Here is a 328,344-nt window from a genome sequence, read left to right on the forward strand (position 1 = left end):
CAGCACTTTGCCCGAGACGATCGGTGCGCTCGCCGGCAAGACAGGCCTGTTCGGAGACAACGCCGATCGCCGGCACGCGCTTTTCCGGATCGATGCGCTGGCGTCGCATGTTCGCCAATCCGCCAAGACCTGGCAACGTCGCCTCGCGGCCGAATGCGGTTCGGAACGCTGGAAGCGGGAAAAGCAGGACGTGGTCGAGATTCTGGGCCCGAGCCGCCAGAGCGAGGCGCTGCTGCGAAAGCTCGACGATCTCGCCCATACCGACAAGGCAAAGTTCGTCGAGCAACTGGCGGGGACACCGGAGGGGCGTCGAGCGCTTGCCGAGGCAAAGGACATCGCCAGCGCGATCGAAACGCGCTTCGGTCGCGCCGATCCCTCAGATCTCGCGGATCAGCTGAAGCGAGTGGGGCCTGATCAGGCTGGGGACGTCGGGCGTATCCGCCAGGTTGCTCGCCTTGCCGATCGTAGTCATCGTGCCGAGCTCACGCAGCAGATGGAGTTGCAGCGCTCACTGAAGCGCGGCAAGTCCTTGGGGCTTGGGATTTAGACCACCCGCTATGATCGGCTCGGAGCGGGTCGACGTCGGACGGCTGATCGGCGATAGATCAATCAGCGACGTCGATGCCGCCATCTCGCTCTATGATCTGATGGAGGATGGCATGGGTGTTCTTCTCGCTGCCTCACCTGAGGGAAGCGTACCCGAACTCGTTGCAGGCACCACGGCACGCGGATGGTCTCTTCGAAATGCGCCGCACCGAGCCCCGTCTGCTCTGCCCGTGCCATGGTGAGCGGAGCCCCATTTCACGGGAGAATTATATCGCCGATCTCGTGCCTGCGGCGCTTTAGGATCGCCAGTATCCGCTCGAGCAGTGCAGGCAGCTCCCCCTTCGGCGTTTGGGAGTAGGTGGTAAAGGCCGCGCGGGCGGCTTCGATCGCCCTTTCCGCATCGGCGGCACTGCCGATTGCGATCGTTCCGGTGGATTGCTCGGTCGACGGATCGAACACGTCGAGCTCTCTCAGCCTATCGGGGCGACCCATTCACCGTCGATATAGAATTTATGGGCGTTTTCCATGAGGCCATCCTCCAAGTCGAACCGCATTTAAAAGTCGGCAACTTTACCCCAGGCGGATGTCTGGAAGCGGTCGGGATGGTAAGGCCTGGGCTCAACGATCGGCTCATCGCCTGTGACGATATCGGCAATCAGATGACCGGCGCCAGGCCCGATGCCGAAGCCGTGGCCGCTGAAGCCGGCAGCGAGGATGAAACCGGGCAGGGTGGCGATCTCGCCGATCCCCGGCACGCCGTCGGGCGTGCTGTCGATATAGCCTGCCCAGGTCGCGCTGATGGCGGTTTTCTTCAAGTCGGGCAGAAGTTCGAGCGCCCGCGCATGCGTAAGTGCAATGGTTGCCTCATCGACGGTCGGGTCGAGGATGCGCATGCGCTCCATTGGCGTCGGCCTATCGAGCCGCCAGCGGGCCAGAGACTCGTGGCCGGAGCGAAAGCCCTCCAACCCGCCTGGTGCGAGACTGCGCCAGCGTCGGGCGAACATCGGCAGGAACTGCCGCGCGAAGCGGAACTGCTGTGGCGTCGGATCAACACGGGCGCGGCCGCTGATCGCCAGCGTGTGGCCGCCATCGCGGCGTCGCGTCACCGAAACGGCTGATGTGTGCAACGCATCCGGCAAGCTGCTTGCGCCGGGAGATACAGATAGGATCGATGAGCGTATCGAAGCTTGCGGAAATCGAATGCCGAGCTGGCGGCAGAAGGAGGAGGCCCAGGCGCCGCCGGCGAGGACCGCGATTTTCGTGCGGATCGTGCCATGCTCGGTGACGACGCCGGAGAGCCTGCCACCTTCGACGTCGAGGCCGCGGGCAGCACAGGATTGATGCACCGTGCCGCCGAGTTTCAGGATCGCACGCGCAACGGCTGGCGCAGCACTCGCCGGATCGGCGGTGCCGTCGGTCGGCGAAAACACCCCGCCCTTCCATGAGGCGCCGGTGGCACGCCCGCGTTCGGTCGCTTCGGCGCTGCTCAGCATGTGCGTCGTGACGCCGACCGAGCGGGCGAAGTCGCGCCAGCGTGCCCAGCCGGACAGTTCATCGTCGCTATTGCTGAGATAGAAGAGGCCGCAGCGACGGAAGCCCGTATCCTCACCGGTCTCAGTGGCGAAGCGCTCCCACAGGTCGAGGCTCTTCGTCGACATCGGCAGTTCACGGGCGTCGCGATTCTGCTGGCGGCACCAGCCCCAGTTGCGGCTCGATTGCTCGGCGCCGATCAGGCCCTTCTCAACGAGGGCGACCTTCAATCCGCGCCGGGCGAGATAATAGGCCGTGAAAACGCCGACGATGCCGCCGCCGATAACCACCGCATCAGCGGTGGAAGGCAGTTCCGGCGTGGTGTCGACGCGATTGAGAGGTGCGGGCATGGGAGAGTCTCCGTTTTAACCGTAGTGTAGCGGATCCGACGCCACGGCTTTGCCGGAGATCGGTTGGTGGCAGCAGAAGATTCCGTGTTGGGCGGATGCCCGCAGCCGTTTGTGCTTCGGCCTGCCTCGCAACGCGATCGACAGGCCAGCATCATGTGTTAAGGTTGGCGTCGGAAAGCAGCAGCATAATCTGCTGTGTGATTGGCGATCTCGAGCAAGTGAGGGCGTGTGAGATGAAACTCGACCGGATCGACGTAAAAATTCTCTACGAACTGCAGAAGAATGGCCGCGTCACCAATGTGGAGCTCGCCGAACTGGTCAATCTGTCGCCTAGCCCCTGCTTGATGCGGGTGAAGAAGCTGCAATCTGAAGGCTATATCGAAGGCTATTCGGCCCAGATCAACGTCAGCAAGCTCGGGCAGACGCTGACGGTGTTTACCGAGATCACCCTGAAGAACCACCGGCAGATCGACTTCGCCCGCTTCCTTGCGGCGATCGAAAAAGTCGACCAGGTGATCGAATGCCATCTGGTTTCGGGCGGCTACGATTATCTGCTGAAATTCGTCACCGCCGGGATCGACGAATATCAGACTATCATGGAGCGGCTTACCGACCTGGACGTCGGTATCGACAAGTATTTCAGCTTCGTCGTCCTGAAATCGCCGATCGTCAAAGCCCACATGCCTTTGACCACCTTGTTTCCGCTTTAGCCGGCGGGAAGGACCGCGACCGGGCCCCGCTCCTGATCCTCAAACTCCCCCTGGCCGAGCGTCCCAACGCAAACTCTCAGGGTTCCACACCGGCCTCACCCAGTTGCATCTCTCCGATCTAATTAGTCCTGCGCAGATACCGATTCTCTCTGTCGCAGGTTGTTCTCCCTATAATTGAAGCTTCATACTGGTTGGAAGGACTTGCGACAGAATTTCGGGATTGGTCTCCAAGGCCATATTCGCTGCCACTTGGAGATCCTGTGCCGTGGAGCCCAGGCTTTTCAACACGACCTGACCGAGTGCGCGCCGGGTCTGGCAAGCGTCTTGCCTGTGGTTTCGAGGAGGGCAGCGCTGTAACACCTCGACTCGGCGGTCAGTGCCGGCAATAGGCCCGCACCAGCTCCGGATCCTGCTGGAGCCCATCGAGCCAGGCCGGATCGAGCGTCGGCACCGACGAGAAGAGCAGCTGCGAATAGGGATGTTGCGGCGTCTTCACTGTCGAGGATGTGATTTCCTCGACCTTGCGGCCTCCATACATCACGACGATCTCGTCGCAGATCGCCTCCACCACCGAGAGGTCGTGGCTGATGAAGATATAGGAGAGGCCGAGTTCGCGCTGCAATTCCTTGAGCAGGTCGATGACCGCCGCGGCGACCACCGTGTCAAGCGCCGAGGTGATCTCATCGCAGAGGATCAGCTTCGGATCGGCGGCGAGCGCCCGGGCGAAGTTGACGCGCTGTTTCTGTCCGCCCGAGAGTTCGCCCGGCCGGCGATGGCGCAGATTGCGGGGCAGGCGCACCATGTCGAGCAGTTGATCGATCCGGGCGTTCCGTGCCTTTCGATCCATGCGGTGGTAAAAGACCAGAGGTCTGTCGAGGATGTCCTCAACCGATTTTGCCGGATTGAGCGCGGTATCGGCATATTGGAAGACGATCTGCATCTCGCGCAACTCATCGCGGGAGCGCTCGCGGGCGTTGCGATGCAGTTCCGTGCCGTCGAAGACGATCTTGCCGACCGCCGCCGGCAGGATGCCGGCGATTGTGCGGGCGAGCGTCGACTTGCCGCAACCGGATTCGCCGATAATACCGAGATTGCGGCCCCTTTCTACCTTCAGGCTAACATGCTCGACCGCGCGAACGAGCGGCAGGCCATCAGCCTGGCGCTGCCCATAGCCCGCGACAAGACCTTCGATGCTCAGCAGGGGAGCCGTCGCGGGTTCGGCGGGGCCACTTGCGCCGCGCGGTTTCGGTTCGAAGGCTGCGAGCAGCTCCCTGGTATAGGGGTGCTTGGCATTGTTGAGGATTTCGTCGGTGGTGCCGGTTTCCTGGGTCTCTCCGCCTTTCAAGACCACGATGCGGTCGGCGATCTGGGCGACGACAGCAAGGTCGTGCGAGACATAAACGCCAGCGATGCCCCCCTTTTTCATCACCGATTTGAAAGCCCGCAGCACTTCGATCTGGGTGGTGACGTCGAGCGCTGTCGTCGGCTCATCGAAGATGACGAGGGTCGGGTCGCCGATCAGCGCCATGGCGGCGGCCAGACGCTGCAGCTGGCCACCGGAAACCTGGTGCGGATAACGGCTGCCGATCGTCTCAGGTTCCGGGAGCGACAGCGCCCGGAAGAGCTCGACTGCCCTGGCACGCGCATCGTCCGGCGACATCAGCTGATGAATACGCGTGACTTCGATCACCTGGTCCATGATCGATGTGGCGGGATTGAAAGCGGCAGCCGCCGATTGCGGGACATAGGCGACTTCGGTGCCGCGTACCTTGGCGCGCTGCTTCTCGCTGAGCGTGACCATGTCCTTGCCGCCGACCGAAACGCTGCCGCCGGAGATACGACAGCCCGCACGGGTATGGCCCATCAGGGTCAGGGCGATGGTTGTCTTGCCCGAGCCGCTCTCGCCGATCAGCGCAACGATCTCGCCCTCGGCAACATCGAGGCTGACACCCTTGATGATCTCGACGCGTCGACCGGAATCGGTGGTGGCCTCGACCTTCAGGTCACGGATTTCGATGAAATTGCTCATGACGTGCTCCGGTCGCGAATTTTCTGCGGCAGGTTATCAATCAGCAGGTTGACGCTGATCGTCAGGCTGGCGATGGCAAGCGAGGGAAACATCACCGCCGGCGCACCAAACGGCAGGCCGCCGATATTCTCGCGCACCAGCGCTCCCCAGTCGGCATAGGGCGGCTGGACGCCGAGACCGAGGAAGGAAAGCCCGGAGAGCAGCAGAACGATGAAGACGAAGCGGATGCCGAGATCGGCAAGCACCGGCCCGACAATGTTGGGCAGGATCTCTGAGCGAATGAGATAGAGGGTGCTTTCGCCGCGGATGCGCGCGACCGTAATGAAATCCATCGCATTGATGTTGACGGCGAGCGCCCGGGCGAAGCGATAAGCGCCGGGGATGTAGATCACCGACAGCGTCATGATCAGGACCGGGACCGAGGAGCCGACGGCAGCGACGACCACCAGGCCGAACAGCTTGCTCGGGATGGAGTTGAGGGCGTCGAGGAAGCGGCTGAGGATCGTGTCCAGCCAGCCGCCGGCGACCGCTGCGATCATGCCGAGCACGACGCCGCTGAAGCATGCGATCGTGACCGCCGCCAGCGAGATACCGACCGTGTAGCGTGCGCCCATCAGAATCCGCGAGAGCATGTCGCGACCGAGATAATCGGAGCCGAGCCAGAGTTCCCGGCTCATCGGGCCGAAATAGTCGAGATCGATGATCTCGCCGACGGGGTAGGGGAGGATCCATGGCGCGAAGATCGCGACGAGCGCCCATAACAGGATCACAGTGAAGCCGATCGCGCCGACGATGTTGAAGCGATAGCCAAACCGGGTTCCGGACAGCCGGCCGGAGGTGGTTTCGGAACGGGTCATGGTCATCGGAGCCTCGGATTGGAAAGGATGGCGATGATATCCGCGATGGTGATCAGCAGCAGGTAGCCCAGGCAGAAGATCATCGCGCAGCTCTGGATTAGCGGCAGATCGCGGGTGGCGACGGCATCCAGCATCAGCTTGGCGATACCGGGATAGTTGAAAATGGTCTCGACGATGATCACGCCTCCGAGCAGATAGGACAGCGAAAGCGCAACGGCATTGACGATCGGGCCGAGCGCATTCGGCAGTGCATGGCGAAACACGATGCGCGGCCGGGAGGCGCCTTTGAGCAATGCCATCTCGACATAGGGTGTGTTGAGCGTCTCGATGACAGCCGCGCGCGTCATGCGGATCATCTGCGCCGAGACGACGAAGGTGAGGGTGATCACCGGCATGGCATAGACGCGCAACAGATCGGTCATACTATGGACCTCATTGGCGAAAGACAGCGCCGGCAGCCATTTCAGGTAGACGGCGAAGATGAGCGCGGCGGAGGTCGCGACCATGAACTCCGGCACGGAGATGACGCCGATCGTGATCACGGTGACGATCCGGTCGTAAAGGGTGCCGCGCAACATCGCCGCAGTGATCCCGAGCGTCAGCGCGATCGGTACGGAGAACAGTGCGGTGACGCCGGCAAGTTTCAGCGTGTTGACGAAGCGGCCGGCGATGAGAGCGGCGATCGGCATTTCGTTGGCATAGGACGTGCCGAGGTCGCCCTGCAGCAGCCCGACTAACCAGCGCAGGAAACGAAAGAGCGCCGGCTCGTCGAGATGCATGGCCTTGCGCAGGCCCTCGACGGCTTCTGGCGTGGCGGCTTGGCCGAGCAGGATCGTCGCCGTATCTCCAGGCAACAGCGTTGTCGCGAAGAAGACGGCGAAGGAGACGATCACCAGAGTGATCACGGCGACGAACAATCTGCTCAGTACAAGGGATAAGACCTGGCGGTTCACGGGCGTCTTCCCTTTGCGTTCGAGTTGAGTTCCATCAATGCAGATGGAGGAACTGGGGGCGGCTGCAGCCCCAGTCTCCTTTGCTTAATCAGGCTTCAAGCCAGACATATTCCGCGAAAGCGTATCCCATCTGGCCGCCGAGCGGGTTGGCTTCCAGGCCCTTGAGCTTGGCAGTCGTGGCATCGACGTTCGAGATATAGGCCGGAATGATAGTGCCGGCTTCCTGGGCGACCATGCCCTGCATCTCGTTATAGATCGTCTTGCGCTTGTCTTGATCGAGAGAGCCGCGCGCCTCGATCAGCATCTTGTCGAACTTCTCCGACTTGTAGTGGCTTTCGTTCCACGGAGCGTCCGAGGTGTAGAGCAGGGAGAAAAGGATATCGGGGGTCGGCCGCGGGTTGATATTGCCAAAGTGGATCGGTGCCTTGAGCCAGTAATTGTCCCAATAACCGTCAGATGGCACTCGCTGCACATCGAGCTTCATGCCGATTTCTGCGCCGGCCGCCTGGATGATCATGGCCATGTCGATCGAGGAGCTCGCCGCATCGGAAGCGATGATCGGAATGGATTGGCCAAGCACGCCGGCCTTGTCGAAGTGGAACTTCGCCTTCTCAGGATCAAAGGCTCGCGCTTTCAGCTCTGCGTCATGATAGAAGTTCGCCGGTGAAACGGGTTGATCGTTGCCGACTTCACCGAGACCGCGTAGCGCCGATTTGACGATCTGTTCGCGGTTGACGAGATACTTCATGCCCTCGATGAAGTCCCGCTTGTTGCCGGGCTCCATATCCAGTCGCATGTTGAGATTGGTATAGTTGCCGGACGTCGTCTTAGACAAGGTGAAGCCGTCGCCCTGGGCCTCGACAAGGCGCATAGAGCGCGGATTGATCGTGGCTGCAAGATGGATGTCGCCCGCAAGCAGTGCGTTGACACGGGCATTGTCGTCGCTGATCGCGAAATATTCGAAGGAATCGACGTTCGGGCCGGATTTCCAGTAGTTCTTGTTCTTGATCCCGACCGAGCGAACGCCCGGCTCGAAGACTTCCTTGACGAAAGCGCCGGTGCCGTTGGCCTTGGTGAAATCGGTCGTGCCGTCGGAAACGATCATGAAGTGATGCATCGACAGGATGGTCGGCAGGTCGGCATTCGGGCTGGCGAGCGTGATCTCGACGGTCTGCTTGTCGACCGCCTTGAAGCCGGTCATCTGGGCGGCGATCTTTGCGACCTTCGAGCCGACGGATGGGTCCAGATGGCGCTTCAGCGAGAAAACCACGTCATCGGCGGTCAGCGGCTTGCCGTCATGGAAGGTAACGCCGTTCTTCAGCTTGACCGTCCAGGTCTTCGCATCCTTGGACTCGATCGCTTCGGCAAGCTCCATCTGCGGCGTGCCTGATTTGTCGAGGAAGGTGAGGCGGTTATAGAAGGAGCAGCACCGGACATAGTCGGTGGAGAGCGACGCCTTGGCGGGGTCCAGCGTATCGGCCGTGGAGGACGACCAGCCGGCCGCCTTGAGCGTGCCGCCGGAAACCGGCGTGGCGGCGAGCGCCTTGCCGGCGCGGCCAAGCACGAGCCCGCCGGCTGATATGGCCACGCCGCCCGCAAGCATCATATGCAGCAATTCGCGACGGGTGGCGCCACGGCGGATGGCGGTTTCGACCATGGCGTCGTCGGATCTGGTCCAATTGGTGATCTTGTCGTTCATCTCATTCCCCTTTTCTTCTGTGGCGGGCTGCCCGTTGCGGGCAGGCCCGATCTGCTTTCAAAGTCAGGCGCGCGCGGCAGCCACGGCATCAGCAAGGCCGGCCATGGAGGTGAAATGGTAATCGGGTTTGGTGAACTCGGCCGGCTCGATCGTGCCGCCGTAACCCTTCTCGGCATGTCGCCGCTCGATCCAGCAATTGGTCAGCCCGAGTTTCCTGGAAATGCCGATATCGTGGTACTGGCTCTGGGCGACATGCAGGATGTCGTCCTTCGAATGTCCTTCCGAGGCGACGTAATCGAACACCTTCTCGAAGAAGGCGGGATCGGGTTTCTCAGTCCCCGTATCATCCGCCGTGAAGGCGGCATAAAAGGGATTGCCGAGCTCTTTCTCGAAGAAATCGAATGCCCAGCGGCGGGCGTTGGTCATCGCAACGAGGCGGTAATCCTTCGCAAGACTGGCCAGCGCTGCGGCGCTGTCTGCAAAACCCTTCCAGCCCTTCGCCGAATCCCGCAGCCGTTCGCCATATTCTTGATCGGCGGGCAGACCGAGCTTCGGGGCGATCGCCAGGTAGACGCGCACGAGGTCGTCGGGAAAGAGGTCGGCATCCTTTGAGTAGCGGGCTGCGCGGTAGAGGCCAAGCGCCTGCTCGCCGTCGATTTCAGTCCCCGCCTCGGTCGCGATCTCGGCGAGGCAGGTCTTGAGGCCGCCTTCGAAGTCGATGAGCGTGCCGACGACATCGAAGGTCATATATTTGAATTCCGGAAGGCTCTTGCTCACGTGAATTCCCCAGTGTTCGGCTCCGGTGGGAGCGCGGTTCTCGAAGAAGAAAATTCTGTTCCGCCGGCGGGGTCATTGTCCCGCTCTTGTATGGAAGGCCCGCATGTGCCGGGATCCAGGCCTTTCGTTGATTTCAGTGTGTCACCTGCACCGCGCCGGATTCGCCGAATAGGCGCCATGAGGCGGCACAAAATACCGAATCTGACCGTTTCGCGGTATTCTCAGGCCTGCAGCGCCCGACGCACATCCGGGTCCTCCAGCGTCTCGTCCAGGGTGATGCGGGTGCGCTCAACGATCGCGTCTATCTCCGTTTCGGTGCAGCAGAGCGGCGGAGCATAGCCAAGCACGCCGTTGCCGAAGGCGCGGATGACGAGGCCGTGCTCCCAGGCGCGATCGAAGATACGGCGGGCGGGTTCGGCGGATGCCGGCAACGGCGTCTTGTTCACCTTGTCGACCACGAGCTCGACGGCGGCGAGCATGCCGCGGCCGCGGACATCGCCGACGAGCGGATGATCCCTCAGCGACTCCAGGCCCTGCATCAGCCGCGCGCCGGCCCTGACACCATTTTCGAGAAGGCCGTTTTCGTAGAGCTTCAGGACTTCGAGCCCGACCGCGGCGCTGACGGGATGGGCCGAATAGGTGTAGCCATGGCCGACGGCGGCAGCACCCGCGCCTTCGGCAATCGTTTCATAGACATGATCGGCCATGAAGACGGCGCCCATGGGGACGTAGCCCGATGTGAGGCCCTTGGCGGTCGTCATGAAGTCAGGGACGACCTCATCCTCGGTGCAGGCAAAAAGCGGGCCTGTGCGGCCAAAGCCGGTGATCACTTCGTCCGCGACGAAAAGGATGTCGTGCGCGCGGCAGAATTCGCGCATGGCTTTCATCCAGCCTTTCGGGGGCACCAGAACGCCGCCCGAGCCCTGGATCGGCTCGACGTAGAAAGCGGCAACGCGTTCCGGCCCGATCGCTTCGACCTTGCTTTTCAGCGCCGCAAGCGAGGCGTCGATGATCGCTTGCGGATTGTCGCCCACCGGGTTGCGATAGGCGTAGTGAGACGGAATTTTATGCTGCCAGTCGAAGGGAACGCCGAAGCCTGCATGGAAGGCAGGGAGCGCCGTCAGGCCCGCGCCGACCGTCGAGGAGCCATGATAGCCCTGGTCGACCGAGATGAACTGATCGCGCTCGGGCTGTCCACGGGCGTTCCAGTAGTAGCGGATGAAGCGGATCGTGCTGTCTATCGCATCGGATCCGCCGAGCGTGAAATAGACATGGTTGAGATCGCCCGGCGCGCGGTCGGCGAGTTCGCCGGCCAGCCGGATCGCGGGCTCGGAGCCGAGGCCGAAATAGGCCGTCGCATAGGGAAGCTCCCGCATCTGCCGGGCCGCTGCCTCGACGATGCTCTCGTGGCCATAACCGGCATTGACGCACCAGAGGCCGGCAAAGCCGTCGATCAGTTGCTTGCCCGATGCGTCGGTGACCGTCGCGCCCTTCGCAGAGGCCAGCACGCGCACGCCAAGCTTTTCGTGGCCGCGGTAGGAGGCGACCGGATGAATGAGGTGGGCGCGATCGAGTTCGATGAGGGAATTGCTGTACATGGAGATCTCCGGATCAGCCGAGTGCCTGGCTGGCGAGGGCAAAGGTGGTGGCGGTCGGATCGGCAGCGTCGTTGGCCAACGGCTTTCTCATCGTGATTCCGCCGCCGACATGGGAGAGCCCCTGTTCGGCGAGCCAAGGGGAAAGTCCGGCGTCTGCAGTGGTATCGACCCTGAGGAACCGTCCGGGCCGTCTGGCGATGAAATGTTCGATGAGTGTCCTGGCCTCGCCGAGGTCGGCGGCCACCACGGGTCCGATCACTTCGCCGCGGCCGAAAGGACGCAGGCAAGCGAACCCGGAAATACGGCCGTCACGGCGAATGACGGCGAATTCGCCGATCCCGGCGAGATAGGAGAGCAGCCCTTCGCGGTCGGCGCCGAAGGCAAGTCGGTCGAGTGCCGCGATGGCAGGAAGGTCGGCGTCGGTAGCGGCTTGCGTTTCCGCCGGCGCGGCAATTTCTCCGGCAAGACCTTGGTGCTGCAGCACGGTTCCCGTCTCGCGGAAGCCAAGCTTTTGGTAGAGCGGCAGACCTGCCGTCGTCGCCACCAGCCTCAGCGGCCGGTCTCCCGCGGTCAGCAATGCGGCGTCCATCAGCCTGCGGCCGAGGCCGCGCCCGCGCATCGTCTCGTCGACGATGACCATGTTGATGGTCGCACAATCCCCCTTGTATGGTGTGACGAGCACGGTGCCGACGACCTTGCCGTCCTCGACCGCGACCATCGCTTCGCTCAAGGCGAGCGCCAGCTGCCAGTCTTCCGTCCGATGCGGCCAGCCCGCCTGTCGCGAGAGCGCGACGGCGGCTTCCAGATGGTCCGGGCCGAACGGGACGATTTCGATCTGACTTGCTTGCATGGGGGCGTCCTTCATGTCGTGCCCGCCAGTCTGCCGGAGCGCCGGCGGGCAGATCGTCTGAAGGCCATGGTTCAGGCAGTATCTTATGGCTTTGCTATCATCGGCCGCCGCATCTTATGCTAGAACCAACCGATATGCGTCCTATCCAGATCCTGGCGGTGGGTCCTGGCGCTCGACACATCACGGACATGCGATGGGCATGTCAGTGCATCATCGCCAGCGCTGCCGTAAAAAAATCTTCGCCTCCGAAGTTCCCCGATTTCAACGCCAGAAGCATATCGCCCTGGGCATTGCCGACCGTGCGCAGCACCGGCACGCCAGGCGCAATCTCCGGGCCGATCAGAAATGCCGGAATGGCAAGCCTGTCGACCGCCGCGCCTGAGGTTTCACCGCCGGCGACTACGAGGCGCCGCACGCCTCTCTCCACCAGTTCGGCTGTGATGATCGACGTCGCGGTCTCGATCGCGTGGCCGGAGGCTTCCCTTCCATGCAGCGATTGCAGTCGGGACACGGTTTCAGGCGCAGCACTCGCGGCAATGACGAGGGGGCCGGCGGAGATGCGGTCTCCGGCCCAGGAAATCGCTGCGGCGATCTCATCGGGACCGGCAAGCAGCCGTTCCGGGTCGAGCCGCAGGACGGGCATCGACCGTTCGGCGACGTCGATCTGGTGGAGTGTCGCCTTGGAGCAACTGCCGGCAACGATGGCGGAAAGCCCACCCACCGGGCGAATGGCGTCCGCCGTCGTTGCGCCGTCGGACGATATCCGACCGGAGCGGACGAGCGCGCGGGCAAGGCCGAGGCCGAGGCCGGACGCACCGGTGGACACCGGCGTTTCAAGAGCGACCTCGCCGAGCGTTTCAAGATCGCGTTCGAAAATCGCATCGGCGATAACAGCAGTGACGCCTGCCGCGCGCAGGGAGTCTAGCCTTGCCTTGACGGCGCCGGGTCCGGCCGCGATGGCTGTGAGATCGACCAGTCCGACAGCGTTGCGCGATTGTTGGGTGAGAACCCGCACGAGATTGGCGTCATGCATCGGATTGAGGGGGTGATCCTTGAGCGGGCTTTCGTTCAACGGCTGGCCCCCGACGAAGAGATGGCCAAGATAGACGGTGCGTCCCGTTTCCGGAAAGGCGGGTGTCACCAGCACGGAGCCGCCTCCGGCCGCCTCGCTTAATGCCTCGGTGACCGGACCGATATTGCCGGCATCGGTGGAATCGAAGGTCGAGCAGATCTTGTAAAGCACATGGCCGGCACCCCGCTGGCGCAGCCATCGTTCGGCGCTTGCCGCCGCCGCCACGGCATCGGAGGCCGGGACGGCGCGGATCTTCAGGGAAACAACCACAGCGTCGACATCCGGTAGTGCCAGCGACGGATCGGGGATGCCGACCGTCTGCACCGTGCGCAGACCGTTCTTCGTCAGCGTGTTGGCGAGGTCGGAAGCGCCGGTATAGTCGTCAGCAATTGATCCGAGCAAAATAGCCATCCTCTAGCTCCGTGCAAAGGGTTTGAACCAGCCAAGACCGTCCAATGTCTGGCCGCGCGGGATATATTCGCAGCCGATGAAACCGTCGTAATCCAGGCTGTCGATTTCGCCGAATAGATAGGGATAGTTCAACTCCTCCCCGTCCGGTTCGTTGCGTGACGGCACGCTGGCGATCTGGATATGGCCGGTGATCGACAGCAGGCGTCGCAACGCCATGGCGACGTCGCCATGGATGATCTGACGGTGATAGATGTCGAACTGGAGCTTCAGGTTCGGCAGGCCGCATTCGGCAATCAGCCGCTCGGCGGCGCGGAAGTCGTTGAGAAAATATCCAGGCATGTTGCGCCCGTTGATCGGCTCGAGCAGGAGATCGATGCCCTTTTCCGCAAGCCGCCCGGCAGCATAAGTGACGGAGCGCCGGTAACAGGAGGAAGCGTCTTCATCATGAGGGTCGGCGATGCCTGCCATCAGGTGCAATCGCCTGACGCCCGTCGCCGCCGCATAGTCCAGTGCCCGCTCGACATCCGCTTTCAGCGCATCGAACCGTCCAGGAAGAGCCGCGATGCCACGCTCGCCTGCTGCCCAGTCGCCCGGCGGCAGGTTGAACAAGGCCTGCTGCAGATTGTTGCGGGCAAGCCGTTCGGCGATTGCCTCAGGCGTGGCTTCGTAGGGAAAGAGGTATTCGACGGCGGCAAAGCCGGCATCGGCTGCGGCGTCGAAGCGGTCGAGGAACGCCCATTCGTTGAACATCATCGTCAGGTTGGCGGCGAAAACCGGCATGTCTAGCGTTCCTTTTACAGGCTCTGCGGCTCTTTGGTGGAGCTCGGCAATTCAGCGCCGGAGAGCTTGGCATAGAGCCGCGCGAGCGAGGAATCGTCGTCACGGCCCATGCCCGCCCCGGAGGCGGCCAGATACATCTGCAAGGCGGCTGCCGCGAGGGGTACCGGATAACGCTCGGAGCGGGCCATGTCCTGGACGATACCGAGATCCTTGACGAAAATCTCGATGCTGCTGAGCGGCGTATAGTCCCCGGCCAGCACGTGCGGCACACGATTTTCGAACATCCAGGAATTGCCGGCCGACGCGATGATCACCTCATAGACCTTGTCGAGGTCGAGACCCTGCTTGGCGGCAAAGGTTATGGCCTCACAGGCGGCGGCGATGTGCACGCCGGCGAGAAGCTGGTTGATCATCTTGAAGGCCGCGCCTTTACCGGCCTCGTCTCCAAGTTCGTAGACCTTGCCGGCCATGGCGTCGAGACCCGGGCGTGCCGTGTCGAAGGCCTGGCTGGAGCCGGACGCCATGATCGTCAGTTCGCCACGCGCCGACTTGGCCGCGCCGCCCGAAATCGGCGCGTCGAGATAATGCAGGCCGAGAGCCTCCGTCCGCTGTGCCAGATCGCGTGCGACCGCGGGATCCATGGTGGCCGACGAGATGAAGACGGCGCCGGGCTTCATTGTATGCGCGACGCCTTCGGGCCCGAACAGCACGGCCTCGGTCTGCGCGCCGTTGACGACCACGGAGACGACGATGTCGGCGTCCTTCGCCGCAGCGGCAGGGGTTGACGCGCCACGTCCGCCATCGGCGATGAAGCGGTCCACCGCCGCCGGCGTGATGTCATATCCAATGACGTCGAGACCTGCGCGCTTCATCGACTGGGCCATTCCAAGCCCCATGGAACCAAGACCGATGACGGCTGCGACAACGGCCGAGCCCGAGTTTTCAGCAAGCGGTGGCATGAGGAGGTTCTCCAGTCTCGTGAGGAAAGGTCTGCGCCCTCCGGGTACTAACCCGGAGGGGCTGTGGTCTAGCGATTGACGGTTTTCGCAGGAACCGTCAACACGGCCAGCGAACCAATGACCAAGGCCGCCGCCAGCAGATACATGCCGGCGCTGTTGGTGCCGGTGAAGTCTTTGAGATAGCCTACCAGAAACGGCCCGAGAAACCCGGCGAGATTGCCGACGGAATTGATCCAGGCAATGCCGGCCGCAGCGCCCGTACCTGCAAGAAAAGCCGTCGGAAGCGACCAGAACAGCGGCGCGCAACTAATGGCGCCGGCAGCAGCCAGCGAGAGGCAGACAATCGAGACGGTCGTGCTCGTCGCCATCGTCGCCGCAACGAAACCGCCGGCGGCGATGAGGGCCGGGACGACGAGGTGCCAGCGGCGTTCGCGCAGCCTGTCGGCGGAACGTCCGAGCGCCAGCATGGCAACAAATGTGCAGATATAGGGGATCGCGGAAATCAGGCCGATATTGAGGTTTCCGCTGACGCCCGAGGCCTTGACGATGGTCGGCATCCAGAAATTCAGGCCATATTGCCCGAGCACGAAGCAGAAATAGATCAGGCACATCAGCCAGACGCGACGGTCGGTCAGCGTTGCGCCGATGCTGTGCGGGCTGGCCGTCTTGGCCCGGTTCTCCGCCTCGATATTGGCCGTCAGCACGCCTTTTTCCTCATCGTTCAGCCATTTCGCGCCCTGGATCGTATCATCAAGGTAGAACAACGTCGCAACGCCGAAAAGAATGGCCGGAATGGCTTCGATCAGGAACATCCACTGCCAGCCGGAAAGTCCGTGCGTGCCGTGAAAACTGTCCATCAGGAGACCCGAAAGCGGATTGCCGAAAATCGCGGAGATCGGGATCGCCGACATGAAGGTGGTGATGATCCTGGCGCGGCGATGGGCCGGATACCACGCGGTCAGATAGAGAATGATGCCGGGGAAAAATCCGGCTTCGGCAACGCCCAGCAGGAAACGCAGGACATAGAAGACGGTTTCCGAAGAGGTGAACATGAAAGCGGCCGAAATGACGCCCCAGGTCAGCATGATGCGGGCGATCCACACCCGTGCGCCAACCTTGTTCATGATGATGTTGCTCGGCACTTCAAACAGAAAATAGCCGATGAAGAAAATGCCCGCGCCGATGCCATAGGCGGCTTCCGAAAGACCGAGCTCGCTCGACATCTGCAGCTTGGCGAAGCCGACATTGACGCGGTCGAGATAGGCGACCACGTAGCACAGCATCAAAAAGGGTACGATGCGCCAGAATACCTTGCCATAGGCACGGTCTTCGAGCGTCTGGGCGGGATGTGCGCCAACGACTGGCGCCTGCGTCTGCAGCGTCATGGTTTTCTCCTCCGATTGTTGCCGCGGTCTCCTGTCGATCCTCCCGCGGCACGCCGAGCCATTTTGGCAGCGCTGCCATTTTCATTAATTCATTTTGGCAGCGCTGCCAACAGCAAATTGGTAGCGCTGCCAAAAAAACCTTGCTTCTTGGCGGGAGCGGTGAAAAATGGTGAAAACGCGGTGGTCATCGGGCGGGCAGGCCGGGCAACCACCCCAACAGTCGGGTTCAAACGTAACGATGGAATTCAAACATCAACCGACGGCAACGCTTGCCGAAGTCGCGGAGGCGGCCGGTGTTGGCGAGAGCACGGTGTCGCGCGTACTGCGCAACCACGGTTCGTTTTCCGGCAAGACGCGGGAGCGGGTGATGGCCGCGGTCGAGCGGCTGGGCTATGTGCCGAACCGGATCGCGGGAACGCTTGCCTCCACCGGTTCGCGTCTTGTCGCCTTCGTAATTCCCTCGCTGTCCAACATCGTCTTCCCCGACGTGCTGCGCGGTGCCAGCGCCGTTCTGGAGGAAAACCGGTATCAGGCGGTATTCTCCGTGACCGATTATGATCCGGGCAAGGAGGAAGCGCTCGCCGCCGCGATGCTCGCCTGGCGGCCGGCGGCGGTCATGCTGGCGGGATGCGAGCATACCGAGGGCACGGTGAAGATGCTACGCGCCAGCGGGTGCCGGGTCGTCGAACTGCTCGATCTGGACGGCGATGCTCTCGACATCGCGGTCGGCTTCTCGAACCGCGCGGCCGGACGGGAGAGCGCTGCCTTCCTGCTGAAGCGGGGCTATCGCCGGATCGGCTATGTCGGCCACGACCTGAACCGCGATACCCGTGCCGGCAAGCGGTTTTCCAGCTTTTGCGAAACGCTCGCTGCGCATGACGCCCCGCTCGTCGCCCGCGAGATTCTCCCAGGCGCTTCGTCCGTGGAAAATGGCAGGTTGGGGCTGGAGCGGCTGCTTGCCCAGACGAGCGATCTCGATGCGGTTTATTTTTCCAACGACGACATGGCGCTGGGCGGTTATTTTCACTGTCTGGCCGAGGGAATCGCGATCCCCTCGAAGCTCGCCATTTTCGGCTATAACGGCCTCGATATCGGCCGAGCAACACCGCAACCCTTGTCGACCATCCGAACGCCGCGCGTGGCGACGGGGCAGATAGCCGCGCAGATGGTCGTCGCCAATGCGCCACCGCAGGCAGTCGATCTCGGCTTTGAACTGATCGAAGGGGCAACCGCCTAATATTGGAGGAACTGTCATGTCCGACGCGCGCCTGCGTGAGGAAATCTGCCGATACGGCCGCTCGCTGTTCGAGCGTGGGCTGACGCCCGGCTCGTCGGGCAACATATCGTTGCGGCTGGAGGACGGCGGCTGGCTGGTCACGCCGACCAACGCCTCGCTGGGCTTTCTCGACCCGGCACGGATCTCCAGGCTCGATGCCGAAGGCCGGCTCCTGTCCGGCGACAAGCCGACCAAGGAAATTCCGCTGCACACGGCCCTTTACGATACGCGCGGCAGCGCCCGCGCCATCGTCCATCTTCACTCCACCCACGCGGTGGCACTGACCATGCTGCCGGAGATCGATCCGCGCGCCGCCCTGCCGCCGATGACGCCATATTATCTGATGCGCGCCGGCGAAACCGCACTGGTGCCCTATTATCGTCCGGGCGATCCTGATGTGGCCGACGCCATTCGCGGGCTGGCGGGTAAGTATTCGTCGGTGCTGCTGGCCAATCACGGACCTGTGGTCGCCGGTGACAGCCTGGAGGCGGCGGTCTTTGCGACCGAGGAACTCGAGGAAACGGCGAAGCTCTATCTGCTGTTGCGCAACCTCAATCCCCGTTTCCTCAGTCCGGCGCAGGTGGCCGATCTCGTCGAAACCTTCGGCCTCGACCTTCCGTCGCATCACGATCACGATCACGACGGCGATTGAAGGCGTCACTCCGCTGGCCGTTGACCGCGGGCAAGCGCGCAACCTTCTGCCAAACCCTGCTTTCGATACGATAGATTCTGCTTTCGATGCCGCCAATTCAGGCGAGTTGCGGGCGAAGCGATGCCTATGATTGTGACACGTCCCCAGTTCCGATCGCTCAAGGATACGCAAATGACGACGTTCCGTCCGAAATACATCACCTTCGACTGCTACGGCACGCTGACCAATTTTCAGATGGCGGAAGGGGCGCGCGACCTCTACGGCGAAGAGCTCGACGAGCGGCGCATGGCGGAGTTCATCAAGAATTTCGCCGCCTATCGGCTCGACGAGATCCTGGGTGACTGGAAACCCTATGCCGAGGTCGTGCACAATTCGCTCGAGCGGACATGCAAGCGCAACGGCGTGACCTTTCGCGATGAAGCCGCCCGGATGATCTATGAGCGGGTTCCGACCTGGGGGCCGCATTCGGATGTCCCGGCCGGTCTCGCCAAGGTCGCCAAGGAAATCCCTTTGGTCATTCTCTCCAACGCCATGAATTCGCAGATCATGTCGAACGTCGAAAAGCTGGGTGCGCCCTTCCATGCGGTCTATACCGCCGAGCAGGCGCAGTCCTACAAGCCACGCTTCAAGGGCTTTGAATATATGCTCGATATGCTGGGCTGTGGGCCGGAAGATGTGCTGCATTGCTCGTCCTCCTTCCGCTACGACCTGATGTCGGCCCACGATCTCGGCATCAAAAACAAGGTTTGGGTCAATCGCGGCCATGAGCCGGCCAACCCTTATTACGGTTATGTCGAAATTCCTGACATCTCGGGCCTGCCTGGCGTCGTCGGGCTCTGACGGAGACACGCGGATGCAGTTCGAATCCTACTGGCACGACACGGCACCAGCCTTTGCCGGCGGCGCTCACGGCCCCGTCGAAGGACATTACGACGTCGCCGTCATCGGCGCCGGCTTCACCGGGCTTGCCGCAGCGCGCCAGCTCGCGAAGGCCGGCGTCAAGGTCGTGGTGCTGGAGGCCGAACGGGTCGGCTGGGGAGCGTCGGGGCGCAATGGCGGCCACCTCAACAACGGGCTCGCCCACAGTTTCCTGTCCGCCAAATCAGCACTCGGCGTGGAGCGGGCCGTTGCCCTCTACAAGGCGTTCGACGATTCCATCGACACGATCGAGGCGATCATTGCCGAAGAGGGAATCGACTGCAATTTCCGCCGCGCCGGAAAGCTGAAGCTTGCCTCCAAGCCGCAGCATTTCGATGCCATTGCCCGCAATTTCGAGGCTGTTCACAGAGAGGTCGATCCGGACACCGCACTTCTGACGGCGAGTGACCTGGAAAGCGAGGTTGGGTCGCCCTTCCATGGCGCCATGCTCTCGAAGAAGAGCGCGATGATGCATATGGGCCGCTATGTCGCTGGGCTCGCTACGGCAGCCGCCCGCCACGGCGCCACGATCTTCGAAGGGGCGGCGGTGACCGCACACCGGCAGGGCAATGGTCGCCACAGCCTGACGACCGCACGGGGCACCGTCACCGCAGACCACGTGCTGGTCGCGACAGGCGCCTATACGCCGTCGCTCCTTAACTATTTCCGCCGCCGGATCGTTTCCGTCGGCAGCTTCCTCATCGCCACCCGTCCGCTGACCGACGCCGAAATCGCCGCTACGATGCCTGGCAACCGCACCTGCGTCACGTCGATGAACATCGGCAACTATTTCCGGCTGTCGCCCGACAAGCGGCTGATCTTCGGCGGTCGCGCCCGGTTTTCCGCCACGTCGGATCAACGATCGGACGCAAGGAGCGGCGATATTCTGCGCGCCAGCCTTGCTGAAATCTTCCCGCAGCTTGCCGGCGTCGAAATCGACTATTGCTGGGGCGGGCTCGTCGACATGACCAAGGACCGCTATCCGCGCGCCGGCTATGTCGATGGTGTCTGGTATGCCATGGGCTATTCCGGCCACGGCGCCCAGCTCTCCACCCATCTCGGCATGATCATGGCCGACGCTATCCTCGGCAAGGTCGACCGTAATCCGATCAAGGGGCTGGAATGGCCGGCCGTTCCCGGCCATTTCGGAAAGCCGTGGTTCCTGCCGCTCGTCGGGCTCTATTACAAGACCCTCGATCGCTTCCAGTAACGGGGCGGGGGCAGGATTGAGTTGAGCACCTGCGCGGGGGTCAACTATCTGGCCTCGCTGACTGGATAGATCCTGAGAATCCCAAGGCGGTTATCAGTCGTGATCACTGCAATACCCGCTTCATATGCCGCGCGGACGATTGCCTCATGCAATTGCTCGGGCTCGCTCTCTCCGGTAAGGACCTCCAAACAGATTCTCACCGCTGTGAGGAATTCCTCACCATCGTCGGTGGGCCATTCCTTCAGCAATAGTTGGGCAGCCTCGTGAGCGGTACGGATCACCTTGCGATCTTTCCCTTCGGCAAAGACAAGAATTATCGTTGGGAACTTTCTCACCATATCGAATCTCATTGCCCCTGAACTCCGCGGAACGGCCAATGCCGAGTCATGGTTTGGACCGAGATTGGCCACACATGTTCGTCAACCATCTCCCGTGTCGTTTCGACAATCACGTGATTATCCTCCGGCTGGTGGGGAGGAGGAGTTCGCTAGATTGGCTTTTAGCTCGCGGGCTGCCGCCTCAAGGAGTCGCTTGAATTCTTCGGAGGTCACGCCATCCGCGCGCATGACGATGGCGATCAGCGGATCACGAAGAGCTTCGGTTATCGTCAGCTCATCGTTCTTTCCGGCAGTTGCGCCAACGGAGCAACAATATTCCGAGGAAAATAGCGCGATCATGGACATACCTTACATTCGGGGTGTTTTAAGAGAGCGCAGCTCGGGTTGATCGCCTTTGAGGTCCAATATCCATTGGCGTCCCCGGGCGACCGAGTGTCTCGAAAGGCAGTTTTGGGCGATCTGCGACACGGCAAGGCCGGCGACCAATGGGTTGTCGACGGTGGCCGGCAGGGTGCGAAAGCTGCCGTCGGTTGCGACTTGGGTGGCGCAATGGCAGACGGAACATGCGTCCTCATGCACCAAGACCAAAGGACCTGCCATGCAATAGTTTGCAGAGCGGCCGACATGCAGATGCGGCGGCAGGCCGGCTTTCAATGCTCGGCAGGCCGACAGGAGATCTTGGGTTGGATGAGAATCGTCACCGGCGAGGATGAAGAACGGGTTATTGGCGTAGTCTGCGATTAACCGCAGCGCCGAGGCGCCTTCCGCAAATTCGGGCAGTGCGAAGACATAGGCCGAGAAACCCGCGGCCAGATGGGTCGCCAGCCTGTCCGTCTTCAGCCAGCCGAGATTCGCCTCGCTCGCCCAAGGGAGACGGTTCAAATCCTTCTCGTCGATACGATCCGCATCCACGAGAAGGAAATGGCGCGCGCCGAGGGTCGCAAGCTGGATGGCGATCTGTGAGCCCAAGTCGCCGCATCCGATGATGACGAAGTCGATATCGCAAAACCGTGCGACGTCGCGTTGCCGATGGCAAAGAGGCGTCAGGATGGTGTCGTGGTGATCGATTGCAGCGGAGTCATATTCGTCCTCCGCCGGCATATCGGAAGCCTTCAACGAGACGACGAACGCAGACCTGGTAACATGGGGGCTCTGTTCCTCGACAGAATCGGCACTATTGCCGGTGAACAGAGCCCCCCGGCCGCCCCGCCCAAGGCTGTGGGTGACGAGGTTTGGGAAGTCGACGGACGCCGTGGCGGTCGCTGACAATCGTTTGGACCGATCATTGACCATCACATCGCCTCCATCTCGCTAGGCGCAACTCCGCGGATCGTCGCGGCGTAGTGACCGTAATCCTCGCCCATCGCATGGTCGGGGGTCTTCACAATCACGTGGAATTTGCCGTCGTACCAGAGGCTGACATTGTCGCCGCTGTCATCGATTTCTCGCCGGCCCATCCGAGGATCGATCGGTTCCTTGCCGCGCAGCAGCATCTGTCCGATATCCCAGGCTTGGCGATCGAGAACTCGCTGGCGCTCGGCAAGATGCGCCTGCCGGTGCGCAATGGGTTCTTCGGCAAGCAACTGGCTGACGAGGAACAAGATCCGACTGCTCCAGGAGGGAATGGCGGCGATGTCTGGGAGGTCGAGGAGGACATCGCCGCCGAGACGTTCGATACCTTTCCGAGCGATGTCGATAAGCGGGACTTGCCGCGCGGCATAGGCGATTATGAATGCCGCTTTCCGGGCGCGGCGCTCAGGATCCGCCTCGGTGGATAGGCATGCCATGCGCAAGGCGCACTCCCAGGGAATGGTGTAGGCCGTATGCAGGATGCTCTCGAGCGTCTGTAAGTCCTTCTTGTATGGGGAAACATATTGAAACTCGCCGGGCAGGGATGCCGCCGCCGAGGTCGTATAGAACCCGAGCAGGATATTCCCCGCCTCATGAAGCAGTTGGGCCGCTGTCGCGGCATGATCGCCGGCGCGCAATCTCTCTCTGGAAAGGACGATGAGCGCGCTGCCCGGCAATTCGTTCGAACTCGAAAAGGAGCACTGCGGTTCGCGCCGCACCCCAACGTAAAGCGTGTGCAGGCCGGCGATCAGACGCTGATGGCCGTACTCGTCCAAGTCCGCGATCAATGCGAAGGCCTTCTCCAGATGGTCGGCGATTCGATCCAATTCCGCATCGTCGGTGATCGGATAGCCGGGCCGGGGATAGTCCGGCATGCATTGGCGGAGGAGGGCTTGCAGGATACGGCTTCGCGCCGGACTTTCGATGTGCACGAGGCCGATGCCGCAAGAGAGCCGGCACGCTGTCTGACGTTCGAGTTCAAGATCCGATGCGATCAGATCCGGCTGCAGATAGCGGCCGACGACCTGCACATCGGGGCGGGCTGCCTGCCATTCCAGACTGCGCGCGAGCGCACCCATCCAGGCTGCAAGTACGGATGAACGGTAAGGGTCGGCGCCAACCGGTCCGGCGACCGCTGGCGGAAGCTCCGGCAGGCGAGTGTATCCGCCATCTGCAAGTTCGGGGAAATAACCTGACAGTGCCTCTACCCCAGCCGAACAACCGGCGAGCTTCGAAGCCGCCGCAAGCGTGCGGCCATATTGGAAGCGTCGCTTCAAAAGGTTGCGTGTTGCCACGCGCTGCAGGGAGACGGAACTTGCCATCAGAGGATTGCGCTTGAGCAGGAGGCGCGCCTCATCTGCCAACTGTTGTATGCGGGCTTCGGACATCGGCAGCCTCCGTGAGTTTGTCTTCGGGCGGATCAAGGTTGCATCTCGGGCAAAAATGCCGGAGTTCGGGACGGCTTCGTCCGGCATCGGAACGTTGCGCGTCGTCCGTTGAGAGGCACTATCGCCCAAGGGCGTCATTCGCCCGCCAGTACCGCGTTAAAAATCCGTAAAAAGGGCGTAAACAAAGAAAAAGCCCCCTCGACAGAGGAGGCTTGGAATCTCTCGAAAAGCATCCCCGGGCTTCAGATGGCCAGGGCTGCCTGCACCGCTGCCCGCGCATTTGGCAGGCCCGATCCAAAGAAATAGCCCATCTCGACGGCGTCCTCGCTTTCGGCGTTCATGCAATCCGCTGTCAATTTCCTCGTTCCGGGTGCGACAATGGCGTCCAGGCGGGATGCGGTCTTCAGAATCGATTTCACTTGAGGTCCCGAGAGGCGGTCACCCAGATTGTGGCGGCTTTTGTAGGCCCGCTGTATCAGGGCACATAGCCCGCCCACCTGCGCCGCCGCGCCTGATGTGCCCCCGAAGGTGGTGTAGTATCCGCCCCCGATGCCGGGATTGGTTCCGAACGGCACGATGGCCGACCACGGATCGGAGCCATGATCATAGCCGAAAATCCCCGATAGGTCGGTCGTCAGCAGCGAGAAGTGCGAATAGCAATATTCCCGCGTTCGAAAAGCGCTGTAGTCGTGCTGCGCGGCAAATGGAGAAAGCCGGTCGAGGCGCAACTGATGCCTGTTGAAGACTTCCCCGTCGTCGGAGGGGGAGACAACCGTCAATCCTTCACCGTAATTGCTGTAGCCCGAACGGAAACCTTCGACGGTAACGGCTCCAACTGCAATGACGCCGTTGTTGTCGGCGGCAAGACTTGCCGGATAGATCAGCTGGCTCTCGCCACTGTTTCCTGCAGCGCAGACGATCGGGATGTGCCGGCTGATGGCGAGGATGAGTTGTTTGAGGACATGCCATGGGCGATCCGGATTGGAGCCTTTCTGCGCAGCCTTCGGCTCCAGTTCAGGCCCACCTTGATCAGCAAGGGCAATACGCGTGAACAGATTGGCGGCATCCTGGTTTTTCCATAATTCCAGGTCGGCCTTCAGCTCGTTCTTCGGATCAACGATGCTGCGTTTCGGGTCAGGCAGACCGCGTGGCAAGACGATTACGTCTGCTTTCTGAAGATAGGCATAGAGGAAGGCCGCAATGAACTGCCGGACATCGTCTTCGAAGGATGTTCTGATCGAGATGAGCCTTGAGAAAGGATCAACGCCGAAATAGGGGATGACATTGCGATTGCCGCTCGTCCGCAGCTCGTCGCCATTCCCATAGAAAGCTCCTTCTGGCGGAAGGCTTGGCGTGCCTTCTTCCGCAACAGCGGCGGGTTCGCCGACGATCAGCCCTGCACAACAGGTACCATGCGACGCAAACAGCGATTCCGGATTGTAGAGCCGCCGGAGAACACCCTCCGACGCGGCGTATTCGGCAACCAGATCACCGAGATAGTCTCGGTCGTCGTTCGAAAGGCCCATATTGCCGAGCGGAGCGATGTCGAGCCCGGCAAAGAAGGCATGTCTTTCCTCGCGGTCAAAGGACGTGGTCGTATCGAGAATTTCGAGCACGCGCGCGCCGTAGCGATGGGTCGTCAAATCGATTGACGCCTCCCGGTCAAGCCGCGTTGCCAGATTGGGATGATCCGGAGATACGCCGACGTCGATCAGCGCGACCCGGGCGGGTCGCAGCGGGCCGGCGGAAGCGATGGCATCCCAGACCGTGCCGGTGATGAGGGGATCGGGGAGCGCGCGTGCGGCGCTCGCATCGGGCGCTGGAGGCGCCGGCGGAGCCGATCCGTATTCCGCGTCGACTACGCCAAGAGCAGTCAGGTGCCAGAGATAGTAGTAGTTGATCGGCGCGGGCTCAGGCATGTGTGTTTGATCCGTCATGGTTGTAACCCCGTTGAGCAGCAGCTGGAGAATTCAGACCCATTCGTCGTGTACGGCCTGGAACAGAGGGCCGAACGCGTCGTGGAGGTAGGGAGCGAAGCGTCGGGCGAGATCTCGCCCTGCCTGCGTGTCGCTCGGATAGTGCAGGCCGGCCCATTCGCGATTTTCGGCGACGTTCTGGGCGATGCGGGCAAGCTCGTCGGTGGCCGGATGTTCCGGCAGGATCGTCGAGAACGCGAAGGCGATCGAAAAGCACTGGAACGAATGGTTGCTGGGATAGGACTCGTGGACCGGCACGGCCAGCAACGGCCGCAGCATGGGCTCAAACTGGTTTGGCCGCAGCCGGTTGAACTGGCTCTTGTAGATCAGTCCGACATATTCGCAGGCCGTCAGGATCGCCTGGAAAAGCCCTTCCGTCTGCTCGAAACCGCCGAGATCCTCGATATGCAATGCGCGGGTGAATTCCCCGACGGAGATCGTCGACTCGATTTGGATGTCGGGCAGGCGCCGCACGCGTTCGCGGTCGCGGCGCTGCATGGAGAGCAGCACCGTCGTTTCGAGGCGGGTATAATCCGGGCCGGGCGGCGGAAGTATATCCAGCATTTCCCAGGTGAAGCGCCGCGCCGCGGTATAGGCGTTGCGTGACGGCTGCTGGTGCAGCCTGCGCAGCTCGAAGGAAGGGATAAGCTGCGACACGCCGAGGCTGGCGCCGTCCATCGTCGACTTGTTCTTGTTCTTGTTCTTGTTCTTATTTTTGTTCTTGTTTTTGTTCAGCGATGCCTTGTTGAGCACCGACTTGTTCGCCACGCTCGTGAGGACCGAGGCTACGGCCATCGTCGCCATCATGGGCCCTGCCAGAGCCGATGCATCTTCAACCGTGCCGGGGGAAAGCGCAGGTTCGGAGGCTGCATCGGGTGCAGCCGGCGACGCACCGGCATCGTCCCTCGGTTCGCATGGAAGGACCGTATCCGGCTCAATCCTGAATTTATAACTGTTTAGAAATAAAACTAATTTTGATTGCGATTCGTGGGCAGTGTCCGCTTCCATTGCAGCCTCCTTGCGCGATGATGTGAAGAATTGTCCGGGGTTCAGCGCAGCTTGGCGCCGGCTTTGAGCAGGCCGTCGATCAAGATCTGGCCGCCGCCTGTGTCGAGTAGCGGATAGCCGCTGCCGCGGAAGGCGTTGATGGAGAAGTCGCCCTCGGCAGCCTCAAGACGCCCCAGATAATGCCGCGCGCCGACGAGATCGTTGGAATGGGCATGACTGGAGGCAAGATAGCGCAGCAGACTGTTGAAGTTCGGCCGTGTCCGCAGGGCTTCTTCGCCTGCAGCTATGGCTGCGGCATGATCGCCTGCAAGCGCTGAGGCAATGCATTTGGTCGTATCGAAGTAATATTTATGCGGGCTGTAGACGCCGAGCTCTTGTACCCAACGCGCCATCGCCACCGCCTTGTCGGGCTGGCCTGCATAGCAGTGCAGCATCGCGTAGAGGTCCCAACCGAGCGGCAGGGCCGGATTCAGGCGGATCGATTTTTCGAACAGGTTGGCCGCATAGTCGTATTCGCCGAACAGGAACGAATGGACGTGGCCGACGAGCGCGAGCGACACGGAATTCTGCGGATCGAGTTCCAGCGCCTTGCGTGCATAGGCCTGGGCTTCCTCGATCAGATGCGCGTCCAGCGCGTTGAAGCGCTGGCCGACCTGGAAAGTCCGAATGAATGACAGCCAGGCAAAAGTCGATGACCGCGGCTGAAACTGGATCTGTTCTTCCAGGCGCCGTTCCGCATTATCGAGGTCGTCGCGCGACAGCCGGAAGATCGCATTGACGGCATCGATCAGGAGACCGTCTTGCGACAATCGGCTGTCGGTTGCCTGGATCTCCTGGAAATAGGCCAGTTGATCGACGGCCTGGCTGATCAGCGCAGCGGCGATGCCGAACTCGCCCCGCTCGAACTGCGTGCGGTTGATTGCCTGACTGCCCAGCCAATGAATGCGGTTGTTGATCAGGTGCTTCATCACCAGTTCGATCAGCACCATGTCACCATCAAACGTGAGGCGAAGCTGTAGGCATATGGGAAGGCTGATCTGCTGTTCGTTCTCTTCAATATGCGGCAAGGTGAAGGAGAGGTCGGTGACGCCAAAGCCCAGCCCATCGATGATGGCTTTTGCAATGAGGTTCTGGAACCGTGTCGCAGCAATTTGTCCACCCTCTCCGGCACCCACCACGATGGGGGATAGAAGAGCCATCATCCATTGCCAAGGACCGCCAACCCGCCGCCCATATGGACCGCTGCTGGCGATGTCCACGGGTTTGCCTGTTCTCGACGTATCCGGGGCGCCTGTTAACGGCAGCAAGGCGGAATGTTTGGCGACATCGCGGCTCGGCTGCTGTCGCGGCTCGAAGACGTCGTGGACTTGTCCTTCATCGAGACGGCGATACCAGTTTTGCCTTTCCAGCGCTAACCAGTCTTCGAATTCGGGATCGCGGATGTCGATACCTTCGAGCAATTCGTCGGTGACTTGATCCGGAGACCGCTCCGTCTGAACCACCAGGTCGGTATCGAGCACGAGTCGGTCCATATCCAGCCAAACGGTATTCTTATCCGCAATCAAGAGATCACGTGCCGGCCCCAGACTCTTATGAATGTCCAAAAGCGCCTGGCGCAGACTGGCTGCCGCCTGGTCATCGGAGCGATCGCTCCATAACTTGTCCCTAAGCCAGATTCTCGAGCGCGAGCCCCGGGTGGACAATGCAAGCATCGCCAGAAGAGCCTGTGCCTTTTTGGATTTCGGAGCAACCGACCGCCCCGCGGCGTCCACAAGGGCAAAAGGCCCGAGCAGGAACATCCGAAACGGATAGTGCTCCTTGTTCATGCGATCCAACGGCCCCGCCCCCGCTGCCTCCGATACGCTCGTTTGGCGGCCGGAAAACCTAGCATCCAGGGGGCAGTCTGCCACAACTTCGGCTCCTGGCAAGCAACCGGGAAGGGAAACCGGGATTGCGAAATGTAAATCTATGCTATGACGATGATCGAACTGAAGCATAACCGGTTGAAATCCCTCTGCGTAACTTCGCAAACCGGCCGTAGCACCCTGCCGTCAAAGCAGCGTCAAAGAAATGTTGTTTTGGCACCGTAATTTTGCGAGGATTCGCCAAAGGCTGCGGAGTACTCAAAACGACGTGTCAGAGTTACTCCAGCAGGAGCATCGACAGTCGCTCCGATCATCCAGCGCCGGGATAATGGCCCGGCGATCTTTTATTTTCCTTTAGTCAGGCGAGCCCACCAATATGGAAGCTCTTCATTTCGAGATATTCCTCGATGCCGCACTGCGCGCCCTCGCGGCCAAGACCGGATTGTTTGATGCCGCCGAAGGGAGCCACCTCGGTGGAGATCGCCCCTGTGTTGAGGCCGACCATGCCGAATTCGAGCGCTTCGGCGACACGCCAGGAGCGTTTCAGGCTCTCGGTGTAGAAATAGGCCGCAAGGCCGAAGGGCGTGGCGTTGGCGATGCGGATCGCCTCTTCCTCGTGGTCGAAACGGAAAAGCGGGGCGACTGGTCCGAAGGTCTCTTCGCTGGCAAGCTGCATCTCGGTCGTTGCACCGCCGAGCACCATCGGCACCGCATATTGATCGCCTTCAGGCATGGAATCTGCGGTGGCGAGGATCCTCGCTCCTTTTTCCACCGCATCGTCGACGTGACGCTTGATCTTCTCGATCGCCGCCTTGTTGATCATCGGCCCGATATCCGTGCCGGCATCCGTGCCGGCCCCAACCCTCATGGCCGATACGCGTGCGGAAAGTTTGGCGGCAAAGGCCTCGTAGACGCCGGACTGGACGAGAAGGCGGTTGGCGCAAACGCAGGTCTGCCCGCCATTGCGGAATTTCGATGCGATTGCGCCTTCCACGGCAAGATCGAGATCGGCGTCGTCGAAGACGATGAACGGCGCGTTGCCGCCGAGTTCGAGGCTGAGCCGCTTGACGCTGTCGGCCGCGCCGCGCATCAGCAGCGAGCCGACGCGGGTCGAGCCGGTGAAAGAGATCTTGCGGACGGTCTGGTTCGCCATCAGCTCGTCGCCGATGCCAGCCGGCATGCCGGTGACGATATTGATGACGCCCTTCGGGATGCCGGCGCGCTCCGCCAATACGCCGAGCGCTAGGGCCGAATAAGGGGTCAGGTCCGATGGCTTGACGACGACCGTGCAGCCTGCGGCGAGTGCCGGCCCGACCTTGCGGGTGATCATCGCATTCGGAAAATTCCACGGTGTGATGATCGCCGATACGCCGACGGGCTCCTTCAGAACGACGATCCGCCGGTCGGTCGTCGGTGAGGGAATGGTCGTCCCGCCGATGCGGCGCGCCTCCTCGGAGAACCATTTGATGAACGAGGCGCCATAGCGGATTTCGCCGCGCGCTTCCGTCAGTGGCTTGCCCTGCTCGCGGGTGAGGATCAGCGCCAGATCCTCGATATTGTCGAGCATCAGATCATGCCAGGCTTCCAGCAATGCGCCGCGCTCGGCATTGGTCTTTGCGCGCCATGAACCAAAGGCTTTCTCCGCCGCGGCGATTGCCGCCCTCGTATCGGTTCCGTCCATGTCGGGCACCGTGCCCAGCACGCGCTGCGTCGCCGGGTCGATCACCTCGATCGTGCGCCCGGCTTGAGCCCCGCGCCATTCTCCGTCGATCAGCCCCAGCTGGCGAAGCAGGCTGCTATCCCTTAATCCGTTCATTCTGTTCTCCATTGATCAGCCCCATTGATCAGCCAAGTACTGAAAGCACTGATGCCGTGATCACGTCGGTCTTGTCCTTGCCGGGAATTGCGCCGATGCCGCGTGCCGTCGTCGCCTCGATTGATGCCATCACCGTTGCGGCGGTAGCCGCTTCTCCCAAATGCTCCAGCATCATCGCGCCCGACCAGATGGCGGCGATCGGATTGGCGATGCCGAGATGAGCGATATCGGGCGCGGAGCCGTGGACCGGTTCAAACATCGATGGCGCCGAGCGATCGGGATTGATATTGGCGGAGGCTGCAAAGCCGAGCCCGCCCTGGATGGCGGCGCCGAGGTCGGTCAGGATGTCGCCGAACAGGTTGGAGGCGACAACGACGTCGAGACTGTCAGGCGCCATGACCATGCGGGCGGCCATGGCGTCGATATGGTAGCTGGTCACCTCGACATCGGGATATTCCGCAGAAAGCTTCTGGGTGATCTCGTCCCAGAAGACCATCGAATATTTCTGGGCGTTGGACTTCGTCACCGAGGCAAGCTTGCCGCTGCGCGCACGCGCTTTTTCAAAGCCGAAGCGCAGGATGCGCTCGACCCCCGTGCGGGTGAAAATCGAAGTCTCGACCGCTACCTCATTATCGGTGCCCTGGTGGACGCGGCCACCGGCGCCGGAATATTCGCCTTCGGTATTTTCACGAATGCAGAGGATGTCGAAGCCGTCAGACCGCAACGGCCCCTGTACACCCGGCAGCAGCCGGTGCGGCCGGATATTGGCATATTGCACGAAAGCCTTGCGGATCGGCAGCAGAAGTCCGTGCAGCGACACCGAATCCGGTACTTTTGCCGGCCAGCCGACGGCGCCGAGCAGGATGGCATCGAAGGATCTGAGCGTTTCGATGCCATCGGCGGGCATCATGCTACCGTTCTCCAGATAGTAGTCGCAGGACCAGGGATAGCTGGTTGCATCAAGAGAAAATCCGTTCGATTGAGCTGCCTTTTCGAGCACGGCCCAGGCTGCTGCCGTCACGTCGCGGCCGATGCCGTCTCCGGGCAGAAGGGCGATTTTGTAGGTTTTCATCGCAGGTCCTCACAGGCTGATGAGCACACTCTTGCTCTTGCGGTTGGCGAGATAGGCGTCGCGGCCGAGATCCTTGCCGATGCCGGACTGCTTGTAACCGCCGGTCGGCAGGATATGGTCGCGCGAGCGGCCGTAGCGGTTGACCCAGACGGTGCCGGCCTGAAGGCGGCGCGTCACGCGGATGGCACGCGAGAGATCGCGGGTGAAGAGGCCGGCGGCAAGCCCATAGGCCGGATGGTCGGCGAGGCTCAGTGCCTCCTCCTCGTCGTCGAAGGTCTGAATGGTCAGCACCGGTCCAAAAATTTCCTCGAGAACCGCCGGCGATGTTGCCGTCACGCCGGAAATCAGGGTCGGTGCGTAGAAATAACCCTCGCGGTCGAGGCGGCGGCCACCGGTGAGGCACTCGGCGCCGTCGTCGGTCGCGGCGCGGATGATACCGTCCATGCGGGTGATCTGTCGTTCGGAGATCACCGGCGAATAATCGGTCGCCTCGTCCCAGGTGGGGCCGGGGCGGATGTTTGCCAGCCTCTCGATAAGTGCGGCTGCGAGCACGTCCGCCACCTTCGCCTCGACGATGAGGCGGGAGCCGCAAACGCAGGCCTGACCGGCGTTGGAGAGAATGCTGCCGGCGATTGCGCCCGCCGCAAGCTCCAGATCGGCATCGGCGAAAACCAGTTGCGGGCTTTTGCCGCCGAGTTCCAGCGTCATCGGCTTGACGCCGGTGCGGGCGATATTGGTCATGATCGCCGAGCCGGCCGCCGTCGAACCGGTGAAGCTGACCTTGGAGATGCCGGGATGTCCGGTGATGGCATTTCCGGTGGTCGGGCCGTCGCCGAGCACGATGTTGACGAGGCCTGCCGGCAGGCCGGCTCGCACCGAAAGTTCGGCGAGATAGAGCGTCGAAAACGGCGTCATTTCCGACGGCTTCAACACCACTGCATTGCCTGCCGCCAGCGCCGGACCGAGCTTCCAGCCGGCCATGGACAAGGGAAAATTCCAAGGCGTGATGGCGCCGACGACGCCATAGGGTTCCGTCATGATCATGCCAAAGTTCGCATCGTCGGTCGGGACGAGGTCGCCGCCTTCCTTGTCGGCGAACTCGGCAAAGAAGCGGATCTGTTCGGCGGTGACGGCGATGTCGCCGGCGACGAGATGACCGATGGGCCGTGTCGAGGAAAGCGCCTCGAGCCTGGCGAGGGTCTCCGCCTCGGCTTCGATCAGGTCCGCCCAGCGCTGCAGCGCCACAGTGCGCTGGCGCGGCCGCATGCCGCCCCAATTGCTCGTCTTCAATGCGGTCCTGGCTGTTTCGACGGCGTGATTGACAAGGGCTTCGTCGGCCAGCGGACAGCCGGCATAGGCCTTGCCGTCGGATGGGCGATGCATGTCGATGACGGCCTCGGCCGGAACCAGCCGCCCGCCAATGAAATGTCCGACGGGCAGGGATATCGTGTTCGGATCGAAGCTGAGTGTCATCGCATGTCCTCGGGATGGGCTGAGGCAAGCCTAACTGGGGAATGCGAGCAGCATGCATCGACCGGTGATACCGCAGCGGCGAAAAATTGCGTTTTCGCCGCCGCCGCAGTCAAATCTACGGCGTCGGCATCACGACACGGTGACGTAGATCTTGCGCACCGTCTCGATCGTCTTCCAGACGCCAACGAAGCCCGGCTTCATGACGAAACTGTCGCCGGCCTTGTAGACAACCGATTGGCCGCCATCCGGCGTGATTTCGACCAAGCCGGAAAGGATGTGGCAGAACTCGAACGTCTCCCCCTTGATCGAGCGCGTCTCGCCGGGCGTCGCTTCCCACACGCCGCTATGAACCGTCTCGCCGCGCGCCACATCCTGCGCCCAGGTCTTGAAGGCCGGATTGCCCGAGATCAGCCGTTCTGAAAGCGGACCGGACTCGCGCGGCGCGAAGGTCGGGTTGGTGTCGATCGTCTTGAGGAGGGACATGATTTCGCTTTCCTAGGTTGAGAGCTCAGTAGCCGCGGCAGCGATCGATCAGTCCGATCGGATCGAGGCCTGTTTGGTGCCGCTTGATGTTGCCGATCACGGCTGCCGCTGCGGTTTCAGCTTGGGTGACGCTCGCAATGTGCGGCGTCAGCAGGATCTTCGGATGGTTCCAGAAGGCATGATCCGCGGGCAGCGGTTCCGGATCGGTGACGTCGACGACGGCGCCGGAGAGATGGCCTGTGTCGAGTGCGTCGACGAGCGCCTGATGATCGAGCTGAGCGCCGCGACCGACATGGACGAGCGCAGCGCCGGCCGGCAATCCGGCGAAGAGCCCGGCATTCAGGAAGCCGCGCGTCTCATCCGTCAGCGGCAGCAGGCAGATGAGAATGTCGGTAGTCGCCAGCAGAGTATCGAGGCCGTCTCGGCCGCTCAGGCATCGGATGCCGTCGATCTCGCGCGGGCTGCGGCTCCAGCCGGAAAGCGGAAAGCCGAAGGGCTGCAGACGTTCGAGCACCGCGCTCCCAAGCATGCCGAGGCCGAGCACACCGATGCGGCGTTCGGAGGCCTGTACCGGCGCGATCGTCTGCCAGGTCCGGCGCCGCTGCTGGTCGAGATAGGTCGGCAGGTCGCGATGGAGCGCAAGTACGGCCAGCGTCACATATTCCTGCATCATCTTGATAATGCCGTCCTCGACCATGCGCACGACCTTGACCGATGCTGGCACGGCATCGATGCGGAACTGGTCGATGCCGGCGCCGATCGAAAAGAGGATTTCGAGATTGCGATAGCGCGCGAGATCATCCGGCACGGTCCAGGTGATGAGGTAGCGCACGCCGTCCGCTTCGACCGACTTGGGATCCATGGAGAAGGCAATGTCGGGCAATTCGCGCGCGAAGGCTTCGGCGAAGATGGCGCCGCGCTTCGCGTCGGAATTGAAGAGAAAGGTCATTGCGTCGGCTCCTTGATCTCGTGCTTCAGGCGCATCGGCGGCCAAGCGCCTCGACCATCGCCTGGCAGGCGAGCAGTTCGCCGGTGAGGATGAATTCGTCCGGCTTGTGGGCGCGGCCGATGTCGCCAGGGCCGCAGATGATCGCGTCGATGCCGGCGCGCTGGAAAAGGCCGGCTTCCGTGCCGTAGCTGACCGCGGCGAGCGGCTCGATGCCGGTCAGCTCGCCAAGCAGTGTCGCAAGCGGCGCATCAGCGGCAAGCGAAAGTGCCGGATAGGCGCTGAGTTCGCGCCATTCCACCTGAAAACCGAACTGCGACAGTGCCTCGGCCGCCACTCGGAGCGGCGCCAGTAGCGTGACAGGTTCGACGCCGGAAATAGCCCGCGCTTCGAACTCGGCCTCGCAACTGTCGGGAATGATGTTGACTGCCTGGCCGCCCTTCAGCGTGCCGACCTGAAGCGAGGAGTAGGGCGGTTCGAAGACAGGCTCGAATGGGCCGGAGGTGAGCCGTTCAGCTTCGGCGCGGGCACAAACCAGAACATCGGTGATGGCATGGATTGCGTTCAGTCCCTGGTCCGGGCGCGAGGAATGGCCGGACCGGCCCCTGACCGTCAGCCGGGCGGCGGCCTTGCCCTTGTGGGCGCGGATTGCCTGCATACCGCTCGGCTCGCCGATGATGGCACCTAGCGGGGCTGCGCAGAGCTCCGGCAGGCGGGCGATCATGTGCGGCACGCCGCGGCAGCCGGCCTCTTCGTCATAGGAAAAGGCAAGGTGGATGGACTGACGAAGTGGCATGGCTGCAAGCGCCGGGACGGCTGCGAGAACGGCGGCCAGGAAACCCTTCATGTCGGTGGCGCCGCGACCATAGAGGCGGTCCGTTTCTGCGCGCAGGCGGAACGGATCGCTGGTCCAGCCGCTTTCGGCGGCGGGGACCACGTCCATATGGCCTGAGAGGATATAGCCCGGTGTTTCCTTCGGGCCGATCGTGGCGAAGAGGTTCGACCGATCGCCCTCCGGGCCGGGAAGCTCCGTGACGACGGCGCCGTGGCTTTGCAGATAGTGCCGTATCCACGCGACGATCTCGCCGTTCGGGGTGCCGACGACGGAGGGGAAGCCAACGAGCCTTTCAAGAATCTCAATCGCCTGCATGGGATTCCTCACGGTGCGGGGATCTTCAAGGTGCTTGCAACTGGGCTGAGGGGAGACGACATTTCCGGGCTTTCACTGTAAACGGCGACTTCGGTCGGTGGATCTCTCAATGACTCTAGAGGGAGGCGCAGGCGTTACTTGCCGAAAGCGCATCGGGATTTGGTTGATTGTTGTGTTTGCGCCGGCCTCACCAGTGAATTGTATCGAACGATCTGTTCTAATCTGGGCAGAGAAGTTTCCGGGCGCAGGCTTGGCCAGAAAAATGCGGCAGGGGGTGGGAGTGAGTGAACTGACATCCGAATCCAGGTTCGTCGATAGTTTCGAGACGCATATCGCCGGGATCGACAGCGTTGCCCTCGACAAGTTGCATGCGCTGTCGATGACCGTCGCCTGGCCGCATCGTGGCGAAGACTGGCAGTTCCTGCGCGAGTTCGGCCAGGGCATCGTGGCGATCGATGAAATCGGCCGCATCCTGGGCTCTGCGATGTGGTTTCCCTACGATGCCCAATTTGCCACCATCGGCATGGTCATTACCTCGCCGCGTCTTCAAACCAATGGCGCCGGGCAATGGCTGATGGGCCACGCACTGGAGCAGGTCGCCGGGCGTAACCTCGGGCTGAATGCGACGCGCGCGGCGCGACGTCTCTATCGTTCCCTGAACTTTGTTCGGGAGGCGCTCGTCTTTCAATGTCAGGGTGAAGCGATATCGCCGCCGGATGTGGAGCTGCCGTCCGGTGCGGTGATACGGGCAGTGGCGACCGGCGATCTGGAAGCGATCGCCGAATTGGACTGCGTGGCCTTCGGCACCGATCGCAAGCTGCTCCTGGCCCGGCTCATGGCAAATTCCAAAGGCATCGTGTTAACCCGTGCCGGCAGGATCGAGGCTTTCTCGCTCTGCCGGCGGTTCGGGCGCGGCCATGTCATCGGTCCCGTTGTGGCGCGCAGTGACGCAGACGCGATCGCCGTCGTCCGCCCGCATGCCGCCGAGCATGCAGGGGCGTTCCTGCGCCTAGATACACGCGAGCAGGGCGGGACCTTTTCCGATTTCCTCTCTCGCTGTGGTCTTCCCGTTTACGACATCGTGACGACCATGTCGCTCGGCGGCCCTTGGCTTCCGGTTCCGGGACATCAGGCGGCGCATGAACCGAGGACCTATGCACTCGTCAGCCAGGCGCTCGGTTGACGCAGGCCTACCTGGCGATCGTTGTCGGGTTAAGACCCGGGACAGACCGGTATGTCGATCAGAGCCTGCCGGCGTTCAAATTCGGGCCGGAACGAACGATATTGCCAGAGACCTTCCGGGCTTTCCCGGCGGTATACGGTCTCGAGCCAGAACACTGTGTCATCGATCGGCAAGACAGGATGCCACGCATACCATTCCGACCAGATTTTTCCTGCCGGGTCTCTGTCCATGATCGCCACTCGCCTCCTCATCGTCAGCGCAACTCGAACATCCGTGCGGCACGGGAGCCGTTGCGATCCCGCGTGCCTCGGCAAATGTTCTATTGTGGAGAATAACAGGGAGGGAATATTCTTCAATGGAGATCATTTTCCCGTACTGCGCGAAGTCTTTCTTGTCCGCGGTCGGCGAATGTTTCAGGTTGTAAGATGTGGCTCTGTTGACGAATGATTTCGCCGGTGGATACAACGCCTCGATTGGACTTCGACACCGGCGATGAACTGCGGTGTTCAATCACCGCTGATCTGTTTGCGTGATGGTTTGGATGGCTCAGCTAATCGAACGCAGCCCGAGATAGGCCGCCAAACTGACGGCGGAGAGAGCGATCGTCAGCCTGGGTCTCGCATCGTCGAACATCGCCGCCAGCGAAAGGCCGAGCATCAGGATGACGGATTTTGCCCAGAGATCCTGATCGGAGACGGTGAAAGCGATTGCCGCCAGAAAGACGGCGCTTGCGACGATTGTCACGGGGGCAGATTTCTCGGCGAGATCGCCGCTTGGGAAATACGGCAGAAGAAAACGGCGCATGCTCAAGCCTGAAGCGACGCTCAGAAGAAGACAGGTCAAGACAAGTTGCAACATAGGGTCGTCGCCGATCGATCCGCAGATAGGCCTAGGCATGCAAACCTCATGCCAGCCTCAAACCCTCAAACGTCGTCCGACAGAGGCCACGTCGCGGCTTGCATGGCTATTTCCTCGGCGTCTCGACCCTTTTTTCGGCAATCGCTCGTCTGTTTGGGCTCATGCTTTTTGTCCGATGCCGAAACCGGCTTGAGCTCACGCAATGATTTTTATATAGAGAATTATCTATCGTCTTAATTCCGAAAACGAGATCCTTTCATTGGACCTTTCATCGATCGAGATATTTCTCGCCGTTGCCAGCGACCGCAGCGTTACCAAGGCTGCCAAGGCCGTAGGGCGGGTGCCGTCGAATGTGACGACGCGCGTCCAGCAATTGGAGGAGGACCTCGGCGTTTCCCTCTTCAGCCGTGACGGCAAGAAGATGACGTTGACACGGGAGGGTGAGACGTTTTTCGCCTATGCCAACCGGCTTATGGCGCTTGCGCTCGAAGCGCGCCAGGCCGTGCGGCCTCTCGCCCCATCGGGGACATTGCGGGTCGGCACCATGGAGAGCACGGCGGCAAGCAGGCTGCCGGCGGCTCTGACGCAATTCAATCAGATGTGGCCGGATGTGTCGCTTCATCTGACGATGGGGGCGTCCCGCGATCTGACCCGCGACGTTCTCTCCGATGCGCTGGATTGCGCGCTGATTGCCCGCCCGCCGAAGACGATGCGCGAGGAAGATTCGGGTTTCGATGCCGAACTCAAGGCGCTTGAGATCGAGCCGGTCTTCGTCGAAGATCTGTTGATCGTGTTGCCTTCCGGGCATCCCTCGATCAAATCCGCCGCCGACCTGCGTGTCGGATCGCTCGCTGCTTTGGAGCCCGGCTGCACCTATCGCCGGATCGCCGAAAACTGGGCGCGCAAATCGAGCGCCCTGCCGACGAGCGAACTCGGCTCCTACCACGCGATCCTGGCGAGCGTTGCGACCGGCAACACGGCCGGCGTCATGCCGCGATCCGTCCTTGATCTCATGCACTGGCCGACGCCTGTCCAGACCCATCAGCTCGGGCCTGTCGATACACTGCTCGTCTACCGCAGGAATGATCGCCCAAGCGCGTTCAACGCATTCCACGAAGTCCTCAGCGCGACAAAGGGCAGAGATATCAGGCTGGCAACAAACTAGCCGCACATCTTTCTCCTTCGCCGTCAGATAATCCTCGCTTAAAATTGGTCTTGTCATGCAGTATCCCGTTTCCCCGAAAGTGGGACCGAGCCGCTTCCGCCGCTTCCGTTTGTTCTCACCTATATTGGCCGGTGCGACCTTACGAGAGCGATTGATTGCATGCCTCGGCGCTTTGCTGGCCATCGGTCTCACCGGCGTCATCAGCGGCTATCTGTTCGGGCAGGGGCCGCATCTTCCGCTAATCGTCGCGCCGATGGGGGCGTCCGCGGTGCTTCTTTTTGCTGTGCCGGCAAGCCCGCTGGCACAGCCTTGGTCGATCATCGGCGGCAATACCATTTCCGCCCTGATGGGGATTATTGCTGCCTATTTCATCCGCGATCCGATCGTCGCGACCGGCGTCGGCGTTTCGCTTGCCATCGGCGCAATGTCCTTCACGCGCTGCCTTCATCCGCCGGGAGGAGCGGCGGCGCTGACCGCCGTGCTCGGCGGTCCTGTCGTTGCCGGCTGGGGATTCCTTTTTCCCTTCGTGCCCGTCGCTTTGAACTCCTGCATTCTCGTCGGCCTTGGCCTGCTGTTCCACAAGCTTTCCAAGCGGAATTATCCGCACGTCGTTCCGAAACCCGCGGAGAACACCCATCAGACGATCGACCTGCCATCGGCCGTGCGGGTGGGTTTTCGCGAGGAAGATGTCGATGCGGCCCTCGAAGCGCTCGACGAAACCTTCGATATCGACCGGGCAGACCTCGGCCGGCTGCTGCAGCAGGTCGAGCTGCAAGCGGCCATCCGCTCAAACGGCAAGATCAGTTGTGCCGATATCATGTCGCGTGACGTGATCGCCATTGGCGAGGCTTCGGAACCGGATGCCGCACGACATCTTCTTTTGAAGCATAATATCCGTACGCTGCCGGTGAAGGATCCTGAGGGCCGTCTCGTCGGCGCTGTCGGCTTGCGGGAGTTGTCGATGAGCACCGAGCGCATCGCGCATGCGATATCGAGGCCGGCGGTGGCCAGGCCTTCGGATCCAGCTCTGTCGCTGTTGCCCGTCCTCACAGACGGGCGCACGCATGCCGTCATCATCGTCGACGACGATTACCGCATCCTTGGCCTGATATCTCAGACGGATCTCCTGAGCGCAGTAGCGCGGCTGCTGCCAAAGGCAGACAATGCGATTCCGGCGGTGGCCTGAGCCGTGAGCGTGGAACTTAGCTGGAGAAAAAATCGGTGCTGATCGAGCGCGATTCAAATGGCGATTTTATCCTGGAATCATCGGAGCTGGCGAAACGGTTCGGATTGTCGCTGGCCGATCTTCGCCGCCACATGCGCCATGGCTCCGTCGTCAGCTCCGTGGAAATCGGCACTGCTGAACACGAGGGGACGAAACGGGTATCGCTTCGGCTCGGCAACAGGCTCTGGCAAGCGGTCTTGAACGATGAAAATGAAGTGCAGCAAGAGCAGATGACCGTTCTTCGGGGTAAATCCTCCGGACATCCGCGCTAAATCGACGCCAGCAGTCGGCAGATCGACCATGACCATGCCGGCTGGAAGCCCCTTGTTCAGTGCAGTCCGAGATAGGCCTTGCGGACGTCTTGGTTATCGAGCAGGGCGGCGCTGTCGCCGGAGAGATGAATGCGGCCGTTGACCATGACATAGGCCCGCTGCGAAAGCTTCAGTGCATGGTTGGCGTTCTGCTCGACGAGAAATATCGTTTTGCCCATCGCAGCGATCTCCCGCAAAACTTCGAAAACGCGCTTGACGATCAGCGGCGCCAGTCCGAGCGACGGTTCGTCGAACAGGATCAGTTCCGGCCGCGCCATCATGGCGCGGGCGATGGCGAGCATTTGCTGTTCGCCGCCTGACATGGTGCCGGCAGTCTGGTTTCGACGTTCCTTGAGGCGCGGGAAGAGCTCGAACATGGTGTTCCGGTCTTCTTCGAAATGGCCCATGCCGATCGGTGTCGTGCCCATCATCATATTCTCTTCGACGGACATCTCCTGGTAGATCTGCCGGCCTTCCGGGACGAGCGCTATGCCGCGTCGGGAAATCCTGCTGGTCGGCATCTGGGAGATGTCTTCGCCACGATGCAGTATCTTGCCGGATGAGGCGCGTGGCGCGCCGAAGATGGAAGAAAGCAGCGTGGTCTTGCCGGCGCCGTTCGCGCCGATCAGGCTGACGATCTCACCGGCTGAGATATGGACGTTTATCGCCTTCAACGCTTCTATCGGGCCGTAATGGGCATGAACGCCGGCGAATTCGAGAAGCGGTACCTGTTTGTTGGACGATTGGCTCATGCTGGTACCTCGTCTTCGCTGACACCGAGATAAGCTGCGACGACGGCCGGATCGTTGGCGACATGCTCAGGCGTGCCGTCGGAGATCACCTCGCCATGATCGAGCACAACGATGTGGTTCGAAATGCGCATGACGAGACCCATGTCGTGCTCGATGACGAGAACCGTCTGCTTGTGATCGGCACAGAGCCGTTGGATGACCTCGGCCAGATCCAGCGTTTCTGAGGGGTTGAGGCCGGCGGCCGGTTCGTCGAGGCATATGAGGCTCGGACCCGTGCACATGGCGCGGGCGATCTCGACCCGGCGCTGCCGGCCGTAGGGCAGTTCGCCGGCCAGGCGGTTGGCGTCGTCGGCAAGCTTCATCTGCCCCAGCCAGTGATAGGCGCGGTCGACGGCCTCTGCCTCGGCCGTGCGGAACGCCCCGGTCCGGAAAACGCCGCTGAGAATATTGTTGCGGGTGGCCAGATGCTGGGCGACCAGAAGGTTCTCGATGACCGACATTTCCTTGAACAGGCGGATGTTCTGGAACGTCCTGGCAATCCCGGCGCGCGTCACGAGATGCGAGCCGCCGGTCATCGGTTTCGTCACCAACTGACCGATATCCGTCGGACCATCGCGCCCGTTCAGCATGATGCGGCCTTCGCTGGAGCGATAGAATCCGGTGATGCAGTTGAACATCGTCGTCTTGCCGGCGCCGTTGGGACCGATCAGGGCAGTGACCGCGCCGCGTTCGACCGAGAAGCTGACGTCCCGGTTGGCGACGATGCCGCCGAAACGCATCGTCACATTCTGTACCTCGAGGATGGGGCTCATCGTCCCGCCTCCGCCTTGCCCTCGAAGGACAGTTCGGTGCCGATGCCTTCTTTCATCGAGCTCGGAAAAAATGCCGGGCGCTTGATGCGGACCAGGCCGCGCGGTTTCCAGATCATCATCACCACCATCAGGATGCCGAAGACCAGGACGCGGTATTCGGCGAACTCACGCAGAAGTTCCGGAAGAATGGTGAGAACGAGGGCTGCAGAGATGACGCCCGCCGTCGATCCGAGACCGCCAAGCACGACGATGGCGAGGATCAGCGCGGATTCGAAGAAGGTGAAGGATGTCGGGTTCACGAAGCCCTGTTGCGCGGCGAAGAAGACGCCGGCGAGGCCGCCCGTGGAGGCGCCGAGCATGAAGGCCGTGAGCTTTGTGAAGACGTGATTGACGCCGAGCGAACGGCAGGCGATCTCGTCTTCCCGCAGTGCTTCCCACATGCGGCCGAGAGGGATGACGCGCAGTCGCTCCACGGCGTAGATGACGAAGCAGACGACAAGAAACAGCACGAAATAGAGAAACCAGAACCGGTAGTCCGCACTGTAGGCGATGCCCAGATATTCATGAATGGGAACTCCGCCCTGTTTGGCGGTACGGGTGAATTCGAGGCCGAGAAAGGTGGGGGCCGGAACCGGAGCGCCGTTCGGCCCGCCGGTGAATGCCAGCCAGTTGTTCAACACGAGACGAATAATCTCGCCGAATCCGAGCGTCACGATGGCAAGATAGTCGCCATGCATCTTCAGAACGGGGAAGGCGAGGACCATGCCGAAGAGGCCGGCCAGGAATGGGGCAAGGATGAGCGCGCCCCAGAACCCGATGCCGAGATATTGCGATCCGAGCGCCAGGAGATAGGCGCCCACGGCGTAGAAGGCGACGTATCCAAGGTCGAGCAGGCCAGCAAGCCCGACGACGATGTTGAGCCCCAGGCCGAGAAGGCAATATATCAGGGCGAGGATCGCAATACCCAGGAAGTACTTGTCCGCAAAAAACGGCAGACTCAACCCGGCGAGAAACAGCACGCCAAGGACCAGCATCGGCGACCGTTCCGTGCCGGTCATGACCGTCACACCAGCGCCGTTGCCGGCCATGCGCCGGGTGAGTTTTCGACCGAGGCTGCTGATCTGGAACAACGAGAGCGCTAGACGTCCTGCCGTGACGACGGCCGCCAGCAGTACCGCGCGCGTCAGTTCGTTCGTGAACGAAAATCCGTCGAGCACCAGTCCTGAGATCGGGCCGAACAGGATGAGGGAGACCGTGAATGTGAGGAGCGCTTCCTTGAAGAGCCCCCGAAGGCGGTTGGATTCCATGGTTCTTGCTCCTCCTCAGACTTTCTGGATTTCCGGCCGGCCAAGCAGGCCATGCGGTCGGAAAAACAGAAGGGTGATGAGCAATGCGAAAGCGAAGACATCCTTGTAGTCGGTGCTGACATAGCCGGCGAAAAGCGCCTCGGTCAGGCCGAGGACGATACCGCCGAGCACGGCGCCGGGCAGCGAGCCGATCCCGCCGAGAACCGCGGCCGTAAAGGCCTTGATGCCCATGACGAAGCCGATGAAAAAGTTGAAGGAGCCGTAGTTGAAGGTGACGAGCGTTCCGCCGACGGCGGCAGTGGCCGCCCCCATGACGAACACCGTCGAAATGATCCGGTCGGTATTGACCCCGAGTATCGCGGAGATCCGGATGTTCTGCTGGGTGGCGCGGCATTCGCGGCCGATCCTGGTGTAGTTGATCACATAGCTCAGCACGCCCATGGCGATCAGCGACGCGAACAGGATCACCGTCTGCATGTAGGTGATCTGCGCGAAGTGGGTATCGTTGCCGATGCGAAACGCCCCCTGGATGAGCGTCGGCACACCCTGGTCGCGCGCGCCCTGGGCGATCTGGACGTAGCTCTGCAGCATCAGCGAGATGCCGATGGCCGAGATCAGCGGAGCAAGCTTGGTCGAGCCGCGAAGCGGCCGATAGGCGACGCGCTCGATCACCCAGCCATAGACGGCCGTGATTGCGCAGCTGATCACCAGCACTGAAATCAAGGCGAAGGGAACCGACTGAACGCCGAAATAGCCAAGGACGGCAAGCGTGATGGCGGCGATATAGGCCGATACCATATAGACGTCGCCATGGGCGAAGTTGATCATCCGGATGACGCCGTAGACCATGGTGTATCCGACCGCGATCAGGCCGTAGATCGTCCCCAGCGTGATGCCATTGAACAATTGTTGAACCAGGATGTAAAAGTCCATGGTGAACCCCTCTTATGGTTTTCGGGGATGGATAAGCCGGCCGAACCTAAAGCGCGTCGCGATCTTTCAGAGTCTTCGGTCGCGCTTTAGGTCTTTATTTTTCCGCATGTCGTTGCCGCAAAACCGCTGCACACATTTGCGCGACAAGCGTTAGGTCCGGCCGGCTCGGGCAAAATGCCTTACTTCACCAGGACAGGGGTTCCCTTGTCGTCGAAGTTGTAGAAGACGAACTTGAAGTCCTTTATGTCGCCCTTGGCGTCCCAGGTGATCTTGCCGATGGCGGAATCGACGGTGTTGCTGCGGAGATAGTCAGCCTGGGCTTTCAACTCGTCGCCGGCCTTCAGTGCTGCAACGACGGCCTGCGCATTGGCATAGCCATAGAGCACGTAGTTTGCCGGCGTGATGTTGGCTTTCTTCAGCGAATCCTGGACGCCCTGCGTAGAGGGATCGGCCAGCGGGTCCGGTGTTGCCGAATAATAGACGTTCTTGAGGTTCTCAGCGCCGCCGGCCGCCGCGACCAGTTCCGCCTGGGCGAAGGCGTCACCGCTGACGATGACCACGTCGACACCCTGCTCCTTCAACTGGCGGATCAGCGGGCCGCCTTCGGGAATGAGACCGCCGAAATAGACGGCGTTGGCGCCGGAGCTCTTGATCTTGGTGACGAGCGCGTTGAAGTCACGTTCGCCACGGGTCAGGCCTTCGTACATTACAGGCTTGATTCCGCGCGCTTCGATCGTCTTCTTGACGGCGTCCACCAGGCCCTGGCCATAGGTGTCCTTGTCGTGGATGAGGGCGATCTTGTCCCGCTTCAGCGTATCCAGAATGAAGCTGCCGGCGACAACGGCCTGCTGGTCGTCACGGCCGCAGCCACGAAACAGATTGTCGAAACCGCGATCGGTCACGGTCGGGTTGGTCGAGGACGGCGTCATTTCGAGGATGCCGGCATCATTATAGATTTCGGAAGCGGGAATCGTGTTGGACGAGCAGAAATGCCCGATCACCGCCTGGACCTTGTCCTGGTCAACGAAACGATTGGCGACGGCAACGGCCTGCTTCGGTTCGCAGGCGTCGTCACCCTTCACCAGTTCAATCTTCTTGCCGTTGATGCCGCCCGACGCGTTGACGTCGGTGACGTAGGCGGACACGCCGCTGAATACCTGCTCGCCAAAGGTCGCATTGGCGCCGGTAAAGGGGCCGGCGACGCCGATCTTGATCGTATCGGCCGCAAAAGCGTTGGAAAACAGCAAGGCGGAGGCGACGGCGGTGGCGCTAAGAAGTGTTGATATGGGTTTCATGTGTTCTTCCCTCTGGTTGAAGCCGTTCGATTTTTGGTCGTCCTCGACGCGGTTCAAGTCCGCGTTCGTGCTTCGCCGTGAAGGTGAAGCTATTAGTTTTGTTAGGTAAATTCTCTTTGTCTCAGCCGCTGAGAAGAGCGAGTTTCGAGACTTTGCTCCTTTTCATAATTGACACTTATATGATAAGTGACATATACGAAGATCGTCAAGCAGAAATGTTGCGGCATCGCTTGCAACAGTGAAGAATGGCAGGATCGATGACCGCGCAAGCGCGGCCTCAACGTTAAGAAAGCGGGGAACAAGACGGTGAGCAGCACGCCACGAAACTGCCGGGTCGGCGTCGATATCGGCGGCACCTTTACGGATATCGCTCTCGACATCGATGGGACGCTTCACTCGACGAAGATCCTGACGGACTATACGGCGCCGGAGCGGGCGATCCTCAAGGGTGTGAAGGCTGTCGCCGACATGGCGGGCATCGCCCTTTCAGAGATCGGCATCCTCATTCATGGGACGACGCTTGCCACCAACGCGCTCATCGAGCGGCGCGGCGCCAAGACCGCCTTCGTGACGACGGAAGGTTTTCGCGACGTGCTCGAGATGCGCACCGAGAACCGTTTCGAGCAATATGATCTCAATATTTCCCTGCCGCCGGCTCTCATCGCGCGCGCAGACCGCTTCGTCGTGCGTGAGCGTATCGATGCGGCGGGCAAGGTTCTGCTTGATCTGGACAATGCTTCGGTTGCAACCGTCGTCGAGAAGGTCGCGGCAGGCGGCTATGAAAGTGTCGCGATCGGCTTCATTCATGCCTATGCCAATGGCGCACACGAGATCGCCGTCCGCGATGCGATCGTGAAGCGCCTTCCTGGCCTCTCCGTTTCGATCTCGTCGGAGGTTTCTCCGCAGATGCGCGAATTCGAACGCTTCAACACAGTCTGTGCCAATGCCTACGTCAAGCCGGCGATCAAATCCTATCTCGACCGTCTCGTCGTGTCGCTGAAGGATATCGGCGTCCGCTGCCCGGTCTTCATGATCCACTCCGGCGGTGGGATCGTCTCGGTCGAGAGCGCCTCCGAATTTCCGGTGCGCCTCGTCGAATCCGGTCCGGCGGGCGGCGCGATCTTCGCGGCCGACATCGCTCGTCAATACGGTCTCGATACGGTTCTTTCCTTCGACATGGGCGGCACCACCGCCAAGATCTGCCTTATCGAAAATCAGGTACCGAAGACGGCCAAGACTTTCGAGGTCGCGCGCACCTATCGGTTCCGCAAGGGATCCGGCATGCCGATTTCCATCCCCGTCGTCGAGATGGTCGAAATCGGCGCAGGCGGCGGTTCGATCGCTTCGGTCGACGCAATGCGCCAGATCCGCGTCGGCCCGCATTCGGCAGCCTCCGAGCCGGGCCCAGCCTGTTATCAGCGCGGCGGCAAGAACCCCACCGTGACCGATGCGGACCTGATCCTCGGCAAGCTCGATCCCGCCAATTTCGCGGGCGGCGCGATCCCGCTTTCCGTCGAGGCGAGCCGCCAGGCGATGAGCGACGATATCGGCGCGGTCATCGGCCTCGACCCGGAGGCTTCCGCTTACGGCACGTGCGAAATGGTCGACGAGAACATGGCCAATGCCGGCCGCGTCCACACCGTCGAGAACGGCAAGAACATTTCCGATTTCACCATGATCACCTTCGGTGGCGCGGGACCGCTGCATGCCGCACGCCTCTGCGAAAAGATGGGGATCTCGACCTTCCTCGTTCCGCCGGGCGCCGGCGTCGGTTCCGCGATCGGTTTCCTCAAGGCGCCGTTCGGCTACGAATCGGTCCGCAGCGCCGTCTTCAGCCTGTCGAATTTCGAATATTTAGAGGCCAACCGCCTGCTGCAAGCCATGAAGGCTGAAGCACTCGGCTTTGTCGAAGGCGGGCTCGACACAGGCTCCCCGGTGATCGAGCGCACGCTGTTCATGCGCTATGCCGGGCAGGGCTGGGATATCCCGGTCCCGCTTGCCGACGACAATTTCGACCCTGCGAGCGCCGAGACGATCGCGGCCTCTTTCGAAAAGGAATATGAGCGCTTCTTCGGCCGCGCCATCGAGGGTCTCGATATCGAGATCGTCAGCTGGTCGGTCAAGGCGAGTTCGCCGCTCCCGCCGGTCGAACGCGTGGCCTCCGTCGCCGAAGGCAATGTCGTGCGGCCGGGCAAGACCCGACGCCTGTTCGAGGCTTCCCAAGGCGCCTATCTCGAAGCCGGCATTCACGAGCGCACCGGCCTGAAGTCCGGCGACGTGATCAAGGGCCCGGCCGTCATCGTCGAGCGTGAGACCTCAACCGTTCTCACTTCCTCCTTCAAGGCCATCGTTCAGCACGACGGCTGCCTTCTCGCAACCCGGATCTGAGGATAGTCACATGAACCAATCCATGATCGATATCCATATGCAGGTCATGTGGAACCGGCTGATCTCTGTCGTTGAAGAGCAGGCGCAGACCCTGATCCGCACGGCCTTCTCCACCTCCGTGCGCGAGGCGGGCGATCTGTCGGCCGGCGTCTTCGACCTGGAAGGCCGTATGCTGGCGCAGGCGGTTACCGGCACGCCCGGCCACGTCAACGCCATGGCGGAATCCGTCGCGCATTTCATTCGCGACATCGGGCCGGACAATATCTTTGAAGGCGACGTCTACATCACCAATGATCCCTGGAAGGGAACGGGCCACTTGCACGACATCACCGTCGTCACGCCCTCCTTCCATCACGGCAAGCTGGTCGGTTATTTCGCCTCGACCGCGCATGTCGTCGATGTCGGCGGCCGCGGTTTCGGGCCGGATGCCCGCGAAGTTTATGAAGAGGGTCTCTTCATTCCGATCATGAAGTTCTTCGAGCGCGGCGAACTGAACCGGACGCTGATCCATATCGTGCGAAACAATGTTCGCGAAAACGATAAGGTCGTCGGTGACTTCTATGCGCTCGCCGCCTGCAACGAAACGGGCCAGCGCCGGCTGGTCGACATGCTGCCGGAATTCAATCTCCCTGACCTGTCGACGATCGGCGGCTTCATCCTCAAGCACAGCCGCGAGGCAACGCTGGAGCGGCTGAAGAACCTTCCGCATGGCTCCTGGAACTATAGCCTCGACCTCGACGGCTATGACGAGCCGGTGCATCTCGCCGCCAAGCTGAGCATCGGCCCCGATGGCGTCGTGGTCGATTTCGACGGCACCTCAGGCATGAGCAAGTTCGGCATCAATGTGCCGCTCGTCTATGCCAAAGCCTATGCCTGCTACGGCATCAAATGCGTCGTGGCGCCGGAAATTCCAAACAATGCGGCCTCCCTCGCGCCCTTCGAGGTGGTGGCGCCGGAAGGCTGCATCCTCAATGCCAAGCGGCCGGCGCCGGTCGCCGTCCGCCACGTTCTCGGCCATTTCGTCCCGGATCTCGTGCTGGGCGCGCTGCATCAGGCACTTCCAGGCCAGGTCCCGGCGGAAGGTGCCAGCGCGCTCTGGAACCTGCATATGAGCGTGCGCCCCGTCTCCGATCAGATCGGCGGCAAGGGCGCGGAAATCCTGATGTTCAATTCCGGAGGCACCGGCGCGCGCGCCGCTCTCGATGGCTTGAACGCCACCGCCTTTCCGAGCGGCGTGCACACGATGCCGATCGAGGCGACGGAGAATGTCGGTCCCGTCATCATCTGGCGCAAGGAATTGCGCGAGGGGTCAGGGGGTGCCGGCGCGCAGCGCGGCGGTCTCGGCCAGATGATCGAGATCGAAGCGGCCGAAGGCTTCAGCTTCCGCTTCTCCGCCATGTTCGACAGGCTTGGCCACCCCGCACGCGGCCGCGAAGGCGGACTGAACGGCACGGCCGGCGCAGTGGCTCTCGACGACGGTACGGTTCTCAAGGGCAAGGGGCTGCAATTCGTACCGGAAGGCCGGCGCCTGGTTCTGTCGCTTCCGGGCGGCGGCGGTTACGGCGATCCGGCACATCGCCCGGCTGATGCGGTCGAGCACGATCTGAAGCATGGATACATCACAGAAGAACAGGCTGAAGCCTACGGCAGGAGCCGATCTAAGGGAGGCAAGGCATGAATATGATTGCATTCGAAAGCACACGCGTTGCGACGATCAAGTCCTCACCGTCCATGGCGGTATCGGTCGCCGCCAAGGCGATGCGGGCCAAAGGAGAGCATGTCGTCGACCTGTCGCTCGGCGAGCCCGATTTCGACACACCTGATCATATCGTCCAGGCGGCGATCGAGGCCATGCGCAAGGGGCTTACTCGCTATACCGCGCCGGACGGACTGGTGGAGCTGCGCGAAGCGATCGTCGCCAAGTTCAAACGCGAGAACGGCCTCGACTACGCCATGGATGAGATCTCCATCGGCAACGGCGCCAAGCAGATACTTTTCAATGCATTCCTGGCCACGCTGGAGCCCGGCGACGAGGTGGTCGTGCCGGCGCCTTACTGGGTCTCCTACACCGACATCATCATCCTGCACGGCGGCATTCCGAAGATCGTGCCCTGCGGTGTCGAAGATGCCTTCAAGATCACAGCCGAGCGGCTGGAAGCCGCCATCACGCCGCAGACGCGTTGGTTCCTGTTCAATTCTCCATCCAATCCGACGGGGGCGATCTATACGGCGGACGAACTGAAGGCGCTCGGTGCGGTGCTGGCGCGGCATCCCCACGTGGCGATCATGTCGGATGAGATCTACGAACATATCGTCTGCGGCGACGTGCCCTTCACGTCGTTCGTCGTCGCGTGCCCGGAGCTGAAGGACCGCACGCTCATCATCAACGGCGTATCCAAGGCCTATGCCATGACAGGATGGCGGCTCGGCTATGCGGCCGGCCCGCGAGAACTGACCAGGGCCTTGAACAAGCTTCAGTCCCAGAGCACGACCTGCCCGTCCTCGATCACCCAGTTTGCGGCCGCCGCAGCGCTCAACGGTCCCCAGGACTTCGTCACGACGGCGGTTGCCGAATACAAGGCGCGCGGCGAACTGGTCGCAAGGGGCTTCAGCGCAATACCCGGTCTTGATGTGCGGGCTCCGGAAGGGGCCTTCTACCTCTTTCCCAAATGCGCCCACTATATCGGCAAGACGGCGCCCGATGGCGCCAGGATTTCCAACGATACGGAACTGGCCTCCTATCTCCTGAGCGAAGGCAAGGTCGCAACCGTTCCCGGTGCCGCTTTCGGCGTCGAACCCTATATTCGCCTTTCCTTCGCGACATCGCGTGACAATCTAGCCATTGCCATCGAGCGCACCGCCGATGCACTGGCCAAACTTCGCTAAAGGGAAAATTCGATGACCGATTATCAGCGCACGCTTCTGACCGGCGCGGCCGGCGCTCTGGGAACCCAGCTGCGCAAGTCAGGAACAAGGCTTGGCAAGATCCTCAGACTGTCTGCACGCAAGCCCTGCGAGAACATCGAACCGCACGAGGAGGATTTCCCGGCCGACCTTTCCGACTTCGACGCCGTTTCGAAAGCCGTGGAGGGTTGCGACGCCATCATTCATATGGGCGGTCAGGGGCTGGAGGCCCCCTGGAACACCATCCTCAACGCCAACATCGTCGGCAGCTACAACATCTATGAGGCAGCCCGGCAGCATGGCGTCAAGCGCATCGTCTATGCCAGCTCCGTTCACGCCATCGGCTTTTACGAGCGCACCGAGACCATCGACGGCAACGTTCCGACCCGCCCCGACAGTCTCTACGGCGTGTCGAAGACCTTCGTCGAAAACCTCGGCCGTTACTATTTCGACAAGTTCGGGATCGAGACCGTGAGCCTGCGCATCGGCTCGTCCTTCGCGGAGCCGACGGACCGGCGCCACCTCATCACCTGGCTTTCCTATCGCGATTGCCGCCAGCTTGTCGAAAAGGGCCTGTCGGCCGAACGCGTCGGCTTCATGGTCGCCTACGGCATGTCGAACAACAGCCGGGCGTTCTGGGACAACCGCACGGCGGCATCGCTTGGATACAAGCCGGAAGACAGCGCCGACGATTATGCTGACAAGGTCTTCGGCAAGACCAAACAAGGCGATCCCAACGATCCGGCGGTGCGCTTCCAGGGCGGCAGCTTTGCCGCCGCCGGCCACTATGAAGACGAGAAGAAGTGAGACGCGCCCGATGCAAGCTTCCAAGTCATCCTATGACGTGGTGATCGTCGGCGGTGCAGTGGTCGGCAGTTCGACGGCATATTTTCTGGCGACCAACCCTGACTTCAACGGATCGGTCCTGGTGATCGAGAAGGACTGGACCTATCAGCGGTCGGCGACGGCGCTGTCTTCCAGCTCCATCCGCCATCAATTTTCGAATGCGATCAATGTCAAAGTCTCGCAGTTCGGGACCGAGTTCATCCGCCACTTCAAGGAAAACGTCACCGTCGACGACGACACGCCGGAGATCGGTTTTCACGAAGCCGGTTATCTGTTCCTCGCCGCGGACGATCGCGGCGACCAGGTTCTCCAGCGCAACCACGAGACCCAGGTCTCGTGCGGCGCGGAGGTGACGCTTCTCGATCCGGATGGTCTCGGCCGGCGGTTTCCCTGGCTGAACCTCGAAGGATTGACGCTCGGCAGCACCGGCGAGCGGGGCGAGGGCTGGTTCGACAGCGTCGGTCTGCTGCAGGGCTTTCGCAAGAAGGCGCGCGCGCTCGGCGTCGAATACATCGAAGACGAAGTTGTTGCCATCAACAGAGAGGGAGACCGCATCGTTTCCGTGTCGACGAAGAGCGGCCAGACGGTCGCCTGCGGCACGATGGTCAATACATCAGGCACCAACGGCAAGAAAATCGCCCGGATGGCCGGGCTCGACGTTCCCGTGGAGCCACGCCGACGCTCGCTGTTCGTCGTCGATTGCCGCACGCCCCTGGAAGGAAAGGTGGGCCTGACAATCGACCCCACGGGTGTTTTCTTCCGGCCCGAGGGCAAGTTTTATCTGATGGGCACCTATCCCAAACATGACCCTGAGGTGGATCCGAACGATTTCGATGTCATGCACGACGAATTCGACGAGGAAATCTGGCCGATCCTGGCGAACCGGGTTCCGGCCTTCGAGGCGATCAAGGTCGTCAATTCCTGGGCCGGCCACTATGACTATTGCACCCTCGATCACAATGTCGTCCTCGGACCACATACTGAGGTCAGCAATTTCCTCTTCGCAAACGGCTTCTCGGGGCACGGTCTCCAGCAGTCGCCGGCAATGGGACGGGGTCTCTCGGAACTGATTACCTATGGCGGCTTCAAGACGCTTGATCTTTCGCCATTCGGCTACGAGCGGGTAGTCGCACAGCGCCCCTTCCTCGAAGACGCCGTCATTTAACGAACAGCATAGGGGCTCCCCGATGAGAAACGAAACATCCAAGCGCAGCGGCGGCCAGGTGCTCGTCGATGCCTTGCGCATCCATGGTGTCGAGCGCGTTTTCGGCGTGCCGGGCGAAAGCTATCTTGCTGCCCTCGACGCCCTTCACGACGTGGAAGATGCCATCGAATTCATCGTCTGCCGACAGGAAGGCGGCGCCGCCTACATGGCGGAAGCCTACGGCAAGATGACCGGCAAACCCGGCATCTGCTTCGTGACCCGCGGGCCGGGCGCGACGAACGCGTCCGTGGGCGTGCATACGGCTTTCCAGGATTCGACACCGATGATCCTGTTCATCGGGCAGGTGGCGCGCGATCAGATGGAGCGCGAAGCATTCCAGGAAATCGATTATCGCCGCATGTTCGGCCAGATGGCAAAGTGGGTCGTCGAGATCGAGGATGCCGCCCGCATTCCTGAGCTCATCAGCCAGGCATTTCACCGAGCCGTCAACGGCCGGCCCGGCCCGGTGGTCGTCGCTCTTCCGGAAGATATGCTGACCGATATGGTCGATGTTGCCGACACCCCGCCCTACAAGCGGGTCGAGGGCTTTGCCGGCCCGCCGCAATTCGACGAATTGCTCGGCCTTCTCTCCGAGGCGAAGCGCCCGATGGTCGTCATCGGCGGCGGCGGCTGGACGCAGCAGGCCGTTGCCGACCTGAAGGCGTTCTCGGAAGCCTTCGGCCTGCCGATCGCCGCTTCCTTCCGCTGCCAGGATCTGTTCGACAACACACACGAAAACTATGCCGGCGACCTTGGTCTTGCCGCAGGGCCGAAGCTGATCCGCCATGTGAAGGATTGTGATCTGCTGATAACAATCGGCGCCCGTCTCGGGGAGATGACGACAGGTGCCTATACGCTGATCGACATTCCGGTTCCCAAGCAGTCGCTCGTTCACATTCATCCCGGCGCGGAGGAACTGGGGCGCGTTTATCACGCGCGATTGCCGATCAATGCCAGCGTCGCTGGTTTCCTGTCGCAGGCGGCAAAGCTGAAGCCGCCGGCTGCGCCGGTGTGGAAGGTCTGGACCAGAACGGCTCATGCCGACTACCTCGAAAACCTCGCGCATCCCGAGGTTCCGGGTCCGGTACAGATGGGCGATATCATGGAATGGTTGCGCGGCCATCTCAAGCCCGATGCCATCCTGACCACCGGCGCCGGCAATTATTCCGCCTGGGCGCATCGCTTCTATCAGTATCGCACCTTCCGCACCCAGCTCGGACCGACGAACGGTTCCATGGGCTACGGCGTGCCGGCGGCGATCGCCGCCAAGATCACCGATCCCGCCCGCACGGTCGTTGCCTTTGCCGGCGACGGATGTTTCCTGATGAACGGTCAGGAACTCGCCACCGCCATGCAGTATGACGCTCGCGTCATCTTTCTCGTCATCAATAACGGCATGTATGGCACGATCCGCATGCACCAGGAGCGTGGGTATCCCGGCCGCGTCTCCGGCACCCGCCTGACGAACCCGGACTTTGCCTCGCTGGCGCGATCCTATGGCCTCCATGGTGAGACCGTGGAAAGGACCGAGGACTTCGCCGGCGCCTTCCAACGCTGCGAGACTTCAGGCAAGCCGGGTCTCATCGAAATCCGGATCGACCCGGAAGCGCTGACGCCGAAAATGAGCCTGACGCAAATTCGCGACCAGGCGATCGCACAGGGAAAGTGATCGCAGGGAAAAGGTGCCGCCTCAAAAAGCCGGGCGGCGCCGCAGCAGACCAGCGGAAAGTGAAGTCGCTTGAGGGGCGTGGACAAGGATCATCCCCAACGGCCAGCCAGCGGCGCTGATCCTTGACCTTCCCCTGACTTAATTCTCCGTTTCGCTGCTCGTCGGCTCATTAAGCATCGTGCGGTATCGATGGAGGCTTTCCTCCAGATGGGCGATCAGCGCGGCCTTCGCAGCCTTGGCATCACCCTGGGTGATGGCGGCCAGGATAGCGGCATGTTCCTTGTTGATCTTCTTCAGGTAGGTGCTGTAGCCGCGCGCCGATTGGCGATGCTTGAGCACGAGGTCGAAATTGATGCTCTCTATCACCGCTTCCAGAAAACTCGGGAAGTGGGGATTGCGGGTGGCGCGGGCGATCGCAAGGTGAAACTCGAAATCGGCGCGCGCCTCGACCTCGGCATTCTCAGTCACCAGGTTTTCGAGGTTGTCGTAGGCGCGGGCAATTTCAGCCAGCGCCTCCGGCGTGCGCCTCGATGCGGCAAGGGCAACGGATTGGATCTCGACGCCGAGCCGCAATTCCAGGATCTGCATCGCGGAGCGAATATCCTCGATGCGGCTGATTTCGAAATTGAGGGTCTTTGCGTCCTTGTCGCTCACATAGACGCCGGCACCCTGTCGTGCGGTGACCCTTCCGCCCACCTTGAGAGAGGTGAGCGCCTCGCGAATGACGGTTCGGGACACGCCGAACTCTTCGCACAGCTGGGCACTTGACGGAATTTTCTCGCCAGGAGCATAAAGACCGGAGTCGATGCGTTCCATCAGCTTCGCAACGACGATTTCCGCGAGATTGCCTCGTTGCGTGATGATTGACACTGGTTTGCTCCGATTTCCACGATCAAATTTAGCACATATCACATATCATGCCACGTCTGATTGCGGAATGTCGGCTCTTTCAGACGTTATCTTGTCGATGACCTGAAAGGGATGCGGGAGACGTTTGTTGTCGATTTCCTTCACCTGGGAGCGGCAGGAATATCCGGTGGCCATCAGACTGTCGGCGTCGCCGGCGGCATCGACCTCCTGCTTCCAGCTCATCGCATAGAGGCGCTCGGAGATCGGCCGATTGCGGGCCTCGTGGCCAAAGGTGCCGGCCATTCCGCAACAGCCCGTTTCTGCTGTCTGAAGGTCGATGCCGAGGTTCGCGAACACTTTTTTCCATTGTGCGATGGAGGCCGGCGCATTGGTGCGTTCGGTGCAATGGGCCATCAACCGGAAGCTCCTGCCTTTGATGGCGGAGGGTGAAGCGGCAAGCCGGCCAAGGTTGGCGGCCAGCCATTCCTGCGGAAGGAGAATGGTTGCCTGCAGCATGCCTTTGTATTCGCTCCGGAACGCAAGCGTCATCGACGGATCGAGCCCGACCAGCGCCACACCCGTATCATCCAGCCGTTGCAGATAGTGCGCGGTCCGCCCGGCCGCAGCCTCGAAACGTCCGAGATAGCCGTGAACGTGCAGGGCCTTGCCATTGACGTGGGACGCGGCGAGGAAGGGCGAAAGCCCCATTTTCCGCGCAAGCCCGATTGCGGCGAGGGCGACCTCGGGATCGAAATAGGCAGTAAACGCATCGGCGACGAAGATGACACTCTGCTCCCTCTCGCGCGGCGACAAGGCATCGATCCGCCGAGGGGTCGCAAGCGGGACGCCAAGGCGGGCGGCTTCCTTCGCCAGAGAGATCCGCGGCAGGCGGGGCAGGGACGTCAGGCCGGCAACGCGCATCATCATCCTGCCGGCTCGCGTGCCGACGACCAGGTTGTAGGCAGGTCGTATCCGGTGGACCAGCGGCAGGGTGGTTTCGATGGCTGCGACCAGCGGATCCTTCAGCGGGCGGAGGTAGCGTCCGTAATAAAGTTCCAGGAATTTGGAGCGGAAGGCCGGGACGCTGACTTTCACCGGACATTGTCCCGCGCAGGCCTTGCACGCCAGACAGGTATCCATCGAAGCGCGGACCTCGTGGGAAAAGTCGTCCCGATTTTGAGGGTTCAGGGAGTTGAAGACACGCCGCGCGAAGCTCGCGAGCGGAACGCTCTGCCGCAGGCGTTTTGCCTCCTGGCGAGCATCGATGCCCTTCTCGGCAAGCAGCCTCAGCCATTCCCGCATCAGAGCGGCGCGGCCCTTGGGCGAAAAACGCCGGTCGCGTGTCGCTTTGTAGGAGGGGCACATGGGGCTCGTTTCGTCGAAATCGAAACAGGCGCCGTTGCCGTTGCAATAGGCGGCGTTGTCGAAGGCTGTGCGGATCTCGTTGCCGATGATGCGGTCGACGTCTCCCCGCAGCGGAACCTCGTCGATCTTCAGCAGCGCTTGGCCGCTGGAAGGGGTTGCGATCTTGCCCGGGTTGAGACGGTTTTCCGGATCGAAAGCCCGTTTGATCTCCTGCAGGCTGGGATAGAGGTCGCCGAAGAATTCCGGCACATATTCCGAACGCACCCCCTTGCCGTGTTCCCCCCATAGCACGCCGCCATATCTGCGCGTCAGCGCCACGACGGCGTCGCTGACCTCCCGGACCAACCGGACATGGTCGTTGCGAGTGAGGTCGAGGGCAGGCCGCACATGCAGGACGCCGGCATCGACATGGCCGAACATGCCGTAGGAAAGGCCCGCGCCATCAAGCAATGCGCGGAACTCGCGGATATAGGCCGCAAGGTTTTCCGGCGGCACGGCGGTATCCTCGACGAAGGCGACAGGCCTGACCGGTCCGTCCACATTGCCGAGCAGGCCGACCGCCCGTTTGCGCATCGACCAGATGGCCTCGACATCGGCATGATCCCGCGCAATCGTATAACCCAAGTGACGGGCGTTTGCGCCGGTAGCAAGCGCGGCGGTCACCTCGGCCAGTTTGCGTTCGAGTTCAACCTCATCGTCTGCGAGCACTTCGGCGATATTGATGCCGTTCGTGGTTCGGCCGGCATCGTCAGGAAAAAAGCGGGCAATGCCCGTCCAGACGATGTCGCCCCTGGCAAGCCCAAGAACTTTCTCATCGACCGTTTCCACCGAGGCGACCTTGAGTGCCACGAGCGTGCGGGCATCCTCCAATGCGGTGTTGAAGTCCCCGTAGCGAATGTTGATCAATGCCGCATGGGCGGGGATCGGCAGAAGGTTGAGTTCGGCTTCGGCGATCATCGCCAGCGTTCCCTCCGAGCCGCAGAGGATGGCATTGAGGTCAAAGCATCCGTTGTTCCGCCGGATGTGAGCGAGGTCGTAACCGGTCATATAGCGGTTGAGTTTCGGAAAAATCTCGGCGATCCGATCGCGTTTGTCGCGCGCGATGCGGTCGACCGTCCTGTGGATCTCGCCGACACGATCCTGGCGCGCGGCGATCTCCGTGAGTGCCTCCGCATCCAGCGGGCGCGACCACCAGTCGGTCCCATCGGCAAGCACGATGCGCAATCCCAGCACGTGGTTGCTGGTTTTGCCGTAGAGGCATGAACCCTGGCCGCAGGCATCGGTGGAGACCATGCCGCCGATGGTAGCGCGATTGGAGGTGGAGAGTTCAGGCGCAAAAAACAGGCCGTAGGGCTTCAATGCCAGGTTCAGCTGATCCTTGACCACGCCCGCCTGGACCCGCGCAATTCTCCTGATCGGGTCGATCTGGAGAATGGAATTCATGTGTCGCGAGCAGTCGACGACGATGCCTGAGGTGAGGGATTGACCGTTCGTGCCGGTTCCGCCGCCGCGCGGCGCGACAGTGATACCGCGAAAGGCCGGTTCCGACAGCACGGCCGCCGCAATCTGCAGGTCCTCTATGCCCTTGGGGAAAAGGATGCCGGTCGGCTCGATCTGATAGATGGAATTGTCGGTCGAAAAAACGGTGCGGCTTGCCGCGCCGGTTTCGATGTCGCCGTCGAACCCTGCCTCGATGAGCCGCTGGAAGAATCCCACAGCGGGAAGGGGGATCGAACCGTTCGGCCGGAGGCGTGGAATCATTTCGAGACCTTCAAAATGCACTTGAGCTTTGTCGAAGTTGGCATATAAGTGATAACATACAATAATAGTGGCGCAACGCCAAACACTGAGGTGGAACTTTGAAGAACCAGACCGCAATCATCGTTGGCGGCGCTTCCGGGCTCGGATTGACGACGGCCAAGCTGATGATCTCGCATGGGGCGAACAGGATCGGGCTGATCGATCGCAATGAGCAGTTGCTCGACGTCTCGGCCGAGGCGCTTCGCGCTCTCGGTGCCGAAGTGGCAACGGCGGTTGCCGACATTTCTCGGGCGGAGACGGCCCATCGCGGGTTCAACGAGATCGCCGGCAAGCTCGGTCGGATCCACGTGCTCGTCAACAGCGCCGCCATCTATCCGAGACGCCCTATTCTCGAGATCACCGACGAGGAATGGGACCTCGAAAATGCGATCAACGTGAAGGGTACCTATCATATGATGGTGGCCGCCGTTCTTCATATGCGCCAGCACGTGAACGCGCCTGCGGTTACCGGGCGGATTGTCAACGTGACCTCGGTCGATGCGTTCAAGGCTCATCCCCAGAATGCGCATTATGCCGCAACCAAGGCGGCTGTCGTCAGCCTGACGAAATCCTTTGCCCAGGAATGCGCCAAGGACCAGATCCTTGTCAATTCCGTCGCTCCTGCCGGTTTTGCGACGGATCGCGCCAAGGAACTGGGCTTCCTTCCGGAACTGGCTAAGGCCAGCGCGCTTGGCCGCGCGGCCGAGCCGGTCGAAATGGCGGAGTGGATCGTCATGATGGCATCGAGCCGCAACACCTATGCCACCGGCGAAAATGTCGTCGTCAGCGGAGGTTATATCTATGTCTGAGCCGCTACCCTATCAGGTCGCCCTTGTCACCGGTGCGACGAGCGGCATTGGTCGCGCCACCGTCGACAGACTATGTAAGATGGGGCTGACGGTTTATGCCGTCGGCCGAAACGCCGAGGCTCTTGAGGAGCTGGCCCGTGAAAGCGGTGCGAAGCCGGTTCGGGCCGATGTGCGCGATACCGCCGAAATCGTCAGGCAGCTTCACGGAACAGAGGTCGACATCCTGGTCAACAATGCCGGCATTCTCTCGACAAGGGCGACATTCAGCGAGATCGAACCCTCCGAGATCGACGCCATGATCGACATCAATCTCAAAGCGCCGATGCATCTGACCCGTGCATTCCTGCCTGCTATGGTCGAGCGAAAGCGCGGCCACCTGATCTATATCGGTTCGAGCGGCGGCCAGGCGGCGTATCCGAACATGGCGGTCTACGGCCCCACGAAGGCCGGGCTCAGCCTGTTTTGCGACAATCTGCGCTGCGACCTGCTCGGGACCTCGGTTCGTGTGACCGAGGTGGTGCCGGGCCGCGTTCAGACGGAGCTTTATCGAACCGCAATGGCAGGCAACCAGGCGCGGACCCTGCTTTATGACGGCTACCGTCCGATCCAGCCTTCTCACATCGCCTCGATCATCGCCAACGCCATCGAGCTTCCCGTCTTCGTCGACGTCGCCCGAATTGAAGTCTTCCCGACGGACCAGGCGACCGGCGGCGGCACCATGGTCAAATTCCCGGAGCAGTAGGCGGGCGCTCGCTCGCTTCGAAAAGGCCGCGGGCCGCCTCGACCATCGACTGCAGGTGATCGGGGTCGCGCACGCCCTGCCGGTAAAGCTCGATGATGATGCTCGCCGTTCGTTCGGCTTCGTCGCTGTCCTTTTCCACCTGGTATTCGGATCTGATCTTGTCGAAGACCCGCTGGCAGACTTCAAGATCGCGGGAGTCCAGCGGTACCTGCGATCGGTTTTTGATCGTTTGAACCATCTCTATTCCCTCGGGAAAGGCCCGCCCGGCGGTGCGGGCGGGCGATCATTCTAGAAATCCATGCCGGGGCCGGCGGGCATTGACGGCGGCGCGTCCTTCTTGGGCTTCTCGGCGATCATGGCTTCCGTCGTGACGAGCAGGCCGGCGATGGAGGCCGCATCCTGCAGCGCGGTGCGAACCACCTTAGCAGGATCGATGACGCCCTGCGCATAGAGGTCGCCATATTCGCCCGTCTGAGCGTTCCAGCCGTAGGAGAACTCGCTTTTCTCGCGTAGCTTGCCGACGATGACCGAGCCTTCCGCTCCGGCGTTTTCGGCGATCTGGCGAGCCGGCGCCTCGACCGCGCGGCGAACGATGTCGACACCGACGCGCTGGTCACCATTGGCGGTCTTGACGGCGTCGAGCGCCTTGACGGCGCGCAGCAGCGCCACACCGCCGCCCGGCAGAATACCTTCCTCGACCGCCGCGCGGGTTGCATGAAGCGCGTCGTCGACACGATCCTTCTTCTCCTTCACTTCGACTTCCGTCGAGCCGCCGACGCGGATGACGGCAACGCCGCCAGCCAGCTTGGCAAGACGTTCCTGCAGCTTCTCGCGGTCGTAGTCGGAGGTGGTTTCTTCGATCTGGGCCTTGATCTGGGCAACACGGCCTTCGATGTCGGTCTTGGCGCCCGAACCGTCGACGATCGTGGTGTTTTCCTTCTCGATCGACACCTTCTTGGCTCGGCCGAGCATGTCGAGCGTGACGGATTCGAGCTTGATACCGAGATCTTCGGAGATGACGGTGCCGGCGGTCAGGATGGCGATGTCTTCGAGCATGGCCTTGCGGCGGTCGCCGAAGCCAGGAGCCTTGACGGCAGCAATCTTCAGGCCACCGCGCAGCTTGTTGACGACCAGCGTTGCGAGGGCTTCGCCTTCGACGTCTTCAGCGATGATGAGGAGCGGCTTGCTGGACTGGACGACGGCTTCGAGAACCGGGAGCATCGACTGCAGGTTCGAGAGCTTCTTCTCGTGGATGAGAATATAGGGGTCCTCGAACTCCACCCGCATCTTGTCGGCATTGGTGACGAAGTAGGGGCTGAGATAGCCGCGATCGAACTGCATGCCTTCGACGACTTCGAGTTCGGTCTCCGCAGTCTTGGCTTCTTCGACGGTGATGACGCCATCATTGCCGACCTTTTCCATGGCTTCCGCCAAAAAACGGCCGATTTCGGCATCGCCATTGGCGGAGATGGTGCCGACCTGGGCGATTTCGGAATTGTTGGAGATCTTGCGGGCGTTGGCCTTCAGTTCCGCGACGATGGCGGCGACCGCAAGATCGATGCCGCGCTTCAGGTCCATCGGGTTCATGCCCGACGTAACGGCCTTGGCGCCCTCCTTGACGATTGCCTGGGCCAGCACCGTTGCGGTGGTGGTGCCGTCGCCGGCGATGTCGCTGGTCTTCGAAGCAACTTCGCGGACCATCTGGGCGCCCATGTTTTCGAACTTGTCTTCGAGTTCGATTTCCTTGGCGACCGAAACCCCGTCTTTGGTGATGCGTGGGGCGCCGAACGACTTCTCGATCACGACGTTGCGGCCTTTCGGGCCGAGGGTCGCCTTCACGGCGTTGGCCAGGATGTCGACGCCACGCAGCATCTTCTCGCGGGCTTCGGTGCTGAATTTGATTTCTTTAGCAGCCATGTCCTCACTCCTTCATAGGCAGCCAGAGCAATTCCAGGAAAAGTGCGACGCGGTTTTCCGTTCGGAATTGCGTCAGAAATAATAGGTTGGAGCGGTTCTGCGTTTCCATGAAAAGCTGAAACGTTCCAGCATTGACGGATGTCCGCAGGGATCTCAGGCGGCCTGCTTCTTTTCGCCCTGCGGTTCGATAATGCCCATCACGTCGCTTTCCTTCATGATCAGCAGGTCTTCGCCATTGATCTTGATCTCGGTGCCGGACCACTTGCCGAACAGGATGCGATCGCCGGGCTTGACATCGAGCGCCTGGATCTGGCCGGCGTCGTTGCGCGCGCCGGGGCCGACGGCGATCACTTCGCCTTCCTGCGGCTTCTCCTTGGCAGTGTCGGGAATAATGATGCCGCCCTTGGTCTTTTCCTCTGAATCGACCCGGCGGACGAGAATGCGGTCATGAAGCGGTCGGAACGACATGTCTTCCTCCATCGACAAACAATGATGACGTTGTTCCTAGAGCATCATGCCGAAAAGTGTGATCGGTTTTCGGACGACATCATGCTCTAACTACTAATTAGAGCAGGATTCAGATTTTAGGCCGAGCAGGCCTGAAATCATCCTGTTCTGGCCAGACCGGATGACCAGTCCGGGCGGGTGCGCAGCGCTCGCGCGCGAGCCCTGCGAGAACAATTTGGTTCGGCGGCTTTGCAATTCAAGAGGGGGTGAAAGGAAAATTGGCACTCTCTGCCGATGAGTGCTAACGGCTGGCAGGGAACAGAAAATCGCCTCTCACGTTCGAATGATGAAGGCGACGGCGTGGTGCCGAAGGCGAGTTCGAGCAGGATTGAGGCTTGAATCCGGATTTCGGCATTCCCAACTCTTTACTGATCGAGGCTTGCTTGAGCTCGGTCATCGTCCCACGTCTTTTTGGAGTGAGTGACATGGAAGAGAAGACCAATATCATCAAAGACCTCAGTATCGAGGAGCGCGAGGAAATCCTCGTCGATATCGCTCGCACGCTGGAGGACACGGCGCGTGAGGCCTATGTCGAAGGCAACACGCAGTTTGCCGCACTTTCCAACAACATGGCTGAAGCGATCCGCGTCAACGCCGATGAACTCGCCCGTGACGATCCGGAAAATGCCGAGCTCGTATTTCAGCAGGCGACGGCGATGATCTCGCAATTCGAGGCCGTGCACCCCTATCGGATGGTGAGTATGGCCGTCCATTGATCGCCGGATGCGGGGCCCCGCCTCGATCCCCCGCTCAAATCAATCGCCAGCCGCGCGGAACTCTCACTGTTTGCGAAGGTTATTGGATCACAACATCGAAGGTGATCCATGACGACTTACAAATCCAGCGTGCCGCCCGAGAGCGGCACCGACGACGCGCGGTCCGCCGATACAGAACGGGCCGAGACCGATCGCAAAAGGGCATTGGAAACTGCCCGACGCAACGCCAGCTCGGCATTAGATCGTGATCGCGGCACCGAAACCGAAACCCCAAGCCTGAAGCTTGCAAAGGAATATCTCAGCCTCGGCGGCCACCGCCGATCCATGATAGACGACAATATCACCGATGTTCGCCAATGGGACCAGGATCCGCCGGAAGCCGAACGGTTCTGGAAGGAACGGGTGGAGACGCTTCCAAAGGATCAACGCAAGCAGGTGGAGGATTTTCTTCCAACCATCAACACGCCCTGAAAGGGCGGCCGAGCCGCCCTTCGGACGGCTCATTCCAATGCGCGGAGCAGATCATGGCTATAGACAAGCACGAGCAGATACGCCAGCGCGCCTACGAAATCTGGGAGGCCGAAGGCCGCCCGGATGGCGCCGACCAGCGCCATTGGCTTCAAGCCTGCGACGAGCTGTCGGGCGAGGATGAGAATGAGACGCTGCAGAATCTGCTCGATGAAGACGACCGGGATGATGCGGCGCTGCTTCAAGGCGCCGGTGAGAGCGGCAATCTCGATCGGCGGCGGGCGAGGCCCGCCCAGGCCGTCGTGGCTTCCGTCCCCGACATCGAGATGACGACGGGCGAAAAACCCTCCCGGCGGAAGATCAGGAAGACCGAGGGACCGTGATTGCCATGCAGCATCTCGACCATGCCATCCAGATCGCTCTTACAGCCCATGAAGGTAAGGCGGACAAAACCGGCCGGCCTTTCTTCGAACACTGCCAGCGAGTAGCCCTTCTGGTTTCAGGTGACGAGACGCGAACGGTCGCTTACCTTCATGACGTCGTCGAGAAGGGAAACGGCTGGACGCTCGACAGGCTGAGGGAAGAAGGCTTTCCGCCGGCGATCATCTCGGCGGTGAATGCTCTGACACGGCGGCCGGACGAGCCGGATGACGACTTCGTCAGACGTGCGGCATCAAACCCGCTGGCCTTGCCGGTCAAACGGGCCGATCTCGAAGACAATCTCCGGCAGGCCGAACAAGCTGGCAAGAAAACGGAAAAATACCAGCGCGGCCTGGATCTCCTGCATGATATCAGGAACGGACAATAGGAGTTCGGACGAATTTGCGCAGTTCGCCTGCAACTTCCACCAAGGTTGGCAATCGGCGCAAGAGCGCACTGCTCGGCTTGCATGTCATGTGAGCGACCGTAAGTTGGCCTCCGCTGTGCAGCGGCGGAGGCCGTTTGGCCCTATTCATGCTTTGTTGGTAAACCACACCGTCGGCGCGCCGAGCACGCCTCCCGTGCGCATCGCCGTCTTCAGCTCGTCCAGCTTGCTGAACGTTTGCGCCGCTTCAAGCGTGGCAAACTCGTGGGTGACGGTAATATCGTTCGGATTGTCGATGGCTCGATAAACGGCTTGCGCCGTCACCCCATTGGCCTTCTGCACCGGCGAAAACGCATCATATATCTTGCGCCAGGCGGCGTAATCGGAGACCTCGTGCCTTACGAATAACGTCGTCATATCATCCTCCCGCGTTGCATTTCCAGGTTTGGTTGAGACGCCTGTTACGATTGCACGAGGAACACCAAGCTCTCGGGCAAGACGCCGTCATGCGCCATAGCGTCAGCCGCTGCCTTGGTCTGCATGAAGGCCATCAACTTATCCATATCAGCAACGTCCATGACCAGGCCAACGTGGTTAGGCGTTTGAGGATCTGTAAACGTGCGAATGTTGGTGACGCCGATCGGTTCGAATATCTGTTTACGCATTGGTGAAGCGAGCCAGTGCTTCGTGTCTTTGACATTGTGATGGACCATTATGGTAGGCATTGCATCCTCCTCTGGCCTTGAAAAATGAAAGGCCAGTACATCACTACGCTTTGCTAAACTTTAGTTCAACAATATTGCGATGAGGGGGTGTTTTGCTATTTTTGCTGAAAATATAAATATAACTATTTGGAGTAATCCGAAAATATTACGGTTGGCCACCGGTTTTGGCGCGTGTTATTTTCCGACAATGGCTGTTGCAATAGGTCCGGCGTCCGCGACCGCCGCGCGTAAGGCAATGAAGGTTCAGGATGAACGAACGCCAACCATTTGATCTCAGAGCCTATGTGCACGACATCGGAACAAGGCCATGCTTTATCTGCGGCTTGGTCAAGAACGACCCCGCTTTCTTTCACCATCGCGTTTTTGAAGACGACGACACGATCATCTTCCTGAGCAAATATCCCACTCTGCCTGGCTACTGCCTTGTCTGTCCGAGGGAGGACCTCGAGGATCTGGCGGGAGACATGACGACCGATGAATATCTTCGACTACAGGAGAAGGTGCATATTTTGTCTCGCGCGCTCAAAAGCGTGTTCGACGCCGAGCGAATTTATGTGCTTTCGCTCGGCAGCCAGCAAGCCAATAGCCACCTGCATTTTCATGTCGCTCCCTTGCCCTCAGGCGTACCCCTTGAAGAGCAGCAATACCACGCGCTGATGGCGGAGCACGGGGTTCTGCAGATACCTGATGATCAAATGGCACAGCTGTCGCAGCGCATTGCCGAAGCATACCGTTCTGAGTTGACCGCACGATAATCAACCGGCTGGCCCGCAGTCGAAACCCGGAAGCTAATGCTCCAAGCTATGTCCCGAGGGCGAATGCCGGCACCCGTACGCCGTTCTCACGAAAGAGCCGCTTCACCTCGTCGAGGCGGGGGCAAGCGGGCGGGTTATCGAGCGCTTTTGCCCAATTCTCGCGACGGGGCAGGGCCATCGCGGCGGTGACGAGCATGGTGGTTCCGGGGCCGATTTCGCCGCGCAGCTGTGGCAGCAGGGTCTTGGCGTGGATGAGGTTGGTGTTTGGTATCGGGCTCATCGCATGGCCGGCCCTTCGATTGGGCGATAGATCGACGATCGCGCTGACGTCGGTCTGTCCATACCAGACGGCCCGGCCATCGCTTACATCTGAGCGGTCGGCATTGAAATCAGCGCGTTCGATCGCAAAGCCGCCCTCGATGGTGCTGAGGGTACGCGGCGTAGTGATGCGGTGCATGCGGATGTGCCACGGGTTTTCGGGAAGCAACCAGGTTTCGATCATGACGTCATTCCAGGGGCGCCAGCGCGAATAGAGCAGGTCGCCTGTTATCAGCGCCTCTTCGAGGGTTTCCCGCATGCGGAAATGGACGCCGTCGTCGGAAAGGCCCAGCATGCCGTCGAAGCTTGCGGCGGAAAAATTCCGGTCGTCGGCTTCGATGTTGAAGGCGTAGCGCGTGGAGTAGACGAATTTCGAATATTTCTCGTTTGCGCCGAGCATCTTGTCGTGCTGCTGCCCTGAGGAGAGTACGACCACATTTCCCGGCGTGTGCATGGCGACCATTCCGGCCGGCTTAAGCGCAACCGGCTCCGGAAATTCCGGTTGCGGCGCCTCCTCGGCGGTCCAGAATGGATGATCCCCTGCAAGGGCGAGCGGCAGGAAGAATTTCAGCGCCCAATAGGGCGACCCGGGAGAGTTGTAGCTCTCGCTCATGAAGAGGTTCGGGTAGCCGTAGCCGACGGAGAGAACGCCGTCGCGATCGGCAATCGGCATCGCCGACCACCAGCGGATATGGCGCATGTAATACCCCTTGATCTCCGCCCAGGGCAGCGCTTCGACGCCGGCAAAGCCAAGCGCGCCCCAGAAACCGCCCGCCGCGAAGCGGTAGGTCTGGCTGCGGCCGAAGGCGAGTGCTGCGCCATCGGGACCGAACCAGTGGCGGATATCCCTGGTGAAGATCCGGGCGCGATCCCGGAAGCGCTCCTTGCGAGCCTCGTCGCCCTTGGCCAGCACCGTATAGATCAGGCCGTAGAAATGCATGGCGAAGGGAATGTAATGATCGACCCGCCGCACCGGCCCGTCGCGATACCAGCCGGCCCCGAGGTCGAAGGCTTCCAATTCATCGAGATAGGCGAGGGTTTTCCGGTGATCGAACGCCACGCTTACGCGTTCCAGCCCAAGATCGATGAGCACACGAAAGAATTTCCAGTTGTTGTCGATGAATTCCAGCGCGCGCGCCTTGAGAAGATAGGCGGCGACCGTCTTCTTTTCGCTGTCGTCAAGCGGTTCCCAGATATGCTCGGGCACGAGCGCCAGGGCGAAGCCGACGGCTGCGAGCTCGACCAGCCGCTGATTGCGGTCGGCAAGATCGCCCCAATATTCGGGGTGGGCAGGATTGGTGCCGTTTGCGAGCCCGCGCCGATAGAGGTCCCAATGCGGAAACACGCCGCCGCCCGCAGCGAGAGGAACAATTCCCCAGAGCGGCCGCGCAAATCCCTCCAGATCCGCCGCCGCCCGGTCGAAGATCGCGCCAGCCGCACCGAGGCGCACACGGGCGCCGCCTTCGGAAAAATACGGCAGGAGTGGCTCGAACAGATCGATGACGGCCTTGGCGAGGTCGTCGCGTGTCTTCAGGGCATTGCCGAAAAGCGGATTGGCCCGGGCGGGATCATATATCATTGTCAGGCTCGAAATTCATGAAAAGCAGGATCGGCCGCGGGCAGATATTGCCCGCGGCCGTCGATATTTCTGGACGCTTATTTGATGGCCTTCACGCCTTCGGTCATTTCCTTCAGCCCTTCATCGACGGAGGTGCTGTCGGTCATGATCGCGTCATGCACCCGGTTGAGCACGACCTCGATCTTGGCGGCGTTCGGGTTGACCGCCATCTCCAGGTAGGTTTTCGACGGCTTCAGCGCCTCCTTGCTGGCCGCATCCTCAGGAAAGCCGGGTGTTGCCGCGATCTTGGCGCTGACGTCATCCGTCTTGAGCGCAGGGAAGGTGCCCGTCGACGCGATGACTGCCGCGCCCTCAGGACCGGTGACGAACTTGATGAAATCGAGCGCGGCATCCTTGTGGTCGGAATTGGCGTTGACCGCCAGCCCGGAGATCTGCGCGGCGGTCGTGCCGGTTGCCACACCGTCGGGATGCGGGAACTTCACGATGCCCCAGTTCTTGCTCTTCGATTCACCCGATTTCACCTTGGTGATCTGGGTGCCGACGAACCAGGTTCCCATCGGCAGCATGCCGATCGTGCCATTGAAGAAGAGCGCCGAATAATGTGTGTTCGACGTCTTCAGGAAAGCATAGGAGGGAATCGCGCCATCCTTCTGCAGGGTCAGCGCCCGCTCGTACCAGGGCTTCAGGAAGCCGTAATCGCCGTCGACCAGCGTGTGTTTTCCGTCGAGGATGGCGGGCAGTTGAACGGTCGACCGCCAGGTATGCAGAAGCGCGCCATAGGTCTTGTTCGTGCCCATGCCGCCCGAAAGCTTCTCGGCGGTTTCGTCGAACTGCGCCCAGGTCATGTCATTGGTGGGATAGGCGACGCCTGATTTGTCGAATATATCCTTGTTGTAATAGACGACCCAGAAGTCGGACCGGAACGGCAGGGAGTAGATCTTGCCGTCGATGGTCAGCTCCTCGATCAGGCCGCCATAGGGAGCCGGGTCGATTTTCTGATCCTTCACGAAGCTGCTAAGATCGGCGATGTTGCCGGCGCGCACCAGATTGGTGTAGCCCGGCACATCCTTGATGGTGACGATGTCGATGTCCTTGGAGCCGCCGGTCAGCTGCGTCGAGATCATCTGCTGATAGTCCTGCGAGCCGAGGTCCATCGGCTCGAACTTCACGTTGGGGTGCTTGGCCTGATAGGCCTCGATCAGCGGTTTGTAATAGGCGGTCTTGTCCCAGTCCCACAAAGCCCATTTGAGCGTCACCGCGTCTTGGGCAAGCGCTGCCCCGGCCGTCATCGCCGCCAAGGTGAAACCTGCCACGGCAAGTTTCACCGTCCCTCCGAATTTATCCAAATACATTCCCGTTCTCCTTCCCTGGATCATCTCTGGATCAGTTATTTTATGAAGCGTCTCGTATGCGGTTCGCGGTGCGGCTGCGTTGCGTTTGGCAGGTCTAGAACCGTCACCGCCGCCCGATGGACGCCGAATGCGACGGCGAACATTCCGAGTGAAAAATTGAAGGTTGCCGGCATGAACACCGAAACCGGATAGAAGAGGATGTGCGCCACCCAGAGGCTGGCGGTAAAGGCGAGCGCGGCAAGCGCCGGGAGCGGACGGATGACCGAGGCGACCGCGGCCAGGCGCAGCAGCCTCAGAGCCGGCAGATCACGCATCACCATCAAAACGATGAGATGGCAGGCGAGAACCGCGATGAAAGCGGTGGCGACGAGGGCGATGGTCAGCGGTGCGCTGAGCAACAGGTTGTCGCGCGCGCCTGCGGCATAGGTGACGATCGCATAGAGGCCGATTGCAAGCGCGCCGCTCAACGCCAGGCCCCAGGCGGTGGCGCGCCAGAAGTAGCGCAGAAAAGCTTCCGTGAAGTCCCTGAGCAGATAGGTGTTGCGATCTTCCGCCAAGGCTACCGAGACCCGGGCCATGGCGGCGAGCGCCGCCGGCAGCGTCACGACGAAGAGGCCGGCCAGGATGAAGAGGATGTTCAGCTTGACCATCTCCCACCATTCGCGGACGAGGATCTCGGTGAACAGGGCAAGGCCGGTCCTCTTCGGCGCATCCTTCGGAATGCCCGGCCCCTCCCTCGTCCACATGTCCCGCAACCACTGCATAGCCATCTCCCGCAGGCGCCTCAGTATAGAATCGAGCGTTCCGTTTCCTTGTCGAACAGCTGCGCATTGGTCATATCGGCGACCAGGCTCGCCTCCTCGCCGATATCGGGCCGATAGCGCGGCGAGACCCGGGCGATCAGATTGCGCCCGCCTGCCACCATGTTCAGGTGCACTTCCGAGCCCATGGGCTCGGCAAGCTCGACGACCGCCTTGAGGGGCGCCAGGTTCTCCGGTGCGATGTCGGCCGGCGGCAGCTCGTGGAAATTCTCCGGGCGGATGCCGAGCACCAGTTCGCGGCCCTCGTATGGCGCGATCCTGCTCTTGTCGAAATGGGCAGGCAGCGGCAGTTCCCGGCCGTCGAAGACGGCAACGTAGCCGTCGCCCCGGCGCAGAATGGTCGAGGGCAGCATGTTCATCTGCGGCGCGCCGATAAAGCCGGCGACGAACATATTGACCGGACGGTCATAGAGGTTCTGCGGCGTATCCACCTGCTGGATATGTCCGTCCTTCATGACGACGATCCGGTCCGCCATGGTCATAGCCTCCACCTGGTCGTGGGTGACATAGATGAAGGTGGCGTTGAGGCGCTTGTGCAGCTTGGTGATTTCCGAGCGCATCGTGCCGCGCAGCTTGGCATCGAGATTGGAAAGCGGCTCGTCGAGGAGGAAGACAGCCGGATTGCGCACCATCGCGCGGCCAAGCGCGACGCGCTGGCGCTGCCCGCCCGAAAGCGCCTTCGGCTTGCGGTTAAGGAGATGGCTGATGTCGAGGATCCTGGCGGCGTCCTGCACCTGGGCATCGATGAAGTCGCGGGATACCTTCCTGAGCTGCAACCCGAACGCCATGTTCTTGTAGACGGTCATATGCGGATAGAGCGCATAGTTCTGGAAAACCATGGCGATATCCCGATCCTTGGAGGGAACGTCGTTCATGACGTCGCCACCGATCTTGAGCTCTCCTCCCGATATCTCCTCGAGGCCGGCGATCATCCGCAGCGTCGTCGATTTGCCGCAGCCCGACGGGCCGACCAGGATGATGAATTCCTTGTCAGCGATTTCGAGGTCGATGTCGTGGACGACGGTGAGCGCGCCGTAGGATTTGTTCAGCTCTTTAAGCGAAATGCTGGCCATCGGGTCCTCCTGAATTCACCAATAGGAAGACCAGCTGCGCGAAAGGCGCGTCAAAGCTTCCATGTAATAATAATCTCCCCAGGAGACGCATTCATCGACACCCTCGCCGCGGCAGGTGTTGAAGGGCGATTTCTTCGAATAGGTGGCGTGCAGCACCAGGCCGTTGGAGACGGCTGGGTCCTTGACCGCGTAGTGATCGGCAAGGCTCTTCATCATGCGGCGCGCCAGCGTGCGATAGCGTGCGGCCGGTTCCGGCTCGACGAGATCGGCCATTTCCAGAAGGCCGCAGGCGGTGATCGACGCCGACGAGCTGTCGCGCGGCTCGCCGTCGCCGTCCGAAAAGACGAGATCCCAATACGGCACCATGTCGGCCGGCAGCCGGTTGAGATAGAAGGCAAGCAGCCGGTCGAAAGTCCGGCGATATTCCTCAATCCGCTCATAGCGATAGGAGAGCGCCATTCCCGCGATGGCCCAGGCCTGTCCGCGCGCCCAGGCGCTGTCGTCCCTGTAACCCTGCTTGGTGGCGCCGCGCACCGGCGCTCCCGTGACCGGGTCCATGTAGAAGGTATGATAGGTGGAATCGTCGGGCCGCACCGAATTGGCGAGCGTGGTGCGGGCGTGAATGAGAGCGATCTCACGGTATTTCGGATCGCCGGTCTCGCGGCTCGCCCAGTAGAGAAGCGGCAGGTTCAAAAGGCAATCGATGATGTAGCGGTATTCTTCCGCCACCCCCTTGCGGCCCCAGGCCTGGATGAACTGGCCGACGGGCTGGAAACGCTCGATGAGCTGGTCGGCGGCCAGGATCGCGGCCTTGCGGCCATCCTCGTCTCCGACGAGCTTCCAGGCGGCGATGCAGGAAGGCGAATACAGGAAGCCCATGTCGTGATGATCCGTCTCGATGCGGTTCACGATCCGATGCAGGAACGACTGGACCTGGACCTGCGCGGCATCGCGGAAAACCGCCTCGCCGCTATGCTCGAAAGCAAGCCACAGCTCTCCGGGCCAGAAACCAGCGGTCCATTGGTCGTTCGCCACGGCGGGATAGAAATTTCCGACGCTCGAATGGTTCTGCGAGGCATGGGTGAAGGCGGGCAAGTTGCGCCTGATCTGCTCGACGGCAAGATCGAGCGCGGCTTTGACCTCCGGATCGCTGATCGGCTGCGGGGCGACGGACGAGACGGCGTTCATGGGTTTAACCCTTCAGTCCCGTCGAGGCGATGCCCTCGACGAAGAAGCGCTGGAGAGAGAGGAAGACGACGAGAACCGGAATGAGGGCGACGACGGAGGCTGCCATGATGAGCCCGTATTCGGCCGAATATTGCGAGATGAACATGCGCAGGCCGATCTGGACGGTCTTCAGCTCGGTCTTGGTCAGGTAGATCATCGGCCCGAGAAAATCGTTCCAGGTGGTTACGAAGGTGAAGATCGTCAGCGTCGAGAGCGCGGGCTTCGACAGCGGCAGCATGATGCGCGCCCAGATCTGGTATTCGTTCATGCCATCGATGCGGGCCGCCTCGCAGAGCTCGGTCGGGATCGACATGTAGAACTGCCGCATCAGGAAGACCCCGAAGGCGGTGAAAGCCTGCAAGCAGATCAGCGCCAGATGGGTGTTGTTGAGGCCGAATTCGCGCATCAGCAGGAATTGCGGCACCATATAGACCTGCCAGGGCATGGCGATGGTGGCGATGTAGCCGAGGAACAGGGTGTTCTTGTAGGGGAAATTCAGTTTCGCGAAGGCGTAGGCGGCAAAGCTGGAGGTCAAAAGCTGCAGCAGCGTGACGATGATCGTCAGCTTCGACGTGTTGTAGATGAAGAGCGCAAGCGGGATCTTCGTCCAGATATCGACGTAGTTATGCCATTGCGGTTCGGACGGTATCCACTCGATCGGGAAGGCGAAGACGTCGCGGCTGAGCTTCAGGGATGCCGAGAGCATCCAGGCGAAGGGCATCAGCATGATGAGCGTGACAGCGATGACGATGGCGTAGATCGCGACCGATTTGAGGGTCACCTTGCGTCCTGCGACCCTCATTCACCATCCTCCCTTTGACGCCGGAACTGGAAGACGGTGACGGCGAGCACGAGGAAGAACAGAACGAGCGCGACCATGCTGGAATAGCCGAGATCCCAGGAAATGAAGGCCTCGTTGTAGATGTGGTAGACGAGGACGAGCGTCGAGGTGCCAGGCCCACCCTGGGTGATCATGTAGATCTGGTCGAACACCTTGAAGGACTGGATCGTCAGCATGACGGTGACGAAGAAGGTCGTCGGTCCGAGCTGCGGCACGGTGACATGGATGAACTTCTGCCAGGAATTGGCGCCATCGAGATCGGCCGCCTCATAGAGCTCTGCATTGATGCCCTGCAGGCCGGCCAGATAGATGACCATGTAATAGCCCATGTTCTTCCAGATGCCGAAGAGGATCACCGTCACCATCGCCCAGTGGCGATCGGCCGCCCATCCCGGCATGTTCTTGGGATCGAGGCCAAGCGTGTAGAGGATCATGTTCACAGGTCCCATCTCGGGATTGAAGATCATGTTCCAGACGACCGCGACGGCCACCAGCGAAGCGACATAGGGGAAGAACATCGCCGTGCGGAAGAAATCGCGCCCCGCGATCTTCTGATTGAGAAGTACGGCAAGGCCGAGTGCGCAGACGAGCGTCGCCGGCACGGAAGCGACCGTATAGATGACCGTGTTCCAGAACGCCGCGATAAAGGCCTTGTCGTCGAAGAGCCGCCAGAAATTGTCGAGGCCGGCGAAGGTGATCGCATTCGAACCGTCCCAATGCATGAAGGCAAGCACGAAGGCGAACAGGATCGGGCCGAGCGTGAAGACGGCAAAGCCGAGGAAGTTCGGCGCAATGAAGGAGTAGGCGACGAGCGCGCTGCGTATCCTGCGTTGACGCTTGGATAAGACCGCGACTTTTCGGCTTGGGATTGCCGGAGAGCCATCCGTCGCGATGACCGAATTCGATAGGGACACCGATGCCTCCTCTTCCTCCCGCAACGACATAGCACATATCCGGTATTGGTCAAACAAGTTATGAACAGGTCATACGAATTTTATGGAAAGCGCCAAATACATATGATAGGTGAGCATGAAGACCAAACGACCATCGATGCTTTTCCGGTACGGGGAGAGACATGTTCAGCGAGATTTCAGGGGAGCTGCCGGATGTGCTGGGCGATTTCATGCCTGGGGCGGTGGGCTCCGATCGCCCCAGATGGAACTCCGTGCCGCAGTCGGTACGGGAGCTGGTCGTTGGCGAGGCCGAAGAGACGCTTGCGCGCGCCTTTCCGCTGATTACGGCTTCGGACTACCGGGAGTATACCGAGACGGGTAACCGTGCGGGCTTTGAGGAGCTTTATTTCACGCGGCGGCGGATGCTCAACAATCTGGTGCTCGGCGAACTCATCGAAGGCAAGGCGCGGTTCCTGCCGAAGATCATCGACGGCATCTTCCTGATTGCGGAGGAGAGCGGATGGCAGCTTCCGGCGCATAATGCCTATGAACGAAGCGGCGCGCGGCTGCCGCTTCCCGACAATTCGCAGCCTGTCATCGATCTCTTCGCCGCCGAAACAGCCGCCCTGCTGGCCACCGTCGTCGCATTGTTTCGCGACGAGCTCGAGGGCATCAGCCCCGAGATTGCGGCACGCGTGGAGCGCGAGATCGAGATCCGAATCCTCTCGCCCTATCTCGGCCGGCATTTCTGGTGGATGGGCCGCGGTGAGGAGCGGATGAACAACTGGACGGCATGGATAAGCCAGAACGTCCTGTTGACGGTCTTCTCCCTGAAAACCGATCAGCCCACGCGTCACGCCGTCGTCGAAAAGGCGCTCGGCAGCCTCGACGCCTTCCTGAAGGACTATGCCGAGGACGGTGCCTGCGAAGAGGGTGTGCTCTACTACCGCCACGCCGCGCTCTGCCTGCATGGCGCGTTGACCATCCTGGATGCCGTGGCGCCCGGCCTATTCGCCGGGGTCTGGCGGCAGCCGAAGATCCGCAACATGGCCGAATATATTGCCCATATGCATGTGGCCGGCCGCTACTATTTCAACTTCGCGGATTCCTCCGCGGTGGTCGAACCCTGCAGCGCGCGGGAATATCTGTTCGGACAGGCGGTCGGCTCCGAGATGCTGGCTGAGTTCGCTGCGGCCGACAGGGCCGCTTCTGTCAATCCGCACCTGCCCGGGGAATGGAACCTTTGGTATCGCGTGCAGGAACTGCTGGCCGGCCCGACGCTTCCCGCTGCCGCCCCGCCGCCGCCTGCGTCCAGGCGCGATATCTTCTATCCCGGCATCGGCTTGTTCATTGCCCGCGACCGGCAGTTTTCGCTTGCCGTCAAGGGCGGCAACAATGGCGAAGGCCACAATCACAACGATGTCGGAAGCGTCACGCTTTACAAGAACGGACGTCCGTTCCTGATCGATGTCGGCGTCGAGACCTATACCGCAAAGACGTTTTCGGCGCGGCGCTACGAGATATGGACGATGCAGTCGGCTTTCCACAACCTGCCGACGTTCGCAGGCGTCATGCAGTCGGCCGGCGAAGCCTTTGGCGCGCGCGATGTCGAGGTCGAGTTTGACGAGGAGCACGCGCGCTTATCGCTCGATATATCAGGCGCCTATCCCCCCGAGGCACAGCTGCACAGCTATCGGCGTGTCGTTTCCCTGCTGCGCGGCCGCCACGTCGAGATCGTCGATACCTATGGCGGGGGCAAGCCGGCGGTCCTGTCTTTGATGACATGTTTGGTGCCGACCGTCGGCCCCGACAGGATCGATCTGGCCGACCTCGGCAGCATTTTCGCCCAGGGCGCCGGCGAGATCGAAATCGATGAAATCATCGTGGACGACGCCCGGCTGAGATCGGCCTGGCCCGAGAAAATCTATCGGCTTCGCGTGCCGCTTGCCGGTGGGCTGCTGAGATTGCGGATCGTCTAGAACAGGATGATTTAGGCTGGAGCCGCCTAAAGTCTGAATCCTGTTCTAAATTAAAGAGTTAGAGCATGATGTCGTCCGAAAATCGCTCACACTTTTCGGCCATCATGCTCAGGGGAGGACGAGCATGGAATTGACGCTGAAGATCGTGGATGCCGATGGGGCAGTGCTGGCGAGTTCCACAGACCGGGACGAGACGTTCCTGGTCTATCGCCAGACTTATCGCGAAGGCGATTGCGTGGTCGTGGAGGTCTCCGAGCCCGGACATGTCTTCCTCTCCCTTGATGGCGCGGTCCAACCCGGCCTGGTCTATATGAAAGAAGGCGGCTATTCGCTCTCCGTGCCCTTCGGCGACAAACGCAAGCCCTATTCGCCGAATGCCTTCAGGGGCGATATCCACCGGCTTTCAGCTCGAAGCACGCGGCCGGACGAGATCATTCACCGGCGCAATCTCGCCCTCAACCCCTGGGACGATCACGCCAATCGGACGCTGTTTCCGCATGCGCGCGCCAATGTCGAAACCCGGGGCGAAGCGGTCTTTGCCGCGCGTAACGCGATCGACGGCGAAAAGGCCAACGACGATCACGGCTTCTGGCCCTATACGAGCTGGGGCATCAACCGCGATCCGCAAGCGGCGCTGACGGTGGAATTCGGCAGGCCGGTCAGGATCGACGAGATCGTTTTCTATCTCCGGGCCGACTTTCCGCATGATTCCTGGTGGGAAAAGGCCAGCGTCACCTTCTCGAACGGCAAGACCTCCTGCTTTCCGCTGGTAAAATCGGGCGTCGCCCAGGCCTTTCCGATAGAGCCCTGCATCGTCGAATGGGTGGAACTTCACGGTCTGATCAAGGCCGAGGACGCCTCGCCCTATCCGGCGCTGACCCAGATCGAAATCTGGGGAACCGAGGTACAGGAAGCCGGGACGTCACGGTTGCGGTTGAAGACCATTCCGGAAGCGCCGACGGGGGCGCTCGTTGACGACGCTTACGGCGATCCCAGGTGATAGCATCTCTTTCTGCTTCGGTCGGGAACAGAGGCCAAGCATCAGCGGTGGAAACTGTGTCACGCTTGTCAGACCGTTTGCACGTGCTAGGAAGGTCGGATGAGACTGCTTGTGGTGGAGGACAACAAGGATCTGGCGGCCTGGCTGGGTAAAGCCCTGCGACAGGCGCAATACGCTATCGACATCGCCCATGACGGCGAGGACGCGGAGCATATGCTCAAGGTGGCGGAGTATTCAGCGATGATCCTCGATCTGGCGCTGCCCAAGCTTGACGGATTGACGCTGTTGAAGCGGTTGCGGCAGTCCGGAAACAAGCTGCCGGTCATCATCTTGACTGCGAATGCGAGCCTGGACGGCCGTGTTGCAGGGCTTGACAGCGGCGCCGACGATTATCTCGCCAAACCCTTTGAAATCGCCGAGCTCGAAGCGAGGATTCGTGCAGTGGTCCGCCGCGGCCAGGACCGGGCATCGTCCGAGATTACCGTCGGCAACCTGCGTTTCTTCGGCGGGACGCGGCAGTTTTTCGTCGCAGGCGAGCCGCTGCAGCTGACGCCGCGCGAATATGCCGTTCTTGAACAGCTTGTCATGAAGCTGGGCAACACCGTCTCGAAAGCCGCCCTTTCTGAAAGCGTGTTCGGTTTCGACGACGAGGCGGATCCGAGCGCCATCGAAATCTACGTCCACAGGCTACGAAAGAAGCTCGAGAGCAGTTCGGTTCAAATTGCCACGTTGCGCGGACTTGGTTATCTCCTCAGACATGTCCAGTAGCCTCGTCACCAAGGTGGGCGCGATGATCGCTCGGCTCAGCCAGAGCCTGAGGGTGCAACTGCTCTGCTGGGTGCTGCTGACCCTGTTCGGCGCGATCGGCTTCAATCTCTACGACAGCTTCTGGACGGCGGACGCCACAGCAAAGCTGGTGACGGATCGAACACTTCTGGCATCGGCGCGCGTCATTGCCGAAGCCGTCCGCGTCGACGAGGGCGGCAATGTTCAGGTGGACGTGCCGCCTGCCGCGCTGGAGATGTTTGATACGGGCTTTGGCGACCGGGTGTCTTATCAGGTCATCACCGCGTGGGGCAGTCTGGTCAGCGGCTTTCCCGACCTGCCGTTGCCGTCCGTCCAGCGCACCGGTGAGGATCGTGCGTTCCACGGTGCCGATGTGCGCGTCATGATGCTCGACCATCCTGTCGTCGGCCTTCCCGATGATGGCGCGATCTCCGTCACCGTCGCCGTTACGCATCACAGCCAGTATGCGATGCGAAGGCAATTGTGGCTCTCAGATTTTTCGAAGCAGTTCGTGCTCGTCTTCGTCGCAAGCCTGGTGACCATCCTCGGCCTTCAGCGGGGCCTGACCCCTGCGCTGAGGCTGCGGGACGCCCTGCGCCAGCGCGGGCGTAACCGTCTCGATCCGCTGCCGCCGGAGATGGTGCAGAGCGAGCTGCGGCCGCTCGTTCACGCCCTGAACGACTACATGGAGCGCGTCCAGAACCAGATGGCCGCGCAGCGACGGTTCGTATCGAATGCCGCGCATCAACTCAGAACACCGCTGGCGCTGATTTCGACGCAGGCGAGCGTGGCGGCCCGCGAAGCCGATGCGTCTCGCCGCGACGAGGCGCTTTTCGCCCTTCGTGCCAGCACGAAGCAGATTTCGCGTCTCGCCAGCCAGCTCCTCACCTTGTCACGGGCCGAGCCCGGAAGCCGGCGCCCGCGCAGCGATGCGACCGACCTTACGAAGGCTGCCCGCGAGATCCTGGAAGTGCATGCCGAAGAGGCGCTCAAGCGCAACATCGACGTCGGACTGGAAGCCGTCCACCCGGTCATTGTCGACGGCGACGCGACGATGTTGCGCGAGATGTTGGTCAACCTCATAGACAATGCGATCCGCTATACCCGCCCGAATGGACAGGTGACCGTCGCCGTCGGGCAGGCGGACGGCAACGCCGTCGTGACCGTCGAGGACAACGGGCCGGGTATTCCAAGCGGGGAGCGCGAGCAGGTTTTCGAACGATTCTACCGGGTCATGGGGACCGAAGGCGAGGGGAGCGGTCTGGGGCTTGCGATCGTTCGGGAGGTCGTCGAAGGCGCTGGAGGTTCAGTCTCGCTCGATGATGCGGAAGGCGGTGGGCTCGTCGTGACGGTGCGGCTGCCGCTCGCTTAGACCTAAGTGCATCAAAGAAGGCCGGGCATCGCGCCCGGCCTTCTGGTCGATCTGCCTTGGGAGGAGGTCGATTTGATCACTGGGTATCGAGGTGCTGCTGCGGACGCCATTTCGCAAGGCGGTTCTCGATCAATGTCATGATGTATTCGGCAAAAAGCGTGACGACCATGACGAGGAGGATTGCCGCGAACATGCCGGCGGCGTCGAACGTCCCCTTGGCGATCGAGATGAGCTGGCCGATGCCGAAGCGGGCGCCGACGAATTCGCCGACGATTGCGCCGATGATCGCGAAACCGAAGGACACGTGCAGACTGGCGAAGATCCAGCTCATCGCCGACGGGATGACCACGGTGCGGGTGACCTGCCAGTCCGAGGCGCCGAGGATACGCGCGTTGGCGATCATATTGCGGTCGGCCTCGCGCACGCCCTGGAAGGCGTTTGCAAAGACCACGAAGAACACCATGATGAAGGCGAGAGCAACCTTGGAGGGCAGGCCGAGACCCATGATCATGATGAAGATGGGGGCGAGAACGACGCGCGGTATCGAGTTGATCGCCTTGATGTAGACGGAGAAGATGTCCGACAGGAAGCGGTTGCGGCCAAGACCGATGCCGACGAAGACGCCGGTGATTGAGCCCGCGAAGAAGCCGATCAGGGCCTCCTCCATCGTCACCCATAGATTATACCAGAGCGAACCTTCCGTGGTGCCTTCTGTTGCCCATTCGTAGAGGCGCTGAACGACGCCGCTTGGGCTCGAATAGAAGAACGGATCGATCCACTGCATGTTGGAAGACAGCTCCCACATGCCGATCACGAAGACCAGGATGGCGATCTGCCAGAAGCGCACCAGCGTCTTGCGCCGGCGCATTGCCTTCAGCGCCGATGCCTCGATTTCTGTGTCCGACGTGCCCGGCCGAAACATGGTGGCCGAACCGGCCTCAAGTATGGTGTGTGCCATGATATCCTCCCTCAGGCCGCTTCGCTCGCGCGGCGGTAGCTGGTCTCGACCTCCTCGCGCAGGTCCTCCCAGATCGTCTTGCAATAGTCGATGAAGCTCTGCTCGTAGCGGATTTCCGACACGACGCGCGGGCGGGGGAGATCGATCGTGTAGACCGACTTTACCGTCGCGGGGCCGGCGGTCAGAACGTAGACCTTGTCGGCGAGCGCGACGGCCTCTTCGAGGTCGTGGGTCACGAACACCACCGAGGCCTTGCGCTCCGCCCACAGTTTCAATAGCTCTTCATGCATGACCGTGCGGGTCTGCACGTCGAGAGCCGAAAACGGCTCGTCCATCAGCAGAATCTCCGGCTCGTTGATGAAGGTCTGTGCCAGGGAGACGCGCTTGCGCATGCCGCCAGAAAGCTGGTGGGGATAGTGATGGAGAAATTTCGAAAGGCCGACGCGGGCCAGCCAGTCGCGTGCGCTCTTTTCCGCTTCAGTGCGCGACTTGCCGCGAAACAGCGGACCGGCCATGACGTTGTCGATCACGTTCTTCCAAGGAAAGAGTGCGTCGGTCTGGAACGCGAAGCCGACACGCGGGTCAATGCCGGTGATCGGACCGCCCATCAGCCGGACTTCACCGGCGCTCGGGCGTGCGAGACCCGTCACAAGATTGAGCGTCGTCGATTTGCCGCAGCCGGTGGGGCCGACAACGGCGACGAACTCTCCGCGGGCGACCGTCATGTTGAAATCGCGCAAGGCCGTCAGGGACTTGCCGGTCGGCGAGACGAAGCGGCGGCTGACGTTGATCAGCTCGATGGCCGGGATCTGGTTCTTGTCATGTTGCATGATGATACCTGAGGCGTGCTTTGGGCGCGTGCACGCAATGCCCATGGATCGATCGGGAGGTCGCTTCCGGTTGGGACCGGAAGCGACGCGACGCCTTACTTGACGTTCTTGACGAATTCCGTCGTGTAGGTCTTGGAAAGGTCGATCTGCTTGCCCTTGACGTTCTTGGAGAACTCCGAGAGCACGGCAAGCACGGTCTTCGGACCGTCCTCAGGCATGACGCCATCAGGTGTGAACATGCCCTTGCCGTCGTCGAGAGCCTTGATGTAGCCGTCCTTGTCGCCGACGTAGAAGTCCTTCGGCATCTTGTCCGCGATCTCGGCAGAAGAATGCGTGTTGATGTAGCGCAACGTCTTGACGAAGGCGTTGGCGAGCTTCTGCGCCTCTTCCTTGTGCGCGTCGACCCAGGAGGCTTCCATGTAGAGCGAGGCGGCCGGATAGGTGCCACCGAGCGCCTGACGGGTCGACTCGACCGTGCGCATATCGACGAGCACGCTCGCCTCGCCGGTCTTGATCATGCGCGAGATCGTCGGCTCCGTCGTCATGCCGGCCTGGATCTGATCCTGTTGCATGGCGGCGATGAAGGTGCCGCCGGCGCCGACGGGAATTGTCACGACGTCACCGGGCTTCAGGCCGGCCTTCGAGGCCATGAAGAGGGTCAGGAAGTTGGTGGACGAGCCGAGACCGGTGACGCCGAGGCTCTTGCCCTTGAAATCGGCCGGCGACTTGATGTCAGGATACTTGCTCGAGACCATCTCGACCTCGCCCGGCGCCTGGCTGAACTGGACGATGGATTCGACGAATTTGCCTTTGGCCTGCAGGTCCACACAATGGTCGTAGAAGCCGACCACGCCCTGGACGGCGCCGGCCAGAAGCTGGTTCTCGGCATCGACGCCGGCAGCTTCGTTCAGCAGCTCGACGTCGAGACCCTCATCCTTGAAGTATCCGAGCGATTCGGCAAGCTTGGCGGGCAGATAGATCTGCTTCTCATAACCGCCGACCATGATGGTGATCTTATCGGCCGCATGTGCGGTGCTTGTAGCGAAAGATGCTGCGGCGAGAAGCGTCGAAAAAGCGACGGTGTGAAAAAGGCTGCGTGAAGAACGCATGGAAATCTCCTCCTGTGGTTTGCTGGCATCGTCGTCTCGCCACCTTGACCCGTGTCTCCTCCACGATGCTGGCCCTTCCTATGACGTCGAAGCTTTCAACTAGCTTTCAGTCGCGGACGGGTAAGCAGCCCGTCGAATTCCATCGATGCATCCCCCCGACAGCATGCAACATCGAGCCAACGCGGCAAGAGCTTCAAAGTGAAAATAGGGAGAGAATATGTCCTCGACCGTGATCGCGATCTGGTGACCGGCGGCGAGCAGCCTATGAACCTGCGGGCAGCCTTGACCGTGCCGCGCTCGGCGGGTCGTCATTCAGGCGGTTCCAGGCGCGGCGGAGTTGCCGCGCCGAGCCGAAGCCGGCGCGCATCGCGACGGCCTCCATGTCCATCCGTGAACCGGAGAGCATCTCGCGGGCAAGAGCCACGCGCATGCGGTTGACGAAATCCGTAACGCTCATGCCCGTCTGCTCGTTGAACAGCCGTGAGAGGTTGCGCGGGCTGGCACCGCTGAGGCGGGCAAGGGACGCCACCGACCAGTCCTGAGTGGGGTTGGCGACAACCGCATCCTGCGCACGGTGAATGACCGGGTGAATATGGTTGCGACCTTCAAGCCAGGGCGAAAGCTGCGGATCCGAGCCGCCGCGCCTGAGATAGACGACAAGATATCGCGCCACCGCAAGCGCGCAGGCATGGCCCGCCGCTTCGGCAACGATATGCAACATGAGGTCTATGCCGGCGGTGATGCCGGCGCTCGTCAGGCGGTCTCCATCCTCGACATAGAGCCGGTTGTCCCGGACGCGCGCGCTGGGCGCGAGCCTGATCAGATCTTCCATACAGCCGTGATGGGTAGTGCATTCGCGACCGTCGAGCATTCCGGCCTCGGCAGCGAGCAATGCGCCCGAGCAGATCGAAACCAGACGAATTCCCGGACGAATGGTGCGCTTCAGCCATGCGACGATGGCGGCTTGCTCGGCGCGCTCCTGTTCGTCCCACGGGCGGTTGTTTTCCATCGGGGCATCGGCGCTGCCGGCAATGACGACAAGCGCGGTATCGGGCAAACGCTCGGGTAACGCGGCGACGCCCGTAACGGCAAGACCGATCGAGCTGCCGACCGTCGCCGATGGGCCGATATAGGTGACGGTAAAACGCACCGTGCGCTGTTCGAGGTTCGCCTTGCGCAGCACTTCGATCGGGCCGGCGACGTCGAGCAGCAGCACGCGCGGCGGCACGACGACGAAGACCGGGATATCGAAGGGCTGCGCGGCGTCCGTCATGCGGCGAGTGACTTTTCGCTCCCCGCCAGGGCCTGTTCGACGGTCGCGATCCGAGCGAAACGGCCTGAGAGGACCAGTTCGGTCCGGTCCCGGATTTCCCTTGCGCTCCAAGTGCGTCCCGCTGCGTCGGTCATCGGGAAGGTCAATGTCGCTTCGCCGACATAGTCGACTTGATAGCCGAGATCCGAGGCGTGGCGGGTCGTGGTCTCGCAGCACTGTTCGGTGCGAATGCCGGAGACGAGGATACGGCGGACGCCGTTCTCGGTCAGCCACACGTCGAGACCGGAACCGACCAGGGCGCTATGGCGGTTCTTCCTGAACGTCGCCTTGGGAGTGATCCTGAGCGGGGCGAGTGTGCTGACGAACCCGGACGCTTCCGAAAACGGCCCGTTTTCATCGACATGAAAGATCTGGATGATGGGTATTCCATCGGCTTCCGCGCCGTCGATCAGAGCCTGCTGACGATCGATATAGGCGGAAGCGAGGTTTTCGTCCCAGTAATCCCGGTGTCTGAAAGACTCCTGGGCGTCGATAACGAGAAGGACAGTATCATGGCCGGACATTTTTTGCTCCATGGCGGTTGATCATGAAGCCATATTCGGCAATTTGATGGCTCGGGAAAATGCGCGTACCGGACAAACAGCGGACAATTCGCGCCAATCGCCACGGACGCTTCCAGACAGTTCCGGGACCAACTATCAGCTGGTAAAGCTTCGCAGATCTCTCAGCAGGTTGCGGTACCTGGCCTGGCTTCCGACCAGATGGTCGCGCATGGCATTGCGGGCCGCCTGATCGTCCCTGTCCGAGATGGCGACGACGATTGCTTCGTGCTCTCTGTGGATCAACTTTCTATAGGCGGTCTGTTCGGCCGTCCTTGATTCCGGGACAAGCCTCGACTGCGGGATGATCGCAGAGCCCTGCGATTCCAGGAACTGCCTGAACAGCGGATTGTTCGTGGCTTCGGCGATTGCGGCATGGAGCTCTAGATCCGCATCGCGAATGGATTGATCGCTCTCGATGCACTGGAGGATTTTCCGGTGGCACTCGAATATCGCTTCCTCCTGTGCCGGCGAGCGGCGCAAGGCTGCAAGGCCTGCCGCCTCGATTTCGACAGGCGTTCTGATCTCGAGTACTTCAAGGTCGGAAGCTACGCGGGCCTTGTCGACTTTCCGCGCGGAGAGCGCCGGATCAGCGCCGAGTACGAAGATCCCAGCCCCCTGGCGCACCTCGACAAGCCCGTCGGAGCGAAGTGCGGCCACCGCCTCGCGCACGACGGTGCGGCTGACGCTGTGCGTTTCGGTCAGCTCGTGTTCACTAGGAAGCTTGTCGCCGGCAGAATACTGGCCGCTCAATATAGCTTGCCGGAGGCTTTCGCCGACCTGTGAGACCAGCGACCCTGAGCCTTTGCTGCGATCCTTCACCTGCATAGCCACGCCTGCCCCCGCATCGGCTTTGATCCGCATGTCATTCGAACGCGCGGTACGAAATTCACGATTCATCACACATGTATGACAAATTTCTCTATCTTTCAATGCAGGGGCGGCGCTTGTCTCTGCCTGTTTTGCCGGCAGAGCTGCGGTGATTGGATATAACGGAGATTATTCGCTATGATCGGGCGATAGACGACGGAGTTTCGATGGAAACCAAAGTGCGCTCCGCGCATATTCCGCTGCCGCTCACGCGGGAGAAGCCTCGGCGTTTGACGCTTGAGGCTCTGGCCGATGTGGACGAGGGCAATGCCGTCGATCACCGGTCGGTCCAGGCTTGGGCCGATAGCCTCGACGGCGACAGGCCGGTTTTGTTGCCTCGGTGATGAAGTTCAGGCAAGCACTCACAGCCGCCTGGTCGACTCCCCACGCACGAACCTCGGCGTCAGGATAAAATCCTGCGGCGGTGCTGCGGCGCCCTCCGGGCTTGCTATTCTTGCCAGCAGACGCTGTGCCGCAAGCTCCCCGAGCTTCTGGGCATCCTGCACCACCATGGTGATACGGGGCGTGATGACGTTGCTCCAGGGCACGTCGTCGACCATCGCCAGCGACACGTCGTCAGGGCAGCGGAAGCCCATCTCCTGCATAACCTGCAGTGCTGCGAGGCCCGTCATGTTGTTGGCGCCGATGATGGCGGTCGGCCGATCGCGACGGGTGAGCAGGCGCATGGCCTGCGCATGGCCGCCGGTCCGGGTGTAGCCGCCTTCGACCACTAGCGAAGGATCGATGTCCACATCGGCGCCGGCCATCGTGTTCATGAAACCCTTCAGGCGCTCGTCGGCAGTGTGCAGGCCGCTCGGCCCGGAGATGAAACCGATCCGCCTGTGGCCGAGCTGCAGCAGATGTTCCGTCAGGATGGTGGTGGTCAGCGGGTTGTCGGAACCGACAAAATCACGCTCGGCGCCTGCCACCTTTTGGTCGAACATCACGATCGGGGTTTTGAAGTCGCGCAGGAACGTGGCGTACTCCTCGCCGCGCCCGTTTGCCGCCAGCGCAATGCCGGCGATCTTCTGCGCCTCCAGCCGCTCCAGCAGCGCCCGTTCGAGATCGGCCCTGCCGGAGGAGTCGGCGATCAGGACGAAATAGCCGTGGTCGAGCGCCTGGTGCTCGATCTCTCGCCGGATGTCGCCGAAGAACATGTTGCCGAGATTGGCCGAAACGAAACCGATCAGCGAGCTGCGTCCGCGCGCCAGCGTCTGGGCCACCGGATCGATGCGGTAACCGGTCGATTTTATCGCCTGCTGGATGCGGTCGAGAGTCTCGGCGCCGACCCGCTTCGGGCTATTGAGTGCCAGCGAGACGGTCGAGATGGAAACCCCCGCAAGGCGCGCTACGTCTCGTATCGTGGTCATGTCTGTCGAACCGGTTCTAATGCTTTGTTATGTCCGATTTTATTGGTCTGCGCAACATTCATGCTTCAAATCGGCTGTTTTGCGGGGCTTGCCTTTCCGAGTTTTGATCACGAATTTCGGCTTGACAGACATGGGATCAGGCGAGATGATCATTTACCGAACCGGTTCGATATGATGTTAAGCCGGAAAACAGGGAGGAGAAACCTGTGACGAGTTCGGAACGCCAGCCGGAAAATCCGGCATCGGGAGGGGCGGGCAAACACGCCTGGTTCAGCCAGGATCGCCTGGGCATGTTCATCCATTGGGGCCTCTATGCGCTGGGCGCCCGGCATGAGTGGTTGAAGAACCGCGAAGAGCTGACCGACGACCATTACCAGCGCTATTTCGACAATTTCGATCCCGATCTCTACGATCCCAAGGAATGGGCTCGCCGGGCGCGTCTTGCCGGCATGAAATATGTCGTGGTGACGACCAAGCATCACGAGGGTTTCTGCCTGTGGGACAGCAAGGTGACGGATTACAAGGCGCCGAACACGCCCTGTGGCAAGGATCTGCTGACGCCGCTGGTCGACGCCTTCCGCGCCGAAGGGCTGAAGATCGGCTTCTACTATTCGCTGCTTGACTGGCACCATCCCGATTTCCCGATCGACGTTCACCATCCGCTACGCAACCATCCCGACGCCAAGGCGCTGAATGCTGGCCGTAACATCGCCAACTACGCCGCCTATATGCGCGAACAGGTGCGCGAGCTTTTGACCGGCTTCGGCCGCATCGACATCATCTGGTTCGATTTCAGCTATCCCGGGCGCGAATATCGCGGCCTGCCCGGCAAGGGGCGCGCCGACTGGGAGAGCGAGCGCCTGGTCGATCTGGTGCGCGAGCTGCAGCCCGGCATCATCGTCAACAACCGCCTCGATCTGCCGCCCGGCACCCTGCCTGACGTGACGACGCCGGAGCAATATACGCCGCGTGTGGCGCCTGCCATCGCCAGCCAGGGGGTGCTCTGGGAAGCCTGCCATACCTTCAGCGGCTCCTGGGGTTATCACCGCGACGAGAATACCTGGAAGAGCCCGGAACAGATCATCCAGTTGCTGATCGATTCCGTAGCACTCGGCGGCAACCTGCTGATGAATGTCGGCCCGACCGGCCGCGGCACGCTCGATGGGCGCGCCATCAGTGCGCTCGAGGTCTATCAGAACTGGATGGCGGTGAACGGGCGCTCCATCTATGGGGCAGGGCCGTCCGGCTATCCGGTGCCGGCCGGCTGCCGTTATACCCAGCGCGGCAACCGCCTTTATCTGCACGTCTACAATTGGCCTTACCGCCACATCCACATCGAAGGTCTCGCCGACAGGATCGCCTATGCGCAGTTCCTGCATGACGCCAGCGAGGTGCACTGGCTGAGCCATGCCAAAGACGTGGATTCCAATATCGGAGTGACGGTGCCGGAAGGCATGATCACGCTCGAACTGCCGGTCCGGCGCCCGGACGTTACCGTGCCGGTGATCGAGATCGTCCTGAAGGCGTGAGCTCGATCGCACTCGCGTGTCCTTTGCGTTCATGGAGGGAGGAGAAACCCATGAAGGTTCTGAAGAAAACGCTTTTGCTTGCCGCTATCGGCAGCAGTCTTTTTGCCACAGCCGCATCGGCCGAGCAGGTCAACCTGACCTGGCAGATGTGGACCGGCTCCGAAACCGACACCAAGAGTTGGCAGCATTTGGCAGAGATGGTGACCGCCAAGTATCCCGATATCAAGGTGACGCTGACGACGACGGGCTGGGTCGACTACTGGACGCGGCTGCCGGTGCTGGCGGCATCGGGACAGCTCGCCGACATCGTTTCCATGCAGTCGCTGCGCATGCCGAACTTCTATTCGCTGCTCGAGCCCCTGAATGACCGGATCGAGGCCGACAAGTTCGACGTCGGCGCCTTCACACCCTCGATCATCGGCGGCATGTCCGTCGATAAGCAGCTTTACGGTCTGCCCTACGATGTCGGTCCGTGGGTCATCTACTATAATCAGGACGCGCTCGAAGCCGCCGGCGTTCCGCTACCGAAGCCGGGCTGGACACTTGCCGAGTTCACCGATGCAGCCAAGAAGCTGACGAAGGACGGCAAGTATGGCTTCGGCATCACCCCGACGAACTATTCGGTCCTGGCCGCGGCCTGGGGCGATAAATACGTCAACGACGCCGGCGAGCTTGACTTGACCAGTGCGAGCGCAGTTGCCGCCGCCGACAGGATGATCGGCTTTGCCGCCAAGGATAAGATCGCGCCGCTGGTTCCCTCGGGTGGCGCGGATCCCGGTGATGTCGTCCAGGGCCGTTTCAATTCGGGCAACGTCGCCATGTATATCGATGGTCCCTGGTCGATTATCGGCATGAAGGACCAGGCTAAGTTCAAGATCGGCCTCACCACCCTGCCGCGTGACGAAGGCGAACTCTCGGCCGTCACAGCAGGCTCCGGCTTCGGTATTTCCACGTCAAGCAAGAACAAGGATGCGGCCTGGAAGGCCATTCAGGTGCTGACAAGCCCCGAAGCGCTGACCTATCTTGCCGAAGGGGGGCGCGCCTTGCCGGCGCGCACGGCGGCGCAGTCCGCCTGGTACAAGGTGGCGGCCAAGGACATCACCAATGGCGGCGAGGCCATAGATTATTCTCTGGCGCACTCCGTGCCCTACGTGATCACCAACAACTGGGCAGCGGTGGAAAACCTCTTCAATCAGTATTTCCCGCCGGCTTTCGCCGGCAGCGCCGATGCCAAGCAGACGATGGAGTCCATCCAGAGCCTCGCGCAGCAATAAAGCGAGCGCGTCCGACAGGACGCGCTAGCGCCCGCCCGCGGCAGGACCTGCCGCGCATGGAGGAAGACATGTCGCAAAGCGCTGTTGCCGAAGTTTCTTTGCAGCCCGGTCGGCCCCGGCGCTTCCTGAAGCCGGAGACGCAAACGGCCATGCTGTTCCTGTTGCCGAGCTTCCTCGGCTTCATGGTTTTCATGGCCTTGCCGATCGTAGCGTCGCTGGCGCTCAGCTTTACCAACTGGCAGCTGATCTCGACGCCGTCCTTCGTCGGCTTTCAGAATTATATCAGGCTCTTCACCGTTGATCCGGCCTTCTACACCATATTGCGCAACACGCTGTTCTTCGCCGTCGAGTATCTGGCGCTGAACCTCATCATCTCGTTGACGCTGGCGGTCTGGATATCGAGCCTGAAGCGCGGCAAGGCGATCTTCCGTGTAATCTTCTTCCTGCCGACCTTCACGCCCACCATCGCGGCGTCGGTGGTGTGGCTGCTGATCTTCACACCGGACGGGCTGGCCGACACCATCATCCGCGCGCTCGGCCTCGGCCTGCCGAATTTCCTGCTGAGCTCGACCTGGGCCATGCAGGCGATCGTGCTCGTCACCCTGTGGGCGAATGTCGGTTACAACGTCGTGATGTTCAACGCCGCGCTCGACCTTGTGCCGAAGCATTATCTCGAGGCGGCGACGATCGACGGCGCCAATGCCTGGCAGCGCTTCTGGCGCATCCGCCTGCCGCTCATATCGCCGACCATCTTCTTCGGCACCGTGATGACGGCCATCACCTCGCTGCAGATCTTCGACGAGATCTTTGCGATGACGCGCGGCGGGCCGGGCTCGGCGACGGCCACGCTTGGCTTTGCCATCTACCAGAAGGGCTTCACCAATTTCCAGATGGGCTATGCCTCGGCTCTCGCCTGGGTGATGTTCTTCATGATCATGGCGCTCACCATCCTGCAGTTCCACATGCAGCGCAAATGGGTGCATTATGACGACTGATCCGACCTCACGGCATCCGCATTCCGTCTCCCAGCATCGTCACCGCCTCTTGCGGCGCATCGGCTCCTTCGCCAGTTACACGGGGCTTTCGCTGATCGCGCTGCTTTTCCTCTTCCCGTTCTTCTGGATGGTGTCGAACGCGGTGCGCTCCAATGCCGAGGTGATGGCCGTCCCGGTTCGCATCTTCCCCGAGGAATATCATTGGGGAACATTCGTAGAAGCCGTGGTTTCCCTGCCGTTCGGAACCTTCCTGTTGAATTCCTTCGTCGTCGCCTGTGGCGTTACGGCGATCGTAATTGCGGTCTCCTGCCTGTCTGCCTACGCTTTTGCTCGGCTGAAATTTCCCGGCCGGGAGGGGCTGCTGCTCACCTATCTCACCACGCTGATGATCCCGCAGGTGATGCTGGTCATCCCGCTCTTCCTCATCGTCAGCAAGTTCGGCTGGATCAACACCTATCACGGCATGATCCTGCCGGTCGCCTTCAGCTCTTTCGGCACCTTTCTACTGCGGCAGTTCATCCTCGGCATTCCCAAGGATCTCGACGAGGCGGCGATGATGGACGGGGCTTCGCGGCTGCGCATCCTGGTTACGGTCATCATTCCGCTTGCCATGCCGGCCATCGGCCTGCTGGCGCTGTTCACCTTCATCGCACAATGGAAGAGTTTCCTCTGGCCGCTGATTGCCACCAGCGGCGTCGAAATGGCCACGCTGCCGCTCGGGCTCACCCTGTTCCAGACACAGCAGGGCACCGCGTGGAACTACATCATGGCCGGGGCGACGATCTCCATGGTGCCCGGCGTCATCCTGGCCATCTTGCTGCAGAGGGTGATCTACAAGGGCATTACCGTCAGTTCCGGCTTCGGCGGGCGCTAATCTTCATAAGAACAAAGATTTAAGCGTATCCCATCAAGTTTGCTGTGATGCCCTTCAAGTCCGGTCGATCGCCGCCGAAGAAGGCGCTCCTGCCGCCGCAAGATCATACCCTCGCGCTTAACTTTTGCTTCCGGAAGAAAAGTAAAATTTAACCAAAATTTGAAATAACCGCTTCATATCCGAATTGTGCAGGGGAATTCATGAAAACGGCCACGCTTGCATCCATCGCCTTGGCGATATCGATCTCTGCTGCCAATGCCCAGACGATCGGGGTTTCGATGTCCGGTCTCGACAAATTCAGAACAGCACTTCTGAACGGCGTCGTCTCGCATGGGCAGACGATATCCGGCCTCAAACTTGTCACCGAGAATGCCAATGGCGACAAGGAGCTCCAGAAGCAGCAGGTGCAGAAGCTCATTGCCGACAAGGTCGACGCGATCATCCTTGCCGTCTCCGACGGCGACCTCGGGCCGCAAATGACCAAGATGGCGGCAGATGCCGGCATTCCGCTTGTGTACATTAATAACGTTCCTTCCAACCTGCTGGACCTGCCTGATAATCAGGTGGTGGTGGCCTCCAACGAGAAGGAATCCGGAACGCTGGAGACCAAGCAGGTCTGCGCGCTCCTCAAAGGTAAAGGCCGCGTCGTCGTGCTGATGGGCGAACCATTCCACGCCGCCGCCCGCGCCCGCACCCAGGACATCTCCGACGTCATCGCGACACCGGATTGCAAGGGCCTTCAGATCGTCGAGCGGCAGGCTGCCTATTGGTCGAGCGATTATGCCGACCAGCAGATGCAGGAATGGCTGTCGGCCGGCGTCAAGTTCGACGCGGTCATCGCCAATAATGACGAGATGGCGCTCGGCGCGATCCGGGCCATGAAGAAGGCCGGCATGCCGATGAAAGATGTCGTCGTCGCCGGCGTCGACGCGACCGACGACGCGCTCGCCGCGATGGTGGCCGGCGATCTCGACGTGACCATTCTTCAGAGCGCCGTCGGGCAGGGCGCTGCCGCTGTCGACGCTGCCGTCAAGCTGATCCGCAAAGAGAAGGTGCCGCGCGAAAACAACGTTCCCTTCGAACTCGTCACACCTGAGAACATTGCCACCTATCTGCCGAATAGCCAGTGAGCATAAGAGGACTATGATGTTGCATTTCTGGAATAAATTCGGCATTCGCGCACAGATCACCTCCGGCTTCGTGCCGCTGATCCTGTTGATGAGCCTGCTCACGGTCAGCGCGATCTCGGGCATGAACGGGCTCGCCTCGATCTTCTCTTCCTATCGCGCCACGGTCGGCCAAAGTCTCGCCATCTCGGACTACAGCGACCAGCTGAACGAGATTCAGATGTCGGCGGAAGCCTTCCGCTCCACGCCGACGCAGGATGTCGTCGACCGCTTCCGCGCCGGCGTGAAAGCGTTTGATGCGGACGATCCGCGTTTTGCCGGCAATAAGGACCTGCAGTCCGGCCTTGCGGCGATCCGCCAAGACATTGCCGCCTACGGCAAGGCTTTCGAGCAGATCGTCTCCCTTCAGGCCAGGCGTGACGCCTTGATTTCCAAGGTCACCGAATTCGGCCCATGGACCAGCATCGCGCTCAACGATGTCGTGCGCAGCGCCTGGCGCCAGAACGATGTGCCGCTGCTGCAGATGACGGCGGCGACACTGGAGGCCTTGAACCGTAGTCTCTATTTCTCCGAACGCTTCGTGCATTCCGATGATTTTGCGGCCTACGACACGGCGCAGGCAGCACTCGCCGAAGCGGTCGCGCTGAACGAAGCCGCCGCCAAGGCCGCGAAGAACGAGCTGCAGAAGAAGCGCCTGATGGGCGCCGGCCAGCTCATGCAGAATTACACCGCCCGTCTCGGCGACATGAAGGACGTCTTGCAGGCCTCCGGCAATATTCGCCAGACGCAGTTGAACGTGCTCGCGCCGAAAATATCAGGCGGCTTCAAGGACCTGCAGGCCACCGTCACGGGCGCACAGAAGACGCTTGATGGTTCGGTGGACGCAACGGTTGCCTCCGCGACCAGCACGACGCTGGTCATCAGCGGCCTGCTGATCGTCATCGGTCTCGTGCTTTCCTATTTCGTCGGCCGGTTGATTTCCTCGGCGGTGCGCAACATGGCGCAGTCCATGGAGCAGCTTGCCCGCGGCGAGGAAGGGATCGTGATAACGGGCGTCGAGCATCGCCACGAACTGGGAGCCATGGCGCGTTCGCTGAAGGTTTTCCAGGAAACGGGGCGCGCCAAGCTGATTGCGGAAGCCAATGCCGAACGCGCCCGCCTGGCCGCCGAAGAAGAGCGGCTGCGCCAGGAGGCCGAGCGGCTCAGCGATGCGCAGGTGATGGAGCATGCCTTCCGGCAAATTTCCGTCGGGCTGGACGCGCTTTCCAAGGGCGATCTCACCGTCCGCGTCGGCGAAGTCGACCATCGCTACGTCAGGATCCGGGATCATTTCAACAATTCGGTCGCGAGCCTCGAAGAGGCGGTCGACTCCGTCATTCGCGCGGTCGCCACTATCCGATCTGGCCTCGCGGAAATCTCCACGGCGTCCAACGATCTCGCCCGCCGCACCGAGCAGCAGGCAGCCTCGCTGGAGGAGACCGTCGCGGCGCTGGGTGAGGTGACCCGCGGCGTCAATGGAACGGCAGAGGGTGCAAGCCGCGCCCAGGGTGTCGTGGCAACGGCCCGCACCAATGCCGAAAAGGGCGGCGAGATCGTTGCCCGCGCCATCGACGCGATGACGGAAATTCAAAATTCGTCGTCCAAGATCGGCAACATCATCAGCGTCATCGACGAGATCGCCTTCCAGACCAACCTGCTGGCGCTGAACGCCGGCGTGGAAGCGGCGCGCGCCGGCGAGGCGGGCAAGGGCTTTGCCGTCGTGGCCCAGGAAGTCCGCGAGCTCGCCCAGCGCTCCGCCAACGCGGCAAGGGAGATCAAGCAGCTGATCTCCACCTCCTCGGCGCAGGTCAAGACCGGCGTCCAGTTGGTGGGTGAATCCGGCCTCTCGCTCGAACAGATCGTCGAACAGGTCACCGCCATGAATGCGACCGTGGCCGAGATCGCCGTTGCCGCCCGCGAACAGGCGACGAGCCTGCGTGAGGTCTCGGCTGCCGGCGACCAGATGGACAAGGTGACGCAGCAGAACGCCGCGATGGTCGAAGAGACCACGGCAGCCGCACAGAGCCTGACACATGAAACCGAAAGCCTTGCCGAGTTGCTGCGGCGGTTCAGGACAGGCAGCGGCCGGGCATCGGAACATCGCCATTACGCGATGGCATCCTGACTTTCTGTCGATGCAGGCAAGAAAACGCCGCCGCCTCGAAAGGGCGGCGGTGAGCGATCATCGGCCAGCGTCGCCTCAGTGGCTCTCTGATGCGGGACCGTGAGAGTGGCCGGCAATGCTCTTGCGAACATGACGAACTGCTGTCCAGACGGCGAAGAGCACGAGCGGAATGGCGCCGAGAACCGCGAGCTTCGACACGTGCGGATCGACGCCCAGTGCTGAAATACTTTCGAGGCAGATCTTCGCCAGGCCGACGGTGTAATAGGTGATGGCGATGACGGAGAAGCCTTCGACCGCCTGCTGAATATGCACCTGGATGCGCGCCCGCTCTTCCATTGATGTCAGCAGCGACGCGTTCTGATCTTCGAGCTGAACCTGCACGGTGGTTCTAAGGAGGTCTCCGGCCAGGCTGACGCGTTCGGCCAGTTCATCGAGGCGGCGTTCGGCGGCTTCGACCGAGCGGACGGCCGGTTGAAAGCGCCGATCGATAAAGGTGCCGAGCCTCTGGCGCTGTTCGACGCGTTCCTCACGAAGCTCCGACACTCTGCTCGCGACAATTTCGGCATAGGCTTTCGTCGCGCCGAAGCGGTGGCGGGCGAGCGCCGAGAAGTTGAGAACGTCCGAAGAGAGCCTGGTCACCTCGGAAAGCAGTGCCTTGTCGACCTTAATCGCACTCTGCATATGCGCGATCAGCAGGTCGAGGCGCCGGTCGAAGACGGAAAGCTTCGACACCGTCTCGCGCGCCATCGGCAACGCTAACAGCGCCATCATCCGGTACGTCTCGATCTCCAGGAAACGCCTGACCATGCGGCCGGTGCGATAGGCATTGAGGTTGCGGTTGAAGAACAGGAATTCGACGAAACCGCTGTCGGTCAGGCGGAAGTTCGAATGCACTTCCGCGTCGCCGCCGCCGACCTGAGAGGCGACATAGTCGAGCCTCGGTTTTTCCGGACGCTGCCCGTCCTTCTCGTCCCGCACCAGCACCCGAACGGCTGCGATGATCTTCCCGTCGATCTGGCGGCAACAGGCCTGAAAGGCTTCCGGCGGATTGCTGCCGGGTTCGGCCGACGCGGGAACGACGAAGGTCAGGGTGAGGAACTCGGTATGCGCCTCCCACTTCAGCCGGCCGTCGCCGATGCGGCCAATTCCGTGGTTGCCTTCGCGGGTCGTGGAGACGTCCTCCAGTCCCGGCAGGGAATTTGGCATCTGAGGAGGGGCATTTTCTCCGACGATAGCGACGTGCCACACATCCGTGTCGCCATCGAAGTAAAGCGACGGCCGCGCGTGGAGCTCGTTGTGAAGTTCCCTTCGCAGCGGATGCTCGGAGCCCATCGGCATGGAAATGCACCTCTTTACGGTAGACAGTCGCTGGGTCGCCTGATGTAGCCGGGTTGCCAGCATGTGTGAGCCTGCGAGCCGGCGAAGGCCGACAACGCCTATAGCCTCTCCCGAACCGCGTGTCACCATAAAGGGCAACGATGTCGGCGGCTTGCACGACATCGTTTGCCCATTGCTCGATTGTCACCCGCTGAACTGGTGATGCTGACCTTACGACGAGGTTTCTTCCAGACGACGTCCCCCCGTCTCGATCATGCCGATGGCTGCGACCGCGCCGATGGCGGCGACGATCGCGAACATCATGAACACCGAATTGATGCCCTGCGTCCCCACCATATAACCGACCGTGGTCGGTCCGACGGCCGAGGCTATGCGCAGCCATGATGTCGCAAGACCGGTTCCGATGGCGCGCATCCGCGTCGGATAGATCTCCGGCGTGTACAGATAGAGGACCGCATTGATCGACCCGACGACGCCATAGGCAAGCGTTGCCAGCACGATCAACGACCAGAGCTGGCCTGCACCACCTGCCGCCAAGGCGGTCAACAGTGCCGCGCCGACCAGGAAGGATACGATGGCCCAAGTTCTTCGGCCGATGCGGTCGATGCAGAAAGCGCAAACCAGAAGGATGGCGACCTGGGCGACATTGGTCATCGACGCCGCCCGAAGAGCGCTTCCGAGCTCGAGTTTGTAGACGGTGTGATAGAGTGTGGGCATCCAGTTGTTGAGGCTGTTGGCGACGAAGAACGAACTCGCCCAAAGGACCCAGGCAATCAACGTCCTCACGCGGAAGCGTGGAGACAGCAGCTCGCTCCAGCGGCTTCTCGGCTGCCGGGCGACCTGTGCAGGGGCGGGTGCTGCAACCGGCGCTTCAGGCGCCGGCTCCTGTTGATAATCGAGGTTTGCCTTTCTTGCGCTTGCCTCAGCCTGGCGGATGATCGCTTCCGCTTCGTCGAGGCGTTGTTGGCCGATCAACCAGCGGGGCGACTCCGGCAGCCGATAAAGCAGATAGGCAATGACGAGACCGGGAATGCCGCCGATGAAGAAGAGTGATGTCCATCCGAGGATCGGCACGAGTAAGGTCCCAACCTGGCCGGTGATCATCAGCCCGACCGGAAAGATCATCTCGTACAGCATGAAATAGCGGCCGCGTCCCTTCGCCCGCAAAAGTTCGCTGATATAAGTGGCCGCAACCGGCATTTCTCCTCCGACACCGATGCCCTGGATCAGGCGGCACAGGAAAAGCATCTGAAAATTGCCGGTGAGCGCGCAGGCCAGGCCCATGACCGACATCAGCGCTGTGGCTGCTGCCGCCATGGGGACGCGGCCGAAACTTTCGGCAAGACGGCTGAAGAGCAGGGCGCCGAGCAATTGGCCGATGTAGCTGGCGGCGATCATCCAGCCGATCTGGGCCGGAGAAAGCGCCCATAGCTTGATCAGGATCGGCAGGACGAATGCCAGCGAAAGGGCATCGAAGGCATCGAGAAAGGTTGCGCTCCCCATGACGATCCGCGCCCGGCGGTGCCAGGGTGTAAAGGGAATGGCCTCGAAACGGGCAGTCAGCGCTGCGGCGCGACCGCTGTCGGATGCCGGGGTCGGATCTCGGGCTTCAAGCCCATCTGCGGTCGCGGATGCGGCCAGCGTAATTGTGTTGTCGTGCATTCTATCCTCCCAGATTCAGCACCTTGATGATGGCCGGCGTCTTCGCGGTGCCGGCACCCGGTTGGGCATTAGGCGTTAGCTGTCGCACGCCTGAAAAGCGACCGGATCGCATCGGCGATCTGGTCCGGGCATTCGATCGGCGTCAGATGCCGTGCGGCGGACAAGACGGTGAGTGATGCGCCCGGAATGGCCGCAGCCAGATCTCGGGCCGTCTCGACGGGCGTGGCGTAATCCTCCTCGCCAACGACCACTGAAACAGGAAACCGGAAACTTCCCAAATGCCAGCGCAGATCCGCATCCCCGAGCATGGCGCAGGTCGATGCATAAGCGTCGATATCGTTGGCGGTAAAGACCGACATGGCATGCTGAACCTGCGCCGGATGATCCATCCGGAATCGATCGCCGAACCAGCGCGTTGCCTGAAACTCGGCCATCGATGACAGGCCTTCGCTGCGCGCCTTTGCCGCCCGGGCACGCCATTCCGCGGGCGCGTTTTCGCCATACCAGGCGGTGGTATCGATCAGCAGCATGGCCCGCACGAGTTTTGGGTGCCGCGCCGCGAAGGCTTGCGCCACGCAGCCTCCCATCGAGCAGCCTGCGATGACGGCGTCACTCCATCCGAGTTCTCCCATCAGGTCGGCGATATCGTCGCCGAACCGCTCGACATTATAGGGGCCGGCGGGCTTGTCGCTCCTGCCATGGCCGCGGCAGTCCATCGTGACGATATCCGCATCGTCCAGCCGCCCGACGACCCGATCCCAGACACTGGCGTCGAGCGCCAGTGAATGGATCAGAACGATGCGTGGCCCACCGGGCCGTCCGCTGCGTCTATAAGCAAGGCCGATACCATCGGATGTTCTCGCATACGCGACGCCGGAAGCCGTCTCTCGCGCATTTGCTGCACTGTTGGACATCGACATTCCCTTTATCCGGCAAGCGCCATATCGTTTTCGCCCACGAGCGGCACGTTCCACGCGTCGTAGCCATAGAGCCAGGAGGTGTCTTCGTTGCCTCCCGACATCCAGGTATTGGCGCTCGAAATCGCCTGGATGCGTGACGTGCGCGGCTTGCGGTTCGCCTCGTAGCGGCGGAACGCGCCTTCGATGTCGTCATTGTCGACGCCGGCAAGGCACCGCGCCAGCACTGCCGCGTCCTCGATCGAGGTTGCAGCCCCCTGCGCCATATAGGGCGTCATCGGGTGGCAGGCGTCGCCGAGAAGCACCACGCGTCCGTCGCTCCAGCGCGGCAAAGGTTCACGTTCGAGGATTGCCCATTTGTGGCAGTCCGGGCATGCATTCAAAACCATCTGCACTTCCGGATGGAAGCCCTCATAAGCGGCGCGCAATTCCTTCACGTCACCCTTGGCGGACCAGGATTCCGAGGTCAGCCAATCGGCGGGCTCGGGCACGCTGGTGACGAAGTAGAGCGAGCTGCGATCGGCGGCGGTATAGTAGATGACGATGTGGCGATCGACACCCCACCACTTCGTTCTGGACGCCTGGATCTCGCCGCCGTTCATCAGGCTTGCGTCGAAGACCGCGCGGTAGGCGATCCGGCCCTTGTGGATCGGCTTGTCAGGGCCGACGACGATGTCGCGAACGAGCGAATGCACGCCATCGGCGCCAATCACGGCATCGGCATCCGCCTTCGTGCCGTCGGCGAAAGAGAGCGTCACGCCGCCCTTCGTCTGATCCAGGCCGACGAGCTTCTTGCCGAGGTGAACGATCTCCGGTGGCAGCACGGAATAAAGCGCTTCATGCAGATCAGCCCGGTGCATGCAGAGAAAGGGCGCGCCATAAAGGCTTTCCGGCATAGGAAGCTCGCGCTTGATCTCACCGGTATCCCAGACGCGGTTGAGGTGAGAGTAAGGTTCGAACGCAACCTTTTGAAGTTTTTCGAGGACGCCGATGCCGCGCAGGACTCGCGATGAATTCGGCAGCATCTGGATGCCGGCGCCGATGCGGGCGAATTTCGGTGCCTGCTCGTAGACATTCACGTCGATGCCGACCTGGCGAAGGGTCGCCGCTGCGGCGAGACCACCCATGCCGGCACCAACGATCGCGATTTTCGGTTTACTTCCAGCCATGCGATTTTCCTCCTTGGCAATCAAGATGGCGCTAGTCGTAATCCGGGGCATATAGTATGTAAAATATTTATATAATTCATCTCTGGAACCTTTTAAGTTTATGATGGGCGCCAATGGAACTGAGACACCTTCGCTATTTCGTGGCCGTTGCAGAAGAGGGCAGCATCTCGCGGGCAGCCGAGCGGCTCAACATCCAGCAGCCGCCGCTTGGTCAGCAGATCCGCGATCTCGAATACGAGCTTGGTGTTTCCCTCTTTGACCGGCATCCTAAGAAGATCGTGCTCAATGCTGCCGGCACGGTTTTCCTTGCCGATGCCCGGGACATCCTCAAGCTGGCCGGTCAGTCAGTCGACAATGTCCGCCGATACGACAAAGGCGAGGCCGGCCATCTGTCGGTCGGCTTTACGAGTTCGGCGTCGCTCCATGTTCTGGCGCCGAAGCTGCTGCAGCAGTTTCGTCTGTCCTATCCGCTCGTGAAAATCGCCGTCGAAGAAAGCGAGACTTACGAACTCATTCTCGCCTTGCAGGAGGGGCGCATCGATGCGGCGTTGCTGCATATCGATGCAAATCGATTTCCGGATCTGGCGAGCACGGTGCTTTCCGAAGAGGACATGATCGTCGCCGTCCCGCTTGGTCATCCCCTCGCAGATGAAAGCCTCGGGCCGATCACGCTGAAAATGCTGGAGGGGCAGGATGTGGTCATTTACAGGCGACCCGACGGTCCAGGCATATTCGAGCAGATATTGCAGTCCCTCGATCGTGCAGGCGTGACGCCTCAGATCGTCGATGAAGTCTATCGCATCGTCGCAGCCATCAACCTCGTTGCCGGCGGCCGTGGCGTCACGATCGTTCCGGCCTCCATGCAGGTCCTCCATCCGGAGGCCATCACCTATCGCGCGCTCGCTCCCGGCCAAATTTCACCCTTGCCGCTCTGCATTGCTTACCGGCGCGATCTGAAGCTCTCGATCGTGCGGAATTTCGTGGCACTCACCAAGGAAATCGCCGCCGTTCCCCCGCTTGCGCGTGATCGTGCCTGACCGTTCAGAGCAAGCGCCAGGCTATGAAGCTCCCAAGCAGTTGCGCGCTGCCGCCGACCGACATCGCGACGATGAAGGCAGTTTCAGCTTCTCCCAAAAAGGCGAAGATCGCTCCGAGTAAGGCGACGCCTATCGTCGCCCCAACCATGCGGGCGACATTGATCAGGGCGCTCGCCGTGCCGGCGCGATCGGCAGCCGCGGTTGAGACCGCGACCGCCGTCAGAGGCCCGGTCGCCATGCCCATCCCGACCCCGGTCAGCAACAGTCCGATCTCTTCGGCAATGAACCAGTCGGCCAGAAAGGATGAGCCGAGCAGGAGATTGCCCAGACCCATCAGCGCCAGTCCGGCCGATATGGTGCCTTTCTTCCCCAGGCGCTCCGAGAGTGAACCGGAGAAGGGTGAGATCGCGATGAAGCTGAGAGCCATCGGCAGCAGAGATAGTCCGACCTCCACCGAGGCCAGGCGTCCGAGGCCGAGGGAGGCGAGCGGAAAAAGAAAGAGCGTGCCGTACATGCCGAACGTCATTGCGGCCGTTCCGGCCATTGCACCGCGGAACTGCCTGTCCGAAAACATCGAGATCGGAACCAGAGCCGTCTGCTCCAGGCGCTTTTCGACGATGATGAAGAGCAGCAGAAGCAGGGCGCCGGCGATGGCCAGGAGGGCCGTCCACGAAGGCGGCAGATGCGATGATTCGATCGCCGTGAGGGTCAGGAGGGTGAGAGAGGTTATCCCCAGCAATTGACCCGGCATGTCGAAGGACCGGCCCTGTCGGTCCGCGCTTTCCGGAACGAAAAGCCGTGCCGTCGCCGCCGCGATCAGCGCGATGGGGATGACGACGAAGAAGACGGATCGCCAGCCGAAATCACGGATGAGGAAACCGCCGAGGCTCGGACCGATCGCCAGCGCCATTCCATTGCAGCCGGCCCAGATTCCGAGCGCTCGAGCACGGATCTTCTCATCCCGGTAGATGACCCGGATCAGCGAAAGCGAAGCTGGCAGGAGGAAGGCGGAGCCGAAGCCGGTCAAGGCTCTCGCCGCGATGAGCATCGCAATGGTCGAGGCGAATGCGCAGGCAAGGCTCGCCAAGGCAAAGACAGCGCAGCCGATCACGAACATCAGACGCCGTCCGTAAAGATCGGCGAACAAGCCACCGCTGATGAGACAGGCTGCATAGACGAGATTGTAGGCGTCGACGACCCATTGCAGTTCGGTGACGGAGGCCTTGAGATCGAGCCCGATCGGCTGAACTGCCAGATTGACGACCGATGTATCGATCTGCGCCACGATCACACCGAGGCAAAGAATGGCGAGAGCGGCGGGCTTCAGCTGCGAGTAAGCCCTGGTGCCTTGTTCGATTGAATCCATGACGCTGCCTTTCCCTTACAGCGCCGCACGTCTCTTTAGACGCGTAAAGGACGCTGTAAGACTTTGAAGGAAGACGTAGCGTGGTCCAGGCCATCGACAATTCGAAACTGGTCGAAGTGTTGGAGAGAAAATGAAAAAGCCACGGCCCTGTTGCGAGGCCGTGGCTGCATGCGCGCATTGTGCGGGACAACGCGTGACCGGTTACTTGGCGGCGAGCGCCTCGTTGACCTTGTCGACGTCGGCACTCATTGCCTTGAAGGTCTCGTCGAGGGAGAGTTCGCCGACGATCAGCTGGCTCATCCTCTGAACGATGAGCTGATAGATGGCGGAGGATCCCTTGAGACGTTCCAGGTCCCGGGCTGCCTGCGGCACGCTATTGCGGCTTCCGAGGAAGACGGCCATCGCCTCCTTGGCATTCTTGCTCTCGAGCTTGTACTGCGGGTCCTTGATGTCGGCGCCCGTCAGGATGACGTAGTTTTCAGCGATTTCACGCTGGACCTTTTCAGAGCCAAGGAATTCGATGAACGCGGCAACGGCCTCCGGAGACTTGGTGCGCTTGAAGCCGACGATCGCGGTGCCACCCGGCATCGCATAGCAGCCGGCATCGCCGCACGGCGCGCTGATCGCCGTCCAGTCGAAGGCGTCGCCGATCTTCTTCTGGAACGGATTGACCATCCAGTTGCCGGCGAGATAGGTCACGACGTTGCCGTTGACGAACTCGTCACCCATGTTCTTGTACTGGGTTCCGCCGGCAGCACCCCACATTTCCTTCGGGAAGGAGCCGTCCTTCGTCCAGCCGTAGAGATCCGTGACATAGCGCTTGGCGGCATCGTCGGGGAAGAAGAACTTGCCGTCCTTGACGTAGTTCGAGCCGTAGGAGAATGCCGCGCCGGAGAAGCGATGGCCCGAGCGATCCATCGTGAAGGGGATCTGGGCACCGGTCGCCTTGGCGACGCGCGCCGAAGCTTCGACGATGTCCTTCAGCGTGGCGGTGGGCTTCGGAAGCGGTTCGCCGGCCTGTTCGAACAGCGTCTTGTTGACGAAGGGCAGGTTGAAGGTCTGCGACGCGATATAGCCGTTGATCGACTGCGGATCGTTGACGCCGGGGAAGCGAAGCGTGTTCAGGCTGTCGCCGTGCAGCTTGGCGAAACCGTCCGGGTCCTTCATGTAGGGACGCATGTCCAGATAATAGGGGGCAAGCTGCCAGTCGGTGATCTTGGCGATGTCAGGGCCTTCGCCGACGGCAAGCTGTACCGGCAGTTGCTTGGCGACCGCATCATAGCCCGAAGAGACGAAATTGACCTTGATGTCTGGATGGGCCGTCTCGAATTCCTTGCTGAGCGCTTCCATCCGCTCGACGTAACCCTGGTCGTCGTCGGTGAACAGAAAGGTGATTGTCTTGGTTTCCGCCATGGCCGCACCGGACCATGCGAAAGAAGCGGTTGCCAGCGCCACCGCGAGGGCACTTGAAAGATAGGTTTTCATTTTCATCCTCCCATGAAAACATTTTCATCAATCGCGGCATTAGCCATCGATAAATCAATTTCATATACTTGACATTCGTTCCGTCAAGCTATTTTCTGCGGCAATAGCGATGTTTTAGAGCAATTTGCAAAAATAGCGCGCACAAATAACCTAATGAAAATATTTTCATAGGATTGCGGAGGAGGCGGTCTGTGGAAGCGGAATGCATCAAGCAGCCGGACGATACGGCGCCAGCATACAGCGTGGCTGAGGGGCAAACGATCACGGCATGGGCCGTTTCCGGCCTCATCGCCAGCTATTTTCCCGGAGAGCCCGCGCCGGCCGAAGACCGTGTGAACTATCGTTTCATCAACGGTTTCGTCGATGTCGGCGACCTCCCCTGCCGCAAGGCCTTCTGGTCCACCATGGTGGGGCGGCCGCTTTCGCCCGACACCTCCTGGCCGACCGAAAGCCTCAATCTTCCCGGCTCGAACCGCCGCGTTGAGTTCACCGGTTTCTGGCATGTGCCGACGCATCTCAGGCGATGGCTGAAGGGAACGTTCAGAACGGAGACTGCGCGAACGCTCAATCTCAGACTGAAGACCTGCGGCGGCGTTCGCATATGGGTCAACGGGCAGGAGGCGGTGCGCTTCGAACCCTTCAAGCGCAATGTCGAGAGCGCAACCGACATAAGCCTGTCCCTTGAAGCTGGCGACAACCAGATTCTCGTCCATACCGAAGACCTGGCCGAGCGCGATACGACGTGGTTCTTCGAGCTCGAGATGCTGGACGTCGAGCCGCTCTGCGTGCTGCTGCCCGTATCGCTGGACCAGGATGAAGTCCGCGAACTGGAAGCCCTTTCGCGCGGCGTGCGCCCGGCCCTCGACGTCTTCGTCAATCAGCCGCTGGAGATCATCTTCGGCACGGCCCCCGAACGCGATCTGCCGGTGGAGCTCAAGGTCGTCGGCCATGGTCACGAGCGGCCCGTTCTCGCGCACTCCCGCTTGACGCTCAAGGCCCATCAGAGCAGCCTCACGGCCGACGATGTCTGCGGCATTGCGGACGGGTATCACGGCGTCCACATGACGATCGGCAGCGGCACAGGTTCGGTCACCCGCGTCATTGATGCAGCCTTCATGAGCAGCATTTCGCCGTTGCCATCAGAGGCGTCGCTCGCCGCCCGCAAGCGCCAGGCGCTGGAATACAGCGCCCGCTTCGGCGCCAACCGCGTCGGGCGCCTGATCGCCATGATGGAAACCGGCCATCACGACCAGGAAAGCTTCGACCGCATCATCGAGGCGACGCTCGCCTCCATCGATGCGCGGGAGGATTGTTCGGATTTCATCATGGTGCCGCTCTTGTGGCTGCTCGGCGCCTATGCCGACCGGATGCCCGATGCCGTGGTCGATCGCATTCGGCATTCCGTCCGCTCCTATCGTTACTGGGTGGACGAGCCGGGCAACGACGCGATGTGGTTCTGGAGCGAGAACCATGTGCTGTGCTTTCACACGAGCCAGCTGCTGGCAGGACTTCTCCTGCCCGACGAGGTGTTTTCGGCCTCGGGCCGGACGGGGCGGCAGCAGGCGGAACTTGGCCGCGAGCGCCTCGGGCGCTGGTTCGACAGCGTCGAAGCCCATGGATTGGCGGAATGGAATTCGGCGGCCTATTACCCGATTGACTTCATCGGCCTGCTGGCGCTGGAGCGCTGGGCCGAGACGGCGATATCGGCGCGCGCCCGCGCCCAGATCGATCTCATCTTCCGCATGATCGCCCTTCATACGCTCGCAGGCGTTCCGGCAGGCTCGCAAGGCCGCGCCTACGACAAGGAGTTGCGTGCCGGCCCGCTGACCGAGCTTGCGCCCTTCGCCCAGGTCGCCTTTGGAACCGGCTGGCTGAACAACGGCGTTGCGGCATTGACCATGTTCTGCGCCGGCGGCTACGAGCCGCCCGCCGATCTGGCCGAGCTTGCCGCGCTCTCGGGCGCAAGAAGCGTCGAGGCACGCTACAGCCAGGGCCTCGAGAGCGGAAAACTGGTGCTGTTCAAGAACGAGGCGGCGCAGCTTTCGACCGTCGTCGATCACAAGACCGGCCAGAAGGGACATCAGCAGCATGTCCTCGACATCCGGCTGGCCGGCCACCCGATGGCGAGGTTGTGGGTCAACCATCCCGGTGAGGACGATCCCTGGGGCAATCAAAGGCCATCCTATTGGGCCGGCAACGGCATCCTCCCGCGCGTTGCCCAGCATTGCGACGTCGCCCTGCTGATCGAGGACACAAGCGACGCACGCCATGCATGGACGCACGCCTATATCGGCCGCGATGGGCTCGACGATCTCATCATCGAAGACAAGTGGCTCATCGCGCGATCGGGCAGGGGATTTTCCGCCCTCTGGGCGTCGAACGGCCTGGAGTTGATCACCGACGGCCCAACCGCCGGCCGCGAGGCGCGCTCCCACGGATCGCTTTGCGGCTGGGCTGGTATCGTCGGATGCGGCGATGGCGACGCTTTCAAGGCATTCACCGAACGCCTATGCCGGACGACGATTTCCTTTGATCCCGGGCTTCGGCGTCTCTCCTTGACGCCGCCGGGCGGCCTGGCGATCGACCTCTCCTATGCCGACGGTCTTTCGATCGGCGGCGAGGCGAGGCCCTTCACCCACGATCAGCCGCACCCGATCCTCACCCACGACAGTGCAACCTCCGGCACCGGCACTGACGGGCCGTTCTACTCCTAAAAACATAGGTCTCCAGCATGAACACAACATCTGTCGATAACGCCGCGCTTCTGACGACGATCGATCGCGTGGCAACGGCTTTCAGCCGGCTCAGGGGCATCAAGGAAGGTCTCGTGACAGGAAATTCCGCCTCCGGAATCCAGTTCGACGAATGGGACTGGGAAGTCGGCGTCGGTCTTTACGGCTTCCTGCGGCGCGCCATTTCCACCAATGATCAGAAAGCGCTGCAGGAGCTCGTTGCCTGGTATGCCGGCCAGATCGAACGCGGCCTGCCGCCGCGCCAGATCAACAGCACGGCGCCGATGCTGCCGCTTGCAATCCTCGTCCAGCATGTCGACCGTCCCGATTTTCGCGCACTCGTCGAGGACTGGGCCGAATGGCTCGTCAAGGAGCTGCCGAAGACCGAGGACGGCGGCTTTCAGCACGTCGTCAAGGAGCGTCTCAACGACGGCGAATTGTGGGACGACACGCTGTTCATGGCCTGCCTGTTTCTTGCCCGGGCCGGCGTGCTCTGCGAGCGCAGCGAATGGATCGACGAGGCCGTCTATCAATTCGTGATCCACACCCGCTACCTCTCCGATCCGGTCAGCGGGCTCTGGTATCACGGCTGGACCTTCAACGGGCGGCACAATTTCGCCAATGCCTTCTGGGCGCGCGGCAATGCCTGGATCACCGTCGCCATCCCCGAGCTCTTCGATCTCGTTCCGACGCTCGGCGAGAAGGACCGGCGTTTTCTGTCGAATGTTCTCGTCAGCCAGGTGCGCTCCTTGAAAGCATACCAGCGGCCGGATGGTATGTTCACGACGCTTCTGGACGATCCGTCTTCGCCGTTGGAAACCTCGGCCACGGCAGGCATTGCCTATGGCATATTGCGGGCCATCGATGCGGGTATTCTCGACAAGGACGACAGGGCCTATGCGGAGCGCGCGCTTGCGGCGGTGTTGGCGCAGATCGACGAAGAAGGCGTCGTCCACGGCGTCTCGGACGGCACGCCGATGGGCCATGACCTCGATTTCTACAGGCGCATCCCCAACGTGCCGACGCCTTATGGCCAGGCGCTGACGATGCTGCTTCTGACGGAAGTCTTTCTCGAGAACGGCGAGCGCCAATGAGCCCCGTGTCCCTTGTCGCGATCGAGCCGGCGCAGGGCGACGATACGGTCCGCCTGCAGGCGGCCATCGACGACCTGTCGGCTTCGGGCGGCGGACGCTTGGAGCTGATGGCGGGCATCCATGTCTGCCGAGGGCTCCAGCTCAAATCCGGCGTCGACCTTCATCTGGCCGCCGGCGCGACCCTGCGTCCCGTTCCGGATTACGCGGCCTATGCGCAGACGACCGTTTCGGTGATCGCCGAAAAGTCGGATCGCGGGATGATCGTCGCCAAGGATGCGCGGAGGATCAGCCTGACGGGGGCGGGCCGCATCGAAGCCGGTTGCGACAGCTTCATTACGGGAGACGACGAGACGGTGGGAACCTTCATCCCGGCCGAATTTCGTCCCCGTGTCGTCGTCTTCGAGGGCTGCGATGAGGTCGAGATCAGCTCCGTCCATATCAGCCGCTCGCCGATGTGGACGCTGCACTTCGTCAACTGCACCGATGTGGCCGTCAGGAACGTGACCATCGACAACGACCGCCGCCTTCCCAACACCGACGGCATCGTGCTGGATGCCTGCCGCGGCGCCGTCATCGAGGACTGCCGGATATCGACGGCCGACGACGGCATATGCCTGAAGACGAGCATCGGTCCTGATCGCGTCGCCATCGGGCGTTGCGAGAATATTCTCGTCCGCCGCTGCTCCGTTCAGAGCCTCAGCTGCGCGCTGAAGATCGGCACGGAAACGCATGGCGACGTCACCAATGTCGTGTTCGAGGATTGCAGCGTCTCATCTTCCAACAGGGCGCTGGGCGTCTTTTCCCGCGACGGCGGCCGGATATCGAACGTCAGGTTTTCGAGAATTGCGGTAGAGTGCCGCGAGACCCCCGATGGCTTCTGGGGCTCGGGGGAGGCGCTGACCGTCAATGTCGTCGACCGAGTTACGGAACGCACGGCAGGCGCCATCGAAAATCTCATCGTCGAGGACATCACCGGGCGGATGGAGGGGGCGATCACCGTCATTTCGACCTCGCCGGCCGGCATCGGCAACGCATCGCTGGCGCGCATCGCCATAGAGCAGCAGGCCGGGCAACTCGGCACGGCGCGATCCTACGACCTGCGTCCGACGAACGCGGACCTTTCCCCGAAAGCCGATGGCGGCGGCCGCGCCAATGCCTGGACCCGCGGGTCGGACGGCCGGGTGATCGGTCTTGAGCACTATCCGGGAGGAATGCCGGCCGTCTACGTGGCGGGGGTCACCGGGATCTTGATGAACGAGGTGCGGATCACGAGGCCGACACCGCTGCCGCAAGGCTGGAACAAAAACGACGCCGTCTTCGAAACGGCGGCATCTGATGGGAGTGGGACATGGCAGAACTGAAACTTTCCAACGTCAACAAGTCGTATGGCTCGGTCAAAGTCCTGCATGACGTCGAACTCGATATCCAAGACGGCGAGTTCGTCGTCTTCGTCGGTCCGTCGGGATGCGGCAAGTCGACCCTGCTGCGTGTCATCGCCGGCCTCGAAGAGGTCACGGATGGCGCAATCGCGATCGGGGGCCGCGACGTCAGCGCGCTCTCGCCGGCAGAGCGCAAGATTGCAATGGTCTTCCAGTCCTACGCGCTCTATCCGCATATGAGCGTTCGCAAGAACCTCGCTTTCGGCCTGGAGAACCTGAAGTTCAAGCGCGCCGAGATTGAGGCGCGGATTGCCGAAGCCGCCAGGATGCTGGCGATCGAGCCCTATCTGGACCGACGCCCGAAGCAGCTTTCGGGCGGCCAGCGCCAGCGCGTGGCGATCGGCCGGGCCATCGTGCGCGAACCGGATATTTTCCTCTTCGACGAGCCGCTGTCCAATCTCGACGCGGCGCTGCGCGTCCAGACCCGGGCCGAGATCACCAAGCTCCACCGCGAGATCAAGACGACGATGATCTATGTCACGCATGACCAGGTCGAGGCGATGACGATGGCCGACAAGATCGTCGTGCTGCGCGCCGGGCGGGTCGAGCAGGTCGGAGCGCCGCTGGACCTGTTCGATAGCCCGCGCAATCTCTTCGTCGCCGGCTTCCTCGGCTCGCCGCGCATGAACATCATCAAGGGCAAGGTATCAGGCGTCGGCGAAAGCGGCGTCACCATCGATGTCGGCAACGGCGGCAGCATCGTCAGCGATGTCGATCTCGCGGGCATTGCGGTCGGCCAGGCCGTTCTCGCCGGTATCCGGCCCGCGCATTTTTCACGGTCCAGCGAGCAAGGCCTGCCGTTCATCGTCCAGTATCACGAGGGACTCGGCACCGAGACCTATGTCTACGGCAACCTTGCAGGGCAGGACGAGCAGATCATCATTCATGAGCCCGGCCATTTCGCGCCGGCGCCTGGTGATCACATCCTGATCGACGCCGCCCCGGGGCGGGTTCATCTGTTCGATCCCGAAAGCGGCCTGGCTTTTGCTCGGCGGCCCGGACAGGGGAGGCGCTGAACATGGCGGCGCTCAAGGCAGGTGCATTGCTGTCCCAGGCAGGGGAAACGGCGATGAGAGTGGTCGAAGCCCCGATAAATATGATCGAGAGCATCTTCGGCCGCAAGCGTATGCCGTGGCTGTTCCTGGCGCCGAACCTCGTTCTGTTCGCCATCTTCACGTTCCTGCCGATCGCGATCGCGATCGGTTACGCCTTCACCGGCGGCACCAATCTTTTCGTCTCGGAGCGCCCCTTCGTCGGCTTGGACAATTTCCGCACGCTGCTTTCCTGCGGCAATTATCTGCAGCCGGGAACCTGCCAGGAATCGTTGTTCTGGACAGCTGTGTGGAACACGCTCTGGTTCGTGGCCTTCAATGTCGTCGCCACATTGCTGGTGGCGCTGATCACGGCGCTGATCCTCAATCGGGCGATTGTCGCGCGTGGCTTCTTCAGGGCGATGTTCTTCTATCCCGTCTTGCTGTCTCCCGTCGTCATCGGCCTCATCTGGAAATGGTTCCTCGATCGCAACGGGCTCCTGAACGCTTTCTTCCAGATGATCGGCGTTCCCCCTGAAATCTTCCTGCTCGACGTCGGCTGGTCGCGCTTCTTCGTCGTCGTGGTGTCGGTCTGGTTTCACATGGGTTTTTATACCCTGATCCTCCTCGCCGGCCTCCAGGCCATCCCGAAGGAGCTCTACGAGGCTGCCTCCATCGATGCCGCCTCGCCACGCCGCACGCTGTTCAGGATCACGCTTCCGCTGCTGGCACCCAACCTGCTGGTGGTGTTCATTCTTTTGATGATCAAATCCGTCCAGATCTTCGACGAGGCCTGGGTTTTGACCAATGGCGGCGGCCCGGGCACGGCCAACAGCTTCATCGTCCAATATATCTACCAGATGGCATTCGGCAGCGATCTTCGCCTGTTCGGTCTCGCATCCGCCGCATCGGTTCTGATGGGGCTGGTGCTTCTGGTTCTCACCCTCATACAGCTGCGCATCGGCAAGCGAATGGAGTCCTGAGATGAACCCGATCAGCTTTTTCACGCGCACACGCCGGGCCGGACGCATCGATATAACCGACATATTGTCATGGGTCTGGCTGATCGGCGGAACCTTCGTAGTGTTGCTTCCGGTCCTCTGGGCCGGTCTCTCCTCGCTGAAGCCGGCCGCCGAGATCACCCGGTTTCCGCCGACGCTGCTTCCCCGGGCCGCCGTCGAACAGACCGTGCCCGGCTTCGACAAGCCGCTGAGCCTCTGGCAGGTCACCGTCGACGGCCAGCAACGTGAAATGGCCATGGTCCGCCGCATTGGCCTCAAGGCCCAGATGGTCGATCCCGCAAACCCGGGACCACCTGTCAGCGTCGACGTCAAGGGGATGACGCCGGTGCAGAAGCTGACGGTCGCCACGCAGAATTACACCGATCCGCTGACGCGCTTCAACTTCCTGACCTTCCTCAAGAATTCGGTGTTCGTCACCTTCGTTGCAACGCTTCTGACGCTCATCGTCAACGCCATGGCGGCCTTCGCCCTGTCGAAATACAAATTTGCAGGGGATACGACGGTCTTCGTCATCATCATTTCGACGCTGATGATCCCGCTCGCGGTCGTCATGGTGCCGGCCTATCTCGTCATCGTCGGGGTCGGGCTTGCCGACAACCTCTGGGGCGTCATCCTGCCGACGGTCGCCTCTCCGACCGCCGTCTTCCTGCTGCGGCAATATATGCTGACCATACCCGACGAGTTGATAGAGGCGGCGCGCGTCGATGCGGCGAGCGAATTCTGCATCTTCTGGCGCATCATCCTGCCGCTGACGGCGCCGGCTCTCGCGGTGCTGGCGATCTTTTCGGTGCTCTGGCGATGGAACGATTTCCTCTGGCCGCTCATCGTCCTCAACAGCCGCGAGAATTTCACCCTGCAGGTCGGTCTGAACGCATTCCAGGGAGAGTTCTCGGTGCAGTGGCACTATATCCTGGCGATGACGTTCCTCAGCCTGCTGCCTGTCACCGTCGTGTTCCTGTTCCTGCAGAAGTACATCACCACGGGCATCGCCGGAACAGGCATGAAGTGAACGGCGAGGCGTGGAGCTAGACCTCCTCGCAATCGCCGAACGACCCATACCACGTCTTCCTCCCGGCTGAGGCGCGTCGCATTGAACCTGGTTCATGCGGCGCGTTTTAGTCTTTGTCTTTGTGCATGGCTCCCAAATCGTCGCCCATTTTGCGTGCGGTATGCGCCGCGGCGAGCGTAGCGCTTGCCACCGAGGCCGGCCGCTCCCGCGACCTGACAGGCGGCCGTTTTAGGCCATGTTGACGCCGATTTCAAAATGCTACGGCGTCCTACACCTATCACAAAACGGTTTCGAAGAGCGGGATCAAGGCCGCGCCGATTGCGCCGGGGGCATCGATTATCTGTGCCACGGCAAGCCTGGGGACGTCACGTAAAACGCCATGCCGAGGCAGATTGTTGAATTCTGTCCGTTCGATCAGCATTCTCGCGAGTGAATGCGGAAGCTCGCCGCCAAGGACGATCAATGCCGGATCAAATATTGCGCAGATCGCATTAATGGCTCGATTGTGGGCCGGCGTGACGCGGTCGACCCACTCCGTAACACCATCCCAGTCCATCAGCTTCTCGTTCTTCAGGTCTCTCAGGGTCAAGTTCAAACGCCCCTTGGCGCGAAGATGTTCAAGCAGGACGCCGAGTGCAGGGCGCTCCTCGTAGTCCTGACGCCCGAAGAGAACGGAAAATTCGCCGGCGTTGCCGAAATTGCCGCGAAACGGCATGCCTCCGGAAACCAGGCCGCCGCCATAGCCATGAAGATGGGCGATATAGGCGAAATCCGCGACATCCCGGCCAACGCCGAAAATTGCTTCCGCCAAGGCTGCGGTCCTGGCGACATTGTCTGCCCAGACCGGCAGGCCAAGTTGCTCTCCAAGCAAAGGCGCAAGGTCGATCAACGACCAATGAGCGAGCGGCAAGGGGCAATTGAAGGCCGTCTCCAGCATGCGATGGCCGGCGACGGCCAGGCCGACGCCGAGGACGTCACGCCGTTCGGCGCCCCGGCGGGCAAGAAGCTCTTCGACCGCTGCTTCGATCCGCTCCATTTCAACGGATAGCGAGGAGCCCGCCTGTGGGATTTCCATTTTTTCCAAAGGCTCGCCGAAACCCATGAGGCAAAGGCCGATCGAACCGACATTCACGGAGATGCCCAGGGTTAAACACCATTCCTTGCGTAGGGTCAGCTCCGGGCTGGGCGGTCCCGGCCGCCGGGTTTCCGAATGGGAAAAGACGAGCATTCCTCGCTCATGAAGCCGCGCGACGATCCTGTGCAATGATTGCTGCGTGAGATCGAGCGGCTCTGTCAGGTCGGAGCGCTCGATCCCCGGAGACTTCCAGATCAGCCGCAACAGGTCGCGTTCGTTGCGGGAGGCTACGCGCACGGGTTGCGTGTCTCGCAAAAAATGCGCGGCAACATGGTTTAACGGATCATACTTCATTTTCGGTTCGTTTTGATTTACACTGTGAGTGTGAACCACATTGGGAGGGCATTTTGCTTCTGTCAAACAGGGAATTCGATCCCCGGTTTGCCGGCCCTGCTTACTTCATCGAGGTTGGCCAAGCCAGCCGGAATGACAGCAATTCACGAAGGTGGAGGTGATCGTGCCCCAAGCGTTTGGAGGGCACGGATATCGGCGGCGCAGCGAATTCAAACGAGGTGGAGTGCTTGATAGGCGGTTAGCCGGTCGGGGGTGTGGAAGGGGAAAGAACCGAGTTGCAGATATCGTTGAGATCCGAAAATACGGCGCGCGCTCCCGAGCGTGAAGCATACGGGTTTGCGCCAACGCATGAAGGCCGAGACTTCGAGTCGATGGTTCGAGCCTATTCTGCAGGCTACGGGGTGTTTGGCGCGAAGCCGCTGAGCAACGACCGGGCCTTTGCCTGGGCAGCGGACTTGAGAACAAGTGAGGCATTTACGGTGCTTCATTCGGTTTATCAGAGTTCCTGGACAATTCGGACACTCGATGAGACGCCGCAACACCTTGCGTTTTACATTCCACACACGGGATCCTTTCGACTGTCCATTGGAAGAAAGGTGGTTGAAAGCGGGGCGGGTCATCTTCTCATGGCCAACAACCACGAGGCTGGCGATCGTTTCATCCAAGGCCCGCACTGCTCGGATGCTCTCTTCCTGGACTGGAAAATTGTGAGGCGAATGCTCGTTTCACTGGTGGAAACGCCGATCCTCGAGTCGCTTGACCTTGAACCTGTCGTAGATCTCGCAACACCGTCGGGTCAGCTTATCGGCAGTCTGGTGCAGACGATCGTGCAGGGCATGCGCAATGACGGTCCGCTTCTGTCTTCACCTCTGGCCTTGGCGGCGATGAGCGAAACGCTCGCTAACCTCGTGATCCGGTTTGGCCGCCACCGTCTTTCCGGCTATTTGGAAAAACAGAAAGTGTGTTTGGTCGCGCCGTGGCATGTCCGGCGTGCTATCGACTATATGCACGCCAACATTGCAGAGCCCCTCACCATGACGATGGTTGCCGATGGTGTCGGTGTTTCACTTCGCGCGCTGCAAACGGGTTTCAGGGCCTTCCGGGGAACTTCACCGGGCGGTTACTTGCGCACGATCAGGCTGCAAGCAGCCCGCGACCAGTTGCGGGACCCGATGAATCAGCGATCCGTCCGCGAAATCTGCGCGATGTGGGGTTTTTCTCATGCCGGCAGGTTCTCTATTATCTACCGTAGCGCCTTTGGAGAAAGCCCGCGCGATACGCGCCTGCGGGCAGAGCGTTTGCGCTAGATCAGGATGATTTTAGGCCCGATCGGCCTAAAATCATCCTGCTCTAAATCAAAAAAATAGAGCATGATGTCGTTCGAAAGCCGCGCACACGTTTCGGCATCATGCGCTAGGAGCGCGGCGGTGCGATGCTGCCGCGCAGGACGAGATGGCATCCGAGTTCCAGGCGATGGGCCGGCCGCTGCGGATCGTTGGCGATCAGCCTTTGTTCGATGAGCGCCAAAGCGGCAGCCCCGAGCTTGTCTGTGGGAACGCTGACAGTCGAGAGCGGCGGACGGCTGAATTCGCCGGGGACGATGTCGTCGAACCCCAGCACCGAAATCGCTTCCGGCACGCGTATGTCACGATCGGCCAATGCCTTCAGGCAGCCGAGCGCCAGATTGTCGGCCGCGCAGAAGACGGCGGTCGCCCCTTTCAACGTGGGATCGCGGTCGAGCAGCGCGTTGATGGCAGCCTCGCCGTGCCTGGGCTCATATCCCTCGGCCTCGACGATCATATTATCAGGCACCGGAAGCTGGGCGGCAAGAAAGGCATCGGAAAAGCCGTCATATCGGCGCTGGATCGTCGTGCGGCCCTTCCAGGTCAGGTGCAGGATACGGCGATGCCCGAGCGCCAGCAGGTGCTCGATGCCGAGCCTTGCCCCGAAGCGGTTTTCGGGGGTGACCGTATCGACCAGCATGGCAGGGTCTTCGCCGTTGACGATGACGACCGGCATATCAGGGGAGGCAAGGCTACGGATCAGTTCCGGCTGATCATCGTTCAGGACCACGATGCCGTCGGCGCGCTCCGAAAGCGCAATCTGCCTGACCTGGGCGCCGTCGATACGCCGGCCGGTGCTGACGAAGGGTACGATCCTGATGCCGCGGCGTTCGCACTCCCTGCGAAGACCGTTGAGGATCGTCCAACTCACCAGATTGAGATCGCTCTCCGGCGCGGCATCGTCGGGAATGGCAAGAAGCAGGACGCGCAAGGCCGCAATCGTCGCCTTCTTCCTCCGGCGGTCGAGGTAACCTAGGCGTTTGGCTGAATCCAGAACCCTTTCGCGCACCTCGATCGTCAGCGGCGCGGTTCCGTTCAGTGCGTGCGAGGCCGTGCTCAGCGACACGTCCGCATCGCGCGCGACATCCTTGAGATTGACTTTGCGTTCCACTTTTTCCGTCGCGAATTGAGGTCGTGCCTTCGAAGGCATAGCTAACTCGATGTTTTTACATAAAAACTTGAGAAAAGCTACGTGCCTGGCGCGGTATTTTTCGTCATTCGGCGATCAGTTCTTGGCAAGCAGGCCATTGAGCAGCAGGTCGAAATAGACCCGCAGGAAGGCCTCCTTATTGGGCGTGGGCACGCGGCGGTCGTCGAATATCAGCCGCAGAACTGTCGTCGTCAGGATGGGCGCGACCACGATGTCGGAGAATTCCACCGGCACTTCGCGGAACTCCCCTGACGCCACACCCTCCAGAATGAGAGCGTCGACTTTGGTGATGATCGGCTCAATGAACTGATCGTGGTGGCGGTCGATCAGGTCGGGGAACCGGTGTCCTTCGGCAATGACGAGCCGCGTCAGCTCGCGGGTCGTGCGATCCTCGGCGATTTGTTCGTAGAGCAGGCCGAGAATGGAAAGAAGCCGGTCGGTGACGCTGCCGCTGAGGCCCTCCGTGATCCCCAGCAGTTCCTGAAACGGCACGGAGAAGTGGTTGATCATGGCTTCGAAAAGCTTCTCCTTCGTCTCGAAGTAGACGTACACTGTACCCTTGGTGACGCCGACCCTGTCGGCGATGTCTTCGACGCGCGTGCCGGTGAAACCGCTTCTCACGAATTCCTCGAAGGCGGCATCCAGGATCTGGATGGGCCGTAGCGCTTTCTGTTCCGCGCGTGTGATCTTCTTCTGAGCTGCCATTTGCCTCGCCTCCCTTGTTGTGCACGCCCTCGACCCTGCGGCACAAAGTTTCATTGACTAATGCGTCAGTCAATTATATAGGAGCGGCCGTTGAGAGCAAGAGGTCAACTATGAGAACCATTCTGGTCGCCACAGCGATCGTATGCGCCATCGGTCTCGGATCATGCAGCGATGAGCGCGGGCCGACTGAGCCAACCCCACGGCAGGTCGGCGTCGTCGTCGCCAAGCCTGAGCCGCTGGTCCAAGGCGGCGCGATCACCGGAGAAGTCCGCGCCCGCGTTCAGACCGATCTGTCCTTCCGCGTCAGCGGCAAGATCATCGAGCGGCTGGTGGAAGTCGGACAGTCGGTGAAGGCGGGGCAACTCCTCGCGCGCATCGATCCGGAAGAGCAGAAGGCAGACCTGGATGTGGCGGCAGCCAATCTTCAGTCGGCTGAGGCGCAGCAGACTCAGGCGCAGCTCGCATATGACCGTCAGCAGAGCCTGTTTCGAACGCAGGTGACGACGCGTGCGGCACTCGACCAGGCGCAGGAGGCGCTTTTGACCGCGCAGGCATCAACCAAGTCGGCGCAGGCGCTCTTCGAAACCGCCCAGGATACCCTGTCTTATACGGAGCTGAAGGCCGACGCCGACGGAGTGATCACCGCCCGCAATGCCGAGGTCGGGCAGGTGGCGCAGGCCGCCCAGGTCGTCTTCACCCTTGCCCATGACGGCGACCGGGATGCCGTCTTTGAGGTTGTCGAAAGCGCGTTCCTGCGCCCGATCGACGGCGACGGGACCGTGACCCTTCTGTCGAACCCCTCGCAGAAGATCGCGGCGAAGGTTCGCGAGATTTCGCCGACGATCGATTCCTCCACAGGAACCATCAAGGTCAAGGTCGCGATATCGAGCGACGCTCCAATCCCTCTCGGCGCTCCCGTCGTCGGGAGATTCAATTACGTCTCGCAGGACGTCATCCAGCTTCCCTGGTCGGCCATGACGTCGAAGGGCGGCAAGCCGGCCGTCTGGATCGTCGATCCCGCATCGTCTGCGGTTTCGGCAAGGGCAGTGGATGTCGCCGGCTACGAAACCGGCAGCTTCATCGTCAAGTCAGGCGTGTCGGAAGGAGATGTCGTGGTGACCGACGGGACCAAGTTCCTCAGGGCGGGTGAAATCGTGTCTTATGTCAAGGAAGCTTCCAAGTGAGTATTCGTCTCAACATAGTCGCACTGATGGTGGGCACGGCCCTGATCTCCTCCTGCGCACCGCAGGAGGAAAGCAAGGAGGAAGCGCCCCGTCCCGTGCTGTCGATGACAGTCAAGCAGACGCCCGCTGCGAGCCTGGGCCTGACCGGTACGATCGAACCGACGATCGAGACCGAACTCGGCTTCCGAATTCTCGGCCGGATGATCGCCCGCAACGTCGATGTCGGAGATATCGTCAAGAAGGATGACGTCGTTGCCGCCATCGATCCGCTGGCGTTGGAACTGGCCGTGCGCAACGCGCAGTCTGACGTGGAGAACAGCGACGCCCAGCTCAGAAACGCGATAACGACGGAGCAACGCCAGCGCGCACTGCTGGAGTCGCGCTCCGGTACCGAAGCATCGCTTGAAGAGGCCGAGCAGGCAAGGCGAACGGCCGCAGCCGCCGTCGCCAAGGCGCAGGCCAACCTCGACAAGGCCAAGGAGCAACTCGGTTATGCCCAGCTTCGGGCGGAATTCGACGGCGTTGTGACGGCGACGTCGGCTGAGGTCGGCCAGGTCGTGTCGGCCGGACAGACGGTCGTGACCATCGCCCGGCCGGACAGGCGCGATGCTGTGGTCGATGTGCCCCAGGCAGCCGCCCAGAAACTGAAAATCGGCGCGCTCTTCGAAGTGACGCTGCAGCTCGCTCCGACGATCCGCACATCGGGAGTCGTGCGCGAGATCGCCCCGGAGGCCGAGACCGCCACCCGCACGAGCAGGACCAAGATCGCCCTCACGGATCCGCCCGAAGCCTTCAGGCTCGGCTCGGTCATCACAGCCTCTGCAACCATTGCCGCGGATCCTGAGATCGTTCTGCCTTCTTCGGCAATCCTTGCCGGCAGCGACGGCCCGAGCGTCTGGATCGTCGATGCGCCGGCCAGGAAGGTATCGCTTCGCCGCGTGAAGATCGACGGCGACATCGAAGACGGCGGAACCGTTCGCATCACCGAAGGGCTCGCGCCCGGAGAAAGGGTCGTCGTGGCAGGCGTGCATAAACTTGAAGATGGCCAGGCCATCAGGATCGACCAGGAGATCAGCCAGTGAAGTCCTTCAATCTTTCCGACTGGGCGCTCGAACACCGTTCGCTCGTCTGGTACTTCATGATCGTCTTCATTCTCGCAGGCGCCTTCTCCTACGTGAAGCTCGGCCGCGAGGAAGATCCGAACTTTACGATCAAGACGATGGTGATCACCGCCCAGTGGCCCGGCGCCTCCGCCGAAGAGGTGACGCGGCAGGTGACCGACAGGATCGAGAAAAAGCTCCAGGAACTGGAATCGCTCGACTACACCAAGAGCGAGACCGTTGCCGGCCAGACGACCGTCTTCGTCGAGCTGCTGCCGACCACCAAGGCAAAGGATGTCGCGCCGACCTGGCTGCGCATCCGCAACATGATCGGAGACATCAAGGGCGATTTCCCCACCGGGGTCGTCGGTCCTTTCTTCAACGATCGCTTCGGCGACGTGTTCGGCAACATCTACGCCTTCACCAGCGACGGGCTTACTCAGCGCCAGCTTCGCGATCTCGTGGAAGATGCCCGTTCCAAGGTTCTGACCGTACCCAACGTTGGCAAGGTCGATGTGATCGGCGCCCAGGACGAGGCAATCTATCTCGAATTCTCCACACGCCAGATCGCCGCCCTCGGGATCGACCAGCAGTCGGTCATCCAGACCCTGCAGGCTCAGAATGCCGTCACGCAGTCCGGCTTCGTTGACGCCGGGCCGGAGCGCATCGCATTGCGCGTCAGCGGACAATTCACCTCCGAGGACAGCCTGAGATCGATCAATCTTCGGATAAACGACCGCTTCTTTCCGCTGAGCGACGTCGCCACGATCAAACGCGGCTACGTGGATCCGCCGTCGGCGCTGTTCCGCTTCGACGGCCAGCCGGCGATCGGGCTTGCCATCGGCATGAAGCAGGGCGCCAATCTTCTGGAGTTCGGCGAGGGGCTCGACGCACAGATGAAACGTGTCGTCGCTGATCTTCCGATCGGTGTGGACGTCCACCGCGTTTCCGATCAGCCAGCCGTGGTCGACGAAGCGGTGTCCGGATTTACCCGCGCGCTCTTCGAGGCGATCGTCATCGTGCTGATCATCAGCTTCATCAGCCTTGGTCTTCGCGCCGGCATGGTGGTGGCGATCTCCATTCCACTCGTCCTGGCGATCACCTTCGTGGTGATGGAATATTCCGGCATTTCGCTTCAGCGCATCTCGCTCGGTGCGCTCATCATCGCGCTCGGGCTGCTTGTCGACGACGCCATGATCGCCGTCGAGATGATGGTGGCCCGCCTGGAGGCGGGCGACGATCTCAGGAAAGCCGCCACCTACGTTTATACATCGACCGCCTTCCCGATGCTGACGGGAACGCTCGTCACCGTTGCCGGCTTCATTCCGGTTGGCCTCAACAACAGTGCTGCCGGTGAATTCACCTTCACGCTTTTCGTGGTCATCGCAGTTTCGCTGATCGTGTCCTGGGTGGTAGCGGTGCTGTTCACGCCGCTTCTCGGCGTTACGATCCTGCCGAAGACGATGAAATCGCATCACGAGAAGAAGGGCCGCTTCGCTTCCATCTTCTCTTGGCTTCTGGGGCTGGCGATGCGCTGGCGCTGGGTCACCATCATCCTCACGGTCGGCGTCTTCGGGCTTTCGATTGGCGGCATGGGGCTGGTGCAGCAGCAGTTCTTCCCGAACTCGGACCGGACCGAGCTCGTCATCGACTGGAACCTCCCCCACAACAGTTCGATCGCCGAAACCAACAGGCAGATGGCGAGATTCGAAAAGGAGATGCTGGCCGACAACAAGGATATCGACCATTGGACGACCTATGTCGGCCAGGGCGCGCCGCGCTTCATCCTGTCCTTTGACGTGCAGACGCCCGACGTGTCGTTCGGACAGACGATCATTGTCACCAAAGGGCTCGACGTGCGTGACAAGCTGCGGGCGGAACTGCAGGATTATCTGACGAAAACCTTCCCCGGCACCGATGCCTTCGTCAAGCTTCTCGACATCGGTCCGCCGGTGGGCAAGCCGGTCCAGTACCGGATCAGCGGCCCCGACATTCAAAAGGTCCGCGATCTCTCGCAGCAGTTTGCCGGCGTCATGGGATCGCACCCGCTTCTGGCAAACCTGGTCCTGGATTGGAACGAACCGTCCCGCGTGGTGAAGGTGGATGTCCTGCAGGACAAGGCGCGCCAGCTCGGCGTATCCTCCGAGGACATCGCTACCGCGCTTAACGGCATCGTCGAAGGTTCGACGGCCACCCAGGTTCGAGACGACATCTACCTTGTCAACGTCATCGGCCGCGCCAGGGCATCCGAGCGCGACTCCATCCAGACGTTGCAGAACCTGCAGCTCTCCACCTCCAACGGCAAGGTCGTGCCGCTCTCGGCTGTGGCGAATTTCCGCTACGAACTCGAGCAGCCGACGATCTGGCGTCGCGACAGGCAACCCACCATAACGGTCAAGGCAGCCGTCGTCGGTCCGACGCAACCGGCCACGATCGTCGACCAGCTCAAGCCGAAGGTGGACGCGTTCGAGAAAAGCCTTCCGGTGGGATACAAGGTGGAAGTGGGCGGCGCAGTCGAATCCAGCGCCGAGGCTCAGGGGCCGATCGCAGCGGTCGCTCCGCTGATGCTGTTTGCGATGGCGACGATCCTGATGATCCAGCTGCAAAGCTTCAGCCGCCTCTTCCTGGTGTTCGCCGTCGCACCGACCGCCCTGATCGGCGTGGTCGCGGCGCTGCTGCTGAGCAATGCCCCTATGGGCTTCGTCGCGATCCTCGGGGTGCTTGCGCTCATCGGCATCCTGATCCGCAATTCCGTCATTCTGGTCGTCCAGATCGAGCATCTGCGCAGTGAAGGAATGGCGCCGTGGCAAGCGGTCATCGAGGCCACCGAACACCGCATGCGGCCGATCATGCTGACGGCCGCGGCAGCCACGCTGGCTCTGATCCCGATCTCGCGCGAGATCTTCTGGGGGCCGATGGCCTACGCCATGATGGGCGGCATCGTCGTCGGAACCGCGCTCACCCTGCTGTTCCTGCCTGCGCTCTACGTTGCGTGGTTCAGGATACCGAGGGATAAAGGCGGCCAGGCCGATGCCGTAGTAGAAGCGTGAGCACGGGCTTCGACGTCGATCGCATGCGGCCGTTGCGGCGGCCGCTGCACGTCCTGGCTTCCAAGGAGAGAACTCGATGACGGAACAGCGTTTGAAAGAGTTTCCGTTGGGGGCCAAGACGATGCTGGTCGCAATCGGCCTGGCGATGCTCGCCGGTTGCGCCACGAGACCGTCGCCGGATGTGTTGAACCCGGTCCATCTGCCGGTTCATCCCCCAGCTCATCTGAATGCATCGCTTCGTTCCGATGAAGCCGCCTCGAGCCGCGTTAACGTGCTCGCTGCGACAAACAGGAACCCCGATACCGCGCGCGGCGGGTTCGGGAGCGGATGGGCTGACAATCTCACCTACGAGCAATATGCGTTTTCGGTCCCTCCCAACCGGAAGGACACCGCGATCACATATCCGACCTCGAGGCCGGATCCCGAACGCCAATTTGCCGTCATCCAGCGCAATCAGCTTCCAAGGGACGCATTCGTAGAGGAGGCGCTCCGCTCCACGCAGTCCGATGGCACCGTCGGCATCTTCGTGCATGGCTACAATTACAGTTATCAAGAGGCGTTGTATCGCACCGCGCAGATCGCCGCGGACGCCAATATTCCGGGCTCTCCGATTCTGTTTTCGTGGCCTTCGGCCGCCGCCGTCGCCGGCTATGTCGCCGACCGAGACGCGGCGTTGTCCTCGCGCAGCGACCTCGACTCGCTTGTCACGTCGCTCTCGGCCTCAGGAAAGGTGAAACGCATCATCCTTTTCGGACACAGCATGGGCGGATTCCTGGTCATGGAAACGGTGCGCCAGCTTAAACTGCAGCATCGCGACGACGTCATCGGCAAACTGGCGGTGATCCTGGCCGCCCCTGACATCGACATCGATGTTTTCCGGTCCCAGCTGAAGGATATCGGGCGGATGCCGATCCCGATATCTCTTCTCGTTTCGAAGGACGACCGGGCGCTGGTGGCCTCGAGCTTCATAGCGGGAGAGCGGGCGCGCGTCGGCCGCCTCGATATCGATGATCCCGTCATCCGGGAGGCTGCCTTGAAGGAAAGGCTCCGGGTCATCGACATCACGTCGATCCAGGCATCCGACGGACTGGGGCACGACCGCTACGCATCACTTGCCAAGTTCGGAGCGCAGCTTGCATCCTTCGAAAGCGGCAGGCGGTCGAGCGCCGGGGACGTTGGCGCCTATGTCTTCGATGCCGCTGGCGCCGCGGTCGCAAGTCCGTTTCGTCTGGCCGGGCGTGTCGTCGGTTCGCAATGACCGGACTGAGGTAAGAGCGGCGATGGCTAATCCTCAGGCATCGTCAAGAGATGTGTACAATGTGACTATTAAATTGTCAGCTGCACAAATGAAGAGCAGACTTCCGCCTGTGGTCGATTTGGCCTCAAGGTCATGGGAGGGCATTCATGAGCGTACGAAATCCGTCTCCCTCGTTATACAACGAGGATCTTGCACCCGCCGAGGAGCGCAAATGGGGTGCATTCAGCATCTTTAACGTCTGGACATCAGACGTCCACAGCCTGTGGGGCTATTATCTGGCGGCGAGCCTGTTCCTGCTGTGTGGCAGCTTCGTCAATTTCGTCATCGCCATCGGCATCGGATCGCTGGTCATCTTCTGCCTGATGAGCTTGGTCGGCAATGCCGGCGTGCGTACCGGCGTCCCCTTTCCGGTTCTGGCGCGCGCCTCCTTCGGCACGTTCGGTGCCAATGTTCCGGCACTGGTCCGGGCGGTGGTCGCCTGCTTCTGGTACGGGGCGCAGACCGCCGCCGCATCCGGCGCCATCGTTGCCTTGCTGATCCGCAACGACAACCTGCTTGCCTTTCACCAGAACAGCCACTTCCTCGGCCACTCGACGCTCGAGGTCATCTGCTATGTCATCGTCTGGGGCCTGCAGCTGCTGATCATTCAGCGCGGGATGGAAACGGTTCGCAAGTTCCAGGATTGGGCGGGTCCGGCCGTCTGGATCATGATGCTGGTGCTCGCCGTCTATCTGGTCGCCAAATCGGGCACCTTCTCCTTCGGGTCCGAAATCCCGCGCGACGTGCTGATCGAAAAGACCAAGGATGCGGGCGTGCCGGGCGAGCCTGGTTCGCTCGCAGCGCTTGCCGCCGTGGCCGCCACATGGATCACCTATTTCGCGGCGCTCTACCTGAATTTCTGCGATTTCTCGCGCTACGCAACGAATGAAAAGGCGCTGAGGAAAGGCAACCTCTGGGGGCTGCCGATCAACCTCCTGGCGTTCTGCCTGGTCGCAGGCGTGACGACCACCGCCGCCTTCACCGTCTACGGAGAGGTGCTGCTGCATCCGGAACAGATATCGGCGAAATTCGACAGCTGGTTCCTGGCGCTGCTGGCGGCGCTGACATTCGCAATTGCAACGCTCGGCATCAACGTTGTGGCGAACTTCGTGTCGCCGGCCTTCGACTTCGCCAATGTCTTCCCGCGCCAGATCAACTTCAAACGCGGCGGATATATCGCCGCCCTGATCGCTCTCGTGCTTTACCCGTTTGCTCCCTGGGAGACGGGTGCTGCGCATTTCGTCAATTTCATCGGATCGACGATGGGGCCGATCTTCGGCATCATGATGGTGGATTACTATCTTATCCGGAGGAGCCAGTTGAACGTCGAAGCGCTCTACCATGAGAATGGCGAGTTCCGGTTCCAGAGCGGATGGCACGGCAATGCCTTCATCGCATTTGCGGTTGGCGTGCTCTTCTCCTCGATCCTGCCGACCTTCACCACCATCCTGCCGGACTGGTGGGGAACCTACGGCTGGTTCTTCGGCGTCGCCATCGGCGGCGCGATCTATTTCGTGTTGAGAATGGGCGCGCGGCGCAAACCGGCCTTCGCGTCCTGACCGAATGAAAAGCGCCCGGCAATCGCCGGGCGCTTTTTTATGTCGGGGTTTCCTGTCGCGGCCTGTTTCAGCGGCGAGCGGCAACCGCATGCACGGCTGCACGAGCCGCTGGCTGCGCCATCGTTCTCGCCGTCGAGCGAAGGGCTGAGGAGTGGCTGGAGGCCACATCATCGAGCTTGAACTGGGCGATGAGTTCGCGAAGCTTCTGGGCTTCCTGCGCGAGCGAATCGGATGCCGCCGTCGACTGTTGCACCATGGTTGCGTTCTGTTGCGTGGTCTGGTCCATCCGGTTGACCGCGACGTTGACCTCGCTGAGGCCGATGGACTGCTCCTTCGCTGAGGTGGCGATTGAATCCATATGGTGATTGATCTGGGTGATGAAGCCGCCGATGGTCTTCAAGGCTTGGCCGGTATCGCGCACCAGCTTGACGCCGCCTTCCACCTCCTTAGAGGAGTTCTGGATCAGGCCCTTGATTTCCTTGGCAGCACTTGCCGAGCGCTGGGCGAGTTCGCGCACTTCCTGGGCGACGACTGCGAAACCCTTGCCGGCCTCGCCGGCTCTTGCCGCTTCCACGCCGGCATTCAGCGCGAGAAGGTTGGTCTGGAACGCGATTTCGTCGATGACGCTGATGATGTTGGAAATCTGCTGCGACGAGGTCTCGATGCGTTCCATCGCCTCTTCGGCGTGGGAAACGACTTCCGCGGAGACCCCGGCACTGCGATTTGCCTCCGTGGCCACTGTGCGCGTCTCCTCGGTTCGCTTGCTGGAGTTCGACACGTTTGCTGTAATCTCCTCCAGTGCGGCCGCCGTCTCTTCGAGCGAAGCTGCCTGCTGCTCCGTGCGCTTTGCAAGATCGCTCGCCCCGGAAGAAATTTCCCGCGTGCCTTCGTCGATCGTGCCGATGCTTTCGGAAATCGCCCTCAGCGTCGCCCCAAGCTGGTTGACGGACTGGTTGAAGTCATGGCGTAGCGCCTCGAAGTCGGGAGCGAAAGTCTCGTTGAGCTGGAAGGCGAGGTCGCCTGCCGCCAACCGCTTCAAACCGGCGGCGAGACCCGAGGTGGCAATGCGCAACCGCTCCGAGGCGTCGGCTTCCGCCTGCTCCTGGGCGGCAAGGCGATCGGCCTCCGCCCTGTTGCGGTTTTCCTCCGCGTCCTTTGCCATTTGCTTGTTGGCGATCGCGGCCTGGCGGAAGATCTCCACCGCTGCCGCCATCGATCCGATTTCGTCGGCGCGATCTGCAAATGGAATCTTGGAATCTGTATCTCCCTCGGCCAGCCGCCGCATCGAGGCGGTGATCCCGGTAATCGGATTGGCGATGCCTGTCAGCACGAAAGCGACGGCACCGAGAACGAGCAATCCAGCGACGCCGATTGCGGCAAGCAGGTAGAATTCTATCGAATCGAAGGTTTGCTTGCTGAGTTCGGCCGCCTTGTTGCTGCCGCTGACGTCCAATTCGACCAGGTTGGTCGTGGCTTCCTTGAGCTTGTCCGAATAGGAGCGCATCTCTCCGCCCAGATATTGCCCGGCTTCTTCGGTCTTGTTGGCGCGGGAAAGGGCGAGCAACTGCGAGCTGCTGGCGATGTAGCCTCCAACACTTTCCTTAATCGTCCTGATCAGTTCACGCTCATGGTCGGATGAAGCCAGCAGAAGATAGGCGTCCACCGATTTGCCGACTGCATCCTCGGCGACTTTAATGGCCTCTTCGCGCGTTTTCTTTTCCGCATCCGACTGCGCGATGATGTGATCGCGATAGGCGAGGCGCAAATTCGTCATGGAGAGATTGATCGCCTGCGAAGCCTGCACGCTCGGCAGCCAATGGGTCGCAATTTCTTCAGTGGAGCCGTTCGTATTTCGAAGACCGTCGACCGCGAGATATGCGACAAGACCGAAAAGAAGAGCAATGCCGCTAAAAATCAATAGCAAGCTCGATTTTATGTTTGGACGACGCATCGAAAGTCCTCATCGAACGCCGGCTTCATACCGGGTTAGCCAAGGACTTTTGTAACGAAAAAAATTTAACGATTTGTTCCAGATGTAAAAAAGCCGTTTACCAGTTTTCCGGAAAATCGCCGCCGCCTTTGCGCTCGGGCTCCCGCTAAAGCAGGAAAATGCCTATCGATGCGGCGTCCGGAATGACAGGAGCCAAAATGATGAAGCGCATATTTTCCGCCCTTCTTGCACTGATCCTTCCGATGCAGGCAGCCGTTTCGCAACCCGCCGACGAAGCGGGGGCACGCAAAGCTCGGTCTATCGCCCAGCTTCAATCGGAAGGTGTGCCAACCATCAATCATCTGCCGACCATCGAGCCCGAGAGCGAGAGCATCCGCCGAAATACAAAGGCGGTCGTTCAGCGGACGATTGCGCTTGCGATCGTCGCTGTGAAAGGCGAGACCGGCGACCACGAAATGGGGCAGGCTCTCATCCGACAGTTCGACGCCCAAAGTTTTTTCACGCCGAAGGAACGGGCGTTCATGGACGATCCCGATCCCACGGATCAGGATCGGACGAACTTCGCCTGGCGCTACGAGGGTGTGCACGTCATGTTGTGGGCGCTCGGGATCAGCTCCGATCTCGAACGTCCCGACCATATTTGCGACGTGCTATCTATTGCGAACACGCTGCGCGAACTGGGGACGGACGGGCTGATGCGTCGCGCCAGGCTTCGTCCGCAGAAAGAACTGCTCGACGCTGCCGATCTCATTTACCGCTACGATTGGGCGGCCGTGAACGCGCGGCTGAAGGGAGAGGAGCCTCCAACCGGATTGGATAAGGGCGTGGTCTACGAACGGCATTATGCCCTCAACTGGCTGATTGGCTACATGGACCAGGATTGGGACGATATTTCCACGGACACGTGATGCTACCGGGACGGCTGGCCACGATGAAGGCGGCTGGTCAGACCCCGCACCGACGCGGTGATGCATGTTTTACGAAATAGCATTATGATCGGCTGAGCGCCTGACCGGCCAAGGGATTGGCCCCGGGGATATATGATCCCGTGCGCGATTGGAGAGGATAGCTGGATTTGGAACGGCTGAAGGATCTGGATAGTGCTCTCGCGCCGGCAGGTGGCGGTTCCACATCGCCTCCCTATGAACGGCCCGGCGTCGTGGCCGCCGCCGTTTATCAGCATGGGCAACGCATTCGCGACATCAGGGTAGAAGAGGCCGGCGAATGGCGAAGCCGGGAGAATGCCGTCGTCTGGATCGGCCTGCACGAGCCGGATGAAGTGCTGCTGCACCAGGTTCAGGCCGAGTTCAATCTCCATGCTCTGGCGATCGAGGACGCAGCACAGCCTCACCAGCGCCCGAAGCTGGAGATTTATGGCGACGCGATGTTTATCGTCGCCCGGACCGCCCATATGAAGGATGACGAAATCGTCTTCGGCGAAACACATTTGTTCGTCGGTCGCGGTTACGTCGTCTCCGTCCGCCACGGCGACTCGTCTTCCTATCTTGCGGTGCGGCAGCGATGCGAGGCCACGCCGGCAGCACTTGCCCACGGCGAGAACTATATTCTCTATTCCATCCTCGATTTCATCGTCGACAACTACATGCCTGTCATCGAGGTCGTGCAGGAGGAAGTCGAGAAGCTCGAGGATCTGGTGCTGCGCGAACAGCTGGAAAAGTCCGACATCGAGCGGCTTTACCTGTTGCGGCGCAAGCTGCTGCGGTTGCGCAACGCCGTGGTGCCCCTCGTGGACGTCTGTCGGCGGTACGAGCATATCGATCTTCCCGGCATGGATCCCACACTCCAGTCGCTTTTTCGCGATGTGACCGATCACGTGCGCCGGGTTCAGGAAGATATCGATGCGCTGCGCGAGGTCCTTGCCTTCGCCTTCGAGGCCAGCGTGATGATCGGCCAGACGGAGCAGACGGCAATCGCCCGCAAGCTCGCCGCCTGGGCGGCAATCCTCGCCGTTCCCACCGCGATCGCCGGTATCTACGGGATGAATTTCAACGATATGCCGGAGCTGAAATTCCAGTACGGCTATTTCGTCGTGCTTGGCGTTATCGTCACCTTGTGCCTAGGCCTCTTCGGTTTCTTCCGTCGAAAGAAGTGGCTCTAGGGGGCAGACGGGAGATCCTGGCCGGCGAAGATACATTAGCACAAGGCCTTCAGCAGCTGATCCCGATAGCTGCGAACATAGTCTATATCGCTGAGATAGAGCCGGGCGTCTCCTGCAATCACGTCCTCCACGAATGTCTCATTTCCGGCCGCCGCACTTGCCAGCATGAAATCGACGAGCGCCTGAAGCCGCCGGCAGATCATCTCGGGGAGCTGGCGCCGATCTTCCCCTGTCGCCCCATATGCCGTGCAGAAGATTTCCGCCCGGCGCAGCTGTTCGTCGAGGCCGAAGGTCACGTTCGGATTGGCGGGATCGGAGAGCGGCGCCCAGCGGTAAACCGAATAGGCCAGATCCCATAGGCGCGGTGCGGGATGGGCGGTATCGAAATCGATGATCCCGACAGCCTCATGGTCTGCCGTAGCGACGTTGTAGGGCGCATAGTCGCCGTGGCATATGATCTCGCGCGGCTCCTGTGGCGGCAGCATCCATGTCTGGATCTGGCGATCCGCTTCGAGAAACCCTTGAGATGCCGAATGAAATTCGCGCAGGAGCCTGGCTGCGGAAAGCAGCATGCGTTCCGATCCGACAAATTGGTCGCTCAGGTCTTCGCAGACGCGCCCGCTGACATAACTGACGACTTCCTGGTTTCCGGCTAATTCAATGGGATCCGGCGCTCCCGGAAAGCCTCTGCTCCTGAGATGGCGCAAGAACCGGTGCACCGTTGGCGTCCATGAGCCGGAAGGCCGTACGACGGTATTGCCGTCCTGCCAGATCTGCCCGGTTCGTCCGCCCTCCAACAGCTTCACGTTCCGGCCTCCAGACGTTCTTTATGCGAATTCAGTTCTTCGATATGGGCCTGAACCGTAGCGCCAAGGTTTGTCTCATGGCAGTTCCGATAGAACGCCACCACGTCGGAAGGCATTCCGTCGGGGATGGGGACGAAGTCTTCAAGCCGCAGGCCGCTTGAGCTGCCGAGTTGCGGATCGATCAGCTGGCTCTCGCTCAAACTGCCGACACGATCGGCCAGGGCTTGGAAATAGGCGAGGTTGGCATCCACCGCCGAAGAGGAGTGCGTCCGGCCGTGCGCAGGGATGACCAGTCTTGCATTGAGGTCACGTATCCGCTCGAGCGAGGAGCGGATCAAGCGCAGGTCGCCTGCATTTTTGCTCCAGACTTCGGGGATGGGGTATTCCACTGCGTCGACGGCCAGACAGACGCGAAGTTCCGGAATCCATACGGCGATATGGTCGGGCGTGTGTCCCGGCGTATGAATGAGTTCCAGCGTCAGATCGCCGCCGTTGAGGGTCATCGAGCCGGAGAACGTAATATCCGGACCGATGAGGTCGACGTTCCGAAACCGCGCCTCCTGGCTCGCCTTGTCCCTCAGGACCTCGCGTGCCGAAGGGTCGCGTAAACGGTCGAGCGCGCCGGCATGCGCGATAATCGGAGCGCGCCCGGCAATGGCGGCATTCCCCCAGAAATGATCCCAATCCATATGCGAATTGATGACGATCAGCGGACGAGCGTTCGTCTGTGCCTCGAGCAGATCCAGCGCCGCCATGCAGAGTTCGGGCGTGCCGAGCGTGTCGATCAGGACATTGAACTTAGCGGTCCGGACGAACACGGCATCAACTTCGTCCCCCGCCCTGACGATCACGATTCGATCATCGAGTCCGGGGTATGAACACAATTCCACCGATGGATTCACGTCTGGTCGCCTTTATTGCAATCGCAGTGATTCATTCGGATACATCAAGTCCCGTTCGGGCGCCTGCTCTTTCAGAACGGTGCGGGGCGGTGGCGGGGCTTCCCGTCGATCTGGCTTTCGCTCTACCGGAACATGTACATCCCAACCTCTCATCACGGTGTTGGGCTCCGCGGCCATACATATGACCATCACACTCGGTTTCGAACGGCCATAGCTCTTCGGCGTCCACCGTGTTTCGAGCGGAACCGCGCAGCGGGGAACCAGCGTCTTCAGGTTGGGCGCCAGCACATCCCATTGCCGGTGCCCCTTGGCGTTCTCGTGCGAAATGAAGCGCCTGGCCTCCTCGCGGATTTCGAACAAGCCATGCGTGTCCTCAGTGGAGCGATCGGTCTCGATGCTCCAGGAGGCGAGGCACAGCGCGCAAGCCGACAGGGCGGCGCTAAGGAGTATCGATCGAAGCAATGGTGCGCCGTCAGCAGCCAAATGGGTCACCCTCCCGGGAGCGGAAGACTATCCAAATACGGCACGAAACTTCAAGGCCCGTCTGCGGAAGCGAGCGCCTTTGATGCGCGAACGGAGCGCGCGCCATCGATCCACGCCGGTGCGGCCGGCGATGTCTGCGCATCGCGAATTGGCAGTTTCAGTGGAACAACCGCGGCCAACAGAAGTTTGCCTTCAAACCAAAACTCGAGCGGCGGCCGATGTCATTCTCTCCAAACCAGGGTGTGTTGAGCACCCCACCCCGGATCTATTATGTCAATCCACTCCTTCTTCAGGGTATCGATGCGTGGCGCGAGGTATTCGACCATGCGGCGGATATCGGTTTCGACCGTGTGCTGACGGCACCTCTGTTCGATCGGGGCGGGGAGCGCAGCATCTTTGCCTCCCAGGATCTGAATCGCCTTGATCCTCAACTGTCGCTCGGAAGCGCAATCGAGGATGGGGTGGGGCGCTTGGGGGAGGCTGCCCGCAAGAGCGGCGTCGCCTTGATGATGGATCTTATGCTCGACGGCAAGGCCCGGAATTCCGAGGCGGGCTTTCGCCCCGTCGACCCGAGACGCTCACCATTGGATCCGGAAGAGCCGATGATCGCGATGGAGGCGGAGTCTCGATCCCGGCTGTTGGAAGAGTGGACAGAACGGCTGCGAGAACTTGCCGGTCTCGGCCTCTCTGGCTACCGGGCGCTCGGGATCGATCGCATTGCGCCGGCGGTTTTCAAATCGCTGATTGCGGCGGTGCGTGAAAAGGCGGACGCGCAATTCCTAGCCTGGACGCCCGGCACCGATTTTGGGGCGAGGGTCGCGGTCAAGAATACAGGCTTTGATGGATGTTTTTCATCGATGGCTTGGTGGGATTTTGACGAGAGATGGTTCATCGAAGAACACCGCGTCCAGAAGCAGCTTGGCTGGCAGATCGCTTTTCCGGAGCCGCCATTCGCCAGGCGGATCGCGCACGGAACCGAGAGCCGCGAAATCGTTGAACGGCGCGCCATAAGGGCGCTACGCCTTGCCGCCTCGCTCGGCGGCGGCCTGATGGTTCCGATGGGCTTCGAATATGGCGCGGCCGCGCCGCTCGATCCGACCCATGGGAATGGAACGGGTTTGCGGGGGCTGCGCCATGACCTCGCTTTCGATATCTCCTCCGAAATTCGCCTTGCGAACGCCGAGGTCGGCAAGGCTCCCCCTGTGCTTGCCTCATCGCTTCGGCTCATCCGCAACGCCAATGGACCTGTCTCAGCGCTGCTGCAATCGGCGGCGGAAGACCTTCGCAGCGCCGAGAATGTGCGGTTCATCCTGCTCAACAGGGACCTTCGGAAAAGTGCGCCCGCTCCAGTGACCGCACTGCGCGAAGCGGCCTCTGGTTTTCTTCCCGCCGGAGCCGACGGCACGGCTCTGCGGCTGCGGGCAGGCGAGACCCTGGTGGTCGAAGGCAAGGCGCCGGCGCCGATCACATCGCGGCCAATCCTCGACGTCGCGCAGGCGATAGCATCACCGCGGCTTGCCATCGAAAACATCACGCCGCGGGTCGATGACGGGCGCTTTCCCGTCAAGAGGGTGGTCGGCGACATCGTCACCGTTGAGGCGGATATATTCGCCGACGGCCACGACCCGATCGCCGCGGTGCTGCTCTGGCGGCCGCTCGATGCGGCGGACTGGAACGAGACGGAGATGCAATTGGTCGAGAATGACCGCTGGCGCGCCGAATTCCTGCTGGAACGGGTCGGACGCTATGAATTTGCCGTCGAGGCATGGAAGAACCCGTTTGCGATTTTTCGCTACGAACTGGCAAAGAAGAACGATGCCAGGTTGGACCTGAAGCTTGAACTTCAGGAGGGGATAAAGCTCGTTCGTTCGGCCGAGATGCATGCCGGTGCCAGGCTCCGCGCCGAATTAAAGGCGCTAATCACCAATCTCGAAAGCGCCTCGGATGCCGAGCGAACGGCGATCCTGCTCGATGCCGGAACATCCGAATTGATGAACAAGGCGGACAGGCGGCCGTTTCGGCTTCGCTCGACAGCAAGCGCCGTCGATGCCGAACGCAAGGAGGCGGCCTTTGCCAGCTGGTACCAAATCTTCCCGCGCTCGCAGAGCGGCGATCCGGACCGGCACGGCACCTTCGACGACGTCATCCCACGACTGCCCGCCATCCGCGACATGGGCTTCGACGTGCTCTATTTCCCGCCCATTCATCCGATCGGTTCGACCAACCGGAAAGGCCGCAACAACAGCCTGAAAGCCGCGCCCGGCGACCCCGGAAGCCCCTATGCCATCGGCTCCGAGGACGGCGGCCATGACGCTATCCATCCCGAGCTCGGCGAGTTCGAGGATTTCCGCCGGCTGGTCGAGGCGGCGGGCCGGCATGGCCTGGAGATCGCTCTCGACCTCGCGATCCAGGCGTCGCCGGATCACCCCTGGCTGAAGGAGCATCCCGGCTGGTTCGACTGGCGTCCCGACGGCACGATCAAATATGCCGAAAACCCGCCGAAGAAATACGAGGACATCGTCAACGTCGATTTCTACACGAAAGACGCGCTGCCTTCGCTGTGGGTGGAGCTCAGGGATGTCGTGCAGCTTTGGGTGGACCAGGGCGTCAAGCTGTTTCGCGTCGACAATCCGCACACAAAGCCCTTTCCGTTCTGGGAATGGCTGATCGGCGATATCAGGGCCCGTCATCCCGACGTCGTCTTCCTCTCGGAAGCCTTCACCAAGCCGAAGGTCATGTACCGGCTGGCAAAGATCGGCTTCTCCCAGTCCTACACCTATTTCACCTGGCGCAATGCCAAATGGGAGCTCGAGCAATACATGCGAGAGCTGACCGAGACGGCGCCGAAAGAATTCTTCCGCCCGCATTTCTTCGTCAACACGCATGATATCAATCCGGATTTCCTGCAGAACGCGCCGCGCCCGGCCTTCCTGATCCGCGCAGCCCTTGCCGCCACTCTTTCGGGATTGTGGGGCGTCTATAACGGTTTCGAACTTTGCGAGGGGCGTCCCGATGCCAAGCGCAAGGAATATGCCGACAGCGAGAAGTATGAAATCCGCGCCTGGGACTACGACCGGCCGGGCAATATCATTGCCGAAATCAGGACGCTCAATCGCATTCGGACCGAAAACACCGCGCTGCATTCACATCTCGGGCTGACGCTGCTGAACGCGCGAAACGACAATATCCTGTTTTTCGAGAAGGCAAGCCGCGCCCGTGACAACGTCCTGCTGATCGCCATCAGCCTCGATCCCCACAATTTCCAACAAAGCGACGTCGAGCTGCCGCTCTGGCAGTGGTCGCTCGGAGATGGCGGCACGCTGGATGCCGAAGATCTGATCGGCGGGCATCGTTTCAAGTGGACCGGCAAATGGCAAAGCATCGGGCTCAATCCTGAGGTCCTGCCCTATGCGATCTGGCGTATTCGCTCAAGGGAGGCATGAATGGACACGATGAATGCAGATAGCGCGCCGCAGCCGCTCTGGTACAAGGATGCGATTATCTACCAGCTGCACATCAAGTCGTTCTACGACGCCAATGGCGACGGGGTCGGCGATTTCGCCGGCCTGCACCAGAAGCTCGATCATATCGCAGCCCTCGGCGTCAATGCCATCTGGCTCCTGCCTTTCTTTCCCTCTCCGCGCCGCGACGACGGTTACGACATCGCCGACTACGGCAATGTCAGCCCCGATTATGGGACGATGGAGGATTTCCGAGCCTTCGTCGACGCCGCTCACCAGCGCAATATCCGCGTCATCATCGAGCTCGTCATCAACCACACCTCCGATCAGCATCCCTGGTTCCAGCGCGCGCGCCAATCGCCGGCGGGATCGCCGGAGCGCGACTTCTATGTCTGGTCGGATACCGATCAGAAATTTCCGGAAACGCGTATCATTTTCATCGATACGGAAAAATCCAACTGGACATGGGACGCCGTCGCCGGCGCCTATTACTGGCACCGCTTCTATTCCCATCAGCCCGACCTCAATTTCGATAGTCCCCTTGTCATGGAGGAATTGCTGAGGGTGATGCGCTTCTGGCTGGAAACCGGCATCGACGGTTTTCGTCTCGACGCGATCCCTTACCTCGTCGAGCGCGAGGGGACGATCAACGAAAACCTGCCTGAAACCCACGCGATCCTCAAACGCATACGCGCCGCGCTCGATGCCACCCATCCCGGCGTGATGCTGCTTGCCGAGGCCAATCAATGGCCGGAGGACACGCGCGAATATTTCGGGGAGGGTGACGAATGCCACATGGCCTTCCACTTCCCGCTGATGCCGCGCATGTATATGGCGATCGCCAAGGAGGATCGGTTTCCGATCACCGATATCCTGCGCCAGACGCCGGAGATTCCAGACAATTGCCAATGGGCGATCTTCCTTCGCAACCACGACGAGCTGACGCTCGAAATGGTGACCGACGCCGAGCGGGATTATCTCTGGGAGACTTATGCATCCGACAAGCGTGCCCGCATCAATCTCGGCATTAGGCGGCGCCTGGCGCCGTTGATGGAGCGCGACCGCCGGCGGATCGAGCTGATGAACGCGCTTCTTCTCTCGATGCCGGGAACGCCGGTGATCTATTACGGTGACGAGATCGGCATGGGCGACAATATCTATCTCGGCGACCGGGATGGGGTGAGGACGCCGATGCAATGGTCTCCGGACCGCAATGGCGGTTTCTCCAGGGCAGATCCGGCGCGTCTGGTTCTGCCGCCCGTCGCCGACCCGCTTTATGGCTTTGAAGCCGTCAACGTCGAGGCGCAGAGCACAGACGCGCATTCGCTGCTCAACTGGACGCGCAGAATGTTGGCGTTGCGCGGCAGGCATCCCGCCTTCGGGCGTGGCACGCTGCGGTTCCTTTCACCGGAAAATCGCAAGATCCTTGCCTATCTCAGGGAGTATGAAGGCGAGGTCTTGCTTTGTGTTGCCAGTCTCTCGCGGCTGCCGCAGGCCGTCGAACTCGACTTGTCGAGCTTCGAGGGGCGCGTTCCGATTGAACTGACCGGCATGTCGCCGTTTCCGCCGATCGGCCAGTTGACCTATCTCCTGACCTTGCCGCCCTACGGTTTCTTCTGGTTCCAGCTGACGGCTGATGCCGACCCGCCGGCGTGGCGCACCGCACCGCCGGAACAGCTTCCCGATCTGTTGACGATGGTCATCCGGCGTAGCCTGCTCGACCTCGTCGATGAGCCGGGTCATGCGCGCATCCTGAGCGGCGAAATCCTGCCTGCGTATCTCTCCAGGCGGCGATGGTTCGGGGCAAAGGACCAGCCGCTTCAGGCCGCCAGACTGATCTCCGTGACACCAATCCCATTCGCCGATGGCGTCGTCCTCGGCGAGTTGGAGGTCGTGCTGCCGAACCACAGCGAATCCTACCAACTGCCGCTCGCGGTCGCCTGGGACGATGCCCACCCTTCCGCGCTTGCCCAGCAGCTTGCGCTTGGGAGGATTCGCCAAGGCAGACGCGTCGGTTTCCTCACAGATGGATTCGCCGTGGAGGCAATGGCGCGCGGCATTCTGCACGGACTTCGCGACCGCTCGCGCACCACCGGCCGGACCGGCACGCTCGAATTCCTCGGGACAGAACAGCTCGACAGTCTCGATATTTCAGGCGAGCTGCCGGTGCATTGGCTATCGGCTGAACAGTCGAACAGCTCGCTGCTCGTCGGCGACGTAGCGATGATCAAACTGATCAGGCACATCTTCCCGGGCATCCATCCGGAAGTCGAGATGACGCGCTATCTCACCCGTGCCGGCTATGACCATACGGCGCCCCTGCTCGGCGAGGTTGCGCATACCGATTCCAGCGGACGCCGTTCCACCTTGATCATCGTCCAGGGGGCGATCCGCAACCAGGGCGACGCCTGGAACTGGATGCTGAACAATCTGCGCCGTGGGGCCGACGAACTGGTGCTGAACGATCCTGCGGTCCAACCAGACGACGACGTCTTCCGGTCGCTCATCAGTTTCGTCGCGATGGTGGGCCTCAGGCTCGGCGAATTGCATGTCGTGCTCGCTGCGAAGACCGGGGACGAGGCCTTCAGCCCGGTGGTAGCAGGCGACAGCGAGGTCGAGGCGATGAGGAAGGCCGTTGCCGGGGAGCTCGCCTATGCCATGTCGAAGCTCGATGAACGCGACGAGAATGCCGACCCTGCAATCGACTTGCTCGCAACGCCGCTTCTGGAGCGTCGTTTCGAACTCGCAGAGCTCGCCGGGACGCTGGCGGAGAGCTGCCGCCATACGCTGATGACACGCACGCATGGCGACTTCCATCTTGGCCAGATCCTTGTCAGCGAGGGTGATGCCGTCATCATCGACTTCGAGGGCGAGCCTGCGAAAAACCTGACCGAGCGCCGCGCCAAGACGAACCCGTTGCGTGATGTCGCCGGGCTTTTGAGATCGCTGAGCTACCTCGTGGCCACCGCGCAGCTCGATAACGACGCGGTCATCGAACACGACAACGAGGTCCGCCGCGAGGCGATTGCCCGCTTCGGGCGCAATGCCGAGGAGGCATTTCTGGATGCTTATTCGCAGGCGGTCTCCGTATCGAAGGAGCTAGACATGCCACCCGATCAAAGACGCAGGGTTCTCGATGCCTTTCTTCTCGAAAAGGCCGCCTACGAGATCGCCTATGAAGCCCGCAACAGGCCGAAATGGCTTCCGATCCCACTATCCGGCCTTACCGAAATCGTATCGCGTCTGGCGGGGGTCACGGCATGAATGTTGAGCGCTCGGAACTTCTGGCGGGCATCGGACAGGATGCGCTATGGGCCTTGATCGAGGGGCGCCATGGCGATCCGTTTTCGATCCTCGGCCCCCACCAAAGCGGTGGCATGACGATCGTGCGGGTGTATCTGCCCGGTGCGGAAGCGGTCGATCTCATCGATGCGACGAGCGGCCGGGTGGTGGCGCCATTCAGCATCGCCCACCCCTCCGGCCTGTTTGCGGCGGCGGCCGCCTCGAGGACGGGATACCGGCTGCGGATCACATGGCCGGATGCAGTTCAGATCACCGAGGACCCCTACAGTTTCGGTCTGCTGCTCGGAGAGCTCGACCTTCATCTGATATCGGAGGGCACTCACTATAGTCTGAGCCGGACGCTCGGCGCGGTTGATATGTCGATCGACGGCATATCAGGCGTTCGTTTCGCCGTCTGGGCTCCGAATGCGCGCCGCGTCTCGGTTGTCGGCGACTTCAATGCCTGGGACGGGCGGCGAAACCCGATGCGGCTGAGACCGTCGGCGGGCGTCTGGGAGCTGTTTATCCCGCGCCTCGCCCCCGGCGAAAGGTATAAGTTCGAGATCATCGATGCTGAGGGGACCTGTTTGCCGCAGAAGGCCGATCCGGTCGCGAGGGCAAGCGAGGCCGCTCCGTCCACCGCCTCCATCGTGGCATCGTCGACGCCGTTTCGATGGACCGATGACGGTTGGATGAAGGGCCGATCCCGGCAAGATAGGCTGGAGGGCGCATTCTCCGTCTATGAGGTGCACGCCGGCTCCTGGCTTCGCGATCTAAAGGGCGGCAATAGGTCGCTCGACTGGGTCGAACTCAGCCAGCGGCTGGTCCCCTATGTCAGCGACATGGGCTTTACCCATATCGAGCTGCTGCCGATCATGGAGCATCCGTTCGGCGGCTCCTGGGGCTATCAGCCGCTTGGTCTGTTCGCTCCGACCGGCCGATATGGGACGCCTGAGGATTTCGCCTATTTCATCGACCGGTGCCATGGCGCCGGGCTCGGCGTCATCCTCGACTGGGTGCCGGCCCATTTTCCCACAGATGTCTGGGGGCTTGCCCGCTTCGACGGCAGCGCTCTCTACGAGCACGAAGATCCGCGCGAAGGCTTTCACCGCGACTGGAATACGCTGATCTACAATCTCGGCCGCAATGAGGTGAAAGGGTTCCTGATTGCCAGCGCGCTGGAATGGCTGGAGCGCTACCATATCGACGGTTTGCGGGTCGACGCCGTGGCCTCGATGCTTTACCGCGACTACAGCCGCAACGAGGGCGAATGGATTCCCAACCAATATGGTGGTCGCGAGAATCTGGAAGCCGTCGAATTCTTCAAGCACCTGAACAGCATCATTCACGAGCGCTGCCCGCACGCGATGACGATCGCCGAGGAATCGACGGCCTGGCCGGGCGTGACGAAGCCGCCGGAGCAAGGGGGGCTGGGCTTCGACATCAAATGGAACATGGGCTGGATGCATGACAGCCTGAGCTACATCGAGAAGGATCCGATTTATCGGAGCTACGCCCATGGCACGATGACCTTCGGAATGATCTATGCCTATTCCGAGCGCTTCATTCTGCCGATTTCCCATGACGAGGTCGTCTACGGAAAGGGCTCGCTGCTGACGAAGATGCCAGGCGACGAATGGCAAAAATTTGCCAATCTGCGCAGCTATCTCGCCTTCATGTGGGGCCATCCCGGCAAGAAGCTTTTGTTCATGGGAAGCGAAGTCGCCCAGCCCGGCGAGTGGAACCATGACGGGTCGGTGACCTGGGATGTACTGGACCGGCCTCAGCATGTCGGGATTCAGCGGCTGGTGAAGGATCTGAACGGCCTCTACGCGGACGAGCCTGCATTACAATTCGGCGACTTTCATCCCGAGGGTTTCGAATGGGCGGCAGCCGACGACGCCGTCAATTCCGTCCTCGGCATGCTCCGTTATGCGCCCGATCGCGTTTCGTCGATCCTGGTCATGTCGAATTTCACGCCGGTGCCGCGTTACGGCTACAGGATCGGCGTGCCCAGCGACGGTGTGTGGATCGAGCGGATGACGACGGATGCGCGGGAATATGGCGGCTCGGGCCTGGTCAACGGCGCGGTGTCGACGGAACCCGTGCCCGCCCACGGCAGGCCGGTCTCCCTGTCACTGACGCTGCCGCCGCTATCGACGATTTTTCTGCAGGGGCCGTCACCCTGACGGCGCGGCCGCGGAACGGTCATTTCGGTGGCGGTTTCACCGTCACCTGAGATAGTGGATATGCGGGCGCGAATGATAGGGAGAGGTTTCGATACGAGCCTCGACGGAAAAGACATTCCTCAGAAGGTCTTCGCTCAATACGTCCTGCGGCGCGCCGGAGGCGACGATCCTGCCCTGCTGCATGATGATCAGCTGGTCGCAGAACATGGCGGCATGGTTGAGATCGTGCAGGGCGACGATGCTGGTGATCGGCAGGCCGGAGACGAGCCGCATCAGCCCGATCTGGTGCTGGATATCGAGATGGTTTGTGGGCTCGTCGAGGATCAGCTCCTGGGGCGACTGGGCGAGCGCCCTTGCGATATGGGTGCGCTGCTTTTCGCCGCCCGACAGGCTTTGCCAGCGATCGTCGCGCTTCTCCGCCATGCCGGCGCGCGCCAGCGCGGCTTCGACCGCCTCTTCGTCGGTCTTCGTCCAGCCTGAAAACATCGACCGGTGCGGGAACCGGCCGAGCTTGACGACGTCGACGACCCTGAGATTCGCATTTGTGGTGGCATGTTGCTCGACGAAGGCGATCCGCCGGGCGATCGAGCGGCGGCTGATCGTGGCGATGTCGCTCCGGTCGAGCGTGATGCGGCCGGAATGCGGCCGCTTCAGGCCGGCGAGAAGCCGCAGGAGCGAGGTCTTGCCCGAGCCGTTCGGCCCGAGCAGGCCGAGCATCTTGCCAGGCGGCGCGTCCAGGGAAACGCCATCGAGAATAGTCTTCCTGCCAATCTTCCAGATGAGGTTGTCGGCCTTGATGCTCATGATGCGCGCTGGAACCGGTAGAGGATGATCGAGAAGAACGGGACGCCCACCAGCGCCGTGACGACGCCGATCGGCAGGATCTGGTTCGGAATGAGGGCGCGCGCGGCGATGTCGGCGAGCACCATGAAGATCGCCCCTGTTATGGCGCAAGCCGGCAGGAGGCGGACATGCAGCGGCCCGACGACAAAGCGGGCGACATGCGGCACGACGAGGCCGACGAAGCCGATCGATCCTACCATGCTGACGATCGTCGCCGTCATCATTGCCGTCAGCGCAAAGAGCGCCATCCGCGCGCGGCCGACATTGACGCCGAGCGAGGATGCCGCCTCGTCACCGAATGCGAAGGCGTCGAGCACGCGAGCGTAAAACAGGCACCCGACAAGGGCGACGCCGACGACGATAGAAACCAGCGCAAATTCCGGCCAGCGCACGCCGCCGAAGCTGCCGAGCAGCCAGAACATGACGTCGCGGGCCTGCTGTGCATTGGCCGAGGTGGTGACGATATAGGACGTCGTGGCGTTGAAAAGCTGCGAAGCGGCGACACCGGCAAGGATGGTCCGATCCGCTCCGCCGCGCGTGCCGTTCGACAGGAGCGCGACGAAGAAGAAGGCTGCGAAGGCGCCGGCAAAGGCGCCGGCCGATAGCGAAACCGCCCCCGAGCCGATGCCCAGGATGACGATGGCGACGGCGCCGGAAGAGGCGCCGGCCGAGATGCCGAGAACATAGGGTTCGGCAAGCGGATTGCGCAGCAGCGACTGCATGATCGCGCCCGACAGCGCAAGGCCCGCGCCGCAAAAGGCGGCGACAAGCGCCCGGCTGAGACGATAATCCCAGATGACGGTTTCATGGATACGGTTCAGTTCGACCGCGGTCCATCCCAGCCGGTTGGTGACGGCCGAAAACGTCGTGGCAAGCGGGATCGGCAGGTCGCCGATCCCGACGCTGACGCCAATGGCGATAGCGATGAGGCAGAAAGAGGCGAGGAGCAGTGCGAGGACGGCTCCCAGCTGCCGGAAGATACGGCCCGCTTCCGTCACTTCAACAGACCGAGAGCCTTCAGCTGGCCGGCCACCTGCTCAGCGCCGTAGACCGTGCGGACGGTCGGGTTCATGGCCTGGCCGTCCATGATCACGATCGCCTTGTTCTTGACGGCGGGGATCTGGCTGACGGCCGGATCGGTGTTCAGGAAATTGATCTTCGCCTCCGGCTTGTCGAGCTCCCAGCGGTTACGATCGAGACTGGCGATGACGATGACGTCGGGATTGGAGGCGATGATGCCTTCCCAGCCGAGCGTCGGCCATTCCGCTTCCGCTGATATCGCGTTGTGCCCGCCGAGCAGGTCGGCGATGAAGCCGGACGCACTGTTCTTGCCGCCGAGATAGGCGTCGGCCGACGGGCTGGGGCTGGAGAACCAGAAAACGTAGGAAAGGTTCTTGCCGTCCTTCGAAACGCTGGAGCGAAGCTTGGCTTCGCGCGCCTTGAAGTCGGCGATCAGCGCCTGGCCGCGATCGGCGACGTCGAAGATCTGCGAGAGTTCGTCGATCTCCTTGTAGAGAAGGTCCATGTTCCACAGCTCGGCGCGGCTGCCGTATTGGTCCTTGACGTCCTTGGTGCTGAGGCAGGTGCTGGGCGAGAGATAGGTCGCGACGCCGACCTTGTCGAAATCTTCGCGCTTGGCGACCTTGCTGTTCGGCCCGACCAGGCTCGGCAGAGCCGCCGCCACGAAATCGGGATTTTCGGCGAGGATCGATTCGAAAGTCGGCATCTCGACGGTCAGAAGCTTGACCTTGGCATTGGCTTCTGCGAGCTGCGGCAGAACCTTGCTCGGCCAGAAGGCGGTGCCGGCCATCTTGTTCTCGAGGCCGAGCAGCAGCAGGATTTCAGCGCTGTTCTGGCCGAGGCCGATCGCTCGTTCGGGCGCCTTCTGGAAAGTCACCTGCGCGCCGCAGTTTTCCAGTGTCAGCGGGTAGGTCGTCGAACCGGCCAAAGACGGATTTGCGGAAAGGCCGATCATGGTTGAGAGGCCGCAGGCGGCCAGAAGCGATTTGAGGCTGGTCACGAAGAATTCCCGGTGCGTGAGTATGTCCGGCCGCCGTATAGCCTCAGAAACAGGCAGAAAACAAGACGAAAAAAATCAACTTATCGCAAAATTGACAGCGCTGCCGGGCAACGTGTCATCGCCCGTTAGACGGCGGCCGCGTTCGTCGTCTATCCGGGCCGATCGGGCGGCATGGTCCCAAAGCACGTCGCTCCAAAGGCGGCATGGTTCGTAGGGTCGATGGAGACGGCATTGTCGGTGCCGAGGGACTGGCTCCGATCTTCCGTGACGGCCCCGAAGCGAACTCGCTCCGATGTCGACAGCATCTGCATAAACTTTGGAACAGGCTCAGCTCAGCTTTGCCACGAGCTTGGCATAGTCCGAAAACGTCAACCGCTCGCCTCTCCTGCCTGCCTCCTCGGCGAGCTGCAGCACACGGATGGGGAACAGGATCGCGGCGCGGTTGGCACCCGACAGTTCATGGTCGTCGTCCTCCTCGACTGCCTTCGTGGCTTTCGAGAGCGCGGCATTGAGTTCCCCGCTGGTAAGCAATTCCTTCTCGACGATCGCATCACATATCGACGCCATGGCCATGATCAGGCCCTTGAGCTGGAGGTTGGCGGTATTCATGAGAGCTCCGAGAAAAACCGAGGGGATCTGTGACGATGGCGCTCCGGCGCATCGCCGATTGCGCCGCAGGATTGCTACGTCAGTCCGATTGAACCGGCCGGATCGTGTCGACGGTGACCACACCGTCGAGGATCCCGCGCGTGACATCGCGCCTGTTCCGGTCGATCTCGATGACGGTGTAAAGCTTGTCGTCGCGAAAGGCGCTGGCATTGACCGTTGTGACATCCTCGGCGGGAGCCGCATCCACTTCCATGAAGTCGAGCTCACGAGCTGCGGCAACGATCCTGGCATCACCCGCCGTTCTGGCAGCGACGACGACGGTACCATGTCCGGGGGAGTTGTCCCATCTCGGATCGTCGGATGCCGCGATCGGCTCCAACCGGTAGATGTTGAGCATCTCGCCGCCGGCGTCGGGCGACGCTTGCGCAGCCGCATCCTTCATTTGCGCCTGGCTCTCGACAGACTTCCCGAAAGTAGTAGGGCTGGTCGCGTTGTTGATTTCTTCTTTGCCTGTCCTTGAGACGTTCGACATATCGCTCTCCATTGTCAGGACGGAAACGACAGCCGGCAGGCAAGTGTTCCCCCACGCAAGAAAAACCGCAAATTCCGCCTAGACGGTTTCCTGCGAGCACTTTCGATATCTGCAACTACCAGGCTCATTTTGGGCGCTGAATCATGTGAGGATGGACGCGGGATGGCCATACCATTTTCTGAGTTGAGCGCTAAATTACCAGTCGTCGAACAGGGGGATTTTCGTGAGCAACCAATCCAGCGAATTCGCGCGCGACAGCGTTGCGGTAGACAGCCTCAATGGGCATGACCACAAAACGATGGCGTTCGACGACGCCAGCGCGCTTCTGGAAGTCCTTGTCGCGGTCCGGCGCGGCGACTTTTCCGTACGGATGCGGTCCGACCTGACGGGTCTCACCGGCAAGGTCGCCGATGCCCTCAACGACATCATCGCCGCCAATCAGCGCATGGCCCAGCAGCTCGAGCATGTCGGGCAGGTGGTCGGCCGGGACGGGCGAACGAGCACGCGCGTACGCTTCGGCCTGTCGGACGGCTCCTGGTCCGAAATGGAAGGATCGATCAACGGTCTGATCGACGATCTCCTATGGCCGACGACTGCCGTCACGCGCACGATCACGGCAGTCGCCAAGGGAGATCTCCTGCGGACCGTGCCGCTGGATGTCGACGGGCGGCCGCTCAAAGGCGAGTTCCTGCGCTCGGCCGATATCGTCAATACGATGATCAAGCAGCTGAGCGTCTTCACTTCGGAAGTGACGCGCGTCGCGCGCGAGGTTGGCACCGACGGAAAGCTCGGCGGGCAGGCGCAGGTGCCGGAGGTGACGGGCGTCTGGAAGGATCTCACCGAAAGCGTGAACTCGATGGCGTCGAACCTGACGGCGCAGGTGCGTAACATCGCGGAAGTGACGATCGCCGTTGCGAACGGCGATCTTTCCAAGAAGATCACCGTCGACGTGCGCGGCGAGATCCTGCAACTTAAGGAAGCGATCAACACCATGGTCGACCAGCTTAGGTCCTTCGCCTCGGAGGTGACGCGCGTCGCCCGCGAGGTCGGCACCGAAGGCAAGCTCGGCGGACAGGCGCTGGTGCCCGGGGTGGCAGGCACCTGGAAGGATCTGACGGATTCCGTCAACGCCATGTGCGGCAACCTGACGGCGCAGGTGCGCAACATCGCCCAGGTGACGACGGCCGTGGCGCGCGGCGACCTGTCGCGCAAGATCACTGTCGACGTTTCCGGCGAAATCCTCGAGCTGAAGGAAACCATCAACACGATGGTCGACCAGTTGAACGGCTTTGCCGGTGAGGTGACTCGCGTGGCGCGTGAAGTCGGCACCGAAGGTCGGCTCGGCGGCCAGGCGCAAGTGCCAGGCGTCGCCGGCACTTGGAAGGACCTGACCGACAACGTCAATTCCATGGCCTCGAACCTCACGGCGCAGGTGCGCAACATCGCCGAAGTCTCGACCGCGATCGCCAATGGCGACCTGTCGAAGAAGATCACGGTGACGGTGTCGGGGGAAATCCTCGAGCTGAAGGAGACCATCAATACGATGGTCGATCAGCTGAATGCCTTCGCTTCCGAAGTCACCCGCGTCGCTCGCGAAGTGGGCACGGAGGGACGGCTCGGCGGCCAGGCCAATGTGCGTGGCGTCGCCGGCACCTGGAAGGATCTGACCGAGAACGTCAACTCGATGGGCGGCAACCTGACAGCGCAGGTGCGCAATATCGCGGAGGTCTCGACCGCGATCGCCAATGGCGATCTGTCGAAGAAGATCACCGTCGACGTGAAGGGCGAGATCCTCGAATTGAAGGAGACCATCAATACGATGGTCGATCAGCTGAATGCCTTCGCTTCGGAAGTGACCCGCGTCGCCCGCGAAGTGGGCACGGAGGGACGGCTCGGCGGCCAGGCCAATGTGCGCGGCGTCGCCGGCACCTGGAAGGACCTGACAGACAGCGTCAATTCCATGGCGTCCAACCTCACCGGGCAGGTGCGCAACATCGCCGAAGTCGCGACCGCCGTCGCCCAGGGAGACCTGTCGAAGAAGATCACCGTCACCGTGTCGGGCGAAATCCTCGAACTGAAGGAGACCATCAACACGATGGTCGATCAGCTCAACGGTTTTGCCGGTGAAGTCACGCGCGTGGCGCGCGAGGTCGGCACGGAAGGCCGGCTCGGCGGCCAGGCGAACGTGCTCGGCGTCGCCGGCACCTGGAAGGATCTGACCGACAGCGTCAATTCCATGGCGGGCAATCTGACGGCGCAGGTGCGCAACATCGCCGAAGTCTCGACTGCGATTGCCAATGGCGACCTGTCGAAGAAGATCACGGTGTCGGTCTCGGGTGAAATCCTCGAGCTCAAGGAAACGCTGAACACCATGGTCGATCAGTTGAACCGCTTCGCTTCCGAAGTGACGCGCGTCGCCCGCGAAGTCGGCACCGAGGGCAAGCTCGGCGGCCAGGCGCAGGTGCCGGGTGTCGCCGGCACCTGGAAGGACCTCACCGAAAACGTCAACTCCATGGCCTCCAACCTCACCGGTCAGGTCCGCAACATCGCCGAAGTCACGACGGCTGTGGCGCGCGGCGACCTGTCGCGCAAGATCACCGTCGACGTGAAGGGGGAAATCCTCGAGCTGAAGAACACCATCAACACGATGGTGGACCAGCTCAACGCCTTTGCCGGCGAAGTGACGCGCGTCGCGCGCGAAGTCGGCACCGAGGGCAAGCTCGGCGGCCAGGCGCAGGTCTCCGGCGTCGCCGGCACCTGGAAGGACCTGACCGACAGCGTCAACTCCATGGCGGGCAACCTGACGGCGCAGGTGCGCAACATCGCCGAGGTCGCCACCGCAATCGCCAATGGCGACCTGTCGCGCAAGATCACCGTCGACGTGCGCGGCGAAATCCTGCTCCTGAAGGATACGTTGAACACGATGGTCGATCAGCTTCGCTCGTTCGCCGGCGAGGTGACGCGTGTCGCCCGCGAAGTCGGCACCGATGGCAGGCTCGGCGGCCAGGCTGTCGTTCCAGGCGTCGCCGGCACCTGGAAGGACCTGACCGACAACGTCAACCTGCTCGCCGCCAATCTGACGACCCAGGTTCGAAACATTGCCGAAGTCACGACAGCCGTGGCGCGCGGCGACCTGTCGCGAAAGATCACCGTCGACGTGAAGGGAGAAATCCTCGAACTGAAGAACACCATCAATACGATGGTGGACCAGCTCAATGCCTTCGCCGGCGAAGTGACGCGTGTGGCCCGCGAAGTCGGCACCGAAGGCAAGCTCGGCGGCCAGGCGCAGGTGCCTGGCGTCGCCGGCACCTGGAAAGACTTGACCGACACGGTCAACGTCATGGCCGCCAACCTGACCGAGCAGGTCCGCGGCATCGTCAAGGTGGTGACGGCGGTGGCGAACGGTGACCTCGAGCAAAATCTCACCGTCGCATCCAAGGGCGAGGTGGCAGCCCTTGCCGAAACCATCAACAACATGACCAACACGCTCGCGACCTTTGCCGATCAGGTGACCACGGTTGCGCGTGAGGTGGGCGTGGAAGGCCGGCTCGGCGGTCAGGCGAATGTTCCGGGTACCGCGGGAACCTGGAAGGACTTGACCGGCAACGTCAACCTGCTTGCCGCCAATCTGACGACGCAGGTGCGCGCCATCGCCGAGGTGGCGACCGCCGTCACCAAGGGTGACCTGACGCGCTCGATCAAGGTCGACGCGCGCGGCGAAGTGGCCGAGCTCAAGGACAACATCAACACGATGATCGACAACCTCAGGCTCACCACCGAGCGCAACACCGAGCAGGACTGGCTGAAGACCAACCTTGCGCGCTTCACCAACATGCTTCAGGGGCAGCGCGACCTGACGCTGGTCGGCAAGATGCTGCTGTCGGAGCTGGCGCCTCTGGTCGGTGCCCATCAGGGGGTCATCTACCAGGTGGATGCCGACGAGCGGCAGCCGGTATTGTCGCTGCTCTCCACCTATGCGCAAGGGGGCGAGTCGGCGCACCCGGCACGTCTCGAGTTCGGCCAGGGACTTGTCGGTCAGTGCGCCAGTGACGCTCGCCGCATCCTGATCACCAACCTTCCCGACAATGTCGTTCCGATAAGCTCCGGCGTGTTCACGACCCTGCCGAGAAGCGCCATCGTGCTGCCGGTGCATTTCGAGGGGCAGGTGAAAGCAGTGATCGAGCTGGCTTCCGCCGGCGAATTCACCGAGTTGCAGCTGTCGTTCCTCGATCAACTGACGACATCGATCGGCATCGTCCTCAACTCGATCGAAGCGACGATGCAGACCGAAGGCCTGCTCAAGCAGTCCCAGCAGCTCGCCGCCGAGCTGCAGACGCAGCAGCGCGAACTGCAGCAGACCAACGAGCAGCTTGGACAGAAGGCGCAGCAGCTGGAGGAGCGCAACGTCGAAGTCGAGGCGAAGAACCAGGAAATCGAGCAGGCCCGGCGCGCGCTGGAGGAAAAGGCAACCGAGCTCGCGCTGACATCGAAGTACAAATCCGAATTCCTCGCCAACATGTCGCACGAGCTGCGCACGCCTTTGAATTCGATCCTCATTCTCGGCCAGCAGCTGGGAGAAAACCCGGATGGCAACCTGTCGGGCAAACAGGTCGAGTTCGCAAAGACGATCCATGGCGCGGGAACCGATCTGCTGAACCTCATCAGCGACATCCTCGACCTGTCGAAGATCGAGTCCGGAACGGTCTCGGTCGATGCCGAGGAGATCTTCGTCAGCAACCTGCTCGAGATGATGGCGCGGCCATTCCGGCACGAGGCCGAAAACCGCAGCCTGTCGTTCTCGGTCGACGTCGGCGCTGATGTCGCAAAAAGCCTCATCACGGATTCGAAGCGATTGCAGCAGATCCTCAAGAACCTGCTGTCGAATGCCTTCAAGTTCACCGCGCAGGGGGGCGTGACGCTTCGCGTGGCTTCGGCAACAAGCGGCTGGTCGTCCGATCACCCCTCGTTGAAGCATGCGCCTTCTGTCATCGCCTTCGAAGTCGTCGACACCGGCATCGGCATACCGCCTGAAAAACAACGCATCATATTCGAGGCCTTCCAACAGGCGGATGCCTCGACAAGCCGCAAATACGGCGGCACCGGCCTCGGCCTGGCGATCAGCCGCGAACTGGCAAACCTCTTGGGCGGCGAGATCCAGCTGCGCAGCACCCCTGGTGTCGGCAGCACCTTCGTTCTCTATCTGCCACTCACCTATGTCGGCGCCGGCGCGGTTGCGCCGAAGACCGTTCCGCCGGCAAATGTCGTGGAATTCGCCGAGGCGGCGGCACACCGCCGGGCCGAAAAACCGACCGAACATGTCGAAGACGATCGCCACCAGATAGCGGCCGGCGACTCGGTGCTGCTCGTCGTCGAGGACGATGCGCATTACGCCCGCGTCCTGGTGGATCTCGCCCGCGACAACGGATTCAAGGTTCTGGTGGCGATGCGCGGCAGCGATGCTCTCGCCCTCGCGCAGGACTACAGGCCGGCGGCGATCTCGCTCGACATCTTCCTGCCCGACATGCTCGGCTGGACGGTGCTGAGCCAGCTCAAGCAGAATCCGCAGACGCGGCATATTCCGGTCCAGATCATCAGCCTCGACGAGGATCGCCAGCATGGGTTGACCCGCGGCGCCTTCGCCTTCATGAGCAAGCCGACGACGCCGGAAGGCCTCGGCAAGGCACTGTCGCGATTGAAGGCCTATGCGCAGCCGCGCCGCAAGCATCTGCTGCTCGTGGAAGACAACGAGGCCGAGCGTTTGAGCGTCACCGCCCTTCTCGGACATGACGACATCGATATCACCAGCGTCGGCTCCGGATCGGAGGCTCTCGCCGCTCTTCGGCAGAATGCCGCCGACTGCGTGGTGCTCGACCTTTCCCTTCCCGACATGTCTGGCTTCGACGTGCTGGAGCAAATACGCGACGACGCCGAGATCGGTGAGGTGCCGGTGGTCGTGTTCACCGGCCGGGAGCTTTCCCCTGAGGAAGACGCGACATTGCACAGCATGGCCCGGAGCGTCGTGGTCAAGGGGGTCGAGTCACCCGAACGTCTGCTGGATGAGACGGCCCTGTTCCTGCACCGGGTTGTCGCCGACCTGCCCGCCGCAAAACAGGCAACGCTGCAGGACTTGCACAACTCGGATGAGGATCTCGTCGGCGAGAGCGTGCTACTCGTCGACGACGATGCCCGCAACATCTTCGCGCTGAGCAGCGTCCTCGAGCGCCGGGGAATGAGGGTCCTGACCGCGACGACCGGCAGCGAAGCCATCGACGTCATCAATAACGAACCCTCTGTCGCGATCGTGCTGATGGATATCATGATGCCTGGAATGGACGGTTACGAGACGATGCAGGTCATCCGTTCGGAGCCACGGTTCCGGCGGCTGCCAATCCTGGCGCTGACGGCCAAGGCGATGAAGGGCGACCGCGAGAAATGCCTGGAAGCGGGCGCGTCCGACTACCTGGCGAAGCCGGTCAATACCGAACAGCTGTTGTCGGCTCTTCGCATGTGGCTGCATCGCTGAGGATCTCGCCATGAACCCCGTCAACATTCTCCTCGTCGACGACCAACCGGCAAAGCTCCTGAGTTACGAGGTCATACTCGAAGAGCTCCAAGAAAACCTCATCAAGGCGCAATCCGCGCGCGAAGCCTTCGAGCACCTGTTGCGCACCGAGATCGCAGTGATCCTTGTCGATGTCTGCATGCCGGAACAGGATGGGTTCGAGCTCGTCAGCATGATCCGGCAGCATCCGCGCTATCAGAACACGCCGATCATCTTCGTTTCAGCCGTGATGCTGGCGGAACCCGACCGGCTGCGCGGCTATGCGGTGGGCGCGGTCGACTATGTCTCCGTCCCGATCGTCCCCGAAGTGCTGAGAGCCAAGGTGCGGGTCTTCGCCGATCTCTACAGGAAGACGAGGGAACTCGAACGCCTGAACGCCGAGCTGGAGGCCCGCGTTCATCAGCGCACCGCCGAACTTGAGGCCTCGGCAGCGCAATTGCGTGAACTCAACGAGGAACTTGAGCATCGGATCGATCAACGGACGCGCGAGCGCGAAGAGGCGCTCGCACAGCTGTTCGAGGCGCAGAAGCTCGACACGATCGGTCACCTGACGGGTGGCGTGGCGCACGACTTCAATAACCTTCTCATGGCGGTTCTCGGCAGCCTGAACCTTCTGAAGAAACGGCTTCCGGCCGATGAACGCAGCGAACGCCTGGTGACGAATGCGATTCAGGCGGCCGAGCGCGGCACGGCGCTGACCCAGCGCCTGCTTGCCTTCGCACGCCGCCAGGAACTCAAGCCGCAAGCGGTCGACTTCTTCAGGCTGTTCGAAAACGTCGAGGATCTTCTCGCCAAGGCGGTGGGGCCGCGCATCGAAATCCGCAAAAGCATCCCGGCGGATCTGGCGCCCCTCCTGGTCGACAGCAACCAGTTGGAACTGGCGCTGCTTAACCTGTTCGTCAATGCGCGGGATGCGCTCGAAAGCGGCGGAGCCGTGACGGTTGCCGCGGCGGCAGCCGAAGACGCCCGGCCGACCAGCCTCGCGGGCGGAAATTACATCAGGATTTCGGTCTCGGACGATGGCGAGGGGATGGACGAGGCAACGGTCTCGCGTGCCGCCGAGCCGTTTTTCACCACCAAGGGGGTCGGCAAGGGCACCGGGCTCGGCCTGTCGATGGTGCATGGCCTGGCAGCGCAATCCGGCGGCTCGATCCAGATATCGAGCGTCAGGGGCAAGGGCACGACAGTTTCTCTGTGGCTGCCCGTTGCCGAAACCTTCGTCAAGGTGCAGCCGGCCGTCGAGCCTCCGGCGACGGAACCGTTGAAACCGGCGTCGCGGCCGCTTGCCATTCTGGTTGTCGACGACGATGCCCTTGTCAGGACGGGAACCGTGGCGATGCTGGAGGATCTCGGGCACCTGCCGCAGGAAGCGTCTTCCGCTTCCCAGGCTTTGGAATTCTTTGCTGACGGACAGGGTTGCGATCTCGTCATCACCGATCATGCCATGCCGGGGATGACGGGCGCCGAGCTTGCGCGCCACCTTCGCTCGTCCTTTCCAGGCCTGCCCATCATCCTGGCCTCGGGCTATGCCGAGTTTTCCGAGGATCATGGCCTCGGCCGGATGCTGCGGATGAAGAAGCCATTCACGCAGGAACAGCTTCAGGCGGCCATGGACCAGGCGCTCTCGGGCAAAGTCGCGGCGGCCTGACGATCAAAGCGTAAACATGCCGAGGCGACCGGCGCGGCCATCCTGGTGATAGCGGCCGCTTTCGCGCGTCCGCTTGCGGACGAAACTTTTTGCTCCCGCAAAAGTTACCCAAATCCAATCTCACTTCATCGAAGGCTTTCCTTTGACCCAAATGACGTTCGGACCGGCATTCGCCGAAAAGGGCATTCTATTCCGCCTCTGGGCTCCCCTGCCTGAAAGCGTGTCGTTGAAGATCGAAGGCGCTGATCCGCGGCCGATGCAGGCGGTCGGAGACGGCTGGCACCACTGCACGGTCGCGGGTGCCAGTGTCGGTACGCAATACCGCTTCGTCCTGCCGGACGGTCTCGAAATTCCCGATCCCGCCTCACGGTTTCAGCCGCAGGATGTGCACGGACCGAGCGAAGTGGTCGACCTTTCCCTCTATCGCTGGAAGACGAGCGACTGGACCGGACGGCCTTGGGAAGAGATGGTCATCTACGAGATGCATATCGGCTGCTTCACACCGGAGGGAACTTTCAAGGCCGCGATCGAGCGGCTCGACCATCTGCAAGCGCTGGGCGTTACGGCGCTGCAGATCATGCCGCTTAGTGAATTTCCCGGCCGTTACAGCTGGGGTTATGATGGCGTGCTTCCCTATGCTCCAGACAGCAGCTACGGCCGGCCGGTAGATTTCATGGCGTTGGTGGACGCAGCGCACCAGCGCGGCATCGCGGTTTTCCTGGACGTGGTCTACAATCACTTCGGGCCGGACGGGAACTATATCCCCTCCTATGCGCCGCTCTTTACCGACCATCACAAGACGCCCTGGGGCAACGGCATCAACTACGATGGCGATGGATCGGAGATGATCCGCGAGTTCATCATCCAGAATGCCATCTATTGGATCAGCGAGTTCAGGCTCGACGGTTTCCGCTTCGATGCCGTCCACGCCATCAAGGACGACAGCGCCGAGCATCTGCTTCACGCGCTTGCTCGCCGCGTCAGGGCCGCGGCCAGCGACCGGCATGTTCATCTGATCGTCGAAAACGAGGAGAACGACAGCGACCTGTTGCAGCGTGACGAAAACGGGGAAGTGAAGCTGTTCACCGCCCAGTGGAACGACGACGTGCACCACGTGCTGCATATCACTGCGACCGGAGAAACCTTCGGCTATTATGCCGATTACGCCGGTGATGCCGGCAAGCTCGGCCGAGCGCTGGCGGAAGGCTTCGTGTTTCAGGGAGAACTTATGCCCTACCGCGGCGCAAGTCGCGGCAGGCCGAGCGGCCACCTCCCGCCCACCGCTTTCATCTCGTTCATCCAGAACCATGACCAGATCGGCAATCGGGCGCTGGGGGACCGGGTTCTGGCTTCGAGCCCGGCTGATGTCGCCAAGGCCGTCGCCGCCATTTACCTGCTGGCGCCTGAGATTCCGATGCTGTTCATGGGCGAGGAATGGGGCGCCAAAGAGCCTTTCCCCTTCTTCTGCGATTTCGACGAGGATCTGAACGAGAAGGTCAGGAAAGGCCGTCGCGAGGAGCTTTCCCGTCTGCCGGGCTTCGACGCCGACGACCTTCTCGACCCGACGGCGCCATCGACCTTCGCCGCCGCCAAGCTGGACTGGTCCAAACTCGCCTCCTCGGAGGTCCTTGATTTTTACAGGACGCTTCTCGACCTCCGGCACCGAAGGATCGTGCCGTTGCTGAAGGGCGCCGGCGCCGGAAACGCGGTCTATCGCTCGGCGGGATGCGCGCTCGCGGTGGATTGGACCCTGGCGCAAAACCGGCGTCTGCATCTGCACGCCAACCTCGGCGCCGAGGCGGCGCCGCTCGTCTCGCAGCAGGACGACGGCGAGACGATCTTCGCTCTCGGCGGCCGCGACGGCGACGAACTCGCGCCCTGGACGGTGATCTGGAAAATCAGCGAGGCGTGACGGCGTGCTGACAGGAAGGCCATCGAATGATGAAATCTGCTGAGCTCGACAAGCTCGCCCGCCGGCATGGCATCAGCCTGACCAGACCCAGTCCTGATAATCGGGATGTGGCAATATCGGGCGAGACCAAGCGCAAGATCCTCTCGGCACTGAAGGTCGACTTGTCGGGAGCGGCTGATTACGAGACCCGCGCGCCACGGCGGGAGCCCAAGCCGGCGGCTAAGAAGATCCCCAGGTCGTTTCTGCCGGATTTCCTTTCCGGCACGCGCGTCTGGGGCGTGAGCCTGCAGCTTTATGAGCTTCGTTCGGCACGCAACTGGGGCATAGGAGACTTCGAGGATCTATCCGATATGGCGGATCTCGCAGGATCTCTGGGCGCCGATTTCATCGGCCTCACCCCGCTTCATGCGCCGTTTCTCGCCGATCCCGAGCGTTGTAGTCCCTATGAGCCCTCGAGCCGCCAGCATCTCAACCCGCTCTATATCGCGGTCGACCGGTTGCCGGGTTTTGCCTGCAGTGGCGAACTCGAACGGCAACTGGCAAGCCTTCGCCAAACCGATCTCGTCGACTACGCCGGCGTTGCACAGATCAAGCTGAGGGCTCTGCGCGATCTCTGGCCGGCCTGGCGACAGCGCAGCGTGATCGACGAGGTCTATGATCCGGCCGATTTCGACGCCTTCATCACGGTAGGCGGTAACAGCCTGCGGCTGCACGCGCTTTTCGAATGCCTCTCGTTTTTCATGGTCGAGCGCGGGGCGAGCGCCGGCTGGCAACGCTGGCCAGCCGATTTTCAGCGCTTCGACAGCGCCGCCGTCGCCGAATTCGAGCGCGGACACGCGGACGATGTCCGTTTCCACATGTGGCTGCAATGGCTTGCTCACCGGCAGCTGATGCAGGCGGCGGACCGGGCGCGGAAGGCCGGCCTGCGGATCGGGCTCTATCTCGATCTTGCCGTCGGGGAAGCCGTCGATGGCTCGGCGACCTGGAGCGAGCCGGATACCTATGTCTCGAAGGCTACCATCGGCAGCCCACCCGATCCCTTCGCCGTGGGTGGGCAGGACTGGCACCTTGCCGGATATCTGCCTTCCGCGATTGCCGCAGGAGAAATGTCGCCATTCCGGCGCATGGTCAGCGCTGCCATGCGATATGCCGGCGCCATCCGCATCGACCACGCCGCAGCACTTCGCCGCCTCTTCCTGGTGCCATTGGGCAGCAGGCCGGACGGCGGTGCCTATGTCCGCTATCCAGCGGATCGGCTTCTGCAGATCCTCGCCGAAGTGTCCGCCGAGCATCGCTGCCTTGTCATCGGAGAAGACCTGGGACTGATCCCCAAGGGATTGCAGGACGATCTGGCGGCGGCTCACATTCTCTCCTATCGTATCCTTTCTTATGAACAGGACGAGAAGGGCTTCAAGCCGGCGGACGTCTATCCCGTCCTGGCTTTGGCCTGTATTTCGACGCACGATCACCAGACCCTTGCCGGCTGGTGGCGCGGCGCCGACATTCAGGCCCGGTGCGAGCACGGCATCGTGCCGCCCGATCTCACCGAGACACATTTCGAAGACCGCAAGCGCGAGCGGAGGAACCTGAAAGCGGTGCTGAAGGCTGCCGGCCTCGACCTGCCGGCCAGGCTTTCCCAAGCGCGGGCAAGCGAGGAGACGCTGAGGGAATTGACCGTCAGCGCCTATCGCTTCATTGCCAGGACGCCCTCGCTTCTCGCCGCGGTCCGTCTCGCCGATCTCACCGACGAAAAAAGGCCAACCAATGTCCCAGGCACCAGCGACAGCTATCCGAACTGGAAGCCGAAACTATCGGTTTTGCTTCCGGATCTGATCTCGAGCCCGCTGCTTATGAGCGTGACGGCGGCGATGCGGGAGGAACGGCCGCGAAATGATTAAGGCCGTTCGAGCCGTCAATTTCGTCATTGTCGTTCGATCGGGTCTGCTGCGCGTTCGGAAATCGATCGGGGACGGAACGAATAGCAAGCCGGCGAATTTTGAAGGAATAGGGACAGGCATTGCCGAGATGAGGACCTGTCCGCTTTCGCCGCTTTAGTTGCGGCGACCAATATTGATGGAAAACAAGACCATGACGAGCGCATTCATCCTGATCGCATTGGCTCTCATCATCATCTACGCCGGCCCGACATTGCTGTTCATCTGCGTCGGATATGCCGATTATATGCTGGAGCGGCGAAGGCATATGGTGGCGTTGAAGCACGCCGTGAAGCGTCGCAGCGACGAGTTTTAGTTGGACGTTGCTCGGCTTTCCCAAGGGATCCAGAGGCAGGTCGGCAAAACCCGCCTCCGGCAGCCGGCGCTTCGTGAAGCGTCTCTACTATTCGTTAGTCGTTCGCCGTGACCTTGACGCCGAGCACGGAAGGAATGGTGTTCGGTGCGCCCATGGCCGCGCCGATGATCATCGGGACGGGAACCGGCTTTTCCGGCGCGGCGCTGATTGTTAGGCTTTTCGGTCCGTCGAGATAGGCGTTGACGGCAGCCGACACCTGATTTTGCAGCTCGGGCATGTTGAGCTGCGCCATCATCATCGGCACGAGACCTTTCAGCGATTGCGCCAGCTGGTCGCCCGTGACGCCCTGCTGCGAGCCGGCATAATCGAGCGCCTTCTTGGTGATCGAGGCATCGTCGAAGCGGATCGAGGCGCTGTTGATCGTCAGCTGCTGCATCAGCCCCAGCATCGCAAGTCCGACGGCCTGGTTGGCCTCTTCCTTGTTCGGATTGGCTTCGGCGGCCTTCACCGCCTCCTGCAGCGACTTGATGAAGCCCAGCGTGTAACCGGAGAAGTCGACGGCGAAATTCAGCCGGCCGATATTCTTGAAGTCGAAAGCATATTCGTCGACAGCGACCTTGCCGCTTTCGATTTCCCAGATGCCCTTCATCGTCACCGCGCCGTCGAGCGTCGTCAGGCCCAGTTTCTCGATGGCTTCCTTCGCATTCGCATCCTCGACCTGCGACAGGTCGGCCTTGAGACCGGCGACATTGGCGTCATAGGCAAAGCCGCCATCCTGGCGGTCGAGGTTCGACTCGATGCTTTCGATCGCGAGCACGTCCTTGCCCTTGATGTTGAGAGCGATCGGTCCGGTGCTGACGGTTTCATAGAGGAGGATGTCGTTCAGCGTATCGCCCGTCGCATTGGCGGGAATCGTGAGGCCGGTGATCTGGATTTCGTTTGCGGAAAAACGTCCTTCCTCCTGGCTGATGTCGATATCTGGGAAGGAGACGGTCTTGGCGTGATAGCCACCGCCTTCGATTTCCTCAACGCCCTCGAAGGTGAGGTCGCCGATTTTCAAAGTGTCGCCGGGCAGGCTCGAAGATCCCACCTGGACACCGGTCGCCGTTACCGTGTCGCCATCGGCTTCCGCCTTTTCGAAGGTGATGACCGTACCGCCGGCGCTGGTAGCGGCATTGAGCTTCTTCATCATGTCCGTGCCATCGAGGGCAAGCACCGGGCCGGCCAGCGTCAGGAACGCGGTGCTTGCCATCATCAGGTGGAGATTACGCATATGCTTCATGGAGATGTCCTTATGTGGAAAATAGATGAGAGGATTTCGAAATTCCCAGACGGGGCGACTTCCGCTCTCTGGTCGGAAAGAAGAGCGCCGGGGGATATCACGGCCTTCGTCTCGTCAGCTAATTTGGGGGTGGTGAGGTCAGGATCAGCCGGAACGCTGGGTCTGAAGAAACATAGGTATCCATCCGCCGGCGATGGCCGGTAGTATTTTCTCTAGCAGGGGTAGCGTTGAGACTCATCCATTACACAAAAAGTGTATTTCTTCGATTCTTGCAACCCTCCGAACTTCGAATGCGAGATGGGAGTCGCTCGTCCGCGCGGCGCTGCAGAATTCAACCGCGCATTTCCGACACCCGCCCGCGCAACAAATAGACGAGCGCAAAGATCACCAGGAAGGGGTAGACGAGCACGATCATCGGCAGACCGGCAGCCAGCGCATCGTCTTGCACATAGATGTTGAGGACTCCGGCTCCGAGCATCAACGGATAGAGCGGGGCAAACCTGTCGAACCACATCCTGAAAGGCCCCGCCAGGAGCAGAACGAGCGCCGGCAGAATAGAAATGCCGAGATTTCTCGCAACATTCATGAGCTCAGGACCAAGCGGTTCGGTGAAGGAATAAAGTCGGCCGACTTGGCGGGCCGCCCACAGAGCAGCGATTGTGGCCCCTGCATATCCTGCTGGTCTTGCCAACATGGCCGAACTTCCCTCTTGTTCACGCTCCCGCGTCGATGCGGCCCGTTCCTGTGACCATATCCGCGCGCCTGCAGTGCCGCGCGTCTTCGGTATGCAGTGACCTTCATGGCTTCATATTGTCCGCGGCGCCAACGCATTCAAGCATATGCGATCGCTACAGATAGGATTTTCGCTTCGGGTCGAATATCGGCGGATGATCCTCTTCGTCCAGCATATCGAGAAAGGCGTTCAGCCCCTTCTCCTTGATGAAGCGGTATTCCGAACCGGATATCAAATTCACAGTGAGAATCTCGACCGGATCATTCTTTCTCACGCCGATCATCGTGCGACGGTATGAATTGAGCGATGTCTTTTCTGCTCCTGGCATCGTCGCCGTCTCCCCATTCCTTCCATTGCACGCAGACGTGGCAGGCCGGTCCGGCGCAGCACTACTGGCCAAGGTCATGGCCAGAAACCGCCTTCGACTGCATGCTCTGAGAAATGGGAACATTTTTAGAAGCAAAACCACGCTTTGAATGGACTTTTGGTGCCACCAGCCTCTGAAAAATTCAACGCCAAGGTGAGGGGATAGACAACTGCATGCGCTTCGAGAGAACGAGGCGATGGCGCTGTCGTTCCGGTTTCGGGCCGAAGTCTCGCCTGCACTGATGTCTCCGGCCAAATTCTGGAACAATGTCTGTCGTCCCCTGTTACATTGACGATAAAAGCGAGTGTCGCGCGAAGACGAGGCAACTGGAGGGATCGATGAAGTGGAGCTTAGCATTTGGGCTGGTTTTTGCGGTTGTGCTGACCGGCTGCACGACTAGCGCAGGCAGTTATTCGTCGGCAGGACTGGCGCCCATTCCCGGCAGCATCACGTATAATGGCCAGCCTCGGACGAAGTTGATGAAATCGCCGGTGGGCTCTTCCTTCCCCCACACCTTCACAGATCAATGGGGACGCCAGGTCGAGGAGATCTACATCATCCGGCCCGACCGGAGCTTGCTGATCGCCGAGCGCCACTACCGGCCGGTCTTCTCGCTCGACGACGACTAGAACAGGAGGATTTTAGGTCCCGCCGACCTAAATATGAATCCCGTTCTCCGACGCCGATCACACTTTTCGGCATCATGTTCCAGGAAGGAGAAATGATCATGCCGCGCCGCAAGAGCACTGAGACGACGACCCTCGACACCAAGGGAGCCAAGATCGGCGAGCCCGTTCCGAAAGCCATCATCGATACAAGTACGGCCTCCGTCGGCGTTCCCCGGCAGTCAGATCATGACCTCGGCGAAGAGCTCGGCGCGCTGCGAAAGCAGATCGGCGCACTTCAGCAGCATGTTCTCGATGCCGCCCGGTCTGCAAAGGGGAGTGCAGGGAAAGCCATGCGTCAGACGGAGGCAACGGTGAAGCTCTACCCGGCCTCGACGCTCCTGCTCGTCGCGGCGGCCGCCGGCGCGCTTGCCTTCGCCGTTCGTCGCGCCGCTCTGCCGCGCCATCGGCATCAACCCGCACTGCGTGAGTTAAGGGATCTCTACGACACGATCCGCGAGCGCATCTGACAAGATTTCAGGATTGTCAGGATCACGATTATGGCCGACGCTTCCTTATCGAAGCGAGGGATAGACATGTTCGACATCATCATACGCAGCGCTCTTGATATCGTTGGGCAAACGGAGCGCCTTATCGATGGAATGAGGCGACTGCTTGAGAGTGACGGCCTCGATGAAGTCGAGGTCTACGAGCTCGATTATGAGATCGAGCGGCTCGGGGACGTGGTTTTCAACGTGGACGAAGCCGTTCGATCGCTGGCACGCACGGTCGAATGCTGGCCGCAAACCGCTCTCGCCCATGGGATCCGTCGGACATTGCATTGAAGGTTGAAGCCGCTTTAGCAGCTGAGGCGTCATGGATCCCGTCCTGCGTTCGCAATGTCGATTCTGCCTGTCACGCTGATGTCACGCGACCGTCGCAGCAATATGTGCTTGATAGGCGCCGTTAGGCTCAGGCCGGGTAGGTCGAGCTAAAATTGCTTTTTCGCTGGGGCATCGCAATGACCTTGAAAACCTCGGGGGAGAAATCTCAACCCCATGAATTCATCTTTCCGGTTCACACCCGGACGATCGCAGAGATCAGGTACAATAGTCTCAGCCGTGTCATGACGGTAGTCTATCATGACGGCCGCTCCTGCACGACTTCCGGTATACAAGGCCCCGCAATGCTGAGGATCATCGCCCAGCGTCCGCTGGAGAGCTCTCCGTTTCTGTTGCAGACGGTCATCTGAGACGGAAAGACGTCGCCGCCCCTGCCGGTCCAGTGTGGACAGGGTGGCCGCTTGTTAAATCAGCATGATCGTGCATCCATTTCCCGCGGCCTGCGTTCATCCCCCAACAGCCACATGGAGGGAACGCCGATGACCTTTCCACCACCGAAGACCGAATCTCCCGCACAGCGCTTCGAAGAGGCGACCGCTGCCGCACGCGACGCTTTGGAAAGGCTGATTGCAGCCGCCAATGAAGCCGGATGGGGCTCCGAGGAGATAACCGCGGCGCTTCTGAAGGCCGCGCAGTTTCTGAGCGATGCCAACAAGAGAGATCCCGATCCGGCCGACGACCCCTCAATCAGCGATGCACCTGCCAGGGAGCAGATTGGGCATGGCGAGCTCTACGATTAGCGGGATCAGTCTTGGTTGTCCGACGCAATGAGACAAGGATTGCCGGATTTCTTGTTCGAATATGCAAAGCCTTGCTAGCCATGCGGGAGGTAGAGGAGGAATTGCAGGATTATCGTCAGCGCATGAGCAGCGCGACCAAGCCAACCCGGGAGTTTACCCCGAGCTTGGAATAGATGTTTCTGAGGTGGGTTCTGACCGTTTCGTAGCTGATGTGATCGGCTATGGCCACCTCTTTTGGGGAATGGCCGGAGGCAATGCTCGATGCGATCCGAATCTCCGTCGCAGTCAGTTTGTAGGCTTCCATTAGGAAGTCTCGTCGCTCATTGAGTGGCGTGGCCACCAGCGGCTCGACAATGACGGCCACGGTCGGGCCCTCCAAGAACTCAGTGAATGCATCGGACTGGAGCCGGACAAGTGTGATGCGATAACTAGCCTTGTCCTTCCCCTTTGCAATCGCCGTATGCGGCCTTGTTTGCACACCTTTTCTGGACGTCAGGAAATCGAGAACGGCAGCAGACCTCTCGCATTGAAGTTCGAGCTTGCCGCTTGGGGCGATATGCATAGGAAAGCCAGCCGCCATTAAGGTTTCCGCGCTCCTGTTCCATTGACGTGCTCGCCGTTGCTCCGAAACGTAGATCAGTCCGACGCCGATGCTATCAAACAGGGTTTGCGTTGTCTGTCTTTCCGGGGCGAGTAGGTCGCGCTTCCGGATGAAGTCGAAAGCCCTTTTCAAATGGGGAGCGAGTATCGTGTAACGCCCGGCTGCTTCTTTGTTGAAATCGGGGTCCGCTGACGACGTGCAGGTCGATAGGACGAAGGTGCGGGTTTCCTCCCGAATGATGGAGACACCGATGCTCGTCTCGCATTGGGCCTGCCCCTTCAGCCAATCATTGTAGAATTCCGACTTGAGCAAGTCCTCACGTGGAAAGATCTCGTCTCCGCAGACGCCCTGACCGACGGGCACAAAGCTCAATCTCGGAATCCAGGGGTTCACTGCAGCATAGTGGCTGCTGAATTGGTCGACCTCCGCCCTCGAGAATCCCGATACGTAAGGAACATGGGCCACAGGCGAGGCCAGATCGTGGTAATGGAGGGCAGCCTTTCCATTCGGCGAAGTTTGCGCAACGCGATCCAGAAAATCCTGCCAGTTGCACTCGCCGAATAGACTTCCATAGATCAAATCTATCAGCTCAGATGACGCGTCTTTTGACTGGAGCATGAACTTTCTGAAAATCCCACAGCGAGTATTTTCGGTATTAAATAACGTTGGTCAGGCAAAGACAACAGCAACCCCATGTAATATAAATTCGGCGACCATGGGCATTCGTGACGGATTGCAATGCGGTATCACTCGCTGCCTCGCAAAGCGATGTGGGTGTAGCAACTCCATCGATCTCACCGGCCGGTCGCCGCGACGGAGCCGCGCACGACGAGGCTCGTGCCGACGCGCAGACGTTCGACGGCAAGAGGGGTGCGTTCGATACGGGCGATGAGCCGCTCGCCGGCGAGCTTGCCCATCTCGTAGACGCGCTGGTCGACGATGGTGATCGGCGGAACGGTGACGTTGGTCCAGTCGGCGTCGAGAAAAGAAATCATCGACACGTCCTTGGGGATCGACAGGCCGAGCGACTGCAGCGACTTGAAGATGCGCAAGCCGACGAGGCTGTCCGATGCCAGGAGCGCCGTTGGCGCAGCATTGTCGGAGAGCAGACGTTTGATCACGTCGTCCGTCTGTTGCTGGTTCGTGGCGCCGAGCCTGATATAATGAAGAGGGTTCGGCAAACCCGCCTCGGTCAAGACGCTGACAAAACCCTCCACGCGTTCGCGCACGGCGGAATTCGAGATCCGCCCGATATCGGTGAGCCCACCATCCTCGGCATCCATGGCAGAGACGTAGGCGAGGCGGCGATGTCCTTGCCCGATCAGATAGCGGGTCGCGGTGATGGCTGCATCCCGGTCGTCGCCGGTCACGGCGTCGACATCGAGTTCCGGGATAGCCCTATCGAACAAGACCAGCGGCACGCCGGCACGGCGGACGTTCTGCAGATGGTCGAAGCTGTCGCAGCGGGCTGGCGTCACGATCAGGCCATCGACGCGCTTGCCGATCAGGAGGTCGACGGCCGATTTTTCCGCATCGAGCTCTTCGCCCGAATTCGCGATGATGACGTTGAATCCCGCAAGACGGGCCGCATCGCTGATGCCGCGCACCGCCAGACTGAAGAAAGCGTTCTCGATATCGCCGACCACGACCCCGATGATGCCGGACCTTCCCGTGCTCATGCTCCGGGCGAGCTCGTTCGGGCGGTATTCGAGCGCGGCCGCCGCCGCCATGACCCGATCTGTGATCTTGGCGCTGACCACGCCGTAGTTGCCGAGAACGCGGGCGGCTGTCGCCTTCGAGACCTTTGCGGCCTTCGCGACGTCGGCAACGGTGACTGAACGTTTCGGATGAGCGAAATCTTCCATGGCCGAGGACTACAAGAATTGTTGACGACCGGTCAATTGACAGATATCAAATATGTTGTGAGACCGGTCTCTTTGTATCAGAGACCGGTATCTTGTCCATAAGTCTCTGTCGCAACGAGCGGCAGCGGCGGGACGGTCTACAATGCCGACAAGAGCATTCCTTTTCAGAGCGGAGAACGACGATGAAGCCTTTTGAATCAATTCCGGCCATCATGGCCCCGTTGCGGGCCGGCCTTGTCACATGCCTTCTTGTGATGGGGGCAGGCTCTGCGGTCGCCGCCGACGATCCCTATAAGCTGATCGAGCCCGGGGTGATCAGCGTCGGCACGATGGGCGATTCCAAGCCCTATACGTTTGCCACGGCGGACGGCCAGTTTACAGGTTTCGATATCGAGCTGTTTCTCAATGTGGTCTCCCGCCTCGGGTTTCAAAAAGACAAGGTGACGTTCACGGGCCAGGAATTTTCAGCACTGCTACCGTCGGTTGCAAACGAACGGTTCGACGTTGCCGTTGCAGCCATCGGAACCACCGAAGCCCGCAAGAAGACCGTCGATTTTTCCGACGGCTATCTTGCCGGTTATCTCTCCGTCCTGACCCCGGATGCCGGTATCAAGGACGCCGATGGTCTCAAGGGCAAGCGTCTCGGCGTCGTGCAGGGGACCTTGCAGGAAGTCTATGCTGCCAAGAATTTCGGGGGAACTGATCTGGTGAAATTCCCCGACAACAATTCTGCCGTGGCCGCCCTCAACAACGGAACGGTCGATGCGCATTTTCTCGACTACGAGGCCGCCAAACAATATGGCGAGCGCTATCCCGCACTGAAGGTTGCCGTGAATATCCCGTCCTTCGATGCGCCTGCTGGCTTCGTGGTCCGAAAAGGAAACGATGCCTTCCGCACGGCGTTGAACGGTGCGCTTCACGACGCGATGCAGGACGGCACCTGGAAGACCCTTTACGAAAAGTGGTTCCCCGGCTCGCCGATGCCGGAACAGTATCTTCCCAAGAAGTGACGCCGTAAGCCGCCCGCTTACAGGCGGGCGGCTTATCAAGGCTCTGCCGGACGGCGGCGTCTACATCGGCAAGAATTCATGGGGATCTGAATGAACTGGCTTGAAAATCTGCGCCGCAGCTTCCTGGACTGGGACGCTATGGCGGAAGTTCTGCCGAGCATGATCAGCGTCGGCCTGAAGAATACTCTAATTCTGGCCGCCGCCTCGACCGTGCTCGGCGTCGCCATCGGCATGGCGCTTGCCGTGATGGGCATCTCGCAGTCCCGCTGGCTGCGGCTGCCGGCGCGCATCTACACCGATGTTTTCCGCGGGCTGCCGGCGATCGTCACGATCCTGATCATCGGCCAGGGTTTTGCCCGGATCGGGCGTGAGATCTTCGGTCCATCGCCATTTCCGCTCGGCATCCTCGCGCTCAGCCTGATTGCCGGAGCCTATATCGGCGAAATCTTCCGATCGGGCATTCAAAGCGTCGAGCGCGGCCAGATGGAAGCCTGCCGGGCGCTCAGCATGAGCCACGGGCAGGGCATGCGCCTAATCGTCATCCCGCAGGGAATTAGGCGGGTTCTGCCGGCTCTGGTCAATCAATTCATCGGAAACGTCAAGGATTCCAGCCTTGTCTACTTCCTGGGATTGCTTGCCTCCGAGCGGGAGATCTTCCGTGTCGGCCAGGATCAGGCTGTCGTCACGGGTAATCTGTCACCGCTGCTGCTGTCGGGCATCTTCTATCTCGTCATCACTGTGCCGCTGACCCACTTCGTCAATTATATCGATGCGAGACTGCGGCTCGGAAAACAAGGCCGCGGCTCGGGTGGTGCGAGCGGATTGGTCGAGGTGAGCGAACTGCGGGCCGCCGCCGGCCCGCATCCCACGAGCACGGTCGAGGAGAGTACGCCGCGCTTCAAAGGCGGCGCCCTGAACATCCGGGACCTGACCATGGCCTATGGTGATCTCGACGTGCTGAAGGGTGTCGATCTCGATATCGCCGCCGGTACCGTCACCTGCATCATCGGCCCTTCCGGCTCGGGCAAGTCGACGCTGCTGCGCTGCATGAACAGGCTTGTCGAGCCGAAGGGCGGCGACATCCTGCTTGATGGCGAGAGCATCCTGGCAATGAAGCCGGAGAGGCTGCGCCGGCGCGTGGGCATGGTGTTCCAGCACTTCAACCTGTTTCCCGACCACACCGCTCTCGAGAACGTCATGCTTTCGCTGACCAAGATCAAAAAAATGCCGAAGCAGTCGGCACGGCGCATCGCCGAGGCGCGTCTGGCCGATGTCGGTCTCGCAGAGCGTGCGGATCATCGGCCCGCCGGTCTGTCGGGTGGGCAGCAGCAGCGCGTCGCCATCGCGCGGGCGCTGGCCATGGATCCGGAGGTCATGCTCTTCGATGAAGTGACGAGTGCGCTCGATCCCGAACTGGTGAAGGGTGTGCTCGACCTTATGGCCGCTCTCGGCCGTCAGGGAATGACGATGGCCGTGGTCACGCACGAGATGGGATTTGCCCGCAGGGTGGCCGATCAGGTCGTCTTCATGGATGAGGGCCGTATCGTCGAGGCCGGCTGCCCGCAGCAGATCTTCGACAATCCCCGAAGCGAGCGGCTGAAACGCTTCCTTGCGGAAGTTCTCTGAAGCGCCTGAGGCAACGCATGGTGCCCCCGGTCGTCCTCACGCGGATGCGCCGGATTTCGTTCGATGTAGCAAAAGCAGAAGACAAGGTTATCGACATGAATGCTTCCACCAAACCCTTGAAGGTCGTCGTCATCGGCGGCGGGATCTTTGGCGTCTCGACCGCTGTCCATCTGGCACGGCTCGGGGTCCGCACCGTGCTCATCAATGACGGCCCGCTCGCCAACGGCGCCTCCGGCCGTTCGCTCGCCTGGCTCAACTCGGCGCGCAAACGCTCTGATGCCTATCACCGTCTGCGTTTGGCCGGCATAGATCGCTATCGCACGCTGGCCGCGCGCTATCCCGATGCGTCGTGGCTGCGCTTCGACGGGGGCTTGACCTGGGATGCGGACGATGCCGCCAACGAGATCGCCGAGATCTTCGGCTATGAGCGCGATCTCGGCTATCACGCGCAATGGCTCGCGCCGCAAAGAATTGCCGCCGTAACGCCGGGTGTCGACGCAAGTGCGGTGACGCGGCAAGGCGCGATCTTCAATCCCGGGGAGGGCTGGGTCGATCTTCCGTCCTTGATCGGCACACTTGCGGAAGAATTCCGCTCGCTGGGTGGTGAGATCGTCACCGACGCAGGTCGCGCGACGGTCGATATCGAAGGCGGACGTGCCCGTGGCGTGGTCACGGCAGACGGCATGCGCCGCGAGGCGGATGCCGTGCTGCTTGCTGCGGGCGGTGACGTTCCCACAATCGTGGCCGAGGCCGGCCAGCATATCGAGGATGCAACGCCTGTCGCACTTCTCGTCCGGACCAAGCCGATCCGCCATCCGCTGAAGGCCGTGCTCAACACGCCTCGCATTGCCATTCGGCCAACGCCCAGCGGCGGCTTCGCGCTCGATTCCGCCTGGTCCGAGGAAGAGGTGAGCGTAAGGCCCAACGGCAGCTACGAAGTCAGGCAATCGACGCTGGAGGGGCTGCTGCGCGAGGCCTCAAGGATTCTCGAAGGTAATCCGCAACTGGAGATCGAAGATTATGGGGTCGGCCCGAAGCCCATCCCGGGCGACGGCGAGCCCGTCTTCGGCGAACTGCCGTCGATCTCAGGCTATTTCGTCGCCTTCAGCCACAGCGGCGCCACTCTCGGCCTGATCGCCGGCGAACTGCTGGCGGACGAGATCGTCACCGGACGCCGCCATCCACTGCTGGCGGACTTTCGGCCGGAGCGTTTCAGCGCGTCGTGACGTGAAGGCGGCATCAGGAGCAGCCGATGCATCCTTCTGAGCCGTCGAGCGTTCTATCGCCAGGAACAACTGGAGACGCATCATGTCCAAGGACGAACGCGGGGACATCGGCACAGACAAGGATTTGCGCGACGGTGTGGAAACCGCACCGGCCTCCTTCGAGGAGGCGAACATCAATCCTGATCTCATCAGACGCGAGGGTTTCGCCAGCGAGGCTGAATATCGGGCGTATATTGCCACGCTCGGTGGTCATGCTCCGTTTGAAGGCACTACCGAGGAGCACCTCCTGATCTCCGATGGTCATGCCCTCGAAGGCCGGCTGCGGGAGCTGAGAGAAGAGATCGAAAACCTTCGCGCTCGCCTTCACGTGATCCAACATCAGGCCGCGACCGTCGTTACGGAAAACGTCCGATGGGCCGATGCCAGCGCTCATGCGCAGCTCGGCAATCAGCCCTGGCTCAAGCTGGCAGGCGCAATGGCGGCGGCCTTCGTCGTCACGAGGGGCATCCGGCGGCTGCCTCTGGGAGCCGTGGCGACGACGGCGCTGCCGTTGGTGGCGGCGGCGATGAACCGGAAAATCGCCCGGTGAAATTCGTCAGCGTCGATGATTGATCAGGCGAAGCCGATTTCTGCAAGCAGAGGCAGGTGGTCCGAGGCAATCCTTGTCAGTCGGTTTTCCAGGACCGCGGCCTGTTTGACGATGAGATCGTCAGTGACGAAGATGTGGTCGAGGCGCATCAGCGGGTAGCGAGAGGGAAAGGTCGCTCTTGCCGCGCCGCCGCCTGCGAGCTGGGCGTCTGTCAATGACCGCGCGGCAAGTCGGTAAGTCGCCGATGACGGAATGGCGTTGAAATCGCCGCAGAGGATGGTTGGAAGAGGTTCATCCGCCGTGCCCCGCAGCCAGCCGGGGTTCAGCAATGTCGTCATCTGTCGGATGCGCTCGCGGCCCCAAAGGCCGAGATGGGTGTTGACGACCAGCAGTTTTCTATCGCCGACCAGTATTTCGACGGAAATGGCGCCGCGCTGTTCGCCGATGGATGGCAGTGGTCCGGCCTTGACAGCGCCTGTCGGCAGCGAAGTGATGATCGCATCGCCATACTGCTCCTCGGCAATCGACAGCGCCGGATGGAAATGAGCCTGCATCTTCAAAAGCGAGGCAATCGCATGGGCCTGGTCGACGCCGCCGGTCCTGCGCCTGAGAACATCGACCTCCTGCAGAGCGACGATATCGGCGCCAGTCTCGGCGATGACGGAAGCAATGCGGCAGGGATCGAGCTTCCGATCGCCCCCGATACAACTGTGCACGTTATAGGTCAGGAGTTTGATTGATTTATTTGGCATGGCCCCGCTGAAAGCTCGTTCCCCACGGGAGAACATGAAGTTCCCCCTGGAGAATAGAAGTTGCCCCGGAGAACATAGAACTTGTTCCCCAGGGAACACAAAACTCGTTTGATCGTTCCCGATTATCGAACCACGGCGCTCGCACTTCTGAGGACAATCGATGAGCTTGAAAAGCATGATCTGGAATGGACTGCTCGTCGCTGCCCTTTGTCTCGCGGTCTTTCTGCTCTATCGGATATTCCAACAATACAGCCTCGATCAGATCGTCCAATCGGTTCGCAGCATACCTTTTTCGACCTTTGGAACGGCACTTCTCTTTGCGGCGGCGTCCTATCTGTGCCTGGGCTGCTTCGATCTCCTGGCGATCCGTTCGCTCGGAAAATCCTTGCCCTATCCCAGGATTGCGCTGGCGTCCTTCATCAGCCTTTCGCTCGGCCACAATATCGGTTTTGCAGGACTCAGCAGCGGTGCCTTTCGCTATCGTTTCTACTCACGCTGGGGACTGACGACGGAGGACGTGGCGAAGATCATCCTGTTTTGCGGCGTCACGGTGGGGCTCGGGCTGATCACGCTTGGCGGCATCGCCATGATCGTCAATCCCGGCGATGCCGGGCGCCTGCTGCGCATCGAACCGGCAAGTGTGCGCATCTTCGGTTCGCTGGCGCTGGTTGTGCCGGTGGTCTATGCCGGCCTGGCGTTTTTCATCCGTGGCACGTTGCGGCTATGGCGCTGGTCGTTTCAGCTGCCCCGATTTTCGATTGCGGTTGCGCAGGTCGGGGTCGGGACGGTCAACTTCATGCTCGTCTCGGCCTGTCTGCATCAGATGCTCTCGGCCTTCGGTGACGTTGCCTTCTTCAGGTCGGTCACGGCTTACGTGCTTGCCAATTCAGCGATCCTCGCAACGCATGTCCCCGGCGGGCTCGGCGTGCTCGAGGCGACCGTCTCCTATGTCGTGCCGAACGAGGCGTCGATCGGTGCGCTGATTGCATTCCGCTGCGCCTATTTCTTCATCCCGCTGGCGCTCGGCACGACGCTTCTCGTCATCAGCGAGGTCGTTTTCCGGCGGACGTCACGCGGGGCGGATGAGGAGGCGGACGAGCGCGCCGAAGCCCAGTCGGTCTAGGGGCGCGAAGGGCCGAACCGGGTCGAAGATCGCCGTGCCAAAAATCGGTGAAATGCTGCCCGACAGCTCGACGGTGAATTCCCGTAAACCCCGAGGCCCGTCATTGAGCGCCTCAACCGCCTCGATCAACGAGCCGCTTTGCATAAAGCCTGCGGCAAAGCTTTCCGGGGTGGTTCCGAGATATTCCGAAAGCAGGCGATTGCGCAGATCCACGATCGCGCGGCGGTGCTCACCATTACTGGCCTCGACAAGCATGTCGCATTCGCAATCCAGCCCTTCCGAGCGATTGTTGAGGTTGGAGGAGCCAATGCGAACCAGCTCGTCATCGGCTATGATCAGTTTGGAATGGACGAGCACCTCCACCTCGCCGCTCTCTTTCGCGACTGGCCCGGGCGCGATTGGCCCGGGCACGACGGCATAATAGACGCGCAGGCGGTCCGCACGATCGGCGCGTTTCAGGCGGCGGATGACCCGGTCGCGATTGCCACCCATGACAATCCTTTCGATCAGCCCATGAGAGCTGCGCGTGCAGATGATGACGACTTCAGGCCCGTCTTCCTCCTGCAGCCGCGCGGCAATGGCGTCGGCGACGCGGAAGGAGGCGAGATATTGCGCCTCGATGTAAAGCTGCCGCCGTGCCCGGGCGATGACGTCCAATGTCATGACGATGCCGTCGCTGATGCCGGGGCGAAGTGCGGTCGAGGGCTCCGTCAGCGCGAAGCTGACCGCGGTCTCCCTCATGGAAACGGCGAGGTCGTCCGGCCAGGCAAAGCGGACATCTTCGGCCAGCGGCAGGTGGTTTTCACCGGTGGTGCTTTCCCAGCGCCGCCTGACGATATCGCCGATCAACCTGGCAGCGTCGCCGGTGACCATTGCCTGAACGTCGTGCAGCGGATCATAGGAAACGCCTTTGGGGTCACGTCGCAATTTATCCTTGGCGCGGTGGAGCCAGGTGTCCCACCGGCGCGACGTCAGGTCTATGCCGCCGATGAAGGCGACGGCGTCGTCGATGCAGACGAGTTTCTGATGGTGGCAGCCGCGCAATGTCGGCTGAAGCTCGAAGCGTAGGTCGATCCGCGCGTTTCTGGGAAAGCCTTTCTTCTGCAGCATCTGCAGGGACTTGCCAGAATAAACGGGGCCGAGCGCCCAGATGAGGATGCGTATTTCGAGCTCCGGATTTGCCGCTGCCAGGGCATGCAACAGGTCGGCCAGCGTTTCGTCGGACTTATCGGGTTCCAACCGGATGTTCGGATTGAAATCCCACCCGACGATCCAGATGGTGCGCCTCGCCTGCCGAAACGCACGCGCCAGCTCGGCGAAATAGCTGTTGCCGTTGATCAGGAAGGCCGCCTTGGCAGCGCTTCCTTCCAGGCACAAGGCGCTGCCCTCCTGTTTTTGGCGGTCGCCCGGCCGTTTTGATTTTGTCTGCGACAAGCTCGGGTTATTGAAGATGCTTTCGAATGTCGTCATGATTGCCTCGGCCTCTAACTGGAGCACAAACGCCCGGAATTTGCCTGGGTTCCCCGATGGGGTCGGCCAGTGGCGCGCTACGGGCCGCCCGCGATGCAGAATGCAAGGAAACGAGATGTCACAACGAGCAGGCAGCGCCGATCTACCCCTTCACGGGGGGCGCGTGCCGCATTGGCTCGGCGACCGGATGACGCGGCTTGGAACGCTGATCACCGAGGCGATCGTCCATCACTATGGCCGCGATGAATTCCTGCGCAGGCTCGCGCATCCGTTCTGGTTCCAGTCCTTCGGCTCGGTCATGGGCATGGACTGGCATTCTTCCGGTATCACCACCAGCGTTCTCGGCGCGCTGAAGCGCGGGCTGAAGCCGCGCGCCGGCGAGCTCGGCCTGCATGTCTGCGGCGGTCGTGGTGCGCATTCGCGTAAGACGCCGCAGGAGCTCGTCTCGATCGGCGAGCGTGTCGGTCTCGACGGGGAGGGGCTCGCGACCACGAGCCGTCTCATCGCCAAGGTCGACAGCGCCGCCCTTCAGGACGGTTTCGACCTTTATCTGCACGGGTTCATCGTCGCCGATGACGGCCATTGGGTGGTTGTGCAGCAAGGCATGAACGGCGACAAGCGTCAGGCCCGGCGGTATCACTGGCTGTCCGAAGGGCTGGAGAGCTTCGTCGACTCGCCGCATGCGGCAATCGAGGGGAGGAGCCAGGGCGAGATCGTCAATCTTGCCGACAGGCGCGCCGAACGCTCGCGGCGCGGTCAGCTCGATCTGCTGGCGACCCTCGGTCCCGACAGAATCATCCGCGAAGCCGCCGCACTGCTGCGTGCCGAAGCGCCGGCGCCCGAACCGGCCGCACAGCCGATGCTGCCGCACCTGATCATGCCTTCCCATCACGATGTCCGCGAGAGCGACGTCAACATGCGGCGCCTGCACGGAAATCTGGCTGCCGCCGCCGACCGCGGGCCAACGGATTTCGAAGAGTTGCTGCTCGTTCCCGGCGTCGGCGCCCGTACGGTGAACGCTCTGGCGATGGTGGCGGAAGTCGTGCACGGCGCGCCCTGCCGTTTTTCCGATCCGGCGCGCTTCTCGATCGCCCATGGCGGCAAGGACCGCCATCCTTTTCCGGTCCCGCTCAAGGTCTATGACGAGACGATCGCCGTAATGAAATCGGCGGTGCAGAAGGGCAGGCTCGGACGCGAGGAGGAGTTGCAGGCGCTCAAGCGCCTGGACGATCAGTCCAGGCAGATGGAACGCTATGTGACAGGTCCGGACCTCAAGGAAATCATTGCCGGCGAATTTCGCCAATCCGCAGATTTCGGCGGCCGCAGCATCTTCGGCTGGGAGGGGCCGCCCGCGGAGTAGGCACCCTTTTATACCACCAGCTTAACTCGTTGTGCCAGGCAGGGCGACCTCGCCGTTTTCCTCACCATCCCAATACCGGATGGAGGACGCTGAAACCTTGATAAGAACGATCCCAGGAGTGTCCACTCCTTCAGGAAACCACCGCTGGAGATCGGGGATCCAATGTTCCTCGAGTGCCGCCTTGTCCCGTACCAGCGACGCGACGCCCTCGACAGCAATGAAAATCCCCGGCTTGCCGAGGAGGCTGGGAGGCGCCGTGAACGTCAGCAGGACGGTGTCGATGCCTTCGATCTCCGTGATTTTCCTGCTGTCTTCATAGGAGAAGAACCAGGAATCCCCGTCATATTCGACGTCGCCGTTACTGCTCATCGGTCGGGCCGAGATGCGGCCGGACCCGGCGTTCGTCGACAGCATGCAGAAATCGATCTTCTTCAGTTGCGAGGATAGGTCTTCGAGGGTCATGGACGCCATTGCAATCTCCCAGGTTTGAATGCTCGGAAGTAGCGTGCAAGCGTCCAGATTGTTCCGTGGAAAGTCCACGACTAAGTCTCGATCCGTTTGAGATTAAGCTTCCATCCGAGCGGTGCCTCGAGGGTGAGCATGGTGAAGACAGGAAGGTTCCACTGGTTGCAACGTCCTGTGTGAAGCTAAAGATACGCGGCGCTGTAGCTTCAATGGCCGTCGGGCGGGACGGCTTCGACTGGAACCGTCTCTTTCAGGTTCTTCCGGTGGAAGATGAAGAGCCCCGCAACGACGATGATTGCGGCACCGACGATGATCTGCGTATCGGGAATATCATTGAAGAAGAGGTAGCCGAGGACGATCGCCCAGAGCAGAAGCGTATATTGCAGCGGGGCTAGCAGCGATGCCGGCGCGAGCTTCAGCGAGCGCGTGATGAGCAGATGTGCGCAGGAGGCGACGATGCCGAGCAGCAGCATGCCGGACCAATCAATGAGCGTTGCCGGCTGCCAGTGGCCGACGCTTAAAACGATGCCGGTGACGAGCGCCGCGATCGTCTGCCAGGTCACGAGCGTCGTGTCGCTGGTCGAGCGCAGATAGCGGCTCATCACCAGCGACAGCGCAAAGGCAAGGCTGCCGGCAAGACCGAAGAGCGATGGAAGCGACAGCATCGCCGTGGATGGACGCAACGCGATGACGACGCCGGCAAAGCCGATCAGAACGGCGAGCCACCGGCGCCAACCGATCTTTTCTCCGAGAAAGAAATGCGAAAGCGCCGCAATATAGATCGGTCCGGCCATATAGAAGGTCATGACATCTGCCAGCGGCAGATAGGCGACGGCAGCGTAGAACAGGGCGACATCGACAGTCGCCATGAAAACACGGATGAATTGCAGGCCCTTCTGCTCGACGCGGAATAAGGCCATCGGCCCTTGCCGGAGGATCATGGGTCCGAGCACGATGAAAGCGCCGACCGAGCGGATCACCAGCACCTGGCCGACGGCAAAGCTCGCGACCAGCCACTTGCCCATTGCATCGTTCAGCGCAAAGAGCAGATCGCCGAGCAGCATCAGCACGACGCCGGTTATGATCAGGTTTCCGGCATCGGCTACGCCAGTCTTGGTCTTCATCTCTCGCATCCTCGCAAAACGGCCGCGCATGCGCGGCCGAGTGCGGCTTCTGCCTTAACAATGCGGATGTCAATGGTCAGTTTGAAGCGCTTGCACCCGAATTTGCCATGGGGTTGGCGAGCGACCGTCCTCATTCACCTCTACCGACAGCTACCTCTCTGATCGGGGCGGCCGGGTGACGTAACGTCGTGGAGCCAGCGAATAAATCGCCGTCTTTGGGATAGAGCCCACTGGTGCCCGCTCACCCCATCAAGTCAGGCTCACCAAGGTAGTGTGCGCTTGTCATTGATGAAGGCGCCCGTCTGACCGTCGTTTGCGACGGCAAGCTGAACGATGATCTCAGCTGCCTGCTCGACCGTCCGATAACCTGTGTTGCCGTTGAAATCGGTCTTTGTGTATCCGGGATCCGCGCTGTTGACCCTGATGCCGAACGACGCGAGGGCCTTGGAAAACGATACGGTCACCGCGTTGAGGGCCGTTTTCGAGCTGTTGTAGCCCAGGCTGTTCACACCATAGAATTCGCTCTCCGGATCTGTCAGGGCGCCAAGCGAACCGAGCTCGCTGCTGACGTTGACGACATTGGCGGAACTCGCGGCCTTGAGCAGAGGCAGGAAAGCTTGCGTAATTCGGATCGGCCCGAACACGTTGATCTCGTAGACCCGACGGATGTCGTCCACCGTCTGATCCGCCGGATCGACGAATGCTCCGGGTATGCCCGCATTGTTGACCAGTGCGTCGAGTTTACCGTCTTCCTGCCTGACACGATCTGCGGCCGCCTTCACACTTGCGTCGTCCTCGACGGCGATTTCAAGGAAACGCACATCGTAACCTTGGGCCCGCAAAGTTTGCGCCGCACTCTCACCGCGCCCCGCATCGCGGGCGCCGAGCCAAACCCGATAACCCATTTCCCCGAGCCGTCGAGCGGTTTCAAAGCCGATGCTCTTGTTGGCGCCGGTGATCAATACATTCTTTGACATGGTGGTTCTCCATTCTGGTTGCCTGCCCAATATGAGGGGGCGACCTTCCGGCCGCGTGCCAAATTCTATTGAACTCTTGCCTAATCCTGCCGAAGGCCTTGCGCGCGTTGGAGGCGGGTGCAATTTAGCAGGTATGGAAAATGTAAGCGAAGAACTAAGGTCCCTGATCGAGAGGCACTCGCGTGGCGGCAGCACGACGACCACCATTCCACGCGTCGGTTTGCTGAGAGCAGAACGCACGACTGAGCCGACGGCAGGCATGACGGAGCTTGTCATATGCTTGGTGCTGCAGGGCGCCAAGGCAATCACTTGCGGCGAGAACATATTGCACTATGGAGCGGGCAGCTACTTCGTCGCCTCGGTCGAGGTTCCCGTCTTTGGCAGAATATCCGAGGCGAGCCGCCAGAAACCATTTCTCGGCGTCGGGTTCAGTTTTGACGCCCGTTACATCGCCGACCTTCTGATCGAGATGCCTGACGTGCACGATCCGGAATTCTTGTGTGGCCTCGGCGTGAGCCCGAGCGATCCGCAGCTCGAAGAAGCGTTTCTGCGGATGATGCGACTTCTTGACAGGCCAAACGAAATTTCCGTCATGGCACCAATGATCGAGCGGGAAATCCTGTTCCGGCTGTTGCAGGGACCGCAGGGAGCGAAGCTGCGGCAGATCGCACAGATCGACGGCCGACAGTCGCAGGTCAGGCGGGCGCTCGCCTGGATTCGCGAAAACTTCACTGAATCCTTCAAAGTCGAAGACCTGGCGCGGATGACGGGAATGAGTGCTTCGGTGTTCCATCGCCACTTCAAGGCGGCAACGACGATGACGCCCATCCAGTATCAGAAGCGGTTCCGGCTCCACGAGGCACGCCGTCTGTTGCTCGAGACTCCAGGCGACGCCACCCGTGTCGCTTTCGCCGTCGGCTATGAAAGCGCGTCCCAATTCAGCCGGGAATACGGGCGGCTGTTCGGACTTCCGCCCGCCCGCGACGCAAGCCGGCTTCGCGCGAAGACCATTGTGCCCATGACGTCGGACGCATCCGATGATGCAATGACCAGTTTCGAACGCGCAAGTTAGCGAGGCTCGTGACAATATTGTTTCAGGATTTGGTTGGCACGTTGACCGGTGTGTGCAGGAAACCCCGGCCTTTTCGGCCGCGGCCCGTAGGCGCTTGTCTCTGGTCCATAAGGCCGCTCGCTCAGCAACGACCCCACCGGCGCGGTGGATTGGCTAAAGCGCCCAATCATCCCAATTCTGGACTTCGGCCGCTTTATCCTCGCGACAAATCGTTTCCAGCGCCAATGAGGCACGGCTGGAGTGCCTTTGTTTATGCCGCAGGATTGCAAATTGCCGGGACGGCAGAGAAAAGCGCACCTTCACCAGCAGACCTTGCGTCAAGAGCGGCGCTGCCACGGCACCTGAGACGACCGTTGCGCAGAGGCCCTCTCTTGCTGCCGATATGACCGCCTCGTTCGACGGCAGCTCAAGCGCGACAGCCAGATCTCCGGGAACTATGCCGAGATTGGAAATCGCCGCCTCGAAAGCCGACCGGGTTCCTGACCCCCTTTCCCGCATGACCCATTTCGTGCCTGAAACCAGCTCCGTCGGTGCAATCGGTTTGCCACGCGCCCAGGGATGGCGCGGACCGACGACGACAAGGAGTTCGTCCTCGGCAAGCGGCTGAACATGCAGCGCCGGCTCATCAACGCTGCCTTCGACGAAGCCGACTTCGGCCAATCCATCGAGAACCGCTTTTGCCGCCGTGGTCGTGTTGCCAATCATCAGCCTCAAGTCGATGCCCGGGTATCGGATCTTGAAACGCATCAGCATCGCCGGTAGCCAATAGCTTGCGATCGTCTGGCTTGCAAAAACGACCAGTTCACCCTTTTGCAAGCCGCCGAGATCGGACAAGACGAGCGCTGCCGCCTTGGCGCGCGCCAGCGTCGCTCTAGCCTCCCCCAGAAACACCCGCCCTTCATATGTCAGCTCTATGCGGCGTCCGACGCGATGGAAAAGTTCGACGCCATAGGAGGTCTCGAGATTGCGGATCGCCGAGCTGACGGCCGATGGCGTCAGCCCGATCGCGAAGGCGGCGTTGGTCAGGTGCTCACGTTCGGCAACCGCGACAAAAATGGAAAGCTGTTCAAATGTCATGATTCAATCGTTCGATTTTACCGAATGAACCATGCTATACTATTCAATGGAAGTCGACAATTGAGTGTGGGAGATTACAGTCCTCCGCAAGGTCTTGCCGATGATTGTTTCCGCCTCACGTTCCCTGTCGCTTCCTGCCATCCTGCCGGGGCTTGTCCTGTGTGCGGCAGTCACGCTCTCTGCCTATCTCGTTGAGCAGCTGCAGATGATGGTTTTCGGCTCGCATTGGATTGAGAGCCTCGTGCTCGCCATTCTGATCGGCGTTGCCGTGCGCTCCTCGATCTGCCTGCCGCAGACGTTCATTCCCGGCATCCAGTTCGCCGCCAAGACGCTGCTGGAGATTGCGGTCGTGTTGCTCGGCGCCTCGCTCAGCACGGCTGCCATCAGGCAGGCCGGACTGCCGCTTGTCGGCGGAATTGCCGTTCTGGTTGCTCTGTCTTTGACCGGCAGCTTTGTTATCGGGCGGCTCCTTGGGCTGTCAGCCAGCCTGGCGACCTTGGTCGCTTGCGGCAATTCGATCTGCGGCAATTCGGCGATTGCCGCCGCAGCGCCGGTGATCGGCGCCAAACCGGACGATATTGCGGCCTCGATAGCCTTTACCGCGCTCCTCGGCATCGGTGCCGTGCTGACGTTGCCGCTACTTCATCTGCTCTTGGGGCTGAGCGCGTTACAATATGGCGTTTTCGCGGGATTGACCGCCTATGCCGTCCCGCAGGTCCTGGCGGCCACGGCCTCTGCGGGAGCCGTCAGCACCCAGGTAGGCACGCTCGTCAAACTGATCCGCGTGATGATGCTCGGACCCGTCATCCTCGTGCTCGGCGCAGTTCATGGCCGCCGCCCTGGCGGCTCAGCAGTCAATCTCCGCCATGTTCTCCCATGGTTCATCCTCGGTTTTGGCGCGATGGCGACGCTTCGTTCCCTCGACGCGATCCCGGCGCCGCTGCTGCCGGGGATGGCGGCAGTCTCCGCCGCCTTCACCGTCACCGCCATGGCCGCTTTGGGCCTCTCCGTCGATGTCAGATCCGTCGCCCATACCGGCGGTCGGGTCCTCGCGGCGGCGGCGCTGTCGCTATTGGCGCTGGCGGCTCTTGGGCTTTGCCTGATCGGGCTGCTGAATATCGCCTGATCGAAGGTAATATGCCCAAAATACTTGCAAAGATTCCAGTTGCCTTCCAAACGATCGACGGCTAGCCTGTATATACAGGCCGGGGAAGCAAAGATCGTCATGCGGGTCATCTCTTCACAGCAAGCTGCGGATCTCCTCGAAGACGGGATGACTGTCGCGGCTTCGGGTTTTGGAGGATGCTGCCATCCCGAGGCCATCACGGCCGCGGTCGAGGAGCGTTTCCTCGCCTCTGGAAAACCCCGTAACCTGACGCTTCTGTTTGCCGCCAGCACGGGCGATCGTCAGACGCGCGGCATGGGACACTTCGGCTATGAAGGCCTCGTCGCCTGCGTGATCGCCGGGGGATGGCGCGGAACGCCGCGCCTTGGCAGGCTGGCAATCGAGGAAAAGATCGAGGCGCATTGCTGGCCGCAGGGCGTCATCGCCCAGCTCTACAGGGCGATTGCCGCCGGTCAGCCCGGAGTGGTCACCCATATCGGGCTCGGCTCTTTCATGGATCCGCTTCATGGCGGCGGCCGCATGAATGCGACGACGCCGCGCGCGCTTGTCGAGCGTGTGTCGCTGCGCGGCAAGGAGTGGCTGCTTTATCCGTCGATGCCGCTCGACTGCGTGCTTTTGCGCGGAACGACGGCCGACGAAGATGGAAACATCACCCTCGAGGACGAGGCCTTCCCGCTCGACGTGCTCGCCATGGCGCAGGCAGGCCGAAACTCCGGTGGTATCGTCGTCGTGCAGGTCAAGCGGATTGCCGAGTGCGGTTCGCTGCAGCCCAATGATGTTCGTATCCCGGCGGCGCTGGTCGATTATGTCGTCGTCTGCGATGATCCGGCCCAGCACGGCATCAGTTTCGCCGAGACGGACAATATCGCCTATACCGGACGCGTCCGGATGGCGGCGAGCCGCCTGCAGCCGGCGCCACTCTCGGTCGATAAGATTATTCAGCGACGTGCCTTCCTGGAGCTGGCGCCGCTCAATCATCCGACGATCAATCTCGGCATCGGCATTGCCGCCGGGATCGGCCGCATCGCCAGCGAAGAGGGATTCGACGATTATACGGTGACGATCGAATCCGGCGTCATCGGCGGCGTGCCGGCCGAAGAGCTGTCCTTTGGCGCCGCCGTCAATCCGACCGCCATCATCCCACAGGCATCGCAGTTCGACTTTTACGATGGCGGCGGCCTCGATATCGCCTTTCTCGGCATGGCCGAGGTGGATCGGCATGGGGCGGTCAATGTCAGCCGCTTCAACAATTCCATCGTCGGGGTCGGCGGCTTCACCAATATCTCGCAGACGGCCAAGCATGTTGTCTATCTCGGCGCATTTTCAGCCGGCGGCGCGGAAATTGCGGTTGCCGACGGCAGGCTCGACATCGTCAGGGACGGCAGAGTTTGCAAGATCGTCGATGATGTCGATCAGATCAGTTCGAGCCCGGCCTTTGCGCCGGAAGGGCAATCACAGCTCGTCGTCACCGAGCGGGCTGTCTTTCGGGTCATCGACGGACGCCTGACGCTGACGGAGTTTGCCCCCGGCATCGATCTTGCCGCCCATGTTCTTGATCGCCTGCCGAAGGGTGTCGCGGTGTCGGACCAGCTGAAGCAGATGGATGCGCGTTTGTTTTCGACCCATGCCATGAAGGACTTTGCCCCATGAAAATCGAGGGAGCCGCCATCATCGTCACTGGCTCGGCAACGGGTGTCGGGGCCGCATGCGTCAAGCAATTCGCCGAGGGCGGTGCCGGGGTGGTCGTCAATTACAGCCGCAGCAAAAAAGAGGCCGAGGAGACGGGCGATATCTGCCGCAGCCTGGGCGCGGAGGTCGAGATCGTCCAGGCCGACGTTGCCGATGACGCGGCCTGCCGCCGAATGGTCGCGACCGCCGTCAATCGCTGGGGCCGTCTCGACGCCTTGGTGAACAATGCCGCAATGACGGTCAAATCAGATCCTTTCGATCTGGAGACGCTGTCGGCCGAAGATTTCCAGAACGTTTTCGGTGTCAACGTCATCGGTGCCTATCAGATGTGCCGGGCGGCGGTGCCTGCAATGCGGGACAGCGGCGGCGGTGCGATCGTCAATGTCTCATCCAACGTTGCCTTTACCGGCGGCGGCAGCTCGCTTGCCTATACGGCCTCCAAGGGCGCGCTCAATGCGCTGACTTTGGCCTTGGCGCGCACCTGCGGTCCCGATATCCGCGTGAACGCGGTTTGTCCCGGCATCATCGATACGCGCTGGATGCGCGATACGCTCGGGCCGGATGCCTATGGAGCCATTGCCAAGCGATTTTCGGAAACCGCGCCGCTCGGCCGGGTCGCGACACCGGAAGATGTTGCCGGCGCCATTGTCTGGCTTGTTCAGGGGGCTGACTTCGTCACCGGCGAATTGCTTTCCGTTGACGGCGGCATCCGCCTGTCCGGTGGTGTTCGCAAACCCGCGACATCTGGCGGAGCCGCGCCGTGACGCTATCGGCCCAATCCATTCTCGACTTTCCGGTGCCGCAAGCGACACATGTGGTTGCCGCAAGAGATGCCATTCTTTACGCCCTCTCGGTTGGCTACGGCACCAATGCGCTCGACGAAAAGGCATTGAACTATGTCTATGAACGCGATCTCGTCACCGCGCCGACCCTTGCCAATATCGTGGCGCATCCAGGCCCATGGATGCAGCAGACAGGTGTCGACTGGGCGCGTCTGGTGCATTCCGAACATCGCCTGACGATCCACCGGCCGGTCCCTCTCGATGTGCCGCTGATCTCCCGATCGCGCGTCTTGTCGGTGATCGACCGCGGCGTTGAGAAAGGAATGTTCGTCAGCTTCGAGCGCCTGATCACAACCGCTGAACGTGATGAGCCGATTGCGACGATCGTCCAGACCAACGCGTGCCGCGGCGACGGTGGATGCGGCTCGGCGGGATCTGCGCCCGAACCCTTGGCAAAAGTCCCGGACAGAGAGCCGGACCTCGAATTCAATGTCGACATTCCTGGCAACGCCGCTCTCATCTATCGCCTGAACGGCGATCTCAATCCATTGCATGTCGATCCGCAGGCAGCCGGCCGGAGCGGCTTTAACCGGCCGATCCTGCATGGACTGTGCAGCTTCGGTTATGCGGGCTACGCCATTGTCGCTGCCATCGATCCAGGCATGGCCAGCGGCTTGAGCGCGATCGCGGCGCGTTTCAGCGCGCCGATCTTTCCCGGTGAAACGATCACCGTACAGATGTGGCGCAACGATGCCGAAATTCGCTTCAGGGGGCTCGTTGCCGCACGGGGCGCGACCATCCTCGACAATGGCATCGCGAGGTTGTCATGACGAAAGCGGTCAAACCGGCCGCCGGCGAGGCGCGCCATTATATCAGGATCAAGGAGCAGATCCTGGCCGAGATCGCCGAGGGCAAGCTTCAGCCGGGAGATCGGGTATCCTCCGAAAGCGAATTGGTGGCGGCATTCGGCGTCAGCCGCATGACGGCGAACCGGGCGCTGCGTGAGTTGATGTTCGAGGGGGTTCTCAAGCGATCCGCCGGGATCGGAACCTTCGTTTCGCCAAAGCACCTCGACGTCGACCTGCTTCAAATCCGCAACATAGCCGACGAAATACTGGAGCGGGGCCACGCGCATCAGGCGATGGTGGTCAAGGCCGGCTTGATGAAGGCGGATGCCAACGTCGCCGATGCGCTCGAACTCGCCCTCGGCGCTGAAGTGATGCATTCGCTGATCGTGCACATGGAAAACGACCAGCCCATTCAGGTCGAGGAGCGCTACGTCAATCCGCTGGTTGCGCCCGACTATCTGTCGACAGACTTCCGCAGCATGACGCCGCACGAATATCTGACGAAAGTGGCGCCGATAACGGCGTTCGAACATATCGTCCAGGCCGTCAAGCCCGATACCGCCATACGCAAATATCTTGGCCTGAAGAATGATCACCCTTGCCTGCGCGTCTTTCGAAGAACCTGGTCAGGCGAGGCCGTCGTGACCTGTGCGCTGTTATACTATCCCGGCGCGCAATATCGGCTGGAAGCACGGTCCACCAAGGGTCCCTCCAGGCCCGTCGCCATTCTCGGAGAGAAACAGTGAGCGCTACCAATTCTCCATCGATCATCTTCAGCGCGGCGCCGCCGACGATCGAGGACATCGCAGCAATTGCCCGTCGGCACGTAAGGATCGAGGTATCCGCCGAGGTCGATGCCCGGATTGTGGCCGCGCGCGCCGTCGTCGACCGCTATACGGAAAGAGATCTGCCGGTCTATGGCCTGACGACGGGACTTGGGGCGGGGGTCGACACCCGACTTGCAACGGAAGATCTGGTGGCGTTCCAGATGCGTGTGCCGCAAGCCCGCGCGGTCGGCGTCGGAACCCCGCTCGCACAGGAATCCGTGCGGGCGATGATGGCGGTCAGGGCCGCCGGCATGGCGGCGGGCGGCTCCGGCGTTTCGCTGAAAGTCTTCCACGGTCTGATTGCCGCCATCAATGCAGGTATTCATCCTGTCGTCCCGTCACTGGGCTCGATCGGTGCGGCGGATTTGGCGCCGCTTGCCCATATGAGCCGGGCGCTTCTCGGCTTCGGTGAGATCGAGCTTGGAGGCGACGTGCTGCCGGCCGCCATCGCCCTTGAAAGGGCCGGCTTGAAGCCTCTCCTATTGGCGCCGAAGGACGGGCATGCGCTTGTTGTGGCCAACAGCCTTTCCATCGGCCTCGCATGTCTGGCGCTTGAGGATATCGAGCGGCTCTTCGATTGGTCCCTGAAGGCGATTGCCGTTAATTTCGAAGCGTTCCGGGCCAATATCAGTGCCTTCGACGACCGCGCTCTGGCTGCAAGACCGGCCTTTGGGCAGCGCCGCGTCGCCGCTCAGCTGATGGAGCTTCTTTCGGGCAGCTCCTTGCTTGCCGCCGATGCAGCAAGACGTCTCCAGGATCCTTTGAGCTACCGCTGCACACCGCAGGTCTGGGGCGCGTTGAGGCATGCGATCGATGAGGCAAGGCAGGCGACTGACATAGAGCTCGTCAGCTCCAGTGACAATCCCGTCGTGATCGCATCCGAGGGCGTCATACTTTCACACGGCAATTTTGACATGACCGCCTTTGTGCTCGCCTGGGAAAGGCTGGGGCAGGCGATGGCGCATTGCGCGGCAGGCACTGCCTATCGGATCATGAAGATCATGTCGCCTGGCATGTCCGACCTGCCACGCTTCCTGACCCCAATGGGCCAGAGCCGTACCGGTTTTGCGACCGTGCAAAAGACCGTCTCGGCCATGGAGGCTGAAATCCGCCATCTGGCCATGCCGGTTTCTCTTTCACCTATTCCTGTGGCCGATGGCGTCGAAGACCAGGCATCGATGGCCCCGAGCGTTTTGGCAAAGACCCAGGCGATCGTCGAGCGCCTGCGCTATCTGGTCGCCATCGAACTGATCGCCTCGGTACAGGCCGTCGAGCTCAGAGGCGTCTCAGGCGAATTGGGCAAGGGATCGGCGGAAGCCTATGCCCTTGTCCGCACTTACGTCCCGCCGCTTGAAGAGGATCGCGCGCAAGGGCCGGATTTTGCAACGATTGCCGCATTGATCGGGCTCGGCCCGCAATAAGCCCGGTTCGCCACTGTCCCGGCAAGAAGGGCAGGGCGCCGACCGGTCATGCTGACGGTTATTCTGGGGAATGCCGTCAGTTCGTTCATTGAAAAGTCAACAAGAGGGAATGATTATGAAAAATTGGACAAAGGGCATCCTTGCAGCCGGCATGATGGCAGCCGCCATGTTCCAGCCTGCATCCGCAGAGACCATCAAGGTCGGCAGCAAGAATTTCACCGAGCAGTTTATCCTTGCCGAAATGTATGCCGCCGTTTTGGAAAATGCCGGCGTCACCGTTGAGCGCAAGATCAACCTCGGCGGCACGTTGATTGCTCACCAGGCATTGGTGGCCGGCGAGATCGATCTCTATCCGGAATATACCGGCACGGCGCTCGCTTCCGTCGTCAAGGGTGAGATGTCGACCGATGCCGAGAAGGTCTACACTGAGGTCAAGGATTTCTACGCCAAGCAGTTCAACCTCACCTGGCTGAAGCCGAGCGGCATCAACAATGGCTATGTCATCGTGGTCCGGCAGGAAACGGCGCAGGCCAACAATCTGAAGAGCCTGTCGGATCTCGCCAAGGTTTCCAAGACCCTGGTCTTCGGCGGCGGCGCTGAATTTCCGGATCGCGCCGACGGCCTGCCCGGCCTGAAGCGTGTCTACGACGCCGAGTTCAAGGAGTTCAAGCAGTTTGCCAAACTTGGCCTTCGTTATGACGCGCTGGAACAAAAGGACATTGACGTCGCCAATGGCGCGGCGACCGACTGGCAGATCGGCTCGAAGAACCTCGTGCCGCTCGCAGATGACAAGGGTCTGTTTCCGCCCTACTACGTGGCGCCGGTTGTCCGTCAGGACATATTGAAGGCCAATCCGAAGGTTGCCGAACTGCTGGAAGCGGTCGGCGCCCATCTCGATAACGAGAAAATGCGGGTCCTCAATGCCAAGGTCGAGACCGATCATGAGGAAGCCAAAGACGTGGCGGTCGAATTCCTCAAGGAAAACGGCCTGCTGCCGAAATGATTGTCATGCCCCGCGGCCGGGTATCAATCCGGCCGCGGTCTGGCAGGGTGTCTGTTCGAAAATCCGTCCGCCAAGCAGCCGGACGGGAATGTGGAGAAGCGGGAAATGCAGGAAATCTGGATCGACTATCTCAACGCCCTTGATGCCAAGGCGCTGGCGTTGACGAATGACGAGATTCTCGATGCAGTGTCGAAGGCGCTGGATGCGCAGGGCAGGGGCGAAACCGTCATCGAGCCGCGTGTCCATCTTGTGCCGGAGAGCTCCGACAAAGGCCATTTCAACGTGCTTCGCGGCTACGTCAAAGCGCTGAACTATGCCGGCGTCAAAGTTGTCGGCGACTTCGTCGACAACTATAAGGTCGATCTGCCCTCGGAGCTTGCGGTCCTCAACCTGTTCGACCCGAACACAGGCGTGCCGAAGGCCATCATCGACGCAACTGCTATCACCGACATGCGCACCGGGGCCGTCACCGCTCTTGGCGCCAAATATCTCGCCCGCAAGAACAGCAAGATTCTCGGCCATATCGGTGCCCGCGGAACCTCTTACTGGAATGTCCGCCTTCTCGATCATCTCTTCGATTTCGATGAAATCCGCGTGCATTCGCGCCGCCCGGAAAGTCGCGATGCTTTCGCCAAGCGTCTCGAGGCGGATCTCGGCAAGAAGGTCATCGTCACCGACAATTGGCAGGATTGCCTCAAGGGCGCCGATATCATGGTCGAGGCCAGCCGCCTGCCGGAACCAGCGCCGCTGTTCAAGACGGAATGGGTGAAGAAGGGAGCCTTCGTCGTGCCCTATGGCACGATGAGCGCGCTCGAATTCGATCTCACCGACATCATGGACAAGGTCGTCGTCGACGATTGGGGGCAATGCGGCCCCGGCAAACCGTTCGGAGCGCTTCGCCGTCACGTCGATGAGGGCAAGGTGACGGCCGAGAATTTGCATGCCGAAATCGGCCAGATCGTCTGTGGCATGAAACCCGGCCGCGAAAGTGAGGAGGAGACGATCCTGTTCTGGCATCGCGGCCTCAGCACGACCGACGTGGCGCTCGGCGCCGCCATGGTCGACAAGGCAAGAGAGATGAATATCGGCCAGCGGCTGCGGTTCGCATAATTGCCATGGTGATGTCCAAGCCGGTCGCCTGTTCGAGAATGTATAATCTCAGCCCGCGCATTCGCGGCCTGTGGGATGCGCTGTTTGCGCAGGTCAGCCTGCGGTCCGGCATTGAACTCGAGATCATTGCTCATGCAGCACCAGCCCCGCTGTCGGAATTGTGGGCGAGACCGGACATGGGCGCGGTCTTCATGTGCGGTTATCCGTTTTCGCGCATGCCTGAGGCTGCGCGACCGACGGTGCTTGCCGCACCTGTCTCGAGCGAGGCATGGTCTTTGGACCAGCCCCTCTATGCCAGCCACATCCTCGTTGCCTCCACCGGGCCGGTGAACGCGGTGGCGGATCTCGCTGCGGCACGCTGGGGCTGGACCGTGCGCGATTCCCAATCGGGCTACCATGCGGCACGCTCCTACCTTGCCGGCCGATTTGCGGGCACGATGAAGCAGAGCACGACGGTCGGACCACTGCTCAACCCCTCAGGCATCGTCGCAGCCCTCAAGGATGGCAGGATCGATGCGGGCGCGATTGACGCTTATGCCTTCCAATTGTTGTCGATGCACGAACGCGAGGAAATCGATGGTCTTCGTATTCTGGCGACGACCGATCCGCTTCCCGCGCCGCTACTGGTTGCCGCGCAAACATTGCCCGCAGACATCGCCATGGCGTTACGGCAGAGCCTCGTGACGCTGCATGAAACGCCTGAGGGAGCGGCGGTTTTGGAACGGCTCGGCCTCGGACGATTTTCGGCGGTCGTTCCGTCCGCCTACGATGTCCTGCCGCAAAGAGCCGACGACGCCGATCGCAGATTGGGGGTCTCATGGTAGACAGGCGAACGAGAGTCCGGACGCGGAGGTCTCGACGATGAAATGGGTCCCTAAACACCTCGATCGGCTATTCGAAGCGCTGTTGGAGCACCTGTATCTCGTGTTTTCCTCGGTCGGCATTGCCTTGGTGATCTCGCTGATCGTCGGGATATGGGCGGCAAGGCGACCGCGGAGCTTCGCGGTTATCATCATCTTCACCGGTATCCTGTTCGCCGTGCCGAGCCTGGCGCTGTTTGCGCTTCTCATTCCGATCATGGGGATCGGGGCAGCACCCGCCATTACCGGTCTTGCCGCCTACTCGCTGATGATCCTGATCCGCAATATCGGCATGGGGTTTCAGGCAATTCCGCGTGACATACTCGAAGCTGCCGATGGCATGGGCTACGGCACGGCGCGGCGGATCTGGGAAGTCGAGCTGCCGCTGGCGATGCCCTATATCGTCGGCGGTATCCGCATTGCAATGGTGACGGTCATCGGCATCGCGACCGTTGCCGCCTATATCAATGCCGGCGGGCTCGGCGTCATCATTTTCGAAGGCATCGACCAGCGGTTTCCCGAAAAGATCATCGCCGGCGGGCTGCTGACGTCATTTCTGGCGCTCTTTGCCGACTACTGTTTTGCATCCTTCGAAAAGCTGCTGCGCCGGCGCAGTGGAGGTAAAGCCGCATGATCGTGATCGATGCATTCAGCTGGATCTTCAACAACTCCGGCGCCTTCTTCAATGCCTTCAATCGCCATCTTCTGATGTGCGTCCTATCGCTCGGCATCGCTTTCGTCATTGCCGTACCACTCGGATTTGCCGTCGCACGGGCACCTCGCGCCGCCTTTGCAGTGGTCAATATTGCCGGCGCCTTGCGCTCGATACCGAGCCTTGCGATCCTGTCGGCGGCGATGCCGTTTCTCGGCATCGGATTGTTGCCATCGGTGGTGGCCCTCATCGTCCTTGCCGTGCCGCCGCTGCTGTTGAGCACAATCATCGGCATCCGCGAGATCGACGCCTCGGTGATCGATGCGGCCGATGGAATGGGCATGAGCGCCGGGCAGATGCTGTGGGAGATAGAACTTCCCCTGGCCGTTCCGTCAATTCTGTCAGGCGTCAGGACGAGCGCCATCCAGGTCATCGGCGGGGCGGCGCTGGCCTCCTTCATCGGCGGCGGCGGGCTTGGCGATTTCATCAATGCCGGCATTGCGATCATGAACATGCCGCGCCTTCTCGTCGGAGCGGTTCCGATAGCCCTGCTCGCGATCTTTGCGGAATTGGCGTTCGGCGCCCTGGAGCGCGTCTTCACTCAACGGCGCTAAGCGGCCGAAAGCGGATATCAGGATGATTCATCTCGACCATGTTACGAAGAATTACGACGGAAGCGGTTCGCATGCGGTCGACAATCTCGACCTTCTGATCGAGACCGGCACGACGGTTGCCCTGATCGGTCCTTCGGGCTGCGGCAAGACCACGACCATGCGCATGATCAATCAGTTGGAGACGCCCACGGCGGGACGGGTGCTGGTCGATGGCAGAGATATCGCCCGGGTCGATCAGAAAGAGCTGCGCCGCAGCATCGGCTATGTCATCCAGCAAGTCGGTCTGTTTCCGCATATGTCGATCGCGCGCAATGTCGCGACCGTGCCGCGGCTTCTCGGTTGGGAAAAGGCGCGCAGCGATCGCCGGGTCGACGAGCTGCTGGATCTCGTAGGACTTGATCCGGCCATCATGCGGCAGCGCCTGCCACACGAATTGTCGGGCGGGCAGCGTCAGCGCGTCGGTTTCGCGCGCGCGCTCGCCGCCGACCCTGCCATCATGCTGATGGACGAACCGTTCGGCGCCATCGATCCGATCACCCGCGTCCGGCTTCAGGACGAATTCCGCGATATTCTGAGGAAGGTGAAGAAGACCGTCGTCATCGTCACCCATGACCTCGATGAGGCGATCAAGATGGGTGATCGCATCGCCATCATGCGCGACGGCCGCCTCCTTCAATATGATACCCCGCAGGAAATCCTTGCGCGTCCCGTCAATGGGTTCGTCGAGAGTTTCCTCGGTCCCGACCGAGCCATAAAAAGGCTAAGCTTGATTGCCGTATCGATGATCATGACCGCGCCGGAACCGTCGAATGGCGATGCCGAGATCGCCGCTGACGCCACGGTTCACGATGCCTTGGCGCTTATCCTCTCCGGTGAGATGCCGGGCCTGCACGTCAAAGCCGCAGACGGGACGCTTGCGGGATATTTGTCTCGCGACACCCTATTGCGCGCCAATCGGCTGTAGGGCAATTCCCCCAAACTGCGCAGCGGTCTTGCGACCGGAATGGCACAAAACCAAAAGATAGTCTCCATGGCGCGGGGAAATGCCGAAGTGCTCCGGCTGCGGTTGTTTGCCGAATGGGCGACATCGCCAGTCGCCATACGACCGGCATGAACCCTTCGAGCGCTCGCAAGCGGCATCGACCGCCCCCAGTGTATGGTGATGAAATATATTTCACGGTATGAATTATATTGACAGCGCTCTGCCGTTGCGATTATCTGCCCATACCGGACTTCGAGGAGGAACTCCGGTCTTCAATGGATCATCGGCAGCCGCTGAGGCGCCGCCGGATATTTGGGAGGGGCTTCGGCCTCGAGGAGGAAACTTGCGCAAATTTCTAAGCACGACCGCATTGGCGGTCCTTGCATCGACGCTTTTGGCCGGCGTGGCCAGCGCGGATACGGAAAATCCGTTCCGCTGCAAGCCGGGTGAAAAATACGTCATGAACGTCATGGTATCGGGCGTCGAATACTGGTTCCCGGTCTATGAAATGTTCAAGCAGGCCGGTCAGCAGCTCGGCTGCGAGACCGCCTATACCGGCACGCCGGAATATGACGTCAACAAGCAGATCGCCACTTTCGACCAGGCGCTGGCCCAGAACCCGGCCGGTATCCTCGTTCATCCGATGAACTCCGATCCGTTCATCGAGCCGATCAACCGGGCGATCGACCAGGGCACGGCGGTCGTGACCTTCGCAGCCGATGCACCGCTTTCCAAGCGCATCTCGTTCGTCACGTCGGACAATACCCGCGAAGGCACCTATGCGGCCGACGCGATTGCCGAAAAGATGGGTGGCAAGGGTGAATATGCCGTTCTCGAAAATCCGGGCCAGGACAACCACGACAAGCGTATCGCCGCCTTCATCGCCCGTATGGAGGAAAAATATCCTGACATGAAGCTCGTCGGCCGCGCTGCGTCCAACCAGGACCCGAACAAGGCCTATCAGGGCCTGATGAGCTTGGTGCAGGCCCATCCGAACATTGGGGCCGTCTTCATGCCGGAAGCGAATTCGGCCATCGGCGCTTCGCAGGCCAACAAGGAAAGCGGCGGCAAGATCCTCGTGATGTGCGCCGACGTCAATGCCAACATTCTCGATATGATCAAGGCAGGCGAAGTGTTCGGTTCGATCAATCCGAACCAGGGCATGCAGGGTTACATGGGCTTCATGCTTCTGTGGCTGGCCAAGCATCCGGAACTCATCGACCCGATGAACGACGCCAAGCGCGCCGGCTTCAACCCGATGAGCATTCCGTTCGTCGACAACGGCCTGTCGATCGTCACGGCTGATAATGCCGACGACTTCTACTGGGACAAGTATCTGAAGCGGCGGGGCACCAAAGGCATCGAGGAGTAAGCCTTTGTGCCGGCTGTCCGGAGGCAGGAAACTCCGGACAGCCACCGCGAGCGTGAGGAGGAGACGATGATGGCGTCGGTGCCGGTTCTGGAAATCCGCAATGTCAGCAAGCACTTCGGGGCGGTGAAGGCGTTGACGGATGTGAGCTTCAGCCTGGAGAAGGGCGAGGTTCATGCGCTTTGCGGCGAAAACGGCGCGGGCAAGTCGACGCTGATGAACATCATTGCCGGCGTGCTGCAGCCGACCGAAGGGGACGTTCTCGTCGATGGCGCGCCGGTAAAGGTGACGTCGCCGGCCGTGGCGCAATCGCTCGGGCTTGGCCTCGTGCATCAGGAAATCGCGCTCTGCCCCGATGCGACGGTGGCCGAGAACATGTTCATGGCCGCGACCAACCGTCGGCGCTCGCCTTTCATGAATTATGGCCGGCTGGAGCGGGATGCACAGGTCGTGATGAATCGTCTGGCGCCGATCGACGTGCGCCGCAAAGTCGGTGACCTGTCGATTTCCAGCCAGCAGCTTGTCGAGATCGCCAAGGCACTGACGCTCGATTGTCGGGTGCTGATCTTCGACGAACCGACGGCTGCTTTGACGGAATCGGAGACGCAGGTCCTGTTCGGAATCATCCGCGACCTCAAGGCGCAGGGTATTTCGATCATCTATATCAGCCACCGCATGGCCGAAATCTTCAGCCTGTGCGACCGGGTCACCGTGTTTCGCGATGGCCGTTATGTCTCGACGGAGAAGGTGGCGGATTTGACGCCGGATGATGTTGTGCGCCGCATGGTCGGGCGCGAGATCACCCAGCTCTATCCGGAAAAACAGGCGCCGGCGGAGCGGACCGATGAGATCATCCTGAGCGTCCGCGATCTCGGCGACGGCAGCCGCTTTACGGATGTGAGCTTCGACCTGCGCAGGGGTGAAATTCTCGGCGTCGGCGGGCTGATCGGCTCGGGGCGCACCGAGATAGCCGAAGGTATTTGCGGATTGCGGCCTGTAACCGGCGGCGAGGTGCAACTGCATGGACAGCGGCTGCGGGCGCGGTCCTATGCGCAGGCAGCGCAGGCTGGCGTCGTCTACCTGTCGGAAGACCGGAAAGGCTCTGGCATTTTCCTCGATCTTTCCATCGCCCAGAACATTGCCGTTCTCGATTTGAAATCGCTGACCGGACCGCTGGGACTGTTGAATTCCAAGGCCGAGGCGGATCGTGCCCACAACCTGGCCCGGCGGCTCGGCGTACGGATGGGTGGCATCGACATGCCGGTCTCGTCGCTGTCGGGCGGAAACCAGCAGAAGGTGGCGATTGCCAAGCAGTTGGCGGTCGATCCCAAGGTCATTCTGATGGATGAGCCGACGCGTGGCATCGATGTCGGCGCCAAATCGGAAATCCACCGGCTGCTGCGCGATCTCGCGCGCTCCGGCATCGGCATCGTCGTCATCTCGTCGGAACTGCCGGAGCTTCTCGGCCTGTGCGATCGGGTGCTGGTTATCCACGAAGGCACGGTCGCAGGCGAGGTCGAGGGCGAAGCGATGACGGAGGAAACGATCATGCGGCTCGCCTCCGGTATCGGCGGTCACAACAATTCAAAGGCATCAGAGCATGCCGCGTAGGGAAAAAGCAGGGGCAGGAGACAGGGTCATGGCGGACGCTACACTGGCAACGGCACATCAGGCACGCGCGCCCGGCTGGAAACGGCTGGGGACGATGCGCGAGGCGGGACTGATCGCGATCATCCTGGCGCTCTGCATCGTCATGAGTTTTGCCTCGCCGCATTTTCTGACGCTCGGCAACTTCCGGGCGATGCTGATGTCGTTCTCGGTGGAAGGGATCGTCGTCGTCGGCATGACCATCCTGTTGATTGTCGGCGGCATCGACCTGTCGGTCGGCTCGGTCGTTTGCTTCTCGATGGTGCTGTCGGGCTCGCTGTTCCTGATGGGACTCGATCCATGGAGCGCATCCCTGATCGGGATCATTGCCAGCGGCCTGATCGGCTGTGTCATGGGCTTCTTCGTCACGGTCGTCGGTCTCAACCACTTCATCACCTCGCTTGCGGCGATGGTCATCGTGCGTGGTATCTGCCTGATCATCACCAAGGGTACGCCGCTGTCGCTCTTCACCTTGCCGCCCTCGTTCAAGGCGGTCGGGCAGGGCACATTATATGGCGTCCCCTATGTAATCCTGATTTTTGTTGCGGTCGTCGTGCTGTTCGATTTCCTGCTGCGCCGGGCAACCGCCTTCCGCAAGGTGTTCTACACCGGCAGCAACGAGAAGGCGGCGCTCTATTCCGGTATCAAGACCAACCAGGTGAAATTCTGGGTGACGGTGCTCTGCGCGACGCTGTCCGGCGTTGCCGGGGTGATCTACATGTCCCGCTTCGGTGCCGCGACCCCGACCTTTGGTGTCGGCATGGAGCTCAACATCATCGCCGCCGCGGTGATCGGCGGTGCGTCGCTGAATGGCGGTTCCGGCACGATCCTTGGGGCTATTCTCGGTATTGCCCTGCTGTCGGTCGTAACAAGCTCATTGATCTTGCTTGACGTGTCCGTCTATTGGCAAGACATGATCAAAGGCTGCATTCTGCTTGCCGCCGTCTCGATCGACCATTTCCTGCACAAGCGGAAGGCTGCCTGATATGCCGATAGCCAAGCTCAAACCCGCAAATGCGCCGCGCGAGGAAATCGTCATCGCCCGGCAGATGCACCAGGCTCTGGTCCTGCATTTCCTCGAGGGACTGACACAGGCGCAAATTGCCGATCAGATCGGCATCTCGCACGCCACCGTCAACCGCCTGATCAAGCGCGGCCGCCAGCTCGGTCTGGTCGAGATCAAGATCAAGTCGCCGGTCGAGCCGCTGGTCGATATGGAAGAACAGCTACGAGCGCTTGGCGGCATCGGCCGTGCCGTCGTGGTGCCGACCGTTTCCGACAATCCGCAGACTGCGCTTCAGGCCGTTGGCGAAGCGGCAGCACGGTTGCTGCTGGAAGAGATTATCGACGGCGATACGATCTGCATCACCGGCGGCAAAGGGGTGAGCGCCGTCGTCGCCGGTCTGCAGCCGCCGCGTCGGTTCAATGTCGAGGTCATTCCAGCAACCGGCTGCGTGCAGGGTAAACACTATACTGACGTCAATCATGTCTCGACCTTGATGGCCGACCGGCTTGGGGGACGTTCCTACCAGATCCACGCGCCCCTCTTTGCCGACGATGCCGAGCAGCGGGCGATGCTGATCAACATGCGTTCCGTCGCAGACGTTTTCAAACGGGCGCGCGAGGCGAAGGTGGCGGTGGTCGGCATTGGCTCGATCCTCTCGGACGATTCGAGCTATTACGACCTGCATCCCTCCTCGAGCACCGACCGCGCCGCGATCGAGCGGTCCGGCGCCTCCTGCGAATTGCTGGCGCATCTGCTCGATGATCATGGCCAAGTCTGCGACTACAGCCTCAACCGTTCGCTGGTGTCGCTGACGCTGCCGGAATTCGCCTCGATCCCCACCAAAATCGGTGTGGCGAGCGGGCCGAACAAGGCAGGCCCGATCCTCAGCGTTCTCAGGGGCAATCATCTCGATACGCTGGTGACCGATGAGGCGACGGGTGCGCGGGTGCTGGCACTGGCGAATGGCGAAGGAAAATGGGCATGAGCGGACAGCAATTGACACGTGAGATCGGCAAATCGGGCGTTTCCGCCTCGGCGGTGGGACTGGGCACCTGGGCGATCGGCGGCTGGATGTGGGGCGGGACCGATGAGGCCGAATCCATCGCCGCGATCCAGGCATCGCTCGATGCCGGCGTGACGCTGATCGATACGGCGCCGGCCTATGGGCTTGGACGTTCCGAGGAGATCGTCGGCAAGGCGCTGACCGGGCGCCGCGATAAGGCAGTCATCGCCACCAAATGCGGCCTTGTCTGGCATACGCAGAAGGGCCGTCATTTCTTCGATCAAGACGGCAAGCCGGTGCACCGTTATCTCGGCCGCGACGCGATCCTGCATGAGGTCGAGGAAAGTCTGAGGCGGCTCGGAACCGATTATATCGACCTCTACATCACCCATTGGCAGGACGCGACGACCCCGATCGAGGAAACGATGCGGGCGCTGGAAGACCTGCGCACATCGGGCAAGATCCGGGCGATCGGCGCAAGCAATGTCAGCCCCGACGACCTCAATGCCTATATTGCTGCTGGTGGTCTCGACGCAATCCAGGAGCGGTTCAGCATGATCGACCGGGAGATCGAGGCGGAGCTTCTGCCGCTGACCAAGGCCAACAGCATAGCGACGCTGAGCTACTCGTCGCTGGCGTTGGGGTTGCTGTCCGGCACCATCGGTCCGGACCGCGTGTTTTCCGGCGACGACCAGCGCAAGGACAATCCGCGCTTTTCGGTCGACAATCGCCAGAAGGCAACGGCGCTGGCCGACGCCATCCGGCCGGTCGCCGAAAGACACGGAGCCAGCATCGCCCAGATCGTGATTGCCTGGACGCTGGCGCAGCCGGGCGTCACCTTTGCACTTTGCGGGGCGCGCAATCCGGCACAAGCGCTCGACAATGCGCGAGCCGGGACCATCCGGCTGGATGCGGCCGATCTTGCGGCCATCGATACGGCCATAGCGGCGAAACTGACTGACATGGACAGGTAGCGGATCGCCATCATGAAACGGCAAGAGATATTGGACGGGCTCCGCCAGAGCCCGAAGGTGGACGTCTGTGTCATCGGTGGCGGCATCAACGGCATCAGCGTCTTTCGCGAGTTGTCGCTGCAGGGGCTGAACGTGCTGCTCGTCGAGAAACACGACTATTGCTCCGGGGCCAGTTCGGCGCTGTCGCGCATGGTCCATGGAGGTCTTCGCTATCTTGAGAACGGCGAATTCAAGCTGGTGCAGGAATCGCTGGTCGAGCGGGACCGGTTGCTGCGCAACGCCCCGCATTACGTCGCGCCGCTGCCGACGACGGTGCCGGTGTTCGATATATTTTCCGGCCTCGGCAATGGCATCGTCCGCTTCCTGGGCCTCAGCCGCCGCCCGAGCCGGCGTGGCGCCGTCGCCATCAAGGCGGGCCTGAGCATCTATGACTTCCTGACCCGCAAGCGGGCGCTGATGCCGCGCCACCAGTTTCGCGGCCGGCGCACGACGCTTGCCAAGTGGCCGGCGCTCAATCCCGACATCAAGAGTTCGGCCACCTATTTCGACGCCTGGGTCAGTCATCCGGAGCGGCTGGGCATCGAGCTTCTGCAGGATGGGCTTTCAGCAAAATTCGGGGCGAAGGCGCTGAATTACGCGGAACTGCGGCGGACAGAGGATGGCCAATATCGGGTCGAGGACCTGATCGGCGGGGCGTCGATTAGCGTCGAACCGGTGCTGATCATCAACGCCACCGGCGGTTGGATAGACATCGCCAACCAGGCGCTGTTTTCGCCAGAAGCACGGCCGGCGCCGTTGATGGGCGGCACCAAGGGCTCGCATCTGATCGTCGACAATGCGGACCTGCGCGACGCACTCGCCGATCACATGATCTACTATGAAAACGAGGACGGGCGGATCTGCATCCTGTTTCCCTATCTCGGCAAGGTTCTCGTCGGTTCGACCGATATCCGCGTCGACGATCCGGAAACGGTGCGCTGCGAGGCAGACGAGCGGGATTATATCCTGCAATCGCTCGCCTTCGTGCTGCCTGATATCACCGTCCGGCCGGAACAGATCGTTTTCCAGTTTTCCGGCGTGCGGCCGCTGCCGGCCAGCACTGACAGCTTTACCGGCCGCATCCCGCGCGATCATTTCTGCACGGTCGTGGAGCCGAAGGATGGTGGCCCACCGGTTCTGTGCATGATCGGCGGCAAGTGGACGACATTCCGATCCTTCGGGGAACTGGCGGCCGACATGGCTCTGGAAAGGCTGGGCAGGCGGCGCCGCATTGCGACAACCGATCGGCCGATCGGCGGCGGGCGGGCATTTCCCGCCAGCGCGGCCGCCTGGCTCACGCAGATGGCGGCCAGCAAGGGCCTTTCCGGCCGGCGCATGGCTGAGATGTTTGCCCGATATGGCACGGATGCCGAGGCGGTTGGCGACTTCATCACGGCCGGCCCCGATGCAGTGCTGCCGCACGCCGGCTACTCGATGCGCGAATTGCAGTTCCTTATCCGCGGTGAAGCGGTGGAACATCTCGACGACCTGCTTTTGCGGCGCACGACGCTTGCCGTTTCGGGCGAACTTACGCTCGACATGATGGATGCCGCACTCGACCTGCTGGCGCAGGAAAAGCACTGGACGCTCGCGCATCGCGCCCGTGAGCGCGAGCGTTTTCTCACCCTTCTCAACCAACGCCACGGCGTTGACGAAAACATGCTTTCCGCAAGGAACGAACCAAGGAGCATAGAATGCGACACAACAGCAAAGTCCGGATGAACCGGCTGTTCGGCGGCGGCCGCTGCCTCGATGTGGCGATCGATCACGGCGTCTGTAACGAACCATCCTTCCTCAATGGGCTGGAGGACATTCAGGCCGTCGTTAAGGCGCTGGTTTCTGCCGGGCCAGATGCGATCCAGATGAATTACGGCCAGGCGGACCTGCTGCAGGACGTGCCCGGCAAGGACAAGCCGGCGTTGGTCATGCGCATCGACATGGGCAATCCCTATAACCGGATCCGCCACCGCGACATGTGGGCAGTGCTGCAGAACGAGGCCGAGCCGTTGATCGGCGCGATCGAGATGGATGCGGCCTGCGTGGTCGTCAACCTGTTCATGCTGCCGGACGAGCCGGACCTGTTCCGCCAGTGCGTGCAGAACATTTCCCGCGTCCGGGCTGATTGCGACAAGTATGGCATGCCGCTGATGATCGAGCCGCTGGTGATGCAGCCGGTGACGGAAAAGGGCGGCTACATGGTCGACGGCGATGCCGACAAGATCGTTACGTTGACGCGGCTCGCCCGTGAGATGGGTGCGGATATCGTCAAGGCGGACCCAACCACCAATGCCGAGGATTTCCACAGAGTGGTGGAAGCAGCCCGTTGCCCGGTTCTGGTGCGCGGCGGCGGCAAGGAGGATCTTCGTGCCGTTTTCGACAAATCCGCCGCCTTGATGCGACAGGGCGCAATGGGCATGGTCTATGGGCGCAACATCTATCAGCACGCCAATCCGAGTGCCGTGGTGCGCGGGCTGATGGCGATCGTGCACGAGGATGCGAGCGGCGAACAGGCCTTTGCGCTCTACCAGCAGGTTTGAGCAGCGATTTCGAACCTTCGGAGGGGTTCTGTATGGGAGAGTATCTTTTGGGGCTCGACGCCGGAAACACCGTCATCAAGGCGGTGATTTACGACCGGCACGGCAACGAGATCGCGGCTGCGTCAGAAGAAGGACACAGCCGCATGCCAAGCCCGGGGCATGTCGAGCGGGGTCTGGACGAATTATGGGCGAATGCCCGGCAGGTCATCCGCGCCTGCATCGAAAAGGCAAGGATCCAGCCGGAGGAAATCGCCGCGATCGGTTGCGCCGGGCATGGCAACGGTCTCTATGCGCTTGATCGCGACGGCGCTCCGCTCATCGGCATTCAGTCGCTCGACACGCGGGCGGCCGGGCTGGTCGATGAATGGCGAGAGGCCGGCGTTGGTGACCGGACCTATCCGATTGCCCGCCAGCGTCCGTGGCCATCCCAGACGCCGACATTGCTTGCCTGGCTGAAGCGTCACCGGCCGGACCTGTTCAACCGCATCGGCACTGTGTTTTTCTCCAAGGATTTCGTCGTCAACCGGCTGACCGGCCGCCGCGTCAGCGAGGTGTCCGACATGTCGGGGGCCGGTCTGCTCGATCTTGCCGCGCGCCGCTACGACAAGGCACTGATGGAAGCCTATGGACTGGGCGATTGCATGGACCTCTTGCCGCCGCTCATCGAAAGCGCCGACATTGCCGGTACGGTGACCGAGGAGGTGGCGACGCAAACCGGGCTCGCCGCCGGTACGCCCGTGATTGGCGGGCTGTTCGACGTCGTCGCCTCGGCGCTCGGCTCGGGCGTTTCGCGCACCGGCAGCGCCTCGATCATTGCCGGCACCTGGAGCATCAACCAGGTCGTTATAGACAGTCCCGACCTCGACGGGCCGGTCTTCATGTCCTCGACCTTCGATCGCAGTCGCTACATGGCGATGGAGAATAGTGCCACCTCGGCTGCCAATCTCGAATGGCTGGTGCGGGAGTTCTTCGAAGGCGAGCATGCGGATGGCGTTTCGCCCTTCGATGCCTGCTGTGCGCTGGCCGAGGCGATCGAGCCCGCGGCAGACGACCCGCTCTACCATCCATATCTCTATGGTGCCCAGCAGGACGGCCATGCGCGCGCCGGCTTCTACGGCATTGCCGGCTGGCACACCAGGGGGCATCTCATTCGCGCGCTTCTCGAAGGTGTCGCCTTCGGGCATCGCCAGCACATCGAGACGATCCGAGAGGCCGGCGCGGTCTTCAACGAAGCCGTGCTGTCCGGCGGCGGCTCGCGCAGCCTGATCTGGCCGCAGATCTTTGCCGATGTGCTCGGCGTTCCGGTCAGCGTTGCCCGCTCGCGTGAAACCGGTGCACTAGGAGCGGCGATTGCGGCTGGAACCGGCGTCGGTGTCTTCGCGGACTTCGGCGCTGGTGCTGCGGCCATGGTCCGGACCGAGCGGCATTATCGCCCGGATGTCTCGCTTGAGGCGCATTATGCGCGGCGTTACGCTCTTTATCAGGATATCGCCGAAGCGATGGCACCGCTCTGGCGGCGTCTGACGGCGGTCCCGCCGGTTGCAGCGGGGGCGGGGGCGTGAATATGCGTGTGGATGATGCAGCCATTGATGCGGGAAGCTACGACTTCATCATCGTCGGCGCCGGATCGGCGGGATGCGTTCTGGCCAACCGGCTGTCGACCGATCCGAAAAACCGCGTCCTGCTGCTCGAAGCCGGCGGCAGCGACCGCTATCATTGGGTGCATGTGCCGATCGGCTATCTCTACTGCATGGGTAATCCGCGCACCGATTGGATGATGAGGACGGCCGAGGAAGCAGGACTGAACGGCCGGTCACTGCCCTATCCGCGTGGAAAACTGCTGGGCGGCTGCTCCTCGATCAACGGCATGATCTACATGCGCGGCCAGGCGGCCGATTACGATGGTTGGCGGCAGGCGGGCAATTCCGGCTGGGGCTGGGACGACGTGCTGTCCTATTTCCTCAAATCCGAGGACAACTATCGTGGCAAGTCGCGGATGCACGGGGCAGGCGGCGAATGGCGGGTGGAAAAGCAGCGGCTTTCCTGGCCGATCCTCGATGCCTTTCGCGATGCAGCTGAAGAACTCGGTATCCCGAAGACCGACGATTTCAACGATGGCGACAATGAGGGCTCTGGCTATTTCGAGGTCAACCAGCGTGGCGGCCTGCGCTGGAACACGACCAAGGCCTTTCTGCGCCCGGTGATGAAGCGGCCCAATCTGCGTGTGCTGACCGGTGCCGAAACCGAGCGGCTGGAATTCGACGGCAGAATGGTGACCGGCGTGCGGTTCCGGCTGAACGGGCAGAATCATCTGGCTCGCGCCGGTCGCGAGGTCATCCTGTCTGCCGGTGCGATCAATTCGCCGAAAATCCTGGAGCTTTCCGGGGTCGGTCGACCGGATGTGTTGTCCGCTGCCGGACTGGACGTCGTCCATGAACTTCCAGGTGTCGGCGAAAACCTGCAGGACCATCTGCAAATCCGTACGGTCTTCCGTATCGAGGGCGCAAAGACGCTGAACCAGCTCTATCACAACCTGTTCACCCGGGCGGGCATGGGGCTTGAATATATGCTGCGCCGGTCCGGGCCGTTGTCGATGGCGCCGAGCCAGCTCGGTATCTTTGCCAAGAGCGATCCGGCCGTTGCGACCGCCGATCTCGAATATCACGTGCAGCCCTTGAGCACCGACCGGCTCGGCGAGCCGCTGCACAAATATCCGGCGGTCACCGTCTCCGTCTGCAATCTGCGGCCGGAGAGCCGCGGGACCGTGCATGTTGGTGGCCCAGACTTTTCCGTGGCGCCGGAAATCCGCCCGAACTATCTTTCGACCGTCGGCGACCGGATGGTTGCGACGAAATCGATCCGGCACGCCCGCCGGCTTATGGAGGCCGGTGCCATCGCCAAGTACCGGCCGCAGGAGATGCTGCCGGGCACGGAATACCGGACTGACGAGGAACTGATCCGTCGCGTCGGCGATATCGCCACAACGATCTTCCATCCGGTCGGCACCTGCAAGATGGGCAGCGACACGATGGCGGTTGTCGATCCGCAATTGCGGGTGCATGGGCTGGCGAAACTGCGGGTGGTCGATGCCTCGATCATGCCGACGATCGTGTCGGGCAACACCAACTCGCCGGTGATCATGATTGCAGAGAAGGCCGCGGAGAGCATCCTATTAGGGGCTTAATGCACTCTTCACCGTGATGGCCCCCGCATTGTCTGAAAGCGAATGCGTGCAACATCCTTTGTCAGAGAGAAAACGCTCTGGTTTCCGCCACTGCGCTGGCATGAGCGTCCTCATGCGTGATATTCGGGATTTTCCAAGGCGCGGGCGTGAACGACACGCCCAGACCTCGATTGCCGGCGTTTCGGCTTAAAGCATGTCGCGCAAAAGTGCGCAGCGGTTTTGCGCGACCGCTATGCGTAACACAAAGACCTAAAGCGCGAGGCGAATCTGAAAGATCGCGGCGCGCTTTAGAGGACGAAGGCATTCGCGCCCACGGCTCATGAGGATGAGCCCAACCCGCTCAACGCAGGCTGGGCCATCTTCGATTTCGATCAGATAGTCGAGACGTTCTCAGCCTTCGATTTTCCGGTCTTGCGATCCTGTCCAACTTCGAAGCTGACCTTGTCGCCTTCGCGGAGCGACCCGCCGCTCTGCAGCGCAGACACGTGAACAAAAACGTCCTGCCCGCCACCCTCAGGGGTGATGAAGCCGAAGCCCTTGTCGTCATTGAAGAATTTAACGGTACCTGTCGGCATGAGATAACTATTTCCTTGTATCGTTCGACGATTTGCGAAGGCGAAACTATAGCTTCGCAGCTTCTCTATCAACCCTTTAGCACGCCAGCGGCGCTTTGAACGCAAAAAGATATCAGCTCCGACGAAGGTCAATGCGGCTCGTAACAACCGATCGACCTGTAGCCGGGTCGGTATCGACGGTTGTGAGGCGCATGCCCGATGCCCCGGTTTTTTCGATTGTCATCTGCGCACGTCGATCGCCATTGACCTCTTTCGCCCATTTGATCGCGAGGCTTATGGCATTGCCAGCGCGCTTTCCGCCCAGACCCGCGGTGCCGGTGCCCGCGCCCACGTAGGAGCCGGTGTAGGTGTCACCGCTGGCCTTGAGGTTGGCGCTGATGACACGGGAAAAAACGACGAGACTGGTGCAGCGTCCATTGAGTGCAAGGGAACTTGCATTCGCATCCGATTTGAAACGGCACGTGACTTTAATTGTCGGTGCATTTGTCCGCACTTTCACCGTACCATTACCGCTCCAACTTCCCGCCAGTGTTTTGAGGAAGGCGGATTCGTCGGCGTGGGCGGCGCCGGCCATGAGCATTGACGCCGTCGCAGCGGCGATGGCGCAGGCAAGAACCTTAATCATCTGAGTAACTTTCGGGCCGCATAACATCCACATCATGACGCTCGGCTATTGGAGGAGGAGGGGTGTCATATAACCGCCCGGCGATGATTTGGTTCCGTAGGGGAGGTATTGACCGCGTTCCCAAGGCCGCGCGCACGTTTTCAACAAGATCAACGGACCAATGATGCCCAGGCACGCTGAAATGGATTGCCGATCGCCCGCCTGAGGCTTTAGATCGGTCTTACACAATGAGATTGTGCAAGCCGGCCGCATGACATCAATTCCGCTATAGCGCCCAGCGTCCTTTCAGATGCGCAAAGGACGCGCAGCGCTTTGAGTTGCTGCCTCATTGGCCGCTGTCTGAGCTTGCCAGCCCATTGCGCTGTCACATATGAGGGGTCCGACGCCATTGCCTTCACTTGTTCTTCCTGGTCGCCCGCTTTCGTTGGCGCGGAACGTAATCTCCACGCCTAGCGCCTATTTCTGGTCGACGCCCATTATCCTGGCACTGGCTGTCTTTCTATTCGTCTCGGAAGCACCAGGGGTAATCCGCGATTTCCAGATCAGCCAGAACCCTTTGACGCTCGAAAATGGCGACGTGCAAAACGGGCGATGCACGACACGCAAGGCAGTCTTTACCGATTGCGAGGCACGCCTTGTCTACAGTTATGGTGGACGAGACTACGACACCGAGGTGGAGGTCATGTTCGTCGATTTCCATACCGGTGACTACGAAACCGGCCTTGTGATATCAGCCGATCATCCGGAACTTGCGACGATGAGCCTGGGTCTTGATATGCTCTGGAACCGAATCATCACGCTCACTGTGTTTGCGCTACTGCTCGGCGGCATGGGCCTGGGGATGATTTTTCTCGCTATCCGCATTTGGTGGGTCAAGGGCCAGTTGCTTCGGCCCGCCATGCTGACCCCCGTCCCGGTCGAGATCACCGCATTCGACCGCAAACGCGGCGTCCTTTCCATCACCTATAACGACAAGATTGCCGACGACAAAACGGGGCGATCGGCTTACACGCGCATGAAGAATGGAGAGGAGCCTCTGATCGTCGGTGAAGCTAATGGCAAGGCGATCGGACTGGCCGTGAGGCACGGCAATACGGCCCTGCCGGTGCTTCTCGACGATCGTCTGCAGCGCGTGGAGCTTACGGATAATGAGCGCACCGCAGCTCTTGCACCCTTCGCGTATCAGCAAGAACACGACCAGAGTGTGCCGATCTTGATTGATGAACCTAAAAGGTCGGTATCGGTCTGGAAGCGGCTGCAGCTTTTCTTCGGCGTGTTGCTTCTGATCGTCGTGGGTGTGGTCGGCTTCTGGCTTTGGTACGTCACGACCTCCACGACAGCATTCCAATCGCCTGGCATGGACATCAACAATCTCATGCCAGCGCCGTTGAACGAGTGGGGATGCGAGCAGCTGAAGAAGCGGTTCGGTCAGGATCGCGCGCCGTTTGGTTGCGTCGCCGACGATTATACGAGCTGGAAATAGGAAATGGCGCCCGCTGTTTGACCGAGCTACGCCCTTCCGTACATCCGGCTCGCGCGCAGCAGGCGTTGCGAATAGGGGTGTTCGACCGCACCTTTTCGCAAGGCGCCGACATCGACCTGTTCCACGATCTCGCCCGCTTCCATGATGGCGACGCGGCTGCACATGTGCGAGACGACGGCGAGATCATGGCTGACGAGCAGATAGGTCAGGCCGCGATTGGTACGCAAATCCTGGAGGAGATTGAGGATTTCGGCCTGAACCGACACGTCGAGCGCCGATGTCGGTTCGTCGAGAAGCAGAACGTCCGGATCCAGCATCAGCGCACGGGCGATCGCCACGCGCTGCCGCTGGCCCCCGGACAGCTGGTGCGGAAATCTGTAGCTCAGCGCCGGGTCGAGGCCAACCGATCTCAGGACCGCGTTCATGTCGACAGAATTCGTATCCAGCCCCTGATTGCGCAGCGGTTCCTTCAGCTGCGAGCGGATGGTCTTGCGGGGGTGGAGGGATCCATAGGGGTCTTGGAACACCATCTGTACCCGGCGGAAGAAAGGCCGGCTGCGCTGCTGATTTAACGGCTCGCCATGGAGCTCGATCCGGCCGTCATAGTTGGCGTTGAGGCCGGAAAGCGCCCTCAGGACAGTGGACTTCCCGCAGCCGGACTCGCCGACCAGGCCGAAAGCAGTTCCCTTTTCGATGGCGAAGCTCACGTCTCGGACGACAGGCCGCTGCCCGGGCCCGAAACGGACCGTAAGATTGTCGATTTTAATCACCGCGGCGGCTCCAGTGCGAATTCTTCAAGCCAGGCCGGATCTCGTTTCAGGATCGGCAGCCGGGAAGGCGGGTCTTCGATCGTCGGCAAGGATGCCAGCAACCCTTGCGTATAAGGATGTCGCGCCTTGTCGAGATCGCGCGCCTCGAGCACTTCCACGACCCGCCCCGCATACATGATGAGGACGCGATCGCAGAAATTCCGGATGAGATTGAGATCGTGACTGATAAAGATCAGCCCGAGATTACGGCGCAAGACGAGCTCGTCGAGCAGGGCCAGGATCTCGAGCCTCACCGTCACGTCGAGCGCTGACGTCGGTTCGTCGGCGATCAGCACTTCGGGTTCGGCAATCAGCATCATGGCGATCATCGCCCGCTGGCCCATTCCGCCCGAGATTTCGTGCGGATAGAGGCGGGCGACGCGCTCCGGATCGCGGATCTGGACGGCCTCGAGCATATCGAGTGCCTGTTGCCAGGTCTTTGCCCTGCTCGTCCTCGGATGATGGAAGCGGTAGGTCTCGGCAATCTGTTCGCCGATTCGCATGACGGGATTAAGCGAATATTTCGGATCCTGCAGGATCAGGCCGATCCGCCGTCCCCTGATCGTCATCATCGTTTTTTCGTTCGCCTTGAGCAGATCGACGTCGCGAAAGCGCATCCGCTCGGCATTGACGATGGCGGTCGGTGGCAGCAGCTTCATGATGGCACGGCCGACGGTCGACTTTCCCGACCCGGATTCGCCGACGATCCCAAGTTTTTCCTGTCCAAGGGAAAAGCTCACGCCGCGCACGGCCCGCACCTGTCCGCCGCCAAATGCGATTTCGAGATTTTGAATATCGATCAAGGGCTCTGTCATTCTGAACCTCGGGGATCGAGAACATCGCGAAGCGCATCGCCGACGAGGTTGAAGGCGAGGCTGACGAGCGCAATGGCAATGCCGGGTGCTGCGATGACCCAGGGGCTGTCGAGCATGAATTCACGTCCGCTGGCGGCCATCGAACCCCATTCCGGCCACGGTGGCTGCGCCCCAAGGCCGAGGAAGCCGAGGCCGGCGGCAGTGATGATGATGCCGGCCATATTGAGGGTGACGCGGACGATCACCGAGGGAATGCACATCGGCAGGATGTGGCGGGTGATGATCGCGATTGATGTCGCGCCCTGCAGGCGTACGGCGGCGATGTAATCCGCCTTGCGAAGGCTGAGCGTCTCGGCGCGCGCCAGGCGCGCGATCGGAGGCCAGGCCGTCAGTGAAATCGCGATGATCGCATTGGTGATGCCCGGACCGAGCGCTGCGGCAAAACCCAGCGCCAGCACGAGGCCGGGGAAGGAGAGAAAAATATCGGTGACGCGCATCAGGATTTCATCGACGATGCCGCCGAAATAACCCGAGACGGTGCCGATCAGCAGGCCGAGCGGGGCGACGATGACCGTGACGAGCATGATGATGTAGAGCGTGGTGCGGGCGCCATAGATCACCCGTGAAAAGACGTCGCGGCCGAAATTGTCGGTGCCGAGCCAATGGCTCGCCGATGGCGGGGCAAGCCGCCCTGCCATGTCCTGAACGATCGGATCGTAGCTGGTCAGCAGGGGTGCGGCCAGCGCCACGACGATCAGCAGCAGGATGATGGCCAATCCGGCCAGCCCAAGCGGGTGCAGGCTGAATTTCCGCCAGCCCTGATGAATTTGCTGCGCCGATGACTGGAACCAGCCTCGAGGCTCCCGTGCGAGCAGCCAGTTGCGAAGGCCGCCGGTGTTGACGCTGTCTGCGTGCTCAGAGGAGATCGTCATGGCTCACCGTGTCCTCGGATCAAGAATGCGATAAAGGAAGTCCGACAGGATGTTGATCGTCAGGAAGACGGCGCCGATCGTCAGCACCGAACCCATGACCACGTTCATGTCGTTCATCTGCAGCCCCCGGGTCAGGTACTGGCCGAGCCCCGGCCAGCCGAAGACGGTCTCGATCAGCACCGCGCCTTCGAGCAGCCCGCCGAAGGTCAGCGCCATGATCGTCAGGAGCTGTACGCGGATGTTCTTGAATGCGTGGCGCCAGACCACCTTGCGGGTGCCAAGCCCCTTGGCCCGGGCGGTGATGATGTATTCCTGGCTCAGTTGCTCCAGCATGAAGCTCCGCGACATGCGGCTGATATAGGCGACGGAATAGTAGCCGAGGATTGCCGCCGGCAGGATGATGTGTCCGGCCGCGTTGTGGAATACCTCCCATTGGCCCTGAATCGCCGCGTCGATCAGGAGAAAGCCCGTCATCGGTGTGACGAGGCCTTCATAGAAGACATCGATCCGGCCCGAGGCGCCGACGAGTTTCAGCTTCGCATAAAAGACGAAGAGCGCCATCAGCCCGGTCCAGAAGATCGGGATGGAGTGGCCGGCAAGGGCGACGATCCGCGCGATGTGGTCGATAACGGTTCCGCGCCTGACCGCGGCGGTGATCCCTAAGGGAATGCCGACGATCGCCCCGATGATCATGGCGATGATCGCAAGTTCGATCGTCGCGGGAAAGATCGTCATCAGATCGGTGAGGATCGGCTGGCCCGTCGTCGCCGACATGCCGAGATCGCCTGTGGCGATCTTGCCGACATAGGAGAGGAACTGCATCCAGATCGGCTGCCCAAGACCCAGCTCGTTATAGACGCGATCGTAAACCTCCTTGCTGACCTCCGCCCCGGTGATGGCGAGCACCGGGTCGGCGGGCAGCAGGCGGCCCATCGAGAAGGTCAGGAAGAGCAGGCCGAGCAGCGTCGTCACGACTGCCACGACGCGTCCCGCCAGGCGCCGCAGCAGGCTCAGTGCCGGGTGCGGGGCCGCCTCGGCGAACCCGCCCTCAGCGGAGTGCCTGCTGCTCTCCCCCTTCGATGTGATATCGGCGCTTGCCACGGCGTTCTACTCCTTGGTCACGTCATGCCAGCGCGTCGACCATGTCGTATGCCCGTGATAGCCTTTCACGTTGGCGCGCATGACATAGGGGTCGGTTCGCTGGAAGAAGATGACCAGCGGCGAAGCCATGCCGGCATAGATGCCATCCATCTTCTTGAAGATGTCTGTGCGCTTTTCCGTGTCGCGCTCCTTCATCGATTGGTCGATGAGTGTGTTGAGCTCGTCCACCTTCATGCCCGTGCGCCAGAGGTAATAGCTGCCGAGGCGTGCCTCGTCGCTATTGTCGGGGTTAAAGGCATATTGCGTGGCCACGGCGAAGGGATCGGGCAGGCGGGCGCCGGAATTGCCGAGCAGCACTTCGAATTTGCGCTCGCGGAAGGCGGGCGTGAATTCGCCGGGCACGAGATCGAGATCGAGGCCGGCGGCGCGCGCACTCGCCTGCAGCGCTTCGGCGAAGGGCAGGGTCGCGGCTCCCGACGGATTGAGCACCTTCTTCAGGCCATTGGGATATCCGGCCTCCGCCAGCAGCTGCTTGGCCTTGGCGGGATCGTAGTCGTAGCGGACCTCCGCCTCGCCGGGAGCGCCGATCATGCCGCGCGGGATCATCGACTGCCAGGGAAAGCCCGTATAGCGCATGATGTTGCCGGAGATCGCTTTCCAGTCGAAGGCATGCTGGAAGGCCTCGCGAACCTTCGGCTTCTGCAGATCCGGGTCTTTCTGATTGAGGGCGATATAGTAGAAGCCGAGACCCGGGACATTCTCGATGACCATGTCCTTCTTGGTAGCGAGCGCATCGAGGTCGCCGCTTGACACATACTGGCCGACATCGACGTCGCCGGCTTCGAGCTGAAGCCGGAGATTGCCGGATTCCGGGATATGACGAGCGACGACGCGCGCCATGGCAGGCTTGCCGTCCCAATATTTCGGCTGGGCATTGAAGATCGCGACATCGTTCGGCCGCCACTGCGCCAGGCTGAATGGGCCGCTGCCGGCGGAATTGGCGGAAAGCCAGGCACCGCCGAAATCGCCGTTTGCCTCGTGCGACAGCACCGTCTTCTTGTCGACGATGCCGATCGACGAGCCCGCCAGCGAATAGAGCACCAGATCGGTATTGACCGCCTGCGGCAGCTCGATCTCGAGCGTGTGTTCGTCTTTTGCGCGAACGAGCTTTTCGACATTGTCGGGCGTGAAGCCCCAGAGTGCCACGTCGGTGGAGCCGACCTGGCCCATCTTGATGACGCGCTGGATCGACCAGGCGGCATCCTCGGCGGTCACCTTGTTGCCGCTCTGGAAGACCGCGTCGTCGCGTATAGTCAGCGTGATGATCTTGCCATCCGCCGAGACGCTCCATTGCGTCGCGAGCATTGGCTTCAGCGTTTTAAGATCGTCTGGCGACAGCTGCACGAGGTTGTCGTAGAGATTCGAGATCAGCTCGGAAACCGTGCGGGCATTGTTCTGGGCCGGATCGAGCGTCCTTATGCCGGTAAGATTGGTGCCGATCACCAGCATATTGGGCGGCGACGCCGCGAAGCTGGGCTGCGCCGTCGTCAGGGCGCCGGTAATTGCGATCGTTGTCAGTACTTGTCTCAGCATCTCAAGACCTCCCAATCCTGTTGTTTGCGGAAATAGAGCAATTCCAGGAAAAGTGCGAAGCGGTTTTCAGTCCGGAATTGTGTAAAAACAAATGGTTAGCGGCTCCGCGCTTCCATGAAAAGCGGAGCTGCTCTCGTGTCGAACTCAGCCGGCCGCCTTTGCGGAATGCTGCTGGTGTGGACGGATCTGGTTGTCGCCGGCGGCGTTCCAGCCCCGAAGCAGTCGATGAAGGTCTTCGCGATCGTGCTGGTCGAGCAGCGGCAGTCCCGGCACGCGCACGGGGCCGACATCGAGGCCGGAAAAGGTGACGGCCTCCTTGACGACGGTCACGTTTGCGCCATTGCGGAATTTGGTCCGCATCCGCTCGAATGGTTCTAGCTGGCTGACGATAGCTCTTGCCGCGCCGAAGTCTCCTCTTTCGAGCGCATCGTGAACGGCAAGCGACAGGTGCGGCGCCACATTGACGAGACCGGATGTGAAGCCGCGCGCGCCCGCAGCCGTAAATGTCGGCGCCCAGCTCTCCGCCAGGCCGCAGACGAACAGCGCGCCGGCCGGGTCGGCTGCAGCGATCGCTCTCTGCAGCAGCATCAGATCGGTCGTGGCAAACTTGATGCCGGCAATATTGCCGTGGTTTGCGAGACGGATGACATCATCGACACTGAAGCCATCGGCCCTGACATAGGCGATGAGCGGCAGGGTGGAAGCATCCGCAAGATTGCAGAAATAGTCGATCTGAGCCGCAGGTGCTGCGAAAGGATCGACGGGCTGATGCGACATGACGGCGGATGCGCCGATCGCGGCCGCATCTTTCGCCATGCCGATCGCCTCGCGCAGCGACCGGCCGATCGCCGCCGTCACCGGCGCTTTGCCGTTGACGCCAGAAACCGCCGCCTCGTGGACGATCCGGATCTCCTGCGGCGTCAGAGCATAGAATTCCCCGGTGTTGCCGGCAGCGACGATGTTGTGAATACCCGCTGCCGCCACCCGCTCATAGACCTTCGCCGTGATCCGGGGTTCGACTTCACCCTTGCCGTCATAGGCGGTGACGGGAACACCCGATACGCCTGTAAGCGCCTTGCGCATGGTTGCGATGCTCATCTTTCTTCCCCGTTATCTTTCCATCAATCCGCCGTCACCCGAACGTGATCGGCACGCTGTCATCCGACGGGATGATCCCCGAAGCGGAAGGGCGGCAGGCCCTCTGCATCCACATCAAAGGCGATGACCGTCCCCGCCTCGAAACGTCCGGTGCGGTCCGTCGACAGGCTCGTGACAAAGAGGGTGCGCAGATCCGGCCCTCCGAAACACGGCATTGTCGGTGCGGCGACCGGCAGAATGTAGATCTCGACGATTTCGCCTTCGGGCGATATTCGGTTGAGGCGACCGGCGGAAACGCCGGCGCTCCAGTAGAACCCGTCACGATCCGTTGTCGCTCCGTCCGGCCGACCCTCGTCTTCCGTGAAGCTGCGGAGCCGGCGTCCATCGCCGAGGTCGCCCGTATCAGGGTCGAAGTCGAATGCCTGCAGGAAGCATTGCCGGCTGTCGGAATGATACATCCGCCGGCCGTCCGGCGACCAGGCAAGGCCGTTGGAGCTCGTCAGTTCCGTGGCCACGGTCTGCGTGCTGCCGTCGGCGCTCACGCGGAAAAGTGCGGCCTCATTGATCTGCGGCTTGGATTCACTGATCGAGCCGATCCAGAAGTGCCCGTCGGGCCCCACCTTTCCATCGTTGAGGCGGCAATTGATGTCGCGTCCGACCGGATCGGACACAAATTCGAAATCTCCTGAGACGGGATCGAAGAGATGGACGCCCGTCTGAAGGGCCACGACGATCGTGTGATCGCGGCAAAGCCCGAGGGCGCCGATTGCGGCCGGCATGTCGAAGCGGTCGATCTTTCCAGAAGCCGAGAGCCGGACGAGCGCCGGTGCCTGAATATCGACGAACCACAAAGTGCCGGTCTCCTCGTCCCATACTGGCGATTCACCGACCGTCAGCGGTTGCTGGATCACGGAACGGACGTTAGGGCGGATGATCCGAGGCGCCGTCATTCAACCGTCTCCAGGTTCTTGGCCAGACCCTCGGCGTCGCGCATGCGGATGGTGCCGTCGTGATTGATCTCACAGAACCCACCACCCTGGAACGCCAGCGCGACGGGCCCTTCGGATCCCCCTTCGATGCGGGCGTGGTCACGCGGCCGGTCCTGTGGCTGGTAGCCCAATCGTGCCGCCAGATCGTTCTCCCACCACATCTCCTCGGTGTCAGAAACGCCGTAGACCACTGTTGCTGCGATCAACGGGTGCGAAAGGCCGATCCTGACCAATTGCGCCAGATCTCGTGCGCTGATCCAGATCGCAACCGATCGTTCGCTATTGGGATAGGTGCCGGCATTGCCGATGCGGATGGAAAGAGAACGAATGCCTGACGTGTCGTAGTAGAGCCCCGCCACAAGCTCGCCCCAGCATTTGGAAAGTCCATATGGGCTGTCGGGGCGCATGGGGTCGAGCGGTGACACGAGCTGGCCGCGCGGATAAAAACCCGTGGCATGATTGCTCGATGCATAGACGACCCGCTGGACCTTGTTGATCCGCGCCGCTTCGTAAAGATTGTATGTTCCAAGCACGTTCGCATGCAGAATGGCGTTCATGTCGATGCCGCTTGCAATACCGGCGAGATGGACAACGCCATCGATATCCTTCAGCGCAGCCGTTGCTTCGTCGAGCTTTGTAAGATCGGCCCTGACGAAATTCTCGTTTTCGCCAAGCCCGTCAGGTTCCTGGAGATCGATCAGGCTGAGGTGCTCGACATGCGACCGAAGAAGCGGGCGCAGCAGCGTCCCTACACGTCCGGCAGCACCGGTCATAGCGACCCGTTTCATCGTCTCTCCTCCCATTATCGCTCAAACGCCCTGGAACATGCGGGCACGAGCATTCAGTATGTGTCTTTTCATTGCATCATGCGCTTCGGTTTCCCGGTGTGCGAAGATCGCCTCGACGATCACCGCATGCTCATCCTGGACGCTGCGGATCTGTTCCGGCGTCCGCTTCAAGCTCAAGCTTCGCGTGACGGAATGCCCGATGGCGAAATGCGGCTTGAACCACTCGCGCAGGGTGATGTGGAACTGGTTACCGGTCGCCATGGCAATTGCATCGTGTAGAGCCTGGTCCTCCTCGGCGCCAAGCTCCCCGTTGCGCAAACATTGCTCGATCGAAACAAGCGCTGCCGTTATTCGCTCCCTGTCGGCCGGCTGCCAGTTTCGCGCTGCAAGCTCCGCCGCCTCGGCTTCGAGACCGGCGCGGAATTCGAAGAACCGCTGGACATCGGCCAAGGAGCCGACCGGCACCATTTTCAGCATCGACGAATCCGGCCTTTGCCTGACATAGGAACCGGAACCCTTACGCGAAACGACGAGCCCATCGGCTCTCAAGCGTTCGAGCGCTTCGCGCACGACGGGTCTCGATGCGCCGAAATCAGCGGCGAGCTTCGTCTCCGGCGGCAGCCGTTCGTTCACCGGAAAGTTGCCGTCGGCGATCATCCCCACGATCTTCTCGTAGATGATGTCGCTGAAGCGCGTTGCGCCCCTGTTCGAAACGGCATCGACGGCGAATGTCATCATGGTCCTTTTCTCTCAACGCCGCGTGCGCCGGGTCAGCGGCCGCACCCTGGCTGTTGCCGGCCATGAAGTTCAGGGCGGCGACAGCATCTGACAGATCCAACGTTTTTCGTCCTGCTGGCCGTGTTTCAGCGGCACAACGTCGCATTTCAATGCAACATCGCTACAAAATTTGTAATTATCTGTCAACTCTTGTAATCATTTGAGAACGTGTCTATGGTTTCGGTCGTAGCGCCGAGGAGGGCGTCAGCGTCGGGTCGGGGGCCCGCCGCATCAGCCGGCGCAAAGGCTGCGCCGGCACAAAAGGGAGGAATTCGATGGCCAAAGAAATACTGTCGCGTGGCGTCACCCGTCGCGCCGTGCTTGGTGGCATGGCTGGTGTCGCGGCGCTGTCTATCGCCGGTCGCGTGTCTGCCGCAGGCGGCGAAGCGCCGGCCCTTGCGCAGCTCGCCAAGGATGGAAAGCTGCCGCCGCTCGCCGAGCGCCTGCCGAAAAAGCCGATGGTCGTGACGCCGTTCGAGAAGGTCGGAACCTATGGCGGCTCGCTACGCCGCGGCCTTCGCGGTTCATCCGACCATAACGGCATCCTGCGTATGGTCGGCAACCAGAGCCTTGTGCGCTGGAACCTCGATTTTACCGCTGTGCAGCCGAACCTGGCCGAGCGCTGGGAAGTCAGCGACGACGCAACACAATTCACCTTCCATCTCATTGAAGGCGTGCGCTGGTCCGACGGTCATCCTTTTACTGCGGATGACGTCGTTTTCGCGATCGAAGACTGCGTCAAGAATACCGAGCTCTACAGCTCGACGCCGGCGCAGCTTGCTGTCGCCGGCAAGCCGGTCACGGTCGAGAAGGTCGACGACTATACGGTGAAGTTCACCTTTGCTGCGGCCAACGCGCTTTACCTGGAAAACCTCGCCACACCGCTTGGCCAGCATCCGACGCTGTTCCCGAAGCATTACTGCAGCCAGTTCCTGCCGAAATATAATCCCAATATCGAGGCCGATGCGAAGAAGGCCGGCGTCACCAGTTGGACGGAACTGTTCCGCAGCCGTTGCGGCGACATCGAGATCCCGTCGCGATGGGGCAATGTCGATAAGCCGACGCTCGATCCATGGGTGGTCAAGGAGCCCTATGCCGGCGGCGCGACGCGCGTCGTCATGACCCGCAACCCTTATTTCTGGCAGGTCGATACCGAGGGCAACCAGCTCCCCTACATCGATGAAATCAACTTCGGCATCTCGCAGGATGTCGAATCGCTGATGCTGAACGTCATCTCGGGAAAGATCGACATCCAGGAACGTCACATCAGCGTTCTCGCTAACAAGCCGACGCTGTCCAAGAACATGGAAAAAGGCGACTATCGTCTGCTGACGCTCGTGCCTTCGGCCTCGCAACAGTGCCAGATCTACTTCAACATCACCCACAAAGATCCTGCCATGCGCAAGATGTTTGCCGACAAGGCGTTCCGGCAAGCGCTCTCGATCGGCATCAACCGCCAGGAGCTCATCGACATCGTCTATTTCGGACAGAGCGAGCCCTACCAGGCCGGGCCGCGTCCGACCCATCCCTGGTATAACGAGAAATACGCGCGCCAATTCACCGAATTTGACGCCGACAAGGCAGGCGCGATGCTCGATGAGGCCGGCTATAAGAAAGGCGGCGACGGTTTTCGCCTCCGACCCGACGGCCAGAAAGTGTTCTTCTCGATCGACGTCATTCCGACGCTCTATCCCGATCTCGTCGATGCCCTGGAACTGGTCAAGGCGCATTGGGCTCAGATCGGTATCGATATGAAGGTCAACACGATCGAGCGGGCGCTCTATTACACCCGCGGCGACGACAACGCCCATGATGCGGCGGTATGGCCGGGTCCTGGCGGTCTCGATCCGATGCTCGATCCGCGCGATTTCTTCGCCTTCCATCCGCAGGGTTCGCGTTACGCCATCCCGTGGACGCTTTGGTACACCTCCAACGGTGCACGCGGCGAAGAACCACCGGAAAGCCAGAAGAAGCGCATGAAGCTCTTCGACGAAGCGCGTTCGACGGCCGATCTCGACAAGCGCGGTGCGATCATGAAGCAGATCTTCGACATCGCGGCCGAGGAATTCGAGACCGTCGGCCTTTGCCTTGCCGTCGGCGGCTTCGGCATCATCCGCAACAATCTGCGCAATGTCCCCGAGAAGGAGCCGGATAGCTGGTCGTGGCCTAATCCAGGACCTGCACTGCCGCAGCAATTCACCTTCACGAGTTGATTTTCGTCTTGAGCGCCGTGCCATCAGGTGCGGCGCTTTCTTTCAGTTCGCCCCCCGAGATGCCTTGCCGGCCCTGACGGCCGACAAGGCCCGGGAGGCGGCGTTCAATGCAAGAGGCGCCTCATGCTGGTCTTTATCGCCAAACGCTTCCTATGGATGATTCCATCGCTGTTTGCCGTCAGCTTCCTGGCTTTCGTCCTGATCCAGCTGCCGCCGGGCGATTATGTCACGACCTATATTGCGACGCTGGCAGCATCCAACGAGATCGTCGATCAGAACACGGCGGCGCAATTGCGTGAACGCTTCGGCCTCGGCGACCCGATGCTCGTGCAATATTTCAAATGGATATGGGGCATTCTCACACGCGGCGATTTCGGCATCTCCTTCGAATGGCAGCAGCCGGTCTCGGACCTGATCTGGGAGCGCATGGCGCTGACGCTCGTTCTGGCCCTGTCGACATTGATCGCCACCTGGGCGATCGCCCTGCCGATCGGCGTCTTTTCCGCCGTGCGCAAATATTCGATCGGCGACTATTTCTTCACTGCCTTCACCTTCTTTGGCCTGGCCGTTCCGTCCTTCCTGCTGGCGCTGGTGCTGATGTACATCGCGGCGGTCGAATTCGGACAGGATGTCGGCGGGTTGTTTTCTCCGGAATATGAGAACGCGTCCTGGAGCTTCGCCAAGATGGTCGACCTCTTCTCGCATCTCTGGCTGCCCGTCATCATCCTTGCCGTCTCCTCGACGGCGAGCCTCATCCGCGTCATGCGCGCCAACATGCTCGATGAACTACCGAAGCCCTACGTCACAACGGCACGGGCAAAGGGTCTCTCGGAATTTCGGCTGCTGATGAAATATCCTCTGATGATCGCGCTCAATCCGTTCATCTCGACGATTGCCTGGCTGCTGCCCAACCTCATTTCCGGTTCGGTCGTCGTCGCCATCGTCCTCAATCTGCCGACGGCCGCACCTTTGCTGCTGCAGGCGCTGATGGCCCAGGACATGTATCTCGCCGGCGCCTTCGTTCTGCTGATCTGCGCGCTGACGCTGATAGGCTCTCTGATCAGCGATATCCTGCTTGCGCTGGTCGATCCCCGCATCCGGTTGGAATAGGAGCCTCACGTGGTCGACATCCCCATTACAAATATTCAGCCGGATCGCGCCGCCGTCGCATCGCAGTGGCAGCTCATCTGGTGGGCTTTCCGCCGCCATCGGCTGGCCATGGTGGCGCTTGTCGTCACCGTGCTGATGTATATCGTCGCCCTCATTCCCGGCTTCTTCGCCATCAACGATCCGTACCTGCAAAATGCACGGGCGACCTTTCACCCGCCACAGAAACTGCATCTGATCGATACTGAGAACGGGTTCTCCTTCGGCCCGCATTATTATCCGATGAAGCTGACCCGCGATCCGGAAACGCTGGCCGCCATCTACAAGGAAGACACGACGAAGCGTGTCGATGTCCAGTTCTTCGGGCGCGGCTATGAATATTCGGTGTTCGGCCTGTTTAAGACCAACATCCATCTGATCGCCTCGCCCGACAAGACGACGCCGCTGCTTCTCTTCGGCGCCGACAGGCTTGGACGCGATGTCTTCAGCCGAACGGTGCAGGGCTCGCAGATCTCGTTGTCGATCGGCCTCGTCGGTGTCTTCTTCTCGCTGATGCTCGGTATCGTGCTCGGCGGCATCTCGGGATATTACGGCGGCCGCATCGATTTCTTCCTGCAGCGGGTGATCGATTTCGTGCTGTCGCTGCCGACGATCCCGATCTGGCTTGCGATGGCCGCGGCGCTGCCGCAGGACTGGCCTGCGACGCTGCAATACATGATGATCACGATCATCCTGTCGCTGACCGGCTGGGCGCAGCTCGCCCGCGTCGTTCGCGGCCGTTTCCTGTCCTTGCGCACCGAGGAATTCGTCGCCGCCGCGAGGCTCGATGGTGTTCGCGAAAGGCGCATCATCTTTCGCCACATGCTGCCGAGTTTCGCCAGCCATATCATCGCGTCGATCACGCTTGCTGTGCCGGCGATGATCCTTGCCGAAACCTCTCTCTCCTTCCTGGGGCTAGGTCTGCAGCCGCCGACCATCTCCTGGGGCGTGCTTCTGCGCGAGGCCCAGAACATTCGCTCGATCGCCACTGCGCCATGGCTCTTTATGCCGGGCTGTGCCGTCGTGGTCGCCGTGATGGCGCTCAACCTTCTCGGCGACGGCCTGCGCGATGCGGCCGACCCCTACAACAAATGAGGCCGGCATGACCGATATCCTTCCTATTGCCGGCAGGCCGCTGTTGCAGGTGAAAAATCTGACGGTCGAGTTCCCTCTTCGCACCGGCGTCTTTCGCGCTGTCAGCGATCTGTCTTTCTCGATCGAGCCGGGCAAGACGCTCTGTGTCGTCGGCGAAAGCGGATCCGGCAAATCGGTGACGGCGCGTTCGATCCTGCAGATCGTCGATGCGCCCGGCCGCATATCCGGCGGATCGATCATATTGAACGATCAGAACGGCGGGTCGACCGATCTGACCAGCCTCAATCCGCGCGGGCGTCAGATCCGAGCGATCCGCGGCCGCGACATCGCCATGATCTTCCAGGAGCCGATGTCGTCGCTGTCGCCGATCCACACGGTCGGCAACCAGATCGTCGAGGCGCTTCGCCTTCACACCCGGATGAGCAAGGCAGAGGCGCGCGCGGAAGCCATATCGCTGCTCAGCCAAGTCGAAATTCCCTCGCCGGAAAAAGCGCTGGACCGCTATGCGTTTCAATATTCCGGCGGCATGCGCCAGCGCGCGATGATCGCCATGGCGCTCGCCTGCAAACCGCAGCTGCTGATCGCCGACGAGCCGACCACGGCGCTCGACGTGACGACGCAGGCCGAAATTCTCGACCTGATCGCCCGGCTGCAGAAGGCCAAGGGCATGGCCGTTCTCTTCATCACGCATGATATGGGCGTCGTAGCGCAGATCGCCGACGATGTGCTGGTCATGCACAACGGCGTCGCCAAGGAATATGCGCCTGTCGAGCAGATCTTTCATGCGCCGAAAGACGACTATACCCGCATGCTGATCGGCTCGGTGCTGAAGCTGGAAGCGAAAGCCGAAATCCGGCTGGTGCGCCCGCCGCTCGACACGACGGCGCCACCGATCCTCGAACTCCGCAATGTATCGATGGATTTCGGCGAGGTAAAAGCGCTGGACGATGTTTCCATTTCGCTTCTGCCGGGCGAAACGCTCGGCATCGTCGGCGAGAGCGGATCCGGCAAGACGACGATGGGTCGCTCGATCATGCGGCTGATCGATCCGACTGCAGGCGAAATCCTCTATCGCCGCGCCGACGGCGACATTATCGATCTGGCAACGGCAAAAGGTCAGACACTCGCCGCCGCAAGGCGGGAATTGCGGATGGTGTTTCAGGATCCTTTCGGCTCCCTCAACCCGCGCATGACCGTCTCCCAAATCATCGGCGAGCCGCTGCTCGTCAATGGCGTCGCAAAGGGGCGGGCGTTGGAGGAGCGCGTTTGCCACCTGATGGAGCAGGTTGGCCTCGACCCGAGGGCGCGCGAACGCTACCCGCACGCATTCTCCGGCGGCCAGCGTCAGCGCATCGGCATTGCCCGTGCCATCACGCTCAATCCGCGCGTCATCGTTGCCGATGAGGCAACCTCGGCACTTGACGTCTCGGTGCGCTCGCAGGTGCTCGATCTGTTGATGCGCCTGCAGGACGAACTCGGTCTCGCCTATATCTTCATCAGTCATGATATCGGCGTTATCCGCTACATGTGTGACCGTGTCGGCGTCATGTACAAAGGCCAGCTCGTCGAAATCGGTGACGCGGAGAAGGTCTGCCGCACACCCGAACATGCCTATACGCAGGCGCTCATATCAGCGATCCCGCGCCCCGATCCGCGTGATCGCGATCATTCGCGGCGTTTCCGATACGTCGCGCCGGACATATTGAAGAATGGGAGTTTTCAGCGATGAAAATCACCGGGATCCGCACTTTTCTCATGCATGTCGGTCAGCCCGATCCCGCGAACTGTGCTTCCGACCAACGTTCTGGCGGTGGCGCCTCCAAGCAGTTCGGCGGCACCAGAAACTGGCTCTTTCTGAAGATCGATACCGATGAGGGCATCACCGGCATCGGTGAATGCTCGGGCTGGCCGCGTGTTGTCGAGACGGCGATCCATGATCTCGCCCCACTGCTCATCGGCGAAGATCCGGCCCATATCGAACGGCTGTGGCAGAAGATGCATATCGCGATGATGGGCCATGGCATGCTCGGGACGGTCGGAGGCGGTGCGATGACCGGCATCGACATTGCGCTATGGGACATCAAGGGCAAGGCGCTCGGCGTGCCTGTCTGGATGCTGCTCGGCGGCAAGGTGCGCGAGCAGATCCCGATCTATTCGCATGCGAATACGCCCGAGCGCGCGCTTGCTCTTAAGGACCGCGGCATAAAGGCGATCAAGTGCGGCGGCGTCGCCGATCCGGTCCGCAAGGTTGCCGCGCTGCGTGACGCCGTCGGCGACGACATGGACATCGCCATCGATCTGCATGGGCCGCCGTGGCTGACGCCTGCGGATGCCTGCCGGCTGGTGCGGGCGCTCGAACCCTATGAATTGATGTGGGTGGAAGATCCGATCGCGCCGGAGAATATCGACGGCTACCGGCGCATCCGCGACGCAGCACATGTGCCGCTTGCCGCCGGCGAGCGTTCGGCGACCATCTTCGGCGAGCGTGAGCTCATCGAGAAGGAACTGGTCGACGTCATCCAGCCGGACACCGGCCGGGCTGGCGGCATCACCCAGATGAAGAAGATCGCGGCCATGGCCGAAGCCCATCATATCCAGATGGCGCCGCATTCGGGTTCGCTCGGGCCGGTGGCGGAATATGCGGCTTTGCATCTGCTTGCAGCGATCCCCAACGCCCTCATCCTTGAACGCCTCGACGATGATTGGGACGGCCGCCGCCAGACGATCGTGCCGCATCCGCAACAGGTCGACGGCTTGATCGCCGTTCCTGATGGCCCGGGACTTGGCTGCGATATCGACGAGGCCTTCGTGGCGCGCTTCCCCAGCAACGGCAATGTCTCGGTCCCGCAAAGTGCCGGTGCCTACAATCCCGGCACCGACAACGAGCATCTCTACGTGCAGACGCGCCAGTCGCGCCGCACCTATTTCAATCGCTAGAAGGACAGAAAGATGAAGATCGACCGCATGCGGGTTTTCATGACCCGCGACAAGGACCGTCCGCGCGTGATCGTCGCGCTCGACACCGATGACGGGCTGACGGGTTGGGGCGAATGCTACAATCACGGCCCCGACAAGGCGCTGCCGCCGCTGCTCGATTATCTCTACGGATTTGTCTCCGGCCAGGACCCGACACGCGTGGAGTATCTCGTCAATCTGCTGATCCAGCAGAGCCGGTTTCCGCCGGGCGCGCTTGGCCTTGCCGCGATCTCCGCGCTCGATCACTGCCTGTGGGACCTTGCGGCCAAGGCGGTGAATGTCCCGGTCTACAAGCTGCTCGGCGGCGAAGTCCGCGACCGCATCAAGGTCTATGCCGGTGTCTATACCGCGCCGGATGCGCCGGCGGCCCGCGACGAATTCGATCGCCTCAAGGAGGGGTGGGGTTTCACCGCCTTCAAGCTCAGCCCCTGGCGGATCGACATGCACTCCAACCGCTGGGGCAATGTCGTCAAAGCTTCGGCGGATTATTTCCGCTCGCTGCGCGAAACGGTCAATGACGAATACGAGATCGCCTTCGACGCCCATGCGAAGATTTTCGAGCCGATCGCCGCTCGCCAGCTCGGCAATGCGCTGGCGCCTTATGATCCGCTGTTTTTCGAGGAGCCGCTGCGTCCTGAAAATATCGAGGCCTGGGGCGATCTGAAACAGGGGCTCAACTGCACGCTGGCGACCGGCGAGTCACTCTACAACAGAAACGAGTTCCTGCGCCTGCTGCAGGTCAAGGGCGCGGACCTCATCCAGCCCGATATCTGCGTCGTCGGCGGCATCAGCGAAATGCGCCGCATCGCCACCCTCGCCGAAGCCTTCTTCGTCGGCGTGGCGCCGCACAACCCGATGGGACCGCTTGCGACGGCGGTCAATGTCCATTTTTCGGCGGCGGCACAGAATTTCCGCATCCTCGAATACCGACTGCCGAAGGGACAGGCCTATGTCTATGGCGGCCTCGATATCGAGAAGCGGGAGGGGGAAACCCGCTATGTCGTCGATCCCTATCTGCCGAAGGACGGCTATCTGGAATTGCGTCCCGACCGGCCGGGCTGGGGCGTCGAAATGGACGAGAAGGCGATGGAAGAAGAAGGATACATCCATTGGCAGCGGCGGGTGCCGAAGCGACCTGACGGCTCCTACGCCTTCGCCTGAGGATATTGCGCGCTTCAAAAATAGGAGCTGGCCGCCAGCATGGCCCGGCCAGCTCCCGCAGGCGGACGCTTCTAGAGCAATTCCAGGAAAAGTGTGAAACGGTTTTCCGTCCGGAATTGCGTAAAAACAAAAGGTTAAGAGCGGTTCTGCGCTTCCGTGAAAAGCTGAACCGCTCTAGGCATCTTTCGGCAGCACTGAGCGAACCCTTGCGACGAAAACATGGAAGTCCTGCATGAAAGTGCGAAGGAAATCGGCGGTTTTGTCGTTCGTGACCTCGCCGTCATCGGTGATCAGCCCCGGTGTGAACTGGATGTAGGCTTCCGGGGCATTCATCTGGGGAGAGTTGCAGAAGCTGAGCACACTGCGCAAATTCTGCTGGGCGACTGCTGTGCCTATCGCGCCCGGCGACGTGCCGATCACCGCTGACGGCTTACGTGTGAACGAGTTGGTGCCGTAGGGGCGGCTCGCCCAGTCGATGGCGTTTTTCAGCCCGCCGGGTATGGATCGATTGTATTCGGGCGTGACGAACAGCACGGCGTCGACGGCCGCGATTGCCGCCTTGAATGCCTTGCCAGCCGTAGGGTAGTCGGCGTCATAGTCGTAGCTGTAGAGCGGCAGGTCCTTGAAGGATATCTCCGACATTTCAAGTTCCGGCGGGGCGAGCCGCACCAACGCCTTGGCGAGCTTGCGGTTGATCGAGCCCTTGGCGAGGCTGCCGATGAGATAGCCTACTTTATGCGTGGTCATGGGGTTCTCCGATATCTCGCATGATAAGACGTATCATACGCAAGAATCCTAGAAGGGGTTTCCTGTTCTTCGATCGCAAGTCACTAATCGCTGAGGAACGTGACCGTCTCGTCGAGCGGGGCGCGGCCTGTACGGGCGTAACTGACCGTGGGATCCTCGTACCCGATCGACATGCCGCAGAAGAGGATGAGCCCGTCCGGGGGTGACAGTACCTCTGCGACCGTCTCGCGAACCTGCGACCACGCCATCTGCGGGCAACTGTGCAGACCTTCGGCGCGGAGCAGCAGCATGATGGTCTGCAGATACATGCCGACGTCGGCCCATTGGGGTAGGCCGAGGTCACGGTCGATGTAGCAGAACAGGGCGGCGGGCGCGCCGAAACAGTTCCAGTTGGCGATTGCTGCCCGCTGGCGCGCCTCCCAGTCCTCGCGCGCAATGCCGAGCGCGCTGTAGCGCTCCTTGCCGAAGGCGGACCGGCGCTCCCCGTAGGGCGGCTTCAGCCCGGCCGGGTACATCTCGTACTGCCGCTTGTCCCAGGCGTCGCCATGGGCCACGCGCTCGACGGCGGACGTCTTGAGCTCCGCCAGTGGTGCGCCGGTCATCACGTAGGTGTTCCACGGCTGGATGTTCGATCCTGACGGCGACCAAGCTGCGGCGGACAGCACACGCTCAAGCACCTCCCTCTGCACAGGCTCGTCTTTGAAACCGCGCACCGACCGTCGACTTTTGACTGCCTCATATACGTCCATGATCGCCTCCATGGCGCTGGCCGTTTGCTACGTCCATACTCATGGCCGCTTCCTCCTGACTGTTCCCGTTCCTGATGTGGTTCATTATCTCCATTCGCAATGGAGGCGTAATCACACCGTGGTCTAGGAGGCGTACATCAAACGTACATCAGGGATAGATGCGTTCGGGGGCATGTGGGCGAAGCATCGCGGGGCTCCCGCGCCACGGGCATCCCGGCCTGGACTTACGCCCCTGAACGGCTCAGCTTGGCGCTTACGCTCAAGCCGCAGTCATCTTGTTCGCCGTCTTCGCCATTGCGCTGCTCTTCGTTGCCGCGGCGCCGATCCCGAGTTGCCTACAAGAGCATGCTCCAATCATGAGCCGCAAGAGCAACGCTTCGTCATTTCGTCAGGTGCCTACGGCTCGGACGCGTTCTATTGGGGAGCGAGGGTGCCATCCGAAGATGTCGGCGAGCGTATCGAGCATCGCCGTGGCTGCAGCGGATTGAAGTGAATAGTAGATCGTCTGGGCAGCCCTTCGCGTCTGCACGAGTTCCTGTTCTCGAAGAATTGCCAAATGCTGGGAAGTCGAAGATTGGCTCAATCCCACCTCGTCGGCCAGGACGCTCACGGACATTTCTCCTTCGGCCAACAGATGCAGAATGTGAAGCCGTTTGGCATTCCCCATAGCCGACAGGAAGTTTGCTTCGTTGTCGAAGGTGTTGGTTTCAGAGGAAGGCGCGGCTGACGATTGATTGTTCAAAGCGAGATCTCCTTTGGGGAACCAAAGCCGGGTATCTGGTCATATCCCCGAGCTTTAATTTAGAGATAACGCATGGGTACGGGGCCGAAACCCATTATTGGCGCCGCATCGTCTTTTCCGGCGCGAATCGGATACGGCGCGCATCAAATGGACAGCGTGGCAGATTATCTTCGAGGCCGGCATCCTTCGCCTGTAAGCTAGCGCGGGCCGACCTGGCGCATTTGCGCGGGCAGTGTTTCCCAGGCCCGGATCAGTTCGCCGATGGAGGCAGCCTCCATCTTGTGCATGACATTGCTGCGATGCAGCTTGACCGTCACCTCGCTGATGCCGAGGTCGAAGGCGATCTGCTTGTTGAGGCGGCCGCGCGCCACTTCATGCAGGACCTCGCGCTCGCGCTGCGTCAGTGTCTCCAGGCGCTTGATATTGCGCTTGGTGATCGCCGCTTCGGCTCGTCGCTCGGCATCCATCGCAATGCCCGCAGTCACGGCGTCGAGCAGCGTCTGGTCTCGCACCGGTTTGGTGAGGAAATCCACGGCGCCGGCCTTCATCGCCTGGACGGTCATCGGGATGTCGCCATGCCCGGTCAGGAAAATGATCGGCTTGGAAATGCCGTTTTCGGCCAGATGGCTCTGCAGGTGAAGGCCGCTTGCGCCTGGCATGCGCACGTCGAGGATCAGGCAGCCGGGGCTATCCAATATATCGGCGTCAAGCAGTTCGCGGGTCGAAGCAAAACTGGTCGACTGGAAACCCGCCGACAGGATCAGCTCCGACAGCGCCTCGCGGACCGATGCGTCGTCATCGACGATAATGACGAGCGGCTGATTCTCTTCATAACTGCATTGCAATGATAACGGCGCCGATCTCCGCAGCAACGGCTGGTCAACTCTCATGTCACCCTCCATCTGTCGATTTATGCAAAGCGTGGGCAATGGCTGCCAGCAGGGCCTGGGCATCGAAGGGCTTGCGGAAAAATCCGCTCGCGCCTTGAGCGCGTCCCTGATCGGCTATCTCGTGGCGGCCCGTGATCATGAATACCGGCAGCTCCGGGCGCGACTTCCTCACCAGGTCACGAAGTTCGAAGCCGTCGATGCCAGGCATTCCGATATCGGTGATGAGCAGGTCGAGGTCCGAGAGCCCGTTGACGAGCAGCGAGCCCGCCGATGAGAAGCTGCGGGCCACATAACCCGCAGATTCCAGAAGGTCGCCCATCGATTCAAGCAACCTTGGATCGTCATCGACAATTGCCACGACGTGTCTTGTCTTGTTCATGTTTCAATTCCCTCCCACTCGGCGCGAGTGGGTTATCGGTATTTCCAATCTCTCCGCGATCCGCACCAGATCGGCGAGCGATGCCGCGGCCATTTTCTGCATCACATTTCTTCTATGGATCTGCAGCGTCACTTCGCTGATCCCCAATTCGGCTGCGGCCTGCTTGTTGAGAAGACCGCTGACGACCAGCGGCAGCACTTCGCGCTCGCGCGGCGTCAGGTCGAGATAGTGTTGTCTGAGCGCGTCGATCTCGGCGCGCTCGGCTCTCTTTTCCCGATCCTGAGCAATCGCCGCGTGGATTGCCGCCATGAGGTCCTCATCGCTGAACGGCTTGGTCAGGAAGTCCACCGCGCCATGCTTGATCGCACGCACGGAGGAGGGAATGTCGCCGTGTCCCGTAATGAAGACGATCGGCGGATGATCCCTGTCGGCGATCTGTCTCTGCAGATCGAGACCGTTGATGTCAGGCAGCTCGATGTCCAGCACGAGGCAGGCGGGTACGTCTGGCTTGTCCGCTCTCACGTAGTCGCAGGCCGATTCGAAGGCGATGGCGTGCATGCCATGCGAGTCCAGCAGTTCGCCGAGCGCTTCCCGGATACGTTCATCGTCGTCGACGATGAAGACGATATGGTCGTCGGCCGTCATGGCGCCGCCTTCGTTTCAATAGGCAATGTGAAGATCAACGTCGCTCCGCACGGATTGTTCTTCTCGGCCCACAATCGTCCGCCGTGCAGTTCGACGATCGAGCGGCAGATGGCCAGCCCCATGCCCATGCCGTTTTCCTTGGTCGTAAAGAACGGCTCGAACATCTTTTCGGGAAAGTCGATGCCCTGGCCGCGATCGCTGACCTCGGTCTGGAGGATATTCCCGATCTGGCACACGCGGATTTCGATGACCCTGTCGCCTGTCGCGGCGTCCATTGCCTCGATGCCGTTGCGGATGAGATTGATCAGAACCTGCTGGATCTGGACGCGGTCGATTGCGATGAGTGGAAGGGTGGTGTCGACCTCCACTACCAGCCGAACGTGACGACGCCAGGCCTCGTCGGCCATGAGGTTGCGCGCTTCGTTGACGATACCGGAGAGCGTCGATGGGATCCTCCTGTCCACGGATTGCTTGAACAGAGCGCGAATGCGGCTGACGACATCCGCCGCGGAGTTGGCATCCCGGATGATGCGCTCGACGGTCCTCTGTGCCCGCTCCATATTCGGCGGCTCGGCCATGAGCCAGCGCTGGCAGGCGTGTGAGTTGGCCACGACGGCCGCAAGCGGCTGGTTCACCTCGTGCGCAATGGAGGCCGAAAGCTCGGCCAGGCTCGCTACTTGGCTCGCGCGTGCAAGACCCTCTCGCGCCCGACGCAGATCTTCCTCCGCGTGAACCTCACCGTCGATGTCAAGGCAGATGACATTCCACTGGACGATGACGCCTTCGGCATTGCGCATCGGTGCCGCACGTGTCTCGACCCAGCGATATTCACCATCATGGCGCCGCAGACGGTGCCTACGCGCATAGGGCTCGCCAGTGGACAATGAATGGGCATAGTTTTCTTTGACGCCTGCCACATCGTCGGGATGAACACCGGCATCGAGTGTGCCGGCCAGCCGGGTTTTGCTCGTTCCGTCCAACTCCTCGAGATTGTAACCGAGGAAGTCGCGCAGTTGCTGGCTGCGATAGATCGGTTCTCCATCAGGTGCTGCGCAATCGATCATTGCCGGCAGCGTTTCAACGAGCTGCCAGAGCGATCGTTCTCTCTCCCGCAGTGCCTCCTCGACGCGCAGTTGATCGTCGATGTCATGCGACAGACCATACCATTGGACGATCCGGCCGCTCTCGTCCCGCAGCGGCTCGGCACTGCCTTTCACCCAGCGGTAGACGCCATCGGCGCGCCGCAGGCGATACTGGCTGGAGAAGCGCTCCCCCGTAGCGAAGGAATGGTTGAGCGCTTGCTCGAGGCTGGCTGCATCGTCGGGATGGACGGCGGCCTCGATGAGCGCCGCCAGCCGGCTGGCGCCCGGCTTTTCCATATCGGCAATGTCGAGACCGAGAAAATCGATCAGGCGCTGGTTGAAGAAGGTCGGAGCCCCTTCCGGATTGAGCCGCCAGAGCAGGCTCGGAACCATGTCTACGAGTTGCGAAAGCTCCCGCTCCCGGTCGCGTAGCGCTTCCTGCGCGCGCATCTCGTCGTCGATGTCGACTGAGATCACATACCATTGCATGATTGCGCCGCTTTGATCCCGCAGTGGTTCTGCGCGGCCGTCGACCCAGCGATAGGCTCCGTCGAAACGGCGCATGCGATATTTTATCGAGAAGGGATCGCCGCTGGCGAGGGAGCTGTGAACCGTCTCGAGCAACCTCGATGCGTCATCGGGATGGACGAGGGTGTGAATGACCGAGGAGAGGCGGCTCATGCCGGGCTTGTCCATATCGCCAACATCGAGACCGAAAAAGTCGATCAGGCGCTTGTTGAAGAAGACCGGTTCGCCTTCCGGCGTCAGGCGCCTGATCTGGACCGGGACCATGTCCACGAGTTGCGACAGCTCGCGTTCGCGGTCGCGCAACGCCTCCAGCGCGCGCACCTCCTCGTCGATATCGAGGGAGACGCCGTACCATTGCACGACCGTTCCGTCGTCGTCGCGACGCGGCTCCACCCTGCATTCGGCCCAGCGGTAGACGCCATCCTTTTCAAGCCAGCGAAACCGCATGACGGAGCCGCCGCCAGTTTCAAAACAATTGCGTAGCGTGCGCTGCACGTCGGACGCATCCTCGGGATGAATCAGCTGCTGCAGCAGCTCGTCGATGCGCGGTTCGGCCCGCGCGTCGAAATTGGCGATGACGGCGCGGAAATGATCCTGGTAGCGTTTGTTGAAGTAGGTCGATCCGCCTGTCGGTTCCACGCTCCAGATGCGGACCGGCACGGCGTCGATCATCTGCTGAAGCTGTCTTTCGCTCCGCCGAATGGCCTCTTCGGCACGCATCTGATCGTCGATATCGTGACAAAGGCCGTACCACTGGACGATGTTTCCGGCCTGATCGCGCATCGGCTCGGCGCGGCTCGACATCCAGCGATAGAGACCATCGGCGCGCCGCAGCCGATACCGCATGACGAAGCTCTCGCCGGTGGCGAGGCAATGGCGAAGGGCGTCCCTGAAACCGGCTGTATCATCGGGATGAACGGTGGCCTGCAGGACCGCCTCCAGCCGGCTCATGCCTGGCCTGTCCGAGTCCGCCACGTCAAGACCCAGGAAATCGACCATCCGCCTATTGAAGAAGGTCGGCTCGCCCTCGGGCGTCAGACGCCAGACATGGCTCGGAACCATGTCTACGAGTTGCGAGAGCTCCTGTTCCCGGTCGCGCAACGTCTCCACGTTTTGGCGCAATGTGAGTACTGCCAGCTGGTGCTGTCGGGATATGGCGGCGACAATCAGCGCCGAAAATGCCGAGATGGCCAGAAACAGCTGCAGCATGATCTGATTGTGTTTCTGAGATTCGGGATCGCCGGCAAACTGGCTGGCGCCCGTTATCGTGAAGACCGCCGTGATCAGAGCAAGCAGAGCGAGCGATACCGCGGCGCCCTTGAACTCGAAGCGGACGGCGGCCCAGAGAAGTGGCGGCATGATGATATAGGCAAAAGGAAGGTAGCCGCTCAGCGAAAGAGCTGCGACACCGAGAAAGATCAGCCCCAGGACGCAGGCTTCCACCCATTGCGCGGGCGAGAACTGCGTCTTGCTGCGCCAGCTGTGAAAGAGGACCAACGCCAGCGGCGACACGATGAGGACACCGGTTGCGTCTCCGATCCACCATAGCGGCCAGGCCGTCGTGAAGGATTGCGATTGGATCGCGAACCAGGCAAGCGTGGCACTTCCCACGGTCGCGCTCACGATCGGTGCAATTCCGGCAGCCAGGACGACGAATGTGAGTACTTCCTGCAGAGTTTCCATCTGAACAGGGTGCTTCAAGGTCCGGTTCACCAGCCATGCCGCGACCATTGCTCCAAGAGCGTTGCCGACATAAATCAGGAAGGCCGCAGGCACGGGGCTGTAGAACCACAGGGAATTGCTGAACATCTCTGCCAGGCAGCCCGCCAGGATCCACCATGGCCAGCTGCGCCTGGAGGCGAGGATGAGGGTCGCGACGAAAAGCCCGCCCGGAGGCCAGATGGAAATACCCGTTCCCGGCACGATTGCCAGCGACTGTGCGAAGCCGCAGGCGAGTACATAGGCGAGGAAGAAAAGCCCCAGTTGCAGGAGTTGGGGACGGTGCGACCAGACGCTCAGCATCAACTGCTCCTGCCGGACAGAGAGAACCGGGGGATCAACAGTATTTCCTGCAGCAGTCGTCGTCGATTTCGGGGCTGGCGAGCTCATGTTACAAAGCGTAATCCCGTCGCACCACAACCGCAACTCATGGAAACCCATGCATTGCGCGGGAATGTAGCCGGAATTTTCGGGCGAACGACGGATCGGAAGGCTGTTCTGCCTTCTCGATGGCGATCCTAGACTTCAGGCTGGTTCCGCTATGCCCTACGGCTAGGGCGTCCGACCTCAGGCACGATGGAAGGCGTCCGGCTTTCCGGTCATTGTCGATCCGCGTGAGGCATTGCAGAAAACGTGCAACAAAGGATGCCGATATGAAAGTCACGGTGGTGGGAGCAAGCGGTCTCATCGGAACGCGGCTCAGCGAGAAGTTGCGCCGATCGGGCCATGACGTCGCGGCCGCATCATTGTCGCTTGGCGTCGACACGGTTACCGGCAAGGGTCTTAATGTGGCGATGGCGGGAACCGAAGTCGTTGTGGACGTGACCAATGCCGCATCCTTCGGCGACAGTTCGGCGTTCGATTTCTTCAAGGCGTCGACGAAGAACCTGCTCGCAGCTGCGGCGCAAGCCGGCGCCAGGCACTATCTTGCACTCTCCGTCGTTGGCACGCCGCGCCTCGTGGAGAGCGACTATTTTCGCGCGAAAATGGTGCAGGAAAATCTCATCCGGGCTTCAAGTCGACCCTACACGATCCTCCGCTCCACGCAATTTTACGAGTTCATAAACGGATTGATCGACATCGGGACTGACGGCAATGTCTTTCGATTGCCATCAGCCTTCATGAGGCCTGTCGCAGCCGGGGATGTCGCCGCATTCCTGGCGGAACTGGCAGCCGGCGCACCCTCGGGCGATGTCGTCGAAATCGGCGGCCCGGAGCAGTTCGGCATCGACGAGATCGCCCGGATCTATCTCGCCGCGAACGAAGACGAACGGCAGGTGATAACCGATCGATCCACGTCGTATTTCGGGGTTGAATTGAGCGAAGACGCGCTGCTTCCTGATGCAGGTGCGCGGGTGGCAACCGAGAAACTATCTGACTGGCTCTACCAATCGATGGGGGAGTAGGCCGTGCGGCTTATCTTCCAGCCGGTAGGGGACTAAAAATTGACCCACCACAGAACGTTCATCTGGCTGCGATTAGAACCCTCAAAGGCTCACCGCAATCTTTAAATCGAGATGAACGCGGGTTAAGGCTTGCCTCCTGAAAGATTGGCGGCGGGTACAATAATGAGCGAGCATATTCCGTGTCGGTTGAGCAGCGTTCACCCCAGCAAATCAGTGCTTCGGGGACGCCCAAGGTTGACGAAAAGACAGCCATTGCCGATCTCTATTTGGGTCAGCAGGTCCGCCCTTACCTCCTCGCCAACAACCGCTTTTATGTGCCGCCACTTTTGGCTCTTCGCATGTGCGGGCACCGGTACACCTTCTCGCAAGAACAGCGTTACTTCAGGAGCTTCGTCTGATTTGTAGATGCAAATTCTCACAGGCTCACATCCCTGTTAGCAGTGAATATTGTGCACTGCAAAACAAGAAATGGCAAACATTCATTTGCCGGGTAAGTCAACGTTAGGCCAGTGCAGGCCCGTGATGCTGAGGCGCTCCCTGCCGGCCGATGCTGAGGACGGTGTCTGTCGGAAGGTCGAGGGGAGCGACGCCGGAGGTTCGGATGTTTTCACTAAGTCGCCGGGGTTCATAACCTCGAAGCATTCAGGAAACCTTTATGAAGCTTAGGGTTGAACTAGTCGCACCCCGCTCCAAATCCCGTCGGCAGCAGTCAAAAAAGAGGGGAGGCGCACATGGGTAACGCACAGATCGATCGGGTCGGTCGGGTAAGATCAGGCTTGGGTTTCATTCTCGTCCTCGTCTCCCTCCTGTCCAGCCCTCAATCCTTCGCCGCACCCGCCGATATCGGCGGCCTGACGGTGACCCTGCCCGATGCCGCTTCCGGCTGGAGGAAAGCCGGCAAGGGCAATCTCTTCATGCTGCAGAAGGATTTTCCGGAAACGGAGGACGACAAGCGCGGCAGTGCTCTGATTCAGATTACCAAGCCTCTCTCGGCAGCGCGCAATTCTCTGCAGGCCGGCATGAAGACCTTCGTCGCAACGCTTCCCGACATGGCAAAGGAAGATATCCTGATCAAGCATTATGGGGTCACGGTGAACGGCGACGACATCCGCGTGGAAGAACGCTGCTGCGTCCACCAGAAGAACGTGACCATCAACCAGATCGTCGTCGGCATCGCCGGCGACAAGCGGCAGGTCTATCTTCAGCTCGTGCTCCTGAATGTGAACGGCGACAGAAGCAGTAGTGCCGAGGCCGATTTCGCAACCCTTGTGCGCTCGGTCAAGCTTGATCCTTCCGACAAAGATTTCGATCTCGTGCCGGCGAGTGACGACGGCGAGCTGGGCGGCGTCTTTACCCATCTCGATACCGGACTCCGGCCGAACGTCTTCGGCGGCATGGATTTCTATTCGGACAGCACGATTACCATGTTCGATCCGAAGGGTCTGTTCAGCACGGAGCTGCCGAAGGGCGGTCGGAGCATTGCCGAACATTGCAAGGACACCCCGACCGTTTGCGGTCTTTACAAGCTTACCGGCGGCGGCTTCTTCTCCTCCGCCGGGTCGATCGAAATGCGCAGTGTCACCTCTGCTTACGGCACGATCGAGATCGAGACGAAACCATTCTCGAAAAAGGGCGAAGACCTGGTGATTGCCGACGCAGACTACCGCGCCGTGCCGCCATTTGATGAGGGTGCGACGCTCGACGGCGAATGGGTATCCACCTTTGCCTCCAGCGGCACGACCGCGACCTCATCGGGATCGGTGGCGTCCAGCCATACGCTGACGCTTCATCGAAACGGCACTTTCGAACGCACAGGCTGGTCCGGCGCCTCGATGACGAACGAAATCGGCGGATCGCGATCGGGCGTGACCACATCAGGCAATCGGCCGGGCGCAAGCGGACGCTACAAGCTTTCCGGCTACCGTCTCGACCTGACCGACGCGAGCGGCAAGACGGAAAGTATGAGCATATTCGAACCGGACAAAGGTTCCGACGGGCTTCTGGTGATCAACGGCAACAACTACCTGAAGGACGACGGGAAATAGGGAGACAGCGCCCAACATATTGATGAATATGGATTTCGACGCCGAATTCATTGACCTCCCGGTCGGCTTGAAAGCCGCCCGGCCTATCAGTCATTTCGAGCCAATGGCATTGCTCACACTGCCTGAAATCTGCCTGACATCGCCAGCCGTCTCGGCGGGCTGAAACGGGCGGTTTGGTTAAGCATTTGTAAATTGGTAACGAATCGAGGCATATAGTAACTGCGCAACTGAAGCGCTTTCGTTCAAAATTGCGCAGTTACTTGGGAAAAAGATCATGCAGCCGAGTCTTGCTCTTCAGGACGATCAAGAGCACCTCCCATCGCTTCTGGCAACAGATGCGAAGGAGTTATCCTATCAACTTCAGCAGCATCAGGCAAAAATCTTCCCCCCGCTGTCGCAAAAAACCATCAGAACATTTTCGCCGGCGGAAGCTGCGGCCTTCATCGGTATCGGCGAAGGTTATCTCCGCCAGGTGGCCGCCGACGGCCATGGGCCCGATCCGCTCGCGAACGGGCGGCGGCTTTACAGTGCAACCGATATGGATCGAATTCGCCGGGTCCTCGACGAGCGAAACGGAACGCCGAAATATGTGCCGGCCCGCAGGCCGGGGGAAAAGCTCCAGATCGTCTCCGTCATGAACTTCAAGGGTGGCTCGGGCAAGACCACCACTGCGGCCCATCTGGCGCAGTTCATGGCGCTCAGGGGCTACCGCGTGCTCGCCGTCGACCTCGATCCGCAGGCCTCCTTGTCCGCCTTGTTCGGCCATCAGCCGGAGTTCGACGTCGGAGAGGGCGAAACGATTTACGGTGCGATCCGATATGAGGATCCCCGCCCCATCGCCGACATCGTGCGCGCCACCTACACACCCAATCTGCATCTCATTCCAGGCAATCTCGAGCTGATGGAGTTCGAGCACGAGACCCCGAAGGCGATGGCGTCGGGTACGGCGGAGACTATGTTCTTTGCCCGCATCGGCGAGGTCCTGACGGAGATCGAAAGCCTCTACGACGTCGTGGTCATCGACTGCCCGCCGCAGCTGGGGTTCCTGACGATGTCGGCGCTCTGCGCGGCAACCTCGGTCTTGATCACGGTTCACCCGCAGATGCTGGATGTCATGTCGATGTCGCAGTTTCTGACGATGACGAGTGAGCTGATGTCGGTCGTGGAAAAGGCCGGCGGGCGTACCAGCTATGATTGGATGCGCTATCTCGTGACGCGGTTCGAACCGAACGACGGGCCGCAAAGCCAGATGACCGGCTTCATGCGGGCGATCTTCGGCAATCGAATGCTCCACAACGCCATGGTGAAGTCGACGGCGGTCGCCGATGCCGGCGTCACCAAGCAGACACTCTACGAGGTCGAGCGGTCGCAGTTCACACGCGGAACCTACGATCGGGCACTGGAATCACTCAACCTCGTGAACGGCGAGATCGAGGCGCATATTCGCTCGACCTGGGGGAGGAAATAGATAGATGGCGCGCAAGAACCTCATCGAAATTTCCGCTCCGAACCCGGAAAGGATGGACGCGGTCGCACCACGCGACAATCGTCCGATCGCCGGATTCGTGCCGCAGGAGCGCAGTGCTGCGCCTGTCGGCGGCATTACCAAGACGCTCGGCAACATTACCGAGAAAATGGAGCGCGCGAGTGAACTGGAACGGCAGCTTGCCACCGGCCAGACCATCGTCGAACTCGATCCCGGCCTGATCGACGCTTCCTTCGTCAGCGATCGATTGGCGATCGATCCGGCCGAACTCGCGCAACTTGTCGAGCAGATCCGCGAGCACGGGCAACAGGTTCCGATCCTTGTCCGCCCGCATCCCGAAACCAGGGGACGCTATCAGGTCGCTTACGGCCATCGACGCCTGGCGGCCACCCGAGAAATCGGCATCCGGGTGCGTGCGGTCGTCCGCGATCTCACCGACGGTCAGCTGGTCGTCAGCCAGGGACAGGAAAACAGCGCTCGAACCAATCTCTCCTACATCGAGCGTGCGCTCTTCGCATCGCGGCTCGAGGAACGCAGCTTTGGCCGCGATGTCATCATGGCGGCTCTCGGCGTGGACAAGGCGGCGCTGTCGAGAATGCTGATCGTCATCCGACAGGTCCCCCTGGAGCTCGTCAACGCCATCGGCGCCGCGCCCGATATCGGCCGCCGGCGATGGTTGGAACTGGGCGAGCGGCTTGAGAAAGCCGACGTCGAAAAGATTGTCGCGGAGTTGTCCGCGGACGACGCGCGCAAAATTTCGAGCGACGAGCGGTTTCAGCGGGCGCTCGTTCTGGCAACGAAGAAGACGGCTGCGCCGAAGCCGGCGGTGGCCAAAACCCAGCTTAGTGGGGTGCCTGTCATGATCAAGAAGACAGCATCCGGTGCGACCTTCGTCTTCGACGGCAAGACCGCACCCGGTTTTGATCAATTCGTCCAGGAAAGGCTGAAGGGCCTGTTCCTGGAGTTCAACAAGGACAGAGGAGCGTAGCGCGCAAAAGAAAAAGGCCCCCAACGACGACGCCGTGGAAGCCCTTCTCAGATCTTAAGCACATCGAGAATCGCATTTCCCCGAATCACAGTCAAGCGTCTTAGGCACCAAATTGGTGGATGGTTTTCTTTTGCCTGAACGAAGGTGAAGGCAAATGGAGAGTGGATATGTGACGACGCCCTTTGGGCGGCGGCCGATGTCGCTTGGCATGCTGGCAAGCCAGCAACTGGCCGAGACCATCGAGCCAGGAATGAAACGCAGCAAATGGAAGCTGTTCAGGGCGATCTGCGAAGCGCGGCCGGCGCTTGGCGTCACCGATCGGGCGCTGACGGTGCTCGACGCACTTTTGACCTTTTACCCTGACGACGAAATTTCCGAGGAAAAGGGGCTGATCGTTTTCCCGTCGAATGCGCAGCTTTCGTTGCGCGCTCGAGGCATGACGCCAGCCACCCTCAGGCGGCATCTTGCCGTGCTGGTCGAGGCCGGCCTCATCCTGCGCAAGGACAGCCCGAATGGAAAGCGCTATGCGCGCCGTGACAGGGCAGGGGCCGTCGGCGAGGCGTTCGGCTTCAGCGTCGCGCCGCTTCTGGCGCGTGCTGTCGAAATCGAAAGTCTGGCCGCTCAGGCGGTTGCCGACCGGGAGCTGCTACGGGTGACCAGGGAACGCCTGACGCTGTGCCGGCGTGATATTTCCAAGTTGATCGCGACGGCACTCGAAGAAGAGATTTCCGGTGATTGGGAAGGCATTTCGGCGATGTTTCGGACTCTTCTCGTTCGAATTCCGCGCGTGGCGACAGCCGAAGCACTGGCACCGCTGCTCGACGAGATGGGACTGCTGCGCGCCGAGATCGTCAACATGCTGGAAAGACGGATAAAAACACAAAAAATAGACGCCAATGAGTCTCAAATTGAGCATCACAAACAGAATTCAAAACCCGACTCCCCTTATGAATTTGAACCAAGCTTCGAAACGAAGCAGGGCGAAAAGGCAGCGGCCGATAACGACCCGAACGCCGGGCCGTCGGACGAGCGAAGATTGATACAGCAAAGGCCGTCCGGCGGAATGAGCAACAGGGCGGGAGGCGCGGCCGATCCAGGGGCCGGGCCAAGCCTGAAATCCTTCCCGCTCGGCCTCGTCGTCCAGGCCTGCCCCAGTATTCTCGATTACGGGCCTGGTGGAACGATCGGCAATTGGCGAGATCTGATGTCGGCGGCCGTCGTCGTGCGCTCGATGCTCGGCGTCAGTCCCTCGGCTTATGAGGAAGCCTGCTCGGGCATGGGACCGGAAAACGCTGCAACCGTGATCGCCTGCATTCTGGAAAGGGGAGGGCACATTAATTCGCCCGGGGGTTATCTCAGAGATCTGACCCGAAGGACTGAAAGGGGCGAATTTGCGATCGGCCCGATGCTGATGGCGCTCGTGCGGGCGAATGGGCCGATGGCGAGGCATGCCAGCTGATCATGCAAAAGCGACTGCCTCGACAGTCTTACAGCGAAGCAGCGCGCAATCAGCTCTTTACAGCTAACATGTTAGTTTGCTACATCTGGTCCGTTCATTGGGAGGAAGCATATTTGACACAAAAATTCGGGCTCTCTGTTGCTCTTGCCACGCCGTTCGACAGCAATGGCAATATCGCGATCGAGGCGATGATCGAGCAGGCACGGCGAAGCCTCGCTTCGGGGTGCTCGAGTGTGACCCTGTTTGGAACGACGGGTGAAGGTTCGTCCATCGGCACGCGGGAACGTGAGCGTGTTCTCGCTTCCATGCTTGATAGCGGAATAGCAGCAAAGCAGATCATCGTCGGCGTCCTGGTTGACGCGGCCGAGGATGCGGCGATGCAGGCCGGCCATGCTCTTTCCAAGGGAGCCCGCAATATCCTTCTTGCTCCTCCTTCCTATTTCAAGAACGTGAGTGACGATGGCGTCTTCCAGTGGTTTTCGGCTGTCTTCGCCATCCTGGGCGACAAGGCGCGAGACATCATCGTCTACAATATTCCCTCGGTCACCATGGTTCCGCTGAGCGTATCGCTGATCGGCCGGCTGCGGGCGGCCTTTCCCAATGTGGTTACGGGCGTCAAGGATTCCTCCGGCGACTGGCCTTACACCGAAGCGCTGCTGAAGACGCATGGCGATCTCGTTATCCTGGTAGGCGACGAACGTCACCTGGCGAAGGGCGTGCGGCTTGGCGGCCAGGGTGCGATCTCCGGCATGGCGAATTTCGTACCTCGCGAAGTCAAGCTGATGGCGGAGGAAGGCAAGGACGATTCTCGCATCGAGGATTTTGTGGCCGAACTGTTGAAATTTCCGGTGACCGCTGCCGTGAAAACCATGGTGACTCATCTGACGTCGGATGAAATCTGGCTTGCGGTTCGCCCACCACTCGTTTCAATATCCGACGAAGGGCAGGCGCAACTCGCTCTTGCGTTCGACACTCTTTTCCGCTCGAAGGCGGCATAGGTCGGAGATGTTTCTGGGAGAGGCGATGGACGGAACGGACGAGCAGCCGACACTGCGGGAAAAGGCGTATGAGAGCTTCACACGCCATCTTCTTGCGCGTGACGTGCGCCCCGGCCAGTTCGTTTCGCAGCGCCGCCTCGTCGAGCTGACAGGGCTGACGCTTGGCGCCATCCGCGAGCTCATCCCGAGGCTCGAAGCCGAAGGTCTGATCAAGACGGTGCCCCAGCGGGGGTTGCAGATCGCGCATATCGACCTGAACCTTATTCGCGAGGCGTTCCAGCTGCGCGTGTTCCTGGAGAAGGAAGCCGTCGCGCTTTTCACCCGCTCCGCGTCTGACGAGACGGTTGCCGGGCTTGTGAAGCAGCATCGGGATATCGCCGACGCCATTCGAAAGGGCGATGGATCGCACGAATTGGAAGTACACGCGCAAGCTGTCGATTGGGGCATGCATGACGCCTTTATCGATGCTTTGGGAAATACCATTATCTCGAACGCCTACCGGGTGAACTCAATCAAGATGCGCCTGATCAGTCAGGACCGTTTTCGCATCGATGGTCACGTCGGACCTGTCATGGTTGAGCACCTGAAGGTGCTCGAGGCGATCGAACGACGATCGGCGGAGGACGCCGTCAGCAGCCTTGTCGCACATATCAATCATGCAAGAGATCGTGCGCTCAGGATATAATCGGAAATAAACAGCCGGGGGTGAGGAGATCGCCGGCAAAAGGAGGAGGAATCACATGTCATCGTTTTTGAATCCGACGAGGCGCGGCTTTCTGGCGGGTACGGCCGCTTTTGGCGCCGGCAGCATGCTCGGCGTCCGGTTGGCATCGGCTGCCGTCGATTGGAAGCGCTTTGCCGGCACGACGCTCGAAGTCAACCTGGTCAAGAGCCCGCGCAGCGAAATACTGATGAAGTACCTGTCCGAATTCGAGGAGCTCACCGGCATCAAGGTCAATGCCGAAGCGACGCCCGAACAACAGCAGCGTCAGAAGACGACCATCGAGCTGAGCTCCGGCAAGCCGAGCTTCGATGTCGTGCACATGAGTTATCATGTCCAGAAGCGGCAGTTCGAAAAGGGCGGCTGGCTTGCCGATATCGGCGGTTTTCTCAAGGATCCCTCTCTGACCGATCCGTCTCTGGTTGAAAGCGACTTCGCCGAAGCCGGCCTGACTTTTGCCAAAGATCCGGACGGCGTGCTGCGTTCGCTTCCATTCTCGGTCGACTACTGGATCATCTATTGGAACAAGGCGCTGTTCGAGAAGAAGGGGCTTGCCTACCCGACGACATTCGAAGAACTCGCCAGTGCTGCGGAGGCGCTCACCGATCCTTCAACCAACACCTACGGCTTCGTCGCCCGCGGCCTGAAGAACGCCAACACACCGGTCTGGACGTCGCTGCTGCTCGGCTATGGTTCGAGCCCGCTCGGCCCTGATGGCAAGCTGCGCACGACATCGCAAGAAGCGATCGATGCGGCCAAGCTTTACCAAAGACTGATGACCAAGACCGCCCCTCCCGGCGTCTCCGGCTTCAACTGGGCCGAGGCGCAGTCGGCCTTCCTGCAGGGCAAGATCGGCATGTGGCTGGACGGCGTCGGTTTTGCGCCGCCGATCGAGAATCCGGAAAAGTCGCGCGTCGTCGGCCAGGTCGGTTACGGCATCATGCCGAAAGGTCCGAAGGCACAGGCCGCAGGCACCTTCGGCGACGGGCTTGGCGTCTTCGCGGCAAGCCAGAAGAAAGAAGCCGGCTACCTCTTTTGCCAATGGGCGATTTCGCATGAAATGGGCGCACGTCTTCTGCAGGCCGGTGCCGGCGTTCCTTTCCGCCAGTCCGTCCTTGAGGATGCGAAGGTCCGCGAAGGCGTCAAGATGCCGGGCGCTTGGCTTGATGCCGTCGTCGGTTCCGGCAAGATCTCGCAGCTCGCGCTGCCGGTCATCATTCCGGTCACCGAGTTCCGCGACGTTTATGGCGTCGGTCTCACCAACATGATCGGCGGCGCCGATCCCGAAACCGAACTGAAGGCAGCGACGGCGCAGTTCGAACCGGTCCTGGCGAAAAGCGAGGGATAATGGCCTCGACAAGCATCGAAACGGCCGCAGTGGCCAAGACGTCGAAAGGAGGGAGCAAACCGGATCGGTTTGCTCCCAACTACTGGCCTTTCGTCATCCCGGCGCTCATCGTCATTGCGGCCGTCATCGTTTTTCCATGGGTGTTTACCCTTTGGATGAGCGTCAACAGCTGGACGCTTGGCCAGTCCCAGGTCTTTGCGGGACTGGACAACTATGCCCGCCTGGTCGTGGACATGCGCTTCTGGGACTCGCTGTGGCATACGGTGCTCTATACGACGCTCTCCGTGGTGGCGCCCCTTTTCCTGGGAACGCTCGCCGCGCTGATCTTCGATACGCAATTTCCGCTGCGCGGCCTTCTGCGCGGCATATTCGTGATGCCGATGATGGCCACACCCGTCGCCATCGCGCTCGTCTGGACGATGATGTTCCACCCGCAGCTCGGCGTCCTCAACTATCTTCTCTCCTTCATCGGTATCGGCCCGCAGGAGTGGATTTATAATCAGAACAGCGTCATCCCATCGCTGGTGCTGGTCGAGACCTGGCAGTGGACGCCGCTTATCATGCTGATCGTGCTCGGCGGTCTGGCGGCGGTTCCGCGCGAGCCCTATGAAAGTGCCGAAATCGACGGAGCCAATGTCTGGCAAAAATTTCGCTATCTGACGCTGCCGATGATCGCGCCGTTCCTGATGATTGCCGTGATGATCCGCAGCATCGATGCGGTGAAAAGTTTCGACATCATCTACGCCATGACCCAAGGCGGTCCGGGCACGGCGTCGGAAACGATCAACATCTATCTCTACAACACTGCTTTCGCTTACTACGATATTGGCTATGGATCTGCGATGGCGGTCGTCTTCTTCATCCTCATCGTCCTGCTCGCCTTCGTCCTGATGATGCTGCGGCAGCGCGCGAACTGGTCCGACGGGGAGGCACGCTGATGAAGCGCAAGACGCTCGATCGCATCGGACTGCTGTTTGTTGCCCTCGTGATGATATCGCCGGTCGTCCTGTTTTTCCTCTGGATGATCTCGCTGTCGCTGAAATATGAAATCGACAACGGCGCTTATCCGCCGATCTTCATCCCGGAGCGCTTTGCCTGGTCGAACTATCTGAAGGTTTTCGAGGAAAACAATTTCTTCCTCTATCTCTGGAATTCGGTGCTGGTGACGGGTGCGGCCACGCTCCTGGCGCTGCTGATCGGCGTGCCGGCCGGATATGGCATCGCGCGCCTGAAGGCTGAGAAGTCTGCGTTGGTCATCATGATCGCGCGCATGACGCCGGGCCTTTCCTTCCTGATCCCGCTCTTCCTGCTGTTCCAGTGGCTGAACCTGCTCGGCACGCTGCTGCCGCAGATCATTATCCATCTCGTCGTCACCGTGCCCATCGTCGTGTGGATCATGATCGGTTATTTCGAGACGACGCCGATGGAACTCGAAGAGGCTGCAAGCATCGACGGCGCAACACCCTGGCAGGTTTTCCGGCTGGTCGCCTTGCCGATTGCCAGGCCGGGCATCGTCGTCGCCTTCATCCTGTCGGTCATCTTCTCGTGGAACAACTTCGTCTTCGGCATCGTGCTCGCCAGCCGCGAGACCCGCACGCTCCCTGTCGCGGTCTACAACATGCTTTCGTTCGAGCAGGTCAGTTGGGGACCGCTGGCGGCGGCGGCGTTGATTGTCACCTTGCCGGTGCTGATATTGACGGTGTTTGCGCAACGGCAGATCGTGGCGGGCCTGACGGCCGGAGCCGTCAAGTGAGCGGGTGAGACCACGGTTTTGACGACTTCTTCTGCCTTCGAGCAGCCTCCAGGCCGGGCGCCCCGCGTTTTGTGTGTCGGCGCGGCAGTCCTCGATACCCTGTTTCGTGTGCGCTCGTTACCCGCCGGCCAGGGCAAAATCCTGCCCTATGATATGCTGCAGATCGCCGAGGGCATGGCGTCGAGCGCCGCCTTTGCAGTCGCCCGGCTGGGCGGCAAAGCCAGCCTCTGGGGTGCAGTCGGCGATGATTCCACCGGCGACCGCATCATTGCCGACCTTAGCGCTAGCGGCATAGACACGAGCGGCATGGTGCGTGTGGCAGGCGCTCGCTCGGCCGTCTCAACGATCCTTGTTGATGACCAGGGCGAGCGCTTGATTGTGCCTTTCTACGATGCGGGCCTGCACGAGACGGTCAAGCCGGTCACAAAACAGGACGTTTCTGCTTTCGATGCGGTGCTGGTCGACGTCCGGTGGCCGAAGCTTGCGCTACGGACGCTGTTGGCAGCGAGAGAGGCGGGCAAGCCGGCCATTCTCGATGGCGACGTTGCAGGCGATGGCGTGATCGAGATGCTTGCCCCGCTGGCCAACCACATCGTGTTCTCGCAGCCGGCGGCCGAGCGGCTTGCCGGAACAGCCGAGCTGGTAACGGTCGTCGGCCTTCTGAAGCGAAAGTTCGAGCATGCCTTCATCAGCGTTACGGCTGGTGAAAGCGGCTGCTTCTGGTTCGATGACCGAACCGGCGAAATTGTCCATCTTGCCGCTCCGAAGGTGAGGGCGGTCGATACGCTCGCAGCCGGCGATATCTTCCATGGCGCTTTTGCGCTGGCTATTTCCGAAGGCTTGCCGATCGAAGAGACGATGCGATTGTCATCCATGGCCGCAGCACTCAAGTGCCAAGTCTTTGGCGGACGCATCGGCGCGCCCACCAGAGCTGAAGTCTGCAAGATGCTGCAAGATTGGCACCCGCCGTTGGCGACGATGACAGGTCCCCATTGGAAGAGGTCGGAAGGCCGCTAAGGTGATCACAGCGGCAGAGTTGTGACATTCCAGGCAGCAAAGATCTGAAATCCGTTGGTGAACGGCATGGAGGCGTTCGTTCGATCACGCTTGCGCTGTCACCAAAAGGTGACCAAGCCCAATCCATCTCCCCGCCCTAAGAACAGAGCACCTCGAACCTTGATGCTGTCGCCAGCATCGCGACAACCCAGCACGGGTGATCGTCGGCCGCGGTTGGCGATCAAATGTTCATTTGAACATTTCATTCTTGCAAAGTGAAACTCGCCTGTTACCATCGGGCTCACGTTCGTAGCGGGAGGCTTCGGACCGACAACAAGTGGGAGTGAGGATGAACAAGATCGCTTTTTTCCTGTCCGCAGGATTGACCAGCCTATCGTTATCCGTTCCGGCAATGGCAGCCACGAAGATCCAGTGGTGGCACGCGATGGGCGGCGAGAATGGCGCGAAGCTTGAACAGATCGCCAAGGGGTTCAACGCATCTCAATCTGACTACGAGATCGTCCCGGTCTTCAAAGGCACCTATGACGAGACGCTGACGGGCGCCATTGCTGCGTTCCGCGCCAACCAGCAGCCCGCAATCGTACAGGTCTACGAAGTCGGCACCGGCACCATGATGGCAGCACAGGGTGCGGTCTATCCCGTTTACCAGTTGATGAAGGACGAGGGAGAGGCTTGGGACCAGAGCAAATTCATTGCTCCGGTGGTCGGTTACTACTCGGACACCAGCGGCAACGTTCTGTCCTTGCCGTTCAATTCCTCGACGCCGATCATGTATTATAACAAGGATGTCTTCAAGAAGGCGGGGCTTGATCCGGAAACGCCGCCGAAAACATGGGCGGACGTTGAAGCCTTTTCGCGGACGATCATGAAGTCTGGCGCAGCCAAATGCGGCTTCACCAGCGCCTGGATCTCCTGGATCCAGACCGAGAACCTGAATGCCCTGCACGATAAGCCGTATTCCACCAAGGCCAACGGTTTTGGCGGCTTGGACGCAGAATTCACCTTCAACAATGATCTCACGATCCGCCATTGGGGCAACCTGAAGAAGTGGCAGGACGAGGGGCTCTTCAAATTCGGCGGACCTGGCGGCGGCGATAACGCTCCGCCGATGTTCTATTCTCAGGAATGCGCGATGTACATGAACTCGTCCGCCGGTCGGGCAGGGGTCATCAACAACGCAAAGGCTTTCAAGGTCGGTTTTGCGCCGCTTCCCTACTATGACGACGTTATTCCACAGCCGCTCAACTCGATTATCGGCGGTGCCACGCTCTGGACGCTGAAGGGTCGCCCGGAAGAGGAGTACAAAGGTGTCGCGAAGTTCTTCACCTACCTGCAGAAGCCGGAAGTCCAAGCCGATTGGCATCAGTTCTCGGGCTACCTGCCGATAACCGAGGCTGCCTATAAGCTGGGCCAGGATCAGGGCTATTACGAGAAGAACCCCGGATCAGATATTGGCATCAAGCAACTGACACGAGTGACACCCACCGACAATTCCAAGGGCATCCGTTTCGGCAACTACGTCCAGGTGCGTGGCATCATCGACGATGAGTTTGCGGCCTTGCTGGGCGGGAAGAAGACGGCGAAGGAAGCAGTTGATTCCGTGGTCGGACGAGGCAACGAACAGCTTCGCGATTTCCAGTCCGCCAACTAACGGGCTTCGTGACGGGGGCTGGTGAAAGTCCGGCCCCCGTTTCCCATCCGTCAGTGTGAGGGCCCATGCAAACCAAACGGACCGTATTTCCCAACAAGCTTTTGCCTTACCTGCTCATCGCCCCCCAAATTTTCGTGACCGTGGTATTTTTCCTCTGGCCTGCGGCAACTGCATTCTGGCAATCTTTCCTGCGCCAGGACGCTTTCGGCTTCAAGACGACCTTCGTCTGGTTCGAAAACTACCGTCGGCTCTTCGCCGATCCGATCTACATCAATGCCTTTGGCCACACGCTCATCTTCGCCATTCTCGTGACGGTCCTGTCAACGTCGATCGCGCTGCTCCTGGCTGCAGCGGCGATGCGTGTGTTGCGCACCTCTCGAATTTATTCGACCCTGCTCATTTGGCCCTATGCCGTCGCCCCCGCGATCGCCGGCATTCTTTGGTGGTTCATGTTCAATCCGTCGATCGGTATCGTCGCCTATATGTTGCGGGCGATGGGGATCAACTGGAACCATCTGATCAATCCTGACGACGCCATGGTCCTGATCGTGATCGCGGCGACGTGGAAGCAGATTTCCTATAACTTCTTGTTCTTCTTGGCTGCGCTGCAATCCGTGCCGCGCTCGCTTCAGGAAGCCGGGGCCATCGACGGAGCCGGGCCGATGAAGCGTTTCTGGACGATCGTGTTCCCGCTGATCTCACCGACGACCTTCTATCTGATTGTCATCAATATCGTTTACGCGATGTTCGATACTTTCGGCATCATTCATGCGACCACCCAGGGCGGACCGGCGCGCGCGACGGAGATCCTTGTCTACAAGGTCTATTTCGACGGGTTCATCGGACTGAATTTGGGTTCGTCGGCGGCGCAGTCGGTCATACTCATGGTGATCGTCGTCGCTCTGACCGCGGTACAATTCCGTTTCATTGAACGCCGCGTGCAATATTGAGGACTTCCAAGGATGGTTGAAAATCGCCCCTTCCTAAATTTCCTGGCGCACCTTGTCCTCATCATCGGCGTCACGATCGTGGTATTTCCCGTCTACGTGGCTTTCATCGCATCGAGCCACGGCCCAAACGACTTCTTGTCAGGTGTCGTACCGCTGACACCAGGTAGCCACATCATCGAGAATTATTCGACGATGCTCTCATCCGGGATGACAAGCTCCGGGGCGCCGCCGATCGGGCCGATGATGATCAACTCGCTGATCATGGCGGTTGGCGTCGCCGTCGGGAAGATCGTCATTTCGATCCTTTCGGCCTTTGCCATCGTCTATTTCCGGTTTCCGTTCCGGACCCTGGCATTCTGGATGATCTTCATCACCCTGATGTTGCCGGTCGAGGTGCGCATCGTGCCGACCTACAAGGTCGTCGCCGACCTTGGAATGCTGAACAACTACGGCGGTCTCATCATTCCGCTGATAGCATCGGCAACGGCAACCTTCCTGTTTCGTCAATTCTTTCTGACCGTCCCTGACGAACTCATGGAGGCTGCCCGTGTCGATGGGGCAGGGCCGATGAAGTTCTTCCGCGATATTCTGCTGCCGCTGTCGATAACCAATATCGCGGCGCTCTTCATCATCCTCTTCGTCCTCGGCTGGAACCAGTATCTCTGGCCGCTCATCATAACGACCGACCAGAGCTTCTACACCGTCGTGATGGGAATCCAGCGCATGGCAGCGGTTGCCGATGCCGAGCCGCGCTGGAACCTCGTGATGGCAGCCGTCATTCTCGCCGCCCTGCCACCCGTCCTCGTCATCGTCGCCATGCAACGCCTTTTTGTTAAAGGCCTGGTCGAAACGGAGAAATGAAATGGCCACGATCAACATCATCGACGTCAAGAAGAATTATGGGGCCGTTCCGGCTGTCAAAGGCATCAACCTGTCTGTTGCAGACGGCGAACTCATCGTGCTCGTCGGCCCGTCCGGCTGCGGCAAATCAACTTTGCTTCGCATGATTGCCGGGCTGGAGACGATCAGCGAAGGCCAGGTCGAGATTGCGGGCCGTAATGTCAATAAGGCAGAGCCGGCCGACCGCGATATCGCGATGGTCTTTCAAAACTATGCGCTTTATCCGCATATGACCGTGCGCGGAAACCTCGAATATGGTTTGAAAAATCGCGGCACCGAACGGGCGGAAATCAACCGCCGTGTGGCGGAGGCGGCCGAGATCCTCGAAATCGGGCCGATGTTGGATCGTAAACCTCGCGAACTGTCCGGCGGGCAGCGCCAGCGTGTTGCAATGGGGCGCGCCATCGTTCGCGAGCCGGCCGCCTTCCTTTTCGATGAGCCTCTGTCCAATCTCGATGCCAAATTGCGGGTGCAGATGCGCGTTGAAATACGCCGGCTGCAACGGCGCCTGAAGACTACCAGCATCTACGTAACGCATGACCAGCTTGAAGCGATGACGCTGGCGGACCGGCTGGTCGTCATGAACGGAGGACTTGTCGAACAGGTCGGCACGCCCGTGGCGGTCTACGATCGCCCGGCTAGTTTGTTTGTCGCCAGCTTCATCGGCTCACCGCCTATGAATCTTGTGCCGATCGACGTCCTCAGGGCAGCCGACAGCGAAAGTGCCCTGGCATTGCCCGCCGGCACCGACATGGTCGGCCTTCGCCCAGACGCGTTGCTCGTCACCAAACCGGTTGAGCCTTCCGTTCGTCTTAATGCAACGGTCGAGTTGCTCGAGCCAATTGGGGGAGAAAGCCATCTGCATGTGCGATTGGGTGGGAGCCAGCAGACGGTCGTCTTGACCGTACCGGGGCGTCCGGATTTTGCCGAGAATGCAAATATCGACGTCTTCGCACGTGTCGGCGCGATGCACCCTTTCAACAGCGATACTGGAAAACGCACCGATTGACTCCGGTTTATTATTTCTCCATCCCAGCCAGAAGACGACGAAAGAGATGAGACGATGACGATCGTAGAGCCGCGATCCGGCCCGAAACGCAGTGAAGTTCAGGCGCATCGAGGCGCCTCTGCCATTGCGCCCGAGAATACCATTGCCGCTTTCCGGGCGGCCGCTGAACAAGGTGCTGAGTGGGTCGAACTCGACGTTGCACTTCTTGCAGACGGTACCCCGGTCGTCATCCACGATGTTTCCATCGATCGCTGTTCGTCGTCAAAGGGAAATCTTGCCGACCTCACGGCGTCGGATCTCGAAGCCATCGACGCTGGCTCATGGTTCAGCCCGAAATTCAAAGGTGAACCACTGCCGACGCTGGCCCGCGTTGTTTCGGCGCTGGGCGAACTCGGCCTCAACGCCAATGTCGAGATCAAGCAGCATGCCCATCACAAGTCACTCGACCAACTGGTCAAAGTCGTTGATCAACATCTGAAAGCGCGGGCGGCGCACACCAAGATCATGATCTCGAGCTTTGATGCCGCTGCGCTGAAGGGAATGCACGAGATTGATCCAAGCTACGACCTCGCCATGCTGTGGAGCAAGTTGCCTGCGGATTGGCTGGATGTCCTTCGGTCGATTCCCGCAAAGACCATCCATCTTGACTACAAGGCTCTCAGTATCGGGTTTCTCGAAGAGGCCGTTCGTCGCTGCATCTCGGTGCGGGCGTGGACCTGCAACGATCCCAAGCGGCTCACATCGTTCTGGGATGTGGGTTTGACCGGCGTGATAACAGACGACCCCAGTGTCTACCTCACGTAAGGAGCGGCGATGGGGCAGCGGATCATATCGAGCCGACAACGTGAGATCCTCGCGCTGATCGAAACGGACGGCGTTCAGTACATCGAGGAGCTGGCACGTCGGTACGATCTGACGACGCAGACGATCCGTCGCGATATCAATGCATTATGCGATCTCGGGCACGCGCGCCGCTTTCACGGCGGCGTCGACCTGCCGGTCGAGGGCAGCAACATCTCGCTCAATGCTCGCGCCCAGCTCAATCGGCGGGCCAAGCGGCTTATCGCCAAGCGCGTCGCCGCCGACATAGGGGCAGAGGCGACAGTGTTCCTCGGGATCGGCAGCACGGTGCGATTCGTTGCCGAGGCGTTGCGTGATCACCAGGGCCTGACGGTGATCACCAACAACATCCACGTCGCTTTGAGCCTTTGCGACGCGCCGAGTGTCGAGGTCCATTTGACGGGCGGTCTTTTGCGCCACGACGATCGCGACGTGGTGGGCACGGATGTGATCAGGTTCGTCGAAAAATTCTATGCGACTTACGCAGTCGTCGGCGCAGGCGCTTTAAGTCCGCTCAACGGTCTGATGGACTTCAGTTATAGCGAAGCCCAAATCACCAATGCCCTCCTTGAGAATTCGCAAACGCAGATATTGGCCGCGGACGTCAGCAAGTGGACGCGAAACGCTTCCGTGCGTGTGGCGCCATTCAGCAAACTCACCCGTTTTTACACCGATCGGCTGCCTGGCGAAGCGGTCGCCACCAACGCTCTCGCCGAGAGCGGCTTGGACGTGGTCACATGCAGCGAGGACATGACATGAGCTACGTAGACCTGGCGCCATCAGCTCGTGAGTTGCAGGATGTGCGCTACCTGTTCACCGATATCGACGATACGCTGACCACCGAAGGCAAGTTACTGCCGCAAACCTACGAAGCTCTCTGGGATCTCAGCCGGGCGGGTATTGCGGTCGTGCCGGTTACGGGCGGCTCCGCCGGTTGGTGCGAACATATCGTTCGTGCCTGGCCGGTGGCCGCAGTCATCGGCGAAAGTGGCGCATATTGTGTCACCCGTCGGGACGGTGACGTCGTCTTCGACTATTGGGAAGACGGCGCCCTGCAGGGTGAGCGCCAACGCCAGCACCTGCAGACGATCAAAGGACTGATCTCGCAAAGGAGCAGGACGTTCAGAATTGCCCACGACCAGGTCTTTCGGCTGGCGGACGTCGCGATCGATATTCAGGGTCACGACCCGCGTGAGGTCGAGGATCTCGCATCCAGTATAAAAGCCAACGGCGGAACGGTTGCGATCAGCTCCATTCACATCAACACTTGGATCGGTGATTACAACAAGCGCTCGATGAGCGAGCGCGTTTTAACCGAGATGTTTGGTGTCGATCCCGATGAAACAGCCGCTGTGACCGCCTTCGTCGGTGACTCTCGAAATGATGCACCGATGTTTGGCTTTATCCGCAACTCTTTCGGGGTCAACAACATCATCCCGGTTCTTTCACAATTGCAACACGCGCCGAAATGGGTCTCCTCGCAGCCCGCCGGGCTTGGCTTTGCCGATATTGCCCAAACGATCTTGAACGCGGCTGGCGCAGGTTCTGAGACGTCTCATCAGCTTTTGACCGAACCGGCGGTCATGCCTGCCAGGAAGTAGCGTTGAGCAACCAGGTAAAGGACCAGCAGAGGAAGCGAACCGAGCACGCTCATCGCCATCATCTCGTTCCATTCGAAGGCGTGCTGGCCCATCAGAAGTTGGATGCCGATCGGAACGGTTCTGAGGTCCATCGATTTTGTCAGCGTCAGCGCGAAGAGGAATTCGTTCCAGGCCAGCAGAAAGGTGTAGACCGCGGTGGCGACGATCCCCGGGATGGAGACAGGAACGATGACGCGCCAAAGCGCCGTCCAGCTCGAACCGCCGTCGACCAGGACGGCCTCGTCCAGCTCTTTCGGTAAGGTGTTGAGGTAGCCTGTCATCAGCAGGATGGCATAAGGCAGCGTGAAGACCATGTAGGTGAGGATCAGCGCCAGATAGGTATCAAAGATCCTGAAGGCGACCACCATTCCGAAATAGGGGATGAGAAGGGTGATGGGTGGAACGGTCTGGGTGCTGATGATGAAGATGTTCAAGGTGTTCTTGAACCGGAACTGATAGCGGCTGAAGCCGTAGGCGGTCACGATCGCGACGACGAGGGTCAGAGCGGTGACGACGCCGGCGACGAAGTAGCTGTTGATGAAGAACCGCACTTTCACCGGATCGTTGAAGATCGTCAGATAGGCGGCCACCGTAAAATCATCCGGCAACAGCCGTGGCGGAAGGGCGAAGATTTCCGTATTCGATTTCAGCGAACTGAAAAACATCCACACGATCGGAAAGGCCGAAAAGACCAGGCCGATCGCCAGACCCAGATAGGTCAGGATGGTCGGCAAAACCGAGCTCTTGAAGGAACGCTTTGCCATGGATCACCTGCGCTGCTGGTGTTTGATGTAGAAGTAGGTGACGCTCATCGAGATGATGAGGATGATCATCGCGCTCGCCGAAGCCAGCGAGAATTGATACTGCGAGAAGGCGAGCTTGTAGGTGAAGGTGGAGAGCACTTCCGTCGAATAGATCGGGCCGCCGCCCGTCGTCATCCATACGAGTGGAAAAACCTGCATCGTCCAGATGAAGTCTAGAAGCGCGATGCTGATGATGATCGGCATCAGCTGGGGAATGGTGATGTACCAGAACTTTTGGAGTTCGTTGGCGCCGTCGATGCCGGCTGCCTCGTAAAGCTCCTTCGAAATGCCCTGGAGGCCGGCGAGCAGGCTGACCATGTAGAGCGGATAACCCGCCCAGATATTTGCGAAGGTCAAAGCGTGAATGGCGGTGCGCGTGGACGAAAACCACTCGACCTTGAAGTTGATGATATGGAGCGCCATCAGCACGCTGTTGACGACGCCGTTCGGGTCGAGCAGCAGGCGCCAGATGATGGCGATGATGACGGCGGTGAACAGCCAGGGCAGGATGAAGAGCACACGCAGGATGCTGCGAATGAGCGGATCGACGCGATTGGTGTTCAACAGCAGCGCGAAGGCCAGGCCGATGATGAAGTGGAAAACGACGCTCATGATCGTGAAATAAAGCGTCTGCACGACCGACTGCCAGAAGACCGGATTCTCGAAGATGGTCAGATAGTTCTGGACGCCTGCGAATGCCGCGTCCTTTTTCATGATGGCGCCGTCCATCAGTGAATATTTGAAGACCATCACCATCGGGAACAGCATCAGCAGAACAAGCAGCAGGGTCGCCGGCGAAACGTAGAAATACGGCACCATCTTTCTCAAGGTGCTGTAACGAAGCCATCCTTTTCTTCGCGCCTTGGCTTGCGCAGCGACCAGAGCCGTAGCCGAATGATTCATGAGCTGTGACTTTCTATTCTGCCGAGATTTGACGACTTGCACCGGCAGCGCCTGGTTGCGCTGCCGGTGATCCGTGAAAGCGACGTGCTTAGAACTTCGCCAGCCACGCCTTCTCGGTATTGGCAGCTGCCTCCTTGGCTGACTGCCCGCCGTCGAACATCTTCTGAACTTCGACGTTCATGTCGCGCATCAGCTCTTCGGCAACCGGAAGGCCGACGAATTCGTTCGCAGGATAACCGCTCTGGAAGATTTTGAAGGCTTCCGCGAAGATCGGGTCCGAGGCCACGAAGTCTGGCTTGGCGTGGACGTTGCCGGGGAAGGCGTTGGCAATCGAGACGAGACGGCCGTTGACATCAGGGCTCATCAGGTATTCGACGAGCTTCCAGGCTTCTTCCTTGTGCTGGCTGCCCTCGCTGATGCCGATGCCCCAGGACGCATAGGGCATGCCGCGCTTGCCGGTGTAGCCGTCAGTGGCCGGCAAGGCGGAGATGCCGAAGTTGAGTTTCGGATTGCGCTCGCGGATGAGGTTCACATGGGCGAGGGAATCCACCATCATGCCGACGCGGCCATTGACGAATTCCTCGACCTTGTCCTGTTCCTTCTTGGCGAAAATGCCGGGAGAAATAACGCCTTCCTTGTTGAGGGAAGCGATATAGTCGAGCGTGCCGACGACGGCTTCATTTTCGAGGTCAGGCTTGCCGTCCTTCAGCATCGAGGCACCGGAGGCCCAGACCCAGGACATCACGTCGTTCTGGATTCCGCTCGGAGACTGCAGCGATAGCGGCAGGACCCAGCCGTATTGGTTCTTCGAGGCGTCGGTCATTTTCTTCGCGGCTTCGGCAAATTCCGTGCGCGTGGTCGGCAACTTGTCGACGCCGGATGCCTTGGCGATATCGAGGTTCACAAAGACCGGGTAGACGAAGGATGCCAGCGGGAACATCACGCTCTTGCCATCGACCTTGACGATATCGGTAATCTGACTCTTGTCGTATTTCGCCTTCTCCATCAGTTCGTCCATGGAGGCGATTGCGCCCTGCTTGGAGAGCCCGTTTACCCAGGCACCATCCAGGCCCACGACGTCGCTCAGCGTTCCCGAGGCTGCGCCGACGACGATCTGGTCGCGCGTTGTGGCATAGGGACCGCTAACCAGCGTCACCTTGATGCCAGGGTTTTTGGCTTCGAAATCGTTCATGATGCCGCGCAGAGCGCCCGACGGCATTTCGGGTTCCCACCATTGAATGAACTCGATGGTGGTGTCGGCAAATGCCGACGTGGCGCAGAGCGCCCATACCGCCACGGCAGCCCGCATCGTCACGCCGAATTTTCTGATATTCATCTGTGCCTCCCAAAGATTGTCAGTTAATCGATCCTCCTCAAGATCGTAGGCAAAGTAGGTTCCCTGAAGCCCCTGTCTGTCAATGAAGAACTGCGATCAGGAAAAGATGGGAGGCCGGCATTCACGGCGCGCGTTGCGTTAAATCATTGATAAAAAATCATAAAATTGATTGACATCATCAGTGTTTTTCTGCAGCATTTGTATTGCTTGTGACGCATTTTTTCTTTACTTTCGTAAACAAATGAAAGTTTACCCAACAAAATGAAAAGCGTGGCACCCGGGTTCTTCACTGCAAATTTTCGAATTTTGGGTGCTGAAACAAGCGCCTTTTGCAACCGCGCGGCGCAGACTGCACAAGTCGCAAATGAAGGGAATATTTCGATTTTCGAAAGGGAGGGCAGACCTGCACAGAAAGTGACGGATCACGCCGGATTATGCGTTGATTTTCGACAATTCCGGAAATCGAAGATCACCCTGTACAAATTGCCGAATGCGTGATTTGGCGCGTCGGCGGATCTGCCGTTGTGCGAAATCGTTCCCGATCAGTTGTCGTCGTCCCGCCAATAAGGAATTGAATGGCCAAGAAAAGTTATAAATCGATGGACGACTTCGCGAGCGCCTCCGGCGTATCGCGTCCGACCTTGTCGAAATATTTCGATGATCCCTCGCAGATCAAGGAGGTGACCCGCAAGCGTATCGAGGCGGCTCTCAAGAAGTCGCATTTCGAGCCGAACCTGTTCGCGCGGCATCTCAATCGCAAGCGGACCAGGAATATCGGGATTCTGGTCCCGACCATGTCGGATCCCTTTTATGTGCAGGTCGTGTCGCTGATCGAGCTGGAGTTGCGCGAAAAGGGATTCTGGCCTGTCCAGATTTCTTCGCACACGCGGCCGGAGCTGGAGGCGGAGGCCGTTCGGACCTTGCTCTCGCTGAAGGTCGCGGGTGCGATCGTGGCGCCGCTCGGAGCCGGTTCGCGCCGTTCCGCGCTGGAAAGGCTGAGGGATGCCATCCCCGTCGTCTGCTTCGACAATCCTGCCGACGCCGACCTTCCTTATGTCGGCAACGACAACGCGCAAAGCATGGCAGCCATTGTGCAATATCTCTGCCGGTCCGGTGAGCCGCCGATCTTCCTGGAAATTCCGCATATGACCGAAAATGCCGGCGAGCGGCAGGCGGGCTACCGCGCGACCATGGCGAGGGAAGGACATTCCCCGTTGGTCATCGATTGCGACGCGCCACCTTCCTGGGAATTCGAGCGTCTCGGATACGAGCAGATGCAGAGAATTCTTGCCAACGGCGGTCTTCCGGGCAAAACGCTGCTATGCGCCAACGACCGCTTCGCTTTCGGCGCGATGGCAGCCGCATTCGCGTCGGGACTGAAAATCGGCCGGAACGACGCTTGCGACGTGCGCATCGCTGGGCACGACGACCACCCGCTAAGCCGATATACCTGTCCGTCGTTGACGACCATGGCGCAGAACGCGCCGGAGATCGCCGCGAAGTCCGTGGAGCTTTTGCTGGCGCATATCGAGAGCGAGGATGATGGAACGACCCCTGTGACGAACAAGGTGATCCTCGAGGCAACGCTGGTTATGCGCGAGTCGGCTTGAGGCCGGCACGGATTTCCGCTTCAACGGGCAAGCGCAGGGTCCATGGCGCGCCATGCTTCTGCGATGGCTTCGAGGGCCTCTTGCCCCTCCGGAATGGCCCGTCTCTTCGATACGAAGCCATGGATCTGTCCGGGCCAGGTGCGACTTGTGGCCTGCGCTTCCAAGCTGAGCCGCTCGGCATAAGCGGCCCCTTCGTCGAACAGCACGTCATGTCCGGCAAGGATCACGAGGGCCGGCGCCACGCCTGCCAGCGACGCTGCGTTAAGCGGCGAAGCTCGCCAGTCCGACCGGCTCGCGGTGTCCGGCAGATAGTGGTCGCGGAACCATTTCATCGCGGCTGCCGTCAGGCCGAAACCCTCTTCGTAACGTGAGTAGCTGTCGGTTGTCTGCAACTGGTCGGTCACCGGATAGATCAGCACCTGTCCGATGACAGGCGGCACCTGCCCGTCCCGCGCCAGCAGGGCGACGACGGCGGCCAGATTGCCACCGGCGCTATCGCCAGCGACGACAACCCGCAAGGGATCGATGCCGAGCGCATCAGCCTGCTCCGTCATCCAGACGAGTGCGGCGGCGCAGTCGTCAATGGCAGCAGGAAAGGGATGTTCCGGGGCCAGGCGATAGTCGGGCGAAACCACGACGGCGCCTGCCATATTGGCAAGCGTCCGGCAGATGTCCTCATGGGTTTCCGGCGCGCCGATCACAAAGCCGCCGCCATGGAAATAAAGCAAGGCCGGTGCGCCCTGGCGCGGCGCGGTCCGTCCGCGCCATATCTTCAACCTGATTGTGCCCAGACGCCTTTCCAGGGTCTCGGCCACGTCTTCGAGCGGCCGTTGGATGTCTGCGAAACTATCCAGATATTGCTGCCGCGCCAGCGCCGGCGTGCAGCTTTCGACCGGCGTTTCCGGATCGCCCGGCCATGCAAGCGCGCGTTTGGCGGATTCGTCCAGTTGTGTCATGCCAGCAAACTCCTCGCTTCGTCTTCCCGCAATTCCCTCGGCTGCGCGACCGTACCCGAAATGATCTGCGCGGCACCGGTTTCGCCGGCACGCAGGATCGCTTCCATGACTTCGAGCACGTGCAGTGCCAGATCGCCTGAAGCGCGCGGCCTACGGCCTTCGATGATTGCGCGTGCGAGATCGGCAAGACCAAGCGTGCGATAGTTGGCACGATCAGGCGCTGTGATCGGCCAATTGACGGCACCGAAGAGTTCGCCTGATGTATCCGTTTCCTGCCAGGGCGCGCCACGGCCGGAGAGCGCGACGGAGCCGCCGAAATTATCGGGGTCGGGCAGGCGGAGCGAACCTTCGGTGCCGTGGAGTTCGATGGGATGGTTGGAGTGGCGGAATACGTCCCAGGAGGTGCCGAAGGTGACTGTAGCACCGCACTCGAATTCCAAGAGCGACAGCACGCTGGTCGGCGTGCCGACCTTGAATGTGGTGCCCTGCTTCGGTCCTTCGGCGGTAATGAGCCGCTCTTCCTGCCCGCTTGTGGCGACGGCCTGCACACGACGGATCGGCCCCATCAGATTGACCATCATCGTGAGATAATAGGGCCCCATATCCATGAGCGGGCCTGCGCCGGCCTGGTAATAAAAGCTGGGATCCGGATGCCAGTGCTCCATGCCGCGCCCCATCATGAAGGCTGTCCCGGTCACTGGCTTGCCGATGGCGCCGGCTTCCATCTGCCGCCGGGCATGGCGTCCAGCCGCGCCGAGGAACGTGTCTGGCGCCGAGCCGAGCATGAGGCCCTTGGCGTCGGCGGCATCCACCAAGCTGCGTCCTTCCGCCGCCGTGACGCCGAGCGGCTTTTCCGTGAAGACATGCTTGCCTGCCGACAGAGCCCGCATCGAAACGTCAAAATGCGCAGCCGGGATCGTCAGGTTGAGGATAAGGTCGATGTTTCTGTCGTCAATGAGGCTATCGACGTCCGCCGCGCGCAAATTGAACTCCGCCGCGCGACGCTTGGCGGCGTCTGCGTTGAGATCTGCACAGGCGGTGATTTCGACGCCGCAAAACAGCGGCGCGTTGCGCATATAGGCAAGCGAAATATTGCCGCATCCGACAACGCCGATCCTGAGTTTCATATCATTGGTCTGTGCCATCTAAGAACCTGATTTCGCCGTTGCGGCTGCGGAGAGTTGAGGGTGCGTAACGTTTTAAGCGCAGGGAATAAATTATATTGACGCACGGTAACATTTGACCGTACGTAATGACAAGACGCTGGGATCGCAATCCCCGATGAGAGCTCGCCGCTTCTGGTTTTCGATCCGCCTCTCGGCGGAAGGGGCTTTCGGCAGACGCGGTGAAGCGCGCGAGGATTGTGGGCGCGGAAGCTTACGGTTTCGGTATCGGCAGCCATCAACGAACAGGTCAGGACCAAGAAATGAAAAATGCTGAGTTGCAGATCGGTTGCCAGACATTCACCTGGGAGATGCTGGGGACAGATTGGGGCGGCGGTCCGGACGATCTGGTACGCGCCATCGCCGATGGCGGATATGCGGGTATCGAAATCACCGACACGATGATCGGTCACTACGCGCTCAAGCCGACCGACTTTGCCCGTACCCTGACGGATGCCGGTTTGACGCTGGTCTCCTTTGCCTTCGGCTCCGCCAGCGGCTTCACGGTGGCGGAAAAGATTGCCTCCGATCTCGACACGGCGCGGCGATGGGTCGATTTCGCGGCGAACTTTCCCGGTGCGCTGGTATCGATGGGATCGGCGACAGTCGTCTCGAATGGTCCGCTCGATGAGAAGTTCGCCATTGCGGCGGAGTGCTACAATCGTGCGACCGAGATCGGACAGTCGGCTGGCGTTACCGTTGCTGTCCATCCTTCCTCGCACCACAACACGCTCCTCTTCACCCGGAACGACTATGACCGCCTGTTTGCTCTCTTGGATCCACGCGTGGGTTGGGTGCCGGATACCGGCCATATCCTGCGTGGCGGCCAGCAGATCGGCGATACGCTGGCAGCGTACCGGGACCGAATCCGCTACGTGCATCTGAAGGACGTTGACGCCGGCGGGACTTGGGCGATGCTGGGCGAAGGCGTCTGCGACGTGCCTGCCGTGATTTCGGCCGTTCGGGATGCGCCGAACTTTATCGGCTGGATCGTGGTGGAAGAAGAATCGGACCATGCCGGAACCGATCCTGCCGCGGCCGTTCGAGCCAACCGTGAGACGCTTCGCGGTCTGGGATTTTAGCCCTTGTCGTATTCCATGGCGTCGGCCAAAGCCATCCGTCGACGCCAAAGCCTCTCCTGTCTCTCTTATAAATTGGAAAGGTGGACTGCAGGTCACGCGTAGCGAACCTCCACGCCCAGCTTGTCCAGCCGGTGACGGATGCTGTGCGGCATGTTGCTGTCCGTGATGATCAGGTCGACGCGCGACAGCGAGAAGGCTTTGGAGGAGGCGCCGATATCAAATTTGCTCGAATCCGCCACCAGGACGACACGCCGGGCCATACGAACCAGGTTGCGCTTGGTCCGGGCGATGTCCTCGGAAACATCGACGACGTCGAAGGCCTGATCGATCGCGTGGGCGCCGACAAAGGCCTGGTGGGCGACGAGGCCGCCGACCGCCTTGTCGGAATCCTGTACGATCGTGCTCACGGTGCTGGGAAATACACGGCCGCCGATCATGTGTACGTCGAGCCCTGGCCGGTACATCAGATGCTGGGCGATGTTCATCGCCGTTGTCGCAACCACGACGTTGTTGACCGGTGGCATCTGCATGGCCACCTGCAGCAGGGTCGAACCGCTGTCGAAGACGATCGACTGGTTATCGATGATCTGTCGCGCAGCCATCTGGGCGATGCGTCGCTTCGCATCGAAATTGCGCTGCATGCGTTCCTCGAAGGCCGCCGCCGGCGAGTCGGACGGCAGGGCGATTGCCCCGCCATGTGTTTTGATCAGCTGCTTCTTGGCGTCCATGATTTCAAGGTCGGAACGGATTGTCACTTCCGAGACTTCGAAGAATTCCGCGAGCTGGCGGGTGCGTGCCTGGCCGACCCGTTGAAGTTCCAGCATGATCTGCTGCCGCCTCTGTTCTGCAAGCATATGTGATCCCGACTGCCGTTATTTACAACAATGCGACTTTTGAAAAACGAAAGTTCGTCATCTCATTCCACGGCTCTTGCTGCAGAAATAGCCGTTCGAGGGCAAAAATGCACGTCAAAAATTCATCATTCATGTGAAAACGAAAGAAATCGAAATATTGAATATTTGTTTGTTTTCGAGTTAGGGTTTGCCAGCATCGGCGCCAGGCAATCGCAAAGGCTGCCATCACAAAGGAAGTATCGCCATGGGTCTCGGAACCAAAGTCCGCCTCGCACGCCTGTTCTCGAATCCATCGGGTCATCTGTTCGGAGGCGCTGTCGATCACTTTGTCGGTTATGGCAATGTGCGTGAGGGCGGGCTTGCCGACCTGCCGGGTGCGCTCAGACGCGTCATGGCGGGAGGTCCCGACTATATCAGCATCCAGCCTGGCGCGGCGCGCCACCTGTGGTCGGAATATGCCGGAAAGGCAGCGCTGGTCATTCAGGGTGGTTGCTTCACTGCCGACGACCGCATTCGCCAGCTCATTGCGACCCCGGAAGACGCGGTGCGCTACGGTGCGGACGCTCTGGCTGTCGCCATTCCCGTGCGCGGCGCCACCGAAGGAGAGTATATCCGCTGGCTCACCGATACGGTCAACGCCGCCGCCCGCTTCGAGATGCCGGTCGTCGCCCATGTCTATCCGCGCGATTTCTCAGACGGCGGCAAGATCGTGTTCACCCCGGATGAGATTGCCTATGCGGTGCGCATCGGCTTCGAGGCCGGTGTCGACGTGATCAAGGTCGGCTATACCGGCGATTTTGAATCCTTCCGCGAGACGGTCGCGACCTGCCCGATTCCAGTCGTGATCGCAGGCGGCCCGAAGACCGATACGCTGCTCGGAGCGCTCGTCCAGACCTCGGAAGCATTGCGCGCTGGAGCCAAAGGCGCGGTCGTCGGTCGCAACCTCTGGGGGCACGGCGATACGACCATGGCCGCGCGCGCCTTCAAGTTCGTCATTCATAACGGGATGGCGCCGGAGGATGCGCTGGCGGCGGCCGGTGCTTGAGACATGTCGCGCCCTTTCCAGGTTTTGGGCTTCGGCGCCCTGGCAATCGATGACATCATCTATGTCGATCGGGGGCTGACGGCTGGAAAGGGGAAGGTGACGAAGCGAGCCACGGACCATGGCGGCAACGTGGCGACGGCCCTTGTTGCCGTCGCCCGGCTCGGCGGTCAGGCAGGCTTCATCGGCTGGCTCGGTGATGAGCCAGCGGCCGACGTGGCGGGCAGCGAACTCGAGCGGGACGGCGTCGACATATCGCTGGCTCCCCGCCACGCTGATGCCGCGCCCATCCGCTCCGTGATCACGGTCGGTCCCGACGGCGACCGGTTCATCGCTTATGATGACGATGTGCTGCACGGCACCTCGGATGCGCTGCCCGACGATGTTCTGATGCAGGCCCCGGTACTGCTGATCGACGGCTATGCCACGCACTCCGAAAGTGTCGTTGCGCGTGCACGCGCCTTGGGCTTGGCCGTGATAGCCGATATCGAATGGACGGTCGGTGCCGCGACCGACCGGATCCTGGCTTTCGCCGATCACCTGGTGCTGCCGCTCGCCTTTGCGCAGGAATACGCCGGCGAGGGTGATCCAACGATGATCCTGGACAAGCTCTGGTCCGGGGATCGATCCGCGGTTGTCTTGACTGACGGCGAACGAGGGACCTACCTCCGCCAGAGGGGCGATGCCATCCGCTGGCATGTGCCGGCCCATCAGGTTCAGGCGGTCGATACGACCGGCGCCGGTGATTGTTTTCACGGTGCCTACGCTCTTGCCCTCGCTAGGGGTAAGAGCCCGCTTGATTGCATTGCCTATGCCACGGCGGCGGCCGCCATTTCCGTGACCGCACGGGGAGGGCGCCGAGGCCTGCCAGATCACCGAACTTGCCTGGCTTGGATGGCGGCGGAGAATGCGCCCGTGCCGCTCCCGATGTGGGAATGGCGGAAATGAGCGCAGGTGTGACCGGTGTCGACGCTGGTCGATCGGCTGAGCCGTGCGTCGCTTATCTGTGATTGAATCGCCTTGCGAGATCTCTCGAAAGCCATGACGCCGCTCATAAAAGTTACGCGCGATAAAAAATATAATTCCGCAAATTAATATTGGTTTCAGTAAAAAGATACATATATTTCAGATAGATATAAGAAACTATCGATAGTTTGCAATGAATTCATCTCGATTCTTTTGTTGACTTTGAAGCTCAGTCCTGAGCCTTCTTGTCGAAAGGATCGCAGACGGCGGGGAGCGCCGTTTGAAGATGTGATCCGGACTGGTACGGGAGGACGAGACGTGGCTGTGGTTGTACTCGACAAAATCTGCAAGACCTATGGAAACAGCTACCATGCGATCAAGGATCTCAGCCTGACGATCCATGATGGCGAGTTTCTGATTCTGGTCGGGCCGTCCGGATGCGGAAAGTCGACCGCTTTGCGGATGATTGCCGGGCTTGAGGAAATCAGCAGCGGAACATTGAGCATCGGCGGTCAGGACGTCGTGGATCTCGCGCCTAAGGACCGGGACATTGCCATGGTCTTTCAGAGCTATGCGCTTTATCCGCACATGACCGTCTTCGACAACATCGCCTTTTCAATGAAGCTGGCCGGAAAGAACAAAGCCGAACGCACCAAGCGCGTGCACGAGATCGCCAAGATCCTGCAGCTGGAATCCTTGCTGGGCAGCAAACCCGCACAGCTCTCCGGCGGCCAGCGCCAGCGAGTTGCGATGGGCCGCGCCATGGTCCGCGAGCCCGCGGCCTTCCTCATGGACGAACCGCTCTCGAATCTTGATGCGAAGTTGCGTGTTCAGATGCGGGCCGAGATCGCCAGCCTGCAGAGACAGCTGGGCGTGACGACGATCTACGTCACGCACGACCAGACCGAAGCGCTGACCATGGGCGATCGGGTCGCGGTGCTGAAGGGCGGCGTGCTTCAGCAGGTGGATACGCCCAAGGCTTTGTATCACCGCCCGGTCAATGCCTTTGTCGCCGGCTTTATCGGTTCGCCGTCGATGAACCTGTTCGAAGGGCGTCTGTCGAGCGGGCGGATCCATCTGTCGGGCTTCTCCATTCCCTTGTCCGACGGCGCCTTCGAGCGTGCTCCCGGTCTATCCGCCTTCGAGGGAAAGGACGTGATCTTTGGGGTCAGGCCGGAGGACCTCTACGACAGCCGGTTGCCGTCTGGCGCCTCCCATCCGACGATCCCGGTTGTCGTGAAGTCGATCGAGGAGCTCGGCTCCGAGCTGATCGTGCACTTGAAGATCGACGCGGTCCGGATCGACTCGGGCGATCCCGATGCCGTCGAGGACCTGAGCGGGGCCGCCAACGCGGTCGCGCGGTTCGAAGCGGTCAGCGCGGTCGAGACGGGCCAATCGATCGATCTGGCCATCGATCCGGCGAAACTGCACTTTTTCAATCCTCAAACGCATATGGCGCTCTGAAGTGACGAGGGAGGGCCAGCAGGCGCTGCTGGCGGCCCAGCCAGAAGACATCGTCGACGTCTGAAAGCATTCCATCCGACGCCGAAACCAGCATTCATCTTCAATATCCGATCCAAAGGGCTTATCGATGCCAGCAAAACAGGAACGACGTCTCCGCATCGGCGTATTGGGAGCGGGCCAGATTGCCCAGGCCGCGCACTTCGAGAGCTGCACGAAGGCAGCCAATGCCGACCTCTATGCGATTTGCGACGTTGCCGAAGATCTCCGCGAACGTATGGCAATCACCCATGGGGCGAAAAAGACCTATGATGACTACGATAAGATGCTGGCCGATCCCGATCTCGATGCCGTGGTCATCGCGACGGCCGATGCGTTTCACGTCCCGGCTTCCCTTCGCGCCCTTCAGGCGGGCAAACATGTCCTCTGCGAAAAGCCGGTCGGCGTCACGATCGAGGAATGCCTTGAACTGAAGGCCGCAGTCGACAAGTCTGGGAAGGTGTTTCAGGTCGGGCACATGAAGCGTTTCGACGCGGGGCTCCAGGCTGCCAAGTCGTTCATCCGCGATGAAATGGGCGAGATGGTCGCTCTGAAAGCATGGTATTGCGACAGCACGCATCGCTATCCGATGACCGATGCAGTGCAGCCCCTGATCGTTACCAGCGCCAATGCGCGGAAGCCCTCCGCCAATCCGAAAGCCGATCTGCGGCGCTACTACATGCTTGCCCACGGTTGCCATCTGATCGACACCGCACGTTATTTCGCCGGCGACATCGTTTCCGTCAACGCTCGTCTGTCCGAGCGCGCTGGTATCTGGTGCTGGTTCGTGGACGTGGAATTTGCCTCCGGCACGCTCGGCCATCTCGATCTCACTGTCCAGGTGCGCATGGACTGGCACGAAGGCTTCCAGATCTACGGCAAGAACGGCAGCATTTTGGGCAAGACCTATAACCCGTGGTACTACAAGACCAGCGAGGTGGACATTTTCCGAGAGGCGGACGGCGCGACCCATCGCGTGCTCGGTGCCGACGGCCACTTCTATCGCCGTCAGGTCGAAGGCTTCGCCCGCACCATTCTGGATGGCGCCGTGATGGAAGGCGCCAACATCGATGATGGCCTGGCATCCGTCCGGGCCATGGTCGCCGTCGCGCGTTCGGCCGAAAGCGGCAAGGCGGTTGCGCTGTCCGACGTCACGGGTGGGGTGTGATGAAGCTCGGCATATTCGCAAAGACCTTCGAGGGAACGGAACCGGTAAGCGTTCTCAACTCGGTCGCTGGCGCCGGGTTCACCTGCGCGCAATATAATATGGCCTGCTCCGGCCTTCCGCCGATGCCGGAGATCATCACGGAAGCCCAGGCCCGCTCGGTTGCCGAAGCGGCGCGCGAGAGCGGCGTCGAGATTGTCGCCGTTTCCGGCACCTTCAACATGATCCACCCGGATCCTGCCGTTCGCGAGGCCGGCCTTCGCAACTTGGCTACGCTGGCCGAGCGCAGCGCCGGCATGTCGACGACGTTGATCACGCTCTGCACCGGCACACGCGACCCCATCGACCAGTGGAAGGCGCATGCCGACAACAATACGCCGGAGGCCTGGCGGGATCTCCTCGAGGCCATGGGGGCGGCCATTGAGATCGCCGAGCGCTACGAGGTCGATCTCGGCATCGAGCCCGAGCTTGCCAATGTCGTCAACTCGGCTGAGAAAGCCTATCGGCTGATCACGGCACTAACGAGCCCCCGCATCAAGATCGTGCTCGATCCGGCCAATCTCTTCGAGGTCGCGACGCTGGATGAGCAGCGGAGCATCGTGTCCTCCGCCATTGACCTTCTGGCCGATCGGATCGTCATGGCGCATGCGAAAGACCGCAATCCGGACGGTAGTTTCGCGACCGCCGGCAAGGGCGTCCTCGACTACGCGCATTATCTCGGCCGTCTCAAGGCGATTGGTTTTAACGGCAGTCTCGTCACGCATGGTCTTTCGGCCTCGGAGGCGGCCGGTGTAGCGGCCTTCCTGAAGAATAGCCTCGATGGTCATTCTGCGGGGGCAGGAAGATGAGACGGGTTCAACCGTTCGAAACTAGCGACGAGGTCACTCTCAATGTGGATATGGCGGGCGAGGGTGCGTCTGTCATATTCCAGCATGGCCTATGCGGAGACGCGGCGCAGACCGATGAAGTCTTTCCGCTCGACGCGGGGTTTTGCCGGGTTACGATCGAAGCGCGCGGCCACGGACACTCCCAAGCTGGCAATCTGGAGCGGTTGTCGATCGCGACCTTCTGCGATGATATCGCCGCCTATATCGAGAAGAACCTTACGCCGCCGATCGTGATCGGCGGCATCTCGATGGGTGCGGCGATCGCCTTGCGTCTCGCGGTCAAGCGGCCCGATCTCGTCAAGGCTCTGATCATCGCAAGGCCGGCCTGGCTGACGGCACCCGCGCCGGAGAATATGGCGCCCAATGCCGAAGTCGGGCGGCTTTTGAAAACTCTGCCACTGGGCGAGGCAAAGACCACGTTCCTGGCAGGACCGATAGGCGTGCGGCTCGCCGCCGAGGCGCCGGACAATCTGGTCTCGCTTGCCGGCTTTTTCTCCCGCGCGCCTTTGGACGTGACCGCCGAACTGCTCACCAGGATTTCCAATGATGGTCCTGATGTGACCGACGAGGAGGTCGGCAATATCGCGGTACCGACGCTCATCATCGGCCATGATCGGGACAGCATTCATCCTCTTGGCCACGCGCGTGCTCTTGCCGAGCGCATTGCCGGCGCGCGTTTCGTACAGATCACATCGAAGACTGAGAGCCGTGCGCAATACGTCGCCGACTTCCGGCTTGCCATGGGCCATTTTCTGAAGGAGCTCTGAAACAATGACGACCCCCTCCAAGACCTGGATCGCCGATCTTCCGAAGGATCGCCTGATTGCCGAATTCTCCGTCTGGTCGGCCGATCTCGTGCATCTGGCGGATGATCTGGCGCGTGTCGATCCTCACGTCGACATCCTCCATATCGATGTCGCCGATGGCCATTTCGCACCGGCCATGTTGTTTTTCCCGGATCTTGTTGCCGGCGTGCGCAAAGTTTCCGGGCGCCCGATCCATGTTCATCTGATGGTCGCCGACAGCATCCTCCTGTCGCAGATCGAGCAGTTCGCCGATGCGGGCAGCGACCTGATCAGTCTTCATGTTGAAAACGAAAGCGTCGCCGACGAGGCTCTCGATCTTCTCGATCGCCGCGGTGTGGCCGCCGGCATGGTCCTCAAGGTCGATACCCCCGTCGAGCGGGTCGAGAAATATGCTTCCCGGCTGAGTTTTGTGACGCTGCTCGGCACGGCGATCGGTGTGAAGGGCCAGGGCCTCGACGAAAAGGCCGGCGCGCGGCTTCAGCAGGCAAAGCAGATCATCGCCGGCTGCGGTGCGGCGCATCGGATCGTGCTTGCTGCCGACGGCGGTATTCGCGAGCACACTGTGCCTCTTCTGCGCCAGTCGGGTGCGGAGACGGTCGTTCTCGGTTCCCTGGCTTTCAATGCGCCGTCGCTCGACGAGCGGATGGCATGGGTGCGCGCACTCTAACTCATGGTCTTCACATGCAGCAGATTGCCATTGGAATCGACCTCGGTGGGACGCAGGTGCGCGCTGCCCTCGTCGACGAGCAGGGCAAAATTCTCGCCCGCGCAGCCGAACCGACCGATGCGCTGGCAGGCCCCGACCGCGTGCTCGCCCAAATCTGCGGCCTGACCGATAGGCTGCTTGCAGCGTCGAACCTTGCTTCGGTGGTGGGTGTTGGCGTATCCGCTCCGGGCCCACTCGATACGGTCGCCGGCATCGCCTCGAATATCCCAACGCTCTCCGGTTTTGTCGATTTTCCACTGAAGGCGGAATTGCAGAAGCGGTTTCCGTTTCCGGTCGACCTCGAGAATGATGCGATTGCCGCTGCCATCGGCGAGTGGCAGTTCGGAGCCGGCAAGGGGCTCGACAATCTGGTCTATGTCACCGTGAGCACCGGCATTGGCGGTGGCGTTGTGTCGGACGGTCGCGTGGTGCGCGGCCGCAAGGGCATGGCAGCCCATGTCGGGCACATGTCGGTCGTGCCGAACGGAGAGCTTTGCCCCTGCGGCAACAGGGGTTGTTTCGAGGCCTACGGATCCGGAACGGCTTTTGCGCGCCGCGCCCAAATGAGGGCGATGGAATCCAGCGGGACGACGATAGGCGGCGACGGCGGCGCCATCGACAGCCGCAGCGTTTTCGCGGCCGCCAGAAATGGCGATCGTCTCGCAAATCAACTGATCGACGAGGAAGCGGAAATTCTCGGTCGCGGCTTCACCAGCCTGATCCATATCTTCAGTCCCGATATCATCGTGATGGGAGGCGGGCTTTCCCACGAGTTCGACCGGCTGCAGCCGGGGATTCAAGGCTACATCACGCAATGGGCAATGCCGGCATTCAAGGATGTCAGGGTAATGCTGGCGGCGTTGGATCAGAACTCGGGCCTCGTTGGAGCAGCAGCTCTGGCGTTTCTGACAGGGAAGGGCGTTCGGACCTGATCCAGACCCTAGAGGCGCCAGGCTTCGTTAAATGCGCCGGTTCAACTCGTCTTCGCTGATCCCAAAGTGGTCGAGAATGATGCCGACGTTTCGACGATGAGATTTGAAATAGACGTCGAAGAGATCGCCAAGCAGCGGAACCGTTCCGCCGGCGGCGTCGATGCCGAGATTGACGGCCATGCGGGCGAGTTTGTGGGTGGGAATGCCGAGACGTCTTGCCTCATCGATGATGAAAAGACCGATGAGAGATCCGGCAATGTCACCGACGGCGGGGATGAGGCCGAGAATTGAGTCCGCGCCGATCCGCACGCCTATGACAGGCAATCTGACCGCGGTATCCATCAGGCGCGCTATGCCGACGGCGCGTCGAATTCTGCCAAGTTCGATGGACGTCAGGTGTTTCGTGCTGGCGGAGGCTGGCATCAGCGACCTTTTGGCGCGAACGACCGTTCCGCCTCCTCGAGTGAGGGTGCGGGGATGTCGTCGCATTGCTGCGAAATAGTCCAACGCAGCGAAAGCCCGGTGCCATCATGATTTTCCATGGCCGTGAAACGCTGCAAACCCGATAAGGTTCGCCGCGAAAGCAAGGATCATCGCTCGTCGGGAACCACGACCAATTTGCCGACGAAATTCTTCGCCATGAAATCGGTCTGCGCGCGGTGGAATTCCGACAGCGGATAGACGCCGCCGACGAGAGGCCGGATTTTCCGGCTTTCGATATAGCCGACGATCCGGCGGAAGTCGGCGCGGCTTCCCTGGCTCGAGCCGTGCAGCTCCAGCTGCTTCAGATACATGGTCCGCAAATCGAGCTGGACGACCGGGCCGGCGATGGCGCCGGCCGTCGTGTAGCGGCCTTCGGGGCGCAGGATCTTCAGGAGATCGTTGAACAGCGGTCCACCGACGAGATCGGCGACGACATCGATCGGCTGGCCATGGCTGGCGGCATGGACGGCTTCGACGAGATCGCCCTTGCCGCGGGTCACCACCGCCTCGGCGCCGATATCGAGCATCGCCGCCTCCTTGCCGGGGCCGGCGACCGCGATCGGGATGGCGCCGCGAGCGCGTGCGAGCTGGATGATCGCCGAGCCGACGCCGCCCGAGGCGCCGGTCACGAGAACGCGTTCACCGGCGACAAGCCTTGCTCGTTCCAGCATGCGCTCGCCGGTCAGATAGGCGCAGCAGAAGGTAGCGAGTTCGACGTCGGTCAGATCGGTTACGACAACATGGGCGTTCTCGGACGGCAGTGCCATGTATTCGGCATAACCGCCGTCGCGGCCATGGCCCATGTAATCGATGTCGGCGAGGCTGTCGTCGTCGCGGTTGTAGATCGAGAAGTCGACCATGACGCGTTCGCCGATGCGCGCCGAATTAACGCCGGTGCCGACGTCGACGATATGGCCGACCGTATCCGTGCCCTGAATGCGCGGGAATGTCAGCGTGTTGCCTTGCCTGCGCCATGTGGAGACGGCGGACGGATCGTCCTCGGTGCCGTAGGCGCCCTGGCGTACCCAGACGTCGGTATTGTTCATGCCGCAGGCCGTAACGCGGATCAGGACTTCGCCGTGCGCGGGTCTCGGGACGGGCACCTCCCTGTTATAGACGAGCTTGTCCAGACCGCCATGACCGGTGAGCAATACGGCCGCCATCTTTTCCGGGATCGTCATGCTGGTCTTCTCCCTCAGATGGTCTTGAAGACGGTTTCGATCGCATCCGCCGCGGCCTTGACCACGATGTCGGCCTCCTCGCGTGTCAGGCAGAGCGGCGGGGCGAAGCCGAGGATATCGCCCTGCGGCATGGCGCGGCCGATGACGCCGCGTTCGAGGAGGGCAGAGGCAACCTGCGGACCGATCTTGCGGCCGGCATCGAAGAACGTGCGGTCGTCCCTGTCCTCGACGAATTCGATGGCCGCCATCAGCCCGTCACCGCGGACTTCGCCGACGTTGCGGTGGCCGCCGACAGCCTTTGCAAGTTCCGAACGGAAATAGGCGCCGGTCGTGCCGGCATTCTCGACGATGCCGAGTTCGTCGATCAGTTCGAGATTGGCAATACCTGCGGCAGCACAGATCGGATGGGCGGAATAGGTCCAGCCGTGGCCGATCGCGCCAAGCTGATCGGACCCCTGCACCAGGACTTGCCACATCTTGTTCGAAACGATCGTGCCGGAAAGGGGAGCGTAGGCCGAGGTCAGCCCCTTGGCGATGGTGATCAGGTCCGGCTTCATGCCGTAATGATCCGAGCCGAACATCGTGCCGAGGCGACCGAAGCCGGTGACGACTTCATCGGCGACGAGCAGGATGTCATATTTGTCGAGTACGGCCTGGATCTTCTGCCAGTAGGTTTTCGGCGGCGGCACGATGCCGCCGGTGCCGAGGATGGGTTCGCCGATGAAGGCGGCGATCGTTTCCGGGCCTTCGGCGATGATCATCTCCTCGAGCTTGTCGGCGCAATATTGCGAGAACTGCTCCTCGCTCATCGACCGATCGGGGCGGCGGAAATAATAGGGTGCTTCGGTATGCAGCACCGGCGCCCGCGGCAGATCGAAGGCGTTGTGGAAGAGTGCAAGGCCGGTGAGGCTTCCGGTCATGACGCCGGAGCCGTGATAACCGCGCCAGCGCGAGATGATCTTCTTCTTTTCCGGACGGCCGAGGATGTTGTTGTAGTACCAGATGAGCTTGATGTTGGTCTCGTTGGCATCCGAGCCGGAGAGACCGAAATAGACGCGGCTCATGCCGGTGGGCGCGCGGTCGATGATCATCTTCGAAAGGGTGATCGAGGCTTCCGTGCCATGGCCGACATAGGCGTGGTAGTAGGCGAGATTCTTTGCCTGTTCGGCGATCGCATCGGCGATTTTCTGGCGGCCATAGCCGACATTGACGCAATAGAGTCCGGCAAAGGCGTCGAGGCTTTTGCGGCCTGTCGTGTCGGTGATGTAGACGCCTTCGCCGCCGGCGACGACACGGGTCGGCGTCTCGCCGCGGGCATGCCCGCCCATATGGGTCGAGGGGTGGAAGAAGTGATCGCGGTCCCAGGCGGTGAGTTCGTTGCTTCTGTCGAGCATGTCTAGCCTCTTTCTTGAAATGGGGGTCTCACTTGAAATGGGGTCAGGCGGCCGTGTCGATGCAGAGATATTTGAGCTCGGTGAAGGCCTCGAGCCCGTGGCGTGACCCCTCGCGGCCGAGGCCGGACTGCTTCCAGCCGCCGAAGGGAATGGGAGCACCGGTGATCTTCACGCGGTTGACCGCGACCATGCCGTATTCCAGCGCACGGCCGAGCCGCATCTGGCGGGCGCCGTTTTCCGTGACGATATAGGCGACGAGGCCATATTCGGTATCGTTGGCGCGGGCGATAACCTCATCTTCCGTGTCGAAGGCGGTAACTGCCGCCACAGGCCCGAAAGTCTCCTCACGCATGATCAGCGCCTCCGCCGGCACATCGGTCAGCAGCGTCGGTTCGTAAAAAAGCCGGCCGGCCTTGTGGCGCTTGCCGCCGGTGACAAGCCGTGCGCCACGCGTCAGCGCGTCGGAGACCTGTTCCTCGACCTTGGCGACGGCGCGTTCATGCATCAGCGGTCCGATCTCGGCGCCATCCTCGAGCCCCGCACCGACCTTTAGTTCGGCAATGCGGTGGGCGAAGGCCTTGGTGAAGCCGTCAGCGATCCGCCGCTGGACGAAGATGCGATTGGCGGCAAGGCAATCCTGGCCCGATGTGGCAAACTTGGCGTTGACCGCGATATCGACCGCCTTTTCGATATCGGCGTCGTCGAAGATGATCAGCGGGGCGTGGCCGCCGAGTTCCATCACCAGTCGCTTCAGGGTCGGCGCGCACTGGGCGGCGATCAGCCGTCCGATCCCCGTGGAGCCGGTAAAGCTCATGGCGCGCACGCGGGTGTCGGCACACATCCGCCCGACGATGGTTGCGGCATTGCCGGTGACCACGTTGAAGACGCCGGCCGGAATGCCCGCCCGTTCGCCGATCTCGGCAAGCGCCAGTGCTGAAAGCGGCGTCTCGGAGGAGGGGTGGGCGACCACCGTGCATCCGGCGGCCAGCGCTGCGGCAGCCTTTCGGGTAAGCATGGCAGAAGGGAAATTCCAGGGCGTGACGATGCCGACGACGCCGAGCGCCTCGCGCCGGACGATCATTTCCGCGCCGGGCAGATGGCTGGTGACGCTTTCGGCGTTCAGCCGCTTGCCGTCCTCGGCATACCATTCGACGAAGGAGGCGGCGTAATCGATCTCGCCACGCGATTCCGCAAGCGGCTTGCCCTGTTCGAGCGTCATGATCAGCGCCAGATCCTCCTTGGCCGCAAGCATCAGCTCAAACCATTTGCGCAGGATCGCCGCGCGGCTTTGCGGCAGCATCGCGCGCCATGCGGCAAAAGCCTCCGACGCCGCATCGATCGCTACCGCCGTCTCATCGGCGCCAAGGCTTGCAACCCAGGCCAGCGTCGCCGACGAGGCAGGATCGGTGACCTCGAAACTCTTCCCTGATTGGCCGGCGATCCACCGGCCGCCGACATAGGCCAGATCGCGCAGGAGATGACGGTCGGCGAGCCGCGACAACGCGTCATGATAGGCGGGGCGGGCAAAAACGGCGGTCATGTCCATTCTCCTCGTGGCGGTTGACGTCAGTCTTCCACGGGAGCGGGCGAGAGATTGTCTGTTGGCGGATGCGAAAAGAGAGAGATGGTCTAAAGGACGGCGGCCTGGCAGAGAGATTGTCTACGGCGCGGTCTGGTCTTCAGGTCTGTTCTTCGCTGGCGGCAGTGAAGGAAGAGACCGGAAGGACTGTTTCGTCCTTCACCGTCTTGGTGACGATGTAGGTGAAGTAGCGGTCGATGCCGAGTTCGCGGTCGAGAAGCCCATCGACCAGCCGTTGATAGGCGTCGATATCGGGTGCGATGATCTTCAGGATGTAATCAACGCCGCCGCCGACCGACCAGCAGGCAACGATCTCCGGGATTGCGCCGATGGCGCGCTCGAAGCGCTCGAAATCCGCCTGGCGATGGTTGGCGAGCGTCACTTCCATCATCACGCTGGCGACCGGCGCGATGCGCCGTGGCGCGACGCGCGCGTGGTAACCGGTGATGATCCCGGCCTTTTCGAGCTTGCGTAGCCGCATCCAGCACGGCGTCGGCGACAGTCCAGCCTTTTCGGCCAGCGCCAGTTTGGTGATGCGGCCGTCGCGCTGGACGGCGTCGAGAATGCGCAGGTCGATGGCGTCGAGCTTCATGGTGCTTTCTTTAGAAAGAAATCATTTCAAACGCAGGGAAAAGACAATGGGAGCGCATTTTTGCATTGTCAATTGAACTGATTTTCAGCAGTGTTAAAATCATGACAAAGTGGCGCCCCGATCCCTCGCAACTCCGCCGTCCGGCCTATCTCTCGCTTGCCGAGCAAATCGCAAACGCGATCACGGATGGCAAGCTCACCGACGGCACGCAATTGCCGCCGCACCGCAAGATGGCGGATGATCTGCATCTCTCGGTGCAGACGGTCAGCCGCGCCTATGACGAGTTGATCCGCCGGGGGCTGATATCAGGCGAGATCGGACGCGGCAGCTTCGTCCAGACCAGACCGCGCGAGCCGGAGCCGCCTTATCTGCCGGAACGGTTGGGCGAGGTGATCGATCTGTCGATCCTGAAGCCGGTCTGCGAGCAGATCCATTTGGAAAGGCTGCGGCAGGCCTTCGGCTGGCTTTCGGAAAACCTGCCCTCCAGTTCGGCGCTTTCTTTCAGGCCGAATATGGTATTTCCGCGCCACCGCGCCGTCGCCACGGAATGGCTGGCGCGCTGCGGGCTGGAGGTATCGCCGCTGAACATCAGCGTGACGAATGGTGCGACATCGGGCATGACGGTAGCGCTGATGAGCGTCGCCCCGCCCGGCTCGACGGTTGCGACCGAAGCGATCAGCCATCATACGCTCGTTCCGCTCTCCACCTATCTCGGTTTGCATCTGGAAGGGCTGGCGATCGACGAGGAGGGCATGATCCCCGAGGCTCTGGACGAAGCCTGCCGGAAAGGACCGATCCGGGCCATTTTCCTGCAGCCATCGGTGATCAACCCGATGGCGGCGCTGATGAGCGCAGAGCGCAGGCAGGCGCTCGCCACTGTCGCCGCCAAGCATGATATCGCGATCATCGAAAACGACATTCTTGGCCCAATGGTTGAGGGTCGCGCGCCGCCGATGGCCGCGTTTGCGCCGGAGCGGACACTCTACGTCACGAGCTTCACGAAGATCACCGTTCCGGGCCTGCGGATCGGTTATCTCGCCGCGCCCGACCGTTATGTCGCCGCCGTTGCCAACCGGCATCTCGTCTCCAACTGGATGGCGACGCCTGCCATGGCCGAGATCGCCACCCGCTGGGTCAGCGACGGCACGGCAATGGAGCTCGTCAACTGGCAGCGCCGTGCCCTTTTGAGCCGGCACGCGATCGCGGCGGAGATGCTGGCCGGCCTCAGCTACCGGGCGCATCCGCAAAGCCTGCACGTCTGGCTGCCGCTCTCCGGCAACCATACGGAAGACGGATTCGTATCGCAGGCAAGGCTGCGCGGCGTGGCGATCGCGCCTGGCAAATCCTTCCACACCGCCGATCAGGGCTGGACGCCGGCCGTGCGCATCTCGCTTGGTTCAACGACCGAAAGTGAGCTACGGACCGGGCTCGGCATCGTCGCCTCATTGGCGCAAGGAAATCCGGAAGAGCTGCTGCTTGCGATCTGATGCAGATGCCTTGCGTTTGAGCATATGCAGAATAATTGTCATGATATTATTTTACGAATTGACATGATTTTGATGGGCCGTCATCGTTAGGACATTGCTTGTCTCAACAGGGAGAGACATGAATGCTTCCGCCCATCATCCGCATCGACAACATCGTCAAGAAATACGGCCCGCTGACCGTGCTCGACGGCCTGTCGATGAATGTCATGCCGGGCGAGAAGCTGGCGCTGATCGGGCCATCCGGCTCCGGCAAGACGACGATCCTGCGCATTCTGATGACGCTGGAGACGATCAGCGGTGGCCATATCGAGGTCGACGGCGAACAGCTCTATCATATGCCAAATGGCGGCGGGCTAGTTCCGGCCGACGAACGGCATCTGCATCGGATGCGCGAAAAGATCGGCATGGTCTTTCAGCATTTCAATCTGTTCCCGCATAAATGCGTGCTCGACAACGTGACGCTGGCGCCGATGCTGACCAAGGGCATCAAGCGGCCCGTGGCCGAAAAGCGGGCGATGGAGCTTCTCGACATGGTCGGCCTGGCCGACAAGGCTAAAAGTGTCCCGGCGCAGCTTTCCGGCGGGCAGAAGCAGCGCGTCGCCATTGCTAGGGCGCTGGCGCTGTCGCCGAAGATCATGCTGTTCGACGAGGTGACCTCGGCGCTTGACCCGGAACTGGTCGAGGAGGTGCTGAACGTCATGCGGCGGCTCGCCTCCGAGACCGACATGACCATGCTTCTCGTCACGCATGAAATGGGCTTCGCCCATGATTTCGCCGACCGTGTGCTCTTCTTCGATCGCGGCAAGATCGTCGAGGAAGGCAAGCCGGGCGATATCTTTCGCAATCCGACGCAGGAGAGAACGCAGACCTTCCTGCGCAAGATCATTGCGGCGGGGCACCGCGTCTGACCTCAGACATTGCCCGCAAGAACAAGACTCAAGGAAAATCAGAGGAGTTGGGAACGATGAAAGCAGGATATCTTTTGAGCGCCGCCAGCCTGTCGGTGCTTCTGATCACAGCGGCCGCCCCGGCCTCGGCCGCCGATGACAAGCTCGAGCAGCTGAAGGAGCAAGGCTTTGCGCGTATCGCCATCGCCAACGAGCCGCCGTTCACCGCTGTCGGCGCCGACGGCCAGGTGTCCGGCGCTGCCCCCGACGTGGCGCGCGCAATCTTCGAAAAGCTGGGCGTCAAGGAAGTGGTCGCCTCGATCTCGGAATATGGCGCAATGATCCCCGGCCTGCAGGCCGGCCGCCATGACGCGATCACCGCAGGCCTCTTCATGAAGCCCGAGCGCTGCAACGCCGTCGCCTATTCCGAACCGATCCTCTGCGACGCCGAAGCTTTCGCTCTCAAGAAGGGCAACCCGCTGAAGCTGACGAGCTACAAGGACATCGCCGACAATCCGGACGCCAAGATCGGTGCGCCGGGCGGCGGCACCGAAGAGAAGCTGGCGCTCGAGGCCGGCGTGCCGCGTGACCGCGTCATCGTCGTTCCGGATGGCCAGAGCGGCATCAAGATGCTGCAGGACGGCCGCATCGACGTCTACTCGCTGCCGGTCCTGTCGATCCATGACCTGATGGCCAAGGCAAACGATCCGAACCTAGAAACCGTCGCTCCTGTCGTCAATGCGCCGGTCTATTGCGATGGCGCTGCCTTCCGCAAGCAGGACGTTGCGCTCCGCGACGCCTTCGATGTCGAGCTGAAGAAGCTGAAGGAATCGGGCGAATTCGCCAAGATCATCGAGCCCTACGGTTTCTCGGCCAAAGCGGCGATGTCGACAAGCCGCGAAAAGCTCTGCGCCGCGGCGAAGTAACAAAGGGTAAGCAGCCGGCCATGCCCCAGGCATGGCCGGATCACCCTCGAACGATCTCCTAAAGCGCGTCGCGATCTTTCAGATGCACTCCTCGCGCTTTAGGTCCTTGTTTTTACGCATGTTGCTATCGCAAAACCGCTGCAGTTTTGCGCGACATGATCTAGGAAGCGAGCTGCCGATGGCGGTATGGTCCGGCTATCTGACACTGATCCTTGAGGGCGCCCTGGTGACGCTCGAACTGACGATCATGGGGTCTGCGCTGGCGCTGGTGATGGCCTTTCTGGCGGGCCTCGGCCGCCTGTCGCGCTTCTTCGCCGTGCGGGCTCTGGCGACGGCCTATATCGAGTTCTTCCGCGGCACCTCGATCTTCGTCCAGCTCTTCTGGGTCTATTTCGTGCTGCCCTTTGCGGGCTTGACCCTGACGCCGCTGCAGGCGGGCGTGCTGGCGCTCGGGCTGAATGTCGGCGCCTATGCGGCGGAGGTGGTGCGTGGCGCCGTCAAGGCTGTCGGGCGCGAGCAGTCGGAAGCCTGCATCGCGCTCAACCTTTCGCGATACCAGCGCATGCGCCACGTCATCCTGCCGCAGGCGCTGCCGTTGATGCTGCCGACCTTCTGCAATAATGCGATCGAACTCCTGAAGGGCACGGCCGTCGTGTCGCTGATCTCGCTGACGGATATGACGTTTCAGGCGCAGGTAGTGCGGGCGCAGACCGGCAATACGCTTGTGCCCTTCGCGACCATCCTCATCCTCTATTTTCTCATGGCCTCGGCGATCTCGGCGACGATGCGCTGGCTGGAGCGGCGGATGGCGCGCAGCCTCGACGGCATAAGGACCTGATCAGATGGAATGGGATTGGGACTTCGTCTGGCAGATCATGCCGACCCTTCTCGAAGGGTTCAAGATCACTCTTCTCGCGACCATCCTCGGCGCTGCCGTCGCCATGATCGTCGGCCTGGGGCTCGCCATTGCGCGGCGTTCACCGGTCGCCGGTATTTCCAGGACGGTCGCCTTCGTCTCGGAATTCATCCGAGGCACGCCATTGCTGGTGCAGCTCTACTTCATCTTCTACGTGCTGCCGGATATCGGCATCCGACTGGCGCCGCTGGTCGCAGGCGTCATCGGCATGGGCATTCACTATGCGACCTATACCGCCGAGGTCTATCGCGCCGGCATCGAGAACGTGCCGCGCGGACAATGGGAGGCAGCCAAGGCCACCAATCTGTCGACGCGCCAGGCCTGGATCCACGTGATCCTGCCGCAGGCGATCCCGCCGATGATCCCGGCGCTCGCCAATTATTTCATCGCCATGTTCAAGGAAACGCCGCTGCTTTCGGCGATCACCGTGCTCGAACTCATGAACCAGGCAAAGAGCATCGCCAACAGCAATTACCGTTACATCGAGCCGATGACGCTGGTCGGCGTCTTCTTCCTCGTCATCAGCCTGATCTCGGTGGTGGGATTACGCTGGCTCGAGGAACGCTACGCCAGGATGGATGACTGACCATGACCGTAGAGATCGAGATCATCGCTGCCGGCCGGCCGCCGCGGCTGGAGGACCGGCCGCTGGAAAAGCGCATCGGCCTCATCATCCTCGCGACGGACCACACGACGGAAGTCGACTTCCAGCGCATGGTCGCCAACCATCGCCTCGGCGTCTATGTCAGCCGCATCCATTATGCCAATCCGGTCACACCGGAAAACCTGTTGAGGATGCAGCCGTCGCTGACTGAAGGCGCAGCACTGATCCTGCCGGACGAGGCGCTCGATGCCATCGTCTATTCCTGCACCTCCGCCTCGGTGGTGATCGGCGACCGCAACATCGAGGCGGCGATCCATGCGGCCAAGCCCGGCGTTCCCGTCGTGACGCCAACGGCTGCCGCCGTGACCGGCCTGAAGGCGCTGGGCGCCAGACGGATTTCGGTGCTGACGCCCTATACGATCGAGACCAGCCGGCCGATGGCGGACTATTTCGTGGAGCTTGGCTTTGCGATCGACCGCTTCACCTGTCTCGGCCTGACCGATGATCGCGAGATGGCGCGGATCGCGCCGGACGAGATCCTTGCCTTCGCGCGCCAGGCGCTGGCGCCGCAGTCGGATGCGCTGTTTATCTCCTGCACGGCGGTGCGGGCAGCAGAGGTCGCGGCCCGGATCGAGGCTGAAATCGGCAAGCCGGTGGTCACTAGCAATCTCGCGACCGCCTGGGCTTGCCTGCGGCTTTGCGGCGATGATCGGGCGCAGCCCGAACTCGGTCAATTGATGACCAAGCCCTATCGGGAAGGCTGAGATCATGGTGAGCACCTCGCCCGTTTCGCTGGAGGATATCCACGCCGCGGCGCGCCGGATTGCCGGCCGCGTGATCGGCACGCCGATGGTGCAGTCCGCTTCTCTTGGCGAATTGGCCGGCGTGCCGGTCCATCTCAAGCTCGAACATCATCAGACGACCGGCAGCTTCAAGCTGCGCGGAGCGACCAATGCGGTGCTCTCCTTGTCGCCAGCCGAGCGCGCGCGTGGCATCGTCGCAGCCTCGACCGGAAATCACGGCCGGGCGCTTGCCTATGCGGCAAAGGTGGAGGGTGCTGTCGCGACTATCTGCATGTCGCGGCTGGTGCCGGAAAACAAGGTTTCGGAAATCCGCCGCCTCGGGGCCGATGTCCGCATCGTCGGATTATCGCAGGACGAGGCGCAGCAGGAGGTCGACCGGCTGGTTCGCGAGGAGGGGCTGGTGATGGTCCCGCCCTTCGACCATCCTGATGTCGTGGCCGGGCAGGGAACACTGGGCCTCGAAATCATCGACACCTTGCCGGAGGCGGCAACCGTGCTGGTGCCGCTCTCTGGCGGCGGTCTTGCGGCCGGCGTTGCGGCCGCGGTCAAAGGCATCAGTCCGACGGCCAAAGTGATCGGCCTGACGATGGAGAAAGGTGCCGCGATGAAGGCAAGCCTCGATGCCGGACGGCCGGTGCAGGTCGAGGAAGTATCGAGCCTTGCCGACTCGCTCGGCGGCGGCATCGGCCTCGACAATCGCGTGACCTTTGCCATGTGCCGCGACCTTCTCGACGAGGTCATCCTGCTGACGGAAGCGGAAATCGCCGCCGGCATACGCCATGCCTATGCCGCTGAACGCCAGGTCGTCGAAGGCGCTGGCGCGGTCGGTATTGCAGCGCTGCTTGCCGGGAAAATCTGGGGCGACGGTCCCATCGTCGTGATCCTATCCGGGCAGAATGTCGACATGGAACTGCACCGGCGGGTGATCAATGGCAAGGCGGCACTCTGTGGGGAGGAGAGACCATGAGCCGGATGATCATTCTGACGGAAGCGGAACTGAGGAAAGTCATCGCGCTTGATCGTGATGCGGTTGATTGCGTCGAGGCCGCTTTCGCAGCGCTTGCGACCAAGGCTGTCGCCATGCCGCCGATCCTGCGGCTCGACATTCCGGAATATCGGGGCGAAGTCGACGTGAAGACCGCCTATGTGCCCGGCATCGAGGGCTTCGCGATCAAGATCAGCCCCGGCTTCTTCGACAATCCCAAGATCGGCCTGGCGAGCACCAACGGCATGATGGTGCTGCTGTCGAGCCGAACCGGACTGGTGCAGGCGCTGCTCTTGGACAATGGCTATCTCACCGACGTGCGCACCGCAGCAGCCGGCGCCGTCGCGGCAAAACATCTGTCGCGGGAAAATGCATCCGTGGCTGCGATCTTCGGCGCCGGCATACAGGCGCGGCTGCAGCTCGAAGCGCTGACGCTGGTCCGGCCGATCCGCGAAGCGAGGATATGGGCGCGCGATGCCGCCAAGGCGCAAAGCGTGGCAGCGGAATTGACCGGAAAACTCGGGTTTCCCGTCACCGCGATATTGGACGCCAGAGGCGCAATGACCGGCGCTGATCTCATCGTCACCACCACGCCGTCGGAAACGCTGATCATCGAGGCCGGTTGGCTGGAACCCGGACAGCATCTGACGGCCATGGGCTCGGATGCGGAGCACAAGAACGAGATCGATCCGGCCGCCATTGCGGGTGCTGACCTCTACGTCGCCGATAACTTGAAGCAGACGCGCCGTCTCGGCGAGTTGCATCACGCAATCGATGCCGGCCTGGTCGCGGCCGATGCGGTCTTTGCCGAGCTCGGCCAAGTCGTTGCCGGCCTGACGCCCGGACGGACGCGCAACGACCAGATCACCATCGCGGACCTGACCGGGACCGGCATCCAGGACACCGCCATCGCCACGCTCGCCTTTGCCCGCGCCGGTGCGGCAAATGCCGGGACCACGTTTGAAAGCTGAGCGGCGCGACGCCGGAAAAGAAGGGAAGAAACATGACCCAGCCCAATCTCAAATTCTCGCTCGGCGAATATACCGCGCGGTTGGAAAAGACGCGGCGTGCCATGGAGGCGAAGGGCGTCGACCTGCTGATCGTCAGCGACCCGTCGAACATGGCCTGGCTGACCGGCTATGACGGATGGTCCTTCTACGTGCACCAGGCGGTGATCGTGCCGCCGCAGGGCGAGCCGATCTGGTTCGGCCGCGGCCAGGATGCCAATGGCGCCAAGTTCACCGCCTATCTGAAGCACGACAACATCGTCGGCTATCCCGATCACTATGTGCAGTCGACCGAGCGCCACCCCATGGACTACCTTTCGGGGATCCTGACCGAGCGCGGCTTCGGCAAGCTGACGATCGGCGTCGAGATGGACAATTACTGGTTTTCGGCGGCGGCCTTTGCCGCGCTCCAGAAGCACCTGCCGAATGCTCGCTTCGTCGACGCGACCGCCCTCGTCAACTGGCAGCGAGCGGTCAAGAGCGACACCGAGATCGGCTACATGCGCAATGCCGCCCGTATCGTCGAGGCGATGCACGCCCGCATCTTCGACAAGATCGAGGTCGGCATGCGCAAGTGCGATCTGGTCGCGGAAATCTATGATGCCGGCACCCGTGGCGTCGACGGCATCGGAGGCGATTATCCGGCGATCGTGCCGCTGCTGCCGTCCGGCGTCGAAGCATCCGCACCACATCTGACCTGGGACGACCGGCCGATGAAGAAGGGCGAGGGCACCTTCTTCGAGATCGCCGGCTGCTACAACCGCTATCACCTGCCGCTGTCGCGCACCGTCTTCCTCGGCAAGCCGACGCAAGCCTTTCTCGATGCCGAAAAGGCGACGCTGGAAGGGATGGAGGCGGGTCTTGCGGTCGCCAGACCCGGCAATACCTGCGAGGACATCGCCAATGCCTTCTTTGCGGTGCTGAAGAAATACGGGATCGTCAAGGATAACCGCACGGGCTACCCGATCGGCCTTTCCTATCCGCCGGACTGGGGCGAGCGCACCATGAGCCTGCGGCCGGGCGACCGGACGGAGCTGAAGCCCGGTATGACCTTCCATTTCATGACCGGCCTCTGGCTCGACGACATGGGTTTCGAGACGACCGAGAGCATCCTCATCACCGAGAGCGGTGTCGAGTGTTTCGCCAACGTGCCGCGCAAACTGATGGTCAAGGATTGAGGCTGTCATGAAAGAGATTGGCTTGCGGCCGTCACCGATCAGCGCGACGGTCAATTTCGCCGCCGAGGGCGTCCAGCACGGCTTCCTGCGCCTGCCTTACAGTCGCGACGATTCCGCCTGGGGATCGGTGATGGTGCCGATAACGGTCGTCCGGAACGGCAAGGGGCCAACAGCTCTTCTGACCGGCGGCAATCACGGCGACGAGTATGAGGGACCGATCGCGCTCTTCGATCTTGCCCGCACGCTGAAGGCCGAAGAGGTGAACGGCACGGTTATCATCGTGCCGGCCATGAATTATCCGGCATTCCAAGCGGGAACCAGAACCTCGCCGATCGACAGGGGCAACATGAACCGCAGTTTCCCCGGCCGACCGGACGGCACGGTGACCGAGAAGATCGCCGACTATTTCCAACGTGTGCTTCTGCCGATGGCGGATGTCGTTCTCGACTTCCATTCCGGCGGCAAGACGCTCGATTTTCTGCCGTTCTGCGCGGCCCACATCCTGCCGAACAAGCAACAGCAGGAAAAAGCCTTCGAATTCGTGACGGCCTTTGCCGCTCCCTATTCGATGAAAATGCTGGAGATCGATGCGGTCGGCATGTACGACACCGCGGCCGAGGAGATGGGCAAGGTCTTCATCACCACGGAACTCGGCGGCGGCGGCACCGCCACGGCCAAAAGTGCGGCGATTGCCAAGCGCGGCACCATGAATGTGCTACGCCACGCAGGGATCGTCGCGGGCGCCGTCCATACCGGTCCGACGACCTGGCTCGACATGCCGGACGGCCGCTGCTTCTCCTTCGCAGAAGAGGGCGGATTGATCGAACCTGTCATCGATCTTGGTGGAGCCGTCACAGCCGATGCCATCATCGCGCGCATCTATCCGACCGGGCGGACCGGGGTGGCGCCCCGCGATATCCGCGCCGGCATGAACGGTATTCTCTGTGCCCGGCATTTCCCGGGGCTGGTCAAGGCTGGCGACTGCGTTGCCGTCGTGGCGATCGTTACGGGCTGAGGCGGTATCAGCTTCGACTTCTGATCACAGCTCAGGCAGCTTTCTGCGGTCTGGACGTGCTGGCTCCCGCATCGACCTGAAAGCGGTTGACGACCCCCTCCAGCGTCTGCGTTTGGCTGCCAAGGGCGCGGCAGGCCGAGGCAGTTTCGACGGCCATGGCTGCGTTGTGTTGGGTGACCTGATCGAGGGCGTTGACGGAGGCGTTGATCTCGCCGATCGCTACCGCCTGTTCGGAGGATACCGAAACGATGCGGGCGATCAGGCCGGCAACCTGCTCGACCTGGCCTTCGATTTCCAGGAGCGCCTTGCCGGTTCGGTTGACGAGCTCCACACCGGTGGAGACCTGGGCCGAGGAGGTGGAGATCAGAGCTCTGATCTCCTTGGCAGCGTTGGCCGAGCGCATGGCAAGTTCACGCACTTCCTGGGCCACGACGGCAAAACCCTTGCCTGCCTCGCCGGCGCGCGCTGCTTCAACCCCGGCATTGAGCGCCAGAAGATTGGTCTGAAAGGCGATCTCATCGATGACATTGACGATGGCGCCAATCTGGGAGGACGAGCCTTCGATCCTTTCCATGGCGGCGATTGCTTCGCGAACGACGGCTGCCGAATGTTCGGCGCTGGTGCGGGTCTGCGCCATCATGCCTGTCGCCCTGCCGGCATGGTCGGAGGCATCTTTGGCCTTGATATTCATTTCATCGAGCGCGGCTGTCGCCTCTTCGAGCATCGCGGCCTGCTGTTCCGTGCGCGACGCAAGGCTGTCGGCTGCATCGGTGATGCCGGCCGAGGAGCTGCCCACTTGCTTGGAGGTCTGGGCAATCTCCGCCATCGACGCACAAAGCGCGTCCATACTGTCGTTGAACTTCGCGCGCAAAGTCTCGTAGGCAGCGGCGAAGGGTGTCTTGATCCGGCAATCGAGATTGCCAGTCGATAGCTGTTCCAGTCCGTATGTCAGCTGATCGATCACCGTTTCGCGGATCTGCTCCTCGGCAGCCTTTTCGGCCAGCTGGCTGCGTTCACGCTCGAATTCCGCATCGCGAAGTGCGGTCTCACGCTTCTGTGCGTCCTGCCGCTCGAGCGCGTTGCGGCGGAATACCGCGACGGCCTTGGACATGGCTCCGATCTCGTCGGAACGGTTGGCGTAGGGCACGTCAGTCGAAAAATCGCCTTCGGCAAGATTGCCCATATAGGCCTTCATGCCATCGAGCGGCACGATCGCCCGGCGTCGCAGAAGATATAGCCCCACCAGCAATAGCCCGAACGATCCGAAGCCCGCAGCACCCGCATAGATCGTCCAGGTGATGATCTCCGAGGCCGCATTGCGTTCCTCGCCCTTCAGGAAAGCGTCGGAATTGGCAACGAGTTTCTCGACCGCGTCCTGATGCGAATGAAAGGCGACGCGCAGCTGCTCGATCGCACCATGTGCCTTGTCTTCATCCCTGGCGTTCAGGGCCGGAATGATCTCACGGTTCATCACTCCCCAGAATGTATCGCCCTTGGCGATGACATCGTTTTCAAGCTCGTCTTTCAAAGCTTGCGGCAGCCGGGTGGTTTTCCAATAGGCGCGGCGGTCGTCGTAAGCGGCCTTGAGATTTGCGATCTTGGCAAGATTGGTTTCTGTGAGTTCGGGAAATTTGCTTGCCTCGAAGGACAGCATGTAGGATTCGACCACAAACAGCGGCGGCGGCAGAATATCGGCAATCAAATCTTTGCCGTAGACGACCTGCTCATAAACCGGCCCGTTGACTTTCAGCCGTTCGAGCGCCGATTGCTGCAAACCGATCGACATGAAAAGGCCGGCTGAAACGGCGACACCAAACGCCACCAAACTACGAGCAATGGTAAGTGCCAAGACTGTCTCCAAATAACTATTGGCCGCTCTGCTTCGAGATGCCTGATCTGCGTATGGCATTATTTCGCAAGAACACTGAGATATGGTTAATCTTTTTGGCATCGTAACAAAGTAGGGGTCGTGAATACTTGTGGTATCAAGCCATCAGTTGCCATCTTGATGGCTAACAGGCTGATGTTTATATACAGATGAAAGGAGACCGACATGGCTGAACCTCAACTTTCCGTGCGCAGTGCGAAGGCACGCGATCTTGCCCATCGGCTTGCCCGGCGCGAAAATCGCTCAATAGCTGACATCGTTGAGCGGGCTCTGGAATCGTATGAAATACGGGAAGCCGGCCGCGAGGCAGCCACGACCTTTTATGCTCGTCTTTTGCAGCAAAGTGGCACGGATATCGACCTTGAATCAGTTATCAAAGAGGACAGGCACGCACACAAGGGCATCGAACTTTGATCTTTCTCGATACCAACGTCATATCGGAAACCCTAAAAAAGTCGCCCGACGAGGCCGTGATTGCATGGCTGGTCCGTCATGATGCAGAATTGGCGTTACCGACGGTGACAATTGCGGAAATAGCTTTTGGTATCCAGAAGATCCAACCCGATCAGCGAGCCGAACGCCTTAAACAGGGGCTGTCCGACTGGCGCCGTCGCTTCGCGGACCGGATTTTCGGTCTGACCGAAGAGGCAGCTCTCGCTTATGGCGACATTATGGGCCTTGCTGCTCGTCAAGGGCGTGGAATGTCGGCTCCGGATGGCATGATAGCCGCTATTGCGCGGGTGAATGGCGGTCGACTTGCGACGCGAAACCTGGGGGACTTTGCGACCACAGGTCTTGAGTTGATTTCACCATGGCAATTTTGAAATCCCGAAACATGCTTGGCGCTCGTAGCTGAGAGGCCTTTCAAGCCAAGCCCAGGAGCTTTTCGTTCAGGTCGCCGATCTCGCGCAGGAGTTCGACCAATCTGTCCGTGTTTTCCTGGCTGAGCCGGCCCGTTCCGCCGCTGCTGTTCCAAAGATCTTGAAATTCCTGGCTCATGGTGCGTGCGCTGCTCATAATTTCGATGATTTGAGCGCGGTTTTCCCATGTTGCAACGATGGTCGGTTCGTCCATCTCCACCGACATGTCCGGTTCGCGTTCCAGCAAAAACAATTCCTGATTCCTCTTGGGCGATGGCGGTTTGGTTCGGATGACGCCATCCAGCCTATCGGATGGGCCATTCCTGCGATGACTCAGGAACATGGGTTTGACAGTCTCGGAACGATTGAAAATCAAACGATTGGCTAGCGGGTGTGGGGCGGACACGTTAGCCAATCGGCAAACCCTCCCTGGAATCACCCGAAGCAGAATTCGCATGAACAATAAATGGGAAAATTTCCCATTTGTCAACATGCGGCGACAGCGTTTTCAGCGCGGACCCGGACCCGGGCCTGGACCCGGGGGCGGCGGCCCAGGCGGCGGGGCGTCCTGCGTTGGCGGCCCCCCTCTATCCGGAGCGGAAAAATCTCGGTCCGGCCCGCCTCGGCCGAAGGGCGAACGATCGGGCGGCGGTCGATCCGAAGGACCACCTGGACGTCGCGAACCGAAGCCGTCCGGAAAGCGCCCGTCGGGAAAGCCGGTCATTCTGCTTGAGTCCCGCACGCCGACATCGACGAAGCCATGACCATCAGGAGATGGCGGCGTCGAGCCGAAAGGCGCGGACCCTCTGGGTCCCGCGCCCGACTGGTCCTTATCGGTCGGCCGGAAGGTCTCGACGTTGACGATGCCGCGTTTCAAGCCCGGGACCAGGGGTTCAGCCTGAATGCGCGTGATGATCAATCGATCGGCGACGGCCTTGAGACGCACGAGCGTTTGCTTGCCGGCCAGGTATCCATGCGTGCTTCCAAGCGAAAGGCCGCCGATCAGGACGCGATTGCTGCTCTTGACGGGGATCCCTCGAACATGGGCGCCTTCGGAAACGGAGCGGGGCTCGATGCGCCGGGCAATGATCGTACCGTTAGGTTTGCGGATGCCGAACACGGCGACCCGCTTGCCCTTGCGCAGGCCCTTCGTCGCGACACCCGTCGTGTCGATCGTTTGCCCCAGTATGGTCAGGCCGGTCTTGTCTATCCGGTCGATGCGGCCCTGGACTTCGCTGGCGATGGTGATGCGGGCGGCAAGCTTGCCCGTCAGCAGCACCCGGGCGACATGACCGACCTTCATCGCGCTCGCGCGAACGCGTCGGCCGTCGATTTCGATTGGTGTCGTCGCACTGAACGGTATGTGGATGTTGTTGACGATGATGCTTCCAAAGCCCTGGATGGTTCCGACGATGCCGGTTCCGCCGATGCCGTGATCTTCGTTCTCCCCGCCGCCCTGGATGGAAAGTCCGGACCCGCCGATGCCGTGATCGCCCGTCGGTTGCGCGGCGGCACTCTTGGGCCCCAGGACCTGAAGCACTATTCCGGCCAGCAGAAATTGCCTTCTCGAAATCGCCGACGGAGTCATTCGTCCGTCTCCGTCTTGGATGCGGCGTCTGCCTGAAGATCGGCCTCGCCCTCCTCGGTCATGACATAGAGCCCGGCGATCCAGCGGCTGTTGCCGCCGGGGTCGTCCTTGATGGCCTGATGGGCGATCTTGTTGAGCTTCAGGAGCAGCGCCATTCCTTCCGCGCGCGCGATCTCGTCGAGCCGGGCGGCCAGAACGGCTGATATCCCGTCATAATGGACGGCGCGTTCGAAGTTGGGAGGAGGCTCGTTCATCAGGTTCATGACCGACGCCTGCACATGGTCACGGAGGTTGCGCGTAAAATAATGCCGGCGGGCTTCGTCACCGGCATTGGGGACGATCGTTGAGAGGTCGAGCTGGATCCAGCCGTTCTGATCGACAACGACGATACCCTTATCCAGCCAGTCGTCCAGGATGGAGCGGGGGTGGACGTCCTTGGTGATGTCGCTCACCAGGCTCTCGAATGACGGACCGCCGTCGCTGGAGGTCCGGGGCAGGGCGCTCGGCCGATCCTCCGCATCGCAATAAAACGGATCGGCAAGCCATCTGGCGAGAATACGGCTCGTCTGTGAAACGCCGGTGGTCAGGAAGGATGCCGCAAGCACCTGTCCGCGCAGCCGGTTGACGTCCTTGCGGTGAATGCCGGTCAGAAGCGAGATGCGGCTGTCCGTCTGGTTCTTGTTCGGCAGCGCGAATTCCTTCTCTGCGACCTCGATATAGAGGCGGCGAAGAACGGTCGAAAACGAGATGAAGTTGAAGCCGGAGGCGAGTGCGAGCTTGACCAGCGGGCGAAGCACGCGGATCAGCATGGCCTGCAAGGTCTCTTCGGAGAAGGGTAGCTTCGCGCGCGGCTTCGACATCAAGAACACACTCGGTCTCTGAAAGACCATTGCCGGCAGACCTTCGGCAATCGTCCTCAGTCTCCCCTATGGGAAAGTCCAGACTGCCGCAACGGACAAGCCCTATGCAAGACCGGCTCATGCCATGCTTCCTGGCGGCACGGCCGTGATCGCGCCGCCATTGGGAAGGCATTTTGCCTCTTCTGTCAATGCGTTACCGGATGGGGCTCGGGTGACAGCACTGCGCCATGGCGCCAGTCGATCAGCCGGTCGATGCGTGCAATCTTGTGGAAAACCTCGAAAACGTCGAATGAGGTGCCTTTCTCGATGTGGGCTGCCAGCAACTCGCAAAGCTCGAATATTTCAGGGGGCGTACCGGTCATCTCCACGCCGTCATCCGTGAAGACACCCGATCGCGGCCATGCCCGCGTCTGTTGCTCGTCGAGTTTGCTGCCGACGAAAGGGATCGTATCGATGATGCCGGAGGCAAGCGCGAACGCCGCCTCCGCCACGATTTCGGAACACGCCGTGTTGGGCTCCTTCGTTAGGGCCGGTATTTGCAACTGCTTGAGTTCACGCATTTTTCAATCCGTCAGAGATAGTTGACCAGGCTCAGGCTCTGGAGTTTTGAAACGAGCGTGTAGGCCGTTTCCAATTGCGTCTGCAGCTGGTTGACGAGCGTCGAGGCCTCATAGGTATCCACGCCCTGGAGATCGACGAGGTTTCCCTGAAGCAGAGTGGATTGAGCGTCGAGCGCGTCATTTGCCTTTTCGAGCCGCTCCTGGGCGAGGCCGAGTTCGCTTTGCTGCGTCACGATCCCGGAGGTCGCCTGCGCCGCATAGGCGATCGCCTTGGATGCGACGGTGCTCTGCGCGTCGGAGCTGAGATCCTGGCCGAAGAGGGCGGAGACGACGACGGAGGCGAGCGCGAGATAGCGCATGCCTTCGGAATTGGCATTGGTCGACGAGGTGATGGTTTCCGATCCGCTGATCCGGCTCGTCATGTCGGTGCTGGAAGCGGTCGACCAGCCGTCGGAAGCGTCCGTCCAGGCGCTCTCGGAGAACATCGGCTCGACCGTGTCGGTGATGAAGCTGCCGATTTCCTCGCCCGTCAATTCGCTGACGTCTTTTCCGAGACCGGTTGCATAATCGTTCAGAGCCGAAACGACCGTATCTGAGACCGCCGAGGATTGATCGGTCAGAGGCTGACTGTCGAGGTTCGTTCCGCCGAACAGGAACTCGCCATTGACTGACGTGTTTGCCGTCGAGACCAGCTGCGAAATCGTGGCGCTCGCCGTCTGCAGGGCAACGGCGATGCTCGTCGTATCCTGGCTCGCCTGGAGCGCGGTCAGGTTCGAGACCAGGCTGTCGCCGGCATCCTTGAGGCTCGAAAGGGCGGTTTGCGATGCGTTCATGCGCAATTCGACGACGGCATTGCTCGTCTTGAACGAGGCGGCCTGGGCGATGGCGCTGGTGAGATTGATCGACTTTGCAGCGCCGGCGCCGAGGGATACGCCGATATCGGCATAGGTTCCCGTGGTCGCTTCCGTCGAGGCCTGCTGCAGCTTGTTTTGGGACTGGCTGATGGTGAGCCGCAAAACATTCTGCATCGCCGATGATGAGACAAAAGATGCTTTCATGACTAGCTCGCTATGTCGAGGAGCGACTGGAACATCTCGTCGATGACGTTCAGGATCTTTGTCGCCGCTTTGTAGGATTGTTCGATGTCGAGAAGCAGCGTCAGTTCCTCGTCGAGGTTGACGCCGGTTTCGTTGGAATAGGCCTCGTCTGAGCGCGACAAGGCGGCAGCCGTTGTTTCGGAGGCCGAGGTGGCGTCGCTTCGATATTGCTCGAGCCAGCCGATGGAGGCGCTGGCGTAGTCCGTCAGGCTTTGCGACGTCGAGAGACCGGCGTCGGAAGAGAACGAGCGCTGTTCCGTCAGCGCCTCATAGAGCGCGTCGAGATTGTCCGAGAAGCCGCTGTCTCCCGAGGTGTTCAGATCGGTGATGCCGCTGATGGAGCCATCGCGCAGCTTCGTCGCATCGCCGCCCTCGCTGGTGACGACGGCTGGATTGACCGAGATGGTGGAGGCGATCCCTGTCGTATCGTCGGAAGCAGCAGGTGTTCCCCCGGTTGCGCCTGATGCCGTGGTCCACACGAAAAGTCCCGGCGCGCTCGTGCTGCCGTCGGTTTCCGAGAAGATCTGGACGAGCGATTTAGCGATCTCGTCGAGCTGGGCCTGAAATGTCGGGGCGATCTCGTCGCGAAGCTGCAGCAGCGCCTGCAGGCTGCCCGAGGCACTCGTCGTCGATCCCTCGCCGGCGTCGAGCGCAACGCCGTCGATATAGATGGAGTTTCCTTCCGTTCCGGCGACGTAGGTTGCCGTCGAGGCGAACGTGACGGTGCGGGGTATGGTTTCGAACAGCACGGTGCCGTCCGAGGTGTAGAGCGCCATATCGTTATTGTCGCGCACGGCGGAGGTGACGCCGACGATCGAGGAGATCTGTTTCAGGAGTTTTTCACGCTCGTCGAGCGCCGAGGATGTATCGGCGCCGGTCGATGTCGCCAGCTTGACCGCATTGTTGGCGGCCTCGAACTGCGACAGCAGCGTATTCAGGGTGGAGACCTGTGTGGCGATCTCCGCATCCGCCTCGGCTCTGATCGACTGGACGCCGTCGCTTGCGGTATTGAGCGAATTGGCGAGATCCTGCGCGGCGGTCACGGCCGATTGCGCTGATGTCGTGCTGCTTGGCGACGTACTGAATGTCTGGAGCGCCTGCTGGAATGCCGTGAGATAGGTACTCGGCGAAGTCTCGTAGTCATTGCCGCCCACCAGCGACTTCAGGCTTTCGAGGCCGGTCACCAGCGTCTGCTGGGCGCTGTCCTTGGCATTCGTTTGCAGATACTGGGCAAGCAACGCATTTTCCTGCGCCCGACTGATGCTGACGACCTGGGCGCCGGAAAGAGACGTCGTAACCGACGCCTCCCGTCTCACATAGTCGGAATTGCCGACATTGGCGATATTCGTCGAAATGACGCTGCTTTGCTGGCCGGTAGTGTTGAAAATACTTTGGACGCTGTTCAAGGCGGAGGTGAGCGACATGCCGGCGCCCTCCCTATCGTTTCAGATTGACGAGGACATCCATGATATCGGAGCCGGTCTGAAACACCTTCGAATTGGCGGTATAGCTGCGCTGCGCTTCGATCATTTCCGTCAGTTCGCCGGCGAGATCGACATTCGAGCTTTCGAGAGCGCCGGACTGGATGGAGCCAAGCCCGTTCGTCTGCGGGAAGCCGGTGACCGTGACGCCGGACAGTCCGTTGGCACTGTAGACGTTGCCGCTGAGCAGCGTCAGATTGTCGGGGCTGGCGACCGTCGCGAGAGGGATCTGATAGAGAGCCTTTGTCGCGCCGTTCGCATAGGAGACCGACACCACGCCGTCCGCACCGATAGATACCGAGCTCACCGCACTTGCGGCCTGGCCGTCTGCGGAGCCCGTCGCCGAGAAGTCGGAGGCAAGCTGGGTAAAGTCGGAATAGTCCATGGTGACCGTCTTTGCCGTTACCGGATCGACGATGTCGGTGTCGGTCGCGGAGGTCAGCTGGCCATCGGCGTCGAAGGAGAGCGTTGCAACGCTCACGGCATCGGAGGAGTAGGGAAAGGATGTCGTGCTGCCGGTGGCTGCATCGGCATTGCGGTAAACCGCGACCTCCCAGGTGCTGCCGGTGACCGCGCCGCTCGCATCCGTCGTGACGCCGGTCTTGGTGAAATAATAGTCGTACTGGACGGTGCCGCCGAGGCTGTCATAGGCAACCAGCGACATCTTTTGCGTGTCGTCGGTGACGCTTGCCGTGTTGGCGCTCGGCAGCGTCGTCGTATCCGTGACGACGGTCGCTTCGGAATTCAGGTTGCCGCTGAAATAGGCGCTGCTCGAAGCGACGGCGCTCAACCCCGATTGTGATACGTTGACCGGCACCAGTCCGTCGAAGCCGTTGACGACCACCGCCGGCACGCCGGAATCATAGGAATATCCCATTAGCGTGAAACCGGCGCCGTTGACGAGGTTGCCGTCGCTGTCGACCGAGAAGTCGCCGGCCCGGGTGAGCACAGGCGTGCCGTCGGCGCTTTCCACGATGAAGAACCCGTCTCCCGAGATCGCCAGGTCGTAGGCCGAGGTCGTATAGGAAATGTCGCCCTGTTGGGAAATCGCCTGGCGCACCGATGTCTGAACGCCGCCCGAATTGTAATTGCCCGCGGAAGACGGCAGGACCAGCGACGAAAAGGAGGTGGAGACGGCCTTGTAGCCGACGGTATTCGCGTTTGCGATATTGTCGGAAACCGTGCTCAGCCGGTTTGCCTGGGCGCTCATGCCGGAGACGGCGGTTTTCATGCTTCCAAAAATGCTCATGGCTCGATTCCTTTATGGTTTGGGAACATGCCATGTGACGACAGGCTTCCAGGGCCCGGATTGCGGGCGCACGACATCGCTGGCGCCGGACAAGGCCGACACCGGTCGATGATCTGATTGTCTGGACTGACCCCGTGATGGCGATAGGCGCTTCGGCTCATCCGCGCGCTAGTATCGTGCGCCTGTGGCGGCGCACCAACGTTTCAGTATTTCAGGAACGGCCCGGCTGAAGGCTCTGCCAGCTCCACGGCCGGGCCGCTTCAGATCGTCTCATTGCAGTTTCTCCAGCAATTGCAATGGCGACGCTCCGTATCCGCCGTCAGCCCGCGGACTGAAGGGACAATGAACCGGTGTCGGACGTGTCGAGCAGACTAAAGAGCTGGCTCGCCTGGCTTTCGGTGACGTCCTCGGGCTTGCCTGCCATGAACTCGTCCAATGTCACTAGCCCGTCTCCATTCGTATCGAGATCGGAGAGCAGGGATTGAGACTGGTCGTCTTCTGCGGGCGGCGGCGGTGGCGGTCCTTCGGAACGTTGCGACTGCTCGGCCGACATCGCCTCGGTCAGCGCATCGACCGACAGCGAACCCGCTCCTTCGCTGTCGAAGCTGTCGAAAAGCGTGCCGGCCTGGTCTTCCGTCACATCGGACGGTCGGCCTGCTACGAACTCGTCCTTGCTGATGGAGCCGTCGCCATCGGTATCGAGATCGGAGAGCAGGGATGCAAGATCGTCGCCGCCGGCGGGCGGCGGCGGTCCGCCCGGGCGTTGCGACTGCTCAGCCGACATCGCCTCGGTCAGCGCATCGACCGATAGCGAGCCAGTGCTTTCGCTGTCGAAGCTGTTGAAAAGCGTGTTGGCCTGGTCCTCCGTCACCTCGGACGGCCGGGCCGCGACGAACTCGGCCTTACTCACGTAGCCGTCGCCATCGCTGTCCAATTGGGCAACGTCCGTGCCTTCGCCGCCATCCTCATCCTCGCCCGATACCGACTGATCGGAGAAGCGGTTCATCGACAGCGTCATCAGCTGGGACAGGAGTTTGTCGGCGCTGCTGGACGTGTCTTCATCGAGCTGCCCGCTTTTGGTTGCTTTTGCCGACGAAACCGTATTAGAGGATAGGATCTCCTCGGATGCGGATGTCGAGTGCTTGCTATAGGAATAGGAAGAGACTGATGTTGCAGCGGAAATGGTCGTCATAAGCGCTCCATCGCTAGGAGGGTGAGGATGCAACGCATTACAGAACTGTTAAGTTCTCTAAATCGAAATCACTAATGCCACAACCGAAAAAATTGCCCCTCAGAAATCGTAGTCTACGTTCTCAGGTCGTCGGCACGTGTTTCGGCAGGGTGGTCTAGACCGTTATGGATATTATCGACGAACCTGCGGACGAGCCGCGCAAACGCGGTCGACCGAAAGTTTCCAGCGACGAGGACAAGCGGGCGCATATCGTCGAAGTCGCCGGCCGCGTCTTCGTCAAATACGGTTATGCCGGAAGCACGACGGCGATCGTCGCCTCCGAGGCGAGCGTTTCGAAGCAGACGCTCTATAAGCTGTTTCAGAGCAAGGAAGAGTTGTTTGCCGCCGTGGTCGGCGCGCATCGACGCCTGATGCTCGATCTGCCCAGGCCTGCCGAAGATATCTCGATTGCCGCGAGCCTCGAGCGCATTTTCATGATCGATATGGATGAGGACAAGGATGCCGATCGTACTGGCTTCCTGCAACTCGTCTTTCGCGAAGCGGCGCAATTTCCCGAACTTATCGATATCCTGCAGCGCGAAGGCATGCTTGCCAGCCGGCAGCATCTCGCCGACTGGCTGAGCGAACGCCGGTCGGAAGGCAGATTGACGCTGGACGATACGGCGAGTGGAGCCCGGATGCTGATGGATATGATCCTCGGCGGCATGGGTCCGCCGGAAGGGCGCGCGCGGGCCTGGCCCGATCGGGCTCAACTGTTTGCCCATCTTCGCCGCTGCATTGCCATCTTTGCCGCAGGCGTCGGCGCCGCCTGAAGCGTGATGCCAAAAAGTGTGATTGGTTTTCGGACGACATCATGCTCCGATTACTTAATTTAGAACAGGATCCAGATTTTAGGCCGGGTCGGTCTAAAATCTGGATCCTGTTCTAAAGCGCATCGCAATCTGTCAGATTCGCTCCTCGCGCTTTCGTCCGGCAAAACGCGAACCCTTGACTTTCGCTTCCAATTCCGCATTGGATAAATTATAGAACTATAGAGTTCTATTAAGTTGATTCGGCCACATGTAGGTGGCTGCGCTTCGCCATGACCGGCGACGGACATTCCCGCAGAGATGAAAATGTTCACCCGTGACTGCCAGCAGGCTTTCGCGCGGCACCGCCGTGTCTATGAAAGGGACAGACGTTGGTTTCCACCTATGTAAGCTATCTCACGGTCGCGCGAAATCTGAACGCCAGCCTCTCGAACGTGGCTTCACAGGCAACGGTTGCCCGCGACAGCGCCTACTACAAGGAAAACATCGACAAGGTCACGACCGTCGATGAATTCATGAGCGATTACAAGCTCTATTCCTATGCCATGAAGGCCTACGGCCTTGAAGACATGACATATGCTAAGGCCTTCATGAAGAAGGTGCTGGAGAGCGATCTCAGCGATTCATCGAGCTTCGCCAATAGCTTGAGCGACACCCGCTATGCCGAGTTCGCCGCCGCCTTCAAATTCGCTGGCGAGACGAAGACGGCGCAATCGGACGTCCAGCGAGATAATCTGCTTGATGCGTATGAGGAGTCCTTCGACACCGAGGAGGACGATATCGCCGACGCGACGGACTATTTCGAAGAGAATATCTCGTCGATCACCTCGGTCGACGATCTTCTGTCGAGTTCCAAGCTGAAGAACTATGTGCTGACGGCTTTCGGTCTCAGCACCGAATATACCGCGACCAGCTTCCTGAAGAGTGTTTTGACGAGCGATGTCGACGATGCCGATAGTTTCGTCAACCAGCTCGACGACGAGGTCTATGTCAACCTGGCGAAGGCCTTCAACTTCAACGAGGATGGCTCGACCGACGGCGACGTGATGTCGGAAGACCAGATCTCGCTGGTCACAAGCGCTTATGCGGTGGCCTCGGCGACGATCGCTTCCTCGGAAACCGGCGAGGCCTATGACACTTATTTCGCGGCGCAAATCGGCAACGTCACCTCCGTCGATGAGTTGATGAGCGACGACAAACTGGTTTCGTATCTGAGAACTGCCTATGGGCTTACCGATAGCGAAACCGATAACTTCATTTCCGCGGCGCTGAAAAGCGCCGACCTCGCCGACGCGATCGGCTTGTCCGAACTGCACGATGCCTTCAATTTCGATGAAGACGGCGCTCTTGCCGATGGCGACACGGCCCAGACATCGGAACAGACCGCCGCCACCACGGCGGCCTTCGATGAAAATTATGAGGTGCTGATCGCCAACACCGACAGCGAAGATGCCGTCGACAACTATACGACACGCATCGCCAGCGTCACCTCGATCGATGATTTCCTGGTGTCCAATGATGACGACGACGATGACGACAACGACGATCTCCCGGAACTGTGGGAAATGGCGTTGCGAGCCTATGACATAGACCCGGACAGCGTTTCGAGAAGCGAGGTCCGGAAAATTCTCGAAAGCGATCCCTCGGACTCGAAAAGCTATGTCAACAGCCTCGACGATGACCGGTTCGTCGCCTTTCGCAAAGCCTTTAACTTCGACAGCAATGGCGATGTGACCGTACCGCTGCAAGCCATGTCGGAATCTGTCGTCGACGACTACGCCGCCTATTACAAGCAGAACAAGATCCGATACCTCGAGGGTGACGAACTTACCGAAGCGACCGATGCGGCGGACGAGGAGATCACCTATTTTCGCGAGCAGATGGCGACGATCAGCACGGCCAGCGAATTCCTGGCCGACGATCGCCTGGTTTCCTTCGCGCTCGAGGCGAAGGGGCTCGATCCTGCTGATGTCACGTCGGACGCGTTGGAAGAGATGTTTTCTTCCGATCTCGACGACGAAGGCAGTTACGTCAACAAGCTGGACGACAATCGTTTCGCCGAACTCGTCGGCGCGTTCAATTTCGATCAGGACGGCAATATTTCCGCTGATCCGACCGGGACTGTGCAGCAGCGCGGCGATGTGCTGGAGACGATCGATGCCTATGTCAGGCTAACGCTCGAAGACGACCAAGGCGACAGCAACACCGGCGTGCGCCTTGCCCTCTACTTCCAGCGCAAGGCGCCGGAGATCTCAAGCGCCTATAGCATTCTAGGCGACAGCGCACTCTTCGAGTTCTTTACGACGACCTTCAACCTGTCCAGCTACGTCTCGAACATGGACGTCGACAAGCAAGCCGAGATGATCGACAATTTTGTCGACATCGAGGATCTGTCGGATCCTGACAAAGTCGACGATCTGATCAAACGCTTCACTGCCATGTATGACATGACCAACGGCACAGGCACCACGTCGACGGCACTTTCGATCCTGACCGGTTCAGCGACGATAAGCGCCGATACCCTGCTGGCGATGGCGCAATTGAAAAGCGGCTGAGTGGCCGGTAGGCCGCGGTCCCGAAGAACCTGACGGAGGTGCCCCACGGCAGGGTAGGGGCCGGCGGCCTTTGCCAGGATGTGCCTCATCGACGCAACGCTGTTTGAAAACAAAATATACTGCACGTTATATTCATAATTAAATCTCCGTTAATAAGCGCAAGCGAATATTCGCGACATGGCTGGATCGACAGCGATGAATCTAGGGGGATTTGCGAGTGAGTATTCTTGATCGTGGTGCAAATGCTGTTGCGGCTCTTGCTGCTTTATCGAATTCGCAAGCCATGATCGAGTTTGATCTATCGGGCAGGATCCTCACCGCAAACGAAAACTTCTGCAGGGCGCTCGGCTACGAGTTGAGGGAGATTGTCGGAAAACATCACAGCATGTTTGTCGAGCCTGCCTATACATCCTCAACGGAATACAAGGCCTTCTGGACGAAGCTCGCAGCCGGGAAATTCGATCAACAACAATACAAACGGGTTGGGAAAGGCGGGCGCGAGGTCTGGATCGAAGCATCCTACAATCCCGTGTTCCGACGCGGGAAGCCGGTCAAGGTCATCAAGATTGCAACGGATATCACTGCGCAGAAGCTGAGGTCTGCCGAGGATTCGGGCAAGATCGACGCATTGTCCCGGGCTCAGGCGATTATCGAATTCACGCCGGCCGGCGAAATCCTGACCGCGAACGACAATTTCCTGTCCGCGCTTGGTTATTCGCTTGGCGAAATCCAGGGCAAACATCATTCGATCTTCTGTGAAGCCGACTACTCAAGGTCGGAGGCTTACAAGGAATTCTGGCGAAAACTTGCGAGCGGTCAGCTGGTTGCCGACGAATTCATGCGCGTGGGCAAGGGCGGACGGAAGGTCTATATCCAGGCTTCCTACAATCCGATTTTCGACCTGAACGGCAAAGTGTTCAAAGTCGTGAAGTTCGCAACCGATGTCACGGCGCGCGTCGAAAATGTCGAGCAACTTGCCCGTTGCCTGACGAACCTTGCGGATGGTGACCTGTCGCAGATGATCCAGAAGCCTTTCATTCCTTCGCTGGAAAGGTTGCGTGCCGACTTCAACAGCGCCTCGGAGAAGTTGAAGGGCGCAATGGCAACGGTTGCTGAAAATGCCAAGGCGATATCAGCCGGTTCCAACGAAATCCGCACAGCGGCCGACGACCTGGCAAAGCGTACCGAGCAGCAAGCGGCATCCGTCGAAGAGACGGCCGCCGCCCTTGAGGAAATCACGACGACGGTCAAGGATTCGAGCCGCCGCGCCGAGGAGGCCGGTCAACTCGTGGCGCGCGCCAGAAATCATGCTGAGCATTCCGGCCAGGTGGTGCGTGACGCCATTGGAGCGATGGACCAGATCGAAAACTCGTCACGCGAAATTTCCAACATCATCGGTGTCATCGATGAGATTGCCTTCCAGACGAACCTTTTGGCGCTCAATGCCGGCGTAGAGGCGGCACGAGCGGGGGAGGCCGGCAAGGGGTTTGCGGTCGTTGCCCAGGAGGTCCGTGAGCTGGCGCAGCGGTCGGCGAAAGCTGCCAAGGAGATAAAGAGCCTGATCACAGCGTCCGGTTCCCACGTCGCGAACGGCGTCGCCCTCGTGACGAATGCCGGATCCGCGCTCCAGGAAATCGCCAGTCAGGTTCACGAAATCAATACCAACGTCACAGCGATCGTGGAGGCGGCGCGCGAGCAATCGACTGCGCTTGGCGGGATCAGCCAGTCCATCAACACCGTCGACCAGGGAACACAGCAGAATGCCGCAATGGTCGAGGAGCAGACGGCTGCGAGCCATGGTCTCGCCCGAGAGGCTGCCGCGCTCTTCGAGCTTCTTGAACAGTTCCGTTTCAATGATGCGCCGAGATCGAGGTCTTCGTTTGCGCAGGCCGATCGTCACCCCGCCGCACCGACGGCTTTGAAAGTCGTTCGTACTTCGCCCCTCGCATCCATCCAGCGCGGGTCAGCCTCGGCCGCACTGAAGTCCGATTGGGAAGAGTTCTGATTACGCTGACTGAGCCATGCTCAGCAGCATTGGCAACAATCAATCGAGCGACCACGAGCCGGGATAGTTCGGCTTGCGACGCTCGATCCACGCGGCGAGCCCTTCGCGCAAATCGGCGGTTGGCGCCATGCGGGCGAATTGTTCGCCTTCGATCAGCAGCCCCTCCGCAATGCTCTGGTTGATGCCGCGCGTCACCGCCGTCAGAATGCTCGCCGCCGCCAGCGATGAATGACGCAGAATGCGCCGCGCGAGGTGGTGGGCGGCCGGCATGAGAGCGTCATGCGGGACAACTTGGCTGACAAGGCCGAATTCGAGGGCGCGCTGCGGGGAGAATGCGTCGCCCGTCAACAGCAATTCGAGGGCGCGCTTGCGGCCGGCAAGCCTTGGCAAACGCTGCGTTCCGCCAAAGGTCGGCGGCATTGCGAGATTGATCTCGGGCTTGGCGAACAGGGCGCGTTCGCTGGCGATGGCGAGGGGCACAGCCTCGGTGATTTCGCAGCCTCCGCCAAAGGCAATACCGTTGACGGCGGCGATGACGGGTTTGCGGAAGGCCTCCAGCCGCGCAGTTAATCGCTGTCCGCGCGCGACGAAATCGCGCATGGCGACATCGGCGCCCTGCGCCACGCTTTGCGAGAATTCGTAGATATCGCCACCCGCCGAGAATGCCCGCTCGCCTGCGCCGGTGAGGATGATCGCCCGAATTGAACTGTCGGTTTCGATGGCGTCGAGGATCGCGAGCAAGCGGTCTATCAAGGCGTAATTCAGCGCGTTGAGCTTTTCCGGGCGATTGAGAGTGAGCGTGGCGATTCCATCGTGGCAGTCGATCAAAATAGTGTCGGCCATTCGGTTTTCCTTTCCGCTATGCTGCGTCGGGAGAAGTATGCCGCCGGTCGATGCTTGTGTATATTCACTAGTCGGTATACATAGCGACATGATCTCACAGCCAATCCCGACGCGCGAACGCATCATCTCGGCGGCCGCCAAGCTGTTTTACAACGAGGGTATCAGGAGCGTCAGCGTCGATGCGGTGGCTGAAGAGGCCGGTGTCACGAAACGCACCCTTTACTACCATTTCGCCAGCAAGGACGATCTCATCGGGGCCTATCTGGAGGCGCGCGACCAGCCTAACCTCTCTCTGTTCAAGCGCTGGTACGCGGAAACGACGGGCGAACCGGCGGATAAGGTGCAAGGCATCTTTCGCAATCTCGCCCGCGCGGCCCGCCATCCGAAATGGAAGGGCTGCGGCTTTCTGCGCACCTCTGCGGAACTCGTCAATATGCCTGGCCATCCAGCCATGAAAGTTGGGATTGAGCACAAGAAGAGGGTCGAGGCGTGGTTACGGGTCACCTTCGAGGCGGCCGGAATCAAGACGGAGGCGCCGCAGCTCGCCCGGCAGATCCTCCTGCTGCTCGATGGTTCGTTCGCCGTCGTTCTGTTGCATCGCGACCCGACCTATATGGAAGCCGCAGGCGAGGCGGCGGGTTCACTGATCCGCGCTGCGACCGCAAACGCGTAAGGCGCTCGCTCTGAAGACCGCATCCTTCGCCTTCGGCATGGCTGGGGTCGCTGAGCGGGAAGGGCATGATGTTGAGCCTCTAAACAACAAAACAATGCTGCACTGCCGAAAAAATCACCACGCGCACCACTGCGCGTTTTTTCGGCATGACCCATTGACAATTCATCCTTGATGGCACTTCATAACACTGTTCCAGTAAAACAGACATGCGTCCATTATACTGGAACAATAGGAACCATCCATAAGGGGAACGCCATGACCATTTCCTTTCGCACCGGCGTGATGTCGCTGGCCGTCGCCGCTCTGTTGTCCACGCCTGCGCTGGCCGACGGCAGCAAGCTCGATGAAGTGCTGGCCCGCGGCCATCTCGTCCTCGGCACGGGCAGCACCAATGCGCCTTGGCACTTCAAGAGCGCCGACGACAAGCTTCAGGGATTCGACGTCGACATGGGCCACATCATCGCCAAGGCGCTCTTCGGCGATCCTGAAAAGATCGAGTATGTGAACCAGTCCTCCGACGCCCGCATCCCGAACATTACCACCGACAAAGTCGACATCACCTGCCAGTTCATGACGGTTACCGGCGAGCGCGCCCAGCAGATTGCCTTCACCATTCCTTATTATCGCGAGGGTGTCGGCTTGATGCTCAAGGCGGACGGCAAATATGCCGACTACGCCGCCCTGAAGGCGGCCGGTTCCTCCGTTACCATCTCGGTTCTTCAAAACGTCTACGCCGAGGCAATGGTGCATGCGGCCCTGCCGGAGGCGACCGTCGACCAATACGATTCCGTCGACCTGATCTATCAGGCACTGGAGTCAGGACGTGCCGATGCAGTCGCCACGGACCAGTCGTCGCTCGCCTGGTACATGACGCAGAACCCGGGCCGCTATAAAGATGCAGGCTACGGCTGGAACCCGCAGACCTACGCCTGCGGCGTCAAGCGCGGCGATCAGGATTGGCTGAACTTCGTCAACACCGCCCTGCACGAAGCCATGACCGGCGTCGAATTCGACTTTTACGCCAAGTCCTTCAAGACCTGGTTCGGCAAAGATCTGACGCCGCCGCAGATCGGCTTCCCGGTCGAGTTCAAGTAACAGCCATGCGGAGCGGGACATGTTTCCCGCTCCGCATTTAAAGAGTGAGAGCATGACTTCGTCCGAAAACCGCTCAGACTTTTCGGCATCATGCTCTGGTCTGAAAGGGCGGCCTGTATGGGTTACACGTTGAATTTCGCTGCCGTCTGGCGCAATTTCGATTTTCTTTTGAGCGGGCTCGCGCTCAGCCTCGGTCTTGCAGTGATCTCGATCCTGATCGGGGCCGCGATCGGTCTTGTGGTGGCCTTCGCGCTGACGTCCAAGAGCCGCTTTGCGGCCGTGCCGGCCCGGGTCTATGTCACCGTCATTCGCAACCTGCCGATTCTCGTTCTGGTGCTTTTCGTCTTTTTCGCGCTGCCGCAGATGGGCGTGCGCCTCGACAAGATAAAAAGCTTCGTCCTGGTTCTGTCGCTTTATTCCGGCGCCTATCTGGCCGAGGTGTTCCGTGCCGGGCTGCTGTCTATTCCGAGAGGACTGACGGAAGCGGGGCTTGCCATCGGCCTGACGGGGATGCAGATCCGCGGCTCCATCATCGCGCCGCTGATGCTGCGCAACGTGCTGCCATCGCTGTCCTCGACGATCATCTCGCTCTTCAAGGATACCTCGCTCGCCGCCGCCATCGCGGTGCCGGAACTGACGTTTGCCGCCCGCAAGATCAATGTCGAGAGCTTCCGCGTCATAGAGACCTGGATGGTCACATCAGCGCTCTATGTCGCGACCTGTTTCCTCATCGCCGCCGTGATGCGCTTCGTCGAGCGTCGTCTGGCCCTGCCGAGATAGACCTGATGTCCCACACCTTTCTCGAACAACTCTGGATCGCCCGATACGTCATCATGAACGGCATCGGCGTGACCGTGTCGATCTCCCTGCTGGCCATCCTCGCGGGTTCTATACTCGGCGTTTTCGTCGGTTTGGCGCTCGTCTATGGCGGCATTGTTTTGCGTCTGGCCGTGCGCGCCTATACGGATATCATCCGTGGCACGCCGGTGCTCGTGCTGGTGCTCGCGAGCTACTATGTCTCGGCCGCCGTCGGCCTCGATCTCGGGCCGTTCTCTGCCGGCGTGCTCGCCCTTGCCATCTTCTGCTCCTCCCATGTCGGCGAAATCGTGCGCGGGGCGCTTCAGGCGATCCCGAAGGGGCAGACCGAAGCCGCCAAGGCGATCGGCCTGACCTTTACCCAGACCTTCACCTCGGTGCTGTGGCCGCAGGCGATGCGCCAGTGCCTGCCGGCCTGGGTGAATACGGCGGCGGAGATGGTGAAGGCCTCGACGCTGCTCTCCGTCATCGGCGTCGCCGAGCTTCTCCTGCGTACGCAGGAGATCATCTCCCGCAATTTCATGAGCCTCCAGTTCTATTTCCTGGCCGGTGGACTCTATTTCATCATCAACTACGGCATCGAGCACTTCGGCAAATATGTCGAACGCAAGACTGCCCTGCCGTCCTGAGGAGTTCCCCCGATGGCCAAGACCATTCTCGACATCCAGGGTCTGCGCAAGACTTACGGCATCCACGAAGTCCTCAAGGGCGTCGATTGCGCCGTGCAGGAGGGCGAAGTCATTTCTATCATCGGCTCGTCCGGCTCCGGAAAGACCACCTTGCTGCGTTGCATCAACATGCTCGAGGAATTCCAGGGCGGCACGATCAGCCTCGATGGCGAGGAGATCGGTTACCGCGCCGAAGGCGCAACGCGGCGCCGCAAGAGCGAGAAGGAGATTGCGCGCCAGCGCGCGCTGACCGGCATGGCGTTTCAGCAGTTCAATCTTTTCCCGCATATGAGCGCCGCTGAAAACGTCATGCTCGGCCTCGTCAAGGTGAAGAAAATGACGAAGCCGGATGCGCGCGCAATCGCGGAAAAATGGCTCGATCGTGTCGGCCTTTCCGCCCGCGCGAACCACTATCCCGGACAGCTTTCCGGCGGCCAGCAGCAGCGCGTCGCGATCGCCCGCGCCATCGCCATGTCGCCGAGGCTGATGCTGTTCGATGAAGTGACCTCCGCGCTCGACCCGGAACTGGTGGGCGAAGTGCTCCAGGTGATCAAGGGGCTTGCCGCCGACGGCATGACCATGCTGCTCGTCACGCACGAGATGCGCTTTGCCTACGACGTTTCGTCACGGGTCATCTTCATGAACCAGGGCATCATCGGCGAGGAGGGCGATCCGAAGGACATGTTCGTGCATCCGAAGACCGAACGGCTGGCGGAATTCCTCAAAACCTCGAGTTTCAACTAATGCATGTCGCCCAAAAGTGCGCAGCGGTTTTGGGATAACGATTTGCATCAACAAAACTTAAAGAAAGATCCCGTGAGGGTCCGCTCTGCGGATCGTCACGGGCGCTCGGTCCAAGGGTCGACAAGCTCGATCTCAAAGCCCTCGAAATCCTTAATATTGCGAGTGGCGAGGGTGAGATCGTGAGCAATCGCGGTGGCGGCAATCAGGCCGTCCATTGACGACAAGCCGCGCCCGCTTCGCTTTGCGAGCCCCATCAAGTCGCCCCAAGCTATCGCAACCGGCTGATCCACAGGGATGACACGCTGCTCGAAGCGCTGCGGCAGGTCCTGGGCAAGCCATTCAGTCAGCGCGTCGCGCTTTCGGCCGCTTTCCATCAACTTAACACCACGCCGGATCTCCGCGATCGATACGACGCTGATGAATGAGCGATCCTCGTCGAGACTGTCCAGCCATTGTAGGACATGTGCATCGGGACGCGGCCTTGTCACCTCGGAAAGCACATTAGTGTCCAGCAGAAGTCTCACAGCTGAAGATCACGCGGTTCGTCGCGCTGCCGTTCGAGGTCCAGATCGGCGCCACGCAGCGGCGATTGCATCAGAAACTCTGCAAGGGTGCCCTTGCGCGCGGTCTTCCGCTGCCATTCCTCGGCCGAAACGACGACGACGCTTGGTTTGCCATTGCGCATGATTGTTTGCGGCGTTGCTTGCGCGCGTTCGATAACCTCAGACAGCTTGGCCTTCGCACTGGCGACGGTCCAACCTTTATCCTCTGGTCGTGATGGCCGCATTCGCTTTATCCTGACTATAGTGACTATCCTGACTATATAAGCCGAACCGGTCTAACCGCAAGCAACTTTTCGATAGGGAAGGGGCTTTGTCGGCCTTGGGCGGCCTACGCCGATTTGGGTTCGCAAGGCATTGTGGGCTCGCTCAATTTGCGCTCAGTTTGCATTCCCAGCATGCAAATTCCAGGGGGAAGGATCCGAGACATCTTGGAAATCCTGAACGCAGAATTTTGGCACGAGCTTTGCTTTCCTGTCTTGTATGCAAGATAGCCAGACATCTGAGACCACACAGAAGACCATCGAGGAGACGATCGTCTCTGGGATTCTTTCAGCCAAAATCCGGCCTGGGACGCGTCTCAGCGAAAACCAGCTGGCAACGCTCTTCGGCGTGTCTCGAACCCGCGTTCGGGAAGCCATGATGCGCCTGGAAACACGCGGCATTGTGCATGTCAGTCCAAGACGAGGCTGGTTTGTCGTCGAGCCGTCCGCTGAAGAGGCGATCGCGGTCTATGAGGCACGGCGTGTCATCGAGGCCGGGTTGCTGCGCAGCATGCGCGTATTGACGGACGAGGGACGCAAAGCTCTCGACGCGCATTTGAACGAGGAAAAGACCGCAATGGCTGCGGGCGACCGCCAGCGCCTGACCTATTTGATGGGTGATTTCCACATCCGCATCGCAGAATTGAGCGGGAACGCCATCATCGTCGATATCCTCCGCGATCTCACCGCGCGGACGATCCTTATTTCGATGCTCTATCAGTCTGAATTTCACGCAGCACAGTCTCATGACGGGCACTGCCGGATCTTCGAGGCCATGCAAGCGGGCGATTTCGTCAGAGCTGCGGAACTCTCTGTCGACCATCTGGACGAAGTGGAAATGGGCCTCGACCTGACCACGCGCCCGGATCCGCTCTCGGAACTGCGCAGTTCCCTGTCACTTCCTCCCAAGACCGTGCCCTCGGTCTCCCAACTGTCAGACCCAAAAAACCACAACATCAAAGGAGCAATTAAAACATGCTGACAAGACGAGTCTTCTTCGCAATCGCGACCCTGGCTGCAACCTTCGGCTTCGGCTCCGCGTCTCACGCCGATGCTCTTGCCGACATCACGGCGCGCGGTACGCTGCGTGTCGCCGTTCCGCAGGATTTCCCGCCCTTCGGCAGCGTCGGTACCGATATGGCGCCGATGGGCTACGATATCGATGTGGCTAATCTCATTGCCGAAAAGCTGGGCGTCAAGACTGAGCTCGTGCCGGTCACCAGTGCCAACCGCGTTCCCTATCTGCAGACGAACAAAGTCGATCTGGTCATATCAAGCCTCGGCAAGAATGCCGAGCGCGAAAAGGTGATCGATTTCACCACGGCCTACGCACCCTTCTTCAACGGCGTGTTCGCACCGGCCGATGTTTCGATCGCCAAGGTGGAAGATCTCGCCGGCAAGAGCATTGGCGTCACGCGCGGCGCTGTCGAAGATCTCGAACTGACGAAGATCGCGCCAGCCGACGCTACGATCAAGCGCTACGAGGACAATAACGGCACTATCTCGGCCTTCCTGTCCGGCCAGGTCGACACCATCGCCACCGGCAACGTCGTGGCCGCTGCGATCCTCGCCAAAAATCCCCCCAAGCGCCCTGAGATGAAGTTCCTCATCAAGAACTCGCCCTGCTACATCGGTCTCAACAAGGAACAGGCAGCTCTTCTGGAGAAGGTGAACGGCATTATCGCTGCGGCCAAAACCGATGGCGCGCTGAACGCCATATCGCAGAAGTGGCTCGGCGCCGATCTCCCGTCGGATCTCTAAGGGTCGGTCTCACGGATGTCATCCCGCGCCCGCGCGGGATGACATGACGCTCCGTCGCCACAAGAGGGGACAATTCCTTGAGTTACCATTTCGAATTCGGCTGGCTGCTTGAATATTATCCTGAGATCATCAAGGGCATACTGATCACGCTGGAGCTTATCGCGATCGGCGGGGTGCTCGGCATCTCGCTTGGCATCTTCTGTGCCTGGGTGCGCGCACTCGGCCCGGCCTGGCTGAAGCCTGTCGTTGCGACCTATGTCGAACTGATCCGCAACACACCGTTCCTGATCCAGCTCTTTTTCATCTTCTTCGGTCTGCCGTCGCTTGGTTTCAAGCTTTCCGAACTGACGGCGGCCAACCTCGCGATGATCGTCAATCTCGGCGCCTATAGCTGCGAAATTATCCGCGCCGGCATCCAGGCAACCCCGAGGGGCCAGTTCGAGGCAGGCGAAAGCCTTGCCATGACGCGCTTCGAAACCTTCCGGCATGTCGTTCTCGTGCCATCCCTGCAACGCATCTGGCCAGCGCTGTCGTCACAAGTCGTCATCGTCATGCTCGGCTCATCGGTGGTCTCGCAGATCGCCGCGGAGGATCTGACCTTTGCCGCAAACTTCATACAATCGCGAACCTTCCGCGCCTTCGAGGCCTACATCGTCTCGACAGCCATCTACCTAGTGCTGGCGATCCTGCTCCGGCAGGTGCTGGCGGTGGTCGGCGGGTTCATTTTCCCGAGGAGAGCAGCACGATGATCGAGTTCACCCTCTGGGACATCTTGCGCAACCTGCTGCTCGCCACCCGCTGGACAATCGTGCTTTCGCTCGTCTCGTTCATCGGCGGCGGCGCGGTCGGATTGGGGCTGCTGTTCCTGCGCATCAGCAAGCGCAAGGCTTTCAGGGCGCTTGCGAAATATTATATCGAGCTCTTCCAGGGCACGCCGCTGCTGATGCAGCTCTTCATCGCCTTTTTCGGTCTCGGCCTCTTCGGGATCGACGTGCCGGCCTGGCTTGCTGCAGGATTGGCGCTCACCCTGTGGAGTGCCGCCTTTCTCGCCGAGATCTGGCGAGGCTGCGTCGAGGCGGTCGCTCGGGGTCAATGGGAGGCCTCCGCCAGCCTCGGCATGGGTCGGCTGCAGCAGATGCGTTATGTCATCTTGCCCCAGGCGCTGAGGGTCGCCATACCGCCGACGGTCGGTTTCTCCGTGCAAATCGTCAAGGGAACGGCGCTGACCTCGATCATCGGTTTCGTCGAATTGTCGAAAGCCGGCACAGTCGTCACCAATGCCACTTTCCAGCCCTTCACCGTCTACGGGCTCGTCGCTCTCATCTACTTCGCCCTTTGCTGGCCTTTGTCAAAAAGCAGCCAGATCCTGGAAAGGAAGCTCAATGTCGCTCATCGAAATCACTGAAGTCCGCAAGAGCTTTGGCACCACCGAGGTGCTGAAAGGCATCAATCTCGATGTCGAGGCCGGCGAAGTCATCGCCATCATCGGCAAGAGCGGTTCGGGCAAATCGACCCTGCTTCGCTGCATCAACGGCCTGGAGACCATCACCGACGGCTCCATCTCCGTGGCCGGCGCGCAGCTCCTCGATGACGAAGTCCATCTGAAGGCACTGCGCCTCAAGGTCGGCATGATCTTTCAGCAGTTCAACCTCTTCCCGCACCTGACTGTCGGCGGCAACGTCATGCTGTCGCAGACCGTGGTCAAGAAGACGCCGAAAGCCGAAGCCGAGGCGACCGCCCGCAAGATGCTGGAGCGGGTGGGGCTGGGCCACAGGTTCGACGCCTATCCCGACGAGCTCTCGGGCGGCCAGCAGCAGCGCGTCGCCATCGCCCGCGCGCTCGCCATGCAGCCGACAGCACTTCTCTGCGACGAGATCACCTCCGCACTCGATCCGGAACTGGTCGCCGAAGTTCTGGCCGTCGTGCGCGAACTCGCCGCCGAGGGAATGACCCTCCTGATGGTGACGCACGAGATGAAGTTCGCCCGCGACGTCTGCAGCCGCGTCGTCTTCATGCACCAGGGCCGCGTCCACGAAGCAGGACGGCCGGAGGATGTCTTCGCCAATCCGCAGACTGCGGAGTTGAAGCAATTTCTCGGTGTCAACTAAGAGGCAGCGGCAATATTCGACTTGGCGGATTGATGTAACGAGATCGAGTCATAGGGGTGGACGATGCAATCAGGGCTCGTTCATGGCGTGGGCGGTTGCAGCCGTGTATCGAGGGCAAAGGCCTCCTGGAACTTCAGTGCATAGGCGCCCGTCGCGCCGCCTGCCAGAAAAATCAGGTTCCAGCTATGCCGCGAGACCGCACTCGGGATCGCGACGAAACGATGCTGTCGAAGCAAATCGTCTCCGAAGGCTTGCTGGCCCGCGCTGGGAATGCCCGGGCGCAACCAGTTGGGATTGGGCACGTTTCCCGGATCGACAACATGGATATCGCCAGCATCGGCAATGACAGCTGCCGTCATCCTATGCGCCACGGTATCGAGCGCCCGGAACCCCTTGTGGACCGCGACTTCAAGGATCGCCGTCGCGGGATCGAGCGAGCAGTAGACCGCGCGAACCCCCTTGCTGTTCCAGCGGCCGCCAACCCGATAGGCGCCTTCTCCGCTATCCCAAGTCGGTGCATTGACGGCCTGATCGAGCCGCCACGCGACAAGTTCGGTCCCGCCGAGCGGTATCGGCAAAAGGATCATGCATAGACGCCGTATTCCAGGCGATCGAGATGATCCTCGACAAGCTCGACGCCGGCGGGCGTCCCGAGAAGATCGATCGGGCAGCGCTGCTCAAGTCCGACCGCCGGACGCTCCAGCCATTGTTCGGCCTCTGCCTGCGATCCGAAGATATCCGTTGCCTTTGCGAGGATCTCGGCGAATTTCCACGCGCGGCCGCTCTGTTCCTGGTTGAGCGGCTTGGAAGGCATATCCTTCCGCCGCTGCCAGGTGCGCAAGCTCATGCCCACCGCCTTTTCGAGGGACTCGTTCTTGCCGATGACGACGAGAGTGCCGACAAGATGATCCAGTGCGGATGCAGGCAGGCCGTGCAGGAGCAACTCATGGGCGTCGAGGCCATTGGTCAGGCTGCGCGACAGAATGCGCGCGCCACCGAGCAATGCTTCTATTTTTTGCAGTTCACCACCGCCCGCTGCTGCTGAGGAAGGTGCTTTTGCCACGACGGCCATGATCTTTCTCCCGCGTCATCTGTCGCTCACTATATGACACGTGTCGCAGTCAATTTCAAGGTTTGACAGGTTCATCCAGCTATTCGCCGGACCGGATTCCATTGCGCTGGAATTCAATTAGAGACCGAGCCGGATGTTGGCTCCAGGAGCCCGCTGCTGAGGAAACCGATTTAGGCAAGGCCGGGCGGATAAATCTTTCCCGAGCTGGCGGCGACCAAAGCATGTTGCGCAAAACTGTGGAGCGGTTTTGCGCTAACGACATGTGTAAAAACAAAGACCTAAAGCGCGAGGAGTGAATCGGAAAGATCGCGACGGGCTTTAGACGTGATTGACGAGGCTTGCAGCGAATTGAAATGTCGCAATGGGTCGCGGCACTCCAATCCGCAGGCGCGCCGGGAATGGCAGCAGGGCTGCGGTTCCCGGGAATTGTCAGCCTTTGTTGCCAGTCGGGGCGGGCAGCAAGATGGGCTCGACCGAATGTTTCGGTGCCATCAGTTGTGCAAGAATGTCGTCGGCCGAGTGGCTCGAACTGCCAATGCCGGCCTCGCGCAGTTGACGATCGAGGTCACCGCCGTTTTCCAGCGCGGCCAATTCAGCACCGGCTTCGATGCGGCCAGCCGTGACTTCCTGGCGCTTCTTGATACGTTCGAGACTTTCGACGGCGCTACCGAGACGGGTGTTGATGCCCGACTGGCTGTGGGCAATCGCCGACTGAGCGCGCAGCAGCGACTCGTTGGCTTTGACATTCTCCACCTCACGCTTCATCTGAGCAATGCGCGATTCGGTCTCCTGGATCGTGCGCAGCATCTGTTGCTGGCGGGGCAGCAGCCGATCGAGCTCTTCTTGATCGCGCTGCACTTCGGCACGCATACCGGCAATGCGCTGAGCGAGACCCTGAGCCAGATCCGTGCGGCCGGCGGAGATTGCAGCGCGAGCGCTGTCGGTATCCTTCGTCTCCTTTGCGCGGTTTTCTTCCAGTCTGCGCATGACGCTCTTGTTGGACGCCATGATGCCGGCCAGATCGGATCGTGCCGCGCGTAGCGACTGTTCAGCGTCGCGGATTTCCTGGTCAAGAATGCGCATGGACTGGCTGTCGGCGGCCGCTTCAGCTGCCTCGTTAATGCCGCCGCGAATGGCGGTGAAAATCTTTCCCCACGTGCTCACGCTGCAATCTCCCCGCTTTTCCATTCTTCAATCATATGTGCCGCATCGACGGCATTGGCAGCCAGAATCGCGACTTCTTCGACGACCGTCTCGGCCGGTGAGCGTGCTGACAGCGAGCCGAACAGTTCATACCATTCCTCACTGTCGATCGTGGTGATGCCGAAGCTGGAGAGCGGCACGAACTTGTGGGTCTTCAGCACCATACGTTCGAAGGCTTCTCGATTGGGCACGTCCTTGCACGGCACCAAAACAGCGCTGACAAGAATGTCGCGCTCCCCGCTCACGGCGACGAAGACGTCGAGATCGCCTTTTTCCTTAAGGGTTACACATATGACGTCGCCCTGTTCGGGTACGGCTACATCGACATCGCCCAGTGCATCGGGATCGGCGGCGAATAGGCGCGTTAAAGTGGTGAGGTTCCAGGTCTCCAAAAAGTCCTCCATCGGTTGGAACGTCAAAATATTTGGGTAATCGGTTTGCAACTTAAAGATCTGGTGCGCTAAATAAATTTCGCTAGGGTACGCGTTGGGAACGGGGGCGAATCGCTTGCCATTTATCGCTTCATTGATGCGGCGTGTATATCTCTCGCTCAGCGAATTGGCCTGGTCAGCCCTTTTTGTTATCCTCGTAATCCACCTGGTCGCTTCTTACTTGCTCTTCCTGCTGGCCGGCGAACCCGATCTCGTCGGCAATCCGGTCGACTTTCTTTACTACTATATGGTGACGGCAACGACTGTCGGCTATGGCGATCTTTCTCCAAAATCGGGGCTCGGCCGAATCATCGCCGTCCTGTTCGTTCTTCCCGGCGGCATTGCCATCTTCACCGCTGTTCTTGGCAAGTTGTTGACAACTATCGGTACGATCTGGAGGAACCGCATGCGCGGATTGGGAGATTACAGCGAACGCGCCAACCATATCATCGTTCTGGGCTGGCAAGAGGGGCAGACATACCAGACGCTGCGGCTGCTGCATGCCGAACGGCAGGCCAACGAACCGATGAGTGTTCTGGTTGCCAAGGACCTGCCGGAAAATCCCGCCAGCAATTACGCCGACTATATCAGAACCGAGCGACTTGCCGATGCCGACGCTCTGGTGCGGGCCGGAGTGGCTAAGGCGCGCGCGATCATCGCGCGTGGAGCAAATGACGACGAGACGCTGGCCGCTGTTCTGATCGCCGAAGATCATGCGCCCAATGCCCATATCGTCGCCTATTTCGCCGACGACCGAACGGCACAGATGGTCAAACAACGCCGGCCGCGGGTCGAGGCAGTGGGCTCACTCGCCGAGGAACTGCTGTCGCGTGCCGCCCGTGATCCGGGCTCTTCGGAAATCGCTGCACGGCTGCTGTCGGCCGCCTCCACCGACACTGCCTTTTCCCTGCCGGTCCCGCCTTTGCAAACGCCGCTGCTTTATGGAAACGTGTTTTTAAGCCTCAAGCGTCAGCACAATGTGACGCTGGTGGGCATGCTGAGCCAGGGAATGACCGACCTCAATTGCCGAGACGAGGCGCCGCTTCGGGGCGGCGAGACCCTTTACTACATCAGCGGAATGCGGCTAGATCCCGCTGCCATCGCTTGGGCTCGAATGGGAGAGGTATCATGATCGGCTGGTTCGGCGGAAAGAACGAAAAGCCCTTACCCAAAGAACTTGGCCCGTTGAGCGCCGCCATCGGCGGGGCGTTGGAGATCGATTTCCTCTCCCTCGAAGCCGAGGCTTTGGCCGGCCAGCCGGCGATGCCGCTCCCACGGAGCGGCCCGTTCATCATTGCCGCCTACGGTGAGGTCTCGCTCGATGCCGCGACGGTTCTGTCGCGCTACTACGATGAAGACCATCGGATGGTTCAGGTGATGTCGACGTCGGGCCAGCCGGGTGATGTCGACGACATCAGCTTTTATCAGCCCTGGGACAGCGTCGTGCCTGCCGGGCAGGGCGAATGGAACCGCTGGACCGGGCCGGACGGCCTGATCGGCCAGCCAACCTACGATGCCGACGGCATCCTCTATAGCCGCTTCTGGGGCGAAGGCCCGGAACGCACCCCATTGGTGGAGTTTGTCGAGAAGGTCGACGACGGTGAGGCGCAGCGCTCCATTCACCAGACCTGCATGCTGTATTATCGCCCGCTCGGCTCGACGCGCGAAATGCTTTTGATCAATGTCGAGCGTGACCTCGATCTCGGACAGAGCCAGGCAGGCAGCTCGGTGGAATTTCTGATCGGTTATGGACTGGCTCCAGCCGATGTTCGCCGCGTCTGAGGGATCCTATCAATTTCAACGGAGGACTTTTTCAATGCTCGATTATGTGGCGGGTTTGCCTGCCTTCCTCGGCTATTTCGCCGTCGGTCTTGCCGCCTACGGCGTATTCGCGGTGATCTACACATTCTTGACGCCGCAGAAGGAAGTCCAACTCATTCGTGCAGGCAATCTTGCCGCCGTCACGGCATTCCTGGGCGCGCTTGTTGGTTTCAGCCTGCCTCTGGCTTCGGCCGCAGCCAATTCGGTAAGCATCGTCGATTACATCATATGGGCGGTAGTCGGCATTCTGGCCCAGATCCTGGCTTTCTATATTGCGAATTTCACCATGACGGATCTGCATGAAAAGATCACTGCCGACAATATCGCCGCGGGCATATGGGGCGGCGGCATCGCGCTCGTCATCGGTATTCTCAACGCCGCCTGCATGACCTATTGAGGGGAGGGAATGATGCGCAGACGTAAGAGCGGGCACAAACGACCTTTCCTGGCCCTCGGCACTATCGCTGCCTCGACCCTGGCGCTGTCCGGTTGCGGCGATCAGACTCCCTCGGAGACAATGTTCACCTCCGTCGACCAATGCGTGACTTCCGGCATGGACCGGCAGGTCTGCCAGGCCGGCTATCAGGATGCCATGCGGGCCCACCTCGCCGCCGCGCCGCGTTTCAACGGCATGGCCGCCTGCGAGGCCGAATACGGCTCAGGCCAGTGCACGGAACAGTCGGCCAGTGCCGTGCCCAACAGTACCGGCGCAGGCGGTAGCTTCTTCGTGCCGTTCCTGACAGGCTACATGCTGTCTTCGGCACTGAACAACATCGGCGACTATTACAATTATCGCCGGCGCCAGGAGGAGAGTGGCTCCTACGGCTCGACGCCGATTTATCGCAATCGCTCGGGGCAAACGGTGACAACGACTGTTCGCTCAGGCGGTCGCAACGACACCGTGACTGCGCCCTCACGTCAGAGCGTCAAGCCGGTCAACGTCAACACTCGCACCGTCGCCCGTCAAGGCTTCGGTGGCCGTTCGTCGTTCAGTTTCGGCGGCTGACATGAAGCGCATCACCCTTCCGGCGCGTCCTGATTGGCTTGACAAGGCGCGTGCCGTCGGCTTCGGGTTTCACGAAATGTATGGCGAGCCCTATTGGCTCGATGATGCCGCCTATACGTTCACGCTCGATGAGATCGAGATGCAGATCGAAGGGCCGAGCCAGGAATTGCACGACATGTGCATGGATCTGGTGGGTGATATCGTCAGAAGCGAAGAGTCGCTCGACAGGCTGGCCATTCCGGAGGACCTGCGCGATGTGGTGCAGCGCTCCTGGCAGCGCCGCGACCGGCACCTCTACGGCCGGTTCGATCTTGCTTACGACGGCACTGGCCCGGCCAAACTGCTCGAATATAACGCCGATACTCCCACTTCGGTGTTTGAGACGGCTTATTTCCAGTTCAACTGGCTGACCGACCAGGTGGCTTTGGGTATCCTGCCCAAGGACGCGGACCAGTACAATTCCTTGCAGGAAAGCCTCGTCGAGGCATTCGAGCAATTTTCCAAAGAGCCGATCTTCCACTTCGCGGCGATGACCGACAATGAGGAGGATCGCGGCACGACGGTCTATCTGATGGACTGTGCAGTGCAGGCCGGCCATCGCGTCGAGCTTCTGGACATCCGCGAAATCGGCATCGATGCGCAAGGCCGCTACACCGACCTCCAGGATCGGGTGATCGACCGCTGCTTCAAGCTGTACCCGTGGGAGTTCATGCTGCGCGAGCCGTTCGCCCGTCAACTCGTGCGCTCGGGCGATGTTTTCATCGAGCCCGCCTGGAAGGCCGTGCTCTCCAACAAAGGGCTTCTGCCTCTGCTCTGGCAGCGCCACCCCAATCACCCCAACCTGCTGGCGAGCTATTTCGCCGACGACCCGGCGGCCTCGACCTTGAGCGACTATGTGCGCAAACCACTGCTGTCGCGAGAAGGCGAGAACGTTACGATATTCCAAGATGGCCGGGAATTGATTTCCGCCCCCGGCGATTATGGTGACGAAGGTTTTATCGTCCAGGCCTATGCCCCGCTTTTCGAAAGCGATGGCGGCTTCGCCGTGCTAGGCAGCTGGATCGTCGGTGATCGCGCCTGCGGCCTTGCCGTGCGCGAGGACCGCTCGCGCATAACCGCCAACTTGTCGCGTTTCGTGCCGCACGTCATAGTCGGATAAGAGAAGATCTATCGCGTCAGGCGTAGCTATCTTCGTCTACGCGTCGAGCGATGCCGCCCGAGTTCTCGACGATAATTTCGACACCGATGCCGGCTATCGGCGGACGAGCGATCTGCAATCTCCCAGACGTCGTTCAGACGCGGGGAGTGTGACATTCCAACTTTGCAGAAACAGGACACTTCAACTTTGCGGTGTTGGTTCCAGATTAAATGCAACGCTCTGCGTAAACTACATGCTCAGCTTTCCATGGCCATTAGTTGCTGGCTGAAGACTTCCTTCGGCGTCTGAAACCCCAGGCACTTGCGTGGTGTGTCGTTGAGCCGTTCACACAGCAAGCGGATCTCCTGATAGCTGATATCCAGAACGATGGTCTCCGGCGGCAGGTAGCGCCGGACGCGCTTGTTCGTGTTCTCAACGGTGCCTTTCTGCCATGGCGCTTGCGGGTCGCAAANTGGCTTCTTCGCCAACGGCGTCAGCAACGGTCCGCTGTCGGCGCTGTCCAGCGCTGCGGCTGGCGGCAATGGCGTCTATGCTTACGGCGGATCTGCCACCACAGGTCTCTTCCCGACCAGCACCTTTGACTCGGCAAACTATTATGCCGATGTGGTCTTCCGGCCGCAGCTCGCAGCTTGACGTCGAAGGAGGTTAGAGACGGTTTCGATGAGGCTCATAAAACGCAAATGACAGTCGCTCCGAATGCCGTCATTGACGGGATGCCGATGAACAGCATCGATCGGCTGCCGGTCACAGTGCTCTCGGGTTTTCTCGGCGCCGGCAAGACGACGCTTCTCAGCCACGTGCTGACCAATCGCGAGGGCCTTCGGGTCGCCGTCATCGTCAACGATATGAGCGAGGTGAACATAGACGCCAGTCTCATTCGAGACGGCGGCTGTAACCTGTCGCATACGACGGAGACGTTGATTGAGCTCAGCAATGGCTGCATATGCTGCACCCTGCGCGACGATCTCCTGACGGAAGTGCGGCGACTGGCCGAAGAGGGGCGATACGACTACCTGTTGATAGAAGGAACCGGCATTGCGGAGCCATGCCCTATCGCGGCAACCTTTTCATTCCGGGACGAGAACGGTGTTTCGCTCTCCGATTTTGCGAAACTTGACACGATGGTGACCGTCGTCGACGCCGCAAGCCTCTTGGCCGATTACAGCAGCGCTGATCTGCTTCGCGATCGCGGACTGCAGCGCGACAGCGAGGACCGGCGGACGCTCATCGACCTGTTGGTGGATCAGATCGAGTTTGCCGATATTGTCGTGATCAATAAGATCTCGGATGCGACCGAGGAGATTCGCGCGGAAGTCCGCAAGACGGTGGCTGCACTCAACCCGGATGCCCGCCAGGTGGAGACGGACTTCGGCAAGGTTTCTCTTGCAACCATCCTCAGTACCGGCCTCTTCGATGAAGCAAAAGCCGCCGCTCACCCGTTGTGGCACAAGGAACTGTACAATCCGGGCGACCATGTTCCGGAGACGGAGGAATACGGGGTATCGAGCTTTGTCTATCGTACGAGGCGTCCCTTCGACCCCAAGCGGTTTAGAGCATTCCTGGACGAGCCCTGGCCGGGGGTAATCCGCGCCAAAGGCCATTTCTGGCTTGCCACGCGCCCGCGTCAGGTGGGTTTGATGTCTGCTGCCGGGGTGCAACGGCGCTGTGAACCCATGGGGCTCTGGTGGGCGGCCGTTCCCCGACAAGACTGGCCCAGCCATCAACAGTTTCGTCAGCATCTCGAGAGCCGATGGGACAGCGCTTGGGGCGACCGCCGGCAGGAGCTCGTGTTTATCGGTGTTGATATGGACGAGACAGGCGTCCGCACCGCGTTGGACGACTGCCTGGCCAGCTCGGACCCGCGGGACTGGTCGGCTCTCGAAGATCCGTTTCCGGCCTGGTAGCACGGGACGCGGGAATACCGGCTCAACCGGCCGGACCGGGGAGACAATACCGAACTAGAATTCCTCTTCACCCTGATTCGGCCACTGAGCACTAGCCGGAGGCAGCTTTGCGGCCTTGTCGGTCGGGTATGCGGTGAGGGTCATCATATCGGAGTACGGAGTATCACCCACATACCCCAGATTGCTGTCGTACATTCCCTTTCGAAAGCTGGCAGGATGAAGCCTTCCAATGGTGGTCGACGGGAAACGGGGACGCCGCTCTTGCTGAGATTTCATGTGAGGAATCGCGAATATCTAAGTACTGCCGGCGGCACGCCGAGCTTCTGTCACCCACCCTCTGTCTGGACCGCACTGCTTGGAACTGCGACCGTGGTGTCTTCAAGCACTCAGGGTCGCTACGGTTTTGCCAATCAGGGCAGCGCAACCGTTCAATCCTCCTTCTCCGGCAAGGTCACATCTTCCCTGATATCATCAGGCGACCTGCAATCGTCCCCCGCATTGTCGACGGCGGTGCCGGCGCCTGCAGGAGATAGCGGCGCGCAAGACGGCTTCACCAAGACGGCGTCTACTACGACGGTATTCGAGACGCCTTCCTCGACATTGCAACGCACCGTGCTTGCCCCGGATCCGTCCGAGGAGGCTGCAACACTGCCTGCCGCTCCCGCGCTTACGGGTGTTACCACCGACGCCGACACTGGAAGCACCAACACGGCAGAGCCGGTCAGCTCTTCCAGCAGTCTCGGCACGACTTCGTTGCGCCTTCAGGCCTCGATTGCATCCATCTCGGTGGAGCCGAGCCAGGACGTTCCTGCTGAGACGTCCGCGGCCCCGACAGCACTGGGGTCACTGGCGGCACCGGTGGCGGCGGTTTCGGCTGCGGCGACACCCAACAAGATCGCGCTCGAAAACCTGAAGCAGGGCAACCCGATCAGCGAGTGGGGTCTGGAGGGCGATGGTGGTGGCACCATCCAGGGCTTCGCCACCGAAATCAGCACGAATATCGGCCAGACGGTCGACTTCAAGATCGCCACCGATTCCACCCACTACCGCATCGACATTTACCGCATTGGCTATTACGGCGGGGCCGGCGCGCGCAAGGTCGACTCGATCGAGCAATCGCTGACATCGGCGCAGATCCAGCCGCACCCGATTGTCGACATGTCGCTCGGTCTCATCGATTGCGGCAACTGGTCGGTCTCGGCGAGCTGGCAGATTCCCGACGATGCCGTCTCGGGCGTCTACTTCGCCAAGCTGGTGCGCGAGGATGGCACCGAGGATGCAAGCATCATCCCCTTCGTCGTGCGCGATGACGCCTCGACCAGCGATATCGTCTTCCAGACATCCGACACCACTTGGCAGGCCTATAATGCCTGGGGCGGCGCCAGCCTCTATTATGGCGAAGTCCCCGTCGATCCGGCCGACATGATCGGCTACCTGCCGCCGAACTGCAGCTGCGGGCTGACTGCGATCGGCCGCGCCTCGGCCGTCAGCTACAACCGCCCGATCATCACCAATACCAGCCCGATCGGCGGCTCGCATGATTTCATCTTCGGCGTCGAGTCTTCGGCTATCCAGTGGCTGGAGCAGAACGGCTACGATGTTTCCTATATCTCCGGCGTCGATGCGACGCGCAGCGGCAGCCTGCTGCTGAACCATGATGCCTATCTATCCGTCGGTCATGACGAATACTGGTCGGCCGAGCAGCGCGCCAATGTCGAGGCGGCCCGCGATGCGGGTGTGAACCTCGCCTTCTGGAGCGGCAACGAGTGCTACTGGAAGGTGCGCTGGGAAAGCAGCATCGACGGCAGCGGCCAAGCCTATCGCACCATGGTCTGTTACAAGGAGACCTGGGGCACAAGCACGGATCCGAGCGCTACCGGCACCGGCACCTGGCGCGATCCGCGCTATGCCGATCCGGGGCAGGAGCCGGAGAATTCGCTGACCGGCACGATGTTCCAGGTGGACAGCTACCGCTCCGATACGATCACCATCCCCTACGACTATTCGAACCTGCGCTTCTGGCGCAACACCGATGTCGCCGAGCTGCAGGAGGGCGAGACCTATAATCTGGTGCAGAACCTGCTCGGTTACGAGTGGGATTCCGACGTCGAAAACGGCTTCCGGCCGGATGGCCTCATCAACCTGTCGCTCTCATCCATCGCGGTCAGCACCTATCTGCGCGACTACGGCACGACGGTCGGCGATGCGGTGGCGACCCACAGCCTCACCATGTACCGGGCCGAAAGCGGCGCGCTCGTCTTCGGCGCCGGCACCGTCTTCTGGTCCTGGGGTCTCAACGCCAACCACCAGGGAGCGGCGACGCCGACCGATCCCAACGTGCAGCAGGCCATGGTCAACATGTTTGCGGACATGGGCATCCAGCCGACCACACTCGATGCGAGCTTGATCCTCGCGACCCAGTCGACCGACGAGTTGAAGCCGACCTCGTCGATCAGCTCGCCGATCATCGGTGCCAGCTTCGTCGAGGGGCAGCGCGTCACCATCACCGGCACGGCGCAAGATTTCGGCGGCGGCATCATTGCCGGTGTGGAGGTGTCCACCGACGGCGGCCAGCACTGGTTCAAGGCCACCGGCCGCGAAAGCTGGAGCTATAATTGGGTCGTCCAGGCAAGCGGCACCTATACGATCCTGTCGCGCGCCGTCGACGACAGCGTCAATCTGGAGGCACCATCGGTCGGCAAGCAGGTCACGGTCACCCTGCCGGGCACGCAGGGCCTGTGGACGCTGGCGGAAAAGCCCGCGGTCGAAACGGCGATCGATCGCGATCCGGTCGAGCTCGGCCTGCGCTTCCAAGCGACGACGGCAGGCTCGGTGCAGGGCATCCGCTTCTACAAGGGCTTCTACAATACCGGCGACCACGTCGTCAGCCTCTGGTCCGGCAACGGAACGCTGCTCGCAACCGGCGTGTCGGTGGGTGAATCGCTCTCCGGCTGGCAGACGGTGATGTTCTCCTCGCCGATCCAGATCGCTGCCGGCACGACCTATGTGGCCTCCTATCACAGCAACGGATTCTTCTCCGTCACCGAGAACTATTTCAGCGAGCCCTATGCCAGCGGCGCGCTGAAGGCCGTCGATGGCGGCGGCGTCTTTGCCTATGGTGGCACCAGCACGTTCCCCGGTCAGAGCCCCGGCGGCTCCAACTATTGGGTGGACGTGGTCTTCGATGCCGGCCCCAACAGCCAGCCGCTCGCAACCGACGACAGCGGGCTGATCATCGGCCATAACGGATCGCTTGCTATCTCGATTGCCGCACTCGTGGCAAATGATGTCGATGCCAATGGCGATGCGCTGACCATCACCGCCGTCGGCAATGCGCTCCACGGCACGGTCGCACTCAACACGCAGACCGGAACCATCACCTTCACGCCGGCCAACAATTATTCAGGCCCGGCAAGCTTCACCTATACGCTGTCGGACGGGCGCGGCGGTACGGATCAGGGCAATGTCAGCCTCACCGTTCAGGCAGGTCCGGCCGGCGAGACGCTGTTTACCGGCAGCGAGGGACCGACCGGCGGCGGCTTCAACGACAATACGGCGATGGAACTCGGCATGAAGTTCGTCGCGTCCTCAAACGGCACGATCTCGGGCATCCGCTATTACAAGGCTGCCGGCGATACCAGCGTGCATACCGGCTCCATCTGGAGGGCCGACGGCACGCTCGTCGCCACGGTCACCTTCACCAACGAGTCGCTCTCCGGCTGGCAGACGGCAACCTTCTCCACGCCGCTGCAGATCACGACGGGTGCGACCTATGTCGCCTCCTACCACACGACCGGCAGCTATGTGGCGACCGCAGGCTATTTCAACACGGCCCATACCAACGGCTCGCTGACGGCGCTCGCCGGTGCGAACGGCGTCTATGCGGTCGGATCGGGCTCGACCTTCCCGACGCAGAGCTACCAGTCGTCGAATTACTGGGTCGATGTCGTCTTCAACCAGTCGACGGGCAACACGGTGCCGGTTGCCGCCAACGACAACGGCTACACGACCTATGCCAACACGGCCCTCTCGATTGCCGCGGCCAACCTGCTTGCCAACGACAGCGATGGCGATGGCGACCCGCTGAACATTACCGGCGCCAATGGCGCGGTCAACGGAACGGTGACCTTCAACAGCCAGACCAACACGGTGATCTTCACGCCGAACTCGGGTTATACGGGCGTCGCAAGTTTCTCCTACTCGATCTCGGACGGGCATGGCGGCACGGCTTCGGCCACCGTCAGCCTCACGGTCAATTCGCAGCCCGGCGGCGGCACGACCTCGAGCCTGTTTACCAGCGCCGACACGTCGGGGGTTACCGCCGCCAATGACGCCAACTCGGTCGAACTTGGCGTCAAGTTCATCGCTTCCGCCAACGGCCAGATCACGGGGCTCACCTATTACAGGAGCGCGCAGGATACCGGCACGCATGTCGGCTCGCTCTGGACCGCGAGCGGCCAGCTCCTTGGCCAGGCAACCTTCATCAACGAGACGGCAAGCGGCTGGCAGACGGTTTCCTTCACCCAGCCAATCAATGTTACCGCCGGCGTGACCTATGTGGCGAGCTACCATTCCAACGGCTTCTATTCGGCAACCGCGAACTATTTCACGACAGACTATACGAGCGGGGCGCTGACGGCGCCGGCAAGTTCGATCAGTGGCGGCAACGGCGTCTATGCCTATGGCACGGGCAGCCTGTTCCCGACCGCCTCCTACAATGCCAGCAATTACTGGGTGGACGTGCTCTATCAGCAGGGCGCGCAGAATGCGGTTCCGGTCGCAGCCAATGACAGCGGCTACTCGACCAATACGGGCACGCCAATCACCATCCAGGCCTCGGCGCTGCTTTCAAACGACAGCGATGCCGATGGCGATCCGCTCACGATCACCGGCGTCAGCGGCGCCGTCAACGGCTCGGTCGCCTACAGTGCCCAGGCCCAGACGGTGACCTTCACGCCGACCGCAGGCTATTCGGGACCGGCGAGCTTCAGCTACGCGATATCAGACGGCAAGGGCGGCACGGCCACGGCCCAGGTTGCGCTCGCCATCAACAACCCGGCTGCAGGCCCGGAGCAGAACCTCTTTGCCGCCAATACGACGCCTGCAATCGTCTCCACCAACGACAATCAGCAGGTCAATCTCGGCATGAAATTCCAGGCCGATACGGCAGGCTGGATCACCGGCATCCGCTTCTACAAGGGCACCGACAATACAGGCCCGCATAACGGCTATCTCTGGACCGCCTCGGGCACGCTGCTCGGCAGCGTCGCCTTCAGCAACGAAACGGCAAGCGGCTGGCAGACCGCGACACTCACCCAGCAGGTGGAGATCGCCGCGGATACGACCTACGTCGTTTCCTACAGCACCAACGGCAATTATTCGGCGACCGGCAATTACTTCAGCGCCGATGTGACGAATGGCGACCTCAGGGCGCTCAGCGGCAGCAACGGCGTCTATGCCTATGGGTCGAGCGGGCTGTTCCCGAGCGCCAGCTATAACAGCACAAACTACTATGTGGACGTAGCTTTTAGACCGCAGCTCGCGGCGTAAAGCCCGCGAGCATGTAAGGCCAAGCATCTTTAAAGGGTAATGATATCGATGATGGGTGCAGACAACAGATTGCCGGTAACGGTTCTCGCCGGGTTTCTCGGCGCCGGCAAGACGACTGTCCTCAATCATGTCCTGAGCAATCGTGAGGGTCGCCGGGTAGCTGTCATCGTCAACGATATGAGCGAGGTCAACATCGATGCGGATCTCGTGCGCGAGGGGGGTGCAGACCTCTTGCGCACGGACGAGACGCTGGTAGAGCTCACCAATGGATGCATCTGCTGCACGCTGCGCGACGATCTCCTGAGCGAGGTCCGCCGGCTCGCTAGCGCCGGCCGTTTCGACTATCTGCTGATCGAGGGCACCGGCATTGCCGAGCCGCTGCCGGTCGCAGCCACCTTCTCCTTCCGCGACGAGAGCGGGGCAGCACTCTGCGATGTCGCGCGACTCGACACGATGGTTTCCGTCGTCGATGCGGTCAATCTTCTCGCCGATTACCAGAGCGCCGAGTTCCTTGCTGATCGCGGCGAAAGGCGTGACGGGGGCGATGAGCGCAAGCTCGTCGAACTCCTCGTCGAGCAGATCGAATTTTCCGACGTCGTCATCATCAACAAGGCGGGCGATGTGCCGCCCGCAATGCTCTCGGAGGTTCGCCGGGTCGTCGCGGCGCTCAATCCGGATGCCCGCATCATCGAGGCGGCCTTCGGCCAGGTGCCGCTTGGCGCGATCATGGATACCGGGCTCTTCAGCGAGGCGAAGGCCGCCCGCCATCCGTTCTGGCACAAGGAGCTTTACGGCTGGGGCGACCATGTGCCGGAGACCGAGGAATACGGCATTGCGAGCTTCGTCTATCGCAGCCGCCGGCCTTTCGATCCCGCGCGGCTGAGCCGCGTCATCGAGCAGCCATTGCCCGGCATCATCAGGGCGAAAGGGCATTTCTGGCTGGCGACCCGGCCGGACGAGATCGGCCTGTTGTCGATTGCCGGCACGCAGTGCCGCATCGAGAACAGGGGGTTCTGGTGGGCCTCGGTGCCGCGGGCGCAATGGCCGCGCCATCCGCAATTCCGCCAGTTGCTTGACCGGCATTGGGACGATGTTTGGGGCGACCGTCGCCAGGAGCTGGTCTTCATCGGCTCCGGCTTCGATGAGGCGGCGATCCGGGCCGCGCTCGACGATTGCCTGGCCGGGGGGGAGACGGGTGTAGATCCGCAGACCGCCATCGGCCTTCGCGATCCGTTTCCGGCATGGCGGCACGATACTCACGCATCGGACCGAAAAGTGTGACGCGGTTTTCGGATAATCCGATGTGTCGACTCAAAGGTGAACAGGTTTTGACTATCAACCAGAGGAGAGAACAATGAGCAACGAACTTTATGCAGATGGCATCGGCGAAATCACCATCACGGGAACGATCGTGCGCATCGACCTGATGTCGCTCTCGGCCACAGATCGTGACGCCAACAACAATCCGAAGCCGGTCTTCCGCCAGCGCATCATCATGCCGGTCGATGCCTTCGCCAATGCGGTCGATCTCATGCAGAAGGCGCTTGGCGGGTTGGTCGAGGCGGGTGCGGTCCGTCGCATCGGCGATATGCCAGCTGCGGCTGCTGCCGATATCCAGACGGTGCAGGCCGGCGCTTCGAACGCCTCGCCGAACTTCAACTGATAAAACAAATATTGCCTCGGTCTCGTATTGTTTCGGGTGGGCCATGAGTGGTTTTCTGCATACCAACCTGCACTGTCTTGCGCTCGTCGCGCGTCATCACGGCGTCGATCTTGCTCCTGAACGACTGCAGCACGATTATGCCGTCGGCAACGATCCCGTTGCCATGCGGCAGCTGCTGCGCATGGCCAAGGATGCCGGCCTCAGGGCAAGGCATCTGACGCTCGACTGGCGATCCCTGTTCCAACTCGGCGAGGCATTTCCGGTTCTCGCCGAGCTGACGAACGGCAACTGGGTGGTCATCGCCGGCGCTGTCGGGAGCGGGGAGGATGAGAGAATCCGCGTTCTCGACCCGCTGGCATCACGTGCCGAAGTGATGATGCTCAGCGAAGAGCAGTTCGCCAAGGCCTGGCTCGGATCGGTGATCCTGCTGAAGCGCAACTATCGCATGTCCGATGAGGACCGGCCCTTCGGCTTCCGCTGGTTCGTCCCCGAGATCATCAAGCAGCGCAGCTTCTTCCGAGACGTCGCGCTCGCCGCCTTCGTGCTCTACGGGCTGGGGCTGACGACGCCGATCTTCTTTCAGCTCGTCATTGACAAGGTGCTGGTGCATCAGAGCTATGCGACGTTGACGGTTCTGACGGCGGGCATCGCGATCGCGCTCATCTTCGACGCGACCTTCACCTTCCTGCGCCGCTATCTGCTGCTCTATGCGACAAATAGGATCGACATCCGCGTCGCGACCCGCACCTTCGGCCATCTGCTCAACCTGCCGATCGCGCTCTTCGAGCAGGCCTCGGCCGGCGTTCTCGTCAAGCACATGCAGCAGACCGGGCGCATCCGCGAATTCCTGACCGGCCGGCTGTTTCTCACGCTCCTGGACGGCGTTTCGCTCCTGGTCTTCGTGCCGATCCTGCTTCTCTACAGCGTCAAGCTGACGCTTGTCGTACTCGGTTTCGCCGCCCTCGTCGGGCTCGTGGTAATGACGCTCGTCGGGCCGTTCCAGCGCCGGTTGCAGGCGCTCTACCAGGCCGAAGGCGACCGGCAGGCATTGCTGGTGGAAACCGTGCACGGCATGCGCACCGTCAAATCGCTGGCGTTGGAGCCGCGCCAGCGCAAGGTGTGGGACGATTATTCTGCCCAGGCGATCTCCGTGCGTTTCCGGGTCGACAAGATCTCGACCATTGCCCAGGCGATGACCGGACTGCTGGAGAAGCTGATGAGCGTCGCGATCATCGGCCTGGGAGCGCTCGATGTGTTCAGCGGCGCGATGACGATCGGCGCGCTGGTCGCCTTCAACATGCTCGCCGGCCGGGTCTCGGGACCACTGGTGCAGATCGTCACCATGGTGCACGAATATCAGGAAGTCGCGCTCTCCGTGCGCATGCTCGGCGAGATCATGAACCAGCGGCCGGAGCAGTCGGGCCGCGGGCGAGGTGTTCGGCCGCATCTGCAGGGCCGCATCGAATTCGACAGGGTCAGCTTCCGTTATGGCCCGGATAGCGCGCCGGCGCTCGATAATGTCTCCTTCGCCATTCCGGCGGGCTGCCTCTTCGGCGTGGTCGGCAAGAGCGGCTCGGGCAAGACGACGATCACAAGGCTCATCCAGGGGCTCTATCAGAGCCAGGAAGGCCTCGTGCGCATGGATGGCTATGACAGCCGTGAGATCGACCTCGTGCATCTGAGAACGAGCATCGGCGTCGTGCTGCAGGATAGTTTCCTGTTTCGCGGCTCGGTGCGCGAGAATATTGCCGCCGCCAAGCCCGATGCCAGCATCGAGGAGATCATGGAAGTCGCCCGCATCGCCGGCGCCGAGGAGTTCATCGAACGCCTGCCGCGCGGCTTTGACACGATGCTGGAGGAAAACGCCTCCAATCTGTCAGGCGGCCAGAAGCAGCGGCTTGCCATTGCCCGCGCGCTGATTACCGATCCGAAACTGTTGATCTTCGACGAGGCGACGAGCGCGCTCGACCCCGACAGTGAGGCGATCATCCGCGAAAATCTGAGCCGCATCGCCGCCGGCCGCACCGTTATCATCGTCTCGCACCGACTTTCGACGCTCGTCGATGCCGATGCCATTCTCGTCATCGAGCGTGGCAAGGTCGCCGATATCGGCCGGCACGATCAGCTTGTATCGCGCTGCATGACCTATCGTCACCTGTGGTCCCAGCAGATGAGGCAGGTCGCATGAACGCGCACACCAGAAAATCCAGCGAAAACCTGCCGGTCCCTTCAGGCAAAGGCCCTTCAGACAAGGGGCCCTCGGGGAAGGGGAGGGAGCTTGTCGCCCGCCCACCGTTGCCGCCGGCAATTGCCGAATTCCAGTCCGACGCCGTCGAGCTCGAGGAACGCGCGCCACCTAGAATTGCGCGTATGACGCTCTACTGCGTGACGGCGCTGATTGTTTCGGCGATCATCTGGGCCTCGGTCTCGTCAATCGACGAGGTGGTGATTGCGCCCGGCAAGCTCGTCACCACCCAGCCGACCATCGTCGTCCAGCCGCTCGAAACCTCGATCATCCGTACGATCGAGGTGAAGGTTGGCGAAGTGGTGCATGCCGGTCAGACGCTCGCGACCCTCGACGCCACTTTCAGCCAGGCCGATGTCGACCAGCAGCAGGCGAAGTTCTCCGCCCTCGACGCCCAGGTGAGGCGAATCGAGGCCGAGCTTGCCGGCGACGATTACACGAAGATGGCGCGAGATACGCCCGACCAGATGCTGCAGGCGCAGCTCTTCGGCCAGCGACAGGCCTTCTACATGGCACAGCTGCAGAATTTCGAGCAGCAGATCGCCGGCCAGTCGGCAGCTCTGGCGGCGAGCAGGAATCAGGAAGCCGTGCTCAACGACAGGCGCGATGGGCTCTCGCAGATCGAGGCAGCGCGGGAGCGGCTCTACAACAAACAGAGCGGCTCGCTAATCACGCTGCTCGGCTCGCGCGACGCCCGCCTCGACGTCGAGTCCGACCTGACCGCCGTCCGCGGCCGGGCCGACGAGGCCGCCCACGCCTATGCCAAGCTCCGAGCCGACCGGCAGGCCTTCATCGAGGATTTCCGCCGCGCCGCAATGGAGCAGCTGGTGGAATTGCGCGGCCAGCGCGACATGGCTGACGAGGAACTGAAGAAGATGGCACTGCGCCGCAACATGGTGGCGCTGACGGCGCCGGCAGATTCCGTCGTGCTCGACCTGGCGCAGCGCTCGGTCGGTTCGGTGGTGCGGGAGGCGGAGCCGGTCGTCACACTCGTGCCGATCAACGTGCCGCTCGAAGCCGAAGTATCGATCAACACCCGCGACATTGGCCGCGTGTCCGTCGGCAAGGAGGCCCGCATCAAGCTCGACGCCTATCCCTTCCAGAAATACGGCACCGCCTCGGGCGAGGTGAGAACCATCAGTCAGGACACCTTCCTCACCGGCCAACAGGAGCAGACAGAGACCCCGAGCCAGGCGGCCGCCCCCTTCTTCAAGGCGCGGATACTGCTTGCCGATACCCGGCTGAATGCCGCAGGTATGCCGGTGCGCCTGCTTCCCGGCATGACCGTGTCCACGGAAATAAAGGTCGGCAACCGCACGGTGATCTCCTATTTCCTCTATCCGCTGCTGCGTGGCCTCGATAACGCAATACGCGAACCGTAGGTCACGGCGGATCAGTTCGCCCCACGAGACCCCGAGTAGCTTCGAGGCAGATATTTCGCATCCCATAGCGGCGGCCTGGCCCGCCCGTATTTTGCGAAAACAGGCTCAACTGTAACCGGACACTTTAACTTTGGGCATGTCACAGTTGAATATAGAATGTAGCCGGCTACACAAATTGTGGCGGGGAAGTTGGAATGTCCGGATCGGTGCAAAGTAGAAATGTCACTTTGAGGTCCATATCGTAGGACGACCAGCCCCGATCTGAGCGGCTGGTCCGGATTGCAAGATTAGATCGGGGCGGGTGGGACACACCCCTTCGGCTTTAGCTTTCTCAGTGGCAATTGTTCCGTCGCCGGTTGTACTATTGGCAGCCGTCTGTTGCAGGGTAGGGATCAAAGCCGCACGATGCTTCCGGAAATCAAGCTGCAGGGTGACGTCGATGTCGCCGCGTTGTCACCACTTCTTCGCGGGATGATCCTTTCGGCTTCCTACGCCGACAGTCAGGGCGGCATCGGGTTGACAGCGACCGGCGCCATGAACCGCAAGTTCGTGCATTGGGCCGCCGTTCACTTCCAGTGGCCCGACTACACGTCGGAAGACCTCTACAGCATGAACAAGGTTCTTAATGAAAGCGACATGCCGCCGCTTTGGGTCGTCCGTAGCATGCTTGCTCATCTAAAGCTTCTTCGCAAAAAGAAAGACCTTTTGCTGCCTACAAAACGATGCCGGGAGTTTCTCGCTAGGCCCCAGGCTTATTTTGACCTGATCGCCACGGACTATCTTTATTCGTACATCCATGACGGCCAGACGCTCGAGGAGGTGCGTGAACGAATGCGTTTGTGGCACGTATTCCTCAATCTTATCAATATCAAAGCTAGGCTTGGATGTTCGGTGAACGACTTGCTGAGCGTCCTTTATCCAAGCCTCTTGTCTCAGCCGGAAGCAGCAATGTCAGCAGAAGTCTGGACGTTGGGATCGGAGCTTCGCTACGGTGTCATTCGTCCCTTGTGCTGGCTGGGACTGCTTCACGAAGACCGCGATGGACTGACCATCCTTCAAGATGGGATGTACCACAAGACACCGCTTTGGGCGGCCTGCCTGCAACTCGAATCCGACATGCAAAGCGACATCGCCATGCATTGAGAACGCCCGGTCATTCCGCAGCCGGCTGCCTCATCAGCGCCTTCTCGCGCCGCGCAATCACCGCCGGATCGTTCATGAAGTCTGTCTTGCGGCCTGGCTTTCGGCCCCGTGGCGTGTAGCCATTCTTCTCACTGTTACTCTTGACCTTCGGCCTTGTCTGCTGATTCTGGCGCTCTTTGATATAGGCCAGAACGTCACCGAGCCGCTTGTTCTCGGTGATCGCCGCATGCGTCACCCGCTGGTCCTTATCGAACGTCCTGTAGGGCAGGGAATGCCCCTTCCACCGCACATCCAATCGACCGTCGGCATAGGCGTAGGTCTCGACATAGCGACCAGCTAAACCGCGCGTCACTTCGCTCTCCTCCAACATGATCCGCTTGCGCTCAAACGAAAACGTCAACTGCGATCCGACATAGCGCTGCTCGCGTTTGCACAGAATCTCGCCCAGCCGTTCCGGCGCCAGATTTATCGGCCGGTGCAGGTCTTCCGACCGGGCAGGGACAATCGCAAACCGGGCATTGTAGTACTCCATGAAGCCAGGCAAAAACGCGTTGCCCGTCTCCATGTCGCAGATATGAGCCAGTCGTAATTCCTTGACCAGCCGATCCTGTAGCGTCCGGTTCATCCGTTCGACACGACCCTTGGCCTGACTCGAATTTGCGCAAAGAATCTCGATGCTTAGTTCCGAGAGCGCACGGCCGAACTGGGTCATGCCCTGGCCACCCTTGGCGTCCTTCTTCGCCACCCGGAACACCGTATGCTTGTCGGAATAAAAGGCGATCGGAGCGCCATGCTCCTTCAAGTAAAGTTCGAGCGCGTCGAAATAGGTGAACGTGCTCTCCGATCGTACAAAGCGCAACTGCATCAATCTGCCAGTCGCATCATCGACAAACACCAGCAGCGAGCACGACGGTCCGCGATCTTCAAACCAGCGATGCTCGGAGCCGTCGATCTGCACCAGCTCGCCATAAGCCTCGCGCCGTAGCCGCGGCTGGTGAAACGTCCGGCGCTGCTTGCGCGACAGCCAAAGTCCGGCCTCCGTCATCCAGCCGCGCAACGTCTCGCGCGACACCCGCAATCCATCTCGCTCGGAAAGCTTCTCTGCCGCCAAGGTTGGTCCGAAGTCTGCATAGCGTTCACGAACCAGCGTCACCGCGTAATCCCGAACACCATCGCTGATCCGGTTGTTCGACGGCCGGCCGATCGCCTTGTGCCGGATCGACGCCGCACCACCAGTGCGGATCCGATACAACAGCCGGCGCACCTGGCGCTCGCTCAAATCAAGCACATGCGCCGCCGACACCAATGTCATCCTGCCGGCGATGACTTTCGACAAAATCTCGATCCTCTGCAGATCACGCTCGCTCATCGCAATCAGTCCCATCCGCAATCTCCCAGACGTCATTCAGACGCGGGGAGTGTGACATTCCAACTTTGCAGAAACAGGACACTTCAACTTTGCGTGCTGGTTCCAGATTAAATGCAACGCTCTACGCAAACTACATGCTCTAGTTTTCCATGGCCATTAGTTGCTGGCTGAAGACTTCCTTCGGCGTCTGAAACCCCAGGCACTTGCGTGGCGTGTCGTTGAGCCGTTCACACAGCAAGCGGATCTCCTGATAGCTGATATCCAGAACGATAGTCTCCGGCGGCAGGTAGCGCCGGACGCGCTTGTTCGTGTTCTCAACGGTGCCTTTCTGCCATGGCGCTTGCGGGTCGCAAAACCATGCCGCCGTTCCCATGCCCTTTTCCAGCTCCCGCCATGAGACAAACTCGAGGCCTCGATCAAATGTCAGGCTTTGCCGAGCTTGTGCGGGCAGGGGCGCCAGATGACGGATCAACTGGCTCATGATCGGCTTGGAGCGCCTATCATTATTGCGAAACAGCACGGTGTAGCGGCTCTTTCGCTCGACAACCGTGGCGACATTGGCGGATCCATGTTCCTTTCTGAAGATCATCAGGTCCGCCTCCCAGTGGCCAAACTCGGCTCGGGAATTGATAGATTCAGGCCTGTTACCAATGGCGCAATCAATTGGAAAGATGAGGCTTTTTGGCTTTCGTGCATATCTGGGCCGCCGCTTTCTGCGGCGTTCTGGCAAAAGACGCGCAAGCTGCTGGTCATGACCTTCGGAAGAGTACACATACTGGTAGATCGTTTCGTGGCACAGCCTTGCAGGCCCCTCAGAAATTCTCAGGCG

Annotated in this window: 292 protein-coding genes and 3 pseudogenes; 164 read left to right on the forward strand and 131 right to left on the reverse strand. The window is 61.0% G+C overall.

Translation table 11 applies throughout. From position 1 onward, the window contains the following. Together A6U98_RS37400 and A6U98_RS37920 are read left to right on the forward strand one after the other, a co-directional pair. A pseudogene (locus tag A6U98_RS37400) lies at positions 1-547 on the forward strand (Ti-type conjugative transfer relaxase TraA); the annotation flags it as partial. A 10-nt stretch (positions 548-557) separates the two neighbouring features. Continuing rightward, positions 558-788, forward strand: coding sequence for a hypothetical protein (locus A6U98_RS37920; protein ID WP_064655369.1), 231 nt, complete (start codon positions 558-560; stop codon positions 786-788). Here the strand turns inward: A6U98_RS37920 and A6U98_RS36510 are convergent. Together A6U98_RS36510 and A6U98_RS32665 are read right to left on the reverse strand one after the other, a co-directional pair. Further along, positions 727-1,073: pseudogene (locus tag A6U98_RS36510) on the reverse strand (aldehyde dehydrogenase family protein); the annotation flags it as partial. The gene A6U98_RS37920 and the pseudogene A6U98_RS36510 overlap by 62 nt on opposite strands. 27 nt (positions 1,074-1,100) lie before the next feature. After that, entirely contained in the window at positions 1,101-2,426 is a 1,326-nt protein-coding gene (locus tag A6U98_RS32665; protein ID WP_064655371.1) for an FAD-binding oxidoreductase, read from the reverse strand. A 233-nt stretch (positions 2,427-2,659) separates the two neighbouring features. On the opposite strand from A6U98_RS32665, the gene A6U98_RS32670 reads away from it, so the two are divergent. Then, complete coding sequence (locus A6U98_RS32670; RefSeq protein WP_018445089.1) at positions 2,660-3,136, forward strand: Lrp/AsnC family transcriptional regulator; 477 nt, start codon at positions 2,660-2,662, stop codon at positions 3,134-3,136. A gap of 373 nt (positions 3,137-3,509) precedes the next feature. Here the strand turns inward: A6U98_RS32670 and A6U98_RS32675 are convergent, their stop codons facing one another. From A6U98_RS32675 to A6U98_RS32725, 11 genes are all read right to left on the reverse strand, one after another. Continuing rightward, positions 3,510-5,165: an ABC transporter ATP-binding protein gene (locus A6U98_RS32675; protein ID WP_064655372.1), complete on the reverse strand. Its 1,656-nt coding sequence runs from the start codon at positions 5,163-5,165 to the stop codon at positions 3,510-3,512. Next, positions 5,162-6,028 carry an ABC transporter permease gene (locus A6U98_RS32680; protein WP_064655373.1) on the reverse strand — a complete coding sequence of 289 codons (867 nt, stop codon included), beginning with the start codon at positions 6,026-6,028 and terminating at the stop codon, positions 5,162-5,164. The genes A6U98_RS32675 and A6U98_RS32680 overlap by 4 nt, the downstream gene beginning before the upstream one ends. Continuing rightward, the gene (locus tag A6U98_RS32685) at positions 6,025-6,975 is read right to left on the reverse strand and encodes an ABC transporter permease (protein ID WP_064655374.1); all 951 of its coding nucleotides are present in this window, start codon (positions 6,973-6,975) and stop codon (positions 6,025-6,027) included. The genes A6U98_RS32680 and A6U98_RS32685 overlap by 4 nt, the downstream gene beginning before the upstream one ends. Positions 6,976-7,063: 88 nt before the next feature. Further along, on the reverse strand, positions 7,064-8,674 hold the full coding sequence (locus tag A6U98_RS32690) for an ABC transporter substrate-binding protein (protein ID WP_064655375.1): 1,611 nt from the start codon (positions 8,672-8,674) through the stop codon (positions 7,064-7,066). A gap of 63 nt (positions 8,675-8,737) precedes the next feature. Further along, entirely contained in the window at positions 8,738-9,451 is a 714-nt protein-coding gene (locus A6U98_RS32695; protein WP_064655376.1) for an HAD-IA family hydrolase, read from the reverse strand. 221 nt (positions 9,452-9,672) lie between these two features. Then, positions 9,673-11,049 (reverse strand): aspartate aminotransferase family protein, encoded by a 1,377-nt coding sequence (locus tag A6U98_RS32700; RefSeq protein WP_064655377.1) that lies wholly within the window; start codon positions 11,047-11,049, stop codon positions 9,673-9,675. Positions 11,050-11,062: 13 nt separating this feature from the next. Next, the gene (locus A6U98_RS32705; protein WP_064655378.1) at positions 11,063-11,899 is read right to left on the reverse strand and encodes a GNAT family N-acetyltransferase; all 837 of its coding nucleotides are present in this window, start codon (positions 11,897-11,899) and stop codon (positions 11,063-11,065) included. Between the two features lie 202 nt (positions 11,900-12,101). Next, positions 12,102-13,382, reverse strand: coding sequence for a 3-oxo-tetronate kinase (gene otnK / locus A6U98_RS32710; protein ID WP_064655379.1), 1,281 nt, complete (start codon positions 13,380-13,382; stop codon positions 12,102-12,104). Between the two features lie 3 nt (positions 13,383-13,385). Continuing rightward, positions 13,386-14,162: a 2-oxo-tetronate isomerase gene (gene otnI / locus A6U98_RS32715; protein WP_064655380.1), complete on the reverse strand. Its 777-nt coding sequence runs from the start codon at positions 14,160-14,162 to the stop codon at positions 13,386-13,388. Positions 14,163-14,176: 14 nt separating this feature from the next. Further along, entirely contained in the window at positions 14,177-15,121 is a 945-nt protein-coding gene (gene ltnD, locus A6U98_RS32720) for an L-threonate dehydrogenase (protein ID WP_064655381.1), read from the reverse strand. 68 nt (positions 15,122-15,189) lie between these two features. Continuing rightward, positions 15,190-16,506: an MFS transporter gene (locus tag A6U98_RS32725; protein WP_064655382.1), complete on the reverse strand. Its 1,317-nt coding sequence runs from the start codon at positions 16,504-16,506 to the stop codon at positions 15,190-15,192. Between the two features lie 238 nt (positions 16,507-16,744). Between A6U98_RS32725 and A6U98_RS32730 the strand changes: the two genes are divergently transcribed. The 4 genes from A6U98_RS32730 to A6U98_RS32745 all read left to right on the forward strand — a co-directional run bounded on the left by A6U98_RS32730 (position 16,745) and on the right by A6U98_RS32745 (position 20,562). After that, the gene (locus A6U98_RS32730) at positions 16,745-17,743 is read left to right on the forward strand and encodes a LacI family DNA-binding transcriptional regulator (RefSeq protein WP_064655383.1); all 999 of its coding nucleotides are present in this window, start codon (positions 16,745-16,747) and stop codon (positions 17,741-17,743) included. A 16-nt stretch (positions 17,744-17,759) separates the two neighbouring features. Continuing rightward, the gene (locus A6U98_RS32735; protein WP_064655384.1) at positions 17,760-18,434 is read left to right on the forward strand and encodes an aldolase; all 675 of its coding nucleotides are present in this window, start codon (positions 17,760-17,762) and stop codon (positions 18,432-18,434) included. 171 nt (positions 18,435-18,605) lie between these two features. Further along, entirely contained in the window at positions 18,606-19,274 is a 669-nt protein-coding gene (locus A6U98_RS32740; protein WP_064655385.1) for a haloacid dehalogenase type II, read from the forward strand. Between the two features lie 13 nt (positions 19,275-19,287). Then, positions 19,288-20,562 (forward strand): FAD-binding oxidoreductase, encoded by a 1,275-nt coding sequence (locus tag A6U98_RS32745; protein WP_064655386.1) that lies wholly within the window; start codon positions 19,288-19,290, stop codon positions 20,560-20,562. A 44-nt stretch (positions 20,563-20,606) separates the two neighbouring features. Here the strand turns inward: A6U98_RS32745 and A6U98_RS32750 are convergent, their stop codons facing one another. The 13 genes from A6U98_RS32750 to argE all read right to left on the reverse strand — a co-directional run bounded on the left by A6U98_RS32750 (position 20,607) and on the right by argE (position 35,427). Then, entirely contained in the window at positions 20,607-20,912 is a 306-nt protein-coding gene (locus A6U98_RS32750) for a DUF982 domain-containing protein (protein ID WP_064655387.1), read from the reverse strand. A 105-nt stretch (positions 20,913-21,017) separates the two neighbouring features. Next, positions 21,018-21,239 (reverse strand): hypothetical protein, encoded by a 222-nt coding sequence (locus A6U98_RS32755; RefSeq protein ID WP_064655615.1) that lies wholly within the window; start codon positions 21,237-21,239, stop codon positions 21,018-21,020. Positions 21,240-21,248: 9 nt separating this feature from the next. Further along, a complete protein-coding gene (locus A6U98_RS32760; protein WP_064655388.1) occupies positions 21,249-22,196 on the reverse strand; it encodes a ThiF family adenylyltransferase in 948 nt (315 codons plus the stop codon). Beyond that, positions 22,193-23,776, reverse strand: coding sequence for an HEXXH motif-containing putative peptide modification protein (locus A6U98_RS32765; RefSeq protein ID WP_064655389.1), 1,584 nt, complete (start codon positions 23,774-23,776; stop codon positions 22,193-22,195). The genes A6U98_RS32760 and A6U98_RS32765 overlap by 4 nt, the downstream gene beginning before the upstream one ends. A gap of 104 nt (positions 23,777-23,880) precedes the next feature. Further along, entirely contained in the window at positions 23,881-25,575 is a 1,695-nt protein-coding gene (locus A6U98_RS32770) for a S8 family serine peptidase (protein ID WP_064655390.1), read from the reverse strand. A 33-nt stretch (positions 25,576-25,608) separates the two neighbouring features. After that, on the reverse strand, positions 25,609-26,622 hold the full coding sequence (locus tag A6U98_RS32775) for a phosphatase PAP2 family protein (protein ID WP_064655391.1): 1,014 nt from the start codon (positions 26,620-26,622) through the stop codon (positions 25,609-25,611). A gap of 41 nt (positions 26,623-26,663) precedes the next feature. Then, positions 26,664-28,619, reverse strand: coding sequence for a hypothetical protein (locus tag A6U98_RS32780; protein ID WP_064655392.1), 1,956 nt, complete (start codon positions 28,617-28,619; stop codon positions 26,664-26,666). 226 nt (positions 28,620-28,845) lie between these two features. Beyond that, positions 28,846-30,303, reverse strand: a complete 1,458-nt coding sequence (locus A6U98_RS32785) for an NAD-dependent succinate-semialdehyde dehydrogenase (protein ID WP_064655393.1) — start codon at positions 30,301-30,303, stop codon at positions 28,846-28,848. Between the two features lie 28 nt (positions 30,304-30,331). Continuing rightward, on the reverse strand, positions 30,332-31,375 hold the full coding sequence (locus A6U98_RS32790) for a tartrate dehydrogenase (RefSeq protein ID WP_064655394.1): 1,044 nt from the start codon (positions 31,373-31,375) through the stop codon (positions 30,332-30,334). A 9-nt stretch (positions 31,376-31,384) separates the two neighbouring features. Beyond that, positions 31,385-32,848: an aldehyde dehydrogenase family protein gene (locus tag A6U98_RS32795; RefSeq protein WP_064655395.1), complete on the reverse strand. Its 1,464-nt coding sequence runs from the start codon at positions 32,846-32,848 to the stop codon at positions 31,385-31,387. A 129-nt stretch (positions 32,849-32,977) separates the two neighbouring features. Further along, a complete protein-coding gene (locus A6U98_RS32800) occupies positions 32,978-33,331 on the reverse strand; it encodes a cupin domain-containing protein (protein WP_064655396.1) in 354 nt (117 codons plus the stop codon). Between the two features lie 25 nt (positions 33,332-33,356). After that, on the reverse strand, positions 33,357-34,280 hold the full coding sequence (locus A6U98_RS32805) for a glyoxylate/hydroxypyruvate reductase A (RefSeq protein ID WP_064655397.1): 924 nt from the start codon (positions 34,278-34,280) through the stop codon (positions 33,357-33,359). Between the two features lie 25 nt (positions 34,281-34,305). Beyond that, positions 34,306-35,427: an acetylornithine deacetylase gene (gene argE / locus A6U98_RS32810; RefSeq protein ID WP_064655398.1), complete on the reverse strand. Its 1,122-nt coding sequence runs from the start codon at positions 35,425-35,427 to the stop codon at positions 34,306-34,308. Positions 35,428-35,689: 262 nt separating this feature from the next. Between argE and A6U98_RS32815 the strand changes: the two genes are divergently transcribed. Beyond that, on the forward strand, positions 35,690-36,610 hold the full coding sequence (locus tag A6U98_RS32815) for a GNAT family N-acetyltransferase (protein WP_064655399.1): 921 nt from the start codon (positions 35,690-35,692) through the stop codon (positions 36,608-36,610). Between the two features lie 29 nt (positions 36,611-36,639). Here A6U98_RS32815 and A6U98_RS37925 read toward each other — a convergent pair whose 3' ends face one another. After that, a complete protein-coding gene (locus A6U98_RS37925) occupies positions 36,640-36,840 on the reverse strand; it encodes a hypothetical protein (RefSeq protein ID WP_082934047.1) in 201 nt (66 codons plus the stop codon). 316 nt (positions 36,841-37,156) lie between these two features. Beyond that, positions 37,157-37,468, reverse strand: a complete 312-nt coding sequence (locus A6U98_RS32825; RefSeq protein ID WP_064655400.1) for a hypothetical protein — start codon at positions 37,466-37,468, stop codon at positions 37,157-37,159. Between the two features lie 259 nt (positions 37,469-37,727). Here A6U98_RS32825 and A6U98_RS32830 point away from each other — a divergent pair, with 259 nt between their 5' ends. The 3 genes from A6U98_RS32830 to A6U98_RS32840 are packed head-to-tail and all read left to right on the forward strand — an operon-like array spanning position 37,728 to position 40,130. Beyond that, entirely contained in the window at positions 37,728-38,633 is a 906-nt protein-coding gene (locus A6U98_RS32830) for a LysR substrate-binding domain-containing protein (protein WP_064655401.1), read from the forward strand. 55 nt (positions 38,634-38,688) lie between these two features. Further along, complete coding sequence (locus A6U98_RS32835; protein ID WP_064655402.1) at positions 38,689-39,819, forward strand: HPP family protein; 1,131 nt, start codon at positions 38,689-38,691, stop codon at positions 39,817-39,819. Positions 39,820-39,854: 35 nt separating this feature from the next. Continuing rightward, entirely contained in the window at positions 39,855-40,130 is a 276-nt protein-coding gene (locus A6U98_RS32840; protein ID WP_064655403.1) for a DUF6522 family protein, read from the forward strand. Positions 40,131-40,186: 56 nt separating this feature from the next. On the opposite strand, the gene A6U98_RS32845 is transcribed toward A6U98_RS32840, so the two are convergent. From A6U98_RS32845 to A6U98_RS32865, 5 genes are all read right to left on the reverse strand, one after another. Further along, entirely contained in the window at positions 40,187-40,921 is a 735-nt protein-coding gene (locus A6U98_RS32845; protein ID WP_064655404.1) for an ABC transporter ATP-binding protein, read from the reverse strand. Continuing rightward, a complete protein-coding gene (locus A6U98_RS32850) occupies positions 40,918-41,733 on the reverse strand; it encodes an ABC transporter ATP-binding protein (RefSeq protein ID WP_064655405.1) in 816 nt (271 codons plus the stop codon). The genes A6U98_RS32845 and A6U98_RS32850 overlap by 4 nt, the downstream gene beginning before the upstream one ends. Then, positions 41,730-43,040 carry a high-affinity branched-chain amino acid ABC transporter permease LivM gene (gene livM, locus A6U98_RS32855; RefSeq protein ID WP_064655406.1) on the reverse strand — a complete coding sequence of 437 codons (1,311 nt, stop codon included), beginning with the start codon at positions 43,038-43,040 and terminating at the stop codon, positions 41,730-41,732. The genes A6U98_RS32850 and livM overlap by 4 nt, the downstream gene beginning before the upstream one ends. 15 nt (positions 43,041-43,055) lie before the next feature. Next, entirely contained in the window at positions 43,056-43,973 is a 918-nt protein-coding gene (locus A6U98_RS32860; RefSeq protein WP_064655407.1) for a branched-chain amino acid ABC transporter permease LivH, read from the reverse strand. A gap of 179 nt (positions 43,974-44,152) precedes the next feature. Further along, the gene (locus A6U98_RS32865; RefSeq protein WP_064655617.1) at positions 44,153-45,268 is read right to left on the reverse strand and encodes an ABC transporter substrate-binding protein; all 1,116 of its coding nucleotides are present in this window, start codon (positions 45,266-45,268) and stop codon (positions 44,153-44,155) included. 306 nt (positions 45,269-45,574) lie between these two features. Here A6U98_RS32865 and A6U98_RS32870 point away from each other — a divergent pair, with 306 nt between their 5' ends. From A6U98_RS32870 to A6U98_RS32895, 6 genes are read left to right on the forward strand one after another with little or no spacing between them, the layout of a single operon-like run. After that, positions 45,575-47,656 carry a hydantoinase/oxoprolinase family protein gene (locus A6U98_RS32870; RefSeq protein ID WP_064655408.1) on the forward strand — a complete coding sequence of 694 codons (2,082 nt, stop codon included), beginning with the start codon at positions 45,575-45,577 and terminating at the stop codon, positions 47,654-47,656. Between the two features lie 10 nt (positions 47,657-47,666). After that, positions 47,667-49,334 carry a hydantoinase B/oxoprolinase family protein gene (locus A6U98_RS32875; RefSeq protein ID WP_064655409.1) on the forward strand — a complete coding sequence of 556 codons (1,668 nt, stop codon included), beginning with the start codon at positions 47,667-47,669 and terminating at the stop codon, positions 49,332-49,334. Continuing rightward, positions 49,331-50,542, forward strand: coding sequence for a pyridoxal phosphate-dependent aminotransferase (locus A6U98_RS32880; RefSeq protein ID WP_064655410.1), 1,212 nt, complete (start codon positions 49,331-49,333; stop codon positions 50,540-50,542). The genes A6U98_RS32875 and A6U98_RS32880 overlap by 4 nt, the downstream gene beginning before the upstream one ends. Before the next feature lie 12 nt (positions 50,543-50,554). Continuing rightward, positions 50,555-51,367, forward strand: a complete 813-nt coding sequence (locus tag A6U98_RS32885) for an NAD(P)-dependent oxidoreductase (protein ID WP_064655411.1) — start codon at positions 50,555-50,557, stop codon at positions 51,365-51,367. 10 nt (positions 51,368-51,377) lie between these two features. After that, positions 51,378-52,571, forward strand: coding sequence for an FAD-binding oxidoreductase (locus A6U98_RS32890; protein ID WP_064655412.1), 1,194 nt, complete (start codon positions 51,378-51,380; stop codon positions 52,569-52,571). 22 nt (positions 52,572-52,593) lie between these two features. Continuing rightward, entirely contained in the window at positions 52,594-54,279 is a 1,686-nt protein-coding gene (locus A6U98_RS32895; RefSeq protein ID WP_064655413.1) for a thiamine pyrophosphate-binding protein, read from the forward strand. A 138-nt stretch (positions 54,280-54,417) separates the two neighbouring features. Here the strand turns inward: A6U98_RS32895 and A6U98_RS32900 are convergent, their stop codons facing one another. Together A6U98_RS32900 and A6U98_RS32905 are read right to left on the reverse strand one after the other, a co-directional pair. After that, a complete protein-coding gene (locus tag A6U98_RS32900) occupies positions 54,418-55,149 on the reverse strand; it encodes a FadR/GntR family transcriptional regulator (RefSeq protein ID WP_064655414.1) in 732 nt (243 codons plus the stop codon). 45 nt (positions 55,150-55,194) lie between these two features. Then, positions 55,195-58,254 (reverse strand): FAD-binding and (Fe-S)-binding domain-containing protein, encoded by a 3,060-nt coding sequence (locus A6U98_RS32905; RefSeq protein WP_064655415.1) that lies wholly within the window; start codon positions 58,252-58,254, stop codon positions 55,195-55,197. Positions 58,255-58,352: 98 nt separating this feature from the next. Between A6U98_RS32905 and A6U98_RS32910 the strand changes: the two genes are divergently transcribed. Further along, complete coding sequence (locus A6U98_RS32910) at positions 58,353-59,102, forward strand: SDR family oxidoreductase (protein WP_064655416.1); 750 nt, start codon at positions 58,353-58,355, stop codon at positions 59,100-59,102. Further along, a complete protein-coding gene (locus A6U98_RS32915) occupies positions 59,095-59,844 on the forward strand; it encodes an SDR family oxidoreductase (protein WP_064655417.1) in 750 nt (249 codons plus the stop codon). Before A6U98_RS32910 ends, A6U98_RS32915 begins: the two co-directional genes overlap by 8 nt. Here A6U98_RS32915 and A6U98_RS32920 read toward each other — a convergent pair. The 3 genes from A6U98_RS32920 to A6U98_RS32930 form a co-directional block, all read right to left on the reverse strand. Continuing rightward, positions 59,825-60,082 (reverse strand): hypothetical protein, encoded by a 258-nt coding sequence (locus A6U98_RS32920; protein WP_064655418.1) that lies wholly within the window; start codon positions 60,080-60,082, stop codon positions 59,825-59,827. The two genes, A6U98_RS32915 and A6U98_RS32920, sit on opposite strands and share 20 nt — an antisense overlap. Before the next feature lie 50 nt (positions 60,083-60,132). After that, the gene (gene groL / locus A6U98_RS32925; RefSeq protein WP_064655419.1) at positions 60,133-61,761 is read right to left on the reverse strand and encodes a chaperonin GroEL; all 1,629 of its coding nucleotides are present in this window, start codon (positions 61,759-61,761) and stop codon (positions 60,133-60,135) included. 153 nt (positions 61,762-61,914) lie between these two features. Continuing rightward, on the reverse strand, positions 61,915-62,229 hold the full coding sequence (locus A6U98_RS32930; RefSeq protein WP_028742944.1) for a co-chaperone GroES: 315 nt from the start codon (positions 62,227-62,229) through the stop codon (positions 61,915-61,917). A gap of 464 nt (positions 62,230-62,693) precedes the next feature. Between A6U98_RS32930 and A6U98_RS32935 the strand changes: the two genes are divergently transcribed. The 4 genes from A6U98_RS32935 to A6U98_RS32950 all read left to right on the forward strand — a co-directional run bounded on the left by A6U98_RS32935 (position 62,694) and on the right by A6U98_RS32950 (position 64,260). Further along, the gene (locus tag A6U98_RS32935) at positions 62,694-62,984 is read left to right on the forward strand and encodes a hypothetical protein (protein ID WP_062942856.1); all 291 of its coding nucleotides are present in this window, start codon (positions 62,694-62,696) and stop codon (positions 62,982-62,984) included. A 108-nt stretch (positions 62,985-63,092) separates the two neighbouring features. Further along, on the forward strand, positions 63,093-63,455 hold the full coding sequence (locus tag A6U98_RS32940) for a hypothetical protein (protein ID WP_064655420.1): 363 nt from the start codon (positions 63,093-63,095) through the stop codon (positions 63,453-63,455). Positions 63,456-63,508: 53 nt separating this feature from the next. Continuing rightward, positions 63,509-63,835, forward strand: coding sequence for a DUF2934 domain-containing protein (locus A6U98_RS32945; RefSeq protein ID WP_064655421.1), 327 nt, complete (start codon positions 63,509-63,511; stop codon positions 63,833-63,835). A 5-nt stretch (positions 63,836-63,840) separates the two neighbouring features. Beyond that, positions 63,841-64,260 (forward strand): HD domain-containing protein, encoded by a 420-nt coding sequence (locus A6U98_RS32950; RefSeq protein WP_064655618.1) that lies wholly within the window; start codon positions 63,841-63,843, stop codon positions 64,258-64,260. 144 nt (positions 64,261-64,404) lie between these two features. Here the strand turns inward: A6U98_RS32950 and A6U98_RS32955 are convergent, their stop codons facing one another. Together A6U98_RS32955 and A6U98_RS32960 are read right to left on the reverse strand one after the other, a co-directional pair. Continuing rightward, positions 64,405-64,674, reverse strand: coding sequence for a hypothetical protein (locus A6U98_RS32955; protein ID WP_018245942.1), 270 nt, complete (start codon positions 64,672-64,674; stop codon positions 64,405-64,407). Between the two features lie 44 nt (positions 64,675-64,718). After that, positions 64,719-64,982 (reverse strand): hypothetical protein, encoded by a 264-nt coding sequence (locus tag A6U98_RS32960; RefSeq protein ID WP_064655422.1) that lies wholly within the window; start codon positions 64,980-64,982, stop codon positions 64,719-64,721. Positions 64,983-65,230: 248 nt separating this feature from the next. Here A6U98_RS32960 and A6U98_RS32965 point away from each other — a divergent pair, with 248 nt between their 5' ends. After that, the gene (locus A6U98_RS32965) at positions 65,231-65,737 is read left to right on the forward strand and encodes an HIT family protein (RefSeq protein ID WP_064655423.1); all 507 of its coding nucleotides are present in this window, start codon (positions 65,231-65,233) and stop codon (positions 65,735-65,737) included. 46 nt (positions 65,738-65,783) lie between these two features. Here A6U98_RS32965 and A6U98_RS32970 read toward each other — a convergent pair whose 3' ends face one another. From A6U98_RS32970 to A6U98_RS33000, 7 genes are all read right to left on the reverse strand, one after another. Then, positions 65,784-67,634: a DUF2264 domain-containing protein gene (locus A6U98_RS32970; RefSeq protein WP_064655424.1), complete on the reverse strand. Its 1,851-nt coding sequence runs from the start codon at positions 67,632-67,634 to the stop codon at positions 65,784-65,786. A 77-nt stretch (positions 67,635-67,711) separates the two neighbouring features. Then, positions 67,712-68,986, reverse strand: a complete 1,275-nt coding sequence (locus A6U98_RS32975; RefSeq protein WP_064655425.1) for a sugar ABC transporter substrate-binding protein — start codon at positions 68,984-68,986, stop codon at positions 67,712-67,714. A 35-nt stretch (positions 68,987-69,021) separates the two neighbouring features. Beyond that, positions 69,022-69,750: a YesL family protein gene (locus A6U98_RS32980; RefSeq protein ID WP_064655426.1), complete on the reverse strand. Its 729-nt coding sequence runs from the start codon at positions 69,748-69,750 to the stop codon at positions 69,022-69,024. Between the two features lie 20 nt (positions 69,751-69,770). Continuing rightward, on the reverse strand, positions 69,771-70,880 hold the full coding sequence (gene ugpC / locus A6U98_RS32985) for a sn-glycerol-3-phosphate ABC transporter ATP-binding protein UgpC (protein WP_064655427.1): 1,110 nt from the start codon (positions 70,878-70,880) through the stop codon (positions 69,771-69,773). Between the two features lie 15 nt (positions 70,881-70,895). After that, positions 70,896-72,068, reverse strand: coding sequence for a glycoside hydrolase family 88 protein (locus tag A6U98_RS32990; RefSeq protein ID WP_064655428.1), 1,173 nt, complete (start codon positions 72,066-72,068; stop codon positions 70,896-70,898). 4 nt (positions 72,069-72,072) lie between these two features. Next, on the reverse strand, positions 72,073-72,909 hold the full coding sequence (locus A6U98_RS32995; RefSeq protein WP_064655429.1) for a carbohydrate ABC transporter permease: 837 nt from the start codon (positions 72,907-72,909) through the stop codon (positions 72,073-72,075). Next, entirely contained in the window at positions 72,906-73,892 is a 987-nt protein-coding gene (locus A6U98_RS33000) for a sugar ABC transporter permease (protein WP_064655430.1), read from the reverse strand. The genes A6U98_RS32995 and A6U98_RS33000 overlap by 4 nt, the downstream gene beginning before the upstream one ends. Positions 73,893-74,023: 131 nt before the next feature. Here A6U98_RS33000 and A6U98_RS33005 point away from each other — a divergent pair, with 131 nt between their 5' ends. The 4 genes from A6U98_RS33005 (at position 74,024) to A6U98_RS33020 (ending at position 78,978) form a co-directional block, all read left to right on the forward strand. Then, positions 74,024-75,820 carry a heparinase II/III family protein gene (locus tag A6U98_RS33005; protein ID WP_064655431.1) on the forward strand — a complete coding sequence of 599 codons (1,797 nt, stop codon included), beginning with the start codon at positions 74,024-74,026 and terminating at the stop codon, positions 75,818-75,820. Between the two features lie 124 nt (positions 75,821-75,944). Further along, positions 75,945-76,820 (forward strand): hypothetical protein, encoded by an 876-nt coding sequence (locus A6U98_RS33010; protein WP_064655432.1) that lies wholly within the window; start codon positions 75,945-75,947, stop codon positions 76,818-76,820. Between the two features lie 99 nt (positions 76,821-76,919). After that, entirely contained in the window at positions 76,920-77,588 is a 669-nt protein-coding gene (locus A6U98_RS33015) for a response regulator (protein WP_064655433.1), read from the forward strand. Continuing rightward, positions 77,578-78,978: a sensor histidine kinase gene (locus A6U98_RS33020; RefSeq protein ID WP_064655434.1), complete on the forward strand. Its 1,401-nt coding sequence runs from the start codon at positions 77,578-77,580 to the stop codon at positions 78,976-78,978. The genes A6U98_RS33015 and A6U98_RS33020 overlap by 11 nt, the downstream gene beginning before the upstream one ends. 76 nt (positions 78,979-79,054) lie before the next feature. Here A6U98_RS33020 and A6U98_RS33025 read toward each other — a convergent pair whose 3' ends face one another. The 6 genes from A6U98_RS33025 to A6U98_RS33050 form a co-directional block, all read right to left on the reverse strand. After that, positions 79,055-79,936: an ABC transporter permease gene (locus A6U98_RS33025; RefSeq protein WP_064655435.1), complete on the reverse strand. Its 882-nt coding sequence runs from the start codon at positions 79,934-79,936 to the stop codon at positions 79,055-79,057. Between the two features lie 11 nt (positions 79,937-79,947). Continuing rightward, entirely contained in the window at positions 79,948-80,766 is an 819-nt protein-coding gene (locus tag A6U98_RS33030; protein WP_026188721.1) for an ABC transporter ATP-binding protein, read from the reverse strand. A 95-nt stretch (positions 80,767-80,861) separates the two neighbouring features. Then, positions 80,862-81,875, reverse strand: coding sequence for an ABC transporter substrate-binding protein (locus tag A6U98_RS33035; RefSeq protein WP_064655436.1), 1,014 nt, complete (start codon positions 81,873-81,875; stop codon positions 80,862-80,864). Between the two features lie 262 nt (positions 81,876-82,137). Further along, a complete protein-coding gene (locus A6U98_RS33040) occupies positions 82,138-83,148 on the reverse strand; it encodes a helix-turn-helix domain-containing protein (protein WP_064655437.1) in 1,011 nt (336 codons plus the stop codon). Then, complete coding sequence (locus A6U98_RS33045) at positions 83,145-83,723, reverse strand: isochorismatase family protein (RefSeq protein ID WP_197496471.1); 579 nt, start codon at positions 83,721-83,723, stop codon at positions 83,145-83,147. Before A6U98_RS33045 ends, A6U98_RS33040 begins: the two co-directional genes overlap by 4 nt. A 123-nt stretch (positions 83,724-83,846) precedes the next feature. Continuing rightward, positions 83,847-84,611: a FadR/GntR family transcriptional regulator gene (locus A6U98_RS33050; RefSeq protein ID WP_062943026.1), complete on the reverse strand. Its 765-nt coding sequence runs from the start codon at positions 84,609-84,611 to the stop codon at positions 83,847-83,849. A 173-nt stretch (positions 84,612-84,784) separates the two neighbouring features. Between A6U98_RS33050 and A6U98_RS37405 the strand changes: the two genes are divergently transcribed. Continuing rightward, positions 84,785-84,961 (forward strand): hypothetical protein, encoded by a 177-nt coding sequence (locus tag A6U98_RS37405; RefSeq protein WP_197496472.1) that lies wholly within the window; start codon positions 84,785-84,787, stop codon positions 84,959-84,961. An 18-nt stretch (positions 84,962-84,979) separates the two neighbouring features. Here the strand turns inward: A6U98_RS37405 and A6U98_RS33055 are convergent, their stop codons facing one another. Then, positions 84,980-85,987, reverse strand: a complete 1,008-nt coding sequence (locus tag A6U98_RS33055; RefSeq protein ID WP_064655439.1) for a LacI family DNA-binding transcriptional regulator — start codon at positions 85,985-85,987, stop codon at positions 84,980-84,982. 206 nt (positions 85,988-86,193) lie between these two features. Here A6U98_RS33055 and A6U98_RS33060 point away from each other — a divergent pair, with 206 nt between their 5' ends. The 6 genes from A6U98_RS33060 to A6U98_RS33085 all read left to right on the forward strand — a co-directional run bounded on the left by A6U98_RS33060 (position 86,194) and on the right by A6U98_RS33085 (position 93,950). After that, positions 86,194-87,516 carry an alpha-L-fucosidase gene (locus tag A6U98_RS33060; RefSeq protein ID WP_064655440.1) on the forward strand — a complete coding sequence of 441 codons (1,323 nt, stop codon included), beginning with the start codon at positions 86,194-86,196 and terminating at the stop codon, positions 87,514-87,516. Positions 87,517-87,566: 50 nt separating this feature from the next. Beyond that, entirely contained in the window at positions 87,567-88,790 is a 1,224-nt protein-coding gene (locus tag A6U98_RS33065; protein ID WP_064655441.1) for a sugar ABC transporter substrate-binding protein, read from the forward strand. A 68-nt stretch (positions 88,791-88,858) separates the two neighbouring features. Then, positions 88,859-89,785 (forward strand): sugar ABC transporter permease, encoded by a 927-nt coding sequence (locus A6U98_RS33070; RefSeq protein WP_064655442.1) that lies wholly within the window; start codon positions 88,859-88,861, stop codon positions 89,783-89,785. Next, entirely contained in the window at positions 89,775-90,659 is an 885-nt protein-coding gene (locus tag A6U98_RS33075) for a carbohydrate ABC transporter permease (protein ID WP_064655443.1), read from the forward strand. The genes A6U98_RS33070 and A6U98_RS33075 overlap by 11 nt, the downstream gene beginning before the upstream one ends. Before the next feature lie 200 nt (positions 90,660-90,859). After that, a complete protein-coding gene (locus tag A6U98_RS33080) occupies positions 90,860-91,789 on the forward strand; it encodes a substrate-binding domain-containing protein (protein ID WP_064655444.1) in 930 nt (309 codons plus the stop codon). Between the two features lie 16 nt (positions 91,790-91,805). Further along, positions 91,806-93,950 carry a methyl-accepting chemotaxis protein gene (locus A6U98_RS33085; RefSeq protein WP_064655619.1) on the forward strand — a complete coding sequence of 715 codons (2,145 nt, stop codon included), beginning with the start codon at positions 91,806-91,808 and terminating at the stop codon, positions 93,948-93,950. A gap of 75 nt (positions 93,951-94,025) precedes the next feature. Here the strand turns inward: A6U98_RS33085 and A6U98_RS33090 are convergent, their stop codons facing one another. The 4 genes from A6U98_RS33090 to A6U98_RS33105 all read right to left on the reverse strand — a co-directional run bounded on the left by A6U98_RS33090 (position 94,026) and on the right by A6U98_RS33105 (position 99,036). Next, positions 94,026-95,288 (reverse strand): DUF3422 domain-containing protein, encoded by a 1,263-nt coding sequence (locus tag A6U98_RS33090; protein WP_064655445.1) that lies wholly within the window; start codon positions 95,286-95,288, stop codon positions 94,026-94,028. A gap of 210 nt (positions 95,289-95,498) precedes the next feature. Then, positions 95,499-96,950, reverse strand: a complete 1,452-nt coding sequence (locus A6U98_RS33095; RefSeq protein WP_064655446.1) for an MFS transporter — start codon at positions 96,948-96,950, stop codon at positions 95,499-95,501. 68 nt (positions 96,951-97,018) lie between these two features. Next, positions 97,019-97,870, reverse strand: a complete 852-nt coding sequence (locus A6U98_RS33100) for an alpha/beta hydrolase (protein ID WP_064655447.1) — start codon at positions 97,868-97,870, stop codon at positions 97,019-97,021. Positions 97,871-97,875: 5 nt separating this feature from the next. Continuing rightward, complete coding sequence (locus tag A6U98_RS33105; RefSeq protein ID WP_064655448.1) at positions 97,876-99,036, reverse strand: FAD-dependent monooxygenase; 1,161 nt, start codon at positions 99,034-99,036, stop codon at positions 97,876-97,878. A 113-nt stretch (positions 99,037-99,149) separates the two neighbouring features. Between A6U98_RS33105 and A6U98_RS33110 the strand changes: the two genes are divergently transcribed. Further along, the gene (locus A6U98_RS33110) at positions 99,150-100,073 is read left to right on the forward strand and encodes a LysR family transcriptional regulator (RefSeq protein ID WP_064655449.1); all 924 of its coding nucleotides are present in this window, start codon (positions 99,150-99,152) and stop codon (positions 100,071-100,073) included. A gap of 4 nt (positions 100,074-100,077) precedes the next feature. Here A6U98_RS33110 and A6U98_RS33115 read toward each other — a convergent pair whose 3' ends face one another. Both A6U98_RS33115 and A6U98_RS33120 read right to left on the reverse strand, forming a co-directional pair. Next, on the reverse strand, positions 100,078-101,439 hold the full coding sequence (locus A6U98_RS33115) for an MFS transporter (RefSeq protein WP_064655450.1): 1,362 nt from the start codon (positions 101,437-101,439) through the stop codon (positions 100,078-100,080). Positions 101,440-101,640: 201 nt separating this feature from the next. Next, positions 101,641-102,924: an ABC transporter substrate-binding protein gene (locus A6U98_RS33120; protein ID WP_064655451.1), complete on the reverse strand. Its 1,284-nt coding sequence runs from the start codon at positions 102,922-102,924 to the stop codon at positions 101,641-101,643. A 191-nt stretch (positions 102,925-103,115) separates the two neighbouring features. Between A6U98_RS33120 and A6U98_RS33125 the strand changes: the two genes are divergently transcribed. The 6 genes from A6U98_RS33125 to A6U98_RS33150 are packed head-to-tail and all read left to right on the forward strand — an operon-like array spanning position 103,116 to position 111,251. Continuing rightward, the gene (locus A6U98_RS33125; protein ID WP_064655452.1) at positions 103,116-105,638 is read left to right on the forward strand and encodes a hypothetical protein; all 2,523 of its coding nucleotides are present in this window, start codon (positions 103,116-103,118) and stop codon (positions 105,636-105,638) included. A 17-nt stretch (positions 105,639-105,655) separates the two neighbouring features. Next, positions 105,656-106,750 (forward strand): glycoside hydrolase family 88 protein, encoded by a 1,095-nt coding sequence (locus tag A6U98_RS33130; RefSeq protein ID WP_017991433.1) that lies wholly within the window; start codon positions 105,656-105,658, stop codon positions 106,748-106,750. Further along, a complete protein-coding gene (locus A6U98_RS33135) occupies positions 106,747-108,111 on the forward strand; it encodes a glycoside hydrolase family 28 protein (protein ID WP_064655453.1) in 1,365 nt (454 codons plus the stop codon). The genes A6U98_RS33130 and A6U98_RS33135 overlap by 4 nt, the downstream gene beginning before the upstream one ends. Next, a complete protein-coding gene (ugpC, locus tag A6U98_RS33140; RefSeq protein WP_064655454.1) occupies positions 108,099-109,205 on the forward strand; it encodes a sn-glycerol-3-phosphate ABC transporter ATP-binding protein UgpC in 1,107 nt (368 codons plus the stop codon). The genes A6U98_RS33135 and ugpC (A6U98_RS33140) overlap by 13 nt, the downstream gene beginning before the upstream one ends. Before the next feature lie 2 nt (positions 109,206-109,207). Then, positions 109,208-110,203: a sugar ABC transporter permease gene (locus tag A6U98_RS33145; RefSeq protein WP_064655455.1), complete on the forward strand. Its 996-nt coding sequence runs from the start codon at positions 109,208-109,210 to the stop codon at positions 110,201-110,203. Position 110,204: 1 nt separating this feature from the next. Next, a complete protein-coding gene (locus tag A6U98_RS33150; RefSeq protein WP_003562795.1) occupies positions 110,205-111,251 on the forward strand; it encodes a carbohydrate ABC transporter permease in 1,047 nt (348 codons plus the stop codon). Between the two features lie 277 nt (positions 111,252-111,528). On the opposite strand, the gene A6U98_RS33155 is transcribed toward A6U98_RS33150, so the two are convergent. Continuing rightward, a complete protein-coding gene (locus A6U98_RS33155; RefSeq protein WP_064655456.1) occupies positions 111,529-112,680 on the reverse strand; it encodes an ROK family transcriptional regulator in 1,152 nt (383 codons plus the stop codon). 254 nt (positions 112,681-112,934) lie between these two features. Here A6U98_RS33155 and A6U98_RS33160 point away from each other — a divergent pair, with 254 nt between their 5' ends. Continuing rightward, on the forward strand, positions 112,935-113,987 hold the full coding sequence (locus A6U98_RS33160; RefSeq protein WP_082934038.1) for an AraC family transcriptional regulator: 1,053 nt from the start codon (positions 112,935-112,937) through the stop codon (positions 113,985-113,987). A gap of 106 nt (positions 113,988-114,093) precedes the next feature. Here the strand turns inward: A6U98_RS33160 and A6U98_RS33165 are convergent, their stop codons facing one another. Together A6U98_RS33165 and A6U98_RS33170 are read right to left on the reverse strand one after the other, a co-directional pair. Further along, entirely contained in the window at positions 114,094-115,173 is a 1,080-nt protein-coding gene (locus A6U98_RS33165) for a LacI family DNA-binding transcriptional regulator (RefSeq protein WP_197496473.1), read from the reverse strand. A 75-nt stretch (positions 115,174-115,248) separates the two neighbouring features. Then, positions 115,249-115,878: a TetR/AcrR family transcriptional regulator gene (locus tag A6U98_RS33170; protein WP_064655458.1), complete on the reverse strand. Its 630-nt coding sequence runs from the start codon at positions 115,876-115,878 to the stop codon at positions 115,249-115,251. Between the two features lie 110 nt (positions 115,879-115,988). On the opposite strand from A6U98_RS33170, the gene A6U98_RS33175 reads away from it, so the two are divergent. From A6U98_RS33175 to A6U98_RS33195, 5 genes are all read left to right on the forward strand, one after another. After that, positions 115,989-117,062 (forward strand): efflux RND transporter periplasmic adaptor subunit, encoded by a 1,074-nt coding sequence (locus A6U98_RS33175; protein ID WP_064655459.1) that lies wholly within the window; start codon positions 115,989-115,991, stop codon positions 117,060-117,062. Next, positions 117,059-118,144, forward strand: coding sequence for an efflux RND transporter periplasmic adaptor subunit (locus A6U98_RS33180; RefSeq protein WP_064655460.1), 1,086 nt, complete (start codon positions 117,059-117,061; stop codon positions 118,142-118,144). Before A6U98_RS33175 ends, A6U98_RS33180 begins: the two co-directional genes overlap by 4 nt. Beyond that, positions 118,141-121,212 carry an efflux RND transporter permease subunit gene (locus tag A6U98_RS33185; protein WP_064655461.1) on the forward strand — a complete coding sequence of 1,024 codons (3,072 nt, stop codon included), beginning with the start codon at positions 118,141-118,143 and terminating at the stop codon, positions 121,210-121,212. The genes A6U98_RS33180 and A6U98_RS33185 overlap by 4 nt, the downstream gene beginning before the upstream one ends. Positions 121,213-121,288: 76 nt before the next feature. Continuing rightward, positions 121,289-122,470, forward strand: coding sequence for an alpha/beta fold hydrolase (locus A6U98_RS33190; protein WP_064655462.1), 1,182 nt, complete (start codon positions 121,289-121,291; stop codon positions 122,468-122,470). 146 nt (positions 122,471-122,616) lie between these two features. Beyond that, positions 122,617-124,068 carry an NCS1 family nucleobase:cation symporter-1 gene (locus tag A6U98_RS33195; RefSeq protein ID WP_064655463.1) on the forward strand — a complete coding sequence of 484 codons (1,452 nt, stop codon included), beginning with the start codon at positions 122,617-122,619 and terminating at the stop codon, positions 124,066-124,068. 67 nt (positions 124,069-124,135) lie between these two features. Here the strand turns inward: A6U98_RS33195 and A6U98_RS33200 are convergent, their stop codons facing one another. Beyond that, the gene (locus A6U98_RS33200) at positions 124,136-126,019 is read right to left on the reverse strand and encodes a HAMP domain-containing methyl-accepting chemotaxis protein (protein ID WP_064655464.1); all 1,884 of its coding nucleotides are present in this window, start codon (positions 126,017-126,019) and stop codon (positions 124,136-124,138) included. Positions 126,020-126,216: 197 nt separating this feature from the next. Here A6U98_RS33200 and A6U98_RS33205 point away from each other — a divergent pair, with 197 nt between their 5' ends. Beyond that, a complete protein-coding gene (locus A6U98_RS33205; RefSeq protein ID WP_064655621.1) occupies positions 126,217-126,927 on the forward strand; it encodes a DUF4272 domain-containing protein in 711 nt (236 codons plus the stop codon). Between the two features lie 167 nt (positions 126,928-127,094). Then, entirely contained in the window at positions 127,095-128,138 is a 1,044-nt protein-coding gene (gene corA, locus A6U98_RS33210) for a magnesium/cobalt transporter CorA (RefSeq protein ID WP_064655465.1), read from the forward strand. A gap of 35 nt (positions 128,139-128,173) precedes the next feature. Here the strand turns inward: corA and A6U98_RS33215 are convergent, their stop codons facing one another. The 3 genes from A6U98_RS33215 to A6U98_RS33225 are packed head-to-tail and all read right to left on the reverse strand — an operon-like array spanning position 128,174 to position 130,329. Beyond that, a complete protein-coding gene (locus A6U98_RS33215) occupies positions 128,174-128,944 on the reverse strand; it encodes an aminoglycoside phosphotransferase family protein (RefSeq protein ID WP_064655466.1) in 771 nt (256 codons plus the stop codon). Next, positions 128,941-129,846 (reverse strand): MBL fold metallo-hydrolase, encoded by a 906-nt coding sequence (locus A6U98_RS33220; RefSeq protein WP_064655467.1) that lies wholly within the window; start codon positions 129,844-129,846, stop codon positions 128,941-128,943. The genes A6U98_RS33215 and A6U98_RS33220 overlap by 4 nt, the downstream gene beginning before the upstream one ends. A 12-nt stretch (positions 129,847-129,858) precedes the next feature. Further along, positions 129,859-130,329 (reverse strand): hypothetical protein, encoded by a 471-nt coding sequence (locus tag A6U98_RS33225; protein WP_245304600.1) that lies wholly within the window; start codon positions 130,327-130,329, stop codon positions 129,859-129,861. A gap of 218 nt (positions 130,330-130,547) precedes the next feature. Between A6U98_RS33225 and A6U98_RS33230 the strand changes: the two genes are divergently transcribed. The 3 genes from A6U98_RS33230 to glgB are packed head-to-tail and all read left to right on the forward strand — an operon-like array spanning position 130,548 to position 139,261. After that, the gene (locus A6U98_RS33230) at positions 130,548-133,772 is read left to right on the forward strand and encodes an alpha-1,4-glucan--maltose-1-phosphate maltosyltransferase (RefSeq protein WP_064655468.1); all 3,225 of its coding nucleotides are present in this window, start codon (positions 130,548-130,550) and stop codon (positions 133,770-133,772) included. Next, positions 133,773-137,054, forward strand: coding sequence for a maltose alpha-D-glucosyltransferase (treS, locus tag A6U98_RS33235; protein ID WP_064655469.1), 3,282 nt, complete (start codon positions 133,773-133,775; stop codon positions 137,052-137,054). After that, on the forward strand, positions 137,051-139,261 hold the full coding sequence (gene glgB, locus A6U98_RS33240) for a 1,4-alpha-glucan branching protein GlgB (protein ID WP_064655470.1): 2,211 nt from the start codon (positions 137,051-137,053) through the stop codon (positions 139,259-139,261). The genes treS and glgB overlap by 4 nt, the downstream gene beginning before the upstream one ends. 42 nt (positions 139,262-139,303) lie before the next feature. Here the strand turns inward: glgB and A6U98_RS33245 are convergent, their stop codons facing one another. The 5 genes from A6U98_RS33245 to A6U98_RS33265 all read right to left on the reverse strand — a co-directional run bounded on the left by A6U98_RS33245 (position 139,304) and on the right by A6U98_RS33265 (position 143,277). Beyond that, positions 139,304-140,065: an ABC transporter ATP-binding protein gene (locus tag A6U98_RS33245; RefSeq protein WP_064655471.1), complete on the reverse strand. Its 762-nt coding sequence runs from the start codon at positions 140,063-140,065 to the stop codon at positions 139,304-139,306. Next, positions 140,062-141,102: an iron chelate uptake ABC transporter family permease subunit gene (locus tag A6U98_RS33250; RefSeq protein ID WP_017956699.1), complete on the reverse strand. Its 1,041-nt coding sequence runs from the start codon at positions 141,100-141,102 to the stop codon at positions 140,062-140,064. Before A6U98_RS33250 ends, A6U98_RS33245 begins: the two co-directional genes overlap by 4 nt. Further along, positions 141,099-142,124: an ABC transporter substrate-binding protein gene (locus A6U98_RS33255; protein ID WP_064655472.1), complete on the reverse strand. Its 1,026-nt coding sequence runs from the start codon at positions 142,122-142,124 to the stop codon at positions 141,099-141,101. Before A6U98_RS33255 ends, A6U98_RS33250 begins: the two co-directional genes overlap by 4 nt. A gap of 327 nt (positions 142,125-142,451) precedes the next feature. After that, positions 142,452-142,733, reverse strand: a complete 282-nt coding sequence (locus tag A6U98_RS33260) for a hypothetical protein (protein ID WP_064655473.1) — start codon at positions 142,731-142,733, stop codon at positions 142,452-142,454. Between the two features lie 79 nt (positions 142,734-142,812). Beyond that, positions 142,813-143,277, reverse strand: a complete 465-nt coding sequence (locus tag A6U98_RS33265) for a hypothetical protein (RefSeq protein ID WP_082934039.1) — start codon at positions 143,275-143,277, stop codon at positions 142,813-142,815. A 211-nt stretch (positions 143,278-143,488) separates the two neighbouring features. Here A6U98_RS33265 and A6U98_RS33270 point away from each other — a divergent pair, with 211 nt between their 5' ends. The 5 genes from A6U98_RS33270 (at position 143,489) to A6U98_RS37410 (ending at position 155,637) form a co-directional block, all read left to right on the forward strand. Then, entirely contained in the window at positions 143,489-149,788 is a 6,300-nt protein-coding gene (locus A6U98_RS33270; RefSeq protein WP_064655475.1) for a HAMP domain-containing protein, read from the forward strand. Positions 149,789-149,798: 10 nt separating this feature from the next. After that, positions 149,799-151,475, forward strand: coding sequence for a response regulator (locus tag A6U98_RS33275; protein ID WP_064655476.1), 1,677 nt, complete (start codon positions 149,799-149,801; stop codon positions 151,473-151,475). A 151-nt stretch (positions 151,476-151,626) separates the two neighbouring features. Further along, a complete protein-coding gene (gene treZ, locus A6U98_RS33280; protein WP_245304601.1) occupies positions 151,627-153,387 on the forward strand; it encodes a malto-oligosyltrehalose trehalohydrolase in 1,761 nt (586 codons plus the stop codon). Between the two features lie 29 nt (positions 153,388-153,416). Continuing rightward, positions 153,417-155,285, forward strand: a complete 1,869-nt coding sequence (gene malQ, locus A6U98_RS33285; RefSeq protein WP_064655622.1) for a 4-alpha-glucanotransferase — start codon at positions 153,417-153,419, stop codon at positions 155,283-155,285. Positions 155,286-155,475: 190 nt separating this feature from the next. Continuing rightward, entirely contained in the window at positions 155,476-155,637 is a 162-nt protein-coding gene (locus A6U98_RS37410) for a hypothetical protein (RefSeq protein ID WP_012755472.1), read from the forward strand. A 94-nt stretch (positions 155,638-155,731) separates the two neighbouring features. Here the strand turns inward: A6U98_RS37410 and A6U98_RS33290 are convergent, their stop codons facing one another. The 3 genes from A6U98_RS33290 to A6U98_RS37930 all read right to left on the reverse strand — a co-directional run bounded on the left by A6U98_RS33290 (position 155,732) and on the right by A6U98_RS37930 (position 157,980). Further along, positions 155,732-156,919, reverse strand: coding sequence for a hypothetical protein (locus tag A6U98_RS33290; protein ID WP_064655478.1), 1,188 nt, complete (start codon positions 156,917-156,919; stop codon positions 155,732-155,734). Positions 156,920-157,250: 331 nt separating this feature from the next. Then, on the reverse strand, positions 157,251-157,613 hold the full coding sequence (locus A6U98_RS33295; protein WP_064655479.1) for a hypothetical protein: 363 nt from the start codon (positions 157,611-157,613) through the stop codon (positions 157,251-157,253). A gap of 154 nt (positions 157,614-157,767) precedes the next feature. Next, complete coding sequence (locus A6U98_RS37930) at positions 157,768-157,980, reverse strand: suppressor of fused domain protein (RefSeq protein ID WP_064655480.1); 213 nt, start codon at positions 157,978-157,980, stop codon at positions 157,768-157,770. Positions 157,981-158,357: 377 nt separating this feature from the next. On the opposite strand from A6U98_RS37930, the gene A6U98_RS33305 reads away from it, so the two are divergent. From A6U98_RS33305 to A6U98_RS33325, 5 genes are all read left to right on the forward strand, one after another. Next, positions 158,358-158,648, forward strand: coding sequence for a hypothetical protein (locus A6U98_RS33305; protein ID WP_064655623.1), 291 nt, complete (start codon positions 158,358-158,360; stop codon positions 158,646-158,648). Positions 158,649-158,746: 98 nt separating this feature from the next. Continuing rightward, positions 158,747-159,154 (forward strand): hypothetical protein, encoded by a 408-nt coding sequence (locus tag A6U98_RS33310; protein ID WP_064655624.1) that lies wholly within the window; start codon positions 158,747-158,749, stop codon positions 159,152-159,154. Positions 159,155-159,220: 66 nt separating this feature from the next. Beyond that, positions 159,221-159,469, forward strand: coding sequence for a hypothetical protein (locus A6U98_RS33315; protein ID WP_064655625.1), 249 nt, complete (start codon positions 159,221-159,223; stop codon positions 159,467-159,469). A gap of 176 nt (positions 159,470-159,645) precedes the next feature. After that, the gene (locus tag A6U98_RS38170; protein ID WP_064655481.1) at positions 159,646-159,876 is read left to right on the forward strand and encodes a hypothetical protein; all 231 of its coding nucleotides are present in this window, start codon (positions 159,646-159,648) and stop codon (positions 159,874-159,876) included. A gap of 129 nt (positions 159,877-160,005) precedes the next feature. Then, positions 160,006-160,266 carry a hypothetical protein gene (locus tag A6U98_RS33325; RefSeq protein WP_064655482.1) on the forward strand — a complete coding sequence of 87 codons (261 nt, stop codon included), beginning with the start codon at positions 160,006-160,008 and terminating at the stop codon, positions 160,264-160,266. 115 nt (positions 160,267-160,381) lie between these two features. Here A6U98_RS33325 and A6U98_RS33330 read toward each other — a convergent pair whose 3' ends face one another. Together A6U98_RS33330 and A6U98_RS33335 are read right to left on the reverse strand one after the other, a co-directional pair. Next, positions 160,382-161,485 carry a helix-turn-helix transcriptional regulator gene (locus tag A6U98_RS33330; protein ID WP_064655483.1) on the reverse strand — a complete coding sequence of 368 codons (1,104 nt, stop codon included), beginning with the start codon at positions 161,483-161,485 and terminating at the stop codon, positions 160,382-160,384. Between the two features lie 176 nt (positions 161,486-161,661). Beyond that, entirely contained in the window at positions 161,662-162,732 is a 1,071-nt protein-coding gene (locus A6U98_RS33335; protein WP_064655484.1) for a LacI family DNA-binding transcriptional regulator, read from the reverse strand. A gap of 182 nt (positions 162,733-162,914) precedes the next feature. On the opposite strand from A6U98_RS33335, the gene A6U98_RS33340 reads away from it, so the two are divergent. The 4 genes from A6U98_RS33340 (at position 162,915) to A6U98_RS33355 (ending at position 167,183) form a co-directional block, all read left to right on the forward strand. Beyond that, positions 162,915-163,742, forward strand: a complete 828-nt coding sequence (locus tag A6U98_RS33340; RefSeq protein ID WP_064655485.1) for an ABC transporter substrate-binding protein — start codon at positions 162,915-162,917, stop codon at positions 163,740-163,742. 90 nt (positions 163,743-163,832) lie between these two features. Continuing rightward, positions 163,833-165,368, forward strand: coding sequence for an amino acid ABC transporter permease/ATP-binding protein (locus tag A6U98_RS38100; RefSeq protein WP_064655486.1), 1,536 nt, complete (start codon positions 163,833-163,835; stop codon positions 165,366-165,368). 95 nt (positions 165,369-165,463) lie between these two features. Beyond that, a complete protein-coding gene (locus A6U98_RS33350) occupies positions 165,464-166,594 on the forward strand; it encodes an FAD-binding oxidoreductase (RefSeq protein ID WP_064655626.1) in 1,131 nt (376 codons plus the stop codon). Positions 166,595-166,676: 82 nt separating this feature from the next. Continuing rightward, positions 166,677-167,183, forward strand: a complete 507-nt coding sequence (locus tag A6U98_RS33355; protein WP_064655487.1) for a hypothetical protein — start codon at positions 166,677-166,679, stop codon at positions 167,181-167,183. A 23-nt stretch (positions 167,184-167,206) separates the two neighbouring features. Here the strand turns inward: A6U98_RS33355 and A6U98_RS33360 are convergent, their stop codons facing one another. Further along, positions 167,207-167,935: an endonuclease/exonuclease/phosphatase family protein gene (locus tag A6U98_RS33360; protein WP_064655488.1), complete on the reverse strand. Its 729-nt coding sequence runs from the start codon at positions 167,933-167,935 to the stop codon at positions 167,207-167,209. Positions 167,936-168,095: 160 nt separating this feature from the next. On the opposite strand from A6U98_RS33360, the gene A6U98_RS33365 reads away from it, so the two are divergent. Then, positions 168,096-169,058, forward strand: a complete 963-nt coding sequence (locus A6U98_RS33365) for a lysylphosphatidylglycerol synthase domain-containing protein (RefSeq protein ID WP_064655489.1) — start codon at positions 168,096-168,098, stop codon at positions 169,056-169,058. On the opposite strand, the gene A6U98_RS33370 is transcribed toward A6U98_RS33365, so the two are convergent. After that, positions 169,005-170,528 carry a phospholipase D-like domain-containing protein gene (locus tag A6U98_RS33370; RefSeq protein ID WP_064655490.1) on the reverse strand — a complete coding sequence of 508 codons (1,524 nt, stop codon included), beginning with the start codon at positions 170,526-170,528 and terminating at the stop codon, positions 169,005-169,007. The genes A6U98_RS33365 and A6U98_RS33370 overlap by 54 nt on opposite strands. Positions 170,529-170,643: 115 nt before the next feature. On the opposite strand from A6U98_RS33370, the gene A6U98_RS33375 reads away from it, so the two are divergent. Beyond that, positions 170,644-171,888 carry a DUF763 domain-containing protein gene (locus A6U98_RS33375; RefSeq protein WP_064655491.1) on the forward strand — a complete coding sequence of 415 codons (1,245 nt, stop codon included), beginning with the start codon at positions 170,644-170,646 and terminating at the stop codon, positions 171,886-171,888. Positions 171,889-171,909: 21 nt separating this feature from the next. Here A6U98_RS33375 and A6U98_RS33380 read toward each other — a convergent pair whose 3' ends face one another. The 3 genes from A6U98_RS33380 to A6U98_RS33390 all read right to left on the reverse strand — a co-directional run bounded on the left by A6U98_RS33380 (position 171,910) and on the right by A6U98_RS33390 (position 174,454). Continuing rightward, entirely contained in the window at positions 171,910-172,359 is a 450-nt protein-coding gene (locus tag A6U98_RS33380) for a pyridoxamine 5'-phosphate oxidase family protein (RefSeq protein WP_064655492.1), read from the reverse strand. Between the two features lie 200 nt (positions 172,360-172,559). After that, positions 172,560-173,477: a DMT family transporter gene (locus A6U98_RS33385; RefSeq protein ID WP_064655493.1), complete on the reverse strand. Its 918-nt coding sequence runs from the start codon at positions 173,475-173,477 to the stop codon at positions 172,560-172,562. Positions 173,478-173,737: 260 nt separating this feature from the next. Beyond that, a complete protein-coding gene (locus A6U98_RS33390) occupies positions 173,738-174,454 on the reverse strand; it encodes an SDR family oxidoreductase (protein ID WP_064655494.1) in 717 nt (238 codons plus the stop codon). Between the two features lie 133 nt (positions 174,455-174,587). Here A6U98_RS33390 and A6U98_RS33395 point away from each other — a divergent pair, with 133 nt between their 5' ends. After that, positions 174,588-175,526, forward strand: coding sequence for an AraC family transcriptional regulator (locus A6U98_RS33395; protein WP_064655495.1), 939 nt, complete (start codon positions 174,588-174,590; stop codon positions 175,524-175,526). A 153-nt stretch (positions 175,527-175,679) separates the two neighbouring features. Here A6U98_RS33395 and A6U98_RS33400 read toward each other — a convergent pair whose 3' ends face one another. Then, on the reverse strand, positions 175,680-176,603 hold the full coding sequence (locus A6U98_RS33400) for a LysR family transcriptional regulator (RefSeq protein WP_064655496.1): 924 nt from the start codon (positions 176,601-176,603) through the stop codon (positions 175,680-175,682). Positions 176,604-176,667: 64 nt separating this feature from the next. Between A6U98_RS33400 and A6U98_RS33405 the strand changes: the two genes are divergently transcribed. The 21 genes from A6U98_RS33405 (at position 176,668) to A6U98_RS33505 (ending at position 200,276) form a co-directional block, all read left to right on the forward strand. After that, positions 176,668-177,729 (forward strand): putative sulfate exporter family transporter, encoded by a 1,062-nt coding sequence (locus tag A6U98_RS33405; protein ID WP_082934041.1) that lies wholly within the window; start codon positions 176,668-176,670, stop codon positions 177,727-177,729. 99 nt (positions 177,730-177,828) lie between these two features. Continuing rightward, positions 177,829-179,379, forward strand: a complete 1,551-nt coding sequence (locus A6U98_RS33410) for a CoA-transferase (protein ID WP_064655498.1) — start codon at positions 177,829-177,831, stop codon at positions 179,377-179,379. Then, positions 179,376-180,182, forward strand: a complete 807-nt coding sequence (locus A6U98_RS33415; protein WP_064655499.1) for an SDR family oxidoreductase — start codon at positions 179,376-179,378, stop codon at positions 180,180-180,182. The genes A6U98_RS33410 and A6U98_RS33415 overlap by 4 nt, the downstream gene beginning before the upstream one ends. Next, on the forward strand, positions 180,179-181,030 hold the full coding sequence (locus tag A6U98_RS33420; protein WP_064655500.1) for a MaoC family dehydratase: 852 nt from the start codon (positions 180,179-180,181) through the stop codon (positions 181,028-181,030). The genes A6U98_RS33415 and A6U98_RS33420 overlap by 4 nt, the downstream gene beginning before the upstream one ends. Then, entirely contained in the window at positions 181,027-181,794 is a 768-nt protein-coding gene (gene hutC / locus A6U98_RS33425) for a histidine utilization repressor (protein WP_064655501.1), read from the forward strand. Before A6U98_RS33420 ends, hutC begins: the two co-directional genes overlap by 4 nt. Then, positions 181,791-183,296, forward strand: coding sequence for a histidine ammonia-lyase (gene hutH / locus A6U98_RS33430; protein ID WP_064655502.1), 1,506 nt, complete (start codon positions 181,791-181,793; stop codon positions 183,294-183,296). Before hutC ends, hutH begins: the two co-directional genes overlap by 4 nt. Positions 183,297-183,366: 70 nt before the next feature. After that, complete coding sequence (locus A6U98_RS33435) at positions 183,367-184,299, forward strand: glycine betaine ABC transporter substrate-binding protein (protein ID WP_184501492.1); 933 nt, start codon at positions 183,367-183,369, stop codon at positions 184,297-184,299. Between the two features lie 105 nt (positions 184,300-184,404). Beyond that, positions 184,405-185,409 carry an ornithine cyclodeaminase family protein gene (locus A6U98_RS33440; RefSeq protein WP_064655503.1) on the forward strand — a complete coding sequence of 335 codons (1,005 nt, stop codon included), beginning with the start codon at positions 184,405-184,407 and terminating at the stop codon, positions 185,407-185,409. A 5-nt stretch (positions 185,410-185,414) separates the two neighbouring features. Continuing rightward, positions 185,415-186,233: a PhnD/SsuA/transferrin family substrate-binding protein gene (locus A6U98_RS33445; protein ID WP_064655504.1), complete on the forward strand. Its 819-nt coding sequence runs from the start codon at positions 185,415-185,417 to the stop codon at positions 186,231-186,233. A gap of 37 nt (positions 186,234-186,270) precedes the next feature. After that, positions 186,271-186,903 (forward strand): ABC transporter permease, encoded by a 633-nt coding sequence (locus tag A6U98_RS33450; protein WP_003550062.1) that lies wholly within the window; start codon positions 186,271-186,273, stop codon positions 186,901-186,903. Beyond that, on the forward strand, positions 186,900-187,535 hold the full coding sequence (locus tag A6U98_RS33455; protein WP_024319723.1) for an ABC transporter permease: 636 nt from the start codon (positions 186,900-186,902) through the stop codon (positions 187,533-187,535). The genes A6U98_RS33450 and A6U98_RS33455 overlap by 4 nt, the downstream gene beginning before the upstream one ends. Positions 187,536-187,557: 22 nt before the next feature. After that, positions 187,558-188,499, forward strand: coding sequence for an ABC transporter ATP-binding protein (locus A6U98_RS33460; protein WP_064655505.1), 942 nt, complete (start codon positions 187,558-187,560; stop codon positions 188,497-188,499). A 361-nt stretch (positions 188,500-188,860) separates the two neighbouring features. After that, the gene (locus A6U98_RS33465) at positions 188,861-189,889 is read left to right on the forward strand and encodes a substrate-binding domain-containing protein (protein WP_064655506.1); all 1,029 of its coding nucleotides are present in this window, start codon (positions 188,861-188,863) and stop codon (positions 189,887-189,889) included. Positions 189,890-189,958: 69 nt separating this feature from the next. Continuing rightward, the gene (locus A6U98_RS33470; protein WP_064655628.1) at positions 189,959-191,497 is read left to right on the forward strand and encodes a sugar ABC transporter ATP-binding protein; all 1,539 of its coding nucleotides are present in this window, start codon (positions 189,959-189,961) and stop codon (positions 191,495-191,497) included. Positions 191,498-191,525: 28 nt separating this feature from the next. Then, positions 191,526-192,518: an ABC transporter permease gene (locus A6U98_RS33475; protein ID WP_156667924.1), complete on the forward strand. Its 993-nt coding sequence runs from the start codon at positions 191,526-191,528 to the stop codon at positions 192,516-192,518. Position 192,519: 1 nt separating this feature from the next. Further along, entirely contained in the window at positions 192,520-193,524 is a 1,005-nt protein-coding gene (locus A6U98_RS33480) for a sugar-binding transcriptional regulator (protein WP_064655508.1), read from the forward strand. Further along, a complete protein-coding gene (locus A6U98_RS33485; RefSeq protein WP_064655509.1) occupies positions 193,521-194,516 on the forward strand; it encodes an aldo/keto reductase in 996 nt (331 codons plus the stop codon). The genes A6U98_RS33480 and A6U98_RS33485 overlap by 4 nt, the downstream gene beginning before the upstream one ends. Positions 194,517-194,528: 12 nt before the next feature. Next, a complete protein-coding gene (locus A6U98_RS33490; protein WP_064655510.1) occupies positions 194,529-196,277 on the forward strand; it encodes a glycerol-3-phosphate dehydrogenase/oxidase in 1,749 nt (582 codons plus the stop codon). After that, positions 196,250-197,092, forward strand: a complete 843-nt coding sequence (locus A6U98_RS33495) for a class I fructose-bisphosphate aldolase (protein WP_064655511.1) — start codon at positions 196,250-196,252, stop codon at positions 197,090-197,092. The genes A6U98_RS33490 and A6U98_RS33495 overlap by 28 nt, the downstream gene beginning before the upstream one ends. Before the next feature lie 32 nt (positions 197,093-197,124). After that, entirely contained in the window at positions 197,125-198,654 is a 1,530-nt protein-coding gene (locus A6U98_RS33500; RefSeq protein WP_064655512.1) for an FGGY-family carbohydrate kinase, read from the forward strand. Next, the gene (locus A6U98_RS33505; protein WP_064655513.1) at positions 198,651-200,276 is read left to right on the forward strand and encodes a GMC family oxidoreductase; all 1,626 of its coding nucleotides are present in this window, start codon (positions 198,651-198,653) and stop codon (positions 200,274-200,276) included. Before A6U98_RS33500 ends, A6U98_RS33505 begins: the two co-directional genes overlap by 4 nt. Positions 200,277-200,647: 371 nt before the next feature. Here the strand turns inward: A6U98_RS33505 and A6U98_RS33510 are convergent, their stop codons facing one another. Beyond that, a complete protein-coding gene (locus tag A6U98_RS33510; RefSeq protein ID WP_018480679.1) occupies positions 200,648-200,851 on the reverse strand; it encodes a cold-shock protein in 204 nt (67 codons plus the stop codon). A 112-nt stretch (positions 200,852-200,963) separates the two neighbouring features. Further along, a complete protein-coding gene (locus tag A6U98_RS33515) occupies positions 200,964-201,476 on the reverse strand; it encodes a hypothetical protein (RefSeq protein WP_064655514.1) in 513 nt (170 codons plus the stop codon). Positions 201,477-201,846: 370 nt separating this feature from the next. Here A6U98_RS33515 and A6U98_RS33520 point away from each other — a divergent pair, with 370 nt between their 5' ends. Then, complete coding sequence (locus A6U98_RS33520) at positions 201,847-202,959, forward strand: hypothetical protein (RefSeq protein WP_184501484.1); 1,113 nt, start codon at positions 201,847-201,849, stop codon at positions 202,957-202,959. 26 nt (positions 202,960-202,985) lie between these two features. On the opposite strand, the gene A6U98_RS33525 is transcribed toward A6U98_RS33520, so the two are convergent. The 9 genes from A6U98_RS33525 to A6U98_RS33565 all read right to left on the reverse strand — a co-directional run bounded on the left by A6U98_RS33525 (position 202,986) and on the right by A6U98_RS33565 (position 211,819). Continuing rightward, positions 202,986-203,729, reverse strand: a complete 744-nt coding sequence (locus A6U98_RS33525) for an ABC transporter ATP-binding protein (RefSeq protein WP_064655516.1) — start codon at positions 203,727-203,729, stop codon at positions 202,986-202,988. Further along, positions 203,726-204,583: an ABC transporter ATP-binding protein gene (locus A6U98_RS33530; protein WP_064655517.1), complete on the reverse strand. Its 858-nt coding sequence runs from the start codon at positions 204,581-204,583 to the stop codon at positions 203,726-203,728. Before A6U98_RS33530 ends, A6U98_RS33525 begins: the two co-directional genes overlap by 4 nt. After that, a complete protein-coding gene (locus A6U98_RS33535; protein ID WP_064655518.1) occupies positions 204,580-205,515 on the reverse strand; it encodes an ABC transporter permease in 936 nt (311 codons plus the stop codon). Before A6U98_RS33535 ends, A6U98_RS33530 begins: the two co-directional genes overlap by 4 nt. A 3-nt stretch (positions 205,516-205,518) precedes the next feature. Further along, the gene (locus tag A6U98_RS33540; RefSeq protein ID WP_064655519.1) at positions 205,519-206,616 is read right to left on the reverse strand and encodes an ABC transporter permease; all 1,098 of its coding nucleotides are present in this window, start codon (positions 206,614-206,616) and stop codon (positions 205,519-205,521) included. A 6-nt stretch (positions 206,617-206,622) separates the two neighbouring features. Beyond that, positions 206,623-208,209 carry an ABC transporter substrate-binding protein gene (locus A6U98_RS33545; protein WP_064655520.1) on the reverse strand — a complete coding sequence of 529 codons (1,587 nt, stop codon included), beginning with the start codon at positions 208,207-208,209 and terminating at the stop codon, positions 206,623-206,625. 144 nt (positions 208,210-208,353) lie between these two features. Next, positions 208,354-209,307: a dihydrodipicolinate synthase family protein gene (locus A6U98_RS33550; RefSeq protein WP_064655521.1), complete on the reverse strand. Its 954-nt coding sequence runs from the start codon at positions 209,305-209,307 to the stop codon at positions 208,354-208,356. A 59-nt stretch (positions 209,308-209,366) separates the two neighbouring features. Beyond that, complete coding sequence (locus A6U98_RS33555; RefSeq protein ID WP_064655522.1) at positions 209,367-210,257, reverse strand: SMP-30/gluconolactonase/LRE family protein; 891 nt, start codon at positions 210,255-210,257, stop codon at positions 209,367-209,369. Then, positions 210,254-211,084 carry an NAD(P)-dependent oxidoreductase gene (locus A6U98_RS33560; RefSeq protein ID WP_064655523.1) on the reverse strand — a complete coding sequence of 277 codons (831 nt, stop codon included), beginning with the start codon at positions 211,082-211,084 and terminating at the stop codon, positions 210,254-210,256. The genes A6U98_RS33555 and A6U98_RS33560 overlap by 4 nt, the downstream gene beginning before the upstream one ends. Before the next feature lie 21 nt (positions 211,085-211,105). Beyond that, the gene (locus A6U98_RS33565; RefSeq protein ID WP_064655629.1) at positions 211,106-211,819 is read right to left on the reverse strand and encodes a FadR/GntR family transcriptional regulator; all 714 of its coding nucleotides are present in this window, start codon (positions 211,817-211,819) and stop codon (positions 211,106-211,108) included. Positions 211,820-212,136: 317 nt separating this feature from the next. Between A6U98_RS33565 and A6U98_RS33570 the strand changes: the two genes are divergently transcribed. From A6U98_RS33570 to A6U98_RS33595, 6 genes are all read left to right on the forward strand, one after another. After that, positions 212,137-214,074 (forward strand): ABC transporter substrate-binding protein, encoded by a 1,938-nt coding sequence (locus tag A6U98_RS33570; protein ID WP_064655524.1) that lies wholly within the window; start codon positions 212,137-212,139, stop codon positions 214,072-214,074. Positions 214,075-214,197: 123 nt separating this feature from the next. Beyond that, a complete protein-coding gene (locus A6U98_RS33575; RefSeq protein WP_064655525.1) occupies positions 214,198-215,184 on the forward strand; it encodes an ABC transporter permease in 987 nt (328 codons plus the stop codon). A 9-nt stretch (positions 215,185-215,193) separates the two neighbouring features. Continuing rightward, positions 215,194-216,315, forward strand: a complete 1,122-nt coding sequence (locus tag A6U98_RS33580) for an ABC transporter permease (RefSeq protein ID WP_064655526.1) — start codon at positions 215,194-215,196, stop codon at positions 216,313-216,315. Positions 216,316-216,322: 7 nt separating this feature from the next. Beyond that, positions 216,323-218,044 carry an ABC transporter ATP-binding protein gene (locus A6U98_RS33585; protein ID WP_064655527.1) on the forward strand — a complete coding sequence of 574 codons (1,722 nt, stop codon included), beginning with the start codon at positions 216,323-216,325 and terminating at the stop codon, positions 218,042-218,044. Continuing rightward, complete coding sequence (locus tag A6U98_RS33590) at positions 218,041-219,252, forward strand: mandelate racemase/muconate lactonizing enzyme family protein (protein ID WP_064655528.1); 1,212 nt, start codon at positions 218,041-218,043, stop codon at positions 219,250-219,252. The genes A6U98_RS33585 and A6U98_RS33590 overlap by 4 nt, the downstream gene beginning before the upstream one ends. 12 nt (positions 219,253-219,264) lie before the next feature. Then, complete coding sequence (locus A6U98_RS33595; protein ID WP_011649533.1) at positions 219,265-220,452, forward strand: galactarate dehydratase; 1,188 nt, start codon at positions 219,265-219,267, stop codon at positions 220,450-220,452. Between the two features lie 174 nt (positions 220,453-220,626). On the opposite strand, the gene A6U98_RS33600 is transcribed toward A6U98_RS33595, so the two are convergent. The 7 genes from A6U98_RS33600 to A6U98_RS33630 all read right to left on the reverse strand — a co-directional run bounded on the left by A6U98_RS33600 (position 220,627) and on the right by A6U98_RS33630 (position 228,236). Beyond that, complete coding sequence (locus A6U98_RS33600) at positions 220,627-221,199, reverse strand: NADPH-dependent FMN reductase (protein WP_064655529.1); 573 nt, start codon at positions 221,197-221,199, stop codon at positions 220,627-220,629. An 83-nt stretch (positions 221,200-221,282) separates the two neighbouring features. Next, on the reverse strand, positions 221,283-221,948 hold the full coding sequence (locus A6U98_RS33605; protein ID WP_064655630.1) for a nitroreductase: 666 nt from the start codon (positions 221,946-221,948) through the stop codon (positions 221,283-221,285). A gap of 388 nt (positions 221,949-222,336) precedes the next feature. Then, positions 222,337-222,690 carry a metalloregulator ArsR/SmtB family transcription factor gene (locus A6U98_RS33610; RefSeq protein WP_064655530.1) on the reverse strand — a complete coding sequence of 118 codons (354 nt, stop codon included), beginning with the start codon at positions 222,688-222,690 and terminating at the stop codon, positions 222,337-222,339. Between the two features lie 197 nt (positions 222,691-222,887). Continuing rightward, positions 222,888-223,580, reverse strand: a complete 693-nt coding sequence (locus A6U98_RS33615; protein WP_029871203.1) for a response regulator transcription factor — start codon at positions 223,578-223,580, stop codon at positions 222,888-222,890. A 1-nt stretch (position 223,581) separates the two neighbouring features. After that, positions 223,582-223,959, reverse strand: coding sequence for a response regulator (locus tag A6U98_RS33620; RefSeq protein ID WP_064655531.1), 378 nt, complete (start codon positions 223,957-223,959; stop codon positions 223,582-223,584). A 3-nt stretch (positions 223,960-223,962) separates the two neighbouring features. Beyond that, positions 223,963-224,604 carry a response regulator gene (locus A6U98_RS33625; RefSeq protein ID WP_064655532.1) on the reverse strand — a complete coding sequence of 214 codons (642 nt, stop codon included), beginning with the start codon at positions 224,602-224,604 and terminating at the stop codon, positions 223,963-223,965. After that, complete coding sequence (locus A6U98_RS33630) at positions 224,601-228,236, reverse strand: PAS domain-containing protein (protein ID WP_064655533.1); 3,636 nt, start codon at positions 228,234-228,236, stop codon at positions 224,601-224,603. Before A6U98_RS33630 ends, A6U98_RS33625 begins: the two co-directional genes overlap by 4 nt. A 350-nt stretch (positions 228,237-228,586) precedes the next feature. Between A6U98_RS33630 and A6U98_RS33635 the strand changes: the two genes are divergently transcribed. The 19 genes from A6U98_RS33635 (at position 228,587) to A6U98_RS33720 (ending at position 248,105) form a co-directional block, all read left to right on the forward strand. Further along, on the forward strand, positions 228,587-229,339 hold the full coding sequence (locus tag A6U98_RS33635) for an NAD(P)H-binding protein (RefSeq protein ID WP_064655534.1): 753 nt from the start codon (positions 228,587-228,589) through the stop codon (positions 229,337-229,339). Between the two features lie 179 nt (positions 229,340-229,518). After that, complete coding sequence (locus A6U98_RS36525) at positions 229,519-229,737, forward strand: hypothetical protein (RefSeq protein WP_082934042.1); 219 nt, start codon at positions 229,519-229,521, stop codon at positions 229,735-229,737. A gap of 333 nt (positions 229,738-230,070) precedes the next feature. Next, on the forward strand, positions 230,071-231,384 hold the full coding sequence (locus tag A6U98_RS33640; protein ID WP_064655535.1) for a hypothetical protein: 1,314 nt from the start codon (positions 230,071-230,073) through the stop codon (positions 231,382-231,384). 274 nt (positions 231,385-231,658) lie between these two features. Further along, positions 231,659-232,852, forward strand: a complete 1,194-nt coding sequence (gene repA / locus A6U98_RS33645) for a plasmid partitioning protein RepA (protein ID WP_064655536.1) — start codon at positions 231,659-231,661, stop codon at positions 232,850-232,852. 4 nt (positions 232,853-232,856) lie between these two features. Then, positions 232,857-233,858 (forward strand): plasmid partitioning protein RepB, encoded by a 1,002-nt coding sequence (gene repB, locus A6U98_RS33650; RefSeq protein WP_064655537.1) that lies wholly within the window; start codon positions 232,857-232,859, stop codon positions 233,856-233,858. Between the two features lie 154 nt (positions 233,859-234,012). After that, positions 234,013-235,317 carry a plasmid replication protein RepC gene (gene repC, locus A6U98_RS33655; protein WP_064655538.1) on the forward strand — a complete coding sequence of 435 codons (1,305 nt, stop codon included), beginning with the start codon at positions 234,013-234,015 and terminating at the stop codon, positions 235,315-235,317. A gap of 113 nt (positions 235,318-235,430) precedes the next feature. Further along, a complete protein-coding gene (locus A6U98_RS33660) occupies positions 235,431-236,315 on the forward strand; it encodes a dihydrodipicolinate synthase family protein (RefSeq protein ID WP_064655539.1) in 885 nt (294 codons plus the stop codon). 7 nt (positions 236,316-236,322) lie between these two features. Beyond that, on the forward strand, positions 236,323-237,000 hold the full coding sequence (locus A6U98_RS33665; protein ID WP_197496474.1) for a GntR family transcriptional regulator: 678 nt from the start codon (positions 236,323-236,325) through the stop codon (positions 236,998-237,000). A 55-nt stretch (positions 237,001-237,055) separates the two neighbouring features. Beyond that, a complete protein-coding gene (locus A6U98_RS33670) occupies positions 237,056-238,384 on the forward strand; it encodes a sugar ABC transporter substrate-binding protein (RefSeq protein WP_064655541.1) in 1,329 nt (442 codons plus the stop codon). Beyond that, positions 238,384-239,322: a sugar ABC transporter permease gene (locus A6U98_RS33675; protein WP_064655542.1), complete on the forward strand. Its 939-nt coding sequence runs from the start codon at positions 238,384-238,386 to the stop codon at positions 239,320-239,322. Before A6U98_RS33670 ends, A6U98_RS33675 begins: the two co-directional genes overlap by 1 nt. Further along, a complete protein-coding gene (locus A6U98_RS33680; RefSeq protein ID WP_064655543.1) occupies positions 239,322-240,137 on the forward strand; it encodes a carbohydrate ABC transporter permease in 816 nt (271 codons plus the stop codon). The genes A6U98_RS33675 and A6U98_RS33680 overlap by 1 nt, the downstream gene beginning before the upstream one ends. Before the next feature lie 18 nt (positions 240,138-240,155). After that, complete coding sequence (locus A6U98_RS33685) at positions 240,156-241,154, forward strand: sugar kinase (protein WP_064655544.1); 999 nt, start codon at positions 240,156-240,158, stop codon at positions 241,152-241,154. A gap of 328 nt (positions 241,155-241,482) precedes the next feature. Then, positions 241,483-242,805: a sn-glycerol-3-phosphate ABC transporter substrate-binding protein UgpB gene (gene ugpB, locus A6U98_RS33690; protein WP_064655545.1), complete on the forward strand. Its 1,323-nt coding sequence runs from the start codon at positions 241,483-241,485 to the stop codon at positions 242,803-242,805. Between the two features lie 65 nt (positions 242,806-242,870). Then, positions 242,871-243,755 (forward strand): sn-glycerol-3-phosphate ABC transporter permease UgpA, encoded by an 885-nt coding sequence (gene ugpA / locus A6U98_RS33695; protein WP_064655546.1) that lies wholly within the window; start codon positions 242,871-242,873, stop codon positions 243,753-243,755. 12 nt (positions 243,756-243,767) lie between these two features. Then, the gene (gene ugpE / locus A6U98_RS33700; protein WP_003550144.1) at positions 243,768-244,616 is read left to right on the forward strand and encodes a sn-glycerol-3-phosphate ABC transporter permease UgpE; all 849 of its coding nucleotides are present in this window, start codon (positions 243,768-243,770) and stop codon (positions 244,614-244,616) included. A gap of 1 nt (position 244,617) precedes the next feature. Beyond that, positions 244,618-245,664 carry a sn-glycerol-3-phosphate import ATP-binding protein UgpC gene (locus tag A6U98_RS33705; protein WP_064655547.1) on the forward strand — a complete coding sequence of 349 codons (1,047 nt, stop codon included), beginning with the start codon at positions 244,618-244,620 and terminating at the stop codon, positions 245,662-245,664. Between the two features lie 54 nt (positions 245,665-245,718). Beyond that, positions 245,719-246,468, forward strand: a complete 750-nt coding sequence (locus A6U98_RS33710) for a glycerophosphoryl diester phosphodiesterase (RefSeq protein WP_064655548.1) — start codon at positions 245,719-245,721, stop codon at positions 246,466-246,468. A gap of 9 nt (positions 246,469-246,477) precedes the next feature. Next, positions 246,478-247,263, forward strand: a complete 786-nt coding sequence (locus tag A6U98_RS33715) for a DeoR/GlpR family DNA-binding transcription regulator (protein ID WP_064655549.1) — start codon at positions 246,478-246,480, stop codon at positions 247,261-247,263. Continuing rightward, positions 247,260-248,105 (forward strand): HAD-IIB family hydrolase, encoded by an 846-nt coding sequence (locus A6U98_RS33720; RefSeq protein ID WP_064655550.1) that lies wholly within the window; start codon positions 247,260-247,262, stop codon positions 248,103-248,105. The genes A6U98_RS33715 and A6U98_RS33720 overlap by 4 nt, the downstream gene beginning before the upstream one ends. Here the strand turns inward: A6U98_RS33720 and A6U98_RS33725 are convergent. From A6U98_RS33725 to A6U98_RS33735, 3 genes are all read right to left on the reverse strand, one after another. Then, positions 248,063-248,908 carry a carbohydrate ABC transporter permease gene (locus A6U98_RS33725; protein WP_029871186.1) on the reverse strand — a complete coding sequence of 282 codons (846 nt, stop codon included), beginning with the start codon at positions 248,906-248,908 and terminating at the stop codon, positions 248,063-248,065. The genes A6U98_RS33720 and A6U98_RS33725 overlap by 43 nt on opposite strands. Positions 248,909-248,911: 3 nt before the next feature. Continuing rightward, positions 248,912-249,850, reverse strand: a complete 939-nt coding sequence (locus tag A6U98_RS33730; protein WP_064655551.1) for a sugar ABC transporter permease — start codon at positions 249,848-249,850, stop codon at positions 248,912-248,914. An 88-nt stretch (positions 249,851-249,938) separates the two neighbouring features. Beyond that, the gene (locus A6U98_RS33735; RefSeq protein ID WP_064655552.1) at positions 249,939-251,186 is read right to left on the reverse strand and encodes a sugar ABC transporter substrate-binding protein; all 1,248 of its coding nucleotides are present in this window, start codon (positions 251,184-251,186) and stop codon (positions 249,939-249,941) included. 575 nt (positions 251,187-251,761) lie between these two features. On the opposite strand from A6U98_RS33735, the gene A6U98_RS33740 reads away from it, so the two are divergent. Further along, positions 251,762-252,796 (forward strand): LacI family DNA-binding transcriptional regulator, encoded by a 1,035-nt coding sequence (locus tag A6U98_RS33740; protein ID WP_064655553.1) that lies wholly within the window; start codon positions 251,762-251,764, stop codon positions 252,794-252,796. A gap of 20 nt (positions 252,797-252,816) precedes the next feature. Here the strand turns inward: A6U98_RS33740 and A6U98_RS33745 are convergent, their stop codons facing one another. After that, positions 252,817-253,752 (reverse strand): alpha/beta hydrolase, encoded by a 936-nt coding sequence (locus tag A6U98_RS33745; RefSeq protein WP_064655554.1) that lies wholly within the window; start codon positions 253,750-253,752, stop codon positions 252,817-252,819. Next, entirely contained in the window at positions 253,749-254,897 is a 1,149-nt protein-coding gene (locus tag A6U98_RS33750; protein WP_064655555.1) for a Gfo/Idh/MocA family oxidoreductase, read from the reverse strand. Before A6U98_RS33750 ends, A6U98_RS33745 begins: the two co-directional genes overlap by 4 nt. 281 nt (positions 254,898-255,178) lie before the next feature. Here A6U98_RS33750 and A6U98_RS33755 point away from each other — a divergent pair, with 281 nt between their 5' ends. Continuing rightward, positions 255,179-255,997, forward strand: coding sequence for a sugar phosphate isomerase/epimerase (locus A6U98_RS33755; RefSeq protein WP_064655631.1), 819 nt, complete (start codon positions 255,179-255,181; stop codon positions 255,995-255,997). A 92-nt stretch (positions 255,998-256,089) separates the two neighbouring features. Here the strand turns inward: A6U98_RS33755 and A6U98_RS33760 are convergent, their stop codons facing one another. After that, a complete protein-coding gene (locus A6U98_RS33760; RefSeq protein WP_064655556.1) occupies positions 256,090-256,851 on the reverse strand; it encodes a DeoR/GlpR family DNA-binding transcription regulator in 762 nt (253 codons plus the stop codon). Positions 256,852-257,095: 244 nt separating this feature from the next. Here A6U98_RS33760 and A6U98_RS33765 point away from each other — a divergent pair, with 244 nt between their 5' ends. The 8 genes from A6U98_RS33765 to A6U98_RS33800 all read left to right on the forward strand — a co-directional run bounded on the left by A6U98_RS33765 (position 257,096) and on the right by A6U98_RS33800 (position 264,855). Further along, entirely contained in the window at positions 257,096-257,896 is an 801-nt protein-coding gene (locus tag A6U98_RS33765; protein WP_017956604.1) for a class I fructose-bisphosphate aldolase, read from the forward strand. A 3-nt stretch (positions 257,897-257,899) separates the two neighbouring features. Continuing rightward, positions 257,900-258,841 carry a PfkB family carbohydrate kinase gene (locus A6U98_RS33770; RefSeq protein WP_064655557.1) on the forward strand — a complete coding sequence of 314 codons (942 nt, stop codon included), beginning with the start codon at positions 257,900-257,902 and terminating at the stop codon, positions 258,839-258,841. A 336-nt stretch (positions 258,842-259,177) separates the two neighbouring features. Further along, on the forward strand, positions 259,178-260,323 hold the full coding sequence (gene ugpC / locus A6U98_RS33775) for a sn-glycerol-3-phosphate ABC transporter ATP-binding protein UgpC (RefSeq protein ID WP_064655558.1): 1,146 nt from the start codon (positions 259,178-259,180) through the stop codon (positions 260,321-260,323). Positions 260,324-260,450: 127 nt separating this feature from the next. Further along, on the forward strand, positions 260,451-261,527 hold the full coding sequence (locus A6U98_RS33780; RefSeq protein ID WP_064655559.1) for a Gfo/Idh/MocA family oxidoreductase: 1,077 nt from the start codon (positions 260,451-260,453) through the stop codon (positions 261,525-261,527). Continuing rightward, the gene (locus tag A6U98_RS33785; protein ID WP_064655560.1) at positions 261,527-262,372 is read left to right on the forward strand and encodes a sugar phosphate isomerase/epimerase; all 846 of its coding nucleotides are present in this window, start codon (positions 261,527-261,529) and stop codon (positions 262,370-262,372) included. The genes A6U98_RS33780 and A6U98_RS33785 overlap by 1 nt, the downstream gene beginning before the upstream one ends. After that, positions 262,369-263,178 carry an alpha/beta hydrolase gene (locus tag A6U98_RS33790; protein ID WP_064655561.1) on the forward strand — a complete coding sequence of 270 codons (810 nt, stop codon included), beginning with the start codon at positions 262,369-262,371 and terminating at the stop codon, positions 263,176-263,178. The genes A6U98_RS33785 and A6U98_RS33790 overlap by 4 nt, the downstream gene beginning before the upstream one ends. A 4-nt stretch (positions 263,179-263,182) precedes the next feature. Further along, positions 263,183-263,884, forward strand: coding sequence for a ribulose-phosphate 3-epimerase (locus A6U98_RS33795; protein ID WP_064655562.1), 702 nt, complete (start codon positions 263,183-263,185; stop codon positions 263,882-263,884). Between the two features lie 14 nt (positions 263,885-263,898). After that, positions 263,899-264,855 carry an ROK family protein gene (locus A6U98_RS33800; protein ID WP_064655563.1) on the forward strand — a complete coding sequence of 319 codons (957 nt, stop codon included), beginning with the start codon at positions 263,899-263,901 and terminating at the stop codon, positions 264,853-264,855. A 27-nt stretch (positions 264,856-264,882) separates the two neighbouring features. Here the strand turns inward: A6U98_RS33800 and A6U98_RS33805 are convergent, their stop codons facing one another. The 5 genes from A6U98_RS33805 to A6U98_RS33825 form a co-directional block, all read right to left on the reverse strand. Then, on the reverse strand, positions 264,883-265,278 hold the full coding sequence (locus A6U98_RS33805) for a DUF4112 domain-containing protein (protein WP_064655564.1): 396 nt from the start codon (positions 265,276-265,278) through the stop codon (positions 264,883-264,885). 167 nt (positions 265,279-265,445) lie between these two features. Further along, complete coding sequence (locus A6U98_RS33810) at positions 265,446-266,519, reverse strand: alcohol dehydrogenase family protein (protein WP_064655565.1); 1,074 nt, start codon at positions 266,517-266,519, stop codon at positions 265,446-265,448. A gap of 14 nt (positions 266,520-266,533) precedes the next feature. Next, a complete protein-coding gene (locus A6U98_RS33815; RefSeq protein ID WP_064655566.1) occupies positions 266,534-267,913 on the reverse strand; it encodes an aspartate aminotransferase family protein in 1,380 nt (459 codons plus the stop codon). A 43-nt stretch (positions 267,914-267,956) separates the two neighbouring features. Then, complete coding sequence (locus A6U98_RS33820) at positions 267,957-269,453, reverse strand: NAD-dependent succinate-semialdehyde dehydrogenase (protein ID WP_064655567.1); 1,497 nt, start codon at positions 269,451-269,453, stop codon at positions 267,957-267,959. Between the two features lie 139 nt (positions 269,454-269,592). Beyond that, positions 269,593-270,084, reverse strand: a complete 492-nt coding sequence (locus tag A6U98_RS33825; protein WP_064655568.1) for an Lrp/AsnC family transcriptional regulator — start codon at positions 270,082-270,084, stop codon at positions 269,593-269,595. 101 nt (positions 270,085-270,185) lie between these two features. Here A6U98_RS33825 and A6U98_RS33830 point away from each other — a divergent pair, with 101 nt between their 5' ends. From A6U98_RS33830 to doeB, 10 genes are all read left to right on the forward strand, one after another. Further along, complete coding sequence (locus A6U98_RS33830) at positions 270,186-271,571, forward strand: PLP-dependent aminotransferase family protein (protein WP_064655632.1); 1,386 nt, start codon at positions 270,186-270,188, stop codon at positions 271,569-271,571. Between the two features lie 122 nt (positions 271,572-271,693). Further along, entirely contained in the window at positions 271,694-272,479 is a 786-nt protein-coding gene (gene ehuA / locus A6U98_RS33835; RefSeq protein ID WP_003550189.1) for an ectoine/hydroxyectoine ABC transporter ATP-binding protein EhuA, read from the forward strand. A gap of 56 nt (positions 272,480-272,535) precedes the next feature. Next, positions 272,536-273,384 (forward strand): ectoine/hydroxyectoine ABC transporter substrate-binding protein EhuB, encoded by an 849-nt coding sequence (ehuB, locus tag A6U98_RS33840; RefSeq protein ID WP_064655569.1) that lies wholly within the window; start codon positions 272,536-272,538, stop codon positions 273,382-273,384. Between the two features lie 178 nt (positions 273,385-273,562). Continuing rightward, a complete protein-coding gene (gene ehuC / locus A6U98_RS33845) occupies positions 273,563-274,222 on the forward strand; it encodes an ectoine/hydroxyectoine ABC transporter permease subunit EhuC (protein WP_047622980.1) in 660 nt (219 codons plus the stop codon). Between the two features lie 4 nt (positions 274,223-274,226). Beyond that, positions 274,227-274,886, forward strand: a complete 660-nt coding sequence (ehuD, locus tag A6U98_RS33850; protein WP_003550192.1) for an ectoine/hydroxyectoine ABC transporter permease subunit EhuD — start codon at positions 274,227-274,229, stop codon at positions 274,884-274,886. 2 nt (positions 274,887-274,888) lie between these two features. After that, positions 274,889-275,668, forward strand: a complete 780-nt coding sequence (eutA, locus tag A6U98_RS33855; protein WP_064655570.1) for an ectoine utilization protein EutA — start codon at positions 274,889-274,891, stop codon at positions 275,666-275,668. Positions 275,669-275,672: 4 nt separating this feature from the next. Continuing rightward, on the forward strand, positions 275,673-276,674 hold the full coding sequence (gene eutB / locus A6U98_RS33860; RefSeq protein WP_064655571.1) for a hydroxyectoine utilization dehydratase EutB: 1,002 nt from the start codon (positions 275,673-275,675) through the stop codon (positions 276,672-276,674). Then, the gene (gene eutC / locus A6U98_RS33865) at positions 276,671-277,663 is read left to right on the forward strand and encodes an ectoine utilization protein EutC (RefSeq protein WP_064655572.1); all 993 of its coding nucleotides are present in this window, start codon (positions 276,671-276,673) and stop codon (positions 277,661-277,663) included. The genes eutB and eutC overlap by 4 nt, the downstream gene beginning before the upstream one ends. Before the next feature lie 32 nt (positions 277,664-277,695). Then, on the forward strand, positions 277,696-278,877 hold the full coding sequence (doeA, locus tag A6U98_RS33870; protein WP_064655573.1) for an ectoine hydrolase DoeA: 1,182 nt from the start codon (positions 277,696-277,698) through the stop codon (positions 278,875-278,877). Positions 278,878-278,884: 7 nt separating this feature from the next. Next, positions 278,885-279,892: a N(2)-acetyl-L-2,4-diaminobutanoate deacetylase DoeB gene (gene doeB / locus A6U98_RS33875; protein WP_064655574.1), complete on the forward strand. Its 1,008-nt coding sequence runs from the start codon at positions 278,885-278,887 to the stop codon at positions 279,890-279,892. A gap of 31 nt (positions 279,893-279,923) precedes the next feature. Here doeB and A6U98_RS33880 read toward each other — a convergent pair whose 3' ends face one another. After that, a complete protein-coding gene (locus tag A6U98_RS33880; RefSeq protein ID WP_064655575.1) occupies positions 279,924-281,741 on the reverse strand; it encodes a HAMP domain-containing methyl-accepting chemotaxis protein in 1,818 nt (605 codons plus the stop codon). A gap of 204 nt (positions 281,742-281,945) precedes the next feature. Here A6U98_RS33880 and A6U98_RS33885 point away from each other — a divergent pair, with 204 nt between their 5' ends. Continuing rightward, the gene (locus A6U98_RS33885) at positions 281,946-282,194 is read left to right on the forward strand and encodes a type II toxin-antitoxin system VapB family antitoxin (RefSeq protein WP_003550200.1); all 249 of its coding nucleotides are present in this window, start codon (positions 281,946-281,948) and stop codon (positions 282,192-282,194) included. Continuing rightward, on the forward strand, positions 282,191-282,604 hold the full coding sequence (locus A6U98_RS33890; protein WP_064655576.1) for a type II toxin-antitoxin system VapC family toxin: 414 nt from the start codon (positions 282,191-282,193) through the stop codon (positions 282,602-282,604). Before A6U98_RS33885 ends, A6U98_RS33890 begins: the two co-directional genes overlap by 4 nt. A gap of 40 nt (positions 282,605-282,644) precedes the next feature. Here A6U98_RS33890 and A6U98_RS33895 read toward each other — a convergent pair whose 3' ends face one another. The 8 genes from A6U98_RS33895 to A6U98_RS33930 form a co-directional block, all read right to left on the reverse strand. Beyond that, positions 282,645-282,893: a hypothetical protein gene (locus A6U98_RS33895; RefSeq protein ID WP_064655577.1), complete on the reverse strand. Its 249-nt coding sequence runs from the start codon at positions 282,891-282,893 to the stop codon at positions 282,645-282,647. A gap of 255 nt (positions 282,894-283,148) precedes the next feature. Next, positions 283,149-284,228: a DUF5666 domain-containing protein gene (locus A6U98_RS33900; RefSeq protein WP_064655578.1), complete on the reverse strand. Its 1,080-nt coding sequence runs from the start codon at positions 284,226-284,228 to the stop codon at positions 283,149-283,151. Then, the gene (locus A6U98_RS33905) at positions 284,225-285,118 is read right to left on the reverse strand and encodes a DUF6502 family protein (protein ID WP_064655579.1); all 894 of its coding nucleotides are present in this window, start codon (positions 285,116-285,118) and stop codon (positions 284,225-284,227) included. Before A6U98_RS33905 ends, A6U98_RS33900 begins: the two co-directional genes overlap by 4 nt. A gap of 155 nt (positions 285,119-285,273) precedes the next feature. Then, the gene (locus A6U98_RS33910) at positions 285,274-285,648 is read right to left on the reverse strand and encodes a hypothetical protein (protein WP_064655580.1); all 375 of its coding nucleotides are present in this window, start codon (positions 285,646-285,648) and stop codon (positions 285,274-285,276) included. An 11-nt stretch (positions 285,649-285,659) separates the two neighbouring features. Beyond that, complete coding sequence (locus A6U98_RS33915; RefSeq protein WP_064655581.1) at positions 285,660-286,706, reverse strand: flagellar hook-associated family protein; 1,047 nt, start codon at positions 286,704-286,706, stop codon at positions 285,660-285,662. Between the two features lie 2 nt (positions 286,707-286,708). Further along, entirely contained in the window at positions 286,709-288,169 is a 1,461-nt protein-coding gene (gene flgK / locus A6U98_RS33920; protein ID WP_064655582.1) for a flagellar hook-associated protein FlgK, read from the reverse strand. Between the two features lie 13 nt (positions 288,170-288,182). Beyond that, entirely contained in the window at positions 288,183-289,475 is a 1,293-nt protein-coding gene (locus tag A6U98_RS33925; RefSeq protein ID WP_064655583.1) for a flagellar hook protein FlgE, read from the reverse strand. A 319-nt stretch (positions 289,476-289,794) separates the two neighbouring features. Then, positions 289,795-290,667 (reverse strand): EF-hand domain-containing protein, encoded by an 873-nt coding sequence (locus tag A6U98_RS33930; RefSeq protein ID WP_064655584.1) that lies wholly within the window; start codon positions 290,665-290,667, stop codon positions 289,795-289,797. 164 nt (positions 290,668-290,831) lie between these two features. Between A6U98_RS33930 and A6U98_RS33935 the strand changes: the two genes are divergently transcribed. From A6U98_RS33935 to A6U98_RS33945, 3 genes are all read left to right on the forward strand, one after another. After that, positions 290,832-291,479, forward strand: coding sequence for a TetR/AcrR family transcriptional regulator (locus tag A6U98_RS33935; RefSeq protein ID WP_064655585.1), 648 nt, complete (start codon positions 290,832-290,834; stop codon positions 291,477-291,479). Positions 291,480-291,847: 368 nt separating this feature from the next. Next, positions 291,848-294,031: a DUF1217 domain-containing protein gene (locus A6U98_RS33940; protein WP_064655586.1), complete on the forward strand. Its 2,184-nt coding sequence runs from the start codon at positions 291,848-291,850 to the stop codon at positions 294,029-294,031. Positions 294,032-294,248: 217 nt separating this feature from the next. Beyond that, the gene (locus tag A6U98_RS33945; RefSeq protein WP_064655587.1) at positions 294,249-296,036 is read left to right on the forward strand and encodes a PAS domain-containing methyl-accepting chemotaxis protein; all 1,788 of its coding nucleotides are present in this window, start codon (positions 294,249-294,251) and stop codon (positions 296,034-296,036) included. 39 nt (positions 296,037-296,075) lie between these two features. On the opposite strand, the gene A6U98_RS33950 is transcribed toward A6U98_RS33945, so the two are convergent. Then, a complete protein-coding gene (locus A6U98_RS33950; RefSeq protein WP_064655588.1) occupies positions 296,076-296,879 on the reverse strand; it encodes a crotonase/enoyl-CoA hydratase family protein in 804 nt (267 codons plus the stop codon). Between the two features lie 88 nt (positions 296,880-296,967). Here A6U98_RS33950 and A6U98_RS33955 point away from each other — a divergent pair, with 88 nt between their 5' ends. The 5 genes from A6U98_RS33955 to A6U98_RS33975 all read left to right on the forward strand — a co-directional run bounded on the left by A6U98_RS33955 (position 296,968) and on the right by A6U98_RS33975 (position 300,875). Further along, a complete protein-coding gene (locus tag A6U98_RS33955; protein ID WP_064655633.1) occupies positions 296,968-297,552 on the forward strand; it encodes a TetR/AcrR family transcriptional regulator in 585 nt (194 codons plus the stop codon). Between the two features lie 255 nt (positions 297,553-297,807). Continuing rightward, positions 297,808-298,647, forward strand: coding sequence for a transporter substrate-binding domain-containing protein (locus A6U98_RS33960; protein ID WP_027686391.1), 840 nt, complete (start codon positions 297,808-297,810; stop codon positions 298,645-298,647). Between the two features lie 117 nt (positions 298,648-298,764). Next, positions 298,765-299,427 carry an amino acid ABC transporter permease gene (locus tag A6U98_RS33965; protein WP_064655589.1) on the forward strand — a complete coding sequence of 221 codons (663 nt, stop codon included), beginning with the start codon at positions 298,765-298,767 and terminating at the stop codon, positions 299,425-299,427. Between the two features lie 5 nt (positions 299,428-299,432). Next, positions 299,433-300,092, forward strand: coding sequence for an amino acid ABC transporter permease (locus tag A6U98_RS33970; protein WP_064655590.1), 660 nt, complete (start codon positions 299,433-299,435; stop codon positions 300,090-300,092). 12 nt (positions 300,093-300,104) lie between these two features. Beyond that, the gene (locus A6U98_RS33975) at positions 300,105-300,875 is read left to right on the forward strand and encodes an amino acid ABC transporter ATP-binding protein (RefSeq protein ID WP_064655591.1); all 771 of its coding nucleotides are present in this window, start codon (positions 300,105-300,107) and stop codon (positions 300,873-300,875) included. A 95-nt stretch (positions 300,876-300,970) separates the two neighbouring features. On the opposite strand, the gene A6U98_RS33980 is transcribed toward A6U98_RS33975, so the two are convergent. Together A6U98_RS33980 and A6U98_RS33985 are read right to left on the reverse strand one after the other, a co-directional pair. Next, positions 300,971-301,399, reverse strand: a complete 429-nt coding sequence (locus A6U98_RS33980) for a type II toxin-antitoxin system VapC family toxin (protein ID WP_064655592.1) — start codon at positions 301,397-301,399, stop codon at positions 300,971-300,973. Further along, positions 301,396-301,662 (reverse strand): type II toxin-antitoxin system prevent-host-death family antitoxin, encoded by a 267-nt coding sequence (locus tag A6U98_RS33985; RefSeq protein ID WP_064655593.1) that lies wholly within the window; start codon positions 301,660-301,662, stop codon positions 301,396-301,398. Before A6U98_RS33985 ends, A6U98_RS33980 begins: the two co-directional genes overlap by 4 nt. A 256-nt stretch (positions 301,663-301,918) precedes the next feature. Here A6U98_RS33985 and A6U98_RS33990 point away from each other — a divergent pair, with 256 nt between their 5' ends. The 5 genes from A6U98_RS33990 to A6U98_RS34010 all read left to right on the forward strand — a co-directional run bounded on the left by A6U98_RS33990 (position 301,919) and on the right by A6U98_RS34010 (position 305,567). After that, a complete protein-coding gene (locus A6U98_RS33990; protein WP_064655594.1) occupies positions 301,919-302,680 on the forward strand; it encodes a GntR family transcriptional regulator in 762 nt (253 codons plus the stop codon). Beyond that, a complete protein-coding gene (locus A6U98_RS33995; protein WP_064655595.1) occupies positions 302,674-303,459 on the forward strand; it encodes a transporter substrate-binding domain-containing protein in 786 nt (261 codons plus the stop codon). Before A6U98_RS33990 ends, A6U98_RS33995 begins: the two co-directional genes overlap by 7 nt. A 77-nt stretch (positions 303,460-303,536) precedes the next feature. Then, positions 303,537-304,208 carry an amino acid ABC transporter permease gene (locus tag A6U98_RS34000; RefSeq protein ID WP_064655596.1) on the forward strand — a complete coding sequence of 224 codons (672 nt, stop codon included), beginning with the start codon at positions 303,537-303,539 and terminating at the stop codon, positions 304,206-304,208. Next, positions 304,205-304,864 carry an amino acid ABC transporter permease gene (locus A6U98_RS34005; RefSeq protein WP_064655597.1) on the forward strand — a complete coding sequence of 220 codons (660 nt, stop codon included), beginning with the start codon at positions 304,205-304,207 and terminating at the stop codon, positions 304,862-304,864. The genes A6U98_RS34000 and A6U98_RS34005 overlap by 4 nt, the downstream gene beginning before the upstream one ends. Beyond that, complete coding sequence (locus A6U98_RS34010) at positions 304,842-305,567, forward strand: amino acid ABC transporter ATP-binding protein (RefSeq protein WP_064655598.1); 726 nt, start codon at positions 304,842-304,844, stop codon at positions 305,565-305,567. Before A6U98_RS34005 ends, A6U98_RS34010 begins: the two co-directional genes overlap by 23 nt. Before the next feature lie 80 nt (positions 305,568-305,647). Here A6U98_RS34010 and A6U98_RS34015 read toward each other — a convergent pair whose 3' ends face one another. The 4 genes from A6U98_RS34015 to A6U98_RS34030 form a co-directional block, all read right to left on the reverse strand. Further along, a complete protein-coding gene (locus A6U98_RS34015; protein ID WP_064655599.1) occupies positions 305,648-306,154 on the reverse strand; it encodes an RES family NAD+ phosphorylase in 507 nt (168 codons plus the stop codon). Next, positions 306,151-306,639 (reverse strand): DUF2384 domain-containing protein, encoded by a 489-nt coding sequence (locus A6U98_RS34020; RefSeq protein WP_064655600.1) that lies wholly within the window; start codon positions 306,637-306,639, stop codon positions 306,151-306,153. Before A6U98_RS34020 ends, A6U98_RS34015 begins: the two co-directional genes overlap by 4 nt. A gap of 429 nt (positions 306,640-307,068) precedes the next feature. After that, positions 307,069-307,803 (reverse strand): PspA/IM30 family protein, encoded by a 735-nt coding sequence (locus A6U98_RS34025; protein WP_064655601.1) that lies wholly within the window; start codon positions 307,801-307,803, stop codon positions 307,069-307,071. Then, on the reverse strand, positions 307,800-308,246 hold the full coding sequence (locus tag A6U98_RS34030; protein ID WP_064655602.1) for a YjfI family protein: 447 nt from the start codon (positions 308,244-308,246) through the stop codon (positions 307,800-307,802). The genes A6U98_RS34025 and A6U98_RS34030 overlap by 4 nt, the downstream gene beginning before the upstream one ends. Positions 308,247-308,349: 103 nt before the next feature. Here A6U98_RS34030 and A6U98_RS34035 point away from each other — a divergent pair, with 103 nt between their 5' ends. From A6U98_RS34035 to A6U98_RS34055, 5 genes are read left to right on the forward strand one after another with little or no spacing between them, the layout of a single operon-like run. Further along, on the forward strand, positions 308,350-309,405 hold the full coding sequence (locus A6U98_RS34035) for an ion channel (protein WP_064655603.1): 1,056 nt from the start codon (positions 308,350-308,352) through the stop codon (positions 309,403-309,405). Continuing rightward, positions 309,402-310,055, forward strand: coding sequence for a YjfK family protein (locus tag A6U98_RS34040; protein ID WP_064655604.1), 654 nt, complete (start codon positions 309,402-309,404; stop codon positions 310,053-310,055). Before A6U98_RS34035 ends, A6U98_RS34040 begins: the two co-directional genes overlap by 4 nt. Before the next feature lie 34 nt (positions 310,056-310,089). Beyond that, positions 310,090-310,491, forward strand: coding sequence for a DUF350 domain-containing protein (locus A6U98_RS34045; protein WP_064655605.1), 402 nt, complete (start codon positions 310,090-310,092; stop codon positions 310,489-310,491). 12 nt (positions 310,492-310,503) lie between these two features. Then, a complete protein-coding gene (locus A6U98_RS34050) occupies positions 310,504-311,100 on the forward strand; it encodes a DUF1190 domain-containing protein (protein WP_064655606.1) in 597 nt (198 codons plus the stop codon). Position 311,101: 1 nt separating this feature from the next. Then, positions 311,102-312,259 (forward strand): glutathionylspermidine synthase family protein, encoded by a 1,158-nt coding sequence (locus A6U98_RS34055; RefSeq protein ID WP_064655607.1) that lies wholly within the window; start codon positions 311,102-311,104, stop codon positions 312,257-312,259. Positions 312,260-312,495: 236 nt separating this feature from the next. Here the strand turns inward: A6U98_RS34055 and A6U98_RS37945 are convergent. Then, positions 312,496-312,708 (reverse strand): annotated as a pseudogene (locus A6U98_RS37945) (IS30 family transposase); the annotation flags it as partial. 270 nt (positions 312,709-312,978) lie between these two features. On the opposite strand from A6U98_RS37945, the gene A6U98_RS34065 reads away from it, so the two are divergent. The 7 genes from A6U98_RS34065 to A6U98_RS34095 all read left to right on the forward strand — a co-directional run bounded on the left by A6U98_RS34065 (position 312,979) and on the right by A6U98_RS34095 (position 326,146). Beyond that, positions 312,979-314,163 (forward strand): GTP-binding protein, encoded by a 1,185-nt coding sequence (locus A6U98_RS34065; RefSeq protein WP_064655634.1) that lies wholly within the window; start codon positions 312,979-312,981, stop codon positions 314,161-314,163. Between the two features lie 216 nt (positions 314,164-314,379). Continuing rightward, positions 314,380-319,713, forward strand: coding sequence for a DUF4082 domain-containing protein (locus A6U98_RS34070; RefSeq protein WP_064655609.1), 5,334 nt, complete (start codon positions 314,380-314,382; stop codon positions 319,711-319,713). A 48-nt stretch (positions 319,714-319,761) separates the two neighbouring features. Further along, a complete protein-coding gene (locus A6U98_RS34075) occupies positions 319,762-320,994 on the forward strand; it encodes a GTP-binding protein (RefSeq protein ID WP_064655635.1) in 1,233 nt (410 codons plus the stop codon). Positions 320,995-321,067: 73 nt separating this feature from the next. Continuing rightward, positions 321,068-321,376: a hypothetical protein gene (locus tag A6U98_RS34080; protein WP_003549393.1), complete on the forward strand. Its 309-nt coding sequence runs from the start codon at positions 321,068-321,070 to the stop codon at positions 321,374-321,376. 43 nt (positions 321,377-321,419) lie between these two features. Continuing rightward, complete coding sequence (locus A6U98_RS34085; RefSeq protein ID WP_064655610.1) at positions 321,420-323,564, forward strand: peptidase domain-containing ABC transporter; 2,145 nt, start codon at positions 321,420-321,422, stop codon at positions 323,562-323,564. Next, positions 323,561-325,003, forward strand: a complete 1,443-nt coding sequence (locus A6U98_RS34090; protein WP_064655611.1) for an HlyD family type I secretion periplasmic adaptor subunit — start codon at positions 323,561-323,563, stop codon at positions 325,001-325,003. Before A6U98_RS34085 ends, A6U98_RS34090 begins: the two co-directional genes overlap by 4 nt. 405 nt (positions 325,004-325,408) lie before the next feature. Continuing rightward, complete coding sequence (locus A6U98_RS34095) at positions 325,409-326,146, forward strand: hypothetical protein (protein ID WP_064655612.1); 738 nt, start codon at positions 325,409-325,411, stop codon at positions 326,144-326,146. A 10-nt stretch (positions 326,147-326,156) separates the two neighbouring features. On the opposite strand, the gene A6U98_RS34100 is transcribed toward A6U98_RS34095, so the two are convergent. Together A6U98_RS34100 and A6U98_RS34105 are read right to left on the reverse strand one after the other, a co-directional pair. Next, positions 326,157-327,530, reverse strand: a complete 1,374-nt coding sequence (locus A6U98_RS34100) for an ISNCY family transposase (protein WP_064655613.1) — start codon at positions 327,528-327,530, stop codon at positions 326,157-326,159. A 124-nt stretch (positions 327,531-327,654) separates the two neighbouring features. Beyond that, a partial coding sequence (locus A6U98_RS34105) for an IS30 family transposase (protein ID WP_082934046.1) occupies positions 327,655-328,344 on the reverse strand: 690 nt, incomplete at its 5' end.

The organism is Rhizobium sp. WYCCWR10014 (assembly GCF_001657485.1).
In the GTDB taxonomy this organism is placed as follows: Bacteria; Pseudomonadota; Alphaproteobacteria; order Rhizobiales; family Rhizobiaceae; genus Rhizobium.

Bases quoted from the DNA above. Each gene is read 5' to 3' on its own strand.
- A6U98_RS37920 (WP_064655369.1), top strand. From the start codon at position 558: ATGATCGGCTCGGAGCGGGTCGACGTCGGACGGCTGATCGGCGATAGA.
- A6U98_RS32665 (WP_064655371.1), bottom strand. From the start codon at position 2,426: ATGCCCGCACCTCTCAATCGCGTCGACACCACGCCGGAACTGCCTTCC.
- A6U98_RS32670 (WP_018445089.1), top strand. From the start codon at position 2,660: ATGAAACTCGACCGGATCGACGTAAAAATTCTCTACGAACTGCAGAAG.
- A6U98_RS32675 (WP_064655372.1), bottom strand. From the start codon at position 5,165: ATGAGCAATTTCATCGAAATCCGTGACCTGAAGGTCGAGGCCACCACC.
- A6U98_RS32680 (WP_064655373.1), bottom strand. From the start codon at position 6,028: ATGACCATGACCCGTTCCGAAACCACCTCCGGCCGGCTGTCCGGAACC.
- A6U98_RS32690 (WP_064655375.1), bottom strand. From the start codon at position 8,674: ATGAACGACAAGATCACCAATTGGACCAGATCCGACGACGCCATGGTC.
- A6U98_RS32700 (WP_064655377.1), bottom strand. From the start codon at position 11,049: ATGTACAGCAATTCCCTCATCGAACTCGATCGCGCCCACCTCATTCAT.
- A6U98_RS32705 (WP_064655378.1), bottom strand. From the start codon at position 11,899: ATGCAAGCAAGTCAGATCGAAATCGTCCCGTTCGGCCCGGACCATCTG.
- otnK (WP_064655379.1), bottom strand. From the start codon at position 13,382: ATGGCTATTTTGCTCGGATCAATTGCTGACGACTATACCGGCGCTTCC.
- otnI (WP_064655380.1), bottom strand. From the start codon at position 14,162: ATGCCGGTTTTCGCCGCCAACCTGACGATGATGTTCAACGAATGGGCG.
- ltnD (WP_064655381.1), bottom strand. From the start codon at position 15,121: ATGCCACCGCTTGCTGAAAACTCGGGCTCGGCCGTTGTCGCAGCCGTC.
- A6U98_RS32725 (WP_064655382.1), bottom strand. From the start codon at position 16,506: ATGACGCTGCAGACGCAGGCGCCAGTCGTTGGCGCACATCCCGCCCAG.
- A6U98_RS32730 (WP_064655383.1), top strand. From the start codon at position 16,745: ATGGAATTCAAACATCAACCGACGGCAACGCTTGCCGAAGTCGCGGAG.
- A6U98_RS32735 (WP_064655384.1), top strand. From the start codon at position 17,760: ATGTCCGACGCGCGCCTGCGTGAGGAAATCTGCCGATACGGCCGCTCG.
- A6U98_RS32740 (WP_064655385.1), top strand. From the start codon at position 18,606: ATGACGACGTTCCGTCCGAAATACATCACCTTCGACTGCTACGGCACG.
- A6U98_RS32745 (WP_064655386.1), top strand. From the start codon at position 19,288: ATGCAGTTCGAATCCTACTGGCACGACACGGCACCAGCCTTTGCCGGC.
- A6U98_RS32750 (WP_064655387.1), bottom strand. From the start codon at position 20,912: ATGAGATTCGATATGGTGAGAAAGTTCCCAACGATAATTCTTGTCTTT.
- A6U98_RS32755 (WP_064655615.1), bottom strand. From the start codon at position 21,239: ATGATCGCGCTATTTTCCTCGGAATATTGTTGCTCCGTTGGCGCAACT.
- A6U98_RS32765 (WP_064655389.1), bottom strand. From the start codon at position 23,776: ATGACGCCCTTGGGCGATAGTGCCTCTCAACGGACGACGCGCAACGTT.
- A6U98_RS32770 (WP_064655390.1), bottom strand. From the start codon at position 25,575: ATGACGGATCAAACACACATGCCTGAGCCCGCGCCGATCAACTACTAC.
- A6U98_RS32775 (WP_064655391.1), bottom strand. From the start codon at position 26,622: ATGGAAGCGGACACTGCCCACGAATCGCAATCAAAATTAGTTTTATTT.
- A6U98_RS32780 (WP_064655392.1), bottom strand. From the start codon at position 28,619: ATGCTTCAGTTCGATCATCGTCATAGCATAGATTTACATTTCGCAATC.
- A6U98_RS32785 (WP_064655393.1), bottom strand. From the start codon at position 30,303: ATGAACGGATTAAGGGATAGCAGCCTGCTTCGCCAGCTGGGGCTGATC.
- A6U98_RS32790 (WP_064655394.1), bottom strand. From the start codon at position 31,375: ATGAAAACCTACAAAATCGCCCTTCTGCCCGGAGACGGCATCGGCCGC.
- A6U98_RS32795 (WP_064655395.1), bottom strand. From the start codon at position 32,848: ATGACACTCAGCTTCGATCCGAACACGATATCCCTGCCCGTCGGACAT.
- A6U98_RS32800 (WP_064655396.1), bottom strand. From the start codon at position 33,331: ATGTCCCTCCTCAAGACGATCGACACCAACCCGACCTTCGCGCCGCGC.
- A6U98_RS32805 (WP_064655397.1), bottom strand. From the start codon at position 34,280: ATGACCTTTCTCTTCAATTCCGACGCGAAGCGCGGCGCCATCTTCGCC.
- argE (WP_064655398.1), bottom strand. From the start codon at position 35,427: ATGCAGGCGATTGAGATTCTTGAAAGGCTCGTTGGCTTCCCCTCCGTC.
- A6U98_RS32815 (WP_064655399.1), top strand. From the start codon at position 35,690: ATGCGGCAGGGGGTGGGAGTGAGTGAACTGACATCCGAATCCAGGTTC.
- A6U98_RS37925 (WP_082934047.1), bottom strand. From the start codon at position 36,840: ATGGACAGAGACCCGGCAGGAAAAATCTGGTCGGAATGGTATGCGTGG.
- A6U98_RS32825 (WP_064655400.1), bottom strand. From the start codon at position 37,468: ATGTTGCAACTTGTCTTGACCTGTCTTCTTCTGAGCGTCGCTTCAGGC.
- A6U98_RS32835 (WP_064655402.1), top strand. From the start codon at position 38,689: ATGCAGTATCCCGTTTCCCCGAAAGTGGGACCGAGCCGCTTCCGCCGC.
- A6U98_RS32845 (WP_064655404.1), bottom strand. From the start codon at position 40,921: ATGAGCCAATCGTCCAACAAACAGGTACCGCTTCTCGAATTCGCCGGC.
- A6U98_RS32850 (WP_064655405.1), bottom strand. From the start codon at position 41,733: ATGAGCCCCATCCTCGAGGTACAGAATGTGACGATGCGTTTCGGCGGC.
- livM (WP_064655406.1), bottom strand. From the start codon at position 43,040: ATGGAATCCAACCGCCTTCGGGGGCTCTTCAAGGAAGCGCTCCTCACA.
- A6U98_RS32860 (WP_064655407.1), bottom strand. From the start codon at position 43,973: ATGGACTTTTACATCCTGGTTCAACAATTGTTCAATGGCATCACGCTG.
- A6U98_RS32865 (WP_064655617.1), bottom strand. From the start codon at position 45,268: ATGAAACCCATATCAACACTTCTTAGCGCCACCGCCGTCGCCTCCGCC.
- A6U98_RS32875 (WP_064655409.1), top strand. From the start codon at position 47,667: ATGAACCAATCCATGATCGATATCCATATGCAGGTCATGTGGAACCGG.
- A6U98_RS32880 (WP_064655410.1), top strand. From the start codon at position 49,331: ATGAATATGATTGCATTCGAAAGCACACGCGTTGCGACGATCAAGTCC.
- A6U98_RS32885 (WP_064655411.1), top strand. From the start codon at position 50,555: ATGACCGATTATCAGCGCACGCTTCTGACCGGCGCGGCCGGCGCTCTG.
- A6U98_RS32890 (WP_064655412.1), top strand. From the start codon at position 51,378: ATGCAAGCTTCCAAGTCATCCTATGACGTGGTGATCGTCGGCGGTGCA.
- A6U98_RS32895 (WP_064655413.1), top strand. From the start codon at position 52,594: ATGAGAAACGAAACATCCAAGCGCAGCGGCGGCCAGGTGCTCGTCGAT.
- A6U98_RS32905 (WP_064655415.1), bottom strand. From the start codon at position 58,254: ATGATTCCACGCCTCCGGCCGAACGGTTCGATCCCCCTTCCCGCTGTG.
- A6U98_RS32915 (WP_064655417.1), top strand. From the start codon at position 59,095: ATGTCTGAGCCGCTACCCTATCAGGTCGCCCTTGTCACCGGTGCGACG.
- A6U98_RS32920 (WP_064655418.1), bottom strand. From the start codon at position 60,082: ATGGTTCAAACGATCAAAAACCGATCGCAGGTACCGCTGGACTCCCGC.
- groL (WP_064655419.1), bottom strand. From the start codon at position 61,761: ATGGCTGCTAAAGAAATCAAATTCAGCACCGAAGCCCGCGAGAAGATG.
- A6U98_RS32930 (WP_028742944.1), bottom strand. From the start codon at position 62,229: ATGTCGTTCCGACCGCTTCATGACCGCATTCTCGTCCGCCGGGTCGAT.
- A6U98_RS32935 (WP_062942856.1), top strand. From the start codon at position 62,694: ATGGAAGAGAAGACCAATATCATCAAAGACCTCAGTATCGAGGAGCGC.
- A6U98_RS32940 (WP_064655420.1), top strand. From the start codon at position 63,093: ATGACGACTTACAAATCCAGCGTGCCGCCCGAGAGCGGCACCGACGAC.
- A6U98_RS32945 (WP_064655421.1), top strand. From the start codon at position 63,509: ATGGCTATAGACAAGCACGAGCAGATACGCCAGCGCGCCTACGAAATC.
- A6U98_RS32950 (WP_064655618.1), top strand. From the start codon at position 63,841: ATGCAGCATCTCGACCATGCCATCCAGATCGCTCTTACAGCCCATGAA.
- A6U98_RS32955 (WP_018245942.1), bottom strand. From the start codon at position 64,674: ATGACGACGTTATTCGTAAGGCACGAGGTCTCCGATTACGCCGCCTGG.
- A6U98_RS32960 (WP_064655422.1), bottom strand. From the start codon at position 64,982: ATGCCTACCATAATGGTCCATCACAATGTCAAAGACACGAAGCACTGG.
- A6U98_RS32965 (WP_064655423.1), top strand. From the start codon at position 65,231: ATGAACGAACGCCAACCATTTGATCTCAGAGCCTATGTGCACGACATC.
- A6U98_RS32970 (WP_064655424.1), bottom strand. From the start codon at position 67,634: ATGATATATGATCCCGCCCGGGCCAATCCGCTTTTCGGCAATGCCCTG.
- A6U98_RS32975 (WP_064655425.1), bottom strand. From the start codon at position 68,986: ATGTATTTGGATAAATTCGGAGGGACGGTGAAACTTGCCGTGGCAGGT.
- A6U98_RS32980 (WP_064655426.1), bottom strand. From the start codon at position 69,750: ATGCAGTGGTTGCGGGACATGTGGACGAGGGAGGGGCCGGGCATTCCG.
- ugpC (WP_064655427.1), bottom strand. From the start codon at position 70,880: ATGGCCAGCATTTCGCTTAAAGAGCTGAACAAATCCTACGGCGCGCTC.
- A6U98_RS32990 (WP_064655428.1), bottom strand. From the start codon at position 72,068: ATGAACGCCGTCTCGTCCGTCGCCCCGCAGCCGATCAGCGATCCGGAG.
- A6U98_RS32995 (WP_064655429.1), bottom strand. From the start codon at position 72,909: ATGAGGGTCGCAGGACGCAAGGTGACCCTCAAATCGGTCGCGATCTAC.
- A6U98_RS33000 (WP_064655430.1), bottom strand. From the start codon at position 73,892: ATGTCGTTGCGGGAGGAAGAGGAGGCATCGGTGTCCCTATCGAATTCG.
- A6U98_RS33005 (WP_064655431.1), top strand. From the start codon at position 74,024: ATGTTCAGCGAGATTTCAGGGGAGCTGCCGGATGTGCTGGGCGATTTC.
- A6U98_RS33010 (WP_064655432.1), top strand. From the start codon at position 75,945: ATGGAATTGACGCTGAAGATCGTGGATGCCGATGGGGCAGTGCTGGCG.
- A6U98_RS33015 (WP_064655433.1), top strand. From the start codon at position 76,920: ATGAGACTGCTTGTGGTGGAGGACAACAAGGATCTGGCGGCCTGGCTG.
- A6U98_RS33020 (WP_064655434.1), top strand. From the start codon at position 77,578: ATGTCCAGTAGCCTCGTCACCAAGGTGGGCGCGATGATCGCTCGGCTC.
- A6U98_RS33025 (WP_064655435.1), bottom strand. From the start codon at position 79,936: ATGGCACACACCATACTTGAGGCCGGTTCGGCCACCATGTTTCGGCCG.
- A6U98_RS33030 (WP_026188721.1), bottom strand. From the start codon at position 80,766: ATGCAACATGACAAGAACCAGATCCCGGCCATCGAGCTGATCAACGTC.
- A6U98_RS33035 (WP_064655436.1), bottom strand. From the start codon at position 81,875: ATGCGTTCTTCACGCAGCCTTTTTCACACCGTCGCTTTTTCGACGCTT.
- A6U98_RS33040 (WP_064655437.1), bottom strand. From the start codon at position 83,148: ATGACGGACGCCGCGCAGCCCTTCGATATCCCGGTCTTCGTCGTCGTG.
- A6U98_RS33045 (WP_197496471.1), bottom strand. From the start codon at position 83,723: ATGGAGCAAAAAATGTCCGGCCATGATACTGTCCTTCTCGTTATCGAC.
- A6U98_RS33050 (WP_062943026.1), bottom strand. From the start codon at position 84,611: ATGCGGATCAAAGCCGATGCGGGGGCAGGCGTGGCTATGCAGGTGAAG.
- A6U98_RS37405 (WP_197496472.1), top strand. From the start codon at position 84,785: ATGGAAACCAAAGTGCGCTCCGCGCATATTCCGCTGCCGCTCACGCGG.
- A6U98_RS33055 (WP_064655439.1), bottom strand. From the start codon at position 85,987: ATGACCACGATACGAGACGTAGCGCGCCTTGCGGGGGTTTCCATCTCG.
- A6U98_RS33065 (WP_064655441.1), top strand. From the start codon at position 87,567: ATGAAGGTTCTGAAGAAAACGCTTTTGCTTGCCGCTATCGGCAGCAGT.
- A6U98_RS33070 (WP_064655442.1), top strand. From the start codon at position 88,859: ATGTCGCAAAGCGCTGTTGCCGAAGTTTCTTTGCAGCCCGGTCGGCCC.
- A6U98_RS33075 (WP_064655443.1), top strand. From the start codon at position 89,775: ATGACGACTGATCCGACCTCACGGCATCCGCATTCCGTCTCCCAGCAT.
- A6U98_RS33080 (WP_064655444.1), top strand. From the start codon at position 90,860: ATGAAAACGGCCACGCTTGCATCCATCGCCTTGGCGATATCGATCTCT.
- A6U98_RS33085 (WP_064655619.1), top strand. From the start codon at position 91,806: ATGTTGCATTTCTGGAATAAATTCGGCATTCGCGCACAGATCACCTCC.
- A6U98_RS33090 (WP_064655445.1), bottom strand. From the start codon at position 95,288: ATGCCGATGGGCTCCGAGCATCCGCTGCGAAGGGAACTTCACAACGAG.
- A6U98_RS33095 (WP_064655446.1), bottom strand. From the start codon at position 96,950: ATGCACGACAACACAATTACGCTGGCCGCATCCGCGACCGCAGATGGG.
- A6U98_RS33100 (WP_064655447.1), bottom strand. From the start codon at position 97,870: ATGTCGATGTCCAACAGTGCAGCAAATGCGCGAGAGACGGCTTCCGGC.
- A6U98_RS33105 (WP_064655448.1), bottom strand. From the start codon at position 99,036: ATGGCTGGAAGTAAACCGAAAATCGCGATCGTTGGTGCCGGCATGGGT.
- A6U98_RS33110 (WP_064655449.1), top strand. From the start codon at position 99,150: ATGGAACTGAGACACCTTCGCTATTTCGTGGCCGTTGCAGAAGAGGGC.
- A6U98_RS33115 (WP_064655450.1), bottom strand. From the start codon at position 101,439: ATGGATTCAATCGAACAAGGCACCAGGGCTTACTCGCAGCTGAAGCCC.
- A6U98_RS33120 (WP_064655451.1), bottom strand. From the start codon at position 102,924: ATGAAAACCTATCTTTCAAGTGCCCTCGCGGTGGCGCTGGCAACCGCT.
- A6U98_RS33130 (WP_017991433.1), top strand. From the start codon at position 105,656: ATGAACACAACATCTGTCGATAACGCCGCGCTTCTGACGACGATCGAT.
- A6U98_RS33135 (WP_064655453.1), top strand. From the start codon at position 106,747: ATGAGCCCCGTGTCCCTTGTCGCGATCGAGCCGGCGCAGGGCGACGAT.
- ugpC (WP_064655454.1), top strand. From the start codon at position 108,099: ATGGCAGAACTGAAACTTTCCAACGTCAACAAGTCGTATGGCTCGGTC.
- A6U98_RS33145 (WP_064655455.1), top strand. From the start codon at position 109,208: ATGGCGGCGCTCAAGGCAGGTGCATTGCTGTCCCAGGCAGGGGAAACG.
- A6U98_RS33150 (WP_003562795.1), top strand. From the start codon at position 110,205: ATGAACCCGATCAGCTTTTTCACGCGCACACGCCGGGCCGGACGCATC.
- A6U98_RS33155 (WP_064655456.1), bottom strand. From the start codon at position 112,680: ATGAAGTATGATCCGTTAAACCATGTTGCCGCGCATTTTTTGCGAGAC.
- A6U98_RS33165 (WP_197496473.1), bottom strand. From the start codon at position 115,173: ATGCCTTCGAAGGCACGACCTCAATTCGCGACGGAAAAAGTGGAACGC.
- A6U98_RS33170 (WP_064655458.1), bottom strand. From the start codon at position 115,878: ATGGCAGCTCAGAAGAAGATCACACGCGCGGAACAGAAAGCGCTACGG.
- A6U98_RS33175 (WP_064655459.1), top strand. From the start codon at position 115,989: ATGAGAACCATTCTGGTCGCCACAGCGATCGTATGCGCCATCGGTCTC.
- A6U98_RS33190 (WP_064655462.1), top strand. From the start codon at position 121,289: ATGACGGAACAGCGTTTGAAAGAGTTTCCGTTGGGGGCCAAGACGATG.
- A6U98_RS33195 (WP_064655463.1), top strand. From the start codon at position 122,617: ATGAGCGTACGAAATCCGTCTCCCTCGTTATACAACGAGGATCTTGCA.
- A6U98_RS33200 (WP_064655464.1), bottom strand. From the start codon at position 126,019: ATGCGTCGTCCAAACATAAAATCGAGCTTGCTATTGATTTTTAGCGGC.
- A6U98_RS33205 (WP_064655621.1), top strand. From the start codon at position 126,217: ATGATGAAGCGCATATTTTCCGCCCTTCTTGCACTGATCCTTCCGATG.
- A6U98_RS33230 (WP_064655468.1), top strand. From the start codon at position 130,548: ATGTCATTCTCTCCAAACCAGGGTGTGTTGAGCACCCCACCCCGGATC.
- treS (WP_064655469.1), top strand. From the start codon at position 133,773: ATGGACACGATGAATGCAGATAGCGCGCCGCAGCCGCTCTGGTACAAG.
- glgB (WP_064655470.1), top strand. From the start codon at position 137,051: ATGAATGTTGAGCGCTCGGAACTTCTGGCGGGCATCGGACAGGATGCG.
- A6U98_RS33245 (WP_064655471.1), bottom strand. From the start codon at position 140,065: ATGAGCATCAAGGCCGACAACCTCATCTGGAAGATTGGCAGGAAGACT.
- A6U98_RS33260 (WP_064655473.1), bottom strand. From the start codon at position 142,733: ATGAATACCGCCAACCTCCAGCTCAAGGGCCTGATCATGGCCATGGCG.
- A6U98_RS33265 (WP_082934039.1), bottom strand. From the start codon at position 143,277: ATGGAGAGCGATATGTCGAACGTCTCAAGGACAGGCAAAGAAGAAATC.
- A6U98_RS33275 (WP_064655476.1), top strand. From the start codon at position 149,799: ATGAACCCCGTCAACATTCTCCTCGTCGACGACCAACCGGCAAAGCTC.
- treZ (WP_245304601.1), top strand. From the start codon at position 151,627: ATGACGTTCGGACCGGCATTCGCCGAAAAGGGCATTCTATTCCGCCTC.
- malQ (WP_064655622.1), top strand. From the start codon at position 153,417: ATGAAATCTGCTGAGCTCGACAAGCTCGCCCGCCGGCATGGCATCAGC.
- A6U98_RS37410 (WP_012755472.1), top strand. From the start codon at position 155,476: ATGACGAGCGCATTCATCCTGATCGCATTGGCTCTCATCATCATCTAC.
- A6U98_RS33290 (WP_064655478.1), bottom strand. From the start codon at position 156,919: ATGAAGCATATGCGTAATCTCCACCTGATGATGGCAAGCACCGCGTTC.
- A6U98_RS33295 (WP_064655479.1), bottom strand. From the start codon at position 157,613: ATGTTGGCAAGACCAGCAGGATATGCAGGGGCCACAATCGCTGCTCTG.
- A6U98_RS37930 (WP_064655480.1), bottom strand. From the start codon at position 157,980: ATGCCAGGAGCAGAAAAGACATCGCTCAATTCATACCGTCGCACGATG.
- A6U98_RS33305 (WP_064655623.1), top strand. From the start codon at position 158,358: ATGAAGTGGAGCTTAGCATTTGGGCTGGTTTTTGCGGTTGTGCTGACC.
- A6U98_RS33310 (WP_064655624.1), top strand. From the start codon at position 158,747: ATGCCGCGCCGCAAGAGCACTGAGACGACGACCCTCGACACCAAGGGA.
- A6U98_RS33315 (WP_064655625.1), top strand. From the start codon at position 159,221: ATGTTCGACATCATCATACGCAGCGCTCTTGATATCGTTGGGCAAACG.
- A6U98_RS38170 (WP_064655481.1), top strand. From the start codon at position 159,646: ATGACCTTGAAAACCTCGGGGGAGAAATCTCAACCCCATGAATTCATC.
- A6U98_RS33325 (WP_064655482.1), top strand. From the start codon at position 160,006: ATGACCTTTCCACCACCGAAGACCGAATCTCCCGCACAGCGCTTCGAA.
- A6U98_RS33330 (WP_064655483.1), bottom strand. From the start codon at position 161,485: ATGCTCCAGTCAAAAGACGCGTCATCTGAGCTGATAGATTTGATCTAT.
- A6U98_RS33335 (WP_064655484.1), bottom strand. From the start codon at position 162,732: ATGGAAGATTTCGCTCATCCGAAACGTTCAGTCACCGTTGCCGACGTC.
- A6U98_RS33340 (WP_064655485.1), top strand. From the start codon at position 162,915: ATGAAGCCTTTTGAATCAATTCCGGCCATCATGGCCCCGTTGCGGGCC.
- A6U98_RS38100 (WP_064655486.1), top strand. From the start codon at position 163,833: ATGAACTGGCTTGAAAATCTGCGCCGCAGCTTCCTGGACTGGGACGCT.
- A6U98_RS33350 (WP_064655626.1), top strand. From the start codon at position 165,464: ATGAATGCTTCCACCAAACCCTTGAAGGTCGTCGTCATCGGCGGCGGG.
- A6U98_RS33355 (WP_064655487.1), top strand. From the start codon at position 166,677: ATGTCCAAGGACGAACGCGGGGACATCGGCACAGACAAGGATTTGCGC.
- A6U98_RS33360 (WP_064655488.1), bottom strand. From the start codon at position 167,935: ATGCCAAATAAATCAATCAAACTCCTGACCTATAACGTGCACAGTTGT.
- A6U98_RS33365 (WP_064655489.1), top strand. From the start codon at position 168,096: ATGAGCTTGAAAAGCATGATCTGGAATGGACTGCTCGTCGCTGCCCTT.
- A6U98_RS33370 (WP_064655490.1), bottom strand. From the start codon at position 170,528: ATGACGACATTCGAAAGCATCTTCAATAACCCGAGCTTGTCGCAGACA.
- A6U98_RS33375 (WP_064655491.1), top strand. From the start codon at position 170,644: ATGTCACAACGAGCAGGCAGCGCCGATCTACCCCTTCACGGGGGGCGC.
- A6U98_RS33380 (WP_064655492.1), bottom strand. From the start codon at position 172,359: ATGGCGTCCATGACCCTCGAAGACCTATCCTCGCAACTGAAGAAGATC.
- A6U98_RS33385 (WP_064655493.1), bottom strand. From the start codon at position 173,477: ATGAAGACCAAGACTGGCGTAGCCGATGCCGGAAACCTGATCATAACC.
- A6U98_RS33390 (WP_064655494.1), bottom strand. From the start codon at position 174,454: ATGTCAAAGAATGTATTGATCACCGGCGCCAACAAGAGCATCGGCTTT.
- A6U98_RS33395 (WP_064655495.1), top strand. From the start codon at position 174,588: ATGGAAAATGTAAGCGAAGAACTAAGGTCCCTGATCGAGAGGCACTCG.
- A6U98_RS33400 (WP_064655496.1), bottom strand. From the start codon at position 176,603: ATGACATTTGAACAGCTTTCCATTTTTGTCGCGGTTGCCGAACGTGAG.
- A6U98_RS33410 (WP_064655498.1), top strand. From the start codon at position 177,829: ATGCGGGTCATCTCTTCACAGCAAGCTGCGGATCTCCTCGAAGACGGG.
- A6U98_RS33415 (WP_064655499.1), top strand. From the start codon at position 179,376: ATGAAAATCGAGGGAGCCGCCATCATCGTCACTGGCTCGGCAACGGGT.
- hutC (WP_064655501.1), top strand. From the start codon at position 181,027: ATGACGAAAGCGGTCAAACCGGCCGCCGGCGAGGCGCGCCATTATATC.
- A6U98_RS33435 (WP_184501492.1), top strand. From the start codon at position 183,367: ATGCCGTCAGTTCGTTCATTGAAAAGTCAACAAGAGGGAATGATTATG.
- A6U98_RS33440 (WP_064655503.1), top strand. From the start codon at position 184,405: ATGCAGGAAATCTGGATCGACTATCTCAACGCCCTTGATGCCAAGGCG.
- A6U98_RS33445 (WP_064655504.1), top strand. From the start codon at position 185,415: ATGGTGATGTCCAAGCCGGTCGCCTGTTCGAGAATGTATAATCTCAGC.
- A6U98_RS33450 (WP_003550062.1), top strand. From the start codon at position 186,271: ATGAAATGGGTCCCTAAACACCTCGATCGGCTATTCGAAGCGCTGTTG.
- A6U98_RS33455 (WP_024319723.1), top strand. From the start codon at position 186,900: ATGATCGTGATCGATGCATTCAGCTGGATCTTCAACAACTCCGGCGCC.
- A6U98_RS33460 (WP_064655505.1), top strand. From the start codon at position 187,558: ATGATTCATCTCGACCATGTTACGAAGAATTACGACGGAAGCGGTTCG.
- A6U98_RS33470 (WP_064655628.1), top strand. From the start codon at position 189,959: ATGGCGTCGGTGCCGGTTCTGGAAATCCGCAATGTCAGCAAGCACTTC.
- A6U98_RS33475 (WP_156667924.1), top strand. From the start codon at position 191,526: ATGGCGGACGCTACACTGGCAACGGCACATCAGGCACGCGCGCCCGGC.
- A6U98_RS33480 (WP_064655508.1), top strand. From the start codon at position 192,520: ATGCCGATAGCCAAGCTCAAACCCGCAAATGCGCCGCGCGAGGAAATC.
- A6U98_RS33485 (WP_064655509.1), top strand. From the start codon at position 193,521: ATGAGCGGACAGCAATTGACACGTGAGATCGGCAAATCGGGCGTTTCC.
- A6U98_RS33490 (WP_064655510.1), top strand. From the start codon at position 194,529: ATGAAACGGCAAGAGATATTGGACGGGCTCCGCCAGAGCCCGAAGGTG.
- A6U98_RS33495 (WP_064655511.1), top strand. From the start codon at position 196,250: ATGCGACACAACAGCAAAGTCCGGATGAACCGGCTGTTCGGCGGCGGC.
- A6U98_RS33500 (WP_064655512.1), top strand. From the start codon at position 197,125: ATGGGAGAGTATCTTTTGGGGCTCGACGCCGGAAACACCGTCATCAAG.
- A6U98_RS33510 (WP_018480679.1), bottom strand. From the start codon at position 200,851: ATGCCGACAGGTACCGTTAAATTCTTCAATGACGACAAGGGCTTCGGC.
- A6U98_RS33515 (WP_064655514.1), bottom strand. From the start codon at position 201,476: ATGATTAAGGTTCTTGCCTGCGCCATCGCCGCTGCGACGGCGTCAATG.
- A6U98_RS33520 (WP_184501484.1), top strand. From the start codon at position 201,847: ATGAGGGGTCCGACGCCATTGCCTTCACTTGTTCTTCCTGGTCGCCCG.
- A6U98_RS33530 (WP_064655517.1), bottom strand. From the start codon at position 204,583: ATGACAGAGCCCTTGATCGATATTCAAAATCTCGAAATCGCATTTGGC.
- A6U98_RS33535 (WP_064655518.1), bottom strand. From the start codon at position 205,515: ATGACGATCTCCTCTGAGCACGCAGACAGCGTCAACACCGGCGGCCTT.
- A6U98_RS33545 (WP_064655520.1), bottom strand. From the start codon at position 208,209: ATGCTGAGACAAGTACTGACAACGATCGCAATTACCGGCGCCCTGACG.
- A6U98_RS33550 (WP_064655521.1), bottom strand. From the start codon at position 209,307: ATGAGCATCGCAACCATGCGCAAGGCGCTTACAGGCGTATCGGGTGTT.
- A6U98_RS33555 (WP_064655522.1), bottom strand. From the start codon at position 210,257: ATGACGGCGCCTCGGATCATCCGCCCTAACGTCCGTTCCGTGATCCAG.
- A6U98_RS33560 (WP_064655523.1), bottom strand. From the start codon at position 211,084: ATGAAACGGGTCGCTATGACCGGTGCTGCCGGACGTGTAGGGACGCTG.
- A6U98_RS33565 (WP_064655629.1), bottom strand. From the start codon at position 211,819: ATGACATTCGCCGTCGATGCCGTTTCGAACAGGGGCGCAACGCGCTTC.
- A6U98_RS33570 (WP_064655524.1), top strand. From the start codon at position 212,137: ATGGCCAAAGAAATACTGTCGCGTGGCGTCACCCGTCGCGCCGTGCTT.
- A6U98_RS33575 (WP_064655525.1), top strand. From the start codon at position 214,198: ATGCTGGTCTTTATCGCCAAACGCTTCCTATGGATGATTCCATCGCTG.
- A6U98_RS33585 (WP_064655527.1), top strand. From the start codon at position 216,323: ATGACCGATATCCTTCCTATTGCCGGCAGGCCGCTGTTGCAGGTGAAA.
- A6U98_RS33590 (WP_064655528.1), top strand. From the start codon at position 218,041: ATGAAAATCACCGGGATCCGCACTTTTCTCATGCATGTCGGTCAGCCC.
- A6U98_RS33595 (WP_011649533.1), top strand. From the start codon at position 219,265: ATGAAGATCGACCGCATGCGGGTTTTCATGACCCGCGACAAGGACCGT.
- A6U98_RS33600 (WP_064655529.1), bottom strand. From the start codon at position 221,199: ATGACCACGCATAAAGTAGGCTATCTCATCGGCAGCCTCGCCAAGGGC.
- A6U98_RS33605 (WP_064655630.1), bottom strand. From the start codon at position 221,948: ATGGACGTATATGAGGCAGTCAAAAGTCGACGGTCGGTGCGCGGTTTC.
- A6U98_RS33615 (WP_029871203.1), bottom strand. From the start codon at position 223,580: ATGAGAGTTGACCAGCCGTTGCTGCGGAGATCGGCGCCGTTATCATTG.
- A6U98_RS33620 (WP_064655531.1), bottom strand. From the start codon at position 223,959: ATGAACAAGACAAGACACGTCGTGGCAATTGTCGATGACGATCCAAGG.
- A6U98_RS33625 (WP_064655532.1), bottom strand. From the start codon at position 224,604: ATGACGGCCGACGACCATATCGTCTTCATCGTCGACGACGATGAACGT.
- A6U98_RS33630 (WP_064655533.1), bottom strand. From the start codon at position 228,236: ATGCTGAGCGTCTGGTCGCACCGTCCCCAACTCCTGCAACTGGGGCTT.
- A6U98_RS33635 (WP_064655534.1), top strand. From the start codon at position 228,587: ATGAAAGTCACGGTGGTGGGAGCAAGCGGTCTCATCGGAACGCGGCTC.
- A6U98_RS33640 (WP_064655535.1), top strand. From the start codon at position 230,071: ATGGGTAACGCACAGATCGATCGGGTCGGTCGGGTAAGATCAGGCTTG.
- repA (WP_064655536.1), top strand. From the start codon at position 231,659: ATGCAGCCGAGTCTTGCTCTTCAGGACGATCAAGAGCACCTCCCATCG.
- repB (WP_064655537.1), top strand. From the start codon at position 232,857: ATGGCGCGCAAGAACCTCATCGAAATTTCCGCTCCGAACCCGGAAAGG.
- repC (WP_064655538.1), top strand. From the start codon at position 234,013: ATGGAGAGTGGATATGTGACGACGCCCTTTGGGCGGCGGCCGATGTCG.
- A6U98_RS33665 (WP_197496474.1), top strand. From the start codon at position 236,323: ATGTTTCTGGGAGAGGCGATGGACGGAACGGACGAGCAGCCGACACTG.
- A6U98_RS33670 (WP_064655541.1), top strand. From the start codon at position 237,056: ATGTCATCGTTTTTGAATCCGACGAGGCGCGGCTTTCTGGCGGGTACG.
- A6U98_RS33675 (WP_064655542.1), top strand. From the start codon at position 238,384: ATGGCCTCGACAAGCATCGAAACGGCCGCAGTGGCCAAGACGTCGAAA.
- A6U98_RS33680 (WP_064655543.1), top strand. From the start codon at position 239,322: ATGAAGCGCAAGACGCTCGATCGCATCGGACTGCTGTTTGTTGCCCTC.
- ugpB (WP_064655545.1), top strand. From the start codon at position 241,483: ATGAACAAGATCGCTTTTTTCCTGTCCGCAGGATTGACCAGCCTATCG.
- ugpA (WP_064655546.1), top strand. From the start codon at position 242,871: ATGCAAACCAAACGGACCGTATTTCCCAACAAGCTTTTGCCTTACCTG.
- ugpE (WP_003550144.1), top strand. From the start codon at position 243,768: ATGGTTGAAAATCGCCCCTTCCTAAATTTCCTGGCGCACCTTGTCCTC.
- A6U98_RS33705 (WP_064655547.1), top strand. From the start codon at position 244,618: ATGGCCACGATCAACATCATCGACGTCAAGAAGAATTATGGGGCCGTT.
- A6U98_RS33710 (WP_064655548.1), top strand. From the start codon at position 245,719: ATGACGATCGTAGAGCCGCGATCCGGCCCGAAACGCAGTGAAGTTCAG.
- A6U98_RS33715 (WP_064655549.1), top strand. From the start codon at position 246,478: ATGGGGCAGCGGATCATATCGAGCCGACAACGTGAGATCCTCGCGCTG.
- A6U98_RS33720 (WP_064655550.1), top strand. From the start codon at position 247,260: ATGAGCTACGTAGACCTGGCGCCATCAGCTCGTGAGTTGCAGGATGTG.
- A6U98_RS33725 (WP_029871186.1), bottom strand. From the start codon at position 248,908: ATGGCAAAGCGTTCCTTCAAGAGCTCGGTTTTGCCGACCATCCTGACC.
- A6U98_RS33730 (WP_064655551.1), bottom strand. From the start codon at position 249,850: ATGAATCATTCGGCTACGGCTCTGGTCGCTGCGCAAGCCAAGGCGCGA.
- A6U98_RS33735 (WP_064655552.1), bottom strand. From the start codon at position 251,186: ATGAATATCAGAAAATTCGGCGTGACGATGCGGGCTGCCGTGGCGGTA.
- A6U98_RS33740 (WP_064655553.1), top strand. From the start codon at position 251,762: ATGGCCAAGAAAAGTTATAAATCGATGGACGACTTCGCGAGCGCCTCC.
- A6U98_RS33745 (WP_064655554.1), bottom strand. From the start codon at position 253,752: ATGACACAACTGGACGAATCCGCCAAACGCGCGCTTGCATGGCCGGGC.
- A6U98_RS33750 (WP_064655555.1), bottom strand. From the start codon at position 254,897: ATGGCACAGACCAATGATATGAAACTCAGGATCGGCGTTGTCGGATGC.
- A6U98_RS33755 (WP_064655631.1), top strand. From the start codon at position 255,179: ATGAAAAATGCTGAGTTGCAGATCGGTTGCCAGACATTCACCTGGGAG.
- A6U98_RS33760 (WP_064655556.1), bottom strand. From the start codon at position 256,851: ATGCTTGCAGAACAGAGGCGGCAGCAGATCATGCTGGAACTTCAACGG.
- A6U98_RS33765 (WP_017956604.1), top strand. From the start codon at position 257,096: ATGGGTCTCGGAACCAAAGTCCGCCTCGCACGCCTGTTCTCGAATCCA.
- A6U98_RS33770 (WP_064655557.1), top strand. From the start codon at position 257,900: ATGTCGCGCCCTTTCCAGGTTTTGGGCTTCGGCGCCCTGGCAATCGAT.
- A6U98_RS33780 (WP_064655559.1), top strand. From the start codon at position 260,451: ATGCCAGCAAAACAGGAACGACGTCTCCGCATCGGCGTATTGGGAGCG.
- A6U98_RS33785 (WP_064655560.1), top strand. From the start codon at position 261,527: ATGAAGCTCGGCATATTCGCAAAGACCTTCGAGGGAACGGAACCGGTA.
- A6U98_RS33790 (WP_064655561.1), top strand. From the start codon at position 262,369: ATGAGACGGGTTCAACCGTTCGAAACTAGCGACGAGGTCACTCTCAAT.
- A6U98_RS33795 (WP_064655562.1), top strand. From the start codon at position 263,183: ATGACGACCCCCTCCAAGACCTGGATCGCCGATCTTCCGAAGGATCGC.
- A6U98_RS33800 (WP_064655563.1), top strand. From the start codon at position 263,899: ATGCAGCAGATTGCCATTGGAATCGACCTCGGTGGGACGCAGGTGCGC.
- A6U98_RS33805 (WP_064655564.1), bottom strand. From the start codon at position 265,278: ATGCCAGCCTCCGCCAGCACGAAACACCTGACGTCCATCGAACTTGGC.
- A6U98_RS33810 (WP_064655565.1), bottom strand. From the start codon at position 266,519: ATGACGATCCCGGAAAAGATGGCGGCCGTATTGCTCACCGGTCATGGC.
- A6U98_RS33815 (WP_064655566.1), bottom strand. From the start codon at position 267,913: ATGCTCGACAGAAGCAACGAACTCACCGCCTGGGACCGCGATCACTTC.
- A6U98_RS33820 (WP_064655567.1), bottom strand. From the start codon at position 269,453: ATGACCGCCGTTTTTGCCCGCCCCGCCTATCATGACGCGTTGTCGCGG.
- A6U98_RS33825 (WP_064655568.1), bottom strand. From the start codon at position 270,084: ATGAAGCTCGACGCCATCGACCTGCGCATTCTCGACGCCGTCCAGCGC.
- A6U98_RS33830 (WP_064655632.1), top strand. From the start codon at position 270,186: ATGACAAAGTGGCGCCCCGATCCCTCGCAACTCCGCCGTCCGGCCTAT.
- ehuA (WP_003550189.1), top strand. From the start codon at position 271,694: ATGCTTCCGCCCATCATCCGCATCGACAACATCGTCAAGAAATACGGC.
- ehuB (WP_064655569.1), top strand. From the start codon at position 272,536: ATGAAAGCAGGATATCTTTTGAGCGCCGCCAGCCTGTCGGTGCTTCTG.
- ehuC (WP_047622980.1), top strand. From the start codon at position 273,563: ATGGCGGTATGGTCCGGCTATCTGACACTGATCCTTGAGGGCGCCCTG.
- ehuD (WP_003550192.1), top strand. From the start codon at position 274,227: ATGGAATGGGATTGGGACTTCGTCTGGCAGATCATGCCGACCCTTCTC.
- eutA (WP_064655570.1), top strand. From the start codon at position 274,889: ATGACCGTAGAGATCGAGATCATCGCTGCCGGCCGGCCGCCGCGGCTG.
- eutB (WP_064655571.1), top strand. From the start codon at position 275,673: ATGGTGAGCACCTCGCCCGTTTCGCTGGAGGATATCCACGCCGCGGCG.
- eutC (WP_064655572.1), top strand. From the start codon at position 276,671: ATGAGCCGGATGATCATTCTGACGGAAGCGGAACTGAGGAAAGTCATC.
- doeA (WP_064655573.1), top strand. From the start codon at position 277,696: ATGACCCAGCCCAATCTCAAATTCTCGCTCGGCGAATATACCGCGCGG.
- doeB (WP_064655574.1), top strand. From the start codon at position 278,885: ATGAAAGAGATTGGCTTGCGGCCGTCACCGATCAGCGCGACGGTCAAT.
- A6U98_RS33885 (WP_003550200.1), top strand. From the start codon at position 281,946: ATGGCTGAACCTCAACTTTCCGTGCGCAGTGCGAAGGCACGCGATCTT.
- A6U98_RS33900 (WP_064655578.1), bottom strand. From the start codon at position 284,228: ATGACTCCGTCGGCGATTTCGAGAAGGCAATTTCTGCTGGCCGGAATA.
- A6U98_RS33905 (WP_064655579.1), bottom strand. From the start codon at position 285,118: ATGGTCTTTCAGAGACCGAGTGTGTTCTTGATGTCGAAGCCGCGCGCG.
- A6U98_RS33910 (WP_064655580.1), bottom strand. From the start codon at position 285,648: ATGCGTGAACTCAAGCAGTTGCAAATACCGGCCCTAACGAAGGAGCCC.
- A6U98_RS33915 (WP_064655581.1), bottom strand. From the start codon at position 286,706: ATGAAAGCATCTTTTGTCTCATCATCGGCGATGCAGAATGTTTTGCGG.
- flgK (WP_064655582.1), bottom strand. From the start codon at position 288,169: ATGTCGCTCACCTCCGCCTTGAACAGCGTCCAAAGTATTTTCAACACT.
- A6U98_RS33925 (WP_064655583.1), bottom strand. From the start codon at position 289,475: ATGAGCATTTTTGGAAGCATGAAAACCGCCGTCTCCGGCATGAGCGCC.
- A6U98_RS33930 (WP_064655584.1), bottom strand. From the start codon at position 290,667: ATGACGACCATTTCCGCTGCAACATCAGTCTCTTCCTATTCCTATAGC.
- A6U98_RS33935 (WP_064655585.1), top strand. From the start codon at position 290,832: ATGGATATTATCGACGAACCTGCGGACGAGCCGCGCAAACGCGGTCGA.
- A6U98_RS33950 (WP_064655588.1), bottom strand. From the start codon at position 296,879: ATGGCCGACACTATTTTGATCGACTGCCACGATGGAATCGCCACGCTC.
- A6U98_RS33955 (WP_064655633.1), top strand. From the start codon at position 296,968: ATGATCTCACAGCCAATCCCGACGCGCGAACGCATCATCTCGGCGGCC.
- A6U98_RS33960 (WP_027686391.1), top strand. From the start codon at position 297,808: ATGACCATTTCCTTTCGCACCGGCGTGATGTCGCTGGCCGTCGCCGCT.
- A6U98_RS33965 (WP_064655589.1), top strand. From the start codon at position 298,765: ATGGGTTACACGTTGAATTTCGCTGCCGTCTGGCGCAATTTCGATTTT.
- A6U98_RS33970 (WP_064655590.1), top strand. From the start codon at position 299,433: ATGTCCCACACCTTTCTCGAACAACTCTGGATCGCCCGATACGTCATC.
- A6U98_RS33975 (WP_064655591.1), top strand. From the start codon at position 300,105: ATGGCCAAGACCATTCTCGACATCCAGGGTCTGCGCAAGACTTACGGC.
- A6U98_RS33985 (WP_064655593.1), bottom strand. From the start codon at position 301,662: ATGCGGCCATCACGACCAGAGGATAAAGGTTGGACCGTCGCCAGTGCG.
- A6U98_RS33990 (WP_064655594.1), top strand. From the start codon at position 301,919: ATGCAAGATAGCCAGACATCTGAGACCACACAGAAGACCATCGAGGAG.
- A6U98_RS33995 (WP_064655595.1), top strand. From the start codon at position 302,674: ATGCTGACAAGACGAGTCTTCTTCGCAATCGCGACCCTGGCTGCAACC.
- A6U98_RS34005 (WP_064655597.1), top strand. From the start codon at position 304,205: ATGATCGAGTTCACCCTCTGGGACATCTTGCGCAACCTGCTGCTCGCC.
- A6U98_RS34010 (WP_064655598.1), top strand. From the start codon at position 304,842: ATGTCGCTCATCGAAATCACTGAAGTCCGCAAGAGCTTTGGCACCACC.
- A6U98_RS34015 (WP_064655599.1), bottom strand. From the start codon at position 306,154: ATGATCCTTTTGCCGATACCGCTCGGCGGGACCGAACTTGTCGCGTGG.
- A6U98_RS34020 (WP_064655600.1), bottom strand. From the start codon at position 306,639: ATGGCCGTCGTGGCAAAAGCACCTTCCTCAGCAGCAGCGGGCGGTGGT.
- A6U98_RS34030 (WP_064655602.1), bottom strand. From the start codon at position 308,246: ATGGAGGACTTTTTGGAGACCTGGAACCTCACCACTTTAACGCGCCTA.
- A6U98_RS34040 (WP_064655604.1), top strand. From the start codon at position 309,402: ATGATCGGCTGGTTCGGCGGAAAGAACGAAAAGCCCTTACCCAAAGAA.
- A6U98_RS34045 (WP_064655605.1), top strand. From the start codon at position 310,090: ATGCTCGATTATGTGGCGGGTTTGCCTGCCTTCCTCGGCTATTTCGCC.
- A6U98_RS34050 (WP_064655606.1), top strand. From the start codon at position 310,504: ATGCGCAGACGTAAGAGCGGGCACAAACGACCTTTCCTGGCCCTCGGC.
- A6U98_RS34055 (WP_064655607.1), top strand. From the start codon at position 311,102: ATGAAGCGCATCACCCTTCCGGCGCGTCCTGATTGGCTTGACAAGGCG.
- A6U98_RS34065 (WP_064655634.1), top strand. From the start codon at position 312,979: ATGAACAGCATCGATCGGCTGCCGGTCACAGTGCTCTCGGGTTTTCTC.
- A6U98_RS34070 (WP_064655609.1), top strand. From the start codon at position 314,380: ATGAAGCCTTCCAATGGTGGTCGACGGGAAACGGGGACGCCGCTCTTG.
- A6U98_RS34075 (WP_064655635.1), top strand. From the start codon at position 319,762: ATGATGGGTGCAGACAACAGATTGCCGGTAACGGTTCTCGCCGGGTTT.
- A6U98_RS34080 (WP_003549393.1), top strand. From the start codon at position 321,068: ATGAGCAACGAACTTTATGCAGATGGCATCGGCGAAATCACCATCACG.
- A6U98_RS34085 (WP_064655610.1), top strand. From the start codon at position 321,420: ATGAGTGGTTTTCTGCATACCAACCTGCACTGTCTTGCGCTCGTCGCG.
- A6U98_RS34090 (WP_064655611.1), top strand. From the start codon at position 323,561: ATGAACGCGCACACCAGAAAATCCAGCGAAAACCTGCCGGTCCCTTCA.
- A6U98_RS34095 (WP_064655612.1), top strand. From the start codon at position 325,409: ATGCTTCCGGAAATCAAGCTGCAGGGTGACGTCGATGTCGCCGCGTTG.
- A6U98_RS34100 (WP_064655613.1), bottom strand. From the start codon at position 327,530: ATGGGACTGATTGCGATGAGCGAGCGTGATCTGCAGAGGATCGAGATT.